At 66.9% G+C, this 448484-nt stretch carries 435 protein-coding genes, 1 tRNA gene, 1 other RNA gene and 1 riboswitch (2 of these 438 only partly in view); of the genes, 216 read left to right on the plus strand and 221 right to left on the minus strand.

Annotation, left to right across the window (positions count from 1 at the left end):
* The 6 genes from soxA to CDO87_RS03855 all read right to left on the minus strand — a co-directional run.
* A protein-coding gene (gene soxA, locus CDO87_RS03830) for a sulfur oxidation c-type cytochrome SoxA (RefSeq protein ID WP_100927539.1) crosses the window boundary here: on the minus strand, window positions 1-325 show its beginning. It extends 527 nt beyond the left edge of the window; only the first 325 of its 852 coding nucleotides appear in the window; its start codon is at window positions 323-325; the stop codon falls past the left edge of the window.
* A 59-nt stretch (window positions 326-384) separates the two neighbouring features.
* Window positions 385-714, minus strand: a complete 330-nt coding sequence (soxZ, locus tag CDO87_RS03835) for a thiosulfate oxidation carrier complex protein SoxZ (RefSeq protein ID WP_100927540.1) — start codon at window positions 712-714, stop codon at window positions 385-387.
* A 23-nt stretch (window positions 715-737) separates the two neighbouring features.
* Window positions 738-1172 (minus strand): thiosulfate oxidation carrier protein SoxY, encoded by a 435-nt coding sequence (gene soxY, locus CDO87_RS03840; protein ID WP_100927541.1) that lies wholly within the window; start codon window positions 1170-1172, stop codon window positions 738-740.
* Between the two features lie 22 nt (window positions 1173-1194).
* Window positions 1195-1671, minus strand: coding sequence for a sulfur oxidation c-type cytochrome SoxX (gene soxX / locus CDO87_RS03845; protein WP_100927542.1), 477 nt, complete (start codon window positions 1669-1671; stop codon window positions 1195-1197).
* 388 nt (window positions 1672-2059) lie between these two features.
* A complete protein-coding gene (locus CDO87_RS03850) occupies window positions 2060-2644 on the minus strand; it encodes a thioredoxin family protein (RefSeq protein WP_100927543.1) in 585 nt (194 codons plus the stop codon).
* A 65-nt stretch (window positions 2645-2709) separates the two neighbouring features.
* Window positions 2710-3447 carry a cytochrome c biogenesis CcdA family protein gene (locus tag CDO87_RS03855; protein ID WP_100927544.1) on the minus strand — a complete coding sequence of 246 codons (738 nt, stop codon included), beginning with the start codon at window positions 3445-3447 and terminating at the stop codon, window positions 2710-2712.
* Between the two features lie 74 nt (window positions 3448-3521).
* Between CDO87_RS03855 and CDO87_RS03860 the strand changes: the two genes are divergently transcribed.
* The 3 genes from CDO87_RS03860 to CDO87_RS03870 all read left to right on the plus strand — a co-directional run bounded on the left by CDO87_RS03860 (window position 3522) and on the right by CDO87_RS03870 (window position 5427).
* Complete coding sequence (locus CDO87_RS03860; protein ID WP_100927545.1) at window positions 3522-3902, plus strand: thioredoxin fold domain-containing protein; 381 nt, start codon at window positions 3522-3524, stop codon at window positions 3900-3902.
* 22 nt (window positions 3903-3924) lie between these two features.
* Window positions 3925-4266, plus strand: a complete 342-nt coding sequence (locus tag CDO87_RS03865; protein ID WP_100927546.1) for a helix-turn-helix transcriptional regulator — start codon at window positions 3925-3927, stop codon at window positions 4264-4266.
* Between the two features lie 102 nt (window positions 4267-4368).
* Window positions 4369-5427, plus strand: coding sequence for a YeeE/YedE family protein (locus CDO87_RS03870; protein ID WP_100927547.1), 1059 nt, complete (start codon window positions 4369-4371; stop codon window positions 5425-5427).
* A gap of 27 nt (window positions 5428-5454) precedes the next feature.
* Here CDO87_RS03870 and CDO87_RS03875 read toward each other — a convergent pair whose 3' ends face one another.
* Window positions 5455-6051, minus strand: coding sequence for a riboflavin synthase (locus CDO87_RS03875; RefSeq protein ID WP_100927548.1), 597 nt, complete (start codon window positions 6049-6051; stop codon window positions 5455-5457).
* Window positions 6052-6191: 140 nt separating this feature from the next.
* Here CDO87_RS03875 and CDO87_RS03880 point away from each other — a divergent pair, with 140 nt between their 5' ends.
* From CDO87_RS03880 to CDO87_RS03890, 3 genes are all read left to right on the plus strand, one after another.
* On the plus strand, window positions 6192-7502 hold the full coding sequence (locus CDO87_RS03880) for a capsule biosynthesis protein (RefSeq protein WP_254698324.1): 1311 nt from the start codon (window positions 6192-6194) through the stop codon (window positions 7500-7502).
* A 159-nt stretch (window positions 7503-7661) separates the two neighbouring features.
* Window positions 7662-8789, plus strand: a complete 1128-nt coding sequence (locus tag CDO87_RS03885) for a polysaccharide biosynthesis/export family protein (protein WP_100927549.1) — start codon at window positions 7662-7664, stop codon at window positions 8787-8789.
* 91 nt (window positions 8790-8880) lie between these two features.
* Window positions 8881-10824, plus strand: coding sequence for a capsular polysaccharide biosynthesis protein (locus tag CDO87_RS03890; protein WP_100927550.1), 1944 nt, complete (start codon window positions 8881-8883; stop codon window positions 10822-10824).
* Between the two features lie 123 nt (window positions 10825-10947).
* On the opposite strand, the gene ribD is transcribed toward CDO87_RS03890, so the two are convergent.
* The 4 genes from ribD to CDO87_RS03910 form a co-directional block, all read right to left on the minus strand.
* Window positions 10948-12027: a bifunctional diaminohydroxyphosphoribosylaminopyrimidine deaminase/5-amino-6-(5-phosphoribosylamino)uracil reductase RibD gene (ribD, locus tag CDO87_RS03895; protein WP_100927551.1), complete on the minus strand. Its 1080-nt coding sequence runs from the start codon at window positions 12025-12027 to the stop codon at window positions 10948-10950.
* Between the two features lie 20 nt (window positions 12028-12047).
* Window positions 12048-12524: a transcriptional regulator NrdR gene (gene nrdR / locus CDO87_RS03900; protein ID WP_100927552.1), complete on the minus strand. Its 477-nt coding sequence runs from the start codon at window positions 12522-12524 to the stop codon at window positions 12048-12050.
* 148 nt (window positions 12525-12672) lie between these two features.
* Complete coding sequence (locus CDO87_RS03905) at window positions 12673-13410, minus strand: DUF1353 domain-containing protein (RefSeq protein ID WP_100927553.1); 738 nt, start codon at window positions 13408-13410, stop codon at window positions 12673-12675.
* Window positions 13411-13544: 134 nt separating this feature from the next.
* Complete coding sequence (locus tag CDO87_RS03910; RefSeq protein WP_100927554.1) at window positions 13545-13955, minus strand: secondary thiamine-phosphate synthase enzyme YjbQ; 411 nt, start codon at window positions 13953-13955, stop codon at window positions 13545-13547.
* 101 nt (window positions 13956-14056) lie between these two features.
* Between CDO87_RS03910 and yghX the strand changes: the two genes are divergently transcribed.
* Window positions 14057-14962, plus strand: coding sequence for a YghX family hydrolase (gene yghX / locus CDO87_RS03915; RefSeq protein ID WP_100927555.1), 906 nt, complete (start codon window positions 14057-14059; stop codon window positions 14960-14962).
* Window positions 14963-15022: 60 nt separating this feature from the next.
* On the opposite strand, the gene CDO87_RS03920 is transcribed toward yghX, so the two are convergent.
* Complete coding sequence (locus tag CDO87_RS03920; protein WP_100927556.1) at window positions 15023-15274, minus strand: hypothetical protein; 252 nt, start codon at window positions 15272-15274, stop codon at window positions 15023-15025.
* Window positions 15275-15440: 166 nt separating this feature from the next.
* On the opposite strand from CDO87_RS03920, the gene CDO87_RS03925 reads away from it, so the two are divergent.
* Window positions 15441-16112, plus strand: a complete 672-nt coding sequence (locus tag CDO87_RS03925) for an SDR family oxidoreductase (protein ID WP_100927557.1) — start codon at window positions 15441-15443, stop codon at window positions 16110-16112.
* 121 nt (window positions 16113-16233) lie between these two features.
* Here CDO87_RS03925 and CDO87_RS03930 read toward each other — a convergent pair whose 3' ends face one another.
* The 13 genes from CDO87_RS03930 to CDO87_RS03990 form a co-directional block, all read right to left on the minus strand.
* Complete coding sequence (locus CDO87_RS03930) at window positions 16234-16509, minus strand: HlyU family transcriptional regulator (RefSeq protein ID WP_100927558.1); 276 nt, start codon at window positions 16507-16509, stop codon at window positions 16234-16236.
* Between the two features lie 9 nt (window positions 16510-16518).
* Window positions 16519-18510, minus strand: a complete 1992-nt coding sequence (gene rpoD, locus CDO87_RS03935; RefSeq protein ID WP_100927559.1) for an RNA polymerase sigma factor RpoD — start codon at window positions 18508-18510, stop codon at window positions 16519-16521.
* A gap of 118 nt (window positions 18511-18628) precedes the next feature.
* Window positions 18629-20656, minus strand: coding sequence for a DNA primase (gene dnaG / locus CDO87_RS03940; protein WP_100927560.1), 2028 nt, complete (start codon window positions 20654-20656; stop codon window positions 18629-18631).
* Window positions 20657-20743: 87 nt separating this feature from the next.
* Window positions 20744-21028, minus strand: a complete 285-nt coding sequence (locus CDO87_RS03945) for a hypothetical protein (RefSeq protein WP_100927561.1) — start codon at window positions 21026-21028, stop codon at window positions 20744-20746.
* A gap of 33 nt (window positions 21029-21061) precedes the next feature.
* On the minus strand, window positions 21062-21601 hold the full coding sequence (locus CDO87_RS03950) for a sarcosine oxidase subunit gamma (RefSeq protein ID WP_100927562.1): 540 nt from the start codon (window positions 21599-21601) through the stop codon (window positions 21062-21064).
* Window positions 21594-24524: a sarcosine oxidase subunit alpha family protein gene (locus CDO87_RS03955; RefSeq protein ID WP_100927563.1), complete on the minus strand. Its 2931-nt coding sequence runs from the start codon at window positions 24522-24524 to the stop codon at window positions 21594-21596. The genes CDO87_RS03950 and CDO87_RS03955 overlap by 8 nt, the downstream gene beginning before the upstream one ends.
* Entirely contained in the window at window positions 24514-24777 is a 264-nt protein-coding gene (locus CDO87_RS03960) for a sarcosine oxidase subunit delta (RefSeq protein WP_100927564.1), read from the minus strand. The genes CDO87_RS03955 and CDO87_RS03960 overlap by 11 nt, the downstream gene beginning before the upstream one ends.
* Before the next feature lie 121 nt (window positions 24778-24898).
* Window positions 24899-26152 carry a sarcosine oxidase subunit beta family protein gene (locus CDO87_RS03965; protein ID WP_100927565.1) on the minus strand — a complete coding sequence of 418 codons (1254 nt, stop codon included), beginning with the start codon at window positions 26150-26152 and terminating at the stop codon, window positions 24899-24901.
* A gap of 196 nt (window positions 26153-26348) precedes the next feature.
* A complete protein-coding gene (locus CDO87_RS03970) occupies window positions 26349-26906 on the minus strand; it encodes a TadE/TadG family type IV pilus assembly protein (protein WP_254698326.1) in 558 nt (185 codons plus the stop codon).
* A 5-nt stretch (window positions 26907-26911) separates the two neighbouring features.
* Complete coding sequence (locus tag CDO87_RS03975; RefSeq protein WP_100927566.1) at window positions 26912-27463, minus strand: TadE/TadG family type IV pilus assembly protein; 552 nt, start codon at window positions 27461-27463, stop codon at window positions 26912-26914.
* Window positions 27460-29448 carry a TadE/TadG family type IV pilus assembly protein gene (locus CDO87_RS03980; RefSeq protein ID WP_100927567.1) on the minus strand — a complete coding sequence of 663 codons (1989 nt, stop codon included), beginning with the start codon at window positions 29446-29448 and terminating at the stop codon, window positions 27460-27462. The genes CDO87_RS03975 and CDO87_RS03980 overlap by 4 nt, the downstream gene beginning before the upstream one ends.
* A gap of 153 nt (window positions 29449-29601) precedes the next feature.
* The gene (locus CDO87_RS03985) at window positions 29602-31479 is read right to left on the minus strand and encodes a Tad domain-containing protein (protein ID WP_157814916.1); all 1878 of its coding nucleotides are present in this window, start codon (window positions 31477-31479) and stop codon (window positions 29602-29604) included.
* Between the two features lie 446 nt (window positions 31480-31925).
* Complete coding sequence (locus CDO87_RS03990; RefSeq protein WP_100927569.1) at window positions 31926-33350, minus strand: Glu/Leu/Phe/Val dehydrogenase; 1425 nt, start codon at window positions 33348-33350, stop codon at window positions 31926-31928.
* A gap of 340 nt (window positions 33351-33690) precedes the next feature.
* Here CDO87_RS03990 and CDO87_RS03995 point away from each other — a divergent pair, with 340 nt between their 5' ends.
* The 3 genes from CDO87_RS03995 to CDO87_RS04005 all read left to right on the plus strand — a co-directional run bounded on the left by CDO87_RS03995 (window position 33691) and on the right by CDO87_RS04005 (window position 36866).
* Window positions 33691-35529: a pilus assembly protein TadG-related protein gene (locus CDO87_RS03995; protein ID WP_100927570.1), complete on the plus strand. Its 1839-nt coding sequence runs from the start codon at window positions 33691-33693 to the stop codon at window positions 35527-35529.
* A 101-nt stretch (window positions 35530-35630) separates the two neighbouring features.
* Window positions 35631-36164 carry a TadE/TadG family type IV pilus assembly protein gene (locus tag CDO87_RS04000; protein ID WP_100927571.1) on the plus strand — a complete coding sequence of 178 codons (534 nt, stop codon included), beginning with the start codon at window positions 35631-35633 and terminating at the stop codon, window positions 36162-36164.
* A 12-nt stretch (window positions 36165-36176) separates the two neighbouring features.
* Entirely contained in the window at window positions 36177-36866 is a 690-nt protein-coding gene (locus CDO87_RS04005) for a TadE/TadG family type IV pilus assembly protein (protein WP_254698328.1), read from the plus strand.
* A 60-nt stretch (window positions 36867-36926) separates the two neighbouring features.
* Here the strand turns inward: CDO87_RS04005 and CDO87_RS04010 are convergent, their stop codons facing one another.
* Window positions 36927-37400, minus strand: coding sequence for a hypothetical protein (locus tag CDO87_RS04010; RefSeq protein ID WP_100927573.1), 474 nt, complete (start codon window positions 37398-37400; stop codon window positions 36927-36929).
* Between the two features lie 125 nt (window positions 37401-37525).
* Between CDO87_RS04010 and CDO87_RS04015 the strand changes: the two genes are divergently transcribed.
* Window positions 37526-37987, plus strand: coding sequence for a methylated-DNA--[protein]-cysteine S-methyltransferase (locus CDO87_RS04015; RefSeq protein WP_100930828.1), 462 nt, complete (start codon window positions 37526-37528; stop codon window positions 37985-37987).
* 70 nt (window positions 37988-38057) lie between these two features.
* On the opposite strand, the gene CDO87_RS04020 is transcribed toward CDO87_RS04015, so the two are convergent.
* The 3 genes from CDO87_RS04020 to CDO87_RS04030 are packed head-to-tail and all read right to left on the minus strand — an operon-like array spanning window position 38058 to window position 40647.
* On the minus strand, window positions 38058-39101 hold the full coding sequence (locus CDO87_RS04020) for a TRAP transporter substrate-binding protein (protein ID WP_100927574.1): 1044 nt from the start codon (window positions 39099-39101) through the stop codon (window positions 38058-38060).
* A 38-nt stretch (window positions 39102-39139) separates the two neighbouring features.
* Complete coding sequence (locus CDO87_RS04025; protein ID WP_100927575.1) at window positions 39140-39463, minus strand: 2Fe-2S iron-sulfur cluster-binding protein; 324 nt, start codon at window positions 39461-39463, stop codon at window positions 39140-39142.
* A gap of 8 nt (window positions 39464-39471) precedes the next feature.
* Window positions 39472-40647, minus strand: a complete 1176-nt coding sequence (locus CDO87_RS04030; protein ID WP_100927576.1) for a cytochrome P450 — start codon at window positions 40645-40647, stop codon at window positions 39472-39474.
* 109 nt (window positions 40648-40756) lie between these two features.
* Here CDO87_RS04030 and CDO87_RS04035 point away from each other — a divergent pair, with 109 nt between their 5' ends.
* Window positions 40757-41653 (plus strand): LysR family transcriptional regulator, encoded by an 897-nt coding sequence (locus CDO87_RS04035; RefSeq protein ID WP_254698330.1) that lies wholly within the window; start codon window positions 40757-40759, stop codon window positions 41651-41653.
* A 35-nt stretch (window positions 41654-41688) separates the two neighbouring features.
* Here the strand turns inward: CDO87_RS04035 and CDO87_RS04040 are convergent, their stop codons facing one another.
* Window positions 41689-42522 (minus strand): prephenate dehydratase, encoded by an 834-nt coding sequence (locus CDO87_RS04040; protein WP_100927578.1) that lies wholly within the window; start codon window positions 42520-42522, stop codon window positions 41689-41691.
* A 135-nt stretch (window positions 42523-42657) separates the two neighbouring features.
* On the opposite strand from CDO87_RS04040, the gene CDO87_RS04045 reads away from it, so the two are divergent.
* The 5 genes from CDO87_RS04045 (at window position 42658) to CDO87_RS04065 (ending at window position 49298) form a co-directional block, all read left to right on the plus strand.
* Window positions 42658-43170 carry a cytochrome c family protein gene (locus CDO87_RS04045; RefSeq protein ID WP_100927579.1) on the plus strand — a complete coding sequence of 171 codons (513 nt, stop codon included), beginning with the start codon at window positions 42658-42660 and terminating at the stop codon, window positions 43168-43170.
* Between the two features lie 254 nt (window positions 43171-43424).
* Window positions 43425-45350, plus strand: coding sequence for an extracellular solute-binding protein (locus CDO87_RS04050; protein ID WP_254698332.1), 1926 nt, complete (start codon window positions 43425-43427; stop codon window positions 45348-45350).
* A gap of 6 nt (window positions 45351-45356) precedes the next feature.
* Window positions 45357-46442, plus strand: a complete 1086-nt coding sequence (locus tag CDO87_RS04055; protein ID WP_100927580.1) for a microcin C ABC transporter permease YejB — start codon at window positions 45357-45359, stop codon at window positions 46440-46442.
* A 52-nt stretch (window positions 46443-46494) separates the two neighbouring features.
* Entirely contained in the window at window positions 46495-47712 is a 1218-nt protein-coding gene (locus CDO87_RS04060; RefSeq protein ID WP_100930830.1) for an ABC transporter permease, read from the plus strand.
* Window positions 47709-49298, plus strand: coding sequence for an ABC transporter ATP-binding protein (locus CDO87_RS04065; protein WP_100927581.1), 1590 nt, complete (start codon window positions 47709-47711; stop codon window positions 49296-49298). The genes CDO87_RS04060 and CDO87_RS04065 overlap by 4 nt, the downstream gene beginning before the upstream one ends.
* Here the strand turns inward: CDO87_RS04065 and CDO87_RS04070 are convergent.
* The gene (locus CDO87_RS04070; RefSeq protein ID WP_100927582.1) at window positions 49256-50173 is read right to left on the minus strand and encodes an EamA family transporter; all 918 of its coding nucleotides are present in this window, start codon (window positions 50171-50173) and stop codon (window positions 49256-49258) included. The two genes, CDO87_RS04065 and CDO87_RS04070, sit on opposite strands and share 43 nt — an antisense overlap.
* A 97-nt stretch (window positions 50174-50270) precedes the next feature.
* Here CDO87_RS04070 and CDO87_RS04075 point away from each other — a divergent pair, with 97 nt between their 5' ends.
* Entirely contained in the window at window positions 50271-50780 is a 510-nt protein-coding gene (locus CDO87_RS04075; RefSeq protein ID WP_100927583.1) for a MarR family winged helix-turn-helix transcriptional regulator, read from the plus strand.
* A gap of 7 nt (window positions 50781-50787) precedes the next feature.
* Here CDO87_RS04075 and hemN read toward each other — a convergent pair whose 3' ends face one another.
* Window positions 50788-52143 carry an oxygen-independent coproporphyrinogen III oxidase gene (hemN, locus tag CDO87_RS04080; protein ID WP_100927584.1) on the minus strand — a complete coding sequence of 452 codons (1356 nt, stop codon included), beginning with the start codon at window positions 52141-52143 and terminating at the stop codon, window positions 50788-50790.
* A gap of 65 nt (window positions 52144-52208) precedes the next feature.
* On the opposite strand from hemN, the gene fnrL reads away from it, so the two are divergent.
* Both fnrL and CDO87_RS04090 read left to right on the plus strand, forming a co-directional pair.
* A complete protein-coding gene (fnrL, locus tag CDO87_RS04085; protein WP_100927585.1) occupies window positions 52209-52955 on the plus strand; it encodes a transcriptional regulator FnrL in 747 nt (248 codons plus the stop codon).
* Entirely contained in the window at window positions 52939-53862 is a 924-nt protein-coding gene (locus tag CDO87_RS04090) for a PhzF family phenazine biosynthesis protein (RefSeq protein WP_254698334.1), read from the plus strand. The genes fnrL and CDO87_RS04090 overlap by 17 nt, the downstream gene beginning before the upstream one ends.
* A gap of 11 nt (window positions 53863-53873) precedes the next feature.
* Here CDO87_RS04090 and CDO87_RS04095 read toward each other — a convergent pair whose 3' ends face one another.
* Window positions 53874-54227: a DUF1428 domain-containing protein gene (locus CDO87_RS04095; RefSeq protein WP_100927587.1), complete on the minus strand. Its 354-nt coding sequence runs from the start codon at window positions 54225-54227 to the stop codon at window positions 53874-53876.
* A 55-nt stretch (window positions 54228-54282) separates the two neighbouring features.
* On the opposite strand from CDO87_RS04095, the gene CDO87_RS04100 reads away from it, so the two are divergent.
* Window positions 54283-54729 (plus strand): MarR family winged helix-turn-helix transcriptional regulator, encoded by a 447-nt coding sequence (locus CDO87_RS04100; RefSeq protein WP_100927588.1) that lies wholly within the window; start codon window positions 54283-54285, stop codon window positions 54727-54729.
* 45 nt (window positions 54730-54774) lie between these two features.
* On the opposite strand, the gene CDO87_RS04105 is transcribed toward CDO87_RS04100, so the two are convergent.
* Window positions 54775-55617, minus strand: coding sequence for a universal stress protein (locus tag CDO87_RS04105; RefSeq protein WP_100927589.1), 843 nt, complete (start codon window positions 55615-55617; stop codon window positions 54775-54777).
* Window positions 55618-55811: 194 nt separating this feature from the next.
* On the opposite strand from CDO87_RS04105, the gene ccoN reads away from it, so the two are divergent.
* From ccoN to ccoS, 10 genes are all read left to right on the plus strand, one after another.
* The gene (gene ccoN, locus CDO87_RS04110) at window positions 55812-57422 is read left to right on the plus strand and encodes a cytochrome-c oxidase, cbb3-type subunit I (RefSeq protein WP_100927590.1); all 1611 of its coding nucleotides are present in this window, start codon (window positions 55812-55814) and stop codon (window positions 57420-57422) included.
* A 12-nt stretch (window positions 57423-57434) separates the two neighbouring features.
* Window positions 57435-58196, plus strand: coding sequence for a cytochrome-c oxidase, cbb3-type subunit II (gene ccoO, locus CDO87_RS04115; protein WP_100927591.1), 762 nt, complete (start codon window positions 57435-57437; stop codon window positions 58194-58196).
* 12 nt (window positions 58197-58208) lie between these two features.
* A complete protein-coding gene (locus CDO87_RS04120; protein WP_100930831.1) occupies window positions 58209-58394 on the plus strand; it encodes a cbb3-type cytochrome c oxidase subunit 3 in 186 nt (61 codons plus the stop codon).
* A 13-nt stretch (window positions 58395-58407) separates the two neighbouring features.
* Window positions 58408-59307 (plus strand): cytochrome-c oxidase, cbb3-type subunit III, encoded by a 900-nt coding sequence (gene ccoP, locus CDO87_RS04125; protein WP_100927592.1) that lies wholly within the window; start codon window positions 58408-58410, stop codon window positions 59305-59307.
* 152 nt (window positions 59308-59459) lie between these two features.
* Entirely contained in the window at window positions 59460-60923 is a 1464-nt protein-coding gene (locus CDO87_RS04130; RefSeq protein ID WP_100927593.1) for a diguanylate cyclase, read from the plus strand.
* Between the two features lie 581 nt (window positions 60924-61504).
* Window positions 61505-62380, plus strand: coding sequence for a LysR substrate-binding domain-containing protein (locus CDO87_RS04135; protein ID WP_100927594.1), 876 nt, complete (start codon window positions 61505-61507; stop codon window positions 62378-62380).
* A gap of 94 nt (window positions 62381-62474) precedes the next feature.
* Window positions 62475-63893: a cytochrome c oxidase accessory protein CcoG gene (ccoG, locus tag CDO87_RS04140; RefSeq protein ID WP_100927595.1), complete on the plus strand. Its 1419-nt coding sequence runs from the start codon at window positions 62475-62477 to the stop codon at window positions 63891-63893.
* Window positions 63893-64360 carry a FixH family protein gene (locus tag CDO87_RS04145; protein ID WP_100927596.1) on the plus strand — a complete coding sequence of 156 codons (468 nt, stop codon included), beginning with the start codon at window positions 63893-63895 and terminating at the stop codon, window positions 64358-64360. The genes ccoG and CDO87_RS04145 overlap by 1 nt, the downstream gene beginning before the upstream one ends.
* Window positions 64361-64379: 19 nt before the next feature.
* Entirely contained in the window at window positions 64380-66566 is a 2187-nt protein-coding gene (locus tag CDO87_RS04150; protein WP_100927597.1) for a heavy metal translocating P-type ATPase, read from the plus strand.
* Between the two features lie 35 nt (window positions 66567-66601).
* Entirely contained in the window at window positions 66602-66763 is a 162-nt protein-coding gene (ccoS, locus tag CDO87_RS04155) for a cbb3-type cytochrome oxidase assembly protein CcoS (protein ID WP_100927598.1), read from the plus strand.
* A gap of 112 nt (window positions 66764-66875) precedes the next feature.
* On the opposite strand, the gene CDO87_RS04160 is transcribed toward ccoS, so the two are convergent.
* Together CDO87_RS04160 and CDO87_RS04165 are read right to left on the minus strand one after the other, a co-directional pair.
* Entirely contained in the window at window positions 66876-68462 is a 1587-nt protein-coding gene (locus CDO87_RS04160; protein ID WP_100927599.1) for a GMC family oxidoreductase, read from the minus strand.
* A gap of 139 nt (window positions 68463-68601) precedes the next feature.
* Window positions 68602-69060 (minus strand): Lrp/AsnC family transcriptional regulator, encoded by a 459-nt coding sequence (locus tag CDO87_RS04165; protein WP_100927600.1) that lies wholly within the window; start codon window positions 69058-69060, stop codon window positions 68602-68604.
* Between the two features lie 148 nt (window positions 69061-69208).
* Here CDO87_RS04165 and ald point away from each other — a divergent pair, with 148 nt between their 5' ends.
* Entirely contained in the window at window positions 69209-70327 is a 1119-nt protein-coding gene (ald, locus tag CDO87_RS04170) for an alanine dehydrogenase (protein WP_100927601.1), read from the plus strand.
* 173 nt (window positions 70328-70500) lie between these two features.
* Here the strand turns inward: ald and bluB are convergent, their stop codons facing one another.
* Both bluB and mscL read right to left on the minus strand, forming a co-directional pair.
* Entirely contained in the window at window positions 70501-71184 is a 684-nt protein-coding gene (gene bluB / locus CDO87_RS04175; protein WP_100927602.1) for a 5,6-dimethylbenzimidazole synthase, read from the minus strand.
* Between the two features lie 42 nt (window positions 71185-71226).
* A riboswitch (cobalamin riboswitch) is annotated at window positions 71227-71418 on the minus strand.
* A gap of 39 nt (window positions 71419-71457) precedes the next feature.
* A complete protein-coding gene (gene mscL, locus CDO87_RS04180) occupies window positions 71458-71889 on the minus strand; it encodes a large conductance mechanosensitive channel protein MscL (protein ID WP_100927603.1) in 432 nt (143 codons plus the stop codon).
* 153 nt (window positions 71890-72042) lie between these two features.
* Between mscL and CDO87_RS04185 the strand changes: the two genes are divergently transcribed.
* On the plus strand, window positions 72043-72744 hold the full coding sequence (locus CDO87_RS04185) for a glutathione S-transferase family protein (protein WP_100927604.1): 702 nt from the start codon (window positions 72043-72045) through the stop codon (window positions 72742-72744).
* A gap of 232 nt (window positions 72745-72976) precedes the next feature.
* On the opposite strand, the gene CDO87_RS04190 is transcribed toward CDO87_RS04185, so the two are convergent.
* From CDO87_RS04190 to CDO87_RS04200, 3 genes are all read right to left on the minus strand, one after another.
* A complete protein-coding gene (locus tag CDO87_RS04190) occupies window positions 72977-73426 on the minus strand; it encodes a YtoQ family protein (protein WP_100927605.1) in 450 nt (149 codons plus the stop codon).
* Between the two features lie 63 nt (window positions 73427-73489).
* On the minus strand, window positions 73490-74350 hold the full coding sequence (locus tag CDO87_RS26965; protein ID WP_198521814.1) for a hypothetical protein: 861 nt from the start codon (window positions 74348-74350) through the stop codon (window positions 73490-73492).
* On the minus strand, window positions 74299-76803 hold the full coding sequence (locus CDO87_RS04200) for an FAD-dependent oxidoreductase (protein ID WP_100927606.1): 2505 nt from the start codon (window positions 76801-76803) through the stop codon (window positions 74299-74301). Before CDO87_RS04200 ends, CDO87_RS26965 begins: the two co-directional genes overlap by 52 nt.
* Before the next feature lie 573 nt (window positions 76804-77376).
* Here CDO87_RS04200 and CDO87_RS04205 point away from each other — a divergent pair.
* From CDO87_RS04205 to gph, 8 genes are all read left to right on the plus strand, one after another.
* On the plus strand, window positions 77377-78423 hold the full coding sequence (locus tag CDO87_RS04205; protein ID WP_005858869.1) for a rod shape-determining protein: 1047 nt from the start codon (window positions 77377-77379) through the stop codon (window positions 78421-78423).
* Between the two features lie 85 nt (window positions 78424-78508).
* Entirely contained in the window at window positions 78509-79462 is a 954-nt protein-coding gene (gene mreC / locus CDO87_RS04210) for a rod shape-determining protein MreC (protein WP_100927607.1), read from the plus strand.
* Between the two features lies 1 nt (window position 79463).
* A complete protein-coding gene (locus CDO87_RS04215) occupies window positions 79464-80006 on the plus strand; it encodes a rod shape-determining protein MreD (RefSeq protein ID WP_100927608.1) in 543 nt (180 codons plus the stop codon).
* Window positions 80003-81919, plus strand: a complete 1917-nt coding sequence (gene mrdA, locus CDO87_RS04220) for a penicillin-binding protein 2 (protein ID WP_100927609.1) — start codon at window positions 80003-80005, stop codon at window positions 81917-81919. The genes CDO87_RS04215 and mrdA overlap by 4 nt, the downstream gene beginning before the upstream one ends.
* Before the next feature lie 160 nt (window positions 81920-82079).
* Complete coding sequence (rodA, locus tag CDO87_RS04225; protein ID WP_100927610.1) at window positions 82080-83219, plus strand: rod shape-determining protein RodA; 1140 nt, start codon at window positions 82080-82082, stop codon at window positions 83217-83219.
* Window positions 83220-83326: 107 nt separating this feature from the next.
* A complete protein-coding gene (locus CDO87_RS04230) occupies window positions 83327-84259 on the plus strand; it encodes a glyoxylate/hydroxypyruvate reductase A (protein WP_100927611.1) in 933 nt (310 codons plus the stop codon).
* An 80-nt stretch (window positions 84260-84339) separates the two neighbouring features.
* Window positions 84340-85032, plus strand: coding sequence for a ribulose-phosphate 3-epimerase (rpe, locus tag CDO87_RS04235; protein WP_100927612.1), 693 nt, complete (start codon window positions 84340-84342; stop codon window positions 85030-85032).
* Window positions 85029-85670, plus strand: coding sequence for a phosphoglycolate phosphatase (gene gph, locus CDO87_RS04240; RefSeq protein WP_100927613.1), 642 nt, complete (start codon window positions 85029-85031; stop codon window positions 85668-85670). Before rpe ends, gph begins: the two co-directional genes overlap by 4 nt.
* A gap of 299 nt (window positions 85671-85969) precedes the next feature.
* Here gph and CDO87_RS04245 read toward each other — a convergent pair whose 3' ends face one another.
* The 5 genes from CDO87_RS04245 to CDO87_RS04265 all read right to left on the minus strand — a co-directional run bounded on the left by CDO87_RS04245 (window position 85970) and on the right by CDO87_RS04265 (window position 90777).
* Window positions 85970-86371, minus strand: coding sequence for a PaaI family thioesterase (locus CDO87_RS04245; protein ID WP_100927614.1), 402 nt, complete (start codon window positions 86369-86371; stop codon window positions 85970-85972).
* On the minus strand, window positions 86364-87386 hold the full coding sequence (locus CDO87_RS04250; RefSeq protein ID WP_100927615.1) for a phosphotransferase: 1023 nt from the start codon (window positions 87384-87386) through the stop codon (window positions 86364-86366). The genes CDO87_RS04245 and CDO87_RS04250 overlap by 8 nt, the downstream gene beginning before the upstream one ends.
* Before the next feature lie 39 nt (window positions 87387-87425).
* Window positions 87426-88652, minus strand: coding sequence for an acyl-CoA dehydrogenase family protein (locus tag CDO87_RS04255; RefSeq protein WP_100927616.1), 1227 nt, complete (start codon window positions 88650-88652; stop codon window positions 87426-87428).
* Window positions 88653-88715: 63 nt separating this feature from the next.
* Window positions 88716-89159, minus strand: a complete 444-nt coding sequence (locus tag CDO87_RS04260) for a MaoC family dehydratase (RefSeq protein WP_100927617.1) — start codon at window positions 89157-89159, stop codon at window positions 88716-88718.
* Window positions 89149-90777: a long-chain fatty acid--CoA ligase gene (locus CDO87_RS04265; RefSeq protein WP_100927618.1), complete on the minus strand. Its 1629-nt coding sequence runs from the start codon at window positions 90775-90777 to the stop codon at window positions 89149-89151. Before CDO87_RS04265 ends, CDO87_RS04260 begins: the two co-directional genes overlap by 11 nt.
* A 111-nt stretch (window positions 90778-90888) precedes the next feature.
* On the opposite strand from CDO87_RS04265, the gene CDO87_RS04270 reads away from it, so the two are divergent.
* Window positions 90889-91905: an NADP-dependent oxidoreductase gene (locus CDO87_RS04270; RefSeq protein ID WP_100927619.1), complete on the plus strand. Its 1017-nt coding sequence runs from the start codon at window positions 90889-90891 to the stop codon at window positions 91903-91905.
* Here CDO87_RS04270 and CDO87_RS04275 read toward each other — a convergent pair.
* From CDO87_RS04275 to ccrA, 6 genes are all read right to left on the minus strand, one after another.
* A complete protein-coding gene (locus CDO87_RS04275; protein ID WP_157814917.1) occupies window positions 91892-93184 on the minus strand; it encodes a GGDEF domain-containing protein in 1293 nt (430 codons plus the stop codon). The two genes, CDO87_RS04270 and CDO87_RS04275, sit on opposite strands and share 14 nt — an antisense overlap.
* 267 nt (window positions 93185-93451) lie before the next feature.
* Window positions 93452-94993, minus strand: coding sequence for an ATP-dependent RecD-like DNA helicase (locus CDO87_RS04280; protein WP_100927621.1), 1542 nt, complete (start codon window positions 94991-94993; stop codon window positions 93452-93454).
* A gap of 94 nt (window positions 94994-95087) precedes the next feature.
* Window positions 95088-95726: an acyl-homoserine-lactone synthase gene (locus tag CDO87_RS04285; protein WP_100927622.1), complete on the minus strand. Its 639-nt coding sequence runs from the start codon at window positions 95724-95726 to the stop codon at window positions 95088-95090.
* Between the two features lie 161 nt (window positions 95727-95887).
* Window positions 95888-96568 (minus strand): LuxR family transcriptional regulator, encoded by a 681-nt coding sequence (locus CDO87_RS04290; RefSeq protein ID WP_254698336.1) that lies wholly within the window; start codon window positions 96566-96568, stop codon window positions 95888-95890.
* Entirely contained in the window at window positions 96555-96761 is a 207-nt protein-coding gene (locus tag CDO87_RS04295; protein WP_100927624.1) for a hypothetical protein, read from the minus strand. Before CDO87_RS04295 ends, CDO87_RS04290 begins: the two co-directional genes overlap by 14 nt.
* A 239-nt stretch (window positions 96762-97000) precedes the next feature.
* Window positions 97001-98287 (minus strand): crotonyl-CoA carboxylase/reductase, encoded by a 1287-nt coding sequence (gene ccrA / locus CDO87_RS04300; RefSeq protein WP_100927625.1) that lies wholly within the window; start codon window positions 98285-98287, stop codon window positions 97001-97003.
* Window positions 98288-98722: 435 nt separating this feature from the next.
* On the opposite strand from ccrA, the gene CDO87_RS04305 reads away from it, so the two are divergent.
* The 3 genes from CDO87_RS04305 (at window position 98723) to deoD (ending at window position 102066) form a co-directional block, all read left to right on the plus strand.
* Window positions 98723-100723, plus strand: coding sequence for a protein meaA (locus CDO87_RS04305; protein WP_100927626.1), 2001 nt, complete (start codon window positions 98723-98725; stop codon window positions 100721-100723).
* A gap of 304 nt (window positions 100724-101027) precedes the next feature.
* Entirely contained in the window at window positions 101028-101336 is a 309-nt protein-coding gene (locus CDO87_RS04310; protein WP_100927627.1) for an H-NS family nucleoid-associated regulatory protein, read from the plus strand.
* Between the two features lie 25 nt (window positions 101337-101361).
* The gene (gene deoD / locus CDO87_RS04315) at window positions 101362-102066 is read left to right on the plus strand and encodes a purine-nucleoside phosphorylase (RefSeq protein WP_100927628.1); all 705 of its coding nucleotides are present in this window, start codon (window positions 101362-101364) and stop codon (window positions 102064-102066) included.
* 39 nt (window positions 102067-102105) lie between these two features.
* Here the strand turns inward: deoD and CDO87_RS04320 are convergent, their stop codons facing one another.
* From CDO87_RS04320 to CDO87_RS04390, 16 genes are all read right to left on the minus strand, one after another.
* A complete protein-coding gene (locus CDO87_RS04320; RefSeq protein WP_100927629.1) occupies window positions 102106-102951 on the minus strand; it encodes a DUF1989 domain-containing protein in 846 nt (281 codons plus the stop codon).
* Complete coding sequence (locus CDO87_RS04325) at window positions 102948-103691, minus strand: hypothetical protein (RefSeq protein ID WP_100927630.1); 744 nt, start codon at window positions 103689-103691, stop codon at window positions 102948-102950. Before CDO87_RS04325 ends, CDO87_RS04320 begins: the two co-directional genes overlap by 4 nt.
* Window positions 103691-103885 carry a hypothetical protein gene (locus CDO87_RS04330; RefSeq protein WP_100927631.1) on the minus strand — a complete coding sequence of 65 codons (195 nt, stop codon included), beginning with the start codon at window positions 103883-103885 and terminating at the stop codon, window positions 103691-103693. Before CDO87_RS04330 ends, CDO87_RS04325 begins: the two co-directional genes overlap by 1 nt.
* Window positions 103886-103980: 95 nt before the next feature.
* Window positions 103981-105423, minus strand: a complete 1443-nt coding sequence (locus CDO87_RS04335; RefSeq protein WP_198521816.1) for a tyrosinase family protein — start codon at window positions 105421-105423, stop codon at window positions 103981-103983.
* 135 nt (window positions 105424-105558) lie between these two features.
* Window positions 105559-105708, minus strand: a complete 150-nt coding sequence (locus CDO87_RS26670) for a hypothetical protein (RefSeq protein WP_157814918.1) — start codon at window positions 105706-105708, stop codon at window positions 105559-105561.
* Between the two features lie 176 nt (window positions 105709-105884).
* A complete protein-coding gene (locus CDO87_RS04340) occupies window positions 105885-106085 on the minus strand; it encodes a hypothetical protein (RefSeq protein WP_100927633.1) in 201 nt (66 codons plus the stop codon).
* Between the two features lie 284 nt (window positions 106086-106369).
* The gene (locus CDO87_RS04345) at window positions 106370-107149 is read right to left on the minus strand and encodes a succinate dehydrogenase iron-sulfur subunit (RefSeq protein ID WP_100927634.1); all 780 of its coding nucleotides are present in this window, start codon (window positions 107147-107149) and stop codon (window positions 106370-106372) included.
* A 10-nt stretch (window positions 107150-107159) separates the two neighbouring features.
* Window positions 107160-107489, minus strand: a complete 330-nt coding sequence (locus CDO87_RS04350) for a hypothetical protein (RefSeq protein WP_254698337.1) — start codon at window positions 107487-107489, stop codon at window positions 107160-107162.
* On the minus strand, window positions 107477-107782 hold the full coding sequence (locus tag CDO87_RS04355) for a hypothetical protein (protein WP_100927636.1): 306 nt from the start codon (window positions 107780-107782) through the stop codon (window positions 107477-107479). Before CDO87_RS04355 ends, CDO87_RS04350 begins: the two co-directional genes overlap by 13 nt.
* Window positions 107782-109584: a succinate dehydrogenase flavoprotein subunit gene (gene sdhA, locus CDO87_RS04360; RefSeq protein WP_100927637.1), complete on the minus strand. Its 1803-nt coding sequence runs from the start codon at window positions 109582-109584 to the stop codon at window positions 107782-107784. The genes CDO87_RS04355 and sdhA overlap by 1 nt, the downstream gene beginning before the upstream one ends.
* 67 nt (window positions 109585-109651) lie before the next feature.
* Entirely contained in the window at window positions 109652-110023 is a 372-nt protein-coding gene (sdhD, locus tag CDO87_RS04365) for a succinate dehydrogenase, hydrophobic membrane anchor protein (protein ID WP_100927638.1), read from the minus strand.
* A gap of 12 nt (window positions 110024-110035) precedes the next feature.
* A complete protein-coding gene (gene sdhC, locus CDO87_RS04370) occupies window positions 110036-110425 on the minus strand; it encodes a succinate dehydrogenase, cytochrome b556 subunit (protein ID WP_100927639.1) in 390 nt (129 codons plus the stop codon).
* Between the two features lie 359 nt (window positions 110426-110784).
* Window positions 110785-111813, minus strand: a complete 1029-nt coding sequence (locus CDO87_RS04375) for a MaoC family dehydratase (protein WP_100927640.1) — start codon at window positions 111811-111813, stop codon at window positions 110785-110787.
* Complete coding sequence (locus CDO87_RS04380) at window positions 111813-112016, minus strand: DUF1737 domain-containing protein (RefSeq protein ID WP_100927641.1); 204 nt, start codon at window positions 112014-112016, stop codon at window positions 111813-111815. The genes CDO87_RS04375 and CDO87_RS04380 overlap by 1 nt, the downstream gene beginning before the upstream one ends.
* Before the next feature lie 4 nt (window positions 112017-112020).
* Window positions 112021-112566 (minus strand): NnrU family protein, encoded by a 546-nt coding sequence (locus CDO87_RS04385; RefSeq protein WP_100927642.1) that lies wholly within the window; start codon window positions 112564-112566, stop codon window positions 112021-112023.
* A gap of 38 nt (window positions 112567-112604) precedes the next feature.
* Complete coding sequence (locus CDO87_RS04390) at window positions 112605-113453, minus strand: CoA ester lyase (RefSeq protein WP_100927643.1); 849 nt, start codon at window positions 113451-113453, stop codon at window positions 112605-112607.
* 311 nt (window positions 113454-113764) lie between these two features.
* Here CDO87_RS04390 and CDO87_RS04395 point away from each other — a divergent pair, with 311 nt between their 5' ends.
* A complete protein-coding gene (locus CDO87_RS04395; RefSeq protein WP_404944748.1) occupies window positions 113765-114079 on the plus strand; it encodes a hypothetical protein in 315 nt (104 codons plus the stop codon).
* A 46-nt stretch (window positions 114080-114125) separates the two neighbouring features.
* Here the strand turns inward: CDO87_RS04395 and CDO87_RS04400 are convergent, their stop codons facing one another.
* The gene (locus CDO87_RS04400) at window positions 114126-114878 is read right to left on the minus strand and encodes a sulfite exporter TauE/SafE family protein (protein ID WP_100927644.1); all 753 of its coding nucleotides are present in this window, start codon (window positions 114876-114878) and stop codon (window positions 114126-114128) included.
* 159 nt (window positions 114879-115037) lie between these two features.
* On the opposite strand from CDO87_RS04400, the gene mdh reads away from it, so the two are divergent.
* Complete coding sequence (gene mdh / locus CDO87_RS04405) at window positions 115038-116000, plus strand: malate dehydrogenase (protein WP_100927645.1); 963 nt, start codon at window positions 115038-115040, stop codon at window positions 115998-116000.
* A 60-nt stretch (window positions 116001-116060) separates the two neighbouring features.
* Here the strand turns inward: mdh and CDO87_RS04410 are convergent, their stop codons facing one another.
* A complete protein-coding gene (locus CDO87_RS04410; RefSeq protein ID WP_100927646.1) occupies window positions 116061-116972 on the minus strand; it encodes a hypothetical protein in 912 nt (303 codons plus the stop codon).
* Between the two features lie 246 nt (window positions 116973-117218).
* On the opposite strand from CDO87_RS04410, the gene sucC reads away from it, so the two are divergent.
* The 14 genes from sucC to lpdA all read left to right on the plus strand — a co-directional run bounded on the left by sucC (window position 117219) and on the right by lpdA (window position 130875).
* Window positions 117219-118412: an ADP-forming succinate--CoA ligase subunit beta gene (sucC, locus tag CDO87_RS04415; RefSeq protein WP_100927647.1), complete on the plus strand. Its 1194-nt coding sequence runs from the start codon at window positions 117219-117221 to the stop codon at window positions 118410-118412.
* A 191-nt stretch (window positions 118413-118603) separates the two neighbouring features.
* Entirely contained in the window at window positions 118604-118966 is a 363-nt protein-coding gene (locus CDO87_RS04420) for a hypothetical protein (protein WP_100927648.1), read from the plus strand.
* 157 nt (window positions 118967-119123) lie between these two features.
* Window positions 119124-120011, plus strand: coding sequence for a succinate--CoA ligase subunit alpha (gene sucD / locus CDO87_RS04425; protein ID WP_100927649.1), 888 nt, complete (start codon window positions 119124-119126; stop codon window positions 120009-120011).
* Between the two features lie 356 nt (window positions 120012-120367).
* Entirely contained in the window at window positions 120368-120832 is a 465-nt protein-coding gene (locus CDO87_RS04430; RefSeq protein WP_100927650.1) for a hypothetical protein, read from the plus strand.
* Entirely contained in the window at window positions 120829-121506 is a 678-nt protein-coding gene (locus CDO87_RS04435; RefSeq protein WP_100927651.1) for a hypothetical protein, read from the plus strand. The genes CDO87_RS04430 and CDO87_RS04435 overlap by 4 nt, the downstream gene beginning before the upstream one ends.
* A 106-nt stretch (window positions 121507-121612) precedes the next feature.
* Window positions 121613-124579: a 2-oxoglutarate dehydrogenase E1 component gene (locus CDO87_RS04440; RefSeq protein ID WP_100927652.1), complete on the plus strand. Its 2967-nt coding sequence runs from the start codon at window positions 121613-121615 to the stop codon at window positions 124577-124579.
* Between the two features lie 46 nt (window positions 124580-124625).
* Window positions 124626-126158, plus strand: a complete 1533-nt coding sequence (gene odhB / locus CDO87_RS04445; RefSeq protein WP_100927653.1) for a 2-oxoglutarate dehydrogenase complex dihydrolipoyllysine-residue succinyltransferase — start codon at window positions 124626-124628, stop codon at window positions 126156-126158.
* A 76-nt stretch (window positions 126159-126234) separates the two neighbouring features.
* Window positions 126235-126753 carry a hypothetical protein gene (locus tag CDO87_RS04450; protein WP_100927654.1) on the plus strand — a complete coding sequence of 173 codons (519 nt, stop codon included), beginning with the start codon at window positions 126235-126237 and terminating at the stop codon, window positions 126751-126753.
* A complete protein-coding gene (locus tag CDO87_RS04455) occupies window positions 126750-127289 on the plus strand; it encodes a hypothetical protein (RefSeq protein ID WP_100927655.1) in 540 nt (179 codons plus the stop codon). Before CDO87_RS04450 ends, CDO87_RS04455 begins: the two co-directional genes overlap by 4 nt.
* Entirely contained in the window at window positions 127286-127519 is a 234-nt protein-coding gene (locus CDO87_RS04460; RefSeq protein ID WP_100927656.1) for a hypothetical protein, read from the plus strand. Before CDO87_RS04455 ends, CDO87_RS04460 begins: the two co-directional genes overlap by 4 nt.
* 1 nt (window position 127520) lies before the next feature.
* Window positions 127521-128495 carry a glycosyltransferase family 2 protein gene (locus tag CDO87_RS04465; protein WP_100927657.1) on the plus strand — a complete coding sequence of 325 codons (975 nt, stop codon included), beginning with the start codon at window positions 127521-127523 and terminating at the stop codon, window positions 128493-128495.
* 97 nt (window positions 128496-128592) lie between these two features.
* Complete coding sequence (locus CDO87_RS04470; protein ID WP_100927658.1) at window positions 128593-128982, plus strand: MAPEG family protein; 390 nt, start codon at window positions 128593-128595, stop codon at window positions 128980-128982.
* Window positions 128979-129368 carry an MAPEG family protein gene (locus tag CDO87_RS04475; RefSeq protein WP_100927659.1) on the plus strand — a complete coding sequence of 130 codons (390 nt, stop codon included), beginning with the start codon at window positions 128979-128981 and terminating at the stop codon, window positions 129366-129368. The genes CDO87_RS04470 and CDO87_RS04475 overlap by 4 nt, the downstream gene beginning before the upstream one ends.
* A 106-nt stretch (window positions 129369-129474) precedes the next feature.
* On the plus strand, window positions 129475-130875 hold the full coding sequence (lpdA, locus tag CDO87_RS04480; RefSeq protein WP_100927660.1) for a dihydrolipoyl dehydrogenase: 1401 nt from the start codon (window positions 129475-129477) through the stop codon (window positions 130873-130875).
* Between the two features lie 229 nt (window positions 130876-131104).
* Here lpdA and CDO87_RS04485 read toward each other — a convergent pair whose 3' ends face one another.
* Genes CDO87_RS04485 through CDO87_RS04500 form a run of 4 tightly spaced genes read right to left on the minus strand, consistent with a single transcriptional unit; the run spans window position 131105 to window position 134013 of the window.
* Window positions 131105-131707, minus strand: a complete 603-nt coding sequence (locus tag CDO87_RS04485; protein ID WP_100927661.1) for a pyridoxamine 5'-phosphate oxidase family protein — start codon at window positions 131705-131707, stop codon at window positions 131105-131107.
* Between the two features lie 4 nt (window positions 131708-131711).
* Window positions 131712-132386 carry a 1-acyl-sn-glycerol-3-phosphate acyltransferase gene (locus CDO87_RS04490; protein ID WP_100930833.1) on the minus strand — a complete coding sequence of 225 codons (675 nt, stop codon included), beginning with the start codon at window positions 132384-132386 and terminating at the stop codon, window positions 131712-131714.
* Window positions 132387-132433: 47 nt separating this feature from the next.
* Window positions 132434-133306, minus strand: coding sequence for an FtsX-like permease family protein (locus CDO87_RS04495; protein ID WP_198521877.1), 873 nt, complete (start codon window positions 133304-133306; stop codon window positions 132434-132436).
* Window positions 133307-133335: 29 nt separating this feature from the next.
* Window positions 133336-134013: a cell division ATP-binding protein FtsE gene (locus tag CDO87_RS04500; protein WP_100927663.1), complete on the minus strand. Its 678-nt coding sequence runs from the start codon at window positions 134011-134013 to the stop codon at window positions 133336-133338.
* A 162-nt stretch (window positions 134014-134175) separates the two neighbouring features.
* On the opposite strand from CDO87_RS04500, the gene CDO87_RS04505 reads away from it, so the two are divergent.
* The gene (locus tag CDO87_RS04505; protein WP_100927664.1) at window positions 134176-135213 is read left to right on the plus strand and encodes a zinc-ribbon domain-containing protein; all 1038 of its coding nucleotides are present in this window, start codon (window positions 134176-134178) and stop codon (window positions 135211-135213) included.
* A 159-nt stretch (window positions 135214-135372) separates the two neighbouring features.
* Here CDO87_RS04505 and CDO87_RS04510 read toward each other — a convergent pair whose 3' ends face one another.
* The 3 genes from CDO87_RS04510 to CDO87_RS04520 all read right to left on the minus strand — a co-directional run bounded on the left by CDO87_RS04510 (window position 135373) and on the right by CDO87_RS04520 (window position 138614).
* Window positions 135373-136638, minus strand: coding sequence for an ABC transporter permease subunit (locus CDO87_RS04510; protein WP_100927665.1), 1266 nt, complete (start codon window positions 136636-136638; stop codon window positions 135373-135375).
* 61 nt (window positions 136639-136699) lie between these two features.
* Complete coding sequence (locus CDO87_RS04515; RefSeq protein ID WP_100927666.1) at window positions 136700-137506, minus strand: ABC transporter ATP-binding protein; 807 nt, start codon at window positions 137504-137506, stop codon at window positions 136700-136702.
* 121 nt (window positions 137507-137627) lie between these two features.
* Window positions 137628-138614, minus strand: coding sequence for an ABC transporter substrate-binding protein (locus CDO87_RS04520; RefSeq protein ID WP_100927667.1), 987 nt, complete (start codon window positions 138612-138614; stop codon window positions 137628-137630).
* A gap of 332 nt (window positions 138615-138946) precedes the next feature.
* Between CDO87_RS04520 and CDO87_RS04525 the strand changes: the two genes are divergently transcribed.
* The 3 genes from CDO87_RS04525 to CDO87_RS04535 all read left to right on the plus strand — a co-directional run bounded on the left by CDO87_RS04525 (window position 138947) and on the right by CDO87_RS04535 (window position 141743).
* On the plus strand, window positions 138947-140338 hold the full coding sequence (locus CDO87_RS04525) for an aspartate aminotransferase family protein (RefSeq protein ID WP_100930834.1): 1392 nt from the start codon (window positions 138947-138949) through the stop codon (window positions 140336-140338).
* Entirely contained in the window at window positions 140335-141027 is a 693-nt protein-coding gene (locus CDO87_RS04530) for a GNAT family N-acetyltransferase (RefSeq protein ID WP_100927668.1), read from the plus strand. Before CDO87_RS04525 ends, CDO87_RS04530 begins: the two co-directional genes overlap by 4 nt.
* Window positions 141028-141152: 125 nt before the next feature.
* Window positions 141153-141743, plus strand: coding sequence for an ImmA/IrrE family metallo-endopeptidase (locus CDO87_RS04535; protein ID WP_157814919.1), 591 nt, complete (start codon window positions 141153-141155; stop codon window positions 141741-141743).
* Window positions 141744-141874: 131 nt separating this feature from the next.
* Here the strand turns inward: CDO87_RS04535 and CDO87_RS04540 are convergent, their stop codons facing one another.
* Both CDO87_RS04540 and CDO87_RS04545 read right to left on the minus strand, forming a co-directional pair.
* Window positions 141875-142162: an HU family DNA-binding protein gene (locus CDO87_RS04540; protein WP_100927670.1), complete on the minus strand. Its 288-nt coding sequence runs from the start codon at window positions 142160-142162 to the stop codon at window positions 141875-141877.
* A gap of 191 nt (window positions 142163-142353) precedes the next feature.
* On the minus strand, window positions 142354-143838 hold the full coding sequence (locus CDO87_RS04545) for an AMP nucleosidase (RefSeq protein WP_100927671.1): 1485 nt from the start codon (window positions 143836-143838) through the stop codon (window positions 142354-142356).
* A gap of 83 nt (window positions 143839-143921) precedes the next feature.
* Here CDO87_RS04545 and CDO87_RS04550 point away from each other — a divergent pair, with 83 nt between their 5' ends.
* From CDO87_RS04550 to CDO87_RS04560, 3 genes are read left to right on the plus strand one after another with little or no spacing between them, the layout of a single operon-like run.
* Window positions 143922-144356, plus strand: coding sequence for a VOC family protein (locus CDO87_RS04550; protein ID WP_404944745.1), 435 nt, complete (start codon window positions 143922-143924; stop codon window positions 144354-144356).
* Between the two features lie 36 nt (window positions 144357-144392).
* Complete coding sequence (locus CDO87_RS04555) at window positions 144393-145364, plus strand: DNA topoisomerase IB (RefSeq protein WP_100927672.1); 972 nt, start codon at window positions 144393-144395, stop codon at window positions 145362-145364.
* 49 nt (window positions 145365-145413) lie between these two features.
* A complete protein-coding gene (locus CDO87_RS04560) occupies window positions 145414-146169 on the plus strand; it encodes a class II aldolase and adducin N-terminal domain-containing protein (RefSeq protein WP_100927673.1) in 756 nt (251 codons plus the stop codon).
* 45 nt (window positions 146170-146214) lie between these two features.
* On the opposite strand, the gene CDO87_RS04565 is transcribed toward CDO87_RS04560, so the two are convergent.
* The 7 genes from CDO87_RS04565 to paaA form a co-directional block, all read right to left on the minus strand.
* The gene (locus tag CDO87_RS04565) at window positions 146215-146835 is read right to left on the minus strand and encodes a class I SAM-dependent methyltransferase (protein WP_100927674.1); all 621 of its coding nucleotides are present in this window, start codon (window positions 146833-146835) and stop codon (window positions 146215-146217) included.
* Between the two features lie 98 nt (window positions 146836-146933).
* Window positions 146934-147404 (minus strand): transglycosylase SLT domain-containing protein, encoded by a 471-nt coding sequence (locus CDO87_RS04570; protein ID WP_100927675.1) that lies wholly within the window; start codon window positions 147402-147404, stop codon window positions 146934-146936.
* 144 nt (window positions 147405-147548) lie between these two features.
* On the minus strand, window positions 147549-148595 hold the full coding sequence (locus CDO87_RS04575) for a 2Fe-2S iron-sulfur cluster-binding protein (protein WP_100927676.1): 1047 nt from the start codon (window positions 148593-148595) through the stop codon (window positions 147549-147551).
* A 7-nt stretch (window positions 148596-148602) separates the two neighbouring features.
* Window positions 148603-149097, minus strand: a complete 495-nt coding sequence (paaD, locus tag CDO87_RS04580; RefSeq protein WP_198521817.1) for a 1,2-phenylacetyl-CoA epoxidase subunit PaaD — start codon at window positions 149095-149097, stop codon at window positions 148603-148605.
* Window positions 149094-149840 (minus strand): 1,2-phenylacetyl-CoA epoxidase subunit PaaC, encoded by a 747-nt coding sequence (gene paaC / locus CDO87_RS04585; RefSeq protein WP_100927678.1) that lies wholly within the window; start codon window positions 149838-149840, stop codon window positions 149094-149096. The genes paaD and paaC overlap by 4 nt, the downstream gene beginning before the upstream one ends.
* Window positions 149840-150124, minus strand: coding sequence for a 1,2-phenylacetyl-CoA epoxidase subunit PaaB (paaB, locus tag CDO87_RS04590; protein WP_100927679.1), 285 nt, complete (start codon window positions 150122-150124; stop codon window positions 149840-149842). The genes paaC and paaB overlap by 1 nt, the downstream gene beginning before the upstream one ends.
* A gap of 93 nt (window positions 150125-150217) precedes the next feature.
* Entirely contained in the window at window positions 150218-151201 is a 984-nt protein-coding gene (paaA, locus tag CDO87_RS04595; protein WP_100927680.1) for a 1,2-phenylacetyl-CoA epoxidase subunit PaaA, read from the minus strand.
* A gap of 109 nt (window positions 151202-151310) precedes the next feature.
* On the opposite strand from paaA, the gene CDO87_RS04600 reads away from it, so the two are divergent.
* Both CDO87_RS04600 and CDO87_RS04605 read left to right on the plus strand, forming a co-directional pair.
* Window positions 151311-152186, plus strand: coding sequence for an SDR family oxidoreductase (locus tag CDO87_RS04600; protein ID WP_100927681.1), 876 nt, complete (start codon window positions 151311-151313; stop codon window positions 152184-152186).
* Window positions 152183-152785 (plus strand): exopolysaccharide biosynthesis protein, encoded by a 603-nt coding sequence (locus CDO87_RS04605; RefSeq protein ID WP_100927682.1) that lies wholly within the window; start codon window positions 152183-152185, stop codon window positions 152783-152785. Before CDO87_RS04600 ends, CDO87_RS04605 begins: the two co-directional genes overlap by 4 nt.
* Window positions 152786-152864: 79 nt before the next feature.
* Here CDO87_RS04605 and dxs read toward each other — a convergent pair whose 3' ends face one another.
* From dxs to CDO87_RS04635, 6 genes are all read right to left on the minus strand, one after another.
* Complete coding sequence (dxs, locus tag CDO87_RS04610) at window positions 152865-154814, minus strand: 1-deoxy-D-xylulose-5-phosphate synthase (RefSeq protein WP_100927683.1); 1950 nt, start codon at window positions 154812-154814, stop codon at window positions 152865-152867.
* Between the two features lie 82 nt (window positions 154815-154896).
* Window positions 154897-155805, minus strand: coding sequence for a polyprenyl synthetase family protein (locus CDO87_RS04615; protein ID WP_100927684.1), 909 nt, complete (start codon window positions 155803-155805; stop codon window positions 154897-154899).
* Entirely contained in the window at window positions 155805-156047 is a 243-nt protein-coding gene (locus CDO87_RS04620) for an exodeoxyribonuclease VII small subunit (protein ID WP_100927685.1), read from the minus strand. The genes CDO87_RS04615 and CDO87_RS04620 overlap by 1 nt, the downstream gene beginning before the upstream one ends.
* Complete coding sequence (locus CDO87_RS04625) at window positions 156044-156970, minus strand: histone deacetylase family protein (protein WP_100927686.1); 927 nt, start codon at window positions 156968-156970, stop codon at window positions 156044-156046. The genes CDO87_RS04620 and CDO87_RS04625 overlap by 4 nt, the downstream gene beginning before the upstream one ends.
* Before the next feature lie 41 nt (window positions 156971-157011).
* Window positions 157012-157713 carry a response regulator gene (locus CDO87_RS04630; protein ID WP_100927687.1) on the minus strand — a complete coding sequence of 234 codons (702 nt, stop codon included), beginning with the start codon at window positions 157711-157713 and terminating at the stop codon, window positions 157012-157014.
* A complete protein-coding gene (locus tag CDO87_RS04635; protein WP_100927688.1) occupies window positions 157710-158213 on the minus strand; it encodes a MarR family winged helix-turn-helix transcriptional regulator in 504 nt (167 codons plus the stop codon). The genes CDO87_RS04630 and CDO87_RS04635 overlap by 4 nt, the downstream gene beginning before the upstream one ends.
* Before the next feature lie 157 nt (window positions 158214-158370).
* Between CDO87_RS04635 and CDO87_RS04640 the strand changes: the two genes are divergently transcribed.
* On the plus strand, window positions 158371-159243 hold the full coding sequence (locus tag CDO87_RS04640; protein ID WP_100927689.1) for a branched-chain amino acid aminotransferase: 873 nt from the start codon (window positions 158371-158373) through the stop codon (window positions 159241-159243).
* An 85-nt stretch (window positions 159244-159328) separates the two neighbouring features.
* On the opposite strand, the gene CDO87_RS04645 is transcribed toward CDO87_RS04640, so the two are convergent.
* The 8 genes from CDO87_RS04645 to CDO87_RS04680 form a co-directional block, all read right to left on the minus strand.
* Window positions 159329-160588: a PAS domain-containing protein gene (locus tag CDO87_RS04645; protein ID WP_100927690.1), complete on the minus strand. Its 1260-nt coding sequence runs from the start codon at window positions 160586-160588 to the stop codon at window positions 159329-159331.
* Window positions 160589-160673: 85 nt separating this feature from the next.
* A complete protein-coding gene (locus CDO87_RS04650; protein ID WP_100927691.1) occupies window positions 160674-161924 on the minus strand; it encodes a PAS domain-containing protein in 1251 nt (416 codons plus the stop codon).
* 159 nt (window positions 161925-162083) lie between these two features.
* Window positions 162084-163268 (minus strand): ABC transporter permease, encoded by a 1185-nt coding sequence (locus CDO87_RS04655; protein WP_100927692.1) that lies wholly within the window; start codon window positions 163266-163268, stop codon window positions 162084-162086.
* 3 nt (window positions 163269-163271) lie between these two features.
* Window positions 163272-164984, minus strand: coding sequence for an ABC transporter permease (locus tag CDO87_RS04660; protein WP_198521818.1), 1713 nt, complete (start codon window positions 164982-164984; stop codon window positions 163272-163274).
* Window positions 164981-165271, minus strand: coding sequence for a DUF1330 domain-containing protein (locus CDO87_RS04665; RefSeq protein ID WP_100927693.1), 291 nt, complete (start codon window positions 165269-165271; stop codon window positions 164981-164983). Before CDO87_RS04665 ends, CDO87_RS04660 begins: the two co-directional genes overlap by 4 nt.
* 124 nt (window positions 165272-165395) lie before the next feature.
* Window positions 165396-166499, minus strand: coding sequence for an extracellular solute-binding protein (locus tag CDO87_RS04670; protein ID WP_100927694.1), 1104 nt, complete (start codon window positions 166497-166499; stop codon window positions 165396-165398).
* A 155-nt stretch (window positions 166500-166654) separates the two neighbouring features.
* On the minus strand, window positions 166655-167767 hold the full coding sequence (locus tag CDO87_RS04675) for an extracellular solute-binding protein (RefSeq protein ID WP_100930837.1): 1113 nt from the start codon (window positions 167765-167767) through the stop codon (window positions 166655-166657).
* A gap of 115 nt (window positions 167768-167882) precedes the next feature.
* Entirely contained in the window at window positions 167883-168986 is a 1104-nt protein-coding gene (locus CDO87_RS04680; RefSeq protein WP_100927695.1) for an ABC transporter ATP-binding protein, read from the minus strand.
* A gap of 73 nt (window positions 168987-169059) precedes the next feature.
* Here CDO87_RS04680 and CDO87_RS26970 point away from each other — a divergent pair, with 73 nt between their 5' ends.
* The gene (locus CDO87_RS26970; protein WP_198521819.1) at window positions 169060-169410 is read left to right on the plus strand and encodes a hypothetical protein; all 351 of its coding nucleotides are present in this window, start codon (window positions 169060-169062) and stop codon (window positions 169408-169410) included.
* Window positions 169411-169715: 305 nt separating this feature from the next.
* Window positions 169716-170912, plus strand: a complete 1197-nt coding sequence (locus CDO87_RS04685; RefSeq protein WP_100927696.1) for a M24 family metallopeptidase — start codon at window positions 169716-169718, stop codon at window positions 170910-170912.
* A gap of 183 nt (window positions 170913-171095) precedes the next feature.
* Here the strand turns inward: CDO87_RS04685 and CDO87_RS04690 are convergent, their stop codons facing one another.
* The 3 genes from CDO87_RS04690 to ribA form a co-directional block, all read right to left on the minus strand.
* Window positions 171096-171611: a L,D-transpeptidase gene (locus tag CDO87_RS04690; RefSeq protein ID WP_100927697.1), complete on the minus strand. Its 516-nt coding sequence runs from the start codon at window positions 171609-171611 to the stop codon at window positions 171096-171098.
* Window positions 171611-172612 carry an LLM class flavin-dependent oxidoreductase gene (locus CDO87_RS04695; protein ID WP_100927698.1) on the minus strand — a complete coding sequence of 334 codons (1002 nt, stop codon included), beginning with the start codon at window positions 172610-172612 and terminating at the stop codon, window positions 171611-171613. The genes CDO87_RS04690 and CDO87_RS04695 overlap by 1 nt, the downstream gene beginning before the upstream one ends.
* Before the next feature lie 69 nt (window positions 172613-172681).
* Window positions 172682-173758 (minus strand): GTP cyclohydrolase II, encoded by a 1077-nt coding sequence (gene ribA / locus CDO87_RS04700; RefSeq protein ID WP_100927699.1) that lies wholly within the window; start codon window positions 173756-173758, stop codon window positions 172682-172684.
* A 165-nt stretch (window positions 173759-173923) separates the two neighbouring features.
* On the opposite strand from ribA, the gene CDO87_RS04705 reads away from it, so the two are divergent.
* Window positions 173924-174610: a response regulator transcription factor gene (locus tag CDO87_RS04705; protein WP_100927700.1), complete on the plus strand. Its 687-nt coding sequence runs from the start codon at window positions 173924-173926 to the stop codon at window positions 174608-174610.
* Window positions 174611-174826: 216 nt separating this feature from the next.
* Here the strand turns inward: CDO87_RS04705 and CDO87_RS04710 are convergent, their stop codons facing one another.
* Window positions 174827-175192 (minus strand): YigZ family protein, encoded by a 366-nt coding sequence (locus CDO87_RS04710; RefSeq protein ID WP_100927701.1) that lies wholly within the window; start codon window positions 175190-175192, stop codon window positions 174827-174829.
* Between the two features lie 267 nt (window positions 175193-175459).
* Here CDO87_RS04710 and CDO87_RS04715 point away from each other — a divergent pair, with 267 nt between their 5' ends.
* Window positions 175460-175855, plus strand: a complete 396-nt coding sequence (locus CDO87_RS04715; RefSeq protein ID WP_100927702.1) for a nuclear transport factor 2 family protein — start codon at window positions 175460-175462, stop codon at window positions 175853-175855.
* A gap of 88 nt (window positions 175856-175943) precedes the next feature.
* On the opposite strand, the gene pnp is transcribed toward CDO87_RS04715, so the two are convergent.
* Window positions 175944-178085, minus strand: coding sequence for a polyribonucleotide nucleotidyltransferase (gene pnp, locus CDO87_RS04720; RefSeq protein WP_100927703.1), 2142 nt, complete (start codon window positions 178083-178085; stop codon window positions 175944-175946).
* A 344-nt stretch (window positions 178086-178429) separates the two neighbouring features.
* On the opposite strand from pnp, the gene CDO87_RS04725 reads away from it, so the two are divergent.
* From CDO87_RS04725 to CDO87_RS04735, 3 genes are all read left to right on the plus strand, one after another.
* The gene (locus tag CDO87_RS04725; RefSeq protein ID WP_100927704.1) at window positions 178430-179122 is read left to right on the plus strand and encodes a nitroreductase family protein; all 693 of its coding nucleotides are present in this window, start codon (window positions 178430-178432) and stop codon (window positions 179120-179122) included.
* Window positions 179123-179253: 131 nt separating this feature from the next.
* Window positions 179254-180522 (plus strand): sodium:proton antiporter, encoded by a 1269-nt coding sequence (locus tag CDO87_RS04730; RefSeq protein WP_100927705.1) that lies wholly within the window; start codon window positions 179254-179256, stop codon window positions 180520-180522.
* 72 nt (window positions 180523-180594) lie between these two features.
* A complete protein-coding gene (locus CDO87_RS04735; RefSeq protein ID WP_100927706.1) occupies window positions 180595-181206 on the plus strand; it encodes a glutathione S-transferase family protein in 612 nt (203 codons plus the stop codon).
* Window positions 181207-181275: 69 nt separating this feature from the next.
* Here the strand turns inward: CDO87_RS04735 and rpsO are convergent, their stop codons facing one another.
* The 3 genes from rpsO to CDO87_RS04750 form a co-directional block, all read right to left on the minus strand.
* Window positions 181276-181545, minus strand: a complete 270-nt coding sequence (rpsO, locus tag CDO87_RS04740) for a 30S ribosomal protein S15 (protein WP_100927707.1) — start codon at window positions 181543-181545, stop codon at window positions 181276-181278.
* 371 nt (window positions 181546-181916) lie between these two features.
* Window positions 181917-183131 carry a calcium-binding protein gene (locus CDO87_RS27485; RefSeq protein WP_157814920.1) on the minus strand — a complete coding sequence of 405 codons (1215 nt, stop codon included), beginning with the start codon at window positions 183129-183131 and terminating at the stop codon, window positions 181917-181919.
* A 112-nt stretch (window positions 183132-183243) separates the two neighbouring features.
* On the minus strand, window positions 183244-183765 hold the full coding sequence (locus CDO87_RS04750) for a DUF1643 domain-containing protein (RefSeq protein WP_100927708.1): 522 nt from the start codon (window positions 183763-183765) through the stop codon (window positions 183244-183246).
* A gap of 150 nt (window positions 183766-183915) precedes the next feature.
* Here CDO87_RS04750 and CDO87_RS04755 point away from each other — a divergent pair, with 150 nt between their 5' ends.
* Window positions 183916-184887 carry a threonine/serine dehydratase gene (locus CDO87_RS04755; protein WP_100927709.1) on the plus strand — a complete coding sequence of 324 codons (972 nt, stop codon included), beginning with the start codon at window positions 183916-183918 and terminating at the stop codon, window positions 184885-184887.
* 16 nt (window positions 184888-184903) lie between these two features.
* Here the strand turns inward: CDO87_RS04755 and CDO87_RS04760 are convergent, their stop codons facing one another.
* From CDO87_RS04760 to trxA, 3 genes are read right to left on the minus strand one after another with little or no spacing between them, the layout of a single operon-like run.
* Entirely contained in the window at window positions 184904-185122 is a 219-nt protein-coding gene (locus CDO87_RS04760) for a Trm112 family protein (RefSeq protein WP_100927710.1), read from the minus strand.
* Complete coding sequence (locus CDO87_RS04765; RefSeq protein ID WP_100927711.1) at window positions 185119-185757, minus strand: LON peptidase substrate-binding domain-containing protein; 639 nt, start codon at window positions 185755-185757, stop codon at window positions 185119-185121. Before CDO87_RS04765 ends, CDO87_RS04760 begins: the two co-directional genes overlap by 4 nt.
* A 27-nt stretch (window positions 185758-185784) precedes the next feature.
* Window positions 185785-186699 carry a thioredoxin gene (gene trxA, locus CDO87_RS04770; protein ID WP_100927712.1) on the minus strand — a complete coding sequence of 305 codons (915 nt, stop codon included), beginning with the start codon at window positions 186697-186699 and terminating at the stop codon, window positions 185785-185787.
* Between the two features lie 166 nt (window positions 186700-186865).
* Here trxA and CDO87_RS04775 point away from each other — a divergent pair, with 166 nt between their 5' ends.
* Window positions 186866-187108 (plus strand): hypothetical protein, encoded by a 243-nt coding sequence (locus CDO87_RS04775; RefSeq protein WP_157814921.1) that lies wholly within the window; start codon window positions 186866-186868, stop codon window positions 187106-187108.
* 129 nt (window positions 187109-187237) lie between these two features.
* Here CDO87_RS04775 and CDO87_RS04780 read toward each other — a convergent pair whose 3' ends face one another.
* The 3 genes from CDO87_RS04780 to CDO87_RS04790 all read right to left on the minus strand — a co-directional run bounded on the left by CDO87_RS04780 (window position 187238) and on the right by CDO87_RS04790 (window position 190099).
* Window positions 187238-188026, minus strand: a complete 789-nt coding sequence (locus CDO87_RS04780; protein ID WP_100927714.1) for an exodeoxyribonuclease III — start codon at window positions 188024-188026, stop codon at window positions 187238-187240.
* Between the two features lie 75 nt (window positions 188027-188101).
* Window positions 188102-189142 carry a succinylglutamate desuccinylase/aspartoacylase family protein gene (locus CDO87_RS04785; protein ID WP_100927715.1) on the minus strand — a complete coding sequence of 347 codons (1041 nt, stop codon included), beginning with the start codon at window positions 189140-189142 and terminating at the stop codon, window positions 188102-188104.
* Window positions 189143-189445: 303 nt separating this feature from the next.
* Complete coding sequence (locus CDO87_RS04790; protein WP_100927716.1) at window positions 189446-190099, minus strand: peroxiredoxin; 654 nt, start codon at window positions 190097-190099, stop codon at window positions 189446-189448.
* 171 nt (window positions 190100-190270) lie between these two features.
* Here CDO87_RS04790 and CDO87_RS04795 point away from each other — a divergent pair, with 171 nt between their 5' ends.
* Complete coding sequence (locus CDO87_RS04795; protein ID WP_100927717.1) at window positions 190271-191710, plus strand: aldehyde dehydrogenase family protein; 1440 nt, start codon at window positions 190271-190273, stop codon at window positions 191708-191710.
* 69 nt (window positions 191711-191779) lie between these two features.
* On the opposite strand, the gene CDO87_RS04800 is transcribed toward CDO87_RS04795, so the two are convergent.
* The 7 genes from CDO87_RS04800 to CDO87_RS04830 all read right to left on the minus strand — a co-directional run bounded on the left by CDO87_RS04800 (window position 191780) and on the right by CDO87_RS04830 (window position 200879).
* Window positions 191780-192424 (minus strand): RluA family pseudouridine synthase, encoded by a 645-nt coding sequence (locus CDO87_RS04800; protein ID WP_100927718.1) that lies wholly within the window; start codon window positions 192422-192424, stop codon window positions 191780-191782.
* A gap of 247 nt (window positions 192425-192671) precedes the next feature.
* Complete coding sequence (locus CDO87_RS04805) at window positions 192672-195116, minus strand: FAD-dependent oxidoreductase (protein ID WP_100927719.1); 2445 nt, start codon at window positions 195114-195116, stop codon at window positions 192672-192674.
* A 91-nt stretch (window positions 195117-195207) separates the two neighbouring features.
* Window positions 195208-196098, minus strand: a complete 891-nt coding sequence (locus CDO87_RS04810) for a homocysteine S-methyltransferase family protein (RefSeq protein ID WP_100927720.1) — start codon at window positions 196096-196098, stop codon at window positions 195208-195210.
* Window positions 196095-198557, minus strand: coding sequence for an FAD-dependent oxidoreductase (locus tag CDO87_RS04815; RefSeq protein ID WP_100927721.1), 2463 nt, complete (start codon window positions 198555-198557; stop codon window positions 196095-196097). The genes CDO87_RS04810 and CDO87_RS04815 overlap by 4 nt, the downstream gene beginning before the upstream one ends.
* A gap of 3 nt (window positions 198558-198560) precedes the next feature.
* On the minus strand, window positions 198561-198929 hold the full coding sequence (locus CDO87_RS04820) for a GFA family protein (protein WP_198521820.1): 369 nt from the start codon (window positions 198927-198929) through the stop codon (window positions 198561-198563).
* Window positions 198930-198960: 31 nt separating this feature from the next.
* Window positions 198961-199527 (minus strand): helix-turn-helix domain-containing protein, encoded by a 567-nt coding sequence (locus CDO87_RS04825; protein ID WP_100927723.1) that lies wholly within the window; start codon window positions 199525-199527, stop codon window positions 198961-198963.
* A gap of 179 nt (window positions 199528-199706) precedes the next feature.
* Window positions 199707-200879, minus strand: a complete 1173-nt coding sequence (locus CDO87_RS04830; RefSeq protein ID WP_100927724.1) for an acetyl-CoA C-acyltransferase — start codon at window positions 200877-200879, stop codon at window positions 199707-199709.
* Between the two features lie 105 nt (window positions 200880-200984).
* Between CDO87_RS04830 and CDO87_RS04835 the strand changes: the two genes are divergently transcribed.
* The 4 genes from CDO87_RS04835 to CDO87_RS04850 all read left to right on the plus strand — a co-directional run bounded on the left by CDO87_RS04835 (window position 200985) and on the right by CDO87_RS04850 (window position 204641).
* Entirely contained in the window at window positions 200985-201314 is a 330-nt protein-coding gene (locus CDO87_RS04835; RefSeq protein WP_100927725.1) for an STAS domain-containing protein, read from the plus strand.
* A 23-nt stretch (window positions 201315-201337) separates the two neighbouring features.
* The gene (locus CDO87_RS04840; RefSeq protein ID WP_100927726.1) at window positions 201338-201796 is read left to right on the plus strand and encodes an ATP-binding protein; all 459 of its coding nucleotides are present in this window, start codon (window positions 201338-201340) and stop codon (window positions 201794-201796) included.
* A 469-nt stretch (window positions 201797-202265) separates the two neighbouring features.
* Window positions 202266-203843 carry a gamma-glutamyltransferase gene (gene ggt, locus CDO87_RS04845; RefSeq protein ID WP_100927727.1) on the plus strand — a complete coding sequence of 526 codons (1578 nt, stop codon included), beginning with the start codon at window positions 202266-202268 and terminating at the stop codon, window positions 203841-203843.
* Between the two features lie 177 nt (window positions 203844-204020).
* Window positions 204021-204641 (plus strand): DUF805 domain-containing protein, encoded by a 621-nt coding sequence (locus tag CDO87_RS04850; protein ID WP_100927728.1) that lies wholly within the window; start codon window positions 204021-204023, stop codon window positions 204639-204641.
* A 114-nt stretch (window positions 204642-204755) separates the two neighbouring features.
* On the opposite strand, the gene CDO87_RS04855 is transcribed toward CDO87_RS04850, so the two are convergent.
* The 4 genes from CDO87_RS04855 to CDO87_RS04870 form a co-directional block, all read right to left on the minus strand.
* Window positions 204756-206126, minus strand: a complete 1371-nt coding sequence (locus tag CDO87_RS04855; RefSeq protein ID WP_100927729.1) for a glutamate--cysteine ligase — start codon at window positions 206124-206126, stop codon at window positions 204756-204758.
* Between the two features lie 68 nt (window positions 206127-206194).
* Complete coding sequence (locus tag CDO87_RS04860) at window positions 206195-206719, minus strand: hypothetical protein (protein ID WP_100927730.1); 525 nt, start codon at window positions 206717-206719, stop codon at window positions 206195-206197.
* Entirely contained in the window at window positions 206716-207567 is an 852-nt protein-coding gene (locus CDO87_RS04865; RefSeq protein WP_157814922.1) for a GNAT family N-acetyltransferase, read from the minus strand. The genes CDO87_RS04860 and CDO87_RS04865 overlap by 4 nt, the downstream gene beginning before the upstream one ends.
* Window positions 207568-207873: 306 nt before the next feature.
* Window positions 207874-208605: a 16S rRNA (uracil(1498)-N(3))-methyltransferase gene (locus tag CDO87_RS04870; protein WP_254698338.1), complete on the minus strand. Its 732-nt coding sequence runs from the start codon at window positions 208603-208605 to the stop codon at window positions 207874-207876.
* 12 nt (window positions 208606-208617) lie between these two features.
* Here CDO87_RS04870 and ubiA point away from each other — a divergent pair, with 12 nt between their 5' ends.
* The 5 genes from ubiA (at window position 208618) to CDO87_RS04895 (ending at window position 213872) form a co-directional block, all read left to right on the plus strand.
* Entirely contained in the window at window positions 208618-209601 is a 984-nt protein-coding gene (gene ubiA, locus CDO87_RS04875; RefSeq protein WP_100927733.1) for a 4-hydroxybenzoate octaprenyltransferase, read from the plus strand.
* A 63-nt stretch (window positions 209602-209664) separates the two neighbouring features.
* A complete protein-coding gene (locus CDO87_RS04880; protein WP_100927734.1) occupies window positions 209665-211818 on the plus strand; it encodes an OmpA family protein in 2154 nt (717 codons plus the stop codon).
* Window positions 211819-211842: 24 nt separating this feature from the next.
* Window positions 211843-212169, plus strand: a complete 327-nt coding sequence (locus CDO87_RS04885; protein ID WP_100927735.1) for a hypothetical protein — start codon at window positions 211843-211845, stop codon at window positions 212167-212169.
* A gap of 283 nt (window positions 212170-212452) precedes the next feature.
* The gene (locus CDO87_RS04890; protein ID WP_100927736.1) at window positions 212453-213325 is read left to right on the plus strand and encodes a TIGR01459 family HAD-type hydrolase; all 873 of its coding nucleotides are present in this window, start codon (window positions 212453-212455) and stop codon (window positions 213323-213325) included.
* Between the two features lie 103 nt (window positions 213326-213428).
* Window positions 213429-213872, plus strand: coding sequence for a MaoC family dehydratase (locus tag CDO87_RS04895; RefSeq protein ID WP_100930839.1), 444 nt, complete (start codon window positions 213429-213431; stop codon window positions 213870-213872).
* Between the two features lie 174 nt (window positions 213873-214046).
* Here the strand turns inward: CDO87_RS04895 and CDO87_RS04900 are convergent, their stop codons facing one another.
* A complete protein-coding gene (locus tag CDO87_RS04900; RefSeq protein ID WP_100927737.1) occupies window positions 214047-215081 on the minus strand; it encodes an FAD-binding oxidoreductase in 1035 nt (344 codons plus the stop codon).
* A 49-nt stretch (window positions 215082-215130) separates the two neighbouring features.
* Here CDO87_RS04900 and mnmD point away from each other — a divergent pair, with 49 nt between their 5' ends.
* Both mnmD and CDO87_RS04910 read left to right on the plus strand, forming a co-directional pair.
* Window positions 215131-215799, plus strand: coding sequence for a tRNA (5-methylaminomethyl-2-thiouridine)(34)-methyltransferase MnmD (gene mnmD / locus CDO87_RS04905; protein ID WP_100927738.1), 669 nt, complete (start codon window positions 215131-215133; stop codon window positions 215797-215799).
* Between the two features lies 1 nt (window position 215800).
* Window positions 215801-216667, plus strand: coding sequence for a DMT family transporter (locus CDO87_RS04910; protein WP_100927739.1), 867 nt, complete (start codon window positions 215801-215803; stop codon window positions 216665-216667).
* 108 nt (window positions 216668-216775) lie between these two features.
* On the opposite strand, the gene CDO87_RS04915 is transcribed toward CDO87_RS04910, so the two are convergent.
* The gene (locus CDO87_RS04915; protein WP_100927740.1) at window positions 216776-218740 is read right to left on the minus strand and encodes a lytic transglycosylase domain-containing protein; all 1965 of its coding nucleotides are present in this window, start codon (window positions 218738-218740) and stop codon (window positions 216776-216778) included.
* A 142-nt stretch (window positions 218741-218882) separates the two neighbouring features.
* Between CDO87_RS04915 and dapA the strand changes: the two genes are divergently transcribed.
* Both dapA and CDO87_RS04925 read left to right on the plus strand, forming a co-directional pair.
* On the plus strand, window positions 218883-219758 hold the full coding sequence (gene dapA / locus CDO87_RS04920; RefSeq protein WP_100927741.1) for a 4-hydroxy-tetrahydrodipicolinate synthase: 876 nt from the start codon (window positions 218883-218885) through the stop codon (window positions 219756-219758).
* Window positions 219758-220084: a hypothetical protein gene (locus CDO87_RS04925; RefSeq protein WP_100927742.1), complete on the plus strand. Its 327-nt coding sequence runs from the start codon at window positions 219758-219760 to the stop codon at window positions 220082-220084. Before dapA ends, CDO87_RS04925 begins: the two co-directional genes overlap by 1 nt.
* Here the strand turns inward: CDO87_RS04925 and CDO87_RS04930 are convergent.
* The 8 genes from CDO87_RS04930 to CDO87_RS04965 form a co-directional block, all read right to left on the minus strand.
* Window positions 220056-221522: a DUF2252 family protein gene (locus tag CDO87_RS04930; RefSeq protein WP_254698339.1), complete on the minus strand. Its 1467-nt coding sequence runs from the start codon at window positions 221520-221522 to the stop codon at window positions 220056-220058. The genes CDO87_RS04925 and CDO87_RS04930 overlap by 29 nt on opposite strands.
* Before the next feature lie 239 nt (window positions 221523-221761).
* Window positions 221762-223081 carry a pitrilysin family protein gene (locus CDO87_RS04935; protein WP_100927743.1) on the minus strand — a complete coding sequence of 440 codons (1320 nt, stop codon included), beginning with the start codon at window positions 223079-223081 and terminating at the stop codon, window positions 221762-221764.
* Window positions 223078-224418: a pitrilysin family protein gene (locus CDO87_RS04940; protein ID WP_100927744.1), complete on the minus strand. Its 1341-nt coding sequence runs from the start codon at window positions 224416-224418 to the stop codon at window positions 223078-223080. Before CDO87_RS04940 ends, CDO87_RS04935 begins: the two co-directional genes overlap by 4 nt.
* A gap of 207 nt (window positions 224419-224625) precedes the next feature.
* Complete coding sequence (locus CDO87_RS04945; RefSeq protein WP_100927745.1) at window positions 224626-225159, minus strand: DUF3035 domain-containing protein; 534 nt, start codon at window positions 225157-225159, stop codon at window positions 224626-224628.
* An 86-nt stretch (window positions 225160-225245) separates the two neighbouring features.
* Entirely contained in the window at window positions 225246-225764 is a 519-nt protein-coding gene (gene lspA / locus CDO87_RS04950) for a signal peptidase II (RefSeq protein WP_100927746.1), read from the minus strand.
* Between the two features lie 206 nt (window positions 225765-225970).
* Window positions 225971-227569, minus strand: coding sequence for a bifunctional phosphoribosylaminoimidazolecarboxamide formyltransferase/IMP cyclohydrolase (purH, locus tag CDO87_RS04955; protein ID WP_100927747.1), 1599 nt, complete (start codon window positions 227567-227569; stop codon window positions 225971-225973).
* A 23-nt stretch (window positions 227570-227592) separates the two neighbouring features.
* The gene (locus CDO87_RS04960; RefSeq protein ID WP_100927748.1) at window positions 227593-229335 is read right to left on the minus strand and encodes a heparinase II/III family protein; all 1743 of its coding nucleotides are present in this window, start codon (window positions 229333-229335) and stop codon (window positions 227593-227595) included.
* Between the two features lie 126 nt (window positions 229336-229461).
* On the minus strand, window positions 229462-230703 hold the full coding sequence (locus CDO87_RS04965; RefSeq protein ID WP_100927749.1) for an RsmB/NOP family class I SAM-dependent RNA methyltransferase: 1242 nt from the start codon (window positions 230701-230703) through the stop codon (window positions 229462-229464).
* Between the two features lie 93 nt (window positions 230704-230796).
* Here CDO87_RS04965 and CDO87_RS04970 point away from each other — a divergent pair, with 93 nt between their 5' ends.
* On the plus strand, window positions 230797-230982 hold the full coding sequence (locus tag CDO87_RS04970; protein WP_100927750.1) for a DUF1674 domain-containing protein: 186 nt from the start codon (window positions 230797-230799) through the stop codon (window positions 230980-230982).
* 636 nt (window positions 230983-231618) lie between these two features.
* Here CDO87_RS04970 and dapB read toward each other — a convergent pair.
* Window positions 231619-232431: a 4-hydroxy-tetrahydrodipicolinate reductase gene (gene dapB, locus CDO87_RS04975; RefSeq protein WP_100927751.1), complete on the minus strand. Its 813-nt coding sequence runs from the start codon at window positions 232429-232431 to the stop codon at window positions 231619-231621.
* Between the two features lie 86 nt (window positions 232432-232517).
* Here dapB and rbfA point away from each other — a divergent pair, with 86 nt between their 5' ends.
* From rbfA to lpxK, 8 genes are all read left to right on the plus strand, one after another.
* Window positions 232518-232913, plus strand: coding sequence for a 30S ribosome-binding factor RbfA (gene rbfA, locus CDO87_RS04980; protein ID WP_100927752.1), 396 nt, complete (start codon window positions 232518-232520; stop codon window positions 232911-232913).
* 4 nt (window positions 232914-232917) lie between these two features.
* Complete coding sequence (locus CDO87_RS04985; protein WP_100927753.1) at window positions 232918-233661, plus strand: phosphodiester glycosidase family protein; 744 nt, start codon at window positions 232918-232920, stop codon at window positions 233659-233661.
* Between the two features lie 109 nt (window positions 233662-233770).
* Complete coding sequence (locus tag CDO87_RS04990) at window positions 233771-235207, plus strand: S1C family serine protease (protein WP_100927754.1); 1437 nt, start codon at window positions 233771-233773, stop codon at window positions 235205-235207.
* 93 nt (window positions 235208-235300) lie between these two features.
* The gene (locus CDO87_RS04995; protein ID WP_100927755.1) at window positions 235301-236647 is read left to right on the plus strand and encodes a TldD/PmbA family protein; all 1347 of its coding nucleotides are present in this window, start codon (window positions 235301-235303) and stop codon (window positions 236645-236647) included.
* Window positions 236634-237467 carry a 3'(2'),5'-bisphosphate nucleotidase CysQ gene (locus tag CDO87_RS05000; protein ID WP_100927756.1) on the plus strand — a complete coding sequence of 278 codons (834 nt, stop codon included), beginning with the start codon at window positions 236634-236636 and terminating at the stop codon, window positions 237465-237467. The genes CDO87_RS04995 and CDO87_RS05000 overlap by 14 nt, the downstream gene beginning before the upstream one ends.
* 110 nt (window positions 237468-237577) lie before the next feature.
* Window positions 237578-237817, plus strand: a complete 240-nt coding sequence (locus CDO87_RS05005; protein WP_100927757.1) for a DUF4170 domain-containing protein — start codon at window positions 237578-237580, stop codon at window positions 237815-237817.
* Window positions 237818-237836: 19 nt separating this feature from the next.
* Window positions 237837-239027, plus strand: a complete 1191-nt coding sequence (locus CDO87_RS05010; RefSeq protein WP_100927758.1) for a 3-deoxy-D-manno-octulosonic acid transferase — start codon at window positions 237837-237839, stop codon at window positions 239025-239027.
* Entirely contained in the window at window positions 239027-240019 is a 993-nt protein-coding gene (gene lpxK / locus CDO87_RS05015) for a tetraacyldisaccharide 4'-kinase (RefSeq protein WP_100927759.1), read from the plus strand. The genes CDO87_RS05010 and lpxK overlap by 1 nt, the downstream gene beginning before the upstream one ends.
* A 48-nt stretch (window positions 240020-240067) precedes the next feature.
* Here the strand turns inward: lpxK and CDO87_RS05020 are convergent, their stop codons facing one another.
* Complete coding sequence (locus tag CDO87_RS05020; RefSeq protein WP_100927760.1) at window positions 240068-240931, minus strand: N-formylglutamate amidohydrolase; 864 nt, start codon at window positions 240929-240931, stop codon at window positions 240068-240070.
* Window positions 240932-241090: 159 nt separating this feature from the next.
* Here CDO87_RS05020 and CDO87_RS05025 point away from each other — a divergent pair.
* Window positions 241091-241165 (plus strand) — tRNA-Val (locus CDO87_RS05025).
* 139 nt (window positions 241166-241304) lie between these two features.
* Window positions 241305-241430 carry a type B 50S ribosomal protein L36 gene (ykgO, locus tag CDO87_RS05030; RefSeq protein WP_005859170.1) on the plus strand — a complete coding sequence of 42 codons (126 nt, stop codon included), beginning with the start codon at window positions 241305-241307 and terminating at the stop codon, window positions 241428-241430.
* A gap of 229 nt (window positions 241431-241659) precedes the next feature.
* Here ykgO and CDO87_RS05035 read toward each other — a convergent pair whose 3' ends face one another.
* The gene (locus CDO87_RS05035; RefSeq protein ID WP_157814923.1) at window positions 241660-243663 is read right to left on the minus strand and encodes a peptidoglycan-binding protein; all 2004 of its coding nucleotides are present in this window, start codon (window positions 243661-243663) and stop codon (window positions 241660-241662) included.
* A 164-nt stretch (window positions 243664-243827) separates the two neighbouring features.
* Window positions 243828-245000, minus strand: a complete 1173-nt coding sequence (locus CDO87_RS05040; RefSeq protein ID WP_100927762.1) for a phenylacetate--CoA ligase family protein — start codon at window positions 244998-245000, stop codon at window positions 243828-243830.
* Between the two features lie 89 nt (window positions 245001-245089).
* Between CDO87_RS05040 and CDO87_RS05045 the strand changes: the two genes are divergently transcribed.
* A complete protein-coding gene (locus CDO87_RS05045) occupies window positions 245090-245911 on the plus strand; it encodes a hypothetical protein (protein WP_157814924.1) in 822 nt (273 codons plus the stop codon).
* Window positions 245912-245954: 43 nt separating this feature from the next.
* On the opposite strand, the gene CDO87_RS05050 is transcribed toward CDO87_RS05045, so the two are convergent.
* From CDO87_RS05050 to CDO87_RS05090, 9 genes are all read right to left on the minus strand, one after another.
* Window positions 245955-246776, minus strand: a complete 822-nt coding sequence (locus CDO87_RS05050; RefSeq protein ID WP_100927764.1) for an ABC transporter ATP-binding protein — start codon at window positions 246774-246776, stop codon at window positions 245955-245957.
* Between the two features lie 123 nt (window positions 246777-246899).
* Window positions 246900-248192 carry an ABC transporter substrate-binding protein gene (locus tag CDO87_RS05055; RefSeq protein ID WP_100927765.1) on the minus strand — a complete coding sequence of 431 codons (1293 nt, stop codon included), beginning with the start codon at window positions 248190-248192 and terminating at the stop codon, window positions 246900-246902.
* A 121-nt stretch (window positions 248193-248313) separates the two neighbouring features.
* Window positions 248314-249390, minus strand: coding sequence for a branched-chain amino acid ABC transporter permease (locus CDO87_RS05060; RefSeq protein ID WP_100927766.1), 1077 nt, complete (start codon window positions 249388-249390; stop codon window positions 248314-248316).
* A gap of 64 nt (window positions 249391-249454) precedes the next feature.
* Window positions 249455-249805, minus strand: coding sequence for a hypothetical protein (locus CDO87_RS05065; protein WP_100927767.1), 351 nt, complete (start codon window positions 249803-249805; stop codon window positions 249455-249457).
* A complete protein-coding gene (locus CDO87_RS05070) occupies window positions 249805-250053 on the minus strand; it encodes a hypothetical protein (RefSeq protein ID WP_100930841.1) in 249 nt (82 codons plus the stop codon). Before CDO87_RS05070 ends, CDO87_RS05065 begins: the two co-directional genes overlap by 1 nt.
* A gap of 127 nt (window positions 250054-250180) precedes the next feature.
* A complete protein-coding gene (locus CDO87_RS05075) occupies window positions 250181-251134 on the minus strand; it encodes a branched-chain amino acid ABC transporter permease (protein WP_100927768.1) in 954 nt (317 codons plus the stop codon).
* A 136-nt stretch (window positions 251135-251270) separates the two neighbouring features.
* On the minus strand, window positions 251271-252086 hold the full coding sequence (locus CDO87_RS05080; protein ID WP_100927769.1) for an ABC transporter ATP-binding protein: 816 nt from the start codon (window positions 252084-252086) through the stop codon (window positions 251271-251273).
* Window positions 252086-252595 (minus strand): hypothetical protein, encoded by a 510-nt coding sequence (locus CDO87_RS05085; RefSeq protein WP_100927770.1) that lies wholly within the window; start codon window positions 252593-252595, stop codon window positions 252086-252088. The genes CDO87_RS05080 and CDO87_RS05085 overlap by 1 nt, the downstream gene beginning before the upstream one ends.
* Window positions 252592-254565 (minus strand): AMP-binding protein, encoded by a 1974-nt coding sequence (locus CDO87_RS05090; RefSeq protein ID WP_198521821.1) that lies wholly within the window; start codon window positions 254563-254565, stop codon window positions 252592-252594. The genes CDO87_RS05085 and CDO87_RS05090 overlap by 4 nt, the downstream gene beginning before the upstream one ends.
* Before the next feature lie 347 nt (window positions 254566-254912).
* On the opposite strand from CDO87_RS05090, the gene CDO87_RS05095 reads away from it, so the two are divergent.
* Together CDO87_RS05095 and CDO87_RS05100 are read left to right on the plus strand one after the other, a co-directional pair.
* Window positions 254913-256814 (plus strand): PAS-domain containing protein, encoded by a 1902-nt coding sequence (locus tag CDO87_RS05095; protein WP_100927771.1) that lies wholly within the window; start codon window positions 254913-254915, stop codon window positions 256812-256814.
* Window positions 256811-257506, plus strand: coding sequence for a response regulator transcription factor (locus CDO87_RS05100; protein WP_100927772.1), 696 nt, complete (start codon window positions 256811-256813; stop codon window positions 257504-257506). Before CDO87_RS05095 ends, CDO87_RS05100 begins: the two co-directional genes overlap by 4 nt.
* Window positions 257507-257590: 84 nt before the next feature.
* Here CDO87_RS05100 and CDO87_RS05105 read toward each other — a convergent pair whose 3' ends face one another.
* The 3 genes from CDO87_RS05105 to fdhF all read right to left on the minus strand — a co-directional run bounded on the left by CDO87_RS05105 (window position 257591) and on the right by fdhF (window position 262141).
* A complete protein-coding gene (locus CDO87_RS05105) occupies window positions 257591-258706 on the minus strand; it encodes a PepSY domain-containing protein (RefSeq protein ID WP_100927773.1) in 1116 nt (371 codons plus the stop codon).
* Between the two features lie 92 nt (window positions 258707-258798).
* The gene (locus tag CDO87_RS05110) at window positions 258799-258963 is read right to left on the minus strand and encodes a hypothetical protein (RefSeq protein ID WP_254698340.1); all 165 of its coding nucleotides are present in this window, start codon (window positions 258961-258963) and stop codon (window positions 258799-258801) included.
* Window positions 258964-259357: 394 nt separating this feature from the next.
* Entirely contained in the window at window positions 259358-262141 is a 2784-nt protein-coding gene (gene fdhF, locus CDO87_RS05115) for a formate dehydrogenase subunit alpha (RefSeq protein WP_100930843.1), read from the minus strand.
* A 295-nt stretch (window positions 262142-262436) separates the two neighbouring features.
* Between fdhF and CDO87_RS05120 the strand changes: the two genes are divergently transcribed.
* The 16 genes from CDO87_RS05120 (at window position 262437) to CDO87_RS05195 (ending at window position 276438) form a co-directional block, all read left to right on the plus strand.
* On the plus strand, window positions 262437-262931 hold the full coding sequence (locus CDO87_RS05120; RefSeq protein WP_100927775.1) for a VOC family protein: 495 nt from the start codon (window positions 262437-262439) through the stop codon (window positions 262929-262931).
* A 131-nt stretch (window positions 262932-263062) separates the two neighbouring features.
* Window positions 263063-263923: a branched-chain amino acid aminotransferase gene (locus CDO87_RS05125; RefSeq protein WP_100927776.1), complete on the plus strand. Its 861-nt coding sequence runs from the start codon at window positions 263063-263065 to the stop codon at window positions 263921-263923.
* A gap of 13 nt (window positions 263924-263936) precedes the next feature.
* A complete protein-coding gene (locus tag CDO87_RS05130; RefSeq protein WP_100927777.1) occupies window positions 263937-264584 on the plus strand; it encodes a hypothetical protein in 648 nt (215 codons plus the stop codon).
* A gap of 70 nt (window positions 264585-264654) precedes the next feature.
* Window positions 264655-265110, plus strand: coding sequence for a universal stress protein (locus CDO87_RS05135; RefSeq protein ID WP_100927778.1), 456 nt, complete (start codon window positions 264655-264657; stop codon window positions 265108-265110).
* Between the two features lie 147 nt (window positions 265111-265257).
* Window positions 265258-266310, plus strand: coding sequence for a hypothetical protein (locus CDO87_RS05140; protein WP_100927779.1), 1053 nt, complete (start codon window positions 265258-265260; stop codon window positions 266308-266310).
* 84 nt (window positions 266311-266394) lie between these two features.
* On the plus strand, window positions 266395-266958 hold the full coding sequence (locus CDO87_RS05145; protein ID WP_100927780.1) for a NifU family protein: 564 nt from the start codon (window positions 266395-266397) through the stop codon (window positions 266956-266958).
* Window positions 266959-267152: 194 nt separating this feature from the next.
* Complete coding sequence (tsaB, locus tag CDO87_RS05150; protein WP_100927781.1) at window positions 267153-267713, plus strand: tRNA (adenosine(37)-N6)-threonylcarbamoyltransferase complex dimerization subunit type 1 TsaB; 561 nt, start codon at window positions 267153-267155, stop codon at window positions 267711-267713.
* Window positions 267703-268146: a GNAT family N-acetyltransferase gene (locus CDO87_RS05155; RefSeq protein ID WP_100927782.1), complete on the plus strand. Its 444-nt coding sequence runs from the start codon at window positions 267703-267705 to the stop codon at window positions 268144-268146. Before tsaB ends, CDO87_RS05155 begins: the two co-directional genes overlap by 11 nt.
* 111 nt (window positions 268147-268257) lie before the next feature.
* Entirely contained in the window at window positions 268258-269262 is a 1005-nt protein-coding gene (locus CDO87_RS05160; protein WP_100927783.1) for a BMP family protein, read from the plus strand.
* 81 nt (window positions 269263-269343) lie between these two features.
* Complete coding sequence (locus tag CDO87_RS05165; RefSeq protein ID WP_100927784.1) at window positions 269344-270942, plus strand: ABC transporter ATP-binding protein; 1599 nt, start codon at window positions 269344-269346, stop codon at window positions 270940-270942.
* 86 nt (window positions 270943-271028) lie between these two features.
* Window positions 271029-272123: an ABC transporter permease gene (locus tag CDO87_RS05170; RefSeq protein ID WP_100927785.1), complete on the plus strand. Its 1095-nt coding sequence runs from the start codon at window positions 271029-271031 to the stop codon at window positions 272121-272123.
* Window positions 272123-272749: a LysE family translocator gene (locus CDO87_RS05175; RefSeq protein WP_100927786.1), complete on the plus strand. Its 627-nt coding sequence runs from the start codon at window positions 272123-272125 to the stop codon at window positions 272747-272749. Before CDO87_RS05170 ends, CDO87_RS05175 begins: the two co-directional genes overlap by 1 nt.
* A gap of 3 nt (window positions 272750-272752) precedes the next feature.
* Window positions 272753-273778: an ABC transporter permease gene (locus tag CDO87_RS05180; RefSeq protein WP_100927787.1), complete on the plus strand. Its 1026-nt coding sequence runs from the start codon at window positions 272753-272755 to the stop codon at window positions 273776-273778.
* Between the two features lie 160 nt (window positions 273779-273938).
* Complete coding sequence (locus CDO87_RS05185) at window positions 273939-274853, plus strand: sulfite exporter TauE/SafE family protein (RefSeq protein WP_100927788.1); 915 nt, start codon at window positions 273939-273941, stop codon at window positions 274851-274853.
* Window positions 274850-275611 (plus strand): TIGR02186 family protein, encoded by a 762-nt coding sequence (locus CDO87_RS05190; protein ID WP_100927789.1) that lies wholly within the window; start codon window positions 274850-274852, stop codon window positions 275609-275611. Before CDO87_RS05185 ends, CDO87_RS05190 begins: the two co-directional genes overlap by 4 nt.
* Window positions 275612-275724: 113 nt before the next feature.
* Window positions 275725-276438: a hypothetical protein gene (locus CDO87_RS05195; RefSeq protein WP_198521822.1), complete on the plus strand. Its 714-nt coding sequence runs from the start codon at window positions 275725-275727 to the stop codon at window positions 276436-276438.
* Between the two features lie 4 nt (window positions 276439-276442).
* Here the strand turns inward: CDO87_RS05195 and uvrC are convergent, their stop codons facing one another.
* The 6 genes from uvrC to CDO87_RS05225 all read right to left on the minus strand — a co-directional run bounded on the left by uvrC (window position 276443) and on the right by CDO87_RS05225 (window position 283714).
* Window positions 276443-278311, minus strand: a complete 1869-nt coding sequence (gene uvrC / locus CDO87_RS05200; protein WP_100927791.1) for an excinuclease ABC subunit UvrC — start codon at window positions 278309-278311, stop codon at window positions 276443-276445.
* 306 nt (window positions 278312-278617) lie between these two features.
* Window positions 278618-279409 (minus strand): SDR family oxidoreductase, encoded by a 792-nt coding sequence (locus CDO87_RS05205; protein WP_100927792.1) that lies wholly within the window; start codon window positions 279407-279409, stop codon window positions 278618-278620.
* 11 nt (window positions 279410-279420) lie between these two features.
* Window positions 279421-280368 carry a calcium/sodium antiporter gene (locus CDO87_RS05210; protein WP_100927793.1) on the minus strand — a complete coding sequence of 316 codons (948 nt, stop codon included), beginning with the start codon at window positions 280366-280368 and terminating at the stop codon, window positions 279421-279423.
* A 1-nt stretch (window position 280369) separates the two neighbouring features.
* Window positions 280370-280564 (minus strand): hypothetical protein, encoded by a 195-nt coding sequence (locus tag CDO87_RS05215; RefSeq protein ID WP_100927794.1) that lies wholly within the window; start codon window positions 280562-280564, stop codon window positions 280370-280372.
* A complete protein-coding gene (locus CDO87_RS05220) occupies window positions 280561-281358 on the minus strand; it encodes a S49 family peptidase (RefSeq protein ID WP_100927795.1) in 798 nt (265 codons plus the stop codon). Before CDO87_RS05220 ends, CDO87_RS05215 begins: the two co-directional genes overlap by 4 nt.
* Window positions 281359-281524: 166 nt before the next feature.
* A complete protein-coding gene (locus CDO87_RS05225; RefSeq protein ID WP_100930844.1) occupies window positions 281525-283714 on the minus strand; it encodes a primosomal protein N' in 2190 nt (729 codons plus the stop codon).
* Window positions 283715-284025: 311 nt separating this feature from the next.
* On the opposite strand from CDO87_RS05225, the gene fsa reads away from it, so the two are divergent.
* A complete protein-coding gene (gene fsa, locus CDO87_RS05230) occupies window positions 284026-284679 on the plus strand; it encodes a fructose-6-phosphate aldolase (protein ID WP_100927796.1) in 654 nt (217 codons plus the stop codon).
* 165 nt (window positions 284680-284844) lie between these two features.
* On the opposite strand, the gene CDO87_RS05235 is transcribed toward fsa, so the two are convergent.
* Both CDO87_RS05235 and parA read right to left on the minus strand, forming a co-directional pair.
* A complete protein-coding gene (locus CDO87_RS05235) occupies window positions 284845-285714 on the minus strand; it encodes a DUF6206 family protein (RefSeq protein ID WP_100927797.1) in 870 nt (289 codons plus the stop codon).
* 46 nt (window positions 285715-285760) lie between these two features.
* The gene (parA, locus tag CDO87_RS05240; RefSeq protein ID WP_100930845.1) at window positions 285761-286399 is read right to left on the minus strand and encodes a ParA family partition ATPase; all 639 of its coding nucleotides are present in this window, start codon (window positions 286397-286399) and stop codon (window positions 285761-285763) included.
* Window positions 286400-286584: 185 nt separating this feature from the next.
* On the opposite strand from parA, the gene CDO87_RS05245 reads away from it, so the two are divergent.
* The 3 genes from CDO87_RS05245 to CDO87_RS05255 all read left to right on the plus strand — a co-directional run bounded on the left by CDO87_RS05245 (window position 286585) and on the right by CDO87_RS05255 (window position 289044).
* Window positions 286585-287265: a hypothetical protein gene (locus CDO87_RS05245; protein ID WP_100927798.1), complete on the plus strand. Its 681-nt coding sequence runs from the start codon at window positions 286585-286587 to the stop codon at window positions 287263-287265.
* Window positions 287266-287477: 212 nt separating this feature from the next.
* Complete coding sequence (locus CDO87_RS05250) at window positions 287478-287873, plus strand: DUF6795 domain-containing protein (protein WP_157814925.1); 396 nt, start codon at window positions 287478-287480, stop codon at window positions 287871-287873.
* A gap of 10 nt (window positions 287874-287883) precedes the next feature.
* Window positions 287884-289044 (plus strand): lipase family protein, encoded by a 1161-nt coding sequence (locus tag CDO87_RS05255; RefSeq protein ID WP_100927800.1) that lies wholly within the window; start codon window positions 287884-287886, stop codon window positions 289042-289044.
* A 154-nt stretch (window positions 289045-289198) separates the two neighbouring features.
* On the opposite strand, the gene CDO87_RS05260 is transcribed toward CDO87_RS05255, so the two are convergent.
* Both CDO87_RS05260 and CDO87_RS05265 read right to left on the minus strand, forming a co-directional pair.
* Window positions 289199-289630: a DUF4864 domain-containing protein gene (locus tag CDO87_RS05260; protein WP_254698341.1), complete on the minus strand. Its 432-nt coding sequence runs from the start codon at window positions 289628-289630 to the stop codon at window positions 289199-289201.
* A 99-nt stretch (window positions 289631-289729) separates the two neighbouring features.
* Window positions 289730-291310: a lysine--tRNA ligase gene (locus tag CDO87_RS05265; protein ID WP_100927802.1), complete on the minus strand. Its 1581-nt coding sequence runs from the start codon at window positions 291308-291310 to the stop codon at window positions 289730-289732.
* A gap of 119 nt (window positions 291311-291429) precedes the next feature.
* On the opposite strand from CDO87_RS05265, the gene CDO87_RS05270 reads away from it, so the two are divergent.
* Together CDO87_RS05270 and CDO87_RS05275 are read left to right on the plus strand one after the other, a co-directional pair.
* Window positions 291430-291852 carry a tellurite resistance TerB family protein gene (locus CDO87_RS05270; protein ID WP_005860662.1) on the plus strand — a complete coding sequence of 141 codons (423 nt, stop codon included), beginning with the start codon at window positions 291430-291432 and terminating at the stop codon, window positions 291850-291852.
* Between the two features lie 176 nt (window positions 291853-292028).
* Window positions 292029-292457 (plus strand): L,D-transpeptidase, encoded by a 429-nt coding sequence (locus CDO87_RS05275; RefSeq protein WP_100927803.1) that lies wholly within the window; start codon window positions 292029-292031, stop codon window positions 292455-292457.
* A 184-nt stretch (window positions 292458-292641) separates the two neighbouring features.
* Here the strand turns inward: CDO87_RS05275 and dacB are convergent, their stop codons facing one another.
* From dacB to CDO87_RS05290, 3 genes are all read right to left on the minus strand, one after another.
* Window positions 292642-294144 carry a D-alanyl-D-alanine carboxypeptidase/D-alanyl-D-alanine-endopeptidase gene (dacB, locus tag CDO87_RS05280; protein ID WP_100927804.1) on the minus strand — a complete coding sequence of 501 codons (1503 nt, stop codon included), beginning with the start codon at window positions 294142-294144 and terminating at the stop codon, window positions 292642-292644.
* A gap of 58 nt (window positions 294145-294202) precedes the next feature.
* Window positions 294203-294805 (minus strand): nicotinate-nucleotide adenylyltransferase, encoded by a 603-nt coding sequence (locus tag CDO87_RS05285; protein ID WP_100927805.1) that lies wholly within the window; start codon window positions 294803-294805, stop codon window positions 294203-294205.
* A gap of 108 nt (window positions 294806-294913) precedes the next feature.
* Window positions 294914-297388 (minus strand): methyl-accepting chemotaxis protein, encoded by a 2475-nt coding sequence (locus tag CDO87_RS05290; protein WP_100927806.1) that lies wholly within the window; start codon window positions 297386-297388, stop codon window positions 294914-294916.
* A gap of 289 nt (window positions 297389-297677) precedes the next feature.
* On the opposite strand from CDO87_RS05290, the gene ettA reads away from it, so the two are divergent.
* The 5 genes from ettA (at window position 297678) to CDO87_RS05315 (ending at window position 302199) form a co-directional block, all read left to right on the plus strand.
* Window positions 297678-299333, plus strand: coding sequence for an energy-dependent translational throttle protein EttA (ettA, locus tag CDO87_RS05295; RefSeq protein WP_100927807.1), 1656 nt, complete (start codon window positions 297678-297680; stop codon window positions 299331-299333).
* A 91-nt stretch (window positions 299334-299424) separates the two neighbouring features.
* Window positions 299425-300471: a glycosyltransferase family 2 protein gene (locus CDO87_RS05300; protein WP_100927808.1), complete on the plus strand. Its 1047-nt coding sequence runs from the start codon at window positions 299425-299427 to the stop codon at window positions 300469-300471.
* 241 nt (window positions 300472-300712) lie between these two features.
* Entirely contained in the window at window positions 300713-300919 is a 207-nt protein-coding gene (locus CDO87_RS05305) for a cold-shock protein (RefSeq protein WP_100927809.1), read from the plus strand.
* Between the two features lie 339 nt (window positions 300920-301258).
* Window positions 301259-301465, plus strand: coding sequence for a cold-shock protein (locus tag CDO87_RS05310; protein WP_005860647.1), 207 nt, complete (start codon window positions 301259-301261; stop codon window positions 301463-301465).
* Between the two features lie 236 nt (window positions 301466-301701).
* Window positions 301702-302199, plus strand: coding sequence for an RbsD/FucU family protein (locus CDO87_RS05315; RefSeq protein ID WP_254698342.1), 498 nt, complete (start codon window positions 301702-301704; stop codon window positions 302197-302199).
* A gap of 184 nt (window positions 302200-302383) precedes the next feature.
* Here CDO87_RS05315 and ureG read toward each other — a convergent pair whose 3' ends face one another.
* The 12 genes from ureG to CDO87_RS05380 all read right to left on the minus strand — a co-directional run bounded on the left by ureG (window position 302384) and on the right by CDO87_RS05380 (window position 310126).
* Entirely contained in the window at window positions 302384-302986 is a 603-nt protein-coding gene (ureG, locus tag CDO87_RS05320; protein ID WP_198521879.1) for an urease accessory protein UreG, read from the minus strand.
* A 5-nt stretch (window positions 302987-302991) separates the two neighbouring features.
* Window positions 302992-303630, minus strand: a complete 639-nt coding sequence (locus CDO87_RS05325; RefSeq protein ID WP_100927811.1) for an urease accessory protein UreF — start codon at window positions 303628-303630, stop codon at window positions 302992-302994.
* Complete coding sequence (locus CDO87_RS05330; protein WP_100927812.1) at window positions 303620-304087, minus strand: urease accessory protein UreE; 468 nt, start codon at window positions 304085-304087, stop codon at window positions 303620-303622. Before CDO87_RS05330 ends, CDO87_RS05325 begins: the two co-directional genes overlap by 11 nt.
* Window positions 304084-304671, minus strand: coding sequence for a hypothetical protein (locus CDO87_RS05335; RefSeq protein ID WP_100927813.1), 588 nt, complete (start codon window positions 304669-304671; stop codon window positions 304084-304086). Before CDO87_RS05335 ends, CDO87_RS05330 begins: the two co-directional genes overlap by 4 nt.
* A 332-nt stretch (window positions 304672-305003) precedes the next feature.
* Complete coding sequence (ureC, locus tag CDO87_RS05345) at window positions 305004-306764, minus strand: urease subunit alpha (protein WP_100927815.1); 1761 nt, start codon at window positions 306762-306764, stop codon at window positions 305004-305006.
* Window positions 306765-306854: 90 nt separating this feature from the next.
* A complete protein-coding gene (locus CDO87_RS05350; RefSeq protein ID WP_254698343.1) occupies window positions 306855-307178 on the minus strand; it encodes an antifreeze protein in 324 nt (107 codons plus the stop codon).
* Between the two features lie 83 nt (window positions 307179-307261).
* Window positions 307262-307657: a carboxymuconolactone decarboxylase family protein gene (locus CDO87_RS05355; RefSeq protein WP_100927816.1), complete on the minus strand. Its 396-nt coding sequence runs from the start codon at window positions 307655-307657 to the stop codon at window positions 307262-307264.
* Window positions 307657-308472: a cyclase family protein gene (locus CDO87_RS05360; protein WP_100927817.1), complete on the minus strand. Its 816-nt coding sequence runs from the start codon at window positions 308470-308472 to the stop codon at window positions 307657-307659. Before CDO87_RS05360 ends, CDO87_RS05355 begins: the two co-directional genes overlap by 1 nt.
* A gap of 41 nt (window positions 308473-308513) precedes the next feature.
* Window positions 308514-308819, minus strand: a complete 306-nt coding sequence (locus CDO87_RS05365) for an urease subunit beta (protein WP_100927818.1) — start codon at window positions 308817-308819, stop codon at window positions 308514-308516.
* A complete protein-coding gene (locus CDO87_RS05370) occupies window positions 308816-308986 on the minus strand; it encodes a peptidase M23 (RefSeq protein ID WP_100927819.1) in 171 nt (56 codons plus the stop codon). Before CDO87_RS05370 ends, CDO87_RS05365 begins: the two co-directional genes overlap by 4 nt.
* A gap of 56 nt (window positions 308987-309042) precedes the next feature.
* Window positions 309043-309345 (minus strand): urease subunit gamma, encoded by a 303-nt coding sequence (locus CDO87_RS05375; protein ID WP_100927820.1) that lies wholly within the window; start codon window positions 309343-309345, stop codon window positions 309043-309045.
* A gap of 4 nt (window positions 309346-309349) precedes the next feature.
* Window positions 309350-310126, minus strand: coding sequence for an urease accessory protein UreD (locus CDO87_RS05380; RefSeq protein WP_100930848.1), 777 nt, complete (start codon window positions 310124-310126; stop codon window positions 309350-309352).
* Between the two features lie 437 nt (window positions 310127-310563).
* On the opposite strand from CDO87_RS05380, the gene urtA reads away from it, so the two are divergent.
* The 7 genes from urtA (at window position 310564) to CDO87_RS05415 (ending at window position 318389) form a co-directional block, all read left to right on the plus strand.
* Window positions 310564-311853, plus strand: a complete 1290-nt coding sequence (gene urtA / locus CDO87_RS05385; protein ID WP_100927821.1) for an urea ABC transporter substrate-binding protein — start codon at window positions 310564-310566, stop codon at window positions 311851-311853.
* A gap of 114 nt (window positions 311854-311967) precedes the next feature.
* Complete coding sequence (urtB, locus tag CDO87_RS05390) at window positions 311968-313893, plus strand: urea ABC transporter permease subunit UrtB (RefSeq protein ID WP_100927822.1); 1926 nt, start codon at window positions 311968-311970, stop codon at window positions 313891-313893.
* Between the two features lie 5 nt (window positions 313894-313898).
* Window positions 313899-314132, plus strand: coding sequence for a hypothetical protein (locus tag CDO87_RS05395; protein ID WP_100927823.1), 234 nt, complete (start codon window positions 313899-313901; stop codon window positions 314130-314132).
* The gene (gene urtC, locus CDO87_RS05400) at window positions 314129-315310 is read left to right on the plus strand and encodes an urea ABC transporter permease subunit UrtC (protein WP_100927824.1); all 1182 of its coding nucleotides are present in this window, start codon (window positions 314129-314131) and stop codon (window positions 315308-315310) included. Before CDO87_RS05395 ends, urtC begins: the two co-directional genes overlap by 4 nt.
* On the plus strand, window positions 315307-316047 hold the full coding sequence (gene urtD / locus CDO87_RS05405; RefSeq protein ID WP_100927825.1) for an urea ABC transporter ATP-binding protein UrtD: 741 nt from the start codon (window positions 315307-315309) through the stop codon (window positions 316045-316047). Before urtC ends, urtD begins: the two co-directional genes overlap by 4 nt.
* Window positions 316048-316111: 64 nt before the next feature.
* The gene (gene urtE / locus CDO87_RS05410) at window positions 316112-316810 is read left to right on the plus strand and encodes an urea ABC transporter ATP-binding subunit UrtE (RefSeq protein WP_100927826.1); all 699 of its coding nucleotides are present in this window, start codon (window positions 316112-316114) and stop codon (window positions 316808-316810) included.
* Between the two features lie 124 nt (window positions 316811-316934).
* The gene (locus CDO87_RS05415) at window positions 316935-318389 is read left to right on the plus strand and encodes a methyl-accepting chemotaxis protein (protein WP_198521823.1); all 1455 of its coding nucleotides are present in this window, start codon (window positions 316935-316937) and stop codon (window positions 318387-318389) included.
* An 11-nt stretch (window positions 318390-318400) separates the two neighbouring features.
* Here CDO87_RS05415 and CDO87_RS05420 read toward each other — a convergent pair whose 3' ends face one another.
* The 8 genes from CDO87_RS05420 to CDO87_RS05455 form a co-directional block, all read right to left on the minus strand.
* Window positions 318401-319477: a hypothetical protein gene (locus tag CDO87_RS05420; protein ID WP_100927828.1), complete on the minus strand. Its 1077-nt coding sequence runs from the start codon at window positions 319475-319477 to the stop codon at window positions 318401-318403.
* Window positions 319458-320510 (minus strand): Gfo/Idh/MocA family protein, encoded by a 1053-nt coding sequence (locus tag CDO87_RS05425; RefSeq protein WP_100927829.1) that lies wholly within the window; start codon window positions 320508-320510, stop codon window positions 319458-319460. Before CDO87_RS05425 ends, CDO87_RS05420 begins: the two co-directional genes overlap by 20 nt.
* Window positions 320507-321508, minus strand: coding sequence for a Gfo/Idh/MocA family protein (locus CDO87_RS05430; RefSeq protein ID WP_100927830.1), 1002 nt, complete (start codon window positions 321506-321508; stop codon window positions 320507-320509). Before CDO87_RS05430 ends, CDO87_RS05425 begins: the two co-directional genes overlap by 4 nt.
* A 1-nt stretch (window position 321509) precedes the next feature.
* Window positions 321510-322526 carry a Gfo/Idh/MocA family protein gene (locus CDO87_RS05435; RefSeq protein ID WP_100927831.1) on the minus strand — a complete coding sequence of 339 codons (1017 nt, stop codon included), beginning with the start codon at window positions 322524-322526 and terminating at the stop codon, window positions 321510-321512.
* Window positions 322523-323596 carry an ABC transporter ATP-binding protein gene (locus tag CDO87_RS05440; protein WP_100927832.1) on the minus strand — a complete coding sequence of 358 codons (1074 nt, stop codon included), beginning with the start codon at window positions 323594-323596 and terminating at the stop codon, window positions 322523-322525. Before CDO87_RS05440 ends, CDO87_RS05435 begins: the two co-directional genes overlap by 4 nt.
* Window positions 323597-323606: 10 nt before the next feature.
* Complete coding sequence (locus CDO87_RS05445; RefSeq protein ID WP_100927833.1) at window positions 323607-324686, minus strand: carbohydrate ABC transporter permease; 1080 nt, start codon at window positions 324684-324686, stop codon at window positions 323607-323609.
* Between the two features lie 106 nt (window positions 324687-324792).
* Entirely contained in the window at window positions 324793-326217 is a 1425-nt protein-coding gene (locus tag CDO87_RS26975) for a carbohydrate ABC transporter permease (RefSeq protein ID WP_254698345.1), read from the minus strand.
* Between the two features lie 67 nt (window positions 326218-326284).
* Entirely contained in the window at window positions 326285-327571 is a 1287-nt protein-coding gene (locus CDO87_RS05455) for an ABC transporter substrate-binding protein (protein ID WP_100927834.1), read from the minus strand.
* Window positions 327572-327786: 215 nt separating this feature from the next.
* Between CDO87_RS05455 and CDO87_RS05460 the strand changes: the two genes are divergently transcribed.
* From CDO87_RS05460 to CDO87_RS05490, 7 genes are all read left to right on the plus strand, one after another.
* Window positions 327787-328737: a sugar phosphate isomerase/epimerase gene (locus tag CDO87_RS05460; protein ID WP_100927835.1), complete on the plus strand. Its 951-nt coding sequence runs from the start codon at window positions 327787-327789 to the stop codon at window positions 328735-328737.
* 381 nt (window positions 328738-329118) lie between these two features.
* Entirely contained in the window at window positions 329119-329859 is a 741-nt protein-coding gene (locus CDO87_RS05465) for an ATP-binding cassette domain-containing protein (protein ID WP_100927836.1), read from the plus strand.
* A complete protein-coding gene (locus tag CDO87_RS05470; protein ID WP_100927837.1) occupies window positions 329856-330905 on the plus strand; it encodes an ABC transporter permease in 1050 nt (349 codons plus the stop codon). The genes CDO87_RS05465 and CDO87_RS05470 overlap by 4 nt, the downstream gene beginning before the upstream one ends.
* A gap of 38 nt (window positions 330906-330943) precedes the next feature.
* Window positions 330944-331936: a sugar-binding protein gene (locus CDO87_RS05475; protein WP_100927838.1), complete on the plus strand. Its 993-nt coding sequence runs from the start codon at window positions 330944-330946 to the stop codon at window positions 331934-331936.
* A 76-nt stretch (window positions 331937-332012) separates the two neighbouring features.
* Window positions 332013-333092, plus strand: coding sequence for a Gfo/Idh/MocA family protein (locus CDO87_RS05480; RefSeq protein ID WP_100927839.1), 1080 nt, complete (start codon window positions 332013-332015; stop codon window positions 333090-333092).
* Complete coding sequence (locus tag CDO87_RS05485) at window positions 333092-333934, plus strand: amidohydrolase (protein WP_100927840.1); 843 nt, start codon at window positions 333092-333094, stop codon at window positions 333932-333934. Before CDO87_RS05480 ends, CDO87_RS05485 begins: the two co-directional genes overlap by 1 nt.
* 2 nt (window positions 333935-333936) lie before the next feature.
* Entirely contained in the window at window positions 333937-334905 is a 969-nt protein-coding gene (locus CDO87_RS05490; RefSeq protein ID WP_100927841.1) for an aldo/keto reductase, read from the plus strand.
* A gap of 18 nt (window positions 334906-334923) precedes the next feature.
* Here CDO87_RS05490 and CDO87_RS05495 read toward each other — a convergent pair whose 3' ends face one another.
* Window positions 334924-335718: a metallophosphoesterase gene (locus tag CDO87_RS05495; protein WP_100927842.1), complete on the minus strand. Its 795-nt coding sequence runs from the start codon at window positions 335716-335718 to the stop codon at window positions 334924-334926.
* A gap of 210 nt (window positions 335719-335928) precedes the next feature.
* Between CDO87_RS05495 and CDO87_RS05500 the strand changes: the two genes are divergently transcribed.
* The gene (locus tag CDO87_RS05500; protein WP_100927843.1) at window positions 335929-336744 is read left to right on the plus strand and encodes an ABC transporter substrate-binding protein; all 816 of its coding nucleotides are present in this window, start codon (window positions 335929-335931) and stop codon (window positions 336742-336744) included.
* A gap of 2 nt (window positions 336745-336746) precedes the next feature.
* Here CDO87_RS05500 and CDO87_RS05505 read toward each other — a convergent pair whose 3' ends face one another.
* Window positions 336747-337949 (minus strand): PLP-dependent aminotransferase family protein, encoded by a 1203-nt coding sequence (locus CDO87_RS05505; protein WP_198521824.1) that lies wholly within the window; start codon window positions 337947-337949, stop codon window positions 336747-336749.
* 148 nt (window positions 337950-338097) lie between these two features.
* Between CDO87_RS05505 and CDO87_RS05510 the strand changes: the two genes are divergently transcribed.
* The 6 genes from CDO87_RS05510 to CDO87_RS05535 all read left to right on the plus strand — a co-directional run bounded on the left by CDO87_RS05510 (window position 338098) and on the right by CDO87_RS05535 (window position 345893).
* Entirely contained in the window at window positions 338098-338910 is an 813-nt protein-coding gene (locus CDO87_RS05510; protein WP_100927844.1) for an amino acid ABC transporter permease, read from the plus strand.
* Window positions 338907-339635, plus strand: coding sequence for an amino acid ABC transporter ATP-binding protein (locus tag CDO87_RS05515; protein WP_100927845.1), 729 nt, complete (start codon window positions 338907-338909; stop codon window positions 339633-339635). Before CDO87_RS05510 ends, CDO87_RS05515 begins: the two co-directional genes overlap by 4 nt.
* Before the next feature lie 274 nt (window positions 339636-339909).
* Window positions 339910-342090 carry an SH3 domain-containing protein gene (locus tag CDO87_RS05520; protein WP_100927846.1) on the plus strand — a complete coding sequence of 727 codons (2181 nt, stop codon included), beginning with the start codon at window positions 339910-339912 and terminating at the stop codon, window positions 342088-342090.
* Between the two features lie 37 nt (window positions 342091-342127).
* Window positions 342128-344545 carry a DUF4384 domain-containing protein gene (locus tag CDO87_RS05525; protein ID WP_157814926.1) on the plus strand — a complete coding sequence of 806 codons (2418 nt, stop codon included), beginning with the start codon at window positions 342128-342130 and terminating at the stop codon, window positions 344543-344545.
* Window positions 344546-344554: 9 nt separating this feature from the next.
* Entirely contained in the window at window positions 344555-345283 is a 729-nt protein-coding gene (locus tag CDO87_RS05530) for an OmpA family protein (protein WP_100927848.1), read from the plus strand.
* Between the two features lie 124 nt (window positions 345284-345407).
* On the plus strand, window positions 345408-345893 hold the full coding sequence (locus tag CDO87_RS05535; RefSeq protein ID WP_157814927.1) for a MarR family winged helix-turn-helix transcriptional regulator: 486 nt from the start codon (window positions 345408-345410) through the stop codon (window positions 345891-345893).
* A 105-nt stretch (window positions 345894-345998) separates the two neighbouring features.
* On the opposite strand, the gene CDO87_RS05540 is transcribed toward CDO87_RS05535, so the two are convergent.
* Window positions 345999-347123 carry a Gfo/Idh/MocA family protein gene (locus CDO87_RS05540; protein ID WP_100927850.1) on the minus strand — a complete coding sequence of 375 codons (1125 nt, stop codon included), beginning with the start codon at window positions 347121-347123 and terminating at the stop codon, window positions 345999-346001.
* Between the two features lie 142 nt (window positions 347124-347265).
* Between CDO87_RS05540 and CDO87_RS05545 the strand changes: the two genes are divergently transcribed.
* The 7 genes from CDO87_RS05545 (at window position 347266) to iolB (ending at window position 355382) form a co-directional block, all read left to right on the plus strand.
* Window positions 347266-348297: a LacI family DNA-binding transcriptional regulator gene (locus tag CDO87_RS05545; protein ID WP_100927851.1), complete on the plus strand. Its 1032-nt coding sequence runs from the start codon at window positions 347266-347268 to the stop codon at window positions 348295-348297.
* Window positions 348298-348447: 150 nt separating this feature from the next.
* Complete coding sequence (gene iolC, locus CDO87_RS05550; RefSeq protein ID WP_100927852.1) at window positions 348448-350379, plus strand: 5-dehydro-2-deoxygluconokinase; 1932 nt, start codon at window positions 348448-348450, stop codon at window positions 350377-350379.
* Between the two features lie 14 nt (window positions 350380-350393).
* A complete protein-coding gene (iolD, locus tag CDO87_RS05555; protein WP_100927853.1) occupies window positions 350394-352211 on the plus strand; it encodes a 3D-(3,5/4)-trihydroxycyclohexane-1,2-dione acylhydrolase (decyclizing) in 1818 nt (605 codons plus the stop codon).
* A gap of 10 nt (window positions 352212-352221) precedes the next feature.
* On the plus strand, window positions 352222-353121 hold the full coding sequence (iolE, locus tag CDO87_RS05560) for a myo-inosose-2 dehydratase (RefSeq protein WP_100927854.1): 900 nt from the start codon (window positions 352222-352224) through the stop codon (window positions 353119-353121).
* A 4-nt stretch (window positions 353122-353125) separates the two neighbouring features.
* Window positions 353126-353341, plus strand: a complete 216-nt coding sequence (locus CDO87_RS05565) for a hypothetical protein (protein ID WP_100927855.1) — start codon at window positions 353126-353128, stop codon at window positions 353339-353341.
* Complete coding sequence (locus CDO87_RS05570; protein ID WP_100927856.1) at window positions 353338-354504, plus strand: phytanoyl-CoA dioxygenase family protein; 1167 nt, start codon at window positions 353338-353340, stop codon at window positions 354502-354504. Before CDO87_RS05565 ends, CDO87_RS05570 begins: the two co-directional genes overlap by 4 nt.
* 53 nt (window positions 354505-354557) lie before the next feature.
* Window positions 354558-355382 (plus strand): 5-deoxy-glucuronate isomerase, encoded by an 825-nt coding sequence (gene iolB, locus CDO87_RS05575; protein ID WP_100927857.1) that lies wholly within the window; start codon window positions 354558-354560, stop codon window positions 355380-355382.
* A 74-nt stretch (window positions 355383-355456) separates the two neighbouring features.
* Here the strand turns inward: iolB and CDO87_RS05580 are convergent, their stop codons facing one another.
* The 4 genes from CDO87_RS05580 to nudC form a co-directional block, all read right to left on the minus strand.
* Complete coding sequence (locus CDO87_RS05580; RefSeq protein ID WP_100927858.1) at window positions 355457-356848, minus strand: FAD-binding oxidoreductase; 1392 nt, start codon at window positions 356846-356848, stop codon at window positions 355457-355459.
* Window positions 356845-357639, minus strand: coding sequence for a DUF4198 domain-containing protein (locus tag CDO87_RS05585; RefSeq protein WP_100927859.1), 795 nt, complete (start codon window positions 357637-357639; stop codon window positions 356845-356847). Before CDO87_RS05585 ends, CDO87_RS05580 begins: the two co-directional genes overlap by 4 nt.
* A 31-nt stretch (window positions 357640-357670) precedes the next feature.
* The gene (locus tag CDO87_RS05590) at window positions 357671-358138 is read right to left on the minus strand and encodes an SRPBCC family protein (protein WP_100927860.1); all 468 of its coding nucleotides are present in this window, start codon (window positions 358136-358138) and stop codon (window positions 357671-357673) included.
* A gap of 67 nt (window positions 358139-358205) precedes the next feature.
* A complete protein-coding gene (gene nudC, locus CDO87_RS05595) occupies window positions 358206-359159 on the minus strand; it encodes an NAD(+) diphosphatase (RefSeq protein WP_100927861.1) in 954 nt (317 codons plus the stop codon).
* Window positions 359160-359328: 169 nt separating this feature from the next.
* On the opposite strand from nudC, the gene CDO87_RS05600 reads away from it, so the two are divergent.
* The 4 genes from CDO87_RS05600 to CDO87_RS05615 all read left to right on the plus strand — a co-directional run bounded on the left by CDO87_RS05600 (window position 359329) and on the right by CDO87_RS05615 (window position 364719).
* Window positions 359329-361308 carry a bifunctional 2',3'-cyclic-nucleotide 2'-phosphodiesterase/3'-nucleotidase gene (locus CDO87_RS05600; RefSeq protein ID WP_100927862.1) on the plus strand — a complete coding sequence of 660 codons (1980 nt, stop codon included), beginning with the start codon at window positions 359329-359331 and terminating at the stop codon, window positions 361306-361308.
* 124 nt (window positions 361309-361432) lie between these two features.
* A complete protein-coding gene (locus CDO87_RS05605) occupies window positions 361433-362455 on the plus strand; it encodes a helix-turn-helix domain-containing protein (protein ID WP_100927863.1) in 1023 nt (340 codons plus the stop codon).
* A gap of 101 nt (window positions 362456-362556) precedes the next feature.
* Window positions 362557-363750 carry a serine hydrolase gene (locus CDO87_RS05610; protein WP_100927864.1) on the plus strand — a complete coding sequence of 398 codons (1194 nt, stop codon included), beginning with the start codon at window positions 362557-362559 and terminating at the stop codon, window positions 363748-363750.
* 84 nt (window positions 363751-363834) lie between these two features.
* The gene (locus CDO87_RS05615; protein ID WP_100927865.1) at window positions 363835-364719 is read left to right on the plus strand and encodes a helix-turn-helix domain-containing protein; all 885 of its coding nucleotides are present in this window, start codon (window positions 363835-363837) and stop codon (window positions 364717-364719) included.
* A 66-nt stretch (window positions 364720-364785) separates the two neighbouring features.
* On the opposite strand, the gene CDO87_RS05620 is transcribed toward CDO87_RS05615, so the two are convergent.
* Window positions 364786-366417, minus strand: a complete 1632-nt coding sequence (locus tag CDO87_RS05620) for an NAD(P)/FAD-dependent oxidoreductase (protein ID WP_100927866.1) — start codon at window positions 366415-366417, stop codon at window positions 364786-364788.
* 216 nt (window positions 366418-366633) lie between these two features.
* Here CDO87_RS05620 and CDO87_RS05625 point away from each other — a divergent pair, with 216 nt between their 5' ends.
* On the plus strand, window positions 366634-367272 hold the full coding sequence (locus CDO87_RS05625; RefSeq protein ID WP_100927867.1) for an HAD family phosphatase: 639 nt from the start codon (window positions 366634-366636) through the stop codon (window positions 367270-367272).
* A gap of 16 nt (window positions 367273-367288) precedes the next feature.
* Here the strand turns inward: CDO87_RS05625 and CDO87_RS05630 are convergent, their stop codons facing one another.
* Both CDO87_RS05630 and CDO87_RS05635 read right to left on the minus strand, forming a co-directional pair.
* Window positions 367289-368119, minus strand: a complete 831-nt coding sequence (locus CDO87_RS05630) for a class I SAM-dependent methyltransferase (RefSeq protein ID WP_100927868.1) — start codon at window positions 368117-368119, stop codon at window positions 367289-367291.
* Window positions 368120-368261: 142 nt separating this feature from the next.
* Window positions 368262-369365 carry a class I SAM-dependent RNA methyltransferase gene (locus tag CDO87_RS05635; protein WP_198521825.1) on the minus strand — a complete coding sequence of 368 codons (1104 nt, stop codon included), beginning with the start codon at window positions 369363-369365 and terminating at the stop codon, window positions 368262-368264.
* Window positions 369366-369527: 162 nt separating this feature from the next.
* On the opposite strand from CDO87_RS05635, the gene ffs reads away from it, so the two are divergent.
* Window positions 369528-369627: signal recognition particle sRNA small type (gene ffs / locus CDO87_RS05640), an RNA gene on the plus strand.
* A 67-nt stretch (window positions 369628-369694) separates the two neighbouring features.
* Here ffs and CDO87_RS05645 read toward each other — a convergent pair.
* From CDO87_RS05645 to CDO87_RS05655, 3 genes are all read right to left on the minus strand, one after another.
* Entirely contained in the window at window positions 369695-370201 is a 507-nt protein-coding gene (locus tag CDO87_RS05645) for a protein phosphatase (protein ID WP_254698348.1), read from the minus strand.
* Between the two features lie 164 nt (window positions 370202-370365).
* A complete protein-coding gene (locus tag CDO87_RS05650; protein WP_100927871.1) occupies window positions 370366-371865 on the minus strand; it encodes an ankyrin repeat domain-containing protein in 1500 nt (499 codons plus the stop codon).
* 165 nt (window positions 371866-372030) lie between these two features.
* Entirely contained in the window at window positions 372031-372873 is an 843-nt protein-coding gene (locus CDO87_RS05655; protein WP_100927872.1) for a neutral zinc metallopeptidase, read from the minus strand.
* Window positions 372874-372992: 119 nt separating this feature from the next.
* Between CDO87_RS05655 and CDO87_RS05660 the strand changes: the two genes are divergently transcribed.
* The 5 genes from CDO87_RS05660 to CDO87_RS05680 all read left to right on the plus strand — a co-directional run bounded on the left by CDO87_RS05660 (window position 372993) and on the right by CDO87_RS05680 (window position 378074).
* On the plus strand, window positions 372993-374747 hold the full coding sequence (locus CDO87_RS05660) for a DNA polymerase III subunit gamma/tau (RefSeq protein ID WP_100927873.1): 1755 nt from the start codon (window positions 372993-372995) through the stop codon (window positions 374745-374747).
* A gap of 195 nt (window positions 374748-374942) precedes the next feature.
* Entirely contained in the window at window positions 374943-375287 is a 345-nt protein-coding gene (locus tag CDO87_RS05665; protein ID WP_100927874.1) for a YbaB/EbfC family nucleoid-associated protein, read from the plus strand.
* Between the two features lie 9 nt (window positions 375288-375296).
* The gene (locus CDO87_RS05670; protein WP_100927875.1) at window positions 375297-376400 is read left to right on the plus strand and encodes a hypothetical protein; all 1104 of its coding nucleotides are present in this window, start codon (window positions 375297-375299) and stop codon (window positions 376398-376400) included.
* A 38-nt stretch (window positions 376401-376438) separates the two neighbouring features.
* Complete coding sequence (gene recR, locus CDO87_RS05675) at window positions 376439-377032, plus strand: recombination mediator RecR (RefSeq protein WP_100927876.1); 594 nt, start codon at window positions 376439-376441, stop codon at window positions 377030-377032.
* Between the two features lie 124 nt (window positions 377033-377156).
* A complete protein-coding gene (locus CDO87_RS05680; RefSeq protein ID WP_100927877.1) occupies window positions 377157-378074 on the plus strand; it encodes an autotransporter outer membrane beta-barrel domain-containing protein in 918 nt (305 codons plus the stop codon).
* A 133-nt stretch (window positions 378075-378207) separates the two neighbouring features.
* Here CDO87_RS05680 and CDO87_RS05685 read toward each other — a convergent pair whose 3' ends face one another.
* Window positions 378208-378963: a DUF1013 domain-containing protein gene (locus tag CDO87_RS05685; RefSeq protein WP_100927878.1), complete on the minus strand. Its 756-nt coding sequence runs from the start codon at window positions 378961-378963 to the stop codon at window positions 378208-378210.
* A gap of 160 nt (window positions 378964-379123) precedes the next feature.
* Here CDO87_RS05685 and CDO87_RS05690 point away from each other — a divergent pair, with 160 nt between their 5' ends.
* Complete coding sequence (locus CDO87_RS05690; protein ID WP_100927879.1) at window positions 379124-379753, plus strand: ribonuclease T2 family protein; 630 nt, start codon at window positions 379124-379126, stop codon at window positions 379751-379753.
* 43 nt (window positions 379754-379796) lie between these two features.
* On the opposite strand, the gene CDO87_RS05695 is transcribed toward CDO87_RS05690, so the two are convergent.
* On the minus strand, window positions 379797-380447 hold the full coding sequence (locus CDO87_RS05695; RefSeq protein WP_100927880.1) for a sulfotransferase family 2 domain-containing protein: 651 nt from the start codon (window positions 380445-380447) through the stop codon (window positions 379797-379799).
* A 93-nt stretch (window positions 380448-380540) separates the two neighbouring features.
* On the opposite strand from CDO87_RS05695, the gene CDO87_RS05700 reads away from it, so the two are divergent.
* The gene (locus CDO87_RS05700; protein WP_100927881.1) at window positions 380541-382166 is read left to right on the plus strand and encodes an AMP-binding protein; all 1626 of its coding nucleotides are present in this window, start codon (window positions 380541-380543) and stop codon (window positions 382164-382166) included.
* A 199-nt stretch (window positions 382167-382365) separates the two neighbouring features.
* Here the strand turns inward: CDO87_RS05700 and CDO87_RS05705 are convergent, their stop codons facing one another.
* Window positions 382366-382659, minus strand: coding sequence for a hypothetical protein (locus CDO87_RS05705; protein ID WP_100927882.1), 294 nt, complete (start codon window positions 382657-382659; stop codon window positions 382366-382368).
* A gap of 135 nt (window positions 382660-382794) precedes the next feature.
* Here CDO87_RS05705 and CDO87_RS05710 point away from each other — a divergent pair, with 135 nt between their 5' ends.
* A complete protein-coding gene (locus CDO87_RS05710; RefSeq protein WP_100927883.1) occupies window positions 382795-383811 on the plus strand; it encodes a hypothetical protein in 1017 nt (338 codons plus the stop codon).
* A 95-nt stretch (window positions 383812-383906) separates the two neighbouring features.
* On the opposite strand, the gene CDO87_RS05715 is transcribed toward CDO87_RS05710, so the two are convergent.
* The 6 genes from CDO87_RS05715 to CDO87_RS05740 form a co-directional block, all read right to left on the minus strand.
* Window positions 383907-385229 (minus strand): SPOR domain-containing protein, encoded by a 1323-nt coding sequence (locus CDO87_RS05715; RefSeq protein ID WP_100927884.1) that lies wholly within the window; start codon window positions 385227-385229, stop codon window positions 383907-383909.
* A gap of 178 nt (window positions 385230-385407) precedes the next feature.
* Window positions 385408-386040 (minus strand): uracil phosphoribosyltransferase, encoded by a 633-nt coding sequence (gene upp / locus CDO87_RS05720; RefSeq protein ID WP_100927885.1) that lies wholly within the window; start codon window positions 386038-386040, stop codon window positions 385408-385410.
* On the minus strand, window positions 386037-387008 hold the full coding sequence (locus tag CDO87_RS05725; RefSeq protein ID WP_100930850.1) for an adenosine deaminase: 972 nt from the start codon (window positions 387006-387008) through the stop codon (window positions 386037-386039). Before CDO87_RS05725 ends, upp begins: the two co-directional genes overlap by 4 nt.
* 50 nt (window positions 387009-387058) lie before the next feature.
* The gene (locus CDO87_RS05730; RefSeq protein ID WP_100927886.1) at window positions 387059-388270 is read right to left on the minus strand and encodes a phosphopentomutase; all 1212 of its coding nucleotides are present in this window, start codon (window positions 388268-388270) and stop codon (window positions 387059-387061) included.
* Window positions 388267-389559, minus strand: a complete 1293-nt coding sequence (locus CDO87_RS05735; protein WP_100927887.1) for a thymidine phosphorylase — start codon at window positions 389557-389559, stop codon at window positions 388267-388269. The genes CDO87_RS05730 and CDO87_RS05735 overlap by 4 nt, the downstream gene beginning before the upstream one ends.
* On the minus strand, window positions 389556-389960 hold the full coding sequence (locus tag CDO87_RS05740; RefSeq protein ID WP_100927888.1) for a cytidine deaminase: 405 nt from the start codon (window positions 389958-389960) through the stop codon (window positions 389556-389558). Before CDO87_RS05740 ends, CDO87_RS05735 begins: the two co-directional genes overlap by 4 nt.
* Before the next feature lie 192 nt (window positions 389961-390152).
* On the opposite strand from CDO87_RS05740, the gene CDO87_RS05745 reads away from it, so the two are divergent.
* On the plus strand, window positions 390153-392444 hold the full coding sequence (locus CDO87_RS05745; protein WP_100927889.1) for an NADP-dependent malic enzyme: 2292 nt from the start codon (window positions 390153-390155) through the stop codon (window positions 392442-392444).
* Between the two features lie 136 nt (window positions 392445-392580).
* Complete coding sequence (locus CDO87_RS05750) at window positions 392581-393012, plus strand: hypothetical protein (RefSeq protein WP_157814928.1); 432 nt, start codon at window positions 392581-392583, stop codon at window positions 393010-393012.
* 18 nt (window positions 393013-393030) lie between these two features.
* On the opposite strand, the gene CDO87_RS05755 is transcribed toward CDO87_RS05750, so the two are convergent.
* Window positions 393031-393918, minus strand: a complete 888-nt coding sequence (locus CDO87_RS05755; protein ID WP_157814929.1) for a hypothetical protein — start codon at window positions 393916-393918, stop codon at window positions 393031-393033.
* A 316-nt stretch (window positions 393919-394234) separates the two neighbouring features.
* On the opposite strand from CDO87_RS05755, the gene prpE reads away from it, so the two are divergent.
* Entirely contained in the window at window positions 394235-396124 is a 1890-nt protein-coding gene (prpE, locus tag CDO87_RS05760) for a propionate-CoA ligase PrpE (RefSeq protein ID WP_100927892.1), read from the plus strand.
* 52 nt (window positions 396125-396176) lie between these two features.
* Here the strand turns inward: prpE and nhaA are convergent, their stop codons facing one another.
* From nhaA to CDO87_RS05780, 4 genes are all read right to left on the minus strand, one after another.
* The gene (gene nhaA / locus CDO87_RS05765) at window positions 396177-397976 is read right to left on the minus strand and encodes a Na+/H+ antiporter NhaA (RefSeq protein WP_100927893.1); all 1800 of its coding nucleotides are present in this window, start codon (window positions 397974-397976) and stop codon (window positions 396177-396179) included.
* Window positions 397977-398179: 203 nt separating this feature from the next.
* Window positions 398180-398812 (minus strand): Hint domain-containing protein, encoded by a 633-nt coding sequence (locus CDO87_RS05770; protein WP_100927894.1) that lies wholly within the window; start codon window positions 398810-398812, stop codon window positions 398180-398182.
* Between the two features lie 147 nt (window positions 398813-398959).
* Window positions 398960-399802, minus strand: coding sequence for a 2-keto-4-pentenoate hydratase (locus CDO87_RS05775; protein ID WP_100930851.1), 843 nt, complete (start codon window positions 399800-399802; stop codon window positions 398960-398962).
* 264 nt (window positions 399803-400066) lie between these two features.
* Window positions 400067-400828 carry an NAD kinase gene (locus tag CDO87_RS05780; RefSeq protein ID WP_100927895.1) on the minus strand — a complete coding sequence of 254 codons (762 nt, stop codon included), beginning with the start codon at window positions 400826-400828 and terminating at the stop codon, window positions 400067-400069.
* Between the two features lie 194 nt (window positions 400829-401022).
* Between CDO87_RS05780 and glyA the strand changes: the two genes are divergently transcribed.
* Entirely contained in the window at window positions 401023-402318 is a 1296-nt protein-coding gene (glyA, locus tag CDO87_RS05785) for a serine hydroxymethyltransferase (RefSeq protein ID WP_100927896.1), read from the plus strand.
* A gap of 259 nt (window positions 402319-402577) precedes the next feature.
* Here glyA and CDO87_RS05790 read toward each other — a convergent pair whose 3' ends face one another.
* From CDO87_RS05790 to CDO87_RS05800, 3 genes are all read right to left on the minus strand, one after another.
* Window positions 402578-403096 carry a hypothetical protein gene (locus CDO87_RS05790; RefSeq protein ID WP_100927897.1) on the minus strand — a complete coding sequence of 173 codons (519 nt, stop codon included), beginning with the start codon at window positions 403094-403096 and terminating at the stop codon, window positions 402578-402580.
* 492 nt (window positions 403097-403588) lie between these two features.
* The gene (locus CDO87_RS05795) at window positions 403589-404491 is read right to left on the minus strand and encodes a DMT family transporter (protein WP_100927898.1); all 903 of its coding nucleotides are present in this window, start codon (window positions 404489-404491) and stop codon (window positions 403589-403591) included.
* A 40-nt stretch (window positions 404492-404531) separates the two neighbouring features.
* Entirely contained in the window at window positions 404532-405452 is a 921-nt protein-coding gene (locus CDO87_RS05800) for a fatty acid desaturase (protein WP_100927899.1), read from the minus strand.
* A gap of 272 nt (window positions 405453-405724) precedes the next feature.
* Here CDO87_RS05800 and CDO87_RS05805 point away from each other — a divergent pair, with 272 nt between their 5' ends.
* Window positions 405725-406588: a helix-turn-helix domain-containing protein gene (locus CDO87_RS05805; RefSeq protein ID WP_100927900.1), complete on the plus strand. Its 864-nt coding sequence runs from the start codon at window positions 405725-405727 to the stop codon at window positions 406586-406588.
* A gap of 254 nt (window positions 406589-406842) precedes the next feature.
* Here CDO87_RS05805 and CDO87_RS05810 read toward each other — a convergent pair whose 3' ends face one another.
* On the minus strand, window positions 406843-407889 hold the full coding sequence (locus CDO87_RS05810; protein ID WP_100927901.1) for an aldo/keto reductase: 1047 nt from the start codon (window positions 407887-407889) through the stop codon (window positions 406843-406845).
* Window positions 407890-408015: 126 nt separating this feature from the next.
* Here CDO87_RS05810 and CDO87_RS05815 point away from each other — a divergent pair, with 126 nt between their 5' ends.
* Window positions 408016-408678: an ImuA family protein gene (locus CDO87_RS05815; RefSeq protein ID WP_254698350.1), complete on the plus strand. Its 663-nt coding sequence runs from the start codon at window positions 408016-408018 to the stop codon at window positions 408676-408678.
* Window positions 408679-408826: 148 nt separating this feature from the next.
* Here CDO87_RS05815 and CDO87_RS05820 read toward each other — a convergent pair whose 3' ends face one another.
* Window positions 408827-409378 carry an REP-associated tyrosine transposase gene (locus tag CDO87_RS05820; protein WP_198521826.1) on the minus strand — a complete coding sequence of 184 codons (552 nt, stop codon included), beginning with the start codon at window positions 409376-409378 and terminating at the stop codon, window positions 408827-408829.
* A gap of 117 nt (window positions 409379-409495) precedes the next feature.
* On the opposite strand from CDO87_RS05820, the gene CDO87_RS05825 reads away from it, so the two are divergent.
* From CDO87_RS05825 to CDO87_RS05840, 4 genes are all read left to right on the plus strand, one after another.
* Window positions 409496-410728, plus strand: coding sequence for an MFS transporter (locus CDO87_RS05825; RefSeq protein ID WP_100927903.1), 1233 nt, complete (start codon window positions 409496-409498; stop codon window positions 410726-410728).
* Between the two features lie 193 nt (window positions 410729-410921).
* On the plus strand, window positions 410922-412184 hold the full coding sequence (locus CDO87_RS05830; RefSeq protein WP_100927904.1) for an ABC transporter substrate-binding protein: 1263 nt from the start codon (window positions 410922-410924) through the stop codon (window positions 412182-412184).
* Between the two features lie 106 nt (window positions 412185-412290).
* A complete protein-coding gene (locus CDO87_RS05835; RefSeq protein ID WP_157814930.1) occupies window positions 412291-413328 on the plus strand; it encodes an iron-containing alcohol dehydrogenase in 1038 nt (345 codons plus the stop codon).
* Window positions 413329-413478: 150 nt separating this feature from the next.
* The gene (locus CDO87_RS05840) at window positions 413479-414309 is read left to right on the plus strand and encodes an AraC family transcriptional regulator (RefSeq protein ID WP_100927906.1); all 831 of its coding nucleotides are present in this window, start codon (window positions 413479-413481) and stop codon (window positions 414307-414309) included.
* A 96-nt stretch (window positions 414310-414405) separates the two neighbouring features.
* On the opposite strand, the gene CDO87_RS05845 is transcribed toward CDO87_RS05840, so the two are convergent.
* Window positions 414406-415212, minus strand: a complete 807-nt coding sequence (locus CDO87_RS05845) for a DUF1194 domain-containing protein (RefSeq protein WP_100927907.1) — start codon at window positions 415210-415212, stop codon at window positions 414406-414408.
* A 245-nt stretch (window positions 415213-415457) separates the two neighbouring features.
* Here CDO87_RS05845 and CDO87_RS05850 point away from each other — a divergent pair, with 245 nt between their 5' ends.
* From CDO87_RS05850 to CDO87_RS05940, 19 genes are all read left to right on the plus strand, one after another.
* Window positions 415458-416468 carry a branched-chain amino acid ABC transporter permease gene (locus CDO87_RS05850; RefSeq protein WP_100927908.1) on the plus strand — a complete coding sequence of 337 codons (1011 nt, stop codon included), beginning with the start codon at window positions 415458-415460 and terminating at the stop codon, window positions 416466-416468.
* A 3-nt stretch (window positions 416469-416471) separates the two neighbouring features.
* Window positions 416472-417521 carry a branched-chain amino acid ABC transporter permease gene (locus CDO87_RS05855; RefSeq protein ID WP_100927909.1) on the plus strand — a complete coding sequence of 350 codons (1050 nt, stop codon included), beginning with the start codon at window positions 416472-416474 and terminating at the stop codon, window positions 417519-417521.
* On the plus strand, window positions 417518-418315 hold the full coding sequence (locus CDO87_RS05860; RefSeq protein ID WP_198521827.1) for an ABC transporter ATP-binding protein: 798 nt from the start codon (window positions 417518-417520) through the stop codon (window positions 418313-418315). Before CDO87_RS05855 ends, CDO87_RS05860 begins: the two co-directional genes overlap by 4 nt.
* A complete protein-coding gene (locus CDO87_RS05865; protein ID WP_100927910.1) occupies window positions 418308-420506 on the plus strand; it encodes an ABC transporter permease in 2199 nt (732 codons plus the stop codon). The genes CDO87_RS05860 and CDO87_RS05865 overlap by 8 nt, the downstream gene beginning before the upstream one ends.
* The gene (locus CDO87_RS05870) at window positions 420503-421330 is read left to right on the plus strand and encodes a phosphoenolpyruvate hydrolase family protein (RefSeq protein ID WP_100927911.1); all 828 of its coding nucleotides are present in this window, start codon (window positions 420503-420505) and stop codon (window positions 421328-421330) included. Before CDO87_RS05865 ends, CDO87_RS05870 begins: the two co-directional genes overlap by 4 nt.
* Window positions 421331-421353: 23 nt before the next feature.
* Window positions 421354-424269 (plus strand): flotillin family protein, encoded by a 2916-nt coding sequence (locus CDO87_RS05875; RefSeq protein WP_100927912.1) that lies wholly within the window; start codon window positions 421354-421356, stop codon window positions 424267-424269.
* Window positions 424270-424707, plus strand: a complete 438-nt coding sequence (locus CDO87_RS05880) for an SRPBCC family protein (RefSeq protein ID WP_100927913.1) — start codon at window positions 424270-424272, stop codon at window positions 424705-424707. It abuts the gene before it with no gap.
* A 2-nt stretch (window positions 424708-424709) separates the two neighbouring features.
* Window positions 424710-425156, plus strand: a complete 447-nt coding sequence (locus CDO87_RS05885; protein WP_100927914.1) for an SRPBCC family protein — start codon at window positions 424710-424712, stop codon at window positions 425154-425156.
* On the plus strand, window positions 425153-425953 hold the full coding sequence (locus CDO87_RS05890; RefSeq protein WP_100927915.1) for a xanthine dehydrogenase family protein subunit M: 801 nt from the start codon (window positions 425153-425155) through the stop codon (window positions 425951-425953). The genes CDO87_RS05885 and CDO87_RS05890 overlap by 4 nt, the downstream gene beginning before the upstream one ends.
* Window positions 425953-426429, plus strand: coding sequence for a (2Fe-2S)-binding protein (locus tag CDO87_RS05895; protein ID WP_100927916.1), 477 nt, complete (start codon window positions 425953-425955; stop codon window positions 426427-426429). The genes CDO87_RS05890 and CDO87_RS05895 overlap by 1 nt, the downstream gene beginning before the upstream one ends.
* Window positions 426426-428132 carry a xanthine dehydrogenase family protein molybdopterin-binding subunit gene (locus CDO87_RS05900; RefSeq protein ID WP_100927917.1) on the plus strand — a complete coding sequence of 569 codons (1707 nt, stop codon included), beginning with the start codon at window positions 426426-426428 and terminating at the stop codon, window positions 428130-428132. The genes CDO87_RS05895 and CDO87_RS05900 overlap by 4 nt, the downstream gene beginning before the upstream one ends.
* Window positions 428132-429154, plus strand: a complete 1023-nt coding sequence (locus CDO87_RS05905) for a xanthine dehydrogenase family protein molybdopterin-binding subunit (RefSeq protein ID WP_100927918.1) — start codon at window positions 428132-428134, stop codon at window positions 429152-429154. Before CDO87_RS05900 ends, CDO87_RS05905 begins: the two co-directional genes overlap by 1 nt.
* Entirely contained in the window at window positions 429154-430035 is an 882-nt protein-coding gene (locus CDO87_RS05910) for a MoxR family ATPase (RefSeq protein ID WP_100927919.1), read from the plus strand. The genes CDO87_RS05905 and CDO87_RS05910 overlap by 1 nt, the downstream gene beginning before the upstream one ends.
* Entirely contained in the window at window positions 430032-431129 is a 1098-nt protein-coding gene (locus CDO87_RS05915) for a VWA domain-containing protein (RefSeq protein ID WP_100927920.1), read from the plus strand. The genes CDO87_RS05910 and CDO87_RS05915 overlap by 4 nt, the downstream gene beginning before the upstream one ends.
* A complete protein-coding gene (locus tag CDO87_RS05920; protein ID WP_100927921.1) occupies window positions 431126-432010 on the plus strand; it encodes an amidohydrolase in 885 nt (294 codons plus the stop codon). Before CDO87_RS05915 ends, CDO87_RS05920 begins: the two co-directional genes overlap by 4 nt.
* The gene (locus CDO87_RS05925; protein ID WP_254698351.1) at window positions 431976-432890 is read left to right on the plus strand and encodes an N-acyl homoserine lactonase family protein; all 915 of its coding nucleotides are present in this window, start codon (window positions 431976-431978) and stop codon (window positions 432888-432890) included. Before CDO87_RS05920 ends, CDO87_RS05925 begins: the two co-directional genes overlap by 35 nt.
* Window positions 432891-432911: 21 nt before the next feature.
* Window positions 432912-434474 carry an isochorismatase family protein gene (locus tag CDO87_RS05930; RefSeq protein ID WP_100927923.1) on the plus strand — a complete coding sequence of 521 codons (1563 nt, stop codon included), beginning with the start codon at window positions 432912-432914 and terminating at the stop codon, window positions 434472-434474.
* A 386-nt stretch (window positions 434475-434860) separates the two neighbouring features.
* Window positions 434861-436573 carry a methionine--tRNA ligase gene (gene metG / locus CDO87_RS05935; RefSeq protein ID WP_100927924.1) on the plus strand — a complete coding sequence of 571 codons (1713 nt, stop codon included), beginning with the start codon at window positions 434861-434863 and terminating at the stop codon, window positions 436571-436573.
* An 11-nt stretch (window positions 436574-436584) separates the two neighbouring features.
* Window positions 436585-437184, plus strand: coding sequence for a hypothetical protein (locus tag CDO87_RS05940; protein ID WP_100927925.1), 600 nt, complete (start codon window positions 436585-436587; stop codon window positions 437182-437184).
* On the opposite strand, the gene CDO87_RS05945 is transcribed toward CDO87_RS05940, so the two are convergent.
* The gene (locus CDO87_RS05945; RefSeq protein ID WP_100927926.1) at window positions 437163-437387 is read right to left on the minus strand and encodes a hypothetical protein; all 225 of its coding nucleotides are present in this window, start codon (window positions 437385-437387) and stop codon (window positions 437163-437165) included. The two genes, CDO87_RS05940 and CDO87_RS05945, sit on opposite strands and share 22 nt — an antisense overlap.
* Window positions 437388-437477: 90 nt before the next feature.
* Here CDO87_RS05945 and CDO87_RS05950 point away from each other — a divergent pair, with 90 nt between their 5' ends.
* From CDO87_RS05950 to catB, 5 genes are all read left to right on the plus strand, one after another.
* Window positions 437478-438296 (plus strand): LysR family transcriptional regulator, encoded by an 819-nt coding sequence (locus tag CDO87_RS05950; protein ID WP_100927927.1) that lies wholly within the window; start codon window positions 437478-437480, stop codon window positions 438294-438296.
* Window positions 438297-438359: 63 nt separating this feature from the next.
* A complete protein-coding gene (locus tag CDO87_RS05955) occupies window positions 438360-439745 on the plus strand; it encodes an MATE family efflux transporter (RefSeq protein WP_100927928.1) in 1386 nt (461 codons plus the stop codon).
* A gap of 128 nt (window positions 439746-439873) precedes the next feature.
* Window positions 439874-440233 carry a cytochrome c family protein gene (locus CDO87_RS05960; protein WP_100927929.1) on the plus strand — a complete coding sequence of 120 codons (360 nt, stop codon included), beginning with the start codon at window positions 439874-439876 and terminating at the stop codon, window positions 440231-440233.
* A gap of 105 nt (window positions 440234-440338) precedes the next feature.
* On the plus strand, window positions 440339-441256 hold the full coding sequence (gene truB, locus CDO87_RS05965; protein ID WP_100927930.1) for a tRNA pseudouridine(55) synthase TruB: 918 nt from the start codon (window positions 440339-440341) through the stop codon (window positions 441254-441256).
* 307 nt (window positions 441257-441563) lie between these two features.
* Window positions 441564-442199 carry a type B chloramphenicol O-acetyltransferase gene (gene catB, locus CDO87_RS05970; protein WP_100927931.1) on the plus strand — a complete coding sequence of 212 codons (636 nt, stop codon included), beginning with the start codon at window positions 441564-441566 and terminating at the stop codon, window positions 442197-442199.
* 448 nt (window positions 442200-442647) lie between these two features.
* Here catB and CDO87_RS05975 read toward each other — a convergent pair whose 3' ends face one another.
* Genes CDO87_RS05975 through CDO87_RS05985 form a run of 3 tightly spaced genes read right to left on the minus strand, consistent with a single transcriptional unit; the run spans window position 442648 to window position 444965 of the window.
* Window positions 442648-443469, minus strand: coding sequence for an alpha/beta fold hydrolase (locus tag CDO87_RS05975; protein ID WP_100927932.1), 822 nt, complete (start codon window positions 443467-443469; stop codon window positions 442648-442650).
* A complete protein-coding gene (locus tag CDO87_RS05980; protein ID WP_100927933.1) occupies window positions 443469-444143 on the minus strand; it encodes a haloacid dehalogenase type II in 675 nt (224 codons plus the stop codon). Before CDO87_RS05980 ends, CDO87_RS05975 begins: the two co-directional genes overlap by 1 nt.
* Window positions 444144-444146: 3 nt before the next feature.
* The gene (locus CDO87_RS05985; RefSeq protein ID WP_100927934.1) at window positions 444147-444965 is read right to left on the minus strand and encodes an SDR family oxidoreductase; all 819 of its coding nucleotides are present in this window, start codon (window positions 444963-444965) and stop codon (window positions 444147-444149) included.
* 212 nt (window positions 444966-445177) lie between these two features.
* Here CDO87_RS05985 and CDO87_RS05990 point away from each other — a divergent pair, with 212 nt between their 5' ends.
* The 4 genes from CDO87_RS05990 to CDO87_RS06005 all read left to right on the plus strand — a co-directional run.
* Window positions 445178-445606, plus strand: a complete 429-nt coding sequence (locus tag CDO87_RS05990; protein ID WP_100927935.1) for a peptidylprolyl isomerase — start codon at window positions 445178-445180, stop codon at window positions 445604-445606.
* 616 nt (window positions 445607-446222) lie between these two features.
* Complete coding sequence (gene pcaD / locus CDO87_RS05995) at window positions 446223-447008, plus strand: 3-oxoadipate enol-lactonase (protein WP_100927936.1); 786 nt, start codon at window positions 446223-446225, stop codon at window positions 447006-447008.
* Window positions 447009-447033: 25 nt separating this feature from the next.
* Window positions 447034-447744, plus strand: coding sequence for an alpha/beta fold hydrolase (locus CDO87_RS06000; RefSeq protein ID WP_100927937.1), 711 nt, complete (start codon window positions 447034-447036; stop codon window positions 447742-447744).
* Window positions 447745-447810: 66 nt separating this feature from the next.
* Window positions 447811-448484: the 5' portion of an adenylosuccinate lyase family protein gene (locus CDO87_RS06005; protein WP_100927938.1), read on the plus strand. 652 nt of this gene lie beyond the right edge of the window; only the first 674 of its 1326 coding nucleotides appear in the window; its start codon is at window positions 447811-447813; its stop codon lies beyond the right edge, outside the window.

Below are 448484 nucleotides of genomic sequence, written 5' to 3' on the forward strand. Positions count from 1 at the left end.
TGCTTTCCGCCGGATCGCCGTGGCAGTCCGCGCAGGACTTGCCCTCGGACCCTTCGGCGGTGTTCCACATGTCGGTGGCCTGATCGACGAAGATCATGCCCGGGTTGTCGAAGTCGTCGGTTTCGAGTTGCTGGGTCTCGTCCGAACGGAAGTGCCAGCCCGAGATCACCTCGTCGAAGACTTCTTCGAGATGCTCCGGGGCTGGCGCCTTGGTCGTCATCTCGAGCTCACCGTTGATGGTGAGGGTATCGTCATCCGCGCCGCCCGCGAAGGCCGCCGGAGCGATCAGCAGTGCGGCCACGGCCGTCAATGCCTTGAATTTCATCACGTTCCCTCCCTGTTGACACCCCTGCCCCGTGACATGTCACAGGGCAGGGCCGTGGATCAGCCGATGGCGATCTTCTTGGACTCTTCGTAGACGGAGCCGTCGTCATCGTACCAGGTGAACTTGAACTCGCCCGCCGCCGGAACGGTCGCATCGAATTCGAAGTAGGGGTTGGTCGAGATCGCCGGCGCCAGAACGACGTCGATCACGTTCTGGTCTCCGAAGTCACAGGTAAAGCGCCAGATGATCGAGCGCGGGATGGGGTTGCCGTCGCCGTCCTTGCGCTGGCCCGATTCCATCGGGTGCGAGATCAGCGTCTTGATGGTGATGACTTCACCCTCGGACGCGCTGCTCGGGACTTTGACGCGGGGTTTAACACCGTCTGCCATTTGTCTGTCTCCTGAAAAAGGGGTTAGCCGCCGCAGCCGCCGATGGTGACCTTCACGGTCTTAGAGGCCGTCTGGAAGGAGCCGTCTTCCATCTTGGCGATCGCGGTCACGTCCTGCGTGCCGGCCAGGCGGATACGGGTCGACGCGACGCGGGACCCGGCCAGCGGGCCGAAACGGAAGGCGGCGACACCCGGGGTCGGGTTGCCCATGGCGAAGATCCGCACCTCGACGGCACCGGGCGCGTCGATAGAGACCGGAACGGTGTTGCCGTTCTCGGCGATCTCGGGGGCGGTCAGGTTCAGCTCGCCCTCGGCGGCGGTTGCGCCGGCAAGGAATTCTTCCGCGGAGCCGACCATCTCGGCATCGGCGGCGGCCTGAGCAAAGGCGCTGACGGGCAGCAGGGCTGCCGCGGCGGCACCGGCGCTCAGCGCCAGGGTTTCACGTCGCGTGAAGTCCATGTGATTTCTCCTATACTCGAGGTCAGCTGTCCTGAAGCGTCATCAGGAAGGCGACCACGTCCTCGATTTCCTGCGCCGAGAGGATCGGTTCGATCTCGCCCTGCGCGGCCTTACCGGTGTAACCGTCACCCGGACGGGTGAAGCCACTGGTCTTGTAGAAGGCCGGCATGACCGTGCCTTCGAACGTCATCTTCGGGTTGGCGACGATGCCGCGCAGCTCCGCTTCGGTGCGGTAGCCGCCAACGCCGTTCAGCGGCGGGCCGACTTCGCCATGGAACGGCGCATCCTCAAGCGCCGTCACCGCGTGGCAGGCGACGCAGTTGCCCTTGCCTCGGTTGATCATCAGTTCCCGGCCCTTCGCCGCGTCACCCGGCGTTCCGGTCAGGGATGCCTCCACGGCACCGTATTCGTCGTAGGTCACGCTGTCGGGGGCCACGGTGTCCGCGAAAGCGGTCCCCGCCACCAGCACCGCGGCTGCCGTGATTGCTGTAAGCCTCATGTTCCCTCCCTAGGCTTTCGAGCCCGTACAAGGGCTCTACCTCGTATTGGCTGGTGTATACCGTAGGCCACCGGCCCCACACCACGCAACAACAAATTCACACTTATGAATTAATGAAGTCCTTGACAGTGGGGGCATTCCGCGCGGTGGCGGTTCAATTCCCTGATAAGCAAGGACTTTCGGCCATTCAACCTGTGGAGCGGCGATTTCCGGGGCGGCCACGCCGGGTAAATTCAATGCGGACACGCCCGTCGAATGATCCGGATTGCTCAACCCTGGGGCCATCCGACGGCCGGTTTGTGCGGTACTACGCACCTTCATGACGAAAGAATGTTGCCCGAAGGCGCAAACGATTCGCCCGGTCGATGCGCGGCGGCAAACCCCGACTTCAGTCGGTCATGCCGTTCGCGCGTTCCTGGATCCGGCGCGCGTGGTAACGCTGGAAGTCCTCGCCCGTCTCGGCCTCCATCTCGTAGCGCTTCTCGGCCACCCAGGTGAACATGTCTATCGACGTGCCCTTGCCGAAGGCGCCCGGCATGACGGCCACGGCGGCGTCGATGGCGGGCTGGCCCTCGGGGACCTCTTCCGGCAAAAAGACGATGTTCGGCGTGAACAGCACGCGCCACTTCCGGGCCATCTGCTTCTCGGAGAGCGCCTCGCCGTCGAGGTCGGTCACTTCGGTATCGCCATGCAGGTTCATCTGAACGACGAAGTAATTGTCGTCGATGTACTCCGACACCTCAGGGTCCGAGAACACCTCCTCGTGCATCTTCTGGCAATAGATGCAGCCGCGCTGCTCGAAGAAGATGACGAGGCGCTTGCCCTCGTCATTGGCCTCGGCCAGGTCGTCCCGCAGGTCCTTGAAGGTGTCGCGCATCCACGGCTGCTTGTGCAGCCCGTCGTCGCCCACCTCCTGCGCCAGCGCCGGCAGAGCCAGCGCGATGCCAAGCGCCGCACCGATCCATGCTTTCATTTCACGTCCTCCCAGACAGCGCGCCCGCGGGTCGAGGCCCGCAACAGGCGCATTCGACACAAGGTTCAGCTCAGCGACGTCCAGCCCGGGAATGTCTCGATCATCCACTGAGCGATCAGGTTCACCGTATCGGTCGCGATGAGAATGGCAAACAGGATCAGCATGACACCCATCACCTTCTCGACATATTGCAGCTTGCTGCGGTGACGGGCGGTCCATTTCAGGAACGGACCCGAGAACAGCGCAGCGATCACGAAAGGCGCGGTCATGCCGATGCCGTAGACCAGCAGCAAGAGCCCGCCGCGCCAGATGTCGCCCATCCCGGAGGCGATCATCAGGATCGAGGCCAGCGCAGGCCCGACGCAGGGTGTCCAGCCGAAGCCGAAGGCCAACCCCATCACGTAGGCCCCCATCAGCGTCGTGGGTTCCGCGGTGCTTTCGACCCGGGCCTCCCGGTACAGCAGGCCGATGCGGATCACGCCAAGGAAATGCAGGCCGAAGACGAACAGGATCGCGGCGGCGACATAGGACAGCGGCTGCCTCCAGTCGGCGAAAGCCTGTCCGACCGCCGTCGCGCCCATCCCCAGCAGTACGAAGATCGTCGTGACGCCCGCTGCGAAGAACACGGCGGACACGATGAGGCGCTTCTGGGCACCCGGAGGAATACCGGCGTCATCGCGCAGTTCAGCCATGCTGATTCCCGCCATGTAGCACAGGTAGAAAGGCACCATCGGAAGGATGCAGGGCGTAAAAAAGCTCAAAAGCCCGGCAAGCGCTGCACCGGCAAAGCTGATATCAAGCACAACCCACACCTTTCCTTGAAAAATTCACATATTCAGATTACGTTGTCCGTAAAGAGTTCGTCAATCGGTGGATCATGTCCTTTCGTCACCTTTTCATGGCAGCCTGCGTCGCCGTGCCGCTTTCGGGCGGCGCGGCGTTTGCCGAAGACTACACGCTCGTCATGGTCGAGCAGCCGGGCTGCGCCTATTGCGCCGCCTGGGACGACGAGATCGCACCGGCCTATCCCAATACGGCAGAAGGACAATTTGCGCCACTGGTGCGCGCCGACCTGCGCGAAGGACCGCCCGAGGGCGTCACCTACGAACGGCGCGTGAACTTCACGCCGACCTTCATCCTCGTCGAGGACGGGGCCGAGATTGCCCGGCTCGAAGGCTACATCGGGCAGGATTTTTTCTGGCCCGTGCTTGCGCAGCTGCTTGAGTCGCACACCGAGTTTACGCAACCTACTAATTGACCAGAAAGAGTCAGGAACAGGCATGGGACTACCTGTATTACGAGACGACCTGAGTGACAGCGAACTCGACGCCATCGTCGAGAAGGCAAACGCCGCGTCTGCCTTTCTGAAGGCCATCAGCCACGAGGGCCGGCTGATGATCCTGTGTCACCTCGTCTCCGGCGAGAAGTCGGTGACGGAACTGGAGGAACTGCTGTCCGCACGGCAGGCAGCGGTCAGCCAGCAACTGTCGCGGCTGCGTCTTGAGGGGCTCGTGGTTCCGCGCCGCGACGGAAAGGCGATCTACTACCGGCTGGCGGACGACAAGCCGCGCAAGATGCTTGAAACGGTCTACGAGCTGTTCTGCGGCGACGACGCAGACTGACGGCCCGACCGATGCCGCGCCGCCGCGTGGCATTTTCTTGCGAAGGCGCAGGCAGGTCCGCATAGTCGGATAATCACGTCAGGTCGGGAGGAGGACTCTGGCATGTTGGAACTTGTGGGCGAGCACCAGATGGTCGCTCTGATCGGCCTTGGCAGCGGCATTCTGCTGGGCCTTGCAGCCCGCCTTGGACGCTTCTGCACGCTCGGCGCCATCGAGGACGCCCTGTATGGCGGTTCGACCGTGCGCCTGCGCATGTGGGGCATCGCCATCGGCCTTGCGATCATGGGCAGCTTCGCCCTCATGGCCTCGGGCCTGCTGGTCGAGAGCGAAACCTATTACCTGTCGATCCGCTGGATGCCGCTCGCCTCCATCGTGGGCGGCTTGGTCTTCGGCTACGGCATGGCGCTGTCGGGCAATTGCGGCTACGGCGCCATCGCCCGGCTGGGCGGCGGCGACCTGCGCAGCTTCGTCATCGTGCTGGTCATGGGCGTCAGCACCTTCGTCGTGCTGTCCGGCCCGCTCGCGCCCTTGCGGGGCATGCTCTTCCCCCAGGTGCCCGTCACCACCGAGGTCCCGCCCGGCATTGCACATCAGCTTGCCGCCATGTCGGGCCTGTCGGTGCCGGTCATCGGCATGACAATCGGCGCACTGATCATGATCGGCTCTGGCGCGGCCCGCGCGGTGTGGGAGAAACCGTCTCGCGTCCTGTGGTCCGCAGCGGTAGGGCTCGCGGTCATCCTGGCCTGGGCCGGAACGTCATGGGTGGCGCACCGCGGGTTCGAGGCGCTGCCTGTCGTCTCCCACAGCTTCGCGGCCCCGCTGGGCGACACGATCCTGTGGTGGATGACCGGCTCTGCACGGCCCCTGTCGTTTGCGGTGGGATCGGTCGCCGGGGTCTGGGCGGGCGCCTTCATCGGGTCGCTGATCAAGGGGCATTTCCGCTGGGAAGCCTGCGAGGATCCGCGGGAACTGCGCCGCCAGATCTTCGGGGCGGCGCTCATGGGCGGCGGCGCCGTCGTGGCGCTCGGCTGCTCCATCGGCCAGGGGCTGTCGGCGTTCTCCGTACTCGCCTTCTCGGCGCCGGTCACCTTCGCGTCGATCTTTGCCGGTGCCGCGTTCGGACTGCGTCAGCTTATCGTGGGGTTCCAGCCCGCCGAATGACAGGTCCGGCGGGATGGCAACGACAGGTCAGTCGAAATCCCGCAGCCGCGCAACGTACCGGGCGAGCGTGTCGATCTCCAGGTTGATGCGGTCGCCGACGGCGGTCAGTCCCCAGGTCGTGACTTCCTTGGTGTGCGGGATGAAGTTGATCCCGAAGGTCGTGCCGTCCACTTCGTTCACCGTCAGAGAGGTGCCGTTCAGCGCCACCGATCCCTTCGGCGCGATGAAACGGGCCAGCGCCTCGGGCGCGTCGAAGGTGACGCGCGTGCTGTCGCCCTCGTCCTGCATGCCCACCACCGTGGCGACCCCGTCCACGTGTCCCGACACGATATGCCCGCCCAGTTCGTCCCCGACCTTCAGCGCGCGCTCGAGGTTGATCTTGCTGCCCTCGGTCCAGCCATCGTTGCCGCCGATGGTCGTCTTCGACAGCGTCTCGGCGCTGATGTCGACCTCGAACCAGTCAGGGCCCAGCCCGATCACCGTCAGGCAGACACCGTTGCAGGCGATCGAGGCGCCCATGTCGATGGAGGCGGTCTTGTATTTGGTGCCGATCCGTGCGCGAAGATCGCCGCGGCGCTCCAGCGCGCGCACTTCGCCAACATCCGTGATGATCCCCGTGAACATGCTGCCTCCGCCGGATTCGTGAGTTTACAAAGCCTTAATTTCGCCGAACTCTTTGAATAGTTTGGCAACAAAGGCATCACATATACGGAAGGTCTCCACAAGGTCGGTTGGCACGCGACAGGGACGTTCGAAGGGCACGCATGGGCGATATGGCGAAGATCAGCAAGGGCAGCGGCGACCAGAGGGTCTTTCTGTTCCTTCAGGGACCGCACGGGCCGTTCTTCCACCGTCTGGCCCAGATGCTGCGCAAGACCGGCGCGAAGGTCTGGCGTGTCGGTTTCAACGCCGGGGACCGGGCCTTCTGGTTCCATCCGAAGACCTTCCTGCCCTTCCGCGGCACGCAGGACCAGTGGCGGGCCTGGCTGATCGACCTCCTGCACGAGAAGCGGATCACCGACCTCGTGCTGTACGGCGACGTGCGCCGCATCCACGCCGAGGCGGTGGAGGAAGCGCGCCGCCGCGGCATCACCGTGCACGTCTTCGAAGAAGGCTACATGCGCCCCTACTGGGTGACGTATGAACGCGGCGGTTCCAACGGGCACTCACGGCTGATGGACATGACCGTTGCGGACATGCGCCGCGCGCTTGAGAAGTCCGACATGGAGGCCCCCCTGCCCCCGGCGCATTGGGGCGACATGCGGCAGCATATCTTCTATGGCGCGCTCTACCATTGGTTCGTGATGTTCCGGAACGGCGATTTCCGCAACTTCCAGCCGCACCGCTCCCTGACGGTATTCCAGGAATTCCTGCTGTACCTCCAGCGCCTGACCTTGATGCCGCTCACCTGGGCGGACCGCGTGATCGCCACGCTGCGCATCCGGCAGGGCGGATTCCCCTACCACCTGTGCCTGATGCAACTGGAGCATGACTCCAGCTTCCAGAAACACTCCCCCTTCACCACGATGCCCGATTTCCTCGGGATGGTGATCGAGGGCTTCGCGTCGGGCGCCCCCGGCCACCACCACCTCGTGTTCAAGGCGCATCCGCTGGAAGACGACCGTGCCGGTGTGCGCAAGGCGATCCGCGCGGCCGCGAAGCGCCACGGCGTGGGCGACCGGGTCCATTACGTGCGCGGCGGCAAGCTGGCGCAGCTGCTGAACGATGCGCGCACCGCCGTTACCGTGAACTCTACGGCTGCACAGCAGGTGTTGTGGCGCGGCATTCCGCTCAAGGTGTTCGGCGATGCGGTCTATGCCAAGCCGGAGTTCGTCTCCACCCAGCCACTGCCCGAGTTCTTTGCCCTGCCCTCCCGGCCCGATAACAAGGCCTACAAGGACTACCGCCGCTATCTTCTTGAAACCTCGCAACTTCCCGGCGGTTTCTATTCGGCCCGCGGGCGGCGGCAATTGCTGCGGCAAGTGGTCGACATGATGCTGGCCGGGGACGATCCTTACGACGCCTTCGAACGCGGAACCGCGGCCCCAAGGCAACAGTTGCGCGTGGTGCACTGACCCGACCGGTCCGCAAAGCTGGATTTCTTCGTCAGCAGCCTCTAACCTGTGGAAAAATCGGGGACCACAAAGGTCACCCATATAAAACCGAGGCAGACTTCAGGTCGAGGAGACCGAGCAGTGAAAAGTACCCCCTCCCGGTGGGCGAGGAGCGTCGCCATGCTGGCCGCGGTGTCGATTCTGGCATCCTGCGGCCTTCCGCGCGTTGGCCCGAACAAACGCGAAATCTTTGCAGGATCTGTTCAGAGGGAGGGTGACTCCTTCATTGTCGCGGTGAACGACCGGGTGACGCGGGCCACGGCCGTGGTTCCGGCGCTCGGCTTCTCTGAAGGCTTCCGGAATGCCTCTGTCGTCGGGTCGGACACGATCCAGCCCGGGGACACACTGGGCCTGACGATCTGGGAAAACGTCGACGATCCGCTTCTGGGCGCCGGTGGCGGCGCTACCGGCGGCAGCGGGCCGGCCATCCTCGAAGAAGTGCAGGTCGACGGCTCCGGTTTCATCTTCATTCCCTACGCTGGCCGCATCCGTGCCGCCGGGAACACGCCCGAACGCATCCGCCAGATCATCACCGCCAAGCTTGAAGACCAGACACCCGATCCGCAGGTACAGGTGCGCCGGCTGGCGGGTGACGGGTCCACCGTCAGCCTGCTGGGGTCGATCAGCGGTCAGGGCGTCTATGCCATCGAACGTCCGACCCGGACGCTGTCCTCGATGATCGCACGCGCCGGTGGCGTCACGATCAAGCCGGAGATCGCGCAGATCAAGATCATCCGCGGCAACCGGACCGAGACGATCTGGTTCCAGGACCTCTACAAGAACCCCGATTTCGACATCGCCCTGCGCGGCGGCGACCGCATCCTGGTCGAAGAGGACACCCGCGCCTTCACCGCGCTTGGCGCGACGGGCACACAGGCGCGCGTTCCCTTCGAGGCGCAGAGCATCTCTGCCGTCGAGGCCATCGCAACCGTCGGCGGCCTGATCTCGGCCACGGCAGATCCGACCGGCGTTTTCGTGTTCCGCAACGAACCCGCGGAAATCGCCAACCACGTCCTGGGCCGGACAGACCTGGTCGGTGCACAGCGCATGGTCTACGTGCTGGACCTGACCGAACCGAACGGCATGTTCATGGCACGCGACTTCGTCATCCGCGACCAGGACACGCTCTACGTGACCGAAGCGCCGTATGTGCAGTGGGACAAGACCATCGCATCCCTGACAGGATCGCTCAGCTCGGTGGCAACGGTCACCGATATTTCCGACACGCTCAGTGGCAGCGGGGACTAACTTGAACTTACCCGAGGGACAGGGTCGCGCCGGGGAGGAAACTTCCCGGCGCCTTTTCGTTTTCGCTGCAGGCTTCCTGCGGCAGAAACAAGTGCGTCGCATTCTGGATCTTGCAGGATACCGGGTGTCGCTGGGTATGCCCGGCCCCGACGACCTTGTGGGCGTCTGGGGGCAATCGCCTTACGCCTGGCGCGGCGAACGCATGGCCGAGAGGTCGGGGGCGTCGCTGGTCCGGGTAGAAGATGCCTTCCTGCGCTCCCTCCATCCCGGTCGGCGGGGAGAGCCGCCCTTCGGCCTGCTGATCGACCGGAGTGGCGTGCATTTCGACGGCGGTGCGCCGTCCGATCTGGAGCGGCTGCTGGCGACCGAGCCGCTTGACGACCACGCCTTGCTGGAACGCGCACGGGGTGCCATGGCGCGGCTGCAGGACGGACGTCTCTCGAAGTACAGCGCCTCCGATCCGGAAGCGGAGGCCCCTGCCCCCGGTTATGTTCTTGTTGTGGATCAGACAGTTGGCGATGCTTCCGTGCGCGCCTCGGGCGGTGACCGCTCTCGTTTCCTCGAGATGCTGTTCGTCGCACGAGAGGAAAACCCCGGCGCCCGGATCGTCGTAAAAACCCATCCGGAAACGGCGCAGGCGCTGCGCGACGGCCATTTCCGTGATGAGGACGCAGGCGGCCCTGTCACGCTCTACGACGGCGATGCCAGCCCGTGGGTTCTGCTTGAAGGCGCGGTCCGGGTCTATACCCTGTCCTCGCAAATGGGGTTCGAGGCAATCGTTGCGGGCCACAAGCCGCGCGTCTTCGGGCGGCCGTTCTACGCCGGATGGGGCCTGACCGACGACGAAGAGGTCTTCCCCCGCCGAAACCGTCGCCTGACCCGTGCACAGTTGTTCGCAGGCGCGATGATCCTTTACCCGACATGGTACGACCCACACCGCGACCGGCTGTGTCAGCTTGAGGACGTGATCGGCTCTCTCGAAGCCCGCACGCGCGCCTGGCGCGAGGATCGCCACGGCTGGATCGTGTCGAGCGCCCGGCTGTGGAAAAGGGGCCTTCTGCAGAAATTCTTCGGCAAGGAGAAGCGCCTGCGGTTCGAAGATGATGTGGACAAGGCTGTGGAGCTTTCGCAGCAAACCGGCCGCCGCCTGATGATATGGGCCAATGCCGGTGGCGGACGGGGCGTGCATCTGGAGGACGGGTTTCTCAGATCGCGCGGATTGGGTGCGACGCTGGTGCCGCCCCTGTCTCTCGTGCTCGATCCCGATGGGATTCACTTCGATCCGGAGACACCGTCGGCCCTGGAACACATGATTCAACGCCGCGCGGGCGGCCTGCGATCTGACCAGATCGAACGTGTCCACAGACTTATACAGGCGATGGTCTCGGGTGGCTTGTCCAAATACAACCTTTCGGGCGGATTGCCCGACCTGCCGGAAGGCCACCGCATCCTGGTGCCCGGACAGGTGGAGGACGACGCCTCCATCCTGCGCGGCAGCCCGATGGTCCAGTCGAACACCGAATTGCTGAAGCGCGCGCGCCAAGCGAACCCGTCCGCTGTCATACTCTGGAAGCCCCACCCCGACGTAGAGGCAGGGCTGCGCAAGGGCGCCGTCGAGGATCCCATGCGATGGGCGGATGCGCGTCTGGACGGCGCCGATATCGCACAGGTCCTGGATGCCGTGGACGAAGTCTGGACCATGACCTCTCAGACCGGGTTCGAGGCGCTGCTGCGCGGTCTCAAGGTGGTGACGCTTGGCGTGCCCTTCTATGCCGGCTGGGGCCTGACTCGCGATCTCGGCCCGATCCCCGCCCGGCGGCTGAGCGGGCCGCGCCCCTCGCTGGAATCGCTCGTCCACGCGGTATTGATCGATTACCCGCGTTACCACGACCCGCACATGCGCGAGGCTTGCAGCGTCGAGACGGTCATTCACCGGCTGAAAGAAGGCCCGATCCCACACCCCGGTCCGCTGAATCGCGGCCTGTCGAAACTGCAGGGCGCACTGGCCAGCCACACGTGGATCTGGCGGCGTTAACCTTTATTCACAGGGAATTGGTCCATCTCTCTGAGAAATAGTTATTTTCAGAGTTGTCCACAGATTTTGATATGCTTTCGGATAGGTTTTCCGATCATATAAACATCTGGCGACAAAGCACTTTTACGTCGCGGAACCCCGCCTCCAGACGTGCTGGACGTCGCCCCCTCGCTGGCAAACATCCACAAGGGTGAAACGGGGCGCTTCGCGGAGCCTGTCGACCCCCAGCGCGCCTATCCCCGGATGGCCTTCGGCACCCAGTGCCAAGCCCGCGGTGAACACGTGAAGTTCGTCCACGAGGTCCTGCGCCAGAAGCGATGCGGCCAGCTGGCCGCCGCCCTCGCAGAAGACCCGTGTCAGCCCCTCCTGCCCCAAAGTCTTCAGCAAAGCCGCGGCATCCAGCCGCCCGCCCGCAAGCGGCACGGTAAGCAGGCGCGCCCCGATGCCCTGCCAGGCGGTCAGCAGGTCACCGCGCGCATCCGCCCCGTGGCAGAGCCAGACGGGAACGTCCTTTGCGGTACGGGCAAGGTCGCTGAGCAGCGGCAGGTCGAGGTGGCGCGACGCCACGATGCGGACCGGAGGCCGGCTGCGGTCAAACCCGCGGACGGTAAGGCGCGGATTGTCGGCGCGGGCCGTCCCGCCCCCGACCAGAACGGCGTCATGACTGGCGCGCAGGGCGTGCACTGCGTGGCGCGCCTCCGGTCCGGTGATCCACTGGCTTTCGCCGGTCGCCGTGGCGATCCGCCCGTCGACGCTCATGGCCAGTTTCAGCGTCAGCCAGGGGCGTCCATGCTCGACCCGCAGGAAGAAACCGGCATGGTCATGCATCGCTTCCTGAGCCAGAACCCCGGTGCGGACCTCGATACCGTTTTGCCTCAGCTTTTCAAACCCTTGCCCGGCGACCCTCGGGTCGCTGTCGGCGATCGGAGCAACCACCCGTGCGACACCGGCCGCAATCAGCGCGTCCGTGCAGGGTGGTGTCTTGCCGTGATGCGCGCAGGGTTCGAGTGTGACATAGGCCGTTGCGCCGCGGGCGGCCTCCCCGGCCATGGCCAGCGCCTGCGTTTCTGCGTGCGGGCGGCCCGAAGGCTGCGTCCAGCCCCGCCCGACGACGCGGCCCTTGCGCACGATCAGGCAGCCGACGGCTGGGTTGGGCCAAGTCTGGCCCATGCCGCGGCGGCCCAAGGCCAGAGCCTGGGCCATAAAGCGCGCGTCGGAAGCCGTCACTTGGCCGGCGGCGGCAGGTTCGGGTCGGGCCGCAGCTCGGAGACGAACTTGTCGAAGTCGTCCGCCGCCTGGAAGTTCTTGTAAACGCTGGCAAACCGGACGTAGGCCACGGTGTCGATACGGGCCAGCGTCTCCATCACGATCTCGCCGATCATCTTGGAGGGGATGTCGGTTTCGCCCATGCTTTCCAGCCGCCGCACGATCCCGGAAATCATCTGGTCGATGCGCTCCGGCTCTATCGGGCGTTTCTGGAGGGCGATCCGGATCGAGCGTTCCAGCTTGTCGCGGTCGAAATCCTCGCGCCGTCCGTTGGACTTGATGACCACGAGGTCACGCAGCTGCACACGCTCGTAGGTGGTGAAACGCCCGCCGCAGGCGGGGCAGAAGCGACGGCGGCGGATCGACACGTGGTCTTCGGCCGGCCGGGAGTCCTTCACTTGAGTGTCGATATTTCCGCAAAACGGGCAGCGCATCGGCCTGTCCCCTCGTTTCTCAATGTTCCTGCCTCGGTCATGGGGTTGTTCCCCAATTATCCACAGTCACTATAGGACGGCGCCCAAGTTTTGGGTAGAGAAATAATCTTCCCCCCAGATGGTGCTGTGTTTACGCAACGCGAAGGCGTCATTCACTGGCGGGAGCGCCGAGAACGGCGGGCCGGACCTGCTTTCCCGCCTTCAGATCGGCCTCCCGCTTCGTCATCCATGCGGCGATGGCCTCCACGTCCGGGTCGGTCTGTTCGATCCATTCGAGGCACCACGCCATTTCCTTCTGCAGCGCCTCTTGCGGCACTTCGGACAGATCGCGCGCCGGATCGTCCCAGCGCGGACCGCCCAGATAGACCGCCGCGAACATGATCTTCGCCTTCTGCGGTGGCGTTCCGTTGACCAAAAGCGCCTCGTAGAACATGCGGTGCACGTCCTGCCACGCGCGGGTGCGCCACGTCGGCAGGGCATCGTTGCCGACACCGCAATAGGCATCGTGCAGCGCCGCCGCCATGAGGTATTCGCGACTTTGGCGGTCCCCGATGAGCGGCGCGAAGATCGGCGGGATCGTGGCACCGTCGGTCAGTGTCTGCCGGGGAGCGGTCCATGTCTCGCCGCTGGCGTCGATGAACTCGATCTCGTCCCGGGTGGGCAGGAAGGCTTGGTTGAACCCCTCCATGAAGACGGGCTGCCCCTGCATCTCCAGCGGCCCGCCGATGAACCTGCAGCGCGTCTCGCGATCCGCAAGGTCGAGGCAGGTCTGGGCCACCTGCGCTGCCCGGCGCGCGATGATCTCCGGCAAGCCGATCACCGCACCGGCAATGCCGATGGCCGCCACTGTGGCGAGAGCAAGGAAAAGACGGCGGGGGCGTGGCATGAGGGGCTGTGACTGGTCCTGAAAAAGGGTCGAACGATACGCTAGCAGAGCGTGGGGAGGGATGCGATGCGGCTTTGGCGATCAAGACGTCCGTGCCGCTCGCATTTGAAACGGGGGCCGGGCACAGGCATCCCTCAGCCTAGGTGGGCGGCCACTTGGCGTTGATGCGGTGCCGATCTGTGCTCGAACAGGTAGATCCCCTGCCACGTCCCCAGCGCGAGCCGCCCCTGCGTGACCGGGATCGTCAGGGACACGGGCATCAGCGCCGCCTTGATGTGCGCGGGCATGTCGTCGGGACCTTCGTACGTGTGAGTCAGGTAGGCCATCGAGGGATGCGTGCTGGGTGGCACGAGCCGGTCAAAGAAGGCACGCAGATCCGTCTGCACCTCCGGGTCGGCATTCTCCTGGATCAGCAGGGAGGCCGAGGTGTGCCGGACGAACAGCGTCAGCAGGCCATCGCCCCCCTGCCCGGCCCAACGCGTCACGTCGCGGGTGAATTCGTAGAGGCCGGGGCCGGTTGTCGAAATCGTGAAGGTTGTCTGCACTGATTGTCTCTGTGGTTCTGAACGAGTCGTCCTAACCTTCCTTGCATCCACGTGAACGCGCCGCAACGGCAATGGACGTGGGGCCACAAGGGAGAGGAAGAATGAACGATCATACGCCGCCGCGCCGGATGACCGCCGAGGATTTCGACCAGGAACTGCTGGATCTTTACGATTTCTACGCACACGGGAAGATCTCGAAACGGGAGTTCCTCGATGGTGCGGCCCGGTTCGCGGTGGGCGGTCTGACAGCCGCTGCCCTGCTGAACATGCTTTCTCCGAATTATGCGCTGGCGGAACAGGTCAGTTTCAACGACCCCGACATTCTGCCGGAATACGTGATGTACCCGTCCCCCAACGGGCACGGCGAGGTGCGCGGCTACCTCGTGACCCCGGCCGGAGCCGAAGGTCCGCTGCCTGCGGTCGTCGTCATTCACGAGAACCGCGGCCTGAACCCCTACATCGAGGACGTCGCGCGCCGTCTGGCAAAGGCCGGGTTCATCGCGGTTGCGCCGGACGGTCTGACCTCTGTCGGCGGCTACCCCGGCAATGACGCAGAGGGGCGAGAGCTGCAGCAGACGGTCGACAGCACCAAGCTGATGAACGATTTCTTCGCGGCCTACGAATGGCTTGCCGCGCATGAGGCCACGACGGGCAAAGTCGGATGCGTGGGGTTCTGCTATGGCGGCGGGGTCTGCAATGCCCTCGCAGTTGCCTATCCCGAACTGAACGCATCGGTGCCGTTCTACGGTCGTCAGGCGAATGCGGCGGACGTGCCGAAGATCGAAGCGCCGCTCCTGCTGCACTATGCCGAGCTGGACGAACGCGTCAACGAAGGCTGGCCGGAGTACGAGGCGGCGCTCAAGGAGCACGGCAAGACCTACACGGCGCACATTTATCCGGGGGTCAACCACGGCTTCCACAACGATTCAACGCCGCGTTACGACGAGGCGGCTGCGGAACTGGCGTGGCAAAGAACGCTCGCCTTCTTCAACGAGCACCTGAGCTGAAAAAGTACTGAAAGCGAAAAGCGGACGCGCCGGGAGGTGGCGCGCCCGCCAAAGGGGCAATCAGACGTCCCGGACCACGCAGGCCACGCTGGGAAGACCATCGGCTGAGGAGGCCGGAAGCGGACGACCGCTGTCCGACACGATGGGCATCTGCGCCACTTGCGCGAGCGTTTCCTGGCAGCGGGCGAGGTCGTCGGGGGACACTTCGATCTCGATCACTTCCGGCTCGACGGGTGCAAGAAACTCGGTCGCGGCGAATGCGGCCGTGGCACTTGCGGTCAGGGCGAACAGGTAAACTGGCAGCTTGTTCATCTCTTTGCTCTCCTTCGTGTTGATAACTAGGAGACGCCGGAAATGGTTCCCGCTACGCTAAAGGTTTGCATTCGAAGCGAAGAATTCCGGGATTTTTCAATCGCATCGCATGGAAACCTGCGGCGGCGCACACGTTGATCCGATGAAAGACGAAAGGACACAAGACATGAGCAAGACACTTTTCATCACCGGCGCCTCTTCGGGGATCGGGGCCGCGACGGCCCGGGCTGCGGTGGCGCGCGGCTGGACAGTCGGGCTGTTCGCACGTTCCGAGGACAAGCTTTCAGCACTGGCGGATGAACTCGGGGACGCCGCACTTCCCTTGGTGGGCGATGCGACCTCGCTTGAGGAACAGCGCGCGGCAATCGGCAAGCTGGTGGACCGCTTCGGCGGTCTGAACGCGGCCTTCGCCAACGCGGGCACAGGCCTCTCCGCTGCGGGAACAGAGAAGGGCGACCCTGACGAGTGGGAAACGCTGGTACAACTGAACGTGCTGGGTCTGCTGTGGACCGTCAAGGCGGCGATGCCGGCACTGAAGTCCAGCAAGGGCCACATGCTGCTGACCGGTTCCGCCGCCGGCCGGACGCACATCAAGGGATCGGTCTATGGCGCGTCGAAGTGGTTCGTGCACGGCTACGGCGGCAACCTCGCCGAGGAAATGCGCGAATGGGGAGGACGCTGCACGGTGATCGCACCGGGCATGGTGGATACGCCGTTCTTTGACGAGGCAAAGCCGGACAAGCTGAAGCCGGAGGACATTGCCGACGCGGTGGTCTTCGCGCTGGAAGCCGATCCGCGCGCCTGCGTGCAGGAAATCTTCGTGATGCCGACCGGCTGATCCCGAGGGCACTCCGCAAAGAAAAGACGCGCCCAGCACCGGGCGCGTCTTTTTTCAGGCGGCCCACTCGGGCGCGCAACTTGTCATGCAACTCAGTACGCTGTCCGGACAGCCCCGGGCGTCAGGAAAAGATCCGGGCGCCCTGCTGGTCGATCATCTGCTTTGCCTTGGCGACGGAGGCTTCGCGCGCCTCGTCTGCGTCACGAATGACGTCGGCGCGGATCAAGCGATGAGTGCGGGTTTCGCCGTCCATATCCGCCTCGATGATCGCGCAGATGCGGAACCCGCCATCTTCCGACATCGGCTGAGGGATGATGCGAAAGCCCTCGTAGTCAATGGCTTCGGCGGCGGGCTTTGGAGCCTCGCCGCCGCCGAAGAGTTTGTTCCAGATGGACATGACCGCGCCTTACTGGTCGAGGAAGGAGCGCAGCTTGCGCGACCGCGACGGGTGCTTGAGCTTGCGGAGCGCCTTCGCCTCGATCTGGCGGATACGTTCGCGGGTCACGCTGAACTGCTGGCCGACTTCTTCCAGCGTGTGGTCGGTGTTCATGCCGATGCCAAAGCGCATCCGCAGAACCCGCTCCTCGCGCGGGGTAAGGGACGACAGCACGCGGGTCGTGGTTTCCTTCAGGTTTTCCTGAATGGCGGAATCCAGCGGCAGGATCGCGTTCTTGTCCTCGATGAAATCGCCGAGCTGGCTGTCCTCCTCGTCGCCGATGGGCGTTTCGAGAGAGATCGGCTCCTTGGCGATCTTCATCACCTTGCGGACCTTCTCGAGCGGCATCTGCAGCTTTTCCGCCAGCTCTTCCGGGGTCGGCTCGCGGCCGATCTCGTGCAGCATCTGGCGACCGGTGCGGACCAGTTTGTTGATCGTCTCGATCATGTGGACCGGGATACGGATCGTCCGCGCCTGGTCCGCGATGGACCGGGTGATGGCCTGACGGATCCACCATGTCGCGTAGGTCGAGAACTTGTAGCCGCGGCGATACTCGAACTTGTCCACCGCCTTCATCAGGCCGATGTTGCCTTCCTGGATGAGGTCGAGGAACTGCAGGCCGCGGTTGGTGTATTTCTTGGCGATGGAGATCACGAGACGCAGGTTCGCCTCGACCATTTCCTTCTTGGCCTGCCGGGCTTCTTTCTCGCCCTTCTGCACCTGGTTCACGATGCGGCGGAATTCAGAGATATCCAGCCCCACGTACTGACCGACCTGCGCCATGTCGGTGCGCAGCTCCTCCACCTTGTCGGCGGAGCGCTCGATGAACATCTGCCAGCCGCGCCCGGACTTCTCGGCCATGCGCTCAAGCCAGTTCGGATCGAGCTCGTGACCGCGATACTCGTCCACGAATTCGCGACGGTTGATGCGGGCCTGGTCGGCCAGCTTCACCATGGCGGAGTCGATGGACATGATGCGCTTGTTGATGCCGTAAAGCTGGTCGATCAATGCTTCGATGCGGTTGTTGTGCAGGTGAAGGCCGTTCACCAGTTCGACGATCTCGCCGCGGAGCTTCTGGTAGGTTGCCTCGTCATCGGAGTCGAAGGAGCCGTCCTCGTTCAGGGTGGCCGAGATCCGGCTGTCCTGCATTTCGGCCAGTTGCTCGTAGTCGCGGGCGATGCGGTCGAGGGTTTCGAGAACGCGCGGCTTCAGCGCCGTCTCCATCGCGGCGAGCGACATGTTGGCCTGCTCGTCGTCGTCCTCGTCATCGTCGCGGCTGATCGGGTTGCCGTCGGCGTCGTATTCCGGTTCGTCCGATTTCTGCTGTGTGCCCGTCTCGACGTTGGACGCATCCACCACGGGTTCGTCCAGTTCACCGTCCTCGCCCATCTGGCCGGAGAAGGTGGTCTCGAGGTCGATCACATCACGCAGAAGGATGTCTTCGGACAGAAGTTCCTCGCGCCAGATGGTGATCGCCTGGAACGTCAGCGGGCTTTCGCAGAGCCCGAGGATCATAGTGTTCCGACCAGCCTCGATCCGCTTGGCTATGGCGATCTCGCCTTCGCGCGACAGCAGTTCGACGCTGCCCATCTCGCGCAGGTACATGCGCACCGGGTCGTCCGTGCGGTCGAGCTTTTCGGTCGTGCCAGATCCCAGCGCGACCTCGCCGCCGCGCTTGGCTTCGACAAGATCGGTCGAGCCCTTGCCGGACTCGTCTTCCTCGGCTTCCTCGTCGTCCTCGGTCACCTGGATGCCCATTTCCGAGAGCATCGACATGACGTCCTCGATCTGGTCCGAGGACACCTGATCCGGCGGCAGAACCTGGTTGAGCTGGTCGTAGGTGATGTATCCACGCTCGCGCGCTTCGGCGATCATCTTCTTGACCGCAGCCTGCGACATGTCGAGGCTGATCTCTTCTTCCTGGTCGTCGGATTTGGCGTCTTCGTTGTCCTTGGCTGCCATGCGGCTCTCCTGATCGAAGGGGAGGACGAATCACTGATTGACCGACTCAATAGCGTCTTTGAGTGATTCGGGAACCCGTCTACCCTTATTTCTTTACCTTTTTCTCACCGAAGTGACGTCATCCACGCCCTTTTTCGAATCGAATCGTCGCGAGAAGCGAATCAAGGGCGCTCTTTTCTTCCCGGTCGATATGGGCGCCATTCGGCCCGATTTCGAAGTCCACCTCGTTGTCGTCTTTCAGCCGGCCGATCGCTGAACGCGCCCGCGCCGCCTCTGCAAGACGCCATGTCAGGGCTTCGTCGGCCAGATCGTCGAGGTCCTCCTCCGCCTCTCTCAGTTCGGCCTTCCAGCCATGGTACGCTTCAAGCTTCGCCAGCTCCTCCGCCACGGTCATCCGCGCGAGGTCCTTTGCACCTTGGGCACGGATACATGGAACCACCGCGATATGGCGCGCGGCGAGCAGGGTTTCAAGCCACTCGGAGCCGATCCTTTCCATCGCCGCCTCGGCAAGGTCGTCCGGACGGTCGGCCATGTCGAGCAGCACGTCCTTCAGCGCGGCAAGATCGGGGTCGCGGGGTGCAAGATTCTCCAGCTGGCCGTCGAACGCCTCTACAAGGGTAGGATGACGGTAGAGAATGGCCAGAACGATCTCCTGCCGCATGACGACTTCGGCATCCTCGCCGCCTGAAACCAGCATGGAGGCCTTGGCCGTCGGGCTGGGCGGTTCGGGCGCGTTCCACTTGCGGCGGCCCCGCGCGCCCTTCCCCTTGCCGGAAAAACCGCCCTTGAACTCACCTGAGTAGCCGCCGGAAAATCCCCCGCCGTTGCCATTGCTCCAGGGCGCGGCAGGCTGCGCGCCTGCCCGGTTGTAGAGCTTGTCCAGAAGCTCCCGCACCGCCTCGCCATAGTGGCGGCGCAGGGAGGGGTCCTTGATCTTCTGCAACCGTTCGCGCAGCGCCTTGTCCAGTGCGGCCCGGCGTTCCGGGCTGTCGAAGGTGCGGCCCTCCGTCTCCTGCTGCCAGAGCAGGTCGACCATCGGCAGCGCCGCGTCGAGGCAGGTCTGCACCGCATCCGGTCCGTCGGACCGTATCAGGTCATCCGGGTCCTTGCCGTCCGGCATGAGCGCAAAGCGCAGTCCCTTGCCCGCCTCCAGCAGCGGCAAGGCAATGTCGATCACGCGGTAAGCCGCGCGCAATCCGGCCTTGTCCCCGTCAAGCGCGATGATCGGTTCCGGCGACAGCCGCCACATCGCGTGAAGCTGGTTCTCGGTGACCGCGGTGCCCAGAGGCGCGACAGAACCCTGGAAACCCGCCTCGCTGAGCGCGATCACGTCCATGTAGCCCTCGGCCACGATCAGCGGCTGCCCCCTGCCCGTCGCCTCCCGCGCGGAGCGCAGGTTGTAGAGGTTGCGGGACTTGTCGAACAGCTCCGTCTCGGGCGAGTTCAAATACTTGGCGTTGTCATCCGGGTCCATCGCCCGGCCACCAAAGGCGATGCACCGTCCGCGGGCGTCGCGGATCGGGAACATGATGCGGTTGCGGAAGACGTCATACGGCTCCCGCCCCTTGTCGGACGTCTTCGAGAGGCCGCAGGCCACGAGGTGCTCGACGGAGACACCCTTGCCCGTGAGCGCAAGCCGGAGGTTGTCCCAACCGGCGGGCGCGAAACCGATCTCGAACCGCTCCTGCGCGCCTGTATCCAGCCCGCGCCGGGACAGATACGCGCGGGCGTCGGTGGCCGCCTGTGTTTTCAGCTGGAACCGGAAGAACTGGACCGCCTGCTCCATGACCTCGCCCAGAACCGTGCGGCGGTCGGCCTTCTGCTTGGCCTGCGGGTCGCGGGCGGGCATCTCCATCCCCGCCTCGGTGGCGAGAATCTCGATCGCCTCCATGAAGCCGACGTTCTCCGTCTTCTGCACGAAGGAGATGGCGTCGCCCTTCTCGTGACAGCCGAAACAGTAGTAATACCCTTTCCGGTCATCGACATGGAAAGAAGCGGTCTTTTCATGGTGGAACGGGCACGGCGCCCACAAGTCGCCCTTGCCGGGTTGCGACTTGCGCTTGTCCCACAGCACCTTGCGCCCCACCACATCGGCAAGGCTCAGGCGGTTGCGGATTTCATCGAGGAAACCGGTCGGCAGACTCATGCGAGGCAGTATCCTCCGGCGGCGGGGCGATTCTCAAGGTGCCATGACAGCGATCATGACACCGGCGGCCGGAAGTGGTGTCCGGTCTTACTTGTCCAGAAGCTCGCACTGTTCGCGCGCCGCCTGACCGACCGCAGGGGTCAGCATGTTGGCGGGCAGCGTGAACACGAAGTCGGCAAGCTGGTCGGCGGCCTTGCGCTCCATCTCGGCGCGCAGGGCCGTGCGCACGTCGGCCTTGGACCGGCCATTGACACGGCTGTCCACGGCCAGCTTGAACCAGGCTTCGGTCTGCGCACATTTTTCGAGATCGCCCTGCGCCACGACGGGTGTGGCAGCGATGGCGAAAAGAAGGGCATAAAGCGCTTTGCGCATGTCGGGCGTCTCCGCAGGCAGTTTGGAGTGGTTCTAGCCCGCCTCCCCCCGGGCGGCAACGCCTGCCATGGCATCGGCAATTTCGTGCCAAAGGGTCCGGGCCATCGACCGGAAGGCCATGACCCTGTAGCCGCCTTCCACGCGTTGGATCAGGACGTTCATGTGGCCGCAGAGGGTCCGCGCCGTGGCATCCTCCGGGAAGGCGTTCGGGCGCAGGTCGACGGGCACCAGCCGGGCCAGAACGTCCTCCGCCCCCTCCCCCGTCAGGTCAAGGATGACCCAGGCATCGGACTGCTCCGTCACCGTCGCATGAGCCTCCAGATCCGGAGCGGGATCGGCACCGATCAGGAAGAAGGTGTCGCGCCCGGCCCAGAGACACGGTCCCGACCTTCGGTTCGGCGCGGGCAGGCTGCTGCCGTGCGCTTCCTTCAGCGCCCCCGACAGCGCCGCGCGCGCGCCCGGTTTCGGCATCAGCGCGGTGACACGGGTCATCGGCGCCTCCGACAAGGTGAACCGCCCCTTGTTCAGCGGGCCCAGCCCTTCGGCGGGGGATCTGGCATTCAGGTCAACCACGCAAGCGCCCTCCTTCCGGGTCGAAGGCCACGGGTTCGGTCACTTCGCATAACGCGGTCACGCCCCGGAGGTGATCGACCAGCTTGACCGTTTCGCCGTGCCGGGCGCGGCCGTTCCTCAGGAACCCAAGCGCCCGTGTCTCGCCCAGGGTCGGCGAGAAACACGTCGAGGTGACATAGCCCTGATCGTTGGCCCTGACCGGATCGGCCTCCCTGTCGAACAGGTGCGCGCCCGCCGGGATTAGTTTTACCTCGCCCGCCGGGCGCAGGCCCACCATCTCCTCACGGTCCTCCATCAGGCCGGGCCGCGCCGCCAGCACCTTGCCGATGCAGTCTTTCCCGTACGCGATCATCCGCTGCATCCCGATGTCGAAGGCGGTAGTCCGCCCGTGGATCTCTGCATGGGTGATGTGCCCCTTCTCGATCCGCAGGACGTTCAGCGCCTCCATCCCGTAGGCCCCGCCGTCCAGCGCCTCGGCCCGGGCCAGCAACTCGTCGAAAAGCGCCGCGCCATAGCGGGCCGGGATCGCCAGTTCATAGGCATGCTCGCCCGAAAAGGAGATCCGGAACAGCCGCGCCGCCTGCCCGCCTATGGTCACCGGGCGGTTTGCCATGAACGGCACGCTCTCGTTGTCGATCGGTGCATCGAGAAGGCCGTTCAGCAGGTCCCGTGACTTCGGTCCGGCGATGGCGAACTGCGCCCAATGCTCCGTGACGGAGATGAAGCGCACGTCCCAGCCCTGGCAGTACGCCTGTTTCACCCAGTCGAGGTGGCGCATGACCTGCCCCGCGGCTGCGGTGGTCGTGGTCATCAGCCAGCGGTCGTCGGAGAGCCGCGCCGTGGTGCCGTCGTCCATCACGTGCCCGTCCTCGCGCAGCATCAGGCCATAGCGCGTGCGGCCCGGCGCCAGAGAGGAGAAGGTGTTGGTGTAGACGAGATCGAGGAACCGCGGCACGTCCGCCCCCTGAAGCTCGATCTTGCCCAGAGTGGAGACATCGCAGACCCCGACATTGGTCCGGACCATCCGCACTTCTCGGTCGCAACTCTGACGCCACGAGGTCTCGCCCTCCTTCGGGAAATAGGACGGACGATACCAGAGCCCGGCCTCGATCATCGGTGCCTTCAAGGCGAGGCTCGCGTCATGGGATGTCGTGAAGCGCTGCGGCGCCAGTCCCTTGCCCGCTCCGCCGGCGCCAAGCGTGGCGATGGCGATGGGGGAATACGGCGGCCTGAAGGTGGTCGTGGCGGTCTCCGGGATGTCGCGGCCGGTGGCGTCGGCAAGGATCGCCAGCGCCGACACGTTCGACGACTTCCCCTGATCTGTCGCCATGCCCTGCGTCGTGTAGCGCTTCATGTGCTCGACCGAGGCATAGTTTTCCGCGGCCGCGCGCCTGACATCCTTGACCGTCACGTCGTTCTGAAGATCGAGCCAGGCGCGCCCCTTGCCCGGTACGGTCCACAGGCGGCGGATGGAGTACTGCGCATCCTCGGCCCGGGGGACCTCCACCTTTGCCGAGAGGCCCAGCTCGGCGGCGACGGCGCGCCCGGCCTCCGCGCCTTCGGCAAGGCAGGCCTGCGTGGAGAAGGCGCCGTTCGCGGCACCCGCGACCGCAAGGCCCGGAACGTGGGTCGCAGGCGGCACGAATGCCACGATGTCGTCGCGCCAGACGGGCCGCGCGCCGGTGTGGCAGGTCAGATGGATCGCCGGGTTCCAGCCGCCGGACACGCCCAGGGCATCCACCTGCAGATTGTCCCGCCGACAATCCGGGGCACGCAGGGTGATGCCGGTCAGGTGCTTGCGGCCATGGGTGCCGCAGACCTGCCATCCCGGGTAGAACGGCACATCGCCCGCGCGGTTCTGTGCATCGTGGCGGCTGTCGATCAGCGCCACGACGTGCAGCCCCGCGACGGCCAGATCGCGTGCCGTGCGATGCGCGTCGTCGTTGTTGCCGAAAACCGCCACGCGTCCGCCGGGCACGGTGCCGTAGCGGTTCAAGTAGCCCCGCAGCGCAGACGCCAGCATCACGCCGGGCAGGTCATTGTCACGGAACGCGATGGGCCGCTCCAGCGCGCCGCCCGCCAGCACGGCGCGTTTCGCCGCGATCCGCCAGAAACACTCGCGCGGCAGCGCGCCCGGATCGGAGAGGTGAGAGGACACCCGCTCGACCGCGCCGTAGGTGCCACCGTCATAGGCGCCCGTGACCGTCGTGCGCGTCATCAGCCGGACGTTCGGCAGGTCCTGCAGCGCCCGGACCTCCGCCTCTGCCCAAAGATGCGCGGGCTGGCCCTCGATCTCCTCGACCTCCGCCAGAAGCCGCCCCCCGAAGGAGGGACCCTCGTCCGCGAGGATCACATCCGCCCCGGCGGAGGCTGCGGCGCGGGCGGCCATCAGGCCAGCCGGGCCACCCCCGATCACAAGCACGTCGCAGAATGCAAAAGCCTTCTCTGCCCGGTCCGGATCGGGCGCCCCCGACAGCGCACCCAGTCCCGCCGCGCGGCGGATCGCCGGCTCGTAGAGCTTCTCCCAGAACGCTTTCGGCCACATGAAGGTCTTGTAGTAGAACCCCGCACCGAGGAACGGCGCGAACAGGTCGTTGACCGCCAGAAGGTCCAGCGACAGCGACGGCCAGCGGTTCTGGCTGACCGCATCAAGACCTTCGAACAGCTCCTGCACCGTGGCGCGCGTGTTCGGGTCCGCACCGGCGCCCCGCCCCACCGTCACCAGCGCATTGGGTTCCGCCGAGGTGTCGGTGAACAGTCCGCGCGGGCGGTGGTACTTGAAGCTCCGGCCCAGCAGGTGCACGTCCTCCGCCATCAGCGCGGAAGCCAGCGTATCGCCCTCGAACCCGCTGTAAGCCTGCCCGTCGAAGGTAAACCCGAGCGGCCTGTCCCGGTTCACGCGGCCCTTGCCCTCAATTCGCATCCTGAGGCTCCACCAGCGAGACGGCATGGATTTCGTGCGTTAAGGTATCACGTTCGATGACCAGCCACGCCGTGCATCCTGCCTCGTGATACCAAAGGTCGCGGGTCAGACCCGCCGGGTTGTCGCGCAGGTGAAGCCAGTCCGACCACACTTGGGGATCACCCCCGGAGGGACGCTCCAGCATCGAGGCCGCGCCCTGGTACGTGAATTCCCGGCGGTCGCGTTCGCCGCACAACGGACAGGTCAGGCGCATCCGGTCATATCCCCGATCAGGTGGCGTCCGGGACGCCGTTGCATCGGGCGTGCGTGCGGTGCTGCGCGTCCCGAACCATGCCATGTCTTGCCGATACCCAAGGTCACGCTCTCCATCCCGGTCAATGCAGGTTGTGCTGCGCGCCGGTGCCTTCTTCGTCCATCAGGCCGCGGCCCGTGGCGAAGCGATCCAGCCGGAAACCCGCCGCCGGAGCGTGGTGCCGTCCCGTCGCGATCAGGTGCGCGAAGGAAAAGCCCGAGCCCGGCACGGCCTTGAACCCGCCGTAACACCAGCCGCAATTGAGGAAGAGTCCCTCCACCCCGGTCCGGTCGATGATCGGCGAGCCGTCGGGCGACATGTCCATGATCCCGCCCCAGGACCGCAGGACCCGCGCCTTGCCGATCATCGGCATCAGCGCCATCCCCGCCTCCATCACATGCTCGACCATCGGCAGATTGCCTCGCGCCGCGTAGGAGGCGTAGAAATCGAGGTCGCCGCCGAACACGAGCCCGCCCTTGTCGGATTGCGATATGTAGAAATGCCCCATGCCGAAGGTCACCACGTGATCGAGGCAGGGCTTCAGCCCCTCTGTCACGAAGGCCTGCAAGACGTGGCTCTCGATCGGCAGGCGCATCCCTGCCATCGCCGCCACCTGCGAGGACCGGCCCGCGACCACGATGCCGACCTTTTTCGCCCGTATCGCCCCGCGCGAGGTCTGCACGCCCCGGACCCGGCCATTCTCGATGTCGATGCCCGTGACCTCGCAGTTCTGGATCAGGTCGACCCCCCGCATGTCGGCGCCCCGGGCGTAGCCCCAGGCGACCGCATCGTGGCGCGCGGTACCGCCCCGCCCGTGCCAGAGCCCGCCGTAGATCGGGAAGCGCGCGTTGTCGAAATCGAGGAACGGGACCTTCTCGCGCACCTGTTCTCGCGACAGAAGCTCGGCGTCGTCGCCCTGGTTGCGCATGGCGTTGCCGCGCCGGGCGAAGGCGTCGCGCTGACCATCGGAATGGCACAGGTTCAGCACGCCGCGCTGGCTCATCATCGTGTTGAAGTTCAGCTCCTGCTCCATCCCCTCCCAGAGCTTCAGGGAATGGGAGTAGAACTCGGAATTGCCCGGCAGCCCGTAGTTCGCCCGCACGATGGTGGTGTTGCGCCCGACGTTGCCACCGCCGAGATAGCCCTTCTCGAGCACCGCCACGTTTGTCAGCCCGTGCTCCTTGGCGAGGTAAAACGCCGTGGCCAGGCCATGGCCGCCCCCGCCGATGATGACGATATCGTATTCGGGTTTCGGGTCGGGAGTGCGCCAGTGGGGCCGCCATCCGCGATTGCCGGTCAGCCCCTCCTTCAGAATGCGCCAGCCCGAAAAACCCATGCCTGTCTCCCCGCCGCGGTGGATACCGTCGCGGCAGTCAAGCAGCGCCCGGCGGGAGTATCAATGCGTCGCGCGAGAAATCCGAGAGTTTTCCACCGGATAAAGGCGCCTTGGCGACCTTCGCAGGCAAGGCGTGGCAGGCCAGCCGGTCCCGGCACGGATGGTGGGGCGGGGCTGTGCGTCGCCCCGCCCGGGATCAGCCGTCCGACCAGACGATCTGGGGGGCGAAACGCGGCCGGGTGAACCCGTAGGTGTAGAACAGGTCTGCCTCGTTCAGGACCGGCAGTTCGAACGGCGGCACGTATTGCGTTTCCGTTTCGACCATGATGACGCGCTCGTTGTGCAGCAGCGTCGGCAGGCGGTCGGTCAGGTTGACCAGATCCTCGGTGCGCATTTCGCTGAAGACACCGCGGGTCTGCGACCAGTCGCGGATGTAGGCGCCCTGGTTGGCGTCGTAGCGCACCTGCGTCACACGCAGTGAATACGGCCCTTCGGACAGCGTCAGGAACTCCAGCAGGTCGAGCATGCCGTCGAGGTAGGCGCCGTCGATGGCCGATGTCTCGCGCGAGATGGCGTCCGAGATCGTGTAGGCCGCCTTGGTGTTCAGGCTTTTCTGACGGAAGGCATCGTGCAGCGAGAACATGCTGGCCAGCACCATCAGCAGCAGTGGCAGCCAGATCAGCGTCTCGATGGTGACGTTGCCATTCTCGTTGCCGGCGAAGCGGCGCAGCTTTTGCAGCATCGGCGTTGTCATGGCGGTTACCTCGGTTCCTGCACGAAGGCGGAGTTGACGATCATCTGCGCGTAGCCTTCGGTATCCAGATTGAGTTCCTTGCCGAAGCCGGTGGTCGGCATCATGGGCTTGTACTTGAGGCAGGCCCGCATCAGCATCAGGTCGTTGTCCTTGCCGTGCACGAAGTTGCGCACCGGACGCGGATCTTCCTGCGCATTCCGGCAATCCGGGTTCGGCTCCATCATGGTGACGTTGCGCGGATCGACCTCCACCATCTCTAGCATGAGGTTGTTCTGGCAGTCGTCGATGATCACCGCCTGGTCGCAGATGCTCAGGCGCACCTGTTCGTAGGTCGGGATTTCCCCGGTCGACAGGCGGATCTCGCGGACCACCCGGTCCACGCTGCGCTCCAGCATCGCGTGACGCAGGTTCATGTAGGCGATCTCCACCCCGGCCGCGAGGACAAGGAAGAAGATCGAGAAGTAGAAGGCGAATTCCAGGGTGGAGTTGCCGTTCTCTTCGCGGCAGAAGCGGCCAGCAAACCGGCCAAGGCGGGATGTCCGGGCAACCGAATTCATTGGATCAACCTCAGGTTGTTAATTTGCCGGGCGATGGTGTCGAACGTATCGAAGATCTGGTCGCCCGTGACGTGGAAGAAGTGGCTGGCAGACGAGGCGCAATAGGCGAGTTCGTTGGCCGCGGCGGTGTCTGTCTCGAAGGCGATGGCAAAGATCGTCACGCCCTTCGCATTGGCCAGGTCGCACTGCGCATGCAGATTGGCGACGTTGGTCGGCGCGTCCGAGAGGTTGTAGGACTTCCCTGCCCCCTGATCGACCAGAACGGTGTCGCCGTTCCTCGGGTTCTTCGCGTCGGTAGGGCGCCACTGGTCCGTGGTCTGGCCGTCCGTCATCAGGATGATGTACTTCTCGGTCTCCGGGTCCTCCCAGGCGATCGGGCGGCCTTCGAAGCGGGCGTCCACCTTGCCTGCAGCGATCAGCTCGGACAGGGCCGGCTGGTTGGCCGGATCGAGAAGCGCGAGGCCGTACTTCATCCCGTACTGCAGGCCCGTACCATCATGCAGGCGCATGCCGTTGATGAAGTTCTTCAGGCCGGTGCGGTCCGCGGAATAGTACTGGATCGCCATCTCCTCGCTCGGGCACCAGCCCCAGTCCATGGTCGGTTCGTCGAAGGCCCAGTAGTTGAAGTGCGGCACGTAGTCGGTCGACGTCGGCATCGCCGTGGTCAGGAATTCGTCGCTGTAGATCTCGACGCAGGAGGACGGCATGTTGACGTTGGTTTCCTCGGCCGGCGGGGTCTCGGTGCCGGGGTCCGTCGTCGGGTCCGGTTCGGGCGCGGGGGCCGGTTCCGGGTTCGGCGAGACATATTCCGGCTCGAAGCTTGCCCAGTCGACCCAGAAATAGGGCATGGAGTACCCGGGGAGCTTGTGATCCTTGGTGTTGTTCAAGGTCGGACCAATGTCCGATTCAGGACCGTTGAGGTCGCCCTTGACCTGGAAATAATTCGTCTTGGACCCCGGCCCCTTGATGGACATCCCGAGGAACTGGGACGGATCGGTCAGGCTGCCGTCATAGTAGTACAGTGCCGCGACCGCGCCCTTGTAGAAGTCATCCATGTCCTTCGGCGCGCTGTCCGGGAAGTACGTGATGCGGTGGGCAATGTTATAAATGTCGTCGCCATCGGTATCGAAGTAGAGCACCACGTTGGTGATCGTGTGCGACCACGGCGGGAAGTAGTCCTCGACCGGGGCGGACACCACGGGGTCGGTGGTCGTGGAATCGCTCGTCGTCGTATCGGTAGTGCCATCCGTGCAGGACGGGTCAGCTGCACCTTCGTCGGCGTTCTCGGCGTTGTTGTTGCACAAGGAGCCGCCCGGCGCGTCCTGGTCGCCGTTGCCCCAGCCGTTGTTGTCGTGCTTGATCTTCGGCCGCTCGCCGCGGAAGTAGTCGAACAGGATGTCGCCCGGGTTCACCTGCCCCGCAAAGGGCACGACGTTCAGCGTGGTCACGCCGTTCGAATCGTCGGTCATCACCTTGTCGACGAAAGCCTCGGCCGCCGGCTTCAGCTTGTCCATGCGGCTGTTCCAGCGCATCGACCCGGAAACGTCGAGCACGAGCGAGATTTCCACGTTGGAGATCTTTTCCTCCGCAGTGGCGAGGGCCGCCGCGGTCAGCGTGTCGATGCCGCTCATCCGCAGGAAGAATGTGTTGATGTCCGTGCTGCCTGACGCCGTGACGGTCCTGTAGTTGACGCCCTCCTCGGGCGTGACACTGTCCAGCGTCGCGGCGATCCCGGCTTTCTCGAGGTAGTCCCGGACAACCGTTTCGGAGTCCTGCATCTGGTCGAGGTCGGCAGCCGCAAGGACCGCCCGGTCCAGCGTGGATTGCATGACGGTGCGTGTGGCCTCAAACCTCATGATGTCCACCGATGCACCGGTGACCGTAAAGATCAGGAGCAATATGAAGACCGAGAAGATCGTCATATTCCCGGATTCGTCGCGGATCAGGCGTTGAAGCAGCGTATTCAGGCAGTTTGGCAGTGTCATTCGTCTTCTCCAACCGCGTAGGGTGTTCACGGCTTCGAGAATACTTGACCGGGCAATCGGGCCTATTTGCGACGATTTTAGGGTTTGTTAACCAGATTGAGGCGGTTGATGACATACTCCATATTCCTTTAGTATAGGATGCGACTATACCAGTCACTGGATCAACCTCAGATTGTTGATCTGACGCGCGATGGTATCGAAGGCGTCGATGATCTCCGTTCCCTGGACATGGAAGAAATGGCTCTCCGACGAGGCGCAGAGCCGCAGTTCGTCCGCATCCGCATCTGTCGTCTCGAAAGCAACGGCGAAGACGGTGACACCAAGGTCGCGGGCGAGCTGGCACTGGGTGTGCAGGTTGTCGAGGTTGTTGCCCCGCGTCGAGACAGTCGTAAAGGTCCCGATGCCCTGCGTCTCGAGCTCCGTCTCGCCGTTGACCGGGGCGAAGGGATCGAGCGGACGATACTGGTCCGTCACCGCGCCGTCGCTCATCACGACGATGAACTTCTCCGTCTCCTCGTCCTCCCAGGCGATGGGGCGCCCGAGGAAGCGGCTGTCGACCAGCCCTGCGGCCACGAGTTCCGTCACCGCGCTGCCCGTCGCGGGGTCGAGCAGCGCCAGCGCATACTTCAGCCCGTACTGGATGCCCGTTCCGTCGTGCATGCGCATATTGTCGATGAAAGCGGACAGCGTGGCGGCGTCGTCGGAGTAATACTGGATTGCCGTGTCTTCTCCCGGGCACCAGCCCCAGTCCATCACCTCGCGGACGTAGGGCCAGAACATGAAGTGCGGCACGTAGTTGTCGGACTGCGGAAGATCGGTGTTGGTGAACTCCGTGTCGTAGATCTCCACGCAGGACGAGGGCATGTTGACGTTGGCTGCCTCGACCGGCGCCACGGGCGCCACGTAAGACGCCGCCCACGCTGCGAAATCGATGACGGCATAGTCGATCTCCTCGCCCGGGACCTTGCCGTTGTTCTTGGTCGGGCCGATGTCGCTGAACGGGCCGTTGCCGTCGCCCTTCACCTGGAAGTAACGGTTCTTCTCCTGCCCGCCCTTGAGCGAGATGCCGAGGAACTGGTCCGGGTGGATCAGCAGCGGATCGCGGTCGATCAGGTACGCCACGACACCCTGGTAGATATCGTCGATGTCGCGGGTCGAGCCGTCCGGGAAGTTGATGATCTTGTGCGCCCGGTCGTAGATGTCGTCGCCGTTGGTGTCGAAGTAGACGACGATGTTGGCGATCGGCTGGGGCCAGGGCGAGAAGAAGCCGCCGGTGTCCGTAGCCGTTGTGTCGGTGCCCTCGGTACAAGACGGGTCGATGGCCCCCTCGTCGGCGTTCTCCGCATTGTTGGTGCACAGCGAGCCGCCCGGAGCGTCCTGATCGCCGTTGCCCCAGCCGTTGTTGCCCTGCTGGATCTTCGGCCGCACGCCCCGGAAGTAGTCGAACATCACATCGCCCGGGTTCACCTGCCCGGCGAAGGGGATCAGGTTCAGGGTGGTGACACCGGCGCTGTCCTCGGTCAGGACCTTCGACACGAAATCCTTGGCGGCGGTGCGCGCATTGGTGATGCGGTTGTTCCAGCGCATCGACCCGGAGATGTCCATCACCAGCGATATCTCGACGTTGGCGATCCGCTCTTCCGCGGTCGAGGCCGCGATCACCGGCAGCGTCTGCCACCCCGACATGCGCAGGAAATAGGTGTCGAGGATCAGTCCCGCATCCGCCGCGACCGTCCGGTCGTTCAGACCGGGGGTGGCGATGACGTCGGTCAGGTGTTCCGCGAGGCCCGCCTTGGTCACGTAGTCGTTCACCACCGCAACCGGGTCCTGCTGCTGGTCGAGATCCGCGGCGGCGAGCACCGCACGGTCGAGCGCCGCCTGAAGCCGTGCACGTGTCGCCTCCTGGTACATGATGTCGACCGAAGCCCCGGTGATCGCAAGGATAAGGACCATCATGAAGGTCGAGAAGATGGTCATGGTGCCTTCCTCGTCCCCAGCGAGGTCGGCGATGAAGTGGGTGAGCCTTTTCATGCCCGGGGTCTCCTGTCCGTCTGCCGGGGTCTGCGCCCTGGCGGGTGATGACCCCGTTCTCGGGTAAGATTCGGTCAAGGCTCCGGTCAGGAATGGGGCACCGAAGCGGACTTCGCCACGCATTTTAGAAGAAGGCGCGCGATCGTCGTCCATGCCCACGGGACAAACAGCGAGATCCGGCGGGCCTGCACCGCGACCTTTGAAAGTGGGAAAGCAGTACTGGCAGGTCCCCGAAATCGCAGGCAAGCGCGGGGCCGTGAGGGTGGCCCGGCGGCCGGCCTCTAATCAAGAACCGGACGAAAGCGCGCAGGACGGGGGTCTGCGCGTTCGCTTGCCGTCAGCCCGCGCCTACGGCCCAAAGCCATGCCGGACCCGGGCCTGCCAGCCCGGGGTTCAGTATGTGTGATGCGGGACCTGCGCCGGTCCCGCAATGTCTCAAGACCCTGTCAGATGCCCTTGGCCGCGTAACTCCGCGCCACACGGTCGATTGCGGTGATGTAGGCCGCCGTGCGCAGGTCGTGGACGTCGTCGCGCGTGTGCCAGACCTCCTGCATGGACTGGTAGGCCACCCGCATGGTGTCATCGAGTCCGGAGCGCACCAGTTCCAGCTCGTCGGCACCCCTCAGGTATTTCTCGCGAAACAGCGGCGACAGGGACCATGTGGAACCCATCGCCGAATCCAGACGGTCCAGCTCGTCGAGGATCAGGGCGTGGCGCGCCTCCTCCTGCCGCCTCTGCATGCGGCCGAAGCGGATGTGCGAGAGGTTCTTGACCCATTCGAAGTACGACACGGTGACCCCGCCCGCGTTGGCATAGAGGTCCGGGATGATGACCACGCCGCGCCGGCGCAGGATGTCGTCGGCACCGGCGGTCACCGGCCCGTTGGCCGCTTCGATGATCAGCCGTGCACGGATGCGCTCGGCGTTGTCGGTGTTGATCACACCCTCGACAGCGGCGGGGATGAGGATGTCGCACTCCTCTTCCATCACCTTCTCGCCGTCGGCGATGGCGTTCGCCTCGTGGTAGCCGCTGACACCGCCGTGGCGGCAAATCCATTCGTGCACCGCGTCGACGTTCAGGCCTTCGGGGTCGTAAAGCGCGCCGTCGTGCTCAACGATGCCGATGATCAGGGCGTGGTCTTCCTCTCTCAGGAACTTCGCCGCGTGGTAGCCGACGTTGCCGAGGCCCTGCACGATGACCCGCTTGCCCGCCAGGCGGCCCGACAGACCGGCTGTGGCCAGGTCCTTGGGATGACGGAAGAACTCGCGCAGCGCGTACTGGACACCGCGCCCGGTCGCTTCCACCCGGCCCTCGATCCCGCCCGCGGACAGCGGCTTGCCGGTCACGCAGGCCTGGGAGTCGATGTCGGTCGTGTGCATCCGCGCATATTGATCCGCGATCCACGCCATCTCGCGCTCTGACGTGCCCATGTCCGGCGCAGGCACGTTCTGGGAAGGATTGATCAGGTCGCGCTTGATCAGCTCATAGGCGAAACGGCGGGTGATCTTCTCCAGCTCTTCGGCGTCGTAGCGGCGCGGGTCGATCCGCAGCCCGCCCTTCGAGCCGCCGAACGGCGCCTCCACCAGCGCACATTTGTAGGTCATCAGCGCGGCAAGCGCCTCCACCTCGTCCTGATTGACCGTGGAGGCGTACCTTATCCCGCCCTTGACCGGCTCCATGTGCTCCGAATGGACAGAGCGGTAGCCGGTGAAGGTCTCGATCTTGCCGCGCAGCCGCACGCCGAAGCGCACGGTATAGGTGGCGTTGCAGACGCGGATCTTTTCCTCCAGCCCCGGCGGCAGGTCCATCAGCGCCACGGCGCGGTTGTACATGAGATCCACTGACTCACGGAATGTCGGTTCTGCTGTCATGCCGCCTCTCCCGGAATGGTCGTTTCACCCCTTATTGGGGAGACAGGGTGGGATCACAATGCCCGTGGCGTGCCAGACTGTGTCGGGATGATTCAGATTTGCACACTTATGACGCGAATAAAGGACAACCTTGACGCTACCTTGCGTCGCCACCGTAGCCCAGTGCGAAACAACGGCATCGGCAGGGGCGCTTTGTCCCCGAAACCCCTTAAAAGTATAGATAATCGCATTTTAATTGGCCCAAATTTAGCCATCTTGGAACGGCATAAAAACGGCGTCCGAAAGGACAGACATTGTTCTATTCCCACCGGCTGCAAGGCCGTTTTCCAAGGTGCCCGTGATGCAGACGAAGAGATACAGGAACACGTCCAATCCCGCCATGTCGCCCTCTGCGACGGAAGGCTGGCTGGGCCGCTTCCGGGCGGACACGTCCGGGAGCATGTCCTATGTCGCTCTGGCCGGCTCACTCGTCATGATGGTCTTCGGCGGCATCGGCATCGACATGATGCACGCCGAACTGAAGCGCAGCCAGGTGCAAAACACGCTCGACCGCGCCGTTCTCGCCGCAGCGAACCTCAGCAACACCCGCGATCCGCAGACCGTGGTCGAAGATTACTTCCGCGCCATGAAGCTGGAGGACACGCTGGGCGACGTCCAGACCGGCGACTCCCTCGGTGCAAAGCGTGTCCGGGCCGAAGGCAACGGCACCATCAACTCCCATTTCCTCGGCCTGATCGGCATCGACCAGCTTGACGTGCATGGCGCCGCCACCGCCGAGAACGCCACCGCACCGCTGGAAATCTCGCTGGTGCTGGACGTGTCCGGGTCCATGCAGGGCCAGAAGATCAAGGATCTGAAGGAAGCCGCAAAGACCTTCGTGCACGCCGTGCTGGGCGAAGGCGGCGACAACAGCCGCGTGACCGTCTCGCTGATCCCCTACAACGCGACGGTGAACCTGGGCGACGACCTGTCAGAACGGTTCAACCTCGACCGCTGGCACAACTATTCCTCCTGCGCGATATTCGACGCGTCGGACTACAGCTCCCTGTCCATCGACCCCGATTCCGGTCTGGAGCAGCTTGCCCACTTCGACCCCTTCGACGGCAATGCACCTGACCTGACAGACCCCTGGTGCGCCGCGGGCAATGACCTCGCGATCGTGCCGCACAGTTCCGATCCCGACTACCTCTCGGACGTGATCGACAGCTTCGAGGCGCAGGGCAACACCGCCATCGACCTCGGGATGAAGTGGGGTCTCGCCCTGCTCGACCCCGCGGCCCGCCCTGTCATCGGCGACATGCAGGCCGACGGGCTCGTCCCGTCCTCCGCCCGTTATCGCCCCTCGGACTACGGCACGCAGACGATGAAGTTCGTCGTCGTCATGACCGACGGCGAGAACACGCAGGAATACAACCTGAAGTCATGGATGCTGAACCCGACCGCCCTGTCGAACGTCTGGGTGGACGATCACGGCACGCCCGGCAAGGGCGACGACCGTTACTCGATCCGGGTCAAGGACAACTACGGCGACTCGAACGATGTCTTCTTCTGGCCGCACGCCAGCTCCTACCGCTACAAGAACGGCCCCTACAGCTGGGTGACCGGAACGGCCGCGCAGATGGTGAACGGCGTGGCGGTGGTCGGCGGCGACTCCGAAACGACGAAGGCCAAGTGCTCCAGCTACAAGGGCGCGGGCCACAACGCGGGACAGGAAACGCTGATCGAGAACGTCCTCGGGGTGGATTACGGAACGCTCGACCTCGACGGTGACGGCATCGTCGGCGCAGAGGACGACTGCACCAGCTACCCGCCTGTCCGTCTGACCTGGCAGGAGCTTTTCGGCAACGTGAAGACGACCTGGTACGCGAACTCGTGGTACTGGCAGGCCTATGTCGATGGCCGGGTCAGCTACAACGACTACTACAACGCGTATTACTCATGGGAAACCATCGTGAACGCGTCGCAGGCCAACACCAACCTCTCGACGATCTGCGCCAAGGCAAAACAGCAGGACGTGACCATCTTCACCATCGGCGTCGAGGCGCCGCAGGCCGGGCTGGCCGCCATGCGCAACTGCGCGTCGTCCGCATCGCATTACTACAACGTGGACAGCAGCCAGCTGGTGGACACCTTCCGCTCGATCTCTGACGTGGTTGTGGAACTGCGCCTGACCGAATGACCCCACGGCCGGTGCTTCACCACCGGCCTCTCCCTGAATGACCCCAATCGCGGGACTGCCCCTGGGCAACCCGTACCTGTACCTTAATCGAGGCCAAGCCCATGTTTCGCCCCCAGTTCTCTTTCCTGCGCCGGTTTCGCGCCGACGACGATGGCTCGATGGTCGTGCCCATCGCCCTGTGGATGCCGATCTTCCTGCTCCTCATCATTTCGTCGATCGAGCTCGGCACCATCACGGTCCGCAGCACCGTGCTTGAGCGGGCGCTCGACCAGACCGTGCGGGACGTGAAGCTGGGCACCGGCCCCAACACGCACGCACAGATGAAAGAGGCGATCTGCAACCGGGCCCAGATCCTGCCCAGCTGCATGGAGACGCTGCACCTCGAGATGGTGGTGCTGGATGTCCGCGACTGGACCGATCCGCCGGAAGGCGTCGACTGCTACGACAACTCGCTGCCCGTCACGCCGCAGCGCAATTTCCAGAACGGCAAGGGCGGAGAGATGATGTTCCTGCGCGCCTGCTACAAGTTCAAGCCGCTGACCCTGATCAGCTCCTTCAACGCGGCCCTGCCGAAAGACGATGCCGGTTACGTGGGCCTCGTCGCCATGAACGCCTTCGTGAACGAACCCAGCTGAGGAGAGATGCACATGTTCCGTTCCATACTCCCCGCCCCGCTGAGACGCTTCACCAGCGACGACACCGGCTATGCCAACGTCGAGTCGATCATCGTGCTGCCCGCGCTGCTGTGGCTCTTCGGCGTCGGCTGGGTCTACTTCGATGCCTTCCACCAGCAGAGCATCAACCAGAAGGCCAACTACGTCATCGGCGACATGATCTCCCGCGAGACCGATCCGCTGGACGAGACCTACATCCAGAACGCCCACAACCTGCTGAGCGCGCTGACCCGCTCGGACACCGAGAACACGGATTTCCGCACCTCGGTTGTGCAATTCGACGCGGAGCTCAACGACTGGGATCTGGTCTGGTCGGACGCCTACGGTGCCCGCACCCGGCTGCAGAAGGCCGACCTCTACGACTATATCGACCGCCTGCCGCCCGCGATGGACAACGAACAGCTGATCCTCGTGGAAACCTGGGAGGATTACGCGCCGGTGTTCAAGGTGGGCCTCGATCCGTTCGAGATCGCGACCTACAGCTTCACCAGCCCGCGCTACACCTCGCAGGTCGTGTGGGAGGGGTCGACCAGCGCCGGCGGCGGCGACAGCAATTCGGGCACCGACGGCGGCAGCTCGACCGACACCGGATCGTCCGACGGGTCTTCGGGCTCCGGTTCCGGCGGCGGGTGGAGTTTCTGGGACTGGCTTGTGGGCGCGTAACGTCCGCGCAGGAGACTACAGAAGGGCCGCGCCTCTGGCGTGGCCTTTTGCCGTTCCTGGCTACCCCTTCGACGCCAGCTTTATCGAGATCATGTCGGCGACCGGCTTCGTTGCGGAGCCGGCGGTCACGCCGCCCACCGCAACGCGACGCCCCACGCGCCACCAGAGACCGGGGCGCCACGCACGCGGCGCCGGGTCCTTCAGGATCAGCAGGAACCCGTTCGACGGCTTCGCGGCGAACATCGACCGGTCAACCCGCGCGATCTGGTCCAACCGCGCGATGACGGTGCCGTCGCTGTCGGACAGCGCCTCGTCGGTCAGGATCAGCGCATGGCCGGTAGACACCCACATCCGCGACGAGAACCAGAGCGCCACGCCGCCGAGCACCAGCAGGAACACCCGCCACAGCAGCGACTCCGGCGGCTGGGCGAAGGCGATGTAGAGCAGAAGCCCGCCCAGCAGCAGCATCGCCCCCACCCCGATCATGCGCCGGGGCGCAGAGGCTTCGATCCGTGCCAGTTCAGATGTGCTCATGATGATCCCCCGCCTGTTCCCGGTGTCATAGCGGCAAGCGGTGCCGGGGGAAAGCAGATGCCTTGCGGCGCGGCCACGGGACGACGACAATGGCGGCATGCGCTGTCGGCGCGGAGGGGACGGACATGGCAGAACTGACGGTCACGACACCCACGGGCCCGTTCACGCTGGTCGAGGCGGAGGGCGCCCTCGTCGCCTGCGGCTGGCGCCAAGGTCCGCAAGACACAACAGAGGCCACGCCCGTGCTGCAGGAGGCCGCGGCACAGCTCGATGCGTACTTCGCGGGACGGCTCACCCGGTTCGACCTGCCGTGGCGCGTCGACCGCAGTCCTTTTCAGGCAGAGGCCTGTGCCCTCATGGCCGCGATCCCGTTCGGCGAGACGATCACCTACGGCGATATGGCCAAGGCGCTTGGCGTGTCCGCCCAGGCAGCGGGCCGCGGCTGCGGCGGCAATCCCCTGCCCGTCATCGTGCCCTGCCACCGCGTGCTGGCGACAAACGGGCTTGGCGGCTTCTCCGGCAGCGGCGGGGTGGAAACGAAGGTCTGGCTCCTGCGCCACGAGGGCGCAGCGGGACTTCTGATCTAACAGAAGGCACGCGCCCACGAAAAAGGGCGAGGACACCGTCCCCGCCCCCGATCCGTTCCGAAACAAGCTGTCAGAGCGCGCCGGTCGCGCCCTTGCACTCGCCTTCCATCAGCGACTTCGCTTCGTCGATCAGCGCCTGACCATCCAGCCCCTTGCCATCCAGATCGGCGATCCAGCCGTCGTAGATCGGCTGCACGAGGTCACGCCACGGGCCGGTCTCGTCTTCCGACACGGTGATGATGTTGTTGCCGAGGTCCACCGCGACCTGCCGCGCCGGGGCGTCGGCGTCCGTCTGCGTACCGCCCGCAAAGACCGAGAAGTTCAGGCCGGAGTTGTCGTCGATGACCTTTTGCAGGTCCTCGGGCATGGAATCGTAGACGTCCTTGTTCATCGCCATGACGAAGGTCAGCGTGTAAAGCGCCGGGCCCTCGAACTCGGTATGGTTGGACACCAGCTCCGGCACCTTGAGGGCCGAGGTCACTTCCCACGGGATGGTCGTGCCGTCGATCACGCCCTTGGACAGCCCCTCGGACACCGCCGGTACGGGCATGCCCACCGGCTCTGCGCCTGCGGCCTCCAGCAGCTGGTTCACCAGCCGCGAACCGCCGCGGATCTTCATGCCCACGAGGTCCTCGGGCGTCTGCACCGGGTTCTTGGTGTGGAACATGCCGGGGCCGTGCACCCAGGTGCCCAGCATCTTCACGTCGCCGAACTCCGTCTCTGCCATGTCCTTCTCGTACATCTTCCAGTACGCGCAGGACGCGGCGCGCGGGTCCTCGACCATGAAGGGCAGCTCGAAAACCTCGGTCGACGGGAAACGGCCCGGCGTATAGCCGACCACCGTCCAGATGATGTCCGCCAGACCGTCGACGGCCTGGTCGTACAGTTCCGGCGGCACGCCGCCGAGCTGCATGGACGGGTAGTGGTCGATCTTGATGCGGCCATCGGAATCGGCCTCCACCTTCTCGATCCACGGCAGCAGGATTTCCTGCGGCACGGCGGCCTGCGGTGGCAGCATCTGGTGCAGGTTCAGCTGCACCTCCTGCGCCGTGGCGCCCTGTGTCATGGCCAGCGCGCACGCCGTGCCTGCAAACAGTGTCTTCAACGTCTTCATTGGATCCTCCCTGAGTGTCCTGTTCCCCGGTCCCTACGTTATCCCTGCTCTTCCGGCAGATGGATGATGAGTCCGTCAAGCGCCTCCGACGCCACGATCTGGCACGACAGACGCGATGTCGGGCGGACCTCGGCTTCGGCGAAGTCCAGCATGTCTTCCTCGATCTCGCCGCGGTCGCCGGTGCGGTCCGTCCACGCCTCGTCCACGTAGCAGTGGCAGGTGGCACAGGACATCGACCCGCCGCATTCGGCGATGATCTCGTCTATGCCGTTGTCGCGCGCCGCCTGCATGACGGATGTGCCGGGCGCGGCCTCGACCTGCTTCTTCGTGCCGTCCGCGTGGACGAAAGTGATACTGACCATATCAGTCCTCAGTTCAATGTCACCGGAAGGTTCAGCGGCCCGCGGAATCCGAATCCGCTCCAGACCACGTCCTCGGCCTTGTTCAGCTTCATGTTGGGGAAGCGCTCGAAGATCATCGGGAGCATGATCTCTCCGACGGTCTTGCGGGCGACCTGCGCGCCCGAGCAATGGTGCGGCCCGTTGCCGAACGCCTGATGCTGCGCCTTGGCGCGGAACACGTTGTAGAGGTGGCCGTCCTCGAAGACATCCTCATCGTGGTTGGCCGAGGCCTGAATCGTCATCAGCGTGACGCCCTCGGGAATGTCGATGCCGTCGATCTGGTGCGCTTCCATCACCTTGCGCGAGGACGCCTGGATCGGAGCGACCCAGCGCACACCTTCCTCGAAGGCGTCGGTCCATGCCTCGGTGCGCCGCACCTCTTCAAGCTGGTCGGGGTTGGTCAAAAGCCCGTAGAGGATCGTCGCCAGCGCATCGCGCGGCTCGTTGATGCCGCCGCCGATGGCGATCTTGATGTTGGCGTAGATCTGGCTTTCGGGGATCGGGTCCTTTGCGTTCAGCATGATCGACATGGCGGAGTTGTTGGGTTCCGCCTTGTGACGCGCCTGGATCGAATCGAAGTAGGCGTTCATCTCGGCATTGGCCGTGTCGGACTTCGCAAAGGGCTCGTCCCGGAAACCGAAGTTGCCCGCGCCGTCGATCAGCGTCTGCGACCAGCGCTGCATGTCGGCATCGCTCGCCTCGTCCAGCCCGAGGATATGGGCGAGGATGCGCGCCGCCACCGGCCCGCAGAGGTCCTTGAACAGGTCCACCGTCTCGCCGCGCGGCAGGCGGTCGAGGTAGTCGGAGGCGATCTTCGCATAAAGCTCCGCCCAGTCGGTCTTGATGACCTTGGGCGAAAACGCCTTCTGCATGGCCATGCGTTCGCGTCGGTGCTCGTCCCCGTCCTTGCGCATCAGCGTGTGCGCCTGGAAGGCACGCTCCATCGGTGTCTTCGGATCGTCGGAACTGTAGAGTTCCGCGTTGTCCTTCACCATGCGGGTGTGCTTCGCCTTCGTCAGGAAGATGCGCCGCGCGGCGGGCACATCGACGATCGGGGTCTCCGCACGCATGCGGCGGTATATGGGATAGGGATCGCGGGTCAGATCGTCCAGCGTCACCCGCTCCTCCACGGGGGCAGTGGTCATGTCTCACCTCCTCCAAGCCAGACATTGGCGGTCACAGTCTCAAAGGTGGATTGATCTGGCAATAAGATCAATTCTATTCATGGCATCAGTCAGTTTGATGGAGAATGGCATGGCCGATCCGATGGGCGTGGACTTCCGGACGCTGACCCTGTTGGCTCGGGTGCACGATCTGCGCTCGTTCACCAAGGCGGCGGAAGAGCTGGGCGTGAACCAGTCGGCGATCAGCTACACGGTCGAAAAACTGCGGGGCGTGTTCCAGGATCCGCTCTTCGTGCGGCAGGGACGGACGATCCTGCCGACGCCGCGCTGCGACGAGATCGTGCAGGAGGCCAACCGCCTGATCGGCGACTTCCGGCGGCTGACGGTACCGTCGCAGTTCGATCCCGGCACGGTGAAGCGCAAGATCACCATCGCCTGCAACTACTACGAACGGGTGCTCTGGGTGCCGCACATCGTGCGCGCCGTGCGGGCAGAGGCGCCGGGCCTCGAGCTCGAGATCGTCGATGCCTCCGACATCGGGCACGAACGGCTGCTGCGGAACGAGGCAGAGATGCTGATCGGCCCTTTCCAGCGCGAAACCCCGGCGTTCTACAGCAGGCGGCTATATCACGAGGACTACATCTGCCTGATGGATGCGGGCCATCCCGCCGCCGGTGCGCCCCTGGACCTGAAGACCTACCTGGGGCTGAACCACGTTCTGGTGACCTACGGCGGGCGCTGGACCTCGCGCTACCTGCACGACCTCAAGGACATGGGCCACAGCCTGCAAGTCGGGCTGCGGGTGCCAAGCCCGGCGGGGATCGCGGAGCTGGTGGTCGCCTCCGATCTCGTCGCGACCGTCCCCCGCAGGCTCGCGAAGGTGCTGGGCGACGCGGTGCATGTCGCGGACTGCCCCGTCCGCACAGAGATCACCATCGAGGTCGTCTGGACGGAGCGCAATCACCGCTCTGCCCACCATGTCTGGCTGCGCGACCTGATCCACCGCGTGGTATCGCAGGTCGCATGAAGCCCGCTGCCTGACCAAGAGCGCCGGGCGCAGGCTCAGTCGCGGCGCGGATCGCGCGGGTAGACGCCGAGGATCTCCAGCATCGAGGTGAAGTAGGCCAGCTCCTCCAGCGCGCGGGCGACCGGCGGGTCTTCGGGATGACCTTCGATGTCGGCGTAGAACTGCGTCGCGGTGAAGGACCCGCCCACCATGTAGCTTTCCAGCTTGGTCATGTTCACGCCGTTGGTCGCAAATCCACCCATCGCCTTGTACAGCGCGGCGGGGATGTTGCGCACCTGGAAGACGAAGGTGGTGATCATGCCGTGGTCGCCGCGCACCGTGGTGTCCGGCTCCGGCGACATCAGCAGGAAGCGCGTCGTGTTGTGGGCGTGATCCTCGATGTGCCGGGCCAGGATGTGCAGCCCGTTGATCTCTGCCGCGAGGTCGGAGGCCAGCGCGCCCACGGTCCGCGACCCGGTGCGCGCGATCTCGGCCGCGGCGCCCGCGCTGTCGGGCCATGCCTCGCCACGGATGCCGTATTGCTTGAGGAAGGTCGCGGCCTGCGGCAGCAGCACCAGATGCGCGCGCACCACCTCGAGGTCCTCGATCGCAACGCCCGGCAGGGCCATCAGCGAAATGTGAACCCGCACAAAGGCCTCGTCGACGATTCTCAGCCCCGACTCCGGCAGCAGGCGGTGGATGTCCGCGACCCGCCCGTAGGTGGTGTTCTCGACCGGCAGCATGGCGAGGTCGGCGTCGCCGTTGCGCACGGCGGCAATCACGTCCTCGAAGGTGTCGCAGGGCAGGACATCTGCGCCCGGACGGGCCTCCACACAGGCCTGGTGCGAATAGGCCCCCAGTTCTCCCTGGAATGCGATACGTTTCGGCATGAGGCTCCCTCCACGGTCAAAATCTTGCGTTTGCCCGGTGGGCGGGCGATTGGTCGCGGCTTCTATCGCTTGCCTAAGCCAATTGGAAGCCGTAGACAGCCGCCCGACGGATACACAATTCGAACAGGGCACCTCATGGATACGATGACAGTTACCAAGGTCGTGGGCGGCGTCTGTGGCGCTCTGCTGATCTACCTGATGGGCAAGTGGGGCGCGGAAACCCTCTACCACGTCGGCGGCGGCGGTCATGGTGAGGAGCACGCGTCGGCCTACGTGATCGAGGCAGGAAGCAGCGAGCCTGCCGAAGCAGAACCCGAAGTGCCCTTCGAGGAGCTTCTGGCATCCGCCGACGTGGGCGACGGCGAGAAGGTCTTCGGCAAGTGCCGCGCCTGCCACAAGGTCGACGGCTCCAACGCGACCGGCCCGCACCTCGACGGTGTCGTTGGCCGTGAAATCGGCTCTGTCGGCGGCTTCAACTACTCCGGCAACCTGCAGCAGGTCGGCGACGCATGGACGCCGGAGCATCTGAACACGTTCCTCGAGAACCCCAAGGGCGCAGCGCCGGGCACCACCATGTCCTTCAACGGCCTGCCGAAGGCGGAAGACCGCGCAGCCGTCATCGCCTACCTGCAATCCGTGAGCGGCTGATCCGCCTCTCCGTCTTGCACACCGATTTCAGAAGGGCCGTACCCAGCGCGGGGACGGCCCTTTTCGTTTTGCGTCACATGCCCTGACGCACCGCACACGTCCCGATCACAAGGGCGTCAAAGCAGCCCGCCGCCTGCCCAATCTCGACTTGAATGTGGTCACGCGGAACCCTTAGCTTAAATTTAACTATAATTGCCGAGACATGGAGGCGTCGGTATCCGAACGCCCCGCCGGACCGCCAAGGGAGACCACGGATGACCAGAAGACCGCCGTTCCACGTCGATCGCCGCAGTGCCCTCGGGCTCATCGGCGCCACCGCGGCCACCCCGCTCCTTCCGCGCACCGGCTGGGCCGAGTCCCATGCGATGGCCGACACCATCCGGGCGCACGGCTATTCGTTCTACGGCGACCTGAAGTATCCGGCGGACTACCCGCACTTTGCCTACGTCAACCCGGACGCGCCCAAGGGCGGCGAGATCGTCATCGGCGCGCGCGGCACCTTCGACGGCTTCAACCGCTGGGCCTGGCGCGGCAACCCGGAAACCAACTCCGGCGTCGTGGCGGAATCCATGTTCGGCGAGATGCCCTGGGGTGGCGGCCTGCCGGCGGACACGATCACCGACTCGTACTGCCTCGTCGCGCGAGAGGTCGAATACCCCGAGGACCAGACCTGGGTCATCTTCCACATGCGCGACGACGTGACCTTCCGCAACGGCGCGCCGGTCCGTGCACAGGACGCGGCCTTCACCCATAACCTGTTCATCGAACAGGGCATCCGCTCCTACGCCCGCAGCGTGAGCGAGCGGATTTCCGGCGTCGAGGTCATCGACGACCTGACGCTGAAATACACCTTCGTCGACGGCATCTCGCGCCGGTCGCTCATCAGCCAGGTCGGCGGCACGCCGATCTTCTCCGAGGAATGGTACAAGGAAACCGGCGAGAAGCTGGACGAACCCTCCGTGCTGTCCCCGATGGCGTCGGGCCCCTACCAGGTCGCCGATTACGAATTCAACCGCTACGTGGTCTACGAGCGCAACCCGAACTACTGGGGCTGGGACCACCCGGCCAACATCGGGCGCCACAACTTCGACCGCGTCCGGTTCGAGTACTTCGCCGACGACACCGCCGAGTTCGAGGCCTTCAAAGCCGGGATCACCAACTTCCGCACCGAAGGCTCCACCAAGCTCTGGGCCACGGGCTACGAATTCCCCGCGATCCAGCGCGGCGACGTCGTCAAGAAGGAGATCCCCGACCAGTCCGCGCCCAACAACTCCGGCATCATCTTCAACACCACGCGCGAACCGCTGGACAACCGCAACATCCGGCACGCCCTCTCGCTCGCCTACAACTTCGAGTGGGAGCGCGAGTCGCTCCAGTACAGCCTGACGACCCAGCGCAAATCCTTCGTCGAGGGACAGGAATGGGAAGCCAAGGGCCTGCCCGAGGGCAAGGAGAAGGCGCTGCTGGAAAGCCTGGGCGAACTCGTCCCGCCGGACATGATGACCGAGGAGGCGGTGATGCCGCATTCCTCCGACGCGCGCGACCCGATCGACCGGCGCAACAAGCGCACTGGCCTGCGCCTGCTGGAACAGGAAGGCTGGACCGTGAACGCGGACGGCAAGATGGTCAACGAGGCCGGTCAGCAGATGACGCTGAACTTCCTCGTGCTGTCGAGCTGGGACGACACCCGCAAGTCCGGGATCGAAACCTACGTGCGCACCCTGAACGACTGGGGCATCGCCGCGACCGCCGACACCGTGGACAGCGCGCAGGGCCAGCAGCGGTTCCTCGACAAGGACTACGACATGATCCACACCCGGATCCTGACGTTCGCTGCGGCCGGGACCGGGCTGAACCAGCTCTTCGGGTCGGAAACCGCCGTGGTGTCCTCCTACAACCCGGCGGCGCTGCGCAGCCCGCTGGTTGATGCGATCATCGAAGCCGCGCTCGACACCAAGACCCGCGAGGACGAGATCGCCGCGCTCATGGCACTGGACCGCGCGCTCCGTTACGAGCGTATCCAGGTGGCCGCCGGTTTCGTGCCGGAATACTGGGTCGCCTATTACGACATGTTCGAGCATCCCGACGAACTGCCGCCCTACGCTCTGGGCGTGCTGGACTTCTGGTGGATGAACGAGGAAAAGCACCAGGCTCTGCAGTCCAGCGGGGTTCTGAAGTAATCCGCAATGGCCGCATATATCCTTCGACGCATCCTGCTCATCATCCCCACCCTCCTGGGGATCATGATCTTCAACTTCGTGCTGGTGCAGTTCGTGCCCGGCGGCCCTGTCGAACAGGTCCTTGCCAAGATGCAGGGCCAGGGCGACGTGACGGCCGGGTTCTCCGGCGGCAGTCAGGACCTCGGCGAGGAAACCTTCGGCTCTGACAGCGACTACGTCGGCGCCCGCGGCCTGCCCAAGGAGTTCATAGAAGAGCTCGAGCGCGAGTTCGGCTTCGACAAGCCGCCGCTCGAACGCTTCCTGAACATGATGTGGAACTACATGCGCTTCGACTTCGGCGAGAGTTACTTCCGCTCGATCTCCGTCTGGGACCTGGTGCTCGAGAAGATGCCGGTGTCCATATCGCTGGGCCTTTGGTCGACGCTCATCGCCTATGTCGTGTCGATCCCGCTGGGCATCCGCAAGGCCGTCAAGGACGGGACCACCTTCGACACCTACACCTCCGCGCTCATCATCGTGGCCTATGCCATCCCCGGCTTCCTCTTCGCCATCCTGCTGCTGGTGCTCTTCGCCGGCGGTTCCTACTGGCAGATCTTCCCGCTCAGGGGGCTGACCTCCGACGGGTTCGAGAACCTCAGTTTCTTCGGCAAGATCGCCGACTATTTCTGGCACATCACCCTGCCGGTCCTGGCCTCGACGATCTCCGGCTTCGCGACGCTGACGCTGCTGACCAAGAACAGCTTCCTCGACGAGATCAAGAAGCAATACGTGATGACCGCCCGCGCCAAGGGCGTGTCGGAGCGCAAGGTGCTGTACGGACACGTCTTCCGCAACGCCATGCTGATCGTGATCGCGGGCCTGCCTGCGGTCTTCATCGGCGTGTTCTTCGGCTCGTCGCTGATCATCGAAACCATCTTCTCGCTCGACGGTCTCGGGCGGCTCGGGTTCGAGGCGGCGGTGGCCCGCGACTACCCCGTCATCTTCGGAACGCTCTACTTCTTCGGCCTGATGGGTCTTCTGGTGAACATTCTTTCCGACCTCATGTACGTTGTGATCGACCCCCGCATCGACTTCGAGAGCCGGGAGGGCTGACATGTCTCACCAGCTCGACGCACAGGCGCAGGCTTCGGCCACGGCGGAACAGATGACCGATCTCGGCTACGAGATCCCCGAGGACAAGCGCGGCCGCTTCGCGATGTCCAACCTCAACCGCCGCCGCTGGCGCAACTTCACCCGCAACCGCCGCGCCTACTGGTCGCTGTGGATCTTCGCGGTGCTCTTCGGCCTGTCGCTGTTCGCGGAGTTCATCGCGAACGAGAAGCCGATCCTCGTGAACTACCGCGGCAGCTACTACATGCCGATCTTCAACTTCTACGCCGAGACCGACTTCGGCGGCGACTTCCGGACCGAAGCGGCCTACCGCGACCCGGAGGTGCAGTGCCTGATCGCCACCGGCGGCCTCGACGCCTGCTTCGACGATCCCGAGGGGCTGATCGTGCAGGCCGAAGAGGGCACCATCGACGACCCCGACTTTCACAAGGGCTGGACGCTCTGGCCGCTCATTCCCTACACCTACGACACGCCCGTCGAACGCTCGGGCGCGGCGCCGCTGCCGCCCGACGTGATCGGGTTCTGGAAGGGCGACGACGAGGAACGGCACTTCGGCCTCCTGCCCCCGGACAAGCGCGGCAACAACCTGCTCGGCACCGACGATGCCAAGCGTGACGTCTTCGCCCGGGTGATCTACGGCTTCCGCCTGTCGATCTTCTTCACCCTGATCGTGACCGCCATATCCTCCGTCATCGGCATCATCGCGGGCGCGCTGCAGGGCTACTTCGGAGGCTGGCTCGACCTCGTGTTCCAGCGGGTGATCGAGATCTGGGGCGCGATCCCGATGCTTTACGTCATCATCATCATGTTCGCGATCTTCGGGCGAAGCTACAGCCTGCTGATCTTCCTGATGATTGCCTTCAGCTGGACGGCGCTCGTGGGCGTGGTGCGCGCGGAATTCCTGCGTGCCCGCAACCTCGAATACGTCCGCGCGGCCAAGGCGCTGGGGGTGTCGAACAACACGATCATGTTCCGGCACATGCTGCCCAACGCCATGGTGGCGACCGTGACCTTCCTGCCGTTCCTCGTGACCGGCACGATCTCGTCGCTGGCCGGGCTCGACTTCCTCGGCTTCGGCCTGCCCGCCGCCGCACCGTCGCTGGGCGAGATGACGCTTCAGGCCAAGCAGAACCTCCAGGCCCCCTGGCTGGGGTTCACCGCCTTCACGGTCTTCGCCGTGATGCTCTCGCTGCTCGTCTTCATCTTCGAAGGGGTGCGCGATGCCTTTGACCCGAGGAAGACGTTTCAATGAGTGAACTGCTGAAGGTCCGCGACCTGAAGGTCTCCTTCCGCCAGGACGGCAAGGTCATCCAGGCGGTGAAGGGCGTCTCGTTCGAGATCGCCAAGGGCGAAACGGTGGCACTGGTGGGCGAATCCGGCTCCGGCAAGTCGGTCACCGCCCTCTCCACCGTGTCCCTGCACGGCGAATCCGCGGTGGTCGAAGGCTCCGTCCTCTACGCCGGGAAGGAGATGGTCGGCGCCTCCGACCAACGTCTGAGGGAGGTGCGCGGCAACGACATCAGCTTCATCTTCCAGGAGCCGATGACCTCGCTGAACCCGCTGCACACGCTGGAAAAGCAGATCCGCGAAAGCCTCGAACTGCACCAGGGGCTGTCGGGCGACGCGGCGCGCACGCGCATCCTCGAACTGCTCACCAAGGTCGGCATCCGCGACCCCGAAACCCGCCTGCAGGCCTATCCGCACCAGCTTTCGGGCGGGCAGCGGCAGCGGGTGATGATCGCCATGGCACTGGCCAACGGTCCGGACCTGCTGATCGCGGACGAACCGACCACAGCACTCGACGTGACGATCCAGGCGCAGATCCTCGACCTGCTGGCCGACCTCAAGTCGCAGGAGGACATGAGCCTCCTGTTCATCACCCACGACCTCGGCATCGTGCGCCGCATCGCCGACCGGGTCTGCGTGATGAAGGACGGCGAGATCGTCGAACAGGGCCGCACGTCCGAGATCTTCGCCAATCCGCAGCACCCCTACACGCAAAAGCTTCTGTCGGCCGAAAGCACAGGCGTGCCCAATCCGGTCAAGCCGGACGCCGAGGAGATCGCCAGCACCGACTCCCTGCGCATCTGGTTCCCGATCCAGCGCGGCCTGATGAAGCGCACGGTGGGCTACGTGAAGGCGGTGAACGAGGCGACCGTCGCCGTGCGCGCCGGGGAAACCGTCGGCATCGTGGGCGAAAGCGGCTCCGGCAAGACGACGCTCGCGCTGGCCATCATGCGGCTCATCAAGTCGCAGGGCGCGATCACCTACCGCGGCGAGGACGTGCGCGCGTGGTCGACCAAGGAACTGAGGCGCCTGCGCTCAGAGATGCAGATCGTCTTCCAGGACCCCTACGGCTCGCTCAGTCCGCGGATGACCTGCGAACAGATCATCTCCGAAGGTCTGGAAGTGCACGCCAAGGGCGACCGCCGCACCTTCCGGGCCGAAGTGGCGAAGGTCATGGCAGAGGTCGGGCTCGACCCGATGATGATGCACCGCTACCCGCACGAATTCTCGGGCGGGCAGCGGCAGCGCATCGCCATCGCCCGGGCCATGGTCCTGCGGCCCCGGCTGGTGGTTCTGGACGAGCCGACCTCGGCGCTGGACATGACGGTGCAGGTTCAGATCGTGAACCTGCTCCGCGACCTGCAGCAGAAGTACAACCTCGCCTACCTGTTCATCAGCCACGACCTGAAGGTCGTCCGCGCCATGAGCCACAAGGTCATCGTGATGAAGCAGGGCGACGTCGTGGAAAGCGGGCCGGCGGAACAGATCTTTGCCAACCCACAGACCGATTACACCCGCACGCTTCTGGCCGCGGCGCTCGATACCGCCTGAGTCTGGGCCTGAGCCTTCGGCGTCGGGCGGGCGTTGACCTTCTGCACGGCCCAGACCGACAGGAGCACCACGCCCGCGCCTGCCATCTGGCGCGGGCTCAGCGCCTGCCCCAGCAGCACCCAGCCCAGCGTCACCGCGCTGAGCGGGCTGAGGAACCCCAGACCCGAGGCAGCCGGCGCGCCAAGGGTCGTCATGCCGCGGAAGTAGATGACGTAGGTCAGCGCCCCGCCGATCAGCCCCAGCCAGACCAGCCCCGCCACCGCTTTCAGGTCGACCGCGGGCACCTCGCCACCGGCGATCAGTGCCAGCGGGATCAGCAGCACACCCCCCGCCGTCAGTTGCCACGCAACGAAGGTCAGGCGGTCCACCGGCGGCGTCCACCTGAGCGTCAGCACCATGCCCGTCGCCATGCTGAGCGCGCCGACCAGCGCCGCCGCCACGCCCACGGGATCGAGCGCGGCACCCGGCCCGAGGATCAGCAGACCTACGCCCCCTACCCCGGCCAGCGCCGCCAGCACCGCCGCCAGCCGGAACGGCGCCCCCAGCAGCAGGCTGGCAAGGACCGTGACGAAAAGCGGCTGCAAGGCGCCCAGTGTCGCGGCCACGCCCCCGGGCAGCCGGTAGGCCGCGACGAAGAGCGCGCCCCAGAAGATGGTGAAGTTCAGCGCCCCCAGAAGCGCGATCCGGCCCAGCCAGTCGCGTGACGGAAGTTTCCGGGTGACCGCCAGCAGGATCAGCCCGGCGGGCAAGGCCCGGAGCAGGCCCACCAGCAGCGGCGGCCAGCCCGGCAAGGCTTCGGTCGAGACGATGTAGGTCGATCCCCAGATGATCGGAGCCAGCGCGGTCAGCGCGACGACATTCAGGCGGGAGGACATGGCGAAACCTTTATCTTGAAGTCGAGATATTTATCTTGGCGTCAAGATATATACGGATTGCTTGACGTCAAGATAAAATTCCGCCACCCCTACCCGCATGGATCACGTCGACCGCATCAGGCAGCAATGGAACACCGAACGCCCCGACCTCGACGTCGGGCCGATGGTGACGCTCGGACGGATGACACGTCTGGCCCGGCGGCTCCGGCACTCTCATGAAGAGGTGTTTGCGAAGCACGGCCTGAACTCCGCGGGCTTCGACGTTCTGGCCACGCTGCGACGATCCGGACCGCCCCATGCGCTGACCCCGAAAGCGCTGCTCGCCTCCACCATGGTGACCTCCGGGACGATGACCAACCGGCTCGACCGGCTGGCCGCGCAGGGACTGGTGGAGCGTACGCCCGACCCCGCGGACGGACGCGGCACGGTGATCCGGCTGACGGAAAAGGGCCATAGCGTGATCGACGCCGCGGTCGGCGACCACGTGGCCAACCAGCACCGGCTGCTGGCGCATCTGAACACCGAGGATCGCGCCGCGCTCGACCGGATCTTCACCCGCTGGCTGGCCGCCCTCGAAGCCGAAGAGTCCGAGGGCGACACCCCCTGAAGGACGATCAGATCGCCGAACTGTGCCCGGCCTTGCTCAGGTCGTAGGCGTCGAAGGTGCGCGCCACCATCCGGGTCAGCGGGCGGGTCTTTTCGGGCAGGTACAGCCCGTCCTCCGTGACCTCGAGCAGGTTGTCGAACGCGGCGGCGGTATCCCGGAAGGTGCGGAACAGCCACTCGCGCGAGACGCCGTAGCCGGACACGATCTCGTCGGCATCAATGCGGAAATCGCACATCAGCGCTTCGATCAGCCTCCCCCTGAGCTTGTCCTCGCCCTTGAACGTGTGGCCGCGCGATGTCGCGAAACGCCCCTCGCGGATCGCGCCGGTATAGGCCGAGGTCGAGGGCGCGTTCTGCGCATAGCCCTGCGGGAACCGCGAGATCGAGGAGGCCCCCAGCCCGATCAGCACCTCCGAGGTGTCGTCGGTGTAGCCCTGGAAATTGCGACGCAGCTTGCCGGTCTTCTGCGCGATGGCCAGACCGTCGCCCGGCACCGCGAAGTGGTCGATTCCGATCTCGGCGTAGCCGTCCCAGACGAACAGCCGCCGCGCCGTCTCGAACAGGTCGAGCCGTTCCTGCGGCGTGGGCAGCATGTCCGACGGGATCATCTGCTGGCGCTTCGCCATCCACGGCACATGCGCATAGCCGTAAAGCGCCACCCGATCCGGCGCGAAGCTCAGAAGCTTCTGGACCGTCTCGGTGATCCGCGCGCGGGTCTGGTGCGGCAGTCCGAAAAGGATGTCGGTGTTCAGGCTGGCCACGCCACGCTCGCGGATCATCTCGATGGCTTTGCGGGTCACGTCATAGCCCTGCGGCCGCCCGATGGCCTCCTGGATCTGCTCGTCGAAGTCCTGCACCCCGATGGAGGCGCGGTTCATCCCGCCCGCCGCCAGCGCGTCGAGCCGTGCGGCGTCGATCTCGTTCGGGTCGATCTCGACCGAGAACTCCGCATGCTCGGCAAAGTCCGCCGTCTCGCGAATCTCCCCGATCAGCCGGGACATCATGTCGGGCGACAGCAGCGTCGGCGTGCCCCCGCCCCAGTGCAGGCGCGACAGTTTGACACCCGGCGGCAGGGCCTTCCGCAGAAGCTTCAGTTCGGCCTGCAAGGTCTCCACGTAGGCTTCGACCGGCTTGGCCGTGGCCGTGCCCTGCGTGCGGCAGGCACAGAACCAGCACAGCCTTCTGCAGAAGGGAACATGCAGATACAGAGATATGTTCCCGCCCTCCGGCACAGCGCCGATCCACTCGCCGAACCGGTCCGGGCCGACGTCCCCGGCAAAATGCGGGGCGGTCGGATATGAGGTGTATCGCGGAACCTTGGCGTCAAAGAGACCCAGCCGCGCGAGTTGTGTTCGTATCGCCATACGCGTACGGTTAGGCCCTGTGAGAGAGGGCGACCTTGACGCAGATCAAAAGGGGCAATCACGCCATGCTGAACGAGAGAAGTCTGACAGTTAACCAGCACTGTGACGACTGTCCGATCCGCCATCGCGCGGTCTGCGCCCGCTGCGAGTCGGACGAGCTCGAGCGGCTGGAAGAGATCAAGTATTACCGCAAGTTCGAGGCGGGCCAGATGGTGATCTGGTCGGGCGACAAGATGGATTTCGTGGGCTCCGTCGTGTCGGGCATCGCGTCCCTGACCCAGACGATGGAAGACGGACGCACGCAGATGGTGGGCCTTCTCCTGCCGTCGGATTTCGTCGGACGCCCGGGCCGGACCAACGCCGCCTACGATGTGGTTGCGACCACCGACCTCGTGATGTGCTGCTTCCGCAAGACGCCGTTCGAGGAGATGATGATGCGCACACCGCATATCGCGCAGCGCCTGCTCGAGATGACGCTCGACGAACTCGACGCGGCGCGCGAATGGATGCTGGTGCTGGGCCGCAAGACCGCGCGGGAAAAGATCGCCTCGCTCCTGTCGATCATCGCCCGGCGCGATGCGACGCTGAACATGCGCGGCAGCGATGCCCCCATCGTCTTCGACCTGCCGCTGACGCGCGAGGCGATGGCCGACTACCTCGGTCTCACGCTGGAAACCGTCAGCCGCCAGATGTCCGCACTGAAGAAGGACGGAGTCATCACGCTGGAAGGCAAGCGGCACGTGACGGTTCCGGACATGGACCGGCTGATGCAGGAGGCCGGCGACGATTCCGACGGTGGCATGCTTGCCTGATACGCTGAGCTTTGCCACCTGCGACGTCTTCACGACACGGCGTTTCGCGGGCAACCCTCTCGCCATCGTCGAGGGGGCGGATGGCCTGAGCACGGCGCAGATGCAGACCATCGCGCGCGAGTTCAACCTGTCCGAGACGATCTTCGTCATGGCGCCCGACGACCCGGCACACACCGCCAAGGTCCGCATCTTCTTCCCGACGGCAGAGATCCCCTTTGCCGGGCATCCGACCATCGGCTGCGCCCTGCACCTGGCGCTGAAGGACGCACCCGAAGGCGCGTTCGAAACCCGCATCGTGCTTGAGGAGGTCGCGGGCCTCGTCCCCGTCGATGTCTGGCGCGACGAGGGTGCCGCGTGGGCCGAATTCCAGGCGCCCGTCCTGCCCTTCGCGCCGGACAAGGGTGCAATCCCCGAGGATGCGCTTATTGGCGAGGCGCTTGGCCTCGCGCCGCAGCAGATCGGCTTCGGCTCGCACCGCCCCGGCCTCTGGCAGGGCGGCCCGACGTTCCTTTACGTGCCGGTCAGCGATATGGACGCGCTGGCCGCCGCCCGTCCGCTGGAACCCGCATGGTCGGCGATCACGGACCTCGCCGGCGTCGATTCCGCCTACCTCTATACCCCCGGCACCGCCTGCGATTTCCGCGCGCGGGTGTTCGCGCCGACCGCGGGCATCCCGGAGGACCCGGCCACCGGATCGGCCTCTGCGATCTTCGCGGCGCAACTGAAAGCCAGCGGAGCGCTGGAGGCGGACACAGCGCAGTTCACCCTTCACCAAGGCGTCGAGATGGGGCGCGCGTCGGAAATCGTCCTGACGGTGCATTCCGAGAATGGCGCACCCGGCCGCATCCTCGTGCGCGGCAGCGCCGTCCCGGTCAGCACCGGGCGGATCGTGCCGCCCGACGCATGACGCGACCCATCTCAGGCCGTTTCGGCAAAGACCGTGTCGAAATACCCGTAGACCATGCGCTTCCCGTCGAAGGGCATGGTCATCTCTTCCCAGCGCGGGTCGCTGCCAAAGCTCTCGTGGCAACGCGTCGCCGCCGCCTTGTCGGGGAAGACGACCCACGAGAACACCACCTTCTCGCCCGGCTCCCGCTTCACGGCCATCGGGAAGGAGGTCACCTCCCCCTCCGGCACGTCCTCTTCCCAGCATTCCCAATGCGCCGTAGCGCCGTAATCCCGGAACAGCGGCCAGCTCTTCTCGGCGCTTTCGATGTAGGCGGCCTTGTTCTCTTCCGGCACGGCCACCAGAAACCCCCAGACGTAAGACATGCGATTCCCTCCTGTTGACACGGACCACCTTAGAGGGCATTAAGTTGATATCAACATGAAACAGCCGGATCACCAGCTTCCCTATGCGACCACCCTCGAGGTGCGTGACCGCTGCCTCTGTTTCAGGGTGCAGCGCGCGGCCCGCACGCTGGCGCGCCGCTTCGATGCGGCGCTGAAGCCCGTGGGGCTGTCGAACGGCCAGTATTCCCTGCTGATGTCGCTGAACCGGCCCGAGCCGCCGCGCATGACCGACGTGGCCGATTTCCTTGCCATGGACCGCACGACGCTGACCGCGGCGCTCAAGGTGCTGGAACGCCGCGGGCTGGTGCAGACCACGCCGGACCCGAAGGACCGGCGCAATCGTCGCGTGTCGCTCACCCCCGACGGTCACTCCCTCCTGAAAGAGGCCGCGCCGATCTGGCGGGCAGAGCATGACGCGCTCGACCGGGAACTGGATGCGGACCCGGCCGCCCTGCGCGCCCTGATCGAGGGGCTGTCCTGACAGCCATATTCGAAAGGCTGTCCTGAGGCGGTCAGCCCCGCTCGCTCAGTGGGCCATGAACACCGGCAGCGCCGTCTGCTCCAGCATGCTGCGGGTCGCACCGCCCAGGATCGCCTCGCGGAAGCGGGAGTGCCCGTAGGCCCCCATCACCACGAGATCCGCTTCCACATCGGCGCAATGGCGCAGCAGCACGTCCGACACGCGCGGCATGGTCTTCGACAGCACGTCGATCTCCGGCTTCACGCCGTGGCGCGCCAGGTACTGCGACAGCATCCCGCCCGGGTCGGAGCGGTTCGGCCCGTGCTGCGGCGGATCGATCACCACCACGTGCACGGTGTCCGCCTGCTTCAGCAACGGCATGGCGTAGCGCACGGCGCGCAGCGCCTCGCTGCTTTCGTTCCACGCCAGCGCGATCCGCTTGGGGGCGGCGGTCAGCGTGACGCCGCTGCCCGGATTCACGATGACCGGCACCTGCCCGTCGAAGAGCGCACCTTCCAGCACCGGCTCAAGCTCGATCCCGCAGCCTTCGCCGTAGGGCTTGGGCAGAACCGCAAGGTCCGAGAACCGCGCACGTGCCGCGACGATTCGGCCAAGGTCGGCAAGCTGCGCCACGCCGTGATCGACCGCCCAGCGGACGTCGGTCCTGCCCAGCGCCTTGCGCGCCGCGGCGGCAAGGCTTTCGCCCTCCGCGGACGCGCGGCTCAGGGTCTCCTGCAGCACCATCGCGTTGGCGCCGGCGTAGTAATACCCGGTCTGCGTCCGGTCCACGCCGAGGCACAGCACATCGAGATGCGCATCCATCGCGGATGCAAGGTCAGCCGCAGCGGCGATGGTGGGGTCCACGAGGTCCGCGTCGGTGATGACGGTCAACAAAGTCTTGAAAGCCATGATCAGTCTCCTGTCCGATATCCTTTCACCCTAAATGCCAGCGAATTGTCGCACTTTGACGCCGGTCAAGCTATCGCCGCCGATCCATTGATGCAGATCAAGGTCCGGTTTTCCGCCAAACGCCATGAGGGTCCCAGTCAAATAACCGCCCAAGCGGTCTCTCGAATCGTATGGGTCTGACGAAGGGACGAAACATGACCAATTACCTCAAGCTGATCGTGCTTGGGCTGATCGCGATCTTCGCCGCGATCGGGGCCAACTTTGCACGTGATGTGGCTTACCTGGTGCACGCGCTCCTCGTGATGGCGATTGCAGCGGGTCTGTTCGTCTGGGTTCTGCGGAACACGGACGAGCCGGCGAAGCCCATCGATGAAACCCAATACTTCGACGGCGTGATCCGTTACGGCGTGATCGCAACCGCGCTCTGGGGCGTTGTCGGCTTCCTTGCCGGGACATTCATCGCCACCCAGCTGGCCTTCCCGGTGCTCAACTTCGACTGGGCGCAGGGGTACATGAACTTCGGGCGCCTGCGTCCGCTGCACACCTCGGCGGTGATCTTCGCCTTCGGCGGCAACGCGCTGCTGGCGACGTCATTCTACGTGGTGCAGCGCACCTCGGCGGCACGGCTCTGGGGCGGCAACCTCGCGTGGTACGTTTTCTGGGGCTACCAGCTCGTGATCGTGCTGGCCGCGACCGGCTATGTCCTCGGCTCCACCCACGGCAAGGAATACGCCGAGCCGGAGTGGTACGTGGACCTGCTGCTGACCGTGGTCTGGCTCGCCTATCTCGCTGTCTTCGTCGGCACCATCGTGCGGCGGAAGGAACCCCACATCTACGTGGCGAACTGGTTCTTCCTGTCGTTCATCATCACCGTCGCCATGCTGCACGTGTTCAACAACCTCGCGATCCCGGTCTCGATCTTCGGGTCGAAGTCGGTGCAGGTGTTCTCGGGCGTGCAGGACGCGATGACCCAGTGGTGGTACGGCCACAACGCCGTGGGCTTCTTCCTGACCGCCGGTTTCCTCGGCATGATGTACTACTTCATCCCGAAGCAGGCCGAACGTCCCGTCTTCTCCTACAAGCTGTCGATCATCCACTTCTGGGCGCTGATCTTCATCTACATCTGGGCCGGTCCGCACCACCTGCACTACACCGCGCTGCCCGACTGGGCCTCGACGCTCGGCATGGTGTTCTCGGTGATCCTGTGGATGCCCTCCTGGGGCGGCATGATCAACGGCCTGATGACGCTCTCGGGCGCATGGGACAAGCTGCGCACCGACCCGGTCATCCGGATGATGGTGATCTCCGTGGGCTTCTACGGCATGTCGACCTTCGAAGGCCCGATGATGTCGATCCGCGCGGTGAACTCGCTGAGCCACTACACCGACTGGACCATCGGTCACGTCCACTCCGGCGCGCTTGGCTGGAACGGCATGATCACCTTCGGCGCGCTCTACTACCTTGTGCCGAAACTCTGGAACCGCGAACGCCTCTACTCGCTCTCGATGGTCAGCTGGCACTTCTGGCTCGCCACCATCGGCATCGTCTTCTACGCCGCCTCCATGTGGGTCACCGGCATCATGGAAGGCCTGATGTGGCGTGAGGTGGATGCCAACGGCTTCCTCGTGAACTCCTTCGCCGACACCGTGGGCGCCAAGTTCCCGATGTACGTGGTCCGTGCAACCGGCGGCCTGCTCTACGTCGCGGGTGCCCTCATCATGTGTTACAACCTGTACATGACCGCGCGTCGTGCGCCTGCCGTCGAGGCAAGCACCGCCGCCGCTCATGCGACTCCGGCCGAATAAGGAGGACCGGACATGAGCATTCTCAAGAAACACGCCATCCTCGAGAAAAACGTCACCCTTCTGGCGATCTTCGCCTTCCTCGTGGTGACCATCGGGGGGCTGGTGCAGATCGTGCCGCTCTTCTACCTCGAGAACACCATCGAGGACGTCGAAGGCATGCGTCCGTACACCCCGCTGGAACTGGCGGGCCGGGAGGTCTACCTGCGCGAAGGCTGCTACGTCTGCCACAGCCAGATGATCCGCCCGATGCGCGACGAGGTCGAACGCTACGGCCACTACAGCCTCGCCGCCGAAAGCCAGTACGACCACCCCTTCCAGTGGGGATCGAAGCGCACCGGGCCGGACCTTGCCCGCGTCGGCGACCGCTACTCGGACGAATGGCACGTCGACCACCTGCGCAACCCGCAGTCGGTGGTGCCTGAATCGGTCATGCCGAAGTACGGCTACCTCGAACAGCGCATGCTGGACGAGAACGCCGGCCTGGTGTCGGGGATGCTGGCCGCGGCCGACATCGGCGACATCATGAAGACGCACAAGCTGATCGGCGTCCCCTACACGGACGAGATGATCGAGAACGCGGAAAGCGACTTCATGGCGCAGATCGACCCGGACGGCGACTACGACGGCCTGCTCGAACGCTACGGCGAGGCGATCAACGTCCGCAACTTCGACGGCCAGCCGGGCATCTCCGAGGCCGACGCGCTGATCGCCTACCTGCAGATGCTGGGCACGCTGGTCGACTTCTCGACCTTCACCCCCGACGCGCACCGTTAAGGAGACATGGACATGGACACCTATTCCCTCCTCCGCAGCTTCGCCGACAGCTGGGCGCTGCTCGCCATGACCGCCTTCTTCGCGGGCGTGGTGATCTGGGCCCTGCGCCCGGGCGCCCGGCGCGCACAGGACGACGCCGCCAGCATCCCCTTCCGGCATGACGACAGGCCCGCTGCGGCGGACCGGTCCGAGACATAAGGAGGCTCACGCGATGAGCGACGACGAGAAGAAGAACATCAAGCCGGGACACGACTACGAGACCACCGGCCACTCCTGGGACGGGATCGAGGAGTACAACAAGCCGCTGCCGAAGTGGTGGCTGTACACCTTCTACGCCTGCATCGTCTGGGGCGTGGGCTACACCATCGCCTATCCGGCATGGCCGGGGATCACCGGCTCCACGGCGGGTCTCCTGGGCTTCTCCACACGCGCCCAGGTCGCCGAGGAGATCGCCCGCGTCGAAGAGATGAACGGCCCGATCAACGACAAGCTGGCCAGCGTGGAACTCGCCTCCGTCTCCGCCGATCCGGAGCTTCAGACCTATGCCCGCAACGCCGGTGCGGCGGTCTTCCGGTCGTGGTGCTCGCAGTGCCACGGCTCGGGCGCCGACGGCGGGTCGGAGCCCAACGGCTACCCCAGCCTTGTCGACGACGACTGGCTCTGGGGCGGCTCGATCGAGGACATCCACACCACGATCACCACCGGCATCCGCCAGCCCACGGACGAGGACTGGCTGCGCCAGTCGCAGATGCCCGCCTTCGGCCGCGACGAGCTGCTTGAACGGGACAGCATCGACGCGGTGGTCAACTACGTGATGTCGCTCTCGGGCGAGCCGCGCGACGCCAGCCTCGTCGCCGAGGGTGAGACGGTGTTCATGGACAACTGCGCCTCCTGCCACGGCGAGGATGCGACCGGCGACCGCACGCAGGGCGCCCCGAACCTGAGCGATGCGATCTGGCTTTACGGCGGCGATTACGAGTCGCTGCACGAGACGGTCTGGAACGCCCGCTACGGCCAGATGCCCGCCTGGGGCCCGCGTCTGTCCGAAGCGGAGATCCGCGCGGTCGCAACCTACGTGCACGGCCTGGGTGGCGGCGAAGCCTCCGAGTAAGCCGCTGTTCCAGCGCCGATAATCATGAACCCTCCGCCCCCGTGGCGGAGGGTTTTTCCATTCCCGTTTTCGAAAAATTTGGCCGGTATCATTTACCAAATCTCAATCAGCCTCGCCGATATCTCTTCGTCAGGTCACCAGAGTACGTGTCGATGAAACCCATGAACGCCCCTGTCCCGACAGCGCGCCCCCGTGGAACGGAGCTTGTCGAAGCCGTCTTCCAGGTCTGCCATGACGCCGTGGTGTTCACCGATTCCTCCGGTCGCGTGCAGTGGTGCAACCGGCCCTTCGAACGTCTCACCGGCTACCGCCGCGCCGAACTGACGGGCCGCCCGCTCGACTGCCTTTACGGCGAGCAGGAGGAATTCGGCGTCACGCACCGGCTGTCGGGCCCGCGCATGATCGGCTCCGATCACCGGGTCATCACCAGCTACCTGCGCCGCGACGGCTCCCTGATCGAGGCGGAGACATCCGGCTGGACCTTCCTCGCCCGCGACGGGGCGATCCTCGGCCACGTCCGCATCCTCGAGGACCGCACCGCCGTCAACCGGCTGGTCCGCGTCAAGGACAAGCTGTTCGACATCGCCACCGACCACGCCACCTCACCCGGTGAAAAGATCGAGGCCATGATCTCGCTGGCCTGCGAATTCCTGCACATGCCGGTGGGGCTGGTGGGCCTCGTCCGCGACGCCAGCCTGCTGGTCCTGCATGCCCGGTCGACGCTGGCACCGATCCCCGTCGGCACGCTCTTCCCGCTGGAGGAAAGCGATTGCCGCATCGCGCTCGCCGGCGACGTCCCGTTCGAGACGCACGGCACCGAGGCCGCGCAGGACCATCCCCTGCTGCCGGAGATCGGGCTCAGGACCTACGTCGGCGTACCGCTGGTCGTCGGCGGCGAAAGGATCGGCACGCTCAGCTTCCTGAACCCGCTGTCGCGGCCGGGTTTCACCATCGCCGAGCGGCAGCTCATCTCGGATTTCGCGCGCTTCGCCGCCCAGCAACTGGCGCAGGAACGCCAGATCGCCGCACTGGAACGCGCCGCCACGCAGGACTGGCTGACCGGCGCGGGCAGCAGCCGTCAGTTCCGCCGCGACCTGGAAAACGTCTTCCGCACCGTGCGGCGCAACGACGCGCAGGCCAGCCTGATCCTGATCGACATCGACCACTTCAAGTCGATCAACGACGACTACGGCCACGACATGGGCGACCGCGTGCTCGCCGACGTCGCCCGCAGACTGGAGGCGGTGATCGGCGCCAACCGCCGTCTCTACCGCGTCGGCGGGGAGGAATTTGCCGTGATCCTGCCCGGCACCTGCGCCAACAGCGCCGCGATCATGGCCGAGCAGATGCGCCAGAGGCTGGCGGAGGCTCCCGATCCGGCCTCCGACATGCCGGCGCTCACGGCCAGCTTCGGCGTGGCAGAGCTCGACCCCGACATCACCAGCCAGGACGCCTGGGTGAAATGCGCCGACATCGCGCTTTACGCGTCGAAGAACAACGGCCGGAATCAGGTGACCAGCAACGGCAGCATCGCCGGGGTCGCCCTGCCGGACGAGATCTGGCGCGAAGTGCAGAAAAAACATTCGAAAACGCGCAGGCAGAGCCTCGCGATTTGACTCAGGTCAAGGCCCTGCGCCGCAGTGCGGCTATGATGGACGCATAAGCTTCGGGGCCCTCCCCCCGAACGCGAAACACCCGGCGGCAAGGCCGGATGTATGGCGCCGGTGTCCTGTCCTGTTCGCGCGTTTCCTGGGACACCGGCGTCCCTTTCCCCTTCAGTTCACGCCAGCCGCACTGCCACCGGGCGGTTCTTGCGGCTGGCGCGCTTTCACCAGAACAGCAGTCCCGGCACATGCCCCTTCGGAAGCGGGCGGGCCGAGCGGATGCGCCCGTCGCGGGGCACCAGCAAGCGGCTGAGGTAGATGACCGGATCAATCATCGTACCCCCTCCGGGCCCCGGCGTGGTTGCGGAAGGGCAGATCCTCCTGCGTCCACGAAAGCTTCGGCAAGGGCTCGTGCCGGGCCGTGTGCCGGGGCGCGGGCCGCACATCCTGAAAGGTTGCTATCATTGCGGTGCGTGCAAGAATATTGAACATGTCGCGTCTCCTGTGGTCGCGGTTTCGATACTGGAAACTTGACCCAGGACACCTTTTCATGCGAGCCAGGAATATATTCCTCATGTAAGCCAGACTTGAATATGCATTGGTCCCGCCTGCCCTCCCTCGCAGCCCTCCGCGCCTTTGCCGCCTATGCAGAGACCGGCTCTGTCAGCGCAGCGGGGGACACGCTCAACGTCAGCCACGCGGCGATCAGCCAGCAGCTCCGCGCGCTCGAGGCGCACCTGGGACTTGCCCTTCTCGACCGATCCGGCCGCAAGATGGCCCTCACCGCCGAGGGCGACACGCTGGCCCGCACCCTGCGCGAAAGCTTCGGCCAGATCGCCACCACGCTCGAGGCGCTGACCGGCGCCGATGCAGACCGCCCGCTGCTGATCTCCACGACGCCGACCTTCGCCTCCGGCTGGCTCCTGCCGCGGCTGGCCAGCTTTCGCTCCGAACATCCGGAGATCAACCTGATGATCGACCCCTCCGCCGACGTGCGCGGGCTGGAACCGGGCGGGATCGACATGGCGCTGCGCTACGGCAACGGCTCATGGCCCGGCCTCCAGTCAGAGCTTTTCGTCCGCTCCCCCATCGTGGTCGTGGCCGCGCCGGGGCTGGTGGGCGACAGGCCCATCGAAAGCCCCGCCGACCTGTCGCACCTGCACTGGCTGCAGGAGTACGGCACCAACGAGGCGACAAGCTGGTTCGCCCAGTTCGGGATCGAGCGCGACAGCGGCCTCGGCTTCACCTCCCTGCCCGGCAACATGATGCTCGAAGCGGCGCGGCAGGGTCAGGGCGTGGCGATCCTCGCCCGGGTCTTCGCCGAATCCGACATCGCCGCCGGACGCCTGCGGCTGCTGTTCGAGGACACCCGTTCGAAAGGCTACTGGATCGTCACCCGGCCCGGCGTGCCAAGGCCGCCGCTCAAGGCTTTCCTGCGCTGGCTCCAGCGCAACGCCGAGAAAACCTAGATCGCAGATTCAGAAATTGATGCAGGTCAAGGAGGTCGCGGGGCCGGTCTGTGAAAAGGCCCCTCAGACAAGCCTTTAACGGAGCGATTCCCCCGTGTCCGACACCCAACCGACCTCCCTCTACGCCGGCCGCGAACCGATCTTCCCGCGCCGCGTCAGCGGAAAGTTCCGCAATCTCAAGTGGATCATCATGATCGTCACGCTTGGCATCTACTACGTGACGCCATGGATCCGCTGGGACCGCGGGCCGCAGCTTCCCGACCAGGCCGTGCTGATCGACCTCGCGGGCCGCCGCTTCTTCTTCTTCTGGATCGAGATCTGGCCGCACGAGTTCTACTTCGTCGCGGGCCTCCTGATCATGGCCGGGCTGGGGCTTTTCCTGTTCACCTCCGCGCTGGGGCGGGTCTGGTGCGGCTATGCCTGCCCGCAGACTGTCTGGACGGACCTCTTCATCCTCGTGGAACGCTGGGTGGAGGGCGACCGCAACAACCGCCTGCGTCTGCACCGCCAGAAGAAGCTCGACTTCCACAAGGCGCGGCTTCGGATCACCAAGTGGGTGCTGTGGTTCCTGATCGGCCTCGCCACCGGCGGCGCCTGGGTCTTCTACTTCGCCGATGCGCCGACCCTGCTGCGCGACCTCGTGACCCTGAACGCTCACCCCGTCGCCTACACGACGATGCTGATCCTGACGCTCACCACCTTCTTCTTCGGCGGTTTCGCCCGCGAACAGATCTGCATCTACGCCTGCCCCTGGCCGCGCATCCAGGCCGCCATGATGGACGAGGACACGCTGACCGTCGCCTACCGCGACTGGCGCGGCGAACCCCGCGGAAAGGGCAAGACCCGCGACACCTTGGGCGACTGCATCGACTGCAACGCCTGCGTGAACGTCTGTCCCATGGGCATCGACATCCGCGACGGCCAGCAGATGGAGTGCATCACCTGCGCGCTCTGCATCGACGCCTGCGACGACGTGATGGCCAAGGTCGGCAAGCCGCGCGGCCTGATCGACTACCTCGCCCTGTCCGACGAACCGCGCGAGCGTGAGGGCAACGCCCCCCGCCCGATCTGGCAGCACATCTTCCGCGTCCGCACCATGATGTACACCGCGCTCTGGAGCCTCGTGGGCATCGGCCTCGTCTTCGCGCTGTTCGTCCGGCCCGAGATCGAGATGACCGTGGCCCCGGTCCGCAACCCCACCTTCGTGGTGCTGTCGGACGGCTCGGTCCGCAACACCTACGACATCCGCCTGCTCAACAAGCACGGCGAGGACCGGCCCTTCCGCATCACCCTGAACGGCAACGAATACCTGCGCATCCAGCTCGAAGGCACCCCCTACGAGACGGTGACCGTGCCCGCGAACGAGACCTACCTGCAGAAGGTCTTCGTCGTGGCGCCGAAAGGCTCCGACCCCGCCGAATCCGAACGGACGGAGTTCCGCTTCTGGGTCGAGGACCTGACCAACGGCGACCGCGCCCACAATGACACAATCTTCAACGGGAGGGTCAACTGATGGCCGATGTCCGCAAGGAATTCCGCCTCACCGGCTGGCACGTGCTGGCAGGCTTCGTCGCAGCCTTCGGGCTCATCATCGCGGTGAACGTCGCACTCGCCGTCAACGCGGTGCGCACCTTCCCGGGGCTGGAGACCCGGAACTCCTACATCGCCTCGCAGACCTTCGACGTCCGCCGCGCCGCGCAGCAGGCGCTCGGCTGGAACATCTCCGCCACCCACGACGGCGGTCTGCTGGTGCTGAAGATCGTCGACGACAAGGGCGTCCCGGTGCAGGCCGCAAAAATGGAGGTGATCCTCGGCCGCCCCACCCACCAGAAGGCCGACCGCGTCCCGCAGTTCCGCTGGGACGGCACCGCCTACGTCGCGCGCGAGGAGCTGGCGAAGGGCAACTGGGATCTCTGGATCAACGCCACCGCGATGGACGGCACGCCCTTCGAACAACGCCTCGAAATGTATCAGCCCTGAGCCGCGAAAGCCCCCCGTCATGACCGCCACCATGCGCCCGCCCGCCTCTGCCTGCCCCGCCTGCGTCGCCGCCCCGGCGGCCCAGTCGCTGGCCGATCTCGAGGTCCCGAAAGACGCGCATATCGTCCTCTCGCTGCCGACGATCCACTGCGCCGCCTGCATGTCGAAGGTGGAGCGCGCGCTGAACGCCGACCCGCGCGTGCACAGCGCCCGCGTCAACCTGACCATGAAGCGCGTGAGCCTCGCGGGCGACACCGGCCTGACCGCCGACGACGTGATCCCGCTCGTCGAGGCGGCAGGCTACGAGGCGCATGAACTCGACACCACGGCGCTCTCGGCGACCGCGACCGACCGCGCGGGCCGCGACCTCCTGATGCGCCTCGCCGTGGCGGGCTTCGCCGCGATGAACGTCATGCTGCTGTCGATCGCCGTCTGGTCCGGCGCCGCGGGCGAAACCCGCGACCTCTTCCACTGGATCTCCGCGCTGATCGTGCTTCCGGCGGTGGCCTTCTCCGCCCAGCCGTTCTTCGTCAACGCGTGGCGGGCGCTGGCCGCGCGCTCGCTCAACATGGACGTGCCGATCAGCCTCGCCATCCTGCTGGCTGTCTTCACCTCGCTCTGGGAAACGTCGCTCTCGGGCGAACACGCCTATTTCGACGCCGCCATCGCGCTGACTTTCTTCCTGCTCACGGGCCGCTATCTCGATCACCGCACCCGCTCCGTCGCGCGCTCCGCGGCCGAGGAACTGGCCGCCCTCGAAGTGCCCCGCGCCTGGCGCCTGACCGGGGCGGGCGAGGAACAGGTCAGCGTCGCCGACCTCCGCATCGGCGACCTGATCCGCGTCCGCCCCGGCGGCCGCATGCCCGTCGACGGCGAGATCGTGGACGGCACCTCGGAACGCGACCGCTCGCTCCTGACCGGGGAAACCCTGCCGGTGCTGGGCGCGCCCGGCACCGCCGTCAGCGCGGGCGAGGTCAACCTCACCGGCCCGCTGACCATCCGCGCCAGCGCCGTGGGCCGCGACACCTCGCTCGCCCGCATGGCCGACCTCGTGGCCATCGCGGAATCGGGCCGCTCGCGCTACACCTCGCTCGCCGACCGCGCGGCCAAGCTCTACGCGCCGGGCGTGCACATCCTCTCCGCGCTCAGCTTCCTCGGCTGGCTGGTCTACAGCGGCGACGTGCGCACCGCGCTGAACATCGCCGCCGCCGTGCTGATCATCACCTGCCCCTGCGCGCTGGGTCTCGCGGTGCCCGCCGTGACCACCGCCGCCTCCGGCCGGCTGTTCCGCAAGGGCCTGCTGATCAAGGACGCCACCGCGCTGGAACGGCTGGCACAGGTCGACACCGTCGTCTTCGACAAGACCGGCACACTGACCGCCGGCACGCCGGAGCCGGTGAACCTCGACGCCTTCACCACGGCCGACCTCGCCATCGCCCACGCCCTGGCCGAAGGGTCGGCGCATCCGCTCTCCCGCGCGCTCACCACGGCGGCGCGGGCGGCGGGCATCGCGCCTGCCCCCCTCTCCGACGTGACCGAGGTCCCGGGCTACGGCACAAGCGCCACCTGGCAGGGACGCAGGGTGCGCCTCGGCCGCGCCGCCTGGGTCGGCGGCAGCGCCACCGACCAGACCGCCGCCTGGCTGCAGATCGGCGACGCGCCGCCGCAGGCCTTCCTCTTCACCGACCGCCTGCGCGACGGCGCCGCCGAGGCCGTGGCCGCCTTCCGGCAATCCGGCCTGAAGGTCATCCTGATGTCCGGCGACACCACGGCAGCGGTCGAAAGCCTCGCCACCCGCCTCGAGATCACCCAGTGGATGGCCGAGGCCCTGCCGCAGGACAAGGCCGCCCGCATCAAGGCGCTCTCCGACCAGGGCGCACACGTGCTGATGGTCGGCGACGGGCTCAACGACACCGCCGCGCTGACCGCCGCGCATGTCTCGATCTCGCCCGCCTCCGCGCTGGATGCGGCGCGCGTGGCCTCCGACATCGTGCTGCTGGGCCAAAGCCTCGCGCCGCTCCCCGAGGCCGCGGCCACCGCCCGCAAGGCCGTGAAGCGCATCCGCGAGAACTTCACCATCGCCACGTGGTACAACATCGTCGCGGTGCCCCTCGCGGTGGCGGGCCTCTGCTCGCCGCTGATCGCCGCGCTGGCCATGTCGGCCAGCTCCATCACCGTCTCGCTGAACGCCCTCCGGCTGCGCTGAGACGCCCCCGAAACGGCCCGAAAGGCACACGACCGATGAATGTCCTCACCTACCTGATCCCGATCTCCCTCGTGCTGGGCGTCGCGGGCCTCCTGTTCTTCGTCTTCACGATCCGCTCGAACCAGTACGACGACCCCGAAGGCGACGCCCAGCGCATCCTTTCGGGCGACTACGACGACCGCCCGAAACAGGACTGACCCGCGAAACGCCCCCACCCGGGACCGCCCCGCCCTTCATCTTGGCCAAAATACCTCGGGGGAGTCTCCCGGAGGGAGACGGGGGCAGCGCCCCCCCCTCCCTGCAAGACACTCACCCGGCGAGGATCATGTCCGAGGCCTTCTCCGCCATCATGATGACCGGGGAATTGGTGTTGCCGCTCACGATCCGCGGCATGGCGCTGGCATCGACCACGCGCAGCCCGCCCACGCCCCGGAACCGCATCTCGCCGTCCAGCGGCGCACTGTCGTCCGTGCCCATCCGCACCGTCGACACCGGGTGGAAGATCGTCGTTCCGATCTGCCCTGCCGCCTCCGCCAGCTCCGCCGCGCTCTCGAAATCCGGGCCCGGCTTCAGCTCCACCGGCGCGTATTTCGCCATCGGCCCCTGCGCCATGATCCGCCGCGTCAGCCGGATCGCGTCGACGGCCACCCGCCGGTCGCCCTCGGTGGCGAGGTAATTCGGCGCGATCTTCGGCGCCGTGCGGAAATCGGGCGAGGCCAGAGTCACCGTGCCCCGGCTCTCGGGGCGCAGGTTGCACACGCTCGCCGTCAGCGCCGGAAAGTTGTGCAGCGGCTGGCCGAAGGCTTCCAGCGACAGCGGCTGCACGTGGTACTCCAGGTCCGCCGTGGCCAGCCCCTCGCGCGAACGGGCAAAGGCGCCCAGCTGCGACGGCGCCATGGACATCGGCCCGGACCGGCGGAACGCGTATTCCGCCCCGATCAGCGCCTTGCCGAACAGCGAATTGGCCAGCGTGTTCAGCGTCTTTGCCTTCTCCAGCCGCCAAGCGCAGCGCAATTGCAGGTGGTCCTGCAACTCCGCCCCCACGCCCGGCGCCTCCGCCACCACGTCGATGCCGTGCTCCGCCAGCAGCGCCCCCGGCCCGATCCCGGACAGCTGCAGGATATGCGGCGACCCGATCGCCCCCGCCGAGAGGATCAGGTCAGACACGCAGCGCACCTCCCGCTCCGTGCCGCCCTGCTCAAAGAGCACGCCCACCGCGCGCCCCTCCTCGACGATCAGCCGCTTCACGTGCGCGCCGGTCTCCACCTTCAGGAAATCCTTGCGCGCCCCGCGCAGGAAGGCCTTGGCGGTGTTCATCCGCCAGCCGCCCTTCTGGTTCACCCGGAAATAGCCCACACCCTCGTTGTCGCCGGTGTTGAAGTCCTCGGTGCGCGGCAGCCCCTCGGCCTCCGCGGCGGCCATCCAGTCGTCCAGCACCTGCCAGTGCAGGCGCTGGTTCTCCACACGCCAGGGGCCGCCCACGCCATGGAACGCCGACTTGCCGCCGACATAGTCCTCCGACTTCAGGAAATAGGGCAGCACGTCGTCCCAGCCCCAGCCGGTCAGCCCCATCTGCCGCCAGCCGTCGTAATCCGCCGCTTGCCCGCGCAGGTAGAGCATCCCGTTGATCGACGAACAGCCGCCCAGCACCTTGCCGCGCGGATAAAGCAGTTGCCGTCCGCCGAGGCCCGGCTCGGCCTCCGTGCGGAAACACCAGTCGGTGCGCGGGTTGCCGATACAATAGAGGTAGCCCATCGGGATATGAACCCAGTGGTAGTTGTCGCGGCCCCCGGCCTCCAGCAGCAGCACCCGCCGCCCCGCGTCCGACAGCCGCCGCGCCAGCACGCAGCCCGCACTGCCCGCGCCCACCACGATGTGATCCCAATCGCCCTGCATTTCTGCCCCCCTCTCTGCTCCGCCGCCACCTTGGCCCAGCGCGGGGGGCACCGCAATGTCACAGGGGCGCGTGCGTCACGGTCCCCGGGGCACGGGCAGGTCCGGCGACCTTGCGTCCGGGCGGGACAGGCGCCCCGCCTCAGACCGGCAGCGCCGTGGTCTTGAACACCGTCTTCAGCGCAAAGGACGACTGCATCTGCGCCACGCCCGGCAGGCGCGTCAGGTACTGGCGGTGGATGCGGGCGTAATCCTCCGTGTCCTCGGCCACGACCTTCAGGATGTAATCCGCCGTGCCCGCCATCAGGTGGCACTCCAGCACGGCCGGCACCCGGGACACGGCGGTCTCGAAGGCCTCCAGCACCTCGTCGGCCTGCGCCTGCAGGGTGATCTCCACGAAGACGGTGGTCGGCAGCGCCAGCTTGCGCGCATCCAGAAGCGCCACGTAGTCGCGGATGTAGCCCTCCGCCTCCAGCCGCTGCACCCGCCGGTGACAGGCCGAGGGCGACAGGTTGACCTGTTCGCTGAGGTCCGCGTTCGACATGCGGCCCTTGCGCTGAAGCACCCTGAGGAGTCGCCGATCCGTCTCGTCCAGCGCCATATTCGAAGATTCCTCCCGCTTGCCCTGCAAACCGTCGAACAATCGTGCGCGGCGGTGCGCAAAGTTGCCCCAGTCTCGCACCCTTTTGCAAGGCTCCCATGGCATAATTGCGCACCCCAACAGGACCAAAGGCACAAAGGATCACGACATGAAGATCGGATGCCCCACAGAAATCAAACCACAGGAATTCCGCGTCGGCCTGACGCCCAACGCCGCACAGGAAGCGGTGGCGCACGGCCATTCGGTGATCGTCCAGAAAGGCGCGGGCCTCGGCGCCGGTTTCACCGATGAGGATTACACCGCCGCCGGCGCTGCGCTGGCCGACACCGCGGCCGAGGTCTTTGCCACCGCCGACATGATCGTCAAGGTGAAGGAGCCGCAGGCCCCCGAACGCGCCATGCTGCGCGAGGGCCAGGTGCTGTTCACTTACCTCCACCTCGCCCCCGATCCGGAGCAGACCCGCGACCTGATCGCCTCCGGCGCGACCTGCATCGCCTATGAGACCGTGACCGACGCGCGGGGCGGCCTGCCCTTGCTGGCGCCCATGTCCGAGGTCGCGGGCCGTCTGGCGCCGCAGGTCGGCGCATGGTCGCTGCAGAAGGCCAACGGCGGCCGCGGCGTGTTGATGGGCGGCGTCCCGGGCGTCGGCCCCGCCAGGGTGGCGGTGATCGGCGGCGGCGTCGTCGGCACCCACGCGGCGCGGGTTGCCGCAGGCATGGGCGCGGAGGTCACCGTGCTCGACCGGTCGCTGTCGCGGATGCGCTACCTCGACGACGTCTTCGGCGCGGTCTTCCGGACGCGCTACGCCTCTGCCGGGAACACCGCCGAGCTGGTGGCCGAGGCCGACATGGTCATCGGCGCCGTGCTGATCCCCGGTGCCGCCGCGCCGAAACTGGTCAGCCGTGCGCAGCTTTCGACAATGAAACCCGGCGCGGTGATCGTCGACGTGGCCATCGACCAGGGCGGCTGCTTCGAGACCTCGAAGGCCACCACCCACCAGGACCCGATCTACGAGGTGGACGGCATCGTGCACTACTGCGTGGCGAACATGCCGGGCGCCGTGGCGCGCACCTCGACGCTGGCGCTCGGCAACGCGACGCTGCCCTTCATGCTGGCGCTGGCAGACAAGGGCTGGCGCAAGGCCTGTGCCGACGACCCGCACCTGGCCGCCGGCCTGAACGTGCACGCCGGCCGGATCACCAACGCGCCGGTGGGCGAGGCCCTGGGCCTGGATGCGATCACGCCCGCGGCGGCGCTGGCGGCCTGAGCGGTTTCGCCGTGCTGCGCACGGCGACCCGTCGGGGAGGCTCTGCCTCCCCGAACCCCTCCGGAGTATTTCGGAAGCAAAGAAGCAAGGGCACCGGTCGTTTGCAAAGCGTGATTGGCCCGGTGTGCAGGGCCCGCGGTGGCGGGTTTTGGCGGCCGTGGCGGCGCAGGGCCTTACCAGCCCTCCTCGCGGATATGCGCGTCGAGCGTCCGCGCCCGCGCCCAGCCGCGCGCCTCCAGTTCCGGGCCGTCGAACAGCTCCTTCACGTGGCCCATGCAGAGGTATGCCACCACACGGACGTGCGCGGGCAGGCCGAGGATCGGGCGCAGGTCGGCCTCGTCGAAGATGCTGACCCAGCCTATGCCGATGCCTTCGGCCCGCGCCGCCAGCCACAGGTTCTGCACGGCGCAGACCGTCGAATAGAGATCCGTCTCCGGCTGATGGGTGCGTCCCAGCACCACCGGCCCGCCGCGGGTGCGGTCGCAGGTGACGCAGATGTTCAGGGGCGCCTTCTCGATGCCTTCCAGCTTCAGCGCGGCATAGGCCGACCGCTTCTCCGGCGGGAACATCGCCTGCGCGGCCTCGTTGGCGCGGGTGAACGCGGCCCGCACCTGCGCGCGGCGCGCCGGATCGCGCAGCAGGATGAAGTCCCAGGGCTGCGACAGCCCGACCGAGGGCGCGGCATGGGCCGCGCCCAAGATGCGCCGCAGCACATCCTCGTCCACCGGGTCGGGCAGGAACTCGTTCCGCACGTCCCGCCTGTGGGCGATCACGTCGTAGAGCGCCTGCCGCTCCTCATCCGAAAACACGCGCGCCGCAACCGGCGCAGGGGATCGGCTTTCCACCGCTCCTGTCATGGGGACACCTCCCGAAGGCCTGCGCGCCCCCGCTCTCCAGGCGGGGCCGCCATGCCGTCAGGCCGGTCTTCTGGCTTCGGATCCTCCGGAAGGGACGCCTTCCCGAACGCCTGCGCGGCGCCCAGTGGCCTTGTGTCCTTCCCGTCCCCGTCACAGCGGCGGGCCCGCGCCGGTTCTTCCCCGGCTTCCCGATTCTCCCCCACGGGCGGGGGCACCTGACCCGGAGGGGATCGCAAATCCCGCCCCCTCGCGCAAGTGCCCCGGCCTTGGCCGTCAGCGCTTCAGCGCGTCGCGGATCTCCAGCAGCACGTCGAGCTCGGTGGGGCCGGAGGGCGTGGCCTCTGCCGGCTGGCCTTCCTCGCGTTCGCGGATGGCGGCGGCCTTGGCGCGGTTGACCATCTTCACAAGCATGAAGACCACGAAGGCGATGATGAAGAAGTTGATGACCGCCATGATGAACTTGCCGATGGCAAAGACCGGGGCGCCTGCCTCCGTTGCCGCGGTGAGCGAGGCGTATTCGTTGCCGTCGAGCGCGTAGAACCAGCCCGAAAAATCGATGCCGCCGGTGAACAGCGCGATGATCGGGTTGATGATATCGCCCACCAGCGACTGCACGATGGCCGTGAAGGCCGCGCCGATGATGATGCCCACGGCCATGTCCATGACATTGCCCTTGGCGATGAAGTCCTTGAATTCCTTAATCATTGTCCCATTCCGTCAGAGCGCCGGCATGCGTTTTCGCATGTCCTGCGGGGTGTTTTCTCACAAACCGGATTATGTCACGGCGGATCGGCTGGGAAAGCGGGAAATGCCGGGCTAGGGTCGCCCGGACGATCTTCATCAACCGGGACACGCTTCATGACCGCTCTTGCCGACCATCCGATCTCGCGCCGCTGGCCCGCGACGCACCCCGACCGCATCCAGCTTTATTCCTTCCCGACGCCCAACGGCGTGAAGGCCTCGATCATGCTGGAGGAAACCGGCCTGCCCTACGAGGTCCACAAGATCACCCTGGCGGACAAGGACGTGAAGAGCCCGGAGTTCCTCGCGCTCAACCCGAACAACAAGATCCCCGCGATCATCGACCCGAACGGCCCCGACGGCGCGCCGCTGGAGCTGTTCGAATCCGGTGCCATCCTGCTTTACCTCGCCGAAAAGGCCGGGATGCTCCTGGGCGACACCGCGACGGAGCGGCACAAGATCACCCAGTGGCTGATGTTCCAGATGGGCGGCGTCGGCCCGATGTTCGGGCAGCTTGGTTTCTTCTGGAAGTTCGCGGGGAAGGACGTGAAGGACCCCCTTCCGCGCACCCGTTACGTGAACGAGGCGCGGCGGCTTCTGGGTGTGGTCGAAGGGGCGCTGGAGGGCCGGGACTGGATCGCCGGACCGTATTCCGTGGCCGACATCGCGCTCTGCCCGTGGCTGAACGCGCTCGAGTTCTACGGCGCGCGCGACGTGGTGGGCTGGGAGGATCACCCCAACTGCGTGGCCTACGTCAAACGCTTCTACGAACGCCCGGCGGTGCAGCGCGGCATGAATACCCCCGCGCGCGAGGGCTGACGCGCGAGGGACGCGGCGCAAAGCCCCGCGCCACGGGGTGTCGCGCTGCGTGGAGGGTACGCACCGGCCTGTCCGGCCGATGCATGGCGCCGAGTTCCGGCCACCCCCATGCAGGGCGGCGGGGCTGTGCGCCGCCTTGCGCCTGGCCACACAACGGGTGCACCGGCCGATGCGCCCACAGCAGGCCCGGTCGCGCCCTCACGTAGGGCGGGGCTCCGCGCCGCCCCCCCCGTCAGCCCGGCAGCGTGCCGGTGATGACGTAGGCGAGAAGCTGCACCACCTGCTCCGGCGTGCGGGCGACGGCCAGCGCCGCGGCGTCGACCTCCTTCAGGGCGTGGTCATGCTCTTCCGGCTGCAGGATGATCAGCGACTTGCCCAGCGCCGCGGCATAGCCCGCGTCGAAGGCCGCGTTCCACTGCTTGTACTTCTCGCCGAAGCGCACCACGACCACGTCGGCCTCCGCGATGCCCTTGCGGGTGCGGATCGCGTTCAGCTTGGCGCCCTTGTGGTCGTGCCAGAACTTGTCGTCCTCCGCCCCGAGGATCGCCACCCCGCAATCGTCGCTGTTGCCGTGATCCGTCACCGGACCGTCGAAATCGATGCCCAGACCCGCCGCGCCGTCGCGGATGCGGTCGCGCCAGTCGGTGTGGATCTCGCCCGACAGGTAAACCCTGAATGCCATGCTGCGGCCTCCCCTTCGCTTGGATGATCCCAGACACCTAACCGACCCGCCCGGAATGGCAAGTCACCGCCCGTCGAGCGCCCTCAGACCGATCCACGCCCCCGCGAGGATCAGCAGCGGCAGGACCAGCACCTTGAACAGGAACACCGCCAGCAGCGCGATCAGGCTCTGCACCAGCGCGTCCGAACGGTCGTAGAGCGCGCCCGCCATGGAGGAATAGCGCTCGAACTCCATCCGCGCGCCCTGCAGCGCGCCCATGACGCCGCTCCCCTCCGACGGCACGGCAACGGCAGGATCGACCTGCGCGGTGATCTCCTCGACGATGGCGCTGTGGCGGGCCCAGACCTCCTCCGTCATGCGGTCCGCCAGCAGCGCCGACAGGAGGAACGCCCCCGGCAGGGCCAGCGCGAGGAAGGTGCCGTAAAGCCCCATCCGCCGTGCCACGTGCCCGCCCCGGCCGCGCCCCGCCGTGACCAGCGCCAACAGCGCCGCGCCCGCCAGCACCGCCCAGCCCAGGCCCGACGCGGGCGCCAGCGCCACCGACAGCGCGCCCGTCGCCACCATGACGAAGAACACCACCTGCGCGATGCGCTCGACCGTGTCGTCCACCGGCTCGAGCCATTTCAGCGGCTGCGCGCTGCCCTGCACGACAAAGCTGCCGCCGACCTCCAGTTCCTGCGCGGTCGACAGGAAGGCGTTCAGCGTCCGGAGCGTCAGGTAGGTGCCCGCGCTGGCCACGGCGATGTCGCGGGCATAGCCTTCGGCGGCGCGTGTCGCCGGGTTCCTCGCGGAAAAGGCCGCCGCCAGAAGGGCGACGGCCAGCACGAGGATCAGCACCGGGCGGAGGAGCCGCCCGGTACGGGTATCAGGGGTCAGACGTCCTTGCGGATCGTCTCGTTCTTCGGATCGTAGGGGCTGTCGCACGTGATCTCCGCATCCCAAAGCTGGTCGAACATCCTGACCTTAAGCTTCGTGCCCTCCACAGCCAACTCCGGCTTCACGTAGCCCATGCCGATGGACTTGCCGAAGGCCACGGAATACCCGCCCGAGGTCAGACGGCCCACGCGCACGCCCTCCGGCGTGTACAGCGCCTCGCGGCCCCAGGGATCGGCGTCCGCCGGGCCGTCGACCAGCAGCGTCACGCACTTGGAACGGATGCCCTTCGCCTCCATCTCGGCCTTGCCGTAGAACTCCTTCGACAGGTCGATGAAGCGCGGCAGGTCGGCTTCCGCGGGGGTGGCGTCGCGGCCCAGTTCGTTGCCGAAGGCGCGGTAGGACTTCTCCTGCCGGAGCCAGTTCTGGGCGCGGGCGCCGACCGGCTTCAGCCCGTGTGCCTCGCCCGCCTTCATCAGCAGGTCCCACAGGTAGTTCTGCATCTCGATCGGGTGATGCAGTTCCCAGCCGAGTTCGCCGGTGTAGGCCACGCGGATCGCGTTGACCGGGCACATGCCCAGTTCGATCTGCCGGGCCGAGAGCCACGGGAAGCGCTTGTTCGACAGCGCGGTCTCCGGCTCCGCGTCGCGGATGACTTGGCCCAGCACGTCGCGGGTCTTCGGTCCGGCGATGGCAAAGACGCCCCACTGCGTGGTCACGTCCTGCACGATCACCAGCTTGCCGGTCTCCGCCATGAAGTCCTCGGCCGCCTTCACGAGGTAGTCGTGGTCATAGGCCTGCCATGCGCCCGCCGAGACGAGGTAGTAATTGTTCTCGCCGTTGCGGACGATGGTGTACTCCGTCCGCGTGGTGCCCTTCGAGGTCAGCGCGTAGGTCAGGTTGATGCGGCCCACCTTCGGCAGCTTGTTACAGGTGAAGCGGTCGAGGAACTCGGTCGCGCCCGCGCCGGTCACGGTGTGCTTGGCAAAGGCGGTGGCGTCGATCAGGCCCACGCCCTCGCGGATCGCCTTCGCCTCCTCGACGGCATACTGCCACCAGCCGCCGCGGCGGAAGCTGCGCGCATCGTGGTCGAAGTTGTCGTCCGCATCCAGCGGGCCGTAGTAGTTCGGACGCTCGAAGCCGTTCACGCAGCCGAACTGCGCGCCCAGCGCCTTCTGACGGTCATAGGCCGGGCCGGTGCGCAGCGGACGCGCCGCCGGGCGTTCCTCGTCCGGGTGGTGGAGGATGTAGACGTGCTCGTAGGCTTCCTCGTTCTTCTTCACCGACCATTCGGTGGTCTGCCATGACCCGAACCGCTTCGGGTCGAGCGAGGCCATGTCGATCTCCGCCTCGCCCTCGACCATCATCTGGGCCAGGTAGTAGCCCGCGCCACCGGCGGCGGTGATCCCGAAGGAGAAGCCCTCGGCCAGCCACATGTTGCGCAGGCCCGGCGCCGGGCCGATCAGCGGGTTGCCGTCCGGCGTGTAGCAGATCGGGCCGTTGAAGTCGTCCTTCAGGCCGACCGTCTCGGACGACGGGATGCGGTGGATCATCGACATGTACTCTTCCTCGATCCGCTCAAGGTCGAGCGGGAAGAGGTCGGCGCGGAACGAATCCGGCACGCCGTACTGGAAGCGCGCGGGCGCGTTCAGCTCGTAGGGGCCGAGGATCCAGCCGCCGCGTTCCTCGCGGACGTACCACTTGGCGTCGGCGTCACGGATCACGGGATGCTGTTCGTTGGTCTTGCGCCATTCTACCAGCGCCGGGTCGGGCTCGGTCACGATGAACTGGTGTTCCACCGGGATCGCGGGCGTGCGGATGCCCAGGAGTTTCGCGGTGCGCTGCGCGTGGTTGCCCGTCGCGGTGACGACATGCTCGGCGGTGATGACCTGCTGTTCCTCGGAGGGGACGAGGTTGCCGCCCTTCTCGACCATCTTGGTGACGGTGACCTTCCATTCGGAGCCGGTCCACTCGTAGCCGTCCACCTGCCACTTGCGCTCGATCAGGACACCGCGCTGGCGGGCGCCCTTGGCCATCGCCATCGTCACGTCCGCCGGGTTGATGTAGCCGTCCGTCGGGTGATAGATCGCGCCCTTCAGATCCTCGGTGCGGATCAGCGGCCAGCGCTCGGAAATCTGCGCGGGCGTCATCCACTCGAACGGCACGCCGCAGGTCTCGGCGGTGGTGGCATAGACCATGTATTCGTCCATGCGCGCGTCGGTCTGCGCCATGCGCAGGTTGCCCACCACGAAGAAGCCCGCGTCGAGGCCGGTCTCTTCCTCCAGCGTCTTGTAGAACTTGATCGAGTAGTCGTGGATGTGGGTCGTCGCATACGACATGTTGAAATACGGCAGCAGGCCCGCCGCGTGCCATGTGGAACCGGAGGTCAGCTCGTCGCGCTCCAGCAGCATGACATCGTCCCAGCCCGCCTTCGCGAGGTGGTAGGCGATGGAGGTGCCGACGGCACCACCGCCGACGACTAGGGCTTTGACATTGGTCTTCATCGGGGGCGCACTCCACTGTCCGGGGCAAGGATTCTTTCCCGCCTTTTTATCGGATCATGCAACCGGCGCGCGGCCCACCCGACATGTCGACGCGCAAAACCGACAGCGGAGGCAGAGAGCGACAGACCGCCCCTCCCCCGCAACTCCCCGGGGACTCGGACAAAGAGCCACCCGCGCCCGCCGGCGCCCGCAATGCAAAGCCCGCTGCGCCCCCGCCGCCTTCCGCCGCATCACCGAACCGTCATCGTCCCGGCAACGGTCCGCCGCCGCGCGCCGCGCCATGACGGGCCCGGCCGGCACTGCTGCATTGCGCGCCGTCACAAATCACGCCCTTGAAATACAAGCGGAATGAGACGGTGGCCGCGAACCTCGGTCAACGCCGGCGTCCCCCCGGGCTTATCCACCGCCGCGCCCCTCATGCGGCGATTCCCCGCTGATTCAACCCGGAGGCCCCCTTTCGCCCCTGCTGCACCACGCCTATAAGGACGACGTTCGCGTCACCTTTCGGAGTCGCGGACCCTTCGAGCAATGACACGCAGAGATGCAAAGCCTTAGGGCAGCGAGGCAGTAGGAATGTTTGGCATGGATCGGCTCCTTGGCATGTTTTCTTCGGACATGGCCATCGACCTCGGAACCGCGAATACGCTGGTTTACGTTAAGGGGAAGGGTGTCGTCCTATCGGAACCCTCCGTCGTCGCCTATCATATCAAGGACGGCGTAAAGAAGGTTCTGGCCGTGGGCGAGGACGCCAAGCTGATGCTTGGCCGTACCCCGGGCAGCATCGAGGCGATCCGCCCCATGCGGGAAGGCGTGATTGCCGACTTCGACACCGCCGAAGCGATGATCAAGGAGTTCATCCGCAAGGTTCATCGCCGCTCGACCTTCTCCAAGCCCAAGATCATCGTCTGCGTGCCGCACGGCGCAACGCCGGTCGAAAAACGCGCCATCCGCCAGTCGGTCCTGTCGGCCGGTGCGCGCAAGGCGGGCCTGATCGCCGAACCCATCGCGGCGGCCATCGGTGCGGGCATGCCCATCACCGACCCCACCGGCAACATGGTCGTCGACATCGGCGGCGGCACCACCGAGGTGGCGGTGCTCTCGCTCGGTGACATCGTCTATGCCCGTTCCGTCCGCGTCGGCGGCGACCGCATGGACGAGGCGATCATCAACTACCTGCGCCGCCAGCAGAACCTGCTGGTCGGTGAATCGACCGCCGAGCGGATCAAGACCTCCATCGGCACGGCGCGGATGCCCGACGACGGGCGCGGCTCCTCCATGCAGATCCGCGGCCGCGACCTCCTGAACGGCGTGCCCAAGGAAACCGAGATCTCCCAGGCCCAGGTGGCCGAGGCGCTGTCGGAACCCGTGCAGGCGATCTGCGAGGCGGTGATGACCGCCCTCGAAGCGACCCCGCCGGACCTTGCCGCCGACATCGTCGACCGTGGCGTGATGCTGACCGGGGGCGGAGCGCTCCTTGGCGACCTCGACCTCGCGCTGCGCGAACAGACCGGCCTTGCCGTCTCCATCGCCGACGAATCCCTGAACTGCGTGGCCCTCGGCACCGGCAAGGCGCTGGAGTACGAAAAGCAGCTCCGCCACGCCATCGACTACGACAGCTGATCCATGGGTGGCGCGGTTTTTCCCCGGAAAAATCGCGCGCCGCTCATGCCTTGCGACAGGCCCCCGGCCTTCGGTACCCTGAGACATGGCCAGTGACCGCTCATCCTCGGACGATTTCACGGCACCGCTCAAACGGCTGCTGCTGATCATCCTCGTCCTCCTGCTGTCCGGCATCTTCCTTGTCTGGCGGATCGACAGCCCGCGCGTCGAACGCTTCCGCGCGCAGGTCATCGACCGCGTGGTGCCCAACATGGACTGGGCCATGGCCCCCGTCACCGGCACCATCAGGCTGATGCGCGATTTCCAGAGTTACCAGCGCCTCTCCGACCAGAACGAGGAACTGCGCCGCGAACTCCGCCAGATGACCGCCTGGAAAGAGGCCGCGCTCCAGCTCGAACAGGAAAACGCCCGCCTGCGCGATCTGAACAACGTCCGCCTCGACCCGCGCCTGACCTACATCACCGCCGTGGTGCTGGCCGACAGCGGCTCGCCCTTCCGGCAGTCGGTGCTGATCAACGTCGGGAGCCGCGACGGCATCGTCGACGGCTGGGCGACCATGGACGGCATCGGCGTCGTCGGGCGCATCTCGGGCGTCGGGCGCAACACCTCGCGCGTGATCCTGCTGACCGACGCGACCAGCCGCATCCCGGCCGAGATCCAGCCATCCGGCCAGCGCGCGCTGATCACCGGCGACAACACCGCCGCCCCGCCCATCGACTTCCTCGAGAACCCCGACCTCGTGCGCCCCGGCGACCGGATCGTGACCTCCGGCGACGGAGAGGTCTTCCCCCCCGGCCTGCTCATCGGACAGGTGGCGCAGGACCCGGGCGGACGCCTGCGCGTGCGGCTCTCGGCGGATTACGAACGGCTCGAATTCCTGCGCGTGCTGCGCGACCACGGCGCGCGCCGGGTCGCCAACCCCTCCGGCCTGATCCTGCCCGAGGACCTGCCCGACGCCGGTCCCGCACCCTCCGCGGACGGCGCGCCCACGGACGAGGACGGCACGGAGACCGGCGAAGACACCCGGCAGGACGGCTGACATGGCCGAGAAGCACAGCCCCGCCCGCCTCTGGACGATGCGCGCGCTCTACCCGGCGCTGGCGCTGCTCCTGATCTTCGTGCACCTCCTGCCGCTGCAGATGCTGCCGCAGCGAATCGCCGGGCCGGACTTCCTGACCGCCCTGACCTTCGCCTGGTGCCTGCGCCGCCCCGATTACGTGCCCGCCCTCTCCATCGCCGGGGTGATGCTCTTGGCCGACCTGGTGTTCCAGCGGCCCCCCGGGCTCTGGGCGCTCCTGATGCTGCTCGCCTCGGAATTCCTCAAGAACCGCGCCCGGCAACTGCGCGAGAACACCTTCGCCACCGAATGGGCCGCCGCCGCCGCCACGCTGCTGGCGATCACCGTCCTTTACAGGCTCACTCTCGCGATCTTGATCATCTCGCCGGGTATGCTTTCGCTCGCCCTGATGCAATATGGTATGACCGTGCTTGCCTACCCGCTGGTGGCCGCGGTGTCCTACCTCGCCTTCGGCGTCCGCCGCACCGCCCCCGGCGAATTCGACCACACGGGACGCACCCTATGAGACGAAGCCCGAAAGAGACCGCAGAATCCGCCCGCCGCATCACGCGCCGCGGGCTTGTCCTCGGTGGCCTGCAACTTGGATTCGTCACCACGCTCGGCCTGCGGATGCACCACATGCAGGTCGACCAGGCCGACGAATTCCGCCTTCTGGCCGAAGAGAACCGCATCAACATCCGGCTGATCCCGCCGTCGCGCGGGCGCATCTTCGACCGCAACGGCGTGGTCATCGCCGACAACGAACCGACCTACCGCATCACCCTCACGCGTGAGGACGCGGGCGACGTGGCCACCGTGATCGCCCACCTGGGCCAGCTTGTCGAACTGGACGAGAACGACCTCAACCGCGCCCTGGCCGAGATGGAGCGCACGCCGCCCTTCATCCCCGTCACCATCGCCGAACGGGTCAGCTGGGAGGACATCTCGCGGGTGGCGGTCAACGCCCCCGCCCTGCCCGGCGTCACCACCGAGGTCGGCCTGTCCCGCGTCTACCCGCAGAAGGAACTGTTTGCCCATGTGGCGGGCTACGTCGGCCCGGTCTCCGAACGCGACCTCGCCCGCTACGAGGACCCGCCGCCGCTGCTGCGCATCCCGCGCTTCCAGGTCGGCAAGGTCGGCGTCGAGGTCCGGCACGAAGAGGACCTGCGCGGCACCGCCGGCGCGAAGCGGGTGGAGGTCAACGCCGTCGGCCGCGTCATGCGCGAACTCGACCGGCGCGAGGGCGAAAGCGGCGCCGACATCCAGCTCACCGTGGACACCGATCTGCAGGACTACACCCAGGCGCGCCTCGGCGAGGAAAGCGCCTCCGTCGTGGTGCTCGACCTCGAAAAGGGCGACGTGCTGACCATCGCCTCGGCGCCGTCCTACAACCCGAACCTTTTCGTGCGCGGCATCTCCCACACGGATTTCAACGCGCTCAACACCAACGACCACCGGCCGCTGGCCTCGAAGACGGTGCAGGATGCCTATCCGCCCGGCTCGACCTTCAAGATGGTCACGGCGCTCGCCGCGCTGGACGCGGGCCTGCTGGCGCCCGACGACACGGTCTATTGCCCCGGCCATTACGAGGTCGGCTCCCGCTCCTTCCGCTGCTGGAAGCGCAGCGGCCACGGCTACATGAACCTCGAACAGTCGCTCCGCGAAAGCTGCGACGTGTTCTACTACGACCTCGCGCTGAAGGTGGGGATCGAGCGCATCGCCGACATGGCCCGCCGCATGGGCCTTGGCGTGGCGCACGACATCCCCATGTCCGCCGTCACCTCCGGCCTCGTGCCCGACAAGGCGTGGAAGGTCCGCGAACGCGGGGCGGAATGGGTGATCGGCGATTCGGTGAACGCCGCCATCGGTCAGGGCTTCGTGCTGACCTCGCCGCTGCAACTGGCGGTGATGACCGCGCGCGTGGCCACCGGCCGGTCGATCTCGCCCCGGCTGGTGCGCAGCATCGACGGGGTGGAGACGCCCTCGCGCGGGGGGACAGACCTCGGGCTGAACCCGAACCACCTCCTGCAGGTGCAGCGCGGCATGTTCGCCGTGTCCAACAACCGGCGCGGCACCGGCTACGGATCGCGCATCATCGCCGAAGGCATGCGGATGGCGGGCAAGTCCGGCACCGCGCAGGTGGTCTCGCGCATCACCACCGAAGCCGACCCGTGGGAAGACCGCGACCACGCGCTGTTCGTAAGCTTCGCGCCCTTCGACAACCCGAAGATCGCCGTGGCGGTGGTGGTGGAACACGGCGTCGGCGGGTCGCGCACCGCCGCGCCCATCGCCCGCGACGTGACGCTTCAGGCGCTCTACGGAGAGGACCCGCCGCTTGACGCCTACCCGGCAAAGGACCGGGGCCGCATCAAGACCCAGCAGGAAAAGCTCTCCAGCCAGCGCCGCGCCCGCAAGAGCGAGGAGCCGAGCCGCGCATGACCCCGATGCCCGCGTTTCCGCAGACCGCGCCGGGCGCGGAGGCCGTTCGCCGCGCTGACGCGCGCCCCAGCGCGCCGGATCGTGCATGCCCCCCCGCAGGCAGCGCCACGCCGCGTAGGGCGGGGCTTCGCGCCGCCTGCGCCGGACAGGGGGGCGCCGCGTGACCTATCTCGAGTACAACGTAAAGACCGTCCCCAGCGGCTGGCGCAAGATCCTGCACCTGAACTGGCCGCTCATCATCCTGCTGACCACCGTCGCCGGTGTCGGCTTCCTGATGCTCTATTCGGTCGCCGGTGGCTCTTGGAGCCCATGGGCCGAACCGCAGGCCAAGCGCTACATCCTCGGCCTCACGGCGATGTTCGTCGTGGCCATGGTGCCGATCTGGTTCTGGCGCAACATGGCGCTCGTGGTCTACGCGCTGGCCTTCTTCCTGCTCCTGCTGGTCGAGTTCTTCGGCGCCATCGGCATGGGCGCGCAGCGCTGGATCGACCTGGGCTTCATGCGCCTCCAGCCGTCCGAGCTGATGAAGGTCGCCATGGTCGTCCTGCTGGCCGCCTATTACGACTGGCTGCCGCTGTCCAAGACCTCGCGCCCGCTCTGGGTGCTGATCCCGATCTTCATCATCCTCGCGCCCACCGCGCTGGTGCTGACCCAGCCCGACCTCGGCACCGCGCTTCTGCTGATGATCGCGGGCGGGCTGATGATGTTCCTCGCAGGCGTGCACTGGCTCTACTTCGCCACCGTGCTGACCGCGGGCGTCGGCACCGTCTGGGCGGTGTTCAAGAGCCGCGGCACCGACTGGCAGCTCCTCAAGGACTACCAGTTCCGGCGGATCGACACCTTCCTCGACCCCTCGTCGGACCCGCTGGGCGCGGGCTACCACATCACCCAGGCCAAGATCGCCATGGGTTCCGGCGGCTGGACCGGGCGCGGCTTCATGCAGGGCACCCAGAGCCGCCTGAACTTCCTCCCCGAGAAGCACACCGACTTCATCTTCAACACGCTGGCCGAGGAATTCGGCTTCGTCGGCGGCATCTCCCTGCTCATCCTCTACGCGCTGATCCTGTTCTTCTGCGTGGTCGCCGCCCTGCAGAACCGCGACCGCTTCTCCTCGCTGATGATCCTCGGGATCGGCATGACCTTCTTCCTGTTCTTCGCCGTGAACATGTCGATGGTCATGGGCCTCGCGCCCGTCGTGGGCGTGCCCCTGCCGCTCGTCTCCTACGGCGGCTCGGCGATGCTGGTGCTGATGATCGCCTTCGGCCTGGTGCAAAGCGCGCACGTCCACCGCCCGCGCTGAGACCGCGCCGAGACCGGCGCCGGGGGCCCGCTTAGGGTTGCCCCCGGCCCCGCTTCCTGCTTCACCTTGAACGAACCGGGCCCTGTCCCGCCTCCGAAAGGTCATCCATGCCGAACATCCTCTTCGCCGCCCGCTCCGAGAAGTGGGACGACTACGAACGCCCCCTGCGCGACGCCCTCGCCGCCGAAGGCCTCGACCACACGCTGGGCACCGACCTGCCGCCGGAAACCGTCGACTACATCGTCTATGCGCCCAACGCCTCGGTGCAGGACTTCACCCCCTTCACCCGGCTGAAGGCCGTGCTGAACCTCTGGGCCGGGGTCGAGCAGGTGGTGGGCAACCCCACCCTGAAAGTGCCGCTGGCGCGCATGGTCGACGACGAGGGCCTGACCCAGGGCATGGTCGAATGGGTCACCGGCCACGTGCTGCGCCACCACCTCGGGATGGACGCGCATATCGTGAACCCCGACCGCATCTGGGACACCACCCCGCCGCCGCTCTCGAAGGACCGGCCCGTCACCATCCTCGGCTTCGGCGCCCTCGGGCAGGCCTGCGCCGCGCAGCTCGCCGCCCTGGGCTTCCCCGTCACCGGCTGGAGCCGCACGCCCAAGGACCTCGACGGCGTGCTGACCAGCCACGGCGAGGACGGCCTCGACGCGGCGCTCTCCAGCGCGCAGATCCTCGTCCTGCTGCTGCCCGACACGCCCGCCACCACCGACCTCCTGAACGCGGAACGGCTGGCCCGCCTGCCGCAGGGCGCGGTCATCCTCAACCCCGGGCGCGGGCCGCTGATCGACGACGACGCGCTTCTCGCCGCACTGGACGAGGGACGGATCGCCCACGCCACCCTCGACGTCTTCCGGACCGAACCGCTGCCACAGGACCATCCTTTCTGGGCGCACCCGCGCGTCACCGTGACGCCGCACATCGCCTCCACCACCCGGCCCGACAGCGCCGCCCGCGTCATCGCGCGCAACATCGCCCGGTCGGAATCCGGTGCCCCGCTCCTGCACGAGGTCGACCGCAGCGCCGGCTATTGACCCGGCCCCGCCCCCCGTCCAAAACCCTCCGGCAAACCCCTCCGGAACCGCCCACCTCCGCCCCCGCACAGGAGCCGCCCATGTCCTTCGACCGCAGCGTGAAGATCGCCCCCTCCATACTTTCCGCCGACTTCGCCGACTTCGGGCGCGAAATCCGGGCGGTCGAGGCGCAGGGCGCCGACTGGATCCACGTCGACGTGATGGACGGCCACTTCGTGCCCAACCTCACCTTCGGCCCCCCGGCGGTGAAGGCCTTCCGCAAGCACGTGAAGACGGTGATGGACGTGCACCTGATGATCGCGCCGGTCGACCCCTACATCGACGCCTACGCCGATGCGGGCACCGACATCCTGACCGCCCACGTCGAGGCAGGCCCCCACACCCACCGCACGCTGCAGGCGATCCGCGCGGCGGGCATGAAGGCCGGCGTGGCGCTGAACCCGGGCACCCCGGCACAGGCGGTGGAACACCTGCTCGACCTCACCGACCTCGTCTGCGTGATGACCGTGAACCCGGGCTTCGGCGGGCAGAAGTTCATCGACATGACCGCCAAGATCCGCGCCCTGCGCGCGATGATCGGCGACCGCCCGATCCATATCGAGATCGACGGCGGCGTGACGCCGGAGACCGCGCCGCTGGTGGTCGAGGCGGGCGCCGACGTGCTGGTCGCCGGGTCCGCGGTGTTCAGGGGCGGCTCGGTCGAGAACCCCGCCCCCTACGGCGAGAACATCCGCGCCATCCGCGCCTCCGTCGCCGGGACGGCCGCGGCGTGAAGACCATCGCCTTCGACCTCGACGGCACGCTGATGGACAGCGTGCCCCACATCCACGCCGCCGTGGCGCAGGCGCTCTCCGAGCTGGGCCTGCCGACGATCACCGTGGAAGAGACGCCGGGCTTCGTCGGACGCGGCCTGCCGGTGCTGGTGGAGCGCGTGCTGGCCCATGTCGGCGCCGCGCCGGACCACCACAAGGCGCTCTACGACCGGACGATGCACCACTACGTGACGACCCCCAGCGATCCCGCCTGCCTCTACCCGGGCGTGCCGGAGGCGCTGGAGGCGCTCAGGTCGGCGGGCCACCGGCTGACGCTCTGCACAAACAAGCCCTTTGCCGCGACCGAGACCGCGATCCGCGACACCGGCCTCGCGCCGTTCTTCGAGATCGTGATCGGCGGCGACAGCCTGCCCACGCGCAAGCCCGATCCGGCCATGCTGATGGCGGCGCTCGGCGGCGCGGCGCAGGCGCTCTACGTGGGCGACAGCGAAACCGATTGCGAAACGGCGCAGTCGGCGGGCGTGCCCTTCGTGCTGTTCACCGAAGGCTACCGCAACGCCCCGCCGGAGGCGCTGCCGCATGTGGCGCTCTTCTCCGACTGGACCCGGGCCCCGGACCTTTTCGCGACGCTCTGGTAAGGCGGTCGACGGCGTAGGGTGGGCGTTCCGGCCCGGCGGGCCGGGTTGGCCACCCCTGCCCCGATGTCCCCGGTTAACGGGAGAATCCGCACCGCAACAGCGGCACCGGCCTGCCCGGGCCAAAAGGTTACCAACCGGCCGTTTCGACCCCCTCAACCGGCCGGTTCACCCCATAATTTTCCGTAAACGCGTCCGATCCGCCGTTAACCCGGCTGCCGCGGCAGCGCATGGCCCACAAGATCTGCCCGGCGCGCGCCCCGTTCACCACAACGCGCGCACCGTCAGGAACCGGTCCCGGATCACGCTCCCCGGCGATACCGGAAGACGCCGGTGCCTTTGGCGACGACCTCTCCGGTCTCGTCCTTCAGCACCCCTTCGGCAAAGAACGTGCTCTTCCCGCCCCCCGTCCGGAAGCCCTCTCCGATCAGCATTTTGCCTTTCGGGCGCGAGATAAATTGCACGTTCAGGTTGAGCGTCAGGCACATCTGGCGACGGTCCCTGTCGCCTGTCCAGCACCCGGCATAGCCCATGATCGTATCCAGCAACGAGGCATAGACCCCGCCATGCGGATTGCCGTGCCGGTTCATCAGCTTGTCCGCCAAGGGCAGTTCGAACCGGGCATAGTCCTGCCGCCAGTCCGCCATCTCCATCCCCAGGAGTGCGGAAAAGGCGTAAGGGCCTTCGCGAATGTCGTCATCCATAGGCATGCCGTGCGTCCCATCCAAGTCTTGCGAATTCGGGAACGTAAGCACCCAGTTTCAAACCCTTTTCCGGGTTCGCCGCGTTGCCGTCAAGCGCCCGTTTCTTCACCCCCTGAAGGATCGCCGCCATGCGGAAGGCACAGAAGGCCACGTAGAACCCGAAGTCGCCCGGCACCGCGATGCCCCGTGCGGCGCAGTATCCGGCGATGAAACCCTCGTCCGACGGCAGCCCCGCCGCCGCCCGGTCGATGCCCCTCAGGCCCCGCCCCTCCGCGCCCGGCGGCAGTTGCCATTGCAGGATCACCCCGGCCAGATCGGCAAAGGGATGGCCCAGCGTCGACAGCTCCCAGTCGAGCACGGCCACGCACTCCGCCCGGTCCTGCGCAAACAGCAGGTTGTCGATCCGGTAGTCGCCATGCACCAGCGTCCGCTGGCCGTCGTCCTCCGGCAGGGCGCCCTGCAACCATTCTCCCAGCCGGTCCATGTCCGGCTGCGCCTCCGTCGCCGAAGCCTCGTACTGCTTGGCCCAGCGGCCCAGTTGCCGCGCGAAGTAGTTGCCCTGCGGGCCAAAATCCCCCAGCCCCACCGCCTCCGGCTCCACCGCGTGGATGGCCGCCAGCACGCGGCCCATCTCCGCCACGACCGCCCCGCGCATCGCGGGCGTCTCACCGGGCATGGAGGGGTCGACGATGTTGCGCCCGGTCACGTGGTCCATGACGTAGAATGCAACGCCCAGCACGGCTTCGTCCTCGCAGAGCGCATACATCCTCGGGACCGGCACGGCGGTGTCGCGCAGCGCGCGCTGCACCCGGTATTCCCGGTCGACCGCATGGGCCGATTTCAGCAGCTGCCCCGGCGGTTTGCGCCGCAGCACGTAGGACCCCGAGGGCGAGGTCAGCCGGTAGGTCGGGTTGGACTGCCCCACCGCGAACTTCTCGGCGCGAAGCGGTGGTTCAAACCCCTGCACATGCTCCGCCATCCACCGCGCCACGCGGGCGAGTTCCTCTTCGGTCATCCGGCCAACCCGCACCGTTGCGACACAACCCTGACGCGATCAATCATTGCGGTACTTCTTCAGCTCGGCCCGCGCCACCTGCCGGCGGTGCACCGCATCCGGGCCATCGGCAAAGCGCAGTGTCCGCACATGCGTCCACATATGCGCCAGGTCGAAATCCTGGCTGATTCCCGCAGCACCGTGCATCTGCATCGCCTCGTCGATCACCTTGCCCGCCATCAGGGGCGCCACCACCTTGATCTGCGAGATCCACGGCTGCGCCGCCCGTACCCCCGCCGTGTCCATCATCCACGCCGCCTTCAGGCACAGCAGGCGCGCCATCTCGATCTCCATCCGGGCATTGGCGACGATGTCGAAATTGGCGCCCAGTTCCGCGACCTTCTTGCCGAAGGCCTCCCGCGCCAGACCGCGGCGGCACATCATCTCAAGCGCCTTCTCCGCCTGCCCGATCGCCCGCATGCAATGGTGGATGCGGCCGGGGCCAAGCCGCCCCTGCGCCACCTCGAATCCGCGCGCCTCGCCCAGCACGATGTTCCTTGCCGGGACGCGCACATCTGTGAAACGCAGGTGCATATGGCCATGCGGCGCGTCATCCGCGCCAAACACCTGCATCGGCCGCAGGACCTCGATCCCGGGCGTGTCCGGGTCCATCACGAACATCGTGTGGCGCTGGTGTTTGGCCGCCTCCGGGTCGGTGCAGGCCATGAGGATATACAGCCCGCAGCGCGGGTCGCCCGCACCGCTGATCCACCACTTCTCGCCGTTCAGCACGTAATCGTCGCCGTCCTTGCGGGCGGAGAACGCCAGTTGCGCCGCGTCGGACGAGGCCACGTCCGGCTCCGTCATCACGTAGGCAGAACGGATCTCTCCCTCCAGCAGCGGCGCCAGCCAGCGGTCCTTCATCCAGTCCTCACCGTAGCGTTCGAGGACCTCCATGTTGCCGGTGTCGGGGGCGTTGCAGTTGAAGACCTCCGCCGCGATGCCGACCTTGCCCATCTCCTCGGCAAGGTAGGCGTATTCGACCGTCGTCAGCCCGTAACCACGGTCGGAGTCCGTCAGCCAGAAGTTCCACAGCCCGCGCTCACGCGCCTTGGCCTTCAGCCCGTTCAGGATCTCGAGCTGGCGGTCGGTGTGGTGGAACCGGCCCTGGGGGTGCTTGCCGATCTCGGCGTGGAACTCCCGGTCGAGCGGCGCGATCTCGTCCTCGATCATCCGGCGCACCTGTTCGACAAGCGGTTTCACCCGCTCCGTCATGCCAAGATCCATGTCTCTCTCCCTGTCTTTCTCCGGGGGCGCGGCGGTTCCCTGCGACGGGTGGCGCGCGCACCGTTAACCTTCGGCCAAGTAAAACCGCGTTATCCAGTTGGCCACAAGCGCAGGACGCGCCTCGCCTTCCTTCTCGACCTCGACGTCCCAATGCACGTCCAGCCAGCCTTCACCCTCGTCGACCCCGGCCACGGAGAATCGCCCCCTCACCCGCCGCCCGACACGCACCGGCGAGACGAACCTGATCCGGTCGAAGCCGTAGTTCACGCTTGAGGAGAAGCCGGTCAGCTCCTTCGTCACCTGGTAGGACATGGCGGACAGCATCGACAGCGTCAGGAAGCCATGGGCGATGGTCCCCCCGAACGGCGTTTTCGAGGCGAACTCCGCGTCGAGGTGAATGTCCTGCCAGTCCTCGGTCGCATCGGCAAAGGCCTTCACGCGCCGGGCGTCCAGCGTGAACCACTCGCTTTCACGCGGCGCCATGATCCTCAGGTCGTCAGCCAGCATCCGGCATCTCGTATCCTTCGAAGCGTTTGCGGAGCGTCAGTTTCGACACCTTCCCGGTGGCGGTCAGCGGCAGGTCCTCGACGAATTCCATCGCGTCCGGCAACTGCCATTTCGCCACGTGCTCCAGCATCATGGCGTGGATGTCCTCAAGCCGCGGCCCGTCGTCCTTGGGCACAACGACCAGCAGCGGGCGTTCCTCCCACCTCGGGTGCTTCACGGCAATCACCGCGCAGTTCGCGACCTTGGGATGGGCCATGGCGATGTTCTCGAGGTCGATCGATGAAATCCATTCGCCGCCCGACTTGATGAGGTCCTTGGAGCGGTCCTGGATATGCAGAAAGCCCGCGCCGTCGATGCTCGCCACGTCGCCGGTGCCGAACCAGCCCTCGTGATCGAAGGCGTGCGACGTCGCCTCGGGGTTCTCGAAGTACCCGGAAATGATCGAGTTTCCGCGCACGTACAGCTCACCCACGGCCTTGCCGTCATGCGGCAGCCGGTTGCCGTCCTCGTCGTTCAGCTTCAGCTCGACGCCGAACACCCGGCGGCCCTGCTTCGACTTCAGCGTCATGCGCGTCTCGTGCGGCAGGTCCTGCATCGGCTCGGACAACTGGCCGTGGGTGCCGACCGGGCTCATCTCCGTCATGCCCCAGGCGTGGCAGACATCCACGCCGCGTTTCTCGAAGAACTCGATCATCGCACGCGGCGCGGCAGAGCCGCCGATCACAAGCTGCTCAAGCTTCGAGGGCACGGTGCCGCGCTTCTCCACCTCGGCCCGCAGACCCAGCCAGACCGTCGGCACGCCCCAGGAAGCGGTGACACCTTCGCTTTCCATCAGTTCGAACAGCGACGGGCCGTCCAGTCTGGGACCCGGCATGATCAGCGAAGCGCCCACCAGCGGCGCGGCATAGGGCAGCCCCCAGGAATTGACGTGGAACATCGGCACGACCGGCAGGATGCGCCCGCCTTCACGCAGCGACTTCGGCACGGTGATCGCGATGAACATGGCGTGCAGCACGGTCGAGCGATGGGAATAGAGCGCGCCCTTCGGGTTGCCCGTGGTCCCGGAGGTGTAGCACAGGCCCGCGGCGGCGTTTTCGTCCATCAGCGGCCAGTCGAAGGTGGTCTCCTGCTCGTCCAGCAGGTCCTCGTAGCACAGGAACCCCATGTCGGAGTCGGGCATGTGCGACCGGTCCGCCATGACCACCAGCACCAGCCCGTCCGGCAGGTGATCGGCCAGCGCCTCCACCAGCGGCACGAAGGTCAGGTCGAGGCACAGCACCCGGTCGCCCGCATGCTTGATGATGTAGAGCATCTGCTCGGCCGACAACCTTGGGTTGATCGTGTGGCACACGGCGCCCATGCCCGAGACGGCATAATAAAGCTCGAAATGCCGGTAGCCGTTCCAGGCGAGCGTCGCGACCCGGTCGCCCTCGCCGACGCCCAGATCCTTCAGCCCGTGCGCCAGCTGCGCCACGCGGGCATAGGTGTCGCGGTAGCTCTGGCGGTGCAGGTCGCCCTCGGTGCGGACCGAAACGATTTCTCCCCCCGGATGCGCCCCGGCCGCATAATCGAGAATCTCGATGATCCTCAACGGCATCTGCATCATCATGCCCTGCATCTGGCCCTCCCTTGCCGTCCGCGTCCTTCCTCCTAGACTGCGCAACATGACCGCCCGGGTGCAACAGCTTTCCACAGGCGCCCGGAAGACAAACAGGAAGAGGAACCAGACATGCCTTCACAGATGACCCGTATCGCGATGGCCCGCCATCCGGAGGGCGACCCGGTGGCCGAGGATTTCTCTGTCGAGAAGCAAGCCATGCCGGAACCGTCGCAGGGCGAGATCCTCGTCGAGGTCACGCTGTTGTCGCTCGACCCCTACATGCGCGGGCGCATGGCCCCGGTGAAAAGCTACGCCCCCTCGCTGAGCGTGGGCGACACCATGACCGGACAGGGCGTGGGCCGCGTGCTCGTGTCGAAGGCGGACGGCTTTGCCGAGGGCGACCTCGTGACCGGCATGACCGGCTGGGCCAGCCACGCCGTGCTGAAGGGCACCGAGGCGCGCAAGCTGGACAGCGACCTGCCGCCCTCGACGGCGCTTGGCGTGCTGGGGATGCCGGGCTTCACCGCCTGGACAGGGCTGGCAAAATACGGTCGCCCCAAGGCGGGCGAGACACTGGTGGTGGCTGCCGCAACCGGGCCGGTGGGGGCCATGGTGGGGCAGCTTGCGAAGTCGCAGGGCCTCAGGACAGTGGCCATCGCCGGCGGTGCCGAGAAGTGCCGGATCGCGACGGAGACCTTCGGCTTCGACGCCGCCATCGACCACCGCGCACATGACGCCTCCTCGCTGCGCAAGGCGCTGGCCGAGGCCGCCCCGGACGGCGTCGACATTTACTGGGAGAACGTCGGCGGCAAGGTTCTGGAGGCCGTGATCCCGCTGATGAACGTGCATGGCCGCATCCCGGTCTGCGGCACGATTGCCTGGTACAGCGGCGCGGAAGAGACCACCGACCAGCTCCCGCTGGTCTGGCGGAGCGTCCTGACCAAGCGGCTCTCGGTGAACGGCCTGATCATCTTCGACCACTGGGACGGCTTCCCGGACTTCCTGCGCGAGGTCACTCCGAAAGTCGCCGCGGGCGAGATCAACTGGCTGGAGGACGTGGCAGAGGGGCTGGAGAACGCACCGGCGGCCTTCATGGCGATGCTGAAGGGCGGCAACACCGGCAAGCAGATCGTCAAGCTGTCCTGAGCTGACCAAGGGCCGGATCGGACGGGCGTGGATCGTGCCCTTTCGGTCCGGTCTGCGGCTCAAGCCCGTCGCACAGCACCACGCGGTTCCGGCCCTGCTCCTTCGCGCGGTACATCGCGCGGTCGGCCACGGCCACCGCCTCGGTCAGCGACCGTCCGACCCCCTTGTCGACGATGGTACAGCCCAGCGAGGCTGTGACCACCGGAAGGCCTTCCGTGCTGCGGGTGGCCTCCGCGATCCGCACGCGCAGGACCTCGGCCCGGGCGCGCAGGGCCATCGGATTGTTCAGCGGAAACATGACGGCGAACTCCTCGCCACCCCAGCGCGTGACCATGTCGGTCATGCGCATTTCCTCCTGCATGGCGCGCGCCGCTGTCTGCAGCACCGCGTCGCCCACCGCGTGTCCGTAGGTGTCGTTCACGTTCTTGAAGTGATCGAGGTCGACCATGATGACGGCCACATGCGACCGCCAGATGCGGTCCTCGAACCACGCCCTTGCGGCGCGTCTGGTGGCGGCGCCGGTCAGGGAGTCCGTCTCCACATCCCGGACAAGGGCCCGTTCAAGCCTGCGCGCGTTGTCCAGAAGCGCGACGAAACGGATGCCGAAATGCAGGATGCCCAGCAGGATCAGGCCCATCTGCGCGGTGTAAAGCGTCGGGAAACTGCTGTCGTGGGACAGGTTCAACAGGGGCATCAGCCGTGTGACGAGGGGCAAGGACACCGCCAGCAGCGTCCAGATCACCAGTTGCTGGCGGACCAGGTGGCCCGCCGGGTTGTCGACCAGCATCAGCCGGATCGACTTGTGCCGCGCAAAGCGGGTCGCATTGACGACGGCCAGCGCCAGGAGGCAGATGGCCGTGGGCACCGCCATGCTTCCGAAGAATTCCCGGTCGCCGTGAATGAACCCGATCGTCGCCACGGCCGGAGCGAACAGCGCCAGCAAGGTGCAGACCATTCCTATGGTCGGCTGCGCGCGGCGCAGAAGTTGCCCCGCGCTCAGAAGCAGCAGGCTGGCGGCAGTGTTCCAGCCGACCCCGTTCCCCGCGCCTGCACCGGTCGGCCCCGGCAGCACCAGCCCGGTCAGGCAGACCAGCACGACCCCCGCCCAGAGCAGACTTTCGGCGCGGCTGGTGTGCCGCAGAGGTCGCTGCAGAGAGGTCGCGACGATGGCCAGCGCCATGGCAGCGTAGAGCAGCATGTTGGTGTGGGGCGCCGTTCCCGCGGGGTACAACCCGTCAAGCAAATGAAACATCCGGTCGAGCAGCGCGAGCGTCAGCATGGACGACGCCAGAACAAGACCCGCGATACGGACGGTCAGGACGATGCGTATCGGTACCGAGTACCAACGCTTTCGCCTTCCAGCCGTTCTTGTCCTGCTCGTCGCGTGAAACGACATTTTCCAGAGAATCTCCCGAGGGCGCCACTGAACAACTGTTCATTCACAGTGGTTAACAACTCGTTACCAACTCGTGTTGACGCTAGGGAAACTTTTCATGGCAGGCAGGATTGACCGGAAATACTGCGAAAACCGTCCCGCGCAATCGGTTCAGGCGCCGGCGGACGGGTCCTGCGCTTCGAGGGTCAGGGGCACCGGCGTGCCGCCGAGGTCGTCGATCCTCAGGCCTTCGGAGGGCTTCGCCAGCCTGTTGCGCACGACCCAGAACAGCCTCGACTGCGCACGCGTGATCGCCACGTAGGCCAACCGTTTCCACAGCGGCTGCCCCGCCTCCACCCGCCCCATCCGGGCCGCCGCGTAAAGATCGGGCGCAAAGACCTGGACGTTCTCCCACTGGCTGCCCTGGGCCTTGTGGATCGTCACGGCAGCGCCGTGCAGGAAGGTGGCCCCCATGCTGGCGGCGTAGGGGATGAAGGGCTCTTCCTCGTCCGGTTTCTCGATCTTGACGATCGACGCGGCCGAGACCTGCGGTTCCAGCGCGCCAACCACGTGCAGCTTCGAGAACCCCGGCTTCCGGCCGGGGCCGAGGTAGATCACCTGCGCACCCTTGATGAGGCCGCGCGCCTCCAGATCGAGCCGCTTCTTGCGATGCTTCAGGGGCAGCTCGATCCCGTCGCAGACCAGCGGCTCTCCGGGCAGAAGGGCGGTTTCCGGTGCGCCGTGTACGTGACGGAAGGCGTTGATCAGGCGGATGCGGGTGGCGTTGCGCCAGACCAGCACCGGGGAGCGGGCCATCAGGTCGACCTCGACCCGCTGGGCATAGACCACCCGGTCGTCGCGCCGCGCCGCGTCTTCGACCAGTCGTTCGAAATCCTCGAAGCCGATGGCCGGGTCAGCCAGCGCATGGGCCAGGTCGAGGATCGGGTTGTCGGCCTCCTGCCGGTGAATGCGGTGCAGCTCCAGCTTCTGGCTGTCCTTCAGCCCGTCGAAGACCATCTTGCCGGACTGCCCCACCGGAGCCAGCTGCGCCGGATCGCCGAACAGGACGAGGTTTGGAAAGATTTCCTGCAGGTCCTCGAACTGCTTTTCATCAAGCATCGACGCCTCGTCGACGAACCCGATGTCGAGCGGCTCTTCCCGGCGCTTCCAGCCGGTGATGAAGTCCGATCCGCGCAGCCCCGCCGCCGCCAAGGCCGCCGGGATCGACTTGTGCACCTCGTAGGACGCCTGCGCGCGGGCCAGTGCCTCTTCCGACAGTTCCTCGATTTCCGGGGGATCGCCATTGCCCATCAGCCATTCCGCGACCTTCTCGTACTCCGGGTCGTAGACCGGCGTGTAGATGATGCGGTGGATCGTCGTGGCGGGCACGCCCCGCATCCTGAGGACGGAGGCCGCCTTGTTCGTCGGCGCCAGCACGGCCAGCGTGCGCGACTCGCGCGACCGGCGGCTTTCGTAATCGCCGGAGACGGTCTCGACCCCTACGGCATCCAGCGCCTTGACCAGTTCCGACAAAAGCAGCGTCTTGCCGGAACCCGCCTTGCCCATCAGGGCCATGACACGGGCGTCGCTTTCCTTGGCGGGCAGGCACAGGCCATTGTCGAGGTCCACGCCCGCCGCGCGCAACAGATCGCTGACGCGGTCGTGCGCCTCTGCCTGATCGGGGGAGTATACGATTGGGCTGGCGTCGTTCATGGCGCGCACCCTACTTGCGGTGCCCGCCAGCCGCCAGATGCGAAAACGCGCGCGCCCTGTCAGGACACGCGCGGCACCGCCAAAGATGACGATATCAGGCGGCGACCAGCCCCGCCTCGTCGATGATCTCTCCGAAAGACAGCTCGAACCAGCGCTTCGACAGCTCCGGGGAAATGTCTGCGCTGCGGGAAACCTTGGCCTGCGCCTCCGGCGTGAACTCCCACAGGCCCACGGCAATCATCGACCGCCCCTCGCCTTCGCGGCCAAGGATGTCCGGCGAGGATCCGATGCGCTTGTAGATGCGCACCATGCGCGCGTCGAACACGCCCACGTAGTGCATCACCCCGAATTCCTGCATCACCTCGCCTCCCGCAAGCATGAGCGCCGCCGCGACGCCCGCCCCGGCGCGCCGCGACAGGCAGAAGCGGGTGCATTCCCAGATCAGCGGGCTTTCGATGCGGACGCCGTCGGTCAGATGGACGAAGTGGTCGTTGACCATGGTCCGGCCCACGGTCGGCAGCAGCCGCATGGATCCGCCGTGCGAACCGTCCCTGTTCTCCCAGATCACGTAAAGCGGGTTTTCGTCGTCGTAGGCATCACGCTCGAAACCACGGTCGTCCACGGTGACGTCCCAGCCGAGGCGCGTCTTGAACTGGTCGGCGCGGTCGAGGAACATGGTGCGGGCGAGCTTGGGGAACTTGTGCAGGTCGTTGCCGTAGATGTAGCGGATCATGGGTCCATCCTTCGCAGTAAGGCGTTGATGGACCGAGCCTGCCGCCGGCGTGGTTAACGGATTTCGGCGCGGGCGCGCGCGGAATTAACCAATGATTCAATCACCGGGATGACATCCTTGCGCGTGTGTACTGGCGCGAAGGAGACGAGATGCCCCTTTTGTCAGATCACGATCACACCGCGGCTGAGCGCCCGGGCCACCGCATGCGTCGTGTTCATCGCACCGAGCTTGTGGCGGGCGCTTTCGACGTAGACCCGCAGCGTGTGCTCCGAGATGGAGAGCGTGTCGGCAGCCTGGGCCCGGCTGTAGCCGATGGCCAGCAGCGTCATCGCCTCGATCTCCCTCGGGCTGAGGGGTTGTGCCGGTTCGGGCGTGCGGCCCGGCTCGAACTCCAGCGCCTTCGAATTGAAGGAATGCGCGACGAGGATCAGGTCGCGGCGGTTGCCGGTGGTGAACGCCTCCCATTCGTCGTCGTTGCAGGTGTGGGACATGCTGAACAGGGCGAACTGGCCGTTGGGACCGCGGATCGGGATGGAATACCCCTGATTGCCGATGCCGTGGGCAATGGCATCCTCAAGGAAGGCCCTTGCCGATTTGGACGACCAGTCGAGGCGCTTCCAGTTCACCGGGTGAAACCGCTGGTAACACCCCTGAATGACCGGATCGATCCTCAGATATCCTTTCTCGATGTAGTGGTTGACCCATTCCAGGTCGTAGGTGCCGCAGCCGTACTGCTCTCCGGCGCTGTTGACCCAGTGATAGACGATATGATCGACACCATATTCGTCCCGCAGTTCCTCGATCAGGAGCTGGAGATCCTCCAGCCCCTCAGCGGACTCCAAACGTTCGATCAGCCCGTTCAGACGCGGCGCGTTTCGCAAAAAGCCCAAGCCCCTTACCCTCGGCAAGCGACGTCAGTTCCGCCTGAGCGACGAAGGACGCGTCGTCCAGTTGCGCAGCCAGAGACGGCATGCCGTTGGCTCGCGCAAAGGTTTTCAGGTCGGTCAGTACGTCCAAGATCCAGTCATGTCCCATGGCAAGCCTCATCTGCTGGTGGTTAACGTTTGATTAAGACAACTCTACCATGTGCCCAAGCCGTCGGGTATTCACGGAAATTTCCTCCCCAGAAATGGCGAAGGTGCGATCCGGCAAGGCACTGGAATTGCGTTGTCCGCCGCGCGGACAAGAGAACGCCCGCGAACCGTATGCGATTCGCGGGCGTTCCGGATTGGCCCCGGGGCGTCTTGGAAACCCCGGGGATTCGCCGATTGCGCTTACTTGCGCGCGTCGAGGCAATCCTCGATCGTCCGCAGACCGGTCTTCGGCGCCTGCACGAGAACGGCCATGTTGCCGGGCTTGTGCTCGTTGCGCATCATCTTCATGTGCGCGGCCGGGATCTGGTCCCACGGGAAGACTTCGGACATGCAGGGATCAAGCCGGCGCTCGATCATCAGCCGGTTGGCAGAGGCCGCCTGCTTGAGGTTGGCGAAGTGCGAGCCCTGCAGGCGCTTCTGGTGCATCCACATGTACCGCACGTCGAAGGTGCAGTTGAAGCCGGAGGTCCCTGCGCAGATCACGACGATGCCGCCCTTCTTCACCACCAGCGTGGAGACCGGGAAGGTCGCCTCGCCCGGGTGCTCGAACACCATGTCGACGCTCACACCCTTGCCGGTGATGTCCCAGATCGCCTTGCCGAACTTGCGCGCCTCTTTCAGCCACTCGTTGTACTCCGGCGAGTTGACCGTCGGAAGCTGACCCCAGCAGTTGAAGTCCTTGCGGTTGATGACGCCCTTCGCGCCCTGGTCCATCACGAACTGGCGCTTGCTCTCGTCCGAGATCACGCCGATCGCATTGGCGCCCGCGGTGTTGGCCAGCTGGATCGCGTAAGAGCCGAGACCGCCCGAGGCGCCCCAGACCAGCACGTTCTGGCCGGGCTTGAGCTCGTGCGGGTGGTGGCCGAACAGCATCCGGTAGGCGGTTGCCAGCGTCAGCGTGTAGCAGGCCGCCTCTTCCCAGGTCAGGTGCTTGGGGCGCGGCATGAGCTGCTGGGCCTGCACACGTGTGAACTGCGCAAAGGACCCGTCACCCGTCTCGTAACCCCAGATGCGCTGCGACGGAGAGAACATCGGATCGCCGCCGTTGCATTCCTCGTCGTCGCCGTCGTCCTGGTTGCAGTGGATCACGACCTCGTCGCCCACCTTCCAGTTCTTCACCTTGTCGCCGACCTTCCACACGATGCCCGAGGCGTCGGAGCCCGCGATGTGGTACTCCTGCTTGTGAACGTCGAAGGGGCTGATCGGAACGCCCTTCCCGGCCCAGACGCCGTTGTAGTTAACGCCGGCCGCCATCACGAGCACCAGAACCTCGTGGCTGTCGATCTCCCATGTGTCCACCACTTCGACCTGGAACGACTTGTCGGGATCGCCGTGACGCTCGCGGCGGATGTTCCACGCGTACATCTTCTTCGGAACGTAACCCATCGGGGGCATTTCGCCGATCTCGTAGAGGTCTTTCTCCGGCGCGTCGTACTGAGCGATGCCAGTCTGCTGATCCAGTGCCATGGGGGCCTCCTGTTCTAGGTCCTCGGTCGTTAACGGATGCCGCCTCTGCAGCGCAGAATCGCGGCGTTGGACCATTGGATACGAGTCGCCGCGCAACATTGCAACACCATTTGGCGCAGTTTTGAAATTTTATAACCCAGCAGTCGCAGAAATTCTGATTGCCCGCGCAGAAAGCTGCCGGATCGTGCGGACGCAAAACGGGCAGACGAATGCCTGAGCACTTGGCTTCACCAGACTGGCGGACATCACTTCAAACAGTAGACGCGGATCGTGGCCCGGCGCACAGTTTCCGCGACAGCAGTGCCGCAACGCGGCGAATTGACAGCGACATATTATTTCGCATAACAGAATACAAACGTAACAAGATTGCCCGACAGTTTCACGCCGCGCCTGCGCCAGACCCGCGCCGCGGCAGCGCCCACGAAGGAGGCCCCGATGACCGAGACCGCCAAAAGCGACACACCGAAGAGCGCGCCCGCTCATCAAGCCGACCGCCCGTGGCTGATCCGCACCTACGCCGGCCACTCCACGGCAGAGGCGTCGAACGCGCTCTATCGCTCCAACCTCGCGAAGGGACAGACCGGGTTGTCGGTGGCCTTCGACCTGCCGACCCAGACCGGCTATGACAGCGATCACATCCTGTCCCGGGGCGAAGTGGGCAAGGTGGGTGTTCCGGTCTGCCATCTCGGCGACATGAGGGCCCTGTTCAAGGACATTCCCCTCGAACAGATGAACACCTCCATGACCATCAACGCGACTGCACCCTGGCTTCTGGCGCTTTATATCGCGGTGGCGGAGGAACAGGGCGCCGATGTCTCGAAGCTGCAGGGCACCGTTCAGAACGATCTCATCAAGGAGTACCTCTCGCGCGGGACCTATATCTGCCCGCCGAAGCCCTCTTTGAAGATGATCGGCGACGTGGCGGAGTACTGCTACAAGCACGTCCCGAAATGGAACCCGATGAACGTCTGCTCCTACCACCTGCAGGAAGCGGGTGCGACGCCGGAGCAGGAACTGGCCTTCGCGTTGGCCACCGCCGTCGCTGTTCTCGATGAACTGAAGGGCCGGATCGCGCCCGAGGATTTCCCGGGCGTCTGCGGGAGGATCTCCTTCTTCGTGAACGCCGGCATCCGTTTCGTCACCGAGATGTGCAAGATGCGCGCCTTCGTCGACCTCTGGGACGAGATCCTGAAGGAGCGCTACGGCGTCGAGGACCCCAAGATGCGCCGCTTTCGCTATGGCGTGCAGGTGAACTCGCTCGGGCTGACGGAACAGCAGCCGGAGAACAACGTCTACCGCATCCTGATCGAGATGCTGGCCGTAACCCTGTCGAAACGCGCCCGGGCCCGCGCCGTCCAATTGCCCGCGTGGAACGAGGCGCTCGGCCTGCCGCGCCCCTGGGATCAGCAGTGGTCCATGCGGATGCAGCAGATCCTCGCGTATGAAACCGACCTTCTGGAATACGGCGACCTGTTCGACGGCAACCCGGCAGTGGATGCGAAGGTCGAGGCGCTGAAGGAAGGCGCCCGAGCGGAGCTTGCGAACATCGACTCGATGGGCGGGGCGATCAGCGCCATCGAGTACATGAAGGGACGGCTCGTCGACTCCAACGCCGAACGCCTGAACCGGATCGAGCGAGAGGAAACCATCGTCGTCGGCGTGAACCGCTGGCAGCAGACCGAGCCATCGCCGCTGATGGGCGAGGACGGCGGCATCATGACCGTCGATCCGGCGGTGGAGGAAGACCAGAAGGCGCGCCTCGCCGAATGGCGCAACGAACGTGACGCGGAGGCGGTGAGGAGCGCGTTGGCCAAGCTGCGGTCTGCCGCGCAGAAGGGCGAGAATGTCGTGCCTGCCTCGATCGAATGCGCCAAGGCGGGCGTTACAACTGGCGAATGGGCGAGTGAGATGCGCGCCGTCCACGGCGAATTCCGCGGGCCGACGGGAGTTTCGCGCGCCGTGTCCAACAAGACCGAGGGCCTCGACGATCTGCGCGCCATGGTGGATGCCGTGTCCGACCGTCTGGGCCGTCGCATGCGCTTCCTTGTCGGCAAGCCGGGTCTCGACGGGCATTCGAACGGTGCCGAACAGATCGCCTTCCGCGCACGCGACTGCGGGATGGAGATCGACTACGAGGGCATTCGCCTGACGCCGGAACAGATCGTCACCGCCGCCCAGCAGGGCGCGCATGTGGTCGGCCTGTCGATCCTGTCGGGGTCGCATATTCCCCTGGTCGAGGACGTGATGAACCGGCTTCGGGCTGCGGGACTGGGCGATCTGCCCGTAATTGTCGGCGGCATCATTCCCGAGGAAGACGCAGTGCGTCTCAAGGCGATGGGGGTCGCGCGGGTCTATACTCCAAAGGACTTTGCACTGAACACGATCATGAAAGACATCGTGACACTGGTGGATCCGCAGTCCGTCGCGGCAGAGTAAGTTACGCTGAAAACGTTGACGGCCAAGCCTTGTGCTTGGCCGTTTTTCTTTCTGGATACAGACCCGAGAAAATCAGAATTCTGACCAGACCGCCTCCAGAGAATTGACGCCAATGAGAGACAATTTCCGAATTTAGTTCTGAAATTGTGTCTATTGCCGAATTCCTACCTATAAGTCTATTTCCGGTCATCCCTACTTGTTAACAGTTGGTTTACATTGCATACCCTAACCTCGACTTGCAGTTCATTCACAATAGAATTATGAGCTGCGGGTTACCAACCACCAACGGATAAAGGGCTTGGCTATGAATGTTGATCTGGAGTCTCTTTCCCGTGACGAGTTACAGAAACTGGTTTCCGATGCACAAAAGGCGCTGAGGACTGTCGATGCACGTCGCATGGCAGAAGCCAAACGCGCTGCCGAACAGGCAGCGAAGGAATATGGCTTCTCCCTTGAAGACGTCATGACGGCCGGGCCGAAAGGCTCGAAGAGCGCGCCGAAATACGCCAATCCCGCAGATCCGTCGCAGACCTGGACGGGACGCGGGCGCAAGCCGAACTGGCTGATCGAGGCGCTGAACGAAGGCAAGTCGCTGGAAGATATGGCGCTTTGACTTTCAGGCAACCAGGCGTTTTACAATGACTATCCATATCGGAGCCGCACCGGGCGAGATCGCCGAAACGGTCCTGATGCCCGGCGATCCGCTTCGTGCGGAATGGGCTGCGCAGACCTTTCTTGAAGATGCGCAATGCGTGAACCGTGTGCGCGGCATGCTGGGCTACACCGGCACATGGAAAGGCCATCGCGTCACGATACAAGGGTCGGGCATGGGTATGCCCAGCCTTTCGATCTACGCGAACGAATTGATCCGGGATTATGGTGCGAAAACCTTGATCCGGATCGGTTCCTGCGGGGCGATGCAGAATAGCGTCAAGATTCGCGATGTGATCGTTGCGATGACGGCGTCTACTCTTTCGACCCCTTCACGCGGCATCTTTCGCGAATTGAATTTCGCGCCATGCGCGGATTTCGGCCTATTGGAAAAAGCCGTCTCTGCGGCGCGCGCCAAGGATTGCGGAGTGCATGTCGGAGGCATCTATTCGTCGGACGTTTTCTACGACGAAAGGCCGGATCTGAATGATCAGATGGTTCGCCATGGCATTCTCGGCGTCGAAATGGAAGCGGCGGAACTCTACACTCTGGCGGCCCGGCACGGTGTGCGGGCGCTGGCGGTTCTGACCGTGTCCGATCACCTTCTGACGCATGAGGCGCTGCCGTCCGAAGACCGGGAGCGCAGTTTTGGCGACATGGTCGAGATCGCGCTCGAAGCCGCGTTTTCCTGAAAAGAGAGTCCACCCGGGCCGATGCGGCCCGGGTGGAGTTCACCGTCCGTGGCTGCGGTCATAGCCATTGGCCGAAGGCACCACCCATCCATTCAGACTGTTTTCGGCAGGCGCCAGGATTTCGACATCCAGCGGTGCGCAACGGGCGGTGTCGGAACTGTGCTCCGATCCGCAATCTCCTCCCGGGCAGGCGCTGAGTGCGCCGAGCAGATCGATTTCCGCAAAGAATGTCAGGGAATCCCCGGGGCGCACGGGTGACGCCTTCATGAAATACTGCCCGGTGTCGCGGGTGAAGCCCGTGCACATGAAGACATTCAGGACATCGTGGACGTGACGTTCCGCCTCTACCAGTGGCAAATCACGGGCATCGGCCAATGCACGTGTCAGGTTGGAATGACAGCAATGATGATAGGCCCCGCCTGACAGCAGCGCATGGGTGTAGGGGTCGCACCGCGTGCCGATTACGTCATGGACCGACCCGCCGAATGCGTCGATGCCGTACCAGTCCAGCGTGTCCGCGACGATGGTCGCCATGGGCCGCAGATAGGGCAGCACGGACCAGAGCCGGTCGCCCGTCGAGACGTGCGTGCCGTGCAGCGCCCGCGTCTTGCCCGAGAAGAACCGCTCGCCGAGATCGTTGGCGTTCCACAGGTTCAGGTCTCCGACCTGCGGGGCCTCGGGGCACGTGATGCGAAAGAAATGGCCGGCGGGCACCTCGAACGCGCAGGCGTCGCGCGGCGGGGCGGTGACACGATGCGTCACGCGCGCAGATCCCAAGGCAGCCGTGTAAAGCCCAAGGTCCGGCTGTGGCAGCGTCTCTGTCGGGTAACATATCACCGGAGGAACGGCGCGGCGCGCCTCGGCATCTTCGGGAGCGTTCATCATGTACCCTCGGTTTCGTGGCGTCTGACCCACTTGCGGACGTAGTCGGACGGCTCTCCGGGTTTGGTTCGGGAGGCGGCTTCGCGTTCCGCTGTCTCCTCCGGCGTCTCGGCGCGGATGTCGGCGTGCGGCGGGGCCAGCCGGCGCTCGAACGGCACGACCTGCACCATGGGCGTGCCGGCCGGCAAAAGGACCTGTTCATCGGCGGCGGTCCAGCGGAAGGGAATGTCGACGGGCTTGTGCAACACGTCGCAATCGACAACCGCGTCGAAGATCCGGAAAGGCAGCTCGAAATGATTGAGCGGGTGCAGAAAGGCCGCGGACCAGCCGGGCGGCAGCTTGACCCGCCAGGGGTTCACGAACTTCAGCGGCAAGGCGTTCTGAAAAGGCGGTTTGTCTGCGCCGATCTGCGCCGGGTTCATCAGCTCGACCGGGGCGAAGGGCACGTTCTCCGGCCACTGGAAGATGAGCTGCCCGTCCTCGTCGCTTCCGACGCCAAGGTCGAAGGGCGTCGGCAGCACCCAGCCCAGGGCAAAGGCGTCGTGCACGGGGAGGCAGGCGCTCATGGTCTTCCACGGCTGCCCATCGGCGCCCGGCATGCCCAGCTCCATCGGCAGCTTGCGGAACCAGTCGGGGACGTGTTGCGCTGCGGGGGTCGGGAACGGGATGTGGCCCGCCAAGTCCGGCGGACAGACGAAGGACAATTCCGTCGGCTCGACCGTCTCGGTCTCTGGACTGGTCATCAGGCGCGTCCTTGGCGATAGCAGGTCTGCGGGCGCTGTCCCCGCGGCAGGCTTACCGTGGCGCCACAGTGCACGCATGTCCAGGGCACGTCATCCGTTTCCCGGAATTCACGCCAGCGGCACAGACGCGTCTCTGGCCGGTTGAAGATCAGCAGCAGGACAAACGCGACGACAAGCAGGATCGGGACGAACATTCCCTGCCCTACCGCGGAACGCGAGCGTTTGGAAGCATATGCGCTGATGGCGGGCAGGCCCGGTCATCGGCCTGCCCGGGGTGCGCCGTCCCGGTCTATTCCTCGACGAAACGGATGTCGCCGACCAGCGGCTCCGCGTCTTCGACGGGCGTCCCAGCCGGTGCGAAGGTGACCTGCGGCGCGGGCAATCCGTCCGTGGCTTCGGCCGTCAGGACCGCCATGTGATCCGTCACGTCGAAGGCAAAGACGGCATCGCTCTTTTCCGCCTCCTCCACCGAAGCGGTGGCGTTGAAGAAGTGGATCTGACCCACAAGCCACTCTTCCCGCTGCTCCCGGGCCACCTCCGGTCCGCCGAGGTACACGTCGTAGACGACGCCCGGCTGGATCTCTGTCGCGAGCGATCCGATGACAAGGTACAGCCGCGTGTCGGACGGCCCTCCGAGCGCGAGACTCTGCTCTGGCGCGGCGACGCGGGCGGTGACGGGTTCCGCCCCCAGCTTGACGGGCCCGGTGTCGACACTTGCGGTCAGGGGCACGTCTTCCGCCGCGGCCAGGACCATCGGGGCGCTTTCGATCAGCGTGTCGCGTTCCACCATGGCAGTCAGAGGCGCAGGCGCCGGGATCAGGTCCTGGTAGGTGTAGCCCAGCTCCTCCGTCGTCGTTACGCTGCCTGACGGCACCGAGACCAGTTGGTTTTCCACCGGATCGTAGAACTGGAATTCCTGGTCGGTCCACGCGGCATCCGTCGGGTTCGCGTTGCCCGCCGCGTTCCAGCTTGCCCAGCAGCGGTCGATCTGTGCGTGGTGCACCCAGAACACCGGGTCATTGGCGGCAGTCGGCACGTTGCCCATGTTGGTGGTCGTGCCGACCATGACATGCACCGCGCCGTGCGGGTTGTTGTCCAGCGTCCGGTTGAACCCGATCTGCCCGAGGTAGGCCGTGCGCGACATGAAGGCCAGCGACAAACCGTTCATCACGGCGGTTCCGTCGTTGATGCCCGGATTGCGGTCGGCGACAAACAGCGGCGACGCGGGATCGCGGAACTCTTCGGGAATGGCGAGGCTCGCCGGGTCGGTGTAGTTCCAGTAGGGCAGCGTGAAGTCGTCCTCGCCGGACACCTGCCGCACGATCTTTTCGAGGTAGAGGACGTACATCCTGTGCCACGGGACGAAGAAATCGGCCTGGCTCGCCCAGGTGATGTGACCACGGCAGGTGTTCCACATCGCCTCAGCCGCCATCTTCTCGGGCGAGGCATCCGGTCCGTAGATGCGGTCGATCGCTGCTGCCTTCTGCTCATCCATCCAGTGGGTGAAGAACTGGAATTGCCATGAGGTCGGGTCGGACGGGTCCCGCGTTTTCATCTGGCCCACGGCGCTTGCGTAGATACCAAGCATCTCCTTGCCCTCGGGCGAGGCCGCATCGTAGCGCGTCCGCATGTATTCGGCGCGCGCTCCGTGCATCCATGTGGCGAGGGGAACGGTTGTTGCGAAAAGCCCTGCGGATCCGAGCGACAAGGCCCGTCTGCGTGTCATCGTCATTGTAAATGCCTCCCTGAAAATAGGTGAGGCGATCATGCCACGACTCGCGGAAAAACTCAACGCAAGGGTGTATTCACCCTTTACGCCACGCGCAAAGGTTAACCCCGCGCGTGACGCCTGGCCGAATGTGTCATGTCAGCTTGCCAGCGGCAGGTCTTCGTAGTCCGGGGTCAGCGCGACGATGCGCTTTTCGGGCATGTAGTAGGACCATGCCTCGTCCAGAACGGCCAGCGCGGCTTGTGCCTTGGTGGGTTGCTGTTCTTTCAGGGGGCGGACGTTCGCCATGGGAATGACCTTTCTTGTCGTGGTTCCTCCCGTGCCGCCCAGATACGCCTTCTGCACCGCAGCGACATCCCCCCTTTGGTCAAACACGCCATGCACAGAGGTCATGGCCTTGATGGGAAACGAAAAAGGGTGCCGCTGGGGCACCCTCATGGTTTTCCGAACGTCAGGCCGGAGTTCTAGTCACGACCCAAGGCAAACCGCATCGCCGATTTCGGACAGTCGTCGAAACGCGCCGGTCCCGGGTGCGGAACCCGTCGCGACTCCTGTTTCAGGCGAACGAAACGGTCGTCGCGCGCCGTGCCCTCACGGGCGTCGGTCTGCTTGTCTTGCGTGTTGTCTTGATGGCCCCCGGAGAGGCCGTCGCGGATCATGTCCATCGATTCTCTCCCTTCCAGATATCGCATTCACTATAACATCTTTAGCGGGTCGGGTCATGACTCAAGTCAACCTGGCTTGGCTTTTCGACCATATCAGGCCCAAATTTTCGGTGCATCGGGCACGTCCCCGTTCAAGCGAACTTACCTGAAACCCGGCGCCGCTTTCCCGGTCTTTGAACCTGTGCAGCGTCGGACGGCCCCTGCCAAACCGCGACACGGCACGAATAAGCCCGGACCAGCACTTCAGGCTGCTCCGGGCTGTTGTGCCTGCAGAAAGTCGGTCGTCAGACCGCGCGTTCCAGCATCATCTTCTTGATCTCGGCGATGGCCTTCGCCGGGTTCAGACCTTTCGGGCAGGTCTTGGTGCAGTTCATGATGGTGTGGCAGCGGTACAGCTTGAAGGGGTCCTCAAGCTGGTCCAGACGCTCGCCCGTGGCCTCATCGCGGGAGTCGATAATCCAGCGATAGGCATGCAGCAGCGCTGCGGGGCCGAGGTACTTGTCGCCGTTCCACCAGTAGGACGGGCATGCCGTGGAGCAAGACGCGCACATCACGCACTCATAGAGGCCGTCGAGTTTCTTGCGGTCCTCGATGGACTGCCTCCACTCCTTCGCCGGGCGGTTGGTCTTCGTCTCCAGCCACGGCATGATCGATGCGTGCTGCGCGTAGAAGTGCGTCAGGTCGGGGATCAGGTCCTTTACCACCGGCATGTGCGGCAGCGGGTAGATCTTCACCTCGCCGTCGATCTCGTCGAGACCGTAGATGCAGGCCAGCGTGTTGATTCCGTCGATGTTCATCGCGCAGGACCCGCAGATGCCTTCGCGACAGGAGCGGCGGAAGGTCAGCGTCGGATCGACCTCGTTCTTGATCTTGATGAGTGCGTCCAGAACCATCGGGCCGCATTCGTCCATGTTCAGGAAGTAGGTGTCGACGCGCGGGTTCTCCCCGTCGTCGGGGTTCCAGCGGTAGATCTTGAACGCCCGGACGTTGGTCGCCCCTTCCGGCTTCGGCCAGGTCTTGCCGGTGCGGATCTTGGAGTTCTTGGGGAGCGTGAATTGAACCATCTCTCTCTCCTTATCGAAGCAGGGCTGGCAGGCCTTTGGTCGCCAGGCAGGTTACGGTCTCGGGTTTCGAGACGATCTGGGTGACGATCTGGACCGAGCTTTCGGTCGGGCCGCCGACGGTATCGGCCGCCAGCGCGTAGATCTGCGCTGCCTCGGCATTGTCGATCACGCAATCGATGGCGGGCTGCACGGGCACCCCGGGGAAGCGGTTGACGACCACACGGGAGACGGTCGAACGCGCGGCTTCACGTGCCACGGCGTCCTGCGCCTGCGGCGTGCACGCACCAAGCGCCACGGCCAGAGACAGCCCTGCGGCGGCCTTGAACATCAGTTGAGACAATAGAGCGTTCCCCGGTACATTTTCGGTGCGCCCGGCGGGCAGGTTGCGGTGATCCGCGCCCGGTTGCGGTGCGGCGACGGGATGTAGCCCGCATATCCGCCGCTGTACCGCGCAAGGCACGAATCGTAGGCGGCCTGGTATTCAGCGGCATATCCGCTCTTGGCCCCGGAGAACCCCACGCCGTTTGCGTATGCCTGGCAATCCTGAACTGCGGTGCCCTGACCGTATCCGTTGGCCAGAGCGGGCGCCGCGAGGGCCGTGAAAGCCGCGGTGTAGATTGCCAGGTGTCGCATCAGAATGTCCTCGCCTTTGGTGCGATTTTCTTGAGGCTGATGCCACCTTCGTCCTCGGCGGTCAGCGGATCAACAATCACAGGACGGTAGGACAGATCGACGGCGTTTCCAGAAACGCGCGCCACGGTGTGCACGCGCCAGTTTTCGTCGTCACGCTCGGCGAAGTCCTCATGCGCATGGGCGCCGCGCGATTCCTTGCGGGCCTCCGCACCGACGATGGTCGCCAATGCGTTGGGCATGAGGTTGGTCAGCTCCAGCGTCTCCATCAGGTCGGAGTTCCAGATCAGCGACGTGTCGGTCACCCGCAGGTCGTCGATCTTGCCGGCGATGGCGGTCATCTTCTCGACGCCTTCCTCGAGCGTCTTGGAGGTGCGGAACACCGCGGCGTCGGCTTGCATGGTCTTCTGCATTTCCAGACGCAGCTCGGCGGTCGACGTGCCGCCCTGCGCGTAACGCAGGCCATCGAAGCGGTCGAACGCCTTGTCGATCTGTGCCTTCGGCGCCGTGGGGATTGCCGAGTCGCGATCAACCACCTTGCCGGCACGGATCGCCGCCGCACGTCCGAAGACCACGAGGTCGATCAGCGAGTTGGAGCCGAGACGGTTGGCGCCGTGCACCGAGGCGCAGCCCGCCTCGCCCACGGCCATCAGGCCCGGAACCACGGCGGTCGGGTTCTCTTCGGTCGGGTTCAGCACTTCGCCCCAGTAGTTGGTCGGAATGCCGCCCATGTTGTAGTGCACCGTCGGCAGAACCGGGATCGGCTCTTTCGTGACGTCGACACCGGCAAAGATCTTCGCGGACTCGGAGATGCCCGGCAGACGTTCGGCCAGCGCCTCTGCGGGCAGGTGGCTGAGGTTGAGGTGGATGTGGTCGCCGTCCTTGCCGACGCCCCGGCCCTCGCGGATCTCCATGGTCATGGAGCGGGACACGTAATCGCGCGGCGCGAGGTCCTTGTAGGTCGGTGCATAGCGCTCCATGAAGCGCTCGCCCTCGGAGTTGGTCAGGTAACCGCCCTCGCCGCGCGCACCCTCGGTGATCAGGCAGCCGGAGCCGTAGATGCCGGTGGGGTGGAACTGCACGAACTCCATGTCCTGCAGCGGCAGGCCCGCACGGGCCACCATGCCGCCGCCGTCACCGGTGCAGGTGTGGGCGGAGGTGGCGGAGAAGTAGGCCCGGCCATAGCCGCCGGTGGCGAGCACGACCATCTTCGCGTTGAAGACGTGGAAGGTGCCGTCGTCCAGTTTCCAGGTCAGGACACCGGTGCAGACGCCGTCCTCCATCAGGAGGTCGATGGCGAAGTACTCGACGTAGAATTCCGCGTTGTTCTTGACCGACTGGCCATAGAGCGTGTGCAGAATCGCGTGGCCGGTCCGGTCGGCGGCGGCGCAGGTGCGCTGCACCGGCGGGCCTTCACCGAACTCGGTGGTGTGGCCGCCGAAGGGACGCTGGTAGATCTTGCCCTCTTCGGTGCGCGAGAACGGGACGCCGTAGTGCTCAAGCTCGTAGACCGCCTTCGGCGCCTCGCGGGCGAGGTATTCCATGGCGTCGGTGTCCCCCAGCCAGTCGGAACCCTTCACCGTGTCGTACATGTGCCACTGCCAGTTGTCGGGGCCCATGTTGGACAGCGACGCGGCAATGCCGCCTTGTGCGGCGACGGTGTGAGAGCGGGTCGGGAAGACCTTGGTCACGCAGGCGGTTTTGAGCCCCTGCTCTGCCATGCCCAGCGTGGCGCGCAGCCCGGCGCCGCCGGCCCCCACGACAACGACGTCATAATCGTGCGTCTCGTATTCGTATGCAGCCATGTGTCAGCCTCGTGTCTTTGGCGCGCGTCCAGACCCGCCAGGGGCCGTCGCACCGCCCGAAATGTCGTTAGAGCGCCAGTTTGACCAGCGCGAACAGCCCCGCCGCGATCAGCACGTAGGAGAATGCCGTCACCGCAACCGCCAGCAGCTTGCCGGTGGTGCCGTGCACATAGTCCTCGATCGCTTCCTGCACTTCGCCGTTGAAGTGGATCACGCCGACCACCAGCATGAGGGCGGTGATGATCGCGGGGAACGGACGGGAGAAGAACGCCAGAACGTCCTCGAAGCTGCCGCCGAAACCGACGCCGAAGCTGAAGACGAAGAGCGGCACCAGCACGACCAGCGCCATGGAAGTCACCAGCATGCGCTTGTGGAACTGCGTCCCGGTGCGGCCAGAACCGAGACCCTGAGCGCGTTTGCGATCCGTGAGATATTGCATGACCGTTCCTCCTCAGACCACGATTGCGGTAAAGATCGCCATGACGCTGGCACCGATGAACATGATCCAGCCCATCATTTCGGAGGGCTCCAGCTCGACCATGTAGCCCAGGTCCCAGATCACGTGACGGAGGCGGCCGAGCATGTGATACCAGATGGCCCAGCTTGCCAGCAGCATGAGGATGTCACCGATGAAGCTGGTCAGGATGCCGTTCACCACGGCGTAGGCATCCGGAGAGGTGGCGGCGCAGAGCAGCCAGAGAACCAGCAGAGCTGCAGTACCGAGCGAGGCGATGCCGGTGATGCGCACCATGATCGACGAGATGGATGTCATCTGCGGGCGGTAGTACTGCCCGATCATGAAGGGCGATAGCGGGCGGTTGCCCCGGTTCACGTCGGCCATGGTCATGTCCTTGCGTTGAATTCCGTTGCCCCCCGTTTTAGTGGGTTTTGCTGCGCTGTCACGTGGGCTGCACTCTGCAAACCGCGGTTTTTTGGCACAAATAGGCGGATTTTTCAGTTTTGTGATCACGGCCCGCAAGGGTGTGATCACAGTTTGGGCGGTAACGGCGCCGCGGTGCGGCGCCGGCGATACACATGTCGCGATCATGAGAGATTCGGTCGGGAAAGGGCGCCGGGGCGTTCTGCCGCTTCCCCGATCTTCGATGAGGCACGGTGACTTACCAGCGCTTTTTCAGGTGATCCGGCCGGCGTGGCCCTGCGCCCTCGCGGCGAACAGAGCCGGCCCACGATACGACGGCCTCAGACCGGCATCAACGCCCAGTAATCCAGATCGAGCAGAACGTCGGGAAGGTATTTCCCGTCGGGCCCCTTGAGCTCGAACGGATTGCCGCCCTTGGTCGCCACCAGCCTCAGACGGATCGCTCCGACGCCCGGGGCCGAGGTTTCGGCCTTGTCCAGCACTTCGGACCACGCCTTGACCGTGTTCCCGGCAAGGCAGGGATTGGCATGTGCGCCGCCGTTCAGTCCGACGATCATCTGCGCATTGGCGAGCCCGTTGAACGATAGCGCCCGCGCCATGGAGATCACGTGGCCACCGTAGATCAGGCGCTGGTCCGGGCGGGCCGTCACGTCGAAGTGCACCTTGGACGTGTTCTGCCACAGCCGTGTCGCCATCATGTGCTCGGCTTCCTCGATCGTCACGCCGTCGACGTGGTCGATCTTCTCACCGATCTCGTAATCGCCAAGCCGGTGCGGTTCGCCCGCCAGGGTGTAATCGTATTTCGTGAAATCAAGGCCTTCCAGGATCACAAGGTCCGCGGGATCCAGCACGGATTTCAGATCCGGAAGAACCGCCTCAGGTGCGGGCGCATCGAGGTCGCGCTTCCGCAGCATGACCCAGCGCTTGTACTCCATCACGCATTCGTCGCGCTGGTTGAAGCCTTTGGAATGCACATACACCACCCCGGTCCGGCCATTGGAGTTCTGCTTCAGACCGATCACTTCCGACGAGGCGCGGAGCGTGTCGCCCGGCCAGACCGGCTTCAGCCACCGCCCTTCCGCATAGCCGAGGTTCGCGACGGCATTCAGCGAGACATCCGGCACCGTCTTGCCGAAGACGATGTGGAACGCCGCAAGATCATCGAGCGGACCACCGGCCAGACCACAGGCTTTCGCAAACTCGTCGGAGGAATAGAGCGCGTGCCGCATGGGGTAGAGCGCATGATAAAGCGCCCGCTCACCGCCCGATACGGTCCGCGGCACGGCGTGGTCGATGACTTGCCCGACCTCGTAATCCTCGAAAAAGCGCCCGGGGTTGGTCTTCTGCATCAGTACTCCCCCAGCTTGATGTCGGGGGTGTAGGTGCCATGCACCTCCTTCACGACCGCCTGGCCACAGCGCATGACGCCATTGGCCGCGTCGAAGGCATAGGTCGGAGTGCCGTACAGTTCCCAGCCGGCATTCAGCGCGGCCGTGACCTTGTGACAGAAGGCCGAGGTGTCGTCCTCGGACAAGAAGCGATAGAGTTTCATGAGTTTACCCGAATGCAGGTGGGCCGATCAGCCCGTGGACATAACCGATCACCACGAGCAGCACGAGAGAGATCGCCAGGAACATGGCGTCCTTCGCGATGCTGCCTTTGGCCGGGGCGACCCAGCCGGGCTCGGCACGGTTGATGACGATCATCTCGACGATGGCCCAGAGGCCCAGACCGCCGAACAGCACGAAGGACGGCACGTCGCCGTTCACCAGAAGGTGCGCCAGCGTCCAGAGCAGGAACCCCGTGAGCATCGGATGGCGCATCTTGTAGAGCAGCGCGCCTTTCTTCGGCCCCGGCGAAGTCAGGTAGAGCGCGAAAAGCATGATGAGGTTGTTGATCCCGACCGTCGCCGGGTGACGCCCCCAGAAGAACGCGCCATCTGCCATACGGTAGCCGAAGATCATCAGCAGGATGGACACGACCAGCGCCAGCGCGACGACGCCCTTGCCCTTGTCGCCCATGGGTTCGCGCACACCCGGTGCGATGCGTTTGAAGAGGTGCGCAGCCCACCACAGCGCGACACCTAGAATCAGTATAAGCATGGCTCAGTTCCTCATCCTGGTCGGTGCGCACCCTGCCCTTATCCTGCAAGCGCAGCAATGGCCTCCGCCTTTGCGAGGGTCTTCTTCGCGGTCTCGACGTGCAGGTTCTCGACGATCTTGCCGTCGACCACCGCGACGCCCTGCCCCTGCGCCTTGGCCTCTTCGTAGGCTTCGATCTGGCGGCGGGCGAGGTCGATCTCCTTCTCGTCCGGCGCGAAGGCGGCATTGGTGATGTCGACCTGTGCGGGATGGATCAGCGTCTTGCCGTCCATGCCCATGTCACGGCCCTGCGCACATTCGGCCGCCAGTCCCTCGTCGTCCTTGAAGGCGTTGTAGACGCCGTCGACGATGACCTTTCCGAAGGCCTTCGCCGCCAGCACGCAAAGCCCCAGCCCGGTGATCATCGGCAGACGGTCGGCGCGGAAGCGCGCGTTGAGTTCCTTGGCAAGGTCGTTGGTGCCCATGACCATGCCCTGCAGCCGCGGATGAGCGCCAATGTCCCTGGCATTCAGCATGCCCATGGGCGTTTCCATCATAGCCCAGAGGGGTTTGTCGGTAATCTCCGCGAGGCGGTCGAGTTGCGCGGTCGTCTCTACCTTGGGCAGGAGGATCGCGTCGCTGTCCATCGCGGCCGCCGCTTTAGCGTCGTCCAGACCCCACTCGGTGTCGAGCCCGTTGATGCGCACGATCCGGGTGCGCTGGCCGTAGGACGTTTTCAGCGCCTCGGCGAGCGTGGCGCGGGCGGCCGGCTTCTCTTCCGGCGCGACGGCGTCCTCGAGGTCGAAGATGATCGCGTCGACCGGCATCGAACGCGCCTTTTCGAGCGCGCGCTCCTTGGAGGCGGGAATGTAGAGGACGGACCGAAACGGTCGGGTCGCCATGTCCATTTGAGTCTCCTTGCGCAACTTTATTGCGCAGGGATGCGCATTTTTTGTCGGAAAGTTCAAGAGGAAATTCGCTGCGTCGCAGAATAGGCGGTTTCTTTGGGCGGTCCTACCAGCCATTTCGATTGCATTTGAGCCAGCGCACGCAGCGTTAACCGGATTTAAGCCGCTCGGGGCAGAGGATGTTCGCAGGTCGTTCCAATGCGACAGCGAATGATCGAGGGCGCTTCCGGACAGGGTTGGCGCCCGGGAACCGAGAGGACTCACGAAGCGTTCTCCGTGTGACGGAGCGCAAGAGCCGAAAGGTGAAGACGATGATTACGATGAAACTGGGATTGCTCTCCGCCGGATTCATTCTGGGCGCCGCGTCCCTCGTGGAGGCGCAACAGCTTCAGAACTGCGCCCCGCGCGAGAAGGTGGTGGCGCGCCTTGCTGACAAGTACGGGGAAACCCGCCAGAGCATGGGGCTCGGCTCCAACAACGCCGTGATGGAGGTGTTCGCATCGGTCGAAAGCGGGTCGTGGACGATCACCGTCACCATGTCCAATGGCATCACCTGCCTCGTGGCCTCAGGCCAGGCCTTCGAGGAACTGGCCGAGGTGCTCCCGCCCAAGGGAGACGATGCATGAACTGAACCGGGCACGATCCTGAACAATCGTGCCCGTGTCGTGGACGTCAGGTGAGCGCGTCCCAGATCAGCTTTGCCCCCGTCAGCGTCAGCGCGACATAGGTGATCCCGAAGAACACGCGCTCTGGCAGCATATGATGGGCCCGTATGCCGAACCATGTACCGAGCACGGCAAAGGGGACGAGGATCAGGTCCAGCATCAGCGTCTCGTGCGTGAAGATGCCCATGAAGGCATAGAAGACCGACTTGAAGAGGTTCACGGCCCAGAAGACCAGCACGGTCGTGGCCTGGTATGACGTCTTCGACATCCCCTGCCCCAGCATGTAGACCGCAGCCGCCGGGCCCCCGGCATGGCTGACAAAACTGGTGAACCCCAAAACGACGCCCGAAGCGACGCCGGTCTTTGGACCGAAACGCATGCCCAGCCGGATCAGGCCCACCGCCCGGGCCGCCTGCCAGCCGACGAACAACAGCGCCACCATGCCGATCAGGAACCGGATGGCGTCCGGGTCGGCCCAAGCCCAGAACAGCGCCCCAAGGATCGTGCCCGGGATCGAGCCCACCAGCAGGATCTTCGAAACCTCCCAGTCCCACTTCTTCCAGTAGGCCCAGAGGCTGGTGGCATCCATCATCATCAGGAGCGGCAGCATAAGGCCCACTGCCACATGCGGCGGCAGCACCAGCGCCAGAATCGAGCTGCTCGCGAAAGCGACCCCGGAGCCGAAACCGCCCTTGGAAATGCCTGCGAAAATGACCGCGGGAAGGCAGAAAGCGATGACGGTCCAACTGACCAGTTCCACGCCACACTCCTCTAAAACGCCGCGCAAACCGGGCTTTATCCCAGCCATCCCCGGTTTGATAGCCCTAACGGCGCCTCGCTGCAGCGCCGCACTCTTGCGTTGCGCCAGCAAGCGGCGTAGGCAACTTGCCAAATTCAAGCAGGACCGGAGATCAAATCCATGGCCAGACCCAAGATCGCCCTGATCGGCGCGGGACAGATCGGTGGCACTCTTGCCCACCTCGCTGCAATGAAGGAACTGGGCGACGTCGTCCTCTTCGACATCGCCGAAGGCATCCCCGAGGGCAAATCCCTCGACATCGCCGAATCCGGGCCGTCCGAGGGTTTCGACGCGAAGCTGAAGGGCACGCAGGACTACGCCGACATCGCCGGCGCCGACGTCTGCATCGTGACCGCCGGTGTGCCGCGCAAGCCGGGCATGTCGCGCGACGACCTTCTGGGCATCAACCTGAAAGTCATGAAGTCCGTGGGCGAAGGCATCCGCGACAACGCACCGGACGCCTTCGTGATCTGCATCACCAACCCGCTCGACGCGATGGTCTGGGCGCTGCAGAAGTTCTCCGGTCTGCCGGCGAACAAGGTCTGCGGCATGGCGGGCGTGCTCGACTCCGCGCGCTTCCGCCACTTCCTGTCGCTGGAATTCGGGGTGTCCATGAAGGACGTCACCGCCTTCGTTCTGGGCGGCCACGGCGATACAATGGTACCGTCGGTTCGTTACTCGACCGTCGGTGGCATTCCGCTGCCCGACCTGATCGAGATGGGCTGGACCACGCAGGAGAAGATGGACGCCATCGTCCAGCGCACCCGTGACGGCGGCGCCGAGATCGTCGGCCTGCTGAAGACCGGCTCCGCGTACTATGCACCGGCGACCTCTGCCATCGAGATGGCCGAAGCCTACCTCAAGGACCAGAAGCGCGTCCTGCCCTGTGCCGCCTACTGCGACGGCGACCTGGGCGTGAAGGACATGTACGTGGGCGTGCCCACCGTGATCGGCGCCGGAGGTATCGAGAAGGTGGTGAACATCAAGCTCAACAAGGAAGAGCAGGAAATGTTCGACACCTCCGTGAAGGCCGTTCAGGGCCTCGTCGAGGCGTGCAAGGGCATCGACAGCTCGCTCGCCTGACAGTTCAGACGCAAGTCGTCATTCGATGCCGGTCCCTGCAGGGGGGCCGGCATTTTCGTTTCAGGGATCGACGTTTTTCACATGCGCGTAGCCGGCTCCGGTCCATCGCCAAAGGCCGAACGGCATGTCCACACCGCGCACTTGCTGCATCCACAGGTCCGGCCAGCCTTCCGTCGTGTTCGCGGTGTCCGCCCAGATCATCGTGCCGACCTGCTGCGCGATCTGCCAGGCCGCGCCGTCCTCGACGATGGCCAACGTGACGGCAGACCCGGACGGGCCGTAAAGCTCGGTGGACGGGCCGGTCTCGATGGCAAGGAGCGCGGTGCCCTCACTCACCGGCAAGCGTGTCACGGACAGAATGCCGTCCGGCCCGATGACCTCCAGCTGATCGGCGAGCAGGACGGCAGCCCGCGACAGGTCCTCCGAAGACGCCTCGCCACCGAACATCGGCACGAAGCGGTCGGAAGGCTGACCCGGCACGGGACGATCCTCCTCCGCCTTGTCTTGGCCGCTGTCCCGACAGAGGCTCTCCGCCTGTGCCAGCGCCCTCGACGAGCCTTTGAGCGGCAGCGGGAAGGACGCGATCCGTCCCCTGTCCAACCCGACGGTCGCCAGGACCCCGCGGCCGAGCGCCTCAACCAATACATCGTCACGGCTCGCAACAAACCCCGTCGAAGCGACCCCTCCGGAGATCGCCATGTCCAGGCTGTAGGTGCCACCGCCAATCGCAAGCGAAACGCCAAGGTCCCCGTCGTCCGGCATTTCGGGTAGGGTCATCGCCCATCCGAGGCCGTCCTCGTCGCACCTCAGGACCAGACAGGCCTGAGCACCGCCGATGGTCGTGCAGCCCTGCGCGCCCTGCCCCATGCCGTCCCGTTCGCCAAGCACGCTCCAGTCTGCGAGCGCCTCCGACGCGGGCAAGATGCCCAGGCCGATGGCAGCCACAACCGCATGACAAAACGACGAAGCCATAGCTCTGCCCACTCCCGATAAATCGCAGGCAGCCTAGGCTGCCCATGCCATCGGGACAAGATAGCGCTTGATTCCTTGACAAACGCTAACACCGCAGATGCTTGTGATCACACTTTTCGGGGCTGTGATCACAGATGTCGGAAAGTAACGCCTTTTTCACGTACATTGGCATTTTTTGTTTAACCCCACCCGCAATGCGTGCCTATACCCGAAGCAAATCGCAGCAAGCACGGGGATCACGGACCCATGAATATCCACGAATATCAGGCCAAGGCACTTCTGCGCAGCTACGGTGCTCCGGTATCGGACGGCCGCATCGTCCTGAGGGCCGAAGAGGCGAAGACCGCGGCAGGTGCACTGGATGGCCCGCTCTGGGTGGTCAAGGCGCAGATCCACGCCGGCGGCCGCGGCAAGGGCTCCTTCAAGGAGGCCGACGCGGGCGAAAAGGGCGGTGTGCGCCTCGCCAAGAGCGTGGAAGAAGCGGCGGAAGAAGCCAAGAAGATGCTGGGCAAGACGCTCGTCACCCACCAGACCGGCCCCGCCGGCAAGCAGGTGAACCGCATCTACATCGAGGACGGCTCCGACATCGAGCGCGAACTCTACCTCGCCCTGCTCGTGGATCGCCAGACCTCGCGTATCTCCTTCGTCTGCTCCACCGAGGGCGGGATGGACATCGAGGAAGTGGCCGCAAGCACCCCGGAAAAGATCCTGTCGTTCTCCGTCGATCCGGCCACCGGCTACCAGCCGTTCCACGGCCGCCGCATCGCGTTTGCGCTGGGTCTGGACAAGGCCGGTCAGAAGCATTGCGTGAAGCTGATGGGCATCCTCTACAAGGCCTTCGTCGAGAAGGACATGGAGATGCTGGAGATCAACCCGCTGATCGTCCTGAAGGACGGCACGCTGAAAGTGCTGGACGCCAAGCTGGGCTTCGACGGCAACGCCATGTACCGCCAGCCCGAAGTGGCCGAGCTGCGTGACGAGACCGAGGAAGATTCGAAGGAACTCCAGGCCTCCAAGTACGACCTGAACTACATCGCCCTCGACGGCGAGATCGGCTGCATGGTGAACGGCGCGGGCCTCGCCATGGCGACCATGGACATCATCAAGCTCTACGGTGCGGAGCCTGCCAACTTCCTCGACGTGGGCGGCGGCGCGACCAAGGAGAAGGTGACCGAGGCGTTCAAGATCATCACCTCCGATCCGAACGTGAAGGGCATCCTCGTCAACATCTTCGGCGGCATCATGCGCTGCGACATCATCGCCGAGGGCGTCATCGCCGCGGTGAAGGAAGTCGGCCTGCAGGTCCCGCTGGTCGTCCGTCTCGAAGGCACGAACGTAGAGAAGGGCAAGGAGATCATCGCGACCTCCGGCCTGAACGTGATCGCCGCCGACGACCTGAAGGACGGCGCCGAGAAAATCGTGAAGGCCGTCAAGGGCTGACCTGACCGCCGGCGCCCCGTCCAGGGGACGCCGGCCCTCTCCCCTCCTTGAACCGGGACGATACATGACCCTCCCCTTCCACATGTCCGCTGCAAGACGCCGCGACCGTTGCGGCGGTCCCGGTGCCGTTGCTTCCGCCGCGGAACTCGGAACGGGCTTGGCGGGTTGTCCCTTCAATGGAGGGAACTCGGATGAACAAGATCTTACGTCATGGCGACCTGCCCGGTCGCGCGGCGCTGAAGCGCATCACCACGCCTGCCGCGAAGAACACGGACCGCTGGACCCCGCTGCTGTTCGGCGGGGCTCTGATTGGGCTCGGGGCCGTGCTGCTGAAGGTCAAGCCGCGCATCGGCCATGTGCCCAACCCGACGCCGTTCAGGGACGGGAAGACTGCCAAGCGCCGGCATATCAACGCGCGCAAGGCACGCGACACGGTGAAGGCCTTCGCGCCCACCAATGTCACCGACCAGATCGGCCGTTCGCTGGTGCTGGGCGGGGCCGCGCTGCTTCTGACACGTCTGCTGGACGAAGCCTCCGGTCGCGAGCGGCGGTAGACTTCCGCGCGCCCGGGGCACCGGCCAGCGCAATCATCATCCCGAGACGGGACCCGCGGGCATCGGCCTGCGCGGTCCCGTTTGCATGTCCGGTCCGTGGCAAGGCTGCCCGGCCCCCCCAAACCCCGTAATTCACTCCACGAAGAAAGCGTACATCATGGCCGTTCTCATCGACGAAAACACCAAAGTCATCTGCCAGGGCTTCACCGGCTCGCAGGGCACCTTCCACTCGGAACAAGCCATCGCCTACGGCACGAAGATGGTCGGCGGCGTGACGCCCGGCAAAGGCGGTCAGACCCACCTCGACCTGCCGGTCTTCGACAGCGTGCACGAAGCGAAGGCAAAGACCGAGGCGAACGCATCGGTGATCTACGTGCCGCCGCCGTTCGCCGCGGACTCGATCCTTGAAGCGATCGACGCGGAGATGGAACTGATCGTCTGCATCACCGAGGGCATCCCGGTGCTGGACATGATGAAGGTCAAGCGCGCACTGGAGAACTCCAAGTCGAAGCTGATCGGCCCGAACTGCCCGGGCGTCATCACCCCCGACGCCTGCAAGATCGGCATCATGCCGGGCCATATCCACAAGCGCGGCAAGGTGGGCGTCGTGTCCCGCTCGGGCACGCTGACCTACGAGGCCGTGAAGCAGACCACCGACGTGGGCCTCGGCCAGTCGACCTGCGTCGGCATCGGCGGCGACCCGATCAAGGGCACGGAGCACATCGACGTGCTGGAGTGGTTCCTGGCGGACGACGAGACCGAGGCGATCATCATGATCGGTGAGATCGGCGGCTCTGCCGAAGAGGACGCGGCCGCGTTCCTCGCCTCCGAAAAGAAGAAGGGCCGCTGGAAGCCGACCGCCGGTTTCATCGCGGGCCGCACCGCTCCTCCGGGACGCCGCATGGGTCACGCCGGCGCTATCGTCGCCGGCGGCAAGGGCGGTGCCGACGACAAGATCGAAGCGATGAAGTCCGCGGGCATCATCGTCGCAGACAGCCCCGCCACTCTGGGCGAGGCCGTGCTCGAGGCGATCAAGAACGGCTGAGCGGATCGGGTGCCCCGGCAGGGACACCCGGCCAACGCCGTTCGGGGAGGATGAATGCGACCGTTTCCGCGCTCTTCACTTCCCGACCGTAAGACTGGCCGCGGGCGACGCCACAGATCGCCCGGGCTGCACCTCAAGAACGAGCCCCGAGGAAAGGCGGGAGCGATGGATCGAATGGCACATCAAGGAGCATGTTCCGGACGGACCGCACCGACAGCGTGCGGCCTTTGCGCATTCATGACATCGCCCCTCGCCCCGCTGCCGGGGCAGCCGGTTCCGCTTGTCCGCGCGCGCCGTCAACTGGCCGCCTCGCAGGACATCCTGTCATCAACCCATAGCCTTCGGGGAGCCGCGCGATGACCTCGCCCGACAAGCCGAAGAAAAGGACCGGACTGCGCATCATCGTGACGTTCGTCGGCGTGGTCGGTGCCTTCATGCTCTGGGACGAACTTATGCCACGCGGCCCCGTTTCCGAAGAGATGCAGGCCCGGCTGCGCTGTGTCGCGAAATCGGTCGCCCTGCATCAGGCGCTGTTTTCCCTCGACGAGGAAGGCACCCCGCCGGAACGCGACTTCCGGGAGGAGTTCGACATGGTGTTCAACGATTTGCAGCGCTTCCAGGGCGGGCTTGTCCGCCGAGACGATCCTGAACGCCACGCCTTCCGCCCGATCATGATCGAGGAGGAAGACGCGAAGGACGCCGCGCTGGCCGAAGATCCGCAAGGTTACGTGACCGGCAAATGGGCGGAGGTGCAGGCCTGCCATGACGGGCTCTTCGGGGACGACGCCACTGCCCGGCAAGGGCGGGAGGTGTTTGCATGACCCGCAGCTTCCTCTCCAAGGCGGTCCTGACCGCAGCCCTGTGCTGGGGCCCGGTTTCCCTGTCCGCGCAGGAAGATGACACCGCCGCGACACTGATCCAGTTCCAGAACGCGACCTGCGCTTCGCCGGTCGCCACGCCCCTGTCGCAGGTCGATTTCGGCGGCGACTGGCGGGAGGCACAGGATGAAGAGGCCGAGGCCCTCGTGGAGCTTCTGGCGGACTTTGCGACCCGGATCGACTTCCTCACCAACCAGCACGGCGATGCCGATCCCAAGGCCGTTCTGGCCGGTCACCGGCTGCGCTGGCAGCACGCCATCCTCGCCACCGATCCCGCGGCGCCGCAGGCCCGGATCATGCGGCACACCACCGTCGGCGCGCTCACCTCGGCGCTGTATGCCGAGCAGGCGGAGGGCGAGGCGATGCTGTCGTGCACGCTTGTCCTGCAGGGGCCGACCGAGGACCTGATCGACGGGCTTGCGCTGCGCTTCGAGGTGATGCCGGTCTACGAGAACGCCGTGACGCGCCACTGGCAGGCAACGGACACGGTGACCGCTCCGGACGGCGAGTCCCGCGACGCCCTGCGCAGCCTGACCCTGCGGCTCTCGCCCGCCGACCAGTCGGTCACGCACGCCGTGCTGACCTACCGGACGACCCTTACCAAGGGAGGGGAATGACGATGCGACAACCCTCTCTTTCAGTCACAATCCCGTCGGGGGCCTTGCCACCCTCGCTGAAACCCGGTCCCAACGAATACGGTCCCAACCCACAAGAGGTGCCCCAATGACCGACCAAAGCCCGAACGATCTTTTCCACGCTTCCAGCTTCATGCAGGGGCACAACGCGGAATATCTGGAGCAGATGTACGCCCGCTACGCCGCCGATCCGAGCGCGGTGGACGATGCCTGGGCGGCGTTCTTCAAACAGTTGGGTGACGACGAAACCTCGGTCCGGCGCGAAGCGGAAGGACCGTCCTGGGCGCGCGCCGACTGGCCGCCCGCCCCGGCGGACGACCTGACGGCGGCGCTGACCGGCGAATGGCCGATGCCCGCCGCTCCGGCAGAGGCGAAGGGCGCCGCAAAGAAGATCGCCGCGAAGGCAGATGAACAGGGCGTCTCCGTCTCCAACGAGGCGATCCAGCGCGCCGTTCTGGACTCGATCCGCGCGCTCATGCTGATCCGCGCCTACCGCATCCGCGGCCACCTGGCAGCCGACCTCGACCCGCTGGGCCTGCGCGACACCTCGAACCACCCGGAGCTCGATCCGAAGTCCTACGGCTTTACCGAAAGCGACATGGACCGCCCGATCTTCATCGACAACGTGCTGGGGCTGCAGATCGCCTCCCTGCGCGAAATCGTGTCGATCGTGAAGCGCACCTACTGCGGCACCTTCGCGCTGCAGTACATGCACATTTCCGACCCGGAGCAGTCTTCCTGGCTGAAGGAGCGGATCGAGGGTTACGGCAAGGAAATCCACTTCACCCGTGAAGGCCGCAAGGCGATCCTGAACAAGATGGTGGAGGCCGAGGGCTTCGAAAAGTTCCTGCACGTCAAGTACATGGGCACGAAGCGGTTCGGCCTCGACGGTGGTGAATCCCTGATCCCCGCGATGGAACAGATCATCAAGCGCGGCGGCAACCTCGGGCTGAAGGAAATCGTCATCGGCATGCCGCACCGCGGCCGTCTGTCGGTACTCGCGAACGTGATGAACAAGCCTTACAAGGCGATCTTCAACGAGTTCCAGGGCGGCAGCTTCAAGCCGGAGGACGTGGACGGTTCGGGCGACGTGAAATACCACCTCGGCGCCTCCTCCGACCGGGAGTTCGACGGCAACACCGTGCACCTGTCGCTGACCGCCAACCCTTCTCACCTCGAGGCGGTGAACCCGGTGGTTCTGGGCAAGGTCCGCGCCAAGCAGGACCAGTTCGGCGACGTGAACCGCACGCAGGTCATGCCGATCCTTCTGCACGGCGACGCGGCCTTTGCCGGCCAGGGCGTCGTTGCCGAATGTTTCGCGCTCTCGGGTCTGCGCGGCCACCGCACCGGCGGCACGATGCACATCATCGTCAACAACCAGATCGGCTTTACCACGGCACCGCACTTCTCGCGTTCGTCGCCGTACCCCACGGACAACGCGCTGGTGGTCGAGGCACCGATCTTCCACGTCAACGGCGATGACCCGGAGGCCGTGGTCCACGCCGCCAAGGTCGCGACCGAGTTCCGCCAGAAGTTCGGCAAGGACGTGGTCATCGACATGTTCTGCTACCGCCGGTTCGGTCACAACGAGGGCGACGAGCCCATGTTCACCAACCCGGTGATGTACAACAAGATCAAGAAGCAGAAGACCACACTGACGCTCTACACCGAGCGGCTGGTCAAGGACGGCCTGATCCCCGAGGGCGAGATCGAGGACATGAAGGCCGCCTTCCAGGCCAAGCTGAACGAGGAGTTCGAGGCCGGCAAGGTCTACAAGCCGAACAAGGCCGACTGGCTGGACGGCCGATGGTCCCACCTCGACAAGCAGAAAGAGGGCAAGTACCAACGCGGCAAGACGGCAATCAAGCAGGAGACCTTCAAGGAGATCGGCTCTGCGCTGACCACCGTTGCGGACGGCTTCCCGATCCACAAGACCGTGGGCCGACTGATCGAGGCACGGGCGCAGATGTTCGAGACCGGCAAGGGTTTCGACTGGGCGACGGCTGAGGCACTGGCCTTCGGCTCGCTCCAGCTTGAAGGGTATCCGGTGCGCCTCTCTGGTCAGGACTCCACCCGCGGAACGTTCAGCCAGCGCCATTCCGCCTTCGTCAACCAGGAGAACGAAGAACGGTACTACCCGCTGAACAACATCCGCGAAGGACAGGCCCGGTTCGAGGTGATCGACTCCGCGCTGTCCGAATACGCGGTGCTGGGCTTCGAATACGGCTACTCGATGGCCGAACCGAACGCCCTGACGCTGTGGGAAGCGCAGTTCGGCGACTTCGCCAACGGCGCGCAGATCATGTTCGACCAGTTCATCTCGAGCGGTGAATCGAAGTGGCTGCGGATGTCGGGTCTCGTCTGCCTGATGCCGCACGGCTTCGAAGGCCAGGGGCCGGAGCACTCCTCCGCCCGTCTGGAACGCTTCCTGCAGCTCTGCGGCCAGGACAACTGGATCGTGGCCAACTGCTCGACGCCAGCGAACTATTTCCACATCCTGCGCCGCCAGTTGCATCGGTCGTACCGCAAGCCGCTGATGCTGATGACGCCGAAGTCGCTTCTGCGCCACAGGCTCTGCGTCTCGGAGATGGAGATGTTCACCACCGGCTCGTCCTTCCACCGCGTCCTCTGGGACGATGCGGAAACCGGGCATTCTGAAACCAAGCTGGTTTCGGACGACAAGATCAAGCGCGTCGTCATGTGTTCGGGCAAGGTCTACTATGACCTGCTGGAAGAACGCGACGCGCGCGGTCTGGACGACGTCTACCTGCTGCGGGTCGAACAGTTCTATCCGTTCCCGGCGATCAGCCTCGTCAAGGAGCTGGAACGCTTCAAGCAGGCAGAGATGATCTGGTGCCAGGAAGAGCCCAAGAACCAGGGCGCCTGGTCCTTCATCGAGCCGAACATCGAATGGGTCCTCGGCCGCATCAAGGCAGAGCATCCGCGCCCGCGCTACGTGGGCCGCGCCACCTCGGCCTCGCCCGCAACGGGCCTGGCCTCCACCCACAAGGCACAGCAAGCCGCGCTTGTCGACGAAGCGCTGACGATCGAATGAACCCACGGCCGCGAGGCGCAAGGGTATTGAAAAAGGAAGTGAAGACATGACCGAAGTACGCGTCCCCACCCTTGGGGAATCGGTGACCGAGGCCACCGTGGCCACCTGGTTCAAGAAGCCGGGCGACAGCGTTGCCGTGGACGAGATGCTGTGCGAGCTGGAAACCGACAAGGTGACGGTGGAGGTGCCATCGCCCGCCGCCGGCACCCTCTCGGACATCGTGGCGAAGGAAGGCGACACCGTTGGCGTCGACGCGCTGCTTGCCAACATCGCGGAGTCCGGCAACGCCGGCCCCGAGGAGACCAAGCCGCGCGCGAAAGAGGCGGAGACCAGCAGCGGCAGCGCCTCCGGCGGCGGCGACAGCGTGGACGTGATGGTGCCGACGCTCGGCGAATCCGTGACCGAGGCGACCGTCTCCACCTGGTTCAAGAAGGTTGGCGACAGTGTCACGCAGGACGAGATGCTGTGCGAACTGGAAACCGACAAGGTGTCAGTCGAAGTACCCGCACCGGCCTCCGGCACGCTGACGGAAATCGTCGCCCAGGAAGGCGACACGGTCGAAGCCAACGCCAAGCTGGCGGTGATCGCTTCCGGCGAGGGTGTCTCCGCCGCGCCGAAGGCAGAGGCCGAGCCGAAGGACACGCAATACTCCACCCCGCCCGCCGGCAACGGCGGTCCGGGCAAGGACATCAAGGATGGCCCGGCAGCCGAAAAGGCCATGGCCGAGGCGAACGTCTCCCGCGATCAGGTGAAGGGCACCGGCAAGGACGGCCGCGCGACGAAGGCCGATGTGGCCGCCGCCGTGGCCGCTGCGAACGCCTCCCCGGCAGCCTCCACTCCGGCCTCTGCGCCGCGCGCCCCTGTCGCGGCCGAGGACGAGGCGCGCGAGGAGCGGGTGAAGATGACCCGCCTGCGTCAGACCATCGCCCGCCGCCTGAAGGACGCGCAGAACACCGCCGCGATCCTGACCACCTACAACGAGGTGGACATGACCGAGGTCATGGCGCTGCGGTCGGAGTACAAGGACCTGTTCGAGAAGAAGCACGGCGTCCGTCTGGGCTTCATGTCCTTCTTCACGAAGGCCTGCTGCCACGCGCTGAAGGAGGTTCCCGAGGTCAACGCCGAGATCGACGGCACCGACATCGTCTACAAGAACTTCGTGCACATGGGCATCGCGGCGGGCACGCCGCAGGGTCTGGTGGTTCCGGTCATCCGCGATGCCGACAGCATGTCGTTCGCGGAAATCGAGAAGGCGATCAACGAGAAGGGCAAGCGCGCCCGCGACGGCAAGCTGTCCATGGCAGAGATGCAGGGCGGCACGTTCACCATCTCGAACGGCGGCGTCTACGGCTCGCTCATGTCCTCGCCGATCCTGAACCCCCCGCAGTCCGGCATCCTCGGCATGCACAAGATCCAGGACCGCCCGATGGTCATCAACGGCGAGATCAAGATCCGCCCGATGATGTACCTTGCCCTGTCCTACGATCACCGCATCGTCGACGGCAAAGGCGCGGTGACCTTCCTCGTCCGCGTGAAAGAAGCGCTGGAAGACCCGCGCCGTCTGCTGATGGACCTGTGATGGTGGGTTGAAAACCCACCCTGCGGCGGGCGCACACGGGTGCGCCTGCCAACACTGAACGGTGCGAGACGGGTCCATGGCAACGCCGGGAACAGCCGAAGACATGCACGCCGACATTGCGCGTCTTGCGCATGGTGTCGATGTCTACCGCGCGTGGCGGATCGCCCTGCATCGGCTGGCTTTCGGAACTGACCCGGCCATGACCACCATTGTCGAACCCGGCCATGTCTTTACCGACGTTCTGGGGGATGCGCCGGACAGGTCGAGGTTACGCTTCGTCCTCGACGAACTGCGGATGTGGTATGACGTGACCGGCAACGAGCTTTCGGACATCATGCGCGGGAGCGCCGAGGGTGCCGCGGAGGTGCGGGCCTTTCTCGACCAATTTCGCGCCGAGGCGTGCTTTGGGTTTTTCGAGGCGGGCGGCATGGTCCAACGCACGGCAGAAAAGGTGCTGACGCGCGGACGGGTCGCCACACGCGACGAATGGTACAAGCTGGCCGACTTGGCGAACCTGACGGACCAGAAGATCCTGACGGCGGAGGAGACGGCCCGGTTGCAGGGCTTGTTGGCCGACTACGAGGCGGCGCAATGACGTCAGCTTTCACCGATGCCATCCGCCGCCGCCGCGCGTTTTCCCTGCCGGGGTACAGAACCCTTGCGGAGGAGGGTTTCGACGGCGACTACGTGTCGCCGATCCAGATGACCAGCGGCAACCTCACCGGCCCCATGCTGATCTCCAAGGACTGGCTGGATGCGCCCTCCGCCCGGGCGCATCGGGCGCTGTTGCAAGAGGGCGGCTACCTGCCCGGCAACCCCTACAACCGCGTCATAGACAGGGTTCTGGCCCTCGTGGGCCTTGCGCGCGCTGACATCTACATCACGCCCGTCTTCGCCCTGCTGACTGCAAAGCGGTCTTCGGTCATCCCGGCGAAGGACAGGCGCGCGTCGTTCGAGGCGGTGGGCCAGTACGAACTTCTGGGTCGCCGGCCCATCGCGCTCGGGACGGACGCGGCCTCCGTCCTACGTTGGTTCGGTATCGACCATATCGAAACCATACATCCCTCGGCACGCGGCCTCACCTTCGACGACCGCGCCCGGCGGATCGCCAAGGCACTGGAGGCCGCATGACACACCAACTTCTTCTCAGGTTCGACAGCTTCGATCCGTCCGCCTTCGACGCGGACGCGGAGGCGCGCGGACAGGCGGGCCTGACGCTGCTGCAGATGTGGCGCGAGGGCACGGGCGCGCATTGGGCGCTGTTCTCCGTCAACGACACCGACAAGGCAAAATCGTGGCTCTCGAAAGAGACCGGACTCGGCCATCCGCCCTCCGCCTCGCACATGCTGGAGACCGTTTGACGTGACGACCCCGGCCCGCATCGCGCTTGTGTCCTGCATGAGGAACGAAGGCATCTTCGTTCCGGAATGGCTGGCGTACCATGCGGGCCTCGGTTTCGACCGGATCGTGGTAGCGACCAACGACTGCACCGACGGCACCGATGCGCTGCTGTCGCACCTGGCCGCGCGGGGCATCGTGGACCACATCGACCACGATCCGGCGGGCCGCCCGCCGCAGGACGCCGCGATGGATCAGGTTCTCGCCTGGGCGCGGGAGGAGGGCATCACCCACATCCTGCACATCGACGCGGACGAGTTCCTGCACCTCGCCGACGGAGATCTTGCCGACCTGATGGCACGCACCGAAGGCGCGGACGTAGTACCCCTGCCATGGCGCACCTTCGGCGACAGCGGCGTGACGGAATGGATACCGGGCGACCTCGTGCTGGAGCGGAACACCCGGGCAGAGGCCGCGCCCGAACCGGGTGTCACCAAGTTCAAGTGCCTGTTCCGCGTGGCCAGCTTTGCCCGCGCCACCGACCACAACCCACTGGACCCGCAGGTGGCCGACCCGGTGGTGATGACGCCGGACGGCGCGCCGCTGTCCAGTGCCTCGCTCTACCAGAAGAAGTCGGCCCGCTTCCGTCCGCATGAGGTTGCGGCGCGCGCGGCCTCTGCCCAAGTGTATCACTACGCGGTGCGCTCAGAGGATGTGTTCCTGCTGAAGAACGACCGCGGCGACGGGCAAGGCAAGCGGGGCGACACGAAATACCACCTGAATTCGCATTGGCACAGGCAGGCCAACCGCAACGACGCCGACGCGCCGGAGATGCTGCAACATCTGCCCGGCGTCCGGGCACGGCTGGCGGAGTGGCGCCGGGATGCCGCCTTCGCCCGGCTGGAAAAGACCTGCGCCGACGCCTTCACCGCACAGCGGGCCGCGGTCCTGACGGCAGACAACCGCGCCGCCTGGACGAAGGAGATGCGCCCGGCATGACCCTTTCCGGCACCACAATCCCTGTCGCGGCGCCCGCTTCCTGCGGCCCCGTGACGAGCCTCGCAAAGCCCACAGGCAAAGCGAAAGGAAACACGACATGACCCCCGAACTCGCAGCTCTCGCGGCGACCGTGCTGGTGCATCTGGCCGCCGTCATGTGGTCGCAGAAATCCTTCGAAGAGGATGTCGGCCGGGAGGGCAACCTCTCTCCGCGCGACGGGTCCATGGACCTCTCCGTCCGGACGGAGCGGCTGAAGCGCGCCCTTGGCAACCACACGGAAAACATCGGCCCCTTCGTGATCGCGGTGGTGCTCGTGCAGTTCACCGGCTCGAACAGCTGGGTCACGGCGCTTTTCGCGTGGATCTTCGTCGCCGCGCGCGCGCTTTACCTTCCGGCCTATGCGCTCGGCTGGGTGCCGTGGCGGTCCTACCTCTTCATGGCGGGATTGCTGTCTACGCTGGTCCTGATCGTGGCGGCCTTCGTATGACCCCGGAACTCACCATACTGACGCTCGCCGCGCTCCTTCAGGCCGTGCAGTTCGCGATCTTCTCCGTGGCGGCGCAGATGCAGGTCGGCACGCGTTACGCCGCCTCGCCGCGGGATGTGCCGCGTCAGCTGACCGGACTGGCGGGCCGCGCGCAGCGCGCCCTCAACAACCACTTCGAAGGGCTGATCCTCTTCTCCATCGCCGTCATGGTGGTTACCTACTCCGACATCGGCGACGCCTTCACGGCGGCTGCGGCGCTCGTGTACCTCGCGGCACGCATCCTGTACGTGCCCGCGTACCTGTTTGGCTGGACGCCCTGGCGCTCTCTAATCTGGTTCGCGGGGTTTCTTGCCACCGTTTTCATGCTGATCTGGTGCCTCCTGTGACCGATCGGCCCCGCACACCCGGCCCGGTTTCGGGCTGAACAACTCCCGGGGGGCTCCGCCGGAGCGGGGGCATCGCCTCCTCCCCCTCAGACAGAAGGAAAACGACATGTCCCAATACGACGTCATCGTCATCGGCGCCGGTCCCGGCGGCTACGTTGCCGCGATCCGCTGCGCACAGCTTGGCCTCAAGACCGCCTGCGTGGAAGGCCGCGAGACTCTGGGCGGCACCTGCCTGAACGTGGGCTGCATCCCGTCGAAGGCCCTGCTGCATGCCTCGCACCAGTTGCACGAGGCAGAGCACAACTTTGCCAAGATGGGCCTGAAGGGCAAATCGCCGTCCGTCGACTGGAAGCAGATGCTGGCCTACAAGGACGACGTCATCGGCCAGAACACCAAGGGCATCGAGTTCCTGTTCAAGAAGAACAAGATCGACTGGCTGAAGGGCTGGGCCTCCATCCCCGAAAAGGGCAAGGTGAAGGTCGGCGACGAGACCTATGATGCCAAGAACATCATCATCGCGTCGGGCTCCGAAGTGGCGAGCGTTCCGGGTGCGGACGTGACCGTGGACAACGAGGGCGGTGTGGTCGTGGATTCGACTGGCGCGCTGGCCCTGCCGAAGGTGCCGAAGAAGATGGTCGTCATCGGCGCGGGCGTGATCGGGCTCGAGATGGGCTCCGTCTACAAGCGTCTGGGTGCAGAGGTGCAGGTCATCGAGTTCCTCGACCACATCACCCCGGGCATGGATGCCGAGGTCCAGAAACAGTTCCAGAAGATCCTCTCCAAGCAGGGGCTTGAGTTCACCATGGGCGCAGCGGTGTCGAAGGTGGAGGCCACGAAGTCGAAGGCCAAGGTCACCTACAAGCTGCGCAAGGACGACAGCGAACATTCCGTCGATGCCGACGTGGTGCTGGTCGCGACTGGCCGGAAACCCTTCACCGAAGGGCTGGGGCTGGACGCGCTGGGGATCGAGATGACCAAGCGAGGCCAGATCGCCGTCAACGACCACTGGAAGACGTCGGTGGACGGCATCTATGCCATCGGTGACGTGATCGAGGGCCCGATGCTCGCCCACAAGGCCGAGGACGAAGGCATGGCCTGCGCCGAAGTGATTGCAGGCAAGCATGGCCACGTGAACTACGGCGTGATCCCCTCGGTGATCTACACCGCACCGGAGGTCGCCATGGTCGGCGCGACGGAGGCGCAACTGAAAGAGGCGGGCAAGGCCTACAAGGTCGGCAAGTTCTCCTTCATGGGCAACGGCCGCGCGAAGGCCGTGTTCCAGGGCGAGGGCTTTGTGAAGATGCTGGTCGACAAGGAAACCGACCGCATCCTCGGCTGCCACATCATCGGCCCCGCGGCGGGCGACCTGATCCACGAGATCTGTGTCGGCATGGAATTCGGCGCCTCCGCCGAGGACATCGCCCTGACGTGCCACGCGCACCCGACCTTCTCCGAAGCGGTGCGCGAGGCGGCCTTGGCCTGCGGCGACGGCCCGATCCACGCCTGACTGATACCCGCGCCGCCGTCCTCGGCGGGGCACGGTGACAGAACAAGAAAGGGCGCGGTCCGAACCGCGCCCTTTTTGATATTCCGGGCCGAAGACCTGCGTCGAGCGCGGATCAGTCCGGACAATCGGTACGGGACCAGTGTCCGGCTTCGTAGCGGTCGGGCGACGATCAGCACACTGCCGGGCCTGGTCGGGGCTGGCCGCCTGTCCCAACCAACCCTGCGCGGAATTACCAAAGACGGGTCTTGGCGTATTCCGGGTAGTTGCGGTCGTATTCCGCGCCGCCCTGCGCGCCCTGCGACATGTCGGCCAGGATCTCGCCCACACTCGGCAGGTCGAGCGTTGCGTCACGCGGCCAGAGGCCCGACCGCATCAGCGCCTTTGCACATTGCGTGTAGACCTCAGATATCTCGATCACGATCACCGTTGCGGGCAGCCGCTCCCCCTTGGCAAAGCTTTGCCGCAGGTCCGGGTCGTCGGTCAGGAACGCCCGTCCGTTGACGCGCACGGTCGTGTGGGTGCCCGGGATCATGAAGAGCAGCGCGCAGCGCCCGTCCGATACAATGTCGCGCAGGCAGTCGAGCCGGTTGTTGCCACGCCAGTCCGGCAACAGCAGGCGGTCAGGCCCGTCCACCCGGATCACCGGGCCATCGTCGCCGCGTGGCGAGCCGTGGACACCCTCAGGCCCGACGGTGGAGAGGATGCAGAACCGCGCTGCCTCCACCCAGCAACAGTAAAGCGGCGTCAGCACCGGCGAGACCTTGACCAGGGCAGCGGGGACCGCTTCGGGATAAAGCGCCTCGAGATCCGGGATGCTCGCTATGCGGTTCATGGTCTTACTCCTCGGGTTCGAAACCGGCCTCTCGCATCAGGGCATTCGAGGCCGCTTCGATCTCCGTCTCGAGCCTGATCAGAAGGGTTTCGCGGCCGAGGCCCGGTTCGATGGCCGGCAGGAATTCTACGACCGCGAGGCCGGGCTTGCGCAGGATCCCCTTGCGCGGCCAGAACAGACCCACGTTGGTCGCCGCTGGGACGCAGGGCTGGCCGGTCTGTTCGTAAAGCAGCGCCGCGCCGACCTTGTAACCCTGCTTCACGCCGGGGGCGACGCGGGTACCCTGCGGATAGATGATGAGCTGGCCGGGTTCCGCGGCCCCCTTCTTCACGTCCGACAGCATCCGCGCAATGGCAGCGCCCCGCTTGCCCCGCGCCACCGGCACACAGCCGATGCGGCGGGCGTATTGCCCGATGACCGGCGTATAGAGCAGCTCGTGCTTCATGATGAACTTGCCCGCCGGTACGGCGCCGAAGATCAGGATGATGTCGAGGAAGGACTGGTGCTTGGCCGCGATCAGGACCTCGCCCTGCGGCACCGGACCACGGACTTCGGTCCTGAGGCCGACCATCCAGCGCGCGGTGAAGCGGGTCCAGACGCAGAAGGACTTGCAGGCCATCCGCGCGCCGCGGCTGGAGAACAGCGCCCACGGCAGGAAGACGATGCCGAGGACCAGCATCGCAAAGTACAATTGGAAGACGAAGATCGCCGAACGCACCCACTGGATCACGCCAGTTCCCCCAGTACGCGGCGCGCCGCCAGATCGGTCGCGATATAGGCTACGGCGGCGGCCAGCGGCGGCACGAAAAGCGGCCAGAGCCATTGGAACCCCTCGAAGCGGAGACTGGTCAGCAACCCCTCCACGTCCCCGGCGGCAGGCATCAGCACAAGCGCCAGCATCCCCAGCACCGTCCCTGCCGCGGCGCCGGTCAGCGTGCGCAGGGTGAACCGCCGGACGAAAGCCTGAGCGATGTAGTGGTCGGTGGCACCGACCAGCCGCAGGACGGCGATGACCTGTGCGTTGGCGGCCAGCGCCGCATGGGCCGCCAGAGTCACCATGGCGCCGGTCGCCGCGCCAATCAGCAGGATCGAGGTCCAGCCCAGCAGCCGCAGCCGCGAGGCCGCCGCCACCAGCGGCTTGCGCCAGCGGCTGTGTTCGTCCAGCACCGCGCCGGGTGCCTCGGCCTGCAGCCTCAGGCGCAGCCCGTCGGAATCGTAGCCGTCACCGGTCTCCAGGACCTCGACAAGCTGCGGCACAGGAAGCTGTTCCACGGGGAGCGCGGGGCCGAACCACGGTTCAAGCAATGCGCGCTGTTCGTCCGCCGTCAAAGCGCGGGCAGAAGCGACGCCCGGCGTCTGTTCCAGCACCGTCAGCACCGCCGCCACCTGTTCGGCCATCTGCCCTTCAGGGGCGGAGATGCGCACCGTCGAAGCGCGCGCCAGTTCGTCCCCCCAGCTTGTCGCAAGCCGTCCGGCGGCCAGCGACAAGGCCAGCGCAAAGATCGTCAGGAAGGCCATGGCGACGGAGGTCAGCAGAGTCAGGCGCACGGTGAAGCCCGAAGGCGGCACGACGCGATCTGCCCCGCGATCGCCCTTCATCAGGCCGCGGATGCTGGCGAGCCGCGCGATCACAGGTCCGCCCCCGCGGTCTGCAAGGACCGGTTCTGGATGCGCAGGACGCGGGCCTGCACATGCGCCTTCGCGGCACGGATCAGCGCGAGGTCGTGGGTGGCGATCATCACCGTCTTACCCATCTTGTTCAGCTCGATCAGCAGGCGCAGCAGCCTTTGCGACATTTCCCAGTCGACGTTGCCGGTGGGTTCGTCCGCAAGGATCACGTCCGGGCTGAGGATCAGCGCACGCGCCAGGGCCGCGCGCTGTCGCTCCCCGCCCGACAGTTCCGGCGGGAGGGCGTCGAACTTGCCGGTCAGGCCCACCCAGCTCATGAGCTCATGGAGGTTGTCCGCCTGGCTCGGATCCGCCTGGCCCGAAACGGTCAGCGGCAGGGCGACGTTTTCCGCCACCGGCAGGTGGTCGAGGAACTGGCAGTCCTGGTGGACCACGCCGATGCGGCGGCGCATGTAGGCGATGGCGTTGCGGTCCAGCTGGGTCACGTCTTCGCCGAAGATATGGATCGTGCCCGCCGTCGGCTTCAGCGCGCCGTAACACAGTTTCAGGAAGGTCGTCTTGCCAGCGCCGGACGGGCCGGTGAGGAAGTGGAAGGTCCCCGGCGCCAGCTTCAGCGAAATGTCGGTAAGCAGTGCCTCCCCGCTATAGGAATAGGCCGCGTTTTCCAGCTCGATCACGGGTCGTCTGCCCTCACCCTCTTGTTGCCCCTGTTGTGCCAGTGCACGCCCGCTTGTGCAACGCGGCTCATTGGCCAGAAATGGACTTTTCCCCTTGTGTCATCGCACCTATGGTTAATGCAACGCCCGCGAAGGGGCGATGAGAGACAGGAACGGAGCAGCATGCGGCTGATTTGCCCGAATTGCGGAGCGCAATACGATGTCCCTGCAGAGGTCATCCCTGAAAGCGGTCGCGATGTTCAGTGTTCCAACTGCGGTCACACCTGGTTCCAGCGTCATCCCGACATGGACGCCGATCTGGCCGAGGATCTGAACCAGCCGGTGCCCGACGCCGAATGGACGCCGGAGGACGAACCGGCAGAGGTGGCGTCCTCCATCCCACCGGCAGAACGCCCCGACCTCTCGCGGAGAGCCGCCGAGCCTCACGCCCATGACGACTTCGAAGAGGATGACGCCGAGGCGGAGCCCGAACCGGTCCTACCCGCCGAGGAGGCAAAACCGCGCGGTCTGGACCCGGAAGTGGCGGAGATCTTCCGCGAGGAACGGGATTACGAGTCGCGCAGGCGCGCGGCGGAGTCGCTGGAGACGCAGCCGGACCTCGGCCTTGAGGAACCGGACGAGGACGAGCGCGCGCGCCGGTCGCGGCAGGCGCGTGAACGCATGGCCCGCATTCGCGGTGACGAAGGCGCGGCCCCGAAAACCGCCAGGCGCCCTGCCCCGCCCGTTGTTCCCGAAAGCGCACCGTACGACCGGGACGAAGGCCGCGCCACGGCAGAGGCGGCCGCGGCAGCGGCTGCCAGTTCGCGGCGCGATCTGCTGCCGAACGTGGACGAAATCAACCAGACGCTGCGCTCTACCTCGGAACCGCGCGTCATCGACTCCGCCGAACGTCGTTCCTCTGCGGTCGAGCAGAAGTCGGGCGGTTTCGGAAAGGGTTTCCTGCTGGTGATCGTTCTGGCAGCGCTTGCCATCGGCACCTACGCCAACGCCACCAAGATCTCCATGTCGGTGCCGCAGGTCGCGCCCGCGCTGGAGGCCTACGTGACGGCGGTGGACAAGGGCCGCGTGTGGCTCGACGCGCAGGTGATGCGCCTCATGACGACGCTGGACGGCATGAGCTCGGAGGCAGACACGCCGGCGACGGAGGCACCAGCAGAGCCGGAAGCCGACACCGCCACGGACGCGCCAGAAAGCAACTGATCTTCGGATTGCGGGATGGCTGACGCCCCAGAGCAAATCGTGCGCATCCGAAACAGCCTGCGCGCACGGACTGTTGAAAATCGCTTCATGCAACAAGAAAGGACCGTCGGTCGAACCGACAGCCCTTTGACGCGCTGAACCTGTCTTGCGAACGGATGCTCAGACCCGGCCCTTCCAGGGGACCAGCACCCTCTCGGCCCATCGCATCAGGATGTCGATGCCGAAGCCGATGATGCCGATCAGGATGATCCCCATGAGCACGATGTCGGTCAGCTGGAACTTCGAGGCGACCATGATCATCATCCCGGCGCCCTTCTCGGCCGCGACAAGCTCCGCCGCGACGACGGTGCCCCAGCAGACCCCCATCGCCACCCGCGCGCCGGTGAAGATCTCGGGCAAGGAGTTCGGGACGATGACGTGCCGCATGATCTGCCACTTGGACGCGCCCAGCGAATAGGCCGCATGCACCTTGGAGATCGCCACGCCGGACACCCCCGCCCGCGCGGCGATGGCCATGATCCAGAGCGCCGCCAGGAACAAGAGAATGATCTTTCCCACCTCGCCGATGCCCGCCCAGATGATGACCAGCGGGATCAGGGCCAGCGGCGGCACGGGGCGCATGAACTCCACGATCGGGTCGAACCAGCCGCGGAACCAGTCCGACAGGCCCATGGCGTAGCCCAAGGGGATGCCGACCAGCGCCCCGAAGAGGAAGCCGAGGATCACGCGGAAGAGCGAGTAGCCCAAGTGCTCCCACAGGGTCGAGTCGCGGTACCCGTCGGAGGCGATCTCACCCAGGCGGGCCACGACGGCCTCTGGCGGCGGAAGCCAGATCGGCTCCATCTGCAAGCCCTTCGCCGGTTCGAAGTTCAGCGTGCCCTTGGGCGACATGCCGACCCTGCCGAATTCCGTCATGACGGAGCCGCCCGGCTCGATGGGTTCGCCGTTTACCGCGATCACGGTGTGGCCTGCGTCGCGGTCCAACTCGTCGTTGCGGTCGACGCGGATCAGGCCGGAGCGCCAGGCCCCCACGATGTCGCTGTCGTTCTTCGCCCAACCTTCGCCGGGGTCGACCTCCGGCGCTTCGGCTTCGGTGCCGACCTCGAACACCCGGACGGTCACGGTGGCGTCGTCGGGTTCGACCCCTTCTGCCGTCGCTGTGTAGGTGAACGTGGCGTCGCCGATGAACGGCCCCGGAGCGTGCATGAAACCCGGCACCAGCTTCGACCCGGTGAAGGCTGCCCAAAGAAGGAAGATCACGAGGATCGAGATCACGCTGGCGATGCGGTTCGGGACCACGGCGCTTTCGTCCCCGAAGGTCACCGTCTTGAGCGAGGTGTAGTCGGTCGTCGTCTTGCGCACGATGAACTTCACCAGCACGAAGGACACGACGAAGACGATTGCGTAGATCAGGAAGACGATCATGCGGCCGCTCCCCCGCCGGGATGCGCTACGGATCCGTGGCGCCCGCCCGCCATGAGAACGCTCATTCCGCCGCCTCCGATCGTCCCATGATTTCCTCTTCCATGTCCCAGATCATGCTGAGGATCTCCTCGCGTTTCTGGCCGAAGTCGGGGTGCTTCTTGACCTCGCGCAGGTCGGCGTTCACGCCCATGTCGGCAAACGGCAGCCGGTATTCGCGGTGGATGCGGCCCGGGCGCGGCGCCATGACCAGCAGGCGCTCGCCCAGCAAGAGCGCCTCTTCGACCGAGTGGGTGATGAGGATGATGGTCTTGCCGGTCTCTTTCCAGAGTTTCAGCACCAGCCCCTGCATCTTTTCGCGGGTCAGCGCATCCAGCGCGCCCAGCGGTTCGTCCATCAGGATGACGTCGGGCTCGTTCGCAAGGCAGCGGGCGAGGGCCACGCGCTGCTGCATACCGCCCGACAGCTCGTAGACGGCCTTTTCCTTGAAGTCCTTCAGGCCCACGACCTCCAGCAGGTGATCGACGGTCTGTGCCCAGTCACGCTCGCGCTTCCCCGCCATGCGGGGGCCGAACGAGACGTTTTCCCGGACGCTCATCCACTCGAATAGCGCGCCCTGCTGGAAGACCATGCCGCGTTCGCGGTCGGGTCCGCGCACCCGGTGGCCGTTCATCACGACCTGCCCCTCGGTCGGCGCGAGGAACCCGGCGACGATGTTCAGAAGCGTGGTCTTGCCGCAGCCCGAGGGGCCGAGGACGCTCAGCAGCTCTCCGGGGGCAAGGGCAAGCGACACATCCTTCAGCGCCTGCACGGAACTGCCGTTGGGCAGGTCGAAGCGCATGGACAGGTTTTCGATGGCGAGACCGCTCATGCCGCCTCCTTTTTGAAGTCCGGAGTTCTGGCCCAGAATGGCGGGTCGGGGGCGGTTGTTGAGAAAACCACCGCCCCCGTCCCCGCGGTGCCGCGACAGGGAAACCGCCGCGGCCTGCGTCTTACATGCCGTTCGCCGCCTCGAGCGGACCGGTGTTCACGTTCTCCGCGTAGCTGTCGAGCGCCGCGTCGATGGAGCCCGCCTCGACGAAGACGTCGGCCACGCCCTTCATGAACTCCTGCGCGCCGCCGCCCAGCCACTTCTCGGTCAGCTGGTCCTCGACCGTCGGGAAGACGAAGGTGGAGATGGTCGCCATGGTGGCGTCCTCGTCCATGCCCGCGTCCTTGGCGATGACCGGCAGCATCTTCTCGTGGTTGGCCTCGTCCGCCCACATGGCGTTCGCCTCGGCGGTCACGGCCAGGAATTGCGACACGATGTCGGAGTTCTCGGCCACCCAGCCCGCCGGGCCGGAGGTCACGTCGAAGACGAGAATGCCCAGATCTTCCTTCTCCGCGCCGGTCAGCAGCACGTTGCCGTGCTCCTTCATGCGGCGCAGCGAGCCGCCCCAGCCGCAGGCCATGTCGACAGAGCCCTGCGCGATGGCCGCGGCCCCGTCCGGCGGCGCCATGTCGACCACTTCCATGGACGAGATATCGACGCCGAAGTGGTTCATCTGCTTGAGGAAACCATAGTGTGCGGCGGTGCCCAGCGGGACGGCGACCTTCTTGCCGGCCAGTTCGCCGGCAGAGTCCTTGTCGATCTCCAGCGCCTCGGCCACGACGCAGTTGTCGTTGTCGGCATAGGACACCGCGACGTCGAGGATCTGCAGATCCTGCCCGGCAGAGACAGCGACCACGAAGGGCGGCACCCCTTGGCTGACGGACAGGTGTACGTCGCCGGATGCCATTGCGGCGCTCATCGCGGTGCCGGTGTCAAAGCTGACCCAGTTGATGTCGACGCCCATCGCCTCTTCGTACATGCCTTCGGCCTTGGCGTACTGGAAGGGCATCGGCCATTCGAGGAAGTAACCGACTGTAATCTCTTGGGCCTGCGCCATCCCGGCCATGACGGCCATCCCTGCCACGGCGCCCAGAAGGGTCTTTTTCATCAATACATCTCCCGTGTTGTCCCCGTGCTTGCGGGGGCTTTTCGCGGGTCGGACCCGCGGGCGCCTCGCTTCGGACGCCGCGTCCGATCCGACCAGCAAACAGGCATCCGATCAACGATTTTTCGGACAGCCGCTGCAACCGGCAGGTGTTTCGCACCGTCAATGGCACCGATAAAATCTGGCAACCGACTGAGATTCATGAGAAATCGAATCGACACGCGACCGGTAAGCGACAATCTGGCACTATATGAGCGAACCAACTGGCCCTATAAGCCGCTCAAAAATCCGGCCAACTGGACCAAACCCCGCCTTTAAAGGAGTCTCTCGCAATGATGGACGGCACCTACTCCCAGAATGATCTCTCCCACGTGGTGGATGCAGACAAGGCCCACGTCTGGCACCACCTCGTTCAGCACAAGGCCTTCGAGACGAAGGACCCCAACATCATCATCGAGGGCAAGGGTATGCGCGTCTGGAACCAGGCGGGCAAGGAGCACCTCGATGCGGTCTCCGGCGGTGTCTGGACGGTCAACGTCGGCTACGGCCGCGAGCGGATCGCCAAGGCCGTATATGACCAGCTCATGCGCCTGAACTACTTTGCCGGCGCCTCCGGGTCTGTGCCCGGCGCGCTCTTCGCCGAGAAGCTGATCGAGAAGATGCCGGGCATGACCCGCGTCTACTACACGAATTCCGGTTCGGAGGCGAACGAGAAGGCCTTCAAGATGATCCGCCAGATCGCGCACAAGCGGTACGGCGGCAAGAAGCACAAGATCCTGTACCGCGACCGCGACTACCACGGCACCACCATCGGCTGCCTCTCGGCGGGCGGTCAGGACGAGCGCAACGCGCAGTACGGCCCCTTCACCCCCGGCTTCGTCCGCGTTCCACATTGCCTTGAGTACCGCAAGCACGAGCAGGACGGCGCACCGGTCGAGAACTACGGCGTCTGGGCCGCCGAGCAAATCGAAAAGGTCATCCTCGCCGAGGGTCCGGACACCGTGGGCGGTCTGTGCCTCGAGCCGGTGACCGCGGGCGGCGGTGTGATCGCCCCGCCGGACGGCTACTGGCAGAAAGTGCAGGAGATCTGCCGCAAGTACGAGGTGCTGCTGCACATCGACGAGGTGGTCTGCGGCGTGGGTCGGACCGGTACCTGGTTCGGCTACCAGCACTACGGGATCGAGCCTGACTTCGTCACCATGGCGAAAGGCGTGGCCTCCGGCTATGCCGCCATCGCCTGCATGGTCACGACAGAGCGCGTCTTCGAGATGTTCAAGGACGATGCCACCGATCCGATGAACTACTTCCGCGATATCTCCACCTTCGGGGGCTGCACGGCGGGTCCCGCGGCCGCGATCGAGAACATGGCGATCATCGAGGAAGAGGACCTGCTCGGGAACACCACGGCGATGGGCGACTACATGCTGGACCAGCTCAGCGCGCTGGCCGACCGGCACAAGGTCATCGGCGACGTGCGCGGCAAGGGTCTGTTCCTCGGCGCCGAACTGGTGACCGACCGCCAGTCGAAAGAGGTCGTACCGGAGACGCAGGTGCAGGCCGTCGTTGCGGACTGCATGGCGCAGGGCGTCATCATCGGCGCGACCAACCGGTCCGTCCCGGGGCGCAACAACACGCTGTGTTTCTCGCCCGCGCTGATCGCGACGAAGGACGACATCGACGAGATCGTCTCTGCCGTGGACGGTGCACTGGGTCGCATCTTCGCATGACCCGGACGAACGACCACGGGCAGCCGATAGGCGCGCCCGTGGCGGCGAGGTTCCCGCGCCCCCGTCCGCCGCATGTGGCGCTGGACGGGCGGTTCGGGCGCTTGGTGCCCCTGCGCGAGGAACACGCGCCCGGGCTCTTCGCCGCCTTTGCGTCAGACGCGGCGGGCACCGGATGGACCTACCTGCCGATCGAGCCCTGGGACACTGAGGAGGCCGCCGCCCGCTGGTGCCGCACCGCGCAGGGCTCTGCCGATCCGCAGTTCTACACGGTCGAGGATGCGGATGGCACAGCATCGGGCTTCTGCTCCCTCCTCAGGATCGACCCTGCAGTCGGCTCGGTCGAGGTTGGCTTCATCCACTTCGCCCCACGCCTGCAGCGCACGGCATTGGCAACGGAAGCGATGGTCCTCCTCATGCGTCACGCCTTCGATACGCTGGGATACCGTCGCTACGAATGGAAATGCGACGCGCTGAACGCCCCGTCCATGTGTGCCGCGGAACGGCTGGGTTTCACCTACGAGGGCACCTTCCGGCAGGCCACGATCTACAAGGGCCGCAACCGCGACACGGCGTGGTTCTCCATCATCGACACCGAATGGCCAGCGCTCGCCGCTCGTTTCGACCGCTGGCTATCTGCGGAGAATTTCGATGGCGAGGGACGCCAGAAGGTCCGCCTGTCCGAGGTCTGACCGGCCGGACCGCCGGGCTTTGCCATGTATTGCGGATATTTTCCGGCGGAATGCGCCGGGGGTTGAGGAATGGTCAACCTGTTCCATGGCATGACTGTGCGCATCCACAAACATGGAGCGTCCGCATGCCTGCCCGTTACCCAGATTATCCCTATGTGGAACCCCTCGCCACCAACGTCTCACAGGAAGAGATGGAGGCGACGATCAGCGACCTTCTGGCGAACCACCCGGGCGTCGGCCTGAAGGAAGGGCCGCTCGACGGGCTGTGCCGGGCGCTGAACGTGGACATCGAATACTCCAGCCCGCCGCACGAGATGATGCTGGACGTCCCCCTGCACAAGCGGGCGGTGATCTGGCTGCCGAAAAACGGGCGACCGAAGAACGACCGCGTGGCTGCCGCCATCGGGATCGGCCACTGGATCCTGCATGTGCCGGTCACCCGGGAAAAGCACCCCGGCTGCGGGATACAGGCGCTGCACCGGCCAAAGGACCCCGCCGCCCAACTGGAGGCGCGCCGCTTCGCTTACATCCTTCTGATGCCGGACGAGGCGTTCCGCAATCTCTGGTACGAAGGGCGCGCACAGGCCGTGGCCGACGTACTCAACGTACCGACGCAGGTGGTTTACGAACGCGCGTCCATGCTGGACCTCACGCCGCCGGAAAGCGGAGGCGACAAATACGAATGGAAGGAGCGCCCGGCCATCGGCGGCTATTGACCGCCACCGAAAACGACGAAGGGCCGCCCGATGGGACGACCCTCTTGGAATCTGCGCGGCAATTGTCTGCCCCGCGAAACGCTGTCACCTTGATCGGCTCCGCCGGGCGGTCGTCCGATCCGCAAAAGCGATCAGGCGTTGACGCTGTCTTTCAGAGCCTTCGCAATGGTCATCTTGACCTGCTTGTCGGCTTCTTTCTTGAATTGCTCGCCGGTCGCGGGGTTGCGAACCATGCGCTCCGGACGCTCGCGGCAATAGATCTTGCCCACGCCGGGAAGGGTCACGGCACCGCCGCCAGCCACTTCAGAGGTGATGATTTCCACGAGGCTGTCCAGAGCAGCGTTCGCGGTCTTCTTGTCCGCGTCCATCTTCTCTGCCAGTGCAGCCACAAGCTGGGTCTTTGTCATCGGCTTCGCCATTTCATGGTCTCCTTTTAGTGCGCCACCGCCTGTCTGCATGAGCGCTCCTTCACTGCCCAAAATCCCTTGGGCCTCTGCGCGGCATTAAAACCGGATATGGCCGGGAAACACAATAATTCGTGGCTCAGCCCCAGCCAATATTGTGCATTTTGTGCCTATTTCCGCCGGGTCAACTGCCGGTTCCCGCCATTTCAGAGGAATGCAGTCTCTTCAAAGCTGCGCAATTTGCGGCTGTGGATGCGTTCCAGAGGCATATCGCGCAGTGATTCCATGGCCCGTATACCGATTCTCAGATGCCGTGCCACCTGCGTCTTGTAGAAGTCGGAGGCCATGCCGGGCAGCTTCAGCTCGCCATGCAGCGGCTTGTCGGACACGCACAGCAGCGTGCCGTAAGGCACCCGGAAGCGGAAGCCGTTGGCGGCAATCGTCGCGGATTCCATGTCCAGGGCCACCGCGCGCGACTGGGACAGGCGCTGGACCGGGCCGGTGTGCTCCCGCAGTTCCCAGTTGCGGTTGTCGACCGTCGCCACCGTTCCCGTCCGCATGATCCGCTTCAGGTCGTAGCCCGAAAGCTGCGTCTCGGCCGCGACGGCATCTTCCAGCGCGACCTGGATCTCGGCCAGCGCCGGGATCGGCACCCAGACCGGCAGGTCGTCGTCCAGCACCTTGTCCTCGCGCAGGTAGCCGTGCGCCAGCACGAAATCCCCCAGCGACTGAGAGTTCCGCAGCCCCGCACAATGCCCGACCATCAGCCAGGCATGGGGGCGCAGCACCGCGATGTGGTCGGTGGCGGTCTTGGCGTTCGACGGGCCGACACCGATGTTGACCAGCGTGATGCCGGAGCCATCCGGGCGCTTGAGGTGATAGGTCGGCATCTGCGGCATCCGCAGCGGCACGGGGATCTGCGCGTCGGGGTCCGATATCTCGACGTTGTCGGTGCTCACGAAGCTGGTGTAGCCCGACGCCTCGTCGGCCAGCATCGCGCGGGCGTAGGCCTCGAACTCCGACACATAGAACTGGTAGTTGGTGAACAGCACATGGTTCTGGAAATGCGCCGGGTCGGTCGCCGTGTAATGCGCCAGCCGGGCCAGCGAATAGTCGACACGCTGCGCCGTGAAGGGCGCCAGCGGCGCCGCCTCTCCCGGCAGGGTCACCGCCACCCCGTTCACGATGTCATCGTTGGTCGTCGTCAGGTCCGGCACGTCAAAGACATCGCGCAGGACGAAATCGGCGGCGCCTTCCTGCGGGACGGTCACGTCCGGATAGTTGGCGACCGCGAAATGCACCGGCATCGGAACGTCCGACGCACCGACCTGCACCTTCACCCCGTGGTTCGCCAGCAGCAACCCGATCTGCTGCCTGAGGTAGTGGCGGAACATGTAGGGCCGGGTCACAGTGGTCGCGAAGGTGCCCGGCGTCGCCACGTGACCGAACGAAAGCCGGCTGTCGACCTTGGCGAAGCTGGCCGTGGTGAAACGGACCTCAGGATAGTAGGCGCGGAGCCGTCTGCCGGGATGCCCCTCGACCATCGCCTGGAGGAAACGGTCCCGCAGGAAGCCTGCCGACGCCTCGTAAAGCTCGCAAAGCCGGTCCACCGCGGCGCGCGCATCGTCGAAAAGTTCCGGCTCCGGCAGGTCCGGGGTCATCACGTCGAACGGCTCCATGGTGTCTTGCATCGCGTGTTCCTTGCTGTCTTGCCCGGAACGTTGACAGCTTGTTCCAGCGGGTGCAACCTGCCGAAAGGGTCAGGAGGACTGACATGATCGAGGGAATGAACCTGGAGACCGTCCAGCCGGAGGATTTCGGCCAGGCGTTGCGCGGGTTCGGCGTCAACCTGCTGGTACGCGACGTGCGGAATCAGGCGGTCCGGCTGTCCGCCGTGTTCGGCATGACGGCGCACCGGATCAGCGACGACTTCGCCATCCTGCTGTACGGGCCGCAAGTGTTCCAGTTGCATTCCGACGGCACATACCATGCCAATCCGCTGCTGTCGCTCCTGCCCGAGCAGCCGCCGCGCGGGGCCGGTCTGGAACTGCGGCTGTTCGGGACGGACCCGGACGAAGCCACAGCCCGCGCAGAGGCGCATGGCTTCCACGTGCTGCAACCGCCAACCGACAAGCCGCACGGCCTGCGCGAGGCGTACATGCTTTGCCCGGACGGCTACGCCTGGGTGCCGTCGCGGCCGCTGGACTGACGGGAACCGGAGCGGCCCTTCGCGGGTTTTCGGGACATGCTCGCCACATTGTCCCTCACCTACTACCCAGACTCTCGCCCCGGCATACGCCGGCTGCGGTGCGGACGCGGTTTTTCCTATCTTGCGCCGGACGGCACGCGCATCGACGACACCACGGAACGCGCCCGGATCAAGGCGCTGGCGGTGCCGCCCGCCTATGAGGACGTGTGGATCTGCCCGCTGCCGGACGGGCACCTGCAAGCGACGGGCCGCGACGCCCGCAGCCGCAAGCAGTACCGCTACCACCCTGACTGGCGGTCGTGGCGCGATGCCCAGAAGTACGACCATCTGCGCACCTTCGGAGAGATCCTGCCCGGCCTGAGGCGGCGTATCCGGCGAACGCTGCGGCAGGGTGAGGTCGGCGATCATGCCTTTGCCCTCGCCGCCATTCTGGCCCTGCTGGACCGCGCCTCCCTCAGGATCGGCACGGCGGACTATGCCCGCGAAAACCGGACCTATGGCGCCACCACGCTGAAGCGGCGGCATGTGGCGCTCGACGGCGACGGGCTGCGGTTCCGCTTTGCCGCGAAAGGGGGCAAGCGGGTGGACAAGTCGCTGCAGGACCGGACGCTGAACCGCATCCTGACGCGCATGGGCGACCTGCCCGGTCCCGAACTCATCAAGTGGATCGACGACGACGGCGCGCGTCACGCGGTCAGCTCAGGCGAGGTCAACGCCTGGCTCGAGGAGGTCACCGGCACCGAGGGCCTGACCGCCAAGACGTTCCGCACCTGGAACGGCACTGTTGCCGCGCTTGAGGCTGCCGAGCAGGCGGACAAGCCCACGATCAAGAGGATGGCCGAGGCGGCGGCCGACCGTCTGCACAACACGCCGGCCATTGCCCGCTCCTCCTATATCCACCCCAGGGTGATTGCCCTCGCCGAAGACCCGCGCGACCTGTCGGCGGCGCCGGATGTGCGAGGCCTGCGCCGCAGCGAATGCCGCCTTTTGCACCTGCTGTCGGATTGACATCGGAGGCCCGTGTGCGTGCAATGGCGCCAACAAAAAGGAGGCCCCGATGAACGCACCACAAACCCGACCGAACCTTGATTACTGGCAGGAGCGTGTCGACCTGGCCGCTGCCTTCCGGTGGACCGTCCGCCTGAACATGCACGAAGCCGTCGCCAATCACTTCTCGCTGGCGGTCAACGACGACGGGTCGAAGTTCCTGATGAACCCCAACCAGATGCATTTCTCGCGCGTGCGCGCGTCCGATCTGCTGCTGGTGGACGCAAACGACCCTGCCACGCTGGACCGCCCCGGCGCGCCCGATCCGACCGCCTGGGGCCTGCACGGCGCCCTGCACCGCCACTGCCCGCACGCCCGCTGCGCCATGCACGTGCATTCGGTCCATGCGACGGTGCTGGCCTGCCTGAAGGACAAGCGCCTGCCGCCGCTCGATCAGAACTGCGCGATGTTCTTCAACCGTGTCGCCATCGACGATGCCTATGGTGGGCTGGCCTTCGAAGAGGAAGGCGAACGTTGCGCTCAGCTCTTGCAGGACCCGAAGGTGAAGACGCTGGTGATGGGAAACCACGGCGTGATGGTGATCGGCGACACCGTGGCCGAGACCTGGAACCGGCTTTACTACTTCGAGCGCGCCGCGCAGACCTACATCACGGCGCTGCAGACCGGAATGGAACTGGACTTCCTCTCGGACGAGGTCGCCGAGAAGACGGCCCACGAGATCGAGACCTACCCGGAACAGGACATCCGGCACCTGGCCGAGCTGAAAGCGATCCTCGACGACGAAGGGTCCGACTACGCGGCCTGACCGCGGCCCCTGCGATACGGAAGGGCGGCGGCGCAAAGCCCCGCCCTACCCCACGGAGCGCTTAAGAGTCAGGATGCGGCTGAGGTCCTTTGCGTGCGCTCCCTTGGACGCGGCCCCGTAGATCGGCACCTCTTTCCACGTGGCCTCCACCCCTTCAAGCGCCGCAATCGCCGCGTCATACCCCTTGTCGGACCAATGCGCGGCATTGACGGAAATCACCGCGATCCCGCCCGGACGGATCACGCGCAAGACCTCGGGCAGTGCCTCCGGCCCGACATGGCCATGGGTGAAGGTGCCGGAACTCACCGCCCCGGCAAAGGCGCCGCCCCCGACTGGCAGGCGATCCAGCAGGTTGCCGGTGAAGAGCCGGTCGTAGATGCCCTTCCCCTCGGCGACCTGCAGCATCTCTTCGGACAGATCGGTTGCGGTGACCGGGCCGATCCCCAGCGTCCGCAATGCCGCGCCACACAGACCCGTGCCGGCCCCCAGGTCGATCACCGGGCCTGTCCCGCCGCCGTCGCGATAGGCCTCGGCGACGTGCATCGGCAGGACGTAGTCCATCTCTTCGGCAAACGCGGCGTCGTAGGTCCGCGCCCAGTCACGGTAGAGCGCGATGTTGTCGTCGGGGGTATCCAGCCCGTAGGCCGCTTCGAGATCCTGTGCCATGGCAACAGTCTAGCCGGAATCCGGACCGTTCGGCAATTGCGGGGCATGCCGGGGCGAAACCGCACCCGACAGCACGCCGCAATAGGCGCCTTGCCGGATCAGTTCGACCGCAACCCGGTTTCGACCAGCAGGCCTTTGCGCTTGGCCTCGTAGTAGTAGCCCTTGGCGTACCACATGATCGAGTCGTCCCAGTCGCCGTCGGCGACCATGTAGGCGCCCTTCAGGTACTTCAGCGCGTACTGGAGGTTCGTCTCCGCATCCAGAAGATCGGAGTCCGAGCCGCGGAACCCCATCGTGCGCGCGGTGGCGGGCAGGATCTGGAAGAGGCCCCAGTAGGGGCCGTTGCGGGCCTTGGGATTGTGCGTGCTCTCGCGGATCGCGAGGCGGTGCACCAGCGGGCGCGGCAGACCGTAATGGTCAGACCACTTGTTGATGGCATCGCGCAGCTCGGGCGTCTCGTTGGGGAACAGCGGCAGCGCATCGGCGGGCTTGACGACGGGCTCCGGCTTGGGGGCGGAGCATGCCGCGGTCAGGGCCAGCATGAGGATCAACGTAAGGCGTGGCAGCATGAGTCTCTCCGTGAACGGAGATTTCATACGCCGCGTGGCCCGTGTCAGGCGAGTCCCTCGTGCCGGGATCGGCAAAGGCTCGCCCACGGGGTGTAGGGTGGGGGTTCCGCGCGGCACGCGCGGGTTCGCCCCCCCTTGCCCCGATCAGGCCGCGTCGAAGTCCAGAACGAGCCGGTCCGACGTCGGCCGCGCCTGGCAGGCAAGCGTGAATCCGGCCTCTGTTTCCCACGGCTCCAGCGAGTAGTTGACCGCCATCTCGGCACTGCCCTCGACCACCTTGCAGCGGCAGGTACAGCACATGCCGCCCTTGCAGGAAAACGGCAGTTCGAGACCGGCACGCGCCGCCGCATCCACCACGTTGTCGTCTTCGCTGCCGACACTGAACCCGCGCCGCACGCCGTCCAGCACGACCTCGACGGCAACGCCCTGCGCCGCCGCGGCCTCTGCCTCGGCGCTGCGGGCCGGACGGGGCGCTTCGCCTTCGGTGTAGAACCTTTCGAAATGGATCTTGTCTCGGTCGACGATCCCCTCGAGCGCGGTGCTGACGTCCTCGATCATCGCCCCCGGTCCGCAGAGGAACACCCCCTCCGCTCCGGCAAGGTCGACAGCGCCCGCACGCGCCAGCGCAACGACCTTCTCGCCAGTCACACGGCCATTCAGCAGCGCGACGTCCTGCGGTTCTCGGCTGAGGACGTGCATCAGGGTGAAACGCTCCACGTAGCGGTCCTTGAGGTCCTCCAGCGCCCCCCGGAACATGATCGTCCCGGTCGAGCGGTTGCCGTAGATCAGCGCCACCTCACCCCCGGCCTCCAGAACGGCCGAGGCGATCGACAGCATCGGCGTTATTCCGGACCCGGCCGCGATCAGCACCACCCGCTTCTCCCCGCGCCAGACAAAGCGGCCCTCCGGCGCCATCACCCGCAGCACGTCCCCGGCCTTCACGCTCTGCGCGAAGGTCGAAAACACCCCGCCCGGGACTTCGCGCACACCGACACAAAGCCGGCCCGCCGCGCCCTCGGCAATCGAATACGACCTGCGCAGATCGGCGCCCTCCACGTCGGCGCGCAAGGTCAGGTACTGCCCCGGGACGAACCGGAAGGTCTCTGCCGCGGCGCCGGGAATGTCGAAGGTCAACGCCACGGCGGAGTCGCCTTCGGGACGGACGTTGCTGACGGTCAGATCGTGGAACATGGAAACCTCAGATGCATTTGAAGTAGTCGAAGGGCTCGCCGCAGGCGCGGCAACGGTAATGCGCCTTGCACGCGGTCGAACCGAACTCGGACAGCCGCTCGGTGTCGGCGGCCCCGCAGCGCGGGCAGGCCACCTCGGGCGCGGCAAAGAGCGCGCCCTTCCCCTGCCCCGAAACCGGCGGCGCGATGCCGTAGGCGCGCAGCTTCTCGCGACCCTCGGGCGTGATCCAGTCGGTCGTCCACGCCGGGGCCATCAGCCGCTCGATCCGCGCCTCGAACCCGGCGGACCGCAGCGCCGCCTCGATCGCCAGTTCAATGGCCAGCACGGCGGGGCACCCGGAATAGGTCGGCGTGACCCCGGCCACGGCGACTTCTTCCTCCATCCGCACCCACCGCAGGATGCCCAGATCGGCCACCGTCACGCAGGGCACTTCCGGATCGGGCACCGCCGCGGCGGCCTCCCAGGCCCGGTCCGCGAGGGTATCGGTGGCCTCTGCCGTCACCAGACCGCCCCGGGATGCGCCCGGTGCACGGAATGCATCTCCGCCAGCATGTGCCCAAGCGCCTCGCCATGCACGCCGCGCCGCCCGCCGGTCTGCGGATAAGTGACCTCAGGCGCGCTCAGACCCGCCTGCGAGAACACCTCGCCGATCACCGCCTCCCAGGCCGGACGCACGGCGGCGCGGGACGGCAAAGCTGCCTGCCATTCGGCCGCGCCCTGCTCGAAAAGCTCGCCGGTGTAGATGTGCAGCGCCGATACCGCATCGGCCATGCGACGCGCGCTTTCCTCGGTCCCGTCGCCCAGCCGGATCACCCATTCGCCCGCGTGGCGGATGTGATAGGCCATTTCCTTGACCGCCTTGCCCGCGACCCCGGCAATCACCGTGTCGGAGGAGTCCGCCGCCGCGCGCCAGTACGGCTCCATGAAGGCGGCGAAGTAGAGCTGCCGCAGCATCGTGTGTGCGAAGTCGCCGTTCGGACGCTCGCACAGCAGAAGGTTGCGATACTCCCGCTCGCCGCGCAGGTAGGCCAGCGCATTCTCGTCGCGTCCGCGCCCTTCCAGCTTGCCCGCATGATCGTAGAGCGTCCGCGCCGTGCCGATCAGGTCCAGCGCCATGTTCGGCATGGCAAGGTCCTCTTCCAGCATCGGCGCATGGCCGCACCACTCCGACAGCCGATGCCCCAGGACAAGGTGATCGTCCGCCAGTTCCAGCACCGCGTTGAACAGGCTCTGCGTCCCCGCCATCACATGTGCCCCACTTCGTCGGGGATCTCGTAGAACGTCGGGTGGCGATAGACCTTCTCGGCGGTGGGCTCGAAGTTCTCGCCCGCCTGTGCCGGATCGCTCGCCACGATATCGGCAGAGCGCACCACCCAGATCGACGTGCCCTCGCCGCGCCGCGTATAGACGTCACGCGCGGCCTGCACCGCCATCACCTCGTCGGCGGCATGCAGCGAGCCCACGTGCTTGTGGCTCAGCCCGTTCCTCGGACGAATGAACACTTCCCAAAGCGGCGTCTCTCCGGACATGCCCCGTCTCCTTCATCTTGGTGAAAATACCTTCGGGGGTCCGGGGGGCTGAGCCCCCCGGCAGGTCGCCCCGGCGCAGCCGGGGCGAAACCTTTACTCCGCCGCCATCTTCCGCGACCGGCGCTTCTCAGCATGCGCCAGGGCCGCCTCGCGTACCCAGGCACCGTCGTCCCACGCCTGCCTGCGTGCCGCGACCCGGTCGCGCGCCATCGGCCCGTGCCCCTTCACGACGCGCCAGAACTCGTCCCAGTCGATCGGTCCGTGATCGTAGCCGCCCTTTTCCTCGTTCCATTTCAGGTCCGGGTCCGGGAAAGTCAGGCCGAGGTACTCGCCCTGCGGCACCGTGGCGTCGATGAATTTCTGGCGCAGCTCGTCGTTGGTGAAGCGCTTGATCTTCCAGGCCATCGACTGGTCGGAATGCTGGCTGTCCGCGTCATGCGGGCCGAACATCATGATCGAGGGCCACCACCAGCGGTTCAGGGCGTCCTGCACCATCGCCTTCTGCTCCGCCGTGCCGCGTGCCAGCGTCATGACGATCTCGTAACCCTGTCGCTGGTGGAAGGATTCTTCCTTGCACACCCGGATCATCGCCCGTGCGTATGGCCCGTAGGAACAGCGGCACAGCGGGATCTGGTTCATGATCGCCGCACCGTCGACGAGCCAGCCGATGATGCCGATATCGGCCCAGGTCAGCGTCGGGTAGTTGAAGATGGAGGAATACTTCGCCTTGCCGGACAGCAGCTCCTCGGTCATCTGCTCCCGCGTGACGCCCAGCGTCTCTGCGGCGGAATAGAGGTAGAGACCGTGGCCGCCCTCGTCCTGCACCTTCGCCAGCAGCGCCGCCTTGCGCTTCAGCGACGGCGCGCGCGTGATCCAGTTCCCCTCGGGCAGCATGCCGACGATCTCGGAATGCGCGTGCTGGCCGATCTGGCGCACCAGAGTGCGGCGGTAGCCTTCGGGCATCGGGTCGTTCGGTTCGATCTTTTCCTCGGCGTCGATGCGCGCCTGGAAACGCTCCAGCACCTCCGGCGTTTCCGCCGTGCGTCCGTCCGCGCCGATCAGTCCCTGCGAATACATGACAAGCCTCCTCCAAAACCCGTGCCTCCTATATATGTTACAAAACGGGTTCAGAAAAGGGATTTTTGTAATACTTGCCAAATTCCGCTGCCGACGCCACCTATGCCACATGACAAAGACCCTGCTTTCCCTCGGCCACGGCTTCTCGGCCCGCTTCCTTGCAACGGACCTCCTTGCCGAAGGCTGGCGCGTGATCGGAACCACCCGCTCCGCCGACAAGCTCGATTCGCTGAGAGCGACAGGGGTAGAGGCCATCCTGTGGGAGCACGTAGCCCTCTCCCGCGCCCTGGCAGAGGCCACCCATGTGCTGATGAGCGCCGCCCCGGATGCCGACGGCGACCCGGCGCTGCAACTCATCGGTCCCGAACTGGCCGAGGCTGCGGATCGCCTGGAATGGGTCGGCTACCTTTCCACCACCGGCGTCTACGGCAATGCCGACGGCGACTGGGTCGACGAGAGCTCGCCGCTCAACGGGCAGTCGCGCCGCGCCCGCGCGCGGATCGAGGCCGAGGCCGCATGGCGCGCCATCCCGGGCCTGCCGGTCCACAGCTTCCGTCTGGCGGGCATCTACGGCCCAGGCCGCGGTCCCTTCGAGAAGGTGCGCAACGGCACCGCCCGCCGCATCATCAAGGACGACCAGGTGTTCTCCCGCATCCACGGCGAAGACATCGCGCAGGTGCTGCGCGCCTCCATAGCGCGGCCCAACCCCGGTGCGGCCTACAATGTGTGCGACGACGACCCGGCCCCGCCGCAGGACGTCATCGCCTATGCCGCCGAACTCCTGGACGTGCCGCCGCCGCCCGAAGTGCCCTTCGAGGAGGCCGACATGTCGCCGATGGCGCGCAGCTTCTACGCCGACAACAAGCGCGTCTCGAACCGCCGCATCAGGGAAGAACTGGGCGTGACCCTGCGCTATCCCGACTACAAGTCGGGCCTGCGCGCCGTGCTTGCCGCCGAGACGCAACACGGCGGCCACGGAAAATGACGCCCCAGGAACGTCCCGCGCCGGAAAACCTCAACGCCCTCCTCGACGCGATCAGCCCCGACGAAGGGCAGAAGCGCGTCTCCGTCGAGAACGTGCTGGACAAGATCGGCGGGCGGTCGTTCTCGGCCGTGATCCTCGTGCCTGCGGTCGTCCTCGTCTCGCCGATCTCGGGCATTCCCGGCACGCCCACCATCGGCGGGCTGATCGTTCTGCTGATCACGCTGCAGGCCATGTTCGGGCGCAAGCACCTGTGGCTGCCGGGCTTCCTGCGCCGGCGCGCGGTGTCGGCCGCGCGACTGCAGAAAGGGATCGACTGGCTGCGCAAACCGGCAGGCTGGATGGACCGCCACAGCCACAACCGGCTGCGCATCCTCGTCAGCGGCCCGGCGCGGTTCATAGCCTACCTGACATGCTCGGTTATGGCACTCAGCTGGCCGCCGCTCGAACTGCTGCCCTTCTTCACCAGCTTCAGCGCCGGTGCGGTGGCGATGATCATGTACGGGCTGATGGTCCGCGACGGGGCATACACGCTGGCGGGCTACGTCCAGTCCGCCCTGCTCTACGTGATCCTGCTGTCGGTCTGGGCGGGGATCGTCTAGGCGACGCCCCCGGCCATGCGCCTTGGCTCTGACACCCGGCGCGACGGGATGTAGGGCGGGGCTGTGCGCCGCCCTCCCCTCAGGCCCGCTTGTCCAGACGTTCGACCCCCAGTGCAGACAGCACCTTCGCTTCGATGTCCTCGGCGTTCAGCTTTGCCACGGCGTACATGTCGCGCGGGCTGGCCTGGTCGATGAAGATGTCGGGCAGCACCATGCTGCGATACTTCAGGCCTCGGTCGAAGACACCCTCTTCGGCCAGAAGTTGCGCCACGTGCGACCCGAAGCCGCCGACCGCCCCTTCTTCGACAGTGATCAGCGCCTCGTGCTCCCGGGCGAGCCGCAGCACCAGGTCGCGGTCCAGTGGCTTGGCAAAGCGCGCGTCCGCCACGGTAACCGAGACGCCGCGCGCCTCCAGCGCCTCTGCCGCCTTGATACTTTCGCCAAGGCGCGTCCCGAAGGACAGGATGGCGACCCGCGTGCCTTCGCGCATCACGCGGCCCACCCCGATCTCCAGCGGCACGCCGCGCACCGGCATCTCCACGCCTTCACCCTCGCCCCGCGGATAGCGGAAGGCGATGGGGCCCGTATCATGCGCGGCGGCAGTGGCCACCATGTGCTTCAGCTCGGCCTCGTCGGCCGCCGCCATGACCACAAAGCCAGGCAGGTTGGACAGGTAGGCGACGTCGTAGGACCCGGCATGCGTCGCCCCGTCCGCCCCCACCAGACCGGCCCGGTCGATGGCGAAGCGCACCGGCAGCCGCTGGATGGCCACGTCGTGCACCACCTGGTCGTACCCGCGCTGCAGGAAGGTCGAATACATGGCGCAGAACGGCCGCATGCCCCCGGCGGCAAGCCCCGCGCTGAACGTCACGCCGTGCTGCTCCGCGATGCCCACGTCGAAGCACCGCGAGGGGTAGCGCTCTGCAAAGAGGTCCAGCCCGGTGCCGTCCGGCATCGCCGCGGTGACCGCGCAGATACGGCTGTCGTCGGCGGCCTCTTCCATCAGCGCCTCGGCAAAGACCTTGGTGTAGGACGGGGCGTTGGAGGGCGCTTTCTTCTGCTCGCCCGTGACCACGTCGAACTTCGCCCGGGCATGGCCCTTGTCGGCGGCGTGCTCCGCGTGGCTGTAGCCCTTGCCCTTGCGGGTCAGCGCATGGATCAGGATCGGCCCCGTCGCCCGTGCCTTCACCGTGCGCAGCACCGGCAGAAGCTGGTCCAGGTCATGCCCGTCGATCGGCCCGAGGTAGGAGAAGCCCAGTTCCTCGAACAGCGTCCCGCCCACGGCCATGCCTTTCAGCATCTCCTTGGCGCGCTTCGCCCCTTCGCGGAACGGCTCCGGCAGGAGCGATACGGCCCCTTTCGCGGCGGCCTTCAGATCGTGGAACGGCGCCTCAGCATACAGTCGGGTCAGGTAGGAGGACAGCGCGCCGGTCGGCGGCGCGATGCTCATCTCGTTGTCGTTCAGGATGACGATCAGGCGTTTCTTCAGGTGGCCGGCGTTGTTCAGTGCCTCGAAGGCCATGCCCGCGCTCATGGCTCCGTCGCCGATCACGGCGATGGCGTCGCCGTGGCCGGTGTCACAGGCGCCGCCGAGATCGCGCGCGACGGCAAACCCCAGCGCGGCGGAAATCGAGGTCGAGGAATGGGCCGCGCCAAACGGATCGTAGGGCGACTCGGAGCGCTTGGTGAACCCCGACAGCCCGTCCTTCTGCCGCAGCGTCCGGATGCGGTCGCGCCGCCCGGTCAGGATCTTGTGCGGATAACACTGGTGCGACACGTCCCAGATGATCTTGTCGCGCGGCGCGTCGAATACCGAATGCAGCGCCACGGTCAGCTCGATCACGCCCAGACCGGCGCCGAGGTGGCCGCCGGTTTCGGACACGGTCGAGATTGTCTCTTCCCGCAGTTCATGCGCCAGACGCTTCAGTTCGGCGTCGGAGAACTGCTTGAGGTCGGCAGGGGTGTGCACCCGATCCAGCAAGGGGGTCTCGGGGCGGTTCGGACGGGTATCGGACGTGGTATCGGACATGGCGCGGACTGGGGTCCTCTCTTTGCTCAACGTCCATCTAGAGCATCCGGGCGTCAAGGCCCGGGCCAATGGACGGCGTGCGTCAGTTCCGCCGCGAGATAACGAAGCGGGCGGCGTCCCGCAAGGCGTCAGCCACGTCACCGTATACGTCAAGGGATGTGCAGGCTTCGTGCACGAGTTCCTGAGCCCGCGCCTTCGCCCCTTCCATCCCGAGGAGGCTGACAAAGGTTGCTTTGCCGCGATCCGCGTCCTTGCCCACGGCCTTGCCGACCGTGGCGGCATCGCCTTCCACGTCCAGAACGTCGTCCCAGATCTGGAATGCGAGCCCGAGGCAGTTGCCATACCGCCGCAGCGGGCCTGTGCTTTCTCCCGCCATGACCGCGCCCGCCCCGCAGGACCAGGAGATCAGCGCACCGGTCTTGCCGGCTTGAAGGGCGGTGATCTCCTCCAGCGTCAGGGGCGTCTCGGCGCTTTCGGCGGCGATGTCGCGCGCCTGTCCGCCGACCATGCCGCGCAGGCCCGCCGCCACCGCCAGTCCGGCGACCAGCTCCAGGCGGCGTTCTGCCGGGCACGCCGTGTGCGTCACCAGTTGGAAGGCCAGGGCCTGCAGCGCATCCCCGGCCAGGACGGCGGTGGTCTCGTCCCACTTGCGGTGCACGGTGGGTTTCCCGCGCCGCATGTCGTCATCGTCCATGCAGGGTAGATCGTCGTGCACGAGGCTGTAGGCATGCAGCGCCTCGATGGCGCCCGCCGCAGGTGCCGCGTGCTGCCGGTCGATGCCGAACACCCGCGCGCCTTCGATGACCATGAAGGCCCGCAGCGCCTTGCCGCCCTCCACCGCATAGCGCATCGCAGCCGCCACCGGTCCCGGCACGCCTGACAAGGCATAGGAAATCTGGCCATTCGCCAGCTCGGCGGCACGGGCAAGCGCCGCCTCGAACCCGAGCGGCGCAATGTCCGCCGTCCGCTCCTGTCCGGAGCCGTCCGTCATCAGAGGCCCTCGACCGGCTTCGTCCCCACGGGATTGCCGTCGCCGTCCAGCGTGATCGCGGCAACCTTTTCCTCGGCTTCCTTGAGCTTCTGGTCGCAGCGCTTGCGCAGCTCGGCGCCGCGCTCGTACAGCTTGATCGAGTCTTCCAGCGCCACGTCGCCGCGCTCGAGCGCGCCCACGACACGCTCCAGCTCGGCCATGGCCTGCTCAAAGCTCATCTCGTTCACAGGTTGCTCGCTCATGCACCCGCCTCCATCAGGACTTCGACATGCGCCTTTGCCGACGCGCTCAGGCCTGCAAGATCATACCCGCCTTCCAAAGTCGAGACCACGCGCCCGCCGGCCGTCTCCCGCGCGATGTCGCACAATGCGCGCGTCACCCAGCGGAAATCGTCCACCGTCCAGTTCAGGTTGGCGAGCGGGTCGTCCTGATGCGCGTCGAAGCCGGCAGAGATGATCAGCAGTTCCGGCGCAAAGTCGCGCAGCCGGGGAAAGGCCTCCTTCTCGTACCGGGCTCGCATCTCTGCACCGCCGCTGTCGGGCGGCAGCGGCAGGTTCATGACATTGTCATGCGCGCCCCGTTCCTCCGGGTGCCCTGTACCGGGCCAGAGCGGCATCTGCTGGGAAGTGATGAACAGGCTGCGCGCCTCGTTCCACAAGAGGTCCTGCGTGCCGTTGCCGTGGTGAACGTCGAAATCGACAACTGCCACGCGCTCCAGCCCGTGAACGTCCAGCGCATGCTTGGCGGCCAGCGCCGCGGTGCCGAACAGGCAGAACCCCATCGGGGTCTCCGTCTCCGCATGGTGGCCCGGCGGGCGGGTGGCGCAGAAGGCATTCTTCACCTCGCCCCCTATCACCATGTCGACGGCCTGGATCCCCGCCCCGGCGGCAAGCCGCGCCGCCCGGACCGACCCCGGCGACATCCATGTGTCCGCGTCGAGCTGCGTCACACCCTTGGCCGGCTCCGCCGCGACGATCCGGTCGATGTAGCGTTGTGGGTGCACAAGGCGGATTTCCTCATCCGTGGCCTCGCGCGCCGTGACGCGGTGCAGGTCGAGCGTCTGCAGCGCGTGCAGGACATGCTCCAGCCGGGCGACGCGTTCCGGATGCCCGTCCGGCGTCACATGCTCAAGGCAATCGGCATGGGTGATCAGTGCGGTCGTCATGACGCCCTCCCTCGAATTTTCATGGAAACCGTAGCCGCGCGTCAGTCAGGTGCAAGCATGTATCCGGCCCCGCGCACCGTCTGCAGGTAGCGCGGCTGCTTCGGATCGCTTTCCAGCTTGCGCCGCAGCCGGGTGATCTGCACGTCCACCGCGCGCTCCTGCGCCTGCCCTTTGTCGCGGCCCAGTTCCTCCACCAGCCGCGAACGGCTCAGCGCCTCGCCCGGCTTGGCCGAGAAGATCCGCATCAACTGTGCCTCGGTCGCGGTCAGGCGGACCATCTCATCGCCGCGCCACATCTCGCCACGCTCGATGTCGTAGCGGACGGCGCCCAGCGTCATGAGCTTTGGCGCCGCTTCCTGTGAGGCGGGCTCCGGCATGCGCCGCAGAATCGCGTTGATCCGGAGCAGCAGTTCCTTCGGCTCGAACGGCTTGGCAAGGTAGTCGTCCGCCCCGGCCTCCAGCCCGGCGATGCGATCCTCCGTTTCGGACCGGGCGGTCAGCAGCAGGATCGGCACGGTCGACGTTTCGCGGATCCCGCGGGTTAGGCTGACGCCGTCCTCGCCCGGCATCATCACGTCCAGCACGATCATGTCGAAATCCAGACCCATCAACAGCCGCCGGGCATGGGCCGCGTCGCGCGCGGCACTCACCAGAAACCCGTTCCGCACAAGGAACTTCTGCAGCAGCCCCCGGATCCGCTCATCGTCATCCACGATCAGCAGATGGGCGTCGTTCTCACTCATCCGCGACCCTCCCTGAGCTTTTGATACTGGAGCCGCATCTCCGGGTCCATCATCGCTTCGAGCACCCGGCGAAACCCGGCGACCGCCTCCGGCCCGGCGTCGCGGAAGGCCGCCCGCATCCGCGCACGCTGCACGTCCGAGAGTTCGCGTTCCAGACGCCCGCCCTCTTCGGTGAGGTAAAGGTGCCGTTCACGCTTGTCGATGCGGCCCACGCGGCTCTCCACAAGGCCGTCCTCGATCAGCGTGCGCAGCACGCGATTCAGGGATTGCTTGGTCACGCCGAGGATATTCAGGAGGTTGTTGACCGTCGTGCCCGGGGCGCCGTGGATGAAGTGCAGCGCCCGGTGATGGGCGCGCCCGTAACTCAGCCCCGTCAGGATACGGTCCGGGTCCGCAGTGAACCCGCGGTAGGCGAAGAACATCGCTTCCGCGCCCTGCCGCAGCTGCTCGTCGGTGAGATACAGCAGCGTCTCGCCCTGCGCTGTCCGCCCGTCTGACATCGGATGCCTCCTGTTTTGCAGGGCATTTTAAGTCAGCCTTGTTGACATTCCAAGGTCGAATTGGTAGCGAGTCGCCAGTTTGGCGCAACTTTATATCCGACTTCAGTCAATTCCGCGCAACAATCGGAAAAGCGCCGCAACGCAGAGGAGAGACGCGATGGCCGAGAGTGCCTATGACGACCGCGACGGCAAGATCTGGCTGGACGGCAAGCTTGTGGATTGGCGCTCCGCGCAGGTCCATGTCCTGACTCACGGGCTGCACTATGCCTCCTCCGTGTTCGAAGGCGAACGCGCCTACGGCGGCAAGATCTTCCTGTCGCGCAAGCATTCGGAGCGCCTGCATTTCTCGGCCTCCTGCCTCGACTTCGAGATCCCGTTCTCCGTCGACGAGATCGAAGCCGCCAAGGCCCAGGTGCTGGAGGCCAACGGTTTCACCGACGCCTACGTGCGCGCGGTGGCCTGGCGCGGCGCCGGTCCGGACATGGGTGTGTCCTCGGCCCGCAATCCAGTGCGGCTGGCCATCGCTGCCTGGGGCTGGGGCAACTACTATGGCGATGCGAAGATGAAGGGCGCGAAGCTCGACATCTCCAAGTGGAAGCGCCCCTCGCCCGAGACCATTCCGGTGCACGCCAAGGCCGCCGGCCTCTACATGATCTGCACCACATCCAAGCATGCGGCCGAAGCCAAGGGGTGCTCCGACGCGCTGTTCATGGACTACCGCGGCTACGTGGCCGAAGCGACCGGCGCCAACATCTTCTTCGTCAAGGATGGCGAGGTGCACACGCCGAAGCCCGACTGCTTCCTCAACGGCCTGACCCGCCAGACGGTGATCGGCATGCTGGAAGAGAAGCAGATCAAGGTCCACGAACGGCACATCATGCCGGAAGAGATGGAAGGCTTCGAGCAGTGCTGGTTGACCGGCACCGCCGCCGAGGTGACCCCGGTGGGCCAGATCGGCGATTACAACTTCGAGGTCGGTGCCATGACGCGCGAGATCTCGTCGGACTACGAGAAGCTGGTCCGAAGCTGATTGAACGGGGGCGGAGTACAACTCCGCCCTACGGCATCTTCCTCCGGGCCCCGACGTCACTCGATGACCCGCGAGAATCCCCGGCTCAGATCAGGGACCTTAACATGGCTGTGTTGCCCTGGATTACGGAATTGAGTTCCACGACACGGGCCAGCCTGCGTTCGATCTCGTCCTGACAGGCATCCAGTTGTTCGACGATGCCGGACAGGGCGGTGCCGGAATTGTTCAGCGCCGCGCTTTCGATCTTGCACATCATCCGCGTGGAGCTGAGCCCCGTCACGTAGCGCTTCATGTCCAGCACGCTGCGGGCGAAGCGCTTTGCTTCCGTTTCAACGTCTCCGAGCGATCCGGCGGTGGCTTCGAGGAAACTGTTGCGCACCTCTTCGCAACGGGCCGCTTCCGTTTCCGTCGACACGTTGCTTGGATAGATCGCGCCGAACTTTTCGCGCTCTTCCTCGAAGATGCCGATCATTTCGCGTTCGATCTGCGTGGCGAAACCCAGGAACTGGCCCTTGAAGATTGCGTCGCGGATGCGGGCGAAGACACAGGCATCGCCGTCGACGAAGGTGTCCACCCAGGTCGACATTTCCTCGAGCATCTGGCTGTAGTTGACCGAGATCGCGCTGATCGGGCCGCCCGCGCTTTCCAGACGCGAAGCGATGATCCGCATGTTCATCGGCACGGTCCGGATCGCCTTGAACGCTTCGGTCATCTCGGTGGTCTCGACGTGCACCTGCGTGATGGCGCGCGACATGTCCAGAAAACGCCGCTGGAGTGGGTCGAGTTGGCGGCCGAGATGCTGGGCGCGGGTTTCCGCCTCCACCGCCATGGCGTGGCTCTGGAAAGCATCATAGCTTGAATAGCCGGCCTTTTTCAGCGCCTCCAACATGGCATCGGCGCTGGCGGAAGGCTTCAGCCCCTCTTCGCGTTCCCGGGCCAGAAGGCTCTTGTAGATCAGTTCCACCTTTTCCCGCAGGGGCGAGGTCGGCTTCAGCCGGGTGGAGACATACCCCCCCTCGATCGGTGCGATGAGTGCGAACACCCAGTAAAACCGGCCGTTCTTGCACCTGTTCTTGACGTAGCATCCGGTGGGTTTGCCCTGTCCAAGGCGATCCCAGACCAGTTGGAAAACGCCTTTGGGCATGTCCGGATGGCGGACGATCTTGTGCGGCGCGCCGACCAAATCATCCCAATCGTATCCCGCCACACGCTGGAACACGGTGTTGCCGGCCTGGATCACACCGCGTGGATCGGTGCGTGAGTAGAACAATTCCGAAAGATGGAATTGTGCCTCCGACCCTGCGTAGCTGCTGTCGGAGGTAAAACGCGTTGTATGCTCTGTCATTCGTCCGGCCTCTGAAAACGACCCGGCTCGCACTTTCTGCCAGATCCCTTGAGAATTGATGAATGCTCGCCCTGCCCCCGGCGGTTCAGGACATGCTTCTCAGCATCGCGCTGTGGCCCTGGATGTTGGAGTTCAGCTCAACGACCCTGGCGAGACGGCGCTCGATTTCGTCCTGCCGTTCGTCGAGCTGTTCGACGATGCCATTCAGGGCGGTGTCCGAATCCCCCAGCGAGGCGCTTTCGATCTTGCACATCATCCGGGTGGAGCTGAGACCGGTCACGTAGCGCTTCATGTCCAGCACGCTGCGGCTGAGGCGGCGCACTTCGGATTCGATCAGTTTCAGGGACTCCTGCGCCTCGGTCTGAAAGCGGTGCGCCTCACGCTCGAGCGTTTCCTTGTCCTGGGAGAGGGCCGTGATGTCCTTTGCCCCGGCCAGATCCTTTTCGAAATAGACCGACATGGACGACTGCATCGAGGACGCACAAACTAGGAACTGCCCCTGTTGGATCGCGGACTTGATACGGGCAAAGGTGCAGTCCGGCCCTTCCGCGAACTGCTTGATCCAGGTCGACATTTCCTCGAGCATCTGGCTGTAGTTGACCGAGATCGCGCTGATCGGCCCGCCCGAACTTTCCAGACGCGATGCGAGGATGCGCATGTTCATCGGCACCGTGCGGATGGCGCGAATGACCTCTACCAGCCCCTCGACCTCCGCCCCGAGTTCGCTGATCGTGTCGAACATCGCGAAGAAGCGCTGCTGCATCGGGGTCAACGGCATGTGCACCAGCTTCGAGGTGTTCTCCATCTCCGTGCGCAGGGCGTGCGCCATGAAGGCGTCGTAGTCGACGAAACCCATCTCGGCGATCTTCGCCAGCAGGCGTTCCGCGCTTTGCTCCGGGGTCACGCCGTCGTTCTGTTCCGCGTTGAGAAGGTCCTTGTAGATCGCCTCCACCTCCGCCCTGAGGTCGGTTGTGGGCTTCAGCCGAACGGACATGTAGCCCTCGGGAATCTTCCACGTCAGCGCGGTGACCCAGTAGTGCCGCCCGTCCTTCGTGCGGTTCTTGACGTAGGCGACCATCTTCTTGCCGGACTTCAGGCGGTCCCAGAACAGGTAAAAGACGCCCTTCGGCATGTCGGGATGGCGGACCAGCTTGTGCGGCGCGCCCTTCAGCTCGGACCAGCCGAAGCCGGAAATCCGGCGAAAGACCTGGTTGCCCTCGGCAATGATGCCGCGGTCGTCGGTGCGGGAATAGAACAGCTCGCCGGGATCGAACGGCACTTCGCCGCCGGACAGGGGCCGGGTCTGCGGGGCAAGTTGTCTGTCGTGCTGGCTCATGACCGGATCCTTGGTTCGGGTTCGCCGGTCAGCATCCCCAAGATATCTTGTCAGAAGGTGAAAACGGCAGGCACATCTCTGCGCCTGCCGTGGTTTCTCTTCGTAAAATTGACGGGTTAACCCTGATGGAGGTTAACCGGACCTCGAAAATTCGAACGATCAGCCCGGGCTCATGCCGCGCATGCGCTCCGACCGGCGGCGCAGGATCTCCACCGTGGTCAGCAACAGGATCGAGATCGCTACGAGGATCGTCGCCACCGCAAGGATCGTCGGCGAAATCTGCTCCCGCAGGCCGGTGAACATCTGCCATGGCAGGGTCTGCTGCTTGGCCGAACCGACGAAGAGCACGACAACTACCTCGTCGAAGGAGGTGATGAAGGCGAACAGGCCGCCCGAGATCACGCCTGGCAGGATGAGCGGCATCTGCACACGGAAGAACGTCGTCACCGGGTTAGCACCCATGTTCGCCGCCGCCCGCGTCAGCGACCGGTCGAAGCCCACGAGCGTCGCGGTCACTGTGATGATGACAAACGGAATGCCAAGCGCCGCGTGTGCCAGGACCACCCCGAACAGCGTGCCCTGCAGACCGATCCGCGAGTAGAAGAAGTACATGCCCGCCGCCGAGATGATGAGCGGCACGATCATCGGAGAGATTAGGATCGCCATGATCGCGCGACGGAACGGCACGTGCTCGGACGAGAGGCCGATGGCTGCTAGCGTGCCGAAGCTGACCGAAAGGAACGTCGCGAAGGGTGCGATGATCAGCGAGTTGCGCAGCGCCTGCTGCCACTCCGACGAGGTAAAGAAGTCACGGTAGTGCTTCAGCGAGTAACCTGCCGGGTCGAACCGCAGCATCTCGGGCGTGAAGGTAAAGAAGTTCTCCGCGTTGAAGGAGAGCGGCATCACGACGAGGATCGGCGTGATCAGGAACACGAAGATCGCCCCGCACAGCGTGCGGAAACTGTAGTGCCACAGAACCTGGCCCGAGGTCAGGTACGGCGGAAGCGGCACCCTGTAGCGACCCATGCCGATCCAGTAGATCAGGACGCCGAAGATGTAGCCGAAGATGGCCCCGACCACGGCGCCCGGCAGCCCCCCCAGCAGGTATCCGGCCACCGCAAGCAAGACAACGAGGCCCCACTTCACGGAGGTTTCCATCTTCGGATCCAGCACCTCCATCGCGACATAGGCGATGGCGGCGAGCACCACGAAGCCTACGATGATGCCGGTCAGGACGGACCCGTTGGCGGCGCCGACGAACACCCCGGCAAAGGCCCCGAAGGCGCCCATTACCGGTGCGATGAAGCTGGCGGGTTTCTTGATCGGTTGCGTTTCAACAGCCATGGATCAGCCCCCCAGCTTCACGTTGTCGATGCCGACGATCTTGTCGTAGGCCCAGTAGAGGATCAGCACCACCGCCAGCAGGATCGTCCCCAGCGCGGCTGCAAGGCCCCAGTTGAGCGAGGACGAGATGTGGTAGGCGATCCGGTTCGAGATGAACGTGCCGGTCGTGCCGCCGACGATCTCGGGTGTGATGTAGTAGCCGATGGCGAGGATGAACACGAGGATCGACCCCGCTCCGATGCCCGGGACCGACTGCGGGAAGTACACCCGCCAGAAAGTCGTCCAGTTGGTGGCGCCCAGCGACTTCGCCGCACGGACGTAGGTCGGCGGGATGGTCGCCATCACCGAGTACATCGGCAGGATCATGAACGGCAGCAGGATGTGCGTCATGGCGATGATCGTGCCGAGCTGGTTGTTGATCATCACCAGCCGGTTGTCGTCCGCCACGAGGCCGATCCAGACAAGCACGTCGTTGATCACCCCCTGCTGCTGCAGCATCACCTTCCATGCGGAGGTCCGCACCAGAAGCGATGTCCAAAAGGGCAGAAGCACGAGGATCATCAGCAGGTTTGCGGTGCGCGCAGGCAGGTTGGACAGAAGGTAGGCCACCGGGTAGGCCAGCGCGATGCAGCTGAAAGTGATGACCATCGACATGAACATCGTACGCTTGAACAGCAGCCCGTAGATCCGTTCGTCCTCATCCCGCAGCGCCGGCCCCTCGGGCGTCTTCTGCATGTCGATGGAGTTCAGGAAGTAGCCGTTGGTGTAATTCGGCGAGTACATCTTGATCGTCTTCCAGACGTCGATGTCGAGCCAGTCCTTATCGATGTCCTCGAACGCCGCGCGGATGTCGACGGTCTCGAAATCCGGGCTGTCGACCAATGCGTCGGCGGCCTTCAGCATCTCGGCCTGCGGGCCGGTGTAGTCGGACATGTCGCCGGCCGCGAGGTCGCGGTAGAGCATCGTGTGCACCAGCGACCAGGGCTCTTCCTCGAGCGGGCTGCTCTCTTCCTCGGTCTGCTGGAAGCGGGCAAAGTCGCGGTAGGCGATGGAGGCGTTGGGCAGCGTCTGCACAATGTCGTCGCGCAGGTCGAACCGGGGCATCCGGCCGCGGTCGTCCTCGGCCGTGTTGTCCCATTTCTCCTGCTTGGCGATCCATTCCGGGTCGCCCATGATCTGGGCCCACGGCAGCGCCTCGTCCCAGTTCTCGTCGAGATCCTCGAACTGGTCCTGGTAGACCTCGCCGATGTCGTCCAGTCCGCGGCCCGACTTGCGGAACAGGGAGGAGACGCCGGTCAGTTCGTAGTTGAGACGTGTGCCGAGGCGCGTGTGGAGCTTCTTCTCGGCGGCGAGGAAAATGTCCTCGTAGGCGGCGTTGAACACCGTGTTGCCGGGCAGTTCGCCGCTTTCGTCGTCCCAGTCCTCGAGCGCGACCACCGTCTTCGGCAGGGTCTCGGAGACGATCTGGTTCTCGACCGAGCGGAACAGCATGTCGACGATCGGTGCGATGAAGGTCACCAGCACGAAGATGAGCAGCGGCGCGATCAGCATCAGCGCCCGCAGCTTCTGCCTTCGCAGGGCGCGCGCAAGGCTCCGCTTCAGCGGCGTCCCGTCCGCCGCCAGCATCGGCCCGGACTTTGCCTTGTCCGCGGCCCGCAGGGCGTTGTCGGGTGTCGGTCCTTCGATCTTGTCTGGATCTGTGGTCGCGTCGGTCATTCTGCCCCCTCGACCACGAGTATCACGCTGTCCGCCGTGTTGTGGCGGATCTGGGCGACCTCCTGGTACTCCGGATCGTTGTAGGCCGCCAGCGCGGCCGCGTAGCTGGGAAATTCGATGACGACGTGGCGGTCGTGGGCTTTGCCCTCGACGACCTGGGATTGTCCCCCACGGACGATGAACGTGCCGCCCAGCCGTTGCAGGATCGGCGTGTCGCGTTCGACGTATTCGCGGTAGGACTCAGGGTCCTTAACCGTGATGTGGCCTATGATGTAGCCCTTGGGCATGGTGCCCCGTCCCCCTGTCATTTTGACTGTCGTCTTGTTTGTGGCCCGTGGCGGCGCGGATGCCCCGCCACGAACGATGTCGCAAGGTGGGGCGGGGCTGTGCGCCGCCGCCCTGCCCCGGTCCTTACTGAGCGAGCCAGGCCTGGAACTTCGCGTCGATGTCGTCGCGATAGTCAGCCCAGAACTCATAGTTGTAGAGGAACGTGTTGCCCGAGTTCGCCGGGTCGGTCGGCATGTGCATCTTCATGTCTTCGGGCACCAGCGGCGCCGAAGAGGCGCGTGCCGGACCGTAGGAGATGTACTGTGCCTGGTCGGCAAGACGCTGGGTGTCGGTGGCGAACTTAACGAAGTCCTTCACGCGCGCCAGACGGTCTTCCGGCAGACCTTCGGGAATGATCCAGCCGTCAAGGTCGAAGACCTGTGCGTCCCAGAGCATGCCGATCGGCTGGTCCTGCTCCACGATGGCAGAGTACAGGCGGCCGTTGTAGGTCGAGCCCATGAACACTTCGCCGTCGGCCAGAAGCTGCGGCGTGTCTGCGCCCGCGTTCCACCAGACGACCTGGTCCTTGATGGTCTCCAGCTTGGCCAGAGCCTGGTCCTGGCCTTCCTCGGTCTCGAGGACGTCGTAGACGTCTTCCTTGGCCACGCCGTCACAGAGCAGCGCCCATTCCATGTTGTTGATCGGACGCTTTTCCAGCGCACGCTTGCCCGGGTAGGTTTCCAGGTCGAAGACGGCGCAGATGTCGGACGGCGGCTCGGTGCCTTCCGGCACGAGGTCCGTGCGGTAGCCGACCGTGGTCGAATACACGATCTGCGGGATGTAGCAGTCAGAGACGATCAGGTCGCCGAAATCGTCCGAAGCGGAGGTGCCGTCGGGCGCTTCCGCGAGGAGCTCGTCGTGGTCGACTTCCATGGCCAGACCTTCGTCGCACAGACGGATGGCGTCAGACGCCACGACGTCCACGAGATCCCAGGTCACGTTGCCTGCTTCGTTCATCGCACGCAGCTTGGCAACCGCCTCGGCCGAGGACTCGTCCCACGACACGGATACGTCCGGGTGCATTTCGAGGTAGGGTTCGACGTAGGCCTTCTGCTGGCTGTTCTGGTATGCACCGCCCCAGCTCACGAGGGTCATGTCGGACGCCATGTTGCCGTGGCTTTCCGCGAAGGCACCGGTGGCAGCCACGGTGAGTGCCGTTGTCGCCATCAGGGTCTTGGTGAATTTCATTTCGGTCTCCCTTGTCGTCGCGGGACGGTTTCGTCATCCATCCCGCAGTTCACGCAGAGCGATACGTTCCGCTCCGCCTTGTCCGGACAGGGCCGAGTGGGCCCCGTTCCGGTAAGACAGGTAGGGCGGTTTCGCGGCCGCCCCACCCGATTGACTTATTTGACCAGCCAGGACTGGAAGCGCGCTTCCACGTCGTCCTGGTTGTCAGCCCACCACTCGATGTTGTTCACGAGGAAGTTCTTCTGGTTGGCGGGGTTCGTCGGCATGTGCGGCCCCATCTCGATTCCCATGTCGGCATGGGTCGATACCAGCGGCTGCGACGATGCGCGTGCCGGGCCGTACGAGATGTATTTCGCCTGGTCGGCGAGGCGCTGGGTGTCGGTGGCGAACTTCACGAAGTCCATCACGCGCGCCAGACGGTCCTCGGGCAGATCGGCGGGAATGATCCAGCCGTCGAAGTCGAAGACCTGCCAGTCCCAGAGCATGGCGACCGGCTGCTTCTGCTCTTCGATAACAGAAAACAGGCGTCCGTTGTAGGTCGAACCCATCACGACCTCGCCATCTGCCAGCAGTTGCGGGGTGTCTGCACCCGCGGACCACCAGACAACCTGGTCCTTGATGGTGTCCAGCTTGGCGAGCGCGCGGTCCACGCCGCCGTCCTCGTCAAGCACGTCGTAGAGGTCTTCCTTGGCGACGCCGTCACACAGCAGCGCCCACTCGAGGTTCTTCTTCGGGCGCTTCTCCAGCGAACGCTTGCCCGGGAACTTCTCGAGATCGAAGATCGCGCAGAGGCTGTCCGGCGTCGCGCCGTTCCAATCCGCCACATCGGTGCGGTAACCGAAGGTGGTGGAGAACACGATCTGCGGGATGAAGCAGTCGTTGATCACGGACGGACCGAAGTCTTCGGTCGCGGTGGAGCCGTCTTCACCGGCGGCCAGATCCTCGTCGAAGTCGATCTCCATGGCGAGGCCTTCGTCGCACAGACGCTGGCTGTCCGGGCCTTCGACGTCCACGAGGTCCCATGTGATGTTGCCGGCTTCGGCCTGCGCGCGCAGCTTGGCCACCGCTTCGTTGGACGACTCGTCCCAGGTGATCGACACACCGGGGTTGGCCTCCATGTAGGGCTCGGCATAGGCCTTGACCTGGCTGTTCTGATAGGCTCCGCCCCAGCTGACGATGGTCATGCTGTCGGCCATGTCCTGCGCGCTCACCGCACCTGCCGCAAGCGACAGGCAGGTTGTGGCGAGAAGGTTCCGCGTGAGTGTCATCCAATTCTCCATAACAACACCCGTTGAAGACAGAGCCGGGTTACGGGTTTCACAACCGGCCCAAGTTCAACCGCCGTCGCCCCATTCCGGGAACGGGCGGTATCCTTCACGGCGCTCAGGTCGCGTCGAGCGCGCGACAGTCCTTCGGGAGCCAGCCGATCTCGACCGTGCTGCCGGGTTGCAGTCGCACCTGGTCGGGCGCGTTGCGCGTCTTGATGACGAAATCGTCGTTGCCCGCCACCTTGAGACGGGTGCGGAAGATGTCGCCCATGTAGATGAATTCCAGCACTTCGGCCTTCAGCGTGTGCGCGCCGGGCTGCAGGCGGTCCTTGTTGAACTCGACTCGTTCAGGCCGGATGGAGACCTTGGTCCGCTCACCGACCTTCGAGACGTTCACCGGGGTCGCGTCGATCACCTCGCCGCCGTCCAGCTTGACCACGCAGTGATCGCCCTTGATCTCCTGCACCACGCCTTCCAGCGTGTTGTTCTCGCCGATGAACTGCGCGACGAAGCTGTTCTTCGGCTCCTCGTACAGCACGTCCGGCGGATCGAGCTGCTGGATGCGTCCGTCGTCGAACACCGCGACGCGGTCCGACATGGTCAGCGCCTCGGTCTGGTCGTGGGTCACGTAAACCGTGGTGATGCCGAGGCTGTGCGCGAGGTTGGTGATCTCGAACTGCATGTGCTCGCGCAGCTGCTTGTCGAGCGCGCCCAAGGGTTCGTCCATCAGCACCAGCTCCGGTTCGAAGACCAGAGCGCGGGCCAGCGCGATCCGCTGCTGCTGACCACCAGAAAGCTGTGCCGGGCGGCGGCCGCCGAATGCGCCCATCTGCACCATGTCCAGCGCGCGCTTGACCTTCGCCTCGCGGTCGGACTTGCCGATCTTGCGCACTTCCAGCGGGAACGACAGGTTCTCAGCCACGGTCATATGGGGGAACAGCGCGTAGTTCTGGAACACCATGCCGATCCCGCGCTTGTGCGGCGGAATGTTGTTGATCGGCTTTCCGTCCAGAAGAATTTCACCATGCGTGGCGGTCTCGAAACCGGCGAGCATCATCAGGCAGGTGGTCTTGCCGGACCCCGACGGCCCGAGCATCGTCAGAAACTCGCCCTTCGGCATCGAGAGGTTGAGGTCTTTTACGACCAGCGTTTCGCCGTCGTAGCTCTTCTGCACACGCTCGAATGCGACGAATGCGTCGCCCGAAGATCCATCTGCCAAAGCAGGCTCCCTGTGTTTTTGTTCCGCGGATTTGATCCGCTTTTATGGTCTCAAACTAAAACCCGTTACGGGCATGACTGCAAGCATCTCCCCGAAGCTCGCACATCAGGCAGGCAAATCCGGCACTTCCGGTCAGAAAAACGGCGTCGTGCAGGACAATCGACGGGAGAACCATGGCCCATCCGTAAATCCTCCTGCGGCAGAATTGTTTGGGGCCGGGCGTTATCTCATCCAAAACGCGAAAATTGGCGCCCATACACACGTTATCCTCCAAGATGTCGCACCGGGACTGCTTAAACATCAGGCAATTGCGCCCGGAAGTGATCGTTGCGCGCACAACCCTGCAGAGACGACGATCCTCCCGCAAAATGCCCCGGCCCGACCGCCTTCCGAAGCGGTCGACGCGTCGCACCGCGAAGGGTGATTCTCTCACCCCGATAGCGAATCGCAGGCCCTTTCCGCGCCGATTCCGGGCCGATTCGGCTGCGTGCCAGCGGACCGCTGTGTGCAGATCCGACCCATCCTGGGGTCATCTTTGCACGAAAACGGTCGTCCGATGCACGACGGTTGCTCTGCACCGGGACGTGAACCGGGGGACCGGGCGATGACGGGATCAGCCCGCTTGACGGGCACCCGGTCAAAAAGCGTCTCTTCGTGTCGCTTCCCGTCTGGACCGTGTGGAACCCCCGCCCCTAGGGTGCCCGAAGACACTTACTGCAGGAGCCCCCCGTGCCGCACCAGTTCGCCAAATCCCTGCCATTCTCGCAGTCGGAATACGACCGCCGGCTGGCCAAGACCCGCGCCGCCATGGCGCGGCACGATCTGGACGTGATGCTGCTCACCGATCCGTCGAACATGGCCTGGATCACCGGCTACGACGGCTGGTCCTTCTACGTGCACCAGGGGGTTCTGGTCTTTGCCGACCCGACCACGGACCCGATGTGGTGGGGCCGCCGGCAAGATGGCGCGGGCGCCCTGCGCACCGTCTGGATGGATGACGAACGCGTCACCAGTTACGACGAGACCTACATCCAGTCGACCGAAAAGCACCCGATGCAGGAGCTGGCCGCCCGCCTGCACGACCTCGGCTATGCCACCGCGCGCATCGGCGTGGAACTGGAGAACTACTATTTCTCCGCCAAGGCCTGGCTGACCCTGCGCGCCGCCATGCCCGACGCGCATTTCGAGGACGCGACGGCGCTGGTGAACTGGCAGCGCGCGGTCAAGTCGGACGAGGAACTGACCTACATGCGCGCCGCTGCCCGGATCTCCGAGAAGATCATCGACGGGCTGCTGGAGCGGGTCGAGCCCGGCGTGCCGAAGAACGAGATCGTGGCGGAGATCTACCGCGACGCGGTCACCGGGACGGAAGGCCAGTGGGGCGACTATCCCGCCATCGTGCCTCTCCTGCCCTCGGGCGCCGATGCGGCCGCCTCTCACCTGACGTGGAACGGCAAACCCTTCGCCACCGGCGAGGCGACCTTTTTCGAGATCTCGGGCTGCGTTCGCCGCTACCACGCGCCGTTCTGCCGGACGATCTTCCTGGGCGAGCCGCCCGACTACATCCTGCACGCCGAGGCCGCGCTGGTCGAAGGCATCGAGGCCGGGCTGGAGGCCGCCCGCGCCGGCAACCGCGCCTGCGACATCGCCAACGCGCTGAACGCCTCGCTGATCAAGGCCGGCATCACGCGGGGCGCACGGTCGGGCTATCCCATCGGCCTGAGCTATCCGCCGGACTGGGGCGAGCGTACCATCTCGATCCGGCCCGAGGACGAGACCGTGCTGGAAGCGGGCATGACCTTCCACTTCATGCCGGGCCTCTGGATGGAGAACTGGGGGCTGGAGATCACGGAATCGATCGTCATCCGCGAGGGTCAGGCAGCCGAGTGCCTGTGCGACCGGCCCCGGAAGCTGTTCGTGAAGTGATTTCGCCGCCTTCGGCGTCGATCCGCCGCTGGAGGCCTGGGCCTCCCGCGGCGGGCACTCTTGCCATGAGGTCGGACCCGCGGTTGGCGCTGATCAGGTATTTGAACCAAGATGAAGGGTCTGCCGCGCTGGTCTCGGGCGGCTCGCCTTGGGCGTTGGGCCTTGATCGCGCGGGTTTGGGTGTCAGGCGAGTGATGCTGGCACGATGAGCCGTGTGCCGATCTGGATCCGGCTGGCGATCCGCAGGAGGTGATCGGGCCGGAAAGCCACGCAGCCCTCTGTCGGGAAGCCCGGGCGGCGCCAGCGGTGCAGGAAGATGGCGGAGCCGCGCCCCCTCTCGGCCCGGGGCCAGTTCCAGTCCGTCAGGATCACGAGGTCGTAGAGGCGGTCGGCGCGGCGCAGGCGTTCGTGGCTCCATGGATAGGGGGCACGGACCATGAGGTTGTAATCCTCGTGGCGGGAATCGTCTGACCAGAGGTCGCCGGGCCGGATGGGCACCGCCCAGGGGACGGGCCGGGCGATGCGGTCGGGTCTGTACAGAAGCCCCACGATATCATGAACGCCCGCGGGCGTGGCGCCGTCGCCTTCACGCTTGTCCGTGCGCACACCCCCGCGCCCGATGGTGCACGGCCAGACATGACCGGCGAACCGGAGCCCTTGCCGGGTCAGCACCATGTCGCTGGAGGACACTGCGCGCATCAGGCAGCTTCGGCCCGGGAGATCCGTTGCATCGCGTCTGCCGCAATGGCGAAGGACTTCACACGCGCCGCGTGATCGTGGATCTGGCCGGTGAAGATGACCTCGTCCGGGCGGTGCTCTGCGATCAGGGTACGCAGTTGCGCCTCCACCTGCGCAGGATCTCCGACGGCACTGATGCGCAGTGCCTCGTCCAGCGCCGGCATCGCGCCTTGCGGCACCACCTGCGACAGGTCGTCAACCGGGGCTGGCAGCTTGCCGGGTTTGCCAGTCCGCAGCCGATAGAAGGCCTGCTGCATGGTGGTTCTCAACCGTCGCGCTTCGCCTTCGGTGTCGGCCGCGAAGACGTTGACCGCGAGCATCGCGTAGGGTTTTTCAAGTGTCTCCGACGGGCGGAAGTAGCGGCGGTAGACCTCGAACGCCTTTTCCAGTGCTGCAGGGGCGAAATGCGAGGCGAAGGCATAGGGAAGGCCCAGTGCCGCGGCCACCTGTGCACCGTACAGCGACGAGCCGAGGACCCAGAGCGGCACCTCCGTGCCTTCGCCGGGGTGAGCGCGCACCGAGCGATCCTCGACGGGCGGACCGAAGAGTGCGCGCATCTCCGCGACCTCGTTGGGGAAGTTCTCTGCCCGCTCGGGATGGACGCCCAGGGCCTGCATCACCGCGTGATCGCCGCCCGGGGCACGGCCGAGCCCCAGGTCGATCCGTCCGGGATAGAGCGTGGCCAGCGTGCCGAAGGCTTCGGCCACGGCGAGCGGCGCGTGGTTCGGCAGCATGATCCCGCCCGCACCGACGCGCATCCGCTCTGTCAGCCCGGCGACATGGCCGATCAGGACAGCCGTCGCCGCAGACGCGATGCCGGGCATGTTGTGGTGTTCGGCCAGCCAGTAGCGGTGATACCCCAACGCCTCGGCCTGGCGGGCGAGGTCGCCGGTGTTGCGCAGGGCATCGGCGGTGGAGCTGCCTTCAGGCACCGGGGCGAGGTCGAGCAGGGAATAACGCATGGGGATCTCCTTCGCGACAAACCTATGCCTGCGGACGCCGGGCGCAAGACCCGCGCCGAAGTGCCGTCGCTAGAACAGGTGGCCCGACTTCTCGGCCTTTACTGCAAGATAACGGGCGTTGAAGGGCGTTTCACCGACTTTCAGGGGCACACGTTCGGCCACCGCAATTCCGCAATCCGCCATCATGGCGAGCTTTGCCGGGTTGTTCGTCATCAGCCGCACCGCCTCGAACCCGAGAGAGCCGAGGATCTGCGCCCCGAGGCGGAAATCGCGTTCGTCGTCCTCGAACCCGAGCCGGTGGTTGGCCTCCACCGTGTCGAAGCCCTGGTCCTGCAGCGCATAGGCCCGCATCTTGTTGGCCAGACCGATGCCCCTGCCCTCCTGCTGGAGGTACAGCAGCACACCGGCCCCTTCCGCGCCCATCTGCATCAGCGCGGCGTTCAGCTGCGGGCCGCAATCGCATTTCAGCGAACCCAGGAGATCGCCGGTGAAACACGCGGAATGGAGGCGCGCCAGCACCGGAGCGGCGCGGTCGGGGCGGCCGATCTCGATGGCGTAGTGTTCTTCGGAGCCGTCTTCGGGCCGGTAGATGTGCAGGCGCGCATCCTCCGCGGCGCGCAGCGGCACACGGGCAGAGACAACGTGGCGCAGGACCGGGACGGCCTCGAGGAAGGGGGCGGCGGCACCTGCGTCGATGGAGACCAGCCCCTCGGCAGCGGCAAAGCCCCGCTCCACCGGCACGACGAGCGCCGCGGGCAAGAGGCGCGCGCCCTTGCACAGCGTGACGGACAGCCGGTGCAGCCCCGCGTCCCCGCCGCGCCGTGTCATCAGCGGGCCTTTCATCGGCTTCGACAGGTCCTCGGACGGATCGGCGATGCCGTGCACCCAGGACAGGGCGGCGCCGTCGGGCACCGCGACACGGGCAATGTCGCCGTCGTAGGCCCGCGCCTTCAGCGTCTCGGCCCGGCGGCCGGTGATGGTCAGATCCACGTCGCCAAGCGCCAGCATCCCCGCCAGCCGTGCCGCGGCAATGGTTTCCGCCGCGGCCACCAGAACCGTGCGATCGCCGGAGGTCAGCACCACCGGCACCCCCATACGCAGGTCCGCGCGCGCCCGCGCGAGGGTCTCGTTCAGATCCGGCCTCATGTCGTCCGCCTCCAGACCTTTGTTTCAACAGCTGTTTCAGGGGCTGGCCGAAGCTGTAACAATTCCCGCTCTTGCACACGAGACCGTGAAACTTCTGCCACATTCCTTGTCAGCGCCCCTGCATGGCGCCATCTGCCTCAAAAGACAACATCGAGGAGCCCGACAATGGCGCAACTCAGGAACATCCTTCTCGTGGACGACGACGAGGACCTGCGCGAAGCCCTGGCCGAACAACTGATCATGACCGAAGACTTCGAGGTCTTCGAAGCCGACAGCGCGGCCACCGCGATGTCCCGCGTGAAGGAGCAGGTCTACGACCTGATCATCCTCGACGTGGGGCTGCCGGACACCGATGGCCGGGAACTCTGCCGCCTGATGCGCAAGCAGGGTGTGAAGTCGCCGATCATCATGCTGACCGGGCACGACTCGGACGCGGACACGATCCTCGGGCTCGATGCGGGCGCGAACGATTACGTGACCAAGCCGTTCAAGTTCCCCGTGTTGCTGGCCCGCATCCGGGCGCAACTCCGCCAGCACGAACAGTCGGAAGACGCGATCTTTACCGTCGGCCCCTACACCTTCAAACCAGCGATGAAGGTGCTTGAGACCGAGGACAACCGCAAGATCCGCCTGACGGAGAAGGAAACCAATATCCTGAAGTTCCTCTACCGTTCGACGGACGGCGTCGTGCCGCGCGACACGCTTCTGCACGAGGTCTGGGGCTACAACGCCGGTGTCACCACGCACACACTCGAGACGCATATTTACCGTCTGCGTCAGAAGATTGAACCGGATCCGTCCAACGCGCGTTTGCTGGTAACGGAGTCCGGTGGCTACCGGCTCGTTTCCTGACCGATCACCTCGCCTGGAAAGGCCATGGCATTTGCGCAACACTCCGATAACGTGCAGAACTTGTCGCAGTCTCAGTTGACGCAGATCAAAGTAATATAGGCCCTGCACCTTATATGCAGGTAACAGTTCCCGTCGCATATGCGGGTTATCATATGCACCTCCCTGTTGGACTTGGCCCGGGCAAATGCCCGGGTCTTTTTTTGTCCGGACAAGGGGTCAGGCGCCGGCCTCCTCAGCCCGCGCTTCGAGGTAGATCCGCACCGCCTCCTGCACGTGCCGGAACCTGTCACCGCCCAGGTGCTTGCCGCCGTACCAGCGCGTCACCACGACGATTTCGCCGGTCACACCCTCACGCTCCAGCATGCGCAGGATGACCATGCCCGCGCCGCTTTCACCGTCGTCGTTCTTGACCGGCCCGTCGTCGGTCAGCAGCCCCCAGGTGTTATGCGTCGCCTTCGCGAACTTCTTGTTCCGCTTGAGCTTGGTGAGGAAGGCCTGCGCCTCGGCCTCGGACGCGCAGGGGCCGCCAGAGACCGCGTAACGCGATCCACGGTCGGAGATGATGTTTTGCAGGATCAGCATGCCCTTGCGCCTACACCGGGTGGCCGCGCCATCGCAAGCGTCACGGGGGCGGCAGGGCTGACGGAAAGGTGGGCCCCGGCGTTTGCGCACCGGGGCCCTCGGATCGTCCCTTGTCGGGGATCGCAACCGTGATCCGCCTTCTGACAGAATCGTTTTTATCGAAACTCTGTAAAAATCGGGTCAACCCCGTAAGGTGACAGGGGCGGCACAGGCAACGGCGGCGCGCCTTCGGGCGTTGACCTTGCGAAACACCAGTCAGGAGCGCCCATGGCACAGAATTTCAACAGCTTCATGGAGGCGCGCGAGGCGGCGGCCCGGGAATACATGCAGGGCCGCCCGGAGGCCTTGCTGGCAATCTCCGTCGAGGAAGGCCAATCCACCTTCTACGATCCCATGGGCGGCGTCACCGCGGGGGCCGTCGCGGTGAACAATACCAACGAACATTCGGCGGCCCGCTTCGCTCCGGGCGGAACCACGCATTTCGAAATCCTGGATCAGGGCGCCGCGGGCGGTATCGGGTTCTGGACCGGCTTCCAGCACGCCGAGGTCTGCCTCGCCGACGAGGATGGAAAGATGTCCATGACCCTGCGGGTGACCGAAATCTTCCGCGAAACGGAAAACGGATGGAAGCTGATCCACCGTCACGCCAGCCGCGCCCGCTGACCTGACCGCCAACGAAAAACGGGCGGCCCGATGTCCGGTCCGCCCGCGTTATCGTAGGGTGGGGCTATGCGCCACCCGGCCTTGAAGGTCAGTCAGCCTGTTCGGCTTCCTTTTCCTTCGCCAGTTCTTCACCGGTTTCCTGATCGACCATCTTCATGGCAAGGCGCACCTTGCCGCGGTCGTCGAAGCCCAGAAGCTTGACGTAGACTTCCTGGCCTTCCTTCAGAACGTCCGACGGATGGTTCAGGCGGCGGTTCTCGATCTGGCTGACATGCACAAGGCCGTCACGCTTGCCGAAGAAGTTCACGAAGGCGCCGAAATCGACGATCTTCACAACCTTGCCCTTGTAGATGTGGCCCTCTTCCGGCTCTGCGACGATCGCGTAGATCATGTCGTAGGCCTTCTGGATCGAGTCACCGTTCGGCGAGGCGATCTTGATCACGCCGTCGTCGTTGATGTCGACCTTGGCACCGGACATTTCCACGATCTCGCGGATGACCTTGCCGCCCGAGCCGATCACTTCCCGGATCTTGTCGGTCGGGATGTTCATCGTCTCAATGCGCGGCGCGTGCTCAGAGAACGAACCCGCCTCGGAGATCGCCTTCGACATTTCGCCGAGGATGTGCAGGCGGCCTTCCTTGGCCTGTGCCAGCGCGGTCTTCATGATCTCGGGGGTGATGCCCGCGACCTTGATGTCCATCTGCAGCGAGGTGATGCCGTTCTCGGTGCCCGCGACCTTGAAGTCCATGTCGCCGAGGTGGTCCTCGTCGCCCAGGATGTCGGTCAGGATGCCGTAGGAGCCGTCCTCTTCCAGCACGAGGCCCATGGCCACGCCTGCCACCGGCGCCTTCAGCGGAACGCCCGCGTCCATCATGGACAGGGAGCCGCCGCAGACGGACGCCATGGAGGACGACCCGTTGGACTCGGTGATCTCCGACACCACGCGGATGGTGTAGGGGAAGTCGGTCGCCGCCGGCAGCACCGCCTGAAGCGCGCGCCATGCCAGCTTGCCGTGGCCGATCTCGCGACGGCCCGGGGAGCCCACGCGGCCCACTTCACCGACCGAGTACGGCGGGAAGTTGTAGTGCAGCAGGAAGTTGGACTTGTAGGTACCCTGCAGCGCGTCGATCATCTGCTCGTCGTCGCCGGTGCCCAGCGTGGTCACGACCAGCGCCTGCGTTTCGCCACGGGTGAACAGGGCCGAACCGTGGGTCCGCGGCAGGATGCCGGTTTCCGACACGATGGAGCGGACCTGGTCCAGTGCACGACCGTCGATGCGGCGCTTGTTGACGACCACGTCGGAACGCAGAACCTGGGATTCCAGCTTCTTCAGCGCCGAGCCGAGGTTGGAGTCGGCCAGTTGTTCTTCGGTCAGACCGGCCTTGATCTCTTCCTTGACGGCGGCAACAGCGGCAACGCGCTCCTGCTTGTCGGAGATCGCATAGGCGGCCTTCATCTTCTCTTCGCCCGCCGCTTTCACGACGTCGAACAGAGCCGAGTAATCCGGCGGGGTGAAGTCGAACGGCTCTTTTGCCGCGTCTTCGGCCAGGTCGATGATCAGGTCGATGACCGGCTGGATCTGCTCGTGCGCGAACATCACGGCGCCCAGCATCTCATCCTCGGTCAGTTCGTAGGCCTCGGACTCCACCATCATGACGGCGTCCTTGGTGCCCGCAACCACGAGGTCGAGGCGCTGCTCCGGGTTGTCACGCAGCAGGTGCATGTCGTCGACGGTCGGGTTCAGCACGTAGGAGCCGTCCTCGTAACCCACGCGGGCACCGGCGATCGGACCCATGAAGGGCGCGCCGGAGATCGTCAGGGCCGCGGAGGCCGCGATCATCGCGACGATGTCGGGATCGTTGACGAGGTCATGGCTCAGCACGGTGCACATCACCAGCACTTCGTTCTTGAAGCCGGGCACGAACAGCGGACGGATCGGACGGTCGATCAGGCGCGCGGTCAGCGTTTCCTTTTCGGTCGGACGCGCCTCGCGCTTGAAGAAGCCGCCCGGGATCTTGCCGGCGGCGTAGTATTTTTCCTGGTAGTGGACGGTCAGCGGGAAGAAGTCCTGCCCTTCCTTCTGCGTCTTGGCAAAGGTCACGTTGGCCATGACCGACGTTTCGCCCAGGGTGGCGATCACGGTGCCGTCTGCCTGGCGCGCAACCTTGCCGGTTTCCAGTGTCAGCGTCTCTTCGCCCCACTGGAGTGTCTTTTTCACTTCTTTGAACATCATCGTATCCTGTCTGGAGGCACTCCCGAGCCCTCTCGGGTCCTCCGATTGAATGGCGGCCCCATTGCCGCCGACCCCTCTCATCGTTTCATGCGCCGGGGTCAGTGCGTCACGTCTCAGATGCAGGGGCCATACAGGAAAAGGCGGGCCGTGGAAACCCGCTTTGAGCGGCACAAAACCAACTGTGAATAGAGGCCGCTCGCGAAGTATCGGGGCCTGCGCGCGGCCCGCTGTGAAGCGGCCTGCAAAGCCGTCCCTGCCGGGCGCGGCGCCTGTCTGCAGAGCGCCATTGACACCGCCCGCCACGCCCGCAACCCTTGCGCCGACCCGACGCCGGAGCCGCCATGTTCACCAAGTCTGCCCTCGCCTACGAAGCCCTGCCCCTGCCCGCCCGCGATGCCATGTCCGACGCGCAGATGCGGCACGCCGCGGACCTGTTCCTGGCCGCCATGCAGACCCGGCACACGGTGCGCGACTTCTCCCCCCGTCCGGTGCCGCGGGACCTGATCGAGACCTGCATCCGCACCGTAGGCTCGGCCCCCTCTGGCGCCAATCACCAGCCCTGGCACTTCGTGGCCGTCGCGAACCCGGACCTCAAGCGCCGCATACGGGCCGCCGCCGAGGAGGAAGAGGCCCGCTTCTACGAGGGTGCCGCAGGCGACGAATGGCTGTCTGCGCTAGAACCCATCGGCACCGGCCCCACGAAACCGCATCTCGAGGACGCGCCGTGGCTGATCGTGATCTTCGCCCAACGCTACGGGCTGTTCGACGACGGCACGCGGTACAAGAACTACTACGTCCCGGAAAGCACAGGCATCGCCGCCGGTTTCCTGATTGCCGCGCTGCACCAGGCCGGGCTCGCCTGCCTGCCGCATACGCCCAACCCGATGAAATTCCTCACACAACTTCTGGGCCGACCGGAAAGCGAGAAACCGATCATGATCCTCGCCTGCGGCCATCCCGCCGCCGATGCGACCATCCCCCGCGCCGCGACGATCAAGAAGCCGCTTTCGGAAATCCTCACCATCGCCGAATGAACCACCCAAGCGCCGGATGACGCACGGGACACGCCCGTCCCACAAATGCGCCGGCCTGACGGTTTTGCGCCTGCGCATGCTGGCGGGCATGCTATGGACGGGAAAAATTCAGTATTTTCCGGACAGTGACCATGAACATTCTCCAGATCGCATCGCTTCTGATCGTCCTTGCCGCCGTCTTCGGCACGGTCAACTACTTCATCCTGAAGCTGCCCTCCGCCATCGGCATCCTGGTCGTGGCGCTGCTGACGTCCATGGGCGCGCTTCTGCTGGACAGGCTGGTCCCCAGCTTCACGCTGGCCGACGACATACGAACCATCGTCACGAACATCGACTTTTCCGACGCCCTGCTCGAAGGGATGCTGGGCCTGCTGCTCTTCGCCGGCGCGCTGCACGTCAAGCTGTCCGATCTGAAGGACGTCTGGGCAACCGTGCTGCTGATGGCCACGGCAGGCGTCGCCCTGTCGACCGGGGTCATCGGCCTTGGCTTTCACTGGCTGACCGGCGCGCCGATCCTCGTGGCGCTGGTCTTCGGCGCGCTGATCTCGCCCACCGATCCGGTTGCGGTCATGGGCGTCCTGAAAGAGGCCAAACTCCCCAAGTCCCTTGAAACGCAGGTCGCGGGCGAAAGCCTGTTCAACGACGGCGTGGGCTACGTGGTCTACCTCGTGCTGATCGGGCTCGCCTTTCCGGCAGCCGCGGCACATGGCGCACAGGGCGGCGCAGAGACCTCCCCCGCGCTCGACGCGCTGCGGCTCTTTGCACAGGAGGCGCTTGGCGGCGCGGCGCTTGGCCTCGTGCTGGGCTGGCTGACCTTCCGCGTGATGCGCCACATCGACGACTACTCGCTCGAGGTGCTCATGACCCTCGCGCTCGCCTTCGGCGGTTACGAACTGGCCATCGCGCTGCATGTCTCCGCCCCCATCGCCGCCGTCTGCGCCGGGCTGCTGATCGGCGACATCGGGGCCAAGCACGGCATGTCGGACCTGACGCGCGAATACGTCGAGAAGTTCTGGGTACTCGTCGACGAGATCCTGAACGCCGTGCTCTTCATGCTGATCGGCGTTGAGATCTTTGCCGTCCAACTCAACATGGACGCGCTGGTGACCGGCGTGTTCTGCATCGCGCTGGCCCTGCTGGGGCGAACGGTGGCCGTGGTCGTGCCGATCCTGATGCTGAAACCCTTCCAGACCTTCGCGCCCGGCGTCATGCCGATCATGACCTGGGGCGGCCTGAAGGGCGGCATCTCCGTCGCCCTCGCGCTGTCCCTGCCCGAAAGCGAATGGAAGTCGCTCATTCTGACCGTCACCTACGTAATCGTCGTCTTCTCGATCATCGTTCAGGGCCTGACCGTCGGCAAACTGGCAAACCGTGTCGGGCGGGAACCCGATCTGGTCTGAGGCAACATCACCCTGACATAAACTGACAGGGCCCCGGGCTAGCGTGGAGACATCCAGAAAAAGGACTGATCCATGCTTACCCTCTACCATTCGCCGATGTCCCGCTCCTCGCGCATCGTTACCCTGATCGAGGAACTCGGCGCCCAAGACGCCGTCACCGTGCGCACCGTCGGCATCACCCGCGCCGACGGATCGGGCGGCCCCGATGCCGGCAACCCGCATCCGGAGAAGAAGGTCCCAGCGCTCGATCACGACGGGACCGTCATCGTCGAGAGCATCGCCATCGCCCAGCACCTGTGCGAGTTGTTCCCCGACGCCGGTCTCCTGCCGCCTGCCGGCACGCCCGAACGCGCCAAGTGCCTCGAATGGCTGGCGTGGTACGCGGGCGTGGTGGAGCCGGTCGTCGTCGCGAAGTTCCTCAAGATCGACAACCCGGGTTTCCGGTCCAATTTCCGCGGATGGGACGAACTGGTTGCCCGCCTGTCGGGCACATTGAACGCGCGGGATTACTTGGTGGGCGACAGCTACACCGTGGCCGACCTGATCGTGAACTCGCTGTTCCGGTGGGTGCCCGACCTCGTCCCGGACGATGCGGGCATTCGCGCTTGGGTCGAGCGGTGCAATGCCCGGCCTGCGTCGCAGAACACGATGGCACGCGACGCGGCGCTTGCCACTGTCGAGTGACCTCCGGCAAACGAAAAACGCCCGCTCCTGTCGGAGCGGGCGCCTGTCCCTCGGAATGATCCGAATGCCTTAGCGGCGGATGCCGAGGCGCTTGATGAGGTCCGTGTAACGTGCCTCTTCCTTGGCCTTCAGGTAGTCCAGCAGCTTGCGGCGCTGTGCGACGAGCTTCAGCAGACCACGACGGGAGTGGTTGTCCTTCTTGTGGGTCTTGAAGTGCTCGGTCAGGGTGGTGATGCGAGAGGTCAGGATCGCGATCTGGACTTCCGGGGAACCGGTGTCGCCCTCTTTCGTCGCGTATTCCGTCATCAGGCGTGTTTTTTCTTCTGCAGTGATCGACATCGGGGTCTCCTTTCGGATTAAGGGTCATGGCACAAGCCGGGATGTCGTCCAGCAGGGCCCGTGGAGAAATCCGCCCGGGTGTCCCGAACGGATACGTGCGCATACGCGATTCCATCTGGTTTGGAAAGACCGTTTGTGCCCGGTGTGCCGGGCAGGTCATGGGTGTGGCTGCCTCCCTGATGCCGTGCCGAGCGTGGCGGGGCGGAGCAACGGCACACCCGTCTTCTTGAGCCTTGCGTGCGCTTGGCTGGCTGCGCACGATTGCACAGGCAAGGCGTTAGTGCGGCCCCGCCTCCTTGAAATTGAGACTGCGGCCGAGCGACAGCCGCCGAGTCATCCCCGGCGCTGGCCAAAACGCACGACCTCGTACCTCAGCCGATCAGGACGTCGGCCATACTCTCACCCACAAGCACCAGCCCCTCCAATGTCGGGGCGTCCGCCGTCGGCATGGTGATCAGTACATGGCCATTCAGCACGATCTCCGTGACAGCCTGGTTGTCGGCGGACAAGCGGATTTCCAGTTCCGGTTCCGCGTTGCCCGGACTGTCGTCGAACACGATCACAAGCTGGTCCTCGGCCGCGTCGTAATCGACAAGCTCCGCCGCCGGGCCGGCGATCCAGTCGCCAAGGACCATCGTGTCCGTCCCCTCGCCGCCGTGCACAAGGTCTCCGGATCCTGCGATGATCGTGTCGGCACCGTCACCGCCGTTCAGGAAATCGCCTGCATCCAGGTCGGTGCCATCGACGTCGCGAGTTACGCCGACAAGGAGGTCATTGCCCCAACCGCCCAACAGCGTGTCGGTGCCGCGTCCGCCGCGCAGGAGGTCCGCACCCTCGCGACCGTGCAGGGCGTCATTGCCTGTGCCGCCATCCAGCACGTCGTCTCCCAGCCCGCCCTGCAACACATCCGCGCCGCCGTTTCCGGCGAGGCTGTCGTTGCCGTCGTGGCCATACAGAACGTCCGCACCGCCATCACCGCGCAGCACATCGTCACCGCCATCGCCGTAGAGCGTGTCGTTGCCCTCCTTGCCTCGGAGGGTATCTGCGCCGTCGCCGCCACGCAGGTCATCGGCACCGCCCAGTCCGTCGACCAGGTCATTGCCACCCCCACCGCTCAGCAGATCGGCTGCATCCGTGCCCGTCAGGGTATCGGCGTCGTCCGTACCGTCCTCGGTCAATCCAGCGCCGCCCGCACCCAACGCGCCATCGCCGGGCATGGCTTGCGGTTCGGGCGAGACTGAAGGCGTGTCCACCTGGCTTTCGCCGAACAACCCGGACAAGCCCATCACATCGAACAGGCTCAGCGGCTCGGACACGTCCCGAGCGTCTATTCCGGTTTGCCCGGTCGGTATGTCCATCGGATCGGCAGACGGTCCGGGCCAAGAGATCAACTCTGCAACCGGCGCCGTGTCGGTCGCGTCCTGCAGGGCGGGCAGCAGGCTGTCGACGGAGGTCTCCGCATCGGCAGAACCGATGCCATCCGGTGGCAGACCGTCGTCGTCCAGGTCTTCCTCCACGTCGGCAGTGCCGGCGATCACGATCGATCCGACAGCCATCATGCCCAGCAACCCGACGAGAAAGAACATGGTAGACTGTCCCGATGCAAACTTTGCGGAAGATCACAGATCACCCGTGTCCCAACAACGAAATTCCCCCAAACAGGTTAAGGAAGCGTCGCCCCGTTCCGGAAAGACCGGGTCAAACTGCCACGGGGTAACGTGCCTCGACCGGCCACGGCACGGGTTGGCGGGCATAAGGAACGTAAAGCGGGTGGCGCGGGTGGCCTTCGCGGGTCAGGCCGAGGTGCCGGACATCGCCGGTCAGCCTGCGCGCGACTCGCGGCCCTTCTCCCATCAGCGCACCATGAACACCCCATGCGGCCAGCGTCATCTCCGCCCCGGCACACCAGTTCTCCAGCAGCGCCGCGTTCTCTGGCCCGACGGGATCGGCGACGGTGCGCAGTTCCTGCGGACGGGTTGCACGCCATGCAAAAAGGTTGGCGATGCGCATCCCGCCGAACCCGAGCTGCACGGCCCGCCGCTGGCAGCGCTCGATGGTCGGGTCGTTGGCCAGCTCCGTCGCGGTCGACGGGTTCAGCATGATGTACAGCAGCTCCGGACCCGCGCCCCAGACACGCCGCAGCCCGTAGCGCCACGCCAGACAGGGCGAGTAATACGCCCAGCTCCGAATGCCGTCTATTTTCGCCGTCCGCTCGATCATCGCCCGGCCTTCTGCCTTCTCGGACGGCCCGGCGCAAGACCGCGGGCATCGCCGGCCTGCAGCGCTTGACAGGGGTCGGCCTGCGCAGCACCTTGCCCGCGCGACATGAAGTAGGGCGGGGCTGTGCGCCGCCTCCCTCCGGAGATATCCATGAACATCCAGATGATAGAGGCCGCCGCAAAGCGCCTTGACGGCATTGTCCGCCGCACGCCGCTCCTGTCTTCCCCGGCGCTCGACGCGCTGGCCGGCCGGGCGGTCTACGTGAAACCCGAGTGCCTGCAGAAGACCGGCAGCTTCAAGTTCCGCGGCGGTTACGCGGCGCTCAGCTCGCTCTCGCCCGACCTGCGCGCCCGGGGCGTCATTGCCTTTTCCTCCGGCAACCACGCACAGGGCGTGGCCTATGCCGCGCGGCTGCTCGACACCACCGCAGTCATCCTCATGCCCGCCGACGCGCCCTCCGCCAAGATCGAGGGCACGCGCTCCTACGGGGCGGAGGTCATCCTTTACGACCGGGCCGGCGGGGCCTCCCGCGAGGAGATCGGCGCAGAGATCGCCTCATCGCGCGGCCTCACCCTGATCCGCCCCTACGACGAACCGGAGGTCATCGCCGGGCAAGGCACCTGCGGGCTGGAGATCGCCGAACAGGCGGCAGACCTCGGCATTACGGATGCGGATGTGCTGACCTGCTGCGGCGGTGGCGGGCTGACGGCGGGGATCGCGCTGGCACTCGAAGCCCGCGCGCCCGGGTTCCGCGTCCACCCAGCGGAGCCAGAGGGCTACGACGACACCGCCCGTTCCCTCCGCTCGGGCACGCGCGAGCGCAACGCGGTCGAGGCGGGCGGGCTGTGCGATGCCATCCTGACGCCGCAACCGGGAGAGATCACCTTCCCCATCGTGAGCCGACTGTGCGGGTCCGGTGTCGTGGTTTCGGACGAAGAGGCGCTGCGCGCCATGGCCATGGCTTTCCGCCACCTGCGTGTCGTGGCGGAGCCCGGTGGCGCCGTGGCGCTGGCCGCCGCGCTCTTCCACGGCCATGAACTGGAAACGGACAGCGTGATCTGCACCGTGTCCGGCGGCAACGTGGATACGGACGTGTTTGCCCGGGCGCTCAGCTACGCCTGACCACGGGCCGCAGCCGTCACGGATCGAGGCGGCGCGCCTCGTCCACCAGCATCACGGGGATCCCGTCGCGGATCGGATAGGCCAGACCGGCGGGCTCGCTCACCAGTTCCTGCCGGTCGGCATCGTAGCTCAGCACCGACTGGGACACCGGGCAGACCAGCGCCTCCAGCATCCTGCGGTCGAAGGCCACCGCCTCGGCCGCGTCTTGCCCGCCGTCATTCACATCAGCAGTCATTGCAGGACATCCTCTTCACCGCCCCTGAGGGCATATTCGATCAGCGTCACCAGCGTCTCGCGCCGGGTCGACAGCGACGGCGCCTCAAGAAGCGCCTGCTTGTCCTCCGGGCCGAAGTCCAGAAGCATCGACAGCGAGTTGACCAGAAGCTCGTCCTCGGCCTCCTGCAGGGTCTGCCAGTCCACCGACAGATCCCGAGCCGTGAAATACCGGTCCAACAGGTCAAGGAACGACGCCCGGTCAAAGCTGCGGTCCGCCTCCGGTCCCGCCTTGTCGCGGTCGAAGCCATCCCAGCTGACACGGCAGCGCCGGTAGGGGTGAAAGCCTTCCAGCTCCTCCTGCACCCGGAACCGGGAGATCCCGGACAGGGTGATCATGTATCGCCCGTCCTCCGTCTCCGAGAACTGGGTCACGCGGCCCGCGCAACCGATCCTGTGCAGCCCCTCCTCACGCCCCGGCGCAGCCATCGGCTGCACCATGCCGATCAGGCGCGTGTCCGTCTTCAGGCTGTCGTCGAGCATGTGCAGATAGCGCGGCTCGAAGATGTGCAGCGGCAGCCGCGCACGGGGCAGCAGAAGTGCCCCGGGAAGGGGAAAGACTGCAATGATGTCCGGGAGATCGCCTATGCGTGTCATACCCGGCTACCTAGACCGCACGACCGGTCAGGCAAATATCATCGAGCTCAATTTGCGGCGGCCGTTTAGCACCACGGGATCGTTGGGCTTCAGCGCCTCGAAGATGGTGAAGAGCTGCGCCTTGGCCGCGCCGTCGTTCCACTCTCGGTCGCGCCGGAAAACTTCCAGCAGTTCGGCCACGGCGCCTTCGGAATCGCCATGCGCGTATTTCGCCTTGGCGAGGTCGAAGCGCGCCTGCAGGTTATCGGGCTCAGCCTCCACCTGCGCGGTCAGCTCGGCCACCGGCCCGGCCTGCGCGGCCTGCTTCGCCAGCTCGATCTGCGCATGGGCGGCCTCAAGCTCGGGAGCCTTGGAGATCTCTACCGGTGCGCCGTTCAGGACCGCCTCTGCCGTGTCGAGATCGCCCGCCGCCAGATGCGCGCGCACCATGCCGCCATAGGCCTTGGCGTTCATCGGGTCCTCTTCCAGAACGGCGGCAAAGACTTCCACCGCGTCCGCCGGGGCGCCCTGCTCCAGCATCTCCTCGGCGGCGGCCAGCGCGTCGTCCAGCCCGCCGGAGGCATCGCCGCCCGCCGCCTGCACCACACGTTCGACGAAAGCCTTCAGTTCGGACTCCGGCAATGCGCCCTGGAAGCCGTCGACCGGCTGTCCCTGCCAGAAGGCATAAACCGTGGGGATCGACTGGATGCGCAGCTGACCGGCGATCATCTGCGCCTGGTCGACGTTGACCTTGACCATCTTCACCGCGCCCTTGGCAGCGGTCACGACCTTCTCGAGCGCGGGCCCGAGCTGTTTGCACGGGCCGCACCACGGCGCCCAGAAATCGACGATGATCGGCGTCGTCATTGAGGCATCGACCACCTCTGCCATGAACTCCGCCTCGGTGATGTCCTTGACCAGATCGCCTGCCGTCTGGCCCTGCGGCTGCAGATTCAGCTCCATCGTCTCTCCCCTCCGGGTTCGAATGCGTCAGACAGCTAGATGGATCACGCGGCCACAGGTTGCAAGAGCGCGGCACGCCGCAGGTGCCCCGGAGACCCTTATCCGTTTGTTAACCACACCAGCATATCCATGACCGCATGCGGCATTGTCAAGAGGAGGGCGTCCCGTGCCATCGGACATTCCCGTCATGCTCATCGGCCTCGCGATCGCCTTCTCGGCCATCGCCTTGGTCGCCCCGTTCAGGCCCTTCACCGGCCGCCTCACGGCTTTCGTCTCGCTGGTGGTGTCCCTGATCCTCTTCGCGACCCTCGCCCCACGCATGGCGATTGAGGATGAGGAGGTCGTCTCGCGCAGCCTGCCAAAGCAATGGACCGCGCCTGCGGACGGAACCGCATTACGCGATCACTGAAACGGTGGGCCGGGCGGATCGTCACGGCCAGCTTCGCTTATCCGCTAAGCCCGGCCGGACAAACGGTCATTGCCGCCGCACGTGAGGCAGGCCGCTGCGTTGTAGGGTGGGGTTACACCCCACGTCCCCTCACAGTTCGAAGGTCGCGAAGACCGGGGCGTGGTCGGACGGCTGTTCCCAGCCGCGGGCCGCGCGCAGGATCCGGCTCGAATGACCGGCGTTTGCGATGTCGGGCGTCGCCCAGATGTGGTCCAGCCGACGACCCTTGTCCGCCGCGTCCCAGTCCTTCGCCCGATAGGACCACCAGGAATAGAGCCGCCCGTCCGGGATGTCCTTGCGGGTAATGTCCACCCAGCCGCCGGCATCCTGAGCGGCGCCGAGGTGCTCCACCTCGACCGGCGTGTGCGAGACGATCTTCAGCAGCTTCTTGTGGTCCCAGACGTCGTCCTCGCGCGGGGCGATGTTCAGGTCGCCCACGAGGATCGCCTTCTCGGGCCGTTCGGCATGGAACCAGTCGCGCATCTCGGTCAGGTAATCCAGCTTCTGCCCGAACTTGATGTTCTTTTCGCGGTCCGGTTCGTCTCCGCCCGCGGGGACATAGAAGTTGTGGATCGTCACGCCGTTCTCCAGCCGCGCCGCCACGTGTCGTGCATGGCCGAGGGTGGCGAAGTCCTTGTCGCCCACATCCTCCAGCGGCAGCCGCGACAGGATGGCGACGCCGTTGTAGCCCTTCTGCCCGCGCCCGACCATGTACCGATAGCCCAGTTCGGCAAAGACATCGTGCGGGATCTTCTCCACCGGCGCCTTGCATTCCTGCAGGCAGAGGACGTCCGGCGCCTCCTCCTGCATCAGTTTCGACACCAGCGCCTTCCGGAGGCGCACGGAATTGATGTTCCACGTTGCAAGGGTAAAGCTCATCGGGCGGTCCTCGTCTGCTGCCCCGGCGGTATCGCAAGCCGCCGCGCGGGGCGCAACCTCCCGCAGGCCCGACGTTCAGATGATTTCGTCCTCGTCGAACAGCGCCGGCGCCTCGAGGTGGGAGTCGAAACCGCCATCCGCCGCGGCCTCTGCGTGTTTGCGAAGCGCGGGCTGGGCGATGTGGAACAGGGCGTCGCCCTCGTTGACCACGGGCAGGTTGGTGCGCCCGATGACGATGCCCGGGGTATCGGCCCGGACCTCGGCCTCGCGTTCGCCGAAGGGGTCGGTGACGATCCCCAGCACAGCGCCCTTTTCGACGTATTCGCCGCTGCCCTTCAGGGTCCGCAACAGACCGCCCGACGGCGCCCTGACCCAGGAAGACCGCTCGCAGAAAACCGACAGGCCCCGCGCCTTCGGCACGCCACGGCCCGAGATCATCCCGAGCGTCTCCATCACCCGCAGGATGCCCGCGACACCCGCCCGGGCGGCGAATTCGTCGAACCGCAGCCCCTCGCCCGCCTCGTAGAGCAGCACGTCGACGCCCGCCGCGCCCGCCTCCAGCCGCAGCGAGCCGTCGCGCACCTTGGAGATCATCGTCACCGGCGCGGCAAAGGCATCGCCCAGTTGCCGCAGCCGCGCGCTGCCCGGCGTCAGGCGGATCTGGGGAAAGTTCTCGCGCCCCACGGCAGCGGAATGCAGGTCGATGCCCACGTCGCAGCGCCGCACGATCTGGGTCATGAACAGTTCCGCCAACCGCGCCGCGAGCGACCCTTCGCTGTGGCCCGGAAAGACCCGGTTCAGGTCGCGCCGGTCCGGCAGGTAACGCGACTGGTTGAGGAAACCGAAGGAGTTGACGATCGGCACGGCGATCAGCGTGCCCGACAGGCGCGCCACCGGCCCCGCACGCAACAGGCGGCGCACGATCTCTACCCCGATCACCTCGTCGCCATGCACCGCCGCCGAGACAAAGATCACCGGCCCGGGCTTGCGGCCATGGATGACATGGGCCGACAGCGTGACCGGCGTATGATCCGACAGGACAGAGACCGGAAGGTCCACGGTCCGGCGCTCTCCCGGACGCACGATTTCGCTGCCAAGCTGGAACGGATCACGCATGTCTTTCCCCTTTCCCCTTCATAGGGAACGGTTTTTCGGGAAACTTCAAGGCGAGGCCAGCATGGATGCCCGCACCGCTGCCTGCCACCGAGGACGATTGCCCTTAACCGTGCAGACCGATCCGCCGCCTACCCGCTTGTGTGATTGCAACCTCTGCCCAGCCCGCAGGAGTCCACCGGTGCGACTCCCGCTCAGGCGTTCGCAAGTTCGCGACAGCGACAAACTAAAACGCCCCCGCACGTGCATGCGGGGGCGCAAAGACGTCTGGCCCACGATCTTGCCGCGGGCCGGCTTGATCCCATATCAGGACGGGTTCTTGGCGTAGCGCAAGTACGGCAGCTTGATGTCCAGTTCGCCGTACTTCGCCGCCGCCGCCTCGTTGTCCAGCGACAGGGCCACGATCACGTCCTGGCCGGTTTCCCAGTTGGCGGGGGTTGCCAGCGGCTGGTTGTAGGTGCGCTGCAGACCGTCGAGGGCGCGCAGCACCTCGGCGAAGTTGCGGCCGACCGACATCGGGTAGGTCATCATCAGCTGCACCTTCTTGTTCGGCGCTATGATGAAGACCGAGCGCACGGTGGCGCTGTCCGCCGGGGTACGGCCGTCCGGAAGGTAGGCGTCGGCGGGCAGCATGTCGAGCGCCTTGGCCACTTCCAGGCCGTCATCGGCGATGATCGGGAAACCGGCGGTCGCGCCCGCGGTCTTCTCGATGTCGCCTTTCCACTTCTTGTGCTCCTCGACGCCGTCGACGGAAATGCCCATCACCTTGGTGCCGCGCTTGGCCCATTCGTCCGCCAGTTGCGCAACGGCACCGAACTCGGTGGTGCAGACCGGGGTGAAATCCTTGGGGTGCGAGAACAGGATCGCCCAGCTGTCGCCGATCCAGTCATGCAGGTCGTATTCACCCATATCGGTGACGACGTGGAGGTTCGGAATCTCGTCGTTGATGCGAAGTGCCATGGCAGGGGTCCTTTCTTTCCGACTGTCTCGGGTTCAGGGTTGCGCAACTTAGATACGTTCCAGACTGCCCTTGTAAACCCCTCCCTTGCGCCCACCTTCCCTCGGTGACAGAGTGTCGCCGTTATCCGACCGTGCGGTCGGGAAAGCATCGGACTTGGGAGGGTCAGGCAAATGATCGAACGTCGTCAATTCTATATCAACGGTGCCTGGGTCGACCCGCTGGACGGTCGCGACCACGAGGTGATCGACCCCTCGACCGAAGAGCCCTGCGCGGTGATCTCGCTGGGCGGTCAGGCCGACACCGATGCCGCCGTCGCCGCCGCGAAGGCCGCGTTGCCGGGCTGGATGGCCACACCGCCCGAAGAGCGCATCGCTGCGCTTGAGCGGGTCTATGCCGCCTACAAGGAACGCGCCGAGGACCTGGCGCAGGCCATGTCGATGGAGATGGGCGCCCCGCTCGACCTCGCCCGGTCGTCGCAGGTCGGCGCCGGCATCAACCACCTGAAGAACTTCATCAACGCCGCCAAGGCGTTCGAATGGGAAAAGCCGCTGAGCCCGGATCATCCCGACACCCGCATCCTGCACGAGGCGGTGGGCGTCTGCGCGCTGATCACGCCGTGGAACTGGCCGATGAACCAAGTCACGCTCAAGGTCGGCGCGGCGCTGGTGGCGGGCAACACCATGGTCCTGAAGCCGTCGGAGGAAAGCCCGATCGACGCCATGGTCTTCGCCGAGATCATGGACGCCGCGGACCTGCCCAAGGGCGTCTTCAACCTGGTGAACGGCGATGGCGCGGGCGTGGGCTCGCAACTCTCGTCGCATGCCGATGTCGACATGGTCAGCTTCACCGGCTCGACCCGCGCGGGCATCCTGATCTCCAAGGCTGCAGCCGATTCGCTGAAGCGCGTGCACCTCGAACTGGGGGGCAAGGGCGCCAACCTCGTCTTCGCCGACGCAGATGAAAAGGCCGTCAAGCGCGGCGTGCTGCACATGATGAACAACTCCGGCCAATCCTGCAACGCGCCCTCGCGGATGCTGGTGGAATCCTCGCGCTACGACGCCGCTGTCGAGGAAGCCGCCGCCACCGCCGCCAATGTGACGGTCGGCCCCGCCTCCCAGGAAGGCCGCCACATCGGTCCCGTGGTCAACAAGACCCAGTGGGAGAAGATCCAGGACCTGATCCAGAAGGGCATCGACGAAGGTGCGCGGCTCGTGACCGGCGGCACCGGGCGTCCGGACGGCCTGAACAAGGGCTTCTACGTGCGCCCGACTGTCTTTGCCGACGTGACCAACGACATGACCATCGCGCGCGAGGAAATCTTCGGCCCAGTGCTCTCGATCATGAAATTCGACACCGAGGAAGAGGCCGTCCGCATCGCCAACGACACCCCCTACGGCCTGACCAACTACGTACAGTCCGAGGACGCGGAGCGCCGCCACCGCCTGTCGCGGCAACTGCGCTCCGGCATGGTGGAAATGAACGGCAAGTCGCGCGGCCCGGGCGCGCCCTTCGGCGGCATGAAGGCATCGGGCAACGGCCGCGAGGGCGGCAGCTGGGGCATCCACGACTTCGTCGAGGTCAAGGCCGTTTCCGGCTGGGCTGCCGAGTAACCTGCGCTTCCTGGACTGAACCACCAAAGGGGCCCCACCGGGCCCCTTTGCACGTCCGCTACCCTCTGCCTAGAACGGCGCGGGCTGGCGGAAGGTCATGCCCTTGCCGCTCTCGGGATGGCTCAGCCGCAGCTCCTCCGCATGCAGCATCATGCGCGGATACTGTGCCGCCGTCTCCGGCGCATAAAGCTCGTCGCCAAGGATCGGGTGCCCGAGCGCCAGCATGTGCACCCGAAGCTGGTGACTGCGCCCGGTATGCGGGAACAGGCGCACCCGGCTTTCCGTGTCCGACGCCTTCATCACCTTCCAGCCGGTCAACGCGGGCTTTCCCGTCTCGTGGCAGACCATCTGGCGCGGGCGGTTCGGCCAGTCGACGATCAGCGGCAGGTCGACCTCACCGCTCTTCGGTTCAAGCCGCCCGGCGACACGCGCCACGTAGGTCTTCTTCGTCTTCCGGGCCTCGAACTGCGCGCCAAGGTGCCGCTGCGCATGGGCGGTCAGGCCAAAGACCATCACGCCGGAGGTGTCGCGATCCAGCCGGTGGACCAGACGCACCGTGGGAAAGGCCGCCTCGAGCCGGCTCAGAAGGCAATCTGCCAGGTCCTCGCCCTTTCCGGGCACCGACAGCAGGCCCGCGGGCTTGTCCACCACCAGCAGATCGCTGTCTTCATGCAGCACCACGATGTCGCCGGAAGGCGGAGAATAATCGCTCATGCCCCAGCCTCTGCCAGAATGCCCCCGCCCCGGCAAGGGGCCCACCCCCTGCCTTCACAGAGCCCGCCGGAATGACAGGCGCGTAGCCGCCCCTTCATCTTGGCAAAAATACCTACTGCGGCCTCAGGTCCAAAACCGTAGCCGGGCCCCTGTACCCGCACACAACCAAAGGCTGCCGAGGCCGACAAGGCCCTTTGCATGATAACCCCGCCAACGCCTTGCATGGGCGTGCGGGAAGGCGTTTGTATCAGGCCCGGGTGCGTGCGCCCTTCGGATCGTACATCGGTTTCAACGAGGCCTTTGCCGGCACGCGCACCCCAGCAACGTCAATCTCGTAGGCGGAGGACAGCAGCGCATCGGCGCTTTCGCCCGCGCAGGGCACGTAGCCGAGCCCGACCGCACCGCCCAACGCATGGCCATAGGCACCGGAGGACAGGTGTCCGACGATTTCGCCGTCCCTCAGGATCGGTTCGTTGTGATACAGGAGCGGCTCGGGATCGGTCAGCAGGAACTGCAAAAGGCGCCGGTCCAGCCCGGCCTCGCGTTTGGCCAAGACCGCGTCACGTCCGATGAAGTCCGGCTTATCGGTCTTCACGGCAAAGCCCAGCCCCGCCTCCAGCACATGGTCCTCGCAGGTGATGTCGTGGCCAAAGTGGCGGAACGCCTTCTCTGCCCGGCAGGAATCCATCGCGTGCAGACCGCAGAGGCGCAGACCCTCCGGCTCCCCTGCCGCCATCAGCGCGTCGAAGACATGCACGGCCATGTCGGCGGAGGCATAGACCTCCCAACCCAGTTCGCCCACGTAGGACACCCGGTGCACGCGCGCCTCCCCCATGCCGATGTGCACCTGCTGCGCCGTGCCGAAAGGGTTCGTCGCGTTGGAGAAGTCGCCGTCCGAACAGCCTTCGAGCACGGTACGGGCGCGCGGTCCCATGACCGCCATGACTGCCTCTCCGGCCGTGACGTCGGTGATCACGGCGTTGCGGTCGCCGAGGTGGCGACGCAGCCAGGTTTCGTCCGCGCGCCGCGTGGCCGCGGGCGTGACCACGAGGAAGGCGGTTTCCGACAGGCGGGTCACGGTCACATCCGCCTCGATCCCGCCGCGGGCATTCAGGAACTGCGTGTAGACGATCCTGCCTGCGGGCACGTCGACATCCGCGCCACAGACGTGGTTCAGGAAAGCCGCCGCGTCGCGCCCCTCCACCCGCAGCTTGCCGAAGGAGGACATGTCGTAGAGGCCGACGCCCTCGCGCAGCGCCATATGTTCGGCGCGCTGGTTCTCGAACCAGTTCTGCCGACCCCAGGAATAGGCATACTCCCGCGCCTGTCCGGACTCTGCGTACCAGTTGGCGCGCTCCCAGCCGGACAGTTCTCCGAAGACCGCGCCGCGGGCTTCCAGCCGGTCGTGCAGCGGCGAACGGCGGATGCCGCGCGCGGTGGCCTTCTGGCGGTAGGGAAAGTGATCGGCGTAGAGCAGGCCCAGCGTCTCCGACACCCGCGCGGCGAGGTAGGCTGGATTGGCCTGGAAACCCTGCGCGCGGGCGATGTCCACGTCGCCCAGATCGAAGGGCTTCGCGCCATCCACCATCCATTGCGCGAGCGCCATCCCCGCGCCCCCCGCCGACTGGATGCCGATGGAGTTGAAGCCCGCCGCGACCCAGACATTCTCCGTCCCCGGGCAGAGGCCCATGTAGTAGGCGTTGTCCGGCGTGAAGCTTTCCGGCCCGTTGAAGAAGGTATGGATGCCCGCCTGCCCCAGCACCGGCATCCGGTGGACCGCCTGTTCGAGAATCGGCTCGAAGTGATCGAAATCCTCGGGCAGCTGGTCGAACTCGAAATCGGCAGGCAGGCCCTTGACGGCCCAGGGCTTGGCCTTCGGTTCGAAGGCGCCGAGCATGAGCTTGCCCGCGTCCTCCTTGTAGTAGGCGCATTCGTCCGGCACCCGCAGGACCGGCAACGCGCCAAGCCCCGCGATGGGTTCGGAGACGATGTAGAAATGCTCGCAGGCCTGGAGCGGCACGTCGGTGCCCAGCATCCGCCCGACCTCGCGCCCCCACATGCCGGCGCAGTTGACGACATGCTCGCAGGCGATGGTCCCGGAGGTGCCGTCCTCCGCCTGCCAGTCGACGGCGCTCACACGCCCGCCCTGCCGGGTGACGCACAGCGCCTTCGTGCGCTCGGCGATTACCGCTCCGCGCATCCGGGCCCCCTTTGCCATGGCGAGCGCGATGTTGGCCGGGTCGCCCTGCCCGTCCTTCGGCAGGTAGACGCCGCCCACCACGCCGTCGGTGTTGAGATGCGGGTACTTCGCCGCGATCTCTGCCACGTCGATCTCGCCGATCTCGACCCCGAAGGCCCGGGCCATCGCGGCCTGCCGCCGGAGTTCCTCGTGCCGTTCGCCGGTCAGCGCCACGGTGATCGAGCCTGTGCGGCGGAAGCCGGTGGCGGTGCCGGTCTCCTCCTCAAGCGTGCCGTATAGTTCCTGGCTGTACTTCGCGAGTCGCGTCATGTTGGCCGTGGCGCGGAGCTGCGCGATCAGGCCTGCCGCGTGCCATGTCGTGCCGGAGGTGAGCTGCTTGCGCTCCAGAATGACGATGTCGGTCCAGCCGAGTTTCGCGAGGTGGTAGGCGACGGAACAGCCGATGACCCCGCCGCCGATGATGACGACGCGGGCTTGGGTGGGGAGAGTCATGTCCGAATCCTTTGGTTTCGGCCCGCCTTCGGCGCGCCGATCCGCGCGCCCTTCGGGCGCGAATGTGAGTATTTGCAAAGCAGAGAAGACATCAGGCGATCTCATGCCCGGCAGCGCGCAGGCGTCGGGCGATTTCGGCGGTATGGGCGGGGCCGGTCTCGCAGCAGCCGCCGAGGATCGTGGCGCCGCGGTCCAGCCAGGACATGGCGTGGGTGGCGTAGATCTCCGGTCCCATGTCGCGACGCGCGACGAGGCTGTCGACAGTGGGCCGGTCCTTCAGGAAATCCTTGGTGATCCGGGTGAAGCCGTTGGCATAGGCGCCTGTGGGCAGGTCGCCGCGCGCGAGGATGTCGAGCGCGGCGGGCATCGCCTCCGGCGCGGAGCAATTGACGAGGAGGGCTGCGGCGCCGTCGCGCGCGATGGGAAGGACGTCCGCGACCTTTTCGCCGGAGCGCAGCCGCGTGCCGTCCTCGTCGTCGACGCTGATCGACAGCCAGACCGGCTTGCCCGCCTCCAGCGCGCCTGCGAGCGCCGCGCGGCAGGTCAAAAGCGAGGCGGCGGTCTCGATCACGATCAGGTCGGCGTGAGGGGCCATGAGGCGCGCCTTCTCGGCGTAAAGCGGGATCGCGGCGTCGAGGTCGGGATGCTTGTCGGTGCGGTAGCTGGCGCCCAGAGGTGCGGTGCTGCCGGCGACCTTCCCGCTGCCGAATGCATCGCGGGCCTTGGTCGCCTCTGCCATGGCAGCCTCGACCAGTTCTTCGTAGCGGTCCTCGATCCCGGCGGGGGCCAGACGGTCGCGCAGGATTGCATAGGTGTTGGCGGTCGCGACGGTGGCGCCTGACGCGAAGTAGTCGGCGTGGATCTCCTGCACGAGGCCGGGCCGGTCGATCATCACCTGCGTGGACCACAGCGGCGTGGGGCGGTCGCCCGCCCGGTGAACAAGTTCCTGCCCCATGCCGCCATCGAGAAGCGTGACCTTCATGCCCTGATCCTTTCGTTCTTCGGGTCCCAGAGCGGTGAATCGCTCCGCACCGTGGCCTTGCAGAGCGTGCCGAAGATGTCGACCTCGACCTCCGTGCCCGGGATGGTCAGGTCGGTGCGCAGCATCGCCAGCGCCACGGAGGCGCCGACCCCGTAACCCCAGGCGGAGGAGGTGACCTCCCCCACCACCTGGCCGTTGTGCCAGACGGTTGCCATGGCGGGGGCGTCGCAGCCCTGCGTCTCCACAATCAGCGGGGCGAAGCGTTTCGTCACGCCGGTCTCCGCCTGCGCGGTCAGCGCCGCCTTGCCGCGGAAATTCGGTTTCGACAGGTCCACGAAACGGTCCAGCCCGGCCTCCAGCAGCGTGTAGTCCGACGAGAGGTCGCCCTTCCACGTCCGGTAGCCCTTTTCGATCCGCAGGCTGTCGAGCGCGAACATGCCGAAGGGTTTGGCCCCCGCGACCGTCAGCGCCCCCCAGATCGCCGGGGCGTCGTCCGGGTCGCAGTGAATCTCCCACCCCAGTTCGCCGGCGTAGGACACCCGAATGAGCGCGCAGGCCTTGCCCGCGACCGTGGCGTCGTACTGGACCGACAGCCACGGCAGCGACAGGTCGGCGTCGGAGATCTGGTCCAGCACCTCGCGCGCCTTCGGGCCGGTGACCAGAAGGCAGTCCACCTTGTCCGAGAAGTCCTCGACCGTCACGCCCTCCGGCGCGCCGTTCGACAGGAGGTCGCGGTCGTGCCATTGCGCCACGGCAGCGGTGATCAGGCCGACCTGCTCCGGTCCGTGGTTGAGCGCCGTCATCTCCGTCAGGATGCGCCCTCGGTCGTCGGTGAAATACAGCAGGCCCACGCGGTTCTCTGCCGGGAGGCGGGAAGCGGTCAGGCTGTCGACCCAGTCCCGCGCGCCCGGCCCGCTGACGATCAGCCGGGTGAAGCCGCAGATCTCCAGCACGCCACAGCCGTCGCGCACCGCCTCGCATTCCTCGCGCACGCGGGTCTGCCACGGGCCGTCCCGTTCCCAGGTCTCGGTGGCAGTCTCGGAGGTGTCGTCGCCGGTATGCGCGAACCATGTCGCCCGTTCCCAGCCGTTGTAGGGCGCAAACTGCGCACCCGCCGCCGACAGGCGCTCGTACAGCGGAGAGAGCCGCCGGTCGGGCGCCGCGGGCCAGCGGTGCCGGGGAAAGTGCATTGCGTATTCGTGGCTGTAGGTCTCGATAGCCTTGGCGAGGCAATAGTCCGGGTCGGTGTAGCCGGTGTAGCGGCGCGGATCGCAGGACCACATGTCCCATTCCGTCCGGCCCTCAGTCACCCACTCCGCCAGCACCTTGCCCGCGCCGCCCGCCTGCGTGATGCCGAAGGTGAAGACGCAGGCTTCGTAGGCATTCGGCACCCCCGGCATCGGGCCGAGCAGCGGCAGGCCGTCCGGCGCATAGGGAATCGGGCCGTTGATCACCCTGCCCACGCCCGCCTGCCCGAGGATCGGCACCCGCGCCATGGCGTCCTCGATATACCATTCCAGCCGGTCGAGATCGTCGGGATAGAGCTGGAAGGAGAAATCCTCCGGCATGGGATCGTCCGGCGTCGCCCAATGCGCCTTGCAGTTCCGCTCGTAGGGGCCAAGGTTGAGGCCGTATTTCTCCTGCCGCAGGTAGTAGGAAGAATCCACGTCCCGCAGGAGCGGCAGCTTGCCGTTCTCCTTCGACCAGGCCTCTAGCTCCGGGATCGGTTCGGTCAGGAAGTACTGGTGGCTCATCACCGCCATCGGCACGGTGCGCCCGCCATGGGGCACGAACCACTCGCCGACCCGCTGCGCGTAGTAGCCCGCCGCGTTCACCACCTTCTCGCAGCGGATCTCGCCCTTCTCGGTCTCGACGATCCAGTCCGCACCCTCGCGCCGCACGCCGGTCGCGCCGCAGAACCGCTCGATCCGGGCGCCCTTCATGCGCGCGCCCTTGGCCAGCGCCTGTGTCAGTTGCGCCGGGTCGATGTCGCCGTCGTCCGGATCGTAAAGCGCGCCCGCCAGATCGTGGGTTTCGAGGAAGGGATAGCGGCCCTTCAGGTCGGAGACCTGCAGCATTTCCAGCGCCATGCCCTGGTATTGACCCATGCCGCGCGCCCGCTCGAATTCCATCATGCGCTCGCGGGAATGGCCCAGCCGGATCGACCCCGTGACGTGATAGTTCATCGGATAGTCGACCTCGGACGCAAGCCGCCGGTAAAGCTGCAGCGAATAGCGCTGCATGTTCATCACCGCCCAGCTGGTAGAAAAGGACGGGCAGTTCCCGGCCGCGTGCCAGGTCGACCCGGCGGTCAGCTCGTTCTTCTCCAGCAGCACCACGTCCCAACCCGCCTGCGCGATGTGGTAGGCGCAGGACACCCCCACGGCACCGCCGCCAATGATGACCACGCGGGCCTGTGACGGCAGGCGCCCCTGATCCTGTGTCGGAGTGTCAGTCATGTCTCACCTCTGGGGAACGCCGTCCGCGATGTCGTAGTAGTCGCCCTTGTCGGCTGTGAAGATGTGCTTGGTCAGCCGCAGCCCCGTGGGCGCGTCCAGCGCGCCGAGGGCAAAGCTGATCGTGTCCTCGTCATGCGCCTGCCAGAACAGGAAGGAGCCGCAATCCGGGCAGAACCCGCGCTGCGCCTTGTCGGAGCTGTCGAACCAGCGCACCTCTCCCTCGACCGTCAGGGCGTCCTTCGGCACATAGGCCGAGGCCCAGACATGCCCGGACATCCGGCGGCACTGGCCGCAATGGCAGGCGCTGGCGCCCTGCGGCTCGGCCTCTGTCCGGAAGCGCACCGCGCCGCACAGGCATTGTCCCTGGGTCATGATCTTCGCTCCCTCTTCTCCGTGGCCGCGCTCAGTACACCGGCGGCGCGATCACCCAGATCGCAACCGCCGCCTCGTCATGCGGATTTTCCCAGCGGAACGGCTCTCCCCTGATGCGAAAGCTGTCGCCCGGGAAGATGCTGAACCGGTCCGCGCCGATGGTCATTTCCAGCCGCCCGGACAGCAGGAAGGCCACCTCCTGCGTCGGGCGGGTCACCGTCTCTCCGATCTGTGAATGCGGCTCGAACCGGCAGTGCACCATCTCGAAGTCGTCGGCGAGGTCGGGGGACAGGAGTTCCTCCACCAGCCCCGACACCCGCGATCCGATGGGCCGCCGGGTGCCACGACGCACGATCCGCCCGACCTCCTCCGGTGCGGCGGCCTCGTGCCGGGCCAGCATGGAGACGGAGACGTCGAGTGCCTTCGCAAGGTGCCGCAGATCGGTGATCGAGGGCTCCGACAGGTCGCGTTCCACCTGGCTCAGCCACCCGACAGAGCGACCCAGCTTGTCCGCCAGCTGTTGCAGCGTCAGGCCGCGCGTCCGCCGAAGCGTCCGAAGGTCAGAACCGAGCGTGGCCGGCGGCGCGTCCATCTGCATGTGCGTGAAATTCTCCCGTCTTTTTTCATGATGCCGGGAGCGAGTGAAAAATCAAGGGGATTTTTCACGGGAGGAGGCGGAAAAGATGTGGGCGCCGCCCCCAACGCGAGGCCCCGCCATACCGGTCCCACGCAGCGCAGGGCTGGCACATCGCCGCCCCGCCCCGCGTCAAGGCCTTGTCAGATACGTTCGATCGCGATGGCGGTGCCTTCGCCGCCACCGATGCAAATCGCCGCGACACCGCGCCGTGCGCCGCGTTTCTCCAGCGCGTTCAACAGGGTCACGATGATCCGCGCCCCCGAGGCGCCGATGGGATGCCCCAGTGCACAGGCCCCGCCGTTCACGTTCACCACGTCGCGCGGCAGGCCCATCTCCTTCATGAAGGCCATGGGCACCACGGCAAAGGCCTCGTTGACCTCCCAGAGGTCCACGTCGCTCTTCTTCCAGCCGATCCGGTCCAGCAGCTTGCGGGCCGCCGGGATCGGCGCGGTCGGGAAGTCCTTCGGCGCCTGCGCGTGGCTCGTATGGCCAAGGATGCGGGCACGCGGCAGGACACCCCGGCGCACAGCCGAATCCAGCGTCGTCATGACTAGCGCCGCCGCGCCGTCCGAGATCGAGGACGAGTTCGCCGCCGTCACCGTACCGTCTTTGCGGAACGCCGGTTTCAGCATCGGGATCTTCTCGGGGCGCGCCTTGCCGGGCTGTTCGTCGCGGGTGATGATCTCTTCGCCGTGGCGGGTATGCAGCGTCACCGGGCATATCTCGTTCTCGAAGGCGTCGGAGCGTTCCGCGTCCAGCGCGTTCGACAGCGACGCCAGCGCGTACTGGTCCTGCGCCTCGCGGGTGAACTGGAACGCCTCGGCGCAATCCTCGGCGAAGGTCCCCATCAGGCGGCCCTTGTCATAGGCGTCCTCCAGCCCGTCGAGAAACATGTGGTCGACGACCTGACCGTGGCCGATCCGTGCGCCGCCGCGCATCTTCGGCAGCAGGTAGGGCGACAGGGTCATCGACTCCATGCCGCCCGCCACGATGCACTCCGCATGTCCCAGCGCCAGCCGGTCCCAGGCCAGCATCGCCGCCTTCATGCCCGAACCACACATCTTGTTCAGCGTCGTCGCCGGGACGTCGTCGCCCAGGCCTGCCGCGAATCCCGCCTGCCGGGCCGGGGCCTGCCCCTGTCCCGCAGGTAGCACGCAGCCCATCAGGACCTCGTCCACGCTCCGGTCGGCGTGACCATCCAGCGCGGCGCGGATCGCCGCGCCGCCCAGCTTCCAAGCCTCCTGTTCGGCAAAGACCCCCCGGAACCCGCCCATCGGCGTCCGCGACGCCCCTGTGATTACTACGTCCTGCATGTGGAACCCTCCCATCTTGGGACATGCATACCGAATGGTAAGGATTCGCGTCTAGGGTCCGTTGCCGAGGGACGCGGTGTGCGCCGCACCAGGGAAAGGGCAGCCATGGAACTCAGCACCACATCCGACAAGGGCGTGACGATCATCCGGGTCGACGCCGACCGCATCGACGCCGCGGTCGCGATCAGCTTCAAGGATCGGATGCGCGAACTCCTCGGGGGGGCGTCGGGCCGCGTCGTGCTCGACCTCGAAAAGGTGGACTTCATCGACTCGAGCGGGCTTGGCGCCATCGTCGCCGCGATGAAGCTGATGCCGCCGGGTGCCAAGCTGGAACTGGCCGGTCTGTCTCCGGCCGTCGACAAGGTCTTTCGCATGACCCGCATGGATTCGATCTTCCAGATCCATGAAACTGCCGTCACCGCGCTGAGCGCCTGACCGGCTGTGCCGCGGAGGCAGAGATGAATGCAGAACTGCGGGATGACGGGAGTTTCGTCATCCACGGTGTTCTTGGCAACACGCCGCAGGCGGTCACTCTGGCCCTTCGTGAAGTACGCGCACATCTCGACCGGCGCCCGCCTTTCGCCGACCTCGACGCATCGTGGGAGATTGTCGTGGCGGAGGTGCTCAACAACATCGTCGAGCATTCCTATGCCAACGGGTCCGCGGGGAGCATCGGCCTCCACCTGGCCTTTCACCCCGACACCCTGCACGCCGAATTCCTCGACACCGGCCTCGCCATGCCCGGGCACGCACCGCCGCAGGGGCCCGCCGCCAACCTCGACGTGCCGACCGCCCACCTTCCCGAAGGCGGATTCGGCTGGCACCTGATCCGCACCCTCGTGACCGACCTCGACTACTCCTGCGCCGAAGGCACCAACCGCCTCGCGCTGGAAATGCCCCTATCGCGCGCATCGTGATGCCGCTCCACGCGCCCCGATGGCATATCCGCTGTTTCACGCTTCTCTGAAGGGTCACGTTCCCGAAATGACCCTACGGCAGCCACAATCGCGCCCGATTGGAACGTCATCTTCGGTCTTGTAGCTGCATATGGCTTCACCTCGGTGCCGCGTGTTATCAGCCCCCACCCAGTGCGCGGCACCGAGGTTCTATGCACCCAGAACACGCCCCATCGCGGGCGTCTTCTTGCGTTTCAGCCCCCCGCCACACCGCGTAACTCAGGCCACGAAATGACCCACACCGGATCACATTTGCGCCGCGATCCGCCAGCATACATGGCCTTGTAGCTGCATATGGCTTCACCTCGGCGCCGCGCGTTATCAGCCCCCACCCAGTGCGCGGCGTCGAGGTTCTGACTTCCCCTTTCCGCATGGATTGACGCCCCCGTTTGGCCGCCTATCCTGCGCGCAAGACGCAGGGAGGCAGAGCATGCGCGATTTCCAGAAACCCGGACGGTCCCCCGTCCTCGCCATGAACGGCCTGTGCGCCACCTCGCATCCGCTGGCGGCTTCGGCTGCCGTGGACGTGCTGCGCCGGGGCGGCAACGCCATGGACGCCGCCATTGCCGGGGCGGTGATCCTCGGCCTGTGCGAACCGGCGATGACAGGAATCGGGGGCGACTGCTTTGCGCTCGTCTCGCCTGCGGGCACCGAAGACGTGGTTGCCGTCAACGGCTCCGGTCGCGCGCCTGCCGGTCACAACGCGGCGCTGCTGCGGGGCGAGGGACACGGCACCGTGCCGCTCGACCACCCCTACGCCGTCACCGTCCCCGGCGCCATCGACGCCTTCTGCGCCATGTCCGACCGCTGGGGCAGGCTGGGCCTCGCCGACAGCCTCGCCCCGGCGATCCGCTACATGGACGAGGGCGTGCCGATCGCGCCCCGTGTCGCCTTCGATTACCAGCAGGCGCACGAGAACCTGCAGGGCGTCGCCCGCCGCCACTTCCTGAAGGACGGCAAGCCGATGCAGACCGGGGACATCCTCGCCCTGCCCGGACAGGCGGAGGTCCTGCGCCGCATCGCCAAACATGGCCGCAGCGCCTTCTACGAAGGTGAGGTCGCCGAAGACATGCTCGCCGCGCTCAACGCCGGTGGCGGCCGGCATACCGCCGAGGACTTCGCCGCCGCGCAAACGACCTTCGCCGATCCGCTGGCGGGCCACTACAAGGGCCGCGAACTGCTGGAGCATCCGCCCAACGGCCAGGGCATCACCGCGCACCTGATGCTGAACATCCTGTCGCATTTCGATCTCGCCGCGATGGAGCCTTTCGGTGCAGAGCGCGCCCATGTGGAGGCCGAGGCCGCGAAGCTCGCCTACGATGCCCGCAACCGCTTCCTGTCCGATCCAGACACGATGACCGGCCTCGCCCATCTTCAGGCGCCGGAGACGGCGGAACGGCTGGCCGCGCTGATCGATCCGAACCGGGCGATGGTCTCGGCCACGACGATTTCCGAGGCGGTGCACAAGGACACGATCTATCTGACCGTCGTCGACCGCGACCGGATGGCCGTGTCGCTGATCTACTCGGTCTTCCACAGCTTCGGCTCCGGCATCGCGTCCGAGAAGTTCGGCATCCTGTTCCAGAACCGTGGCGCCGGCTTCTCGCTGGCCGAGGGCCACGTGAACGAGATGGCCGGCGGCAAGCGTCCCCTGCACACGATCATCCCGGCCATGGTGCGGGAAGAGGGCCGCGTGACCATGCCCTTCGGCGTCATGGGCGGCCAGTACCAGCCCAACGGCCACGCGCGCGTCATGACCAACATGACGGACTACGGAATGGACCCGCAGGCCGCGCTCGATGCCCCGCGCAGCTTTGCGGAGAACGGAAAGCTGATGCTGGAACGCGGTTATGCGCCCGAGGTCGCCGCGGCACTGGCCGAAAAGGGGCACAAGGTGGAAACGCCCGTCACCCCGATCGGCGGCGCGCAGGCGATCCTGATCCACCCGTCGGGCGTGCTCGAAGGCGCGTCCGATCCGCGCAAGGACGGCTGCGCCATAGGCTACTGATCCGGTCGCGGTGCCTCTCCCGGGGGGGCACCGCTCCGCCCCGCAAGGCGATGCCACGGTCTGGCGCCGCCGTTCGGGCAATTGATTTCGAATGCCGTCAAGAAATCTCAACGCCGCCGCAATCTCGCCCCGGACAACCCTCAACCATAGGGTGTCACCCGTTGGAGAGCTTGCCACATGATCGGACCTCTGCAGGCCATCGGCCGTTTCTTCACCCGCGCGCTGGACTTCGGCGGTCGTGCCACCCGGGCGGAGTTCTGGTGGGTCCAGCTGGCCTATGTCCTGCAGGCCGCCGCTCTCGTCGCGGTCGTCGTGACGGGCACGGTTCCGAAGGCCCTGCTGTTCGATCCGGCCACCGGCGCACCGGGGATGGCGATACAGCTCTACGGCCTTTTTATGACCGCGCTTTTGGTCCCGGGCCTGACGCTCTGCATCCGACGTCTGCACGATACGGACCGCTCCGGCTGGTGGTACTGCATCCTATTCGTGCCGCTGATCGGCCCGCTGTGGTTCATCTTCCTGATGCTCCAGCCGTCTGACTATACGAACCGCTTCGGGCCCAACCCGCACGATGGGCCGGACCGCTCGCTGCGCGAGATTCCGTCCACCCCGGCGGCACCGCAGCCCACGGCCAGCGCCCGCCACGCCAGGGCGCCGAAGAAATCAACCGCCTGGGACAGCGCCCATGTCATCCTGCAGGTGGACGCCGCGCCAAGCCCGGCCATGCGGCAGGCCCGCAAGGCGGAGATCAGCGACTACTACCGCCGCAACATCCTCAAGGAAGTCCCGGCAGAGTGACCATGCGTCCCTCCACAGAAGCACCCGAAGGTCCATCCGACACGCGCCGCCAAACAGCATGACCCGATGTAGGGCGGAGATTCTCCGCCCTCCGCCATGGCCAGCGGCACGTTTTCAGTACGAATAGGCGGCGTAGATCCGGTTCAGGTCGCCGTTCCAGTCGCCGTGGTAATGTTCCAGCAGTTCGTCCGCCGGGGTCATGCCGCTCTCGACGCTTTCCTTCAGCGCGCTGAGGAAATGCGTCTCGTCGGGCACCAGCCCGCCCGCACCGGGACGGGCCCGCGCCTTCAGACCCGCCTCGCAGATCTCCAGCACCTCGCGCGCGAGGTCGTGCATCCGGATGCCGTCGACCTCCGCCGCCAGCGCATCGCGCGTGGCCGCCAGCCGCAGCGCCTCGCGCTGCTCCGCCGTCCAGTTGCGGCACAGGTCCCAGGCCGCGTCCAGCGCGGTCTGGTCGTACATCAGCCCCACCCAGAAGGCCGGCAGCGCGCACAGCCGCCGCCACGGACCGCCATCGGCGCCGCGCATCTCGATGAACTTCTTCACGCGCGCATCCGGGAAAGCGGTGGTCAGATGGTCTGCCCAATCCGAAAGGGTCGGCGTCTCGCCCGGCAGCGCGGGCAGCTTGCCCTCCAGGAAATCGCGGAAGGACATCCCCAGCGCGTCCACGTACTTGCCGTCCCGGTAGACAAAGTACATCGGCACATCCAGCGCGTACTCCACCCAGCGCTCGAAGCCAAAGCCCTCCTCGAAGACAAACGGCAGCATCCCCGTGCGCGAGTCGTCGAGCGTTTCCCAGATCTGCATCCGCTTGGATTTCACGCCAACCGGCTTGCCTTCGAAGAACGGCGAGTTGGCGAAGAGTGCGGTCGCCACGGGCGACAGCGCAAGCGCCACGCGCATCTTCTGCACCATGTCCGCCTCCGACCCGAAGTCGAGGTTGACCTGCACGGTGCAGGTCCGGCGCATCATCTCCCGGCCCGTGGTGCCCACCTTGGGCATGTAGGCGTCCATCAGCTTGTAGCGGCCCTTGGGCATCAGAGGCATCTGGTCATGCGTCCAGACCGGCGCCGCACCCAGTCCGATGAAACCCACGCCCAGTTCATCGGCAACCCCCTTCACCTCGCGCAGGTGCTCGTTCACCTCGTCGCAGGTCTGGTGGATGGTCTCCAGGGGTGCACCGGACAACTCCAGCGCGCCGCCCGGTTCGAGCGAGACGTTCGCCCCGTCCTTCGTCAGGCCGATGAGGTGACCGCCTTCCTCGACGGGTGCCCAGCCGTGGCGGTCGCGCAGCCCCTCCAGCACCGCCCGGATGGAGCGTTCGCCGTCATAGGGCAGCGGGTTCAGGGTGTCCTTGCAGTAGCCGAACTTCTCGTGCTCCGTCCCGATGCGCCAGTCTTCCTTCGGCTTGCACCCGGAGGCGAGGTAATCCGCCATCTGGTCAAACGATTCGATGGGGCCGCCGCCGGACTGTGGGATGGACATGGTGGGAGGCTCCCGATCTCTGTTCGCTGTCGTTCAGGTTACCGTCCTGTCGGCATTCTCGCGGACTGTCAATGCAACCGATCTGGTGCATTGCGCAGGGGACCTGCGCGCCAGATCACGACCGGGATGCGCGACCCCGCCTTCATCTGTTTCAGCATGTGTTCCGTGCGGATGCCCGGCAGGCTGGCAAAGGCGTCGAACAGCCCCTCTGCCCCGCGTGCCGTCAGGGGGATGGACAGGGGCGCCTGCCCGGGCACGCGCAGCACCCAGTGCGGCGGCTTGCCGGAGGGGTCGAGCACCACGCTCGACAACGCCTCAAGGTCGACCACGCCGCCATCCAGCGGCCCGAAGTAGCTGATCCGCTTCTCGACGATCTGCACCACGCCCGGCCCGTCACTGCCGACGCGGAACCGCGCCCGCTGCACGCCCGCAGCCGCCAGCAGGACCCCCGCCGCCACCAGCGACCAGCCGATGACCGCCAGAACCGGCCCGGTGGCCGCGATTGCCCAATAGAGCCCCAGCGCCGCGACACAGGCCGCGGCGGCCACCTCGCGCCACCGCCACAATAATCTGCGCGCCTCCCTCCGGATCATGGGGCAGTCCCCAGGGTCAGCGGCTCGCGCAGGATCGTCACACGGTAGTCGCCACACCGGACAAAGCCGATCCGCTCGTAGGCCTTGGCCGCCGCGGGCGAGGCCGCGAAGAGGATCGCAAGCTCCGCCCCGCGCGACCGCGCATTCGCCAGCAGCCCGGAGACGACCCGTCCGGCCCGCCCCTCTCCGCGCAGGTTTTCCGGCACGAAGACACCGCCCACCTGTACAGCCTGCCCCGCACGCGCGTTGATCCGCGCCATGGCCACCGGCCGGCCGCGCTCTTCCATGATCTGGGTGTCCGCCGACCCGACCGCCGCCCGCGCCCGCACTGCCGCCTCGCGGTCGATGCGTGACGCCGGACAGGTTTCGGTCTCCGACAGGTAGCGCACCCACCAGTCCGCCAGCATCGTGACATCCGACTCCCGCGCCTGCCGCACAGGCGGCACCTCTCCCAGTCCGGAAAGCGGCAAGCGGTACAACGGCTCCACCCGGTTCAGGGACAGCGCATCCGGCGACACGGGCAGGGCACGCAGGAGCGCGTCCATCTGCTCCACGTCCCCTGTCATCCCGGTCAGCGTGTAGCCTTTCAGCAGATGGGCATAGGTCTGCGCCTCGGTGGCGGAGAGGCCGGGCAACTGGCACATCAGGAAGCCGCCGTTGGTCGCACCGAAAACGCCGGTGATGCCCTCACCGGTCTCGCGCAGGAAGAAGGACGTGCCATGCGGGTGCGTCGCGTTGTTCACGCCATGCGCTTCGAGGTTGCCGAGCAGGAACATCGAATGTTCGATCCGCTTTTCGAGGAACGCGACCATCGGCCCGATGTCTGCCTCGGTGGCCTTGCGGATCATCTTGTCATTTCCTCGAACCAGGTCGTCACGCTGCAAAAGATGCCTGCATTCCGGCATCGGCCGGAAGCGCCAAGATGCCGTGCCGCCACGCCGGAGGCAACCCGCCTGCCCCGCCATCCGCGCGGCCCGGTGGCCGCCAAGCAAGGTTCCGCCCCCGGCTCCCTGCGCAAGCCTCCCGCCAGGTATTTTTCACCAAGATATGGGCGAGACATCACATCCTTCATCTTGGTCACAAATACCTGAATCCCGGACCGACCGCATGCGGACCGACCGGGCATTATGAGGCAGCCTTTCCAGGGGCCGCGGTCACGTCCAGTCGCCCAAATGCGCCTGCCACAGCGCGAGCGCCGCGACAGCGGCGGTTTCCGCGCGCAGGATGCGCGGGCCGAGGCTCACGGCGCGGGCGCAGTCCATCTGCGCCAGCCGGGCACGTTCGCGGTCGGAGAAGCCGCCCTCGGGTCCGATCAGCACCGCCCAGGGACCGGGGCTCAGCCCGTCGAGGGCGGTCGGAGCACCTGCCGCGGTTTCGTCGCAAAAGAGGATCTGCCGGCTGTCGTCCCAGTCCGCCAGCAGCCGGTCGAGCCGCGTCATCTCCGCGACCTCGGGGACGAATGTGGCGCCGCATTGCTCGGCGGCCTCCACCGCATGGGCCTGCTGCTTGTCGACCCGCAGCCGTTCGGAATTGGTGAATTCGGTCTGCACGGGCAGGATGCGGCGTGCGCCCAGCTCCACCGCCTTCTCGACGATGAAGTCGGTGCGGGCCTTCTTCACCGGCGCGAACATCAGCCAGAGATCGGGCGGCGTGCCCTGTGCCGCCAGCCTGTCGCGGCAGACGAGAGTGCCGCCGCGCTTGCCCGCCTCGGCGACTTCTGCTGCCCATTCGCCATCCCGCCCGTTGAACAGGGCGACGCGGGCGCCGGGCTCGAGCCGCATGACGCCGAAGAGGTAATGCGCCTGCTCCCGCGACAGCGCGACCTCCTGTTCCTCGGACAAAGGCTGGTCTACACAGAGGCGGATTTTCGGTTTCTCGAACGACATGGAGGGGACCATATGACCGGTGCGCAGCAGACGCCAGAGGCGCAGAGGCCCGAACCCTCGGGTCAGGTTTCGGATGCCGTGAAGGGCAACTGGGTCGACCACCACGCCCCGGCCTTCGCCCGCCCCTACCTGCGGCTCAGCCGCGCGGACCGGCCGATCGGGACGTGGCTCCTGCTGCTGCCCTGCTGGTGGGGGCTGACGCTGGCCATGGTGTCGGACGGCCGCGCAAGCTGGTTCGACCTCTGGATCTTCGCGGGCTGCGGGCTGGGCGCGGTGCTGATGCGCGGCGCAGGCTGTACCTGGAACGACATCACCGACCGCCACATCGACGGCTCCGTGGCGCGCACCGCATCGAGACCGATCCCCTCGGGCCAGGTCACTGCAAAACAGGCGCTCGCCTGGGCCGTGGCGCAATCGCTCATCGCCTTCCTGATCCTGCTGACCTTCCCGCCCATGGCCATCGCGCTTGGCGTGCTGTCGCTGGCGCCGGTGGCGATCTACCCCTTCGCCAAGCGCTTTACCTGGTGGCCGCAGATCTTCCTCGGCATCGCCTTCAACTGGGGCGCGCTGCTGGCCTGGACCGCGCACACCGGCACGCTGCAATGGCCGGCCGTCTTCCTCTATGTCGCAGGCATGGCGTGGACGCTGTTCTACGACACCATCTACGCCCATCAGGACAAGGAGGATGACGCGCTGATCGGGGTGAAGTCCACCGCCCGCCTGTTCGGCGACGCCGCCACGCCGCGCTGGCTCGCGCGGTTCCTCGCCCTGACCGTCGCCCTGCAGGGGATCGCCATCGTGATGGCGGCACCCGAAGGCGAGATCCTGAAACTGGTCGTGGCGCTCGCCGGGCCCTGGGCGATGGGCTGGCACATGCTCTGGCAGATGCGCAGGCTTAAACTGGATGACAACGACCGGCTGCTGGAGCTCTTCCGGTCCAACCGGGACGCGGGACTCCTGCCCGTGCTGTTTTTCGCCGCCGCGATAATCGCCTGATTGCACAGACCCTTTGGACTGCGTATCTACCGTAACACTCGAAACCGGGACGTCACCACGTACATGCGGCTCTCTTCGCTCTTCACCATCGCCGGGACTTTTCTCGCCGCCAGCGGGCTGAGCGTACTGACTGCATACTTCACCGCCCAGATGATCGAGACAGCTTCGCAGTCCAGCGTGCTGAACGAACTCGACCGCGAAGGCCTGCCCTGGGCCGAGGTCGACACCAACGGTCTGCAGGTCTTCCTGATCGGCACGGCACCGGACGAGGCCGCGCGCTTCAAGGCGCTGTCGACCGCGGGTCGTGTCGTCGATGCCTCCCGCGTGATCGACCAGATGCTGGTGGAGGAACCCGAGGACGTGGCGCCGCCGCGCTTCTCGGTCGAGATCCTGAGAAACGACGCTGGTGTCTCGGTCATCGGGCTTGTGCCCCAATCGACCGACCGCGAGGCGCTGATCGAAAGCTTCCGCCAGATCGCCGGCGGGCAGGAGGTCTCCGACCTGCTGGAGGCCGCCGATTTTCCCGCGCCCGACGGCTGGGAACAGGCCCTGCGCTTCGCCACCAGCGCGTTGCGCGACCTGCCGCGCTCCAAGGTGTCAGTCGATGCCGAACGGGTGGAAATCAAGGCCATGACCGAAAGCGCCGAGGCGCGCAGCCGGCTGGAAACCAACCTCACGCGGCGCAAGCCGGAGGGTCTGCGGCTTGCGCTCGACCTCTCCGCCCCGCGGCCCGTCATCACGCCCTTCACCCTGCGCTTCCTGATCGACGACGAGGGCGCGCGCTTCGACGCCTGTTCCGCCGATACCGAAGAGGCGCGGTCCCGCATCCTGCGCGCCGCCTCCGGTGCAGGTCTCGAAGGCAAGGCAATCTGCACCCTCGGCCTCGGCGTGCCCTCGCGCCGCTGGGCCGACGCGGTCGAGCTGGGCATCGCCAAGCTGAAGGAAGTGGGCGGCGGCTCCATCACCTTCTCCAACGCCGATGTCACGCTGGTGGCGCTCGAAGGCACGCCGCAGGGCACCTTCGACCGGATCGTCGGCGAACTGGAAACCACCCTGCCGGAGGTCTTCGCGCTGCATGCCGTGCTGCCCAAGGCGCCGGAACAGGATGCCGAGGGCCCGCCCGACTTCACCGCCACCCTCTCGCCCGAGGGCAAGGTGCAACTGCGCGGACGCCTGACCACCGAGATCGCCCGCCAGACCGCGGACAGCTACGCCCGCGCGCGCTTTGGGTCGGAGGCGGTCTATACCGCCGCCCGCCTGGCCGACAACCTGCCCTCGGACTGGCCGGTGCGCACGCTCGCCGGGCTGGAGGCGCTGTCGATGCTGGCCAACGGCTCTGTCACCGTGACGCCCGACGACGTGATCGTGACCGGCCAGACCGGCAACCAGGAAGCCAGCGCCCAGATCGCGAAACTTCTGGCCGGCAAGCTCGGTGAAAACGCCACCTACGATATCGACGTGACCTATGTCGAACGGCTGGACCCGACGCTGGGCATTCCCTCGCCCGAGCAATGCGTCGGCATGATCAAGGAAGTGGTCGGCACGCGGAAGATCAACTTCGAGCCGGGCTCTGCCACGCTCGACATCTCGGCCCGCGACATCCTCGACGAACTGGCGGACCTCCTGAAGACCTGCGGCGACATCCCGCTGGAAATCGGCGGCCACACCGACAGCCAGGGCCGCGAGTCGATGAACCAGCAGCTCAGCCGGGACCGCGCGCAGTCGGTGCTCGACGCGCTGCGCGGCCGCCGCGTGCCGGTACGCATGTACGAGGTGAAGGGCTACGGCGAAGAGCAGCCCATCGCCGACAACGGCACCGAGGAAGGCCGCGAGGCCAACCGCCGGATCGAGTTCAAGCTGCTGATCGACGAGCTGGAAGAGGCCGTCGCCGAAGCCGAGGACGCTGCCGAAGAGGCCACCGAACCAGGCGAGACCGGAGAGACGGCAGAGGCCGCCGACACGGCCACGGCAGATACCGCGGCGACAGACGCGCCCGACGCCTCCACGACCGAAGACACCGACGGGGAACAGACCGCCGACACTACGGACGCAGAGCCGGACGGCCAAGACGACACGACGGATGCCGCCACGGACACCCCGCCGATGCAGGACCCGGAGGCCACAGAGGCCGCCGCCGGCATCGGGGCGGACAAGGCGGTGCCACAGGGCGCGGTGCGCGATGCGGATTTCAAGCCGGAAAACGGCGAAGACGGCTAACATGCCGGAGGGACAAAACAACAAATGGACAGAACCCAGTTCATCATCGCGACGGCGATCATTCTTTTTGTCGCCTTTTGCCTGGGCTGGTTCGCCCACTGGCTGATCCACCGCTTTCGCCGCGTCAGCCAGGCCGATGTCGATCAACTCGAACGCATGAGCCAGGAACTGCATGAGGCGGAGGAAACCCGGGATCAGGCGATCACCTACCTCCAGCAGCGCGAGGCCGAGCTGACCAACCAGCTTGCCCAGACCGAGGCAGAGCTGGCCGCAGCCATGGACGGCCTCCGCGAAGCCCGGCAGGAGGCCGAGGAAATGCGCGCCTACGCCGAGCGGATGAGCCAGAACTGACAGACCGCGCCACCGTCGCGCAAGCGCGGGTTTGACCGGAACAGTTTTGCGCCCGCCGCATCGGCGGGGACGCTCAGGACTTACGCCACGTTGTCGGGCATGGAACGTGGCCGGGCCATGCTCAACGCGACAACCCGTCCTCGCACTCGGTCTTGCCCTCCGGCCCGTCCGAATGCCCTTCGCCTGACCCGGTAAAGCCGCGCGCTCCCGCCTGAATCGCCTGTCCTATTGCGTCCGCAGCCTCTATGCAGGGGCCAGACATTCCCGACCACCGGACGCCCCAATGACCCAGATCATCTCTGCCCTTTCCGACGTATCCGACCGCTATGACGCGCTGTTCGTGGACCTGTGGGGCTGCGTGCACAACGGCATCAAGGCCATCCCCTCTGCCGTCGCAGCCCTTCAGGACTACCGCGCGAAAGGCGGGGCCGTCGTGCTGGTGACAAACGCTCCGCGCTCCCGTCACGAGGTCGCAAAGCAGCTGAAGAAGTTCGAGGTGCCCGAAAACGCCTACGACGACATCGCCACCTCCGGCGACGCCGCCCGTGCCGCCATGTTCCAGGGCGCCGTGGGCTCGAAAGTCTATTTCATGGGGCTCGACTTCGACCTGACCTTCTTCGACCCGCTCCAGATCCTCGACAACCCGGTAGAGATCACCCGCGTGCCGCTTCAGGAGGCCGAGGGCATCGTCTGCTGCGGCCCCTTCGATCCCCACGCCGATCCGGAAGTGAACCGCCCCGACTTCCTCTATGCCAAGCAGAAGGGCCTGAAGCTGCTCTGCGCAAACCCGGATATCGTCGTCGACCGTGGCGAACGCCGCGAATACTGCGCCGGGGCCCTGGCGAAACTCTATACCGAGATGGGGGGCGAGAGCCTCTATTTCGGCAAGCCGCACCCGGCGATCTACGACCTGGCCCGCCGCCGTCTTGCCGCGCATCGCCCGGACGTGCCCGACAGCGGCATCCTCGCCATCGGGGACGGCCCGCACACCGATATTCTGGGCGCGATGGGCGAGGACTTCGATTCCCTCTTCATCACCGGCGGCCTCGCCCGGACCGAGACCAAAACAACGCAGCAGCCCGATCCGGACGCGCTAAGCGCCTATATCGAAAAGGAAAGGGTGGCGCCGACCTTCTCCATGGGCACGCTCGGGTAACAAAATTACCGCTTGCTTTTGCTGCGTTCGCAAAGTAATAAAATTACCAATCTCGCCTAGAGATGACGCTTTTATTACCAGACGGATGCTCATGGAGGGCAAGATGTTGGACAACCTGCCACGCGGAACGATCTGCATCGAAGACATCGAGATGGGCATGACCCGTTACCTCCGGAAGCAGGTGACGGATCAGGATATCGAGATGTTCGCCGAGGTCTCCACCGACCGGAACCCGGTGCACCTCGACGACGCCTATGCGCAGGACACCATCTTCGAGGGCCGCATCGCCCATGGCATGCTGACCGCGGGGCTGATCTCCGCGGTCATCGGCGAACAGCTTCCCGGTCACGGCACCGTCTATCTCGGCCAGTCGCTGAAGTTCCTCGCGCCTGTGCGCCCGGGCGACACGGTCTATGCCGAGGTCAAGGTGACCGACATCGACATCGCAAAGCGCCGCGTGACGCTGGAGACGCACTGCTCGGTCGACGGCAAGAAGGTCGTCATCGGCGAAGCGAAGGTCCTCGCCCCCTCCCGCAAGTTCGACTAAGCCGAAAAAGCCCCGTCTTTTTCGGCTGGTGGGCAGGCGAGTTTTCCAAAGGAAAACTCAGCGCCCACGCCCAACCCTGCCAGGCACACCACCCCGCGTTTCTCGGCTATTGGGCAAACACGCTTTCCAAAGGGAAACTCAGCGCACGCTCCCCACCCGGCGTGCCCACCGCGTTCACCCCAGCCTGAACCCTTCGGGGATCCCCTCGTCCCGACCGTCCAGCACCAGATCGGCCATCACCTCCGCCACCTTGGGCGCCATGCCAAAGCCGATCTTGAACCCGCCGTTGGCGACGAAATGACCGTCGCGCCCCGGCCAGCCGCCCAGTACCGGCGCTCGGGTCCGTGCCCGGGGCCGCACGCCCGCCCAGCGGGACACAACCTCCGCCCCTGACAGATCCGGCACGGCCTCTCGCGCCGCCGCGATCAGCTCCTCGCATTGCCCATCCAGCGCCGATCCGTCCTCGAAATCCCGTTCCGAGGTCGATCCGATGGCGACCGTCCCGTCCGCGTGCGGCACGATGTGCAACCCGCCGACGAACAATTGCGGCGCCTCGCGCGCCTCGAACCGGAAAGCCGCCGACTGGCCCTTCACCCCGTCGCCGACCTTGCGCCCCAGCGCCTTCGACAGATCTACAAGGCCGCGCCAGCCGGTCGCCCAGATCACCGCGCCCGCGTCCTCCGCCTCCGGCACAACCGACACACCTTTCGCCTGAAGCGCCGCGACCAGCGCCGCGCAGGCCCGGCGCGGGTGCATGCGCGCGCTCAGCGTGTCGCGGATCAGCCAGCCCGACGGCGACACCGGCGCAAAGGGCCCGGCCTCCGACTGCGGCACCACCTCCCAGACCGCCCTGCCCTGCCACAGCGCGGATGCGCCTTCGCCCCGCGCGCGCGCCAGCGCCAGCCCGGCCTCGTCCGCCACGGGTTGCAGCCGCCCCGTCTGGGCATAGCCGGCAGAGACGCCGCCCAAGGCCTCGACCTCCTGCCAGAACCGCTCCGCCATCAGCAGGCTCTCCAGCTGGAAGGCCTTCTTCTCGTTCCAGTTCTCCGGGACATGCGGTGCCAGAGCCCCCACCAACCCGCCCGAGGACCCTGCCCCGGCGCCATGGGGATCGACCAGCTGCACCCGCGTCCCGCGTTGCACCAGCGACCAGGCGATCGAGAGCCCGAAGATCCCCGCGCCCCGGATCGTCACGTCCACGCTTGCCATTGCCGTCTCCCCGCGTCACATCTCGGCACATCCCATAAGGACTTCCCCGATGGCCGACCAGAGCCCCGCGCTCGACTGGCGCGACGACATCCCCGTGTCGACCCGTTTCGACGACCCCTACTACTCGCTCGAGAACGGGCTGGAGGAGACGCGCCATGTCTTCCTGTCCGGCAACGGCCTGCCGGAGCGGTTCCGTGACGGGTTCCACATTGCCGAGCTGGGCTTCGGCACGGGGCTGAACCTGCTCGCCGCGCTCGACCTCTGGCGCAGGACCGGCCAGCAGGGCCGCCTGAGGTTCACCAGTTTCGAGGCGTATCCGCTGGACGGCGCGCAGATGATCCGCGCGCAATCCGCCTTCCCCGCGGTGGCGGAGGTCGCCCACGATCTCGCCCCCCACTGGCAGGACCGCGCCACGCGGATCACCCTGCCCGACCTCGACTTCACCCTCGTCACCGGCGACGCGCGCGAGACGCTGCCGCGCTGGGACGGCCTGGCCGACGCATGGTTCCTCGACGGCTTCGCCCCGGCCCGCAATCCCGAACTCTGGGTGCCCGACCTCATGGCCGAGGTCGCCCGCCACATGGCCCCCGGCGCCACCGCCGCCAGCTACACCGCCGCGGGGCACGTCCGCCGCGCGCTGGCCGAGGCGGGCCTCGACGTGACCCGGCAGCCGGGATATGGCCGCAAGCGCCACATGACGACGGCAAAGAAGCCCTGACATGACCGAACAGAACACCCGCCTCGGCATCCTCCTGATGGTTGCCACGACCTTCGTCTTCGCCATGCAGGACGGGCTCTCGCGGCACCTCGCGACGGAATACAACGTCATGATGGTGGTGATGCTGCGCTACTGGTTCTTCGCGGCCTTCGTCATCGCCGTGGCCGCGCGCCAGCCCGGCGGCCTGCGCCGCGCCACCCGCAGCGGCCACCCGCTGGTGCAATGCTTCCGCGGCGCGCTGCTGGTGGTCGAGATCAACGTGATGGTGCTGGCCTTCGTCTTCCTCGGCCTCGTGGAAAGCCACGCCGTCTTTGCCTGTTACCCGCTTCTGGTTGCGGCGCTCTCCGGCCCGGTGCTGGGCGAAAAGGTCGGCTGGCGGCGGTGGGCGGCCATCGGCGTGGGCTTCGTCGGCGTGATCGTGATCCTTCAGCCCTCGGGCGGGGTGTTCTCCCCCTACGCCGCGATCCCGCTGCTGGCGGCGCTGATGTTCAGCCTTTACGCGCTGCTCACCCGCTATGTCGCGCGGACCGATACGGCGGCGACCTCGTTCTTCTACACCGGCACGGCGGGCGCCATCGTGGCCACCGCGATCGGCCTGTGGTTCTGGGAGCCGATGACCGCCCCCGACTGGGGCTGGATGGGGCTCCTGTGCCTGACCGGCGCGCTGGGGCACTGGTTCATGATCCGCGCCTACGAGGTGGCCGAGGCCAGCGCCGTCCAGCCCTTCGCCTACCTGCAACTGGTCTTCGCCAGCACGCTCGGGCTGATCGCCTTCAACGAAACGCTGCGCACCAACGTGGTGATCGGCGCGGCGATGATCGTCGCCGCCGGGCTCTTCACCCTCTGGCGCGCCCGCGTCAAAGGCTGATCCCTGGCGTCCGGCGCGTCACGCCGCCACCTGCCCGAGGCGCAGGCCGCAAGGCCGGGGCCGAGACACCCGGCATGGGCGCCCGACAGGGCGCACATTCCGCAAGGTTCAGTCTGCCACCACCGACCGCGCCAGCATCGACGCGCCGACCAATTCCTCGGAAAACGGCACCGGCAGGGGCTCCTTGCCCAGCCGCGCGCGATAGACCGGCAGGCTTTCCGCCACCCGCATCACGTAGTTGCGGGTTTCGTCGAAGGGGATCATCTCGATCCAGTCGACCACGTCCACCGCGCCGTTCCGCGGGTCGCCAAACTCCGCCATCCAACGCAGCGGACGCGACGGCCCGGCGTTGTAGCCCGCGGCCATCATCACCACGTTGCCGTCGAAGGTGTCCGCCAGCCCGGCCAGGTAGGTCGATCCCAGCGTCGCGTTGTACGCCGGATCGGACAGCAACCGCGCCGCATCGTAGGTTTCGCCCACCTTGGCGGCAACCTCGCGGGCGGTGCCGGGCATCAGCTGCATGAAGCCGCGCGCGCCTGCGCCCGAGATCACGCCGGGATCGAACTCCGACTCGCGCCGCGCGATGGCCAGCACCAGCTCCTTCGGCACCGGGTATTCCGTGCCCACCACTTCCGGGTGCAGCGCGTAATACGGCCCCGCCAGCTCAATCCCGAACTGCGCCGCGCGCTTGCCCAGCATCACCTGGATGTGCGGGCGCTTCATCTCGGCCAGCATGTCGCCCATCTGGCCCATGCCCGTGCGGTCCTGGCTTTCTGCAAGATGCGTCAGGAAGCGTTCGCCCAGGTCGATCTCCCCCGCCGCCAGCAGCAGGATCCCCGCCTGAAAGACCGTCGACTTGGCAAACCCGGCCTCGCGCCAGTCCGGGAAATCCTCCTCGCCGGACAAGAGCGGGTTCACAGGGATGCCGCCCCGTTCCGCCGCGAGCAGCCCGTAGAAGGACGTCTGGAACGCCGCGCCTTCGGTGTAGGCCGCCTGCGCGCCCTCCGCATCGCCCGTGGCCTCCAGCGCCCGGCCCAGCCAGTAGCCCGCCCGGCCGACGGAGATAGGGGTCCACACCGCCTCCCGGAAGTTGCGGAAGTGCTGCACGGCCAGGTCCGCGCGGCCAAGGAACTGCATGGCGAGGTAACCCGACAGCCACTCCAGCTCCGCGAACTCGGAGCCTTCGACAAGGTAATGCCGCGACGCGATCTCGTAGGCCTCGTCATAGGCGCCCGCCCGCATCCGCATCCGCGCGAGGTCCACCCGCTCGTTCGCCCAGGCCCAGGGCTCGCCCAGCCCTGCCAGCGAGGTGGACCGCTCCTTCAGCAGCTCGATCGCCTCGTCGCGGCGCCCCTTGCGCACCCGCCACAGGAACCGCTCGTAGGCCAGCCCGGCGTTGTCCGCCAGTTCCTCAGGCACGCGGGAGATCAGCGAATCGACGTTGCCGACCGCCGCGCGCAGGCCCATGCGCGCCTCGGCCAGCGCGCGCCAGCCATCGTCGGCGAAAGGCAGCATGGCGGTGGCGTTCTGGCTCCAGCCGTTCCACAGCGCCATGTCCAGACGCGCGATGTGGTGCGGCTTCAGGATCTCGCCCCAGGTCGCCATGAAGGCGCGGCGCTCGTCGCTGGTCAGCGACAGCGTCCGCCAGGCCAGCACGATGTCCGCCTGCGCCAACCCCTCGTCGCCTTCGGTCATGTGCACCCGCGCCAGCGCCAGTGCGCCCGCGCCGGACTGCGGCTGGTGATCCGAGAAGAAGTGCTGGATCTGCGCATTCGTCGCCTCGTCGGCCATGATCGGCTCCGACTTCTCGCGCAGGTAGTCCATGCCCGGCCAGTCGGGGTTGCGGGCGATGAAGTCCATGACCTCTTCCGAATCCCCCCGCCCCGACCGCAGCGCGTGCCACAGGATGACATCGACCGCGATCTGGCCGTCGCCACGCGCCTCGATCTGGGCGGCGGCCCAGTTTCCGGTGCGCATCGACTGCATGGCCTTGGCCAGCGCCTGCCCGCTCTCCTGCGCGGCGGCGGCCATGCTGGTGCATATCAACAGCAAAACGGCTAGAAGGCGCGACATGAGCTTGCAATTCCCGCAATGAAACTTAATAGACCCCTCCGGAGGATATCGCCCGCACTCATGGCTTCAACTCACATTCCCGCTGGGTCGGCGGAAATTCTCCACAAGCGACGACGAACCCGAAACAACAAAGGAGCGTGAGATGTTCAAGGGATCGATGCCTGCCCTGGTCACGCCGTTCAAGGACGGCGCGGTGGATTTCGACACGCTCAAACAGCTTGTCGACTGGCACGTCGACCAGGGGAGCCACGGGCTGGTGCCCGTCGGCACGACCGGCGAAAGCCCGACGCTGACCCATGACGAGCACGAAGAGGTCATCCGCTGCGTGGTCGAGGCCGCCGCAGGACGCATTCCGGTCATCGCCGGGGCCGGGTCGAACAACACTGACGAGGCCGTGCGCTTCATGGTCTACGCGCAGACCGTCGGCGCCGATGGGGCGCTGGTGGTGACGCCCTACTACAACAAGCCGACGCAGGCCGGGATGATTGCGCACTTCAAGGCGGTGCACGATGCCGCCGACCTGCCGATCATCATCTACAACATCCCCGGCCGCTCGGCCGTGGACATGAGCCCGGAAACCATGGGCGAACTGGCCAAGCTGCCGCGCATCGTCGGCGTCAAGGACGCCACCGGCGACCTCGCGCGCGTCTGCAAGCAGCGCATCACCTGCGGCAAGGACTTCATCCAGCTCTCGGGCGAGGATGGCACCGCGCACGGCTTCAACGCCCAGGGGGGTGTCGGCATGATCTCCGTCACCGCCAACGTGGCGCCCGCCCTCTGCGCGCAGATGCAGGAGGCCTGCCTCGCCGGTGACTACGCCGCGGCGCTCGACCTGCAGGACCGGCTCATGCCGCTGCACCAGGCGATCTTCCTCGAGCCGGGGCTCTGCGGCGCGAAATACGCCATGTCGCGGGTCGGCCTCTGCGCCGAGGACATGCGCCTGCCGCTCCTGCCGGTCACCGAGCCGGTGCGCGAGCGGATCGATGCGGGCCTGCGCCACGCCGGGCTGCTGAACTGATGACGAACCGGGCCGGGATATCGTTTTTCGGCCCGAACCCGCTGCGCGCGCGGCGGCGCATCTTCCTTGCGACGGCCGCGGGCGCTCTTGTGCTACTCGGTCTCGACGTGGCGCTGCACGGCCTCGATGGCAGGGGCCCGCTGATCGTCGCCTCTCAGGTGCTGTCTGCAGTGGCACTCTACGTCCTCGTCTTCCGGCTGGTGCATCCGGCCATCATCCGCTGGATGCTGGCGCGGACGCGCAAGGGCTCCGCCCGCAGGCTGTCCCGTTTCACGCGATGGTATCTCGGCACGGGCGTCAGCGATACGCCTTCAGACCCACGGTGAACGCGCCCAGCTTCAGGTCGCGCTTGTAATAGGCGTGATCGCGGTCCAGCCGCTTCACCGCCTCCTTCGCGAACCCCAGAACGTCGTCGACGAACAGATCGAACGGCTCCATCGCCTCGAGGATGCGCGGCTCGATCCGGTAGTCGAGCTGCCCGGCATCGTCGGACCGCGCATGCGCCTGCGCCAGGGCACGGCCACAGGCGGCGGCATAGCGCTTCCAGCTCTTCTTCGACAGGTCGTCGAGGTCGATGTCCTCGCGGAACGGCGCGCGCTCCCGCGACATGAAGCTGACGCCGTCGATCTCCACGTTGCCGTAGAACACGTCGCCGTTGGCCAGATGCACCGCCTGCCCGTGGGCAATGCGGTCGCCCTCCTCGCCGGCGTGGAAGTCGTTGGCGGGCACCAGTCCTTCCAGCGCCGAGCGGCGGGCGCGCTTGAACTCCACGATCAGGTCGTCAGTGGCATCCTCCGACGGCCCTTCCAGCAGCACGTAGTACCGCGCCAGCCCCAGCGAGGCCGTGCCCTGTCCGTGACGCAGGCAGACGTCCTTGACCTTCAGGCGGTTCACGCGGCCCGACTTCTCGACCCCTGCGGCCTTCGCCAACTGGTCGACATAACCCTGGAACTCCTCGACCCGGGTGGTCAGCGGCGTCAGCTCGTGGTTGGCGCGGAAACCCAGCCCGTTTTCAGACAGGTAGCGGTCCCAGAGCCAGTCCTTGCGGCTCTCCCGCGCCTCCTCGAAGAGCTTGCGGATCACCTTCGGCGAATTGTCCTGCCGCATCTGCTGGCTCGATTCCGTGTCGTGCCGCGCGTAGAAGGCGATGCCCTCGCGATATCCCTTGATGAAGCGGCGCGCGATCTTCAGCCGGTGCTTCTCCTTCAGGTCGCCCTCTTCCTCGGCGGCCAGCAGGAAGCCGGTCACGCCGCGCTTCAGGTCCCAGGTGAAGGGGCCATAGACCACGTCGTCGAAATCGTTCACCCCGAAGATCGGCGCGTTGTCCGCGTTGGGCATCACGCCGAAGTTCTCGGGATGCACGTCGCCCAGAACAAGCACCGTGGGCATCCGCGCGTCGTCCCCCACCATGTCGCGGTGAAACAGCAGCGATGTGCCCCGGAAGAAGGAAAACCGGCTGTCCGCCAGCTTGCGGAACTTGGCATCCGCGCCGTCGGACTTCTGCGAGATCCGCACGGCGTGATCCTCGATAATCGTCTCGCGCACGTGGCGCCGCCGTGCCTCGCCGGTCAGGTTGCAGGGCCGCATGACGCAGGGATCCTCGACGAACCGTTTCGCGAGACGGCGGTAATCCTCGACCCGGCTCTTCAGTTCGGTCACGGGGTTCTCGGCGGGCGTCTTGACGGACGGGGCCCGCTTTGCCTCCTTCGAATTGCCGGATGCGGATTTCGGTTTCTGCTGCCGTTCCTTCGCCTGCGTGGCCACTGGTCCCTCCTGTCATCTGTCAGGAGCGCAACGCAGCCCCGCGCCGCTTCGTTCCGGCAGCCAGGGCGGCGCACAGCCCCGCCCTGCATGGCCGCGCGCCCCTTCCAAACGGCAGACAAAAGAAAAGGCCGGGACAATGCCCCGGCCCGTTCCTGCGTCCTGGCCCAAAGACCTGAGGGGGTTTCCGGAGGGCTGAACCCCCGGCGGACTACCTGCACTGCACGCGCAGGCGATGCCCCTCACTGACCGACGGTCGCGTCCTCCAGCCCCTCGGGTTGGCCCACCACGACGAAGTGCAGCTCCTCCGGCTTCATCAGCTCGGCCGCCACGCGCTTCATGTCGTCGAGCGTGATCGCCTCGATCTTGGCGTTGCGCGTCGTCACGTAGTCGATGCCGAGGTCGTCCATCTGCATGCCGACGAGGATCTGCGCGATGGGCGCGTTGCCGTCGAAGCGCAGCGGGTAGGCGCCGGTCAGGTAGGTCTTGGCCTGCTCCAGCTCTTCCTCGGTCACGCCCTCTGCGGCCACCTTCGCCCATTCGTCCCGGATGACCGAGATCGCCTCGGCGATGCGGTTGTTGGCGGAGGCGACGCGCCCGATCACCAGTTCGGCGTGGTCCTTGGGCAGCAGGTAGGAATAGACCCCGTAAGTCAGGCCGCGCTTCTCGCGCACCTCCTCCATCAGCCGCGCCTCGAAACCGCCGCCGCCGAAGATCGTGTTCAGCATGTAGGCCGCGAAGAAGTCCGGATCGGCCCGCTTCAAGCCGCGATGACCGAAGACGGCCACCGACTGCGGCGTGTCGAAGGGCACCACGGTCACGCCCGCCTCTGTCTCCACCGTCACATCCTCGGGCATCGGCGCGCCGGTCTCCGGCAGGTCGCCCAGCAACCGGTCCATCAGCAGACCCAGTTCCTCGGCCGAGATGTCGCCCGCCGCCGCGATATAGACACGGTCCTGCGCCAGCGCGTTCTTCCACGCCTCGACCACGTCGTCACGGGTCAGCGCGGTCACGCTCTCGATCGTGCCTGAGTAGTCGGAGCCATAGGGATGGTCGCCGAACACCATGCTGTCCCAGGCGCGGGTGACGATCTCGTCCGGGTCGGTCGCGTCGGAGCGCAGCGAGGACAGCACCTGCTGGCGCACCCGCTCCACGCTCACCTCGTCGAAGGTCGGCTCCACCAGCGAGGCGCGCAGGAGGTCGACCGCCGCGTCCTGCGTCTCCGTCAGGAACTTGAAGGAGATGCTCACCGCGTCGTCGCTTGCGTCGTACCCGATCTGCGCGGCCAGATCCTCCTTCGCCTCGGCAAAGGCCTTGGCATCCATGTCGGCAGAGCCTTCCTCGAGCAGGCCGACCATCAGGTTGGTCGCGCCGCGCTTGCCTTCCACGTCCAGCGAGGTGCCGCCCCTGAAGCGCAGTTCCAGCGCCACGAAGGGGATTGAGGGTTCCTCCACCAGCCAGGCCTTCAGGCCGCCGGGGCTCTCCACCTCCTGGATGTCGATTTCCGCATGCGCCACCGTGGCGCCGAAGATCAGCCCGAAGGCCAGGATGAAACGCTTCATTGGGTCACCTCCTCGGCGGGCATCAGGTAGCCCGTGACGGATTTCTGCGGATCGAACACCTCCTTGGCAGCGGCGATCACGTCCTCGCCGGTCACCGCCTGCAGCACGTCGGGCCAGGCCTGCACGTCCTCGATGGTCAGGCCGGAGGTCAGCGCGTCGCCGTAGCGGCGGGCCAGGCGGCTCACGTCGTCCTGCTCGTAGATCCGCGCGGCCTTCATCTGGAACTTGATCCGCTCGAGCTGCTTTTCGTCCACGCCGTTCTCGATGAAGGCCTGAATGGTCGCGTCCATCTCCTTCTCGGCGTCTTCGAGGCTCACGCCCGGCGCAGGCACCACGACCAGACCGAAGGTGGTGTCGTCCAGCGACACGCCGCCGTAGTAGGCGCTGGTATAGACCGCCTTCTTCAGGTCGAACTGCAGCCGCTGGTTCAGGACCGAGGTCTGCCCGCCGCCCAGGATCTGCGACAGGATTTCCAGCGCCGCGGCCTTTTCCTGGTCGCCCGGATCGCGTTCCGGGGCAAGGTAGGTGCGGGTCACGTAGGGCGTCGAGACACGCGGGTCGCGGTAGGTCATGCGCCGTTCGGCCAGCTGCCGCGGCTCCGACGCGCGATCGCGATCCCCAAGCTCCGGGTTGGGCGCCAGCGGCTCGTAATACTCCTTCGCCAGACGCAGCACCTCTTCGGGCTCCACGTCGCCGGCGACGATCAGGATCGCGTTATTCGGTGCGTAATACTTGTGGTAGAAGCTCAGCGCGTCGTCGAGGTCGAGGCTCTCCATTTCGTGCCGCCAGCCGATGATCGGCGTGCCATAGGGATGGTTGAGGTAAAGCGCCGCCTGCGACTGCTCGCGGAAAAGCGCGCCGGGGTCGTTTTCCACCCGCATGTTGCGCTCCTCGATGATGACCTCGCGCTCCGTCAGGATGTCCTGCTCGGAAAGCTGCAGGTTCACCATCCGGTCGCTTTCCATGCGCATCATCATCTCAAGCCGGTCGGCCGCGACGCGCTGGTGATAGGCGGTCTGGTCGGCGCTGGTGAAGGCGTTGTCGGACCCGCCGTTCGCCGCCACGACCTTCGAAAACTCGCCCGGCTCCAGTTTCTCGGTGCCCTTGAACAGCAGGTGTTCGAGGAAATGCGCCACGCCCGATACGCCGCGCTCCTCGTCGGCGGCACCGGCCTTGTACCACACCATGTGTTCGACCACCGGGGCGCGGTGATCCTCGATCACCACGACATCCATTCCGTTGTCGAGCGTGTATGTGGTGACCGGCACTTCGGCCTGCGCGACCTGCGCCGCCAGAGGCGCCGCGAGCAGGGACAGGACCATGGGAAGTTGGCGCATCTCGTTTTCATCTCTCTTAGGGAAAGGTTGACACAATAGGTACGCAGGCGGCCATTAACTTCAAGTTAACTCTGGTGTCCCTCGCGCAGTGGTGACGGGGACGTGAAGCGCAGGCCGGTCCGCATCTGCGGTTTGCCGTACATTCACAGCAAAGGCCCCGCAGCCACAGGACTGCGGGAGCCAGGATCGCCCGATTTCAGATGCGGATCAGGGGGCCGGCGGTGCCGACGGCGTCCGCGCGCCCGCCTGACGATAGCGGCGCAGCCAGGAATAGGAATCCAGCTTCTGACCGCGGTACGCGCGTTCGTAATCGTCGCGCGGCACGATGGACCACGAGAAGCGGCCCTTGTTCTTGCGGTACTGCTGATCCTCTGCCGCCAGCGTCTGGCGTATGGTGTTGTCGCGACCGTAACGGCTGGCCTGCTGCACGAGGGCAGCGTCGCCCGCGCCGATGGAACCGGCCGCGCCCGGCTGCAGCGCCGCCGGATTGCCGCCAAGCGCCGCCACGGCGTCGGCCTTCGGCGTCTGGTCGGTGCGGTTGGCGCTGCCCGGCGTGGGCTGCGGCAGTTCCGCGAAGGTCTGCGGCATGGTCAGCGGCTTGTTGGGAACGATGGCGAACTCTTCCGGCTCACCGCTGTTGGAACGCAGGTCGTGCAACGGCTTCGGTTCGCCGCTGCGCGAACAGGCCGACAGCGCCAGCGCGCCCGTCATCACAATGATCGCCAGATGCGCAAGCCGCATCACACCCTCCGTTCACCCATGGTCTGACCGCTTCTAACGCATCAGGACGGCGCCGTCACGCCCATCCCGGCATCAAACCCCGAAGATCAGGTGTTTTTCGCCGACGGGAAGATCACGAGCCCGAAAGCCCCGGCAAAGATCGCGATATCCGCGACGTTGAAAGCGAAGGGGTTGGAGAAGCCGCAGCAGGACATGTTGAGGAAATCCGCCACCGCACCATAGAGCACGCGGTCCACGACATTCCCCAGCGCGCCACCGATCAGCATCCCGGCAGAGATCAGGCCAAGCCTGCCCGGCGGGTCGCGGCGCATCCAGACCAGCACGAACAGCACGATGCCAAGCGCCACGGAGATCAGGATCCACCGTGTCGCGGGCGCCTCTCCGGCCAGAAGGCCGAAGTTGATGCCGTAGTTCCAGGCCATGTGGAAATTCAGGAACGGCGGCCAGACCTCGATCTTCAGCCGCGTGGCGAGGTCTAGCACATGCACCACCCAGATCTTCGAGATCTGGTCGATCACGAAGACCCAGAAAGCCACCCACCAGACCAACCGGAGGGTCCCTTGCCGTACTGCGCTTTGCCTGCCTGCCACTGCCGTCTCGTTCATTTTCAACCCGGCCCTGTTAACCGGTCTCGACCGGGCAGGATAGGTCCGTTTTCAATCAACTCTTCGCAATCTGCCAGAGGCGGCGCGCCGGATGACGACGCGGCCGCCCGATCCGGAGGCCCTGCCCCACCTGCCGAGAGGCTACGCGCGCCCGAAAGCGCGCACAACCCAAGGCTGCGTGAAACGGCAGGCCGCAATCACACCGATCAGTGGCGGAAGTGCCGCATCCCGGTAAAGACCATCGCCAAGCCAGCCTCGTCGGCTGCGGCGATCACCTCGTCGTCGCGCATCGAGCCGCCCGGCTGGATCACGCAGGTGGCACCCGCCGCCGCCGCTTCCATCAGCCCGTCGGGGAAGGGGAAGAACGCGTCAGACGCCACGGCGGACCCGCGGGTCAGCGGCTCCGGCAGGCCAAGCGCCTCGGCCATCCGCTCAGCCTTCTTGGCGGCGATCAGGGCGGAATCCACCCGGCTCATCTGGCCCGCGCCGACACCCACGGTGGCCTTGTCCTTGACGTAGACGATGGCGTTGGACTTCACGTGCTTGGCAACCTTCCACGCGAACAGCAGGTCCTCCATCTGCGCGTCGGTCGGCGCGATCTTCGTCACCACCTTCAGGTCGTCCACCGTCAGCACGCCGTTGTCGATGTCCTGCACCAGTATCCCGCCGGACACCTGCCGATAGGACACGCGATGCTCCGACGTGTCGGCCAGGCCCGGCGCCAGGATCAGGCGCAGGTTCTTCTTCTTCGCGAAGATGTCCCGCGCCTTCTGGTCGATGGCCGGCGCGATCACCACCTCGGTGAAGATCTCGGAAATCGCCTCGGCCGTGGCAGCGTCCAGCGTCCCGTTCAGCGCCACGATCCCGCCGAAGGCAGAGGTCCGGTCACAGTCGAACGCCTTCTGGTAGGCCTCAAGCAGGGTCGCGCCCTTCGCCACGCCGCAGGGGTTGGCGTGCTTGATGATCGCGCAGGCCGGGCCGTCGCCGGGCAGGAATTCACTGACCAGCTCGAAGGCCGCGTCGGTGTCGTTGATGTTGTTGTAGCTCAGCTCCTTGCCCTGAAGCTGCTCGGCCACCGCAACGCCGGGGCGGTTGGTGCCGTCCACGTAGAACGCCGCCTTCTGGTGGGGGTTCTCGCCATAGCGCATGGTCTGCTTCAGTTCGCCCGCGAACACACGACGGCGCGGCGTCGTCTCGCCGATGGCACCGGCCATCCAGGTCGACACGGCGGCGTCATAGGCGCCGGTGCGGGCGTAGGCGATCTGCGCCATCTTCTTGCGGAACCCGAGCGTGGTCTGCGCCTCTTCCCCGCCGTTCGCCTTGATCTCTTCCAGGAGCGCGCCGTAGTCCTCCACGTCGACCACCGTGGTCACGAAGGCATGGTTCTTCGCCGCGGCGCGGATCATCGCCGGGCCGCCGATGTCGATGTTCTCGATCATCTCGTCATAGTTCGCACCGCGCGCCAGCGCCGCCTCGAACGGGTAGAGGTTCACCACCAGCAGGTCGATCGGCACGATGCCGTGCTCGGCCATGGACGCCACGTGCATCCCGTTGTCGCGCAGCGCCAGAAGGCCGCCATGCACCTTGGGATGCAGCGTCTTCACCCGGCCGTCCATCATCTCGGGGAAGTTGGTCAGGTCGGACACGTCGCGCACCTCGATGCCCGCGTCGCGGATCGCCTTGGCGGACCCGCCCGTGGACAGCAGCTCGATCTTCAGGTCGGCCAGCGCGCGGGCCAGCTCGATCAGGCCGGTCTTGTCGGAAACGGAAATCAGCGCGCGGCGCACGGGTGCGAGGTCGGTCATGTGGGGCACTCCAAGGGTCAGACTCAGACGTCCGTCGGATCCTGCGCAAGATCGCGCACGGCCAGCGCGGTCTCCTGCGCCTTGGCCAATGACCACCGGACGCGCGTCGCATACTGCATCGCCCGCCCGGATAGAACCACCTGCTTCGTCGCACGTGGCCGCAATCGCCCCTTTTCGAGATACACCGAGGGTTCGAGGGTCAAATCCACGCCGCCGTCGAAGCGCAGCACCCAGATTTCGCCCGACCGGAGCGCCATCGACACCGCGTTGCCGCCCATGTCGACGGTCACATCGACCTCCGGATGCAGGTGAAAGCGAATCTCGTAGGGCAGCCCCCCCAGCTTCACCGCGTCCATCGCCTTGTCGAACCGCTTCTTCGCCGGACCGTCGAGCGCGACGAGGTAGTCCTCGCCCCTCAGGCTCCGCCCGTCCAGCGACAGCTCCAGCGACCGGGCATGGGTCAGCCCCTGCACGGCGACATAGCCGTCGTGCCCACCTTCGAAGCGCAGCGATTCGGCAAGGTGGGTCATCTGGATCGGCACGTGCTTCGGTGCGTCCTCAAGCAGTTCCCGCCGCGCCTGTCCGACCCAGCGCGGCGCCGCCAGCCGGGCCGAGCTGTAGCCCTGCAGGCACAGCACCGAATGCGACAGCGTGGCCCGCCCCGCGCGGCGCCAGTCCTCGCCGAACCCGCCGCCCGAGCCGCAGTTGACGATCAGCGGCCGTCGGCCCGAAGTCAGCTCGAACGCGAGGGTGGAAGCATGGGCGTTGCCCGAAGCCGCCCCGACCGGCGGCACGGCGGCATCGATGACGATGCTCGTGCGCCCGGCCGAAAGCCGCGCGAACCCCATCGCCAGCCCGTCCGCCTGCCGCTTCTTCGATCCGGAGGCCGCCAGCGCCATGTCCAGCCGCCCGTCCAGACCGCGCCCGCCGCCATGGAATCGCGCCAGCCCGCCGTCCGCATGGCGCAATGTGCGCAATGTGGGCGCGATCCGCGCGATGGCCTCAAGGTGGTCCTTGTGGGGGACGAGGTCCGCCTCCTCCAGCGCCGCCTGCGCCCATGTCAGCAGGGTGAAGACCTCAAGCAGTTCCTCCGGGTTGCGCGTCGGGATGCCGCCCTGCGCCGACACCTGCCGCCGGCATTCCGCGCCAAGCGCCTCGCGCGCCGGATCGACATGCGCCTCCATCCCCTCCAGCGACAGCGCCGCGTAAAGCAGCCCGGTCATCGCCTCGAACCGCGCCAGCCCCGGCGGGGCCGAGGCACCGCGCCGCGCCAGAAACGTCGCCTGCGCGCCCAGGGCGGCATAGAACGCCTCGCTCTTCTCCGACGGAAGGCCGCGCAGCACGAACAGCGCGTGATGTATCCAGCGGATCAGCCGCCGCCCGGTCAGTTCCGGCGTCCAGCCCGGCCCGGTGCCGCGCCCGTACCGCGCGATCCAGCCCCAGAGCCACTCCTGCGCCAGCTTGCGCGCCTTGATGTCGCCCACCGCCGCGAGATCGTCGAGCCAGGCAAAACCGTTGATTTCCTCGGTGAACGTGGCGTCCGGCGCCGGGATGTCCCAGAGCATGGCGCCCGGCGCCTCGACGAAATGGCCCGCGAACATCAGGTTGCCCGCGCACATCTGCCGCCCCTTGGCAAAGAAACCCACGGTGCGCGGTTCCGGCTGGCTGACAAATCCGTCCGCCGCACGCGCACGTGCGGCCAGCCGTGCGTGCACACGGTTCATGACCCGCTCCGGCGCGGTCCGCCAGTTGCGCTGCGTCGTCATCGCTGCCTTGCCTCGTTGCCCTTCCGGGGACCCTTGACGGGAACGGCCCTTTGCGGGCGCTTGCGCGGGATCATAGCTTCCGCGTTAGACAAAGTCATTAACGAACGCCACCGGCAAGGCCGCGGATCAGTCCTTGGTCACGCAGGCCATGTAGAAACCGTCCATGCCGCCGCGCTCCGCCCAGAAATCGGGCCTGAGCCGCAGCCCGCCCTCCTCGCTCTGCCACGCAGGTTCGATCCAGGGCGCCTCGGCCGGAACGACGCGCAGGCCGGGATGACGCTCCAGCGCCTCCTCGATCTGGCACTCGCCCTCGTCGGGCAGCAGCGAACAGGTGGCATAGACCAGCCGGCCGCCCGGTTTCAGCAGCGACAGCGCATGATCCAGCATCCAGCCCTGCAGCCCGATCAGTTCCGAGATCTTCTCGCCCATGTGCACATGCGGCAGGTCGGGATGACGGCGGATCGTGCCGGTCGCCGAACAGGGCGCGTCCAGCAGGATGGCGTCGTATTGCCCGCGATGTTCCAGCGCGTCACCCGCCACCAGCGTGGCTTCCAGCCCGCAGCGGTCGAGGTTCTCGCGCACCCGCGCCAGCCGCGCCTCCGAGATGTCGAGCGCGGTCACACGCGCGCCCCGGGCGGCCAGTTGCAGCGTCTTGCCGCCCGGCGCCGCGCACATGTCCAGCACGTCGAGGCCTGTCACGTCGCCCAGCAGCTTCACCGGCAGCGCCGCGGCGGCGTCCTGCACCCACCACGCGCCCTCGGCAAAGCCCGGCAGCGCGCTCACCTGGCCCGCGTCCTTCAGGCGCACCGAGCCGGTGGGCAGCGTCTCGCCCGGCAAGCCCTCCGGCAGGTCGCCTTTCAGCGTCAGGTCGACCGGCGCGCCCGCGAAATGCGCGCGCTCCATCGCCGCCACCGCCTGCGGGCCCCAGGCCTCCGCCAGCGGGGCGCGCAGCCACTTCGGCAGGCGCGGCACCCGAAGCTTCGCCCACTCCGCCGGGCCTGTCTCGGCCACCTTGCGCAGAACGGCGTTGACCAGCCCCTTCGCGCCCTGCGTCCGTTTGCCGCGCGCGGCGATCTCGACGCAGTCGCTGACCACGCCATGCGCGGCACCGCCGGTGCAGAGCTCCGTCGCGCCCAGCCTGAGGATATTCATGACGCGCCCCGCCGGGGCCTTCCTGAGATGCGGCTTCAGCACCCGGTCGGCACGCTCCAGCGCGCGCAGCACCTCCGTCGCCAGCCGCTGCGCCGCCGCGCGGTCGGGCGCCTCCAGCCGGTCGAGACGGTCGGTCTCCGACAGCGGGCGGTGCTGCACCAGCACCATGTCCAACAGGTCGACGGCGGCCAGACGGGCCGGGCTGGGGTCTGCCATGGAGTCTCCGGAATCTGGCCCGGGCTTGCCCCGGACGGCACCGGGCGCCTATATCAACAGCCATCGCCCTAGGAAAGCCCAGCGAGGACCGTCATGCCCGAGACCCCCGAAAGCGACCTGCCCCCCGCCGCGCAACGCGCCCTTGCCGAAGCGGCGGAGCGCCGGGCGAAGGCGGAGGCCGAGGCAAAGGCCCTCCCCAAGGAGTACGGCGGCCGCGACGGCCCGGAACCCGTGCGCTACGGCGACTGGGAGAAGAAGGGCCTCGCCATCGACTTCTAGGCCACGCACCTGAGCGGGCCGGTCAGCGCCAGTTTCCGAGGAGCACACCCCGTGCCGTAACCCGTCGCGGCTGTACAAGCGCGCCTCACGCCAGCGGCCACCTTCAGAACACAACTCAATCCCCAAAATATCTGAAATGTGCAAGTCATCCCAGACGTCGCCTCACGCCCAAAGCGTCATAACCGCGCTTTCGCAGGGGAAGCCCTGCTGTACCAACATCGGGAAAAAACAAGTTCCAGCGAATGGATCGCAGCCATAAAGTCGGCGCAAACCTCTAAGGCGGGACATCAGATCATCCGCGCAACCCATAAATATCGTATAGGGTTTTGGGATCACATCTCGAGACACCTCGCCAACCTGGAAGCAATCCAAGGGCTGCGGGCGCCAATGAGAATATCGGATTATCGAAAGAACGGCACGCATCGTATCCTGCGGCCGCCAGCGCGAAACACCAGCGCCGGATTTCCGCCAAACATCGCAATTGTGAAAGAAACCCGAACGACCCGGCCTTCACCCAACCGGACAAATGCGCCATAAACTCCCTGCCTGACCCCACACCCCGGCGTCCCCGCGCGCTGAGCGGGGCGCCGAGGGTGGGCGGGTGGGCGGCGCGCCGGTCAGGGCGCGGGGACGCCGTCAGCCCAGTCCCAGCACGTCCAGCATGTCGTAGTGACCCGGCCCCTTGTCCTGCCCCCAGAGCGCGGCCTTCAGCGCGCCGCGCGCAAAGAGCGTCCGGTCGGAGGCGACGTGCTTCAGCACGATCCGCTCTCCCGGCGTGGCGAACAGCACCTCGTGCTCGCCGATGATGTCGCCGCCGCGGATCGCGTGGAAACCGATGTCGCCCCGCTTCCGCGCGCCTGTGATCCCGTCGCGGCCCCGGTCGGACACATCCGCCAGCTTCACCCCCCGCCCCTCCGCCGCGGCCTCGCCCAGCATCAGAGCGGTGCCCGAGGGCGCGTCGACCTTGTGGTGGTGGTGCGCCTCGATCACCTCGATGTCCCAGTCGGCATCCAGAGCCGAAGCCACCTGCTTCACCATCCGCGTCAGCAGGTTCACGCCCAGCGACATGTTCCCCGCCCGGACCACCACCGCGTGGTGCGCCGCGCGGTCGATGGCGGCGATGTCGTCATCCGACAGCCCCGTGGTGCCGATCACGTGCACCGCCCGCGCCTGCGCCGCCAGTTCGGAAAACGCCACGGTCGCCGCCGGGGCGGTAAAGTCGATCACCGCCTGCGCGCGCGAGAACGCCTCGAGCGCATCGTCGCTCACCTTCAGGCCCATCTCGGCAGCGCCCATGGCCAGCCCCAGGTCGCGCCCGACCCAGTCGTGGCCCTCGCGCTCCAGTGCGCCGACAAGGGTCAGCCGGTCCGAGGCCATGACCTCCTTCACGAGCATCTGACCCATGCGTCCGGAAACGCCCGTTACAACGACACCTGGCTGATCCGTCATCGTCCACACTCCTCAAGTCCGTTGCGATCCCATACAGCGGTCGTCGGCGCTTGGCAAAGCGACAGCTTCGCTCTACTTCTCCCCCCATGGCACGCAACAGATTCCAAGACGGCCCCGGGCCAAGCCAACGTCAGCTCCGGGTGAGCGAAGTCATCCGGCGTCAGCTGTCGGATGTGCTCATGCGCGGCGACGTTCACGATCCGGAGCTCAACCGCCTCTCGATCACGGTCGGCGAAGTGCGCGTTTCCCCCGATCTCAAGGTCGCCACGGCCTATGTCGTGCCCCTGGGCGGGCAGAACGCCGACGACATGTTCGCGCTCCTCGACCGCAACAAGGGCGAGCTGCGCCGCGCCGTCTCGAAGGGGCTGACGCTGAAGTTCGCGCCCGAGCTGCGCTTCCGCCTGGACGAAACCTTCGACAATCTCGACGAGGCCCGGCGCCTGTTTTCCGACGAAACCGTGCGCCGCGACGTGGAGGGCTGACCCCATGCTCCGTGTCTGCCTTGCGCTGACGGCGTTGCTCGCCTCGGTGGCAGCGCCCTCCGGCGCGGTAACCTGCCAGAACGTCGAGTTCGAGTCGATCCGCTACGCCGTCTGCGAGGTCGACGCCACGAAGGAGGACCTGCGCCTCTTCCGCGCCGACGCCAACGGCCAGCCCATCGGCCAGTTCTCGCGGCTGGAGGCGATGCTGGCCGAGAACGGCGAGACGCTCGCCTTCGCGATGAACGCCGGCATGTACCACGAGGACCGCGCCCCGGTCGGCCACTACGTCGAGGACGGCAAGGAAGAGATGCGCGTCATCTCCTCCCCCGGGCCGGGCAACTTCGGCCTGCTGCCCAATGGCGTGCTCTGCATCACCGACAAGCGCGCCCGCGTCTACGAGACCCGCGATTTCCTTGCCGCGAAACCCGCCTGCCGCGACGCGACACAGTCCGGCCCGATGCTGGTGATCGGCGGAGAGCTGCACCCCCGCTTCCTGCCCGACTCAACCTCGCGCTACATCCGCAACGGCGTCGGCACCTCGAAGGACGGCAAGCGCGCGGTCTTCGCGATCTCGCAGAGCCTCGTGACCTTCCACGAGTTCGGCCGTTTCTTCCGCGACGGTCTGAAGCTGCCCAACGCGCTGTTCCTCGACGGCAACGTCTCGCGGCTCTACGCGCCGGAACTGGGGCGCAACGACCTCGGGCGGCGCATGGGTCCCATCGTGGCGGTGACGCAGAAGGCCCCCTGACCGGCCGAAGCCTGCGCTGCCAGCGGACACCGCCGGGGCGGAAGCGATTGCCGCGCGTGGGTCCGCGTGGCAGGCTGCCCGGACAGACCATTCGTTGCTGCGATCTTTCATGACCGGACCTTTGCGCACCCTTTTCGTGCTCCTTCTGCTGGCCCTGCCCCCGTGGCGGCCCGCCTTGGCGCAGGAGACGGTCGACCTAACCGCCCCCTTCACCGCCGAGGACCTCTCGATCCAGGACCGGCGTTTCCTTCAGGTCGCACTGGCCTTCGAAGGGACGCTCGACGCCCCAATCATCCCCGACTGGCCCCCCGGTGCGGAGGCGGCGATGCACGGTTTCGTCCACACCGCCTACGGCACCGCGCCCTCTGCGCTGCACATGGCCGCACTGGCGCAGGATCTGACGGACCGCATCGCGCGGGACGGCTGGACATGGCGGCACCTCGACACGCTGGGGCTGTCGCTCCTTTTCCCGGCCACGACCGCGGCCACCGCCCCGCCGGAAGGCGCGTTTACCGTCTGGGACCACGGCGGGTCCTCTCTCCGCTACCGCTTTGCCACCCTCTCGCGGCCAGAGGCGCAGGCCCTGCACCGCGACACCGTGGCGCTTCAGGCAGAGGGCGGCTCGGCGATCCGCACCCGCGACGCCAGCCTGGCCGTGACCCGGATCACCGGCCCGGACGGCACCCTGCGCCATGTCCGCTCCGACTACATCGACGGCACGTGGTCGACGGTGGTCCTGTCGGCAGAGGCGTCTGACCGTGCGCTCCTCGGGGCGGTGGCGGCCAGCATCGCGCCGGGACTGGCGGCGCCGCTTGCGGTGACGCGGGGCGGGCGGCTCGACCGGACACGAAAGGCCGCGGCGCCGCTGCTGGCAACCCTCGACCGGCGCCCGCAGGACGCGCCCACCCCGAACGAGGCGGCGCTGCCGCCCCGCGCCGCCAGCACCGGCAGCGGCTTCTACGTCTCGGCAGAGGGGCACGTGCTGACCAACGCCCATGTCACCGACGACTGCACCACGATCCGCGTGGACGGCCTGCCCGCCCGCCTGCTGGCGGAGGCCACGGACAGCGACCTTGCGCTTCTTCTCTCGGACGGCCCGGCCCCCGCGGTCGCCACCTTCTCCGAGGCGCCCGCGCGGCTCAATTCCGACGTGACCGCGCTGGGGTATCCGCTGTCGCACATCCTCGGCGGGATGAACGTGACGCGCGGCGCGGTCTCTGCCAATACCGGGCTGTCGGGGGACATCGCGACCATGCAGATCACCGCACCCGTTCAGCCCGGCAACTCCGGCGGGCCGCTGATCGGTGCCGATGGCTCGGTGGTGGGCGTCGTGGTGGCCAAGCTCGACGCGCTCTCCATCGCCGACCAGCTGCGCGACATTCCCCAGAACGTGAACTTCGCGGTGAGGGCCGAGGTGGCCGCGCGGTTCCTGGCGGCGCAAGGCATCTCTCCGCGCCACGCCGCACCGCACGCGGCGCTCCCGCCCGAGGACCTGGCCCAGCGGGCCGCCGCCTTCACCGCCTTCGTGGAGTGCGATCCGCGCTGACCGGCAGGGCCCGGCCCCACGCCCTTCCGCGAAACGCTTGCACCCCGACGCGCGGCGCCCTACCTCGGGACAACGACCGACGAAAGGCTGCAGATGTCCCAGACCCCGACCGAGCTGACCCAGGCCCTGCTCGACGCCGCGAAGAAAGCCGGCGCCGATGCCGCCGACGCCATCGCCATCGAAGGCACGTCGCTGTCCATCGACGTGCGCGCCGGGACGCTGGAACAGGCGGAACGGGCCGAGGGGCGCGACCTCGGGCTGCGGGTCTTTGTCGGCAAGCGGGTCGCCAGCGTTTCCACCTCCGACACCCGGGCCGAGGCGCTGACCGCCATGGCCGAACGCGCCGTCGCCATGGCCCGCGAGACACCCGAAGACCCCTACGCCGGCCTTGCCGACCCCTCGCAGCTTGCGCGCGACTGGGACATGGACGCGCTGCAACTGGCCGACCCCACGGCCGAACCCGCCCCGGCAGAGCTCGAGGACGACGCCCGCCGGGCAGAGGCCGCGGCGCTGGCCCATAAGGGCATCACCATGGTGCATTCCGCCTCCGCCACCTACTCGGCGCAGAACGTGGCGCTGGCGGCGTCCAACGGCTTTGTCGGCGGCTACCGCCGCACCGGGCGCTCGCGGTCCTGCGTCGCCGTGGCGGGCACCGGGCTGGCCATGGAACGCGACTACGACGGGGACAGCCGCATCTTCCAGTCCGACCTGCGTTCTGCCGAGGACATCGGCAACACCGCCGCCACCCGCGCGCTGGAACGGCTGAACCCGAAACGTCCGAAGACCGGGGCCTACCCCGTGCTTTTCGACGAACGCATCTCCTCGTCGCTGATCGGCCACCTCGTCGCCGCGTCGAACGGCGCATCGGTGGCGCGCGGCGCGTCCTGGCTGCGCGGCGCCCTCGGCGAAGAGGTCCTGCCAAAGGGCCTGTCGCTGATCGAGGACCCGCACCGCCCGCGCACCTCCGCCTCCCGCCCCTTCGACGCGGAAGGCCTGCCGACGCGGACCCGCAAGCTGATCGACGACGGCGTGCTGACCGGCTGGACGCTCGACCTCGCCAACGCCCGCAAGCTGGAGATGGAGAGTACCGCCAACGCCGCGCGCTCCGTCTCGGGCGGGATCTCTCCGACCGTCTGGAACCTCGAACTGACGCAGGGCGACAAGACCCGCGAAGAGCTGATGGCCGAGATGGGCAGCGGCCTGCTGGTGACCTCGATGATCGGCTCCACCATCAACCCCAACACCGGCGACTACTCGCGCGGGGCGGCGGGCTGGTGGGTGGAGAACGGCGCATTGGCCTACCCGGTCTCCGGCGTCACGCTGGCGGGCAACCTACGCGAGATGCTGCGCGTCATCACCCCCGCGAACGACGCCCGCCCGTGGCTGTCCCGCGTGGTGCCGTCGCTGCTGGTCGAGGGGCTCACCCTTGCCGGAGACTGAGGCAGACGCCGACCTGCGCCTGCTGACCGATGCCGCGCGCCGGGCGGGCGAGATCGCGACCGGCTTCATCGGGCAGGACCTCGATATCCGCTACAAGGACGACGACGCGGGCCCCGTGACCCGCGCCGACCTCGCCGTGGACACGGCCCTGAAGGAGATCCTGCGCCCCGCCCGCCCCGATTACGGCTGGCTGTCGGAGGAAACGCCCGACGGCGACACCCGGCTTGGAAAGCAGCGCGTCTTCATCGTCGACCCCATCGACGGCACGCGCTCCTACATCGAAGGCTCGCGCGCATGGGCGCATGTGCTGGCGGTGGTCGAGGACGGGATCGTGCAGGCGGCGGTGGTCTTCCTGCCGATGCTGGACGCGCTCTACAGCGCCCGGCTGGGCGGCGGTGCCCGGCTGAACGGCGACACGATCGCCGTCTCGCCCCGCGGCGCGCTGGCCGATGCGGAGGTGCTGGCCACACGGCCCAACCTCGACCCGCACCACTGGCCCGGCGGCGTGCCGCAGGTGAAGCGCCACCACCGCCCCTCGCTGGCCTACCGGCAGGCACTGGTGGCGGAGGGGCGCTACGACGCCATGTTCACCTTCCGGCCAAGCTGGGAATGGGACATCGCCGCCGGCGCGCTGATCCTGTCGGAGGCAGGCGCCACCGTCACCGACCGCCGCGGCCTGCCGCTGCGCTTCAACGGGCCGCATCCGCAGGTCGACGGGCTGGTGGCGGCCAATCCCGGCCTGCACGGCGCGCTCATGGCGCGTCTCAGCGCCTCGGCACCGGGGACGCCCGGTTCGGCGGCAAAGGCCCGCAACCGGTAACGAAGTATTTGGCACGACACCCGAAACGCCCCGTGGGAAGCTTGACCCCGTCCCCGCGATGACTACGGTCATGGCCCGTCACCCCGGCTCCCACCCTTCAGGAGAAGCGCATGCAACGGCTCCATCTCGTCTTCGGCGGCGAACTCGAAGACCCCACAAAGACCGTGTTCCGCGACGTGAACGACCTGCACATCGTCGGCATCTTTCCGAACTACGAAGAGGCTTTCAACGCATGGAAGGCAGAGGCACAGCGCACCGTGGACAACGCCCACATGCGCTATTTCATCGCCCACCTGCACCGGCTGAGAGAGGAAGGCAAGGAAGCCTCCTCCACCGAAGAACTGGGCTGACGCCTTGAGCAGTCGCGCGTTGTCGCTCCAGGCCTATCTGGCCACGACGCGCGGCCCGGGCGCGGAAAAGCCGCAACCGCTGCCGCCGCGCCCGCCGGGGCCGCTCGTCTGGGCCTGGGCCTCGGGCGAGGAACGCGGCCGCGCGCTGGCCAGCCTCTGCGCCCGCCTGAACGGCCACCACCCGGACACCGAGATCGTGCTGTCCGGCGACACGCCCGCCACGGGCGAGGCGCTGCACCTGCCCGCGCCCGCCGAACGGCTGCCCGACTGCACCGCCTACGCGCGGCACCTGAAGCCGGACGTGGTGCTCTGGGCCGGGTCCAACCTGCGCCCCGCCCTGCTGCACGCGCTGTCGGAGGAGGGCGCGCATCTCGTCGCGCTCGACCTCGCCGACACGCCGCCCGTGGCGCCCGCCGCCGCGCGCTGGCTGCCCGATCCGGCCCCTGCGGCGCTGGCGCTGTTCGACACGCTCTACGCCACCGACGAGGCCGCCGCCCGGCGCCTCAGGCGGCTGGGGATGGAGGCCGCGCGCATCCATGCCGCAGGCCCGCTGATGGACACGGAGATGCCCCTGCCCTGCGCCGACACCCAGCACGAGGAGGTCGCGGGGCTGATGGCGGGCCGCCCCGTGTGGCTGGCCGCCCGCCTGCGCGGCGCGGAAACCCACGACATCCTCGCCGCCCACCGGCAGGCCGTGCGCCTCAACCACCGCCTCCTGCTGGTCATCGTCCCCGCCTGCGCGCAGGACGCCGAGCGGATCGTCCGCGCCGCCCGGCAGGCGCAGCTCCGGCTCTGCCTCTGGGACGAGGGCGACACCCCGGACGAAAACACCCAGGTCATCATCACCGAAGGGCCGGAGGCGCTTGGCCTGTGGTATCGCATCGCGCCGCTGGCCTTCCTCGGCGGCTCGCTCCTGACCGGCGTCGGCGGCGAGGACCCCTACGAGGCCGCGACGCTGGGCACCGCGATCCTTTACGGTCCGAACGTCGGCGGCCACCTGCGCAGCTACACCCGGCTGGTGGAGGCCGGGGCCGCACGCATCGTCCGCGATGCCGATTCGCTGGCGACGGCGGTGCTGCACCTTGTCGCCCCCGACCAGGCGGCGGCCATGGCGCATGCCGGATGGGACGTGATCTCCTCCGGGGCGGAACTGGTCGACAAGGTCATCGCCGAAGTGGCCGAGGTCCTCGACGAACGCGGGGCGGTCTGATGCAGGCGCCGCGCTTCTGGTTCACCCCGCCCGACGCCCCCGCGTGGCAGGCCCGCGCGCTGGCCCCGCTGGCCGCGCTCACCGCCCGCGCCACCGCGCGCCGCGTGGCCCGCGCCCCGGACCATGCCCCCGGCATCCCGGTGATCTGCGTCGGCAACGTCAACGCGGGCGGCACCGGCAAGACCCCCGCCGCCATCGCGCTGGTCCAGCGCCTGCAGGAGCGCGGCCTGACACCGCATGTCCTGTCGCGCGGTTACGGCGGCACGCTCGACGGCCCGGTGCAGGTCGATCCGCTCCGCCACACCGCAGACCAGACCGGGGACGAACCGCTCCTCCTCGCCGCCTTCTGCCCGGCATGGGTGGCAAAGGACCGCGCCGCGGGCGCCCGCGCGGCCGAGGCTGCGGGCGCCGACGTCCTCGTGCTCGATGACGGGCTGCAGAACCCGGCTCTGCGCAAGGACCTGACGCTGGTAACGGTGGACGCACATATGGGCTTCGGCAATGGCCGCTGCCTGCCCGCAGGCCCCCTGCGCGAACCCGTGGCGGCGGGCCTTGCCCGTGCCGACCTGCTTCTCTCCATCGGCCCCTCCGCCGCGCAGCAGCGCTTTGCTGCCACATGGGGCGCGCAGGTGGGCATTCCCCACCTGACCGGCGCGCTGGAGCCGTTGCAGACCGGCATGGACTGGCAGGAAACGGCCGCCTTCGCCTTCGCGGGCATCGGCCATCCGGAAAAGTTCTTTGCCACCCTCAGGGGCCTTGGCGCCGACGTGAAGGGCACCGTGGCGCTCGGCGACCACCAGCCGCTGACCGCCGCCATCCTGACCCGTCTCGTGCAGGACGCGCGCCGGATGAACGCACAGCTCGTCACCACCGAAAAGGACGCCGTCCGCCTGCCCGCCGACATGCGCCGCCACGTGCTGACCGTCCCTGTCAGGCTGAAGATCGACGATCCCGCGCCGCTCGACGGCGCGCTCGACCGGCTGTTCGGCTGAGCGGCACAGCAGCCGCCCCGCGAATCGCGTCAGGCCCGAAGGCCCCCGTCACTCCGCTGCGAGCTGGCCCTGATCGCGCGCGCCCATCGCGGCCAGTTCCGCCACGACGCCGCGCAGCACCCGCCGCACGTCCTCGAAATCCGCGCTCGGGCAGATGTTCCTCTCGTCCATGTAGAGCGAGCGGTCGATCTCCACCTGCACCGCGTGCTGGTTCCGCAGCGGACGCCCGTAGGCCTGCGTCGAATAGGCCCCGGCAAAGGGCGTGTTGCGCGCCACCACGAAGCCGGCCGCGCGGAAGGCCGCCTCCACCCGTTCCACCACGTCGGCCGCCGAAGAGGCGCCGAAGCGGTCGCCGATCACGATCTCGGGCCGGGGCACGCCGTTGCGCAGCGCGCCGTCCAGCGCCTCGCGCGGCATCGAATGGCAGTCGATCAGGATCGCCTCGCCAAAGACCGCGTGCGACTGCGCCAGCAGCGACGCCAGCTTTTCGTGATAGGGCCGCCAGATCTGCTGCAGACGGCGCTCCGCCTCCAGCCGGGACAGCTTGCCGCGATAGATCGCCCGTCCGCCCGCCACGACCCGCGGCACCACGCCAAGGCCAGAGGCGACGCGCGGATTGTGCCCCGAACGGCGCACCCCCTCGATCAGCGCCGGGTCCAGTTCGTCGACCGCGCGGTTGAGGTCGACGTAGGCGCGCGGCGCACCGGCGCGCAGCAGCGGGGCACCATGTTCGGGGGCGGAATCGAACAGCCGGTCGACCCAGGCATCCTCTGACGAGCGAATCGTCCGCTCGTCCAGCTGGGTTGTCGCAAGGAAGCTCGGCGGATAATCGCGCCCCGAATGCGGGGACGCGAACACAACGCAACTCGACAGCGTCTCCGGAAGATGAAGATGGTAAGCTGTGCTGGGCATTGGCGCTCCTTTGCAGCAAATCATAGACCGAAAACTTTCGACTCCAAAAGCCCTTGATCCCGCTCCGGAACCTATTTATAGACCCCTCCACCGGCGCGGACCTCCCGCGCCCCTTTCTTTCGGAGGGGGCACGGACCAAGGGGAACCGATCGGCCATACGGGCGGTTAGCTCAGCGGTAGAGCACTACGTTGACATCGTAGGGGTCACTGGTTCGATCCCAGTATCGCCCACCAGATTTCACCCCCCGGGGGTTGCGGGCGCGTCCTGAACAGGACCGCGCCCGAGATGTTCCGGGGACCTGCAACGCAGGACGCTCACGCGTCTGGCACAACCCATGGCGCTCGCGCGCCGCGAAAGACGAAGGAGAGACCGATGAAGGTCGCAAACTCGCTCCGCTCGCTCAAGAATCGCCATCGCGACTGCCGCGTTGTGCGCCGCAAGGGCCGCGTTTACGTGATCAACAAGACTCAGCGCAAGTTCAAGGCGCGTCAGGGCTGATCGCACGACCCGACCTTCGGGCCGGGATCGACGCAAGAAAGAACCCCCGCAGGCACATGCCTCGGGGGTTTTTCCGTGTTCGGGTACTCTTCAAAGACTACCCTCCGCCTGCGCGCCCGCCCCTTGTGAGGGCGTGGCGTGGCGAATGGGGCCACCGGGCCTGTCACACTGGCCCGGTAGGAGCGTCCACAAGGTCCGGCTGATTCTCCGCCCCCGTCTCTCCCGCAGGTCAGCCGCCGCGCATCCGTTCGATGACCGCCAGCATGTTGCGGGCCTGCGTGGCGCGCGCGCCGTTCGGGTAGGCCCGCAGGTAGCGCCGCACCTGCTCCTCGGTGCCAAGCCGCTCCACCTCGGCCCACATCGCCGCATCGGAAGGCCCGCGGCGCGGCGCAGGCTCGGCCCTTGCCGCTTCCGCCGCTGCGGCAGCCTCCTGGGCGGCCCGCTTGCGCTGCGCCTCCGCTGCGGCGGCCTGCCGGGCCCGCTCGCGGGCGCGCTGCGCATCCGCCGCCTGCTCCTTCGCCGCGGCGTCCGCCTCGATCTTCGCGATCTGGTCGAGGTCGAGATAACCGGTCTCTTCCATCCCTGCGTTCTTCTGCCAGCCGCGCACCGCCTCGCGGGTGCCCTCGCCGAAGATCCCGTCCACCGCCCAGGTGTAATACCCCAAAAGGTCGAGATCGCGCTGGATGTCTCGCCGTGCCTCGCGCGTCAGGCCAAGGAAGTCCTCCGCCCGCCGCAGGTCATAGAAGGGATCGGACCTGATCGCCTTGATCCGCTGGTTGGCGGCGTTGGTATAGGCGCCGTCCGGCTGCGCCTTCAGGTAGGATGTATAGCTGGCCTCGGTGTTCTCGATCCGCGCCGCCCGCCAGGCCGCGTCGTCGGCTGCGATCTCCACTTCCGAACGGGTGTCTTCCGGCTCCGCCACCGGGGCGGTCTCGGCCACTTCCGGCGCGACCTCGTCCGCCGGAGCGGGTTCCGCGGTCTCCGCCATCACCGGCTCCGGCGCTTCGGCAGGTTCCGGCTCCGCGGCCACGACCGCCTCCGCCTCGCCCGTGTCCGCAGCCTCCGGCGCATCCGCCACCTCGGCCTCCGGCGCTTCGGTCACTTCGGCCACAGGTGCTTCGGCTGTATCGGCCTCGGGCGCTTCAGTCACCTCCGCCACGGGCGCTTCTGCTGTATCGGCCTCCGGCGCCTCGGTCACCTCCGCCACCGGCGCCTCTGCGGTGTCGGCCTCCGGCGCCTCGGTCACTTCCGCCACGGGGGCATCAGCCGTCTCCGCCTCGGGCATGTCCTCCGCCGGGGTCTCTGCAACCTCTGCCGCGGGGGCGTCCGCCTCCGTCTCCGGCTCGATCACCTCGACCACCTCATCGGACGGCATCTCCGACGCATCGGTCCCTTCGGCCTCGGCCACCTCCGCCTCAGCGACCGGCGCAGGTTCAGGCGCGGCGCTCTCCGCCACGTCCGGCGCCTCTTCGACCGCCTCGGGCTCTGGCTCCACCGCAGCGACCGGGCCGTCGTCCGGCACGCCGCCCGGCGCGCCGCCCACGTCGTCCACCGGCTCGCGCTCGACCACCACGAGGTCCGCGCCGCCGTTGCCGCTGACCGTCAGGCCCGCCGCCCGCGCCGCGGCCACCACCGGCACGCCGACCTTCACCAGATCGCCCGCCGCGAAACGCGCCACCTTGGCCTCCTCGCCGCGCAGCACGGTCACACCCTCGGGCACGCGCAGCTCGCCCAGGCCCGGTTCGAGGAAATCGCCGAACTCGCCTGCCACGCCGCTTTCGGCCAGCACGAGGAACGAACGCCCCGGCGACTTCGCCAGCACGCTCAGCACCGCCTCCACCGGGAAGGCCTCGACCATCACCGCCGCATCGGCAAGGCCCGATCCGTCCGCCGCAGGCAAGAGCCACGAACCGTGGTCGGCATGGGCAAAGGCCCCGGCCAGGATCACCACCACCGGGCCGTCATCGCCGTCGATCGCCGACACGAAGGTGCGGAAGCCGTCCGACATCGCCGCTCCGCCCGCGTCGCGCGCCTCGGTCACGTCGAAGCCCTTGTCCCTCAGCGCCTGCGCCGTCTCTGCCACCTGTGTCGCGGCAAAGAGCGTCTGGACGCCGTTGTAACTGCTGTTGCCGATCACGAGGGCGTCGCCCTCGGCTGCCGCAACATTGGGCATCAATACGCCCGTGATCGTTCCGGAAACGAGTCCTGTAAAGGCAAGTGCAAGAATCCGCATGACAAATCCTCCTTTGTCCACAAGCCTACCGCGCTTGGCCCTTCCGACAAGACACGATTCTGCCAGAGCCGAAAACTTCTGCGGCGTGACAAACCCGCGCGCCCCGGAGGGCGCGGGAATTTTTTCCGGATTCTCAGGAAGATGCCCCGTTGCGGGTACAACCGTCAGTCGTAAGTCCGCTGATCCTCGATCACCAGCCCGTCGCGCGGCAAACCGCCGGGGGCCACCAGTTCGACCCGTCCCTTCATCTTCAGAACGCCTGCCACGCTGTCCTCGACGCCCGGGACGGCCTCTGCCCCGGTTTCGATTCGCACCGTCATCACGTCCATCTCGCCCTCGCGGCTGGCGACCACGCGGGCGCGGTCGATCTCGGCATGGCGGGCGACCAGTTCGGCCACCTGCTCGGGGCGCACGAACATGCCCTTGATCTTCGTCGTCTGGTCGGCGCGGCCCATCCAGCCCTTGATCCGGGTGTTGGTCCGCCCGCAGGGGCTTTCCCCCGGCAGGATCGCCGACAGGTCGCCGGTGGCGAAACGGATCAGCGGGTAGTCGGGGTTCAGCGTGGTCACCACGATCTCGCCCACCTCGCCCTCCGCCACCGGATCGCCGGTGCCGGGGGTCACGATCTCAAGGATCACCCCCTCGTCGAGGATCATCCCCTCCTTCGCCGAGCTCTCGTAGGCGACGTTGCCCAGATCGGCTGTCGCGTAGCATTGCAGGCAAAGGATGCCGCGCTCCTCGTACCAGGCGCGGAGCGAGGGGAACAGCGCCCCGCCGCCCACCGCCGCGCGGGCGATCTGCAGCTCCAGCCCCATCTCGTCGGCCTTTTCCAGGATCACCTTCAGGTAATCCGGCGTGCCCGCGTAGGCCGTGGCGCCCACGTCCTTCGCCGCCCGCACCTGAAGCTCCGTCTGGCCGGTACCGGCAGGCAACACGGCAGCGCCCACCGCCCGCGCCCCGTTCTCGAAGATCATCCCGGCAGGCGTCAGGTGGTAGCCGAAACAGTTCTGCACCACGTCGCCCACGCCGATCCCGCAGGCATGCAGGAAGCGGCCCACGCGCCACCAGTCGTGGCTCACGCCGCCCGGCTCGTAGATCGGCCCCGGCGACTGGAACACATGCGCAAGGTTGCTGACCGGGAGGCCGCCGAAGGGCGGCGCCTCCTTCTGGCGCGCCACGAGGTCCGCCTTGCGCAGCACCGGCAGCGACTTCAGGTCGGCCAGCGTCTCCAGCGCATCCAGCCCGTGCCGCGCCAGTTGCGCGTTCAGGCCCTCGAGCTGCGCCGCCTCCCGTTCGTCGCGGCTGCGCGTTTCGAGCGCGTCGAAATAGGTGCTCATCGGGTTGTCCCTCCCCTCGGGCAATCTGCATTTATCCGGATAGCTATTTTCCGGCGTTCTGATATTTTCCGTGCCGAAGGGGACAGTCCGTGATCACCCAACTGGAACGACGCCTGCGTTTCGATCATGACCGGAGGGTCATGCACCTGGATGTCTCCGGGCTGCGCTTCGAGCATCCCGTGGACGTCGATATCCACTTCGACGCGATCGAGGACAGCATCGCCGCCTCCGGCGAACGCCACTGGTATTTCCTGATCGACCTCACCGGCACCGCCATCCTGCCCGCGGCCTGCAAGGCCTACACGGGCCGCGTGCACGCGCTGAACCTGCATCACGCCCTGGGGTCCGCACGCTACGGTGCCACGCCGGACATCGCCGCCGCGCTGGCCACGATCTCGCAGCAGTCCGGCTTCAACATGCCCGTCTTTCCGGACGAGGCGACGGCGCTGCGCTACCTTCAGGACATCCGCGACGCCAATCTGCCGCCGCGCGTGGACGAACGGACGCTGCGCTTCCACGACCTCTATCCGCGGGTCAGCTTTGATACCAACCGCCGCATCGTCGAGATCGACATGTCGGACATGACGCTCCACCATGCCCGCGACGTCGCCGACCTCTTCGACCACGTCGAGGCGCGCGTTGTCGCCATGGGCCGCCCGATGCGCTGGTACGCGCTGGTCAACTACCACAATGCGCAGGTCATGCCTGCCGCATGGGTCGAATACGCCCGCCGGGGCCGCGACCTGAACACCAGTTTCTCGCTCGCCACGCTGCGTTACAACGTCGCCGAAGACGAGGCGGAGAACATCCGCGCGCGCAGTGCCAGCGCCGGCTTCGCACCCAACATCTTCGCCACCCGCGCAGAGGCGCTGGCGCAGCTCGACCTCCTGCGCAGCATGCGCGAGGCGTGACAGAGAGGCGCCGCCTTCGGGACAGGTCTTCATCGCACGCCCCTCAGGCCAGCCAGCGTTTGCGGCGCCGGTAGGAACGCACGTCGCGGAACGATTTCCGGCCCTCGTCCGACATGCCGAGGTAGAACTCCTTCACGTCCGGGTTCTCGCGCAGCTCGCTGGCCGGGCCTTCCATCACAACCCTCCCGTTTTCGAGAATGTATCCCGAATGCGCATAGCGCAGGGCGACGTTGGTGTTCTGCTCCGCCAAAAGGAAAGACACGCCCTCCCCCTCGTTCACAGCCTTCACGATCTCGAAGATCTGCTCCACAAGCTGCGGCGCCAGACCCATCGAAGGCTCGTCCAGCAGGATCGTCTCCGGGCGGCTCATCAGCGCGCGGCCAATCGCCGTCATCTGCTGCTCCCCGCCCGAGGTATAGCCCGCCTGGCTCTTCCGCCGCTCCTTCAGCCGCGGGAAATACTCGTAGACCATGTCGAGGTCCGCCTCGATGGCGCCCTTGCCGTCGCGCCGCGTGTAGGCGCCGGTCAACAGGTTCTCCTCGACCGTCAGGTGTTCGAAGCAGTGCCGCCCCTCCATCACCTGGATGACGCCCCGCTTCACCAGTGCCGCCGGGTCGAGGTCCTGCACCCGCTCGCCCTTGTAGACGATGGAGCCCTTGGTGACCTCGCCGCGCTCCGAATGCAGCAGGTTGGAGATCGCCTTCAGCGTCGTGGTCTTGCCCGCGCCGTTGCCGCCGAGAAGCGCGGTGATCCCGCCCTTCCGGACCGTCAGCGACACGCCCTTCAGCACGAGGATCACGTGGTTGTAGATCACCTCGATGTTGTTGACCTCAAGCAGGGTCTCGGTCTTCCCGGCGTCCAGCATGGCGTTCCTCTCGCAGCCCGCCGGACCCTTGCCCGGACCGCTGCCTCGTCTCTGTGAAAATCCCTTGGATGTCCGGCGGCAGCGGCCTGCGCCGCCGCCGGACGTATCATCACGCGAAGGCCGTCAGCCGCCGCAGGTCTCGTTCACCGGCCAGGGCTGGTTGGCCTCGGCGTATTCCGCCGCCGACGACGCGATCAGGTCGGCATAGCCTTCGGTGTTCGGCACCAGGTGGTCGGACGCCTTCACGAACTTCTCGCCGTCCCACTCCAGCATCCAGCCGCCGGACTTGCCGGTGTGGTCGTCGCAGGAGGTCTTGAACGGCGGCACCATGCCGGTCAGGCCCAGCTCGTCGATGCGCGCCTCGGTCATGTCGATGTTCTCGAGACCCCAGCGCAGCTGCGCCGCGTCGATCTCTGCCGTGCCGTATTCCTCCTGCGCCATGCGGATGCCCTCCGCGAGGATGGCCGAGATGATGATGCCGCGGTTGTAGAACACGCCTTCCATCTCTTCCGGGTTCGACTTCGTCAGACCGGCGTCGACCACGTGCTTCTTGATGTCCGCGATCACCGGCGCATCGGCGTTCGGGAACGACCACGAGATCGACTTGTAGCCCTTGCCGTCCTCGCCGACGATCTTGAGGTCGGCGTCATGCCCGGCCCACCAGACGCCGATGAAGTTCTCCATCGGGAACTTGGTCTTCACCGCCTCGGTGATGGCCCCGGCGTTCATCGCACCCCAGCCCCACATGATGACGTAATCCGGGCGCTCGCGGCGGATCTGAAGCCACTGCGCGGACTGGTTCTGCATCTCCTTCAGGCCGACCGGGATCGGCACCAGCTCGAACCCCTTTTCCTCGGCCAGTTTCTCGAGCACCGGCAGAGGCTCCTTGCCGAACGGGTGGTCGAGGTGCAGGTGCACGATCTTCTTGCCCTCCAGCGACCCCTGGCTTTCGAGGTACTGGATGATCATGTCGGCGCCGTCCCAGTAACCGGCAGGCGTGTTGAACGCCCACTGGAAGGTCGCGCCGTCCATCATCGGGCTGAAGCCGTAGCCCGAGGCGAGGATCGGGATCTCGTCCACGTTGGTCTTCGGCAGCACCTGCAGGGTGATGCCGGTGGACCACGGCTGGGTCACGATGGCCTGCCCCTTGGTCTTCTCGTAGCACTCGACGCCCTTCTCGGTGGAATAGCCGGTCTCGCATTCCTCGAAGTTGATCTTCGCGCCGCCGATGCCGCCGTCCCGCTCGTTGAGCATGGTCATGTAGTCGGCCTGACCGTTCATCAGCGGAATGCCCGTCGCGGCAAAGGGGCCGGTCCGGTAGCTGAGGTTCGGGGTGTACAGTTCCTGCGCCATGGCAGCGCCTGCGGTGACACCCGCGACGACCGCGGCCACCGCCAGTTTCGTGAAGTGTTTCATTGGTTCTCCTCCCTGAAATCTGTCACTTCGTTTCTTGCGTCGTCTTTCGGGCCCACCCTTCGCGGGACCCCGCGCAGGGCGCAGATCCTGCCCCCGCACGCGCGTCACCGGCCGCGCCCCGTCAGTGCGGGAACGGCCAGAGGATCATCTTCTCGCGGATCAGCCGCCACAGCTGCGCCAGCCCGTGCGGCTCCACGATCAGGAAGAACACGATCAGGCTCCCCACGATCATGATGTTGAGGTGCTCCACCAGCGCGCTGTCGATGGAAATCCCCAGCGCGTTCGGCAGCAGGTTCAGCACCACCGGCAGGCCCACGATCAGGATCGCGCCCAGGTAGTTGCCCATGATCGACCCCAGCCCGCCGATGATCGCGATGAACAGGATGCGGAACGACAGCGGGATGTCGAAGAGGTTCGGCTCCGCCGCGCCGCGCCACATGAAGACGAACAGCGCCCCCGCCACGCCCACGATGTAGGACGAGATCGCGAAGGCCGTCAGCTTCGAGCGCATCAGGTTGATGCCGATCAGCTCGGCCGCGATGTCCATGTCCCGCGTCGCCTTCCACGTCCGCCCCAGCGTGCCGCGCGTCAGGTTGATGCAGAGCATCGTCAGCAGGCAGACGATGAACAGCACCACGTAATACTGCACGATGCTGCTGGCCTGCGGCCCCGCCACGTAGACCCCGAACATCTCGAGGTTCGGCACCTGGATCGCGCCGCTTGCGTTGTAGTTGTAAAGCCAGGCCCACTTCTCGAAGAGCCACACGAGGAAGAACTGCGCCGCCAGCGTCGCGATGGCGAGGTAGAACCCCTTGATCCGCAGGCTGGGGATGCCGAAGGCCACCCCCACCCCGGCCGAGAACACCCCCGACAAGAGGATCGCGATCACCGGGTTCATCCACGGCATGAGCGTGATCAGCTTGTAGCAGGCATAGGCGCCGACCCCCATGAAGGCCGCGGTGCCCAGCGAGAGCTGCCCGGCATAGCCCGTCAGGATGTTCAGCCCGAGTGCCGCCAGCGAATAGATCAGCACCGGGATCAGCAGCGTCTGGAAGGCGAACTCGCTCGCCGTCAGCGGAAAGATCACCCAGGCGCACAGCAGGATCACCCCCAGCAGGATCGCGTCCTGCCGGACCGGGAACAGCGCCTGGTCCGCCTCGTATGTCGTCTTGAACTGTCCGGCGGTGCGATAGAGCATCCGCGGTCCTCCCTCTTCATCGCCCGGACCGGTCTTGCCGCCGGTCCCCGGGCGCTTTCACGTTTCAGTCGTTCCCGCGCCGCCGTGCGCCCGGGATGGCCGACGCCCAGAAGGCCGCCATGGCCTTCAGCGACGTCGTGGTGGCATTCATCGACGCCGACATCATGGTGTTCATGACGTCCATCTGCGCCTTCATCACGCCCTGCACCGCCTCGTGCTGCGTGTCGTAATATTCGCTCAGCCCGTTCGCCGCGCGGGCGATGTCTGCGGCCTCCTCGCTGGCCGGCGACCGTGCGCGCGACGTGCGGTCCCGTTGCGGTGCGCCGGTCTTCTGGGCGGTCTTCCGGGCAGTCTTCTGGGCGGTCTTCGGAGCGCGCGTCCTGTCCGTCCCGGCGGGGGTCTTCTGTGTGGCCATCAGGCATCCAGTCCTTCGTCTGCATCGTGACGCGCCCGGCTGCTGGCCGGTCGCGCATAGCCGGTCGCCTCGGTGTGCCGCACGATCCGGAACCACGCCCAGATCCCCAGTGCCGCCCCGAAGGCTGCCAGCAGCAGCGCAACGACCATGCGTCCACCCTGCTCCACCGGCGTCGTCAGCGCCAGATAGCCAAAAGACCAAAACCCCGCCCAGGCCACCACGTTGAGAACCGCGATCAGTTTCGTCATGCCGTCCACCTCCCGGACACCCGCCGCACCGCGCGGCCCGCCCGCCAATCCACTCGTCACGCCCCGCCCGTCCGGGACCGCCCGCGGCAACCGTGAACGCCGCAGGCCCTCTCTCGCCGCAGGCCCGCTAGACCCGCTCGATGATCCGCTCGCCGAACAGCCCCTGCGGCCGGAACAGCAGCACGATCAGCGCCAGCACGAAGGCGAACCACGTCTCGGTATTGCCGCCCAGCAGCGGCTGGCCCCAGTAGATCTCGAACAGCTTCTCCAGCAGGCCGATCATCAGCCCGCCGATGATCGCCCCGGTGATCGACTCGAGCCCGCCCAGCATCAGCACCGGCAGCGCCTTGTAGGCGATCACCTCCAGCGCAAAGCTGACCCCCGCCCGCGCCCCCCAGGCGATGCCCGTGACCAGCGCGATGATCCCCGCGATGAACCACACCAGCACCCAGACCGTCTGCAGCGAGATGCCCACCGACAGCGCCGCCTGGTGGTCGTCGCCCAGCGCCCGGATCGCCCGGCCCATCCGCGTGTAGTTGAGGAACGCCAGCAGCGCCGCCACCAGCGTGCAGGCCACCAGCACCACCGTGATGTCCAGATGCTGCAGGATCAGCAGCCCGCCCCAGGGCTCCAGCACCGTGTCGCCGGTGGGAATGCTCAGCTCCTCGGTGATCATCACCTTGTTCTCGCCGCCGAAGATGATCTCGCCAAAGCCGATCAGGAACAGCGTGATGCCGATCGTCGCCATGAAGAGGATGATGTCCGGCTGCCCGACCAGCGGCCGCAGCACCACCCGCTCGATGGTCACGGCGAGGACGAACATCACACCCAGCGTCAGCGCCACCGCGATCCACGCCGGCACCCCGAAGGCATGCAGACCCACCAGCGTCAGCGCCGCAAAGACCACCATGATGCCCTGCGCGAAGTTGAAGATCCGCGACGACCGGAAGATCAGCACGAAGCCCAGCGCGATCAGCGCGTAAAGCACCCCCGACACCAGCCCCTCCCAGAGCACCTGCAACAGGAAGTCCGGCGCGTCGATCATGTCCGCGAACGGCTTGATGAAAATATCGTTCAGCATGAACCTTCCCCCTGCGCCCATAGGGCTTCTCTGCTTTCCAAGTACTCCGGGGTGAATGCGCGCCAGCGCAGAGGGGCAGCGCCCCTCCCCCCGTCCGCGCGCACCGCGCGCGGACCCTCCGTTGCCGCCGCCCGCATCAGTGCGCCACGCCCAGGTAGGCGTCGATGACGTCCTGGTTGCCGCGCACCTCGTCCGGGCTGCCGTCGCCGATCTTCTTGCCGTAATCCATCACCACCACCCGGTCGCTCAGGTCCATGACCACGCCCATGTCGTGCTCGATCAGCGCGATGGTCGTGCCGAACTCGTCGTTCACGTCGAGGATGAAGCGGCTCATGTCCTCCTTCTCCTCGACGTTCATGCCCGCCATCGGCTCGTCGAGCAGCAGGATCGAGGGCTCCGCGGCCAGCGCGCGCGCCAGCTCCACCCGCTTCTTCAGGCCGTAGGGCAGCCGCCCCACCGGCGTCTTGCGGATCGCCTGGATCTCGAGGAAGTCGATGACCTTCTCCACCACCTCGCGGTTGGCCATCTCCTCGTCGCGGGCCTTGCCCCACCACAGCGCCTGCGCGGCGATCCCGGCCTTCATGTGCGTCAGCCGCCCGGTCATCACGTTGTCGAGCACGCTCATCCCCTCGAAGAGCGCGATGTTCTGGAAGGTCCGCGCCACGCCCATCCGCGCCACCTCGTAGGGCTTCATGGGGGGCCGCTTCGCGCCCTTGTACCAGACCTCGCCGATGGTCGGCGTGTAGAACCCCGAGATGATGTTGAGCATCGACGACTTGCCCGCGCCGTTCGGCCCGATGATCGCCCGGATCTCGCCCTCGCGGATGTCGAAGGAAATGTCCGAGATCGCCGTCACCCCGCCGAACTTCAGCGTGATGTTCTTCATCTCCATCAGCGTCCCGCCGATCTGCCGCCCGTCCGCGGTTGTGTAGCCTTCGGTCTGATCGAGCATCAGTTGCCCCCGTTTCCACAGGGCGCGTCGCCCGTTTCATCCACCGCGAACAGCACCGTCCCGGTCCCGGCGGCCGCCATGAAGCTGACCCGCATCCCGCAGCCCCGGGCGTTTCCTTCAAGCGAAAGCTCGGTCATCAGCACGCCCGGCTCCGGGCGGATCCTCCGCTGCGGCGCGATGACGTAGCCCGCCTCCTGCAGCACCGGCAGCAGGTCGGCGAAGCGCCCGGTGATCTCCGCCAACTCGCCCGTCGTGGCATGGCGCGTCACCGTCACCTCGCAGGACCGCGCCGCAAGCGTCCCGCCCAGGGCGCGCGTGCCGCGTGTGCTCAGGACCGCACCGCGCGTGTCGCCGCCCTCGGCAAACCCCTCCGCGTCGTGCACCGCCGACAGGCAGCCCTGCGCCGCCGCCTGCCAGTCGTCGGCCAGCGCCGCCTGCGACGGCCCCGCCAGTCCGAGCGCCACCAGCGAGGTCACGGCACCGGGAAGGAACTCCAGCGAACCCGTCATTCCGCCGCCATCGCCTTGGGGGTGACCGGCACCACCTTCGCGTCGACGATCTTCAGCGTCGCCTTGATGCTGCCCTTGCGGCCGTCCTCGTAGGTCACCTCGGTCTCGGTGTAGATGCTGTCCGATCCGTCGTACAATGCGGTCACCAGGTCGTCGTATTTCTCCGAGATGATCTTGCGCTTCACCTTCCGGGTCCGCGTCATCTCGCCGTCGTCGGCGTCCAGCTCCTTGTGCAGGATCAGGAAGCGGTGGATCTGGCAGGCCGACAGCATCTCGTCCTCCGCGACGGAGGCGTTCACCTCCTCGACATGGGCGCGCACCGTCTCGATGACCTGCGGGTGCTGCGCCAGTTCCTGGTAGGACGCATAGGCGATGTTGTTGCGCTCCGCCCAGTTGCCCACCGCCGAGAGGTCGATGTTGATGAAGGCGCAGCAGCGGTCGCGGCCCGCCCCGAAGACCACGGCCTCCAGGATGTTGGGATAGAACTTCAGCTTGTTCTCGACGTATTTCGGCGCGAAGAGCGCGCCCGACGCCATCTGCCCCACGTCCTTCGCCCGGTCGATGATCCGCAGGTGGCCCGTCGCCTCCTCGAAGAACCCGGCATCCCCCGTCGCCACCCAGCCCTCCGGGTCCTTGGTCGAGGCGGTGCTCTCGGGGTTCTTGTAATACTCCACGAAGGTCCCCGGCGAGCGGTAGAAGACCTCGCCGTTCTCGGCGATGCGGATCTCCACCCCCGGCGCGGGCACGCCCACGGTGTCCGACCGCACCTCGCCGTCCGGCTGCACGGTGATGAAGACCGAGGCCTCCGTCTGCCCGTAAAGCTGCTTCAGGTTGATCCCGAGCGAGCGGTAGAAATCGAAGATCTCCGGCCCGATGGCCTCGCCCGCGGTATAGCCCACCCGCACCTTCGAGAAGCCCATGGAATCCTTCAGCGGCCCGTAGACCAGGAACTCCCCCACCCGGTAGCGCAGCCGGTCCAGCAGTCCCACGGACTTCCCGTCGAGGATGCGCGGCCCGACCTTTCGGGCATGGGCCATGTAGTGGTCGAACATCCGCTTCTTCAGCGGGCTCGCGTCCTCCATCCGGATCATGATCCGGGTCAGCAGCGTCTCGAACACCCGCGGCGGGGCGAAATAGTAGGTCGGCCCGATCTCCTTCAGGTCGGTCTGCAGCGTCTCCGCGCTTTCCGGGCAGTTCACGCAGAAGCCCTTCCAGTAGGCCTGCCCGATGGAAAAGATGAAGTCGCCGACCCAGGCCATGGGCAGGTAGGCCAGCACCTCGTCGTCGCGCTTGAGGTGGTCGAACTCCGCCGAGGACTTCGCCGCCTCGATGATGTTGCGGTTCGACAGCACCACGCCCTTCGGCTTGCCCGTCGTCCCGGAAGTATAGAGCATCACGCAGGTGTCGTCGTAGCCCAGCGCGCCGCGCCGCCGGTCCAGCTCGCCGATCAGCTCGTCGCGCGCCGCGCGGCCCTGCTCCTGGACGTGGGCATAGTCGTGCAGCCGTGTGTGGTCGTATTTCCGCAACCCGCGCGGGTCGACGTAGATCATGTGCTCGAACTGGTGCAGGCTCTCCTGCACCTCGATCACCTTGTCCACCTGCTCCTGGTCGGCGACCACGACAAAGCGCGCGCCGCAGTGCGACAGCACGTATTCCATCTCTTCCGCGACCGCGTCCTGATACAGCGGCACCGGCACCGCGCCGCACATCTGCGCCGCCACCATCGCCCAGTAGAGCGTCGGCCGGTTGCGCCCGATGACCGCCACGTAATCGCCCGGCGCCACCCCGAGGTTCAGCAGCCCCAGCGCAAAGGCCTCGATCTCGGCCTCGGCTTCCGCCCAGGTCCAGCTCTGCCAGATCCCGTATTCCTTTTCACGGTAAGCCGGTGCGCCGGCAAACTCTCTGGCGTTCCTGCGCAGAAGCGCAGGCACAGAGCGCAGGCCTTCGATGCCCTCGACGAGTGCAGCCAAGTGTGTCCTCCCCGGGCGCCCGTTCCGGCACCCCTCCCTTGTCTTGCCCCTTTCGGGACCCCGATCGCGTTCATCACGATTCTGCGGCCAATTAGGGCGGCTCTCAGGCTCGCGGTCAACTTTTTCCTGAGGTTTTCCAGAATGTAACAAATCCTTTCAGGGCCACATTCGGGGAGGCCGGGAAGGCGCCCGGAAGGGATGGCAGGGGTGGGCGGACCGAGTTTCGAAGAAAGAGGTACGCCCGCCCCGGACCGGCACACCGGCCCGCATCAGGCACGCATCAGGCACCGGCCCCCGCGCCCCCGACCCCTATCGACCCGGCGCCCGCCCGCGACTAGGCTCCCGCCATGACCACACGCGCCGACACCGCCGCCTTCACCCTCGCCGGGCTGAACCTGATCCAGCAGGCCCTGTCGATCTTCGACCGCGACCTGCGCCTCGTGCTGGTCAACCGCCCCATGCAGGCGATGTTCGACCTGCCCGACACGCTCTGCGCCCCCGGCACCACCTTCGAGGCGGTCATCCGCCACCTCGCCACCACCGGCGAATACGGCCCCATCGACGACCTCGACACCTTCATCGACGCCCGCGTCTCGCTCGCCCGCACGTTCGAGCCGCATTACATGGAACGCCAGCGCGCCAACGGCCGCACCATCGCGGTCGAGGGCGCGCCCCTGCCGCAGGGCGGCTGGGTCACCGTCTACACCGACATCACCGCGATAAGGCAGCAGGAGGAACTGCTCCGCAGCCGCTCGGAATCGCTGTCCGAGGAGGTGCTGCAGCGGTCCGAGGAACTCGCCCGCACCAACCGCCAGCTTGCCGCCACCATCACCGCACTCGAGGAAACCCGCCGCCAGCTGATGGAGACCGAGGCCCGCACCCGCACCACGACCGAGATGATGCCCGCCCACATCGCCCGCGTCGACGCCACCGGGCGCTACACCTTCTCCAACAACCGGCTGGCCGACGTGATGCCCGGACGGCCCGCGTCGATCGTCGGGCTGCACATCTCCGACACGCTGGGGCCGGAGGCCTACGCCCGCGTGCAGCCGCATCTCGACGCCGCCTTCGCCGGGCGCGCCTCGACCTTCGAGTTCAGCGACGAGGCGTCCTCCCGCCGGATCCGCGCCGCCTTCACCCCCGACCCGCTGGAACCGGGCGTCTACATCCTCTCGCAGGACGTGACCGAGGAAACGCAGGCCCGCGCCGCGCTCCAGCAGACCCGCCGGCGCGAGATCGCGGCGCAGCTCACCTCCGGGCTCGCGCACGACTTCTCCAACCTCCTGACGATCATCCTCGGCCAGCAGGCGAAACTGGCCCGCCTCGACCTGCCGGGCGAAGCCCCCGCCTGCGTCACCGCCACGCTGCAGGCGGCGCGGCGCGGCGGCACCCTGCTGGAACGCATCGCCGACATCACCAGCCCGCGCACCTGGCAGCCGAAGCCGATGCGCCTCGCCCCTTTCCTCGACGACCTCGCCAACCTCGCGGCGCCGACCCTGCCCGAAGGCCTGACCCTGACGATGGAGGACAACACCACGGCCCCCCTCATGGCCGATCCCGGCCTCCTGCAGGACGCGCTCCTGAATCTCGTGCTGAACGCCAGGGACGCCTGCGCCGGGCGGGCCGAAGCGCAGATCACCATCGCCGCCCACGAACTGCAGGGCACATGGCTCGAGATCGCCGTGACCGACACCGGCCCCGGCTTCTCGCCCGACGCGCTGGCCCACGGCACAGCACCCTTCTTCACCACCAAGGGCGGCGAAGGCTCCGGCCTTGGCCTCGCCATGGTCTACGACATGACCAAGCTGGCGGGCGGCGCGCTGCGGCTCTCGAACGGGGCAACCGGCGCCCGCGTCACCCTGCGCCTGCCGCTGCGCCACGCGCTCAGCCTGCCCGCCTCAGGCCTCGTGCTGCTGGTCGAGGACAGCCCCGACCTGCGCGCCCCCATCCGCGACATGCTGACCGGGCTGGGCTACGCCGTGGCCGAGGCCAGCTCCGTCCCCGAGGCGCTGGCGCTGGCCGAAACGCTGGAGGTCGCGCTGATCCTGTCGGACATCACGCTCGAAGGCAGCGAACCCGGCCACACGCTGGCCGACCACCTGCCGCAGATCCCGCTGCGCCTGATGACCTCGCTGCCGCCCGGCGACCCGCGCCACCGCGCCGCCCGCGCCCGCGCGCCGGTCATCGCCAAGCCCTTCACCCCCGAAACCCTTGCCAACGCCCTCCGGGACGGCGAAAGGACGCCATGACCGACGCCCCCCTCGTGACGATCCTCGACGACGAACCCGCCATCCGCGACATCCTGACGGAGGCGCTGCAGGACGCGGGCTACCGCACCCGCGCCTTCTCCCGCGCGACGGAGTTCGAGGCGGCGCTGCGCTCCGTCACCCCCGCCGTCTGCCTCGTCGACCTGTCCCTGCCGGACCGCGACGGGCTGACGCTGGTGCACCGGCTGGCGCTGGAACAGGGGGCCAAGGTCATCATCATCTCGGGCCGCGCGCAGGTCCAGGACCGGGTGACCGGGCTGGAACTCGGCGCCGACGACTACGTGACCAAGCCCTTCGATCCCGCCGAGGTCGTGGCCCGCGTCCGCGCCCGCCTGCGCACCCCGCCCCGGCCCGCGCAGACCTCCGCCCGCTTCGGCGACTGGACGGCACACTTCGACCACTACGCGCTGGAAAAGGACGGGGTGGAGACGCCCTTCAGCCAGGCCGAGGGCGAGGTGCTCAGGCTCTTCCTCGAAAGCCCCAAGCGGCTGATCACCCGCGCCCACATGCAGGAAGCGCTGGGCGGCACGGCGGGTGACAGCTTCGACCGGGCGATGGATGTGCGCATCTCGCGGCTCCGGACCAAGCTCGGCGAGGACCCGAAGAACCCGCGCCTGATCAAGACGATCTACGGTGCGGGCTACATCTTCCTCGGCGACGTCACCTGGTCCTGACCGCCGCCCGCCACGGGACCCGCGAAGGCTTTTCGGAAGAAAAGCCTTCACCCCCAAAGATCTTTCGTCCGAAAGATCTTCTCCTCACACCGCCGCGCGGCGCAGCCGCCGCATCCGCAGGAGCCGGCGCAGGCCCAGCGCCATGCCGGTCCAGACCAGCACCATCGCGGCGAGCGAGGCGAGCCCCGCCACCGTCTGACCGATGATGCCGTAATACTGCCCGGTGTGCGCGAACCGCGCCCACATCCGCGCCCGCGTGCCCGCGCTGCCCGTCACGGCATCTTCGGACAGGATCTCGCCCGTGGCCCGGTCCAGCACCAGCTCCGACCGCTGCGCCGGCGCCACGCCGTTGCCCCCGTCCAGCGTCACCTGCACCGCGCCAGCACCCGTCTCAGGCAGGACGATCGCCGCCGTCGTCCAGTCCGGCCGCGCCACCCCCGCGGCGTCCAGCAAGGCGGCATAGCCCAATGGCGCGCCCGACAGCTTCCGCGCCGCGAATTCCTGCGTCACCGCCCCGCGGCCCCGGCCCTGCGGCACCTCCTCGCCCAGCGCGGCGAAAAGCGCGGCGTTGGCCCAGCCGTAGCTCATGATGACGCCGGTCAGCACGATCACGAACAGCGGCACCAGCGCCCAGAAGCCCAGCACATGGTGCCAGTTGTAGTCCCGCGCCTGCGCGTTCGGCAGGCCGCGCCGGAAGACCAGGTTCATCTTCACCCGCCGCCACTTCCACGTCTTCGGCAACCACAGGTATAACCCCGACACCACCAGCCCGAGGAAAAGCAGGTTGGCCGCATCGACCAGCCAGCCGCCGACCTCCGTCGGGCCGCTGAACGACAGCCAGCGGTGCAGCGCCGTCACGCCACGGAAGAAGGCCGCGACGCCGTCCCCCGCGCCGTCCAGTTCCGCACCGCTGTAGGGATCGAGCGCGACGGAGGACCGCCCCTGCCTCAGTTCCACCAGCCCGCCGGGCTCCCGCGGGAGGACCAGCGACTGGCCGGGCACGGCGCCCGTCGCGGCAACGATCTCTTCAGGAGACAAGGCCACGGCCCCCGCCGGGACCTCGATGGCGCGGGCCGTGGCCCAGTGCACGATCTGGCTTTCGTACGTCAGCAGGACGCCGGTCACGCTCATCATCAGGACGAAGACCCCGGAAACGAGCCCCGCCGTCAGGTGTCCCCAGAAAACAACCGTGCGAACCATGTCTGAATGTCCCTGAATATTTTTCCGTTTCAGGGTTTCACGCAGGTGCCCGCCCGCTCCGTCGCAGGAAGTGCCGCGCCGCGGCAGAATTCTCAGGGCAGGCCCAGCGCCGCCCGGAATGACGGCAGGACCGCCACCGCCACGACACCGACCAGCGCACCGACGATCAGCCGGGCCGGCGCCCGGCCCAGTCGCGGCCCAGCAAGGCTCAGAAGCCCGCAGACCGCCGCATAATAGCCGAGGGACACAGGATCCATGGCACATCCTCCTGCGCCCATCCTGCCACGTCCCGGCCGATCCTCACAGCCTTTCGGCCAGCCCGGGAGAAACCGGCGCCGCCAGCCGCGGCGGCCCCCTCCCGGCCCGGGCCCGGCCCCGTCCCGGCACAGACGTTAACGAAAAAGATTTCCGCGCAACGCTTCGGCGCATGCCGGCGTTAACGAAGGTTTCCAACCGGCCGGGAATCGGGGTCAAACCGGCCGGTTCGCCCCTTAACACGCGCCACAGGCAATCAACGTTCCGGTAACCCGTTGTGGTGCTCGCGGCGCCGCCGGGCACATCCGGTGGCGCGCGCTGCGTTTACCCGGGGCCCGCCCCGTTAACCGGGGACCGGCGTCGCGGCCCCGTTGCGCAAACCGCCCGGGACCGCACTCACTCCGCGGCAAGCGCCCCGTCGGTGACCTTTTCCACCCGCACGGCAGAGTACTTGAACTCCGGGATCTTGCCGAAGGGGTCGAGCGCGGGGTTGGTGAGGATGTTGGCCGCGGCTTCCACGTAGGCGAAGGGCAGGAACACCATGTCCCGCGCCACCGACCTGTCGGCACGGGCCATCACCTCGAGCGAGCCGCGCCGGGTGATCAGCCGCACCAGCCCGCCCGGCTCCACGCCCAACTCCCGCAGGGTGGAGGGGTGCAGCGAGCAGTTGGCCTCCGGCTCCACCGCGTCCAGCACCGTTGCGCGGCGGGTCATCGACCCGGTGTGCCAGTGCTCCAGCTGCCGGCCCGTGGTCAGCACCATCGGGAAGGTCTCGTCCGGGACCTCCGCCGGGGGCGTGACACGTGCCGGCGTGAACTTCGCCCGGCCCGCCCGGCGCGGGAAGCCGTCGCCGAAGACCACCGCCTGGCCCGGATCGTCCGGGCCGTTGCAGGGGTAAGTCACTGAATTCTCGGTCTCCAGCCGCTTCCAGGTGATGTGGTGCAGCGACCGCATCGACATCTTCATCTCGTTGAAGACCTCGCGCGGGTCGTCGTAATCCCACTTCAGCCCGATGCGCCGCGCCAGGTCGACGATCACCTTCCAGTCCTCGCGCGCCTCGCCCGGGGCCTCCACCGCCTTGCGCATCATCTGCACCTGCCGGTTGGTGTTGGTGACGGTGCCGTCCTTCTCTGGCATCGCCGCGGCGGGCAGGATCACGTCGGCGAAGTTCGCCGTCTCCGTCAGGAAGATATCCTGCACGACGAGGTGGTCGAGCTTGGCCAGCGCCTTGCGCGCGTGTTCCACGTCCGGGTCCGACATCGCAGGGTTCTCGCCCAGCACGTACATGCCGCGGATCTCGCCGCGGTAGACGCGGTCCATGATCTCGACGACCGTAAGTCCCGGCGTGGCCTGGATTTCCGTGCCCTGCCAGATATGCTTGAACAGCGCCCGGACCTCCGGATCGGCAACCGACTGGTAGTCCGGCATGACCTGCGGGATGAGCCCCGCATCGGACGCGCCCTGCACATTGTTCTGCCCGCGCAGCGGGTGCAGCCCGGTCCCCGGACGGCCCACGTGACCGCAGAGCAGCGCCAGCGAGATCAGGCAGCGCGAGTTATCGGTGCCGTGGATGTGCTGCGAGATGCCCATCCCCCAGAAGATCATCGCCCGCTGAGCCGTGGCGAAGGTCCGGGCCACGTCGCGGATCACCTCCGGCGCGATCCCGCAAAGCTCCGACATGCGCTCCGGCGTGAAGGCGCGGATGTGGTCGCGGAATTCGAAGAAACCCTCGGTAAAGCCTTCTATGTACTGGCGGTCATAGAGCTTTTCCTCGACGATCACGTTCATGATCGCGTTCAGCAGCGCCACGTCGGTGCCGGGGCGGAACTGCACCATGTGCTTGGCAAAGCGCTTCATCGCGGTGCCGCGCGGGTCCATGATGATCAGCTCGCCGCCGCGCTTGGTGAACTGCTTGAAGTAGGTCGCGGCAACGGGGTGGTTCTCTGTCGGGTTGGAGCCGATGACGATCGCCACGTCGGCGTTCTCGATCTCGTTGAAGGTCGCGGTCACCGCGCCCGAACCCACGTTCTCCATCAGCGCCGCCACCGAGGAGGCGTGGCACAGCCGCGTGCAGTGGTCGACGTTGTTGTGGCCGAAGCCCTGCCGGATGAACTTCTGGAAGAGGTAGGCCTCCTCGTTGGTGCACTTGGCCGAGCCGAAGCCCGCCACCGACTGCCCGCCGTAGTAGGACCGCAGGTCGGCCAGCCCGTGGGCGGCCTTGTCCAGCGCCTCTTCCCAGGTCGCCTCGCGGAAGTGGGTCCAGGGGTTCGACGGATCGACGTTCAGGCCCTTCTCGGGCGCGTCTTCCCGCCGGATCAGGGGTTTGGTCAGCCGGTGCGGGTGGTGGATGTAGTCCATCCCGAAGCGGCCCTTGACACACAGCCGCCCCTCGTTCGCGGGGCCGTCGATGCCCTCGACGTACTTGATCTTGCCGTCCTTCACCTTGATCGAGACCTGGCAGCCGACGCCGCAGAACGGGCAGACCGACTTGGTTTCCTTGTCGAAATCGGCCCGGTCGCCTTCCTGCGCGTCGTTCACCACCGACGACGGCATCAGCGCGCCGGTCGGGCAGGCCTGCACGCATTCGCCGCAGGCAACGCAGGTGGAGGCGCCCATGTCGTCGCCAAGGTCGAACACCGGGTAGGCATCGTGCCCGCGCCCGGCCATGCCGATCACGTCGTTGACCTGCACCTCGCGGCAGGCGCGCACGCACAGGCCGCACTGGATGCAGGCGTCGAGGTTCACGGACATCGCCACGTGGCTGTCGTCGAGCAGCGGGATGCGCTCCGCTTCCAGCGTCGGAAAGCGGCTTTCGGCGACACCCTGCTCGGCCGCCATGTCCCAGAGGTGAGAGGACTTGTCATGCGCCGCCGCCTGCTCCGGCTGGTCGGCCACCAGCAGTTCCATGACCATCCTGCGCGCGGTCTTTGCCCGGGCAGAGGCGCTCTTGACCACCATGCCGTCCTCGGGTTCGCGGATGCAGGAGGCCGCCAGCACGCGCTCGCCCTCGATCTCCACCATGCAGGCGCGGCAGTTGCCGTCCGGGCGGTAACCCGGCGCAGGCTTGTGGCACAGGTGCGGGATCTTCAGACCGCGCCCGTTCGCCACCTCCCAGATGGTCATGCCCTTTTCGGCTTCGACTTCCTCGCCGTCGAGTGTGAATCGGATCCTGTCGGCCACGCGCGCCTCCTCTCGTTTCCGGCTCTTGTAGACCATGCGCAGTCCGGGCGGCGTGGATCAATGCCGACCTTCGGTCACGTTTTTGCGTCGCCGGGTTTCCGATGCGCGCCGCCGTGCGTCCCAAGTGCCCCGTTACGCGACTGCCCTAGGCCGCGCATCGCCCGCCGCCCGGCCCGCAGGGCCCGTACGTCCTCCTCTGCAGCGCCTGTGCAGCCGCGCACGCGGAACACGCGCTGGCGGCGATAGACGGCTGGCCCGGCCCGCCCATATCTCTGTCATGCAAAGGAGGCGTCCCATGCCCGCACATCCCGAAACCCGCATCGGCCACGTCCACCTGAAGGTCACCGACCTCGACCGCTCCGTCGCGTTCTACCGCGACGTGATGGGGCTGGAGGTCATGCAGACCTACGGGCGGCAGGCTGCGTTCCTCTCCGCCGGCGGTTACCACCACCACATCGGCCTGAACACCTGGCACTCGAAGGACGGCCCCCGGGCCGATCCGCGCGCGCCCGGGCTCTATCACACCGCCTTCGTCTTCCCAGACCGCCCGGCCCTGGCCGACGCGCTGGCCCGCGCCCTGGACCACGGGGTGGAGATCGAGGGCGCCGCCGACCACGGTGTCTCCGAGGCGATCTATTTCTCCGACCCCGACGGCAACGGGATCGAGATCTACCGCGACCGCGCGCCAGAGGACTGGCCCCGCAGCGGCAACGGCACGCTCCTGATGACCAACGCACCGCTCGACCTGCCCAACCTCCTGCTGGAAGCGACGGAAGACCGCGCCGGCTGAAACCGCCGCGACCGGACGGCGCAACACCTCCCCGCCCGCGCAGCCGCCACGCAGGGCGGGGCTCTGCGCCGCCTCGCCCTCTGGACCTTGCCGTCCGCCGGGCCTAGGCTCCGCGCCAAAAGGAGATCCCGATGGCGACCGGCAAGAACATCCGCACCTATTTCAACGGCACATGGCACGAGGGCGACACCATGATCATGCGCGCCGCGGACCATGGCGCCTGGCTCGGCAGCTCGGTCTTCGACGGTGCACGCTACACGCAGGGCGTCACGCCCGACCTTGACCGCCACTGCGCCCGGATCAACGCCTCCGCCCGGGCGCTGATGGTCAACCCCACCGTCGCGCCCGAAGACATGGTCGAGATCGTGCGCGAGGGCCTCTCTGCCTACACCCCCGACGCCGCGGTCTACATCCGGCCGATGTACTGGGGCATCAACGGTGACGTCACCGCCATCGTCCCGCAGCCCGAAGAGACCGGCTTTGCCATCTGTCTCGAGGAAATCCCCATGGCGCCCGCCACCGCCTCCACCACGCTGGGGCGCACCCGCTTCCGCCGCCCGGTGCTGGAGGACGCGGTGGTCAATGCCAAGGCCGGCTGCCTCTATCCGAACAAAGCCCGGATGCTGACCGAGGTCCGCAGCCGCGGCTTCGGCAACGCGCTGGTGACCGACGCCATGGGCAACGTCGCCGAAAGCGCCACCGCCAACGTCTTCATGGTCCGCGACGGGGTCGTGTTCACGCCGATCCCCAACGGGACCTTCCTCGCCGGGATCACCCGCGCACGCCACATCGCCAACATGAAGGCGGACGGGATGGAGGTGGTCGAGGCGGTGCTGACCTTCGCCGATTTCGAGGCCGCGGACGAGGTTTTCCTCTCCGGCAACATGAACAAGATCACCCCCGTGACCGCGTTCGAGGACACCTCCTACCAGGCCGGTCCGGTGACCAGCCGGGTGCGCGACCTCTACTGGGACTGGGCGCTCAGCGCCTGAGGCGGCCCGCGCCATGTGGCTGAAACTGCTGGTCATCGGGATTGTGCTGGCGCTCTTCGCGCTGGCGATCCGTGCGGTGATCCGCGCCAACCGGCCTGCCGCGCGCCCTGCCCCCCAGCGCGAGGCGCCCTCCCTCGACGAACAGCTCGACCTGCTGGCGGAGGCCGGGCTCACGCTCTCGCCCGGCGTGACCCGCACCGACCTGACCGACTTCGGGCCGGAGGAGACCTACCGCCACGATCCTTGGCGGCTCCTCCTTCTGACCTTTGCCATCCGCATCGACCGTCCGCCGCACACGCCCTTCTGTCCGCGCGCCTGCCTGCTTCAGCGCGACGCCCTCGACACGCCTGAGGCCCTCGCCGCCGCGCTCCGGGACCTCGCCCGTGCAGCCGGCGTCGACGACAGGCTGCACGTCACAACGACAACCGACCGCCTGTCCTACCGCCTGGGCGACACGGCCCGCGACATCTCCCCCGACACGGCGACGGACGACATCCTGCACGCCCTGCTGGACGACATCGCCGCCGCGCTGCCCGCCGGCCGCCACCTCGCCTTTCTCGACCACGATCCGCAGGTTGCGGTCTTCTGCCTGTCGGCGCAGGGCCATACCCTCATCGACACCGCCGCCCCCGGCCTACTCCTCAGGACGCCGCCGCTCTGACGCCCACGTCACTGCAGAGTGGACAGCCGCCTGCCCCTCTGCCAAGGTCGCGCGACAGGAGAGAGACCCAATGCGCAAGTTCCTCGTCGTGCTCGACGATTCCAGAGAATGCCTGAACGCCATGCGCTTCGCCGCCATGCGCGCCGCGAAGTCCGGCGGCGGCGTCGCGATCCTGTCGATCATCGCCCCGGAAGAGTTCAACCACTGGATCGGCGTCGGTGACATCATGCGCGAGGAGGCCCGCGAACGCATCCACGCGCATTTCGAGGTCTTCGCCAAGTGGATGCGCGACAAGCAGGGCGTCGATCCGGAGCTGGTGATCCGCGAGGGCGACGCCGTGACGGAGATCCTCGCCCAGGTCCGCGAGGACCCGGAGATCGGCGTGCTGGTGCTGGGCGCCGCCGCCGACAAGAAGGGCCCCGGCCCGTTGGTGACGCAGATGACCCGCAGCGCCGGATCGCTGCCCGTGCCGGTGACCGTGGTCCCCGGCGATTTGTCGAAGGAGCGGCTGGAAGCGATCACCTGATCGCTCCGCGTCCACGCGCCCCAAGACACCCCATCCTCCTCCGGAAAGGCCGCCCGCCCCGCCACCTGCGGGCTTCACAAGTCACGGCGCAGGCGACATTCTGGCCGGGCACCCGTTTTCCGATCCTGCCTTCCCAAGAGACCTTTCATGCGTGCCCTTCTTGTCTTCTTCGCCGTCCTGACGGCCCGCCCCGCACTTGCAGAGACGCTGATCCAGAACGCCTGTCTCGGGAACGCGTACGAAAGCTGCTTCGTCCTGATCGAAGGGCAGATCGAGCCCGGACTGACCGACAGGCTGCGCAGCCTGATCGAGACCGAGGGCGTCGATGGCGGTGTGATCTACCTCAACAGCCCCGGCGGGACGCTGGGCGAGGCGCTGCGGCTGGGCCGCTACATCCGCGAACAGGGGTATGACACGGCCATCGGCGGCTCGGACGGCATCCCGCGCCACACCGACGGGAAACCGATCTTCCTCGGCAGCGAAGGTCCCTCGCCGGGCCGCTGCGAAAGCGCCTGCGCCTATGTCTTCATGGGCGGCGTGCGGCGTTTCCTCTCCGAAAGGGACAAGCTGGGCCTGCACCAGTTCTTTGCCCCCGGCCAGCAGATCGGCGGCGAGGTGGCGCAGAAATTCTCGGGCGACCTCGTGGCCTACATGGTCGAAATGGGCGTCGACGCCCGGATCTTCACCCTCGCCTCGGCCCAGGACAGCACGGGCATGTACTACGTCACCCAGCCGCAGGCAGAGGAATACGACCTTGTCACGCGCGTCGGCTACGACGCCTTCTTCCTCGAACCCTACAAGGACGGGCTGATCGCCGCGTCCAAACGGATCGACCCGCCGCAGCCCTATGACGGCGTCGACCAGATGTCGTTCTACTGCCGGGCCGGGCAGCCTTACGCGCTGCTGCACGCCTCTGTCCACGCGCTGAGCCCCGAAGAGCGCGGCTCGCCGATCTTCTGGACCGACAACATCGAGCAGAAGCTGCCGGAGGATGCGGTCTCCGTTCGGGTCGACGGCGACGACGCCTACCTGACGATCCGGATCTCGCCGCCGCAGGCGCAGGCGATGGCGGCCGCCGGGACCTTTGCGATCGGCGCGGGATACGGTCGCGTGATCGGTGGCAACTACGTCGCGGCCAAGAAACCCACGCCACTCGACCGCAGGATGCTGGACGCTGCGTTCCGCTTCTGCATCGACTGACAGCCTGTTTAGAATCGTTCCAATCCTTGACGCCGCCGCGCTCGGCGCGCATATAGGGAAGAGGCCAGAAAAGGTACGCTCCAGATGTTCATTCAGACCGAATCCACGCCCAACCCGGCCACGCTGAAATTCCTGCCCGGCCAGACCGTGCTGGAGATGGGCACCGCCGATTTCCCCTCTGCAGACGCTGCCGGGGCGTCCCCGCTGGCACAGCGGCTGTTCGCCGTGGACGGTGTCACCGGCATCTTCTTCGGCAACGACTTCGTCACCGTGACCAAAGCCGACACCGTCGACTGGGACCACATGAAGCCCGCGATTCTCGGCGCGATCATGGAACACTTCCAGTCCGGTCAGCCGGTGATGTCCGATGGCGCGGCGCAGGCCGGCGGCCATGCGGAACACGACGGCGAAGACGGTGAGATCGTCGGCCAGATCAAGGAACTGCTGGACAGCCGCGTGCGTCCGGCGGTGGCCCAGGACGGCGGCGACATCACGTTCCACGGCTTCGACCGCGGCGTCGTCTACCTGCACATGCAGGGCGCCTGCGCAGGCTGCCCCTCCTCCACGCTGACGCTGAAGATGGGGATCGAGAACCTGCTGCGCCACTACATCCCCGAAGTGACGGAGGTCCGCCCGGTCGCCGTCTGACCCTTCGGACGGCATGACCCACGGATCGCACACCGGGCGCTGCTGTTGCGGCGCCCTTTCCGTTTCAGCCGCGGCGCAACCGCCATCCCCCCACTGACCGAAAAAGCGCCGTTTGCGCGACGTTCAGGCACCGTGGAGCGGTCCACCGTTCACGCCCGGTTGCAGACTCCATGTGCACGGAGTCATACAGGGACATGATCCTGTCCTTCGACACCTCCGGTCCCTACTGCGCCGCGGCGCTTCTCGACGGCGACACCGTGCTTGCCGCGCGGGCAGAGCCGATGAAACGCGGCCAGGCAGAGCGTCTCCTGCCGCTGCTGGAAGACCTCCTGGCGGAGGCAGGCACCGGCTGGAAAGACGTCACGCGCATCGGGGTGGGCACCGGGCCGGGCAACTTCACCGGCATCCGCATCGCCGTGGCCACCGCGCGCGGGCTGGCGCTGGGGCTGAAGATCCCCGCCGTGGGCGTCACCACCTTCGAAGTCATCCGCGCCACCAGCGACGCCGCCATCGCGGCCGTTCCGGCCACCGGCGGGCTGTTCTACCTTCAGCACGCGGACGGCACGATCACGCAATCGGCCGAGATCCCCCCGGGCAGCGCCTCCGCACCCGACGACGCGGCGGCCAATGCGGCCACCATCGCCCGCGTCGCCGCAGGCAAACCGACAGACACCCGTCCGGCCCCGCTTTACGTGCGGGCGGCCGACGCAGCGCCGTCTTCCGAAGCAGCCCCGGTGATCCTCGATGACGCTTGACCTCATGTCCGAACAGACGATGACGCCCGAAGACATGGCCGCGCTCTGCGCCCGTGCCTACACGCATTCGCGCCCCTGGGCGGCGCATGACTTCGCCGACAGCCTCGACAGCCCGCACGCGCTGGTCACGGCAACCTCGCACGCCTTCGTCTTCGGCCTCGTGGTCGCCGGAGAGGCGGAGATCCTCGCGCTGGCCGCCGACCCGGACGTGCAGCGCAAGGGCGAGGCCAGCCGGGCGCTCGCGCTCTTCCACGCGCTGGCCGTGGCGCGCGGGGCCGAAAGCGCCTTCCTCGAAGTGGCCGCCCGCAACGTCCCCGCCCGCGCCTTCTACGAGGCGAAGGGCTATACCGTTTCAGGGCTGCGCAAGGGGTATTACCATCTGGCGGACGGCAGCACGGATGACGCCGTGATCATGTCGCGCGTTTTGCCCTGACGGCATCCTGCTGCGCAGGCAAAAACCGCCTTGACCCCTACCCGCCCCTGCGTCTTCATTGATAAATCACAAGAAGGGGCCACAGCGCCCCAACCAACCGGGAGCATTTCTATGACCTTCATGCAGAAGACACTCGGCACTGTTGCCGCGCTCGCATTGTCCGCAGGCGCCGCCCTTGCCGATCCGGCCCTGATCTACGACCTCGGCGGCAAGTTCGACAAGTCGTTCAACGAGGCCGCCTTCAACGGCGCCGAGCGTTGGGCCAAGGAAACCGGCGGCTCCTACCGCGACATCGAGCTTCAGTCCGAAGCACAGCGCGAGCAGGCCCTGCGCCGTTTCGCGGAGGCCGGCTTCAACCCGGTCGTGACCACCGGCTTCTCCATGTCCTCGCCGATCGCCGCCGTGGCCGCGGACTACCCGGACACCAAGTTCGTCACCATCGACGGCTTCGTCGATCCGGCCGAGCACCCGAACGTCCTGTCCATCCTGTTCTCCGAGCACCAGGGCTCCTACCTCGTCGGCATGATGGCGGCGATGGCCTCCGAATCCGGCACCGTCGGTTTCGTCGGCGGCATGGACATCCCGCTGATCCGCAAGTTCGCCTGCGGCTACGCGCAGGGTGTGAAGGCAGTGAACCCGGACGCGACCGTGATCTCCAACATGACCGGCACCACCCCGGCGGCCTGGAACGACCCGGTGAAGGGCTCCGAGCTGGCGAAGGCGCAGATTTCGCAGGGCGCGGACGTGATCTTTGCCGCGGCCGGCGGCACCGGCCTCGGCGTGCTGCAGACCGCCGCCGACGAAGGCAAGATGGCTATCGGCGTCGACAGCAACCAGAACTACCTGCACCCGGGCAACATGCTGACCTCGATGCTCAAGCGCGTGGACGTCGCCGTCTATGACGCGATGACCGCGGGCGGCGACCTGGAAACCGGCGTCAAGACGCTGGGCCTGGCCGAGGACGGCGTGGGCGTCGCCATGGACGAGAACAACGCAGAGCTCGTCTCCGAGGAAATGACCACCGCCGTCGAAGAGGCCAAGGCCGCGATCATCGCGGGCGAGACCGAGGTGCACGACTACTCCTCCGACGACTCCTGCCCGGCGCTGAACTTCTGATGACGCCCGGGGCCGCCTGACGGCCCCGCAACCGGCTCACCCCGCCCCGGGGTGGGCCGTTCTACGTTCCGAAGGCTCCCCATGACAGCGCCCGCCATCGAACTCAAAGGCATATCCAAGGCCTTCGGCCCCGTGCAGGCCAACAAGGACATCTCGATCCGCGTGATGCCCGGCACGATCCACGGCATCATCGGCGAGAACGGCGCGGGCAAGTCCACGCTCATGTCGATCCTCTACGGCTTCTACAAGGCCGACGCGGGCGAAATCTGGGTCAACGGCCAGAAGAAGGACATCACCGACAGCCAGGCCGCCATCGCGGCGGGCATCGGCATGGTCTTCCAGCACTTCAAGCTGGTGCAGAACTTCTCCGTCCTAGAAAACGTCATCCTGGGCGCCGAGGATGGCGCGCTCCTCAAACCCTCGCTCGCCAAGGCGCGCGGGTCGCTCAAGCACCTCGCGGAGGAATACGAGCTTCAGGTCGATCCCGACGCCCTGATCGAGAACCTCTCGGTCGGCCACCAGCAGCGCGTCGAGATCCTCAAGGCGCTCTACCGCGAGGCCGACATCCTGATCCTCGACGAGCCCACCGGCGTGCTGACGCCCGCCGAGGCGGACCACCTGTTCCGCATCCTCGAAGGGCTGAAGCGTGAGGGCAAGACGATCATCCTCATCACGCACAAGCTGCGCGAGATCATGGAGATCACCGACACCGTCAGCGTCATGCGGCGCGGCGAGATGACCGCCACCGTCAAGACGGCGGAGACCTCTCCGGAGGAACTCGCCGAGCTGATGGTCGGCCGCAAGGTGCTGCTGCGCGTCGACAAGAAGCCCGCGACCCCCGGCGCGCCGATCCTCGAGGTCGAGGACCTGCGCCACACCGACAGCCACGGCGTCGAGCGCCTGAAAGGCGTGTCCCTGCATGTGCGCGCGGGCGAGATCTTGGGCATCGCGGGCGTATCCGGCAACGGCCAGTCGGAGCTTCTGGCGGTGCTGGGCGGCATGATCAGCGCCACCGGCACGATCCGCGTCAACGGTGACGAGATCGACCTGACCGGCAAGTATTCCGACGGGCAGAGCCGCCGCGCCCGGGGCATCGCCCACGTCCCCGAAGACCGCCACCACGAAGGGCTGATCCTGCCCTTCACGGCGTGGGAAAACACCGTCTTCGGCTATCACCGCGCGCCGGAACTCCAGTCCGGGCTGCTGATGAACAACGCCGCGATCAAGGCCGAGGCGCAGGCCAAGATGGACCGCTACGACGTCCGCCCGCCCGATCCCAACCTCGCCGCCAAGAACTTCTCGGGCGGCAACCAGCAGAAGATCGTCCTCGCCCGCGAGATCGAGCGAGACCCCGACATCCTGCTGGTCGGCCAGCCCACCCGCGGCGTCGACATCGGCGCCATCGAGTTCATCCACCAGGAAATCGTGCGCCTGCGCGACCAGGGCAAGGCGATCCTGCTGGTCTCGGTCGAACTGGACGAGATCTTCTCGCTCTCGGACCGCATCGCGGTGATGTTCGACGGCCAGATCATGGGCGAACGCCTGCCGTCAGAGACCGACCAGACGGAACTGGGCCTGCTGATGGCCGGCGTCACCGACACCCGGGGCAAGGCGCCGATCGAGGCCATCGACGAAAGGCTCGAGGCCAAGGAAGCCCGCGAGGCCGCGCAGCATGACTGACCGTTCCGCCGCCCTGCCCTTGGCCACCCCCCTTTCCGCCGCCGCCTCAGGCGTCCCGGCATGGCCCGAAACGACCGGAGCCCACCATGGATAAGATGCCTGCCTGGGCCGATGCGGTCCTCGTTCCCCTGATCTCCATCCTGATCGCCGCGGCGCTGTCGGCGCTGGTGATCCTCGCCATCGGCGAAAACCCGGCCGAGGCGCTGTCGCTGATGATCGACGGGGCGCTGATGCGGTCGACGGGCTGGGGGTACACGCTTTACTACACCACCAACTTCATCTTCACCGGCCTCTGCGTCGCCGTGGCCTTCCATGCCCGCCTGTTCAACATCGGCGGCGAGGGGCAGGCGATGATCGGCGGGCTGGGCGTGGCGCTCGCCTGTCTCTACATCCCGTGGCCGCACTGGTCGATCGCGCTGATCGGGGCGACCTTTTCCGCGGCGCTCTTCGGGGCGGCATGGGCGTGGATTCCCGGCTACCTGCAGGCGCGGCGCGGCAGCCACATCGTCATCACCACCATCATGTTCAACTTCATCGCCTCCGCGGTGCTGAACTACGTGCTGGTGAACCTGCTGCGGCCGCAGGGCGCGATGGACCCGGCCACCGCCCGCTTTCCCGAAGCGACGCACCTGCCGACCTTCCAGGACATGTTCGCCAGTGCCGACAACCCGCTGTTCCGCGGCTCTCCGGCGAACGTCACCTTTTTCCTCGCCATCCTCGCCTGCATTGTCGTCTGGCTGCTGATCTGGCGCACCAAGCTGGGCTATGAGATCCGCGCCTTCGGCCATTCCGAATCCGCCGCGCGCTATGCCGGCATCTCGCCCGCACGGACCACCGTCGTCGCCATGCTGATCTCCGGCGGGCTGGCGGGCATGATGGCGCTCAACACCACCATGGGCGAGGCCGAGCGGCTGGTGATGAACGCCACCGAGGGCGCGGGCTTCATCGGCATCGCCGTGGCGCTCATGGGCCGGTCGCATCCGCTGGGCGTGTTCCTGGCCGCGCTGCTCTTCGGCTTCCTGTACCAGGGCGGGGCGGAACTGGCGCTCTGGACCAACATCCCGCGCGAGCTCATCACCGTGATCCAGGCGCTGGTGATCCTGTTCACCGGGGCGCTCGACAACATGGTGCGGATGCCGCTCGAACGGCTGTTCCTGACGTTCGGCAAGGGGGCGCGCTGATGCAGGCCTACCTGCCCGGTTTCCTCGCCTCCTACGCGATCCTGCTGGTGGCGGTGCTGTCGCCCGGCCCCGCCGTCGCGATGCTGCTGGGCGTGGCGCTGTCGCGCGGGCGGGCCTCTGCCGTCATCGCCTCGGTCGGTGTCGCCGCCGGGGCCGCGACGCTGGCCGCGCTGACGCTGGCGGGCGTGGGCGTCCTGATGCAGCAGGCCGCCTGGGCGGTGACGATCCTGCGGATGGTCGGGGCGGCCTACCTGCTGTGGCTGGCATACGGATCGTTCCGGAAGGCCATCCACCCGCCCCGCGTCGTCCCCGACGAGATGCCGCCGCTGTCGCCCCTGCGGGCCTTCGCGACCGGCTACCTCATGCAGGTCACCAACCCCAAGGCCATCGTCTTCTGGATCGCCATCGCCTCTGTCGGCGCGACCAACGGCGCCCCCGCCGCCATCGTCGCGCTGTTCCTGCTGGGCGCCTTCCTGATCTCGCTCGCCGGGCACGGTGCCTATGCGCTGGCGCTGTCCGCCGCGCCGGTGCGCGCGCTTTACGCCCGCGCCCGCCGCACGATCGAGGCGACGCTCGGCCTGTTCTTCACCCTTTTCGCCATCCGGCTCGCCACGGCCAGGAGCTGACCCATGGATCTCGACACCATCCTGCAAGTGCTCGACAGCACCGTCCGCCTCGCCACGCCGCTGCTGCTGGCCTGCCTCGCCGGTCTGTTCTCGGAACGCTCCGGCGTGATCGACATCGGGCTCGAGGGCAAGATGCTGATCGCGGCCTTCTTCTCCGCCGCCATCGCGGCCATGGTCAGCACCGCTGAATCCTGGGTCCTGCTGGGCATGGACCTGACATGGCTGAGGAACCTGTTCCCGGCGGTGATCTGGGGCATGTTCGCGGGCATCCTCGCGGCGCTGTTCCTGTCAGGCCTGCACGGGCTGGCCTCCATCACCTTCCGGGGCAACCAGCTCATTTCCGGCGTGGCGCTGAACTTCCTCGCCTCCGGCCTGACCGTGCTGATCGCGCAGGTCTGGTTCAGCCAGGGCGGGCGCACGCCCTCGCTCATGGCCGGCGGCCGGTTCGAGAACATCGCCCTCCCCGGCGCCGAGGCGCTGCGCGACGTGCCCGTCCTCGGCCCGATCTACGCCGACCTGATCTCCGGCCACTCGATCCTCGTCTACGTGGCCTTCCTGGCCGTGCCGCTGACATGGTGGGTGCTGTTCCGCACCCGCTACGGCCTGCGCCTGCGCGCCGTGGGCGAGGCCCCCGAGGCCGTCGACACCGCCGGCGTCTCCGTCATCGGGCTGCGCTACTCCTCGCTGGTCATCACCGGCGTGCTCTGCGGCATGGCGGGCGCCTACCTCGCCACCGGGCTGCAGGCGGGCTTTGTCCGCGAGATGACTGCAGGCCGGGGCTACATCGCGCTGGCGGCGCTGATCTTCGCCAAGTGGCGGCCGTGGTACGCGCTTGGCGCCTGCCTGCTCTTCGGCCTCCTGCAGGCGGTGGCGCTGCGCTACCAGAACATCGACCTCGGCGCGTTCACCGTGCCGGTGCAGGTGATGGACGCCCTGCCCTACATCCTGACCGTGGTCATCCTCGCGGGCTTCGTCGGCAAGGCCATTCCCCCGCGCGCCGGGGGCGAACCCTACGTGAAAGAGCGTTGAGCGCAGGGCCGGAGCACGCCGCTCCGGCCCCCGCCTTTCCCGGCGTGACGCAAGGAGGCGCACAGGCCATCACCGGGCATGAGAGGCCATCCGCCCGGCGTCACGGATTTTCCGGATTGCCGCACTTGCACAGTCGCGCTCAATGCGACTACGAATATACATGCAGGTCTACCTTCCCATTTCCGAAGTCGCGGTAAACGCTTTCCTTCTGCTGGGTCTCGGCGGTCTGGTCGGTGTGCTGTCCGGCATGTTCGGCGTGGGCGGCGGCTTTCTCCTGACACCGCTGCTGTTCTTCATCGGCATCCCGCCCGCCGTCGCCGTGGCAACCGGCGCGAACCAGATCGTCGCGGCCTCCTTCTCGGGACTTCTCGCCCACCTCAGGCGAAAGACGGTGGACCTCCGAATGGGCACCGTCCTGCTGCTCGGCGGCCTCGTGGGCGCCGGGTTCGGCGTGATGCTCTTCAACTACCTGAAATCGCTGGGCCAGGTCGATCTGCTGGTACGGCTCTGCTACGTGGTGTTCCTCGGGATCATCGGCGGGCTGATGTTCATCGAGAGCCTCAATGCCCTGCGCAAGGCCCGCGCCGGCGCCCGCCCGAAGCGGCGCAAGCACAACTGGATCCACAACCTGCCGCTCAAGATGCGGTTCCGCACCTCCGGCCTCTATATCTCGGTCATCCCGCCCGCGCTCGTCGGCACAGCCGTGGGCGTGCTGGCCGCGATCATGGGCGTCGGCGGCGGCTTCATCATGGTGCCTGCGATGATCTACCTGCTGGGCATGCCCACGAAGGTCGTTGTCGGCACCTCGCTGTTCCAGATCATCTTCGTCGCGGCCTTCACCACGCTTCTGCACGCCACCACCAACTACACGGTCGACGTGGTGCTGGCGGTGATGCTGATCCTCGGCGGGGTGATCGGCGCGCAGTTCGGCACCATGCTGGGCACCCGCCTGAAGGCCGAGCAGCTGCGCATCCTGCTGGCGGCGCTCGTCCTGCTGGTCTGCATCAAGCTGGGCCTCGAACTGGTGATCACGCCGTCCGAGCTTTACGTCATCGAACGGCCGACGCGGCCATGACCCGGCTCACCGCCCTTCTCGTCCTGCTGCTGGCCGCCCTGCCCGCCGGTGCCGAAGACGTGGTGCTGGGCCTGTCGCGCGACCAGGTGTCGATCTCCACCGATTTCGACGGGTCGGAGATCCTGATCTTCGGCGCCGTCAAGCGCGAGGTCCCGATCGCCGAGCCGCCCCTTCAGGTCATCGTCACCGTCGAAGGACCCGACCAGCGCCTGACCGTCCGCCGCAAGGAGCGCCGCTTCGGCATCTGGGTCAACGCCGACGCGGTAGAGGTCGACGCAGCGCCCTCGTTCTACGCCATCGCCACCTCCGCCCCCTGGGAAGAGGTCATCACCCATACCGAGGACCTGCGCCACGGCATCTCCATCCCGCGCGTCATCCGCTCCGTCGGCGCGCCGATGACCGTGCTCGACAGCCAGAACTTCACCCGCGCGGTGATCCGCATCAACGAGAACAGCGGCACCTACGCGCTGAACGAGGACACCGTCACGCTGCGCGAACAGACGCTGTTCGACACCAGCATCTCGATGCCCGCCAACCTGACCGAAGGCGCCTACCCGACCCGCATCTTCCTGACCCGCGAGGGCAAGGTCGTGTCGTCCTACTCGACCGAGATCGAGGTCCGGAAGGTCGGCCTCGAACGCTGGCTCTTCACGATGTCGCGCGAACAGCCGCTGATCTACGGTCTGATGTCGTTGGCCATCGCCATCGCAGCCGGCTGGGGCGCCTCCGCCGCGTTCCGCCTTGTCCGCGGCAACTGACTTTCATATACAGCCGCAGCGCCAGTACCGACAGAGAACCCGATCAAATGCAGAAAGAGGTACAGTGCATCGAGCACGGCCCCCTTCGTTTCCTTTCGAACCATCAGACCCTGATGCAGGTGGCCGCAAACCTCCGTCGTAGCCTCCCCGAAGACCTGCCGCCCCTGCCAGAGACGGACATCTGGGTCGGGGCTCACCGCTTCGGCAGGACGACCCGAACCCCCGGCCGCAAACTGATCGTGCTGCAGACGGAGCAGGTCAAGTACCTCCATGGCCACAAGATCAACCGCAAGCTGCGGCTGTCGAAACTGCTGCGCATCATGCTTCACGCCGATCTGGTTGTGGACTGGTCGCCGGCGCAACGGTCGGTCTACGGGCTGCTGCCCCGGCTGATGCCGCGCCGTTTCCTCTTCGGACCGTATGTCTTTCCGACCATCTGCCCGCCCCGCAGCGGCGGAGAGGGGATCATGAGCCATGGTGCGATCGACGAAAGACGCGCCCGCATCGTGGCCCGCCACCCCGAGATCGAACTGCGCCACAACGTCAGCCACTCCGAGGCGATGAAGGAAATCGCCGGGGCTGCCGCCGTCGCCAACCTGCACAGGCTCGAAGGCGTCTACACCGAGGTGCCGCGCATGCTCATGGCGTTGCAGAGCGGCAAGCCCGTGGTGTCGGAACCGCTCGCACCGCCGTTTGACGAGGCGTACCTGCCGCTGGGCGCGACGCTCGATCCGCAGACGCTGGACGCAGCCTATGCGTCGCTCTGCGACGTGGCGCGCGCCTATCCGATCATGGCCATGTTCGACCGGCTCGGCGGCAAGGCCTGACGCCCTACCCCCGCTCGTGGAAGAAGGCGTAGATCCGTTCGGCCAGCGCCTCCGACACGCCCTCCACCGCCTTCAGATCCGCGAGGTTGGCGCGGCTGACCGCCTTTGCCGAGCCGAAGTGCTGCAGCAGCGCCCGCTTGCGCGCGGCCCCCACGCCCTGCACCTCGTCCAGCGGATTGGCCATCTGGGCCTTCGCCCGTTTCGCCCGGTGCGTGCCGATGGCAAAGCGGTGCGCCTCGTCGCGCAGCCGCTGCACGAAGTACAGCACGGGATCGTTGTGGCGGAGGGCAAAGGGCCGCTCTCCGGTGCGGTGGAACTCTTCCTTGCCGTGGTCGCGGTCCACACCCTTGGCGACACCGACGAAGGGCACGTCCTGCACCCCCTGCTCGCGCATGATCTCTGCCACGGCGCTGATCTGCCCGGCGCCACCGTCGATCAACATCAGGTCGGGCCACAGCCCCTTCGAACGGTCGGGATCGTCCTTCTTCAGCCGCACCAGCCGTCGGGTCAGGACCTCCTTCATCATGCCGAAGTCGTCCCCGGGCACGAGGTCCTCGCCCTTGATGTTGAACTTGCGGTACTGGTTCTTCATGAACCCGTCCGGGCCCGCGACGATCATCGCGCCCACCGCGTTGGTGCCCTGGATGTGGGAGTTGTCGTAGACCTCGATCCGCTGCGGCGGACCGTCCAGCCCGAAGGCCTCCGCCAGCCCGCGCAGGAGCTTCGCCTGCGTCGCGGTCTCCGACATCTTGCGGCCGAGGCTTTCCTTGGCGTTGCGCAGCGCGCCCTCGACCAGCTCCGCCTTCTCGCCGCGCTGGGGCACGCTGATCTCGACCTTGCGGCCCAGCTTGTCCGAGAGCGCCTGGCACATCAGGTCCTCGTCCTCGATCCCGTGCGACAAGAGCAGCAGACGCGCCGGTTCTTTCTGGTCGTAGAACTGGCCGATGAAGGCCTCCATGACCTCCGCAGGGCCCACGTCGTCGCCGACCCGCGGGTAGAAATCCTTGTTCCCCCAGTTCTGGTTCGCGCGGATGAAGAACACCTGCACACAGGCCTGGCCGTTCTCCATGTAAAGCGCGATCACGTCCGCCTCCGCGGTGGTCTGCGGATTGATCCCCTGCGCGGTCTGCACCTGCGTCAGCGCGCGGATGCGGTCGCGCAGGGCGGCGGCGCGCTCGAACTCCATCGCCTCGGAGGCCTCCATCATGTCGGCGGCCAGCTTCTCCTGGATCTCGGTTGACTTGCCCGACAGGTAGCGCGCCGCGTCACGCACCGACGCCGCGTAGTCCTCCTCCGAGATCTTGCCGACACAGGGCGCAGAACAGCGCTTGATCTGGTGCAGCAGGCAGGGCCGCGTGCGTCCCTCGAACTGGCTGTCGGTGCAGTTGCGCAGCAGGAAGGCTTTCTGCAGCTGGTTCAGCACCCGGTTCACCGCGCCCGCACTGGCAAAGGGACCGAAGTACTGGCCCTTCTCCGACTTCGCGCCGCGGTGCTTCTTGATCTGCGGAAAGGCGTGGTTGGTGACGATGATGTTCGGGAACGACTTGTCGTCACGCAGCAGCACGTTGAACTTCGGCTTGAGCTGCTTGATGAGGTTCTGCTCCAGCAGCAGCGCCTCGGTTTCCGTCCGGGTGGTCAGGAACATCATCGAGGCGGTCTCGCGGATCATCCGCTCGATCCGCCGCGAATGACCGTTCAGCCGCGCATAGTTCGACACCCGCGCGCGCAGGTTGCGCGCCTTGCCGACATACAGCACCCGGCTCTGCTCATCGAGCATCCGGTAGACGCCCGGGGACGTCTCAAGCGTCCTGAGATAGGATTGGATGACCTCGACCCCGCGGGGCGAGGTGGCGCTCTCCGGACTGTCGTTCATGTCACTCTGCCCATTCGGCTTCAACCTGTGTCGAATCCCCGTCTGCTGCAATGCCGGCGCCGCCGTTTCAAGCGGTATTACATCCACCGTTTCTGTGGATAAGTCTGGTGGCAAATTCGGGGCAGTGGCAAATTTCCATTGATTTCAGCCCACTTCGCCGGGATGCACAAAAATTAATCGCATTTTCAACCTATTGAAATCGCGATAAAATTTTTGGGTCACCCTACAAGTGGCTGAGACTCTTAGCATTTTCGTAACGCTTCCGTGACAGTTCCGTGAACCGTGCAAAACTTTCGCCGCCGTTGCTCACTCTACTTCCGTCACGTCAGGGGTCTGCCATGCCAGGTGCTGCCCGCCGTCGACGCACAGAAGCTGCCCCGTGACGGCCTTTGCCGACAGCAGGTAGACCAGCGCGGCGGTGATATCCTCACTGTCTGAGCCTCGTTCCAGCACCGTCGCGGCCCGCTGGGCGGCGAAATCCTCGTCCGACTGGCGGCCGCCGCGCAGGGTCGGCCCGGGGCCGATCCCGTTCACCCTGACACGCGGGGCAAGCGCCATCGCCGCCGTCCGGGTCATCGCCCAAAGCCCCATCTTCGCGATGGTGTAGCTTGCGAATTCCGGCGTCAGCTTGCGCACCCGCTGGTCGATCATGTTGACCACCATGGCCTGCGCCACAGGCTCGCCGCGGGCGTCCTTCAGCGGCTCCGGCGCCTGCTCCGCAAAGTTCTGGATCAGCACGAAGGGGGCGCGCAGGTTGCTCTCGATATGGCGGTCCCAGCTTTCGCGCGTGGCCGTGCCGTAGTCGTCATGCTCGAAGATGGAGGCGTTGTTCACCAGCGCCGTCAGCGGCCCGCCAAGGGCCTCCTGCGCGCGGCCCACCAGCGCCTGCACCTCGTCCTCGACCAGCAGGTCGGCCTGCAGCGTGGCGGCCTTCTGCCCCAGCGCGCGGATCTCCGCTGCGGTCTCCTCGGCGGCATCGGCGGACCCGCCGTAGTGCACCGCCACATCGTATCCCTGTTGCGCAAGCGTCAGCGCCATGTCGCGCCCCAGCCGCCGCGCGCCGCCTGTCACAAGCGCACGTTTTCCCTGTTCAGACATCAGGCCTCCGTTCAGACGATCACGAGGATGACATAGCCCACGTAGAGCGCGGACAAGATGACACCCCACATCCGGTTCAGGTCGCGTTTGAGGAACACGAAGGGCAACAGCAGCAACGAGGCGCCCAGCATCACCGCAAGGTCAAAGGTCAGCTCCGGCAGCTCGAACGGCATGGGTGCGATCATCGAGGCCACGCCGATGATGGCCAGCAGGTTGAACATGTTCGACCCGATCACGTTGCCCAGGGCCACGTCCGCCTGCCGCCGCAGCGCCGCCATGACGGTGGTCGCCAGTTCCGGCAGCGAGGTCCCGACCGCGACCAGCGTCAGGCCGATCACCTCGTCGGAAACGTCGAACATGCGCGCGATCTCGGTCGCGCTGTCGACCAGCAGGTCCGCCCCCAGCGGCAGGCCGATCAGGCCCAGCACGATGTAGAAGGCGATCTTCCACCACGGCATGTCCGGGTCCGCGCCTTCCGGTTCTTCCAGTTCCTCGTCGAGCTCGCCCGCCCGCCGGTGCGCCAGCGCGTCCTTGATCTGATCGGCGAGGATCCACGCCAGCACCGCCAGCAGCACGATCCCCGACTTCCAGTCGAAGACCTCGCGCACCGCCAGCCCGATGAACAGCACCGACGCGCAAAGCATCTGCACATAGCTCTTGCGGGTGTCGTGGGCAGAGGTGTGCATCACCGTGATCAGTGCAGGAATGCCCAGCACCATCAGCACGTTGGCCGTGTTGGAGCCGATCACGTTGCCCAGTGCGATGCCCGGCACGTTGCGCATCGCCGCCTGCACGGAGATCAGCATCTCCGGCGCGGACGTCCCGAAGGCGACGATCGTCAGGCTGACGATCAGCGCGGGGATGCCCACGCGCAGGGACAGGTTGACCGCGCCCTTGACCAAAGCGTCGCCCGCCAGAAGCAGGATCAGCAAGCCCAGCAGGGCATAGAGGAATACCATGTCAGCCTTTACCTTTCCGGCAGGCGCAGGGGGCGTCGCCGATGCTGTAGCCCCCGCAGTGCGGGCACTTCTTGGCGCTCAGCATCGCCTTCTTGCGCAACTGTCCGATCTTCTTCGCCCCCGGCATGCGCCATTTGCCGAACACGCCCAGAAGGCCCATGACCAGCAGGAACAGGAGGACGATCTTTGCGATCACGAGAGGCCGAACCGTGCATAGTCGGCACGCTCCTCGATCTCACTCAACGCGCCCTGGGCGATCTGGACGCCCACGCGCGGCAGCAGGGGCCGCCTGGCCTCGTACCGCTTGAAGCGCACCTTGTCGCCGAAGCGCTGCTTCATCACCGGCACGAGGTGCCCGATGCCGTCGGCCAGACCCTGGTCGACCGCCGCCTGCCCCACCCAGATTTCGCCGGTGAAGAGGTCGGGGTTCGACGCCAGCTTCTCGCCGCGCCGGGCCCGGATCTGGTTGATGAAGGTGTCGTGCAACTGCCCCAGCAGCCGGTTCAGACGGGCCACGTCCTCTTCGGTCTCGGGGCGGAACGGGTCCATCATCGACTTCGACTTGCCCGCCGTGTGCACCCGGCGCTCGATCCCCTGCCGCTGCAGGAAGACATGCGCCCCGAACCCCGAGGAGATCACCCCGATCGAGCCGAGGATGCTGCTCGCGTCGGCCCAGATCTCGTCCGCGGCAGAGGCGATCCAGTAGCCGCCGGAGGCCGCAACGTCCTCGACGAAGGCATAGACGGGAATGTTGTGCTGCTCGGACAGGCGGCGGATGCGCGCCCCGATCAGCGAGGACTGCACGGGCGACCCGCCCGGAGAGTTGATTTCAAGCGCCACGGCCTGCGGTTTCGACCGGAAGGCCTTCTCCAGCAGGGGGGCTGCGGTCCTGTCGCTCAGGTTGCCTCTGGCGGGAACGGAAATCGCGCCTTGCAGGCGCACGACCGACACCCGTGGCCGGCTCTTCACGAAAGGGATCCATCGTTTCATGCAAAGGCATGTAGAGGCCGCGAAGAAGTCAGACAAGACGGCCGACCCAAGAACACCGGGGAAACCACAGGTTTATGCGCCCTGATCGCCTAATGGATGCGCCCGCCTGCCCTTCCCCAGCGGAAAAGGCGGGGGGGGGCAACGGGCGGCCGCGGTCAGAAGCCGGTCAGAAGAACGACTGCGGGTCGATATCGATGGCCAGCCGCAGGTCGCCCTTCAGCTTCACCGGGCGCACCCAGTCGGCCAGCGCGCCCTGCAGCGCCACGCCCTTCTCGGCCCGCACCAGCAGACGCACGCGGTGCCGCCCCCGGACCCGGGCGATGGGCGCGGGCGCGGGACCGAAGACCTGTGCCCCCACCCGCCGCAGCGCGCCGTCGTTGCGCGCCAGCCAGTTGCCGAGGTCGAAGACCTCCTGCACGTCCGGCCCCGACAGGATGATCCCCGCCAGCCGTCCGAAGGGGGGCATCCCGCCCAGCCGGCGCTCGTCGGCCTCCGCGCTCCAGAACGCCTCCTCGTCACCGGCAAGAATCGAGCGGATCACCGGGTGCTCCGGCTGGTAGGTCTGCAACAGCGCCTCGCCGCGCTTCTCCGCCCGCCCGGCGCGCCCCGCAACCTGCCGCATGAGCTGGAAGGTCCGCTCGGCCGCGCGCAGGTCCGACCCCTGCAGCCCGAGGTCCGCGTCGATCACCCCCACCAGCGTCAGCAGCGGGAAGTTGTGCCCCTTCGCCACAAGTTGCGTGCCGATGATGATGTCCGCGCCGCCCGCCGCGATCCCCTCGATCTGCGCCTTCAGCTCGCGCGCCGTGCCGTAAAGGTCCGAGGACAGCACCGCGATCCGCGCCTCGGGGAACTGCGCCTGCGCTTCCTCAGCCAGCCGTTCGACACCGGGGCCGACCGCGGCCAGCTTGTCCTCCGCGCCGCAGGACGGGCAGACCTCCGGCATGGGCTTCGTCTCGCCGCACTGGTGGCAGACCAGCCGCTTGAGAAAACGGTGCTCCACCATCCGCGCATCGCAGTGGTCGCAGCCGATCTGCTGCCCGCAGGCCCGGCAGAGCGTCACCGGCGCATAGCCACGGCGGTTGAGGAACAGAAGCGCCTGCTCTCCCCGTTCCATCCGCGCATTCACCGCCGCGGCCAGCGCGGGCGAGATCCAGCGGTTCGAGGGCACCTCCTGCCGCCGCATGTCGATGGTACGCATCTCCGGCAGCACCGCCTCGCCGAAGCGCGAGGTCAGGACCAGCCGCCGGTACTTGCCCGCATCCGCATTGGCCCAGCTTTCGAGGCTCGGCGTGGCGGAGGCCAGCACCACCTGCGCGCCGAGGATGGAGGCCCGCAGCACCGCCATGTCCCGCGCGTTGTAGAGGACACCGTCCTCCTGCTTGTAGGAAGTGTCGTGTTCCTCGTCGACGACGATCAGCCCAAGCCGCTGGAACGGCAGGAACAAGGCCGAGCGCGCGCCAACCACCATCTGCGCGCGGCCCTCGCCGACCATACGCCAGACGCGGCGCCGCTCCGTCATGGTCACGCCGGAATGCCACTCCGCGGGCCGCGCGCCGAAGCGGGCCTCCACCCGGGCGAGGAACTCCGCCGAAAGCGCGATCTCCGGCAGAAGGACCAGCGCCTGCCGCCCCTGCCGCAGGCATTCGGCGACCGCTTCGAGGTAGACCTCCGTCTTGCCGGAACCGGTCACCCCCTTAAGCAGCACGGTGCCGTATGTGCCTGCCCGCTGACCGTCGCGCAGGACATCCGCCGCCGCCGCCTGGTCCTCTGTCAGGTCCTTGCCGCCATAGTCGGGGTCGAGCGCGGGGAAGGCCGTGTCGCGCGGGCTTTCCTCCTCGCGGATGGCGCCGCTCTTCACCAGCCCCTTCACCACCGAAGAGGTCACGCCCGCCGCCTCCGCCAGCTCGCCCAGCGTCAGCGCGAGGCCGCCCAGCTCTTCCGAGGCCGCGATCACCCGCCGCCGGGCGTCGGTCATGCGCTCCGGCTCGCCCTCGCCCCGGCGGTAGACCTTGCGCATCGACGGCCCGTCGCCCAGCCCCGGCGCGCGGGTCGCCAGCCGCAGCATCGCGGGCATCGGCGTCAGCGTGTAGGCCCCGGCCTTTTCGAGGAAGGCGCGCATCTCGGCCCGCATCGGCGCCGCGTCGAGCACCCGGATCACGCTGCGCAGCTTGGCGGCGTCGAACTGGCCCTCGCCCGGCCCCCAGACCACGCCCAGCACCTTGCGCGGGCCCAGCGGCACCTCGACATAGGCACCAAGGAAACAGCCGCCCTCGGGCGCGCGGTAATCCAGCAGCCGGTCCAGCGGCTGCGCCGTCAGCACGCCGACGCGCGCGCCCTGTTCGAAGAACTCCTGCATGCCCGACAGATGGCGCAAACCGGGGGCCACCGCAATAACCCGCGCCTGCCAACCGCACAGCGGAAGGTCTTGCCGACTGCCCGACGAGGCGGGGCGGCGACCCCTGCAACGCTTGTCCGGGGACCGCGCCGAGACCCGGCGCGACCCGGCTTTTGCCCCCGGTGACGTCGCCGGGACACACAGCATCGGCCCTCCTGCCGGTCTGCAAGGATCCGGCGGCATTCCGTTAGCGCAAACCTAACTCTTTCGGAGGCGCCCGTCATGGGGTAAGACACGCGGGACTCTCATCAGGCCGCGCAAGGGGACCGATCATGAAATTCTTCGTAGACACCGCCGACATCGACGCCATCCGGGAACTGAACGACCTCGGCATGGTCGACGGCGTGACCACCAACCCCTCCCTCATCAAGAAATCCGGCCGCGACATCCTCGAGGTGACGAAGGAAATCTGCGACCTCGTCTCCGGCCCCGTCTCGGCCGAAGTCGTCGCCACCGAGGCCGACGCGATGATCGCCGAAGGCCGCCGCCTGGCCGAGATCGCCGAGAACATCGCCGTGAAGGTGCCGCTGACCTGGGACGGCCTGAAGGCCTGCAAGACGCTGTCGGACGAGGGCCGCATGGTCAATGTGACGCTCTGCTTCTCCGCCAACCAGGCGCTGCTGGCGGCCAAGGCCGGCGCGACCTTCATCTCGCCGTTCATCGGCCGTCTCGACGACCTGAACCTCGACGGGATGGAGCTGATCGCCGACATCCGCGAGATCTACGACAACTACGGGTTCGAGACGCAGATCCTCGCCGCGTCGATCCGCACCGCCAACCACATGAGCGACGCCGCCAAGATCGGCGCAGACGTGGCCACCGCCCCGCCGGCGGTGATCAAGGCCATGGCGAACCACATCCTGACCGACAAGGGTCTCGCGCAGTTCGTCAAGGACGCCGCGGACGCGGGCATCAAGATCGTCTGACGCCCTCGCGGGCGGGGCGGCGCCCCGCCCTGCGGGACCGTCGCGACGACATGTAGGGTGGGGCTTTGCGCCACCCTTTTTCCTTGCGGAACGCGCGGACCGGGGCGCTGCCCCGGACCCCGAGGTATTTCGGCCAAGATGAAGGGCGGGCGGCGTGCCCGGGGCTCAGACGTTGGGTTCGCCCTGCAGGCCGAGGATCTTGCGGAACCCCGTCCAGTATCCCGGCAGGCGCGGCGCGTCCTGCAGACCCGGCAGAGCCTCCCCGGCCCAGGGCGCCATTTCCCGCGCGACGAACTCCCGCCCCCAGGCGAGGTAGGCCTCCGCATCGTCGGGGCGCAGGCGGCAGGCCGAGCCCACCAGCCCGACCAGCGTTTCCGCCGGCGAATACCATTCGTCCTGGATGCCGGTGACGCGCGCCTTCAGGAACGGCCCCACCACGCGCATCAGCCGCTTTTCGGAGAACTGGAGCAGCATCCTGCCCATCTCGTCGCGGCTGTAGTGGATCAGCGGCGGGAAGGTGTCGAAGAACACCGCCTCCCCGTCGACGATGGCGAAGTTGCGGATCGAGGGGTGGAAACCGATGCGCCCGTCGAAGCCTTCGGCCCAGTGCCAGAAGCGCGCGATGACCTGCCCCGCCGCCTCCATCATCTGCACGGTTTCGTCGAGTGGGCGGCTCTGCATCAGCGGGCGCATCAGGCCGGCGGGGTCGAGCGCCTCCTGCACGATCACCGGCACGCGCGCCTGTGCGCCCATGTCGACAAGGTGGAATTCCGTTTCCGGCAGCGGCACGCGGGCGGCGTGCAGCGCCGCCACGTAGTCGTCGTGGCAGGCCGCGAGGCGGTCCATCACCGCCGGGTCGGGCAGGCCGCGGTAGACCTTGATCACCCGGTCGGCCAGCGGGCCGTTGGCCGGGCGGAAGGGGGCGCAGAAGTAGCCCAGCCGCGAAACCGGCTGGCCCTCCGCTTCGCCATGGGCGCGCCACGCCGCGAGGATGTCTGCGTGATCGGTCGTGCGACCTGTGCTTTTGCCTGCCATGAGGGGGCACCTCCGTCATCTGGCCCGGGCGGGCCGTCCGGTGCCCTTAGCGCGGTTTCAGCCGCTCCGCCACCTCTGCGACGAGGGCGGCGATCTCTTCGCGGGCCGGGCCCCGGGTCTCCATGGCGCCACGGCCGTGGCCCATCGCCTCGGCGTAGCCCACCCGCTGCGCCACCGCCGCGTCGGCCAGCGGCGCGCCCAGCTTCCTGGCCGCCTCCATCACCTCGGCGCCGAGGCGCGTGCCCGACCGCGTGCGGTTCAGCACCAGGAGCACCGGCTTGTTCTCGCGGTCGGCGAGGTCCATCACCCCTTCGGTCGCCCAGAGGTCCATGTGCCCCACCGAGATCGGCACCACGACCAGATGCGCCACGCGGAGTGCAGGGCGCAGGTCGCTGTCCACCTTCGGCGGCGTGTCGATCACCACCACATCGCAGACGTTGACCATCTTGCGCACCTCCATCGAGATGCCCCAGGCCGAGGATGTCGCGAATTCCAGCCGCTCGCAGGCGGATTCGTCCGCCTCGAAGCGCGTCATGTACCAGCGACCCAGGCTGCCCTGCGGGTCGAGGTCGATCAGCCCGACGGTCTTGCCCTCGGCCCGGAACCCCAGCGCCAGATGCGCCGCCAGCGTCGTCTTGCCCGATCCGCCCTTCTGCTGGGCCACGGTTATCACTTGTCCTGCCATCGTCCATCCCCCCGGGAGCCTGCCGCGATTGTGCACCTGCAGCATGGCCGGTTCCAGCCCCTTCCGCGGTCCCGGCACCGCGACACTTCGCGCCGACGGTAAACCGCCCGCACCCGGGCCTTTACGGCACCTTAACCAACATTGCGCCAGGATTACCACGTCTGCCGTATCCGGAGTGTCGCGCCATGCGCCTTTGCGCCGCCGTCCTCGCCGTGACCATCCTTATCCTGACCTGCTTCGGCTGCGCCCCGGCGCAGGCGGGCGCCTGGCAGCGCGAGAAGGGGGCGGGGTTTGCCATGGTCTCGGCGCAGGTGTCCTGGCCGCAGGACCTTCTGCTCGCCACGGCGTTCGGGCCGACGGAGGATTACCAGACCTTTTACCTCGAATACGGGCTGACACCGCGGCTGACCCTCGGGCTCGACCTCGGGCGCTCGGTGTCGGGCGGCGACAAGACCATCGTGTTCTTCCAGACCCCGCTGCGCAACCGCGACACGGGGCCGAAGGTCGCAGCGCAACTGGGCCTTGGCCGGATCGACTCCGACACCGTGGTGCGGCCCGGTCTCTCCGTCGGCTGGGGGCTGGAGCGGGGCTGGGTCTCGGTCGATGCGCTGGCGGAGATGCACACCGGCACCGGGCGCAACGACCTGAAGCTGGACGTGACATGGGGCCGGAACCTCAAGGACGACCGCAAGCTGATCCTGCAGATGCAGAGCGGCCTCAGGCAGGGCGACCCGGCCTTCGCCCGCCTTGTGCCGTCCTACGTGGTCCCGCTCGGCCAGCGGCTGAAGGCTGAGGTCGGCGGCACCTACGGGCTGACCGGCGACAGGTCCATGGGGCTGAAGTTCGGCCTCTGGACGGAGTTCTGAACGCGACTCCCCGCCCCGCCCGAAAGACCCACCACCTGACCGGTATCCGGACAGCCTGCGCCACCTCCGGTTTTCCTGACTTTCGCCTTGCGCGCAAAGCGGTAGACAGGAGAGCAGGACAAAGTTCATGCGATATGCCCTTTCAGACCCCTGTTCGGATTCTGGCCCGGGCCGCGCTTGCGGCCCTCATCCTTTTTCATGCGGAGACGGCGATGGCCCGCGCTGACGAATACCTCTGCTCCCCGATGAGCGGTCAGCTTGTCGACGCGGACGGTGCGCCCGTCCCCGACACGCCGGTGCGCCGCGCGTGGTTCTGGCGCGGCAAGCGGGGCGAGGACAGCACCGTGACCGACGCCGAGGGCCGGTTTTCCTTCGGAGCCGTGCCGCCGAAGCGCGGGATCTTCGAGATGATCCCCGCGCGCGAGGCGGTGACGCAGGACTTCTACGCCGACCTTCCCGACGGCGCCTTCCAGTTCCTCTACCTGTCGACCCGTGGCCTGACGCTGAATGCCGAAACCGATGGCCGCCCCTTCAACGTCCGCTGTGCCATCGGCGTGGAGCCCCACGCCGACGACATCCACTTCGGCACCTGCACCCTGATCGAGTGAAGGACACGCCATGACCCTCCTGACCGGCAGCCAGGCCGCCACCTTCGCCGATCTCGCCTACGACACCGCCGCGGCGACAGACGACGCGGCGGCCACGTGGCGCGCGAAGGGGTCGCTGGCGGCGGCGCAGAAGAAGAAGGGCCGCGGTACGGCGGACCTGTCGGAGTTCTCCACCCTCACCGGCTTCACCGGGCAGTCCGGCGCGTTCTCTCTGCGCGACACCTCGGGCTTCGGCGCGGTGTTCGAGACGCGGAACGGCGGCGGCGGGCGCGACCTCGTGGTGGCGTTCCGGGGCAGCGTGTCGGCCAGCGACTGGGTGTCCAACTTCAACTTCGGGATGGACCGCGGCCCGGGCGACTGCATCGTGCATTCGGGCTTCAACCGGATCTACAGGACCTTCCAGGACGACCTGCACCACATCGTCGACGCCGCTAAGCCCGAGACGCTGCACTTCGTCGGGCATTCGCTGGGCGGAGCGATGGCGACGCTGGCCATGGCGGACTACGGGCTGAGGGGCGGCGCGGCCTGCCGGCTCTATACCTTCGGCACGCCCCGGATCGGCGGCTTCGGCCTGTCTTCGCAACTACGCCGGGTGCTGACGCCGGGCACCGTGCGGCGGGTCTACTCAGTGTCCGACCCGGTGCCGATGCTGCCCGTCCTGCCCTTCCAGCACTTTGCCGCCGGGGCGACCGGGCTCGACTTCGGCTTCACCTACATCACGCCCCGCGCGCACGACCGCATCCAGTACCGCAACCGGATGCCGTCGTCGGGCTGGCCCGCCGCCACGCCGCTGGCGCAGAAGAGCGACCCGGACTACTGGCTGGGGTTGGCGGAGAAGGCGCAGGGGTTCTCGGCGCTGGGCTACCACGCGCTGTCGATGGCGCTGCGCGGCATCATGCGGATGGTCAACATGGCGGGGCTGGCGCTCTCGGCCGGGATCACCGTGCTCGACCGCATGGTGGAGGCGATCCACCAGGGCGCGCTCCTGTCGAAGAAGATCGCCGAGACCACGCTGCGCTTCGTCAAGGCGGCGCTCAGGATGTGCGGACGGCTGGCCCTGCGCGCCGCCGTCACCGCCGCCGACCTGACGGTGGAGTTCCTGCAGACCGTTTTCGACATGATGCTGGCGCCGGTGCGCCGCTCTGCCCTGCTGGCACTGAGCGCGGCCTGAACGCGCAAAGGCCGCGCCCCCGGCAGGGAACGCGGCCTATCACCCCCGAAGAACGGCTCACACGTCGGAGCGCATCGTCACCGCCACGTCGCCCAGCACCGGCACCGGCCAGACCAACTGCACCCTGTCCTGTTTGCTGCCGACAGCGCCCCGCTCAGGCCGCCACGTCGGGCGTCTGCAGGAACTGCACGCCGGAAATCCGCCAGGCGCCGTCCACCTCCAGCATCCGGTAATCCAGCGCAAAGTTGCGGCCGCGTCCGTCGGTGACATAGACCTCCTGCCACAGCGCGCCGTCGATCATCCGCAGATCGCCGAACAGCACGCCCGAGGGCTTCCAAACCATCGGGTAACCGTTGCGCACCATGTCGCCGAAGATCTTCGGCGTACGGAACATGCTCTGGATGTTGGGGGCCGCGAACTCGAACGCGCTTTCGACGTCCTCGGCGATGAAGGCATCCATCTGCTGGCGGATGACGCCCTCTATGGCGGGATCGCGGGGCTGCACCTCCTCGTCGGCGCTCACCGCACCGACCAGCAGCATCCCCGCCAGTCCCATCAGCATGACCAATTTCAGCAATCCGCGCATGACGTGCCTCCCCTGCATGTGTCGCAAGGTAAGGCACGCAGGCGGCCGGTCAAAAGTTTCAACCGCCCGCCGTCACGCGTCGGAATGCCGGACTGCCGCTCAGGCGGTCAGTTCGCCCGCCAGTGCCGTCTCGATCAGCGAAGCGGTTTCCGACACGCCGTAAAGCGCGATGAACCCGCCGAAGCGCGGACCCTGGCTCTGGCCCAGAAGCACCTCGTACAGCGCCTTGAACCAGTCGCGCAGGTTCTCGAACCCGTGCTCCTTGCCGACGGCAAAGACCAGCGACTGCAGCGCCTCGTCGTCGGCGCCGCCGTCCCAGCCGCGCAGCCGGGCCGCGAGGTCCTCCATCGCCGCGCGCTCCTGCGCGTCGGGCGCGCGGAAGACCTTCGACGGCTTCACGAAGTCCTCGTAGTACTTCACGGCAAAGCCCGCCGCCGCGTCGAGGTCGGGATGCGTCTCGGGCGTGGCATCGGGCGCGTAGCGGTTGATGAAGGCCCACATCGCCGCCTTGTCCTCCGCCCCGGCCGCCGATGCGAGGTTCAGCAGCATGGAGAACGGGACGACAAGCGTGCTTTCCGGGACGTCGCCGCCGTGGATGTGCCACACCGGGTTGTTGAGCTGCGCCGCCGCGTCCTGCCCGTGATAGGCCCGGAGCTGCTGGTGATACTCGTCCACCGCCTTCGGGATCACGTCGAAATACAGCCGCTTCGCCGTCTTCGGCTTCTGGAACATGAAGTAGGACAGCGACTCGGTCGAGGCATAGCTCAGCCACTCGTCGATCGAGATGCCGTTGCCCGACGACTTGGAGATCTTCTGCCCCTTGTCGTCGAGGAACAGCTCGTAGGTGAAGTGCTCGGGCGCACGCGCCCCCAGCGCCCGGCAGATGCCGTCGTAGATCGGCGTGTTGGTCGAATGGTCCTTGCCGTACATCTCGAAATCGACGCCAAGCGCCGCCCAGCGGGCGCCGAAATCCGGCTTCCACTGCAGCTTCACCTGCCCGCCGGTCACCGGCAGCGTCCATTCGCGCCCGGTCTCGTCGTCAAAGGTGATCTCGCCCTTCGCCGCATCGACGTTCTTCATCGGCACGTACATCACGCGGCCCGTCTCCGGGTGGATCGGCAGGAAGATCGAATAGGTCTGCTGGCGCTCCTCGCGCAGCGACTTCAGCATGATCTTCATCAGGTCGTCGTACCGCTCCGCCGCACGCAGCAGCGTCTCGTCGAACTGGCCCGACTTGTAGAACTCCGTGGCCGAGATGAACTCGTACTCGAACCCGAAGGTGTCGAGGAACCGCCGCAGCATGGCGTTGTTGTGGTGGCCGAAGGACTCGTGCGTCTCGAACGGATCGTAGACCGAGGTCAGCGGCTTCTGCAGGTCCTCCCGCAGGCGCTCCTGGTTCGGGACGTTGCCCGGCACCTTGCGCATCCCGTCCATGTCGTCCGAGAAACAGATCAGCCGCGTCGGAATGTCCGAGATCTCCTGGAAGGCCCGGCGGATCATCGAGGTCCGCGCCACCTCGCCGAAGGTGCCGATATGCGGCAGGCCCGAGGGGCCATAGCCCGTCTCGAACAGCACGTAACCCTTTTCCGGCGGCGTCTTTTCGTAGCGTTTGAGGATCCGGCGCGCCTCTTCAAAGGGCCAGGCCTTTGCCGTCATGGCGGCGTCACGCAGATCGGACATGTCCGGAACTCCTCGGGATCATAAGGGGGTGGATACCGCGCGCTTCCTATTGCCCCGGCGCGCCGGGGTCAATAAACAGCGGATATACGAGACTTGCTGACCAGACGAAGGCTTCGACCATGACCGACGTGACACACCCGCTCAGCCCGCAGGACTGCCTCGTGGCCCTGATGATCGCGGTCTCCGCCTCGGACGAGAACGTCCGGACCTCGGAACTGGTCAAGATCGACTCCGCGGTGAACCTGCTGCCGGTCTTCGCCGACTACGACAACGACCGGATCGGCGCCATGTCGCGGCTGGTGTTCGAGCTGTTCGACCAGGAAGACGGGCTTGACGCGCTCTTCGGCCTGATGCGGGACAACCTGCCCGAACGCCTGTTCGAGACCGCCTATGCGCTGGCCTGCGACGTGGCGGCTGCCGACGGCACGCTGCGGGAAACCGAACTCAGGCTGCTCGAAGAGATTCGCTACGAATTGAACATAGATCGCCTGCACGCCGCCGCGATCGAGCGCGGCGCCCGCGCGCGTCACCTTTCCCTCTGATATCGCCGCAGAAAACGCGCCCGACCGCGGCATTTTCGCATCGGTCGGCGCGAATGTCGCCGTGAAGCCCTCAGGGGTCAGGATTCCCGGACTGACCGGGCGTTAACGGCATTGTATCCTCTGGATCGGCATATTTTCGCCAATTGCGCTGCCCGCGTTTTCCTGGAGGGACAATTATGAACCGATTTCTTGCTGCCGCCTTCGGTGCGGTGATGACCTGCCTTCTGCCGCTGGGCGCGCTTGCCGCGCCGCTCGTGGCGCAGGTCGATATCTCGTCGCAGACCATGACGGTGATCTACAACGGCCAGGTGGCCTACCAGTGGCCGGTCTCGACCGCGCGCAGCGGCAAGTACACGCCGCGCGGCGCTTGGTCGGCGAAGTGGCTGTCGCGCCACCACAAGTCGAGCCTCTACAACAACGCGCCGATGCCCTACGCGATCTTCTTCAACGGCAATTACGCGATCCACGGCACCGACCAGATCTCGCGCCTGGGGCGTCCGGCCTCGGCGGGCTGCGTGCGGCTGCACCCGGAACACGCCGCCGTGCTCTTCGGCCTGACCCAGCAGGTCGGCAAGCAGAACATGCGGGTGGTCATCACCAACTGAGCCGGAGGCGGGGCGGCGCAAAGCCCCGCCCTACCCTGCGTTCCGCGGGCGGACGGGCCTTGCAACGTTCCGCGGACAGGCGCCCGTGGCACGCGAAGCCGTTGACTTTATCGGAAAAGGCCGCTGCGAGGTACGCTGCGGGCCGTGGTGCCAACCACAAGCCGAGAGGATCAGCCCCCACGGCTCAGGTCTCGTAAAGCACGCCCCAGCGTTCGATCAGCGCCTGCTGCAGCATCTTCGCCCGGACGTTCCAGGACGAGGCGCCGTCAGGGCGTTCCCGCTCTTCCACCGTCAGCTTGGCGCGGCGGTCGAGATCGGCGGTGAAGATCGCAAAGGCCAGTTCCCGCCCCTTCGGCAGATCGGCAAAGCCCGCCAGCCCGCTGACGAAGTTCAGCGTCCCGGTCTTCGCATGGACCGCGATCGGGTGGTTGTCCATCACGCGGCGCTGGGCGTCGCGCATCAGGAAGGGTTTCATCAGCGGTTTCAGCTGCTTGTCGCGGTGCAGGGCGACAAGCGCCTCCATCATCCGCGCGGCAGGCACACGGCTCAGATCGCCCAGCCCCGAATGATCGACCAGCCCGATCTCCGGCACGCCCAGGCTCTCCTTCGCCCAGTCGTTCAGCGCGCCCGCGGATTCGCGCAGGTCGCGCGGCAACCGCCCCAGGCGCGCCCGGCTGGCCGACAGGCCCACGACCTCCGCCGTCAGGTTGGTCGAATAGGTCATCATGTCGTGCAGGATGTCGGTCAGCAGGCCGCTTTCGATACGGGCCACGGGCTCTGCCCCCTCGGGCAGATCCTCGATCACCTGCGGCGCGCCCAGCTTGATGCCCTGCGCGCGCGCGAAGCTCTGGAACACCTCGCCGGCGTAAAGCTCCGGCTTGCGGACCGGCAGCCAGCGCGCCCCGCCAGAGCCCAGCGCGCCCTTCGCCACGGTCCAGGCGTCCTGCCCGTTGGCGTCGTTATAGGTGTAGACCGGCATGCTCCGGGCCTCGACGGCCATGCGCGCCATGCGCACCTCCGGCCGGTGCGCGCCCGACCGCGCGTCCATCGTGACCTCGTACTCGGCCCCGGCCCGGCGCCACTCGAAATGCACCCGGTTGTAGTTCAGGCAGAGGCCGGACACCGCCGGGTTGTAGCCCACGTGGTCGGGCTGGGCGGTGTCGATGTCGTGCTGGTAGGGCAGCGCGCCGCCCCAGACGCGGAAGCCGCCGGTCGCGCCGGTGACGCCCGCCGCCTTCAGCCGCTGCGCCAGCGTGGCGAGGTGATCGGTCTCCAGCGTCGGATCGCCGCCTCCGGCGAGGATCACGTCGCCCTGCACCACGCCGTCCGTCACGGCGCCGGTCACAAGCACCCGCGTCTCGAAGCGGTGATCTGGGCCCAGATGGGCCAGCGCGTAGCCCGATGTCAGCGCCTTGGCGACGCTGGCGGGCGGCAGGCCGATCTCGGCATCATGGCTTTCCAGCACCTCGCCGGTGGCCGCGTCCGAGACGCAGAACCCCACGGTGCCGTCGAGCTTCGCCCGCGCGATGATCTCCTCGATGGAGGGCAGGTTGCGCAGCCGCAGGTCGTCGCCCCGGGCCACCGGCCTGAGCGACACCTCTGGCGGCCGCGCCATGGCTCCGCCTGCGGAAAGCGCCAGGGCGCCCGCGCCGAAAAGAAAGGAACGTCTTGAAACCCCGGTGGTCATGACGGCGATCTAAGCCAATCCGACAGCCCGCCGCAACCGGGCAATTGGGCCCGGGCGTTCACGTTTTCGACCCCCAGCGGCCGTCCGCCCGAAGCGCGCTCGAACTGTCCGGGCGCATCGGCATGTTGACGAAACACCACGCCGGCGCCGCCACCGACCCCAGCAGGCGCGAGGCCCGGGCGGGGATGCGGGCATCGGCATAAGTCCGCGCCGCGACCGACCTCTGCGCCGATAGCCTGTGGCCCGGACGGGCCAGCACGCCCACCGGCACGCGGTCCAGGATGTCGTGCCAGTTGTCCCAGCGGTGGAACTGCACGAGGTTGTCGGCGCCCATCAGCCAAGTGAACCGGACACGCGGGCAAAGCCCGGTCAGCGCGGCCAGCGTCTCGGCGGTGTAGCGCGTGCCCAGCCGGTCCTCGATGTCGCTGACGGAGATGGCGGGATGGCCGCCGAGGATGGCCTCTGCCACCACCACCCGCTCGGCCAGGGGCGCGGGCGGATGGGGTTTCAGCGGGTTGCCGGGGCTCACCAGCCACACCACCCGGTCGAGGCCGAAACGCTTCAGCGCCTCCCGCGACAGCTGCACGTGCCCCATGTGCGGGGGATCGAACGATCCGCCCAGCAGTCCCACGCGGGCGCCGGGCCGGAACGCGGATGGCATGTCCGACGGTCTCAATCGCGGGTCCTGTTCCTGCGTGGCTCCTGTTTTCAGGCCTACGCATTCCCGGGGCCCGGATCAAGCGGATCGCCGTCAAGCCGCTGCCGTTTCTCAGAAATCCTGCCACAGCGGCGCGGCTCCGCCGGCGGCTGCACGGACCGGGGACGCGCTTTTCGCAGGCAGGGGCCGTGCATCGGCGCGGTCCCAGCCAAGGTCCGCGGTGTCGGCATGGCCGCCCCCGGACGCGGCAGGCCGGGCGGCCCTGGGCTGGGTCTTCTGTGCGGCGCGCTTGGGCGCGGGCGCCTTCTCGGACACGGCTGCGGCCGGACCTGCGTCCCTCGCCACCGGCCGGGGCTTTGCCCCCGGTGTGCCCTGGGTGCGGAACCGCGCCACGAGGCTGCGCAGCCCCACCGCCTTGTCCTTCAGCCCGCGGCCCGAGGCCACGCTCTCCTGCACCATCGCGGCGTTCTGCTGGGTCACCTGGTCGAGCATGGAGATGCCGTTGTTGATCTCGCCGATGCCCTGCGCCTGCTCTGCCGCGCCGACCGCGATGTGCTGCACCCGTTCGGAGACCGAGACGACCTCGTGCAGGATGCCCTCCATCGCGGTGCCCAGTTCCGACACCAGCCGCACGCCGTTCGACACGTTCTCGCTGGAGTTGGTGATCAGGCTGCGGATTTCCGACGCGCTGTCCGACGACCGCTGCGCCAGTGCCCGCACCTCGGAGGCGACCACCGCAAAGCCGCGCCCGACCTCGCCCGCCCGCGCGGCCTCGACGCCCGCGTTCAGCGACAGAAGGTTGGTCTGGAAAGCGATGTCCTCGATCACCCCGATGATCTGCGCGATCTGCTTCGAGGAGCTTTCGATCGCGCTCATGGCGTGCACCGCGCGGCCCCGCACCTCTTCGCCGCGCTCCGCCTGGTCGCGGGCGACCCCGATGGCGCCGACGATCTCCTTCGCGCCACGCGCGGTGGAATTCACACTGGCCGAGATCTGGTCCATCGCGGCTGCCGTCTCTTCCAGCGTGGCGGCCTGGTTCTCCGTCCGGGAGGAGAGCTGTTCCGCCCCCTCACCCAGCCGGTCGATATCCGTCTCCATGGAGATCGCGCTGGAGCGCAACTCCTCGATGATCGCCGACAGCGACTCCGCCGTGGCGTTGAAGTGCTCCTTCAGCGGCGCGTAGTCGCCGTCCAGCGTCTGCCGGATCGCACAGTCCAGATCGCCGTCCGCCAGCTTGACCAGCGCCTCGCGCAGCGCCTCCATGGCCTTCGCCTGCTGAGCCGCCTTCTGCTGTTCGCGGGCATGCGCCGCCTCGACCTGGGACAGGTCCTCGCGGAAGCCGTTCAGCGCGCGGGCGATGTCGCCGATCTCGTCGGTCGTGCCGGCCTGCGCCACTTCCGTATGGTAGTCGCCGTCTGCAATGCGGCGCACGCTCTGCAGCAGGTCGCCGATCCGGCCGGTCAGCATCCGTGCCACCACGATCGCCACGCCCATCACCATGACAAGCACGATCAGCACCTGCGCCACGGTCGTGACGAACAGCCCGTTCTCGGTGGCCATCGCCTCCTCCCGGTCCTGCTCCATCACGATGTGCCAGTCCGTGCCGTTGACCTCGAAGCTGTCGGCCAGCGCCAGCGCCGGATTGCCCGACAGCCCCGTGACGTCGTCCGAAAAGAAGGTCTCGTTCTGGCGCGTCGCAATGACCTGCGGCAGGTCCGGCAGCGGGTCGAGGATGCCGTGCCCGCCCGGGTGCTGCGATGCGGTCAGCGCCAGCCCCTCGCCATTGACCGCGTAGATCAGGCCGGTCCGGCCAAGGAACGGCGTCTGTCCGAGGATCGTGCCGACCTCCTCGACCCTGATCTGCAGCGCCGCGACCCCCAGGAGAACGCCCTCCGCGTTGAGCACAGGTGCCGCGACGAACTTGGCGGGCAGACCGTCCCTCGGGGCGTAGGCTTCTATCTCGGAGAACACCGCGTCGACGGCCTCCAGCGCCAGGGCCTCCCGGAAGACCCTGCCCAGAGCGCTGTCGGCATAGGGGCCGGTCACGAAATTCGTGGCGAACTCCGGTCCCTTGACGACGGAGTAGACGAGGTTGCCGTCCGGATCGAACAGGAAGAGGTCATTGTAGTCCCGCATCTGCTGAAACCGGCGCAGGTCCGGGTGGAACAGCGCATGCGCCTCCGACCAGAGCGATCCGTCGCGCGCCGTCATCAGCTCGTCCTTGGCCCCCACCGGGTTGGGGTTTTCGTCGATATAGAGCTGGCGGAGCGTCTCGTCCGGGTTCTCCCCCACAAGGCGGCGCGACCGCGTAAAGCGGTTCAGCGCATCCCCGGTGCTGTCGAATTCGGCCATCAGGATGATGTCCGTCTCGATCTGCGCCAGCCATTCCCGAAGCGCCACCTGGCGTTCTTCCATGACCGCCTCCAGCACCGCGCTGCGCCGCTCTTCCAGCGCCCGCGCCGCCTGCCAGTAGGCAAAGGCCGAAACGGCGAGGACGATCGCAAGCGTGGGTATCGCGATCTGCAGCGGAACCTTCCACTTCAGGTTCATCGCCTTGGTCTTGCGGGACAGGGTTTCGGACGTCATCGGCTTCTCCGGCGAAAATGGGTCTGGACGGGCGCGGCCCTCCGGCCCCGTCGGTCCGGGCTATTCATGATCGCGAAGTCTTTAGATCGAATTAATCGAAAACCGATCGCAGGGGCGCCGGGCCGGTTCCCCGCGCGTCGCCCATCAAGGCACTGCAATCGTGGGGAAAAATGCCCGCCGCGCCGCTTTGCCGGCAGGGCGGCCCGCAGGTGTCCCGCCGCTCAGGATTGCACCTTCACGGCCCATGCGATACTGCGCACGAAACCGACACCCTCAGCGGAGCGATGTTATGGCCTCTTACCAGTACGTTTACCACATGGACGGCGTCTCCAAGACCTATCCCGGGGGCAAGAAGTGCTTTGAAAACATTCGCCTGTCCTTCCTGCCGGGCGTGAAGATCGGCGTCGTCGGCGTCAACGGCGCCGGCAAGTCGACCCTGATGAAGATCATGGCCGGCATCGACAAGGACTTCACCGGCGAGGCCTGGGCCGCAGAAGGAGCCAAGGTCGGCTACCTCCCGCAGGAGCCGCAGCTCGACGAGAGCCTGACCGTACGCGAAAACGTCATGCTGGGCGTCGCGGGCAAGAAGGCGATCCTCGACAAGTACAACGAGCTGGCGATGAACTACTCGGACGAGACCGCCGACGAGATGGCCCAGCTTCAGGACCAGATCGACGCCGAGAACCTCTGGGATCTCGACAGCCAGATCGACGTCTCGATGGAGGCGCTGCGCTGCCCGCCGGACGACGCCAATGTGGCGACCCTCTCGGGTGGTGAAAAGCGCCGCGTCGCGCTCTGCAAGCTGCTGCTCGAAGCGCCCGACATGCTGCTGCTCGACGAACCGACCAACCACCTCGACGCCGAGACCATCGCCTGGCTCCAGCAGCACCTGATCGAGTACAAGGGCACGATCCTGATCGTCACCCACGACCGCTACTTCCTCGATTCGATCACCGGCTGGATCCTCGAACTCGACCGCGGACGGGGCATCCCCTACGAGGGCAACTATTCCTCCTGGCTGGAACAGAAGGCCAAGCGGCTGGAACAGGAAGCCCGCGAGGACAAGGCCAAGCAGAAGACGCTTGAACGCGAACTCGACTGGATCCGGCAGGGCGCCAAGGCCCGCCAGACCAAGTCCAAGGCGCGGATCCAGGCCTACAACGAGATGGCCAACCAGTCCGAGCGCGAACGCGTCGGCAGGGCGCAGATCGTCATCCCCAACGGCCCGCGCCTCGGCGCGAAGGTGATCGAGGTGGAGCACCTGAACAAGGCGATGGGCGACAAGCTCCTGATCGAGGACCTGTCCTTCTCGCTGCCGCCGGGCGGCATCGTGGGCGTCATCGGCCCCAACGGCGCGGGCAAGTCGACGCTCTTCAAGATGCTGACCGGGCAGGAAAAACCCGACGCCGGCACGGTCGAGCTGGGCGATACCGTCCAGCTTTCCTACGTCGACCAGTCGCGCGACGACCTGAACGCCACCGACACCGTCTGGCAGGCGATCTCCGGCGGCGCCGAGGTGATCAAGCTGGGCGACGCCGAACAGAACTCCCGCGCCTACTGCGGGGCGTTCAACTTCAAGGGCGGCGACCAGCAGAAGAAGGTGGGCCAGCTTTCGGGCGGTGAACGTAACCGGGTGCACATGGCGCGCCTGCTGAAGGAGGGCGGCAACGTCATCCTGCTCGACGAACCGACCAACGACCTCGACGTGGAAACCCTCCGCGCCCTCGAGGACGCCCTCGTCGACTTCGCCGGCTGCGCCGTGGTCATCTCCCACGACCGTTTCTTCCTCGACCGGATCTGCACGCACATCCTGGCCTTCGAGGGCGAGGCGCACGTGGAATGGTTCGAAGGCAACTTCGAGGACTACGAAGAGGACAAGAAACGCCGCCTCGGCGCCGACGCCCTCGAACCGAAGCGCCTGAAGCACAAGAAGTTCACGCGTTGAGCAATACAGGGTGGGCGGCCAGCCCACCCTGCCCTGCGTTTTCAGCACGACCCGTTTTCAAGTGACTTTCCGCCGCAAAGGACAGACGCCCATGGCCCGCAGACCGAATTCGGCGCGCACGTCCGGCGCATACCCCCTCTGGCGCGTCGTCTCGCGCAGGCCCCACAGGCGGCTCCTCTGCACCGGGATGGTCCGCAACGAGATCGACATCATCGAAACCTGGATCGCGCACATCACGTCGATCTTCGACCAGTGCATCATCTACGATCACCTGAGCACGGACGGCACCCGCGAGAAGCTGGCGGAACTGGCGGCCAGGCACCCGAACCTCGACGTCCGTCCTTTCGAGGAGCCAGAGCTGGCCCAGGGCCGGCTCATGACCTCCGTGAAGAACGAGCTTGTGGCCAGGGGCGAAACCGGCTGGCTGTTCTTTCTGGACGCCGACGAGTTCCTCGATGTCCGCTCCCGCAAGGACCTCAGCAGAACCCTGCGGCGCCGGTCGTTCAGACAATGCGTGCACATGTTCTGGGACAACGCGGTCCTGCTGGAGAAGGGCAAGGTGCAGCCTCATAGCCGTATCGGCCGCTGGAACGACACGGCCATCTGGATCCGCAAGTCCGCGATCAACCTCGCGGTTGCCGACAGGGACCTGACCGTCGCCCAGGGCAATCACCGGTTTCTCGGCAAGCACAAGTACGCCCGGTCCGTGAATTGCGGGATACGTGTCCTGCACCTGCCGATCCGCTCCACCGCACAGCTCCGCGCGAAACTGGCGACGGGACTGGCCGCGAACGACCGGCTCGCGGATGGCGAAGGCTACGCCACGCACTGGCGGCAGATGGCGGATCTGGAGTCCGATCACGACGCCCTGCTGACCACCCTTGTCCATCACTACGGGTCCGAAGCCCTGAACGATGTCGTCCGCCAGCCCGCGCCGCCCCACGACCTGGAAACTAGGCTGTGCGATGCCGTGGCCTTTGGCGCACCGTCTGACGAAGTCCCCGCGCACCCTCAGGCACGCCCGATGCGGCTGGGAAAGCTGCTGTTCGCGAAAGGCGCCCGCCTCGGCAAACGGCGACACCGGATGCCCCCCGGCAGCCCTGGCCCCGAAGAGGAATCGTCGGCAGCCAGCCACTGATCGGCCCCCCGGCGCCGCGATCCCGATCCCCTCGGTCCGCCGACAGCGCACAGATACGCCGCTGACAGGCGACACACCTTCCCCCTTGCGTCCGGGCCCTCAACCTGTCATACGCCGTCTTGCTGCAGTTACCACTATCGCCTCCCTGTCTCCCTCATCCGGCGACAGAGCATCGATTTTGCTCTGACCTACGCCGGACCGTAGCGATTTTGCGTGCGGTAAATCTATCAGGAGACACACGATGGCCACTGGCACCGTGAAATGGTTCAACACCACCAAAGGCTTCGGCTTCATTCAACCGGAATCCGGCGGCAAGGATGTGTTCGTGCACATCTCTGCAGTCGAGCGCTCCGGCCTGACCGGCCTCGCCGACAACCAGAAAGTCAGCTACGAGCTGCAGACCGGCCGTGACGGCAAAGAGTCCGCAGGCAACCTCGAGCTGCTCTGACGACTCTGCCTTCGGGCAGAACCGGACGCAGGGAGAGTGCCCTCTCCCTGCGGCTCGGGCGCAGACCGCCGCGCCCGATGTCTACGCCGCCGAAAAGAACGGCGCCAGACGACGCAGATTTGACGCTCAGGCCGAAAAGCGCCTGTCGCGCTGCGCGTTCAACACAACGTTAACGCAATCTCTCTTGCTCAGAATCACCAGATCTGAGATACGATTGCCCTTGCTACGTTACCAGATCGCCTACCTGTCTCCCTCATACGGCGACAGAGCACCGATTTTGCTCTGACCTACGCCGACCCGCAGCACTCCCGCGTGCGGAACAAGACAGGAGACATCACGATGGCCAAAGGCACCGTGAAATGGTTCAACACCACCAAAGGTTATGGCTTCATCCAGCCGGATGAGGGCGGCAAGGACGTGTTCGTCCACATTTCCGCAGTCGAGCGTTCCGGCCTGACCGGCCTCGCCGACAACCAGAAAGTCAGCTACGAGCTGCAGACCGGCCGCGACGGCAAGCAGTCCGCAGGCAACCTCGAGCTGCTCTGAGCACGCTTTCGGGGCTCCGCGCCGCCCGCGCGACGGGGCCCCTCCCCTTCCGGCACCAGGACTGTCGAGCCGCAGGCTCCGGTCATGCCGGTCCCTTACCGGATGCAGACGATTCGGGGCGCTTTCGGCGCCTCTGAGCCTGTGCGGCAGCGCCTCTCCCGAAAAGGTTACCAACCGGCCGGTTCGGGGGGCCAAACCGGCCGGGACTCACCTTTCGCAAAGGTTAACGCGACAGGATGAACGGCGCGGACGCGCCATTTACACTTGCCAGTTTCGCCGTTCTCGCGCTTCATGGCGCCATGTTGCGCAATATCCCGGCTATCCTGTCCCCCGACATCCTCCACACGCTGCGTGCCATGGGCCACGGCGATGTGCTCGCCATCACCGATGCGAATTTCCCGGCCTATTCAATGGGCTGCAAGGTGCATCGCCTCGACGGCATCCCGGCGACCGACGTTCTGGACGCGGTTCTGACGCTGATGCCGCTCGACAGCTTCATCCCGGATCCCGCCTATACCATGCAGGTCGTGGGCGATGCGGACGCCGTGCCCGAGATTGTCGCGGAATTCCAAGGCATTATCGACCGCGTTTCCGATAATCCAACGAAGATTACCAGCGCCGAAAGATTCGCCTTCTACGACCGGGCCAAAAGTAGTTTCGCCGTGATTCAGACCGGGGAAACAAGACTTTACGGCAACATCCTGCTGACCAAGGGCATCATTCCGCCGGGGTGATCCTGCCACACTCCGGTCACGTATTCCGTACTGGTGGAACCTCCTGATAGAGCACAGGTTAATCTTGTCAAAGGAGGTGCCAAGAATGGCTCGCAAGACACGCAAACCGCAACCCGAACTGCCGGTGGCTCCGAAGCCCAAGTCGTGGCGTTTCACCGACTGGGCTTCGCTGTAAGGCCTGGGTCTAGATCCCGGTAAGTGCCTGGATCTGCTGAACAACGTCATCAGCCCCGGTGCCCTGCCGCAGGCTGGTGAAGATAAAGGGACGACCGTCCCTGACCCGGGTGGCATCCTCACGCATCACGTCGAGCGAAGCCCCCACGTAAGGCGCAAGGTCGGTCTTGTTGATGACCAGCAGGTCCGAGCGCCGGATGGCAGGCCCGCCCTTCCGCGGGATCTCTTCTCCGGCAGCAACATCAATGACATAGACGGTAAAATCCGCCAGTTCCGGCGAGAAGGTGGCGCTCAGGTTGTCGCCGCCGGATTCGATCAGGACGACCTCCACCTCGGGGTGCCGCTCCACCATTTCCGCCACCGCGGCCAGGTTGATCGAGGCGTCCTCGCGGATTGCCGTATGCGGGCAACCCCCTGTTTCCACACCGATAATCCGGTCCATCGGCAGGATCTGCATGCGCATCAGCGCCTCTGCGTCCTCCTGCGTGTAGATGTCGTTGGTGATGACCCCGATCGAATAATCGTTCTTCAGACGCTCCGCGAGGCGGGCGGTCAGCGTCGTCTTGCCCGCTCCGACCGGTCCCCCGATCCCGATGCGAAGCGGCCCGTTCATGGTTGTCACGATTGGAAAATCCTTACGTCCAGTGTCTCGTGTGTCATGGAGGCGATATCCGCCATGAAGCTGTTCGACCAGATCTCGCCGCCCTCTGTCACGACGGTCTCCGCCACCGCGACGCAGGGCGCCGACAGCGCGGCGACGATCCGTTGTGCATCGGTCTGGCCCAGCGGCATCAGCCGTTGTCCGCAGGCCACGAGATTGCTCACAACCCCCTGAAGATAAAGGATGAGCAGCGGCCCAAGCTCCAGCCCCACGCGGCGCGCGGCATGGCCCAGGGCGACCGGCAGCACCACCGCGGGCACCTCGATCTGCCAGACGTCAGAGGTGATCCGGGCAAAGGCCGCGCCCTGCCGCTCCGCCTCCCTCAGGCGGTCGGAGGAGGGCATGTAGGACCGCGCCAGCGCGTCCAGTTCGGCAAGCGGCAGGTCCTCGTGCCACGCACGCGCGATCCAGACCGCGTCCGACCGTCCGCTGCCCACCTCGACCACGTCGCGCAGCCAGGCCTCCAGCGACCGGGCGTCGTGCACTTGGCCGTCCGCGCAGGCGCGCTCCAGCCCCTGGGAAAAGGCGAACGATCCCAAGGGGTAGGACGGCGACAGCCATTGCGCGACCGTCAGGAGGCGGGGGTCAATGTGCATGGGCGGTATGGCCGTGTTCATGGCTGTGGGTGCGGCCATGCCCGTAGGCGCCGCCCTCGGGGGTAAACGGCCGCACGGCTTCGCGCACTTCGGCGCCCACGTGTTCGAGCATGTGGCGGATCACCGGATCACGCTGGATCACAAGATGGTCATCGAGGATCTGGCAGGGCGTGTGGCGGTTGCCGATGTGCCAGGCCAGACGCGCCAGCCGACCGCGGATTTCCAGCACCTCCTCGGCCGCGGCCTTCACCGCCACAAGCCGTCCGTCGCCCAGCTCCAGCGCATCGCCATCGTCGAGCGAGGTGGTCTTTTCCAGGTCGACCACAAAGGCCAGTCCGCTCTCGGCCACCAGCCGTTTGCGCCGCAGAAAGCGGCCGTCATAATCCAGAACCACGGTCTCGGGGGCGCCTGCGCCCTCGCCGCGTTTCAGGATCTGTGCCACGGGGATATCGTTCATTTCACTGCCTCGATCCGGTGATAGCTGTAGAGGTCGGTGGTCCCGTCATAGGTGCTGCCCGCGAAATAGGCGATGCCCAGTTCCGGCAGATAATGCAGCAGATCCACGGTGTTGGAGTCGTCCTCCGAATAGCGGATCTCGATCGGGATCATGTCGTAGGTGCAGGCGCCGAAGGTCGCGCGGGCCTGTGGTCCGAAGTCGTAGGACTGCACTTCGCGCTCGAGGCTGCCGTTCTCGTTGCGCAGCAGCTCGAACTGGGCGGTCGACCCCGGCACGGGCCGCGGCAGGTGCTCGGCATTCTGCGGGAAGGCATAGGTCATGCGGGTCGAGGGGTCCGGTTCCTTGCCCGCCATCTCCACGAGTTCCAGAAGGTAGACCCCCTGCCCCAGCAGCGTACGCGTCGCGCCGCCGTCGGCGTGCGAATAGATCGCTTCGACCACGCCGGGGCGCAGGCTGCGAAAGACCTCGCTGTCGCCCTCGTCCACGTCGAACCGGATGCCTGTCTTGAGGTCCGCGGCCACCGGACACTCCGCCGCCACCGGCCCCGCGACCAGCATCGCTGCCACCAAGCCCAAGATTCGCATCGGTATTCTCCCGCCGCGCGTGCCTCTGGCCGATGGAAAAACGCGCGTCTTGTTCGATTTGATAACCAAGTTTTTACCCCATCGACTTAACCAGTTTCGCATGGGCAACAGGCAAATCATATCCCGCATCTCCACCTCTCTGGATTCCATCCGGGAGCGCATGCAGATGATCAAGGAATTCCATGTCGAGCTGTCCGGGCAAGAGCCAGTCTACTGCCCGCAAGGGTCCGGATCGCACCCTGCAAACGACAGGCGGGACGCAGCGGCGCACATGCCGCCGCGTTCCGCGATGACTGGCAGCGACCGGCGGCCCTGACCTTCCGTCCGGCACGTCAGAACAGGAAATACCTTTGTGCCATCGGCAGTTCGGTCGCCGGCTGGCACGTCAGCAGTTCGCCGTCCGCGCGCACTTCGTAGGTTTCCGGGTTCACCTCGATCTTCGGGGTCGCGTCGTTCAGCTTCAGGTCGGCCTTGCCGATGCCGCGGGTGTTGCGCACCGCCACGGTGGACTTTGCGAGCCCAAGCGACGCCCCGATCCCTTCCGACTGCGCGGCCTCCGACACGAAGGTCACGGCAGAGTTCTCCACGCTGCGGCCGTAGGCCCCGAACATCGGGCGCGAATAGACCGGCTGCGGCGTCGGGATCGACGCGTTCGGATCGCCCATCTGCGCACAGACGATTGTCCCGCCGATCAGCACCATCTCGGGCTTCACACCGAAGAACGCCGGGTTCCAGAGCACGAGGTCCGCGCGCTTGCCTGCCTCGATTGAGCCGATCTCGTGCGCGATGCCATGCGCGATGGCCGGGTTGATCGTGTACTTGGCGATGTAGCGGCGGACGCGGAAGTTGTCGTTGTCGCCCTTTTCCTCCGACAGCCTGCCGCGCTGCTTCTTCATCTTGTCAGCGGTCTGCCAGGTGCGGATCAGCACCTCGCCCACGCGGCCCATGGCCTGACTGTCGGACGCGATGATCGAGAACGCGCCCATGTCGTGCAGGATGTCCTCGGCGGCGATGGTCTCGCGCCGGATGCGGCTTTCGGCAAAGGCCACGTCCTCGGGGATCGACTTGTCGAGGTGGTGACAGACCATGAGCATGTCGAGGTGTTCCTCGATGGTGTTCACCGTGAAAGGCCGCGTCGGGTTGGTCGAGGACGGCAGGACAAAGCTCTCGCCGCAGATCTTGATGATGTCGGGGGCGTGCCCGCCGCCCGCGCCCTCGGTATGGAAGGCGTGGATGGTGCGGCCCTTCATGGCCTTCACCGTGTTCTCGACAAAGCCGCTCTCGTTCAGCGTGTCGGTGTGGATCATCACCTGCACGTCCCAGTCGTCCGCCACCGAAAGGCAGCAGTCGATGGCGCCGGGGGTGGTGCCCCAGTCCTCGTGCAGCTTCAGAGCGCAGGCGCCGCCCTTGATCTGCTCGATCAGCGCGGCAGGCAGCGACGCGTTCCCCTTGCCCGCAAAGGCGAGGTTCATCGGAAAGGCATCCGCCGCCTGCAGCATCCGGCCAAGATGCCACGGCCCCGGCGTACAGGTGGTGGCAAGCGTGCCATGCGCGGGGCCAGTGCCGCCGCCCAGCATGGTGGTCAGGCCGGAATGCAGAGCGTCCTCGATCTGCTGCGGGCAGATGAAGTGGATGTGGCTGTCGAAGCCGCCCGCCGTCAGGATGCGCCCTTCGCCCGCGATGGCCTCCGTTCCGGGGCCGACGATGATGTTCACGCCCGACTGGGTGTCCGGGTTGCCCGCCTTGCCGATGGCCGCGATGCGCCCGTCCTTCAGCCCCACGTCAGCCTTGTAGACGCCGGTCCAGTCGACGATCAGCGCGTTGGTGATGACGGTGTCGACGGCGCCCTCGGCCCGGGTGACCTGGCTCTGGCCCATGCCGTCGCGGATCACCTTGCCGCCGCCGAACTTGACCTCTTCACCATAGACTGCGGCGTTGGCGCCGCTGGCACCGCTGACCGCGGCACCCACGGCTTCGGCGGTCAGGTCGCGTTCGACCTCGATGATCAGATCGGTATCGGCCAGACGCAGGCGGTCCCCGGTGGTGGGGCCGAACATGGCGGCATAGTCGGCGCGTTTGATGGACGTCGGCATTCCTGTAATCTCCCTCGTTCGCCGGTCTGCCCACGCAGGGCGCCCCGGCGGCTTGTTCTTTCCGGCCTCACCGGCCGCAAGGCGTCCCCCTCAGGGCCGCCGGAATCCTCTTCGCGACAGCCGGCGCCGGTTTTCCCGGGCGGTCCTGTCGAACGGCAGCACCACGGCGTCATAGACCGCATCCGGCGCCTCGCCCCGCCACGCCGCCCGGATCATCCCGTGCCCGGCCTCGACCATCGCGGCCTGCTTTTCCGAGACCATGCGCGTGTTCTCGGACGCAGGCACCGACCAGATGCCCATGAAGCCGAGCGTGCGCATGGTGATGACAGCCGACGCCTCGGCCGCCATGAGGGCCAGCATGGCCTGACGTTCCGCGACGCGGAGATAACAGGTGAGCGGGGAAGAGGACTGCACGAAAATGCTCCTGTAGGTAAAGGCAGAGAGGCTGCGGCGCGCGCTCCCTGCATGGTTGACATACCTCCCACTCACGCCCCCGGTCATGCCTTGAACGCCTCGTCGACCGGGACCTGCAACGCGTTGACGATCCCGTTCGTCTGCATGGCCATTCCGATCACCGCCAGAAGCTCGCCATGCATCTCTTCGGTCATGCCCTTCGCTTTGGCGGCAGCGCTGTGCGAATGGCAGCAGTATTCGCAACCGTTCGCAGCCGAGACGGCGACATAGATCATCTCCTTCGTCAGCGGGTCGAGTGCCCCGGGCGCCATCACAACCTTCAGCCGCTCCCAGGTCGCCTGCAAAAGCGGCGGATCGTTGGCCAGCGCGCGCCAGAAATTGTTGACGAAGTCGGTCCCCCGCACGCGGCGGATGTCGTCGAAGACGGCGCGGGCCGTCTCCGACAGGTCCTCGTCGGACAGGAGGGGGACAACCGCCATCAGACGACCGCCAGCACGCGCGCCGGGCCGCCCGTGCCCGCCTCGTGCTTCGGCGCGCCGACAAACAGCGTCGCGCCGGTGGCCGGCAACTGGCCCAGCCCTTTCAGGTTCTCGATCCCGTAGCGCCCGGCGGGCAGCCAGGAATAGTGCACGGCGAAGTCGGCGGAGTTGCCGGGGTCGAGCGACAGCGTGTCCACCCCGATCGAGGCCACGCCCATATCCAGCAGCATGTCGGTCGCGGACTTCGCGAACCCCGGGAAGGCAAAATTCCCTTCGGCGTTGGTGCGATAGGCGTCGCTGCCCATCTTCTCTTCCCAGCCTGAGTTCATCGCCACGCAGGCGCCCTCGGGAATGTCACCGTTGGCCGAGATCCACGCCTCGATGTCCTCGGCCTCGACCATGGCGTTCGGGTCCTCGGCGGCCTTCGCGGTGATGTCGACCACGCAGAGCGGGCACATCAGGCTCTCCGGCGCGAGTTCGTCGACCGAATCTGCGCCTTCCGCGAAATGCGCGGGCGCGTCGATGTGGGTGCCCGAATGCTCGTAGAAGGTGACCTTCCAGATCTTGTAGCCGTCCGCGGCATACTCCTTGTCGGGCTCGAACATGATGCCGGGATTGCCGTCGAAAGTCGGGAACTCGGGCGTCAGCGTCCAGGTGAGGTCAACGACCTTCCCCGACGACTGCGCCAGCGCCGGCCGCGCGGTCACCGCACCGGCGGCGACGGCGGCCACCCCCGCCGCGGCGCTGCGGCGAAAGAAATCGCGTCGGGAAAAGGCGGACTTCCGCACGTTCTCGATCAAGCAGGCGTTGCACATGACTTGGTACTCCCGGTTGGTATGAGGCCGGTTACGCCCCTTCAGAGGGCGCCCATGACCTTCTGGTTGAATCCGTAGACGTGGCGCGACCCGCCGATGGGGATCAGGTTGACCTGCCGCCGCTGGCCCGGCTCGAACCGCACCGCGGTCCCCGCCGCGATGTCGAGCCGCATGCCCCGCGCCGCCTCCCGGTCGAAGTCGAGCGCCGGGTTGGTCTCCGCGAAATGGTAGTGCGACCCCACCTGAACCGGCCGGTCGCCGGTGTTCGCGACCATGATCGTGATCGCCCCGCGGTCAGCGTTCAGGACGATCTCGCCCTCGGCGGGGAACAGCTCTCCGGGGATCATCTGGTCCACCGCGCCACGATGATCGCAGCGACCACCAGCACCGCTGCTGCCGTCATCGCCAGCCAGCCCTCGGACCCATGCGGGTGCATGTGCGCTCCGGCCTCATGTGCCACTGCGGGCGCCGCCACCATCGCGGCCGTTGCCGCCAGTCCCATTACTTTCTTCATCTCGAAGTCCCCTGTTTCTCTGCTTTCCAAATACTCAATCGACGCCCGCCGCCCGCTCAGCGGATCGGGTTGTGCACTGTCACCAGCTTGGTCCCGTCGGGAAAGGTCGCCTCGACCTGCACCTCGGGGATCATCTCGGCGATGCCTTCCATGCACTGCTCGCGGCTGACGACCTCTGCCCCGGCCTGCATCAGGTCGGCCACGGACCGGCCGTCGCGCGCGCCTTCGACGACCGCGTCGGTGATCAGCGCGATGGCCTCCGGGTGGTTCAGCTTCACACCGCGGGCCAGCCGCTTGCGTGCCACCTCGGCGGCCATGGCCACCAGAAGCTTGTCCTTTTCGCGGGGGGTCAGTTGCATGCCGTCAAAGTCTCCATGATACGGGCAGCCCGTGGCCGGACAGCAGGTCCAGCGCGGGCAGAAGGGTCTTGCGCAGCGTGAAGCCGTCCTCGGCCAGCACGCGCGCCACAAGCACGTCGGGGCGCAGGAGGGAAGCGCCGCCGGTGGCGGGCATATGCGACCGGAGCTGGGCCAGCCGCCCCTCCGCATCCGCACCGACGTATACAATGCAGGCCATGGCACCGGCGCCGCAGCCCACCGCGGGCCGCGCCATCTGCAGGGTCAGGTCGCCTTCAAGCCGCACCGCATCGGAATAGATCGGTACGCCGTCGCGGCGGATCTCGATCCGGTCGCGCAGGGCTGCGTCGTGCAGCCGTTCGCCCATGGCCGCGCGCCCGAAAATCACCGGCTCCACCAGTAACAGGCGGGCGTCGCCATGCAGGTCGGCGCGCAGGCTGCGCTGCAGCCGGGCGCCTTCGAAGAGGATCAGTTCCTGCGGCAGCCAGTCGATGCGGCCCCCCGCATGCACCGTCAGCCGCGTATCGACCCGCGCCCAGCCGGAGGCCGAACGATACGCCCGCTCCGCAGCCTGGGTGGTCAGCGTCAGACGGGCGCCGGCGCCCGCCTCCGCGACCTGCGCCAGGCGGTCGCCGCCGGTCAGCCCGCCGGAGGTGTTGATCAGGATGGCTTCGACGGCCTCGGCATTGCGCGGAAACAGCGTCTTCAGGCAGCCGGACGTCCGCAGCCGGTCGATGGCAGAGACACCGCTCCGCGACTTGGCCGACAGCACGAGGTCGCCCACCGCCCTCGGCTGGGCGTTCGGGGCGCTTGCGGGCGCCTCCACATCCTCGCGCTGATAAAATGTCACGCGGGTCCCCCGTCTTCCACTTGCACAATTCGTAGACGCCATCCGGCTGTCAGAACAACGATTCCCCAAAATTTTGGCAACCGACCCCGAAATTCCGCCCATATTTTGATCACTCACCCAATTATCAGGTCATTTCGTGGGCACACCTTGCGATTCACCATGCGTCGCCCGCGCCGTGATTGACCGAACATCGTCTCGCGCCCCCAAGTGACGCTGCCCCTGCAGATGTGACGGATTTCGTCGGGCTTCAGAGGGCGTGCGAAAGCCCAGGATCATCGCCTCGATCACGCTGCCGCACGGGATGCAACAGGAACGCGAGGGACAGGAGCGCGCCTTGCCGCGCCGAGGGACACCTTCGCAGGGAGACAAGAATGAACAGATTCACCAAACTTCTCGCCGGTGCTGCCACCACGGCGATCATTGCCGGCACCGCTTCCGCGCAGGACTGCGCAGAGCCGATCAAGGTCGGCGTCCTCCACTCGCTGTCCGGCACCATGGCCATTTCCGAGACGACCCTGAAAGACACCATGGAAATGCTGGTGGCCGCGCAGAACGAAAAGGGCGGCGTGCTGGGCTGCGAACTCGAAGCCGTCGTGGTCGACCCCGCTTCCGACTGGCCGCTCTTCGCCGAGAAGGCGCGCGAGCTGCTGACCGTTCACAATGTGGACGTGATCTTCGGCAACTGGACCTCCGTGTCGCGCAAGTCCGTGCTGCCCGTGATCGAAGAGCTGAACGGCCTGCTGTTCTACCCGGTGCAGTACGAAGGCGAAGAGAGCTCCAAGAACGTGTTCTACACCGGCGCCGCGCCGAACCAGCAGGCGATCCCGGCCGTGGACTATTTCCTCGAGGAACTGGGCGTCGAGAAATTCGCCCTGCTCGGCACCGACTACGTGTATCCGCGCACCACGAACAACATCCTCGAGTCCTACCTGAAGGACAAGGGCATCGCCGCGGAGGACATCTTCGTGAACTACACCCCCTTCGGCCACTCGGACTGGGCGACCATCGTGTCCGACGTCGTGGCGCTGGGTGAAGACGGCAAGCAGGTCGGCGTGATCTCCACGATCAACGGCGACGCCAACATCGGCTTCTACAAGGAACTGGCCGCGGCAGGCATCTCTGCCGACGACATCCCGGTCGTCGCCTTCTCCGTGGGCGAAGAGGAACTGTCGGGTCTGGATACCTCCAACCTCGTCGGCCACCTCGCCGCGTGGAACTACTTCATGTCCGCCGACACCGAGGCCAACGCCGAATTCATCGAGCAGTGGCATGCCTTCATCGGCGACGAGAAGCGCGTGACCAACGACCCGATGGAAGCCCACTACATCGGCTTCAACATGTGGGTGAACGCGGTTGAGCAGGCCGGCACCACCGATGTCGACGCCGTGCGCGAAGCGATGTGGGGCCAGGAATTCCCGAACCTGACCGGCGGCACCGCCGTGATGGGCGTGAACCACCACCTGTCCAAGCCGGTCCTGATCGGCGAGATCCGTGCAGACGGCCAGTTCGACATCATCTCCTCGACCGAGCCGGTCCCGGGCGATGCCTGGACCGACTTCCTGCCGGAATCCGCGGTGCTCGAGTCCGACTGGAAAGAGCTCCAGTGCGGCATGTACAACACCGAGACCTCCACCTGCGTGCAGATCAAGTCCAACTACTGATCTCCTGACGGCGGCGGCGCCACGCGCGCCGCACGCCCTCCGGACAGTACGCCGGCATGGCGGGGCACTGACCCCGCCATGTCTCCCGATCTTCCCCATATACAGGCGCTCGCCATGCTTCGTGCCCTCCTCGCGGTTCTCCTGTTGCTCGGACTGCCCGCAACAGCCCATGCCCAGGACCTCCAGTCGATCCTGCAGGAGCACCAGGCAGAGCTGGCCAAGCCCTCCCGCACCAAGGTCGGCCCCGCGCTCGAGGCGCTGACCGCCTCCGGGCTGCCCTCCGTTCCGGTGTTCCTCGAAAGCCTGCGGGACAAGCAGGTCTGGGTCGCCGATGACGGCACCTTCTACATCGTCCGCAAGAAGACCGTGCTGGACGTGGCCACCGCCGAACCCGTGCCCGGGGTGGAGCTTGCCTCCCTCGACCAGATCAAGCCCAACGGCGGCGTCCGCAAGGTGATCTCCGAGGCGCTGGTGCAGTTCCAGCTTTCCGATCCCGACATCGTCCGCCGCCGCGACGCGCTCGACGCCATATCGCGCAACCTCGATCCCTCGCAGATGGAGCCCCTCGCCCGGTCCATCGAGGACGAACCCGACCCCGCCCTCAAGCGCCGCAAGGAACGGCTGATGAACTACCTCGCCGCACGTTACGGCGAAAACGACGAGGCCCGGATCGAGGCCATCACATCCCTCTCCGACGACCTCTCCGTCGACGGGCGGGCCGTGCTCTCACAGATCCTCGCAACCCAGACGGAGATCGCGCAGGAGGTGCCCGACGACGCCAACGTCGCCCGCGTCCTGGAGATCGGATCGGACCTCAGCCGCGAACAGGCCTACGCCATGATCGGCGAGGAAACCGACCTGCCGCCGATCCTGAGCGCCTCGCAACTGAAGTCCGCGCTGGAAACGCAGGTCGAGGACAACAAGATCGCCGGTGTCTCGATCAACACGCTGAACACCCAGGCCGCACGCGAAGAAGCCTACGACCGGCTCGCCACCGAAGGCGCCCTGCCGCCGCGCGCCACCCCCGAGGGCATCGACGCCACGCTCGCCAGCTGGACGATCTACGAGACCTACCGCGAGGAGAACAAGGCGATCACCGACGCCGCGAACGAGGCGCAGGCCGGGGTGCAGACCCGTGTCGCCGCCAGCCAGACCGCCGACCTCGCGCTCGACGCGCTGTCCCTGGCCTCCATCTATTTCCTCGCCGCCATCGGGCTCGCCATCACCTTCGGCGTCATGGGCGTCATTAACATGGCCCATGGCGAATTCATCATGATGGGCGCCTACACCGGCTACGTGGTGCAGCAGTTCATCCCGAACTATACCGTGTCGCTCATCGTGGCCCTGCCGCTGGCCTTCGCCATCACCTTTGCCGCGGGCGTCGCCATGGAGCGGCTGGTGATCCGCTGGCTCTACCATCGCCCGCTGGAAACCCTGCTCGCGACCTTCGGGATCTCCATCGCGCTGCAGCAGCTCGCCAAGAACATCTTCGGTACACAGGCCCGCCCGCTGACCTCGCCCTCCTGGCTCGACGGCGCCTGGCAGATCAACGAGGTCATCGCGATCTCCTACATCCGCATCGCGATCTTCGTGCTGGCGCTGATGTTCCTCGGCCTGCTCCTCTTCATCCTGAAGAAGACCCGCCTCGGGCTCGAGGTCCGCGCCGTCACCCAGAACCCGCGCATGGCGGCGTCGATGGGCATCAACCCGGACCGCATCAAGATGATGACCTTCGGCCTGGGCTCCGGCATCGCGGGCATCGCCGGCGTGGCCATCGGCCTTTATGCCAAGGTGACCTCGGAAATGGGCTCCGACTACATCGTGCAGTCCTTCATGACCGTGGTCGTGGGCGGCGTCGGAAACGTCTGGGGCACGCTTGCGGGCGCCGGTCTCATCGGCATCCTCCAGAAGGGCATCGAGTGGTTCAACCCGTCCAACACGCTGGCGGCGCAAACCTACATGATCCTCTTCATCATCCTCTTCATCCAGTTCCGTCCCAAGGGCATCGTCGCACTCAAGGGCCGCGCGGCAGGAGACTGATCACGATGCGCTCCCTCTTCACCTCCGTCCCGCCCGGCTACCCCGTCACCGCGGCCTTCGGCGACGCACCCGAGGACACGCCGCTCCAGGCGCCTTCATCTTGGCTGAAATACCTCGGGGTGAATGCCGCAGGCAGAGGGGCAGAGCCCCTAACGGCCGCGCATCGCGCGGCCGCCCCCGGGCGGCCCGGCCTGCCGGGGCGCAACACCTCCCCCGCCGACCGCGGAGCCGATACATGACCAAAGCCCGACCGACACACCGCAGCTTCTTCGCTCAGAACCCCTCGATCCTCTGGTTCATCGCCATCCTCGGGCTGTTCACCCTCGTCGTGACGGTGACCTCCGAGGCCTTCGGCACCGGCCTGATCTCCACCTCCTTCGTGAAGACGCTGGGCAAGACGCTCTGCCTCTGCCTGATCGCCATCGCCATGGACGTGGTCTGGGGCTACTGCGGCATCCTCTCGCTCGGACACTTCGCCTTCTTCGGAATCGGTGGCTACGCCATCGGCATGTGGCTGATGTACGCCCGGACCGAAACCATCGTCGCCCGCTCCATGTCGAACCAGGTCATCCCGCCCACCGGGCAGGAGATCTCGGACGCCATCGCCTCGCAGATCTTCGGCGTCGTCGGCGCGTCGGAATTCCCGCCGATCTGGGCCTTCGCGCATTCGCTGCCGCTGCAGCTCCTGATGGTCATCGTCGTGCCCGGCCTCCTGGCGCTGGTCTTCGGCTGGTTGGCCTTCCGGTCGCGCGTCACCGGCGTCTACCTGTCGATCCTGACCCAGGCGATGACGCTGGCGCTGTCGCTCTACCTCTTCCAGAACGACAGCGGCCTGCGCGGCAACAACGGCCTGTCGGGCCTGCAGAACATCCCCGGCGCGACGGACGTGCCGCAAAGCGTCATCTCCGTTTACTTCCTCTGGGCCTCCGCGCTGGCGCTGGGTCTGGGCTACGTGCTCTTCGCCTTCGTGACCTCGGGCAAGATGGGCTCCGTCATCCGCGCCATCCGCGACGACGAGCGGCGGGTACGGTTCCTCGGCTACCACGTGGAAAGCTACAAGCTCTTCGTCTTCACCCTGACTGCCGTGGTCTCGGGCATCGCGGGCGCCCTCTACTATCCGCAGGCGGGCATCGTGAACCCGGCCGAGATCGCCCCCATCGCGTCGATCTACCTTGCCGTCTGGGTGGCCATCGGCGGGCGCGGCCGGCTCTACGGTGCCGTGCTGGGTACCGTCTTCGTCACGCTCCTGTCGAGCTGGTTCACCGGCGGCGGCGCGCCCGACATCAACCTCGGGTTCTACACCGTCAAGTGGACCGACTGGTGGCTGGTGCTGCTCGGCTTCTCCTTCGTGGCCGTGACCCTTTTCGCCCCGCAGGGCCTTGGCGGGCTGGTCGACAAGATCGTGAGGAAATCATGAGCACCCTTCTCGAAATGTCCGGCGTCTCCGTCTCCTTCGACGGGTTCAAGGCGATCAACAACCTGTCCTTCCAGATCGGCGAACCGGAGATGCGGGCCATCATCGGGCCGAACGGCGCGGGCAAGACCACCTTCATGGACATCATCACCGGCAAGACCAAGCCCGACGAGGGCCGGGTGATCTGGGGCGACAAGAACATCTCCCTGCTCGGCATGTCCGAAAGCCAGATCGCCCGCGAAGGCGTGGGCCGCAAGTTCCAGAAACCCACCGTCTTCGAGGCCCAGACCGTGCGCGAGAACCTCGCCATGGCGCTGAAGAACCCGCGCGGCCCCTTCGACGTGCTGTTCTACAAGAAGACCAGGCAGGGCGCCGAGCGGATCGAGGAGATCGCCGAACGCACCGGGCTGTCGGACAGCCTGAACCGCATCGCGGGCGAGCTGTCGCACGGCCAGAAGCAATGGCTGGAGATCGGCATGCTGCTGGCCCAGGAACCGCGCCTGCTGCTGGTCGACGAACCCGCCGCCGGCATGACCCCGGCAGAGCGCGAGAAGACCACCGAGATGCTGGTCGAGGCCGCCAAGACCCGCGCCGTTGTCGTCGTCGAGCACGACATGGAGTTCATCCGCCGCCTTGGCTGCAAGGTCACCGTGCTGTGCGAAGGGTCGGTGCTGGCCGAAGGCTCCATCGACCACGTGACCTCCGACCCGCAGGTCATCGAAGTCTACCTCGGACGCTGAGGCCGATGCCCCGCCCCGCGCCATACCGCCAAGCCTTCCACGGCCCGCACTGACAGGACAGCCCATGCTCACGCTTTCCGACCTGACCCTGCACTACGGTCACAGCCAGATCCTCTACGACATCTCGATGGAGGCAAAGCCCGGCGCGGTCACCTGCCTGATGGGCACCAATGGGGTGGGCAAGACCTCGCTCCTGAAGGCGATCTCCGGCACGCATCCGCGCTCCGGCGGCACGATGATCCTGAACGGTCAGGACGTGCCGCCCTCCACCCCGCCGCAGGCGCGCGCCCGCGCGGGAATCGGATACGTGCCGCAGGGCCGCGACATCTTCCCCCTGATGACGGTGCGCGAGAACCTCGAAACCGGGTATGCCTGCATCCCAAAGGATCAATGGACAATTCCAGACGAAATCTTCGAGCTTTTCCCGATACTGAAGAGCTTCCTGAACCGCCGCGGTGGCGACCTGTCGGGGGGCCAGCAACAGCAGCTCGCCATCGCCCGCGCGATGATCGCGCAGCCGAAGCTCCTGCTGCTGGACGAACCGACCGAGGGCATCCAGCCCAACATCATCAAGCAGATCGGCGAGGTGATCAAATACCTGCGGTCAAAGGGAGACATGGCCATCGTTCTGGTCGAGCAGTTCTTCGATTTCGCCTATGAGCTGGGCGACCATTTCGTCGCGCTGGAACGGGGCCGCGTGATCCATAACGCCACCCGCGCGGATACGGATCGCGACGAGTTGCTGGCCAAGGTATCGGTCTGATCTCGCGCCGGCATTCGCCTTAAATGCAAGGGACATTGGCGGTCGCGCAGCCGCTCCGGGCGACGGCTTGTTAATGGATTTGGGTTCACCTTGGGTCACCTCCAGCGAAGGGGACGGACAAGAGATGACCCACGATTTTGAAACCAAACTGAAGACTTACCAGCTTGACGGCGAACACCGCGAGATGTTGATCAAGGCTGGCGTGCTCCTCCTGCCGGAACTCGACACGGTGCTGGAAAATTTCTACGCCCGGGCGACGGCCAATCCCGAAACGGCTGCTTTCTTCGACGGGCCCGACCGCATGGCCTTTGCCCGGTCCGCCCAGAAGAAGCACTGGGAACGTATCCTGACCGCGCAGTTCGACGCCGAGTATTTTGCCTCGATCGAGCGGATCGGCCGGACACATGCGCGGATCAAGCTGCCGCTCGAATTCTACATGGCGTCCTATTCACAGGCGACGTCGGATCTGGTGTCGATCTTCCTGAAGAAGTGCCGCATCGGGTTCCGCGGGCGTTCGGTGGACCTGATACGCAACCAGATCGGCGTGCTGGTCCGCGCCTTCTCGCTCGATATCGAGCGTGTGGTGGAGACGACTTTCATGGTCCTCGCCGAGGAACAGACCTGCGCCTTCCAGCACATCAATACCGCCATCGACAAGATGGCCGCCGGCGACCTGACGCATGTGATCCCATCGGCTGAGACAAGCGATTTCCCCGCCACCTTCGATCCGGTGCGGCGCAAGCTCAACGAGGCGACGTTCAAACTCGGGCAGACGCTGGCACAGGTGTCGGCGACGATGGACAGCCTGCTCGGTATGATTTCCGACGTGAACACCGGAACCTCCGACCTGTCGAACCGCACTGCCAGCCAGGCGGCATCGCTGGAGGAAACGGCGGCGGCGATCCACGAGCTGACAGAAAACGTCCGGCAATCGTCCGACAACACAAACCGGGCGAAGTCCGTGGCCGACGACGCGGCCCGCACGGCAGAGGCAGGCGCCGCCACGGTCGCCGAGGCGTCGGAGGCGATGGGCCGTATCCAGACCTCCTCCGACCGGATCACGCAGATCATCGGCATGATCGACGACATCGCGTTCCAGACAAACCTCCTTGCGCTGAATGCAGGGGTTGAGGCGGCGCGCGCAGGCTCCGCCGGACGCGGCTTTGCCGTCGTCGCCGAAGAGGTCCGCGTGCTGGCCGGCAATGCCTCCGACGCGGCCAAGCAGATCAAGGACCTCGTTTCGGCCAGTTCGCAGGAAGTGGGCTCCGGCGTGGACCTGATCCAACGCGCGGCAGAGACGCTTCAGACAATCGTCCAGAACTTCGACCACGTGGCGCAATTGTCCACGGACATCGCCTCTGCCTCTCGCGAGCAGTCGACAGCCCTGAGCGAGGTCAACGCGGCCATCGCGCAGATGGACATGGTCACCCAACAGAACGCCGCCATGGTCGACGAGACGACGACCGCGACGGAACGGATGCGGCAAGAGGCGACCGGGCTGCAGACGATCCTCATCAAGCTGAAGGTGCCGGAACTCGACGCTCCGGCGACGGTCAGCGCAACGTCACGGGCGGCCTGATCCGGGCCGCCTCAGAAACCCGCGGCGTCGAGGAAGTGCAGAAAGCGCATCCAGTCATGGGGCAGCATCTCGTGTCCGCCCGGGCGCAGATGCCACCCCGACGCCCCGCGCAGGATCTGTCGGCCCGGCTCCCACATGGACGCCACATCGGGCCAATCCTCTCCGCCGACCGTGGTGAGCGCCAGGTAACTGCCCACCGGATCGGCCCAGAGGTCGCCGACCGCACCGGACAGGTACAGCCGCCGCGGCGCGCAGAGAGCGAGCAGAGCCTGCTGATCCGGTACGCCAACGACCCCAGGACCACCCTGCCGAAGCCAGTGCGGAAACCTCCCGATCAGTTGCGCGCGGGTTTCGCCGATGCCGTGCGCCTCGGGCGCGGCACCGCAACAGCCGGACGCATTGGCCCAGACAGCCGTGATTCTGGTATCCTGCGCCGCGGCCCAGAGCGCCGCCTTGCCCAACCGCGAATGCCCGGCCACAGCAAGGCGCGTCGGGTCGATCTTGGGCAAGAGCTGCGCCACATCGAGCAACCGCATGATCGCCCAGGCCCAGAGGGAAATCGCACCGGCATCTGTCGCCCCGGTCAGCGGCCTCACCCCGGTCTCGGCCCAGGCAGCCTGCGAATCCGGCACCCACGACCCGTAGCAGCTGGCAAGCACCGCGTACCCCCGGTCGCAGAGCATCTTCACCGGCCAGCGGTAGGCGGTCGCCCCGCGCTGGAACTCCCGCAGCGGGCCATGCCCTCCCAGCGCCTCGGGTGCCTGCACCACGGCGTAGGGATCACAGTGGAATGCGTCAGTGGGCGTGATGCCCACGGGACCAAGGAAGTCCAGCCCCGCCACCAGCGGAAACGGCCCGGCGCCCGGCGGCAACCACAGCCCGGCATCGACACGCAGGCGACGCACCCCGACCGTCACCTGGATGACGATCCGCTCCATGCCGGGTTCGGAGGTTGCGATGCGTTCGAACGACACGGCATCCGGCGGTGCGGGCAACGCACCGTAAAGGGCGTCGAAGTCCGCCACCCCGCCAGCCATCGCCGGCAGGGTTGTCAGCCCGGTCCATGCCTCAGGCGGGCAGCCAGCCATCGTAGAGCGGGAATTCAGGCCCCAGCGGCAGGTTGACCGGCAGGCCTGTGCGGGACGACTGGTAGATCGCGCTGACGAACTCCAGCGACCGGCGTCCGTCGGCCAGAGTCACCTCGCGCCCGCCCTTCCCGGCCAGGGCCTCTCCGACCGCGCGGAAGAACCCGGTGAAGCCGACATCCTGCGGGCCGACCCCGGACAGCACCTCTTCGATCTGCTCGGCCGTGACCGGTGCGCGCGGGGTGAACTGCCATGCGGACTGGGCGGGCTTGTAGGGCGACAGGCCGGTCTCGACCGTCACGCCCTCGAAGACCAGCCGCATCCGCGTGGTGTCCGTCGCCGCGCCCAGAGTGACCGAGGACGTCAGGACCGCGCCACTCTTCATGCGCAGCGACAGGGCGGCGCAGTCCTCCACCTCGATCTCGTTCACCCGGGTCGCCAGTTCGGCGTAGACGCGCGCGACGGGGCCGAGGAACGCCGGAAGGAAATCGTGGATGTGGATCGCGTGGCCGAGAATCGCGCCACCCCGCTCTCCGGCCCATGTCCCGCGCCAGTCCACGGCGTAATAGGCAGCGTCGCGGTTCCAGTGTGTCTCGATCGTGCCGGCGTAGAGCTTGCCCGCCAGCCCGGCGTCGACGATGGCGCGCAGTTGCGCGGTGCCCAGGCCGAAGCGGTACTGGAACACCGGAAAGACCCTGCCCCCGGTCTCTGCCGCCTTGGCGATCAGCTGGTCCGCCTCGGCCAGCGAGGCGACGAGGGGCTTTTCGCAGACCACGTCCTTGCCCGCCTCCAGTGCCCTGAGGCAGGCGGAGAGGTGCAGGTGCGGCGGCAGGCAGACGTCGATCAGGTCGACATCCGACGCCAGCACCGCGTCGAAATCCGCCGTCGCCGGGATGCCATGGGGAGAGGCGACCGCCTCGGCCCGGGCGAGGTTCAGGTCGCAGACCGTCGCCACCTCGAACAGTTCGGGGAGTTCGGCATAGGCGGCGAGGTGTTCGGCCCCGATGCCCGCTCCGATGATGGCAACCCGCGTCACAGTCCGTCCGCCTTCATCTGCGCCCGGATCGCGATCTCCATCGTGCGGAAGGTGTGGGCCTGCTTGGCAGCCGTTTCCGTCCGATCCTGCACATCCGCGATGAGGCGCCCGAAGTAGGGGAGTTCCACCTCGCGGCAGTCGATGTGCACGTTCTCCTCCGCGTTCACGAGATAGAGGTTATCGGTGCGGTGCGGCTGTCCGATGTCGGTGTATTTCCGGCATTCAATAGTGCCCTCCGTGCCGAGCAGGAAGAGCCTTCCGTCGCCCCAGGTGGGCAGGCCGTCCGGGGTGAACCAGTCTAGCCGCAGGTAGCCGTGCCCCTTGTCGCCGACGAGGGTCATCTCGCCGAAGTCCTGGAAGCCGGGATACTCGGGGCGGGTCGTGTTCTCTGCCAGCGCATGGGCGATGGTCACGTCGGTGGAGCCGGTGAAATGCAGGAACTGGTCCACCTGGTGGGAGCCGATGTCGCAGAGGATGCCGCCGTACCGCTCCTTCTGGAAGTACCACTCGGGGCGCGTCTTCAGGTTCTGCTTGTGGGGGGCCAGCGTGACAACCTGCACGACGCGTCCGATGGCGCCCGCGGCCACCAGTTCCGATGCCTTGGCCGCCGCCCGCACCTGAAACCGCTCGGAGAAGTTCACCGACCAGATGCGGCCGGTCCGGGCCACGCAGTCGCGGATCTCGTCGAGCTGGTCCAGCGTGGTGCAGCCCGGCTTGTCGACCATGACATCCTTGCCCGCTTCCATCGCCTCGATCGCCAGTGCGGCGCGGTCGGCGGGCACGGCGGAGATCAGGATCATGTCCAGATCGGCGTCGAGGATCTCGCGACGGTCGCTGACGCGGGCCACCTCCGGGAAGACCTCGTTGAACTTGTCCTCGGTGACGGCAGGGCCGTCGGTCCAGTATTGCGCGCAGGTACACCCCAGCGCCTTCATGCCGCCGAGCATTCCGAAGATATGCCCGTGGTCGATGCCCAGTACGCCCAGCTTCAGGCTCATGTCAGATATCCTTCAGGGAAACGGTCGTGCCGGTGCGCCCGGCCTTTTCGAGTGCCGCGATCAGGCGGTGCACCTCCAGCGCGTCGCGCCCCGGGACAAGCGGCGGACGCTTGTCGGTCAGAGAATACGCGAAGTCCTCGATCACGAAGCGGTGCCAGTCGGAGGTGAAGGCCATGGGGTCCGCCCCCGCGCCCGAGGTCGCAGCCTGTCCCAGCACCTCGGACGTACCGTCGCGGCGGTCGATCTTCAATTGCCCGGCTTCGAGGTGCGCGGAGCCTTCGGCGAAATGCAGGGTGACGGTCTCTCCCCTCCCCGGGAAGCTGGCGGTCGTCGCGAACAGTTGCCCGACCGCGCCGTTGGCAAAGCGCAGCCCGGCGCAGACGAAGTCCTCGGATTCCATGTCGTGGAACCCGGTCGTGGCGGACATTGCTGACACCTCGGCCACCGGGCCGGTCAGCGACAACATCAGGTCCATGGTGTGGATCGCCTGAGAGATCATCACCCCCCCACCGTCACGCGCATAGGTGCCCCGGCCCGGCTCATCGTAATAGGCCTGCGGACGCCACCACGGCACGTTGACCTCGGCCATGCGCAGGGGTCCCAGGTCACCGATCACCGCGCGCAGGTCGGCGACGACAGGACGGGCGCGGTGCTGGAGCATGATCCCCAGCGGCACGCCCGCCGCCTCGCACCGTTCGACCAGAGCGGTGGCGGCGTCCAGCGTGCGCTCCACCGGTTTCTCCATCAGGATCGGCTTGCCCGCCGCAGCCAGCGTCTCGACGATCTCGGAGCGCGCGTTGGGGGGCGTCGTCAGGATCACGAAGTCAACGTCGGAGGCGGCGATCTCGTCCACGTTCGACGCCGCGCGGGCGTTCAGTTGCGGCCAGTCGGAAAGGAATGCCTCGCGCGCGTCAGGGCTGCGCGCGTAGACCAGCGACAGGTCCACCGTCTCGCATTTGGCAATCGCGTCGCCGTAGGTCTTCGAGACCATGCCAAGGCCGATCAGTGCGCATTTCACCGTGTCATCTCCAGTGTCTTTTCGTCTTCCCCGAACAGATGGAACGCTTCGGTGGGGAATGTCACGCCGATCTGTTGCCCGCGCTTCAGCGGGATCTGGTGGGCGTGCTGCACGGTCAGGCGTTCGCCGTTCGCGAAGGCCCCGTAGATGTAGGTCACGGCGCCGAGCTGTTCGTAGTTCTCGACCGTAATGACCTCGTCCCCGTGCCCGTCGAGCGAGACGCCGATCCGTTCGGGCCGGATGCCCAGCGTGACCTTGCCTGCGTGGGCACAGGGCACGTCGCGGACCATCCCGCAGTCCAGCTTCAGCACACCGCCTTCCAGAACCCCGTTCAGAAAGTTCATCTGCGGAGCGCCGATGAAACCTGCGACGAAGCGGTTCGCCGGGGTGTTGTAGAGGTCAAGCGGCCGGCCCACCTGTTCGATCCGGCCGCCGCGCAGGACGACGATCCGGTCGGCCATGGTCATTGCCTCGATCTGGTCGTGGGTCACGTAGATCATCGTGTTGCCCAGCTTGGCGTGCAGGTCGCTGATCTCCACCCGCATCTGCAGCCGCAGCTCTGCGTCGAGGTTCGAGAGCGGCTCGTCGAACAGGAAGATCACCGGCTCGCGCACGATGGCGCGTCCGATGGCCACACGTTGGCGCTGGCCGCCGGACAGTTGGCCCGGACGGCGCGACAGCAGGTGATCGATCTGCAGCATCTTCGCGGCGGCATCCACGCGCTGCGTGATCTCCTCGCGCGGCATGCGCATGTTCTCCAGCCCGAAGGACAGGTTCTGGCGGACCGACATGTGCGGGTATAGCGCGTAGCTCTGGAACACCATGCTGAGGCCGCGCTCGGATGCGGGGATGCCGTTCACCCGCTTGCCTTTCAGCACGATGTCGCCCGAGGTCGGATCGTCCAGCCCGGCGATCAGCCGCAGCAGTGTCGACTTCCCGCAGCCGGAGGGACCGACGAAGACCACGAACTCGCCGTCCTCGATGGCGAGGTCGATGCCGTGGATCACGTCGACGGGGCCAAAGCTCTTGCGGATCTGGTTCAGCTCCAGCGCGTGGGTCGTGTCGGTCATGTCGAACCTGTCATTTCAGCCCGGTCGTGGCGATGCCGGTGGTGATGAACCGCTGCAGCCAGACGAAGACCAGCGTGATCGGGATCAGCGTCACCACGGTCATGGCAAGGATGTAGTGGAAGTCGGAGTTGAACTCTCCGGCGAACTGGGTGAGGCCCAGTTGCAGCGTGTGTTTCGTCGGGTCGGAGATCAGAACGATCAACGGCCAGAGGAAGTCGTTCCAGCGCCAGATCACGCTGAGGATGGCCAGCACGCTGAGCGCGGGCAGAGAAAGCGGCAGCACGATCCGCCAGAAGATCCGCCATTCCGACGCCGCATCCATGCGCGCGGCCTCCAGCAGTTCGTCGGGAATGGTCAGCATGTACTGCCTGAGCAGGAACACCCCCGTAGGCGTGGCGGCGGCGGGAATGATCACGCCCCAGAGCGAGCCGAAGATGCCGAACGACCAGACCACGAAGAACAGCGAAACGAGGATGATCGAGGCCGGGATCAGGAGCGTGGCGACGATCAGGATCGTAAAGGTCAGCCGCCCGGGAAAGCGGTACTTCGACAGGGCGAATGCGGCCATGGCGTTGATCAGCAGCGTGATCAGCGTCGCCGCCACCGTGACGAAGACGGAGTTGGCGAGATAGGTGAAGAAGTTGAAGGTCTCCTGCCCGTTCCGCTTCAGGATCGGGTCGAGGTAGTTCTCTAGCGCGACCCGCATTTCCTCCTTCTCGCGCAGCTGTTCGCGCGGCACCTCGAAGACGTCATCGGGGGCGTCGAGCCGCGCCACCTCCGTGATCTTGCGCGTCGGCCCCGCCTTGAAGACCAGCGCCTCCGTGCCGTCCTCCGCCGTCCAGATCCAGACGGGTTTCTCGCCCACGCCGTCGATCTCCTGCATCACCTGGCTCATCGGCAGGATGCGGGTATCGAAGCTGTCGACGGCGGTTTCGGGCTTGATGGAGGAGAACAGCGTCCAGAGTACCGGCACCAGGATGACCAGCACGCCCAGAACGAGGTAGCCGTAGGCCAGCACGTCCTGGATGCCGATGCGTTCGGCGGTCTCGCGGTTGCCGGAGGTGCGGGAAAGGAAGGCGGAGACGCTCATGCGGGTCTCCGCCCGTGGTGCGGGTGGTGGGGACGGATGCCTCCGGCGGAGGTATTTTGGCCAAGGCGAAGGGCGGGCGCCTGTCTGTGGGTGGGTGGCGTGTGTGTCACAGGTCCGATTGCCTCCGCGTCAGCCAGAGCTGGAAGAAGGTGAAGACGGCGATGACGACCGCCATGAGGATCGATCCGGCGGCCGCCTGTCCGTAATCGGGGTGGTTCGAGGAGAAGGCGACCTCGTAGATGTTCTGCACGACCATGAAGGTTTCGCGCCCGGGGCCGCCGCCGGTCAGCAGGTAGACCTCGTCGAAGATCTGGAAGGAGCGGATGAGCGAAAGCACAAGGACGACGGTCAGGGTCGGCATGACCAGCGGAAGGGTGATGCGGCGGAATGCACGGAAGGGTTTCGTGGCGTCCATCTTGGCGGCCTCGTAGAGGTCGGCTGGGATCGCCTGAAGGCCGGCCAGCAGGATCAGCATGTAGAAGCCCATGTGCGACCAGCAGAAGACGAAGACCAGCCAGAAGAAGGGCCAGCCTGTGTTGGGTGTCACCAACCAGTTCACCGGGCGGTAGCGCCCGAAGTCGAAGACCGCGTCGAACTGGATCGACAGCAGCATGAGGACGGCGGCGATGCCGAAGCCGATCACCGCCGCGCGGGCGATGGCCCGTTCGCTGGCCACCAGCCACAGGAGCAGCGCCGCCAGCGCCAGCCCCAGCCAGCCGCTGCCGGGCAGACCCACCATGGACAGCGGCTGTGCCCATGCGGTCAGGAGTGCGAAGACCCCGCAGAAGACGCCCGCCCAAGCGGTGGAGAGACCGCCCTCGCCGCGCAATGTGCGCTCGGAGACCACCATCAGCACGATGCCGAAGACGACAGTCGCCGCGATGTCGAAGCCCGACAGCCCGGCGAGTGTCGAGAGCGTGTCCTGCGTGCCGCCGATCGCGGCGTTCAGGGCCCCCTTGCGGTGCAGGACCCAGTTCCAGATGTTGGCGATGACCACCGGCGACAGCATCACCGGGTAGAAGAACATCGCCCGCCAAAACCCCCTGCCCCGGATGTTGCGGTTGACCACCAGCGCGGTCAGCAGCGCCACGACGACCATCACGGGCACCTGGATGACCACGAACCAGAGCGTGTTGAACATGCCGGTCCAGAAGTTGTAACCGGCGTTGCTGCAGGTCTTGGGAATGAAGATGTTCGCGCAGTCGAAGATGTCCCGGTACTTCTCCAGCCCCACGAAGGGCCGGTCGAAGAGCGCGATGGACGATCCGCCTGTCATCGAGACATAGACGTTCAGGATCATCGGCAGGAAGGTGAAGAAGCCGAAGATCAGCATGTTTGGCAGAAGCAGTGCGTAAGGCACGCCGATCCGTCCGAACAGGCTTTGCGACAGCTCCACCGGGAACCCCAGCAGATCGGCGAAGAAGCGGGGCACCTGCCGGAGGGTGTAGCTGCGGTGGCTCAGAAGCCACGCCGCGCCCCCCACGACCCAGGCAAGCCCGAGGATGGTCATCGCCAGTCCGGCCGGTGTCATGGTCTCTCCCGTTCCAAGGGGGCTGCGGCGTGACGGGGCGGACCGTAGGCCGCCCCGTGCGCATCCGTCAGCGGGCGTTGGTTTCCAGTTCCTCGGAAATCTTCTCCATCGCCTCGTCCAGCGTCAGTTCGCCGTTCATCGCGGCCGAGAGGTACTGCACGGTCGCGTTGTACATGACGAAGCCGAACTGCGAGCCTTGGAGGTCGTAGGCCTGCGGCGTCTCTTCGGCGGCGGCAGCGGCCATATCGGTGAAGGTCTTGAGCGCTTCGGCCACCGCTTCGGTCGCGCCGGCGCCTTCGTAATCCAGGCCTTCCTTCTGAAGCCCGGCGTGCGCCGGGATCGCGAAGGTGCGGGCGTACCACTCGCGCGCCTGTTCCTCTTCGCCCATCCAGCCGACGAAGGCGGCCGCGGCGGCTTCCTTCTCCGCATCGCCGGACTTGAAGGCCACGAGACCCGCGCCGCCCGGCATCACGCCGCAGCCCTCGGGACCGCAGGGAACGGGAACCACCTTCCAGTCGAAGGCGTCGCCCACGTTGTCCTGCACGTTCGAGGTGTTCCACGACCCGGACATGTAGAACGGCACTTCCTGGTTGAAGAACAGCTCGTTGCCGTTGGTGTACTTGGCGCCCGATGCGGCGGGCCAGATGTCGGCGGGCATCAGGCCGCTTTCATGCCAGTCGAGCATCATCTGCGCGAAGGTCCTGAAGCCTTCGTCGACGATCAGGTTGCCTTCGTTGTCGAAGTACTTGGCACCGTAGGACATGGCCGGCCCGGCGGAGCGGTGGCCGGAGCGGTCCATCACCATCCCGGCGTAGGAGCCCGTCTCGTCCATGACCGCCTGCGTGGCTTCTGCCCACTCTTCCCAGGTCGCGCCCGGTTCCGGCAGGTCCACGCCCGCTTCCTCGAACATGGTGAGGTTCACGTAGGGACCGGTCACCGTCATCTCGGTGTGGAAGCCGTAGATGCCGCCCTCGGTGCCCGCACGGTACCACGGCAGGACCGCGCCATAGGCGGCTTCCCATGCCTCGGCATCGACGTGCGGGGTCAGGTCGACGTAATAGGGGTGCATGCCGCCAAGGTTGGTGACAAACGACAGGTCCGGCCCGGTGCCCGCCTCGAGCTGGATCGGAAGCTGCTCGCGGATCACGTTGTAGCCCACGGCGTTGAGCGTGATCTGAACGTCAGGGTTCTGCTCCTGGTAGCGTTCCGCGAACTCCTGGATGATGGCTGCCTTGCCGTCCACGTCCGAGATCATCAGATCGAGTTCCACGGCCTGGGCCGCTCCGGCGGTCAGGGCAAGGGCCGAAACGGATCCGGCCACGACGGCGCGCAGCGCTCCGCGTCTTGTCAGCATTACGAATTCCTCCCATGTCGTCCCCGCTTTGCCGCAGGGATCTGCCGGGATACTGCGGTCGGTCGCGGCCCGGGTCAACCTGCTACCGACCAGATTGATGCACGATTGCTACTGCCTCTCGATGTGTTGGCCCGCGGAGGATTTTTCGCAAGGGGAAAGCTCTCCTTTACCTTGGCCGCGTTAAGCCTCGGAGTTGGATACCGAAGGACCAGCCCATGAAACTCGGAACGCTTTCCGACAGCCTGCATCAACTGCCGTTCGAAGAGATGCTGGACACCGGCGCCACGCTTGGCCTGGCAGGGGTGGAGGTGAACGTCGGCGGCTGGTCAGCGACGCCGCATGCCGACGTGCCGACGCTTCTGTCGGATGTGAGGGCGCGCGATGCCTACCTCAGGGCATTCGCTGCCCGCGGACTGGAGATCTCGGCGCTGAACGTGACCGGCAATGCGCTCAACCCGTCCACCCGCGACCATGCCGACGCGTTGGTCGATACCATCCGGCTGGCAGGCGCGCTCGGGGTGGGGATGGTTGTGACCACGTCCGGCCTGCCCGCCGCCAATGCCGCCGACACCGCGCCGAACTGGATCACCTCCTCCAACTCGGCCGAAAACACCGCGGCGCTGCGCTACCAGTGGGAGGACGTGCTCTATCCTTTCTGGACGGGCATGGCGGCGCTGGCGCGGGAAAACGGCGTGTCCAGGATCGCGATCACGATGCATGCGGGGCAATGTGTGCACAACGTCTATACGTTGCAGAACCTCCGGGAGGTTATCGGCCCGCAGATCGGCGCGAACCTCGACCCGTCGCAATTGATGTTGATGGGGGCCGACCCGATCAGCTCCATCGATGCGCTGGGGGATGCGCTATACCGGGTCCATGTCACCGACATCATGATCAACCCGCCGGTGCTGGCCACGACCTCGTATATCGACACCGGCTGCCTGACGGACATCAACGCCCGCGCGTGGAGCTATGCCACCCCCGGCTACGGACATGACGCGGACTGGTGGGCACGATTCGCGTATCGGTTGTGCCTGAACGACTACGACGGCTGGTTGTCCCTCGTTCACCAGGACCAGGTGCTCTCTCCCAGGGCCGCACTCGAGAAATCGATCAGCGTCATGCGCCGGGCGCTGCCCGGACCGCTTTGCGCGACACGGACCTGACGGCCGGCGCGCCTCGGGGCAGACCGTGAATGCCCGTCAGTGCGGGCGGGTGTCTCGGGGCGCCTGTCTGCCCAGATGCCCCCGGCAATAGGCGCTCTGGCCAGCGCTAACATTTCCCGAAGAATTTTCTTGTCAGGTCAGGTCCGCCGTGCCAACGATGGTATACCAAAGCCGCAGCGGCACGAAGACCCGCGCAAAATCAGCGGCACTTGGAAGGGAGGAAGACGGACGAAACGACAGCGCCGCTGTCGCTTTTCCGCACGTCGAACGGATCGTTCCCTCCCTGTTCTGAAACGGCGGCGCGCCATACGCCGCTGACGACAAACAAAGCCCGCACCCGGCACGTCAGAGGCCGGGGCGGACAGGGAGGACCAGACCGACATGAGCCTTATCGAATTGAAAGGCATCACCAAAAGCTTCGGCGCCATCCATGCGCTGAACGGGATCGACCTGACGATTCAGCCCGGCGAGGCCGTGGGTCTCATGGGCGACAACGGCGCCGGCAAGTCGACCCTGATGAAGATCATCGCCGGCAACTTCTCTCCGACGGCGGGCAAGATCCTGATCGAGGGCAAGCCCGTGCACATGACAAGGCCGATCGAGGCCCGGGAAAACGGGATCGAGATCGTCTACCAGGACCTCGCGCTCTGCGACAACCTCACGGCGGCGGCGAACGTGTTCCTCGGGCGGGAAATCTCGACCGGGGTCTGGCCCTTCCGCAAGCTCGATTACCAGGCCATGTATGCCAAGGCGGGCGAACTCTTCGGCGAGCTGAAGTCCGAGACCCGCCCCCGCGACCTGGTCAAGCAGATGTCGGGCGGCCAGCGGCAGGCGGTGGCCATCGCCCGCACGCGGCTGTCGGACCCGAAGCTGGTGCTGATGGACGAACCGACCGCCGCGATCTCTGTCCGGCAGGTGAAAGAGGTTCTGGCCCTCATCAAGCGACTGAAGGACACCGGCCACGCCGTGATCCTCGTCAGCCACCGGATGCCGGACGTTTTCGATGTCTGCGACCGCGTGGCCGTCCTGCGCCGCGGCACAAAGGTGGCCGACAAGCGCATCACAGACACGACCCCCGAAGAGGTCACCGGACTCATCATCGGAGCGATCGAGGCAGCATGACCGACACCACCCCCACCGAAGAACACGCCAAGACGGCGCAGCAACCTGTCGACCACGCGGCGATCGACGACAGCATAACGTCCCGGCAGGAAGTCACGGGGATCGGCGCGATCATCCGCACCCAGCCCTTCTGGGTCTTTGTCGCAATCCTGTTCATCGCGCTGGTCATGAGCTTTGTCTCGGACGCCTTCATGACCGAACGCAACATGTTCAACATCACCCGCAACATGGCCTACTTCGGGATCATGGCACTGGGCATGTCGGCGGTTATCTGTACTGCCGGGATCGATCTGTCGGTCGGCTCGTTGCTGGGGCTGTGCGGCATCAACCTCGCGCTGGTGCTGCAGGCCGGTTGGGGAGTGGAGGTCGGCTTCATTGCCTGCATGCTGACTGCCGCCATAGTGGGCTTCATCAACGGCGTGCTGATCGCATACGTGAGGCTTGCACCCTTTGTCGTCACGCTGGGGATGCTGGCTATGGCACGATCCGTCGCGATGGTCGTGTCCAACAACAAGATGATCTACGAATTCGGCCCCGACCAGGAGATCTTCGAGTGGATCGGCGGCGGCGACATTCTGGGCGTCCCGAATGTCGTCTGGGTACTCATCATCATGACGCTGCTGTTCCTGTGGGTCTGGCGCTTCACACAATGGGGCCGCTGGGTCATCGCCATCGGCGGCAACGCCCACGCGGCGAAGCTGGCCGGTATCCCGGTCGAGCGTGTGATCGTGTCGGTCTACATGGTGTGCTCCATGTGCACCGGCATCGCAGCGTTCATGTTCATCGGCTACACCGGCTCGGCCACCAACGCGATGGGCGTCACCTACGAACTGAACGTCATCGCGGCCACCGTCATCGGCGGCGCGAACCTGATGGGCGGCGTGGTTTATGCGCTTGGCGCGCCCATCGGGGCCGCGCTGGTCGAACTGATCCGGAACTCTCTGCTGCTCGCCGGGATACCCGCGCTGTGGCAGCAGTTCTTTGTCGGTCTGTTCCTCATCCTCGCGGTGCTTCTGGAACAGATCCGCAATCGCGGGGGCAAATAACCCCCGGACTTTCATGCTAAATCAGGGAGGATATACGCATGAAGAAACTACTGACGGCCACGGCCCTGCTGGGCGCACTCGCGGCTCCGGCCTTTGCCGAAAGCCACGGCGGCTACACCTTCGCCCTTGTACCCAAGGCGATGAACAACCCGTTTTTCGACCTCGCCCGCGACGGCTGCTACAAGGCTCAGGAAGAGATCGAGGGTGTGACTTGCGAATACATCGGGCCCGGTGAACACACCGAGCTGGAGCAGATCCAGATCGTGCAGGACCTCATCACCAAGGGTGTGGACGGCATCGCGGTATCGCCCTCGAACGCGCCCGCCATGGCCAAGACCCTGCAGGAGGCCGAAGCCGCAGGCATCCCGGTCATCACTTGGGACGCGGACCTCTTGGAGGACGACAAGGGGCTGCGCGCGGCCTTCGTCGGCACCAACAACTACGACATCGGCGTCGAACTGGCCAAGCTGGTTCAGGCACGTCATCCCGACGGCGGCACAATCTGCCTGCAGACCGGCGGTGCCGCGGCGGCCAACCACAACGAGCGCCTGAAGGGTGCGCGTGACACGCTGGCCGGCGAGGACATGGGCGAAGCGCCGGGCAGCATGCTGGACGGCCAGGGCGGCTGGACCGAGATCTCGGGCTGCCCGCTGATCACCAACGACGACGGCAACGTCGCCGTGCAGGGCATGACCGACATCCTTGCGGCCAACCCCGACCTGACCGCGTTCCTGTCGACCGGCGCCTTCACCCAGTGGTTCGACAACGCTTATCGCGGCGCGGCCGAGCCCTACAAGGACAAGATGGCCTCCGGCGACCTGACCATCGTCGTGGCGGACACCCTGCCGATGCAGGTTGCGCAGACCAAGGACGGTCTGGGCAACGGTCTGGTCGGTCAGCGTCCGTTCGAGATGGGCTACCTCGCCATGCAGATGCTCAAGGACCTGAAGGAAGGCGGCTCGCTCGAGGATCCGACCTACACCGGTCTCGACGTCTGCACGAACGAGAACATCGACACCTGCGTCGAATAAGACGATACAGGCAGCAACAGGCGGTGGCGCGCATTCCGCGCCACCGTTCTTCTTTTGAAAGACACCCGGACCAAGCATGACAGAGACCCGTTACGCCGTGATCGGCGCTGGCTGGATCAGCCAGATCGCCTTCCTGCCCGCCGTGCACCAGACCGGTAATTCACGGGTCACGGCCCTTGTCACCGGCAATCCGGAGCGCGCCCGCGAACTGGCCGATTTCCACGGCATTCCCGACGTGATCTCTTACGACGAACTGGACGGCTATCTCGCGTCGGGACATGCGGACGCCGTCTATATCGCGACGCCGAACAGCAGCCACGCCGACTTTGCCATCCGCGCCGCGCGGGCCGGGTGCCATGCGCTGGTCGAGAAACCGCTGGCGATCACGGTGGACGAGTGCGACGCGATGATCACGGCGCACGCCGAGGCAGGCACGTACCTGATGACCGCCTACCGCCTGCACCACGATCCCGGCACCATCGACATGCTGGACCGTATCAGAGGTGGCGAGATCGGGGAGCCGCGGCTCTTCTCCTCCGTCTTCGGCTTCCAGATCGACGCGGGCAACCACCGCCTGAAGGGCGGGCACTGGGGCGGGCCCTTGCAGGACCTGGGCGTCTACTGCCTGAACGCCGCGCGCCATGTCTTTCAGTCCGAACCCGTCGAGGTTACCGCGATGTTCGGCCATGGCGACAACGACCCGCGCTTTGCCGAAACGCACGAGACGGTCGCCGTCACCCTGCGCTTCCCCGGCGACCGGCTGGCGCAGTTCATGGCGAGCTTCGGCACCGACGCGCGCGACATGATGCAGGTGCTTGGGACCAAGGGGACGCTGACTGCCGACCCGGGCTACAAGTTCGAGCACGAGCTGCACCTGACCCGGCACGCCGATGAAGAGGTCCTCGAACAGGTCCGCACCGCGGAGAACGACGACTTCGGCGCGATGATCGCCTATTTCTCCGACTGCATCCAGACGGGCACGCCGCCGCAGAACGACGGGGCGGAAGGGCGCGCCGACGTGGTCATCATGCGCGCCATCGAGGAGGCGGCGCAGACCGGGCAGCCGCAGCGCATCGACCTGCCGCCCCGCCCCGGCCACCCCGACGCGACCACGCTGCGCCGCGTGCCGCGCACCGACAGGAGGCTCGTGTTCTGATGACCGTGACCGTCGACGCCCACCATCACTTCTGGCACCCCGCACGCGGCGACTACGGCTGGATGCCGGAGGACGATCCGGTGCTGTCCCGGCCCTACGGTCCCGCCGATCTCGCCCTCGGTCTGGCGAAGACCGGTGTCGCGCAGACCGTCCTCGTGCAGGCCGCACCCACGACGGAAGAGACTGAGTACCTGTTGGGCATCGCCGATGCGACACCGCATGTGGCGGGTGTCGTCGGCTGGATCGACTTCGAGGACCCCGCGCAGGCGCGCACCCTCGAACGACTCGCGCAGCATCCGAAGTTCAAGGGCGTGCGCCCGATGATCCAGGACCTGCCCGATGACGACTGGATGTTGCGGGACGACGTGCAATGGGCCTACGCCGCGCTTGTCGACCTCGACCTGACGTTCGACTGCCTGGGCTTCCCGCGCCACATGCCGAACTTCCGCCGCCTGCTGGATCGCTACCCGGACCTGCGCGCGGTGCTGGACCATTGCCTGAAACCGCAGCTCCGCGCCCATACGCACGAAGCCCACGCCGAATGGTGCGAAGGCATGTCGAACCTCGCGCAGACGCAGGCCTTCCTTAAGCTCTCCGGCCTCGTGACGGAGGCCGACACCGACTGGTCGGCAGAGGCCTTGCGCCCCTACACGGACCATGCGCTTTCCGTCTTTGGCGCAGAGCGCACGATGTGGGGCAGCGACTGGCCCGTCCTGCGGCTGCGCGCCGAATACGAAGACTGGCACGCCCTCGCCCACACCCTGACCGACCATCTGGACGCCGCCGCAAAACATGCGATTTTCGGCGCTACCGCGACACGCTTCTACCGACTGGAGACCTGACCATGTCCATGCCCCGATACAAACTGGGCCGCACCGACCTCGAAGTGACCGAGGTGTGCTTCGGCGCCAGCGCGCTTGGCGATATGCCCGACACCTACGGCTATTCCGTCTCCGAGGACCGCGCGCGCGACACCATCAACGCCATCTTCGATTCGGAGGTCAACGTCCTCGACACCTCGCGCAACTACGGCTTTGGCCGCTCCGAGGAGCGGATCGGCAAGGTCATCAAGGAACGCGGCGGTCTGCCCGAAGGGTTCGTCCTGTCCACCAAGCTGGACCGCGACATGGAGACGAGGCGCTTCGACGCCGCCCGCGTCCGCCAGTCGGTGGAGGAAAGCCTGAAGGCGCTGAACCTCGACACCATCCCGCTGTTGCACCTGCACGACCCGGAGCACGCGCGCGACCTGAATGAGATCACCCGGGAAGGCGGCGCGCTGGACGAACTGTTCAAGCTGAAGGAAGAGGGCATCGCGCAGGCCGTGGGTCTTGCCATGGGGCGCATCGACATCATGTTCCCGATGCTGCGCGACCGGCCCTTCGACGCGCTGATCTCGCACAACCGGTTCACCCTGCTCAACCGGGCGGCCGCGCAGATGTTCGACTATGCCTACGACAATGACATCGCGATCCTGAACGCCGCCCCCTTCGCCGGTGGCGTGCTGGCCAAGGGCGCGGCCGAGATGCCGCAGATCACCTACCAGGAGGCGACGGACGAGGCGCTTCAGCCGGTCCGTGCCATCGAGGCGATCTGCGCAAACCACGGCATCGCACCGGGCGCCGCCGCCCTGGGCTTCTCTCTGCGCGATCCGCGGATCACCTCGACGCTCATCGGCGTGTCGAAGCCGGAGCGCGTGCAGCAGACGCTCGACTGGGCCGCCACGAAGATCCCGGCAGAGGTCTGGGACGAGCTGGACGCCCTGCCCTTCGACGCCGACGACCCCGAAGCGAACCGCGTCTACCGGCCCGGCTGAGACGACGTGGCCCCTGCCCTATGCGTTGGCGAACCAGTCGAGTTCGCCATCGTAGGCAAAGGGAATCTGGTGGATGACCACGTCGTCGCCCCGGATCAGGACAACGCGATAGGACGGGTCAAGCGGGCCGATGGCCGTCCGTGCCGCCGGAGACAGGTTCGGGATGCGCTGCATCATCGTGGAGGGCACGCCGGAAAAGGCGATGCCCCCCATGGTCCCGCAGAGCGACGCGTGCACATGCCCGAAGAACAGATGTGCCACCTTTGCCGCGTTGGCTTTCAGAAGGTCGCGCAAGGGGCCCTGGTCCGCGTCTCGCAATGAGTCCGAATCCGCCGACGGATCGCCCGTGTGCAGCGGGTTGTGATGAAAGAACAGGAAGGCGCGGTCGCAGCCTTCCAACTGCGCGGTCAGCCAGCGCAGACGATCTGGGCCGAAAGACCCGTCGTCCCGGCCCTTCTCCACCGTGTCGCAGAAAATGAACCGGCCTTCCCGGAAATCCGCCGAGTGGTTGACGTAACCCTCCGCGTCTCTCGGATGATCCCGGAAGACCTTGAAGAACACGTCCCTGTCGTCATGGTTGCCGACCATCAGGCGCACCGGCATCGGCAGCATTGTCAGTGCCTGCTGAAGCCGGGCATATGCCTCGCGTTCGGCATACTCGGTCAGGTCGCCGCTGATCACCACAAGCGCTGCGTCTCGATGGTGTTCGGCGATATGGCCGAAGGCGCGGGCCAGACGGTCGTAAGGGTCGAGGCCGCAGCTCGTCATGCCCGGCGGGCCGAGATGGATATCGGACAGATGAATGACCTTCATGAAAATCTCCGGGCCTGAATGCGCTGGCGTCGATGGTTCAAGCCAGACACGCGCCGCCGCAGCCGTCAAGCCTCCGCGGGTTCCAAACCGCTGGCCATGCTGCCAAAACCGTCAGCCCTGCCCCGCCTGAACGCGCCGCGGAGGACAAAATTGACAAGGCAGGGCAACCGGCGGAAGCTGCCGGACAAAATCCAACCGGGAGTCCCAGACATGAAACTCGTCACGACCACCGCGCTCGCGCTTTGCCTTGCCGGCGCGGCCCTTGCGCAGAACGACTGCGCCGCCGGCAAGACCCTGAAGGACGGCACCCTGACCATCGCCACCGGCAACCCGGCCTTCTACCCCTGGGTTCTGGACGACAAACCGGAATCGGGTCAGGGCTACGAGGCCGCCGTCGCCTACGCCGTGGCCGCCAAGATGGGGTTCGAGCCCGATGCTGTGGAATGGGTCCGGTCCTCTTTCGACCAGGCGATCCAGCCGGGCGAAAAGGACTTCGACTTCAATCTCCAGCAGTTCTCCATCACGCCAGAGCGTGAGGAGGTCGTCGATTTCTCGATCCCCTACTACAGCTCCGCCATGGCCGTGCTGACGACAGACCGCGTGGTCGAGGGCGGCGCCACCGCCACGATGGACTCGCTCAAGGGGCTGGTGTGGGGCGCCGATGCCAACACCACCGCCGTGCCGATGCTGCAGGACCTGATCGGCCCGTCGAAGGACCCGATGCTCTATAACGACAACGTCGACGTGACCGCAGCGATGCAGGCGGGCCAGATCGACGCGGCGCTCTTCGATCTGCCGACCGCGCTCTACCTGTCGGCGGTCGTGGTCGAGGGCGGCACAATCCTCGGCCAGTTTCCCGCCGACCGGACGGAGAACCCGGACCAGTTCGGCCTCCTGATGCCGAACGAAAGCCCGCTCAAGGAATGCGTCGACGCCGCCCTGCAGGAGCTGATCGACGCGGGCACGCTGGCCGAGATCGAGAAGAGCTGGCTGGAAGAGACCACCGGCGTCCCGGTGATCGAGTAACCTCAGCGCAAAAGCCTGCCCAGCCGGGCGATGCCCTCGTCGATCCGGGTATCGTCCGCGCAGGAGAAGCTGAGCCGCAGCGTGTTCCGCCCGGACCCATCCGGGAAGAACGCGCCGCCGGGCACGAAGGCCACCCGCGCCTCGCGCACGGCTCTCTCCAGCAGCTGCGCGCTGTCCGTGCCTTCGGGCAGCGTCACCCAAACGAACATCCCGCCCTCGGGTCTTGTCCAGGTTACACCTTCCGGCATCTCGCGTGATAGGGCCGCCAGCATGCGGTCGCGCCGCGCGCCGTAGACCCGGCGCAAGCCGGCAACGTGGTCGTCGAACATGGCGCGCGCCACGCGCTCCGTCGCGATCTGGTTCAGGGTGGGCGAATGCAGGTCCGCCGCCTGCTTGATCAGCACCAGCCGCTCGATGACCGGGGACGCGGCACAAACCCAGCCAACGCGCAGCCCCGGCGCGAGCGTCTTGGAGAACGAACCGCAGTAGATCGTCCGGGTGTTCTCGATCCCGCCGCTGCGGGCGATGTCGGTGGCAAGGATCGGCGGCACCGGATCACCGTCATAGCGCAGCGCCTGGTAGGCTGCGTCCTCGATCACCGCGATCCCCAGCGCTTCGGCCCGGTCCAGCAGCCGCACGCGGCCCTCCGCATCCAGCGTCTCGCCGGTTGGGTTGGCAAAGTCCGGCGACAGGTAGGCCATCTTGACCGCCCCGCCCGCGGCCTCCGCCTCTGCGCGCAGATCTTCGGGCGCGGTGTTGGACCACGGGTCCAGCGGAATGTACCGCGGCTCGCAGGCGTTGAAGGCACCAAGCGCCCCGAGGTAGGTGGGCCAGCCGACCATCGCCGTATCCCCGGGCGTCAGCAGCAGCTTGCCCAGGTAATCGAGCGCCTGCTGCGAACCGGAGGTGATCACGATGTTCTCCGTCCCGCACGGCACGCCGATGGTGCCCATGTGATCGGCCAGCCAGGCCCTGAGCGGCGCATAGCCTTCGGACACGGAATACTGCAGGGCCTGCGCGGCACGCGGACCGGTCATCGCTTCCGACATGGCCGTGGCAAAGGCCTCTGCCGGGAACAGCGCCGGATCGGGGATGCCGCCGGCGAACGAGATGATGTCCGGCTGGTCCAGCAGTTTCAGCAACTCGCGGATCTCCGAGGCCTTCATCCGCCCCGTCCGCCGCGCCAGCACAGTTTGCCAGTCCATGACCTTCCCCTCCGTGAACTCCCTGCTTCGGGATACGCCCGAGGATATAGGTACGCAATGCTTACCTATATCCCTGAAACACAGATGTGAACGGTTTGACACGCCGCTGCCCTGCGGCAAAAGTCGGCCCGAAACGAGGGACACGCCCATGCCCACCCGCCGACAGGTCTTCGAGGCCCGCCAGCGCCGCCGCGCCAACCTGATCGCCGCCGCCTCGACCGGCGGCGTGCTTCTGGCGCTTGTCATCCTGGTGCCCCTCACCCCGGGCTGGGAGGCGGTGCAGCGCGCGTTCTTCAACGGCTCAGTCTTCGCCCGAACCTTCCCCGGCCTGCTTCAGGCCTTCCTGATGGACGTGGCGATCTTTGCGTGGAGCGCGCCGCTGATCGCGATCCTCGGGCTCGTCCTCGCCGTGGCGCGCGACCTGCGCAGCCCCGCGCTCACCCCGGTCCGCCTGTTCGCCACGCTGTTCATCGACGTCTTCCGTGGCCTGCCGGTGATCCTCGTGATCTACCTGATCGGCTTCGGCATCCCGGGCCTGGGCTTGCCGAGGCCGTGGAACTCGCCCTACATTTGGGGGTCGCTGTCGCTGATCCTCGTATATGCCGCGTATACCGCCGAGGTCCTGCGCTCCGGCATCGACTCGATCCACGAAAGCCAGCGCGCCGCGGCCCTGTCGCTTGGCCTTTCCGGCGGCGACACCATGCGCTTCGTGATCCTGCCGCAGGCCATCCGTCGGGTGATCCCGGCCAACATGAACCTCTTCATCGCATTGCAGAAGGACGTGGCGCTCCTCTCCTTCATCGGTCCGGTCGAGATCTTCCGCCAGGCCGGCGTCTACAAGTCGCTGCTCGCGAACTTCACGCCCTACGTGGGCGCAGCCCTGATCTTCCTCGCGATCACCATTCCGGCGACCCGATACGCCGACCACCTGATGAACCGCGAACGGCAGGCCCGCTCATGAAAAGCCTCGAACTGCGCGCCGTCACCAAGGCCTTCGGGAGCAACACCGTGCTCGACGGCATCGACCTTTCCGTCTCGCCCGGCCAGATGGTCTGCCTGATCGGCGCCTCGGGCTCCGGCAAGTCGACGCTCTTGAAGTGCCTGAACCTGCTGGAACCCATCGACGACGGGCAGATCCTGCTCGACGGCCTGGACATCGCCGAACCCGGCCTCGACCCGCAGCCCGTGCGCCAGCGCATCGGCATGGTGTTCCAGAGCTACAACCTTTTCCCGCACATGACCGCGCTCGAGAACGCGCTGCTGGCGCCGCGCCGGGTCCGCCGCAAGTCCCGCGCCGAACTTCTCCCGGGGACGGAGGCGCTGTTTGCCCGCTTCGGCCTTGCCGACAGGATGCACCACTATCCCGACCAGCTTTCCGGCGGCCAGCAGCAGCGGGTGGCCATCGTCCGCGCCCTTGCCATGCAGCCCGAGATCATGCTCTTCGACGAGATCACCTCGGCGCTCGACCCGGAACTGGTGGGCGAAGTGCTCGACGTGCTGCGCCAGCTGCGCACCGAGGGCATGACGATGATCCTCGCCACGCACGAAATGGCCTTTGCGCGCGAGGTCGCGAACACCATCTGCTTCCTCGACAACGGCCGCATCCTCGAACAGGCCCCGCCGTCAGAGTTCTTCACCGCCCCGCGCCACGCCCGCACGAAAAGCTTCCTCGCCCGCGTGCTCTGACCCGTTGTCCTTCATCTTGGCAAAAAATACCTGAACAACCGACGTCCGCTGCAGAACAGTGGCCGGGCGTTCGGACGACAGCGACGCCGCAGGACGGCAACCGCTCCACTTTCCCGGTCGCAAACGGCCCTGCAGTCGCGTTCCACAGGATCGTTTTCCCCTGCATCCCGCTCTTTCCACCTTGGTCGGGTTTTCCCTCGTTGACGTGAGGTCGCCCGTCATCGAACATATCGGTGTTGAAGACAAAGCCTTTATCGAAGGGAGGAGGGAAGCCGTGCGCTCTCTGGTTCTGACGACCATCCTGATGTCCCTCTTGTCCCTGCCCCAGTCTGGCGCGGCGCAGGAGTTCGTGGGCTTCGACCGGAACAGTTTTGGCCAGGTCGTGCTCGACCGCAAGCAGTTCGCCATCATGGACCGGCAGGACGGCAGCAGCACGGGGCTGACGCAGCCGGGCGAGGGCACCAGTGAATCCATCGGGTCCTATTCGCCGGAGAACTTCTTTGCCAAGCTCGGGCGCCCGGTCGGGCGGCTCGACATCCTGACCGACAACGGCGTCTTTCCCTGCACCGCCTTCATCGTCGACGACGAACACATCGTCACCAACTACCACTGCATTCCCGGGGCCGCCGGGGCCGACCGCACCGGCGCGACCCGGATCGAGGCGGCACTGTTCTGGGCCGGCTACACCCGTCAGGGCGTTGAGGAAGGCGCACGGAGCTACACCGTCCTGCCCACTCCGGTCGAGGCGGACGCGAAGCTCGATTACTCCGTTCTGAAGGTGATCGGCGATCCGTCAGAGGACTACGGCACGCTGGAACTGGCCGCCAACATCCCGCACGACGGCGACCCCTACTGGGTGATCGGCCACCCCATGGGCGAGGCGCAGCGCATCAGCCGCGAGAAGTGCCAGGCGAATTCGCCCGCTGTTTCCGGCGGGCGGCTGCTGCACACCTGCGATACGCTGCCGGGCAACTCCGGCTCGCCGCTGATCGACGCCTCGTCGCGCATGGTGATCGGTCTGCACAACGCAGGGTCCGGTCAGGACGCCGTGAACTTCGCCACGCCGATGCAGGCAATCCTGGAGCACAGCCGCATCCTGAAGGCCGCCGTCGGCGGCGTCCCGGGTGGTGGCAGCGGCGGAGGCGGCGGTCAGGAAACGGGCGGTACCGTGCCGCAACCCAGCTTCTGCGACACGCTCTACAACAAGGCCGAGACGCTCAACGCCTGCTACGCATACGACGCCTACCTGCAATCCTGCGGCGAACACCCCTTCGCGATCCTCGCCAAGGGCTATGTCGCGCGCGAGTGCAGCACCACGCCCCCGTCCGGCGGTTCGACCGGCGGAGGCAGCACCGGCGGGTCCGGCGGCGGGACAACGACCGAGCTGCTGCGCCCCTGGTGCTCCTCCAGCCGCCTCAACCCGACGGAGGCGACGATCTGCGGCGACCGCTACCTTGCCGGGCTCGACGCGGAACTCGACCGGGCCTATGCGAACCCGGCCCGCAGCGTCTCTGCCTCGTCGCAGGGGGCGTGGCGCACCGGCACACGGGACCGCTGCGGTACGGACACCAGCTGCATTTCCCGCGCCGTGATCGACCGCATCGCCTACCTGAAGACGCCGGCGACCTCGTCCGGCGGCTCATCGGGCAGCGCGACCACGCGGTCCGGCAACTACGAGCTGTCGTCGTCGTGCTACATCATGACCGCCTCCCGCCCCTCCCTGTCCGAGGCCAAGGCGTTCATCTCTCAGTGGTTCGGCAGCGGTCAGGGCATTCGCATCTTCCGGTCGACCAACGGGTACTACGGCATCGCGCTGGAGACCGTGTCGCGCAGCAGCGCCGACGGGCGCATCGCGCAACTGATCTCTGCCGGGCGCATCCCGAACGACAGCTACTGCTCCACCGGCTCCCGCTTTGTCGAAGAGGTGCTCTGGAACGGCGGATCGTCTGGCGGCGGGTCCTCTTCCGGCGGCGGCGGATACACGATGTACATCGACAACACCGCCAGTCTGAACGTCCGATCCGGCCCCGGTACGCAGTACGGCCGCATCACTGCCGTCGACCGCGGCACGCAGGTGACCGTCACGGGCAGCAGCGACGGCTGGTCGAACATCCACCTGCCCAACGGGCTGAGCGGCTGGGTCTCGGCCACCTACCTGTCGAGTTCGCGCCCCTCGGCGCAGCGCCAGTGCTACGCCACTGTGACCAACCTCAGTCCCTATTCCAGCCGGACACGCTCGGACGGCTCCGGCTATCTGAACGTGCGCAGCGCGCCGTCGACCCGCGGCAACATCCTGACCGAGGTCTACCTCGGAGACACGGTCCAGGTGGTGGCGCAAAGCAATGGATGGGCGCAAATTCGATGCGTTTCCGGGCAATGCCAGCAGCCGTACGTGGGCAACGGCGGCGCCACCGGCTGGGCCTCGGCCAAGTATCTCGCAGTCCGCTGCAACTGATGCGGATGCAAAAAGCATTTTACAGGAGACACGCGCGATGACCCCCAATTTCCGGATGACGGCAGCCGCACTGGCGCTTGGCATCGGCCTGACGTCAACCGCCTCTGCACAGGACCAGTCGATCCTCATCGACGTGGAGCTTGAGCTGAACGGCATGCCCCTGCCCGAGGATGCCACGCTGGAGGAGACGGCGGCCTACGAGGTGCTGAACAAGTACTGTTCCGGCTGCCACCAGCAGGGGATGCTCGACGAGGGGCTGACCAATCCGAAGTCGGGGTTCGGCCATATCCTCGATGTCCGCCGCCTTGCGCAGGATCCGAAATTCGTCGTCTCGGGCGAGCCGACCAAGTCGAAGCTCTATCAGGTGATCGCAGGCGGCGCCCCGGCCATGCCGGACAATTGCTGGGATCCGACCTGCACGCCCAAGGCCGAGGAGATGGCCGCGCTCGAAACGTGGATCACCAAGATGGGAGAGACCGCGCCGCCGGAACGCACCTTCGTCCCGTTGTCCGAGCTTTATGCCATGGCGCTGCAGGACCTCTCCGCCCAGCCCACCAACCGCCGCGACCGGACGCGCTATATCTCCATGCGGACGCTGTGGAACGACAGCGAGGTGACGCAGGAGAACTACGACGCCTACCTCGCCGCGACGGTGAAGCTGATGAATGCGCTCAGCTTCAACCCCAACGTCTACAAGTTCGAGAAGATCGACGAGAAGGGTATCCTGCTGCGGGTCTTCCTGCCCGATCTGGATTGGACCCACGAGAAGTGGGCCGTGATGGAGCGCGAATATCCCTACGGGATGGAATCCGACACCGATCCGAACCTGAGCACGCTGCAGACCATGGCGGGCACCCAGATCCCGGTGATCCGCGCGGACTGGTTCGCCGCCACCGCCTCCGCCGCGCCGATGTACTACGACGTGCTGGGGCTGGCCGACACGCTGCAAGGGCTGCAACAGCAGCTTGGCTTAGACATGCGATCCAATATCCTGAACGAGCAGGTCGTCCGCGCCGGTTTCCAGGATTCCGGCGTATCCACCAACAATCGCCTGATCGAGCGCCATCCGCTCGGTTCCGGCATGTTCTGGACGTCCTACGACTTTGCCGGTTCCAAGGGGCGGCAGAGCTTCTTCGAGTACCCGCTTGGCCCCGTGTCGGTGCATGGCGAGGAAGTCTCCTTCCACGAGGACGGGGGCGAGTCGATCTTCACCCTGCCGAACGGCTTCCACGGTTATTACCTGAACACCACGGACGGCACGCGCCTGAACGTCGGGCCAACCGCCATCGTGCGCGATACAGACTACCCGGACGGCACCGGCGAGGTGGTGAACGGCATCTCCTGCATGTCCTGCCACTCCAAGGGCATCCGCTTCAACGACGACCGCGTCCGCGAGGTGGCGCTGAACAACCTCGCGCTGTCGCCGGCCGTGCGCCAGACCGTCGACGCGATCTATCCCGGCAAGGAGGTGGTCAACGACTACTTCCAGAAGGACATGGAGGCGTTCTTTGCCACCCTCCAGAAGGCCGGCATCGACCCGGAGACCAAGGCCGCCGGGCTCGAACCCGTGCGCGGCCTGATGGTCTATTTCGTCGACTACTTCGTGAACTACGAACAGGCCGCCAACGAGCTGGGGCTGACCGAGGACGAACTGACCGCCCGCGCCGCCTTTGCCGGGACCGAGAACGCCTCCCTCCTGCAGCGGCTGAAGGTCTCTCCGATTGCGCGTGACGAATGGACCGCGGTCTACCCGGTGCTGCTCGACAAGCTGACCGATTACCGTCCGATCCTGACCGACCACCGCACCACCGCCGCCCTGTCGCATTCGGTCAAGCAAGTGGTGCAGGGCACGCCCTACGACAGCGTCGGCCAGACCGGCGGGCAGCCCATCGTCACCCATGCCGACGCCAAGCAGTTCGGCGCCGACTACGATGCCACGCAACATTCCGTCACGGCGCAGAGCCACCTGACCGTCTACACCGACAAGCCCACCTACAAGGTCGGCGACCCGCTGCGCATCTTCATCGAGCCGCGCCACGACTGCCGCCTGACGCTGATTTCCATCGACGACGACCACGACAGTTGCGTCCTCTACCCCTTCCCGGGTCTGCCGGACGTGGTCATCAAGGGCGGCTCGCAGTACGTCTTCCCGCCGCAGGGTGCGCTGCGTACGTCCGAGCCGGGGCTGGAAACGGTCCTGGCGATCTGCAACGGCTCCGACGCGGCGATCAGCAAGGAACGGTCGGGCACCAACTCCGTCTCCTGCTCCGCCAACCACCAGCCGATCTCGCGCGAGAGCTACACGTCGGTGGTGAACGAGACTCTGATCCTCGACCTCAACCCCGGCGGCGGCGACCAGCTGTCTACCGCCAGCGGCGCCGACTACCGCGCTGTTTCCAGCCACAACCCGGACGTGACCAAGGCGCAGATCTCGGTCCTCGTCCAATCGCACTGAGGGCCGCCGATGCGACACCTGCTCCTTGCCATGGCGCTCTGCGCGCCGCCCGCAGCCCACGCGCAAAGCGGCGAGATCTTCATCCCCGGCGGCGACGACAGCGCGCTGCCGGACGATACCGCCGCCCAGCCGACCAGTGCGCTGGCCCGCTGCCTCGCCTCCCCGGACGCGGCCACCTGCGCCGGGGCGACGGTCGATCCGTCCGGCGCGATGAACGAATCCGCAGTGCCGCAGGTGCAGTTCGAAACGCTGGTGCTGGACCTCGACCAGAAGAAGGTGACCTCCACTGCCGCACCGCCTGCCGCCGCGCCGAACTACGCCGCGCCGCAACAGGCGACTCACGGGACGGTTGCGCTGCCCTCGGTCGCGGTCACCATCGAATTCGACTTCGACAGCGCCAACATCCGGGGCGATCAGTTCGGCAAGCTGACCTCCCTGGTGGCCGCGCTGTCCGACCCCGCGCTGGCGGGCACCTCCTACGCGGTGATCGGGCATACCGATGCCTCCGGCTCGGAGGGCTACAACTGTGACTTGTCCCGCCGCAGGGCCGCCTCGGTCGCGGGCGCGCTCAACGCCGCCTATGTCACCCTGCCGCTGTATCCGGTCGGTTTCGGCGAGCATGTGCTGAAAAACGTCTATGATCCCCGCGCGCCGGAGAACCGCCGCGTGACCTTCATGCGGTTGCCGGACGTCCCCGGCGCGGTGCTGCAAACCGCTGGCGCGGTCTGCCAATACTAGGCGAAATACCACCTATGCGCGTATGGCATACCTGAGGCGCAGGGGCATTTGAACCGTTGACACCGCAAGCGACAAGTCTAAGTCCTGAGGACACATGTGCTCAGGACAAAGAGGTATCGCGGGAATGAACACGGCGCCCGAGACCGAAATCGACACCCAGACACCGGCCGGCGATGCCCCTGCCAAGTTCCTGACGTTTCGTCTTGCGCGTGTGCAGGCCAAGCTGAACGCCCAGTCCAGCCGCATCCTGAAGGACCATGCCGGGATCACCCTGACACAGTGGCGGCTGCTGTCGCTGATCGGTGGCGCGGGCCGCACCACTGCCGCGCACCTGTCTCGCGAGGTGGCGATGGACAAGGGGCTGATCTCCCGCAACATCAAGACGCTGGTGACGGACGGTTTCGTGCAGGTGACGCTCGACCCCGAAGACCACCGCGCCCAGCACCTCGAACTGACACCGCACGGGCTGCGCGTGTTCCAGGACACTCTGCCGCGGATGCGCGCCCGTCAGGACGCCCTGCGCGCGCATCTCGACATCGAGGAAGAGCTCATCCTCGACCGCGCCCTCGAAAAGCTGGAGCGCGCGGCAGAGGATCGCGCCCTCGGCTGACCCCTCCGGCAGACCGGCGCGCGGCCTGGAGGGCAGGCCGCTGAGCCTGAGAAGGCTCAGTCGGGGCGTCCGGAAGGGTGCGCCGCAGCACCGTTGCACCGTAGATCAGAGCGTTACCCGGACCGATCCGCCCCGCGCGCTTTCCGCGATGGCGTGGATCACCTTCTCGAACGCCAGCGCATCGGTCATCGACGGATAGGCCTGCGCGCCGTCGCGGATCGCCGTCAGGATCTCGGCCGCCTCGATCACCTTCAGATCGTTGAACCCGATCTGGTGGCCCGGCGCAGGCACGAAGGCCCCGAACGGCGGATGATCGGGGCCTGTCAGGATCGTGCGGAACCCCTGCTCGCCGCGCGGCCCCTCGTTCAGGTAAACCTGCAGCTCGTTCATCCGCTCCTGCGCGAAACAGATCATGCCCTTGGTGCCGTGTATCTCCCAGTCCAGCCTGTTCTTGCGCCCCCAGGCAGAGCGCGAGGTAGAGATCGACCCGTGCGCGCCATTGGCAAAGCGCACCAGCGCGGTGGCGGTGTCCTCGTTCTCGACAGGTGACCGCCCCGAGCCGTCCGCCAGCGGCCGCGTCTCGTGCACCACCTGCATGTCGGCAACAAGGCTCTCGACCGGCCCCACGAGTCCGACGATCATCGACACGAGGTGACAGCCCAGGTCGCCCAGCGTGCCCAGCCCGGCATCGGCAAGTTTCGCCCGCCACGTCCACGGCAGGTCCGGATCGGCCTGGTAGTCCTCGTCGACCCAGCCGCGCACATGCACCACACGCCCGATGCGCCCGTCCTCGATGATGCGCTTCGCGTGCTGGAAGGCGGGGTTGCGGATGTAGTTGTAGCCCAGCATGGTCACGACCCCCGCCGCCCGGGCCGCGGCCTCCATCTCTTCGGCGTCGGCCAGTGTCAGTGCCATGGGTTTCTCGCACCAGACGTGCTTGCCTGCCTCAAGCGCGGCGAGCGCCATCTCGCGGTGGAGGTTGTTCGGCGTTGTGATGCTGACGACATCGACCGCCGGGTCGGCCACCAGCGCCCGCCAGTCGTCGGTGGCCCGGGCAAAGCCGAATTGCGCCGCCATCTGCTCTGCCTTTGCCATTGGCGTGTCGCAGAGCATCTCCATGCGAACGTCGGGGAGAGTGCCTCCCAGCACCGCGCGGGCGTTGCGCCACCCCAAGGCGTGCGCCTTGCCCATGAACCCCGTGCCGATCACGCCCACGCCAATCCCGGTCATCTTCGAATTCCTCCCGTTTGCCTGATATGGCGTAGCCGGTCGCACACGGCTCCGGCAACGAGCCGCGTCATCGGCGACAGAATTTCTTGCAAAACCCATCAGAATGCCGCAGTCCAGTGCGAGGATATCGTCAGGACACGCCATGGCACGCCGCCCCACGATCAACGATCTCGCCGCCGAGGCGCAGGTTTCCGTCGCCACCGTCGACCGCGTTCTCAACGGTCGCGCCAAGGTGCGGGAGGAGACCGCGCGCCGCGTCTACGAGGCGGCACAGCGCATCGGATATCACGCCGCAGCTCTGATCGGGCAACGCATGATGGCCGACCTGCCAGAGATCCGGTTCGGCGTCGTCTTCAACAAGGAGCGCCAGCCGTTCTACCAGGATTTCCGGACGGAGATGGAGAATGCCATCGCCCGCGCCACCAACATCCGCGGGCGCATGATCGTCGACTTCGTCCCGTCGCAAAGCCCGTCTGACTTTGCCGCCGTGCTGGAAAAGACCGCCGCGCGCGCCGATGCGCTGGTCGCGACCGCGGTGAACCACGTGCAGGTCACGGACACCATCGCGCGCATCCAGGATGGGGGCACGCCCTGCTTCTCGCTGCTCAACGATTTCGCCCAGGGCATCCGGCAAAGCTATATCGGCGTCAACAACATGAAGGCCGGGCGGGTCGCGGCGCACATGATCATGAAGGCGATCCAGCGTCCGGGCAAACTGGGGGTGTTCGTGGGTGGTTTCCGCTGGCACGGACACGAGCTGCGCGAGACCGGGTTCCGATCCTACTTCCGCGAATTCGGGCCGGACTACAGCGTCCTCGACACGCTGGTGAACCTCGAGACCCGGCAACTGACCTACGAGGCAACGCTGGAACTGCTGCAAAGGCACCCCGATCTGAAGGGGCTCTATTGCGCGGGTGGCGGCATGGAAGGCGCCATCGCCGCCCTGCGCGAGGCGCGCGCACCCGGGCAGGTGGCGCTCGTCGTGCATGAGATTACGCCCGAGTCCCGCGCTGCCCTGGCCGACCGCTATGCGGAGATGGTGATCGCGACGCCCCTGCGCCAGCTTTGCGAGGCAGCGGTGAAACTGGTGTCGGACACGGTGCTCAACGGCACCTCCGGCACGCCGGGGCAGCTGTTCCTTCGTCCCGATCTCTACCTGCCGGAATCCGTCTGATCGTTTCATCTCACCGCTGCGACGCCTCTCAGCAATGATAGGAAAAATCGCAGAAGCGTTGACGCAGGGCGCTGCTTGCCGACAGGTATCGGCAGAGGAGACGGCGGTCCGCGGGCCCCGTGGAGGATTCTATTCGCGAAGGCAGAACACATGACGAAACCCCTCGACGTGATCACGATCGGGCGGTCCTCTGTGGACCTTTACGGCGCACAGATCGGCGGCCGTCTCGAAGACATGGCCAGCTTCAACAAGTATATCGGCGGCTCCCCCACCAACATGGCGGCTGGCACGGCACGGCTCGGTCTCAAGTCCGCACTCATCACCCGCGTCGGCGATGAGCACATGGGCCGGTTCATCAAGGAACAGCTTGCCAAGGAGGGCGTCGACACGCGCGGCATCGTCACCGATCCGGAGCGGCTGACCGCGCTGGTTATCCTCGGCATCCGCGACCAGGAGCAATTTCCGCTGATCTTCTACCGCGACAACTGCGCGGACATGGCGCTGTGCGAGGATGACATCGACGAGGGCTACGTGACCTCCGCCCGCGCGGTGGTGGCGACCGGGACCCACCTGAGCCACACGCGGACCGAAGCCGCCGTCCTCAAGGCGCTGAACATCGCCCGCGCGAACGGGATGCAGACTGCGCTAGACATCGACTACCGCCCGAACCTCTGGGGTCTGTCCGGCCACGGCGACGGCGAGAACCGCTTCATCGCTTCCGACAAGGTGACGGCCAAACTGCAATCGACGCTGCACCTCTTCGACCTGATCGTCGGCACGGAGGAGGAGTTCCACATCGCGGGCGGCACCACCGACACGATTGCGGCGCTGCGCGCGGTCCGCGAGGTGTCCGGCGCGACGCTGGTCTGCAAGCGCGGCCCTATGGGCGCATCCGCCTTCGAGGGGCCGATCCCCGACAGCCTCGACGATGGCCAGACCGGCCCCGGCTTCCCCATCGAGGTGTTCAACGTGCTGGGCGCGGGCGACGGCTTCATGTCCGGGCTGCTGAAGGGCTGGCTCGATGGCGAAGACTGGCCGACCGCGCTGAAATACGCCAACGCCTGCGGGGCCTTCGCTGTCAGCCGTCACGGCTGCGCGCCCGCCTATCCGTCCTGGACCGAGCTGCAGTTCTTCCTCGACCGAGGCGTGAAGGAGAAGGCGCTGCGCAAGGACAAGGCGCTGGAGCAGATCCACTGGTCGACGAACCGCAAGGGCGACTGGTCGACGATGCGGGTCTTTGCCTTCGACCACCGGATGCAGCTGGAAGAGCTGGACGGCGCGACCGACGCGAAGATCGACGATTTCAAGGAGCTTTGCCTCGACGCCTGCACCGCCGTCGCGGACGGTCGGTCCGGCTATGGCCTGCTGTGCGACGGGCGTCTTGGCCGGCAGGCGCTCTACAAGGCGGCGGGCACCGGACTGTGGATCGGCCGCCCGGTGGAATGGCCCGGGTCGCGCCCCCTGACGCTTGAGCCCGAGATCGGCCCGGACTTCGGCGGGCTGAACGAATGGCCGCTGGAACACGTGGTGAAATGCCTTTGCTTCTACCACCCCGACGACACGGCGGAGATGAAACAGCAGCAGGAAGACACCGTCACCCGCCTGTTCCACGCCTGCCGCCGCAACAACCTTGAGTTCCTGCTGGAGGTCATCCCTTCCAAGGTCGCGGCGGTCACCGACACCACGACGGCAGAGATCATCCAGCGGTTCTACGACATCGGCATCTACCCCGACTGGTGGAAGCTGGAACCGATGAAGTCCGAAGCGGGCTGGCAGGCCGCCTGCGACGCCATCGCGCGCAACGATGCCCATACCCGCGGGATCGTGGTGCTGGGCCTCGCCGCGGCGGAGGATGCGCTGGCCGACAGCTTCAGGGCCGCTGCAAAGTTCCCGCTGGTGAAGGGTTTTGCCGTGGGCCGCACGATCTTCGGCGATGCCGCGAAGGCGTGGATGAAGGGCGAGATGTCCGATGCCGACGCCGTCGCGCTGATGAAAGACAACTACACCCGGCTCTGCACCATTTGGGACGATGCGCGCGCGCAGGCGTCCGCGCAGACCGGCACCACACGCCAGACCGCCTGAGGGAGGACGACGACATGGCCACGATCCGACTTACCGCCGCACAGGCGATGGTCCGCTACCTGTCCAACCAGATGAACGAGGACGGCGAACGCTTCCTTGCCGGATGCTGGGCGATCTTCGGCCACGGCAACGTGGCGGGGATGGGCGAGGCGCTCTACCACGGGCGCGGGTCATTCCCCACATGGCGCGGCCACAACGAACAGACCATGGCCCATGCCGCCATCGCCTATTCGAAGCAGCTGGGCCGCAAACGGGCGATGATGGTGACCTCCTCCATCGGGCCGGGCGCGACCAACATGGTCACCGCCGCAGCCCTGGCCCACGTGAACCGCATTCCCGTCCTGCTGGTACCGGGCGACGTCTTTGCCAACCGTGGCCCCGATCCGGTGCTGCAGCAGGTCGAGGATTTCGAGGACGGCACGATCAGCGTCAACGACTGCTTCAGGCCGGTGTCACGCTACTTCGACCGCATCATGCGCCCCGAACACCTTCTGACCGCCCTGCCCCGGGCCATGGCGACGATGACCGACCCGGCGCAGTGCGGGCCGGTGACACTGGCCTTCTGTCAGGACGTGCAGACCGAGGCATACGACTACCCGGAGTCCTTCTTCGAGCCGAAGGTCTGGTATCAGCGCCGCATCCGTCCCGACGAGGGCGAACTGGCCCGCGTGGTCGAGGCGATCAAGGCGGCAAAGAAACCGATGATCGTGGCCGGGGGCGGGGTGCATTTCTCTGACGCCTGTGCGGACCTCCAGACCTTTGCCGAAACCTTCGGCATCCCCGTGGTCGAAACCCAGGCGGGCAAGTCCGCGCTGGCGTGGGACCATCCGCTGAACCTCGGCCCCGTGGGCGTGACCGGCGCTGAGTCGGCGAACCGGGCCTGCGCCGAGACGGACCTCGTGCTGGGTGTCGGCACTCGTTTTCAGGACTTCACCACGGGATCTTGGACCGTGTTTAACGGCGGCGCAAAGCTCGTGTCCCTGAACGTACAGGCCTACGACGCGGTGAAACACGGCGCGATGCCCCTGCTGGCGGATGCGCGCGTCGGGCTGAAGGACCTCGCCTCCGCGCTTGGCAGCTACAAGGGCGGGCTGAGCATCGACGGCTTCAAGGACGCATGGTTCGGCAAGGTCGACCCGCTGACGGATGCGCCCGCGGAGGGCAACGAGCTGCCGACCGACCAGCAGGTCATCGGCGCGGTCCAGCGGGCGTCAGGCCCGGACACCGTCGTCATGTGCGCCGCAGGCACCATGCCGGGCGAGTTGCACAAGCTGTGGAAGGCGCCGCGTCCGGGCGCCTATCACATGGAATACGGCTTTTCCTGCATGGGCTACGAGATCGCCGGTGCCATGGGGATCAAGATGGCCCAGCCCGAGCGCGACGTGATCTGCATGATCGGCGACGGGTCCTACATGATGGCCAACTCCGAGCTCGCCACGGCGGCGGCGATGGGCCTCAAGATCACCCTCGTCATCACCGACAACCGCGGCTACGGCTGCATCAACCGGCTCCAGATGGGCACCGGCGGGGCGGAGTTCAACAACCTCCTGGACCACTCCTCTGCCGCCGACAGCAACATCGACTTCGCCGCGCACAGCGCCTCGATGGGCGCGGCAGCGGTCCACGTGTCGAGCATCGCGGAACTCGAGGACGCACTGGCCCGCGCCAGGGACGCGGCCGGTCCCTTCGTGGTGGTGATCGACACGGACCCCTACCCGTCGACGCCGCACGGCGGCAACTGGTGGGACGTGGCGGTGCCCGAGGTCTCGGAGCGCGCCGAAGTGAATGACGCCCGCAAAGTCTACGAAGCCGCGCTGCTCGAGCGCACGTAAGGATAGGACCATGACCGTCAAGATCGGCATTTCCCCCATCGCCTGGCAGAACGACGACCTGCCCGACCTGACCTCTGCCTTCACCATGGAGCAGTGCCTGAAAGAGGCGCGCGAGATCGGCTATACCGGGGTCGAGCGTGGACGCCGCATGCCCGCCGACACCGAGGGGCTGAAGGCCTACCTCCAGAAGTACGACATCGCGCTGTGCGGCGGCTGGTGCTCCGGCAACCTTCTGGTCGCCAGCGTCGAGGAAGAGTGCGCCGCGATCACCCAGCAGGTCGACCAGTTCATTTCGCTGAACGCGCCCTGCCTTGTATACGCCGAGTGTTCAAACACCGTGCAGGGCATGGCCAACACCCCCGTCAACGACCGGCCCAAGCTGTCGAAGGACGAGGTGACGACCTATGCGAAGAAGCTGTCGGAGGTGGCGAAGTGGATGCAGGACCGCGGCATGGTCCTGTCCTATCACCACCACATGGGCAGCTTCATCGAAAGCGAGGAAGAGGTGAACTGGCTGATGGAGGGATCTTCCCCCGAGGTCACGCTCTGCTTCGACACCGGCCACCTGCTGTTCGGCGGTGGCGACGTGATGGCGACCATGGACCGCTGGGCCGACCGTATACACCATGTGCACTTCAAGGACATCCGCCCCGACGTGGTGAAGGACGTGCGCGACAACGACCGCTCCTTCCTCGACGCGGTGATCGCGGGTGCCTTCACCGTCCCGGGCGACGGCTGCATCGACTTCCAGGCAGTGGCCGACAAGCTGGCGAAGATGTCCTTCAACGGCTGGATCGTCGTGGAGGCCGAGCAGGACCCGGCCAAGGCCCCACCCTACGAATACAGCCAGAAGGGCTACCAGCACATTCTCGAGGTCTGCGCCAACGCCGGCCTGACGGTCGAGACCTGATCCCATGGCCCGCTTCCTCGACGTCCAGCACCCGTTCTTCAAACCGCTCTGGCGGCGGATCGTGACGGTCGCGGCCTGCCTCGGCTGGGCGCTGCTGGAACTGTCGTGGGGCGGGCCGATGTGGGCGCTGCTCTTCGGTCTGATCGGCCTGTACTGCGCGTATCAATTCTTCGTCGCCTTCGATCCAAAAGAGGCGGAAACCAAGGAGGAGGATTCATGAAAGACGTCGGTTACTTCGATATCGAGGACTGCGACCTGCAGGACTTCGCCCGGCTCTGCGGTCAGACGCTGTCGGCGGGCCAGTTGCGCTTTGCCTCTGACGTGCAGAAGAACGTCCCCCTCTACGACATGCCCTCCCTCACCGCTGCCCTCAGCGACCCGGCGCAGCGCCTGTCGCTGCTGGCCGAATGGGGCTGGGTGCTGGGACAATCCGCCGGTGTGCTGGTGCTGAAAGGCGCCTACGAGGACACCGCCCCCATCGACGCTGCCACCCGCGCCTACGAGGCGATCATCGCGGAGGAGAAGGCGCGCTCCGGCGGCGGGGCCGATCACTTCGCGGCGGCAGGCGCCAACGACCGGATCTGGAACTCGCTCCAGAAACTCTGCGAGAAGGACCCGGAGACCTTCGCCCTCTACTTCGGCAACGACGCCATCGCGGCGGTCTGCGAGGCATGGCTCGGCCCCTGCTACCAGATGACCGCGCAGGTCAACCTCGTGCGGCCCGGCGGCAAGGCGCAGGTCGCGCACCGCGACTATCACCTCGGCTTCCAGACGGCTGAGGCGGCGGGGCGCTTCCCGGCGCATGTGCACGATCTGTCCGCGGTCATGACGCTGCAGGGCGCGGTGGCGCATTGCGACATGCCGGTGGAGAGCGGCCCGACCAAGTTGCTGCCGTTCAGCCAGCTCTTCCGCCCCGGCTACATGGCCTACCGCCGCGAGGACTTCCGCGCCTATTTCGAGGATCACTGCATCCAGCTTCCCCTTGCCAAGGGCGACGCCGTGTTCTTCAACCCGGCGCTGTTCCACGGCGCCGGGTCGAACCATTCGGCGGATATCAACCGCATGGCCAACCTCCTGCAGGTCTCCAGCGCGTTCGGACGGGCGATGGAGTCGATCGACCGCACCGCCATGGTGCGGAAGCTCTATCCGGTGGTGAAGTCGCTGCGGGCAGAGGGCCGGCTGGACGATCCCGGCACCGCGGCGGCCATCGCCTCCAGCGCCGAAGGTTACAGCTTCCCCACCAACCTCGACACCGATCCGCCGGTGGGCGGGCTGGCGCCGGAAACCCAGGCGGCCCTGTTCCACCGTGCCCTGGCGGAGGACATGGACGAGGCCGCCTTCAACGCCGCGCTGGACGCCCAGAACGCCCGCCGCCGCGCGTGAAACAGCCTGTAGGGCGGGGCTTCGCGCCGCCCACCTATCGGAAAGGACGACCCATGACACATCTCCTGCGCAAGCCGACCGGGACCTCAGGGCAGGTCCAGAATGTCACCATCGACAACGCGAAGACCCCGGACAGCCCGGACTGGGGCTATGTCGGTTTCGACCTCTGGCGGCTTGCCCCCGGCGAGACCGCGCAGGGAGAGACCGGCGAGCTGGAGGTCATCCTCGTCCTCGTCGAAGGCAAGGCAGAGGTGACGGGCGCGGGCGTGTCCTTCGGAGAACTGGGCGACCGGATGAGCGTCTTCGACCGCACGCCGCCGCACGCGGTCTACGTCCCGAAGGGCGCCGCTTGGGAGGCCGTGGCCACCACCGACTGCACCGTCGCGGTCTGCTCCGCACCAGCCACGGGCGACTATCCGGCGGCGCAGATCAGCCCGGAGGGCGTCGACATCGTGACCCGCGGCAAGGGCGCCAACACGCGCTACATCCACCCCATCGCGATGGAAGAGCGTGACGTCGCCTCCTCCCTTCTTGTGACGGAGGTCTTCACGCCCGCGGGCAACTGGTCCTCCTACCCGCCGCACCGCCATGACGAGGACAACTTCCCCGACATGACCTACCTGGAAGAGACGTACTATCACCGCCTGAACCCGGCGCAGGGCTACGGTCACCAGCGGGTGTTCACCGAGGATGGCACGCTCGATGTGACCATGTCGGTCTCCGATCACGACGTGGTGCTGGTGCCGAAGGGCCACCACCCCTGCGGTGCGCCCTATGGATACGAGATGTATTATCTCAACGTCATGGCCGGTCCGATGCGCAAGTGGCGGTTCAAGAACCACCCTGACCACGACTGGATCGCACAGCGCGACGCCTGATTACGCTTCCTGCGCGCCGGGGAACGCCGGCCTGCGTCCTCCGATCCTGAGTGCCCGACGCCGACCCCGATGCCTCAGGCCGGAGGCAGCAGTTTCCCCGGGTTCAGGATGCCCTTCGGGTCGAGCGCCGTCTTGATCGCGCGCATCATGTCCAGCGCGACCGGATCCTTGCGGCGCGCCATGCTGCCCAGCTTCGACCGGCCGATGCCATGCTCGGCCGAGAAGGTGCCGCCCAGCGTGCGGACAAGACCCTCCACTGTCTCCATCACCGGCGTGACCAGGGTCGCATCGGTCACCCTCACCGCGTAGTGCACGTTGCCGTCGCCCAGGTGCGCCACGACCATGGCGTCGGCCTTGGGGTCTACCGTGGCGACGCGCTCTTCGGCCTGCTCAAGGAAGGTCTGCACCTTGTCCAGGGGCACCGCCACGTCGTTGACCACGCAGGGTTTCCTGGCCAGGGACAGCTCCGCCGCCGCCTCCCGCCTTGCCCAGAAGGCGGCGCGCTGCGCCTCGCTCGTGGCTACTGCGGCGTCGATTACCAGCCCCTCTTCGAACAGCGTGCCCAAGGCGTCTTCCAGCAGGCCCGACAACGGTACGCTGCCGTCCGGGCCGGGGGCCGCATCGCGCGGGGCGGTGGCGCCCAGTTCGACGAGGATGTTCACCGCGTGCGGTTCCGCGAAAGTCGCCTGTGCCTCCGGGCGCAGCGCAGCGTACGCGTCCATGTAGGCGCGCGGCATGAACTCGAAGGCCTCGACCGCGCCGCCGGTGATGTCCTGCAGCCGGTTCAGCAGGGTCAGGGCCGCATCGACCGACTGCGCCGCCACCATCGTCGTGGCAAAGGCGCGGGGCTGCGGGACCAGCTTGACCACGGCCCGGGTGATGATGCCGAGTGTCCCTTCGGAGCCGATCAGCAGGTGCCGCAGATCGTAGCCCGTGTTGTTCTTGTGTAGCTCCGACATGAGGTCGACGACGCGACCGTCCGCCAGCACCGCCTCCAGCCCCAGGACGAGGTCGCGCGTGTTGCCGTACCGCAGGACGTTAGACCCGCCCGCGTTCGTTGCCAGCAACCCGCCCAGCCGGGCAGAGCCCTTCGCGCCGAAGGTCATCGGGAAGGCCAGCCCGTGCGCCGCCGCCGCCGCGTGCAGGTCCGACAGGATCACCCCGGCCCCGACCCGCGCGAGACGCGCCTCGGGCCGGATCTCCTCGATCGCGTCCAGCCGGTCGAGCGAGAGCATGATGGCGCCCTCCCCCTCCGTCCCGCCGGACAGCCCCGTGTGGCCGGAAACCGGGACCACGGGCGTCCCGCTGTCATGTGCCAGACGCATCACCGCCGACACCTCCGCCGTGTCGCGCGGGCGGGCCACGCATAGCGGCGTCCATCGGTATTGCCCCGTCCAGTCCTGCGACCAGGGCGCCATGTCGGCTCCGGTCAGGACCTCCGTCACGCCACGCAGCGCGTCGATCATTCGGGAACCTTGAAAGTCAGCGAGGCCCAGAGGCTCTCCCAAGCCGGGTCACCATTGGCGCCGGGATCGAGCTCTTCCATGACCACGCTGTCGACGAGGTAGAAGTGTCCCGGCGACAGGTCGAGCATTGCCCGCCCTTCTGCATCGGTCCGGTAGAGCCGGATGTCCAGCGTGCCATCCGGCGCGCGGTCGAACAGTTCGACCTGCACGTCGGCCCTCGGTTCATCCTTGTAGAAGACGCGCACCGGAAAGCCTTCGGACAGGTCGTCGGTGAAGGGGTTCGCCTCCGCCACGATCTCCGTCAGCAGACCGGCCTGCATGTCCTGCCCCTCTCCGTCGCCGACCGCGATCAGGCTCTTGGCGTGGCGGGAGTAGCGTTCACGCACCGCCTCGGGGTCGAGACCGCGTTCGATGTGCCGCGCGCAGGCCCATTCGATGTCCTTGTGCGCGCAGAACCGTTCGAAGGTGGCGAAGTCCTTGTAGGTCAGCGTGTAGTCGCGCGTTACATGCACGACCGTGGCCAGCCCTTCGCCGGGCACGGCCATGTTGAGTGCGGGCTTGTCCCCGGCGCGGCCCTCGACCCGGAGGACCTCGCCGTCGATCAGGATCTCGAACCGGGTGAAGTTGGGCGGCACGAAGGAGAACGAGGCGCCCTCCAGCTTGTCGCCGACATAGAGGTCCGCGACAAGCGGCGCGCCCTCGGCCACCGCGCCGTCGACCGGTTCGATCCAGAATTCATGGGCGCTCGCGGGCAGAGCCGCCGTGCAGAGCGCCAGAAGCAGACGTTTCATTCGATGTCCTCCTGCGCTGGCGACCTAGCGTTCAGCCCGTCGCCTGCAAGCGGCGTTCAAGCTCTCGTGCGAGATCGTGCATCCGGCCCTGAAACCGCTTTTCCATCCCGCCCTTGGCCAGCTTCAGCGATTGCACCAGCAGACGGGCCGAAAGCGTCGTTGGCGCCATCTCGACCTCGACGCTGATCCGGGTGCGCGTGCGCGACAGGGCCACCACGTCCATCACCATGACCACCTTCAGCCCGCCGCTGATCGAGGAAAAGACCATCCGTTCCGGCGGTGTGTATTCCGTCAGGGTGATCTCGGCCTCGCGCTCCTTGCCGCGGAAGGTGAAGACCACGCGCCACGCCATGCCTTCGGTCGGCGCGCCCCCGCCCCTGATCCGCTGGACGTCGATGCCGCGCCGGAGCGCCTGCCGCTCGACCGTTTCGAGATCGGAGAGCGCCGCGAACACCTTGTCCAGCGGCGCTTCGATGTCTTCGCGTGCCTTCAACTGCATGTCGTCCTACCGCCCCTGTCCTGGCCCCATGATCCCGTTGGATGAGGACCACACACATCAGGTGCCGTCAATCCAAACGGTCCGCCAGCCAAGCCCGCAGCATGAAATGGGCAATTGCACCGCGCCTTGCTGGCATCAGGTCGGGCCGCAGACCGGCCGCCGCATCGGCAACGTCTTCCCGGCTGACCCAGCGCGCGTCCTCCAGTTCAACCGGATCGAGCACGATTTCCGAAGTCTCGGCCTCGCCATGACAGCCGATCATCAGGGAGGACGGGAACGCCCAGGGCTGGCTGGCGAGGTAGCGCACCGGCCCCACGCGCACCCCGGACTCTTCGAAGACCTCGCGGCGGACGGCGGCCTCGATCGTCTCGCCCGGCTCCACGAACCCGGCGAGGCAGGAATACATCCCCTCGGGCCAGCCGGGCGAACGGCCCAAGAGGCAGCGGTTGCCGCGGGTGATCAGCATGATGACCACCGGATCGGTGCGCGGGAAATGCGGCGCGTTGCAGGAGGGGCACTGCCTCTGCCATCCCGACTGTCGGATGTCGGACGCGGCACCGCACCGCGCGCAGAACCCGTGGCTGTCGTGCCAGCCGTGGATCGCCTTCGCGGTCGCGGCCAGTTCGGCATCGCGCGCCGTGAGCCGCGTCATGATCCGGCGCAGTTCGGCAAACCGACCTTCGGGGGCCTGCGGATGCTTCTGTTCGCTGGGGTCAACGAAACTGCCGAGCGTCTCCGCCGCCTCCTCGGGCTCCCAGGCCGAGATGTCGGCGGCCCAGGTCAGGACGCCCTCTTCGCGGCCCAGCAGGATCGGCGCACGCACGGCGTCCTTCAGCACGGGGTGGTCGATGGGCAGACGCAGAAGGGTGAGGTCGCGGTCCTCGCCGGCTACCAGCGGCTTGCCGTTCCACAGCACCACCATCTGCCCGCCGTGATCGGCCAGAAGGTCCGTCGTGCCGCGCAGCTCTGCCGCCCGGTCCAGACCCGATCCGCCGAATGTCACCTGTTCCGCATGACGCATGTGCCGTCCTCTCCCTGCCCTGCCCCTTCATGCACAGCGACACGCAAAGATGCAATTGATCGGCGACGACCTGCCATGCCGTTGCGGAAGGCGAAAAAACTGTCACACCGCCGTGCCTTTTCCGTGCAACCTGAGCGCAGAAAAAACCTGAGAACCAATGGGGGAACGTATGATGTATCAACAGAAACCGAAGTTCAGCCGCCGCCAGTTCCTTGCGGGCACCACCGCCGGGGCGGCCCTGATCGTCCTGCACCCGTATTCCGCCAACGCCGCCGCCAACCAGGCGCACCTGCGGATCATGGAGACCACCGACCTGCACGTGCACGTCTGGCCCTACGACTATTACGCCGACAAGCCAGTCGACACCGTGGGCGTGGCCCGCACCGCCTCGATCATCGACGAGATCCGGGCCGAGGCAACCAACGCGCTGCTGGTGGACAACGGCGACTTCCTGCAGGGCAACCCGATGGGCGACTACATCGCCTACGAGCGGGGCATGAAGGAAGGCGACATGCACCCGGTCATCACCGCGATGAACACGCTGGGCTATGACGCCGCCACCATCGGCAACCACGAATTCAACTACGGTCTCGACTTCCTGGCGAAATCCACCGCCGGGGCAGAGTTCCCGGTCGTGCTTGCCAACATCGCCAAGACCCAGGGCGCCAACCCGCGCGAGGACGAGACGCTCTACAAGCCCTACGTGATCCTCGACCGCGAGGTTACGGACGGCGCGGGCACGGCGCATCCCATCCGGATCGGCATCATCGGCTTCACCCCGCCGCAGGTCATGAACTGGGACCGCAAGCACCTCGAAGGCAACGTCACCGCCCGCGACATCGTCGAGACCGCCGAGGCCTACGTGCCCGAGATCCGCGAACAGGGCGCCGACATCGTGATCGCGCTGTCGCACTCCGGCATCGGCTCCGCCGACCACGAGGACGGGATGGAGAACGCTTCCGTCCCGCTGGCAGCGGTCGAGGGGATCGACGCGCTGGTGACCGGGCACTCGCACCTCGTCTTCCCGTCTCCGACCTACGAAGGCTTTGCCGCGGTCGATGCCGAGAACGGTCTGCTTCACGGCAAGCCCGCCGTCATGGGCGGCTTCTGGGGCTCGCACCTGGGGCTGATCGACCTTCTGCTGGAACGGGACGGCAACACCTGGCGCGTGGTCTCTGCCACGACAGAGGCGCGCCCGATCTCCCAGCGCAACGAGGACCGCTCCATCACGCCGCTGGTCGAAAGCCACCAGCCGGTTCTGGACGCCACCGAACAGGAGCACGAGGAAACGCTGGCCTATGTGCGCCGCGCCGTGGGCAAGACCTCTGCCCCGCTGCATTCGTACTTTGCCCTGGTGGCCGACGACCCGTCCGTGCAGATCGTCTCCATCGCGCAGCAATGGTACATCGAGCAGATGCTTGAAGGCACCGAATACGAGGACCTGCCGGTCCTCTCCGCCGCAGCGCCGTTCAAGGCGGGGGGCCGTGGCGGTCCGGAATACTACACCGACGTGCCGGTGGGCGACGTGGCAATCAAGAACGTCTCCGACCTCTACCTCTATCCCAACACCGTGCGCGCGGTGAAGGTGACGGGCGCGCAGGTGAAGGACTGGCTCGAACGCTCTGCGGGCATGTTCAACCAGGTGGAGCCGGGCGCGACAGACGCCGTGCTTCTGAACCCCGAGTTCCCGTCCTACAACTTCGACGTCATCGACGGGGTGACCTACCAGATCGACCTGTCGCAGCCGTCGAAGTTCGACCGCGAGGGCAACGTGGTCAACGAAGGTGCCAACCGCATCGTCGACCTGATGTACGAAGGCAAGCCCGTGACCGACGACATGGAATTCGTCATCGCGACCAACAACTACCGCGCCTCCGGCGGCGGCAGCTTCCCGGGCGCGAAGGGCGACACCATCATCTTCGAGGCGCCCGACACCAACCGCGACGTCATCGTCCGCTACATCGTCGAACAGGGCACCATCGACCCGAAGGCCGACGACAACTGGTCCTTCAAGCCGCTGGAGAACACCACCGTCCTGTTCGAGACCGGCCCCAAGGCGCGCGACCTGCTGTCGGACGTCGACGGCGCGAAGATCGAGGATGCAGGCGACGGCGAGAACGGCTTCGCCCTGTTCCGCATCACGCTCTGACCCGGCGGCGGCGCGTTGCCGGTCGGCGCGCCCCGCGACCAAAGTCGCGCATCCGGTATTCGACCGGTGCCCGGCATCCATGCTATGCTGCCCTCCGGAGGAGACATGACCGGAGGGTGGCTGGATGCTGGAGGAGGCACTCTTGCTCGACGCTTCGGGCGCGCCCGCGCGACATCGGGGGCGTACCCGTTCGCATGACTGGGACGAGGTGCAGGACTTCTGCCGCACCGTCTACATGCCATATCGAGTGCGGCCGCTGGAACGCGGCGCGCGCCCCGATGCAACCATGCTGTCGGCACATGCGGGCCGCGTGACGATGACGCGGTTTTCCTACGGCACAGGCATCTTCCTCGACCGCTTCGACCCCGAAGCGGGCAACATCATCGTCCTCAACACGCTGCGCGGGGCGCTGTCCCACCTGACCTCTGGTGCGCCCGCCTCCACCGGCGCCGGTGAGAGCTTTGTCGTCGACTGTTCGCGTGCCGACTACTGGCTGGAGGGCGACAGCGACCACATGCAGTTCAACCTGACCATCCCCCACGCGGTGATGGAGGAAACCGCCCGGCGCTGGTTCGGCTTCGTCCCGGACGACCGGCTCTGGACCTGCCGGACGAAGTTCGGGGGGCCGGGCTCTCCTTGGCTCGCGTTGCTGGACTACGCCGCGCGCACCATGGCCGGTCCCGGTCCGATGCCCGCAGACGGCCCGTTGGCCCGCCACCTCGAAGAGATCATCTGCATCGAACTCCTGCGCCGCTGGGCTGCCGCCGCCGGTATCCGACTGGAGGACGGCGCGCGCACCGCGGCCCCCGGCTATGTCCGCCGCGCCGAGGAGATCCTGGAGGCCGAGGCACGCGACGCCCCGGTGATCGGGGATGTGGCCCGCCGTGTCGGGGTCTCGGCACGCACGTTGTCCGGCGGGTTCCAGCGGTTCCGGGGCGTGTCGCCGCGCGAATTCCTGGCCGGGCGCAGGCTCGATGGATTACGGGCCGAACTGGAAAGCGCGGAGGCGGATCGCTCCGTCTCGGACATCGCGTCCGACTGGGGCTTCGTGAACCTCGGCGCGCTGGCCGGGCGTTATCGCGAACGCTTTGGCGAGCTGCCGTCGCACACCCGCGCGCGCGCCATCACTGGCCGCAAGCCGGACTGAACAACGCTTCCGAAACCGGACACTCCCTGCCGCTCACGGACAGAAAGCCGCCCGAGGGGGCGGTACGCTTTGGCCATGGGAAAACCCTAAGGGAGGACACTATGAAGGATCTCAAGGCCAATTGCGACGCCGTGCTGTCGCGCGTGACAAGCGGTAGCCCCCGCGTGCCGGGCGTGGTCGCCATGGTCACCGACCGCGACGGCGACATCTACGCCGGCAGCGCGGGCGACAGGCGTCTGGGCGACGGGGAGATGAGCCTCGACACGGTGTTTGCCATCTTCTCGACCACCAAGGCGATTGCCGGGACGACCGCCCTGCAATGCGTCGAAGAGGGGCTGCTGGACCTCGACGCGCCGGCCAAGACCTATGCCCCGGCCATCGGAAACCTGCAGGTGATCGAGGGGTTCGACGCCGATGGCAGCCCGCGTCTGCGCGCGCCGAAGTCCGACGTGACCACGCGCCAGCTGATGCTGCACACCGGCGGCTTCGGCTACGACTTCTTCAACGAGACCTACAAGCGCCTGGCCGACGAGCACGAGCAGCCCTCCGTCGTGTCCGGCACCCGGGCCGCCATCGAGACACCGCTGCTGTTCGATCCGGGCGAAAAGTGGGAATACGGCACGAACATCGACTGGGTGGGCCAAGTGGTCGAAGGCATCCGGGGCAAGCGCCTTGGCGCGGTCATGGCAGAGCGGGTCTTTGCGCCGCTCGGGATGACCGACATCGCCTTCACCCGCACCGACGACATGAAGGCGCGGACCGCGACGATCCATGCGCGCGGCGAGGACGGCAGCCTGTCGCCCATGGACGGCTTCGCGCTGCCCGACAACCCGGAGGTCGACATGGGCGGCCACGGTCTGTACGGCACCGTGCCGGAGTACATGAAGTTCATCCGCATGTGGCTGAACGACGGCGCCGGTCCCAACGGACGCGTGCTGAAGCCCGAGACCGTCGATTGGGCGGTGAAGGGCGCGCTGGTGCCGCCGCAGAAGGTGACCATGTTGCCCGGCGTCATCCCCTCGCTGTCGAACGACGCAGAGTTCTTCCCGGGTCTCGGCAAGGACTGGTCCTACACCTTCATGGTCAATACCGAGACGGCGCCCACGGGTCGTCCGGCGGGCGCCATCGGCTGGGCCGGGCTGGCCAACAGCTTCTTCTGGATCGACCGCGCGGCGGGTGTCGGCGGTTACTGGGCGACCCAGATCCTGCCGTTCGGCGATCCGGTGTCGTTCCCCGGCTATCTGGATTTCGAATCCGCCGTCTACCAAGCCATCGCCGCCGCAAAGGCCGCCTGAGCGCGCTTTCGGACCGTCCGGAAATGTCAGCGGGGGGCGGCGCGTCGCCCCCCGCTTTTTTCATGGCCTTTGGGAGGAGGAGCGATGAAAGACCTGATCACTTTCGAAACCCTGCCGAACTGGGTGCCGGGCCGCCTGCTGCTGGCCAGCGACGGGCTTGGCTGGAAAAACGTGGCACTCCGGTCCTACCACTACGAGGGACAGGACGTGACCGTGCCCGCGATGCGGGACTTCATGCTTGTCGGCTACAGGTCAGGAGTAACCCCGATGCAGCGCCGGTTCGACGGGCGCTGGACGAAGGAGACGCTGGGCCCCGGGGCGGTGTCGCTGCTGACCCGCGCGCAACAGGTGTCGTGGAACTGGGTGGAGCCCATCGACGTGACCCATGTCTACCTGTCCGGCGCACTGGTGGCCGAGGTCGCGAGCGAGGTGCTCGACTGCACCGTGACCGACGTCGCGCTGGCCGATATCCTGCGCACCGAGGACCCGGTAATGATACACGCCATGTCCGCAATCGCCGAAGAGGCACAGACGCGGGATCTTGGCGGCGCCCTCTATGTCGACAGCGTGGCCCGCGGGCTGATCGTCCACCTGTTGCGGCGCTACGCCATGGTACGGACACCGCCGGAGAGTGACGCGGGCGGACTGTCCCGCACCCAGCAGGCGCGCATCCTCGAATACATCGACGCAGGGCTTTCGCAGTCGCTGGACCTGACCGGCATGGCCGAGGCGCTGTCTCTGACACCATGCCTCTTTGCCCGCCAGTTCCGCCGCAGCTTCGGCTTGCCACCCTACGCCTTCGTCAAAGCGCGGCGGCTGGAGCGCGCCCGGCATCTGCTGGCCCGCACCACCCTGCCGATCAAGGCGGTGGCGGCGGATTGCGGCTTTTCCGACCAGGCGCACCTGACGCGCCTGTTCTCTGCCGCCTACGACGTGACGCCCGCCGTCTTCCGGCGGCAGGCGTCCTAGTCTGCCAATACGGCCTATGCGGGCTCCGGGCAGGGCAAGACTTGCGCCTGCCCTGCCCGGTCGCGCTCACTCTGCCGCTTCGACTTCCGGCGTCTTCGACATGGCGAAGCCTTCGTAGCCGTTCTGCGCGATCTCCTGGCACTTCTTCCGGTAAGTCCCGACGCCGCCGGTGTAGGACAGCACCCGCCGCGGTTTGCCCGCCACGTTGGAGCCGGTGTACCACGAGTCCGTCTTCGAGATCAGCGTGGCATTGGCCGTCTCGTCATGGTGCGCGACCCAGGCGTCCTCTGCCTCTGCCGTCGGTTCGATCACCGTGGCACCCGCGGCACGCACTGCCTTGATGCAGTCGGTGATCCATTCCGTCTGCTGCTGAAGGCAGGTGGTCATGTTGCACAGCGCCGCCGAGGGCGCGAGCGGCGCGCCGGTCATGAACAGGTTGGGGAAACCGTGCTTCTGGATGCCAAGCGTGGTGCGGATGTCCTTCGACCATTCGTCGCGAAGCGTCATGCCGTCGCGCCCGGTGATGTCGATGCGTGTCAGCGCGCCCGACCCGGCGTCAAATCCCACGGCCATGATGATGACGTCCAGCTCGTACACCGTGCCGTCCGCCAGCTTCACGCCTTCGGGCACGATCTCGGCAATCGGGTTGTTCCGGACCGGGACGGCGGTGACGTGCTCCTGCCGGTAGACCTCGAGGTAGTTCGTCTCGAGCGGCACCCGGTGCGTGCCGAACCCGTAATCGCCGGGCTTGGGCACGAGGATGTCGATCAGCTCCGGATCCTTCAGCCGTGCCGCCATCTTTTCCCGGACGAAGGCACTGATCTCCTCGGACACCTCCTCGTCGAAGAACATCTCGCCGAAGGAGGCGAGCCACAGTTTCAGCGATCCGTCGGCGTGGGTGTCTTCGAGGATCTTGCGGCGCTGTTCCGGTGTGCAGTCGGCCCAGGCATGTTCGAAGTCGTACTCGAACCCGGTGAAGGTCACGGGCAGGTTGGTCTTCAGCTCATCCCAGCGCGCCTTGTAGGCGGCGGCCTCGGCCGGGCCGTACTTCGGGTTCTTCATCGGCAGCACGTATTGCGGGGTGCGCACGAAGACAGTCAGGGAGTCCACGATCGGCGCGATGGTCTGGATCACCTGGATGCCCGTGGCGCCGATGCCGATCACGCCCACGCGCTTGCCTTCGAGGTCGATGCCTTCCTTCGGGTAGCGCCCCGTATGGACGATGGTGCCCTTGAAGGTGTCCTGACCCGGAAAGCGGTCGGTCAGCGGCGCCGACAACATGCCCGTGCAGCCGATGAGGAACCGGGTGTCGAACGTCTCGCCGGTGTCGGTCTTCACGATCCAGCGGCCCGTGTCCTCGTTCCAGCGGGCCGACGTCACCTTGGCGCCGAAGGTGAAGTCCTTGCGCAGGTCCAGCCGGTCCGCGACGTAGTGCATCCAGCGCTCGATCTCCGGCTGGCCGGGGAAGCGTTCGCTCCACGTCCAGTCCTTGTAGAGCTTCTCGTCGAACAGGTACTGGTAGATGTAACTCTCGGAGTCGAACTTCGCCCCCGGGTAGCGGTTCCAGTACCATGTGCCGCCGACGTCGGTGCCCGCCTCGACGCCGTGCACGTCGAGGCCCTCCTGCCGCAGCTGGTGGAGCTGGTACAGCCCCGCCACGCCCGCGCCGATCACCAATGCGTCCAGTTTCCGTGTCATCCTGTTCCTCCCTTTGGGTATCCTTGCCGGATGGCCCCTCCCGGCCAGCCGATCCACAAAGGCTAGGCGTCCCCTGCCCCGAGGGTCTTGAACGTTCCTGACGCGCCTTTGAACGAAAGCCGCAACAGCCTGACACATGACGTGAAGCCGCCCGGCTTCCGCAGGGCGCCGCCTCGTGTTAGCGATCACCTGACGGATTTTAGGAAGGGTTTGGCCATGCCATACGACGCGGTGATCTTCGATCTGGACGGCACGCTTCTGGACACCGAACGCCTGGCTTTCGAGGCCGCCCGCCGCGCCAGCTCCCGCTTCGGCCCGCCCATGACCGAGACCTTCTTCCGCACGCTAATCGGTGGCGACATGGCATCGACCAACGCCCGGCTCGCCGCCGAATACGGCGCCCACCGGATGGCCGAGTTCGACGCCGCCTGGGATGAGGAACACGACAACCTGCTGGTCGCGGGGATGCCCCTGAAACCCACGGTGCACGCGCTCCTCGACCTGATCGAGGGGATGGGGCTGCCCCGTGCGGTGGCCACGTCGTCGGGCCGCGCCAGCGCCGACCGCAAGCTCCTGGCGGCGGATCTGACCCACCGCTTCACCACCGTCGTGACGCGCAATTGCGTGACCCGGCCCAAGCCCGATCCGGAGCCCTACCTCACCGCCGCAGCCCGTCTGAACGTGGCGCCCGAGCGGTGCCTCGCCTTCGAGGACAGCACGCCCGGCGCCCGCGCCGCACGCGCCGCCGGGATGACCGTTGTCGTGGTGCCGGACATCGCGCTGGTCGAGGACGGCCATGCCCACCACACCGCCACCGACCTGCTGAGCGGGGCGCGCATGGCCGGGCTGGGCTGAGCCCCAAGGGCAGCCGTCACCCCGCCTTGCGGCACACGATCTGAACAGGATGGGTCCGGCGCTCCGCGATGTTGCGGGCCGCGTTGCGGACGATCTGCGGTGCCTGCCGGCCCAGCAGGATGTGCACGCCGAACACGGGAACCTGCCCCTTCTCCGCCATCTCGATGGCCTTGTTATAGCCCGCCAGGTACTTCTCGCCGGTGTCGGTCACGTCGATCCCGGTAAAGCCGGCCGCCGCGAGCAGGGCCACCGTGTCGTCGGGGCGCATCAGGTAGGCGCCGCTGCCATCTTCAGACCACGGCAGCGGGTGGTGCGGATCGCCCACAGGTCCCAGCCCGTGTTCCGTGATCGCGAAGAAGGCCCCGGGTTTCAGCACGCGGAACGCCTCGCGGAAGAACCCGGCGCGATCCGGCACGTTCATCGTGACGTGCTGGCTGTATCCCCCGTCAAACCGTTCATCCTCGAAGGGCAGCGCCTGTCCGTCGCCATGCACGCAGGTGACGCGGCCCGTCATCCCGACCAGATCGGTCAGCCTGTTCGCCGCCTCGACGAAGGGGGCGGTGATGTCGATGCCCTCAACATGGCAGCCGAAGCGCTGCGCGAGGTAGCGCGCCGGGCCACCGATGCCGCTGCCGATGTCGACGATCCTCTGGCCTTCGCGGATGGGCAGCGCCTCTGCCAGATCCTGCGTGGCCGGAAAGCCGCGGGCGTGGAAGTGGTCGACCGGGGCGAGCTGTTCGATGGTCACTGTCTCGGGGTCCATCCCGGCAGCCTTCATGGTCTCGACGATCTTGCCGTAGACGTCCCCGGTGCCCCAGTGGTCCGAGATATTCTGACTGTCCGCCATGCGCGCCTCCCTCTGACGTTGGGGAAGCTTACGGTCAGTTGGCCCGATGTGGCAACGCCGTTGCCGGACGCTTTCCGGTCAACCAGCCAGCCGGGCTGCCCCATGGGGCAAACACACTGGCCTGCGCGATGCGGGCGGTCGCTCAGATCCTCGCCTGGTACAGCCTGACCTTCAGCCCGCCAAAGGCCACCTGCGGCCCGGCGTCGAGGTCCAGCCCGGTGGCCTTGGCGAGACCTCCGTCCGAAGTCACCATACCCAGCCGCCATCCGCCGAACCGCTCCTTCAGCACCGCACCCAGCGACCCGTACAGCCCGAACAGCAGCTTCCGGTCGCCGATCCGCGCGCCGTAGGGCGGGTTGACCATAACCAGTCCCGGCGGCCCATCGGGGCGTTCTAGGGCGCTGACCGGCGCGCGGGAGAAAGTGCAGACCCCGGACACGCCGGCGCGCTCCGCGTTGGCCGCGCTGCCACGGATGGCCCCGTCGTCGCGGTCGGCGCCGAAGAACCGACAGTCCGTAGGCCGGGCTTCCAGGCCGGCATCGCTGCGGATCGCGCCATAGGCCTTGGCATCGAACGTCGGGAAGGCCTCGAAGGCGAACCCCCGCGCACGGCCCGGCGCCAGCCCCAGCGCGATCTCCGCCGCCTCGATCACGAAGGTCCCTGAACCGCACATGGGGTCGACCACCGTTTCGGTCCCGCGATACCCGGCCGCCCTCAAAAAGCACGCCGCCAGCGTCTCGCGCAGGGGGGCCTTGCCGACTGCCTCCTTGTAGCCGCGCCGATGCAACAGCTCGCCGGAGGTGTCGAGCGACACGGTCACGAGGTCGTCCTCGATCCGCACCATCACACGGAAGGTCCCTTCGGCCCCGACCTTCAGCCCGGCCACCTCCATCGCACCGGCCACGCGCGAACGCGCCGCGCGGTCGTGATAGATCTTCGACGCGCGGCAGGTCACGTCGACCCGCACGTCGGCGCCCTTGGGGAGATAGGCGGCCCAATCCACCTTCTTCGCGCGCTTGTCGAGCTGGGCCAGGTGAAAGGCGCGGAACTCGGCGATGCGGATCAGCACGCGCGACGCCCCGCGCAGGCAGAGGTTCGCCCGCCAGACGTCGGGCCAGCCGCCGCTTGTCACGACGCCGCCCGCAACGGCCTCAGGCGCGGCGAATCCCTGCTCCGCTGCCTCCTCTGCCAGCAGGGTTTCCAGCCCGGGCGGGGCGCTCAGGAATATCTCGAAAGGCGTGTCCATGTCCCCGCTCTTACCGGTTCCGGCCCGCCTGTCCACAGGGTTTCGCAGAACAGGCCCGGGATCGGAGGGGTCGCGCGGGCCTCCGGTCGCCACGTCTCCGCACGTCGACCGGCGGGCGGGCCGCAACCCTTGCAATCCGCGGCGCGAACCCCTAAATGAGCGGTCGAGAGGTTGTGCGGGCAGGCGCCTCGCCAACCCGGTCAGGTCCGGAAGGAAGCAGCCGTAACGAGCCCCGCTTGGGTCGTTGCAATCTCTCACCAGAAAGCCCCGGCCCCGCGCCGGGGCTTTTGCTTTTCCGGATCGTGACGCCAATGGCGTGCGGTCCCGGATCAACGCTCCGGATGACGGACAAACTTAGCCGCGCCGCGCGTTGCGGCCTTCGCCCAATCCATCTGATCGGGCGTCCCCTCTGCCTCCGGACACACGCTCTTCAGCCGTTCCTCGGCCTCGTCGGGGGCTTCGCCCGCCTCGATCATCAGGCGCAGCACGGCCATGCCGCAGCGCCCGCCGCCGTTCCGGCTGTTCACAAGAACCCGCCCGCCGCCCAGCAGCGCACGCCGCGCCTGTTCCGACACGGAAGGCCAGGTCTCCATCTGGCTGGCGCTCGGCCTGTCCCCCGGCCCGATCGCAAGGTGCACCCAGCGCGTGCCCTTGTCCTGGATGTTCTGGCCAAGGTTCATGGCGCCTGCGTCCACCAGTTCCCCGGGGGTCACGAGCGACAGCACAATGGCCGGGCGCCAGCTTGCCAGGTGCTCGAGGTCGCCACGATAGTCGCCGCCCGCACCCGGCAGCGGCGAGATCGCAACGATCCCGCCACCGACGGGCCAAGCATGCATCACGACCGCCGATTTCTCTCCGATCCCCGTCACTTACCCCGTTCTTTCCGTTCCCTTGTTCACCCGATTGGGGAAAATCCGTTCCCGGCGATGATACACACTTGACGCCCCGGTCCTAGCGATTCGGTCGGCGTGACGGCCGTGGACGGTGAACGGGGGTACTCTCAGACCACCTGCCCGGGCCGGGCCTCCGCCCAATCCGACAGGAACTGCCGCAGGTCGGAGCGCCCCGTCGCGGTGATGACGTGCCGGGGCAAGGCGACCCCGGCCTCCAGCGCCAGCCGCAGACATGCTTCGTGGTCGCGGTCGGCACGGGCCGGGTTGTTCTCCGACCCGTGCAGGATCGTCGACAGGAGCGTGCCCCCGTAGCCGTTGACGTGGCCTAGGTCGGGCCTCAGCGACAAAAGCCAGCCCATGGTCTCCGGCAGCCCCTCCCAGCCCGCGATCTGCACCGGCGTGACCCCATGCGCATCCGCTGCGTCGAAGGGCAGACCGATGGCGATCAGACGCTGCAGATGGTCCAGGCGGTCCGGCAGATGCAGGATCTCGCGGACGATGTTGCGGTAGGGTTCGGCGAGACGGTCGGGATCGACGCAGTCTCCCGGGCTGTCCAGCCCCTCTGCCGCGCGCACCAGAAGCGCCTCCTCCCGGCTCAGGTCGCAAATTACACCACGCGCCTCGAGCGCCGCCGCGACCTGCGCGTTGCCGTAGACCTTCGCGAAGGCCAGGGGATGCGTGTCTTGCCAGCGCCGTTCCGGGTCCGCGCCCGCGTCCAGCAGCATTTCGGCCATCCGCCTGTCGCAGCCACGCCGCGCGGCGTGATGCAAGGCCGTGATGGCGCCACGGTTCAAGTCCTCGATGCCGGAATACGCCTCCAGCAGCATCCCGACCGCGACGTGGTCGTTGAAATCCATGGCCCGGAACAGCGCGTTCGTTCCCTCCGGCGTCGCCCCCGCAGCCAGCAGCAGACGCAGGCCGCCGTGATGGCCAAGCTCCGTCGCGTGGTAGAGCGATTCGCCGTCGTTCGGATCGGCGCCGTGATCCAGCAGCCATTCGCCCAAGGCCATGTTGTCGGCGTGGCCGATGGCCCCATAGAGCGCCGACAGCCGGTGGCCGTCCGGTCCGGGCAGACCGTCATTCACGTCCGCCCCATGCTCCACCAGCAGATCGGCAATGGCCAGCATGTCGCCTTCCAGTTCCGGGCACTTGTGTATCCAGCGCGAAAAGCTGAGGTGCAGGATCGGCGTTCGCGGCCCCAGCTGCTGTACCGCCAGTTCCGGCCGGGCGGCCAGCGCTTGTTCCACCGCCGCGCGGCGATAGAGCGCGCATTCCAGTCCAAAAAGGCCATCCGGCAGGTCGGGTGTTTCGGCCAGCAGGCTTTCCGCCAGATCGACCTGCCCATGGGCCAGCGCCACCTTCAGGCGCTGCAAGCGGGCGGCCCGGTCGAGGCCGGTCCTCTCCGCCTCTGCCTTCAGCCGCGGCCAGCTGGCGAAGCCGTTCTCCTGCGCGATGATGAACAGGAAATCGGCCCGGACAAGGTTGGTCAGGTCCTTGCGCGGCGGGTGCTGGCGCACACGTCCGACGGCCCATGGTTCGCGGGCGATCCACGCGCGGTGCAGAAGTTTGGCGTCGAGACGCAGCTTGTCGAGGGATGTATCGGACATCGGCTTCCTCCGTCATCGCCCGCAATCCGCTGCTCGGGCCAGAGAAATCCGAAGATGTGGGTCTTCGACGTCAGATGCAGGTGCGAAGGCTTTCCGCGAATCAGGTGGCCCCCTGCCGATGGGCCATGCCCGATCCTAGCGTCAACCGTCCCCGGCGCGCAAGCGTCAGAGACGTTCCGCGCCGAAGGTATCGCAGGCCGCGGGGCTGCCCGACTCGTACCCGTTGCTGAACCAGCGCTGCCGCTGTTCGGAGGTCCCATGTGTGAAGGTATGCGGGTTGGGGACCCGTCCCGCCTTGCGCTGGAGGTAGTCGTCACCGATCCGCTGCGCGGCGTTCAGCGCCTCGTCGATGTCGCCCGGCTCAAGCAGGTCGTCGACGTAGGAGGCCCATACGCCCGACAGGCAATCCGCCTGCAGTTCCAGCCGCACGGTCAGCGCATTGGCCTCACGCTCGGAGGCGCGCTGGCGCATGGCGTTGACCTCGGCGAGGATGCCGATCTCGTCCTGGACGTGGTGCGCGACCTCGTGCGCGATGACGTAGGCCTGCGCAAAGTCGCCGCCCGCGCCCAGCTCCTGCTTCATGTAGGCGAAAAAGGCGGTGTCGAGGTAGGCCTTCTCATCGGCCGGGCAGTAGAACGGTCCGGTGGCGCCCGACGCACCGCCGCAGGGCGACTGCGTGACCTGGCTGAACAGCACCAGCGTCGGGGGATCGTAGGGCTTGCCGAAGGCGTTTGGAAAGACGTTGGTCCAGACCTGCTCGGTCGTGGCGAGGACCTGCGCGCTGAACTCGCCCGCCTGCTCTTCCTGTTCCGTCAGGGGGCGCGTCTGCTGCGACTGGCCGGAGCCGTTTCCGGTCAGGATCGGCGACACGTCAATGCCGGTGAAATAGCCGATGGCCAGTACCAGGAGCACGCCGCCGAGGCCCAGTCCGCCGCCGACGGCAATGCCGCCGCCACGGCCCCGCCTGTCCTCGACGTTGGAACTGCTCCGAATTCCCCTCAGTCGCATGGTCACCCTCCGTACACCCAGTCGTGATCGAACGTCTTAAGTACGAAGGCGGTTCCCGCAAGGCTTGCGATCCCCTGCCCCGGACAATAGCTTGGCCCCGTCCGATCCAGGGAACCCGCATGTCAGATCAGCCCGCCTACCAGGTGCTCGCCCGCAAGTACCGGCCAGAGACCTTTGCCGATCTCGTCGGCCAGGATGCCATGGTCCGCACCCTCAAGAACGCCTTCGCCGCGGACCGCATCGCGCAGGCCTTCATCATGACGGGGATTCGCGGGACCGGTAAGACGACGACGGCACGGATCATCGCGAAGGGCATGAACTGCATCGGACCCGACGGCAACGGAGGCCCGACCACCGATCCCTGCGGCAAGTGCGAACATTGCGTGGCGATCATGGAAGGCCGCCACGTCGACGTGATGGAGATGGACGCGGCCTCCCGTACCGGCGTCGGCGACATCCGCGAGATCATCGAGAGCGTGCACTACAGGGCGGCCTCGGCGCGCTACAAGATCTACATCATCGACGAGGTTCACATGCTGTCCAAGAGCGCGTTCAACGCGCTCCTGAAGACGCTCGAGGAACCGCCCGCCCATGTGAAATTCATCTTCGCCACGACCGAGATCCGGCAGGTCCCCGTCACGGTCCTGTCGCGCTGCCAGCGCTTCGACCTGCGCCGGATCGAGCCCGAGATCATGATCGCCCTGCTGCGCAAGATCGCGGCCAGCGAGGGCGCGGAGATCACCGACGAGGCACTGGCGCTTGTAACGCGTGCCGCCGAAGGGTCCGCCCGCGACGCGACCTCGCTGCTCGATCAGGCAATCTCGCACGGCGCCGGAGAGACGACCGCCGATCAGGTCCGCGCGATGCTTGGCCTGGCCGACCGGGGCCGCACCATGGACCTTTTCGAACGCATCATGCGCGGCGACGCGGCCGGTGCGCTCGAGGAACTGGCCGCACAATATGCCGACGGTGCCGATCCGCTGGCCGTGCTGCGCGACCTTACGGAGCTGACGCACTGGATTTCCGTGGTCAAGATCACCCCGGATGCCGCCGAGGACCCCACGATTTCGCCGGACGAGCGGGCGCGCGGGCAGGCTTTTGCCGACGGTCTCGGCCAGCGCAGCCTCGGCCGGGCGTGGCAGATGCTGCTGAAGGCGATCGAGGAGGTCTCGACCGCGCCGTCCGCCATCATGGCGGCAGAGATGGCGGTGATCCGTCTGACCCACGTGGCCGACCTGCCGACTCCCGAGGACCTGATCCGCAAGCTGCAGGACACGCCCCCGCCCCCCATGCCCACCGGCCCCGGTGGTGGCGGGCATGCGCATCATGGCGGGCAGACCCAGGCCACGGGCGTGCCGGCCCCCACGCATCGCGGCTCCTCCGGCCCGGTCGCCTCCCGCTCCGGCAGCGCGGCGCCTGCGCTGGCCACCGACGCGCTGGCCCATTACGCGACCTTCGAACACGTGCTGGACCTGATCCGCGCCAACCGCGACGTGAAGCTGCTGGTGGAGGTCGAGGGCGGCCTGCGCCTTGCCGCCTATCAGCCCGGCCGGATCGAGTTCACGCCGACCGATACTGCCGATCCGCAGCTTGCGTCGAAACTCGGCGCGGCCCTGCAACGCTGGACCGGCAACCGCTGGGCGGTGACGGTGGTGAACGGCTGCGAAGAACCGACGGTGACCGAGCGGCGCGACGCTGCCGACCGCGCCCTGAAGGCCGAGGCCGCGCAGCACCCCCTCGTGCAGGCCGCCCTCGCCGCCTTCCCCAAGGCCACGATCACCTCGATCCGCACCCAGGCCGAGGCCGAGGCGGAAGCCCAGTCGGAAGGGCTTCAGGAGGTCGAGGACGAATGGGATCCGTTCGACGAGGATTGAGGACGGAAGCGCGCCGCCGGGTCGATGGCGCACGGCATGGCCGCAAACGCTGCGGGATACAGCCAATGCGGGCAATGCCGCCGGGCCACCCAGCCGCCTGAAGGCTTGTCGATCGGGGCTGCGCTTGCGATAAGCCTCTGAACCTTCCGGGCGGCGATCATGCAGGCGCGCGCCCCGAACACAGGAGTACAGACGATGTTCAAGGGCCTCGGAAATCTTGGCGACATGGCCAAGATGATGCAGACCGCCAAGGAAATGCAGGGCAAGGTCACGCAACTGCAGGACGACCTGAAGACCATGACCGTGACCGGGGAATCCGGTGCGGGCCTCGTGAAGGCGACGGCCACGGCGAAGGGCGAACTGACCGGGCTGGAGATCGACCCGTCGATCTTCGTCGCCTCGGAAAAGGAAGTGGTGGAGGACCTGATCCTCGCCGCGATCAAGGACGCACAGGCCAAGGCACAGAACCGCGCAGAACAGGAAATGCGCAAGCTGACCGAGGAAATGGGGCTGCCTGCCGACATGAAACTGCCGTTCTGAGACGGGACGGTGGGCGCGGCGGAACAGACCGGACGCCACTACCACACCCCCCGGGCATGGGTTCTGGCCGGGGGCATCGCCGTCGGACTGACGACGGTCAGCGGCATCGCCTACCTGGCCACCGAAGCCGCCTTTACCTGCGACATCCGCGACGCGGCCCTGATCCTGCTGGTCACGCTGAACGCCTGGATCGTCTACGCCACCGGCTGGCTGCTGACGCCGCGGCTGGGCCAGATGTACGCCAACATGCCCCTGCCCGCGCACGACCCGCAACGATGGATCGACCGGACGCTGTTCACCCCGGCCTCGCTGGTGCTGGCGGCGGCCTGGGGTGGCCTGCTGGCGGGCGGGATCTGGATCTACGACCCGTGGAACCGCGAGGTCCTGTCGCTGTCGGAACTGGTGCCGCTGATCGCCGAAGCGGCGGAGAACCCGCTGGGCACCGTCCTCGGCGCGCCCGACCATTGCCCGAACCCGGTGCCCAAGCTGTTGCTGACCCGGATGCTCTCGCTCTTCATCTTCTGCGGAAACCTGATCATCGGCGCCGCCGTCGCGGTGATCTTCCGCTTCTGGTGGGCCGTGCTGGTGAGGATCGACGACATCGACCTGCGCATCCTGAACCTGTCGCGCGAACCGCTGCCCGCGCTCCTGCGCGCCAACAGCCTGCTGGTCACAACTTCGGCGCTGGTGGCGTCGCTGTCGATCCTGTCGCTGATCCTGTCCGGCTTCGAGGTCGACCAGACGGTGGCGCTGTTCTCTCTGCTCACCCTGTCGCTGGTCGTGGCCACCTACGCGGTGCCGATCCTGCCCCTGTCGAACCGGCTGCGGGAGGTGAAGTCCGAGGCGATGAACGAGGTGGAGCGCCTGATCGAGGCGCATCACAGGCAGCGCTCCGGGCTGCCGCCGCGCCCCGACGGCCCGCTGAAGGACCCGGAAGGCGACGGCTATCTGGACATCGCGAAGCTGGAACCGCTGGACAAGCTGATGGAGACGCGCGACACCCTGCACGGCATCCAGACCCTGCCGCCGGGCGGACAGGTTTCGGTCTCGGCGGCGGGCATCGTCGCCTTCCTGTCCTTCCTGCCGACGATCATCGACTTTCTCCTCAAATGACGTGTACCTATCTACACTGAACCGAACGCCGCAGGTCCATGAAAGACACCGACCCCATCGACACGCTCATCGGCCTCATGGCGCGCCTGCCGGGCCTTGGCCCACGGTCAGCCCGACGCGCTGTGCTGCACCTGATCCGCAAGCGCGGCCCGCTGCTGCAACCGCTGTCCGAAGCGATGACCGAGGTTGCCCGCACCGCGCGTGAGTGCCTGAACTGCGGCAACGTATCGACCGCCGACATCTGCCCGATCTGTAGCGACGAGAGGCGCGGCAACGGCCTTCTGTGCGTGGTCGAGGATGTGGCAGACCTTTGGGCCATGGAACGCGCGCAGGTCTTCAAGGGCCGCTACCACGTTCTGGGAGGGACCCTGTCGGCGCTGGATGGCGTGGGCCCGGACGAGCTGCGCATTCCCCGGCTGATGGACCGGCTTGGCGCCGAGAACGTGACGGAGGTCATCCTCGCGCTCAACGCCACAATCGACGGGCAGACCACCGCCCATTACATCGCCGATCAGCTCGAAGGGCGGGTGTCCGTTTCCTCGCTGGCGCAGGGTGTGCCGATCGGGGGGGAGCTCGACTATCTCGACGACGGGACCATCACCGCTGCCCTGAACGCGCGCAAACGCTTCTGAACCGATCAGAAACTGCGCCCGAAAGGACGCACCTGTCGCTTCTCGTGGCCTAGGGCTATTGCGCGCTTGCGGGCTATTCGCAATAGCTGCGGCCAACTGCTTGCCCGCTGCCCCGGAGCCCTCCATGTCCTGCCTCGCGCGCCTTGCGCTTGCCGTCGCCCTGACTGCCGCTTCCCTTGTCCCGGCCCAAGCCGCCGACAAGACCGCGATGTCGCAGACCGACCTGCTCGGGCGCGAGATCGGTTTTGGCATCGGGCAGACCGCGCTCGATACGGCCGCTGCAGGTATATGGCTCGGGGCGAGCACCGGGCGCAGCACGGTCGATCCGTCCGGCGGTCAAGAGACCGACGCGGACCGGCGCAACGTGGTCCTTGGCTACGGCTTCGGCGAGACGGGTTTCTCGGCTTTCGCGGGCTATGGGCAGGGTGCCTCCGAACTGGCGGATGACATCCACAAGGCGCGCATCCGCTCCTATTTCCTGGGCCTGACCTACGGCCGCACGGTTGGCCGGCTCGCCTTCGACGGCGCCGCCTACGTGGGTCGCAGCCACAACGTGATCGACAGCCCCGACACCGCCACAGGCGCCGCCGACCGGGACGGGCGCCTGCTGGGTCTGACGCTGCGCGGGTCGGGCATGCTGATGGACGATGGCGCGGGCCACGGGATCGACTTCGTCGTCCAGGGCGACGCGCTGCACCACACGACCAAGGCCTACCCCGTCTCCGGCCTGCCCGGTGCCACTGTGGACGAGCGTGACAGCACCGCCACCGCCCTGCGGCTGGAAGTGGGCGCGCCGATGACCGCCGCCGGGGCGAGCCTGCGGCCCTTCCTCGGGCTGACGGCCTTCGGCGGCCAGCAGGACGAGATCGCGGTGTCCGGTATGGCGCCGTTCGACGCCGTGGACGTGCTGTCAAAGACACAGATGTCGCTGGGCATGAGCTTCAAGGCGCAGGCGCTGAACGGCCTTGGCGGCCGGGTAGAGCTGACGTCCGACGACAAGGGCCACACCGGGTTCAATGCCGGGTTCTCCCTGAACTTCTGAACCGCTCTGTCACGGCGTCGTCTAAGCGCCGCGCCGGACCCTGCCCCATTCGCCCACCCTGCAAACGAAAATCGCGGGCCAGTGACGGCCCGCGGTTTCGAAGTGCTTGCAGCGTCGGAATAAAAGGCCCGCCTCAGCGGTCCTCGTCCTCGTCTTCCTTGTCTTCCGGCAGGTTGAAGAAGCTGTCGGCGTCCAGGTAGTTCTGGTTGTCCTCCTCTTCCTCGTCGTCGTCGCCACGGGGATCGGACAGCGAGAAGCTCTCCAGCCCTTCCATGTTCGAAGGCAGGCGCGGTTCGGCGCTGTCCATCTCGAGGCTCTGCTCCGTCGACACAAGCTTGCGGCGCTCGTCGTCGGTCATCACCTTTTCCAGATCCTTCGCGGCCTTGGCCACGGCGGCGTCAAGCTCCGTCTGCTTGCAGAGTCCAAGCGCCACCGGGTCGATGGGCTGCATGTTCTGGATGTTCCAGTGCGTGCGTTCGCGGATCGACTGGATCGTGGGCTTCGTGGTGCCGACCAGCTTGGCGATCTGGCCGTCGGTCAGCTCCGGGTGGAACTTCACCAGCCACAGGATCGCATTCGGACGGTCCTGACGCTTCGACAGCGGGGTGTAGCGCGGACCGCGGCGCTTTTCCTCGTCGCGGGCGGCCGGGTTGAACTTCACCTTCAGCCGGTAGGTCGGATCCTTCTCCGCCTTGTCGATCTCGGCCTGCTCAAGCTGGTTGTTGGCGATGGGATCGAACCCCTTCACGCCCACGGCCACGTCGCCATCGGCGATGCCCTGGATCTCAAGCTCGTGAAAGCCGGTGAAATCGGCGATCTGCTTGAAGGTCATCGTGGTGTTGTCCACCAGCCAGACGGCGGTCGCCTTGGGGTGCAGCAGCTTGGACATCTCGTCTACTCCTATTCACGTCTTAACGGCCAAACCTTTTCCGTGCCCCGGACCGCCTTTCGGGGCCGCGGGAGACCCCGGATCAACTCCGGGGCGGGTTACCGTTGTGGGGAAACTTGCGCCGTATATAGTGCCGCGAAAATCAAAAGGAAACGGAAAAATGCGCGCCCTTCTTGCCGCCTTTGCCCTGTTCGCCGCCACCCACGCACTGGCCGATGGCGAACGCGCCGGGGAATTCGACTATTACGTCATGTCGCTGTCGTGGTCGCCGAACTGGTGCCGGATGGAGGGCGATGCCCGGAACTCCGAACAATGCGACGCGGATTTCGGCTGGGTGCTCCACGGGTTGTGGCCACAGTACCACCGCGGCTGGCCCGCCTATTGCCCGACGATGGAGCGCCAGCCCTCCCGCCAGCAGACCGCCGAGATGGCCGACATCATGGGGACCTCCGGCCTTGCGTGGCACCAGTGGAAGAAGCACGGCGTCTGCTCCGGCCTGTCGGCCAGCGCCTACTACGCCCTCGCCCGCGAGGCCTATGGCACCGTCACCCGGCCGGCGGTCTTCCGCAAGCTCGACAAGCCGGTGAAGTTGCCCGCTTCGGTGGTCGAAGAGGCCTTCCTGAAGGCCAACCCGGGACTTGAGAAGGACATGGTCACGGTGACCTGCCGGGACGCCTATATACAGGAGGTCCGCATCTGCCTGTCGCGCGACCTGACGCCGGTGCCCTGTGGCCGCGACGTGGTGAAGGATTGCAGCATGAAAGACGCGCTGTTCGAACCGATCCGGTAACGGCCGTTCGGCGCACGCCCGCCGGACCCGCGCCGCGCGTCCCTCAGAACCTGTAACCGAACCGCATGATGTCCTGACGGCAGATGTTGCCCACGACCTCCGCCGTTTCGTCGGTGTAATAGGTTCGGTAATCCGGATGGCGGGGAGAGCGGTTGAGGTGCCCGATCCCCGGCATGAAACCAAGGTGCTGCGCCAGCATGTCCATGTCCGGCCGCCACGTCTCCAGCCGGATGTAGTGGTTGCAGCGGTTCCTGCCCTGCGAATCCGTGGTGTAGGCGGTGTAGGGCCACTGTTCCATCTGCTTGCGGGTGAACATGTGCTTCACAAAGTCCGAGAAGGTCATCATCTTCGACAGGTGGACCATCCGGTGATCGAAGCTTTGCGTTCTCAGCCAGTGGTAATAGCTCACCATCCGGTCCCACGGGTTGCGCACCATGGTGAAGACAAAGAAATCCTCCACCTCCTGCGGGGTCACGACGCCCTCGATGTCGATCAGGTTGGAATGTTTCCAGAGCCGCCCGCGCGCGCTTTCCTGCAGCTTCTTCACCCGGCGCTTGCGGCGCTTGGCCTTTTCCGTGTCGCCGATCAGGATGTCGCCGCGCATGGCGCGATCCTCCAGAGCCGCCGCCAGCGACGTGCCGCCGGTCTTCGGAATGTGCACGAAAATGTATTTTCGCCCGCGGGAAATGATCATCTGAAAACTCCTTTGTCCGGAATACGAAAACCCCCTTTTCCTTCCCCGTCAACTGGCGCAACATTCTTGCTTGACCATCAGGGAGGGTACGACATGGGCTGGCTGAAGGATGAAACCGGACTGGAACGCAACGCGGCGAATTACGTGCCGCTCACGCCCCTGTCCTTCCTCAACCGGGCTGTCCAGATCTGGCCCGATCACCTGGCCGTCGTCTACGGCGCGCACCGCAAGACCTACGCTGAATATGCCGAACGGGTCAGCCGGCTGGCGTCCGGGCTGGCCGGGCTGGGTGTGGAGCCGGGCGACGTGGTCGCGACGATTCTCCCGAACATTCCCGCGCAGGTGGAGGCACACTTCGCCGTGCCCGCCTGCGGGGCCGTGCTGAACGCGATCAACACGCGGCTGGACCCGGACACGGTCTCCTACATCCTCGATCATGGCGAGGCGAAGGTCGTGCTCTGCGACACGCAGTTCCTGCCGGTGCTGGCCGAGGCGCTCGACCGGATGGAGAACGAACCGCCGCAGGTCGTCGAAGTGCCCGACGACCATGCCGGGGTGCACCGCCATTCCGACTACCTGCAGTACGAGGACCTACTGACGAAGGGCGATCCCGGCTTTGCATGGATCATGCCGGAGGACGAGTGGGAGAGCATCGCGCTCAACTATACCTCGGGCACCACGGGCCGGCCAAAGGGCGTGGTCTACCACCACCGCGGCGCCTACCTGAACGCCATGGGACAGGTGTTGTCGTGGCGCATCGTGCTGCACCCGGTCTATCTGACCATCGTGCCGCTGTTCCACTGCAACGGCTGGTGCCACACGTGGATGATGCCGGCCGTCGGCGGCACCATCGTCTGCTGTCGGGACGTGAGGGCCGACTCGATCTTCAACGCCATCGCCGACGAGGGGGTGACCCACTTCGGCGGCGCGCCCATCGTGCTCAACACGCTGATCAACGCGCCCGAGGACCAGAGACGGGCATTCGACCATGTGGTCGAGGTCTTCACCGCCGGCGCACCGCCCGCGCCCGCCACGCTCGCCGCGATCGAGCCCATGGGCTTCAACGTCACGCAGGTCTACGGCCTGACCGAGACCTACGGCCCCGGCACCGAATGCACCTGGCAGTCGAAGTGGGACCACATGGAAGGCGAGGCCCGCGCCGCCCAGAAGTCGCGGCAGGGCGTGGCGATGCCCTTCCTCGAACCGATGGACGTGCTTGACGATGACGGCGCGCCGATCCCGCGCGACGGCCAGGCCCGCGGAGAGATCGTGTTTCGCGGCAACGGCGTCATGAAGGGCTACCTGAAGAACCCGCGCGCCACGAAGGAGGCCTTCAAGGACGGGCTCTTCCACTCCGGCGACATCGCGGTGATGCACCCGGACAACTACCTGCAGATCGCCGATCGCGCGAAGGACATCATCATCTCCGGCGGCGAGAACATCTCGTCGGTGGAGGTGGAGGGGGTGCTGATGGCGCACCCGGCGGTGCTGCTGTGCGCGGTGGTGGCGAAGCCGGACGAGAAATGGGGTGAGGTGCCCTGCGTCTTCGTCGAGCTGAAGGACGGGCGGGAGGCGACGGAGGCCGACCTGATCGCCTTTGCCCGCGAGCGGCTGGCCGGGTTCAAGACCCCCAAGAAGGTGGTGTTCCAGGAACTGCCGAAGACCTCGACCGGCAAGATCCAGAAGTTCGAACTGCGCGCTCTGGCGAAGGAGATGTGATTTCGCCGTGCTGCGCACGCCGACCCGCGCGCTCCTGCGGAGCGCGGCCCTTGCCGTTGCCGAAGGGGTGAGGACTGACGTTGCAGCAGGTATTTGGACCAAGATGAAGGGGAGCGTCGTGCTTCCGGTGCTGGGGGCGCTGCGGGACGCAGGGTGGGCGGTCCCGGGCACGGGCCGGGGTTGGCCACCATGGCGTGCCTCAGGTTTCGAGGACGCTGTCCACCTCGGCCCACCCGCCGCCACGCCGGGCCAGATCGACCACCTTCACGACCTGCGTCTCGCGGGTTTCCCAGTACCACGGGTCGTTCAGGACGTGTTCCGGCAGCTTGTCCTTCACGAAGTCCGGGCGGCGCTGCCGAACGATTTCGACCCGGTGGCGGTTGCTGATCGGCGGGGCGTTTCCCGACAGGACCTGCGCCCGCAGTTCCGCCTCGCGCGCCTTCAGGCGTCGCATTTGTGCGCGCAGCTGCGCCAGCTCGTCCACAGGATGCATGGCCCGACCTCCGTTTCGGTCAGCTTGGCGCCGGCGCGGTTAAACCCGGGTTAAGCGCGGCCTTTCTCTCCAGATTGCACCTCTTGTGTGCACCGTGCTATCGTCCGCCGAAGCGAGAGGCAGAGCAGCGCCCGCATGACAGCACTGAAGCAATTCCAGAGGCTCGAGGCCACCGGGCTGTGGCGCCCGGACCCGGACGCACAGCGGCGCGAGGTGATCGTTTCGCTTGGCGATGCGACCCTCACCATGAGCTCGACCTCCGGCGACATTCTCGCCCATTGGTCGCTGGGCGCCGTGACGCGGGCCAACGGCACGCAGGTGCCTGCCATCTACCATCCCGACAGCGACCCGGACGAGACGCTGGAACTGCCGGCGGACGAGACCGACATGATCGCCGGACTGGACCGCGTACTGCGTGCCATCGACCGGCGACGTCCGCGCCCCGGCAAGCTGCGCTTCTACCTGACCGGCGCCTTCTTCGTGGCGCTGGCCGCCGGGGCGATCTTCTGGCTGCCCGATGCCCTCGAACGCTATGCCACGACGGTTGTGCCCCCGGTCAAACGGGCAGAGATCGGCGCCAACCTTCTGACCCATATCACCCGCCTGACGGGGCAGCCGTGCAACACGCCCGACGCGCGCGAACCGCTCAAGCGGTTCTCGCAGCGCATCCAGTCGTCGGGCAGCGTGGTGATCGTGCCGGGCGGCGGGTTCACCAGCACGCATCTGCCGGGCGGCATCGTGCTCCTGCACCGCCGCGTGGTGGAAGACCACGAGGATCCGGACGTGGCCGCGGGCTTTGCGCTGGTCGAGGCCGCCCGCGCCCGTGCCAGCGACCCGCTGGCCGAACTGCTCGACTGGGCGGGGCTGGCGGCATCGCTGAAATTGCTGACCACCGGCAGCCTGCCGGACTCAGGCCTTTCGGACTACGCCGAGTACATCATGACCCGCCCCGTAAGGGCCCCGGATGCCGCGCGATTGCTGCCCGCCTTCGCCGAAGCCGAACTGCGCAGCACGCCCTATGCCTACGCCATCGACATCACCGGCGAGTCCACGCTGGCCCTGATCGAGGCGGACCCGATGCGCGCCACCGGCAGCCGCACCGTCCTGTCGGATGCAGACTGGGTGCGATTGCAGGGCATCTGCGGGTCCTGATTTTCAACCCCTGAAAAGCGAGAGGCCCGGGCACCCCCATGCCCGGGCCTCTCTGAAGCCGTCCGTTCCGAACGGGCTTGTGTCTCAGGTCCGGCTCAGCGGACGTAGGCCTGCGTGTAGCCGCTGCGGTGCACCGCGGCGAGCGCTGCGTTCACGGCAACATCGGTGCCGTAGGGACCGACGCGCAGCCGCTGCACGGACTGGCCGCGGTGCGTGACGTTGGCCGCCTGCACCGGGAACCCTGCCGCCGCCAGCCGGGCAGAGGCCGCAGCCGCCTTGTCGCTGGTGGTGAAGACGCCGATCTCCACGAAGCCGCCGCCGGATGCGCCCGCGTTGCCGCGCGTGGACAGGACATCGGTGCGGTACGGTGCCTGCGCCGCGTAGGCGATCTGCACGTCGACCGGCGGATAGGTCTGGTTCGCGACGTAGGCGATGTCCGGTGCCTTCACCTCATGCCGGTAGCGCGCTGTCCAGAGGTTCTTCGGGAACGGCTGGCGCTTGTTCGCCTGAGAGATAAGGCGGCGCGGCACCTGGTTGGACCAGATCTGCTGGGTCGCCTGATGACCCGCCACCGTCTGGATCGCCCGGTAGGGGTTCAGCCGGTCGTCTTCCCAGGCAGGCTTGTACCCCGCCGGGATCGAGGCGATCTGCGTGTCGCGGCTTTCATACACGTGGCGCGGGACGATACGCGTATCGGGCGCCAGCGAAGACCCCTGCCACGAATTGCGGTTGTAGTAGACGTTCTTGCCAGCGGTCGGCGCTTCGCCGCGGCGGATCTCGGTCACATGCGGCGCGCTCTGGGGCCCGCAACGGACGGAGACCGTCCGGTTGCCGACACGGCGCGTCGTCTTGCCGGCGAGGCAGGCTTCGCGCGCCGGAACCACGACCCGCGTGCTGGCCGGCGCGACGGTGCGGACCGTCGTCGTCGGCACGGGGCGCACGATGCGCGGCGGCTCCGCCGTCACCGGCTTCGACGCGGGTGCCATGACCACGCGCGGTGCAGGTGCGTAATTCGGCACGGTCGCCGTCGTGCTGCGCACCACCCTGCGCGGTGCTGTCGCGGCCGGCGCAGGCGCTGCCGCCACGGGTGCGGCCGCCGGCGGGGTGTCCACCGTGATCTGCACCGGAGGCGGTGCGCCCGGCGTGCGGACCGTTGCCGCAGCCGTCACGTTGCCGCCCATGGTCGGTGTCTGTCCGCAGATCGGTTTGCGCTGCCGCGTGACGCGCGGCACCCATGTGACGTTGCCGTCAAATCCCGCGCGTACGAACACGCAGCCGTCATTGTCCACGAATTGCTTGCCCGTGTAGCTGGCAGGCGGAAAGTTCGCCGGAATCTGGCCCTGCGCGCTGGCAGTCTGCGCAAAGCCCGCAAAATTGGACACAATAATGGCGTAGACCGCCAGTTTCTTTAACGTCATGTCTGCCCCCACAGATGTGACTCGCACAATGCAATCTCAGCTTTGACCTGTAAAGCTTTGAGAACATTGCTTTCGCTAAATTTCCACTGGACTCCTGTGGATAAACAAGCGGTTGTGGCCGCTTGTCGCAGAATCGCCTTATTTTGGGGGCTGTAACAAGGTTCAGCTTGGAAACGGACTATTTCGTCCCGAACATCCGATCGCCCGCGTCGCCCAGTCCGGGAACGATATAGCCCTTCTCGTTCAACCTCTGATCGAGCGCGGCGGTCACGACAGGCACGTCAGGATGCGCTTCCTGCATCCGCGCCACACCTTCGGGCGCCGCCAGAAGGCACAGGAAGCGAATCTCCTTCGCGCCCGCGGCCTTCACCAGGTCGACCGCCGCGGCCGAGGAATTGCCCGTCGCCAGCATCGGGTCGACGAGGATGGTCACCCGATCCTCCATGTTGGCGGGCAGCTTGTTGTAATACTGGACCGGCTGCAGCGTTTCCTCGTCGCGGTAGAGGCCGATGAAGCCCACCCGTGCGGCCGGGATCAGCTCCAGAATACCGTCGAGCAGACCGTTGCCCGCCCGCAGGATCGACACCAGCGCCAGCTTCTTGCCCTCGATCATCGGCGCGTCCATCTCGCACAGCGGCGTCTCGATACGCACGTTTGTGAGCGGCAGATCGCGCGTGACCTCGTAGGCCAGGAGGTGGCTGATTTCCCGCAGGAGCTGGCGGAAGGACGCGGTGGAGGTGTCCTTGTTGCGCATGATCGACAGCTTGTGCTGCACCAGCGGGTGATCGACGACGGTCAGGTGTTGGGTCATTTCGGCTCCAGTCTTTTCAGGACCGCGTCGCGCGTGGCCGCATCGCAGAAGGCGGCGTCGAGCGCGGTCCGGTTCAGCTCCTCGAACACCTCTTCGTCCCAATGGAAGGTCTTCGCAAGGTCTTCGAACTCCCGGCGCATCGTGGTGTGGAAGAATGGCGGATCATCGGTCGAAACCGTGACCTTCACGCCCGCATCGCGCAGTTTGGCGATGGGATGCGCGGCGAGCGAGGGGAACACCCCGAGGAACACGTTGGAGCCCGGACAGACCTCCAGCACGATCTCGCGCTCGGCCAGCATGTCCACCAAGGCGCGGTCGCCCCAGGCGCGGACGCCGTGGCCGATGCGTTCGACGCCCAGGTCCTCGACCGCCTCGCGCACCTCCTGCGGGCCGTTCCATTCGCCGGCGTGGCTGGTCAGCCGCAGCCCCGCCTCCCGCGCGCAGTCGAAGGCCCAGGCGAAGTCGCGCTGCTTGCCCTTCTTCTCGTCCCCGGCAAGACCGAAGCCGGTCAGCCAGTCGCCCGCCGTCTCGGCCGCGCAAAGCGCTGTCTGCCGGGCCTTGTCGGGACCGAAATGACGGATCGCCGTGACGATGCCGCGCAGTGTGATGCCCAGGTCGCGCTCCGCCGCCTCCGCGGTTTCGCGGATCGCCAGCAGGTAGTCCTTCCACGCCGACACGTCGCCGCCACCGCAGAAGTCGGGGCTGAGGAAGGTCTCCGAATAGACCACGCCCTTGGCGGCGCTTTCCTCCAGCACCGCGCGGCAGAGCCGGGCGAAGTCCTCGGGCGTCTTCAGGACCGAGGTCGCGGCCTCGTAGACCTCGAGGAAGTGCCAGAAGTCGCGATAGTCGTAGGAGCCGTCCGGCCGGAAGACCCGGCTCAGGTCGACCTTCTTTTCCTTCGCAAGCCCGCGGATGAACGACGGCGGCGCCGCGCCCTCGAAATGCAGGTGCAGCTCGACCTTCGGCATCTTCCCGATGCGGTCGAGGGTCTCCTCGTCCGCGCGCCAATCCGGATCTTTCACAGGAAACTCCTTCCCGGCCCCTGCGAAGGGACCCCAAGATGTGCCGCGATGCTGGCCGCGACATCGGCAAAGCCCACCTGCCCGATCTCGCCCGCACCGCGCCCGGCGATCAGAACCGGCACCCGTTCGCGCGTGTGGTCTGTGCCGGTCCAGGTCGGATCGTTGCCATGGTCGGCGGTGATGACCAGCATGTCGCCGTCCTTCAGCTTCGGCAGTAGGTGCCCGATGCCTGCATCGAACCATTCGAGGTGCCGCGCATAGCCCGACACGTTGCGGCGGTGGCCGTAGAGCGAGTCGAACTCGACGAAGTTGGCGAAGGTGAACGACCGGTCAGGCATCGTCTCGACCGCGTCGTTCAGGTGCTCCATCAGCACGTCATCCGCCCCCTTGGCCACGGTGTCGATCCCGGTCATGGAGAAGATGTCGCCGATCTTGCCGATGGCATGGACCGCACGGCCCGCGTCCTGCACCCAGTTGGTCAGCACCGGCCGGGGCGGCAGAATGGCATAGTCGTGGCGGTTGGTGGTGCGCGTGTAGTTCCCCGCCTCGCCCACGAAGGGCCGCGCGATCACCCGCCCCACCTTCATATCGTGCAGGATGGGGGCCAGCCGTTCGCAAAGGTCGTACAGCCGGTCGAGGCCGAAGTGCGCCTCGTGCGCGGCGATCTGGAACACGCTGTCAGCGGAGGTGTAGCAGATGGGCCGTCCCGTGCGGACGTGCTCTTCCCCGAAGCGCTCGATCATCACCGTGCCGGAGCCGTGGCAGTTCGCGAGGATGCCGTCGGTCCCGGCGATCTCGCAGACCTTCGCGGTCAGGTCCTCGGGGAAGGCCGGCACGGTGTCGGGGAAGTAGGTCCAATCCCACGGCACCGGCAGACCGGCGAGTTCCCAGTGGCCGGAGGGCGTATCCTTGCCCTGCGAGACCTCGGTCGCCGCGCCCCATGTCCCGACAGGCGGGGTGGCCCGAAGGCCCACCCTACCCCCGCCGCTTGCAAGGTCGGCGGCATGGAACAGACCGAGCCCCGCAAGCACGGGCAGCGAGAGCGGGCCGCTCCGCCCGTCTTCGGCCTCGCCGCGCGCGCAGGCGTCGAAGATGTGGCCGAGCGTGTCGGCGCCGGTGTCGGGCACACCGTTGTTGAAGAAGTCCGCCGCGTCCGGCGCGCCGCCGATGCCCACGGAATCCATCACCACGAGGAAGGCGCGGGTCATGCTACCCGCTCCAGCACCGCGTCGCGCGGCTTGGGCGCGTCGCCGTAAACGATGGCCGCGCGCACGGCTGCCGCCGCGCGGTCGGCCTGCCCTTCGCGGGCGGCGTGCACGCGGGCCAGCGGTTGCCCCTTCTCGACCCGCTGACCCAGCCGGACGACCTCGGTCAGGCCCACTGCCGGGTTGACCTCGTCCGTCTCCACCCGCCGTCCACCGCCGAGGTCGACCACCGTCAGACCGAGCGCCTCGCCATCGATGGCGGCAACAATCCCGCTTTCGCGCGCCGTGACCTCCTGGATCACCGGGGCCTCCGGCAGGAAGCGGCGCCAGTCCTCGACGAAACTGAGCGGCCCGCCGAGCGCATAGACCATCTGGCCGAACCGCTCTGCCGCGGCACCGCTGTCGAGCGATGCCTCAAGCCGTGCCGTGCCGTCCTGCACACCCGCCGTCGCCAGCAGCTCGGCCCCGAGCGCCACGGACAGCTCGCGCAGCGGCCCCTTTAGCGCGCCGGTCAGCACCTCCATGCTGATATCGACCTCCAGCGCGTTGCCGAGCGAGGGCACCAGCGGCTGCGACATGTCGGTGAGGAGCGCCGTTGTGGGGCACCCGGCAGCGTTCGCCGTGCCGACCAGCGCCTGCGCCAGCGCGCGCGCCTCCTCCGGTGTCTTCATGAACGCGCCGGAGCCGCACTTCACGTCCAGCACCAGCGCCTGCAACCCCGCCGCCAGCTTCTTCGACAGGATCGAGGCGGTGATGAGGTCGAGACTCTCGACCGTGCCCGACACGTCGCGGATGGCGTATAGGCGCTTGTCGGCCGGTGCGATGTCCGCGCTGGCCGAGACGATGGCGCACCCCACTTCGGCCACGATGGCGCGCAAGCGGTCCTCGTCAGGGGACACCGAATAGCCGGGGATCGCCTCCAGCTTGTCGAGCGTGCCGCCCGTGTGGCCCAGCCCCCGGCCCGAGATCATCGGCACGTAGACGCCGCAGCACGCCAGCATCGGCGCCAGCACCAGCGACACGCAATCGCCCACGCCGCCGGTCGAATGCTTGTCGACCACCGGACCCGGCAGGTCCCAGTCCAGCACGCGCCCCGAATCCCGCATGGCCAGCGTCAGCGCGACGCGCCCCGCCTCCGACAGGCCGCGCAGGCAGATGCCCATGGCAAAGGCCCCGCCCTGCGCCGCGCTCACCGTGCCATCGGCCAGCCCCTGCGCAAACCACGCGAGGTCGCGGGCAGAGGGCTCCTCTCCCCGCCTCAGATGGGCGATGACGGCGCGCGCGTCGCTCATGCCTCCCCGCCTGCCTTGTCCATGTGCGTGTTGGTGAAAGCGCCCGGCAGCAGGTCGGCCACCGTGGTCACGAACTCCTGCCCGTCGACCGTCGCCAGCGTGACCTTCACCCCGCCCTTCGCGAATTCCATCAGTTTCTGGCGGCAGCCGCCGCAGGGCGGCACCGGGTGCGGGCTGTCGGCGATCACGTAGGCCTCGACGATCTCGGTCTCGCCCGCGGCCACCATCGCGGCAATCGCCCCGGCCTCGGCGCAGGTGCCCTCGGGATAGGCCACGTTCTCCACGTTGCAGCCGACGTGCACGGCGCCGGAGGGCGTCTTCAGCGCGGCGCCCACCTTGAAATGCGAATAGGGCACATAGGCATTTTCACGCACGCTGCGCGCGGCATCGGCCAGAGACATGACGGTCCTCTCATTGGTCAGGTCCGGCCATGTTTCCCCTGTGCCCCGCCATTTGCAACCCTTCTCTGCGCGTCACCCGTGGACCGTGAAAAGCCTTGTCGGAAAGGGTCCGAGGCTGTATCGCCCTGCCACAAGACCTATCGCGCGAGACATTGGTTTAACGCTGAACCAATATTGAGAGGAGGCCGTCCGATGAGCGATTCAAAGCACGACACCGCCAAGGAGACCCTGCGCGACGCGGCTCTGTTCTACCATGAGAACCCCAAACCCGGGAAACTCGAGATCCGTGCGACGAAACCGCTGGCCAACGGGCGCGACCTCTCACGCGCGTATTCGCCCGGCGTCGCCGAGGCCTGCCTCGAGATCAAGGCCGATCCGGCCAACGCCGCCCGCTACACCACGCGCGGCAACCTCGTGGCGGTGGTCTCGAACGGAACGGCGGTCCTGGGTCTGGGCAACATCGGTGCGCTGGCCTCGAAGCCGGTGATGGAAGGCAAGGCCGTCCTCTTCAAGAAGTTCGCCAACATCGACTGCTTCGACATCGAGGTGAACGAACCCGACCCCGAGAAGCTGGCCGACATCGTCTGCGCGCTGGAACCGACCTTCGGCGCCATCAACCTCGAGGACATCAAGGCGCCGGACTGCTTCATCGTCGAGAGGATCTGCCGCGAGCGGATGAACATCCCCGTCTTCCATGACGACCAGCACGGCACGGCCATCGTTGTCGGCGCGGCGGCCACCAACGCTCTGCACGTCGCGGGCAAGGCCTTCGAAGACATCAAGGTCGTTTCCACCGGCGGCGGCGCGGCGGGCATCGCCTGCCTGAACATGCTGCTGAAGCTGGGCGTCAAGCGCGAGAATGTCTGGCTCTGCGACATTCACGGGCTGGTCTACGAGGGCCGGGCCGAGGACATGAACCCGCAGAAGGCGGAGTTCGCCCAGCCCTCAGACCTGCGCGTGCTGGACGACGTGATCGACGGCGCGGACCTGTTCCTCGGGCTCTCCGGCCCCGGCGTGCTGAAGCCGGAACACGTGGCACGGATGTCGGACAAGCCGATCATCTTCGCCCTTGCCAACCCGACGCCCGAGATCATGCCCGACCTCGCCCGCGAGGCAAAACCAGACGCGATCATCGCCACCGGCCGCAGCGACTTCCCCAACCAGGTGAACAACGTGCTGTGCTTCCCGTTCATCTTCCGGGGGGCGCTGGACGTGGGCGCCACGACGATCAACGACGAGATGGAGATCGCCTGCGTCGAGGGTATCGCCGCCCTCGCCCGCGCCACCACCAGCGCCGAGGCCGCCGCCGCCTACCGGGGCGAGCAGCTGACCTTCGGCGCCGACTACCTGATCCCCAAACCCTTCGACCCGCGCCTGTCCGGCGTCGTGTCGACCGCGGTGGCCAAGGCCGCGATGGAATCCGGCGTGGCGACGCGCCCGATGGACGACATCCACGCCTACAAGCGGCGCCTCGATGCGTCGGTCTACAAGTCGGCCCTGCTGATGCGCCCGGTGTTCGAGGCCGCGCTGACCGCCTCCCGCCGGATCGTCTTTGCCGAGGGCGAGGACGAGCGCGTGCTGCGCGCCGCGCAGGCGATCATGGAAGAGACGACCGAGACGCCGATCCTCATCGGGCGGCCCGAGGTCATGCAGGCCCGCTGCGAACGCTACGGCCTGAAGATCCGGCCCGATCAGGACTTCCACGTCGTGAACCCGGAAAACGATCCGCGCTACCGCGACTACTGGGAGACCTATCACCAGATCATGTCGCGGCGCGGCGTGACGCCCGACCTCGCCCGCGCGATCATGCGCACCAACACCACCGCCATCGCGGCGATCATGGTGCACCGCGACGAGGCGGACTCGATGATCTGCGGCACCTTCGGCGAATACAGCTGGCACCTGAACTACATCCGGCAGGTCCTGGGAAACAAGCACCTGCATCCGCAGGGCGCGCTCTCGCTGATGATTCTCGAGGACGGGCCGCTGTTCATCGCCGACACCCACGTCCATCCGATACCGACCCCGGATCAGCTTGCCCTTTCGGCCATCGGGGCCGCGCGCCACGTCCGCCGCTTTGGCCTGAAACCGAACATCGCGCTCTGTTCGCAGTCGTCCTTCGGCAACCAGACCGAGGGCTCCGGCCCCCGCCTGCGCGAGGCGCTGGAGATCCTCGACGCCCGCGAATGCGACTTCTGCTACGAGGGCGAGATGAACGTCGACGCCGCGCTCGACCCCGAGTTGCGCGACCGCCTGCTGCCCGGAAACCGGATGCAGGGCAGCGCCAACGTGCTGGTCTTCGGACAGGCCGACGCCGCCTCTGCCGTGCGCAACATCCTCAAGATGAAGGCCGGCGCGCTCGAGGTCGGGCCGATCCTGATGGGCATGGGCAACCGCGCGCACATCGTGACGCCCGCGATCACGCCCCGCGGCCTTCTGAACATGGCCGCGATTGCCGGAACTCCGGTGCAGCACTACAGCTGAACACCCCCTGCGGGAACACGCAACGGTTGACCCCAAGACAGCCCGGAGTATGCTGTCGTCGTTTCATTTCGTGTTTCCACAGGGCCGTCTTGCCATGTACGACCTGCTGAAGTTACTTCCCGCGGTGGTTGACGCCGTGACTGACAATTGGAAGCTGTCCGCTCTGATCGTCGCCTGCATGTTCGTCCTGATTTACCTGCTGTTCCGGGACAACACGCCCATCGTTCAGGTCGGTGTCTTTCTGGTATTCGTGGCGGCCTCGCTCACCGTCCTGATCATCGTCGCCGCCCCCGAACAAAGCAAGGCGACGACCGGCGACCGGGTGGACCTGACCCGCGGCGCCTTTATCTGCGGAACGGTGAACGTCGCCCGAACACAGGACAAATGGCTGGCCGTGCGCCACTCGCACACCACCGACAGCGCCATGAAGGAAAAGCTCTTCGACGGCCAACTGGTCTATGCATACGACCTGGACGGCAACTGGCTGAAGGTCAGGGCGGACAAGGCAGGCATCCTGATCGACGGCTGGATCTACGCCGCCTACGTCACCCAGCACCCCTGCTCCTGACCCGGCAACGTTCCGGGATCATTCCACGGGCGCCATCTCTCCATCCTGCAGCGACCAGACCTGTTCACAGGGTCCCGCGCCGACGCGCCCGCACAGCGACCCCGAGAAGGTGAAGCGCAGGCTGCCCGGTGCCTCGGCGGCAATGCCCTGCGCGGTGTTCAGGAAGACGCGCAGGAACTGCCCGTCCTCCTGCGCCTGCCAGACCGACCGCAGGCACCCCGCCGGTCCGCAGACCAGATCCTCGGCCGCGGAACAGGACAGCGCGCCGTGATTCAGCGCCAGGTCCTCCGCCCCTGACCCGTCGAGGTCGATGGGCGTGGCATAGTCCGCGCCGACCGTGACCTCTCCGCCAAGGACGGCGCAGGCTTCGCGCATGTCGGCCAGCACCTGTGCGCCCGGATCGGCGACGGTGCGCGCCGCCCTTTCCTGCGCGGCGAAGTCGGGCATCGGGCAGACCTGTTCCAGTGTCTCGATGGTGGTGCGCGACCCGGTCAGCGGAAAGCTCCAGACCGCCGGCGGCGCGTCGTAGGCCTCCCAGTAGCGCAGTTCCATCCGGGCGCCCGCCTTCAGCCGTTCGAGCCCGGGCAGATGCGCCTCTTCCAGCGGGGCTTCGAAGGTGCCCAGCCCGATGGTGTGGAACCTCAGGGGCGCCAGCACGCGCGGCCCGGCAAAGATCTGCACGTCGACCTCCGAGCGCGCCAGCAGGTCGGCGGCGCCCTCGGCGCTCATCCCGAAGGCCAGTGCGCCGCCCGCGTTGCACGACAGCCCGAAGCACAGCCGTTCACCCGACCGCTCCCCCGTGCCCTCCGCACAGACAAAACCCGCGTGCCGCCCCTCTTCCGGTCCCGCCTGGTATGTCCAGTCCGCCTGCGCCCCGCCCGCCGCATGGGCCAGAGCCAGAGCCACCACCGCCACCCGCGTGGCCAAACCTGTCTTAACTGCTCTCATGACCGGAGGAGGCCACGGGCCGCGCGCCCGGTCAAGCGTCCGTCCGACCGACTCAGCAACTTTGCACCCGCCCGCCCCAAGATTTGCAAACTCAGGAAATCTTCGCAGGAAACCTGTCTGTTTTCCGCGGTTTTGCAAATATTTGCAGGGTCAAACACGCGAGAATCGCAAAGTCTCTGCGGTAATCTGTCCTGACCGACGCCAACAGTCTTGCCTGAAAGGCCGCCTGCCGCCTAAGCCGCTATGCAAGAGGGAGACCCGAGAGGAGGACACCATGGGCTACAACGAGGTTTACCAGGGTTGGAAAGCCGACCCGGAGGCATTCTGGATGGAGGCCGCAGAGGCCATCGACTGGACGCAGAAGCCCTCCAAGGCCCTCTTCGACAAGGGCGACAACCTGTACGAATGGTTCGCGGACGGCATGGTCAACACCTGCTGGAACGCGGTCGACCGGCACGTCGAACAGGGCCGCGGCGAACAGACCGCGATCATCTACGACAGCCCGATCACCCATACCAAGCGGGAGATCTCCTACGTCGAGCTGCGCAACCGCGTCGCCATGCTGGCCGGCGCGCTGCGCGCCAAGGGGATCGAGAAGGGCGACCGCGTCATCATCTACATGCCGATGATCCCCGAGGCGCTGGAGGCGATGCTGGCCTGTGCGCGGCTCGGCGCGATCCACTCCGTGGTGTTCGGCGGCTTTGCGGCGCACGAGCTGGCCGTCCGCATCGACGACGCGCAGCCCAAGGCGATCATCGCTGCCTCCTGCGGGATGGAGCCGGGCCGCGTCGTGCACTACAAGCCGCTGCTGGATTCCGCCATCGACCAGGCGAAGCACAAGCCCGACTTCTGCGTGATCTTCCAGCGCGAACAGGAAGTGGCGGCGCTGGTCGAAGGGCGCGACTACAACTGGCACGGCTTCCAGTACGGCGTGCAGCCCGCCGAATGCGTCCCGGTGGAGGGCAACCACCCGGCCTATATCCTCTACACCTCCGGCACCACCGGCCAGCCGAAGGGCGTCGTGCGCCACACCGGCGGGCACCTCGTGGCGCTGAACTGGTCGATGAAGAACCTCTACAACGTCGATCCCGGCGACGTGTTCTGGGCCGCCTCGGACGTGGGCTGGGTCGTGGGCCACAGCTACATCTGCTACGGCCCCCTGATCCACGGCAACACCACCATCGTCTTCGAGGGCAAGCCCGTGGGCACCCCGGACGCCGGAACCTTCTGGCGCGTCATCTCCGAGCACAAGGTCAAGAGCTTCTTCACCGCCCCCACCGCATTCCGAGCGGTGAAGCGCGAGGATCCGAAGGGCGAATACGTCGGCAAGTACGACCTCTCCGGCCTGCGCGCCGTGTACCTTGCGGGCGAACGCGCCGATCCGGCCACCATCGAATGGGCGCAGGAGCAGCTGAAGGTCCCGGTGATCGACCACTGGTGGCAGACCGAAACCGGCTGGTGCATCGCGGGCAACCCGCTGGGCATCGAGGAACTGCCGACGAAGCTCGGCTCTCCCGCCGTGCCGATGCCGGGGTACGAGATTCACATCCTCGACGAGGCCGGGCACCCGATGCCCAAGGGCGAACTGGGCGCCATCGCGGTGAAGCTGCCGCTGCCCCCGGGCACGCTGCCGACGCTCTGGAACGCCGAGCCGCGGTTCCGCAAGGCCTACCTCGACCACTTCCCGGGATATTACGAGACCGGCGACGCGGGCATGATCGACGACGACGGCTATGTCTACATCATGGCGCGCACCGATGACGTCATCAACGTCGCGGGCCACCGCCTGTCCACCGGCGGCATGGAAGAGGTCCTCGCCAGCCACCCGGACGTGGCCGAATGCGCGGTGATCGGCGTGACCGACGATCTAAAGGGACAGTTGCCGCTGGGTTTCCTGTGCCTGTCGTCGGGCGTGAACCGCCCGCACGAGGAAATCGTGAAGGAATGCGTGAAGCTGGTGCGCGACCAGATCGGCCCGGTGGCGGCGTTCAAGCTGGCCTGCGTGGTCGACCGCCTGCCCAAGACCCGCTCCGGCAAGATCCTCCGCGCGACGATGGTCAAGATCGCCGACAACGAAGAGTTCAAGACGCCCGCCACCATCGACGATCCCGCCATCCTCGATGAGATCAGGGAAGCGCTGCAGACCCTCGGCTACGCCAAGTAACGCGGCGCATCGAACGGATGGAAAGAAGGCCTGGCCAAGCGCCGGGCCTTTGTCATTCCGCCTTGCCGCCGATCTTCGGCGCGAACCACAGGATCAGCGACCCGGTGATCGCCGCCGCGGTCGAGGTGATCAGCACCGCCAGCTTCACGCTTTCCAGCTGCCCGCCCTCAAAGGCGGCAGAACTGATGAAGATCGACATGGTGAAGCCGACCCCCGCGAGGAAGCCCGCCCCGACCATCTGTGTCCAGCTGATCTCCGACGACAGTCGGGCGATGCCCAGCTTCGTCGCCAGCCAGACGATGCCGACGATCCCCAGCGGTTTGCCGATGTAGAGCCCCAGCATCACCCCAAGGCTTTCCGGCGCAAAGGGAGAGAAGCTCGACCCGATGATGAGCAGCCCGGTGTTGAAGAAGGCAAAGAGCGGCAGGATGATGAAGTTCGAATAGGCCTCCAGCGCCTCCTGCAGGTGGAAGCCCGGTTCGCGCAGCCGGTCGACCGCGTTCTGCAGCCGCCGCACGGCAGAGTCGTTCATGTTCTCCGTGTCTTCCTCGCCGTCGACGATGGCCACGGCCTGCATGGCGACGCTGCGCCCGTCCGCCGGCCGCCGCGACGGCAGGACCGCCGCGGTGATCACGCCCGCCAGCGTCGCGTGCAGCCCGCTTTCGTGGATGAAGTACCACAGCACCACGCCCAGCAGCATGTAGGGCATCCGGTTGTAGACCCGCCCCACCGCAAGCACCGCCATCACGCCCGTGACGCCGCAAGCGATCAGGAACTGCGTCAGGTGGAACCCCTCGCCATAGAAGACCGCGATGACGAGGATCGCGCCCAGGTCGTCGGCAATCGCCAGCGCCGAGACGAAGACCTTCAGCGAGGTCGGCACCTTGTTCCCCAAAAGCGCCATGATCCCAAGCGTGAAGGCGATGTCGGTCGCCATGGGCACGCCCCAGCCATGCGCCGCCTCGCCGCCGAAATTGACCGTCGTATACAGCAGCGCGGGCACGATCATCCCGCCGAGCGCCCCGATGATCGGCATGATCGCCCTGTCGCGGTCGCTGAGCTCGCCAAAGACGAACTCTCGCTTGATCTCGATTCCCACCAGCAGGAAGAACAGCGCCATCAGGCCGTCGTTGACCCACATCTCCAGCGGCAGGGCAAAACTCCGCTCGCCGAACATCAGGGTGAAGTCGGTCTCGCGCAGTTCCTCGTAGGCGTCGTGCCAGCCGATGTTGGCCACCACCAGCGCCGCCAGCGTGGCGAGGATCAGCACCAGGCCCGCCGAAGCCGCCCAGTGGAAGAAGTCGTTGCCCGCCAGCGACAGGCGCACGCCCAGCGGCTGCTCGATGGCCTCGATCAGCGCGGTCTCGTCCCACGCCCCTTCGTAGAAGCGTCCGTCGATGAAGATCAGCGGCATGTGCAGGTCGGAGGTGTCGCCAAGCGAATCCCGGTCGGCCTCCAGCTTGGCGTCGGCCTCCGCCATGTCCTCCCGGAACCGCTTCATGTCGAGGTCGAGGTCGCGCGCCAATTCCTCCACCGTTTCGACGGAGTAGTCCGGCGGCGCATCGAACAGCGCGCGGTGCATGTCGGAGAACCGGTCCTGCCGGTGCGCGGCGACGGCGGCCCGCGCGGCGATGGCTGCACCGTCCTCGTCGTTGTGCGGAATGATGAACCGGACGGCGACCGAAGCCCCGTCGCGCCCGAACCGGGCGGGCGACCGTCTCAGGATGTCGCGTATACGGCGGGTGTGCGGACAGGTGTAATCGACGTACCAGGTGATCTCGACACGGCCACCGGCCTCGCCCAGAAGAATGTCGTTCTCCGCATCGAACGGGCGGGAGAGTTGGTGCACCATGCGCAGCCCTCAAGTCGGTCGCGGGCCACGCGGCCCCATCGCTGCGCAACATGGCACCATTTCCGCGACGAGCAAGCCCCGTTCCCCTGCGACACAGATACCCGCGAAAAGGTGCGCGCCTTTGCCCTGGCTGCGGGCAAAGGCGGGTCAGCGCCATGCAGGCAAGGGCGCGCGGTGCAACGCCCATACCCGCCGCGCAGGTGTCAGCCGGACGCCTTGTGGCGCAGGTCGGTACCGCGTTCCGCAACGACAAGCGGCGCGCCGCGGGCCATCGACCGCGCCACCACACGCTCCGCCTTGCGCATGCTCAGCACTGGCCACCCCGGTTCCGCCTGCCCCACCGCCGCCACCAGCGCCTCGCGCTGCGCGGGGCTCATCTCCTGCAAAGCCAGCGGTTCGGGCAGCGCCGTCTCCACCGCGACCCCCTCTGCCAGCAGCAGGACATGGCGCGCGCAGGCAATGTGGACATAGTCGAGACCGGGCAGCGAGGGCATCTGCCGCACCGCGGGCAACGCGGTGAGCGACAGTGCGGGCACCAGCGCCTCCCCGCCTCTGGCCGCCCGGGCGACCAGCGGCGACCGCACCAGCACCCTGTGCTGCGGAGAGACCATGACGGCCCGCTCCGGCACGCCGGGGCCCAATGCGTCCTTGCCGATCCGCACCGGGCGTTTGCGCGCATTGCCCATCTGCTCGGCCCATGTGACTCGCGTCAGGCCGACCCAGAGCACCGGCTCCGCCCGCCCGTCGTGGGTCAGCACGAGGTCGCCCTGCACGATCGTCTCAACCGGCCGCACGCCGCCCGGCGTCGCGACGCCGCATCCTGCCACGAAACACATGTTGCCCCCTATGTGTAACCGTCCGCCGCAGGGCACACCGATCCGGCCGCCGCGCAGGGGAGTCGCAGGCACTATCCATGCTCCGGGTAAATCAGGGGTTCATGGCCGGGCAGCTTTTTCGCGGCCCGGCCTCCGACCGCGCGCCGGTCACTCCCTGAAGGTGACGGAGACCTGCGGATCGCCCGGCAGGCCGGCGTAGCTGACCGTCGCCTTCCCCAGCGCCTTGGCCGGCGGCAGGAGCGGCCCGATCGAGCCCACCGACACGAGGTCGCCCGCGTTCATCGCGTAGCCCTTGGACATCAGCCACAGCACCGAGTTCACCGGGTTGCCCAGCACCGACGCACCCGGCGCCTCGGCCATCACGGTGCCCTCCGCGTCCGTGACGGTCACCTGCATGGCGGCCAGCGCCTCCAGCATCGCGGCGGGGTCTTCGACCGGGATGGGCGCGCCCAGCACGCCCAGTCGCGGCGCCACGCCGTTGGCGGTCAGGGTGATCCCGTTGATCGGCTCCCCTTCCTTGAAGACAAGGTCGGGCAGTTCGATGAAGGGCTGCACCGCCGAGATATGGGCCATCGCCTCTTCCGGCGTGGTGGCGTCGTTGATCGCGTCGTCGCCGATGACGAGGATCAGGTCCGCCTCGAACAGCGGCCGCGCACCGAAGGTCAGCGGCACGGAGGCGCCGTCCTCCAGCAGCATGTCGGCATAAAGCACGCCGGCCACTGGCTCCGTCACGCCGAACCGCTCCTGCGCGGGTCCCGAGGTCAAGCCGGCCTTGTAACCCACGATCTCGCCCATTTCCGGCACCAGCGCCTCGATCAGCTTGTCCTGCGTGCAGCGGGCGTCCTCCATCGACCCGTCCGGGACGAGGGCCGCTGCCGGCACTTTCGCCATGTAATCCTTGACGTAGGCCGCAATCGCCTCGTCCGTGGCGCAGTCCGCGCCCGCCTGCCCCGCGACCAATGCCAGCGCCAGCGCATGTGTTCTCTTCATCGACATACCTCCCGTTCGGCCCGCGCCCCGACTCGGCAGGGAATGCGGGCTGGCGGCAGGCTATCAGCTTTCACGGGATTGCGAGAAATTTCGCTCACGCATTGGGTAGGGACGTGGCTCCCGGTGCGGACCTATCCATCCTGCCCGCCCCTTCCGACCGAGGGTCTGAGCGTCGCTCACCGGAAGCGCGGCCGTCGGGTCGGCGGGCGGGCGCCTTTGCGTCAGCAAAGAGTGCCGCCCGACGGCCCGCGCCCCGCACCAACCTCAGACGAACTGCTCCTGGATCAGCCGTTCCTCCAGCCCGTGGCCCGGGTCGAAAAGCACACGGTGGACCACGCCCGGTTCCGACCGGATGTGCACCTGCACCACGTTGCGCACGGCGACGCTGTCGGCCTCTGCCATGACCGGGCGCTTCTCCGCCTCCAGCACGTCGAAGGTGACCTCTGCCGCCTTCGGCAGCAGCGCCCCGCGCCAGCGCCTCGGCCGGAAGGCCGCCACGGCCGTCAGCGCCAGCACGTCCGCGCCGATGGGCAGGATCGGCCCGTGGGCGGAATAGTTGTAGGCCGTCGACCCCGCGGGCGTCGCCAGCAGCGCGCCGTCGCAGACCAGTTCCGGCAGGCGCACTTTGCCGTCCACGCTGATCTTCAGCTTTGCCGCCTGCGGCCCGGCGCGCAGCAGCGACACCTCGTTGATCGCCAGTCCCATGTGCCGCGTGCCGTCGGCGCAATGGGCGCGCATGCCCAGCGGGTTGATGACTGCCTCCTCCGCCGCGGTCAGCCGTTCGACCAACCCGTGCTCGGAATATTCGTTCATCAGGAAACCCACGGTGCCGCGGTTCATCCCGTAGACCGGCGCGGCGATTTCCTGCGTGCGGTGCATGGTGTGCAGCATGAACCCGTCGCCGCCAAGCGCCACGATCACGTCCGCCCCCTGCTCTGCGTGGCAGCCATAGCGCCGCGTCAGCGCGGCCAGGGCCGCCTGCGCGATGGGCGCGCGGGATGCGCAGAAGGCGATGCGTAGCGTCATGTGGCGTCCGGTCTCCGTTCCGGGACGACGTTTCCGGAACGCCCCCCTTGGCGCGGATGGAAGCACAAGTTGCCGTGGGGGACCAGAGATGCCGCAAGAATATTACACTAAGTCGTTTTGCCGTATTTGACCCGGTCCGGCTTTCCTTTAAGACGCCCGCAACGCACGCCCACCCCTCAACAGGAGACACGGCCATGAACGCCCCCCACCGCGACGACGGTTTCTTCACCGAAGACCTCTCCTCCCGCGATCCCGAGCTCTTTGCCTCGATCACCGGCGAACTCGGCCGCCAGCGCGACGAGATCGAGCTGATCGCGTCCGAGAACATCGTGTCCCGTGCCGTCATGCAGGCGCAGGGCTCGGTGATGACCAACAAGTACGCCGAGGGCTACCCGGGCCGCCGCTACTACGGCGGATGCCAGTGGGTCGACGTGGCCGAGGAACTGGCCATCGAGCGCGCCAAGCAGCTGTTCTCCTGCGAATTCGCCAACGTCCAGCCGAACTCCGGTTCGCAGGCCAACCAGGGCGTGTTCCAGGCGCTGATCAAGCCGGGCGACACCATCCTCGGCATGTCGCTCGACGCGGGCGGCCACCTGACCCACGGCGCAAAGCCCAACCAGTCGGGCAAGTGGTTCAACGCCATCCAGTACGGCGTGCGCCAGCAGGACAACCGTCTCGACTACGACCAGGTGGAGGCGCTTGCCAAGGAACACCAGCCGAAGATCATCGTGGCCGGCGGCTCTGCCATCCCGCGCCAGATCGACTTCGCGAAGATGCGTGAGATCGCCGACATGGTCGGCGCCTACCTGCACGTGGACATGGCACACTTCGCGGGCCTCGTGGCCGCGGGCGAGCACCCGAGCCCGTTCCCGCACGCCCATGTCGCGACGACCACCACGCACAAGACCCTGCGCGGCCCGCGCGGCGGCATGATCCTGACGAACGACGAGGACATCGCCAAGAAGGTCAACTCGGCGATCTTCCCGGGTATCCAGGGCGGTCCGCTGATGCACGTCATCGCCGCCAAGGCCGTGGCCTTCGGCGAGGCGCTGCGCCCCGAGTTCAAGACCTACGCGAAGAACGTCATCGCCAACGCGCAGGCGCTGTCGGACCAGCTCATCAAGGGCGGCCTCGACACCGTGACCCACGGCACCGACACCCACGTCGTGCTGGTGGACCTGCGTCCCAAGGGAGTGAAGGGCAACGCCACCGAGAAGGCGCTCGGCCGGGCCCACATCACCTGCAACAAGAACGGTGTGCCGTTCGATCCGGAAAAGCCGACGATCACCTCCGGCATCCGTCTGGGTTCGCCGGCGGGCACCACGCGCGGCTTCATGGAGGCCGAGTTCCGCCAGATCGCCGACTGGATCATCGAGGTGGTCGACGGGCTGGCCGCCAACGGTGAGGACGGCAACGGCGAGGTCGAGGACAAGGTGAAGGCCAAGGTCGCGGCCCTCTGCGCCAAGTTCCCGATCTACCCGACGCTCTGACGCCGGATCGTCACGACATGCGGAAAGGGCCGGTCGACAGCGACCGACCCTTCTTCTTTTTCTGCTGCCCGTCTGCCCGACAGGATCCTGCCCGCCCCTGCGCCTGACAGGCCTCGGACGAGATAATCCGGCCTCGTCCGGTCCTGCTTGTCGTGGCCAAAGCCTTCGCCGTTTTGGCGACCCTTGCAAAAAATGTGCCCCTGTCGATCCGATCCCAGGCGGGGAGGGAACCTCGCCGGCGCGTCGACAGGGGCGCCTGTCAAAGCCCCGCGTGAGGAGGGGCGTCGACAAGATCGGCGCGGGCGGCGCCATTGCCGCCCGCGAACAGTCCGCAGTCATCGGCCAGAACAGCCAGCGCGCGCAGGAAACCGGAGTGATCGTTTCCTTCGCACAACAGCATCGCATGTCCCGCCGCCGCGACCTCGTTGCCGCGCACCACGGCCCTCATGGTGGTCAGGAACATCCGCTCATGATCGCTGACGAAGGCCGAACAGCGCGGACAGCGCGCCGAGTTGAAGCGGAACACCGATACGCGTGCCTGCCGCATCGACTGAACCGCGGACAACACCGCCATCGCGGCGCGCGGCCCCCGCTCGGGACCGAAACACGCCAAGGCGTCGGAGGCGGCCTGCAACCAGCCGTGCTCCGCCGGGTCCGAGAACGCCCCGAAGTAGTGACGTGCAATGTTGAGGACGATGAATTCCGCGGGCTTCAGCCCCAGTGCCCCGATGGGCGTACCGCGCTTTGCATCGAAGCATCGCTGACTTCCGGTTTCCATGACCGCACCTCCAGACCTGAACACGGAGCCTGTTGCGGCTCCTTTCCGGACCTGGCGGACAGCGTCGTCTGGCTGGGTCGATCAATTCCTACAAAAACACTCGGATATGTGCAAGCCCGAAAATCAGCCCTCGTGTGCGGCGCGGCCCGGACGCGGATCGGAGGTGTCTGCCGCGCCCGGCAAGCCCCATACGACGCGCGAGGTCCGGACCACCGGCATTGCGCTCAACGGGGTCATCACCCGGCCGGGCACGGCGATTTGACACGATGCCCGCAGCCCGGCCTCCGGCTGGAACCTGGATCAGATGGGCGCGCTGCACACCGCCCTGGGCGGCACTCATGTCCAGGATTACAAATAGATGGGTGACGCAAATCTCAAGCATTCGGGGTCCGGATGGGGGCGCATTGTACCGGCTTGGGTGCGCGTGGGACGCGGCCGGGGCTCTGCCCCGGACCCCGAGGTATTGTTGCCAAGATGAAGGAGGGGCGCCGGTCAGGCGACCAGCGCGAGCGTCACGACTGAGGCGGTGAGGACGGCGATGCCCAGCAGTTCGCGGGCGCTGACCTTTTCACGGAACCACAGCACGCTGGCGGCGAGGCTCAGGATCAGTTCCACCTGCCCCACCGCATAGACGTAGGCAGCGGTCTGCAGAGTGAAGGCGGTGAACCAGCTGAGCGATCCCGCCGCCGAGGTCACCCCAAGCCAGGCGGCGGTCCCGCGCGCCTGCCAGACGCGGGCAATCTCACCCGGTTCGCGCCAGGCCAGCCAGGCGGCCATGATCAGCGCCTGCCCGGTGGTGACCCAGACCAGCGCCACGGCGGCGCGCAGAATCGGGTCGTCGCTCGCCACCGACAGCGTCGCGGCGCGGTAGCCGACCCCCGCCACGGCGAAGAACAGCCCCGATCCCAGACCGTAGAGCACCGCCGGGCTGCGGAGCTGCCGCAGGAGGTTGCCCTCGATTTCCGGCGTGCCCGACAGCAGCAGCACGCCCGCGAGCCCCACGCAGATCCCCAGCCAGCCCGCGAGGGACAGCGCCTCGCCCAGCACGACCAGACCGAGGAGCGCGGTCAGGATGACCTCCGTCTTCTTCAGGGTGATGCCGACCGCGAAGTTGCGGGTCCGGAAGGTCATCACCACGAAGACGGTGGCGAGGATCTGCCCCAGCCCGCCGAACAGCGCCCATCCCCAGAAGGCGGGCATGATCTGCGGCAGCGCCTGCCCGCGTGTCCAGAGCACCAGCCCCAGCACCACCAGCCCGGCGGGGCTTGCGTAGGCGAAACGGGCAAAGGTGCTGCCGACGGCGCTCAGCCGTCCGCCGGCCAGCACCTTCTGCAGCATGAATCGCACGGTCTGAAAGGTTGCCGCGGAAAGGGTGGCGAGGATCCACAAGTCCATGCGCGACCAATGCCCCGTCCGCAGGGCGCCGTCCAGAGCCTCAGCGCGGCCAGAGCGGGTGCGGCACCGGATCCTTGGCGCGCCAGAAGTAGCGGCGGAAGACCTCGGCGTAGGAGGCATAGCGGTAGCCGGCGTTCCGGCTCAGGTAGCGCTGGCGGTTCTCGCGGTAGAGGCGCGGCAGACGGTACCACGGGACCATGGCGTGCATGTGGTGCACGACGTGCAGGTTGTTGTTGAGGAACAGCAGCGCGAGCGGCCCCCTGTCCTCGATCACCACGGTGCGGCCGCGCGCGTCCTCGTGGGCGCGATGTTCGAGGAAGGTCCGGATCTTCAGGATCGCCAGCGCGCCGTAGACCGACAGCCCGAAGGCCCACCACGGCATCTGGCCGGCCACGCCCATCCAGATCAGGACGACCGCGACGGCCGGCACATGCAGCAGCCAGCCTAGCCAGACGCGCCGGTCGCCGCGCCGCAACGCCGCGAGGTCGGAGGTGAAGAAGGCCACCGTGCCCAGCAGCGGTCCGATCGTCAGCCGTCCCGCAAGGGTGTTGTTCCAGCGCAGCACCCGGCGGACCACGGCAGGCAGTCGCGCCCAGACCTTCGGGTCGAGGTAATTGCTTTCGGGATCGTCGTAGGGATCGGTCAGGATCGAATCGCGATGATGCGCCAGGTGGGTGTCCTTGAAGCGCAGGTAGGGCACGACCAGCGTCAGCGCCGGAAAGACCAGCGCGCCGTTCAGGACGCGGGACCGGAAAGGATGTCCGTGCAGCATCTCATGCGTCAGCGAGGAATGCAGCGCCGTGGTCGCCGTGACCAGCGCCATGCCCAGCGGCAGCCAGACCTCGGCAGCGGCCGTGGTGCCGAGCGCCCAAAGCCCGTAACAGACCGCAAGGAGGCCGAGCGTCGGCCATTCGACACCACGAAACCGGTCCGCGAGGCGCGGGATGAGGCCCTCAGGCATGAGACCTCCGGCAGATATGGTCAGATTGTTGGACAGGGCACGCCGGACATGCCGCGGCGGTTGCGGGGGCCAGTGCCTGCCATGACCGGGCAGTGGAAACGCCCCCGCGCACCGCTCTCAACGACTCCCGGACATTCAACCGATCCATGTATCTCGCCCGCTTGCCCATCCTGCCCCCGACTGTTTCTGTCAGCAGCGGTAGCGCGGCCGCGCGCATCCGGCCATTCAGTGTATGGTTCACAAATTTCCCGTTCCGTGATATTTGTCACGCCATGCAGCAGATTCTCGACAAGCGCGCCCGTGCCGCCCTGCTCCGCTCCCGGCTGATGCGCGCCATGGAGAGGGCCGAAACCAACCAGACCGCGCTGGCCCGCGCGATCGGCGTCGACCGCTCGACGATATCACAACTCCTGAAGGACGAAGGCGCCCGCCTGCCCAACGCCCACCTCGTCGGCAGCTGCGCGCAGGCGCTCGGGGTCTCGGCGGACTGGCTCCTGGGGCTGTCGGAGCGGCCCGAACGCGCCGCCGACCTGCTGGCCACCTCGCTGACGATGACCGAGGCCCCCCGCGCGCTGGTCGACGAACAGATCTTTGCGTGGCACCGCGAGGCGGAGGGCTACAAGATCCGCTACGTGCCCCCGGCCCTGCCCGACATGCTCAAGACCCGGGCACTGCTCAACTGGGAATACACGCCGCACCTGGGCCGTACGACCGAACAGGCGATCAACGCCTCCACCGACCGGCTGAACTGGATGCGCGCCTCGCATTCCGACTACGAGATCGCTCTTCCCATGTCGGAGATCGAGGCCTTCGCCGGGGCCACGGGGTATTACGCCGGGCTGGCGCCAGGCCTGAGACGGGCACAACTCGACCTGATGATCGACCTGACGGAGGCGCTCTACCCGCGGCTGCGGGTGACGCTCTACGATGCCCGCCGCCTCTATTCCGCGCCGCTGACGGTGTTCGGCCCGCTGCTGGCGGTCCTCTACCTTGGCCGCAACTACCTCGCCTTCCGCGACAGCGACCGGATCGCGGTCTTCACCGCGCATTTCGACCACCTCGTGAAGGAGGCGGAAATCACGGCGCGGGACATCCCGGACCACCTCCGCCGCCTGCGCGACGGGATCGCTGGCTGACCATCACCGCACGCTCGCCAGACCAGATGTCCAGCCAGTCAAATCCAACTTGCAGGCAGGACCTCAGGCGCACCGCTGGCCCGACACGACGGCCGTTCAGGTATTTTTGCCAAGATGAAGGCAAAGTCGCGCGCAGGCCTTCATCTTGGTCCAAATACCTGACCGGGACCTCTTCACCGTTTCCGCGCGCGGAGGTCCGCGCCGGTGGTGGCGGGGCGGGGTGGGCGCGCGGGAGCGCCGCCACCCCCGGTGCGTCAGAAAGGCATCGGATGGGCCCTGTGGATCTCGTCGAGCGCCTGCAGCACGTCTTCGTCCAGGTCGAGGTCCGCCGCGGGCAGAAGGCTTTCCAGTTGCGCCAGTGTCGTGGCGCCGAAGATCGAGGAGGTCACGAAGGGTCGTCGCGCCGACCAGGCCAGCGCCATGCGCGCCGGGTCGAGCCCGAAGCGCCGCGCGACCTCGAGATAAGCGTCCACCGCCGTGAAGACCCGGTCGCCGGTGCGGCCGCCCATCGTCTCGTTGAGCGACATGCGCGACCCCTCGGGGACCCGGCCCTCCTGGTACTTGCCGGTCAGGAAACCCGCACCCAAGGGCGAGAAGGGCAGCAGGCCCACGTCCTCGTAGGCCATCAGTTCTGCCAGGTCCGTGTCCGCCAGCCGGCAGAGCAGCGAATATTCGTTCTGGACCGAAACCACCTTCGGCCCGCCGGTCCGCGCCGCCGTCTCCAGCCACATCTGCGTGCCCCAGGCGCTTTCGTTCGACAGGCCGAAGGCGCGGATGGTGCCGCGGTCCACCTCGGCCTGCAGCGCGCCCAGGCAGTCCTCCATGTCCTGCACGACCTGCTCTCTCGTCCAGCCGGACTGCGACGGGTCGTACTGCCAGTTCTTGCGGAACATGTAGCTGCCGCGGTTGGGCCAGTGGAACTGGTAGAGGTCGACGTAATCCGTCTTCAGCCGTTTCAGCGAGCCTTCCAGCGTCTGCCGGATCGACTCCGACGAGATCGGCGCCCCGTAGCGCGCGAGGCTGCCCTCGCCCGAGTGCTTGGTGGCGAGGATCCAGTCGCCGCGCCGCCCGGTCTTTTCGAACCACTCGCCGATCACCGCCTCCGTCAGGCCCACGGTTTCCTTGCGGACCGGGTTCACCGGGTACATTTCCGCAGTGTCCATGAAGTTGATGCCGGCATCCAGCGCGCAGTCGATCTGGGCGTGGGCATCCTCCTTCGGGGTCTGGTTGCCGTAGGTCATCGTGCCGAGGCAAAGCTCGCTCACCATCAGGCCGGAACGGCCCAGCGGGTTCATCTTCATCGCGTCTGTCCTGCAATCGTCGTGGTTGCGCGCAGGATGCCCGCCCAGCCGGGGGAAGACAAGGCGGCCGCGAGGGCCCGAGAACGGCTTGAGAACAAAGAGCGAACATTGTAGACTGACGGCATGATGGCCAGCGCCCTCCTCTCCCGCCGCCCGCACCGGCCGCCCCCCGCCCTGACCCTATGGGAGGAGGTGGCGCTGCCGCTGAACCGCGTGCACGAGATCTGCGGCCCGGCCCGGCGCACGCTGGCGCTCCGGCTGGCGGCCCGGGCCGGGGCACCGCTGATCTGGATCGCGCCCGGCCGCGGCGCGGACCTGCCGGATGCCTGCGGCATGGCGGCCCTCATGGATCCCGGCGAGGTGCTGTTCGTCACCGCTGCACGGCCCGCCGACCTGCTCTGGACGATGGAGGAGGCGCTGAAGAGCGGCGCGGCCCCCGTCGTGGTGGCGGAACTGGCCGAGCCGCCGGGCATGACCCCCGTGCGCCGCCTGCACCTCGCGGCGGAGGCCGGGGCGGAGACCGGGCTGTCGATGCCGCTCGGGCTGCTGCTGACGCCGGGCACGGGCGGCGCCCCGGGGATCGAGACACGCTGGCATTGCGCCCCGGCCCATGCCCCCGGCCGCGACGCCTGGCGGCTGGAGCGGCTGCGCGCCCGGATGCTGCCGCCGAAGGTCTGGCGGCTGGAGAACGACCGCCTGCTGCCCGAGGGTATGGCGGCGCAAAGCCCCGCCCTACAGGAGGTCGCGCCCCCGGTGCCCGCCCGCGACGTCCCGACGCCGGGGGCATAGGACACGGGATCGCCGGGAGAGGCTGCACCGCCGCGTGGCCCTAGCCGCCCGCCTGACCAGCCAACCGAGAGGACCCGACCGGCGGCACGCGACACGAACGCGCATCTGCCGAAGCTCCCGCCCGCAAGCGCCGCGGCCGGGCCGCCGCCTAGCCTGTCGCCCTGCCCGGAACAGAAGGGCCTGAAACCGGACCGGCCTGCGCCGCCTGCCGTGCCTCCGCCCGCGCGAAGCTGCTGTAGGGCCAGTCGCCGGCCCGTGACACAAGCCCCTCCCGCACCGGCGCGTTCCGGCAGAAGGCCATATGCGCCGACAGGTCCTGTGGGCCGGTGATGTGATGCTCCCAGAAGCGCCGCTGCCAGACACCGCTCTCGCCGTCCCGCAAGCGCGCACTGCTCCGTAGGGCGGGGCTTTGCGCCGCCTGCCCCCGCGCCTCCTTCAGCGCGACGGAAAACCGCCCCTTGATCGCGCCCCACCGGCGGGAATAGCCACAATCGCCCTCCGGCATCCGCCAGATCGCGTGCATGTGGTCCGGCAGGACGACCCAGGCCAGCACCTCCACCGGCCAGTCGCGCAGCGTGGCGCCCACCGCCCACCGCAAAAGGTCCACCTCCCGCACCAAGAGGTCCGAGCCCCGCTCCGCGAGGCAGACGGTGAAAAAGGCGGTGCCCCCGGGCACCCGAAGGCGGCGATAGCGCGACATGGGGCCCACTCTGCGGCAGGAGCAGTTAACCGCCGGTGAACGGAACTTGTCCCAAAACGACATCCAAGGTCGATTCCCGACGCGCACCCCCGCGCCCCGCATGGTCTGCCGGGCCGCATGAAACTCGCCTTGTCCTTCACCGCCCTCTTCTTCTCGGTCATCCTGCTGCAGCTTTCCTCCGGTGGCATCGGCCCGCTCGATGCGCTTTCGGGCATCGCGCTGAAGTTCACCACCACCCAGATCGGCCTTCTGGGCTCCGCGCATTTCGCCGGGTTCTTCATCGGCTGCTGGTGGGCGCCGCGCCTGATGGGAGAGGTCGGCCACGCCCGCGCCTTCGCCGCCTTCACCGCGCTCGGCACCCTGGGCATCCTCGGCCACGTGCTGACCGACAGCGCATGGGCGTGGAGCGCGCTGCGCGTGGCGCAGGGGCTGTGCGTGGCGGGCGCCTACACGGTGATCGAGGCATGGCTGCAGGCCAAGGTCACCAACGCCAACCGGGGGCGCGCCATGGGGGCCTACCGCCTCGCGGACCTGGGCGCGGCGCTGGGGGCGCAGCTGGTGATCTCCGTCCTGCCGCCCGCGCATTACGTCTCCTACACGCTGCTGGCGATGGTCTGCTGTGCGGCGCTGCTGCCGCTGGCCCTGACCCGCATCCCGCAGCCCGTGGTGGCCGCGGCCCCGCGCCTGACGCCCTCGCTCGCCTGGCACAACTCGCCGCTCGCTGTTGCTGGCGTGCTGGTGGCGGCGCTGTCGGGCGCGTCCTTCCGGATGGTCGGACCACTCTACGGCGCCGCGGTGGGCCTTGCGCCCTCGCAGATCGCCTTCTTCCTTGCCGCCTTCGTCGCCGGGGGCGCGCTGGCGCAGCTGCCGGTGGGCTGGCTGGCCGACCGCTTCGACCGGCGCACCGTGCTGGTCTGGCTCTCGGTCGCGGCAATCCTCTCCTGCGTGTTCACCGCCACCGTCACCGACCTGCCCGCCTGGGGCATCATGCTGTCGGCGGCGGTCTTCGGGCTGACCACCTACCCGATCTATTCCATCGCCGCCGCCCACGCGCACGACTTTGCCGAGGACGACAAGCGGGTGGAGCTCTCGGCCGCGCTGATGTTCTGGTACGCGACCGGCGCCATCGCTGCGCCCTATGTCGCCTCCGCCCTGATCGAGGGTTTCGGGCCACCCGCGCTTTTTGCCCTGATCGCGATCGGGCACGCCGCGCTGGTGATCTTCGGTTTCGTCCGGATGCGCGCCCGCCCGGCCGCCGCGACCCGCACCCGCTACGTCTATGCCCCGCGCACGACCTTCTCCGTCGGCCGCCTCCTGAAGCAGTTCCGCGACCCGCGCAACGGCGACTGAAGGCGCCCGCCCGGCCACGCCCCGTTCCCGCGCCGCCCAAAAAAGAGACGGTCGGGTATGCCGGGAAACAGTGGGGCGTTTGTCCGCAACGCCCCCTGCCGTACCCTCATTCGGCTGCCGGAGCCCCCGGCACGCAGGCGTTGGGGCGACAACAATAATACGGACGCCTGCCGATTTTTACGGGAGGATACTCATGAAGAAGGCATTCACGGCCTCCGTTTCGGCGCTGGCACTCTGGCTTCCGGCCATGGCCATGGCGCAGGACGGCACGGTCAAGTTCGGCATCCTTGTCGCCACCGAGGGCGCCTTCGCCGAAGGCGGCGCGGACGGCATCCGCAACGTCGAGCTGGCGATCCAGCAGGCGGGTGGCACCGCGGGCGGTCTGACCATCGAAACCGTCGTGGCCCCCACCGACACCACGCCCGACACCACCGTCCGGCAGGCGCGCAAGCTGATCGAGCAGGACGGCGTCGACATCATCCTCGGCCCGCTTTCCGGCTCCGAGGGCATCGCCATGCGCGACTACGCCAAGACCATCCCCGACAAGACCGTCATCAACGGCATCTCGGGCGCGCTGGAAACCACCTGGGTCGACCCGGCCGAGAACTTCTTCCGCTTCAACCTCGACGGCGCACAGTGGGGCGCGGGGCTCGGCTCCTACGTGGTGAACGAGAAGGGCTGGACCAGGGTCGCCACCGTGGCCGCCGATTATTCCTTCGGCTACACCAACTTCCTGGGCTTCGCGGTGGACTTCTGCAGCGCCGGCGGCGACATCGTCGAACGCTTCTGGGTGCCGCTGGGGTCGTCGGACTTCGGCGGGGTGATCGCCTCGCTGCCCGATGACGTGGACGCCATCTACCTCGGCGTCGGCGGCACGGACGCGATCAACTTCCTCAACCAGTACAGCCAGGCCGGGGCCGACACCAACCTGATCGGCGGCACGATCATGGCGGACCAGACCGTCCTGACCTCGCGCGGCCGCGCCAAGGAGGCCCTCGTCGGCACGCCCACCTCCGGCCCGCTGGCGGACGACAACCCCGATCCGGCATGGCAGGAATACGTCAAGGCCTACCAGGACGCCTTCCCGGAAGGTGAACGCTTCCCCTCGCCCTCGCTCTTCGGCGTCGGCTACTACGTCGCGGCGCTCGCGGCCATCGAGGGGCTGAACCAGGTCGACGGCGATCTCTCGGACGGACAGGCCGCCTTCAAGGAGGCGCTGTCCAGCATGACCCTCGAGACGCCGCTCGGTCCGGTCACCCTGAACGAGAACCGCCAGGCCACCGGCTCGGTGTTCATCAACGAAGTCGTGGATGACGGTCAGGGTGGTCTGCGTAACGAGTTCAAGTCGCGTACCGACAACGTCAACCAGACGCTGGGCCTGTCCGAGGAGGAATTCCGCGCGATGGGTCTGCCGTCCCGCGACACGCCCGATTGCGCAGCGCTGCGCGACGGTTGACGAAGACACGGATGCGCAATCGCGCGCGGGGCCGCTTGCTGGCCCCGCGCTGCGCCCGAGGGGGCCGGTGCCCCCGCGGCGCGCGTGGCTTCGGAGCGGGCTCGCCGTGTCTCTCATCACCTATCTCACCCGCATCCATTTCGCCGACCGCGTGCTCGAGGACGCGCTGTCCGCAGAGATGGAGCGTCACGGCCTGCGCCATCTGCTGGTGATCTCGGACCGGGATGCGGCGCATGGCGACGGGCTCGACCGGCTCCACGCCGCCCTGCCCTGCCAGACACGCACCGCGAGCCACTTCGCCGGGGACATCGCGCCGGATCTGGACCTGGCCCGCGCGCTCGAACTCCTCGAACAGGAGGGCTGCGACGGGATTATAGGGTTCGGCGGGCTGGCGGCCCTGAACCTCGCCCGGACCGCAGCGTCGGACCGGGTGCCTGTCATCACCATCCCCACCTGCACGGACACCGTGGGCCTCGGCCCCATCGACCCGGGCCTTTCGGCGCGGCCAGGACGCAAGGCGGCGCTGCCGGTGGCGATCCTTTGCGATGCGACGCTGACCACCTCCGCCGACCCGGAGGCCACGGCGGCAGCCGGCATGGACACGCTCTGCCAGTGTCTCGAATGCTTTCTGGGGACCGCCTTCAATCCCCCGGCGGACGGCATGGCGCTGGACGGACTGCGGCGCGCGGCGCTCTCGCTCGAAACCGCCGTGCAGGACGGCAGGGACCTGTCCGCGCGGCGTGAACTGCTGGCCGCCGCCCTGAACGCGGGGCTGGCGTCGGAGAAGGGGCACGGCGGCATCGCGGCGGCGGCCCACGGGCTGGAAGCCATCGCCCGCTCCCGCCGGGGTATCCTGCACGGCGCGCTCCTGCCCGAGGTGCTCGCCTTCAACGCGCCGGCGGTGCACGACCGCCTCGGGCTGGTGCGGATGGTACTGGGCCTGCCCGCCGACGCCGATCCCGGCGAGCGGCTGGTCGCGCTTGCGCAGCGCATCGGCCTGCCGCGCCGCCTGTCGGACATCGGGATCGAGGAACACATGCTGTCGCGCGCGGCCCAGGGCGCCGCCGCCGATCCGGCCAACCGGACCAACCCGCGCCATGCCACCGGGCGCGACTACGAGAGGATCATGCGTGCCGTCCTGTGATCCGGAATTGCCCCGCCGTGCCCCGCGCGGGCGGCACGCCAACCAATATTTGTCGAAAACGGGAATCGGAGTAGCATGCCCGTGTCCTGACATGCCCGGAGAGCGCATGCAGTGCCAACATTAAGGGACGAAACGTCCCGGGAGGAGTAAATGAGTGACTCGCTGGCCGTGTTCCACGGCCGTTTCGGTCGCGTCTGCCTTTACAACATGGACCGCAGCATGGTGCCGCACGGGCACCGCGAGGGCCACCTGATCTTTCATCTTCAGGGGCCGCCGGGCCAGATCAACGTGAACGGCCGGAAATGGCCGCTCGCCCCGGGTCAGGGCGTCGCCGTCAGCCCTTGGCTGTCGCACTTCTACCAGCCGGTGCACCTGTCCGAACCGACGCTGGCGCTGGTGCTCTACATCCGGCCGTCGTGGTTCCTCGACGTGTCGCGGCGGGCCTCGGCCTCGCTCTCGTTCGGGCGCGTGGGGATCGAGGTGACCGACCACCTCGCCCGGCTGATCTACGGCACGGCGCAGGCCATGCTCGAGGAGGACAGCGAGGACGTGATGATCGAGGACCGCCTATGCGACCTCACCCGCGTCGCCTACGAACAGTCATGGCAGTGGACGCCGCGCGGTGCCGACTTCACCGGGCCGGACATGCCGCGCCGCGACTACCGCATCCGCAAGGCGCTGAAGTACCTGCAGGAAGGTCTGGGCGAGGCGCTGGAGATGGACCGCGTCGCGCGCGAGGTCGGCCTGTCGCGTCCGCATTTCTACAAGCTCTTCCGGGCGCAGGTCGGGCTGACACCGAACCTCTACCTCAATGCGCTGCGGATGGAGCAGGCGATCGACATGCTGGCCACCTCCGAGGACGGCGTGGCCGACATCGGCTTCGACCTCGGGTTCTCCAGCCAGGCCAGCTTCTCGCGGTTCTTCATCGGCAACGGCGTCGTACCGCCCTCGGCCTACCGCCGCTCGGTGCACGTCGCCTGACGTAGCGGCCCCTTTGCCCTGATGGCCTGCCGCCTGCCGGCCGGGCGCCTGTTCCTTTGCCTGCATCCGCGCACCGGGCAGGCCACTCCCGCCGCCCTATGGTTCCCACCAGTCCATGCGCCGCTGCTCCCAGATCTTCTCGCCGATCTCGCAGTCGTAGGGCGGTTTCGCCGGGGCGAACTGCACGTCCTGGATGCCCTCGAGGCCCACCCCCCCGCTGCCGGAGGCGATCTCAAGCACCAGCTTGCGCCGCACCGCCTCGCCGAAGTCCGTCCAGTCCAGCACCGGGATCACGAAGGAGCCGGGACCGCCCGTCACGCAGGATTCGTAGTAGACGTCGAGATCGTCGAGGTGCCACCGGCCGCCCATCCCCTCCTCCGTCATCAGCGGCAGGCCGTTGATGACGATCCGCCGCGCCAGCACGTCGTCGCGCGCATCGGTCACGATCCGCCCCTGGTTGTTCGGCCCGTCGCCCGAGATGTCGATGACCCGGCGCAACCCTTCGTAGTCGTTGGCCTCGATCATCTCCGCCCCGAAGGCCAGCGCCCCGGAAATGGAGGTCCGCCGCATTCCGATGGTGGAGGTCATCTCCACCGCCCGCGCAAAGGCGTCCAGATCCTCCCGCCCCTCCAGCACGGTCCAGTCGACAATCACGTTCTGCCCGCCCGCCCACTCCACGTAGGTCAGCGCGATGCGTTGCAGCAGCCCGGCCTGCACCGCGGCATAGACTTCGTCGGACCGCAGGGCCGAGGCATAGCCCTGCCGCTGGATCTCCAGCTCACCCATGGTCATCGACCGCGAGACGTCGACCAGCAGGACAAGCTCCAGGTCGACCTCCTCTGCCCGGGCCGCGGTGGACGTGGCAAGGACGAGGGCGGCACAGGCGGCAAGAACACGTTTCATGGGGGAAAGGCTTCGGGTTCGCGGCCCTCACGTCAAATCACAAAGGGGACAACAGCCCCGCTTGCCCCACGAACCGGCCCCGCGCGCCGCAAACTGCGCATTTCCGGCGCAGCCCGCCTGCCCTTCGACGGCAAGGATGTTTTCAAACGGAGGGTTGAAGGATCAGACCCTCGGGTATCAGCGCGGCCGCGTTTGGGCGCTAACCTCTGCAAGCCCCTGCAACGGGGCGTCGTGGACGGGAGATCATGCAAAGGTTCATTCAGCGCCATCCGGTCTGGTCATTCATCATCGCGCTCGGCGCGGCGATCCTGCTGTGGCTGATCTTCGCGCCGTGGTCCGCAGGCATGGAGGAGACCCTCGGCAAGAAGCGCGTCTTCCTGAACGGCATCTTCGGGGGCATCACGCTGGGCGCGCTCTATTTCCTCGTCGCCTCCGGCTTCACCCTGATCTTCGGCCTGATGCGCAACGTGAACCTCGCGCACGGATCGCTCTACCTGCTGGGCGGCTACCTAGGCTTCGAGATCTCGGAACGGACGGGATCGTGGTTCCTTGCCTTCCCGGTGGTCTTCGTCGTCGTCGGCATTGTGGGCATCGTCCTGCAGAACCAGGTCTTCCGCCGGATGGAGGGCGAGGAACTGCGCCAGACCATGGTCACCATCGGCCTGTCGGTGGTCATCGCCGACCTCCTGCTGTGGCAATGGGGCGGGCAGTCCTACACGATCTACGCGCCTGACCTGCTGTTCGGCCCGATGACCCTGCCCATCGTCTCGGACGTCCGCGACAGCGGAGAGGTCGTCTATCTCAACTATCCCGCCGTCCGCATGGCGATCCTCTTCGCCGCCATCGTCATCGGCGTCGGCATGTGGCTGGTGCTGAACAAGACCCGGCTGGGCATGCTGGTCCGCGCCGGCGTCGACGACCGCGAGATGCTGGCCGCCTCCGGCGTGCGCATCCAGTACGTCTTCCTCGCCGTCTTCGCATTCGGTGCGGGGCTTGCCGGCATGGCGGGCATCGTCGGCGGCACCTTCCAGTCGCTGTCGCCCGGCGAGGACACGCGCTTCCTGCTGGCCAGCCTCGTCGTCGTGATCGTCGGCGGCATGGGGTCGATCCCCGGCGCCGCCATCGGCGCGCTGATCATCGGGCTCAGCGAACAGCTCGGCCTGATCTACGCGCCCACATATTCGGTGGTCTTCACTTTCCTCATCATGGCCGTCGTGCTGGCCTTCCGGCCGCAGGGCCTTCTGGGACGGGGGTAGCGCATGGCACTGGCCGAAGACCAACCGAAGGACGATGCCGAACCGCTCTGGGTCGAACGCGTGCCGCCCGCGTGGTGGGTGCTGGGCGTGATCCTCCTGACGATGCCCGCCTGGGCCAACGACTTCATCCTGTTCCAGGTGATGGGCTGGACCTTCATCCTCGGGATCATCGCCCTGTCGCTGATGTTCCTCGCGGGCTACGGCGGCATGGTCAGCCTGATCCAGATGTCGGTCGCGGCCACCGGCGGCTACATGGTGGCGATCTTCGGCAGCTCCGGGGCCGAGCTGAGCATGGGGCTGTCGTGGTGGATCTACCTGCCGCTGGCCATCCTGATCGCGGCGATCTTCGGCACCATCGTCGGCGCGCTCGCCGTGCGGACGGAGGGGATCTACACCATCATGATCACCCTCGCCATCGCGGCGGCCTTCTTCTACTTCACCCGGCAGAACTACACGATCTTCAACGGCTATTCCGGCTTCAACCTCGTGGTGCCGCCGGAGCTTTTCGGCATCGACTGGCGCCAGCCGACGCCATTCTACTACCTGACGCTCGGCTGCGCGCTGGCCTGCTATGCCGCCGTGGCCTACGTCTCGCGCGCGCCCTTCGGACTGGCGCTGCAGGGCGTGCGCGACAACCCGCGCCGCATGGCGGCACTCGGGTTCAACGTGACGGCGCACCGCGTGGCGGCCTACACCTTCGCCAGCGTCATCGCGGCCATCGGCGGCATTCTCCTCGTCTGGCAGAACGCCCAGATCGCCCCCGGCACGGCGGGCATCCCGGCGGTCATCGACATCCTCGTGATCGCCGTGGTGGGCGGCATCTCAAGGCCCATCGGCGCCTTCATCGGCGCGCTGATCTACGTGCTGCTGCGGACCTTCTCGCCCGACGTTCTGCTGGCCTTCGGGCTGTCGGGCGAACGCTTCAAGCTGCTGATCGGCCTGGGCTTCCTGGCGGTGGTCTTCTTCTCGCCCGACGGGGTGCTGGGCCTGTGGGAGCGCTGGCGCGCCCGCCGCGCCCGCCGGGGCGACCCCCTGACCGGAGAGAGCGAATGACCATGGTCGAGGACAGGCGCACCGCCGACTCGCTCGGCTCCGTCAGCTCCGGCAACGCGCTGGAACTCCGCGGCGTGTCGAAGCTTTTCGGCGCGCTCGCCGCGATCTCGGACGTGACGCTGACCGTCCGCTCCGGCGAACGCCGCGCGGTGCTGGGATCGAACGGCGCGGGCAAGACGACGCTCTTCAACTGCGTGACCGGGGACTTCCTGCCGACCTCCGGCACGATCCGGCTGTTCGGCGAGGACGTGACCCGCTTCCCGGCCTACGAACGCATCCGGCGCGGCCTCAGGCGCACCTACCAGATCAGCCTGCTGTTCAACGGGCTGACCGTGGCCGACAACGTCTACCTCGCCTGCCGGGGCGTATCGCGCGGGCGGTTCTCCTTCCTCAGGGCGCGCGCCAACGACGCGCTGCTGACCCGCTCGGACGAGCTGATCGCCGCCGTGCACCTGACCGAATGGCGCGACACCTCCGTCGCCAACCTCAGCTACGGCCAGCAGCGGCAGCTCGAGATCGCGCTGGCGCTGGCGGGCGCGCCGCGGATCATCCTTTTCGACGAACCGGCGGCGGGCCTGTCGCCGACCGAGCGGGCCGAACTGGTGGCGATCCTCAACGGCCTGCCCGGCCACATCGGCTACATCATCATCGAGCACGACATGGACGTGGCCCTGCGCGTCGCGGAAAGCGTGACGATGATGCACAACGGGCGGATCTTCAAGGAAGGCACCCCTGAAGAGATCGAGAACGACGCGGAAGTCCAGGAACTCTACCTCGGAGGCGGCGATGAGTGAGCGCCGCGACACCCGCACCGGCCCCGCCGCGCTCGAGGTGCGCGGCCTCAACGTCTACTACGGCGCCTCGCACGCGCTGCAGGGCGTGGACCTGAGGCTGGAAAGCGGCGTGCTCTCGGTCGTGGGCCGCAACGGCATGGGCAAGACGACGCTCTGCAAGGCGATCATGGGGCTTGTTCCCGCCGCGTCGGGCGCCGTCAGTTTCGGCGGGCAGTCCCTGCTGGGCCGCTCCCCCGCCGAGATCGCGCGCATGGGCATCGGCTACGTGCCGCAGGGCCGCCGCCTGTGGCGGTCGCTCACCGTCGACGAACACCTGAAGATGGTGGAGAAGAATGGCGGCGCCTGGAGCTCGGAGCGCATCTATTCCACCTTCCCCCGGCTGGCCGAACGGCGGCGCAACGGCGGCGCGCAACTGTCCGGCGGCGAACAGCAGATGCTGGCCATCGCCCGCGCGCTTCTGGCCAACCCGCGCCTCCTCATCATGGACGAACCGACCGAGGGCCTCGCCCCGGTCATCGTCTCGCAGGTCGAGTCGATGCTGCTGCAACTCGCCTCCGAGGGCGAGATGGACGTGCTGGTGATCGAGCAGAACATCGGCGTCGCCTGCGCCGTGGCCGACCGCGTGGCGATCATGGTCAACGGCCGCATCAACCGCATGGTGCCCGCCCGCGAACTGGCCGCCGACCGCGACCTGCAGCAGCGGATGCTGGGTGTCGGGCGCCACGCCCATGACGACACGCCCGAACCGCAGCCCGACGCCAGCGCCGAGGCGACACCGAAGGGCCAGCCGACGGGCCCCCGCTCCGTCAGGATCTACCTGTCGAACCCCAAGACGCCGACCCGCTGGTCGCAGCCCGTCCCGGTGCCGCAGATCGAACGCGCCGCCCGGGTCGTCACCACCGGCCAGCCCACCACCAGCGGGGTGGAGACGGCGCTGCGGCCGCTCTCCCCCTCGGGCGAGCAGGTGGTGCTGGTGGCGGGCACGCTCGACACCAAGGGGGCGGAACTGCGCTACATGCGCGACCAGATCCGCGCCGCCGGGCTGCCGGTGCGCATGGTCGACCTTTCGACCAGCGGCAGGCATTCCGGGGCAGAGATCCCCGCCCACCAGGTTGCCGCCTTCCATCCGCGCGGTGCGGCGGGCGTCTTCACCGACGACCGCGGACAGTCCGTCGCAGGCATGACCGAAGCGTTCCGCCGCTGGATGTCCCGGCAGGACGGCGTCCTCGGCATCCTCTCGGCAGGCGGCTCCGGCGGCACGGCCATCGTCGCCCCGGCGATGCGCGCCCTGCCCGTCGGCGTGCCGAAGCTGATCGTCTCCACCGTGGCCTCGGGCGAGGTGGCGAAGTACGTGGGCCCCTCCGACATCACCATGATGCACTCCGTCGCCGACGTGCAGGGCCTGAACGCCATCACCGAAGAGGTGCTGTCGAACGCCGCGCAGGCGATGGTCGGCATGGTGAAGGCCCGCAAGGCCGCGCCCGCCCGCACCTCGGCCAAACCCGCCATCGGCCTGACGATGTTCGGCGTAACCACGCCCGCGGTGCAGCAGATCGCGAAGGCGCTGGACGAAACCTTCGACTGCCTCGTCTTCCACGCCACCGGCATCGGCGGGCAGGCCATGGAGAAGCTGATCGACTCCGGCAAGATCGAAGGCGTCATCGACCTGACCACGACCGAGGTCTGCGACATGATGTTCGGCGGCGTCTTCCCCGCGACGGAGGATCGCTTCGGCGCGATGATCCGGCGGCGGATGCCCTACGTCGGCTCGGTCGGCGCGCTCGACATGGTGAACTTCGGCGCGCCCGACACCGTCCCCGAGAAGTACCGGGGCCGCACCTTCTACGAACACAACCCGCAGGTCACGCTGATGCGGACCACGCCCGAGGAATGCGCCAGGATGGGCCGCTGGATCGGCGCCCGCCTGAACGAGATGGAGGCGCCGGTGCGCTTCTTCCTGCCCGAAGGCGGCGTCTCGGCGCTCGACGCGCGCGGCCAGCCCTTCGACGATCCGGCGGCGCGGCACGCGCTGTTCACCGCGCTGGAGGACACGGTCCGCCAGACCTCCACCCGCCGCCTGATCCGGCGGCCCGAGAACATCAACGACCCCGGGTTCGCCGCAGCCGTCGTCACCGCCTTCCGCGAGTTCCACGACGGCCGGCCCCCGACCCGCAAGGAGGCGCGCAGATGATCGACCGACAGACCATCCTCTCGAAGTTCCGCGACATGGTCGCGCGGGGCGAACCCATCGTCGGCGGCGGCGCGGGCACCGGGCTTTCGGCCAAGTGCGAGGAAGCGGGCGGCATCGACCTGATCGTGATCTACAACTCCGGCCGCTACCGCATGGCCGGGCGCGGCAGCCTCGCCGGGCTGATGCCCTACGGCGACGCCAACGCCATCGTGGTCGAGATGGCCTCCGAGGTGCTTCCGGTGGTGAAGCACACCCCGGTCCTGGCGGGCGTCTGCGCCACCGACCCCTTCCGCCTGATGGACAGGTTCCTGGACGAACTGAAGCGGATCGGCTTTGCCGGGGTTCAGAACTTCCCCACCGTGGGACTGATCGACGGCACCTTCCGCGCCAACCTCGAAGAGACGGGCATGGGCTACGGGCTGGAGGTCGACATGATCGCGAAGGCCCGGGAAAAGGACCTGCTGACAACGCCTTACGTCTTCGACGAGGACAGCGCCGCCGCCATGGCCGGGGCCGGTGCGGACATCGTCGTCTGCCACCTCGGCCTGACCACGGGCGGCTCCATCGGGGCAGAGACGGCGCTGACGCTGAACGACTGCCCGGCGCTGGTGGACGCATGGGCCGAGGCCGCGCTGAAGGTCAATCCGGACGCCATCGTCCTGGTCCACGGCGGCCCGGTGGCGATGCCGGACGATGCCGAATTCATTCTGAAGAACACGTCGAACTGCCACGGGTTCTACGGCGCCTCCTCGATGGAGCGCCTGCCGACCGAAGTGGCGCTGACGGATCAAACGCGCGCTTTCAAGGCCATCAAGGGCCGGTAACGCGCAACGGGGAGGGTTGAGAAGTGAGTGGCCAGATAATCGGACAACTGATCCTGTGGCTGATCATCGCCGTCGTGGTGATCGCGATCATCTACTGGGTGATGCAGTGGCTCTACCGGCGGTCGACAAAGGAAATCGCCTTCGTGCGTACGGGTTTCCTCGGCGAGAAGGTGGTGATCGACGGCGGCGCCTTCGTCTGGCCGATCGTGCACGACATCACCCCCGTGAACATGAACACCCTGCCGCTCGCGGTGGCGCGCACCCGTGAACAGGCGCTCATCACCAAGGACCGGATGCGCGTCGATGTCGAGGCCGAATTCTACGTCCGCGTCCGATCCGACAAGAGCTCCGTGTCGAAGGCCGCCGCAACCCTCGGCCGTCGCACGCTGGAGACGGAGCGCCTGAACGGCCTTCTGGCAGGCAAGTTCGAAAGCGCCCTGCGCGCCGTCGCCGCCGAGATGTCGATGGGCGAGATGCACGAGAACCGCGGCGCCTACGTCACCCGCGTCCGCGAGCAGGCACAGGAGGATCTGGAGAAGAACGGGCTGGAACTGGAAAGCGTCGCGATCATCGACATCGACCAGACCGGCCTCGAATACTTCAACCCGTCCAACCGCTTCGACGCGGAGGGCCTGACCGTCCTGATCCGCGACATCGAGGACCGCCGCAAGCTGCGCAACGACATCGAGCAGGACTCGATGATCCTGATCCGCACCCGCAATCTGGAGGCCGAGAAGCAGGTGCTGGAGATCGAACGCGCCAGCGAGGAGGCCCGCCTGAGCCAGGAGCGCGACGTGGAGACCCGCCGCGCCCAGCAACGTGCCCAGATCGCCCGCGAACGCGCCGAACGCGAGACGGAGGCCGAAAGCGCCCAGATCACCGCGCAGGAGACCATCGAACGCGCCCGCATCGCCAACCAGCGCGCCGTGGCCGAGGCCCGCATCGCCTCCGAACGCGAGATCCGCGCCCGCGAGATCGCCCGCAAGAAGGAGGACGACGCCGACGAGATCGCCGCGCAGGAAGCCACCGAAACCGCGCGCATCCTGCAGGAACGCGCCGTCCGTCAGGCCCGCATCCAGAACGAGCAGGAAACCCAGGCCCGCGAGATCGAACGCCAGCGCGCCATCGACGAGGCCGAGATCTCGGCCCGCGAGGTCATCGAACGCGCCCGCATCGAACAGGAAAAGGCCCTGTCGGAGGCCCGCATCGCCAAGGAGCGCGAGACCCAGTCGCTCGAGATCGAGCGGCAGAAGTCCGTCCGCGACGCGGAGATCGCCGCCAACGAGGCCAACGAGAAGCGGCGCATGGCGCAGGACCTCCTGCTGGCCCAGACCCGCATCAAAGGCGAAGAGGACATCCGCCAGCGCGAGATCGCCCGCCAGCAGGCGCTGGACGAGGCAGAGATCGCCGCGCGCGAGACCGTCGAACGGCTGCGCATCCTGCAGGACGCCCAGATCAGCGAGGCCCGCATCGCCGAGGACCGCCGCATCCGCGAACTGGAGATCGCGCGCAGGCAGGCGGTCGAAGCCGCCGAGATCGCGGCGGACGAGGCCGTCGAGGCCGCCCGCATCGCCCGCGAAAAGCAGATCGCCGCCACCCGGATCGAGGCCGACGGCGACACCACCACGCGCGAGATCGCCCGCAACCGCACCATCGACGAGGCCCGCGTTGCCGCCGACGAGGCGGTGGAACAGGCCCGCATCGCGCAGCGCCGCGCACTCGAAGCCGAACGCATCGCCGCCGACCAGGAAGTGCGCGCCCGCGAGATCGACAAGGAGCGCGAGCTGGAGAACGCCGAGATCGCCCGCCGCGAGGCCGTCGAGAAAGCCCGCGTCGCCTCGGAACTGGCGCTGGAGCAGGAGCGCATCGCCAGCCAGAAATCGCGCGAGGTGGCCGACATCGAACGCCGCCGCAACGTCGAGCAGGCCGAGGAACGCCGCGTGATCCAGCTGGCCGACACCAAGGCAGAGCGCGCCGCCGCCGAGGCCAACGTGCGCGAGGCGGAGGTCATCGCCCGCCGTGCCGTCGAGAAGGCCGAGATCGAGCGCGAGCGCGCGCTCGAGACCGCCCGCCTCGAACGCCGCCGCGCGCTGGAACAGCTCGAGGTCGCCCGCGTCCAGACCCTGCGCGAGGCCGAGATCGCCAGCCAGGAAGAGGTGGAGCGCGCCCGCATCGCCTCCGAACGCGGGCTGGACGAGATCCGCATCGACCACGAGACCGTCCGCCGCCGGCTGGAGGTCGGGCGCGAGCGCGAGGTCGAGACCGCGCAGATGGAAAAGGCCATCGCCCTCTACCAGAAGTCGCTGGAGGAAAGCGCCGCGCGGGCCGAGGCCGACGCCGCCCGTGCCCGTGCCGCCGAGGCCGAGGAAAAGGTCAAGACCGTGCGCGAGACGGAGGCCGCCAACCGCCGCAAGTCCATCGACGTGACCATGGCGGAAAAGGCCGCCGCCGAGGCGAAGCTGATCGCCGAGGGCGAGAAGGTCCGCAAGGCCGTGGAGGCCGAGGCCCAGAAGCTCATCAACGAGGCCGAGAACGTGCTCACCGACCCGGCGCGCGCCTCGCTCTTCCGTCGCAAGCTGCTGGAACACGTGGAGGGCATCGTCTCCGCCTCCGTCAAGCCGCTGGAAAAGATCCAGGACATCCGGATCATGCAGCTCGACGGGGTCACGGGCGGGGGCGGCAACCGCTCCGGCAGCCCCACGGACGAGGTCATCAACTCTGCGCTCCGCTACCGCGTGCAGGCGCCGCTGATCGACTCGCTCCTCGCCGACATCGGGATCGAGGGCGGCGGGCTGGCCAAGCAGGGCGGCCTGATCCGCGAGGCCTCCGACATGAAGCGCATCTCCGACGCGGTGGAGAAATCCGGCGGCTCAAGCTCGGGCTCGGGCGGCGGCGACGCGCCCGAGGGCGGGAAATCCGACACCGGGGGAAAGAAGTAGATGCCGCGCGTATATATCTCATCGGTCATCGACGCCCCCGCCGCCAAGGTCTGGGACAAGGTGCGCGACTTCAACGCCCTGCCCCGCTGGCACCCGCGCATCCGCGACAGCCGGATCGAGAACGGCGAACCTTCGGACAAGGTGGGCTGCGTGCGGGACTTCCACCTCCAGAACGGCGACCGCATCCGCGAGAAGCTCCTGGGCCTCAGCGACTACGACCTGTTCTGCACCTACGCGATCCTCGAAAGCCCGATGCCGCTGACCGACTACGTGGCGACCCTGCGGCTCACGCCGATCACCGACGGCGACCGGACCTTTGCCGAGTGGACGGCAGAGTTCGACTGCGCCGAGGCGGACGCGGAGGACCTGGTCGACGGCATCGGCACCAACGTCTTCATGGCGGGCTTTGCCGCCCTGCAGCGCAACATGGCGACCTGACCATGGTACACGTCGTCAAAAGCACCGTCCTCAACGCGCCGGTCGAAGCGGTCTGGGAGGTCCTGCGCGACTTCAACGGCCACGACGAATGGCACCCGGCAGTGGCCGACAGCGTGATCGACCGGGGCTATCCTTCGGACAAGGTCGGCTGCGTGCGGCGCTTCCACCTCGCCGACGGATCGGAACTGCGCGAACAGCTCCTGACGCTCTCGGACGCGGACATGGCCTTCAGCTACTGCCTCTTGGAAACGCCTGTGCCGCTGCTGAACTACGTGGCGCATGTCCGGCTGGCGCCGGTCACCGACCGCGACATGACCTTCTGGCACTGGGAAAGCCGCTTCGACACGCCCGCCGGGCGCGAGGCCGAGCTGAAGACCATGGTGGCCGAGAACATCTACCAGGGCGGCTTCGACGCGGTCCGGGACTTCATGGGACTGGAGGCAGCATGACGACCGTCGAAACCTACCGCACGATGGAGGAGGCCTCCCGCGCCATGGGTGGCGACGCGGCCTACCTCGGCGGCGGCACGCTGGTCATGCGCGCCGTGAACGAGGGCACCGCCCCCGCCCGGCTGGTCCGCGTCACCGATCCCGGGCTGACGCAGATCCGCGCGTCGGGCGACCGCATCACCATAGGCGCGGGCGTGACCATGGCCGACGTGCTGGCCAGCCGCGACCTCGACTTCCTGCACCCCGTGGCCCGGCTGATCGGCGGCCCGCAGGTGCGCAACATGGCGACCGTTGCGGGCAACCTCTTTGCCGACCACCCCTACGGCGACTTCGCCACCGCCCTTCTCGCGCTCGACGCGCAGGTGACGGGCGCGGGGCAGGCCGGCGCCCGCCCGGTGGCCGAGGTGCTGCGCAACCGCGACCGCGCCGGGCTGATCGCCTCGGTGGAGGTCACCCGCCCCCGCGACCGCCGCGCCTTCGGCTTCCTGAAGGTCAGCCGCGTGAAGCCCAAGGGCGTCTCCGTCCTGTCCATCGCCGCGCACCTGCCGCGCGAAGGCGGACGCATCCGCAACGCCCGCGTGGTCTTCGGCGCCATGGGACCGGCCCCGCTGCGCTCCGCCGGGGCAGAGCGCGCGCTCGAAGGCCACGCCATCGACGCGCGCAGCATCGCCGATGCCGCCACCGCCGCGACCGAGGGGCTGGACCCGCCGACCGACCAGATCGCCTCCGGCTGGTACCGCCGAGAGGTCGCCGGCGTGCATCTCAAACGCCTCCTGACAGAGATGGAGCAGCGCTGATGGCCAGGACACCCGTCACCTTCACCCTGAACGGCACCTCCCGCTCGGCCTTTGCCGGAGAGGGCCAGAACCTTCTGGACTTCCTGCGCCGCGACGTGGGCGACATGACGCCCAAGTTCGGCTGCGGTCAGGGCACCTGCGGCGCCTGCACCGTGACGATAGACGGCAAGACGCAGCTTTCCTGCCTCGTGCTGGCCGAGGCCGTCGACGGGCGCGAGGTCAGGACCGCCGCGGGGCTGGCCGATGGCGTGACGCTCGACCCGCTGCAGCAGTCCTTCATGGACCATTTCGCGGCGCAATGCGGCTACTGCACGCCGGGAATGCTGGTCTCCGCCCGTGCGCTGCTGGACCGCAACCCGCGCCCCAGCCGCGACGAGGTGATCGAGGCGATCTCGGGCAACCTCTGCCGCTGCACCGGGTACGAACCGATCATCACCGCGATCCTCGCCGTCGCCGAAGGGAGGGCCCGGGCATGAAGGACATGACCACCAGCGGACCGATGGTCGAGTTCCGCAAGGACCTCTTTGCCGACGAACGGGACGACAACCTGAACGAAGTGGGCAAGCCCACCCGGCGGCAGGACATCGTGGGCCACGTCACCGGGCGCTCGCCGTTCTTCGACGACCACCGCTTCGACGGGCTCCTGCACATGCGCTGCGCCCGCTCGCCGCACCACCACGCCCGCATCCGGCGGATCGACACCTCGGCGGCCGAACGGATGCCCGGCGTCGTGCGCGTGCTGACAGGGCGCGACGTGCCGGTGAACCTCAACACCCTGCTGTCGCTCTTGGACTTCGGGCTGGACGACGAACCGATCCTCTCGGACAAGAAGGTCGCCTACATGGGTGAACCCGTGGCCGCCGTCATCGCCGCGACAGAGGCCGAGGCCCGCGCCGCCGCCGCCGCCATCCGCGTCGACTGGGAGGTCCTGCCCCACGTGCTCGACGTGGAAGAGGCGATCAAGCCCGGCGCGCCCGCCGTGCTCGACATCTATCCGGACAACAAGTTCGTCTACCACGGCAAGTACGACCACCAGAAGCTGCGCTACGGCGACGTCGAAACCGCGTTGAGGCAGGCCGACCACGTCATCGAGGGGCGCTACCAGATGTCGCCGATCGAGCAGGCGCCGATCGAGACCTGCGGCGCCATCGCCGCCCCCGAACAGAACGACCGCTACGTCTGCTACACCTCCACGCAGGCGCTGTTCTTCTCGCTGGGGACGGCGGCAAAGGTGCTGTCGATGCCCTCCTCGCGGCTGCATTTCATCGGCGGCACAGTGGGCGGCGGCTTCGGCGGCAAGGTGGATTCGATCCACGAACCGCTCGCCATCCTGGGCGCGATGATGACCGGGCGCCCGGTGAAATACGCCTGGGACCGCGCCGAAGAGATGCAGGTCGGCGCACCGCGCGGCGCCGAACGCTGGTACGTGACCGACGGCGTGATGAACGACGGCCGCATCGTGGCGCGCAAGTTCACCGGCTATTTCGACGCGGGCGCCTACACCCGGCTCAGTTCCTACGCGATCATCAAGGGCGTCGGCCACCTGCCCGGCCCCTACACGATCCCCAACGTCTCGGCCAACGTGTACTGCGTGTATACCAACCGCACACCGGCCACCGCCATGCGGGGCTTCGGCATCACCGGCGTCGATTTCGCCATCGAGGCGCATATGGACAAGGTGGCGGAGGCCGTGGGCATGAACCCCGTCGAGCTGCGCATCCTCAACGCCTACCGCGACGGAGACATGAAGGCGCACAGGCGGCTGGCCAAGAACTGCGCGCTGATCGAATGCGCGCAGGTGGTGGCGGAGAAGGCGGGCATCAACCTGTCGCCAGCGCTGAAGGCCGCCTCCTCGCTGAAGGACGGCGGCGGCGCGCGGGCGGAACTGCCGCGCCACACCGTCACAGACGAGGACGGCCGCGTGCAGGGCTTCGCCGCCACCAGCTATGCCCGCAAGGGGGGCGCGGACAGCGCGCCGCTCGCCCCGCCCACGCCCCGCGCGCCCGCCGCGCCGCCGCCCGCACGACCCTCGGCGCAGCAGCCGCAGACCTCGTCCTACACCCCGCCGCAACCGCCCCCGCAGCCCGCCGCACCGGACCGGCCCGAAAGGCCCGCGCCCAAACCGTCCCGTTCGGGCGCGATGCGGTTCTCCTCCCTCTCTGGTTTCAGGAGGCGCTGATGACCGTCCACCGCGGCCGCGGCTTCGCGGCGATCAACTATCCCATCGGCATGAACCTCGGCGGCGACCCGAGCCAGGCGCTGGTGCATTCCAACCCCGACGGCAAGTTCACCGTCGCCCTCTCGGCCATCGACCTCGGGCAGGGGATGAAATCCGTCACCCGCCAGATCGCCGCCGAAACCCTCGGCGTCCCGGTCGAGGACGTCTATGTCGACACCGCCGACAGCGACACCGGCCCGCACGACATGGGCTCCTTTGCCTCGCGCGGGACGCACCGCATGGGCAACGCCGTGATCCGCGCCTCCGAAGAGGCCCGGCAGGTCATGCTGGAGGCCGCCGCCGAAGAGCTGGAGGTCGACGCGGGCGACCTCGTGACCGATGGCAAGGGCAACATCCACGTGAAGGGCGCGCCCTCGCGGTCGATCACCACCATGGCCGCCAGCCAGGCGGCGCAGTTCAAGCAGGGCCGCACCATCGCCGGGCGCGGCATCTTCCTGATCCCGCTGTCCGAGGTCGATCCCGAAACCGGCGAGATGTCCCCGGTCACCACCTTTGCCCATGCCGCCATGCTGGTCACGGTGGAGGTCGACGACGAAACCGGAGAGGTCACCGTCACCGACATGCAGTCCGCCTACGAGGTGGGACGCGCGCTCAACCCCAAGCTGGTGGAACAGCAACTGCGCGGCGGCGCGTGGATGGGGATGAGCCACGCCGCATGGGAGACGACCGAACCCTACTACCCCACCCGCGACAACCGGCCCGAGGACTTCAACACATACCTCATGCCGGGACCGGGCGATCTGGCGCCGCATCACATCTCGATCCTCGAACGGCCGGCCGAGGACGGCCCCTACGGCGGCAAGGGCCCGGGCGAGATGTGCGCCAACCCGGTGCTGCCGGCGGTGGTCAACGCGGTCTACGACGCGGTGGGCGTGCGCATCGACGACCTGCCCGTGACCCCGGAAAAGGTGCTGCGCGGCATCCGCGCGCTTGGCGGCGCGAAACCCCGGCAGGCGCTCTGATGGTGGTGCGGCGCGCGATACAGGGCATCGACGGTCCCGAACCGCTGACGCAATTGCTGGGCGACGCCCAGTACATTGCCGACGCCGGGCTCGCCACCGCCGCCTACCTGTCGCTCGCCCTCGGCAAGCCGCTGCTGCTGGAAGGCGCCCCCGGCGTCGGCAAGACGGAGGCGGCCAAGGCGCTGGCCTCCGTGCTCGGGCGCGAACTGGTGCGCCTGCAATGCTACGAGGGCATCGACGCCGCCGCCTCCATGTACGAATGGAACTTCCCCCGGCAGATGCTGGCGATCCGGCAGGCGGGCGACGAGTACGTCAACCTCTACGACGACCGCTTCCTGATCGCGCGGCCGATCCTGCAGGCGCTGGAGGCGCCGCGTGACCGCGTCCTCCTGATCGACGAGATCGACCGCGCCGACCACGAGTTCGAGGCCTTCCTGCTGGAATTCCTGTCCGACTTCACCCTGTCGATCCCCGAACGCGGCACCGTCCGGGCAGAGGAGCCGCCGGTTGTGATCCTCACCTCCAACCGCACCCGTGAACTGCACGAGGCGCTCCGGCGGCGCTGCATCTACCACTGGATCGGCTATCCCTCGCCCGAGCTCGAGCAGCGCATCGTCATGATGCGCGCCTCCACCGTGGCGGAGGACACCGCGCGCCGCGTCGTGGCCGCCGTCAATGCGCTCCGGGCGGAACCGCTGGCCAAGCCGCCGGGCGTGGCGGAAACCGTGGAATGGGCCGAGGCCGCGACGCTTCTGAACCGGGGCGGCGGACCATGGCCCCGCGCCTTCGCCCGCGCCATCGGGGTGGTGCTGAAGGATCAGGACGACCTCGACTACATCGCGCCCCGCATCGACGCCATCCTGTCGGAGAGCGCCGCATGACCCCGCGCGCGCTCGCCCCCTTCCTCGCCTTCCCGCAGGCGCTCCGGGCCGCCGGTTTCCCGGCCACGCCCGACCGGACAGAGACCTTCATCACCGCCGTGGGCCTCCTTGGTCCGCGCGACATGGCCGCCATCCGCCGCGCCGCCCACGCGGTCTACGGGCCGGGGCCGGACCGGCAACTGATGTTCGACACCGTCTTCGACCACGTCTTCCTCGGCCGCAGCCTCGCCGCGCCCGCCCCGGGCGACCCCGAAGACCTGCCGCGCAGCTACGACGCCGGCGACTTCGAGGAACTGCCCGTCCCCGACGAAGAGGACCCCTCCGGCGGAGAGGCCACCGCGGCGGAGCGGCTCTTTGCCCGCGAACTGGCCGCCGGGGACGAGGACGCCCTGCTGCGCGCCTTCGCCCGCGCGCTGCCGAACCGCCTGCCCCATCGCCGCGCCCGGCGCATGAGCAAGGGCAAGGGCCGCCACCCCGACCCGCGCCGCGCCTTCCGGCAGATGATGCGCCGCGACGGCGAGATCACCCGCCTGCCGACCCGCCGCCGCATCACCCGCCAGCGCCGCGTCCTGCTGCTGGTCGATGTCTCCGGCAGCATGAAGTCCAGCACCGAAGGCGCCCTGCGGCTGGCCCACGCGCTGCAACAGGGCGGCGAACGGGTGGAATGCTTCACCCTCGGCACAAGGCTGACCCGCGTGACCCGCGCGCTCCGCCACCGCAACCGCGAACAGGCGCTGACGCTGGCCTCCGGCCTCGTGGCGGACTGGGACGGCGGCACCCGGCTGGGCGAGGCGCTGCAGGTCTTCCTGTCGATCCCGCGCTTTGCCGCCCATGCCCGCGGCGCGCTGGTCATCCTGCTCTCGGACGGGCTGGAACGCGGGGGGCCGGAGGCGCTGACCGGCGCCATGGAACGGCTGAGCGCGTTGGCGTGGTCGGTGCTCTGGCTCTCTCCGCTGGCCGCCGACCCCGCCTACCGGCCGCAGACGGAGGCGATGCGCGCCATCCATCCCCTGCTCGACCGGCTGGGCGCAGGCGACACACCCGCATCCATCGCCGCCGAGATCCTCGACTTCCGGAAAGGAGCGCGCGCATGACCATCGTCGATGCACATTTCCACGTCTGGCGGCAGGACGACCTGCCTTGGCTCAAGGGCCCCATGCAGCCGCGCATCTTCGGCCCCTACGAACCGATCCGCCGCGACTACCCGATGAGCGAATACCTCGACGACATCGCGGGCACCGGCGTCACCAGATCCGTCTACGTGCAGGCCAACTGGCCCACCGACCGGGCCGAGGACGAGGCCGCCTGGATCGAGAGCCTGATCGCCGAAACCGGCTGGCCCCACGGCCTCGTCGCCTATGCCGACATGGGCGCGGAGGACGTGCGCCCCGCCCTCGACCGGCTGGCCCGCTTCCCGCACCTGCGCGGCATCCGCCAGCAGTTCCACTGGCACCAGAACCCCACCTACCGCTTCGCGCCCCACGCCGACCTCTGCCGCGATGCGACCGTGCAGAAGAACGTCGCGCGGCTGGCGGACTACGGCCTCGTCTTCGACCTGCAGGTCTTCGACGACCAGATGGACGGCGCCTGCGCGCTTGCCCGCGCCTGCCCGGACGTGACCTTCGTGCTGCAGCACGCGGGCATGCTGGAAGACACCTCCGACGCGGGCCGCGCCAAGTGGCGCACCGCGATGGAGGGGCTGGCCGGGTGTCCCAACGTGGTCTCCAAGCTCTCGGGCTTCGGCACCTTCCAGCACCGGCTCGACCCCGACCTCATCGCCTGGCTGACCACCGAAACCGTGGGGATGTTCGGCGCCGACCGCTGCCTCTGGGGATCGAACTTCCCCATCGAGAAGCTCTGGACCGACTACACCGCCCTGATCGAGGCGCACCGCCGCGCCGCGGGCGGGCTCAGCGCCGCCGAACAGCAGGCGATTTTCCATGACACGGCCACCCGGGTCTACCGGCTGGCGTGACGCAAGCGACGATAAACGGGAGGACACGATGGGGCTGGAAATCAAGATACTCGACTACGGGGACATCGAACTGGAATCGAGCTTCCTCGTGCTCGGCCGCGACTGCGGGCGCGTAAGGCGGGTGCCGGTCTACGGCTTCCTGATCCTCGGCGGGATGTACCCGATCGTGGTGGACACCGGCTACCGCGACAACGCGATCATGGAAACGCTGGGCATGCGCGGCCTCCAGTTCCACGAGAACATGATCGAGCGGCAGCTGGCCAACCACGGGGTCAAACCCGGCGACGTGCGCTACGTGCTGCACACCCATCTGCACATCGACCACGCGGGCAAGGACGACCACTTCCCGATGAACACCACCGTGGTCATCAACCGGCGCGAACTGGAATACTCCGTCTCCGGCCTGATGCACCCGCAATACCCCAAGCCCGACATCATCCACCTCGTCGAACGGCTGCACCACCCGGGCGCGCTGAGGCTCGAGGATCTCGACATCTCCGGCCCGGTCGAACTGATCCCCGGCGTCTTCGTCGAGGCGGCGGGCGCCCATACCGAAGGGTCGATGAACGTGCATGTCGACACCGACGAGGGCCGCGCCACGATCTGCGGCGACGTGATCTACGACTTCAACGACCAGATCATCCAGCCCATGCGCACCTTCGGCCCCGAGGAATACCAGGTCACCGGCAACCACGGGAACACCAAGCGGCAGGAAAAGGGCGCGATCCGCAAGCTGATGTATTCCGGCGCGAAGTTCCTCCTGCCGATCCACGACAAACCGGCCAAGGTCGAACACGGGCGGGTCGTCGGGCGGATGGACATGTCGGTGCCCGGCCCCGTCAGCCAGACCGTGCCGCGCCGCGACTGGTTCCCCGCCTGATCCCGGCCAGAGGAGGACACCATGGCCCACGAAGCGCTCGACCCCGCCTTCCGCAAGCTGATCGACGAACACGCGCCGGTCCGGCAGCCCGGCTCGGGCTTCATCTTCACCGAAGGGCCGATCTGGCACCCGGTGGACCACTACCTGCTGTTCTCCGACATGCCGGGCGACGTGCGCCGCCGCATGGACCGCGCCGGCGTGCGCGAGGTCATGACCCCCTCCAACAAGGGCAACGGCATGACCTACGACGCGGACCTCAACCTGCTGGTCTGCGAACACAGCACTTCTTCCGTCGCGCGCTTCCGGCCCGACGGCACGCGCGAGGTGCTCGCCTCCCACTTCGAGGGACGGGAGCTGAATTCCCCCAACGACATCGTGGTGAAGTCCGACGGCTCCGTCTGGTTCACCGATCCGTGGTACGGCCGGATGCCCGGCTTCGGGGTGGAGCGTCCGCGCGATCTGGGCTGGCAGGGGGTCTTCCGCCTGCCGCCGAACCACCGCCCCGGCGACGATCCGCAGCTCGTGGTGGACCGCTACCTCTTCACCATGCCCAACGGGCTCTGCTTCTCGCCCGACGAGACGCGGCTTTACATCAACGACACCGAACAGGCGAACATCCGGGTCTACGACGTGGGACCGGGCGGCACGCTGACCAACGGCCGCGTCTTCGCCAGCGGCATCCGCGACAGCCTGAAGGAAGGCGTACCGGACGGCATGAAGTGCGACGCCTCCGGCAACGTCTGGGTGACGGCGCCCGGCGGGCTCTGGGTCTATGAGCCGGGCGGCAAGCTGATCGGCAAGGTCGCCATCCCCGAGAAACCCGCCAACCTGCACTGGGGCGGAGAGGACTGGCGCACGCTCTACGTCGCCGCCTCCACCAGCGTCTATGCCATCCCGGTCAAGGTCGGCCCGCGCAACGAACCCTTCATGCGGGCGCGGGGATCGTCCCGCCCCCAGGCCGCGCCCCAGGGGGACGACGCGCTCCGCCTCGACGCCTCGCGCTGCGCGCTGATCATCCAGGACATGCAGAACGACGTGGTGATCGAGGGTGGCGCCTTCGCCGCCTCCGGCAGCCCGCAGCACTGCCGCGACCAGAACGCCATCGCCAATATCGCCCGCCTCGCCGCGCGCTGCCGCGAGCTGGGCGTGCCGGTGATCCACGTGCATTTCCTCGTCCACCCCGGCGCGCCCGGCTTCACCCTGAACGCGCCGCTCTTCGAGGGGCTGCTGGACGAATCCGCCATGGTCCGGGGCACATGGGGCGCGCGCGCCGTGGACGGTCTGGAACCCCAGCCCGGCGATCATGTGGTGGAGAAGATGCGCATGAGCGCGTGGGAGGGCACCTCGCTCGAAACCGTGCTCAAGGCCGAGGGCCGCGACATCCTGATCGAAACCGGCGCCTGGACCAACATGTCGATCGAGCACACCGCCCGCACCGGCGCCGACAAGGGCTATGTCATGGTGATCCCTGAGGACGGCTGTTCCACCATGAACGCCGACTGGCACCGCGCCAGCATCGACTACGCGATGCAGAACGTGGCGCTTGTGACGAAGGTCGACGAGGTCATCGGCGCGCTGGCCTGACGGTCCGGGGCCGGCGGTCCGCATCGCCACCCCGGCCCCGCGCACCGCCGGACCGGTCGGGCGCCCCGATCCGCATGGCCCGCCCGAGGCGGACGATCCGCCCACATCCCTGCGGTCACAGCCCCATGCGCCACCGGCCCGGCCCGCGGCCCTCTTCCGCATGCGCCGCCCGAGGCAACCGACCCGCCCGCCGGAACCACTCACACCCGTTCTGCCGAACAAACCCAAGCAACAGCCACACCGCCCTACCGCCGCTCCGAAAGCCCGCGTCCCCGCCCACGCGACGCCCCGTAGGGTGCAGATTCTGCACCCCCCGATGGGTGACCACTGGCCACTGCCCCGCCACTCCGCTAAACCCGCGCTGACGTTCGCGAAGGAAGACGCATATGGCCCGCCATCTCATCACATCTGCCATTCCGTACATCAACGGCATCAAGCACCTGGGCAACCTCGTCGGCTCCCAGTTGCCCGCCGACCTCTATGCCCGCTACCTGCGCGCCCGTGGCCACGAAGTGCTGTATCTCTGCGCCACCGACGAACACGGCACCCCCGCCGAACTCGCCGCCGCCAAGGCGGGCAAGCCCGTGGCCGAATACTGCGCCGAGATGCACGAGGTGCAGTCGAAGATCGCCGAGGGCTTCCGCCTCTCCTTCGACCATTTCGGCCGCTCCTCCTCCGACGCGAACAAGCGGCTCACCCAGCATTTCGCCAAGGTGCTGGACGAACAGGGCCTGATCCGCGAAGTCTCCGAAACCCAGATGTATTCGAAGGCCGACGGCCGCTTCCTGCCCGACCGCTACATCGAGGGCACCTGCCCGAACTGCGGCTTCGACAGCGCGCGCGGCGACCAGTGCGACAACTGCACCAAGCAGCTCGACCCGGTCGACCTGATCAACCCGCATTCCACCATCTCCGGCTCCACCGACCTCGAGATGCGCGAGACCAAGCACCTCTACCTCCGCCAGTCCGCCATGAAGGACGAGCTGGAGAAATGGATCGACACCCGCGAGGGCTGGCCGGTGCTGACCACCTCCATCGCCAAGAAATGGCTCAACGACGGCGACGGCCTGCAGGACCGCGGCATCACCCGCGACCTCGACTGGGGCGTGCCGGTGCAGCGCGGCGACGAGCCCTGGCCGGGCATGGAGGGCAAGGTCTTCTACGTCTGGTTCGACGCGCCCATCGAATACATCGCCTGCGGGCAGGAATGGGTCGACGCGGGCAAGGGGACCGACTGGGAACGCTGGTGGCGCACCGACAAGGGCGCGGACGACGTGCGCTACACGCAGTTCATGGGCAAGGACAACGTGCCCTTCCACACGCTTTCCTTCCCGGTCACGATCCTCGGTTCGGGCGAGCCTTGGAAGCTCGTCGATTACATCAAGTCCTTCAACTACCTGAACTATGACGGCGGACAGTTCTCCACCTCGCGCGGGCGCGGCGTCTTCATGGACCAGGCGCTGGAAATCCTGCCCGCCGACTACTGGCGCTGGTGGCTGCTGTCGCACGTGCCGGAAACCTCCGACGCCGAATTCACCTGGGAATCCTTCCAGTCCGGCGTGAACAAGGACCTCGCCGACGTGCTGGGCAACTTCGCCTCCCGCGTGACGAAGTTCTGCCGCTCCAAATTCTCCGAGGCGGTACCCGAAGGCGGCACCCGCGGCGCGGCCGAGGAAAAGCTGGTCGCCGACATCACCGCCAAGGTCCGCGAGTACGAGACCCACATGGAGGCGATCGAGATCCGCAAGGCCGCCGCCGCCCTGCGCGCCGCCTGGGTGCTCGGCAACGAGTACCTGCAGGAGGTCGCGCCGTGGACCACCTTCAAGACCGATCCCGAACAGGCCGCGATGCAGATCCGCCTCGCGCTGAACCTGATCCGCCTCTACGCGGTGATTTCCCGCCCCTTCATCCCCGACGCCTGCGCCGACCTGCTGGCCGCCATGCAGACCGACGACGAAAGCTGGCCGGTCGACGTGCCCGCCGCCCTTGAAACGTTGCCCGAAGGTCACACATTCACCGTGCCGGACGTCACCTTCCGCAAGATCACCGATGCGGAACGCGAAGATTGGCAGCAGCGTTTCGCTGGAACGCGGGCGTGAGGGAGGACCAATTGATCGTCACCACCATCGAGGATGCGCTGAAGCTTCTGCTTGATTGGGTCGGTCGTCCCGACATCGCCATCCCTGAGCGGGACACGACACCCGGCCAGTTGCCGTGGCTGAAGCCCGTGACCGAGGTGTCGGATGCGCTCGGGCCGGATGTGTTCCATTCCGGGCTGCCGCTGCTCCTGACGCAGGACCGGATCTTCCGCCCCGAAGAGCTGCACGCCAGCAGCAACGGCTACATCACCTTCATCGTCGAGAGCCAGGGCGCCTACAGCCTCGGCTACCGCCCCGATTTCCCGGAACGCCTGTTCGTCTCGGGCGACTGGGTGACGGGATCCGAGGAGACCGTTCCCCCGGGCTGGCGCCGCCTCCAGATGACGCCGGAGGATGCGCTCATCATGACGGTGCTGATCAACGGCTTCTTCGGCCTGTCGGGTCAGCTCCGCACGCGGGACGAGCCCGATTTCAACACACTGCCGCCGGAAACCGACGTGCGCGTCTGGCATCACCCGGCCATGGGGGCGCACTGGCCCGGTTTCTGGACCGACAGCGCCAGCAGCATGCTGCACTTCGGCGGTTTCGGTCAGACCCTGATGCGCGCCTGACAGCCGGTCGCGATGGCGCCGCCGTCCTCCGGCAGACCCGCGCCCCGCAGCTTCCGACGCCCGAACAGCGCCGCCCTGAACCGCAGCACCGCGCGCCTGCGCGCCCGGCGCCGGTGGCTTTGTACCCGCGCGGCAAAGCCCGCGGCCTCGGCACTGGCGGCCGCGTCCGGCACGATCCGGAGGATGGGAAAAGGATGGGACATCTCTCACTCCTGAAAGCCTGATGCGATCTGTGCCCAGCCTCCCACGGCAATTTCCTTGAAAATACTGGCGATGCGCGCAAACTGACTTTCATGAATGAAAGTGCGCCCAGCCTCGACGATCTCGCGCTGTTCCTGCTCGTGGCGCAGCACGGCTCCCTCACCGCCGCCGCCAGGCTCTCGGGCACGCCGCTCCCCACGCTCTCCCGCCGCATGACCGCGCTCGAGGCGCAGACCGGCCGTCCGCTCTTTCTGCGCGGCAGGGCGGGTTACGCGCTGACCGGCGAGGGCCGCGCGCTCGCCACCGAGGTCGCCGACCTCTCCGCGCTCCGCCGCCGGGTCGACCGCTTCCTCGACAGCGACACCGGCCCGCGCCGGGTGCGCATCACCGCGGGCTTCTGGACCTCCCGCTTCCTCGCGCAGGCGCTGGCGCCGGACCCGACAGGTCACTGGGTGCCGGAGTTCCTGCCTTCGAATGCCGCCCTCGACCTCGCCCGCCGCGAGGCCGACATCGGCATCCGCAACCGCGCGCCCGATCACCCGTGGCTGGCGCGGCAACGGGCCCGGCCCATCCTCTACGCGGTCTACGGGCTGCCCGGCGCGCCGGACCGCTTCGTCACCCTGCCCGCCAGCGCCGACAAGCCGCCCTCCCAGCGCTGGGTCCACGACCACCACGCCGACCGCATCCTGACCACCGCCAGCGACAGCCGCCTCTGCCTCGACCTCGCGCTGAACGGTTTCGGGCGGATCGTGCTGCCCTGCTTCGCCGGAGACACCGAGCCGGGCCTCGACCGCCTGTCGGAGCCCATCGACGCGCTGACCCACGACGAATGGCTGGTCTCCCACCACGAGGCCCGCCACGATCCCCCGATCCGCGCCGCGCTCGACGCGCTCGCACAGGTGCTGTGCTGAGGGGCGCACGCCCCACGCGCAAACATTCTTGCCTTCGCATCCATTCGCGCCATCTGCGTCGCCATGGCAAACGGCAAGCGAAACCGCGATCTCACCTCCGGCCCCGTCTCCCGCGCACTCTGGCGGGTCTCCGCGCCGATGAGCATCGGCATCCTCGGCACCCTCTCCGTAGGCATCGCCGACAGCGCCTTCCTCGCTCGCGCGGGCTCCGATTCGCTGACCGCCATCGGTTTCGTCTACCCGGTGATCGTCGCGCTCACCTCACTGAGCATCGGCATGGGCGCGGGCACCTCCGCCGTGGTCAGCCAGGCCTTCGGGCGCAACGGCAACGACGACGCCTATGCCGCGCGCCTCGCCCTCCACGCGCTGATCGTCGCGGCGCTGCTGGGCCTCGTCACCGCCACGGCCTTCTACCTCTCCGCCCCCGCGATCTTCTCCCTCATGGGCGCCACCGACGCCGTCCGGGACGAGGCGCTGTCCTTCGTGCCGTGGTGGTGCGCCTCCTTCCCCTTCATGGTCGCCGCCATGGGGCTGAACGCCGTGTTCCGCGCGGGCGGCGAAAGCCACATCTCCGCCACCGTCATGGTCGCGCAGGCGCTCCTCAACATCGCGCTCGACCCGCTGTTCATCTTCGGCGCGGCCTTCATCCCCGCCATGGGGACCGAGGGCGCGGGCATCGCCACCTTCCTCGCCCGCACGCTGGGTTGCCTCGGGCTGGTGATCTTCTCGCTCCGCAGCGGGCGCCTGTCGATCAGCCGGACCTGCCTGAACGGCCTCGGCGAAAGCATGCGCGACATCGCCCGGATCGGCGGCCCCGCCGCGCTCTCGAACGCGATCAACCCGTTGGGCCTGTCGCTTGTCACCTCCGCCGCCGCGATGCTGGGCGATGCCGCCGTCGCGGGCTTCGGCGCCGCCACCCGTGTGCAGTCGCTGCTCTTCGTGCCGATGCTGGCGATGTCGGCGGGGATCGGCCCGGTCGTGGGCCAGGCCTGGGGCGCCGAGAAACACGACCGCGCCCGCGCCGCCACGCGGCTCACCTTCCTCGCCTGCGCGGGCTACGGCGCGCTCTTGGCCGCCGTGCTGTCGGTCGCGGCGCCCACCCTCGCCCACCTGATGACCGACGGAGGCGAGGCCGCCGACCATGCCACCACCTACCTGCGCTGGGGCGCGACAGGCTTCTTCGGCTACGGCATCCTCGTGACCGCCAACGCGGCGATGAACGCCCGCGACCGGGCACTCTGGTCCATGGGCCTCTCGGCCAGCCGCATCGCGCTGGTCTACGTGCCGCTCGCATGGCTGGGCGCCAGCGTGGCGGGCTTTGCGGGCATCGTCGGGGCCTTCGTGCTGTCGAACCTCTGGGCGGTGGCGGGCGCGCTCTGGCTCTGCAACCGCGCGGGCCTCCTGGACCTCTCCGGCCTGAAGGACACCCGCCTCTCCGGCACGACCTGACGGCCCGCCCGCACAGTTCGCCCGGACCCACGCGAACCGGCGATCCCCCGCCGGACCCGCGACCGCGCGGGAACGCCACCACCTCCTCGACGGTTTGTCTTCCAACGATCCCCAGAGGAGACACCGACATGAAACCGCATATCGCCGCCACCGCCCTCTTCCTCAGCGCCGCCCCCGCCGCCGCGCAGGACAACGAGGCGACGCTGGCGTTCAACAACCATTGCCGGACGTGCCATTCCCTCGACGAGGGCGACAACCGCCTCGGCCCCAACCTGTACGGCATCGTCGGGCGAGAGGCCGGCAGCCTGGAGGATTACGGCTATTCCGACGCCCTCGCCCGTGCCGATTTCGCATGGGACGCCGAAACCCTCGACGCCTTCATCGAGGACCCCGACGCCGTGGTCCCCGGCCACAACATGAAGCCCTTCTCCGGCATCGCCGAGGCCGAGACCCGCGCCACCATCGTCGAGGCGCTCTCCGACGGCTGACGCCCGCGGCGGACCACCTGCAAGACCACGGCCCGCGCGCGCCCCGCGATTGACAGGGCGCGGCGCGCTTGCTACCCGGCGCGCCTTACCGCGAAAGGGCAGCACATGGCACGCAAGCGCAAGGGCCGGGACATTTCCGGCTGGCTGATCGTCGACAAACCGGCGGGCATCACGTCCACCGCCGTCGTGAACAAGGTCCGCTGGGCGCTGGAAGCGAAGAAGGCGGGCCATGCCGGCACGCTCGACCCGGAGGCGACGGGCCTTCTGGCCGTGGCCTTGGGCGAGGCGACAAAGACCGTGCCCTACATCACCGACGCGACGAAGGCCTACGCCTTCACCATCCGGCTCGGGCAGGCGACCAACACCGACGACACCGAGGGCGAGGTCACAGCCGAAAGCGATCTCCGCCCCTCGGACGACGAGATCAAGGAGGCGCTGCACGGCTTCGTCGGAGAGATCATGCAGGTCCCGCCGCAGTTCTCGGCGGTGAAGATCGACGGCGAACGCGCCTACAAGCGCGCCCGCGACGGCGAGGAGATGGAGATCGCCGCCCGCCCGCTCTGGGTCGAGGAGCTGGTGCTGACCGACCGCCCCGACGCCGACACCGCCGTGCTGGAAATGACCTGCGGCAAGGGCGGCTATGTCCGCTCCATCGCCCGCGACCTCGGCCAGACGCTCGGCTGCCACGCCCATGTCCTGACGCTGCGCCGCCTCTGGTCCGGACCCTTCGACCTCGAAAACGCCGTGACGCTGGACCAGATCGACGCAGAGGCCCGCACCCCCGCCCTAGACGCCCGGCTCCTGCCGGTCGAGGCGGGGCTGGCCGACCTTCCCGAACTGAAAGCCACCGCCGAGGGCGCGACGCGCCTCAGGAACGGCAACCCGGGCATGGTCCTTGCAGCGGGCGGCATCGAATACGGCGACGAGGCCTGGGCCAGCCACGACGGCCGTCCGGTCGCCGTGGGCCGCTACAAGGCCGGCGAACTCCACCCCGTCCGCGTCTTCAACCTGCCCGACGCCTGACCCTCTGCCGAAACGCCTTGGCGCGCGTCATCCCGGCGCGCGCGAGCGCCGCAAAACGACCTGCGCCCCCCTTCGCCGCAACAGACGCAGCGCCCCCTTGCCACAGCACCATGCCGTCCGGCTTGCGTCCGGTCGCCGTTTCCGTATCCTTCACACGAATTGGACAGGGACATACGCCCGATGAAATCTGCGGACCGAACCATCTGAATCCGTCCCCGCGCTGAAGCCCGGGGAAATTGCGCGCCGCCCTCAGCGGCAGCGCTGGTTTTGCATGTGCGCACACATGCCGATCATTCAGAGGTCCCAGATGAAAAACCACTTCGAAAGCCCTTTCCGGGGCATCACGCTGGACAAGCAGGTCACCAATCCGAACATCCTTGTCGGACGGTTCAGCTACTATTCAGGCTACTATCACGGCCACAGCTTCGACGACTGCGCCCGCTACCTCCTGCCGGACGAGGGCGTCGACCGCCTCCTGATCGGCAGCTTCTGCTCCATCGGATCGGGCGCCGCCTTCATCATGGCGGGCAACCAGGGACACAGGAACGACTGGGTCAGCACGTTCCCCTTCTACTGGATGTCAGACGTGCCGGCCTTTGCGGGCGCCGAAAACGGCTACAGTTCGGCCGGTGACACGGTCATCGGAAACGACGTCTGGATCGGCTCCGAAGCCATCGTCATGCCCGGCGTCAGGATCGGCGACGGCGCGGTGATCGGCACGCGCGCCGTGGTGACGCGGGATGTCGCCCCCTACGCCATCGTCGGCGGAAACCCGGCCCGGGAAATCCGCAAGAGGTTCGACGATGCCCGCATCGCCCTCCTGCTCGAACTCCAATGGTGGGCATGGACGGAAGACCAGTTGCATCAGGCGATGCCCCTCCTCACCAGCGGCGACATCGAAGCGCTGCACGCCCACTGGAGCACGCATATCCGCAACCGCTAGACCGAAGCGCCCGCCATCGATCCGGTGGCGGGCGTCCAACCGTCCGCAATGGGCACGAAGCCCTCATCGCGCTCCGCGCCCTTACTCTGCGTGCACATCTTCATGTCGTGCCAAGGGCAATGCCCCGGCGCCCGTCCCCTATGGGCCAGACCGGGCAAATCCGGCCTGCCGAAAGCGAAGGGCCCGCCGAAACGAACAGCCCAGGCCACCGCCCCGGCCCAACGCCACACGCGCCCCCGCGCTCCGGTCGGGGCGGCGGGGTGGGCGGGTGGGCGACGGCCCGAGCGGGGCACGGGGGCGCGTTTCACGGGGCTCACACCTGAACCACGTCTGCGACGCCTCCCGTTCCCGTGTCCCGCCATGCGGCAGCCACAACGGCGTCACGCGCTGCCAACCGCAGAACACTCAGCCGGCCCGCACATCCACCGCCGGTCATGCCGTTCCCGGATCAGCGCAGCATCCGGATCCAGCGGTGCAGCGCGTCCAGCGCCTCCGGTTCGTCGAGGAAGGGGATGTGCCCCCGCCCCTTCACCTCCACCGCGATCATGTCCGGGCGCCGCGCCTTCATCTCCTCGAAGGTCTCGCGCGACAGCAGGTCGGAGTTCTCGCCCCGCAGCGCACAAAGCGGCAGCCCCTTGAAGGCGTCGAAGAACGGCCAGAGGTCGGCCACCGGCTGCGCTCCGCCGCCCAGCACCGCCTCGCGCAGGTTCGGGTCGTAGGTCAGGCCGACCCCGTCCTCCTCCTGCACGAAGATCCGCTCCGCCTCCTCCAGCCAGCGGCTCTCCGGCACGCCGACGAAGCCGGTCATCAGCTCCGCCCGCCGCGCCGCGACCTCCGCCAGCGTCTTCTGCGGCGGCCTGCGCCCGAGGTAGCCCTTGATGACCTCCAGCCCGGCGTCCGCGATCTCCGGCCCGATGTCGTTCAGCGCCACGCCCATCAGCCGGTCCTTCACCGTCGCGGCCAGCCCCATGGCGATCAGCCCCCCGCGCGAGGTGCCCAGCACGGCGGCCTGCTTCAGCCCGAGGTGATCCAGCAGCTCGACCGTGTCGCGCCCCTCCACCGGGATCGTGTAGGTCGACCAGTCCGCCCAGCCCGACTGCCCCCGCCCGCGATAGTCCGGGCGGATCAGCCGCACGCCCTCCAGATGCGGCGCCACGAAATCGAAATCCCGCCCGTCGCGTGTCAGCCCCGCAAGGCAGACCAGGGGCACACCCTCGCCCTCGTCGCGGTAGAATATCTCCACCCCGTCGGACGTCGTGAAATTCGCCATCACACCCTCTCCGGTATCGTCGTCAGATCCTTCATCACATGGTCGGGCGAAGCCATCAGCCGGTCCATCGGCAAATCGCCGCGGTTCACCCAGACCGTCTCGAAGCCGTAGGCCGCCGCCCCCGCCGCGTCCCAGCCGTTCGACGACACGAACAGCACCTCGCCCGGCGCCACGCCAAAGGCCGTGCCCACCATGTCATAGACCGCACGGGCGGGCTTGAAGACCCGGACCGCCTCCACCGACAGCACCTCGTCGAGGTAGAGCCCCACGCCCGAGGACTCCACCGCCCCTTCCAGCATGTCGCGGCTGCCGTTCGACAGGATCCCCGTCGCGACGCCCTTCGCCTTCAGCGCCGCCAGCATGAAGGGCACCTCGCGGTAGGCGGGCAGTTCCCAGTAGACCGCCAGCAGGCGCTCGCGCAGCTCCGGGTCGTCCAGCCCCGCGCGCTCCATCGCCCAGTCGAGCCCGTCCATCGTCAGGGTCCAGAACGGCACGTAATCGCCCGTCACCGCCCTCAGCCACGAATACTCGAGCTGCTTGCGCCGCCAGTCCTCCGCCACCTGTCCCCAGACCGCCGCCAAGGCCTCGCGCCCCGATTCCTCGGCCACGACACGCGCCGCGGCGGCCACGTCGAAGAGCGTGCCGTAGGCGTCGAACACCACAACCTTCGCCATCCCTCAGCGCTCCAGCCAGGCCTTGAAGGCCGCGTCGTAATCGCCGTGCCAGCGCGACAGCGGCGGGCGGTTCTCCACGATGTCGCCCGCGGCCCAGAGGATGCGCTTCTCGTCCGTCGCCCGGTCCACGTCGTTGTCGGGGCAGAGGATGTAGAAATCGTCCCGGTCCAGTGCCGCCATCAGGAAGTCCACAAGCTGCTCCGCCGTCCAGGCGCCGGCGGGCTTCTCCGTCCGGCCCTGCCGCGTCAGCCCGGTCCAGACGAAGCCCGGGATCAGCAGCCGCGCCTCTACGCGGCAGCCCTCGCGCCCGCGCAGGTCGTGCTGCACGGCTTCGGCAAAGGCCTTCACCCCGGCCTTCGCGGCGTTGTAGGCCGGGTCGCCCGGCGGCGTGGTGATGCCCTGCTTCGACCCGGTCATGACGATCAGCCCCGGCGCGCCGCTGGCGATCATCGCGGGCGCCAGCACCTGTACCGTGTGCACCAGCCCCATCAGGTTGACGTCGATCACCCGGCCCCATGTGCCGCGCTCGTCGAAGACGTCCGATCCGGGCTGGATCGCGGCGTTGGCGAACAGCGCGGAAACCGGGCCAAGCTCGCGCTCCACCCGCACCTTCAGCGCCTCCAGCGCCGCGCGGTCGGTCACGTCCACGGCCACGCCCAGCGCGCCGGTCTCCGCCGCCGCCCGCTCCAGCGCCGGGCCGGGCAGGTCGGCAATCGCCACCTTCATGCCCAGCGCCACCAGCCGCCCCACGATCTCCAGCCCGATGCCCGAGGCCCCGCCCGTCACCACCGCCACGTTGTCCTTCGCCAAGACCGGATGCATGGCAAAACTCCCTTTCTCCGCGGGTCCGGCAGGCGCGGCAAAGCGCCCCGAACCCGGCATTTCCGTCGCCCCGACAGTAGGGCGCACACCCGGTTCTGACCACCGGGTTTGCATCGCGGGCCATGAATCATTATCTTTAGGCATGAGCATGCGAGCCACCCGGGACGCCCCGGCCTCGCCAAACCCGTTTCCAAGACATCAGAGGTACACACATGACGCAGGTCAAAACCGGCGACACAGTTCAATTGCATTACACCGGAACGCTGGCAGACGGCGCCACCTTCGACAGCTCGCGCGGGCGCGATCCGCTGCAGTTCGAAGTGGGCTCCGGCCAGATCATCCCCGGCCTCGACAAGGCCCTGCCCGGCATGACCGTGGGCGAGCAGAAGAAGCTGACGATCCCGGCGGACGAAGCCTACGGCCAGCCCGATCCGAACGCGATGCAGGCCGTGCCGCGTTCCGAGATCCCGGCAGAGATCCCGCTCGACCTCGGCACCCAGCTGCAGGTCCAGACCCCGCAGGGTCAGGTCATGCCGGTGACGGTCGTCGAAGTGAACGAGGAACAGGTCACCCTCGACGCCAACCACCCGCTGGCCGGCAAGGACCTGACCTTCGACATCGAAGTCGTGGGCATCGCCTGAACGGCGGCCACGGACGCCCCGTTCCGGCGGGGTGCCGGCCTCCAGTGCCCGAGACCACACACACGGCCCCGCAGCCCCGCGCTGCGGGGCCGTCTTGTTTTCCCACCCGCACCCGCCGATCCCGGCCGTCGCCCTGCCCCTGCCGGGCAGCGGCTTGGAGGGTGGGCCGCTGAAGCCCGCAGGGGCTTCAGTCGGGGCGCCCGGAAAGCTGCCCGCCGCAACACGACGCGACCGGCGCCGAAGGCAGCCGCCACGACCGCACGACCGACGGGCACGCACGGGAATGCCCCTCGCCCCCGCCCGACCACCGGGCGTTCCAGGGTCGCCCCCCCGTCGCAGCCCGCTTTCCCGCCTTCCTTAACGCCCTCCGTGAACGGAAATTAACCAACCTTGCCAACCGGCCGGAAAGGCCCCCCGAACCGGCCGGTTCGCCCCATAACATCCGGTTAACGTCCCTCCGGCCCGGCGTCGGCTTGTGGCCCGCGCCCCGGCCAACCTCAAGATATGGCCAGCGCCGCGCCACCGGACGCCTCGTTAACCCGCCACACGCCCCTGTCCGCAACACCTTCCGCAGGTCGTCAACCAAGGTTAAACAGGGGGCACACAGGAGGCCCCAATGCAGACAGTCCAGCTCGGCGACACCCGTATCCACTATGCCCTGACCGGCCCGGAGGACGGCACCCCCGTCGTCTTCGCCAACTCGCTCGGCACCGACTTCCGGCTCTGGGACGAGATCCTGCCGATGCTGCCCGGAAACCTGCGAATCCTGCGTTTCGACAAGCGCGGCCACGGCCTCTCCGACACGCCCAAGGGCCCTTATTCCATGGGCGCGCTGATCACCGACACCGAACGCCTGATGGACCATCTCGGGCTGAAAGACACGATCTTCGTGGGCCTCTCCATCGGCGGCATGATCGCACAGGGACTGGCCGCCAAGCGCCTCGATCTGGTGCGCGCCATGGTGCTCTCGAACACCGCCGCCAAGATCGGCACGCGCGACATGTGGGCCGAACGCATCGCCAATGTCGAAAAGGCCGGCCTCGCCGACATCGTCGATCCCACGATGGACCGCTGGTTCTCCAAGCCCTTCCACCAGACCGACGAATTCCCCGCCTGGCGCAACATGTTCCTGCGCACCCCGGCCGAGGGCTGGACCGGCTGCGCCGCCGCCATCTCAGGCACCGATTTCATGAGTTCCACCAGCGGGTTGCGCCTGCCGACGCTGGCCATCGCCGGATCCGAGGACGGCTCCACCCCGCCCGATCTGGTGTTCGAAACCGCCGACCTGATCCCCGGCAGCCAGAAGCACCTGATCCGTAACGCCGGTCATCTGCCCTGCGTGGAACAGCCCGAGGAATACGCCCGCGTCCTCACCGATTTCCTGAAGGCCCAGTGCGCATGACCGGCATGACGGGACAATCCGCCTGATGGCCCGCTTCCTGCTGATCCACGGCGCGGCCCACGGCGCATGGTGCTGGCGCGACGTGATCCCGGCGCTCGAGACGCTGGGACACGAGGCCCGCGCCATCGACCTGCCCGGCCACGGCGACGACCCCACCCCGATCGAGCAGACCACGCTCCACGACTTTGGCCAGGCCATCGTCGACGCGCTGACCGAACCCGCCGTGGTCGTCGGCCACTCCATGGGCGGCTACTCCATCACCCAGGCCGCCGAGATCGACCCGGCCAACATCCGGCGCCTCGTCTACCTCTGCGCCTACACGCCCTGGCCGGGGCACAGCCTCGCACAGATGCGGATGCAGGCGGACGAACAGCCGCTGGTGCCGCTGATCCGCCTCTCGGACACCAAGCTCAGCTTCACCTTCGACCTCTCCGGGGGCACCGGCAACTTCTACCACGACTGCCCGCCCGGCACCGACGCCTACGCACTGCCCCGTCTCTGCGCCGAATCCACCGCGGCCTCCGGCACGGCCATCGCCCTGTCGCAAAAGTCGCAGGCCCTGCCGCGCAGCTACATCATCTGCACCGAAGACCGCGCCATCCCCCCGGATTTCCAACGCAAAATGGCCGAACGCTTCGCCCCCGAAGACGTGTTTTCGTTGCAAAGCTCCCACTCTCCGTTCTTCTCCATGCCGGGGGACCTTGCGTCTCTGCTTCACAAAATCGTTGCAATGTGACAGAGACCCCGGACTTCGGATGCCGCCACGCAAACCTGCGGCGCACGGAGGACAAAGGAACACGACATGCCCGCAACGCCCTTCGACAGCGCCCACCTGTCCGGTCTTTTCCCGACCGGTGAAACCGCGCGGCTGTTCTCCGACAGCGCCGAGGTCCGGGCGATGATGCTGGTCGAAGGCGCGCTGGCGCAGGTGCAGGGCGCCACGGGCGTGATCCCCGAAACCGCCGCCGCCGCGATCCACCGCGCATCGCTCGAATGCCAGGTCGATCCCGTGGGGCTGGCCAAGGCCACGGCGCAGAACGGCGTGATGACACCTGCACTGGTCGCCGCCTTCCGCGAGGCGATGATGGCCCCCGAGCATGCGCAGTACCTGCATTGGGGCGCGACATCGCAGGACATCCAGGACACCGGGCTGATGCTGCGGCTGAGGCAGGCGCTGGCGCTGCAGGAGGACCGGCTGAAGGCCACGCTGAAAGGGCTGGCAAAGCTTGCAGGCGATCACGCCGAGACGCCGATGGCCGCCCGCACCTACGGCCAGCACGCGACGCCCACCGCCTTCGGCGCGCAGGTCGCGCAATGGGGCTGGCCGCTGCTGACCGCGCTCGAGGACCTGCCCCGCGTGCGCGCCCAGCTTTTCGTGTCCCTGTCCGGCGCGGCAGGCACCGCATCCGCCCTCGGCCCCGATCCCGTGGCCCTGCGCGCCGCGCTGGCCGAAAAGCTGGGCCTGAACGATCCCGG

Source organism: Sagittula sp. P11 (assembly GCF_002814095.1).
Taxonomy (GTDB): Bacteria; Pseudomonadota; Alphaproteobacteria; order Rhodobacterales; family Rhodobacteraceae; genus Sagittula.

Coding starts and splice junctions, on each gene's coding strand:
- CDO87_RS05540 (WP_100927850.1), bottom strand. CDS start 347,123: ATGACCGGGATTGGCGTGGGCGTGATCGGCACGGGGTTCATGGGCAAG.
- CDO87_RS04250 (WP_100927615.1), bottom strand. CDS start 87,386: ATGACCGAAGAGGAACTCGCCCGCGTGGCGCGGTGGATGGCGGAGCAT.
- CDO87_RS04725 (WP_100927704.1), top strand. CDS start 178,430: ATGTTCACCAAGTCTGCCCTCGCCTACGAAGCCCTGCCCCTGCCCGCC.
- CDO87_RS05120 (WP_100927775.1), top strand. CDS start 262,437: ATGCCCGCACATCCCGAAACCCGCATCGGCCACGTCCACCTGAAGGTC.
- CDO87_RS05005 (WP_100927757.1), top strand. CDS start 237,578: ATGCAACGGCTCCATCTCGTCTTCGGCGGCGAACTCGAAGACCCCACA.
- ccoS (WP_100927598.1), top strand. CDS start 66,602: ATGAATGTCCTCACCTACCTGATCCCGATCTCCCTCGTGCTGGGCGTC.
- CDO87_RS04790 (WP_100927716.1), bottom strand. CDS start 190,099: ATGGCACTTCGCATCAACGACGAGATTCCGAACCTCCACGTCGTCACC.
- soxX (WP_100927542.1), bottom strand. CDS start 1,671: ATGAGGCTTACAGCAATCACGGCAGCCGCGGTGCTGGTGGCGGGGACC.
- CDO87_RS05770 (WP_100927894.1), bottom strand. CDS start 398,812: ATGTGTTTCGTGGCAGGATGCGGCGTCGCGACGCCGGGCGGCGTGCGG.
- CDO87_RS04605 (WP_100927682.1), top strand. CDS start 152,183: ATGACGCCCCAGGAACGTCCCGCGCCGGAAAACCTCAACGCCCTCCTC.
- CDO87_RS05220 (WP_100927795.1), bottom strand. CDS start 281,358: ATGAAACGATGGATCCCTTTCGTGAAGAGCCGGCCACGGGTGTCGGTC.
- uvrC (WP_100927791.1), bottom strand. CDS start 278,311: ATGAACGACAGTCCGGAGAGCGCCACCTCGCCCCGCGGGGTCGAGGTC.
- lspA (WP_100927746.1), bottom strand. CDS start 225,764: ATGAACGAGACGGCAGTGGCAGGCAGGCAAAGCGCAGTACGGCAAGGG.
- upp (WP_100927885.1), bottom strand. CDS start 386,040: ATGACCCAACACCTGACCGTCGTCGATCACCCGCTGGTGCAGCACAAG.
- CDO87_RS05080 (WP_100927769.1), bottom strand. CDS start 252,086: ATGCTCGATCAGACCGAAGGCTACACAACCGCGGACGGGCGGCAGATC.
- CDO87_RS04055 (WP_100927580.1), top strand. CDS start 45,357: ATGGCCGCATATATCCTTCGACGCATCCTGCTCATCATCCCCACCCTC.
- CDO87_RS05895 (WP_100927916.1), top strand. CDS start 425,953: ATGGCCAGGACACCCGTCACCTTCACCCTGAACGGCACCTCCCGCTCG.
- CDO87_RS05980 (WP_100927933.1), bottom strand. CDS start 444,143: ATGGCGAAGGTTGTGGTGTTCGACGCCTACGGCACGCTCTTCGACGTG.
- iolC (WP_100927852.1), top strand. CDS start 348,448: ATGACGAAACCCCTCGACGTGATCACGATCGGGCGGTCCTCTGTGGAC.
- CDO87_RS05430 (WP_100927830.1), bottom strand. CDS start 321,508: ATGAGCCTGAAGCTGGGCGTACTGGGCATCGACCACGGGCATATCTTC.
- CDO87_RS05860 (WP_198521827.1), top strand. CDS start 417,518: ATGACCATGGTCGAGGACAGGCGCACCGCCGACTCGCTCGGCTCCGTC.
- CDO87_RS04765 (WP_100927711.1), bottom strand. CDS start 185,757: ATGACACGCATAGGCGATCTCCCGGACATCATTGCAGTCTTTCCCCTT.
- ubiA (WP_100927733.1), top strand. CDS start 208,618: ATGACCGGTGCGCAGCAGACGCCAGAGGCGCAGAGGCCCGAACCCTCG.
- CDO87_RS04100 (WP_100927588.1), top strand. CDS start 54,283: ATGAAACAGCCGGATCACCAGCTTCCCTATGCGACCACCCTCGAGGTG.
- CDO87_RS05210 (WP_100927793.1), bottom strand. CDS start 280,368: ATGGTATTCCTCTATGCCCTGCTGGGCTTGCTGATCCTGCTTCTGGCG.
- CDO87_RS04340 (WP_100927633.1), bottom strand. CDS start 106,085: ATGGACATGATCCGCGACGGCCTCTCCGGGGGCCATCAAGACAACACG.
- CDO87_RS04530 (WP_100927668.1), top strand. CDS start 140,335: ATGACCCGGACGAACGACCACGGGCAGCCGATAGGCGCGCCCGTGGCG.
- CDO87_RS04670 (WP_100927694.1), bottom strand. CDS start 166,499: ATGAAATTCACCAAGACCCTGATGGCGACAACGGCACTCACCGTGGCT.
- trxA (WP_100927712.1), bottom strand. CDS start 186,699: ATGGAGCTGAATCTGCAGCCGCAGGGCCAGACGGCAGGCGATCTGGTC.
- CDO87_RS05505 (WP_198521824.1), bottom strand. CDS start 337,949: ATGGACTGGCAAACTGTGCTGGCGCGGCGGACGGGGCGGATGAAGGCC.
- CDO87_RS05310 (WP_005860647.1), top strand. CDS start 301,259: ATGGCCAAAGGCACCGTGAAATGGTTCAACACCACCAAAGGTTATGGC.
- CDO87_RS04965 (WP_100927749.1), bottom strand. CDS start 230,703: ATGGCAGACCCCAGCCCGGCCCGTCTGGCCGCCGTCGACCTGTTGGAC.
- CDO87_RS05885 (WP_100927914.1), top strand. CDS start 424,710: ATGGTACACGTCGTCAAAAGCACCGTCCTCAACGCGCCGGTCGAAGCG.
- ccoN (WP_100927590.1), top strand. CDS start 55,812: ATGACCAATTACCTCAAGCTGATCGTGCTTGGGCTGATCGCGATCTTC.
- CDO87_RS04675 (WP_100930837.1), bottom strand. CDS start 167,767: ATGACACTCACGCGGAACCTTCTCGCCACAACCTGCCTGTCGCTTGCG.
- fnrL (WP_100927585.1), top strand. CDS start 52,209: ATGCTGAACGAGAGAAGTCTGACAGTTAACCAGCACTGTGACGACTGT.
- CDO87_RS05070 (WP_100930841.1), bottom strand. CDS start 250,053: ATGACGAAACTGATCGCGGTTCTCAACGTGGTGGCCTGGGCGGGGTTT.
- CDO87_RS05735 (WP_100927887.1), bottom strand. CDS start 389,559: ATGAGCGACGCGCGCGCCGTCATCGCCCATCTGAGGCGGGGAGAGGAG.
- CDO87_RS04935 (WP_100927743.1), bottom strand. CDS start 223,081: ATGAAGCGTTTCATCCTGGCCTTCGGGCTGATCTTCGGCGCCACGGTG.
- rpsO (WP_100927707.1), bottom strand. CDS start 181,545: ATGTCGATCACTGCAGAAGAAAAAACACGCCTGATGACGGAATACGCG.
- CDO87_RS03860 (WP_100927545.1), top strand. CDS start 3,522: ATGTCCTTTCGTCACCTTTTCATGGCAGCCTGCGTCGCCGTGCCGCTT.
- CDO87_RS04995 (WP_100927755.1), top strand. CDS start 235,301: ATGTCCCAGACCCCGACCGAGCTGACCCAGGCCCTGCTCGACGCCGCG.
- CDO87_RS04755 (WP_100927709.1), top strand. CDS start 183,916: ATGAACATCCAGATGATAGAGGCCGCCGCAAAGCGCCTTGACGGCATT.
- CDO87_RS05960 (WP_100927929.1), top strand. CDS start 439,874: ATGAAACCGCATATCGCCGCCACCGCCCTCTTCCTCAGCGCCGCCCCC.
- CDO87_RS05260 (WP_254698341.1), bottom strand. CDS start 289,630: ATGCGCGGATTGCTGAAATTGGTCATGCTGATGGGACTGGCGGGGATG.
- CDO87_RS03920 (WP_100927556.1), bottom strand. CDS start 15,274: ATGAACAAGCTGCCAGTTTACCTGTTCGCCCTGACCGCAAGTGCCACG.
- prpE (WP_100927892.1), top strand. CDS start 394,235: ATGGGCTACAACGAGGTTTACCAGGGTTGGAAAGCCGACCCGGAGGCA.
- CDO87_RS05850 (WP_100927908.1), top strand. CDS start 415,458: ATGCAAAGGTTCATTCAGCGCCATCCGGTCTGGTCATTCATCATCGCG.
- urtA (WP_100927821.1), top strand. CDS start 310,564: ATGAACAGATTCACCAAACTTCTCGCCGGTGCTGCCACCACGGCGATC.
- CDO87_RS04050 (WP_254698332.1), top strand. CDS start 43,425: ATGACCAGAAGACCGCCGTTCCACGTCGATCGCCGCAGTGCCCTCGGG.
- CDO87_RS04520 (WP_100927667.1), bottom strand. CDS start 138,614: ATGAAAAAGACCCTTCTGGGCGCCGTGGCAGGGATGGCCGTCATGGCC.
- CDO87_RS05730 (WP_100927886.1), bottom strand. CDS start 388,270: ATGACCCGCGCCTTCCTCGTGGTGATGGATTCCGTGGGCATCGGCGGC.
- CDO87_RS05105 (WP_100927773.1), bottom strand. CDS start 258,706: ATGGTTCGCACGGTTGTTTTCTGGGGACACCTGACGGCGGGGCTCGTT.
- CDO87_RS05815 (WP_254698350.1), top strand. CDS start 408,016: ATGGCCAGCGCCCTCCTCTCCCGCCGCCCGCACCGGCCGCCCCCCGCC.
- CDO87_RS05130 (WP_100927777.1), top strand. CDS start 263,937: ATGTGGCTGAAACTGCTGGTCATCGGGATTGTGCTGGCGCTCTTCGCG.
- recR (WP_100927876.1), top strand. CDS start 376,439: ATGAAAGACACCGACCCCATCGACACGCTCATCGGCCTCATGGCGCGC.
- paaB (WP_100927679.1), bottom strand. CDS start 150,124: ATGTCCGGAGAGACGCCGCTTTGGGAAGTGTTCATTCGTCCGAGGAAC.
- CDO87_RS04040 (WP_100927578.1), bottom strand. CDS start 42,522: ATGCCGAAACGTATCGCATTCCAGGGAGAACTGGGGGCCTATTCGCAC.
- CDO87_RS05920 (WP_100927921.1), top strand. CDS start 431,126: ATGACCATCGTCGATGCACATTTCCACGTCTGGCGGCAGGACGACCTG.
- urtB (WP_100927822.1), top strand. CDS start 311,968: ATGCTTCGTGCCCTCCTCGCGGTTCTCCTGTTGCTCGGACTGCCCGCA.
- CDO87_RS04015 (WP_100930828.1), top strand. CDS start 37,526: ATGGCAGAACTGACGGTCACGACACCCACGGGCCCGTTCACGCTGGTC.
- CDO87_RS05915 (WP_100927920.1), top strand. CDS start 430,032: ATGACCCCGCGCGCGCTCGCCCCCTTCCTCGCCTTCCCGCAGGCGCTC.
- CDO87_RS05155 (WP_100927782.1), top strand. CDS start 267,703: ATGACGCTTGACCTCATGTCCGAACAGACGATGACGCCCGAAGACATG.
- CDO87_RS04650 (WP_100927691.1), bottom strand. CDS start 161,924: ATGAGCCAGCACGACAGACAACTTGCCCCGCAGACCCGGCCCCTGTCC.
- CDO87_RS04900 (WP_100927737.1), bottom strand. CDS start 215,081: ATGGCAAGCGTGGACGTGACGATCCGGGGCGCGGGGATCTTCGGGCTC.
- CDO87_RS04535 (WP_157814919.1), top strand. CDS start 141,153: ATGCCTGCCCGTTACCCAGATTATCCCTATGTGGAACCCCTCGCCACC.
- CDO87_RS04005 (WP_254698328.1), top strand. CDS start 36,177: ATGTTCCGTTCCATACTCCCCGCCCCGCTGAGACGCTTCACCAGCGAC.
- CDO87_RS04630 (WP_100927687.1), bottom strand. CDS start 157,713: ATGAGTGAGAACGACGCCCATCTGCTGATCGTGGATGACGATGAGCGG.
- iolE (WP_100927854.1), top strand. CDS start 352,222: ATGACCGTCAAGATCGGCATTTCCCCCATCGCCTGGCAGAACGACGAC.
- CDO87_RS05565 (WP_100927855.1), top strand. CDS start 353,126: ATGGCCCGCTTCCTCGACGTCCAGCACCCGTTCTTCAAACCGCTCTGG.
- mreC (WP_100927607.1), top strand. CDS start 78,509: ATGGCCAGTGACCGCTCATCCTCGGACGATTTCACGGCACCGCTCAAA.
- CDO87_RS05955 (WP_100927928.1), top strand. CDS start 438,360: ATGGCAAACGGCAAGCGAAACCGCGATCTCACCTCCGGCCCCGTCTCC.
- CDO87_RS05190 (WP_100927789.1), top strand. CDS start 274,850: ATGACCCGGCTCACCGCCCTTCTCGTCCTGCTGCTGGCCGCCCTGCCC.
- CDO87_RS04780 (WP_100927714.1), bottom strand. CDS start 188,026: ATGAGCTTTACCCTTGCAACGTGGAACATCAATTCCGTGCGCCTCCGG.
- CDO87_RS04715 (WP_100927702.1), top strand. CDS start 175,460: ATGGCACAGAATTTCAACAGCTTCATGGAGGCGCGCGAGGCGGCGGCC.
- dapA (WP_100927741.1), top strand. CDS start 218,883: ATGTTCAAGGGATCGATGCCTGCCCTGGTCACGCCGTTCAAGGACGGC.
- CDO87_RS04020 (WP_100927574.1), bottom strand. CDS start 39,101: ATGAAGACGTTGAAGACACTGTTTGCAGGCACGGCGTGCGCGCTGGCC.
- dacB (WP_100927804.1), bottom strand. CDS start 294,144: ATGACCACCGGGGTTTCAAGACGTTCCTTTCTTTTCGGCGCGGGCGCC.
- CDO87_RS05795 (WP_100927898.1), bottom strand. CDS start 404,491: ATGGACTTGTGGATCCTCGCCACCCTTTCCGCGGCAACCTTTCAGACC.
- CDO87_RS05420 (WP_100927828.1), bottom strand. CDS start 319,477: ATGGCTGGCTGCCCGCCTGAGGCATGGACCGGGCTGACAACCCTGCCG.
- CDO87_RS04025 (WP_100927575.1), bottom strand. CDS start 39,463: ATGGTCAGTATCACTTTCGTCCACGCGGACGGCACGAAGAAGCAGGTC.
- mscL (WP_100927603.1), bottom strand. CDS start 71,889: ATGATTAAGGAATTCAAGGACTTCATCGCCAAGGGCAATGTCATGGAC.
- CDO87_RS03850 (WP_100927543.1), bottom strand. CDS start 2,644: ATGAAAGCATGGATCGGTGCGGCGCTTGGCATCGCGCTGGCTCTGCCG.
- CDO87_RS04640 (WP_100927689.1), top strand. CDS start 158,371: ATGGCCGAGAGTGCCTATGACGACCGCGACGGCAAGATCTGGCTGGAC.
- CDO87_RS05470 (WP_100927837.1), top strand. CDS start 329,856: ATGACCGACACCACCCCCACCGAAGAACACGCCAAGACGGCGCAGCAA.
- CDO87_RS04555 (WP_100927672.1), top strand. CDS start 144,393: ATGCTCGCCACATTGTCCCTCACCTACTACCCAGACTCTCGCCCCGGC.
- CDO87_RS03965 (WP_100927565.1), bottom strand. CDS start 26,152: ATGGGTTTTTCGGGCTGGCGCATTCTGAAGGAGGGGCTGACCGGCAAT.
- CDO87_RS04510 (WP_100927665.1), bottom strand. CDS start 136,638: ATGATCGTCTTCCTGATCTACGCAATCGTCTTCGTCGTGTCCTTCGTG.
- CDO87_RS05445 (WP_100927833.1), bottom strand. CDS start 324,686: ATGAGCGTCTCCGCCTTCCTTTCCCGCACCTCCGGCAACCGCGAGACC.
- sdhA (WP_100927637.1), bottom strand. CDS start 109,584: ATGGCTGCATACGAATACGAGACGCACGATTATGACGTCGTTGTCGTG.
- ureG (WP_198521879.1), bottom strand. CDS start 302,986: ATGAACGGGCCGCTTCGCATCGGGATCGGGGGACCGGTCGGAGCGGGC.
- CDO87_RS04330 (WP_100927631.1), bottom strand. CDS start 103,885: ATGTTCGTCCCGATCCTGCTTGTCGTCGCGTTTGTCCTGCTGCTGATC.
- CDO87_RS04735 (WP_100927706.1), top strand. CDS start 180,595: ATGCTTACCCTCTACCATTCGCCGATGTCCCGCTCCTCGCGCATCGTT.
- CDO87_RS04990 (WP_100927754.1), top strand. CDS start 233,771: ATGACCGGACCTTTGCGCACCCTTTTCGTGCTCCTTCTGCTGGCCCTG.
- CDO87_RS05205 (WP_100927792.1), bottom strand. CDS start 279,409: ATGTCTGAACAGGGAAAACGTGCGCTTGTGACAGGCGGCGCGCGGCGG.
- CDO87_RS04375 (WP_100927640.1), bottom strand. CDS start 111,813: ATGCAGAAGACCAACCCCGGGCGCTTTTTCGAGGATTACGAGGTCGGG.
- CDO87_RS04475 (WP_100927659.1), top strand. CDS start 128,979: ATGACCCCGGAACTCACCATACTGACGCTCGCCGCGCTCCTTCAGGCC.
- CDO87_RS05685 (WP_100927878.1), bottom strand. CDS start 378,963: ATGTCCAAGCTGCTGCACCCCAAGGCGACCGCCGTCTGGCTGGTGGAC.
- CDO87_RS04245 (WP_100927614.1), bottom strand. CDS start 86,371: ATGGATGACGACATTCGCGAAGGCCCTTACGCCTTTTCCGCACTCCTG.
- CDO87_RS04200 (WP_100927606.1), bottom strand. CDS start 76,803: ATGAAGACCAATGTCAAAGCCCTAGTCGTCGGCGGTGGTGCCGTCGGC.
- CDO87_RS05075 (WP_100927768.1), bottom strand. CDS start 251,134: ATGCTGAACGATATTTTCATCAAGCCGTTCGCGGACATGATCGACGCG.
- CDO87_RS05715 (WP_100927884.1), bottom strand. CDS start 385,229: ATGACGTTAAAGAAACTGGCGGTCTACGCCATTATTGTGTCCAATTTT.
- CDO87_RS04565 (WP_100927674.1), bottom strand. CDS start 146,835: ATGGCACAGGATCTCGAAGCGGCCTACGGGCTGGATACCCCCGACGAC.
- CDO87_RS05950 (WP_100927927.1), top strand. CDS start 437,478: ATGAATGAAAGTGCGCCCAGCCTCGACGATCTCGCGCTGTTCCTGCTC.
- CDO87_RS05145 (WP_100927780.1), top strand. CDS start 266,395: ATGTTCATTCAGACCGAATCCACGCCCAACCCGGCCACGCTGAAATTC.
- CDO87_RS05165 (WP_100927784.1), top strand. CDS start 269,344: ATGACAGCGCCCGCCATCGAACTCAAAGGCATATCCAAGGCCTTCGGC.
- CDO87_RS04335 (WP_198521816.1), bottom strand. CDS start 105,423: ATGACGATGACACGCAGACGGGCCTTGTCGCTCGGATCCGCAGGGCTT.
- CDO87_RS05615 (WP_100927865.1), top strand. CDS start 363,835: ATGAAAGACCTGATCACTTTCGAAACCCTGCCGAACTGGGTGCCGGGC.
- CDO87_RS05660 (WP_100927873.1), top strand. CDS start 372,993: ATGTCAGATCAGCCCGCCTACCAGGTGCTCGCCCGCAAGTACCGGCCA.
- CDO87_RS04270 (WP_100927619.1), top strand. CDS start 90,889: ATGCCTTCACAGATGACCCGTATCGCGATGGCCCGCCATCCGGAGGGC.
- CDO87_RS04600 (WP_100927681.1), top strand. CDS start 151,311: ATGACAAAGACCCTGCTTTCCCTCGGCCACGGCTTCTCGGCCCGCTTC.
- CDO87_RS05830 (WP_100927904.1), top strand. CDS start 410,922: ATGAAGAAGGCATTCACGGCCTCCGTTTCGGCGCTGGCACTCTGGCTT.
- CDO87_RS04570 (WP_100927675.1), bottom strand. CDS start 147,404: ATGCTGCCACGCCTTACGTTGATCCTCATGCTGGCCCTGACCGCGGCA.
- CDO87_RS04575 (WP_100927676.1), bottom strand. CDS start 148,595: ATGTTCCACGATCTGACCGTCAGCAACGTCCGTCCCGAAGGCGACTCC.
- CDO87_RS04045 (WP_100927579.1), top strand. CDS start 42,658: ATGGATACGATGACAGTTACCAAGGTCGTGGGCGGCGTCTGTGGCGCT.
- CDO87_RS04560 (WP_100927673.1), top strand. CDS start 145,414: ATGAACGCACCACAAACCCGACCGAACCTTGATTACTGGCAGGAGCGT.
- CDO87_RS05060 (WP_100927766.1), bottom strand. CDS start 249,390: ATGCTCTATCGCACCGCCGGACAGTTCAAGACGACATACGAGGCGGAC.
- CDO87_RS05650 (WP_100927871.1), bottom strand. CDS start 371,865: ATGTCCGATACATCCCTCGACAAGCTGCGTCTCGACGCCAAACTTCTG.
- CDO87_RS04810 (WP_100927720.1), bottom strand. CDS start 196,098: ATGAAGGTCACGCTTCTCGATGGCGGCATGGGGCAGGAACTTGTTCAC.
- ykgO (WP_005859170.1), top strand. CDS start 241,305: ATGAAGGTCGCAAACTCGCTCCGCTCGCTCAAGAATCGCCATCGCGAC.
- ggt (WP_100927727.1), top strand. CDS start 202,266: ATGCGCGATTTCCAGAAACCCGGACGGTCCCCCGTCCTCGCCATGAAC.
- CDO87_RS05545 (WP_100927851.1), top strand. CDS start 347,266: ATGGCACGCCGCCCCACGATCAACGATCTCGCCGCCGAGGCGCAGGTT.
- CDO87_RS05325 (WP_100927811.1), bottom strand. CDS start 303,630: ATGCACATTGACCCCCGCCTCCTGACGGTCGCGCAATGGCTGTCGCCG.
- deoD (WP_100927628.1), top strand. CDS start 101,362: ATGACTATCCATATCGGAGCCGCACCGGGCGAGATCGCCGAAACGGTC.
- CDO87_RS05620 (WP_100927866.1), bottom strand. CDS start 366,417: ATGACACGGAAACTGGACGCATTGGTGATCGGCGCGGGCGTGGCGGGG.
- CDO87_RS04420 (WP_100927648.1), top strand. CDS start 118,604: ATGAACAAGATCTTACGTCATGGCGACCTGCCCGGTCGCGCGGCGCTG.
- odhB (WP_100927653.1), top strand. CDS start 124,626: ATGACCGAAGTACGCGTCCCCACCCTTGGGGAATCGGTGACCGAGGCC.
- CDO87_RS05375 (WP_100927820.1), bottom strand. CDS start 309,345: ATGCAACTGACCCCCCGCGAAAAGGACAAGCTTCTGGTGGCCATGGCC.
- CDO87_RS04305 (WP_100927626.1), top strand. CDS start 98,723: ATGACCGAGACCGCCAAAAGCGACACACCGAAGAGCGCGCCCGCTCAT.
- urtC (WP_100927824.1), top strand. CDS start 314,129: ATGACCAAAGCCCGACCGACACACCGCAGCTTCTTCGCTCAGAACCCC.
- CDO87_RS03995 (WP_100927570.1), top strand. CDS start 33,691: ATGCAGACGAAGAGATACAGGAACACGTCCAATCCCGCCATGTCGCCC.
- CDO87_RS05510 (WP_100927844.1), top strand. CDS start 338,098: ATGCCCACCCGCCGACAGGTCTTCGAGGCCCGCCAGCGCCGCCGCGCC.
- CDO87_RS04515 (WP_100927666.1), bottom strand. CDS start 137,506: ATGAGCGGTCTCGCCATCGAAAACCTGTCCATGCGCTTCGACCTGCCC.
- dnaG (WP_100927560.1), bottom strand. CDS start 20,656: ATGAGTCTGCCGACCGGTTTCCTCGATGAAATCCGCAACCGCCTGAGC.
- CDO87_RS04860 (WP_100927730.1), bottom strand. CDS start 206,719: ATGATCCGGAGGGAGGCGCGCAGATTATTGTGGCGGTGGCGCGAGGTG.
- CDO87_RS05695 (WP_100927880.1), bottom strand. CDS start 380,447: ATGATCATTTCCCGCGGGCGAAAATACATTTTCGTGCACATTCCGAAG.
- CDO87_RS04760 (WP_100927710.1), bottom strand. CDS start 185,122: ATGACTGCTGATGTGAATGACGGCGGGCAAGACGCGGCCGAGGCGGTG.
- CDO87_RS04295 (WP_100927624.1), bottom strand. CDS start 96,761: ATGGGACATGACTGGATCTTGGACGTACTGACCGACCTGAAAACCTTT.
- CDO87_RS05900 (WP_100927917.1), top strand. CDS start 426,426: ATGAAGGACATGACCACCAGCGGACCGATGGTCGAGTTCCGCAAGGAC.
- CDO87_RS05925 (WP_254698351.1), top strand. CDS start 431,976: ATGACACGGCCACCCGGGTCTACCGGCTGGCGTGACGCAAGCGACGAT.
- CDO87_RS05355 (WP_100927816.1), bottom strand. CDS start 307,657: ATGGCGGTTGTCCCCCTCCTGTCCGACGAGGACCTGTCGGAGACGGCC.
- CDO87_RS04255 (WP_100927616.1), bottom strand. CDS start 88,652: ATGGATCTTGGCATGACGGAGCGGGTGAAACCGCTTGTCGAACAGGTG.
- CDO87_RS06000 (WP_100927937.1), top strand. CDS start 447,034: ATGGCCCGCTTCCTGCTGATCCACGGCGCGGCCCACGGCGCATGGTGC.
- CDO87_RS05180 (WP_100927787.1), top strand. CDS start 272,753: ATGGATCTCGACACCATCCTGCAAGTGCTCGACAGCACCGTCCGCCTC.
- CDO87_RS05415 (WP_198521823.1), top strand. CDS start 316,935: ATGACCCACGATTTTGAAACCAAACTGAAGACTTACCAGCTTGACGGC.
- ccrA (WP_100927625.1), bottom strand. CDS start 98,287: ATGGCACTGGATCAGCAGACTGGCATCGCTCAGTACGACGCGCCGGAG.
- CDO87_RS04870 (WP_254698338.1), bottom strand. CDS start 208,605: ATGTCGTTCGAGAAACCGAAAATCCGCCTCTGTGTAGACCAGCCTTTG.
- CDO87_RS05890 (WP_100927915.1), top strand. CDS start 425,153: ATGACGACCGTCGAAACCTACCGCACGATGGAGGAGGCCTCCCGCGCC.
- CDO87_RS27485 (WP_157814920.1), bottom strand. CDS start 183,131: ATGTTCTTTCTCGTCGGGTTGCTGGGCATGATGGCTGTCGGATCGATC.
- CDO87_RS05265 (WP_100927802.1), bottom strand. CDS start 291,310: ATGTCCGATCTGCGTGACGCCGCCATGACGGCAAAGGCCTGGCCCTTT.
- CDO87_RS04880 (WP_100927734.1), top strand. CDS start 209,665: ATGCGGCTCTCTTCGCTCTTCACCATCGCCGGGACTTTTCTCGCCGCC.
- CDO87_RS26975 (WP_254698345.1), bottom strand. CDS start 326,217: ATGACACCGGCCGGACTGGCGATGACCATCCTCGGGCTTGCCTGGGTC.
- paaA (WP_100927680.1), bottom strand. CDS start 151,201: ATGTATTCGCAGGGACTGATCGGCGCGGACGGACGCACGGCGGAAACG.
- CDO87_RS05525 (WP_157814926.1), top strand. CDS start 342,128: ATGACCCCCAATTTCCGGATGACGGCAGCCGCACTGGCGCTTGGCATC.
- CDO87_RS05610 (WP_100927864.1), top strand. CDS start 362,557: ATGAAGGATCTCAAGGCCAATTGCGACGCCGTGCTGTCGCGCGTGACA.
- CDO87_RS05035 (WP_157814923.1), bottom strand. CDS start 243,663: ATGCGGATTCTTGCACTTGCCTTTACAGGACTCGTTTCCGGAACGATC.
- CDO87_RS05490 (WP_100927841.1), top strand. CDS start 333,937: ATGTCCATGCCCCGATACAAACTGGGCCGCACCGACCTCGAAGTGACC.
- CDO87_RS05235 (WP_100927797.1), bottom strand. CDS start 285,714: ATGGCAGGCAAAAGCACAGGTCGCACGACCGATCACGCAGACATCCTC.
- sucD (WP_100927649.1), top strand. CDS start 119,124: ATGGCCGTTCTCATCGACGAAAACACCAAAGTCATCTGCCAGGGCTTC.
- yghX (WP_100927555.1), top strand. CDS start 14,057: ATGAACGATCATACGCCGCCGCGCCGGATGACCGCCGAGGATTTCGAC.
- paaC (WP_100927678.1), bottom strand. CDS start 149,840: ATGGCGGGGACGCAGAGCCTGTTCAACGCGGTGCTGGAACTGGCGGAC.
- CDO87_RS04635 (WP_100927688.1), bottom strand. CDS start 158,213: ATGTCAGACGGGCGGACAGCGCAGGGCGAGACGCTGCTGTATCTCACC.
- CDO87_RS03925 (WP_100927557.1), top strand. CDS start 15,441: ATGAGCAAGACACTTTTCATCACCGGCGCCTCTTCGGGGATCGGGGCC.
- CDO87_RS05270 (WP_005860662.1), top strand. CDS start 291,430: ATGACCGACGTGACACACCCGCTCAGCCCGCAGGACTGCCTCGTGGCC.
- ald (WP_100927601.1), top strand. CDS start 69,209: ATGAAGATCGGATGCCCCACAGAAATCAAACCACAGGAATTCCGCGTC.
- CDO87_RS04800 (WP_100927718.1), bottom strand. CDS start 192,424: ATGAGCGATTATTCTCCGCCTTCCGGCGACATCGTGGTGCTGCATGAA.
- rbfA (WP_100927752.1), top strand. CDS start 232,518: ATGGCACGCAACAGATTCCAAGACGGCCCCGGGCCAAGCCAACGTCAG.
- CDO87_RS04690 (WP_100927697.1), bottom strand. CDS start 171,611: ATGCGCGCAGTGTCCTCCAGCGACATGGTGCTGACCCGGCAAGGGCTC.
- CDO87_RS04130 (WP_100927593.1), top strand. CDS start 59,460: ATGAAACCCATGAACGCCCCTGTCCCGACAGCGCGCCCCCGTGGAACG.
- CDO87_RS05050 (WP_100927764.1), bottom strand. CDS start 246,776: ATGCTGGACGCCGGGAAGACCGAGACCCTGCTTGAGGTCAACAACATC.
- CDO87_RS05020 (WP_100927760.1), bottom strand. CDS start 240,931: ATGCCCAGCACAGCTTACCATCTTCATCTTCCGGAGACGCTGTCGAGT.
- CDO87_RS05625 (WP_100927867.1), top strand. CDS start 366,634: ATGCCATACGACGCGGTGATCTTCGATCTGGACGGCACGCTTCTGGAC.
- CDO87_RS04915 (WP_100927740.1), bottom strand. CDS start 218,740: ATGTCGCGCCTTCTAGCCGTTTTGCTGTTGATATGCACCAGCATGGCC.
- CDO87_RS05585 (WP_100927859.1), bottom strand. CDS start 357,639: ATGAAACGTCTGCTTCTGGCGCTCTGCACGGCGGCTCTGCCCGCGAGC.
- CDO87_RS05185 (WP_100927788.1), top strand. CDS start 273,939: ATGCAGGTCTACCTTCCCATTTCCGAAGTCGCGGTAAACGCTTTCCTT.
- CDO87_RS04695 (WP_100927698.1), bottom strand. CDS start 172,612: ATGCGTTATTCCCTGCTCGACCTCGCCCCGGTGCCTGAAGGCAGCTCC.
- CDO87_RS04120 (WP_100930831.1), top strand. CDS start 58,209: ATGGACACCTATTCCCTCCTCCGCAGCTTCGCCGACAGCTGGGCGCTG.
- CDO87_RS05600 (WP_100927862.1), top strand. CDS start 359,329: ATGATGTATCAACAGAAACCGAAGTTCAGCCGCCGCCAGTTCCTTGCG.
- CDO87_RS04280 (WP_100927621.1), bottom strand. CDS start 94,993: ATGAACGACGCCAGCCCAATCGTATACTCCCCCGATCAGGCAGAGGCG.
- CDO87_RS04390 (WP_100927643.1), bottom strand. CDS start 113,453: ATGGACATGGCGACCCGACCGTTTCGGTCCGTCCTCTACATTCCCGCC.
- CDO87_RS05460 (WP_100927835.1), top strand. CDS start 327,787: ATGAAACTCGGAACGCTTTCCGACAGCCTGCATCAACTGCCGTTCGAA.
- CDO87_RS04010 (WP_100927573.1), bottom strand. CDS start 37,400: ATGAGCACATCTGAACTGGCACGGATCGAAGCCTCTGCGCCCCGGCGC.
- CDO87_RS04490 (WP_100930833.1), bottom strand. CDS start 132,386: ATGCTGGTCCTCGGCATCGTCTTCCTGCCGTGGGCGCTGTTCTCCAGC.
- CDO87_RS05645 (WP_254698348.1), bottom strand. CDS start 370,201: ATGCATGCTTGGCCCGTCGGTGGCGGGATCGTTGCGATCTCGCCGCTG.
- CDO87_RS04145 (WP_100927596.1), top strand. CDS start 63,893: ATGGCCGATGTCCGCAAGGAATTCCGCCTCACCGGCTGGCACGTGCTG.
- CDO87_RS05495 (WP_100927842.1), bottom strand. CDS start 335,718: ATGAAGGTCATTCATCTGTCCGATATCCATCTCGGCCCGCCGGGCATG.
- ribD (WP_100927551.1), bottom strand. CDS start 12,027: ATGGCCCAGGCTCTGGCCTTGGGCCGCCGCGGCATGGGCCAGACTTGG.
- CDO87_RS05100 (WP_100927772.1), top strand. CDS start 256,811: ATGACCGACGCCCCCCTCGTGACGATCCTCGACGACGAACCCGCCATC.
- CDO87_RS05855 (WP_100927909.1), top strand. CDS start 416,472: ATGGCACTGGCCGAAGACCAACCGAAGGACGATGCCGAACCGCTCTGG.
- CDO87_RS05820 (WP_198521826.1), bottom strand. CDS start 409,378: ATGTCGCGCTATCGCCGCCTTCGGGTGCCCGGGGGCACCGCCTTTTTC.
- CDO87_RS05085 (WP_100927770.1), bottom strand. CDS start 252,595: ATGACGGGTTCGCTGGAGTTCCTTCCCGGTGCCGTGACCTCGCTGGTG.
- CDO87_RS03875 (WP_100927548.1), bottom strand. CDS start 6,051: ATGTTCACGGGGATCATCACGGATGTTGGCGAAGTGCGCGCGCTGGAG.
- CDO87_RS05690 (WP_100927879.1), top strand. CDS start 379,124: ATGCGCGCCCTTCTTGCCGCCTTTGCCCTGTTCGCCGCCACCCACGCA.
- CDO87_RS04615 (WP_100927684.1), bottom strand. CDS start 155,805: ATGACGGACGGCTCCGGACAGGAGCGGACGGCGGACATTGCGCCGCTC.
- CDO87_RS04205 (WP_005858869.1), top strand. CDS start 77,377: ATGTTTGGCATGGATCGGCTCCTTGGCATGTTTTCTTCGGACATGGCC.
- CDO87_RS05870 (WP_100927911.1), top strand. CDS start 420,503: ATGATCGACCGACAGACCATCCTCTCGAAGTTCCGCGACATGGTCGCG.
- CDO87_RS04855 (WP_100927729.1), bottom strand. CDS start 206,126: ATGTCCATCCCACAGTCCGGCGGCGGCCCCATCGAATCGTTTGACCAG.
- CDO87_RS05725 (WP_100930850.1), bottom strand. CDS start 387,008: ATGCCGAAGGTCGAGCTGCACCTGCATTTCGAGGGCGCGGCGCCGCCG.
- CDO87_RS04830 (WP_100927724.1), bottom strand. CDS start 200,879: ATGCAGGACGTAGTAATCACAGGGGCGTCGCGGACGCCGATGGGCGGG.
- CDO87_RS05745 (WP_100927889.1), top strand. CDS start 390,153: ATGAGCGATTCAAAGCACGACACCGCCAAGGAGACCCTGCGCGACGCG.
- CDO87_RS03985 (WP_157814916.1), bottom strand. CDS start 31,479: ATGAAAAGGCTCACCCACTTCATCGCCGACCTCGCTGGGGACGAGGAA.
- CDO87_RS04440 (WP_100927652.1), top strand. CDS start 121,613: ATGACCGACCAAAGCCCGAACGATCTTTTCCACGCTTCCAGCTTCATG.
- CDO87_RS04485 (WP_100927661.1), bottom strand. CDS start 131,707: ATGAACCGCATAGCGAGCATCCCGGATCTCGAGGCGCTTTATCCCGAA.
- CDO87_RS04710 (WP_100927701.1), bottom strand. CDS start 175,192: ATGCTGATCCTGCAAAACATCATCTCCGACCGTGGATCGCGTTACGCG.
- urtE (WP_100927826.1), top strand. CDS start 316,112: ATGCTCACGCTTTCCGACCTGACCCTGCACTACGGTCACAGCCAGATC.
- sdhC (WP_100927639.1), bottom strand. CDS start 110,425: ATGGCCGACGTGAACCGGGGCAACCGCCCGCTATCGCCCTTCATGATC.
- CDO87_RS03870 (WP_100927547.1), top strand. CDS start 4,369: ATGTTGGAACTTGTGGGCGAGCACCAGATGGTCGCTCTGATCGGCCTT.
- CDO87_RS05055 (WP_100927765.1), bottom strand. CDS start 248,192: ATGAAACACTTCACGAAACTGGCGGTGGCCGCGGTCGTCGCGGGTGTC.
- CDO87_RS04035 (WP_254698330.1), top strand. CDS start 40,757: ATGGCCGATCCGATGGGCGTGGACTTCCGGACGCTGACCCTGTTGGCT.
- CDO87_RS04260 (WP_100927617.1), bottom strand. CDS start 89,159: ATGCTGGCTGACGACCTGAGGATCATGGCGCCGCGTGAAAGCGAGTGG.
- dxs (WP_100927683.1), bottom strand. CDS start 154,814: ATGTCCGATACCACGTCCGATACCCGTCCGAACCGCCCCGAGACCCCC.
- CDO87_RS04325 (WP_100927630.1), bottom strand. CDS start 103,691: ATGACCAGTCCAGAGACCGAGACGGTCGAGCCGACGGAATTGTCCTTC.
- CDO87_RS04850 (WP_100927728.1), top strand. CDS start 204,021: ATGATCGGACCTCTGCAGGCCATCGGCCGTTTCTTCACCCGCGCGCTG.
- CDO87_RS04345 (WP_100927634.1), bottom strand. CDS start 107,149: ATGGTTCAATTCACGCTCCCCAAGAACTCCAAGATCCGCACCGGCAAG.
- CDO87_RS05285 (WP_100927805.1), bottom strand. CDS start 294,805: ATGCCATCCGCGTTCCGGCCCGGCGCCCGCGTGGGACTGCTGGGCGGA.
- truB (WP_100927930.1), top strand. CDS start 440,339: ATGGCACGCAAGCGCAAGGGCCGGGACATTTCCGGCTGGCTGATCGTC.
- lpdA (WP_100927660.1), top strand. CDS start 129,475: ATGTCCCAATACGACGTCATCGTCATCGGCGCCGGTCCCGGCGGCTAC.
- CDO87_RS05530 (WP_100927848.1), top strand. CDS start 344,555: ATGCGACACCTGCTCCTTGCCATGGCGCTCTGCGCGCCGCCCGCAGCC.
- CDO87_RS04320 (WP_100927629.1), bottom strand. CDS start 102,951: ATGATGAACGCTCCCGAAGATGCCGAGGCGCGCCGCGCCGTTCCTCCG.
- CDO87_RS03960 (WP_100927564.1), bottom strand. CDS start 24,777: ATGCGCCTGACCTGTCCGTTGTGCGGCGAACGCGACCGCCGGGAATTC.
- soxY (WP_100927541.1), bottom strand. CDS start 1,172: ATGGACTTCACGCGACGTGAAACCCTGGCGCTGAGCGCCGGTGCCGCC.
- CDO87_RS05195 (WP_198521822.1), top strand. CDS start 275,725: ATGCAGGTGGCCGCAAACCTCCGTCGTAGCCTCCCCGAAGACCTGCCG.
- CDO87_RS05580 (WP_100927858.1), bottom strand. CDS start 356,848: ATGATCGACGCGCTGCGTGGCGTGACGGAGGTCCTGACCGGAGCCGAC.
- CDO87_RS05990 (WP_100927935.1), top strand. CDS start 445,178: ATGACGCAGGTCAAAACCGGCGACACAGTTCAATTGCATTACACCGGA.
- pcaD (WP_100927936.1), top strand. CDS start 446,223: ATGCAGACAGTCCAGCTCGGCGACACCCGTATCCACTATGCCCTGACC.
- CDO87_RS04380 (WP_100927641.1), bottom strand. CDS start 112,016: ATGAAACTCTATCGCTTCTTGTCCGAGGACGACACCTCGGCCTTCTGT.
- CDO87_RS04285 (WP_100927622.1), bottom strand. CDS start 95,726: ATGATCCGCTACATCTACGGCAACGACCTGCACAAGTTCCCCAAGCTC.
- CDO87_RS05485 (WP_100927840.1), top strand. CDS start 333,092: ATGACCGTGACCGTCGACGCCCACCATCACTTCTGGCACCCCGCACGC.
- CDO87_RS03930 (WP_100927558.1), bottom strand. CDS start 16,509: ATGTCCATCTGGAACAAACTCTTCGGCGGCGGCGAGGCTCCAAAGCCC.
- CDO87_RS04505 (WP_100927664.1), top strand. CDS start 134,176: ATGCGGCTGATTTGCCCGAATTGCGGAGCGCAATACGATGTCCCTGCA.
- CDO87_RS05845 (WP_100927907.1), bottom strand. CDS start 415,212: ATGAAACGTGTTCTTGCCGCCTGTGCCGCCCTCGTCCTTGCCACGTCC.
- CDO87_RS04750 (WP_100927708.1), bottom strand. CDS start 183,765: ATGATCGAGCGGACGGCGAAAATAGACGGCATTCGGAGCTGGGCGTAT.
- CDO87_RS04730 (WP_100927705.1), top strand. CDS start 179,254: ATGAACATTCTCCAGATCGCATCGCTTCTGATCGTCCTTGCCGCCGTC.
- CDO87_RS05330 (WP_100927812.1), bottom strand. CDS start 304,087: ATGAACGATATCCCCGTGGCACAGATCCTGAAACGCGGCGAGGGCGCA.
- CDO87_RS05175 (WP_100927786.1), top strand. CDS start 272,123: ATGCAGGCCTACCTGCCCGGTTTCCTCGCCTCCTACGCGATCCTGCTG.
- CDO87_RS26970 (WP_198521819.1), top strand. CDS start 169,060: ATGACTGCAAGCATCTCCCCGAAGCTCGCACATCAGGCAGGCAAATCC.
- CDO87_RS05500 (WP_100927843.1), top strand. CDS start 335,929: ATGAAACTCGTCACGACCACCGCGCTCGCGCTTTGCCTTGCCGGCGCG.
- CDO87_RS04310 (WP_100927627.1), top strand. CDS start 101,028: ATGAATGTTGATCTGGAGTCTCTTTCCCGTGACGAGTTACAGAAACTG.
- CDO87_RS04460 (WP_100927656.1), top strand. CDS start 127,286: ATGACACACCAACTTCTTCTCAGGTTCGACAGCTTCGATCCGTCCGCC.
- CDO87_RS05290 (WP_100927806.1), bottom strand. CDS start 297,388: ATGACGTCCGAAACCCTGTCCCGCAAGACCAAGGCGATGAACCTGAAG.
- CDO87_RS04355 (WP_100927636.1), bottom strand. CDS start 107,782: ATGCGACACCTGGCAATCTACACCGCGGCTTTCACGGCCCTCGCGGCG.
- ccoP (WP_100927592.1), top strand. CDS start 58,408: ATGAGCGACGACGAGAAGAAGAACATCAAGCCGGGACACGACTACGAG.
- CDO87_RS05800 (WP_100927899.1), bottom strand. CDS start 405,452: ATGCCTGAGGGCCTCATCCCGCGCCTCGCGGACCGGTTTCGTGGTGTC.
- mdh (WP_100927645.1), top strand. CDS start 115,038: ATGGCCAGACCCAAGATCGCCCTGATCGGCGCGGGACAGATCGGTGGC.
- soxZ (WP_100927540.1), bottom strand. CDS start 714: ATGGCAGACGGTGTTAAACCCCGCGTCAAAGTCCCGAGCAGCGCGTCC.
- CDO87_RS03955 (WP_100927563.1), bottom strand. CDS start 24,524: ATGCGAATTGAGGGCAAGGGCCGCGTGAACCGGGACAGGCCGCTCGGG.
- CDO87_RS05305 (WP_100927809.1), top strand. CDS start 300,713: ATGGCCACTGGCACCGTGAAATGGTTCAACACCACCAAAGGCTTCGGC.
- glyA (WP_100927896.1), top strand. CDS start 401,023: ATGAACGCCCCCCACCGCGACGACGGTTTCTTCACCGAAGACCTCTCC.
- nudC (WP_100927861.1), bottom strand. CDS start 359,159: ATGCGTCATGCGGAACAGGTGACATTCGGCGGATCGGGTCTGGACCGG.
- CDO87_RS05300 (WP_100927808.1), top strand. CDS start 299,425: ATGGCCCGCAGACCGAATTCGGCGCGCACGTCCGGCGCATACCCCCTC.
- CDO87_RS04840 (WP_100927726.1), top strand. CDS start 201,338: ATGAATGCAGAACTGCGGGATGACGGGAGTTTCGTCATCCACGGTGTT.
- CDO87_RS04795 (WP_100927717.1), top strand. CDS start 190,271: ATGATCGAACGTCGTCAATTCTATATCAACGGTGCCTGGGTCGACCCG.
- CDO87_RS05905 (WP_100927918.1), top strand. CDS start 428,132: ATGACCGTCCACCGCGGCCGCGGCTTCGCGGCGATCAACTATCCCATC.
- tsaB (WP_100927781.1), top strand. CDS start 267,153: ATGATCCTGTCCTTCGACACCTCCGGTCCCTACTGCGCCGCGGCGCTT.
- CDO87_RS05605 (WP_100927863.1), top strand. CDS start 361,433: ATGCTGGAGGAGGCACTCTTGCTCGACGCTTCGGGCGCGCCCGCGCGA.
- CDO87_RS04940 (WP_100927744.1), bottom strand. CDS start 224,418: ATGCGCCAACTTCCCATGGTCCTGTCCCTGCTCGCGGCGCCTCTGGCG.
- CDO87_RS04435 (WP_100927651.1), top strand. CDS start 120,829: ATGACCCGCAGCTTCCTCTCCAAGGCGGTCCTGACCGCAGCCCTGTGC.
- ureC (WP_100927815.1), bottom strand. CDS start 306,764: ATGCCGACGTCCATCAAACGCGCCGACTATGCCGCCATGTTCGGCCCC.
- CDO87_RS04895 (WP_100930839.1), top strand. CDS start 213,429: ATGTTGGACAACCTGCCACGCGGAACGATCTGCATCGAAGACATCGAG.
- CDO87_RS05780 (WP_100927895.1), bottom strand. CDS start 400,828: ATGACGCTACGCATCGCCTTCTGCGCATCCCGCGCGCCCATCGCGCAG.
- CDO87_RS04105 (WP_100927589.1), bottom strand. CDS start 55,617: ATGGCTTTCAAGACTTTGTTGACCGTCATCACCGACGCGGACCTCGTG.
- catB (WP_100927931.1), top strand. CDS start 441,564: ATGAAAAACCACTTCGAAAGCCCTTTCCGGGGCATCACGCTGGACAAG.
- CDO87_RS05370 (WP_100927819.1), bottom strand. CDS start 308,986: ATGAAGAAAGTAATGGGACTGGCGGCAACGGCCGCGATGGTGGCGGCG.
- CDO87_RS04885 (WP_100927735.1), top strand. CDS start 211,843: ATGGACAGAACCCAGTTCATCATCGCGACGGCGATCATTCTTTTTGTC.
- CDO87_RS04925 (WP_100927742.1), top strand. CDS start 219,758: ATGACGAACCGGGCCGGGATATCGTTTTTCGGCCCGAACCCGCTGCGC.
- iolD (WP_100927853.1), top strand. CDS start 350,394: ATGGCCACGATCCGACTTACCGCCGCACAGGCGATGGTCCGCTACCTG.
- CDO87_RS03980 (WP_100927567.1), bottom strand. CDS start 29,448: ATGACACTGCCAAACTGCCTGAATACGCTGCTTCAACGCCTGATCCGC.
- CDO87_RS05805 (WP_100927900.1), top strand. CDS start 405,725: ATGCAGCAGATTCTCGACAAGCGCGCCCGTGCCGCCCTGCTCCGCTCC.
- rpe (WP_100927612.1), top strand. CDS start 84,340: ATGTCCTTCGACCGCAGCGTGAAGATCGCCCCCTCCATACTTTCCGCC.
- CDO87_RS05275 (WP_100927803.1), top strand. CDS start 292,029: ATGAACCGATTTCTTGCTGCCGCCTTCGGTGCGGTGATGACCTGCCTT.
- CDO87_RS04545 (WP_100927671.1), bottom strand. CDS start 143,838: ATGCAAGACACCATGGAGCCGTTCGACGTGATGACCCCGGACCTGCCG.
- ribA (WP_100927699.1), bottom strand. CDS start 173,758: ATGAGGCCGGATCTGAACGAGACCCTCGCGCGGGCGCGCGCGGACCTG.
- metG (WP_100927924.1), top strand. CDS start 434,861: ATGGCCCGCCATCTCATCACATCTGCCATTCCGTACATCAACGGCATC.
- dapB (WP_100927751.1), bottom strand. CDS start 232,431: ATGACGGATCAGCCAGGTGTCGTTGTAACGGGCGTTTCCGGACGCATG.
- ccoO (WP_100927591.1), top strand. CDS start 57,435: ATGAGCATTCTCAAGAAACACGCCATCCTCGAGAAAAACGTCACCCTT.
- CDO87_RS05710 (WP_100927883.1), top strand. CDS start 382,795: ATGACAGCACTGAAGCAATTCCAGAGGCTCGAGGCCACCGGGCTGTGG.
- CDO87_RS04395 (WP_404944748.1), top strand. CDS start 113,765: ATGATTACGATGAAACTGGGATTGCTCTCCGCCGGATTCATTCTGGGC.
- CDO87_RS04230 (WP_100927611.1), top strand. CDS start 83,327: ATGCCGAACATCCTCTTCGCCGCCCGCTCCGAGAAGTGGGACGACTAC.
- CDO87_RS04865 (WP_157814922.1), bottom strand. CDS start 207,567: ATGATCCGCAAGGCCACCGAGGCAGACATCGGGCCGATGGTCGCGTTC.
- CDO87_RS05255 (WP_100927800.1), top strand. CDS start 287,884: ATGACCCTCCTGACCGGCAGCCAGGCCGCCACCTTCGCCGATCTCGCC.
- CDO87_RS05630 (WP_100927868.1), bottom strand. CDS start 368,119: ATGGCGGACAGTCAGAATATCTCGGACCACTGGGGCACCGGGGACGTC.
- CDO87_RS05365 (WP_100927818.1), bottom strand. CDS start 308,819: ATGATCCCCGGAGAGCTGTTCCCCGCCGAGGGCGAGATCGTCCTGAAC.
- CDO87_RS04815 (WP_100927721.1), bottom strand. CDS start 198,557: ATGACTGACACTCCGACACAGGATCAGGGGCGCCTGCCGTCACAGGCC.
- CDO87_RS04945 (WP_100927745.1), bottom strand. CDS start 225,159: ATGCGGCTTGCGCATCTGGCGATCATTGTGATGACGGGCGCGCTGGCG.
- CDO87_RS05865 (WP_100927910.1), top strand. CDS start 418,308: ATGAGTGAGCGCCGCGACACCCGCACCGGCCCCGCCGCGCTCGAGGTG.
- CDO87_RS05590 (WP_100927860.1), bottom strand. CDS start 358,138: ATGCAGTTGAAGGCACGCGAAGACATCGAAGCGCCGCTGGACAAGGTG.
- CDO87_RS03970 (WP_254698326.1), bottom strand. CDS start 26,906: ATGACAACGCCGATGCTGCAAAAGCTGCGCCGCTTCGCCGGCAACGAG.
- CDO87_RS03905 (WP_100927553.1), bottom strand. CDS start 13,410: ATGCCACGCCCCCGCCGTCTTTTCCTTGCTCTCGCCACAGTGGCGGCC.
- urtD (WP_100927825.1), top strand. CDS start 315,307: ATGAGCACCCTTCTCGAAATGTCCGGCGTCTCCGTCTCCTTCGACGGG.
- parA (WP_100930845.1), bottom strand. CDS start 286,399: ATGGCAGGACAAGTGATAACCGTGGCCCAGCAGAAGGGCGGATCGGGC.
- CDO87_RS05910 (WP_100927919.1), top strand. CDS start 429,154: ATGGTGGTGCGGCGCGCGATACAGGGCATCGACGGTCCCGAACCGCTG.
- CDO87_RS04825 (WP_100927723.1), bottom strand. CDS start 199,527: ATGCAGATGGACGCGCCGCCGGCCACGCTCGGTTCTGACCTTCGGACG.
- CDO87_RS05790 (WP_100927897.1), bottom strand. CDS start 403,096: ATGGAAACCGGAAGTCAGCGATGCTTCGATGCAAAGCGCGGTACGCCC.
- purH (WP_100927747.1), bottom strand. CDS start 227,569: ATGACCGACCTCGCACCCGTGCGCCGCGCGCTGATTTCCGTTTCCGAC.
- CDO87_RS04660 (WP_198521818.1), bottom strand. CDS start 164,984: ATGACCGACGCGACCACAGATCCAGACAAGATCGAAGGACCGACACCC.
- CDO87_RS05125 (WP_100927776.1), top strand. CDS start 263,063: ATGGCGACCGGCAAGAACATCCGCACCTATTTCAACGGCACATGGCAC.
- CDO87_RS05440 (WP_100927832.1), bottom strand. CDS start 323,596: ATGACCGACACGACCCACGCGCTGGAGCTGAACCAGATCCGCAAGAGC.
- CDO87_RS05480 (WP_100927839.1), top strand. CDS start 332,013: ATGACAGAGACCCGTTACGCCGTGATCGGCGCTGGCTGGATCAGCCAG.
- CDO87_RS05825 (WP_100927903.1), top strand. CDS start 409,496: ATGAAACTCGCCTTGTCCTTCACCGCCCTCTTCTTCTCGGTCATCCTG.
- rpoD (WP_100927559.1), bottom strand. CDS start 18,510: ATGGCAGCCAAGGACAACGAAGACGCCAAATCCGACGACCAGGAAGAA.
- pnp (WP_100927703.1), bottom strand. CDS start 178,085: ATGTTCAAAGAAGTGAAAAAGACACTCCAGTGGGGCGAAGAGACGCTG.
- CDO87_RS05395 (WP_100927823.1), top strand. CDS start 313,899: ATGCGCTCCCTCTTCACCTCCGTCCCGCCCGGCTACCCCGTCACCGCG.
- CDO87_RS04165 (WP_100927600.1), bottom strand. CDS start 69,060: ATGGCGCTGGACGAGACGGATCGGCGACTCCTCAGGGTGCTTCAGCGC.
- CDO87_RS05840 (WP_100927906.1), top strand. CDS start 413,479: ATGAGTGACTCGCTGGCCGTGTTCCACGGCCGTTTCGGTCGCGTCTGC.
- CDO87_RS04835 (WP_100927725.1), top strand. CDS start 200,985: ATGGAACTCAGCACCACATCCGACAAGGGCGTGACGATCATCCGGGTC.
- CDO87_RS05515 (WP_100927845.1), top strand. CDS start 338,907: ATGAAAAGCCTCGAACTGCGCGCCGTCACCAAGGCCTTCGGGAGCAAC.
- CDO87_RS04095 (WP_100927587.1), bottom strand. CDS start 54,227: ATGTCTTACGTCTGGGGGTTTCTGGTGGCCGTGCCGGAAGAGAACAAG.
- CDO87_RS05635 (WP_198521825.1), bottom strand. CDS start 369,365: ATGGACACGCCTTTCGAGATATTCCTGAGCGCCCCGCCCGGGCTGGAA.
- CDO87_RS05315 (WP_254698342.1), top strand. CDS start 301,702: ATGAACGGCGCGGACGCGCCATTTACACTTGCCAGTTTCGCCGTTCTC.
- CDO87_RS05740 (WP_100927888.1), bottom strand. CDS start 389,960: ATGTCTCTGGCCGATGCCGCGCGCAGCGTGCGTGAAAATGCCTATGTG.
- CDO87_RS05570 (WP_100927856.1), top strand. CDS start 353,338: ATGAAAGACGTCGGTTACTTCGATATCGAGGACTGCGACCTGCAGGAC.
- CDO87_RS04470 (WP_100927658.1), top strand. CDS start 128,593: ATGACCCCCGAACTCGCAGCTCTCGCGGCGACCGTGCTGGTGCATCTG.
- hemN (WP_100927584.1), bottom strand. CDS start 52,143: ATGGCGATACGAACACAACTCGCGCGGCTGGGTCTCTTTGACGCCAAG.
- CDO87_RS05775 (WP_100930851.1), bottom strand. CDS start 399,802: ATGAAGAGAACACATGCGCTGGCGCTGGCATTGGTCGCGGGGCAGGCG.
- CDO87_RS04495 (WP_198521877.1), bottom strand. CDS start 133,306: ATGAAGGGCGATCGCGGGGCAGATCGCGTCGTGCCGCCTTCGGGCTTC.
- CDO87_RS05455 (WP_100927834.1), bottom strand. CDS start 327,571: ATGCTGACAAGACGCGGAGCGCTGCGCGCCGTCGTGGCCGGATCCGTT.
- CDO87_RS05985 (WP_100927934.1), bottom strand. CDS start 444,965: ATGCATCCGGTCTTGGCGAAGGACAACGTGGCGGTGGTGACGGGCGGG.
- mrdA (WP_100927609.1), top strand. CDS start 80,003: ATGAGACGAAGCCCGAAAGAGACCGCAGAATCCGCCCGCCGCATCACG.
- CDO87_RS04625 (WP_100927686.1), bottom strand. CDS start 156,970: ATGACGACCGCACTGATCACCCATGCCGATTGCCTTGAGCATGTGACG.
- CDO87_RS04060 (WP_100930830.1), top strand. CDS start 46,495: ATGACCGATCTCGGCTACGAGATCCCCGAGGACAAGCGCGGCCGCTTC.
- CDO87_RS04970 (WP_100927750.1), top strand. CDS start 230,797: ATGCCCGAGACCCCCGAAAGCGACCTGCCCCCCGCCGCGCAACGCGCC.
- CDO87_RS05095 (WP_100927771.1), top strand. CDS start 254,913: ATGACCACACGCGCCGACACCGCCGCCTTCACCCTCGCCGGGCTGAAC.
- CDO87_RS05140 (WP_100927779.1), top strand. CDS start 265,258: ATGCGTGCCCTTCTTGTCTTCTTCGCCGTCCTGACGGCCCGCCCCGCA.
- CDO87_RS04265 (WP_100927618.1), bottom strand. CDS start 90,777: ATGCAGGGCATGATGATGCAGATGCCGTTGAGGATCATCGAGATTCTC.
- CDO87_RS04665 (WP_100927693.1), bottom strand. CDS start 165,271: ATGCCCAAGGGCTACATCATAGGCCACATCACGGTTAAGGACCCTGAG.
- fsa (WP_100927796.1), top strand. CDS start 284,026: ATGAAATTCTTCGTAGACACCGCCGACATCGACGCCATCCGGGAACTG.
- CDO87_RS04540 (WP_100927670.1), bottom strand. CDS start 142,162: ATGGCGAAGCCGATGACAAAGACCCAGCTTGTGGCTGCACTGGCAGAG.
- CDO87_RS04410 (WP_100927646.1), bottom strand. CDS start 116,972: ATGGCTTCGTCGTTTTGTCATGCGGTTGTGGCTGCCATCGGCCTGGGC.
- CDO87_RS04075 (WP_100927583.1), top strand. CDS start 50,271: ATGGATCACGTCGACCGCATCAGGCAGCAATGGAACACCGAACGCCCC.
- CDO87_RS04275 (WP_157814917.1), bottom strand. CDS start 93,184: ATGCTGACGCTCGCGCTGCTCGACCGGATGTTTCATTTGCTTGACGGG.
- CDO87_RS05945 (WP_100927926.1), bottom strand. CDS start 437,387: ATGTCCCATCCTTTTCCCATCCTCCGGATCGTGCCGGACGCGGCCGCC.
- CDO87_RS04620 (WP_100927685.1), bottom strand. CDS start 156,047: ATGAGCGAGCAACCTGTGAACGAGATGAGCTTTGAGCAGGCCATGGCC.
- CDO87_RS04030 (WP_100927576.1), bottom strand. CDS start 40,647: ATGACCACTGCCCCCGTGGAGGAGCGGGTGACGCTGGACGATCTGACC.
- CDO87_RS04890 (WP_100927736.1), top strand. CDS start 212,453: ATGACCCAGATCATCTCTGCCCTTTCCGACGTATCCGACCGCTATGAC.
- CDO87_RS04215 (WP_100927608.1), top strand. CDS start 79,464: ATGGCCGAGAAGCACAGCCCCGCCCGCCTCTGGACGATGCGCGCGCTC.
- CDO87_RS05700 (WP_100927881.1), top strand. CDS start 380,541: ATGGGCTGGCTGAAGGATGAAACCGGACTGGAACGCAACGCGGCGAAT.
- CDO87_RS05170 (WP_100927785.1), top strand. CDS start 271,029: ATGGATAAGATGCCTGCCTGGGCCGATGCGGTCCTCGTTCCCCTGATC.
- CDO87_RS05110 (WP_254698340.1), bottom strand. CDS start 258,963: ATGGATCCTGTGTCCCTCGGCTATTATGCGGCGGTCTGCGGGCTTCTG.
- nrdR (WP_100927552.1), bottom strand. CDS start 12,524: ATGCGCTGCCCGTTTTGCGGAAATATCGACACTCAAGTGAAGGACTCC.
- CDO87_RS05680 (WP_100927877.1), top strand. CDS start 377,157: ATGTCCTGCCTCGCGCGCCTTGCGCTTGCCGTCGCCCTGACTGCCGCT.
- CDO87_RS04065 (WP_100927581.1), top strand. CDS start 47,709: ATGAGTGAACTGCTGAAGGTCCGCGACCTGAAGGTCTCCTTCCGCCAG.
- mnmD (WP_100927738.1), top strand. CDS start 215,131: ATGGCCGACCAGAGCCCCGCGCTCGACTGGCGCGACGACATCCCCGTG.
- CDO87_RS04910 (WP_100927739.1), top strand. CDS start 215,801: ATGACCGAACAGAACACCCGCCTCGGCATCCTCCTGATGGTTGCCACG.
- sdhD (WP_100927638.1), bottom strand. CDS start 110,023: ATGCAATATCTCACGGATCGCAAACGCGCTCAGGGTCTCGGTTCTGGC.
- CDO87_RS04135 (WP_100927594.1), top strand. CDS start 61,505: ATGCATTGGTCCCGCCTGCCCTCCCTCGCAGCCCTCCGCGCCTTTGCC.
- CDO87_RS05040 (WP_100927762.1), bottom strand. CDS start 245,000: ATGAGCACCTATTTCGACGCGCTCGAAACGCGCAGCCGCGACGAACGG.
- lpxK (WP_100927759.1), top strand. CDS start 239,027: ATGCAGGCGCCGCGCTTCTGGTTCACCCCGCCCGACGCCCCCGCGTGG.
- CDO87_RS05655 (WP_100927872.1), bottom strand. CDS start 372,873: ATGCGACTGAGGGGAATTCGGAGCAGTTCCAACGTCGAGGACAGGCGG.
- CDO87_RS26670 (WP_157814918.1), bottom strand. CDS start 105,708: ATGGCGAACGTCCGCCCCCTGAAAGAACAGCAACCCACCAAGGCACAA.
- CDO87_RS04160 (WP_100927599.1), bottom strand. CDS start 68,462: ATGCAGGGCGATTGGGATCACATCGTGGTGGGCGCGGGCAGTGCGGGC.
- CDO87_RS04190 (WP_100927605.1), bottom strand. CDS start 73,426: ATGGCATTCAGGGTTTACCTGTCGGGCGAGATCCACACCGACTGGCGC.
- CDO87_RS04070 (WP_100927582.1), bottom strand. CDS start 50,173: ATGTCCTCCCGCCTGAATGTCGTCGCGCTGACCGCGCTGGCTCCGATC.
- CDO87_RS03990 (WP_100927569.1), bottom strand. CDS start 33,350: ATGACAGCAGAACCGACATTCCGTGAGTCAGTGGATCTCATGTACAAC.
- ettA (WP_100927807.1), top strand. CDS start 297,678: ATGGCCTCTTACCAGTACGTTTACCACATGGACGGCGTCTCCAAGACC.
- CDO87_RS04450 (WP_100927654.1), top strand. CDS start 126,235: ATGGCAACGCCGGGAACAGCCGAAGACATGCACGCCGACATTGCGCGT.
- CDO87_RS05880 (WP_100927913.1), top strand. CDS start 424,270: ATGCCGCGCGTATATATCTCATCGGTCATCGACGCCCCCGCCGCCAAG.
- CDO87_RS05465 (WP_100927836.1), top strand. CDS start 329,119: ATGAGCCTTATCGAATTGAAAGGCATCACCAAAAGCTTCGGCGCCATC.
- CDO87_RS04385 (WP_100927642.1), bottom strand. CDS start 112,566: ATGCTTATACTGATTCTAGGTGTCGCGCTGTGGTGGGCTGCGCACCTC.
- CDO87_RS04150 (WP_100927597.1), top strand. CDS start 64,380: ATGACCGCCACCATGCGCCCGCCCGCCTCTGCCTGCCCCGCCTGCGTC.
- CDO87_RS05225 (WP_100930844.1), bottom strand. CDS start 283,714: ATGCAGGAGTTCTTCGAACAGGGCGCGCGCGTCGGCGTGCTGACGGCG.
- sucC (WP_100927647.1), top strand. CDS start 117,219: ATGAATATCCACGAATATCAGGCCAAGGCACTTCTGCGCAGCTACGGT.
- CDO87_RS04645 (WP_100927690.1), bottom strand. CDS start 160,588: ATGACAGAGCATACAACGCGTTTTACCTCCGACAGCAGCTACGCAGGG.
- CDO87_RS04185 (WP_100927604.1), top strand. CDS start 72,043: ATGACCGCTCTTGCCGACCATCCGATCTCGCGCCGCTGGCCCGCGACG.
- iolB (WP_100927857.1), top strand. CDS start 354,558: ATGACACATCTCCTGCGCAAGCCGACCGGGACCTCAGGGCAGGTCCAG.
- CDO87_RS04785 (WP_100927715.1), bottom strand. CDS start 189,142: ATGCGTGATCCGTTCCAGCTTGGCAGCGAAATCGTGCGTCCGGGAGAG.
- CDO87_RS04000 (WP_100927571.1), top strand. CDS start 35,631: ATGTTTCGCCCCCAGTTCTCTTTCCTGCGCCGGTTTCGCGCCGACGAC.
- CDO87_RS03865 (WP_100927546.1), top strand. CDS start 3,925: ATGGGACTACCTGTATTACGAGACGACCTGAGTGACAGCGAACTCGAC.
- CDO87_RS05360 (WP_100927817.1), bottom strand. CDS start 308,472: ATGTGCAACGCCTGCTTGATCGAGAACGTGCGGAAGTCCGCCTTTTCC.
- CDO87_RS03880 (WP_254698324.1), top strand. CDS start 6,192: ATGGGCGATATGGCGAAGATCAGCAAGGGCAGCGGCGACCAGAGGGTC.
- bluB (WP_100927602.1), bottom strand. CDS start 71,184: ATGACAGGAGCGGTGGAAAGCCGATCCCCTGCGCCGGTTGCGGCGCGC.
- CDO87_RS05705 (WP_100927882.1), bottom strand. CDS start 382,659: ATGCATCCTGTGGACGAGCTGGCGCAGCTGCGCGCACAAATGCGACGC.
- CDO87_RS05930 (WP_100927923.1), top strand. CDS start 432,912: ATGGCCCACGAAGCGCTCGACCCCGCCTTCCGCAAGCTGATCGACGAA.
- CDO87_RS04525 (WP_100930834.1), top strand. CDS start 138,947: ATGGACGGCACCTACTCCCAGAATGATCTCTCCCACGTGGTGGATGCA.
- CDO87_RS04805 (WP_100927719.1), bottom strand. CDS start 195,116: ATGACTCTCCCCACCCAAGCCCGCGTCGTCATCATCGGCGGCGGGGTC.
- CDO87_RS05475 (WP_100927838.1), top strand. CDS start 330,944: ATGAAGAAACTACTGACGGCCACGGCCCTGCTGGGCGCACTCGCGGCT.
- CDO87_RS05245 (WP_100927798.1), top strand. CDS start 286,585: ATGCGCCTTTGCGCCGCCGTCCTCGCCGTGACCATCCTTATCCTGACC.
- CDO87_RS04705 (WP_100927700.1), top strand. CDS start 173,924: ATGGCGCAACTCAGGAACATCCTTCTCGTGGACGACGACGAGGACCTG.
- CDO87_RS03945 (WP_100927561.1), bottom strand. CDS start 21,028: ATGCGCAAAGCGCTTTATGCCCTTCTTTTCGCCATCGCTGCCACACCC.
- CDO87_RS05335 (WP_100927813.1), bottom strand. CDS start 304,671: ATGCGAATCTTGGGCTTGGTGGCAGCGATGCTGGTCGCGGGGCCGGTG.
- CDO87_RS04985 (WP_100927753.1), top strand. CDS start 232,918: ATGCTCCGTGTCTGCCTTGCGCTGACGGCGTTGCTCGCCTCGGTGGCA.
- nhaA (WP_100927893.1), bottom strand. CDS start 397,976: ATGGTGCACCAACTCTCCCGCCCGTTCGATGCGGAGAACGACATTCTT.
- CDO87_RS05250 (WP_157814925.1), top strand. CDS start 287,478: ATGGCCCGCGCTGACGAATACCTCTGCTCCCCGATGAGCGGTCAGCTT.
- CDO87_RS03975 (WP_100927566.1), bottom strand. CDS start 27,463: ATGAATTCGGTTGCCCGGACATCCCGCCTTGGCCGGTTTGCTGGCCGC.
- CDO87_RS04820 (WP_198521820.1), bottom strand. CDS start 198,929: ATGACCCAGGGACAATGCCTGTGCGGCGCGGTGCGCTTCCGGACAGAG.
- CDO87_RS04455 (WP_100927655.1), top strand. CDS start 126,750: ATGACGTCAGCTTTCACCGATGCCATCCGCCGCCGCCGCGCGTTTTCC.
- CDO87_RS03885 (WP_100927549.1), top strand. CDS start 7,662: ATGCTGGCCGCGGTGTCGATTCTGGCATCCTGCGGCCTTCCGCGCGTT.
- CDO87_RS05665 (WP_100927874.1), top strand. CDS start 374,943: ATGTTCAAGGGCCTCGGAAATCTTGGCGACATGGCCAAGATGATGCAG.
- CDO87_RS05065 (WP_100927767.1), bottom strand. CDS start 249,805: ATGGCCACACAGAAGACCCCCGCCGGGACGGACAGGACGCGCGCTCCG.
- CDO87_RS05160 (WP_100927783.1), top strand. CDS start 268,258: ATGACCTTCATGCAGAAGACACTCGGCACTGTTGCCGCGCTCGCATTG.
- CDO87_RS05135 (WP_100927778.1), top strand. CDS start 264,655: ATGCGCAAGTTCCTCGTCGTGCTCGACGATTCCAGAGAATGCCTGAAC.
- CDO87_RS05975 (WP_100927932.1), bottom strand. CDS start 443,469: ATGGCGAATTTCACGACGTCCGACGGGGTGGAGATATTCTACCGCGAC.
- CDO87_RS04550 (WP_404944745.1), top strand. CDS start 143,922: ATGATCGAGGGAATGAACCTGGAGACCGTCCAGCCGGAGGATTTCGGC.
- CDO87_RS04960 (WP_100927748.1), bottom strand. CDS start 229,335: ATGACGACGCAGCGCAACTGGCGGACCGCGCCGGAGCGGGTCATGAAC.
- CDO87_RS04655 (WP_100927692.1), bottom strand. CDS start 163,268: ATGGCTGTTGAAACGCAACCGATCAAGAAACCCGCCAGCTTCATCGCA.
- CDO87_RS05810 (WP_100927901.1), bottom strand. CDS start 407,889: ATGAAGATGAACCCGCTGGGCCGTTCCGGCCTGATGGTGAGCGAGCTT.
- CDO87_RS04430 (WP_100927650.1), top strand. CDS start 120,368: ATGACCTCGCCCGACAAGCCGAAGAAAAGGACCGGACTGCGCATCATC.
- CDO87_RS05535 (WP_157814927.1), top strand. CDS start 345,408: ATGAACACGGCGCCCGAGACCGAAATCGACACCCAGACACCGGCCGGC.